The following is a 461373-nucleotide window of genomic DNA, read 5'->3' on the forward strand; positions in this document are numbered from 1 at the left end:
GCCGGGAGGAGGGTGGGCAGGCGGTCTTCTGCCGCGGGAGCTGACCATGGGCAACAACCAGAATGCCAACCGGGGTATCGACGACCCGACGCCACCCAACGGCGTCAAGGCGCCGGGCAAGAATGAGGATCTGCTGCAGGACGGGCCTGCGCAGGACAGCGAAATCGATGACGACGACAGCATCGAGGACGAACTGGACGAAGAGGACGAAGAGGACGAAGGGGACGAAGAGGACACCTGAGCTTGGTTCTGCGGGACGCACGCGATTGCGGCGAGCCCCGACGGCGCACGACAGGCCCCGATGCTTTCGATGGCGCGAGGTGCCATGGCCGCCGCTGCAGTGGCGGCCGGTGCGCCTCTTTCAAGGCAGACGCCAGCGACGTGGCGGACCCGGCCTGCCGAGAATGCGAGGCGTGTGGATGTCCGTCATCGACCGCCGGCGTGCAGCGTCAACACAAGCCGGCTCGCCACACATTGCGTGCGGTCCTAAACTCCAGGGCCTTTCGATCGCGTTGATACCGCCATGGACACCCTGCCGCCGTTACCTTCCATCGCACTGGGCGAGTACCGTCATTTCAAAGGCGGCCGCTATGAGGTGCTCGGTGTGGTGCGCAGCAGCGAAACCCTGGAGCCGCTGGTGCTGTATCGGCCACTGGAGCGCGATATCGGGTTGTGGGTGCGCCCGTATGCGATGTTCGTCGAGCAGGTCGAGGTGGACGGTGTCGCCCGCGCTCGCTTCGAACGAGTGGAGTGAGCGCCGCGCGCACTGCCGCGATGCGGCAACCGTACGCCTGGCCTTGAGCGCGCGATGACTGCCGCGACCACGCCCCTCACGACGCCCGACGGCCGTTACCTCGTCGTGCGAGCGCGCCTGTGGCGCACCAGCAACCCGCACCTGAGCGAAGAGGTGCGTGCCGCGTTGGTCAGTGCACTCATGGATGCGCGACGCGCGGTCAAGGCCGCCAAGCGCGACGACGATGCACAACGCCTGTTGGCCGCGCGCGGTGCGGTCGATGCAGCCAAGGTCGCCTTGGGTGAACGCGGCGCGGTGTGGTGGACCGATGGTGCCAAGGATTTCAACCGGCATCTGGTCAAGAACACCCCGTACGCTGCGTGGTTTGCGGCAAGCGGCCCCGCGCCCCGGCCTGCAAGCGTCGACACGCCTGCAGGTCTCGATTGACAACGACGCCTGTGTCGCTACGACGAATGCCCTGACCGCGGCGTCGCATTCCACCGGCATGGTCTCGTTCAACCGGGCAAAAACCCTTTGGCGCGCAGTGCTGGCTCGAAACGGCGTATGCCGACATCCACCAACTGATGCAGCACGAACGGGTCTTGCGCCACAACCCGATCCAGTGCCGACGCATCGGTGTGGTGGGCTAGCACGATGCCGCCAAGACCATCGGCCGATGGGCCGGCCGCAAGGAACAGCCCAGTGTCGATGTGCTCCCGCAACCACTGCTTGTGGGCGTCCAGATGTGCGGCCAGTGCCGGCGGGGCGACGCGATAGGTGAGGGTGATGAGATGCAACATGGCTCAGGCCTCCACGCGCGCGCGCGCGACCCCGCGCCCGACACTGCGCACGACATCGGCAATGGAGGCCTGCGCACTGATCAATGCGGCCGCGGCCGGCTCCGGACCACGCGACTGATTTTCCGCGCGCACGAAGTGCACGTCGCGCACGCCCAGAAAGCCGAACGTTGCGGTCAGATACGCCTCCTGAAAATCCAGTGAGGCCATCGGCCCTTGCGTGTACATGCCCCCGCGCGAGGACGCCACGATCAGCTGCTTGCCGCCGGCCAGGCCTTCGGGCCCGTTAGCGGTATAACGAAACGTACGGCCGGGCTGGGCGATGCGATCGATCCAGGCCTTGAGTTGGGTCGGCACCGAAAAGTTGTACATCGGCGCGCCGATCACCACGATGTCGCTGGCGAGGAATTCGTCCACCAGTTGCTCGGACAATGCATGTTCGGCCACCAATGCCGCGTCGCTGGCTGGTTGCGGCAGCGGGCGGAAGCCGGCAGCAATCGCGCCGGAAAGGTGCGCGATGGGAACCGCGGCAAGGTCGCGATAGGTGGCGTGTAGATCGTCAATCGCTGCGTGCAGGTCCTGCACCACCTGGGCGGTGAGCTGGCGGGAGACCGACGTGTCGGTCAGGATGCTGGAATCGAGATGGAGCAAGCGCATGGTGGGCTCGTGTGCTGTGGTCGGTGGCGGCACTCTACGAAGCGCCCTCGGGCGCAGGTAGGCCGCTGGCGGATGACAAACTGTCCTGCCTGGCAGGACAATGACGGCCTCCTTGCGTGGGGTTGGATTCAGATGGAAGACCTCAACGACTTCGCGCTGCTGGTGGCAGTGGTCGACCACGGCAGCTTCTCGGCGGCCGGTCGCGCGTTGGGGTTTCCCCGCTCCAAGGTCAGTCGGCGGGTGGCAGATCTGGAGCAACGCCTGGGCGTGCGGCTGTTGCAGCGTTCAACCCGTGCGGTCAGCCTCACCGAGGTCGGTGCCGAGTTCTATACGCACTGCAAATCCATCACCCGCTCGGCGCAATGGGCGCTGGATGTGGCCGAGCGCGCCACGCAGCATCCCTCCGGCCGGATCCGCGTGAGCTGCCCGACCGGTGTGGCGCATCTGTTTCTGGCCGAGCTCTTGCCGCGGTTTTTGTTGGCGCATCCGGATGTGCAGGTCGATCTGGAGCTGACCAGTCGACGGGTGGAACTGATTGCCGAAGGCATCGACGTGGCGATACGGGTGCGTTCGAGCCTGGACGATTCCGGCTTGATCCTGCGCTCGTTCGGCGTCAGCCGGCAGGCGTTGGTGGCAAGCCCCGGGTTCGTGCACGCGCATGGGCCGTTCGCCTCTGCCGCGGCACTGCATGAGGTACTGGGAATGGGCCCGCGTGGCGTCAATGGCGAGCCGCCCCGGTGGCGGCTCACCAGCCCGCAAGGCACCAGCGAACTGGTGGACTACCGTTCGCGCCTGTTCACCGAGGATGTCGAGCTGCTGCACCAAGCGGCGCTGGCCGGCATGGGCGTGGCGCAGTTGCCGCTGGCCCTGTGCAGGGGCAGCATCGCCCGTGGCGAACTGGTGGTGCTATTGGGCGACCACACGTTGCCGGTGCATCAACTACACGCCGTGTATCCCTCGCGTCGCGGACTGGCGCCGGGCGTGCGCGCCTTGATCGAGTTCCTGGTCGACGTCCTGCCTGCGGTGCTGGAGAGCGCCGAACACGAGGTATCAGGCTAAGCGCAGCGAACAAAACGACTGTGCAGCGCCAGGCGGGCGCAGCCGATGCTCGGAATCGGCATATACCACTCGTAAAAGGCGGTTCTGAGCGCGTCGTCCGCACCCGCCGGACGACTGCTCGCTACGTTTTGTTAGCCGACCTGAGCGCATGTAAGGGCCGCCGCGACACGCCAGGTTCGTGTTGGTGCTCACCGCGATGGCGTACCGATGGTACGCGCGGCACGTGCGATGAACTCGGCCACCTTGGCGGGCTGCGCAACCAGCGAAAGATGGCTGGATGCGATGGTGGTACTGGTGGCACCGATCTGCTTGGCGATGGCGCGCTGCACATCCGGACGCAACGCATTGTCGTTGTCGGTGATCAGGTACCACGTCGGTTTGCGATGCCACGCGGCCTGCGAAACCGCGTCGCCGAACGCGGCAGCGGTCATCGGCTGCTGGACGGCGGCAAGCTGCCGGACCTTGGCCAGCGGCACATCGGCGGCCATCACGTGCTGGTAGGTCGCCGCGTCGTCGAGCCAGACCAGGCCCTGCGCATCCGGCTGCAAACCTTCCATCGGCGCTTTCAGGCGTGCCAGCAGCGTGCCGACCGACTCGCCGGTATCGGGTACCAGGGCCGACAGATAGACGATGCCCTTGACGTTGTCGGCGTTGCCCGATTCGGTCACCACCGCGCCGCCCCAGGAGTGCCCGACCAGCAGCACGTCGCCAGCTTGTCGCTCCAGCACGCGGCGGGTCGCAGCGACGTCGTCGGCCAGCGAGGTGAGCGGATTCTGCACTGCAGTGACGTGATAGCCCTGGCGCTGTAACGCCTCGATCACGCCAGACCAGCTGGAGCCATCGGCAAATGCGCCATGCACCAGCACGATGGTAGGCAGGCTCTGCACAGGTGCGGCAGTCGCCGGGCTGGCAGCGAAGATCGACAGGGCGCTCAGCAAGGCGAGGCCGGCGTTGGCAGACAAGGGGGATGGCATGAGCGTGATCGCAAGAGGGGAGCGAGAGTGCGATCAAGCATATGTCGGCCGTTGGCCGTCAAAACAGCGCAGACCTCGCCAATAAATGTGGCAGCGCTGACACACCTGACACATGGCTGGCGCCCGCGGGACCGCAGTCCATTCCACCGGCACGCCGGCTCTGCGATGGAGATGTCGAGCCGCGCGCAGGCTGTCACGCAGGCGGCGCGGCGCCACGCAGCCAGTGCCGCCGTGCCGTGACCCAACCCGGCACAGGCCGGGCTGGGCGACATGCCGTGGATGCAGCGCGACTCAACCCAGATCGCAATTGCTCGGCTGCGGCCAGGTGGTGGACGGCAGCATGGCTTTGACAGCCGCCGGTGCGCTGATGCCGATGGTGCTGGCGCCGTAGAGGTCTTCGAGTTCGTCGATGCTGACGATATAGCTGTCCAACGCACCCAGGTTGGCGCTATTGGGAATCAGCCAGCTGATGGCGCGCGAACCGCCGCTCGGGTTGGCGGTGATGATGGTCTTCCAGAAGAAATCCGGCGTGCGGATGCCGTGGCTGCTGAGGAAGTAATCGTTGCTGGTGTCGCTGTAGATCACGCCGCCGTAAACCTGCACGCTGGCGATGTCGCGATAGCACTCGGCCACGTTCTCTGCCTGTACCCAGATGCCCTGATTGAAGCTGGCCACCTGCGGCACGATGTTGCTCATGAGGTTGGCGCGGCGGATGTAGGTCGCGTTGTAGTCCATGTGGTTGGAGGTCACCAGATGGCCGCGGTCATAGCCGGAACGCACGCTGGCATACGAGGCCGTGGAGGTCTGGCCGGCACAGCCGCTGGGCAATTCGGTATCCAGATTGAAGCTGGACGGGCGTGCAGCCGAGCCCGTGTCGGCCTGCAGCACGTATTCGTAGCGCAGTGCGGTGCGGTTGGTGCAGTCGTACGTCAGCGTATAGCCGCCCTTGTTGAGGGTCACCACCTGCGCCTGTGCGGCGGCACTGAAGGCGGTGAGAAGCACAACGACGAAAAAGGTCTTCAAGCGCATGGAAGTCAATCTCCTTGAAATCATCGGACGCACGAAGCCGCCGCCGCGATGCGTCAGCACATCGACGTTGGACAACGCGCCAGGGGAACAGAGGGCTCGCGGCATGGCGAGCGCTACAGCTATCGCATACGAATGTTGCTTGTTGGTGACTTGGGCCCGAGCAGCGTGCGGTCGCCCAGATCTTGTTTCGGCGTGTAGCCAAGCGCTTGGCATTCGGTCTGGAGGCGATGCCGTTGATGAGGCTGATGCTCTCGGCGATCTTCTTCGCTGATGTTTGGAGATCTGACAGGGGTGCGATGGGCACGTTGCGCGGCGTGGACACAGGCAACGCCACGCGCTGGCGAGCCAGGCGTGGCCGATCGAATGCGAGACGCGCCCGCGTGCGCTGGTTGCGTTGCGCAGGCGCAGATCTGCTGCAGGCGGGATGGCGCGCGATGACTGCCGCGCAGGCAATGGGAGGTGTTATGCAGCCTTCGCCGGCAGCTTGACCACCACCTTGATCTCAAACTGGAAGCCGGCCAGCCAGGTCACGCCGACCGCGGTGACGGTGGGGTAGGGGGCCGGGCCCCAGTAGCTGACCCACTTGTCCCACATTGCCTCGAACACCACCTCGGGGTTGACCATGAACAAGGTGACGTCGACCACATCCTGCGAAGTGCAGCCGGCCGCGGCAAGGACGGCATCCAGGTTGACGAAGGCGCGGGCAATTTCCGCGTCCAGCTCGGGCTCGGGCGAGCCGTCCTCGCGGCTGCCGACCTGGCCGGCGACAAACAGCAGGTCATCGGCGCGTACCGCCGGCGAGTAATGGTGGCGCTCGTACAGGGCGTGGCGCCCCTGCGGGAAAACGACGTCGCGTGTGGCCATGTGGCTCTCCATCGAAGTGCATCAGAACGAAGGCACACGTTAGGCGGGTCTGCAGTTGCGATAAATCGGCAGCATCGACCAACACTGTTTGTAGAATCCAAACAATCTTGGCCGCGGGAGCAGTGGTGGATCGATTCGATGCAATGCAGGCGTTTGCGCGCGTGGTCGAGACCGGCAGTTTCACCAAGGCGGCCGAACACTTGGACATGAGCCGCGCCAGCGTGACCCAGCTGGTGCAGCAACTGGAAGCGCGCCTGCGGGTGAAGCTGCTCAATCGCACCACGCGCCGGGTGCAGGTCACTGCCGATGGCGCGGCCTATTACGAGCGCGTGCTGCGCCTGCTGGCAGACCTGGACGATGCCGAAACCAGTCTGTCGGTTGCAGCCAGCTTGCCACGCGGGCGCCTGCGCGTGGACGTGCCCAGCCCATTGGCGCGGCTGATCCTGATGCCGGCGTTGCCGGCATTCCATGCGCGTTATCCGGAGATCCAGCTGGACATGGGCGTGAGCGACCGCCGGGTGGATCTGATCGGCGAAAACGTCGATTGCGTGATACGCGGCGGCACCATCACCGACCAGTCGCTGATCGCGCGTCACGTGGGCGACCTGCAGGCCGGCGTGTACGCAGCGCCCGATTACCTGCAGCGGCTCGGCACCCCGACGCATCCAACCGAGCTGGAAAATACACGGCATCGTTGCGTCGGCTTCATGCGCTGGGGCAGCAGCACAACCGTGCCGTATGTGATGCAACGCGGCAACGAGGCGGTGCGCGTGCATGGTCGCCACGTGGTGGCCGCCGACGATGGCAATGCCTATCTGGCCGCCGGTCTGGCCGGCATGGGTGTGCTGTGGCTGCCGGTGTATATGGCCAACGCGCATGTCGCCAGCGGCGAACTGGTGCCGATCTTTCAGGACTGGCAGCTGGAAGCGATGCCGCTGTCGATCGCCTTCCCACCCAACCGCCATGTCAGCGCCAAGCTGCGTGTGTTCATCGATTGGGTGATTGCGCTGATGGCCGAGCATGCGCCAGTGATGGCGCCCGCACCGCGGTGAGCGCCACAGGGATGCGCGGCGCTATTGCCTCACTTCGCGCCGCACCGGATACCGCCAGCCGCTGATCGCTGCATAGGGCGAACGTGCATAGACCCACTGCAGGCGCGCATCGCCATCGGCGCGGAACGCTGCATCGTTGGCCAGTTTTTGCTCGAACGCGCTGCGTAACGCGGCATCGCTGCGCAACATGCGTTCGGTGAATTCAACCAGCTCGGTGGCATACAGCCCGCTGTCGGGGCTGCCGGCATGGCGGAAACGTCCGCTGGCCAGCAACGAATCGCTGCTGCGCGGTTCCAGCAAGGCGGCGGCCAACATGCGCATCGGTTGATCGGCCGGCACGCGGACGCTGCCGGCGGGAAAGACTTCTTCGACGTCATGGGTGTGCGGGATCTGATCGCTGCCGGTCTTGCTGATGCGTATCTGCTGCACCGCGCGCCGGGCCGGCTGTTGCAGACGGTCGTAGCCGATGCCATGCGCATCGAGCAAGGCGAGCACATCGTCGTTGCCGGGCGGAATCCACCACGCCACCGGGTACTGCACCGCCTGCGTCTGCCGGTAGCCGATCACCGGCATCGTCCAGGTTTCGTCGCGGCCTTCCCAGCGCAATTCCGGCCGGCCGGACACCGGCGACAGGGCGCGGGTGTAGGTCACGCCCTTGAACGGAATATGGTCGATCGGCTGCGGCAGGCGTTCCCACGCCACCATCAATTCCTGCGGGCGCGCCGCGCGATCGGCACGCTTGGCGGCATCGATGGCGTGTGCATCGCGGCCGACCACGCGCAGGGCTTCTTCCAGCAGCACGTAATCGCCGAGCACGCGTTGCCGGTATGACTTCAGGCGGTGGTTTTCCACCAGCACGGTGGGGATGCCGGCGAAGTCGCCATAGCCGGTGGAATAACGCGGGCCTTCGGGCGAATAGCGCAAGCCCGAGCGCGGCGCGTCTTCGTCGATCAGACTGGGGTAGATCGCAGGTTCATGACCCTGGCGGCGCAGTGCGGCGTCGACGGCTGGCGTGAAGCGCTGCTGCAGCCAACCGGCCGTGGCGCGCGAGCGCGCGTAGGTGCCCCAGCCGGCGAAGGTGAAGGTGATGTCGTACTGATGATCGAGCCCACCGCTGACATGCAGGTCGATATACAAGGCGGGGTCGAGCGTGTGCAGCAGCCTGACGATCGCGCGCGTCTCCGGCGCTTCTAGGTTGAGATAGTCGCGATTGAGGTTGATGCCGCGCGTGGTGGTATTCCAGCCCATCTGCTGCGGGCCGCGCAATGCGGCGCCGATGAGCGGGCCGCGTTGTTCGTGCCCATCGCTGTTGAGGATGGGCACGAATACGAAATCGACCTCGTCCAGCAGATCGTCCTTGCCGCGTTGTGCAATATCGCGCAGCAGCATCAGGCCGGCGTCCTTGCCATCGATCTCGCCGCCATGGATGCCGGCCTGTGCCAGCACGACCGGTTTGCCGGGCTTGCCCTTGCGCGCGCGTACCAGCAGCAGATCGCGTCCTTCGCCGGTCTTGCCGAACACCTCCAGCGACAGCAGCGGCGAAGCAGCAACCAGCCGTTGCAGCCACGCACGCGTTTGCGCGTAGCTGGGCGTGCTGACAAAGTCGCTACGCTCGGCCGGCGTCATCCACGGATCGTCCGGTGCCACGATCAATGCTTCGCTGGCACCGTGCCATGCGCGGACCGGCGGCAACGGGGCGCTGGTATCGATGGTCTGCGCGTTGAGCTGTGCGGCAGCGAACAATGCGATGGCCAGCCCGTTGGCGAGGCGTCGGGTGCTGCGCGCGGTGTTGCAGGCCTTGGCGTCAGCGGGAGCGTGGCGGTCGAAGTCATGGAAAGCATCGGGCGAATGACAGCTGCGCGTTTCGAAGGTCATTGGGGTGTGAGGGTCTCGAGTGGTGGGCGACGGTGTCTGCTTGTGCGGGTCAGCCGTGTCGGCGCAGGCGCCTGGCTGGACGTTCGCGCCGCAAGGCGCTGACCGCAGGCGCGATGCGCGGCGCGGCGGTTATTAGTGCCGGCCGGGCTCCTGCCCGCGACGGCGGGCGGATTTTGGCGGTGCAAGCAATGTGATAACGTATCACTTCCTGATATGTCTGTGTCCACGCCCTTCAATTCTTCAATGACCCACGCGATTTCAATCTCCAACCTGTACGTGGCCTACCGTGGCCGCGCGGTGCTGCAGGGGCTGAACCTCGGCGTCGCGCCCGGCAGCGTCTACGCCTTGCTGGGCGGCAATGGCGCCGGCAAGTCGTCAACGCTGTCCACGTTGCTGGGCTTCGTCAAACCCGTCTCCGGCAGCCTGCGCGTGGACGCCGTGGACCCGGTCGCCGACCCCGGCAAGGCGCGCGCGCGCTTGGCCTATCTGCCGGAAAACGTGGCGCTCTACGAGCATCTGAGCGCATTGGAAAATGCCGACTATCTGCTTGCCCTGGCCGGCCAGCGTCGCAGCCAGGCCGCCATTGGCGAGGCATTTGCGGCCGCTGGCCTGCAGCGCGATGCCTGGGCGCAACGGCTGGCAGGGTTCTCCAAGGGCATGCGGCAGAAGGTGGCCATTGCCGTGGCCACATTGCGCGAGGTGCCGGTGCTGCTGCTGGACGAGCCCACCTCCGGGCTGGATCCGCGCGCCATCGCCGACTTCAATCGCCTGGTCGGCAGCGTGCGAGAACGCGGCGCCGCGGTGCTGATGGTCACCCACGATCTGCTCGGTGCGGTGGATGTGGCCGACCGCATCGGGTTTCTGGAAAACGGCCGGATTGCCGAAGAGATCGGTGCCGGCGACAGCGGCTTCGACGTGCGCACCCTGCATGCGCGTTTCGCGCGCCCGCAGGATCGCGCTGCGTGAGGCTGCACGTATGAGCCCGGCGTTGCTGGTCGCACGCGAAGAACTGCGCCATATGGCGCGCAACCGGTCCGCTGCCATCGGTGTGGTGCTGCTGATGTTGCTCACCCTGGTGGCGGCGTTGACCGCTGCGCACCACCAGCGCGAAGTGGCCGATTTCCGCACGCGGCAGCAACAGGCAGCGCAGCAGGCGTTCCAAGCGCAGCCGGACCGGCATCCGCACCGCGTGGTGCACTACGGCCATTTCATCTATCGCCCGTTGCCGGCACTGGCTGCATTCGATTCCGGCGTGGATGCGTTCACCGGCAACAGCATGTTTCTGGAAGGCCATCGCCAGAACACTGCCAATTTCGGCGATGTGCGTCAGAGCTCGTTGCTGGTGCGTTTCGGTCAGCTCACGCCCGCCTTCGTGCTGCAGGTGCTGGCGCCGCTGATGTTGGTCTTCCTGGGCTATGGCGCAGTGGCGCGCGAGCAGGAAACCGGCACCTTGCGCGCGCTGTTGTTGCAGGGCGCCACGCGCCGGCAGTTGCTTGGCGGCAAGTATCTGGCGCTGGCGACGGTGGCCGGCGCCTGCCTGCTGCCGGCCTTGATCGGCCTGGCACCGATCGCGTTGTTGCCAGGGCAAGCCCCGCTGGTTGCGCTGCTGGTGCTGGCCTATGGCGCGTATCTGTTGGTGTGGTGTGCGCTGGTGCTGGCGGTGTCGATGCGGTGCCGGCGCGGCCGCGATGCGCTGTTGGTGTCGCTGGCGGTATGGGTGTGGCTGGCCTTGCTGGTACCGCGCGTGGCGCCGGACGCGGCCAGTGCCGCGTACCGCCTGCCGACGCGGTTGGAAACCGATGTGGCGATCCAGCGCGACCTGCGCACGCTCGGCGACAGCCACAATCCGGACGACCCGCACTTTGCGCAATTCAAGCAGCAGACGCTGGCCCGTTACGGCGTGCAGCGCGTGGAAGACCTGCCGGTGAACTACAAGGGCTTGCTGGCACTGGAAGGCGAGCGGCTGAGCGCAAGCCTGTTCGAGCGGTATGCGGGCCGCGATGCATCCATCCAGCAGCAACAGAACCTGCTGGTGCGGGCGTTTTCCTTGCTCAGCCCGACGGTGGCGCTGCGCGAGGTGTCGATGACGCTGGCAGAAACCGACCTGCGCGCGCATCTGCGGTTCCTGGCCCAGGCAGAGCACTACCGCTACACGCTGGTGCAGCAGCTCAACCAACTGCAGGCCGACGCGGTCAGCATGGCCGACGACACCGCCCAGGATGCAGGCGCCGATCGGCGCAAGCGGATTTCGTCCGAGCACTGGCATGAGATTCCGGTGTTTGCGTTCCAGCCGGCGCCGGCGACCGAGGTGATCGGCACGGCAGGTGCTGCGTTCGGCCTGATCGGGGCCTGGCTGCTTGCTGCGCTGTGCATGCTGGCGGCAGCCGGGCGAGGTGTGGGAGTGGCGCGCTGATGGTGCTGTGGAAATACGAACTGCTGTTGCTGCTACGCGCACGTGCGGCGCTCGCCGGATTGCTGTTGCTTGCGCTGCTCACCGTGTGCAGCCTGCTGTCCGGGCAACATGTGATGGCGACGCAGCGCGACAACATCGCCAGGATTGCAGCGCTGCAGCGCGAAGACAGCGCGGCGGTAGAAGACTATGTGGCGCGTTCCAACGATGCCGGCAGCGCGGCCTATTACAGCTTCCACCCCACCTGGGACCTGCCATCGCCGCTGGCGTTTGCGGCGGTCGGCATGCGCGATGTCTCGCCGTATATCTTGCGCGTGCGCGCGCTGGGGCTGGAAGCGCAGATCCATGACGGGGACAGCTACAACCCCGAGCTCGCATTGGCTGGCCGCTTCGACTACGCGTTCGTGCTGGTGTTCCTGCTGCCGCTGTTCGTGATCGCGCTGCTGTTCGATCTGCGTTCGGGCGAGCGTGAAGCGGGGCGTGCACGCATGCTTGCCGCACTGCCCGACGCGGGCGCTGCGCTGCTGGTACGGCGCGTGGTGGTGCGCGCAGCGGCGGTGTTTGTGTGCCTGAGCGTGCCGTTCGTCATGTTCGCTACGTTCAATGCGGTGCCGTGGTTGCAGCAACTGGCGGTGCTGGCACTGGGCGGTGCGTACCTGTTGTTCTGGGTGCTGCTGTCGGTGCTGGTCGGGCGCCTCCAGTGGCGGCCTGCCGCGCATGCCACGGCGTTGGCCACCTGCTGGGTTGTGCTGGCGTTGGTGGCGCCGGCGCTGGCGCATGTGGCAATCAATCAGGCGGTGCCGGTCAACCAGGGTACCGAGATTGCGCGGTTGCAGCGCGAGGCGGTCAACCATGCCTGGGACATTCCGCGCCAGGACACCATGCAGGCGTTCTACGCGCGCAATCGGCAATGGGCCGACTCGGCGCCGCTGACCACGGCGTTCCACTACAAGTGGTACTTCGCATTTCATGAGAATGGCGACCAGCAGGTGGCGCCGCAGGTGGCAGCGTATCGCCAGGGGCTGCAGCGTCGCCAAGCGTTGGCGCAACGCGTGGCCAGCGTGCTGCCCCCGGTTGCGCTGCAGGGGGCGCTGACGCGCCTGGCCGACACCGATCTGCAGGCACAGCTGGCCTATCAGGATCGCATTCGCGCTTATCACCGGGCGCTGCGCACGTTCTACTACGGCTATCTGTTCCGCGACCGGCCGTTCACGCGCGACGATTTCGGGCGAGCGCCACGCTTCGAAACAACGGCCGGCCCTGCTTCATAGCGGTATCTGCGTTTCACCTTTCCTTGCGTCTTTTACTTGCGCCCCGGCTGCACTGCGCCGGGGCGCTTCAGGAGTTCTGCCCGATGCCCGTGTTCTCGCGCCACCGCACGCTGCACGCGCTGCCCCTGCTCAGCCTGCTGGCCTGCACCTGCGGCACTGCCTGCGCGCAGGCTGCGCAGTCGCAGGCGCGCGACCTGGATGCGGTGCAGGTGCGCAGCCAATACACGCCGTACCGCGCGCTGAGCATTACCGGTGCCACCAAGACCGATGCGCCGCTGCGTGATCTGCCGATCAGTGCACGGGTACTCGACCGGACCTTGCTCGAAGATGCAGGCGTCACCGATCTGGCTGGCGCACTGGAGCTGGCCAGCGGCATCACCAAGGCCAACAACCTGGGCGGGCTATGGGATAGCTATTCGATGCGCGGCTTCACCGGCGACCCGAATTTCAGTTCGGATTACATGGTTAACGGCTTCAATGCCAGCCGCGGTTACAACGGTCTGCGCGATGCGGCCAATACACAGAGCATCGAGGTGATCAAGGGGCCGGCGTCGGCGTTGTACGGGCGCGGCGAGCCGGGCGGGGCCGTCAACATCGTCACCAAAAAGCCGCTGTTTCAGCCGCAGCACAGCGTGGATGTATCGGCAGGCCGCTTCGACAGCTATCGCGCGGCCATCGATAGCACCGGCCCGCTGAGCGAGAACGTGGCGTACCGTTTGAATGTGATGCACAAGGATCAACACAGCTTTCGCGATACCGTCGACAGCGACAGCACCTTGCTGGCGCCGTCGCTGTTGTGGATGCCGACGCCCGATACGACGGTGTCGTATGAGCTGGAAGCGGTGCGCCTCCACACGCCCTTCGATCGTGGCGTGACGGCCATCGGTGGCGATGCCAACCGGCTGCCGGCCTCGCGATTTCTGGGCGAGCCGCGCGATGGCGATATCGACCTGCATTCCACCGGGCACCAGCTGTTCGTGGTGCACGGCCTGGATCAGACCTGGTCGGTGCAGGGTGGGGCGACTTACCGCGACAGTGGCATGCGCGGATTTTCCACCGAGCCCTGGACGCTGCAGGCCGACCAGCGCAGCTTGCGCCGCGAACGCCGCTACCGCGACTACCAGGGCCGCGATATCGCAGCGCGTGCAGAAGTGCTTGGCAGTCTTCAGGCCGGCAGGGTCACGCACAATGTGTTGTTCGGCATCGATGGCAATCGCTTCGACGACAGCCGCTTTCAGCAGCGCGCCCGTTCCGCGGCCACGCCCTACAGCATCGATGTGCTGGCGCCGCGTTATGGCCTGGCACAGCCAGGACGGCTGTCCACCATCACCGATACCGACGAACGCCAGCAGGTGTGGGGTGTGTACGCGCAGGACCAGATCGACCTGGGCGCGCGCTGGAAGGCCTTGCTTGGCCTGCGCTACGACCACTATCGGCAAGGCCTGGACAACCACTTGCGCGGCACCACGCAGCGGTCATCCGACGGCGTGGCGAGCCCGCGTGCAGGCATGACCTTCCATGTCGACGATGCGCTGTCGCTGTACGCCAGTGCGGCGGCGGGTTTTCGCCCCAACAGCGGTGTGGGCGCCAACGGGCAAAGCTTTGCACCTGAGAAAAGCCGCTCGCTGGAGACCGGCTTGAAATACGTGCAGCCCGGCGATGGCCTGGAAGCCACCGTGGCCGCATTCCGCATCGACAAGAAAAACGTGTTGAGCCTGGACCCGGCCGACACCAGTTTTTCGCTGCCGGTGGGCCAGATGCGCAGCCAGGGCGTGGAGCTGGATCTGCTGGGCAGGTTGAGCCCGCACCTGGCGGCGTCGGTGGGCCTGGCCTATACCGATTCGCAGGTGACGCGCAGCAGTGCTGCTGCCGCCAGTACGGGGCTGGCTGAAGGCCGGCGGTTTCCGAATGTGCCGCGTTTGAGCGGTAACGCGTTCCTGAACTACGAGCAGCCGCTGACCGGCAAACGAAGCGCGGCGCTGGGTGTGGGCGTCTTGCACACCGGCGAGCGGCTGGGCTCGGTGGATAGCAACACCGATTTCGTGTTGCCGGCTTATACCGTGTGGCGAGCGGTTGGCCATTACGATCTGAGCCAGAGGCTACGCCTGTATGCCAAGGTGGAAAACCTCACCGACCGCCGTTACGCGGCGTTTTCGTACAGCGAGCAATGGGTGTATCCCGGTGCGCCGCGGAGTTGGACGGTAGGTGCGCAATTGCGGTTTTGAGCGATGCTCCACGACAGCCGAAGCGGCGATCGGCGCATGCGCCAATGTGGTGGATGCCAGCGTTACCGACGGCCGCCACGTTCCAGTTGAATACGCTTCGCGCTCGGGCGTGACTGCAGTGAGTGACTGCAACGCGCCGGCGAGTGCTTGCTGGACATCGTTGTGCGCTTGCATGCAGCTGCCGCTGCCGCGTGAGCAAGTGCAGCGCGGTTCGCAGCCAGAGGCGTGCAGTGACCTCATGCTCACGGCGGGTGACCTGCCACACGCGGTGATGGGCTGCATCTCCGAGATCGGAGCCTGCGTCAGTCGGCCCGACGTAGATCCGGACCGATCGAGGATCTAACTGCGTCGCTTCGACGGACTCTTGCTGCGTTTCTTGCCCGGCGTCGCCGGCGCAGCCTCCTCGTTGGCCAAGGCGCCGCCGGTGTGCAGCTGCTCCAGCCATGACAACGCATCCACATAGCCGAGAAAGTGCTGCAGATAGCCCGGCGAGCGCTCGCGCATCAGCGTGATGCAGCGATGCACCAGCACGCTGGAGTTGAGCGGGCCGGCGTCCTTGGGCGCATCCTGCAGCGACTGCCGCACCTGGCTGGCGGTGCGCACGGTGGTCCAGGTGCGACGAAAGTCGTCCAGCGCCGGCAGCTCCGGAAACAGCATGGCATCTGCGCTGGCAGTCTTGCGGCTGTCCACTTCCATCAGCGCCGCATGCCCGGCCATCTGCGCAGTGAGCGCACCCAAGGCGCTGGGCTGCGGCGACGCCGGCGTCGGGGAAGGCACTGCCCGGCTCCCGGCACGGCGACGCGCTGTCTGCTGCAGCGCTGTCGCATAGCCATCGACCATCGCGCCGAGCTTGTGTTCCAGCACCTCACGCACCGCATCGGCCTGCGCATCGGCACGCGCTGCCAACGCTTCCATCAGATGGAAGCGCACCGGATCCAACCGATCGGCGCCCTGGCTGCGCCAGCGCTCCAGTTGCGCGCGTGCGGGCAGTGCCGGCTTGCTCATCGCGGTGCGGCGGTTGCTGCGGGCGGCGCCGATGCGCCTGCGTGCGACGACGGACGCGCGATCGGCGCGATCTCCACGCGGCGGTTCTTCGCGCGGCGGGCTTCGTCGGCGTTGGAATCCACCGGTTGCTGCGAGCCGAATGCGGCGGCGAACACCGATGACGCCGGCACGCCTTCGGCGATCAAGGCACGGGTCACCGTGAGTGCGCGTTGTGCGGACAGTTCCCAGTTGTCGGCGTAGCGGCGATTGCCGCCCAGCACCGGGCGGTCGTCGGTAAATCCGCTGACCATCAGGATCTCGTCGCGCGCGCGCAGGTAGTGCGTCAATGGCGTGGCCAGCGACTTCAACACCTCGCGTCCTTCCGGCTGCAGTTCGTCGGAGTTGAACGCAAACAGCACATTGCCGCGAATGCCGATACGGCCATCGACCAGGGTCACGCGGCCGGCAGCCAACGGTGCGGCCAGTGCCTGTTCCAGCGTCTGCCGACGTTGCGCTTCGGCCTGGCGTTGTTTGACCTCCGCGTCCAGGCGGCTGGACAGTTGCAACTGCACGCCGATCACGCCGACCAGGATCAGCACGAACGCGCCCAGCAACACCGACATCAGGTCGCCGAATGCCGCCCAGATGGGCGTGCCCAGCTCGCCGTCGCTTTCGATCTCGTCGCTCATGCCGTTTCTGCTTGGCCGGGTTCGCCACGCCCGCGATCGAGCTGGCGCAGTTCTTCGATGATCTGCTTCTGCGAGAGCATGCTGAGGTCGACCACTTCGCGCGCCTGTGCCACGTAGTAAGCAAGTTGGTCGTCGCTGCGTGCCAGCGAGGCATCGAGTGCCGTGGCAACGTGCTGCAGGCGCTCATTGAGCTCGCTGGTGGCGCCGCTGAACAACTGCACCGCCATGCCGAACGCTTCGCCCAGGCTGGCCACTTCCACTGCGCTGCCGCTGACATGCGCGGCCACTGCGCCCAGCTTGCCGGTTTCGCTGCCGATCTGTTCGGTGAGCTGGCTGCCCACGCGCTGCAGCAGGTCGGCCGAGGTGGTCACCAAGGCATCCACCGCTTCGCGTTGTTCGGTGGAGGCGTGATTGACTGCGTTGAGCAAGGTGTCCAGGGTGGCAAGCAGCTTGCTGCGTTCTTCCAGCATGGCGGTGTCGCGCACCATGCTCTCGGACAGCGACTGGCGCAGCTCGGCCACGACATCGGCCGCGGCCTTGGGCGCTTCGGAGGCGATCTGCATCAGGCGCGACACTTCGCTGATCGTCGCGCTGGCCTGCGCCTGCGCCTGCGTGGACAGCTCGCTGGCGGTGCTGGCCAGGGTGTCGCAAATGGCCTGCTGTTGCCGGGCGACGCGTTCGCCGGTCTGTTCCCATTGTGCGGTCAGGGCCGTGCTCATCGCGCCGAAGCGCTCGCTCCACAGCGCCAGGCGCTGGGTGTCGCGCGCTTCCAGTGCCGCCTGCAGGTCGGTGTGCGATTGCTGCAAGGTGCCGACCAGGGCCGCCGCATGCGCCTCGAAACTGGCGGTGGCGGCGGCAAGTGCGCTGTGGTGCTGGCTGGACAATGTGGCGCTGGCGTTTTGCTGCTGAGCCAGTGCATCGCGCCACGCATTGGCAGCGTCGGTGCTGGATTGCTGCATGCGTTGCGAGACCGCATCCACCAACGCGGCGGAGCGTGTCTCGAAGGTGCTGGCAAATTGCGTGAGCGTGTTCTGCAACTCCTGGGTGAGCGTGTGATTGGCGCGCTGCTGCTCGGCCACCGTAGCCGTCCAGGTGGCCGCTGCCGTGGCGGTGCTGGCTTCGAAGCCGCTGCTCAACCCGTCCAGCTGCTGCTGCACGGCCTGCTGCACGCCTTCGTGCAGGGCACTGGTCTGCTGCGTCAGTTGTTCGAGGGTGGTGTGCAACTGCGCGCTGTGCGTTTCGGTGGCACGTTGCTGTTCGGCAAGCACGGCCGCCCAGCTGGCGGCGCTGGCCGCGGTGCTGCTGGCAAAGCCATCGTTGAGTGCGCTCAATTGCTGCTGCACGGCCTGGGTGACGCTGTCCTGCACGGCAACGCTGCGCTGGTCGATTTGTTCCAGTGTGCCCTGCAACTGTTCGGCCAACGTGGCCTGGGTGCGTTCCTGCGCAGCCAATGCCACCTGCCAGTGCTCGGTCGCCGTGCGCGCGTTCTGCTCGATGGCTGCACTGACGCCGTGCAACTGCTGCTGCACGGCGCTGCTCACGCTGTCCTGCACGGCTACGCTGTGCGCGGCAATCTGTTCCAGCGCGGTCTGCAACTGCGCGTTGTGGGTCTGCTGCGCGCGTTCCTGCGCCGCCAATGCCGTGCTCCAGTGCTGCGCCGTGGTGCTGGCACTGGTCTGGAAGCCATGAGTAATGCCGTCCAGCTGTTGCTGCACGGCTTGCGTGACGTGTTCCTGCAATGCGGCGGTATCGCGTGCGATGCTGGCCATGGTGGCTTCCATCGCCGGCTGCAATGCCGCACCGACCGCCCGTGCGCTTTCGGCGACACCGGCTTGCAGCGCGTGCTCCATGGCCGTGGCCAGCCGCGCATACGCCGCTTCGCTTTTGGCCTGGAAATCGGCTTGCTGGGCGGCCAGGCGCTGCTCGGCAGCCATGCTGTGCTGTTGGATGCTGTGCACCAGCGTCTGCAGCTGGTCGATCAAGGCTGGCATCAAGGCGCTTTGCTGCTGCTGCAGCTTGAATGCTTCGCCACGTCGGTGCGCGTCCGAATGCGTGTGCAGTTCGGCAGCGATCTTCAGGTCCAGCCGTTGCACCACCTGCAGGCGCTCGCGCCGGCACAGCGCCGACAACAACCCCAGCATGGCCGATGTCGCCACACCGGCGATGGAGGTACCGAACGCGAACGCCAGGCCTTCCACCGGTGCTGCGAGCGAGCCGCGAATGGCCTGCAGGTCGGTGGCGCTCTGCAATGCAAAGCCGGTGCCCTTGAGCGTGGCCATCATGCCGAGCAAGGTGCCGAGCATGCCGAGCAACACCAGCAAGCCGACCAGATACGGCGTCAGCACCGGGGCCGGCAACGCCACGCGCTCGCCCTTGATACGCAGGCGCACCGCATTACGCAGGCCAGGATGAACAGTTTGTAGCCAATCGCCCAGGGCAGAAGGCGCCGTGGCCAGCCCATCGACTGCCGCTTCCAGCGTCGCCGTGGCCTGGCGGTAGCGATACAACTCCAGCGCGCCGGTCACATAGCAGGCACCGATCACCGCCGCGACACAGGCGCCGAGCGGGTTGGAGCCGAGATAACCGATGCCGACCCAGCAAACCGCCAGCAGGCCGACGAGAAACACACACACGTGTACGAGAGTTCTGAACATGACGTCCCAGTTAGCGGGTACGAAGCGCTGCAAGCAGGCCTTCGATCGGGTGAAAACGAACATCCAGTTCGGCGAGCAACACGCTCTGCATGTCCTTGCGGAAGACATCCAGCCAGCCATCGGGCACCGCGCGTGGCGCGGCATCGTCATCGGTCGGCCGGTGCTGCGCCTGTGCAGCATCGCGCAGGCGTTCGAAATGTGCGCCGAGCAGGCTCGGCACGGTGTTCAACAGGCTCTGCTCGCGCGGGCTCAGGGTGAGCTCCATCACCGCATCCACTTCGGCCAACCGCGCCATGTCGGTGGAGGCCAATGCGAGCAGGTCGCGCAGGCGCCCGCGCAGATCGCCGGTGGCGGTACGCATGGCGCGTTGCATGGCCAAGTAGTGCTGCCGGAATGGTGCGAAATCCGGCGCGGCGACGGGTGCGTCTGCGAGCGCGGCGTTGCGCGCCTCGGCACGCACGCGCACAACCAGCGCGTCCAACTCGGTCACGCTGCTGGCAGCAAGACCGGTGCGCACGCGTGCGCAAGCCTCCGCATCGAGCGGGCGCGGTTCGGGCAGGTCGTCGGTGTCGGGCAGCTTGCCGTCCAGCGCCTTGGACACGGCAACCGCGCGCGTCCAGTCGATCCACTGGCTCAGCCGGTCGGCCAGCGCGTGGTTGGACTGAGCGATGTGCGCGTCGCTGAGGCGAGCAAGCAGGCGAATGAACGCCGGGCCCGACAAGGGCGCCCGTGGAGCAACTTTCGCCATTCTTCCGGTCAAAAACCGGGCATTTTACACGGGAACGCATGCCGGTCGGCGCGTCAGGCGGCAGCAGCGAGCACGCTGCCGGAAGCTTGCGTGCTGGCATTCAGCCGGTCCGAGGCGGGCGGCAGGCCCGGGTATGGCGGACGGCCTGACCTGCGGCGCTGCCAGCCACCGGCGCACTCAGGAGGCAGCAAGCAGCCCCAACCAGACGCCCGACATGCAGTATCCGCCAGGCTTTCTAACCAATTCAGGTCCAGGCCTCCGGCCATCCGGCTGACTCGATTTTGTAAGGTGAACGGGTATAAGCTGCGGGCCGGGGAATCCCCATCGAGGTAACACAATGGACCGCTCCGACATGCAAGTGTCCGATCTGCTGGTCTTGGAGCTGCAAGGGTTCCACGATGCCTATGGCAATGGGCCCGACTTCTGGGACGCCTACCAGCGCATCATGGGCATCGCGGCGCAGGCCGGCGGCAACATGGTCGCCTTGGCCAACGAAATGGCCTCACTGGCACAAGGGCTTGGCGCGACCAAGCGCGCGCAACTGCTGTAACTGCCCATGTCCGTGCGGGCGGCGACGCCTGCGCGCGGTGCCTGATCTGTTGAGCACTGAGTCCGCGTGCGCTGACTGCCCAAGCAGCTTCTGCAGTGCGGCCCAGAGTTGCAGCTGCCCTGATCGCGTGGTTGAAGCTGATGGCCGACTACGTCGCATCGCGTCGGTAATGGCGGACGGATGCGCGTAGGCGCCCGCGAGGCATCCGTTGCTGTCTTACTCGGCCTCGGCTGCGACGGCCGGTGTGACTGCGGCGGCTGGCGCAGCCTCTGGCGTGCCGCGCTTTTTTTCGCGACGTAGCGGTGTATCGCCCAGGCGCTCGATTGCGCCGCCGGATTGCTGAAATGCCTGCAGATCGGCGGCCAACCGCTGTTCGGACAACCGCGGCTTGCCCGGCTGGTTACTGACGGTCATCGACTGGCGGCGGGAATGATGCATCGCAAATCCTCATGCGTTGTACAGCGTCAAGGGAATGCCCCGGCGGCGTTGATCGTCGTAGGTGGCACGTACGTCGCGGCAATACGGGCCGGACATGACGAAACGCCGGCAGATCGCCGGTCGCGTCTCGTAAATCGAGCAACACATGCGCGCAGCGTCGATGGCCACGCACCAGCCTTCCTCGTCGCGCGCCATCACATGCCAGCCTTGCGGCGTCACGCTGGTGAGATGGTGTGGGATACGGTCGGATGGATCGACCATGACGGTGAGCCGGCAGCAGACGGCGTCGCAGCGTTCGCAGAGATTGTCGATGGAAAGGGCCAGATGAAATGAGGGCGATACCGGATTCCGGCCGCCCATGCACCATACACCCTGGACGCGTGCGGATGTGAACCCAAGGCGCGTCGTCGCATGGCGGCCGTGCAGGTGCAACTGCGTGGGTGCCGGATGCCGCGTTCGGCGACACTGCTGGTCGCCACAGCGCTGCCTGACTTCATCTGCGCAAGCACAGGTCGCGCCCGGGCGCCGCGCGTGATCGAGAGGGACCATGGTTGCGCCGCATGGGAAGGAATGCGAGACCGCACCTAATGCACTGCATGGCCCGGCATACACAGTGCAGCACATCCGTTGCCTTTGTCGTTGATGTGCGAAGACGCTTTTCACCTGTGCCAACGCAGCGCACCGTAGCGTAGTGGCTCGCATCACGTCGTAGGAAAACACATGAGCACATCCAACCAGATTTCCTCTGCAAACGACCACGCCGAACAGCGCGATCAAGCGCCGCACGACCAAACGCAGCACGACAAGAAAAAGCAGGACGCGCTGCAGGACGAAGCGGTGGAAGAGACCTTCCCGGCCAGCGACCCGGTGTCCCCGTTCGTGCCGGCCAAGCCGCTGGACTGAGCCTGTTGCCAACACTCAACAGCTATACAACATGCAGACGGCGCGGTCGAAGATCGCGCCGTCTGCGTAGATCCCACTCACGCTTTTACGGCGTGAGCACCACCTTGCGGCAATCGTCCTGCTTCTTGTCGAAGAGTTCGTAGCCACGCGCCGCGTCAGCCAGCGGCATGCGATGCGAAATGATCGAGCTTGGCTTGAGCTGACCATTGCCGATGCATTCCAGCAGATGCGGCATATGCTTTTGCACATGCGTCTGGCCCATCTTGAAGGTCAGGCCCTTGTCGAATGCATCGCCAAACATGAAAGCGTGGATGAAGCCGGCATACACGCCGGGCACGCTCACCACACCGCAACGACGGGTTGCGGCGATGCACTGGCGGATCGCCACGCCGCTGCTGCCTTCCAGTTTCAGGTTGGTCAGTGCGGTTTCGATGGCGCTGCCTTCGGCCTCGAAGCCGACCGCCTCGATGCTGGCATCGACCCCCCGGCCATCGGTCTGCGAGACGATCACATCGGCCGGGTCGTCGACCTCGTCGAAATTGATCGGAATCACGCCATAGGTCCTGGACGCAAAATCGAGCCGGTATGCGTGCCGGTCGACCATGAAAATGCGCTCTGCGCCCAGCATGCGGCAGCACGCCGCGGCCATGAGGCCGACCGGGCCGGCGCCGAAGATGGCAACGGTCGAGCCTTGTTTGACGCCTGCATCGACGACGGCTTGATACCCGGTCGGCAGGATGTCGGACAGGAACAGCACCTGCTCATCGTGCAAGGCATCGGGCACCACCAGCGGGCCGACATTGGCCTTGGGCACGCGCACGTATTCGGCCTGGCCGCCGGACAATCCGCCATACAAATGGCTGAAGCCGAACAGCGCGGCGGGCGGGCGCATGTCCTTGTGATTGAGCGCCGCGCCCTTGCCGGTATTGGTGGTTTCGCACGCGGAAAATTCCTGCAGCACGCAGTGGAAACACCGCCCGCAGGCGACCACGAACGGAATCACGACCCGGTCGCCCGGCTTGACCGCCGTGACATCCGGGCCCACCTCTTCCACGATGCCCATGAATTCGTGGCCGAGAATGTCGCCGGGGCGTAGGTCGGGAATCTTGCCGCGATACAGATGCAGGTCAGAGCCGCAAATGGCGGTGGCAGTGACGCGCAGGATCAGGTCGTCGCGTTCGACCAAGAGTGGATCGGGCACGGTTTCCACTCGCACATCGCGTGAACCGTGGTAGTTGAGGGCAAGCATGTCTGTCTCCTGTGGGCATTTAGACGCGGCGGCGCACTGCAGTGTTCGTGCAGCGGTGTTAAACCTGTCAGCACACTGCGTGGGCGCGGTGTGGACGCGCCCGATCGCCGACGCGGCGTTGATGCGCAGGTCACGTCTGGATAACCCCCGCGCTCGCAGGCTCATATGACGCGCTGGGACGCAGGCATGCCGCCTTCGCCGTCCCTGCGAACCCAACAATCAACGACCGCCAGACGCGATGAAAGATCGCGATCAACAGGAGACAGCGATGGGACTTTTCAAGATGGTGACCGCCGGCGCGGTGGGCTATGTGGCGTACAAGGCCTGGCAGCGCCGGCAGGGGCACACGAGCGATCCGCAGGATCTACAGAGCAACGTAGCCACGGTGGTCGGTAGCACGCCGCCTCACGGCGACCCGTTGCGCGATAGCGTGGGCGATGCCCGCGACCGCAAGCAGGCGCTTGGCGCGCTGGCAGTGTTCAACGAGAACGAACGCACGCTTGCGCAACTGGCGGTGGTCAAGGGTGTGGAAGGCGAGGTGCTGGCCTTCGCACGCAAGATGGACGAAGCCCACAGCGCTGCGTTGACGGACCTCAGCCGGTTTGCGCCGGATCGCAATGGCACGTTGGCCCAGGCCGCCACCGCGGGCGCCGAGGGCGTGCGCAAGCGCCTGCAGGACCTGCACGGGCAACAGTTCGAGTCGCAGTATCTGCAAGCCAGTGTGGACAGCCACGAACAGGCGTTGGCACTGCTGGACACACAGCTCAGCAGCGAGCCGGGCTCCAGCGACCTCGGTAAGGAGTTGCAGCGCGCACGCGACACCATCGCCGAGCATCTGGAACACGCCAAGGCGCTGCGCGCCAAGCAGGGCCAGCCCCACTGACCACAGCTCGCCAGACAACGCGTCGATGCGGCAGCGCTGGCAAACCGTGCGAAGCGCCGGCGTCGCAGCCGGCTCACCAGATGTCCTACATGGGAGATCGCCATGGGCGAACCACGGGATGCAAATCGTCAACCCACCGACATGCACAATGTAAGCATCAACGAGGAATGGGAGTTGCAGTACTGGGCGCGCGAACTGGGGATGTCCGAAGACGACCTCAAACGCGCAGTGCAGGAGGTCGGCAACGTGACGACCAGGCTGCGCGACTATCGGCCACCGCATTGAGGCGTTGTGCAGGAAGTGGAACAGGCAGCCAGACGCTGCCTGTTTTTTTGCGCGCCAGCGATCGCAAACGTGGTCTGCTGCTAGGGCGAAAAGTGCATCTCATGCCATGCTCGTCGCACTGGGCCAGCCGCTGGCTGCGCCTGCCTCGCCGCGCATGACGCAAGGCAAGCAGCGCTTCTGGGCGCAGCCGCCTCACGGTGCTTCCGGTGCCGTCTCGAATCCGGCTGCCTGGCGCTGCCACAAACTGTCGAACACGCCACCGCGGCCGCGCAGTTCCGCAGGGCTGCCATCTTCGACCACACGGCCGTCCTGCAGCACCACGATGCGATCGAAGCTAATCACCGTGGACAGGCGATGGGCGACCGCCAACACGGTGCGGTCGCGCATCAGGTGATCCAGTGCGGCCTGGATCTCCGCTTCCGATTCGGTGTCCAGTGCCGAGGTGGCCTCGTCCAGAATCAGGATCGGCGCATCCTTGAGAAAGGCGCGGGCAATCCCCAGCCGTTGCCGCTGTCCGCCCGATAACATCACCCCGCGCTCGCCCACCTGTGTGTCGTAGCCCTCGGGCAATTGCCGGATGAAGCCATCGCAGAATGCATGCCGCGCCGCGTCGTGCACCTCGGCATCGCTTGCATCGGGACGTCCGTAGCGGATGTTGTCGGCGATGCTGCGATTGAACAACGCAGTTTCCTGCGGCACCACTGCAATCTTTTCGCGCAGGCTGTCCTGGCTGACCCCGCGGATGTCCTGCCCGTCGATCAGCACGCGTCCGGATTCCACATCGTCCAGGCGCTGGATCAGGGCAATCAAGGTGGATTTGCCGGCACCGGAGGGCCCCACGATGCCCACTTTCTGGCCGGCCGGAATATGCAGGTTCAATCCTTCCAGCACCGCGGCGCGCTCGGGATAGGCAAAACGCACCTGTTCGAAACGCACATCGCCTTCGGCCGAGGCCAGCGGCACGTCCGCATCGACGATGGCGTGCGGTTGCAGAATGATCTGCAAGGTGTCGGCAATGGCGCCCAGTTGCTGGGTGGTGTCCACCAAGGTCAGCGCCAGATCGCGCGAGCCATGCAGGATGCGGAAGGTCAGCGCACTGACCAACACCACATCGCCTGCACTCACCGCTCCGGAGCGCCACATGCCGATGGCCCAGATCAGCATGCCGCCGGCCATCAGCGACAGGCAGATGTCGTGAATCACCCGCGCCTTTTCCACGTACATCCAGCTGCGCCGATGCGCCACGGCCTCGTGACCGATCTGTTCGGCCAGCCGCGCGCTTTCGCGATCGCGCGCGGCAAACGCCTTGATCGTCCACACGTTGGAAACCGCATCCACCAGCTCGCCACCCACCCGGGCGGCCTGCGCGGCAAAGCGCTGATGCTTGGCGCGGCCGCGAATGCCGAAGCTGGTGATGATGGCCGCCACGATCGCAATGAAGCCGACCAGCGTGGCGGCCATGCGCCAATCCACCGTCAACAGCAGCACGATGGCGCCGACGAAATCCACGATGGGCGGCACGATCTTCCACGCCAGTCCACCGAAGATCTGCCCGGCGGCGCTGCCGAGCGCGGTGATGCGGTTGCCCAGCGCACCGGCAAAATGCTCGGTGAAGTAGCGCATCGGGTGGCCGGTGAGATGGCGGAACAAATCCACGCGGATGTCCACCACGCTGGCCACCACGGTGCGGCAGCCCAGCCAGCCGCCCAGGCGCCACAGCAGGTTTTCCACCGCGATCAGGCTGATGAACAGGCCCAGCGGCAGCCACACGTTTGCCTGGCTGCGTTGATCGGTGGCCATCGCGTCCACCAGCATTTTCATGCCGTATTGCACCGACACCGCGCAGCCGGCCGCGCCCACGATCAGGAGCAGCAAGCCACTGAAATGCCACGGCCGTCGGCCCACGTAGTGCCAGAGAAAACGCGCCGGCGTGTCCGGCAGCAAGGTGGAGTGGGCGGACGTACTCACGGGGCGATATCGGCCAGCGCGAACTGCGGTGCGCGCAGACCGAAACGCGCGTGCTCGCGGCGCAGTTGGTCGGCCAGGCCTTGGTGCAGCGGTCGTTCGCCGTGCTCGTCCGCATAGCCGAGCACGCCGGTGGGGCAATGCCGGTCGTTGTCCCAACCGGGGTAGTCCAGCACCGGATACAGACAGACACCTTCCATCGCCACGCCGTGCTGCAGGGCCAGCGCAACCTCGCTGCCGACATGATCGAGCCAGGGGGCGCGTTGATCGGCTTCGGCACCGGTTTCGGAGACGATCATCGGGCGGCGATAGCGCTGCCAGAACTCCAGCATGATGGTCGAGAACGGGCGGTGGTCGGGCGAGTTGCGCAGGATCGGCACGCCGCCCAGATACCACTGATTGTCCGAGTAGTAGTTGAGGCCGATGATGTCCAGATACTCCGGCGCCCCGCCGAGTCCTGGCCACTGCTTGCCGCAGATCATGTCCCAGGCTTCGAACTGCGCCAGCCGCAGGCGTTCGGCTTCGCGGCGCGGGCCGGGCCGGTCGTTGGATGGCACCACATGGATCGCTGGGTCCACCTGCAGGAAGCGTGCGCGCGGATCCACCTGGCGTATTGCGTCGATGGCGGCGATGGTGGCGCGGACCAATTGATGCTTGAGCTCGAAACCACGCCCGCGCGCCATCGGATGCATGCGGGCGTGATCGCCGCCATTCCATGCCCAGAACGAGATCTCGTTGAGCGGCGCGTAGAACGGCACGGCGTCGGAGGCGTCCTTGATGCACTGTGCGGCGGCGGCAGCAAAGCGCGCGAAGCGGTCGACGAACTGCGGCGTCCAGATGTCCACATCGTCCGGCCAGCCGTAATGGCACACGTCCCAGATCACCTGCGTGCCCACGCGGTTGGCCGCGTGCAGCATCGGCAGGAAACTGGACCAGTCGTAATGCCCGGGGCGTGGTTCGATCAGATGCCAGCGCAGGCCATCGCGCGCGGTGCGCAGGCCATGCGCCGCCAACGCCACGTAGTCCTTGGCGGCCCAACGGTCATGCCCGGTGGCGGCAATCAGGTCGAGCCTGCGCCCGTCGCGGCGGCGGTGGGTCGAACACTCGAACCCCGCCATGAAAAAACTTTCGAACAGTGTGGGGGTATGCATCCAACATCCTGCTGCGCGCGCCGCTGGGTTGCAGCGCTGCGTCGATAACTGCCCTGCAGCCACGGTGCTGCAGGGCGGGGCGTGCGTTGTCAGACCGCCAGCTCGGCGCGCCGCGGCTCGGCGTCTTCGATGCGCTTGTACAAGGCCAACGCCTGGCCGACCACCTGATCCATGTTGTAGTACTTGTAGGTGCCCAGACGGCCAAGGAAGGTCACCTTGGGCGTCTCGGCGGCCAGGCGTTCGTAACGCCGATATAGCTCTGCGTTCTCCGCGCGTGGAATCGGATAATACGGGTCGCCCTCGGCAGAAGGATACTCGCGGGTGATGCTGGTGTTGGGATGTTGCTGGCCGGTGAGGTGCTTGTATTCGGTGATGCGCGTGTAGGCCACCGCTTCGTCCGGATAATTGACCGTGGTCACCGCCTGGAAGTGCTCCTGATCGAGCGTGCTGTGCTCGAACCTGAGCGAGCGGTACGGCAGCTTGCCGTAGCAATAGTCGAAGTATTCGTCCACCGGCCCGCTGTACACCAGCTGGTCGTACTCCAGCTCGTCGCAGATCTCGCGGTAGTCGGTATTGAGCATCACCTTGATGTTGGGGTGATCGAGCATGCGCTCGAACATGCGCGTATAGCCGTGCAGCGGCATCTGCTGGAAGGTGTCGGTGAAGTAGCGGTCGTCGTCGTTGGTACGGGTGGGCACGCGCGAGGTCACCGACTTGTCCAGCTGCGACGGATCCAGCCCCCACTGCTTGCGCGTATAGCCGCGAAAGAAGGTTTCATAGAGCTCGCGGCCCACCTGATTGACCACCACATCTTCGCTGGTCCGGATATCGGCCACCGGCTCGGCGCGGCTGGCCAGGAACGCTGCGGCCTGTTCTTCGCTGCTGAGTTGCAGGCCGTACAGACGGTTCAACGTGGTCATGTTGATGGGGATCGGCACCTGCTGGTCGCCCACCTGCGCAAGCACGCGGTGCGCATACGGACGCCATTGGGTGAAATTGGACAGGTAATCCACGATGCGCTGCGCGTTGGTGTGGAAGATATGCGGACCATAACGATGGATCAGCACGCCGGCATCGTCATGGAAATCGTAGGCGTTGCCGCCGATATGCGGGCGACGGTCGACCACCAGCACACGCTTGCCGAGGCCGGCGGCCAGCCGTTCGGCCAACACGCTGCCGGCAAATCCTGCGCCGACGATGAGGTAATCGAAACCACGCCGTGCATTGCCGCGCGTGCGACGGGCGGCGAGCGGCGCGGCGGCCGGCGGGGTCATTGCGTCCAAGAAAGCGTCTCCTTCATCAGGTCGTAGGTGTGGTCCCAGGACATGTCGCCCAGCACGGCATCGGCGCGGTCGAGCAACTGCGCGCGATCTGCACTGTCCTGCAGTGCGGCTTCGCACGCGGCGACGAACGCGTCGGCGGTCGCGGCAATGCGCACCACGCCGGTGTCGCCATAGGTGCGCACCACATCGTGGATTGGCGTGGACACCACTGGGCAGCCGCCAGCGAGGTATTCGGGTGTCTTGGTCGGGCTGATGAAGCGGGTGGAGGCATTCATCGCAAACGGCATCAACGCCACCTCCCAGCCGGAGAGATAACCAGGCAGTTCGTCGTAGGTCTTGCCGCCCAGATAGTGGATGTTGGTGGCCTGCGGCAGCTCGGCGGGATCGATCTTGACCACCGGGCCAATCATCACCAATTGCCAGTGCGGCCGCTGCGTCGCGATCGCGCGTAGCAGCTCGACATCGAACCGCTCGTCGATGACACCATAGAAACCCAGCCGCGGGTGCGCGATGCCGGCCTGGTCGTCAGGCTCCTGCTGCGGCGTGCGCGCGGCGGCGAAGTGCGCCACGTCCACGCTACTGGGGAACGCGTGTGCATTGGCGTGCAACGCGCGCTTGGCCTCCCAAATGCTGTAGCCGCCGGTGAAGACCACATCGGCGCGCTGCAGCAGTGCGCGCTCGCGTTGGACCAGCTCCGGGGGCGCGCCACGAAAGGCCGACAGCTCGTCCATGCAGTCGTAGATGACCATGCGCGCACGCAGATGCGCACTGAAGCTCTGGCTCATCGGCGTGTAGTACCACAGCAGCAGGTCGCGTACGCCAAGCTCGGCCAGGTAGCCGTCCAGCAGGCGACGTTGCACCTGCACGGCCTCCTCGCCCCCGCACCCGACGGGCAGGCGCGGCACCAAGACGTGCACGCCGTGCTCTTGGCCACCCACCTCCAGCCAGGGTTCGGCTGCATCGCAGGCGATGGGCTCCTCCCAGAACAGCACATTGGCATCGCGTGCAAAGCGCGACATCAGGTGCTGCGGGCGCTGATAGACAAAACTCCAGCGCAGATGCGACAGACACAACAGCGTGGGCCGCGCGGGATCGAACTGCGGCGTGCTGTCGGATGGAACCGCGCGGCGGGTCTTGCCGATCGCGTATTGGAACTGGCCAGCCCAACTCATGGAATGCCCTCGTAGGAAAGAAACGGGTCGTTGCGCATTACGCGCCGGAGAAACCATCGGCGACCGCCAGCGTGCGTACCGGCTCGCTGCGACGGCGCGTGTCCGGACCGGGCGGTCGCCGGCGCGGTGATGTCGGCAACTCGCGCGCACTTTCGCGTTCGGGCACGGCCGCCGCGGAGCGCGGGCGCGGAAGACGCGAACCGGCGTAGCCATCCGGGTGCATCGATTGCCAGCGCCAGGTATCGCGGCACATGCGGTCCAGGTCGTATTCCGCGGTCCAGCCCAGCAGCCGGTTGGCCAGCGCAGTGCTGGCGAAGTACACCGCCACATCGCCATCGCGACGTGGCGCAATGCTCAGCGGAATGCGCCTGCCACTGGCGCGCGCGAACGCGGCCGCCACCTCGCGCACGCTGTAGCCGCGCCCGGTGCCCAGATTGACCACCAGGCCCTTGCGTTCGCGCTGCAGGTAATCGATGGCATCCACATGCGCGCGCGCCAGATCCATCACATGCAGATAGTCGCGTACGCCGGTGCCGTCGTCGGTGGGGTAGTCGTCGCCAAAGACCTGCAATGCCGCGCGACGCCCCACTGCCACCTGCGCGATGTAGGGCATCAGGTTGTTCGGTACGCCTCGCGGATCTTCGCCCAGATACCCGCTGGGGTGCGCACCCACCGGGTTGAAGTAGCGCAGCAACGCCGCATTGAAATCCGGCCACGCGGCGCTGAGGTCGCCGATCATTTCTTCCATCATCAGCTTGGTGCGCCCGTAGGGGTTGATCGCCTTCAGCGGCGCGCTCTCGTCGATCGGGCTGCGGTTGGCGTCGCCATACACGGTGGCCGACGAACTGAACACCAGGTTGCACACCTTGGCAGTCCGCATCGCGCGTAGCAGCGCCAGCGTGCCGGTGACGTTGTTGTTGAAGTACAGCAGCGGCTCGCGCACCGATTCGCCAACGGCCTTGAGTGCGGCAAAATGCAGGACGGCGTCGATGCGCTCGCTGGTCAGTAGGTCGGCAAGCTCGGGCGCACGCACATCCATGCGATGAAACTCCGGGCGGAACCCCATCAGATGCTGCAGATGGTCGAGCACGCGCTCGCAGGAGTTGCTCAAATTATCGACAATGCACACGTCATGACCGCGCCGCGCCAGTTCCACGCAGGTGTGTGAGCCGATGTGGCCGGTGCCACCGGTGACCAGAATTCGCATTGTTGTCTGCCTTATGGGGGCGCTACTGCGCTGGCCTGCCAATGGCGCGGATGCATCACGCCGCATGCGTCGATGCATGGGGGCGATGTCGTTGCGCCAGCAGTGGGTTCGCGCCTGCGCCACGCAGGCGTGGCGGGCAGCACTGTTTGGAGAGGTGTGGTGCATCACGTTCCAACGCCACCTACGGTAGGAGGCCGACCGTGAGAGCAATCGCAGGAACGGGTGCGTGCCACGCGAGCGCAACGTTGACCGGAAACTCACCTTGGCTGTGCGTTTTTTGCGCGCTGTCGCAATGCGCCCGAACGACTGCACGGGCAAGCAGACGCGACGTGGCATGCGCTGGTGAGCGCTGAGCGTTCACCTAAAAGATTGAGCCAATAACTAAAAGATTGAGCCAATAAAAAGCCCGCGTCGCTCGATCAGCGACGCGGGCGTGGCAATAATGCGACAGCGTTACAGCGTTACAGCGTTACAGCGTTACAGCGTTACAGCGTGACTGCGCCGCCAGAAATGGTCAGCAAGGTGCCCGATGTGTAACTGGCCGTGTCGGCCGCCAGCATCACGTAAGCCGATGCCAGCTCGACCGGCTGACCTGGACGCCCCATGGGCGTCTGCCCGCCGAAGTTTTCCACCGACTCTTCATCCATGCCGGAGGGAATGAAGGGTGTCCAGATCGGGCCCGGCAGCACCGCATTGACGCGGATGTTCTTCTCCGCCAGCACGCCGGCCAGGCCGATGGTGAGGTTGGCCAGCGCACCCTTGGTCGCGGCGTAGGGCAGGATGTTGGGCGTGGGTTTCTTCGATTGCACCGAGGCGGTATTGATGATGGAGCCGCCATCGGTCATCAACGGTACCGACAGGCGTACCAGATTGAAGGCCGCATGCACGTTGGTGTCGAAGGTCTTGCGCCATTCGTCCAGGGTGATGTCTTCGAAGGTCTCGAAGTACTTCTGGTAACCGGCGTTGTTGACCAGGATATCCAGGCCGCCCAGCGTGCTGTTGACCTTGTCGATCAAGGCCGCTGCCTGGCCGGGGTCGCTGATGTCGCATCCCACCAGCAGCGCCTTGACGCCGGCCTTTTCGATCAGCGCGCCAATGCGCGCTGCATCTTCCTGCTCGTCGGGAAGGAAGGCGATGGCCACGTCTGCGCCTTCGCGTGCATAGGCGATGGCAACCGCAGCGCCGATGCCGCTGTCGCCACCGGTAATCAATGCGCGCTTGCCCTTCAACTGGCCGTGGCCAACGTAGCTGTCTTCGCCATGGTCCGGGCGCGGGTCCATCTTCTCGGTGCGTCCGGGAAAGCTCTGCTGCTGTGGCTTGAAGGGGGGGCGTGGATAGTTGGGTACGGGCATCGTGGTCTCCTGGCAGTGGAAGTCGTTGGTTGCACGCCAGTGTGGTCGCGCAAACGTAAACGTCCGGGCTAAACGATGTGCGCGTGGTGTGTTGCGGGTTGCGCCCTGTGCGTGGCAGTCACCCATCGCGCGGCATGCGGAACAGCGCGGTTGCACGCAAACTTCATGCGGTTTTGCCCAGGACGCTCGATACTGCGCGCATCGTCAGGAGGTCATCCATGTTCTTGCGTCGTAACGGGCTGTCGTTGTGTCTGCTTGCGTTGACCATCTTCTTCATCGGTTGCCAGATCTATGCCGGGTTGCATGCATACAACGACGAATTGCGCGAGCAGGGGCAGCCGACGCTGCTGCTGTCTGCGTATCTGCACAGCCCGCATTTCATGTCGGCACTGTTCGAAAACTGGGAGAGCGAGTTCCTGCAGATGGGCATGTACGTGTTGCTCACCGTGAAGTTGCGGCAGGTGGGCTCTGCCGAATCGCGCCCGCTCGATCCGGCTGAAGAAAGCGTTGAGATCAAGCCTGGCACCACGCCCTGGCCGGTGCGTGCCGGCGGGATATGGCGACGGCTGTACGACCATTCGCTGGCCATCGCGTTCGGAGCGCTGTTCCTGATGAGCTTTGCGCTGCATCTGGTCGGCAGTTGGCGACTGGAGGTGGTGGAACGTGCGCAGAAGGGCTTGCCGCCCATCACGGTCTTGGAGCATTTCACCAGCGCAGCGTTCTGGTTCGAATCGATGCAGAACTGGCAGAGCGAGTTCCTGGCGGTGTTCTCGCTGGTGGTGTTGACCATCTGGTTGCGGCAGAAGGATTCGCCGCAGTCCAAGCCGGTCGAGGCGCCGCATTCGCAGACCGGCGGGTAACGCGGCTTGAGCCCTTTGCGAGGCGGCGAAGGGTACGCAGCCGGAGCCTGTGCTGTCTGGTGCGGGGAGTGCATTGCCACACGCACTTCACGCCACCACCGGGCTTCGTTCACCACCTCGCAATGCCTGCGCGCCTAGCGTTGGGTCATGACGACCACGCAGGAGATGAGCATGGGCAGCGAATCGAAAAAGCCATGGGGCCCGGAAGACGATCAGAAAAAGCCGTTTACGCCACAGGAGCGTCGCAACGAGGATGTCGCATGGAAGGTGCACGACATGCCCGACGAAGATCCCGAGGTCAACAAGGCCGACCCCGAACACGACTACGAGCGGCCGGACGGCTCGGAAAAACGCTGAAGCACACCGCCCGTATCGCCAAAGCGCCCGCAACGCGGGCGCTGTTGGGTTGTCTGAAGACATCTGCCGCAACGCCTCGCATGGTGCACACGCCTGCGTGCCGCACTCTCGCTCAGTGATGATGGTGATAGCCCACATCGGCGGTGATCTTGCCGCGGAACACGCGGTACGACCACACCGTATAACCGAGCACCAGTGGCAGCAGTACCACCAGGCCCACCATCGGAAAGATTTGCGAAGAGGGTGGCGAGGCCGCCTGCCAGATCGTGTAGCTCGGTGGCACCAGATACGGCCACATGCCCAACACCAGGCCGATGAAGCCCAACACGAAGATCGCCAGCGTCAACAGGAAGGGCCATGCGTCGCTGCGCGAGCTGTCGCTGTTGCGCCAGAGCGCAAGCGCTACGGCTGCGGTCATCAGCGGAATCGGCGACAGCCACCAGAAATTGCCATGTTCGAACCAGCGCGCCATCACATGCGAGCTCAGGAACGGCAGCCACACGCTGACCAGCACGACGAAGGTGACCACCACGCCCACCAGCGGCTTGGTCAATTGCCGCGCCAAGGTATGGGTGCGCCCATCGGTCTTGAGGATCAGCCAGGTGCTGCCGAGCAGCGCATAGCCGAACACCAGCGCAGCACCGGTGAGAATGGTGAACGGGCTGAACCAGCCGAACACGCCGCCGGTGTAGCGCCCGTTGTCCAATGGCATGCCTTCCACCAGCGCGCCGAGGATGATGCCTTGCGCGAAGGCGGTCAGGATCGAGCCGGCGATGAACGATAACGTCCACAATCGACGCGAGCGCTGCGCCTTGAAACGGAATTCGAACGCCACCCCACGAAACACCAGCGCCATCACCATCAACAGCACCGGCAGATATAGGCCGGACAGGATCACCGCATACGCCGTGGGAAACGCAGCGAACAGGCCGGCGCCGCCAAGCACCAGCCAGGTTTCGTTGCCGTCCCAGATGGGCGCGGCGGTGTTCATCATCAGGTCCACTTCCTGTTCGTCGCGCGCGAAGGGCGCCAGCATGCCCAGCCCGAGCACGAAGCCGTCCAGCACCACGTACATCAGCACGCCGAAACCGATCACGCCAAACCACACCACCGGCAACCAGTAGTTCAGTTCCATGGCGTGTTCTCCTGTTCCAGTGATGTATCTGCCGCGGACAGCGGGCGTGCCGGCGTGTGTTCGCCGCCGGCCACATCCGGCCCGTCGCGGCTGGGTTGCGGCCCGGCACGGACCAGCTTGGTCAGATAAAAGATTCCGAAGCCGAATACGAACGCATAGCCCAGCAGATACACCAGCAGCGAGACCGCCACTGTCGCAGTCGATTGCGGGCCCACCGCATCGGCAGTACGCAACAGCCCGTACACCACCCACGGCTGGCGCCCGATCTCGGTGACGAACCAGCCAGCCACCAGCGCCATGAATCCAGCCGGCAGCATGAGGTTCCAGGCCAGGATCAGCGGCCTGGCATGCAGGCGTCCACGCCACCAGGCAATGGCCGAGATCCACGCCAGCAACAGCATCGCCATCCCCAGGCCCACCATGATGCGGAAGGCAAAGAACACCGGAGCCACCGGCGGGCGTTGATCGCGCGGCACCGACGTCAGCGGCGTAATGTCGCCGTCTGCACTGTGGGTCAGGATCAGGCTGCCCAGGCGCGGGATGGCCACCTCATAGTCGTTGCGCTCGGCCTGTGCGTTGGGCAGCGCAAACACCACCAACGGCACGCCGGCGCCATCGCTTTCGCTGTGCCAGTGCGCCTCCATCGCGGCGACCTTGAGCGGTTGATGCTCCAATGTGTTGAGCCCGTGCTGGTCGCCTACCAGGACCTGGATGGGCAACACGATGGCGGCAAATGCCACCGACAAGCGCAACATGCGGGCGCCGGCATCCACATGCAGCCCTTTGCGCAGGTAGTAAGCGCCGACGCCGCCAACCACAAAGCAGGTGGTGATGAACGAACCCAGCGCCACATGGACCAGGCGATACGGAAACGACGGGTTGAAGATGATCTGCAGCCAGCTGACCGGCTGCACGATGCCGTTGACCATCGCGTAGCCACGCGGGGTGTGCAGCCAGCTGTTGGACGACAAGATCCAGAACGTGGACACCAGCGTGCCGATCGCCACCATGCAGGTGGCGAAAAAGTGCAGGCGTTCGGAGACCCGGCCCCAGCCGAACAGCATTACCCCCAGGAAGCTGGCTTCCAGGAAGAAGGCAGTGAGCACTTCATAGCTCAGCAGCGGGCCGATCACGCTGCCGGCAATGCGGCTCAGCTCGGGCCAGTTGGCGCCGAACTGGAAGGCCATGACGATGCCGCTGACCACGCCCATGCCGAAAGACACCGCAAAGATCCGCAACCAGAAGAAGTACAGCCGCTTCCAGGCCTCGTCGTGCGTGCGCAGCCAACGCCATTCCAGAAACCCGAGCAGGTTCGCCAGGCCGATGGTGAAGGCCGGAAACAGCACATGGAACGAAATGACGAAGGCGAACTGGATACGGGACAGCAGCAGCGCTTCCACAGGTTTCTCCTATGCCTGGCGGTATGCGGCGGCGCCGACACCACGGCCGCGGCATGCGGCGCAGGCCGGGCAAGCGCAGCTGGCACCTGCAGCGTGCGCGAACAACGGGCACCTGGGCACGCATGCCGCCACCGCGTGCAGACGCGTGGTGCCAATGACAAGCCTGCGCCCATCACGCGCGAAAAAGAGTGAACTGACGCACCGTGCGATACCTTGCAGGCCCGAAGAGCCCCTTCCGAGCACGGCAGGCGTGCACCGCACTAATCAAGCGGGCCCAACCTGTAGCTGCATCACGCCTGGCGGAGGTGGCGCAGGCAACGCGGCGCCAGCCAATCGGCGAGCACGGCATTCATCGAGCCGGGAGTCAGGCACAGCGCATCGCGCACGGCCTTGACCGCTTCTGCATCGGTCAGGTCGGGGCGTGCGTTGTATGCCGCGCAGACCGCCCGGATCGTGCCTTCGGGAATGCCGTCGAAGGCGTGATAGCCAAGCTGGCCCCGGCGGTGCTCGCCACGCCAGTACTCCAATTCGGTTTGCACATCGGCCTGCACGGGCGCCGAGACTGCGTGCATGGGACACCTCGCTCGCTGGATCGAGCGAGTGTTCGCCGCACCGTGGAAGGAACGCGTGAGTGCGTTGTGCACGCCCTCTCCACGAGCGGTGCGTAGGCTGTGGGTAACCCAGTGGACCGATGCAGTTTCCTGACGGGTTCATGCGGCGCCATGGTGGCGTCGGCTTACGTCAGCCCCGGCTGATATCCTGACTCCGATGCAGGCACGCAAGCGAGCTCAGCCAGCGCTCGATCAAGACCGCACCCGTCGGTGGACCGGCGGCTGCCGCGGCAAACCTTGCACTCCTTGGCGTTTCGGCATTCTCGAAGCGGCGACCGACCCAGAGCGTGACGCTTGGCACTGGCGCAATCGAGCGCTTCCATGCGTACTTCGCCCACAGCCGTCAGGGCGGGCTCGACTGGGGGAAGAGCGCCGCACCACAGAACGTGACAGCAGCAGGCAATTTCCGATGTGGTGTGTCAGCGCATTTCGCGCGGCCGTCACAATTCTCAACTGAACATGTATCAGTCATTGCGGACAGAAGCGCTCATGGACCGTCTTTCCTGCGCCATCATCGACGACGACGTGGAGTTTTGCGATCAGGTGGTTGAACTCGCCACCGATAGCGGCTTCCGTGCCAAGGGCATCCACACCCTTGGCGAAGCCAGCCGCTGGCTGGACAGCAACTTTCCCGACCTGTTGGTGGTGGATGTTGGCCTGCCGGACGGCAGCGGTTTCGACCTGATCGAGCGGCTCGACCCGGACCACACCCCGCAGATCGTCGTGGTCTCGGGCGATTACGCGCGCGAAACCCAGGGTCGGGCGCAGCAGTTCGGGGTCAGCGAATTCCTGACCAAGCCGTTCGCGCCCGAACGCCTGGAGCGGGTGCTCGGGGGACTGCGCGAAGCGCAGCAGGGCAACCTGGGCATCGTTGGCAACAGCGACAGCATCGTCATGCTGCGCAAGGACATCGTGCGCGTGGCGCCGACCGATCTGAATGTACTGGTGACCGGCGAAACCGGTACCGGCAAGGATCTGGTGGCGCGCGCCATCCACCGTGTGTCCGGTCGCCGCGGCCGTTTCGTGCCGGTCAACTGCGGTGCCATTCCGGAAGAGTTGCTGGCCAGCCAGTTGTTCGGCCACGAGCGCGGCAGCTTCACCGGCGCCGACCGTCGGCATGCCGGATTCCTGGAGCAGGCCGCAGGCGGCACGCTGTTCCTGGATGAAATCGGCGAGATGCCCAAGCGGCTGCAGGTGTATCTGCTGCGGGTGATCGAATCGCGCAGCTTCATGCGCGTGGGCGGCAACGAGGAAATCGCACTGGATGCGCGCGTGGTGGCAGCCACCCACCAGCACGTGCAGCGCGAGCAGGCGGTGCTGCGTGAAGACCTGTTCTACCGTCTCAATGAATACCCGATCCAGGTGCCGCCGCTGCGCGAGCGCCGCGGCGATGCGCGCCTGCTTGGCTTACGCGTGATCGACGAGCTCAACGTCAAGTATGGCAAGCGCAAGTTGCCGACCAAGTCGTTGCTGCGCTACCTGGCATACCATGCCTGGCCAGGCAACGTGCGCGAACTGCGCTCGTTCATCCACTACCTGTATCTGCGCTCCGATGGCGATCTGTTGAGCGCCCCGGATGTGGAGCAGACCGTGCCGCAGGCCGACCAGGACGGCTTGCTGATTCCTGCCGGCTGGACCATGCGTCAGGCCGAAGACGCGATGATCGAATCGGCACTGGCGCGCACCCGCTTCAACAAGAAGGCCGCCGCACGCGAACTGGGCATCAGCGTGCGCACCTTGCACAACCGTCTCAGCGACAAGGGTGCGGAGTGAGCGAGGCACCGCGTGGGCAGCGGCGTGAGCTGCTGCACCAGTTGCGCAACCGGCTCAACGTGATGGGTTTTGCGTTGTATGCGTTGCGCAACGAAACGTCCAAGCCGCTGGAGACGCTGCGCACGGCGCATCAGTCCGCCGTTGAACTGCTCAACCAGCTTGGCGAGCAGGAGCGCGCCTTGCAGCAGCCCGGCGTGGAACCGGGCGAGAGCGCCCAGCCCGCCTGCACCGATCAGTGATCGGCCAGCTCGGTCTGGTGGCTGAGCAAGCTGGTGATCGTGCGCGGGTTGTAGGGCTTCATGCAGTACGACAGATGCGCAAAGCGCTGCGGCAGCGTATAGCGGTCGTAGCCGGAGCAGAAGGAGAACGGCACGCCGCGCTCCATCAATGCATCGGCGACCGGAAACACCGCCTGGCCGCGCACGTTGACATCCAGCAAGGCACCATCGATGGCCTGACCTGACGCTACCAGCGAAAGCGCGTCAGGCACACTGCCGACCGGCCCCACCACGTTGATGCCAGCTTCCACCAACAAGTCGTTGAGCGATTCGGCCAGCAAGTAATCGTCCTCGACAACAAGAATGCGGCGGCCGGCAAGTGCAGTGTCGTGCATGACAGGCTCCAAAGCAGTGGCGTTTCGGACAACACGCGTGCGCATGGTGCTCGCACTGCAGGTTAACGCCGCGCGCAAGCAGACGCTTCCAGGACCGGTCTCTGCAATGTGCGCACGCGATGACGCATGTGCTGCATGGTAGTCCGCCGCGCTTTACGCGATCATGGCCGATTGCGCTTGGATCCAGCGTTGCAACGATAGTGCCGCCATGACCGACGACGAAACTTCCAACAACGACATCGCTACGGATGCGAACACGCAGACGCCCTTGTTCGTGCTTGGCGTGGGCGCCGCCGGTATGGACGCCGATCGCCTGGCAGAATTGCTCGATGCGATTGCTGGCGCGTCGAATCTGGCCATCATGCTGTTGTTGCGCGACCGCCAATTATTGGATGAGGCACGCCTGCGCGAACTGCTTGGCAGTCAGGCCACCCTGCTGTCGGTACCCAGCGATGGCGACCGGCTGCAACCGGGGCGCTTCTATCTGCCGCCGGCCGATACGGTCGTCACGCTGGAGGAAGGGCGCATCCGTCTGCGCGCCTTGCCCGGTGGCGAGAGCGACCACGGGTTGATCGACAGCTTCTTCGTCTCGATGGCGCACGATCAGGACGGCAATGTGATCGGCCTGATCATGGGGCGCTTCGACGGCGACGGCACGCTGGGGACCGCGGCGATCCGTGAGTGCGGCGGTCTGGCGCTGGCCGTGGACGATGCCGCACTGCATGGGCTGGACCTGCGCAGCGCCAGCAACCCGGCCGCCATCACCGACGACATCCTGCCCCTGCCACAGATCGCCGCGCGTATCGCGGCGCACATGCAACGCCATCACGGCTACGGTCATCCGGTGCCGACCGGCGTGCGCAATGGCAGCGAGAGCGACAAGCTCAGCCAGGTCGCCGCCATCCTGCGCAATACCACCGGCCACGATTTTCATGGCTACAAACGCGCCACCTTCCTGCGCCGCGTGCAGCGGCGCATGCAGGTCGCGCAGGTGGAAACGCTGGAGCAGTATCTGGAGGTGTTGCGCAATCGTTTCGACGAACCGTTGCAGCTGTTCAACGACCTGCTGATCGGCGTGACCAAGTTCTTTCGCGACCGCCGCGAGTTCGAATTCCTCGAGCAGCAGGTGATTCCGCGGTTGTTCCAGGGCAAGCACACCGGCGACAGCCTGCGCATCTGGGTGCTGGGCTGCTCCACGGGCGAAGAGGCCTATTCGCTGGCGATGCTGCTGCGCGAACACGCCGAAACCCTGGACACCGCGCCACGCATCCAGATCTTCGCCAGCGATATCGACGGGCGCGCACTGGCCACTGCACGGGTGGGGCGCTATGCCTCCAGCATCGTCGGTGAAGTTGCACCCGAACGGCTGCGGCGCTGGTTCGTCAAGGAAGGCGACACCTATGTGGTGAGCAAGGAGCTGCGCGAGCTGTGCGTGTTCTCCCAGCACAGCATCGTCAAGGACCCGCCGTTTTCGCGGCTGGATATGGTGTCGTGCCGCAATCTGCTGATCTATCTGGATGCCGAATTGCAGAATCGGGTGATCCCGATCTTTCATTTCGCCATCCGTCCGGGCGGCTACCTGTTCCTGGGCAATGCCGAAAACGTCTCGCGGCACGCGCAGTTGTTTACGCCGGTCGAGCGCAGCTTTCGGGTGTTTCAGCGCATCGATGCGCAGAGCAACGTGCATGCAACATTCCCGACCATGCAGCCGGCTGCGGCCGCCAGGGTGCCTGCACCACCGCAGCGGCAGCGCACGTCCAGCAATGCGTTGGTGCGCGCCGGCGAGCGCATCGCCGACCGTTATGCGCCGGCGTATGCGGTGCTGGACGAGCAGTTCGAGGTGCTGCATTTCTCGTCGCAGGCGGGGCGCTTCATCCGTCCTGGCGGCGGCACCCCCAGCCTCAACCTGCTCAACCTGATTCATCGCGATTTGCGCCTGGACTTGCGCAGCGCGCTCAGCCGCGCCGAACGCGACCGCTCACCGGTGCACGTCAAGGGCATCCAGGTGCACGAAGATGCGGCGACCTGGGCGGTGAACCTGTTCGTCGAGCCGACCGCCGACTCGGAGGTGCCGCGCGGCTACGTGGTGCTGTTCCAGGAAGTGGAAGCGCGCGAACCGGTGGAGCTGCCCGCCCCACACGACAGCGTGCACGACGATGGGCATGTGCAAGTGCTGGAGAACGAGCTGCGCATCACCCGCGAGCGCCTGCAATCGATGATCGAAGAGCTGGAAAGCACCAACGAGGAGCTCAAGTCTTCCAACGAGGAATATCAGTCGCTCAACGAAGAACTGCAGAGCGCCAACGAGGAGCTGGAAACCTCCAAGGAAGAGCTGCAATCGGTGAACGAGGAAGTGACCACCGTCAACGGTGAGCTGGCCCATCGCGTGCAGGAGCTGGCGCATGCCAACAGCGATCTGAAGAACCTGCTGGAAAGCACCCAGATCGCTACCGTGTTTTTGGACAACGAATTGCGCGTCACCAACTTCACGCCGGCCGTCACCGACATCCTGCCGCTGGTGGAAAGCGATATCCATCGCCCGATCAGCCACATCAAGCTGCATGTGGATTACGACGAACTGCAAGACGATGCGCGCCGGGTGATCCGCACCCTGGCGGTGCTCGATCGCGAGGTCGAAAACCCCACCACGCATGCGCGCTACATGGTGCGCGTGCTGCCGTATCGCACCGTGGACAATTTCATCGGTGGTGCGGTGCTGACCTTCATGGACGTCACCCCGCTCACGCGCGCCGAGCGTGCGCTACGCAGCAGCGAGCAACGCCTGCGCACCTTGATGGAAGGCATCCCGCAGCTGGTGTGGCGCTCGCTCGATGGCGGCCGCTGGACCTGGTCCAGCCCGCAATGGTCCAGCTACACCGGCCAGAGCGATGCTGAGAGCCTTGACCTGGGCTGGTTGCAGGCGGTGCACCCGGACGATCGCGAGCTGACCATGAACGCCTGGCTGGGGAGTGCGTCCAGTGGCGGGCTGGATATCGAACACCGCCTTTTCAACGCGGATGAGCAGGGTTATCGCTGGTTTCAAACGCGCAGCGCTCCGGTACGCGACGAACGCGGCCAGGTGCTGGAATGGCTGGGTACCTCCACCGAATCGGACAACCTGCGCCGGCTGCAGGAAGAACAGCGTGTACTGGTGGCCGAGTTGCAGCACCGCACGCGCAATCTGATCACGGTGGTGCAGTCTGTAGCCAAGCAGACTGTACAGACCACCCAAAGCATGCCCGAGTTTGCGGCCAAGTTCGAGGATCGGCTGGCCGCATTGTCGCGCGTGCAGGGGCTGCTGTCGCAATCGGACAATATGCCCACCACCATCGGCGCGTTGTTGCGTATGGAGCTGGATGCGTTGGGGGCAGAGCCGGATCAAAAACGCATCGTGCTGGAAGGTCAGAACGTGGCGCTGCGTAAATCCACCGTGCAGACGCTTGCATTGGCATTGCACGAATTGGCCACCAACGCGGTCAAGCATGGCGCACTGGCGGTGGACACCGGCACCTTGTCGATCCGCTGGGAGGTCGTGTCTGACAGCGAAATACCTGCGCGCCTCAAGCTGTTGTGGATCGAAGAAGGCGCCAACAATCAGCTGCGCGGCGACCGTGATGAAGTCAGCGGCTTCGGTCGCCGCCTGATCGAAAAGGCCTTGCCGTACAGCCATGGCGCGCAGACGCGCTACGAGCTCAGCGATACGCGCCTGGAATGCGAAATCCAGTTGCCGCTCAATCCTGTGAACGGGTGAGTGGACCGTAGACCTCGGGCCTGCATGGACGTGGCCGCTGGGTGAGCAACGTATGCACATGCACCGCCCGCCCACGCCGCGATGCGCAGGTCTGAGTGCCGGGCACGCACGCGCCCTCGCAACGATGAGACTTGCGCGACCATCGAGACGGCTAGTGAAAGAGCGCTGTGCTGCACACAAGACGCCTATGCATTGAGCGTGCCTTTGATAGCAGACTCTGCTGCACGTGCATCTACATCTAGCAATGTAGCGCTGCGTGTACACGCACAGCCCACGGAAAATACTGCGCGATGATGCAGATCCTGCGGCCTATTCGGCTTCCGCTGTGCGTGTAGTGCAACTGAAGTTACTTGAAACTCTTGCAGCACCGAGCTTTGCCGAAGTCAAAAAGTTGGCGCGCATTGTGCGTAACCACTGAGGTCATCGAGATGCACACAGTGGAGTAGTCATGATTACGCGCATTCTTCAGTTGTCCGCCCGCGTGGCGAGCAATGCCTGGGTCGAGGTCGGCGTGGGCGCCGATGCCGACATTCTGGTCGCCGACCGTGGCGGCAAACGCGAGGAGCGCGCGACCTTCGGCCGCCGCGCACCGGGGCAGCAGCGTTCGATCCATTTGCAGGAGCCCGGCGGATTGGGCGGCGTTGATCTGGCCATCTGGGAAACCCAACGCTGCGCCATTGCGCTATGCGGTTTCGTCTGCACTGCATCGGCCGACGGCACCACCGCCGCGACCTGGTTGAGCCAGGATGGCAGCGCGGTGTACGCCGCCGGATTGCGCAACGTGATGGACATCGGCGGACGCCTGCAGATGGGATTCTCGTTGCTCGTCGCCTCGTCGGCGAGCATGCCCACCTACCGGCCGCTGTGTATCGACACGGACCTGAGCAAGTGGCTGCACATGGGCGGCGCCGAAGCCATGCGCCATCTCACGCCCTGGCGGCTGGAACGCTGCGCCGCTGCGGCAGGCGTACGCCCGGAGTGGGCGAGCGAAGGGGCCTCGGCACCGATTGCGCGCGTCTGAGCGCGTGCGCCATGCAGCCAACAAAGAAGGGGCCCAGTGGGCCCCTTCATCGTTTCGGTCGTGTGGGTCGATCCTGATCGCTGCTTGCCAACGATCGCGCCGCGCACAGGTCGACCCACCGACCGCAGGCTCGCAACCGATCAGTTGTCTTCTGCTTCCTCGGCGTTGTCGTCCAGTGCGCGTTGCTGCGCGTCGATGTGTTGCTGCTTGCCGTAAGTGCCGCTCTGGCCGAAGTTGGGTTGCGTGCTGCCGTCGCGTTCCGGGTGGCCGTCGGGTTCGCCTTCGCCCAAGGTGCCGCCGCGGCCATGACCGCGTTGATGCAACGCGTCCGGCGCGCCGCCACGCGGCGGCAGTGCATCGCGGGTCTGGACCGCCGATGGATCGTTGCGGCCCTGGCCATCCAGCGATGCGTCGGTACCGTTTCCGCGATAGGCCGATTGGCGTTCGTCGTGTGTGTCGAGCGTGGATTTTTCGTTCATGGCAACTCCTGTGCAGTGCAATGAAAAAGCCCGGAGCGCGCTGGCTCCGGGCTGGTGATGGGTGCAACTGCACCCATCAGGTCTAACGCTGGATATCGCCGGTGGTGGAACCGGCGCCCGGGCCCGCACCCAGGTCTGCGCCGGTCACGCGGTCCAGCTCGGGGTTGGAGAGCAGCCGCTGGGACATGGCATCCAGGGCCGCGGTTTGCGTGGCATCCAGCGCGACCGTGGCAGAGCCGTCGCCACCATCCACGGCGGCCTGCGCCTCGCGGTCGGCCACCACTTCCCACTGCTCGCCGGCATTCCACGGACCGATCATGTCGCCCTCGCCCTGGGAGGTGTTGTAGTACTTGTCGGTGAAGCGCGGATCGCCCGGCAGCTTACCCGGCGGGAAATTCGGCTCGATCGAGTACAAGGCCTTTTCGAACGACTTCTGATGCGCCACTTCGCGCGTCATCAGGAAACGCAGCGCATCCACGATCCCCGGATCGTCGGTGACGTTGATCAGGCGCTCATACACCAGCTTGGCACGCGCTTCGGCCGCGATATTGGAGCGCATGTCGGCCGTGGGGCAACCGATGCTGTCGACATACGCCGCCGTCCACGGCACGCCGCTGGAATTGACCAGGGCCGGGCCACCGCCATACAGAATCTGTTGGGTATGGCTGGTGCTGTTCTGGGTCATGTTGCGCATGTCCATGGCCTCTTCCATGCCCTCGGAGAGCACCGCCTTGGGCCCCTTGTTGAGCATGGCGATGATCGAGCCGATGATCTCCAGGTGGCTGATCTCTTCGGTGGCGATGTCGAACAGCAGGTCCTTGCGGCCCGGATCGTCTTCGCCCAGTGCCTGGGTGAAATAGCGCATTGCAGCGGCGAGTTCGCCCTGCGGTCCGCCGAACTGTTCCAACATCAGCGTGGCCAGATCGGGATTGGGCTGGGCGACGCGGACGGTGTACATCAAACGCTTGTTGTGCATGAACATGGGTGGTGCTCCATGGCTGACGCCCGGCAACTACGACCACTCAGCGAGCGGGCAGAAACGTGGGGCTTTGGCTTCGGGGGGATGCCCGCAGGGATGCAAGCGACGCAGGACGGCGGCGACCGTCCTGCGCGGTGACTCAGGCGGCCTTGCTGGCCTTGGATGCCTTCTGGTTGCCGCCTTGTTCGGCGAGCAGGGTCAGCTTTTCGTCGGTGGCCTTTTCTTCTTCCAGCGTGGCCAGCAGCAGCGGCAATACATCGGCATAACCGAGTTGCTTGGCCATGGCGGCAATGGTGCCGTACGAGGCGATTTCGTAATGCTCCACCTTCTGCGCGCCGCCGATCAGTGCAGCGTCGCGCACCGGGCCGGCCTCGATTTCGTCGATGACCTCGCGGCTTTCTTCGACCAGGCCTTCCATCGCAGCGCACTTGATGCGCTTGAGCTTGATGCCCAGTGTCTCCACGACCTGATCGATGCGTTCGATCTGGCCCTGGGTCTCTTCCAGGTGGGTTTCAAAGGCCTGCTTGAGTTTCGGCTCGGTGGCCGCGCGCGCAAGACGCGGCAGCGACTTGGTCAGCTGCTTCTCGGCGCTGTAGATGTCCGACAGTTCGTGGATGAAAAGTTCTTCGACAGTCTTGATCGCCATGTGTGGCTCCTTGGGGTTGGTCAGAGGATGGGTTGCTGCGGTTGGCCATGTTGGTGGCGATGCCTTGATGAGCTCGCGTTGCACGCCTGCGAACAAGCGTGCCGATGCAGCACGTGCGACAACTCCGAAATCGTCGTGGTGCGTGTCACTCGCCTGCAGCGCAGGGTCGTGCGCACTGCACCTGACGTTCTTCGAAGTACACCGTGGTCATCGCGTCGATCTCCAGGCAGTACCGCGTGGTCGCTACGCTAGCCCTGCGAGTGTTAGCGGGATTGGTGGAAACGGTGATCCCGATGCGATGGCGAGCTGTGCTGTGATGCAGGCCGCGCTCGCTGCGCCTGCAACGAAGGGGTGCAATGGCGCACCTACTACAGCCATCACCTCGGCGCCGATGCGGCTAGGCTTTGCGCATCGCTGCACTCCAGCATCGATCCACGTCGATGCGGTACAACGACGATCGAACTTTTTGCGAGACCGTGCGATGACGCCGCTGGACAAACCCTTACGTCGCGAACTGCAGATCGGCGATCAGGCATATACCTTGATCATCGATCCGCAAGGTTTGAAATTGGTCGAAAAAGGCAGGCGCAAAGGCGTGACCTTGCGCTGGGAAGAACTGGTCAGCGGCGACGCTGCGCTGGCCAGTGCATTGCAGGCTTCGCTTGAAGACCGTTAGCGTGGCGGTGCCGGGCGGCGTGTGAAGCGCGAATGGAACAACTGCGTGCACCGCCTGGCGGGCGCGGCTGATGACCGTGCGGTCGCACATCCTCCGCGGTTCACCTGCGCCGTCCACGCCGACCTGAGGCGTGCTTGATGGTTGTCGACGCTGCGCTTGGCGTGGCTCGACCTTCCAACGACCAGAACAAGTGCAATGGCTGGTTCGGCACGACCACCTGCAATGCTGGCGTCCGGTAGAGGCCTTTGCATGTCATTGCCAGCACCGATGCGCTCTGCAATGCACGCAGGCCACCACCGCGCTCGCGTCGCTCAGCGTGTGGCAAACAGCCGCGCCAGTTCGCGCACCGCCGCTTCCGTTGCGGCGCGGTCGGGCATGGCGTCTGCATTATTGAAGTCGTGTGCGCCTTGCGCCTGCACCAACAACCCGTCGCGTCGCGGCACGACGTTGAGATTGTGGCCTCGCCAGACCAGGCCATAGGTGACTTCCGGCTGCGGGATCAGGCGCGCGGTCTGCCCGCGCACTGGAATCACGCTGTCGTCGCCCAGCAAGGCGCGCGCCCCGTAACCGGTGGCGTTGATCAGGATCTTCTCGCGCAGATCGCCGAATTGGCGCGGATGCTCGAACTCGCGCGTGTAGAGCTCGCCGCCTGCCTGCAGGAAGTCATCCATCAACAAGCGCGCATACGCGCTGAGGTTGAAGGTGAGCTGGCTGTAGCGGCGCACGAACGCCACCGGAAATGGATGATCACCGGGCGCCACCGGCTGCGAGCGCGGGCCCAGATCATCGAGCAGCTCGCGCTCCAGCGGCGGATAGTCCGGCTCATGCGCTTCGGCAGAGGCGACAGGTTGATCGAAGGGCACGTCCGAGAGCACGTAGCCATCGCGCCATTCAATCGGCTCGCCGGGCAGGCCCAGCAAGGTCTGGTAGCGGCGAAACGACGTGCGCGCCATTTCTTCCCAGCGCCTCTTGAAGTCGGCAGTGGCGTGTTCGCTGGTGCACACGCGCGAATCCGGCGACCACACGCCGGTGGCATAGAACGAGCGCACATCCGGCAGGCGCTCGCGCGCGTAGATGCGCACACGCAGGCCGGCGCGTTGCGCCACCAGGGCAGTGGTCAAGCCGATCGCGCCGCAGCCGATCACCGCCAGCGTGCGCGCGGCCGGGTCGGCGGCACGCACCAACCGTAATGCCTGTTCGGCGGCACCCCACGAGAGCGACCACCCGCTGCCGCCATGCCCATAGTTGTGCACCACCGTCTTGCGGCCGATGCGCTCAGCTTCGATCCGCGGCCCCTGCGCGCGGAACGGACGCGTGCACCCGTTGATGGCGATGATGCGATCAACCGAGGCGCGCATCGGTGCCAATGGCGGGGCAGCTGCGAACGGCGCAGGCAGACCACCCGGCAGCGTGACCGGCTGGGTGGCGGGCGGGACGGCGAGCGCCTTGTTCGTTGCTGCCCAGCTCGCGGTGGAGGCGGCCGCCAGCGCAACACCGGCGCTGCGTAGAAAATGACGACGGTGCATGCAACTCCCTTACAAGGTGTGGTGGGTGATGGGGTCGCCATGATGCGGCTCGCCACGCCTGCGCGGAGGCATGCCGAGGCCATCTTCAGATGCTGTCTGCCGCGTGGCAGCAACCGAGCGCGGCATGCGCAGCGCAAGCGTGCATCCAGCATAGCGCGCGCATCTGCCGCGGCCATGGCCCGGCACCAGGGTTTCGCACCGCAATCCTGGCGTTTGATGCCACGCTGGCGGCCATTCGTCGCCCGGGGCTTTCGCAGTGGCGCGCGCCGGCTATGCTCGCTCCCGTCCCATCCCAACGAGCTGCCCACCCGTGTCTGCCAGTGTCTTCCTGATCGTGCGCATCGTGTTCGCCTGGGCCGCCGCGTTGGTGGTGGCAGGGATCATGTGGACGCAGTTGTTCGGCTCCATCGGCCCGATCTTCGCGCTGGCCTGCATGGTCTTGCTGACGCTGGCGTTGATGAGTTCGGTCACCCATGTGCGGCGCGTGCGCCTGATCGCCGATCGGCTGGACCACACCACCTTGTCCACCCGCCAGCGCCGCCAGATCGAAGTACCGCTGGATGTGCAGGCCAGCTTCGCGGTGATGGAAGAGGCGGTGCGTGCGCTACCGCGTGTGCAGGACATCGAATGCGCGCCGGGCAGCCTGCTGATTCGCGCCAAGGTGCGCCGCATCGACCCGTACGCAGGTCGCCAGCCCTCGCGCTGGAACCTGTTCGCACGCTTTGCCATCACCCACAACCAGATCCTGGCGACGATTGCGCCGGGGCAGGGCACCAGCAGCGTCACCGTGTTGTGCGAGCCCGACGCTGGCGCCTGGGTGGATCTGTTCGCGGTGGACGAAGGCAGCAACTACGAAAACGCCGAGGCGATCAATCGCGCGGTGGTGCGCCGGGTCGGTGAGCAACGTCGTGACGAACAGGCCGCCGCCGAGCAATCGGTCATGGAAAAGGAACTGGCCGTGGCGCGCCTGAATCTGCTGCACGCCCAGGTCGAGCCCCACTTTCTTTACAACACGCTGGCCAGCGCGCAGGTGCTGGCGCGCACCGACCCGCCGCGCGCCGAGATCATGATCGGCCATCTGATCCAGTACCTGCGCAGCTCGCTGCCCAGCGCCGACGGTGCCATCGCCACCCTGGGCGAGGAACTCGAACGCACCCAGGCGTATCTGGAGATCCTGCGCATCCGCATGGGCACGCGGCTGGCACTGCAGGTGGAAGTGCCCTACGAACTGCGTGCGTTGCCGCTACCGTCGATGATGTTGCAGACCTTGGTGGAAAACGCCATCAAGCACGGGCTGGAAGCCAAGCCCGGTGGCGGCACCGTGTGGATCCTGGCGCGTCGCCACGATGACCATGTCACGCTTACCGTGGCCGACGACGGCCAGGGCTTCAACACGCACAGCCACGGCACCGGCATCGGCTTGAAGAACCTGCGCGAGCGGCTGAAGCTGATTTATGCCGACAAGGCGAGCTTTGCCATCGTGTCCAACTTCCCCAGCGGGGTGGCGGCCACCTTGAGCCTGCCGCTGCCGACGCAGTTGGGTGCCGCGCCACCGCCGCCGTTGCCCGTTGCGGGCGCGCAGGCCGCACACGCCGCACAGGTGCGGGCATGAGCGCGCTGCGCGCCGTGGTGGCCGAAGACGAGGCCTTGCTGCGGCAGTCGTTGCTGACGCTGCTGGCCGAGGTGTGCCCGCAGTTGCAGATCGTGGGCGACTGCGAGGACGGTGCCAGCGCGCTGGAGACCATCGCCGCGCAGCAGCCGGAGGTGGTGTTTCTGGATATCCGCATGCCCGGCCTCACCGGCATCGAGGTGGCGCGTGCGATGCGCGAGGTCAGCCCGCGCAGCCAGGTGGTGTTCGTCACCGCCTACGACCAGTACGCCATCGATGCGTTCGAACACGGCGCAGTGGATTACCTGCTCAAGCCCATCGGCCGCGAGCGGCTGCAGGCCACCTGGCAGCGCGTGCAACAACGCGCTACTGCCGGCCAGCCGGATGGCGCGCTGCTGGAGGCTTTGCTGCAGCGTCTGTCCGCGCGCCCGGCCGCTGCCAGCCACACGCCGCCGCTCGCCTGGCTGACCGCCAGCAGCGGGCGCGAGACGCGCTTGATCGCGCTGGACGAGGTGGCGTATTTCCAGGCCGATCAGAAGTACACCACGGTGATGACTGCGGCCGGCGACGCGGTGTTGCGCACGCCATTGCGCGAACTGCTGGATGTGCTGGACCCGCAGGTGTTCAAACAGATCCACCGCTCGACCATCGTCAACATGAAGGCGGTTGCCTCGGTGGTGCGCGAGGACACCGGCAAGGGCCGGCTGGCGCTGCGCGGCCGCAGCGAAACGCTGACCGTCAGCCAGCCGTTCATGAGCCTGTTCCGCGGCATGTAAGTGCGACTGCAAGACATCGCGGGCAGTCCCGGATGGATGCGGACAGCGCGCGTGGAACCTACGTATGCGCGTGAGTGCCACAGCGTTCCGATGACCGACAACCGCTGCCTGACGCGCTGCAGCCTGCCTTGATTCCCCCGTTTGCATCGACTGAAAGGACTGTCTCCATGCGCCTGATCGCCTCCCTGGTGTATTGCCTGCTTGCCCTGGCCGGCTGCCATGAACGCAATGGCACCACCTCGATCACCCGTGCCACCCGCGATGGCCACGATGTGATCTTCAGCAAGACGCTGATCACCGCGAGCAGTACCAGCGTGCATTGCCTGGCCAGCGATACCGGCCATTGCTATTACCTGATCTTTGAGGAGCAGTGCGGCGCTCGCGGCAGCGGCGATGGCGCAAGCGCACCGACGTGTGCCCGCAAGACCCTGGACAGCTTTGTGCTGGTGCCAGGGCAGGTGCGCGAATTGCGCGGCGTTCCCGGCCAGGCGCACACCTGCGTGGAGACCACCGCACCGCAGGCCGATTGCCACGGCTGAGGAAGGCGCACGCACGCACCGAGCTGTGGTTGGGCGTGCGTGCGTGTGCATAGGCCACGCGCAGAAGCCTTAGTGCCCATCGCGGGGTGCCTGCGGGTTCCGGGCACCGGCGGCGCCAGCCTGGCGGCTGTGCAGGCACTGCTGGTCGCTGCTGCAGATAACGAGCACTGGCGTGCGTGGATCGGCTGCGCACTGCCGGATCGGCAGGATGTCGCTAGCGACAATCCGGTCATGCCTGAATACGCACTGACGGCAAGCGGTCGCTTCTGCGATCATTACCGGCTTGTTGCCGGTTCACGGCGTCCTCACTGCCAGGCTCCTCATGTCCGAACACTCGCTACGCCGCGACGTTGGCCCCTTCGCCCTCATGCTCACCGGCCTGGGCTCGATCATTGGCTCTGGTTGGCTGTTCGGCGCCTGGCGCGCGGCCGGCCTGGCCGGCCCCGGCGCGATCTGGGCCTGGGTGCTGGGCGCGGCGATCATCACCACCATCGCGCTGTCGTATGCCGAGCTGGGCGCCATGTTCCCCGAATCCGGCGGCATGGTGCGCTACAGCCATTATTCGCACGGCTCGCTGGTGGGTTTCATTGCCGGCTGGGCCAACTGGATCGCCATCGTCTCGGTGATCCCGGTCGAGGCCGAGGCCTCGGTGCAGTACATGGCGTCCTGGCCATGGGCCTGGGCGCAGGGCTTGTATGTGCAGGCGCCTGGTGGGGCAGGCGAGCTCTCTGTGCCCGGCCTGCTGATTTCCGCGGTGCTGGTGCTGGTGTATTTCTTTCTGAATTTCTGGAGCGTCAAGCTGTTCGCACGCTCCAATACGCTGATCACCGTGTTCAAGCTGGTGGTGCCTGCCGCCACTGGCGTGGCGCTGATCGCCAGCGGCTTCCATAGCGAAAACTTCAGCGTCGGCATCCACGGCGATTCGCATGTGCTCGACCTGGCTGCGGTGCTCACGGCGGTGGCCACCGCCGGCATCGTCTTCAGCTTCAACGGCTTCCAGAGCCCGGTGAATCTGGCTGGCGAGGCGCGTAACCCCGGCCGCAGCATTCCGTTCGCGGTGCTGGGTTCGATCGCGCTGGCCACGGTGGTGTACGTGATCCTGCAGGTGGCCTACATCGGCGCCGTGCCGCCGGATCTGCTGGCCAAGGCCGGCTGGCACGGTATCGATTTCCGCTCGCCGTTCGCCGAGCTGGCCATCATCGTCAACCTGCATTGGCTGGCGATGCTGCTCTACATCGATGCGTTCGTCAGCCCCAGCGGCACCGGCATCACCTATACCGCGACCACTGCACGCATGGTCTACGGCATGGAAAAGAACGGCACCATGCCGGCCGTGCTGGGCAAGCTGCACCCGGTCTGGGGCGTGCCGCGCATGGCGATGTTCTTCAACCTGGCCGTGTCGTTCGTGTTCCTGTTCTTTTTCCGCGGCTGGGGCACGCTGGCGGCCGTGATCTCGGTGGCCACCATCATTTCCTACCTCACCGGCCCGATCAGCGCGATGGCGCTACGCCGGCACGCGCCGGAACTGCACCGCCCGCTGCGTATCGCCGCACTGCCGGTGCTGGCCGGCGTGGCCTTCGTGATGGCCACCGAACTGCTGTATTGGGCACGCTGGCCGCTGACCGGCGAGATCATCCTGCTGATGGTCGTGGCGCTGCCGGTGTACTGCTATTACCAGGCCAAGCAAGGCTGGCCGGATCTGCGCCGCAACCTCAAGGGTGCGGCCTGGATGATCTGCTACCTGCCCACCATCGCACTGGTCTCGTGGGCCGGCAGCACCGATTTCGGTGGACATGGCTACCTCAGCTACGGCACCGATCTGGTCGTGGTCGCAGTCGTGGGCGCGGTGTTCTACGTCTGGGGCGTGCGCAGCGGCTGGCGGACTCCCTCGGTGGAGAAGGCGGTCGCGCAGGCGTGAATGCTCACAGGCGCTAGCCGGCGCCGACTCCCGGCAACCGGCTGGCGGTCACCGCTGGGAATAAACAAGAACGGCCGGCGCAGTGCGCACCGGCCGTTCCTGTTTGCAGCCGAATCATCGCTGCAGGTAGCGTGTTTCTCGGTCAACGCGTCGCTGCATCGCCACGCTGGGCCTGGTCAGGAATTGACCACCAGCCGTGGCGCGCCATCGAAGCGGTCGAGGTCGCGCAGCAGTTCGGTATAGCGGCGTAGCCGGCCCATTTCGCGCATGTTGACGATGTCTTCGTGGCGCAACTCGCGCTTGGACGTGACCTCCTGCTTGTAGCGCAGCACCTCCGGGTAGCGGCGCGTCATGTCCAGCGCGTCGGCAACGCATTCGACCGAGTCGGCGTCCGGCGTCACCCGCGCGCGGCTGTTGAAGGCGCGTAGCCAGCGTTCGAAACCGGCGCTGTGGTCGAACAGGTCGGCGATGTACCACATCACGAACAGGATCGACGCCCACGAGGTGAAGATGATAACCACCCGGCTAAAGGTCAGGTGGTAGTCGTTCTGCCACAGCTGGTGCGTGATCACGCCCAACAATATCAGCGAGATCGCCTGCCAGCCGATGATCGAGGCGATCACCCACTGCTTTTTGGCCACCTTGAGCAGCGAGAGCTCTTCGTCGAGCTGCGCGTCGGTCTTGTCGCGCCAGTGAGCCACCTGCTCGTCGAAGGGGAGCCGATGGAGTGCGTTGTCCTGCAATAGCAGGCCTAAACCCTGGAACAAAGCGATCATGACAAGCTCCTGACGGATGGCTGGTACGAACGACTTGCTGCACTGGCCGCGGCCGGTGCCCTGGAGCGTCCGCAACGTGCTGGCGAAGCAGTGCGTCGACGGACGGGCTTAGTTCTAGCACTTTCGCTGTGCATGGCAATGCCTCAAACGAAGCGCTGGCCGCGCAATTTTGCGCAGACGCGCACAAATTGCTGAATTCAGGCGGATTTGCGGTCATGCCGCCGCCATGTGCCTGCGCGGCGCCTTCGATCTTGCTGCACTGCACACTCGGCGCTGCGGCAATTGCCGGGTTCCAAGGACAGGCAAGCCGGCTTGCCGGACATGCTGGAAGGGCGTTCGGCGACGCCGGGCCCGTTGGTAGAAAGCTCAGCGGGCCTGATCGCCCGGATGGTCAGTACCCCACCCAGATGCCAGGTCGCGTTCTTCCGGCCGCGCGGTCACGATGCCCGTCAGCATCTGGTCGCCACCGCCGCGCTGACGTGCCGAACGGATGCCGGTCAGCGCTACGCTGACCTGGCGTTGCAGATGGGCTGCGTATCATTGCCGCATGTCAGCCGTCCTGCGCACTCTCACTGCCCCCGCCGCCAAACAGATCCACCGCTGGGTGCTCGACGCGTTTCCGCGTGGTCAGAGCACCATCGAATACGATCAGCCGCTGGGCGATCCCGGCATCTTCGGGCCCGACAGCATCACCTGGCGCATCCACTCCGAATTTCCGGGCATGCTGTCCGGCGGCCTGTGCGCATTGATGTTGCAGTTGTTGCATCCGCGCGCGCTGGCCGGGGTCTACGACCATTCCAACTTCCGCACCGATTTGATCGGGCGGCTGCGGCGCACCACCAACTTCGTCGCCGGCACCACTTACGCGCCAGCCGCGGAAGCCGAACAGCTGATTGCGCGCGTGCGCAAGATCCACTCGCAGATTCGCGGCCACACTGCCGACGGCGTGCCTTACGAGGCCAACGACCCGCAGTTGCTCACCTGGGTGCATGTCACCGAGGCCTATGGGTTCTTGCAGGGATGCCGGCGTTATTGCCGCCAGGTGCCTGCTGCCATCACCGACCGCTACTACGACGAAGCGCGACGCGTGGCCGAGGCGTTGGGCGCAGCCGATGTGCCGGCCAGCGAGGCGCAGGTGGATGCGTATTTCGCATCGGTGCTGGGAGAGTTACGCATGGACGCGCGCTCGCGCGAGGTGCTCGACATCCTCACCAGCATCCAGCTGCCGGTGCCCGCCGCGGGTCTGTCGCGCGGGGTATTTCTCGGCGCCGGCACGGCCTTGTTGCCCGGCTGGGCCAGCGACATGCTCGGCCGCACCACCACCCAACGCGCGCAGGCGCGCGCATCGGCACGGTTGCTGCGCAGCCTGTCGCCGCTGTTCCGCACGGCCTTGCGCGACGGACTGTCTGCGCGCGCATGCAGGCGCATGCAATTGCCGCCGGCGATGTTGCTGGAGTGGCCTGTCGGCGTGTAACGGCGGTGGGCCGGGCGGAGCGGGTGTTCTGACGTGCGCTGGTGGCGCGATAGGCAATCGCTGGTCGTGCCGCTTTTTCGACGGCAACCACGACGTGGGTACTCACGCACTTCGCCATCCCCCGGCATGGCACTGCCGCGCGCCACGACAAACAATGCCGCAGACACCAGCTCCATTGGCGCTGCATCGACCTCGACCAGCACCTACCAGATCCTGACCCGCTGCTCCGGCGCCAGATACAGCTGCTGACCCTGTGTCACATCGAAGGCCGGGTACCAGGCATCCAGGTTACGCACGGTTTGCGCGCGGAAGCGGCCAGGTGCATGCACATCGGTGAGTAGCGCATTGCGCAGTGCCGCGTCGCGATACTTGCCGCGCCAGGCCTGTGCAAAGCCAAGGAAAAAGCGCTGATCCGGGCTGAAACCGTCCAGGGTCCGGGGCTGCTTGCCCTGCAGCGACAGCTGGTAGGCGTCGTATGCAGTGGCCAGGCCTGCAACGTCGGCGATGTTTTCGCCCAGCGTCAGCTTGCCGTTGACCGACAAGTCGTCGAACGGTTGGTAGGCGCTGAACTGCGCGGCCAAGGCGTTGCCGGCGCTCTCGAATTTTTTCAGGTCTTGCGGTGTCCACCAGTTGTGCAGCTCGCCGTGTTCGTCGAACAGCGCGCCCATGTTGTCGAAGCTGTGGCTGATCTCGTGGCCGATCACCGCGCCGATCGCGCCATAGTTCACCGCATCGTCGGCGGCGGGGTCGAAGAACGGCGGTTGCAGGATCGCCGCCGGGAAGATCAGGCGGTTTTCCAGTGGTACGTTCAGCGCGTTGACCTCCTGCGGCAGCATGTACCACTCGCGATGATCGACTGCCTTGCCCAGCTTGGCCAGGTTGCGGCGGTATTCGAAGACCTCGGCGCGTTGCACGTTGCCGAGCGCATCATCGCGGCGCACGTCCAGCCCGCTGTAGTCGCGCCAGGTGTCCGGGTAGCCGACCGCCACCGTCAGGCCGGCGATTTTCGCCTTGGCATGCTGTTTGGTTTCGGCGCTCATCCACTCCAGTGCGTCGATGCGTTTGCCGAACGCGATGATGATGTTCTTCACCATCTCTTCGGCACGCGTCTTGGTCTGCGCGCTGACGTACTTCTGCACGTAGCGCTTGCCGACCGCTTCGCCCAATGCGGCGTTGGTCGCGTCGATGCCGCGTTTCCAGCGCTGGCGCTGCTGCGGGGTACCTTCCAGCGTGGTGCCGTAAAACGCGAAGCGCTCGTCGGCGAAGGCCTTGGACAGGTAGGGCGAGGCGCGATCCAGCGCGCGGAAGCTCAGGTAATCCTTCCAGGTCTGCAGCGGCTCGGACTGCACCAACGCCGACAACCCACTCACCGCGCGCGGCTGCCATACGATGAAATCCTGTTGTGCGTTGAGGCCGGCTGCCTCGAAGAACACCGCCCAGTCCAGGCCGGGCGCATTGCGCGCGAAATCGGACTGCTTCCAGGCATTGGCGCCGGCCTGCACGTTGTTGGTCTGCTCGGGAGTCGCGTGCACGCGTGCTATGGCGATTTCCAGCGCCAGGATGCGCTCGGCCCTGGCGGGCGCATCGTCGATGCCGGCCAGCTCCAGCAAGGTGACGATGTGCGCGCGGTAGGCTTCGCGCAGCTGCGCCATACGCCCGCCGTCCAGGTAGAAACTGCGCTCGGGCATGCCCAGGCCGCCTTGCACCAGATAGGGCACGTAGCGGCCCGGATGATGCAGGTCCTGCGACACCCACAGGCCGAACAGCCGGTCGGTATGGAAATTGGTGGCGTTGAGCAGATCGACATCGGCACGCAGCTGGCCGCCCAAGGTGCGCGCCAGGGCCTGCTTGTCGTCGAGCTGGGCGATCGCTTCCAGTTCCGGTTGCACCGGGCGCACGCCCTTGGCCTCGATGCTGGCTTCGTCCATGTAGGCGGCGTAGTAGTCGCCGATCTGTTTGTCTTCACCGGTGACGCGGTCGTTGGCGGCAGCGCCTTCGATGATGTCGCGACTATGCCGCTCGGTCTCGATGGCGATGGAAACGAAACTGTTGAAGCTGGCGCGATCTTCCGGGATCTGCGTGCGCTTGACCCAGTTGCCGCTGGCGTAATCGAAGAAGTCATCGCCCGGCGCCACGCTGCGATCCATACCGGCCGCATCGAAGCCGAAATCGCCGAGCTTGGGCTTGCTAGGGGGCGGCGCGGGGTGCGTGCTCGCGGCCGGTGTCGCGCCATCGCGGTGGCATGCGGCGTTGGTCAGCAGCGCGGCAGACATGGCGGCGATGAGGACGGGGCGATGCAAAGAAGCCATGCGGCGCAGCTCGTATAACCAAAACGGACAGCACAGTGTAGTGGCCTGCAGTGCCGGGTGCCGGTTCCAGCGTAGGCTTCGCCGCGGATCGCGGTGATGCGGACACGCTCGGTTCAGCGCCGGCGTTGATACCAGAAGCCGAGCGCGTCGCGGGTCTGCAGCATGCGCCGCCCGCGCCACAGAAACCGCAACAGCAGGCTCAGGTGCTCGCGCTTGGAAAAGCTGCGCAGCTTGCGGTCGGAGGTGTGCACGGTCTGGCGCAAGATCACAAAGCGTCCGCAGCGCGCCAGGGCGCGGCTCAGTGCCACGTCTTCACCGGCGTAGTAGCGCGTGTTGAAGCCCCCTGCACTGACGAAGGCCACCCGCGTGCAAAACAGAAAGCACCCGGGCGCAATGCCGGAAACACGGAAAAACCAGCCAAACACCGCCTGCGCCATGCGCTCGGACCACACCCGCTTGCCCTGCAGATGCACCTGCGCCCCACCGCCTACCGCGCCGGCATCGAGCGCAGCCAGTGCTGCGCCAACGACGTGCGGGTTGATCAGTGTGTCGGCATCCAGAAACAACAGGCGCTCGCCTCGTGCGGCCTGTGCGCCGGCATTACGCGTGGCGGCGATGTGGCGCAACTGCACCTCCAGCACCTGCGCGCCATGGCTGCGTGCGATGGCTGCCGTGGCGTCTTCGCAGGCATCGGCCACCACGATCACTTCATAGTCCAGCTGCATGGCCTGCGCGCAGGCATGCAGGCACTGCAGCGTGTCGCCGATCAGGGCAGCCTCGTCATGGGCGGGAATCACGAAGGACAGCATGGGGCAATAGGCGTGTGAACTGCAGCCAGTGTGCAAGGGGCTGCGAAGCGGGAGTGTGAGCAGGGGCGGTCAGCATCCAGTACGCGCGATCGAACGAGCGCTGCGAAACACACACGCATCTATCGATTGCGGTGTGACAGTTGGATGGCAGCAGTGGCGCGCAGCAAGCTCCACCGGCGCTAGCGCAGTGCCGCAGCGCTGGCTGTGTCCAGCAAAGACACGCAGCACACCGCAAGGCGATTGCGCTCACCGCCATGCGGGCGCGGCCGTGCCCGGAATCGGCATGTGCCACGTTCGTACACGCCGGTTCCAAGCGCGCCGTCCGCACCCACCTGGCAGCGGCCGCTGCGTGTCAGCCAACCTAGGCCACGCAGCACGGCTCAGCGGTTGACCGCGCCCATCATCGCTTCCGGGTAGCGCGTGCCAGCCGCAGCCTGCGGCGGGAAGATGGCATCGATGCGGGCCAGTTCGTCCGGCATTAGGGCCACATCCAGCGCAGCGATGTTTTCTTCCAGATAGGCCAACCGCTTGGTGCCCGGGATCGGAACCAGGTCCTGGCCTTGCGCCAGCACCCAGGCCAATGCCAGTTGCCCCGGTGTGATGCCCTTGTCGGCAGCAATGGTCTTGACCTGCTCCACCAGTTGCAAGTTGCGGGTGAAGTTTTCGCCCTGAAAACGCGGCGAATGGCGGCGGTAGTCGTCGGCATCGAAATCGTCCGGCGACGAAAACGCGCCGGTCAAAAAACCGCGCCCCAGCGGCGAGTACGGCACGAACCCGATGCCGAGTTCGCGCACCGCGGCGAACACGCCGTTGTCTTCCGGCTCGCGCGACCACAGCGAATATTCGGTCTGCACTGCAGTGATGGGGTGCACCGCGTGCGCACGGCGAATGGTGGCTGCGGCCGCTTCCGATAAACCGAGAAAGCGCACCTTGCCCTGTTCGACCAGGCGCGCCATCGCGCCTACGGTGTCTTCGATCGGCACGTTGGGGTCGACGCGGTGTTGGTAGTACAGGTCGATATGCTCCACGCCCAGCCGACGCAGGCTGGCTTCGCACGCGGACTGCACATACGCCGGGCTGCCATCGATGCCGCGCACCGACGGGTCGTTGGGGTCGAGCTTGATGCCGAATTTGGTGGCCAGAAACACTTCATGCCGGCGCGAGGCAATCGCCTTGCCGACCAGCACTTCATTGGTGTGCGGGCCGTACATGTCGGCGGTGTCGAGCAAGCTGATGCCACGATCGAGCGCGCGGTGGATCACCGCGATCGAGGCGGCCTCGTCGCTGCGGTCGCCATAGAACGCGCTCATCCCCATGCAGCCAAGGCCCAGGGCCGAAACGGTGGGGCCGGAACGGCCAAGCGTGCGGGTTTGCATGGGGGGACTCCGTGCAGCAAAAGGTCGGGAGACAATGGCGTGAAAGGCGTTAGCGCGATGTGGCCCACGCGCTAACGCACGGCCCGCGCAGATCGGCAGGCCATGCTGCGATCTGCGCGGGCCGGCGCGGCGTGCAATCAGCCCTTGAGCTTGGCGGCCACTTCGGCCACGCGCTTGCCGAACAGCTTGGCCGTTTCCAGGTCGCCGCGACGCGGCGCTTCGTCCGGCGACGCGTCCGATGGCGAGATCGCCAGTGCACCGCCCCAGCCGCCAGTCCAGTTCACGTCCTGCGGCCCATGCGCCTTGGTGTTGGCCGGCGGCAGCCCGGTGCCGACCCAGATCTGGCCATGCTGTTGCGACAGCGTCCACAAGTACTGGATGGTGGTGGCCTTGTCGCCGTTGGCCGATGCCGAATTGGTGAAGCCGGCAGCGACCTTGTCCTTCCAGGCCTGCGCAAACCACGGTTTGGAGCTGGCATCGGCAAATTTCTTGAACTGCCACGCCGGGCCGCCCATGTAGGTGGGGCTGCCGTAGATGATGGCGTCGGCGGCACTGATGGCATCCCACGCGTCGTCGGGCAGGTTGCCGTCCTGGTCGATGCGGTACAGCGTGGCCTCACCAACGCTGGCCGCGCCCGCGTGCACGGCTTCGGCCTGCTTGACGGTGTGGCCGTAGCCGCTGAAATACACGATGGCGATCTTGCTCATGGGCACTCCTGTTGAACGGGGAGCCGGATTGTGCGCACACCGGTCGCGACAGCAGAATGACCACGCACGGGACGAACTGTTGCCGCGGTCGTTTGCCGCCGCGGGTGAACCGGGATGCGTTTGTCGAAATGTCGCGTGCTTGCGCGCCCAGTTCCCTGATCCCACATCCCGGCCGCATTGGCTCACGTGCCGGATCAGCGACCTGTTTCTTGGCGTCGCCGCTGGCTCAACCAGGTCCGGGCTCGGCCATGCATTCGATCAGGTAATCGATGAAGCTGCGCACCTTCGGTGCCAGGTGGCTGCGGCTGGTGTACACCGCAAAGATGCCGATTTCGTCCAGTGCGTAGTCCGGAAGGATGCGCACCAGCCGCCCTGCGGCGAGGTGCGGCTCGGCCAGGAAATCCGGCTGCATCACGATGCCTTGCCCGGCCAGCGCGGCAGCGTTCAGCACATGCCCGTTGTTGGCGCGCAGGCCGCCGCGCAGGCGCACGTCGATATCGCCCTCCGGGCCGTGAAAGCGCACCTCGTCGCCGCTGGGGGAGTAGTGGTAGAGCAGGCATTCGTGGCCGGCCAGATCGGATGGGTGCCGGGGTGTTCCGGCACGCGCCAGATAGGCCGGCGATGCACATGCCAGGATGCGGACCTTGCCCAACTGCCGGGCGATCAACATCGGCGCCGGCTGGCGGGTGATGCGGATGGCGACGTCGAAGCCTTCTTCGACCATGTCCACCAGGCGGTCGGACAGCGACAGGTCCAGTTCCACCTGCGGGTAGCGTGCACGAAAGCCCGGCAGCAATGCGCCCAGGCGCTCGATGCCATAGCTCACCGGCGCGTTCACCCGCAGTACGCCGGCTGGCTCCAGCGCTTGCGCGCCGATGGTGGCCTCCAGGTCGTCCAGATCGGCCAGCAGCTGCCGGCAGCGCTGGTAGTAGGCGCTGCCGGCACTGGTCAGGCTGACCCGGCGGGTGGTGCGGTTGAGCAGGCGGGTGTCGAGCCGCTGTTCAAGCGCGGCGATCTGGCGGGTGACGCTGGCAGTGGAGCGGTCCAATGCATCGGCGGCGGCGCTGAAGCCGCTGCGCTCGGCCACCGCGGCGAACACGCGCATCGCATCGAGGGTATCCATGGAGGTCCGATTGTTACCTTGAGTGAAATAATTTATCTGAAGTAACTGTATTTATCAGAATTCTGTAACGAATAGACTGGTGTGGTGCCTACTGGAGTCCGCCATGACGGCTGGCCTTGCATTTTCGCGCCCCCATCGGCACGCCTGTCTGCATCAGCGTGGGCGTTTGCGGTGCCCGGCATGACCTGCGTGATGGCGTGCGCTCCGGCCGGCTTGCGCCCGCTGCCTGGCGCTTGTGGGCTTGCCGCCGCCGACAGACACGCTTGTCACCGTGGCTGGCGCCCGAAACCCGGGCGGCGACCGGGGACCTGGCGTCATGGGCGGAGTCGGTGATCGCCCGGGCCTTGCCCGACCAGGCGCATTCGCCATGAGGCCGTCGCGCTGATGCTGTTTTCATCGATCAAGGAGCTGTCCATGACCCGCTTGCCTTCCCTGTACATCTCGCACGGCTCGCCGATGACTGCGCTGCAGCCGGGGCAGGTCGGCGAGCGCCTGGCCGACCTGCGGCACGCGTTGCCGCGGCCGCGTGCCATCGTGGTGGCGAGCGCGCACTGGCTGGGCCGTCGCCCGCTGGTCAGCGGTGCGCTGCGGCCGCCGACCATTCACGACTTTGGCGGCTTCCCGGCGCCGTTGTATGCGCTGGACTATCCGGCGCCCGGCGAGCCGGCATTGGCGCAGCAGATCGTGCGCCGGCTGGAGCAGGCCGGCCTGCATCCGCAGCTGGACCCGCAGCGCGGCTTCGATCACGGCGTCTGGGTGCCGCTGCGCCTGCTGTATCCGGACGCCGACATCCCGGTGGTGTCGCTATCGATCCAGCCCGAGCTGGGACCGGCGCACCAGTTCGCGGTGGGGCGTGCGCTGGCGCCATTGCGCGATGACGGCGTGCTGGTGGTTGGCTCAGGCAGCATCACCCATAACCTGCACGACTTGCGCCACGGCTACAGCGCCGAGCGGCAAGCGCCGTACGTGCGGCCCTTCATCGAATGGACCGAACGCAAGCTGCTGGACAACGACATCCCCGCGCTGCTGGACTACCGCCGCCAGGCGCCGCATGCCGCACGCGCGCATCCCAGCGACGAGCACTGGCTGCCGCTGTACGTGGCGATGGGGGCGGCCGGCGATGACCGGCTTGGTGCGCAGCGCATCGACGCCGGCATCGATGCGGGTTTGATGGCCATGGATCTGTATCGCTTCGACGGCCCTGCAGCGGCGGCGGAGCCGATCGCGGCATAGCGCCGGGGTGCGGACGTGGGCGCATCGGCATGTTTGCGCCAAGTGCTGCAATGCCGATCGGGATGGCGCAATCGCACGGTCGGCAGGGGCGGGGACGCATGCAGTTGCGAGCGGCCGGATCGCGCCAACCCGCAGCGCTCTGAAGCATTCACGATCGGGTGCATGCGAGTCTCATAGGCTGAGACGCCACCGCTGCATGCTGCCCGCGTGAAAATCCTCGACAAGCTCGCCGTCCTCGCCGACGCCGCCAAATACGATGCCTCCTGTGCTTCCAGTGGCGCCAACAAGCGCAACTCGCTGGGCACCGGCGGCATCGGCAGCACCGAGGGCATGGGCATCTGCCACTCGTACACGCCCGATGGCAGATGCGTGTCGCTGTTGAAGATCCTGCTGACCAATTTTTGCATCTTCGACTGCGCGTACTGCGTCAATCGCGTGTCCAGCAATGTGCGCCGTGCGCGCTTCACGCCGGAGGAAGTGGTCACGCTCACGCTGGATTTCTACAAGCGCAACTACATCGAAGGCTTGTTTCTCTCCAGCGGCATCATCCGCAACTCCGACTACACCATGGAGCAACTGGTGGAAGTGGCGCGTCAGCTGCGCGAGGTGCACCATTTCGCCGGTTACATCCATCTCAAGACCATCCCGGATGCGGCCCCGGAGTTGCTGGCAGCGGCCGGACGCTATGCCGATCGCTTGAGCATCAATGTGGAGTTGCCCACCGAACAGGGCCTGACGCTGCTGGCGCCGGAAAAAAGCGTGGGCGGCATTCGCTCGGCGATGGGCGAGTTGCGCTGGCGCATCGAAGAGAACCAACTCGAACGCAAGGCCGAAACGGTGCGCCGCGCCAAGCCGCCACGCTTTGCACCGGCCGGGCAGAGCACGCAGATGATCGTCGGCGCCGACAATGCCAACGACCGCAGCATTCTGGACACCAGCCACAACCTCTACGGCAATTACCGCATGCGCCGGGTGTATTACTCGGCCTTCAGCCCCATCCCGGACGCCTCGTCCAAGCTGCCGTTGCAGGCGCCGCCCCTGCAGCGCGAGCACCGGCTGTACCAGGCCGACTGGTTGCTGCGTTTCTACGAGTTCAGCGTGGAAGACATTGCGCCGGCGCAGTCCAGCGGCATGCTCGACCTGGACGTGGACCCCAAGCTGGCCTGGGCATTGCGCAATCCCGAGCGGTTTCCGGTGGATCTGAATGCGGCACCGCGCGAAATGCTGCTGCGCGTACCGGGCCTGGGCACGCGCAACGTGGAGCGTCTGTTGTTGTCGCGGCGGCATGCGCGCTTGCGGGTCGGCGACCTGGCACGGCTGCGCGTGCCAATGAAGAAGTTGCTGCCGTTTGTGAGTGTGCTGGATCATCATCCGCGTCAACGCCTGGATGATCCTGTGCGGTTGCGGGCGCAATTGGCACCTGCGCCTAGGCAGGCGGGGTTGTTTGATTAGTGCTCTGCGATAAGGCCGCACCGGTCCCCTGCGCTCCTTGCCACGCGCGGCACGGCGCCCAAACTCGCTACGCTCAAACAAGGGCGCCGCTTCGGCCACGCATGACTGCGGTGCTCGGCTCGCTTTAAGGCGACGGGGTGAAGCAAGATCCACGGCCACGGCCACGGCCACGGCCACGGCCACGGCAATAGCAATAGCAGCGGCGATAGGGTCTTGGTGTTGATGGTGGCGTTAGTCTCTGGGGAGTGCGGTGTGAGCGATGTTCAGCGCTGAGGTGGAGCCGCCGTGGAGCTTTGAGGCGTGGCGCGCGTTGGCGCGGGCGGGCTGGTGCGCGCAGGTGGAGCCGGACGATGTGGCCTGGAATGGCGGGGCGCAGGGCGGCTTGTTGATGGGGCAGGGCCTGTTGGCCTTGCCGGCTGTGGTGCCACCACCACGGGTCTCTGCGGATTTCATGCAGCTGGCCGCCTCGGTGCTGTGTCACCGCGACCCGCAACGGCATGCCGTGTTGTATCGCTTGCTGTGGCGCGTTGCCTCTGGAGAAAAAGCCTTGCTGGAGCGCGCCACCGATGTGGATGTGCACCGGCTACGGCAGTGGCAAAAAGCGGTGCAGCGCGATACGCACAAGATGAAGGCCTTCGTGCGCTTTCGCCGCCTGCCCGGGGAAGAAGAAGACTTCGTGTCCTGGTTCGAGCCCGAGCACTGGATCGTGGATCGCGTGGCGCCGTTTTTTGCGCGTCGGTTTGCCGGCATGCGCTGGGCGATCCTGACCCCGTACCGCAGCGTGCGTTGGGATGGGCAGGCGTTGGCCTTTGGCGAAGGCGCGGTGCGCACCCAGGTCCCGGCCGACGATGCGCAGGAGACGCTCTGGCGCACGTACTACGCGCACATCTTCAACCCGGCGCGGCTCAACCCGACCATGATGCGGCAGGAAATGCCGCAGAAATATTGGAAGAACCTGCCCGAAGCCACGCTGTTGCCGGAGCTGATCCGCGAAGCCGGCGTGCGCGTGCGCGAGATGGCCGAGCGCGCGCCCGAGCCGGTACGGCGACGGGTGCCGGCGGCGCCTGCGCCACTGCCGGACGTGGCCACCCAAAGCCTGGCCCAGTTGCGCACTGCCGCACGCGATTGCCGGCGTTGCGAGCTGTGGCAACCAGCAACGCAAACAGTGTTCGGCGAAGGGCCCGACGATGCGTCGGTGATGGTGATCGGCGAGCAGCCTGGCGATGAAGAGGACTTGAGCGGTCGTCCGTTTGTCGGGCCTGCCGGGCGCCTGTTCAACATGGCATTGGGCGAGCTGGGTGTGGACCGAGAGAAGTTTTACGTCACCAATGCGGTCAAGCATTTCCGTTTCGAGCAGCGCGGCAAACGGCGGCTGCATCGCAATCCCGAGCGCACCCATGTACAGGCCTGTAGCGGGTGGTTGCAGGCCGAACGGGCGCAATTGCGTCCGGCCCAGATCGTCTGCCTGGGCGCGACTGCGGCGCAAGCGGTGTTGGGAAGCAGCTTCCGATTGATGCGCGAGCGCGGGCAATGGCAACGCCTGGACGACGGCACGCCGGTGTTGACCACGGTGCATCCGTCCTGGGTGTTGCGCCAGCCATCGACCGATGCGCGCGAAGAAGGGTATCGCGGATTTGTCGAAGATCTCCGTCGATTGCTGGATCCACCGCCGCCGTCCAGCGATCAGTCGAGATAGGGAAACCGCGCGTCGCACGGGCAAAAAAATACGCGTGCAAGGGCACGCGCACGGTGTCGGAGAATCAGGACACCAAGCGGAGCCACCGGCACACCGGTCACTCCATCACCGCCGCTTGACGGTTTGATTGCGGTCGCTGGAGGCTGGCTCGCGCGACGCACAGCATGTTGAACGAAGACCTGCCTTCGGTAGGACGTTCGCAGATCCACTGCCCTCCACCGTCGATCGGTGGCTTGGAGTTGCTGATCCACTAGCGACAAACAGAACCCACAGGGCAGCCGTCATGCGGTGCCTCTGGTTGCCCGATACCGCACTAGCCGAGACATCTTGTGTGTCGATGTCGCGTAAGGTCTGCGCTTGCTAAACAGTCGCCTCATCGACGGAAACTTCTTCAAGACAGCGCGTCTGAGGCCATGACGCTGCATGAAAGCGCTGCGCCATCGGCGGAAAAACCACGTTCCGCCGATGGCAGCGTGCCTGCGTCAGCCGCGACGCGTCGCAGTGCGACGGCAGGCCATTACGGCATCAGCACTTTGTCCACCACGTGGATCACGCCATTGCTCTGCATGACGTCGGCAATGGTGACGTTGGCGGTATTGCCCTTGACGTCGGTGATGGTGACCTTTTTGCCATTGAGCTTTGCGGTCAGCGGTTCGCCCTGCACGGTGGTCAGCGTGGCGCTGCCGCCGCCGGCCTTGATCTTGGCGATCAGCGAAGCAGCATCCACCTTGCCCGGCACCACGTGATAGGTCAGCACCTTGGTCAGCGTCGCCTTGGATTCGGGCTTCAGCAAGGTGTCGACGGTGCCGGCCGGCAGTGCCGAGAAGGCCGCATTGGTCGGTGCGAACACGGTGAACGGGCCCGGGCCCTTCAGCGTGTCGACCAGGCCGGCGGCTTTGACGGCAGCGACCAGCGTGGTGTGGTCCTTGGAGTTGACCGCGTTGTCGACAATGTCCTTGGTCGCCAGCATCGGCGCGCCGCCAACGGTCGGATTGGACGCAGCATAGGCGGGAGCCATGGCGCTGCTCAGGGCAATGGCGGTGGCAACGGCAAGCGACTGGAATGAAGTCTTCATGAGGCATCGATCCTTTTGGGTTGGCGATCGCCTGGATGGCAACCGTAACGTCAATACGCGCCTGCGAAACGGCCGGATGCATCACGCTGTTTTGACATTCATCACCACGTTTGGCGTGGTGATGGTGGCGTCACAGGTGGCTGGTGCCCGCGTGGGCCACGACCGACAGCGATACGACAGCGATACGACAGCGATACGACAGCGGTCGCTGCACCCGCACGCGCTCGCGCGTCATCCGTGGCTATAGCGCGATGGTCCGTGGCGTTTCAAGAAAGCGGCAAGGCGATGCGCAACGCCCTTCGATGCCGTGGGCGCGACATGTCCTCGGCGCGATCGGATCGAGCGTTCATGTACTGCGGCCGACGCAGACGTGCGTGGGTCCAACATGCCGGCTGCGGTTGCGGAAACGCCTGTGCGTCATTGCATCGTTCGTCACCGATCGAGCCGCAGCCGCTCGCCACCGCGTCGCTGCACGATCGGTTTGCCGCAGGGCGCGCACTTGAAGCGCGTCACCGCGCCTGCCTCCATTCGCCAGCGTATCGGACGCCGGCCGATTGAACCGATCCGCAACAACCCTGCCGCATCGCCCAACCTGCCAAGGTGCGAGGCAATGCGGTGGTTTTCATCACCGGGTGCAACACGGTATGGTCCGGTAGGTGCGTTGTTGTGCGTCGCAATATGCGATGCCGCGCGTGCGGCCGTTTCTTCATTCCGGGTTTTTCATGCATTCGATCGATGTCGTCCTCGCCATGTTGCTGGCGGTCGCGGCCAGCGGTTACCTCATCCGCATCCTGCCGTTTTCGCTGCCGCTGCCGTTGGTCCAGATCGCGCTGGGCGCGGTGGTCTCCGGCGTCTTCGATGCCGGGCACGAGCTGGAACCGGAGCTGTTCTTCCTGTTGTTCCTGCCGCCACTGCTGTTTCTGGATGGCTGGCGCATTCCCAAGCAAGGCCTGTTCCGCGACAAGGCGGCCATTCTGGAACTGGCGTTGGGGCTGGTCATCTTCACCGTGATTGGGGCCGGCTTCTTCATCCATTGGCTGATACCGGCGATGCCGCTGGCCGTGGCGTTTGCGCTGGCAGCGATCATTTCGCCAACCGACCCGGTGGCGGTGTCTTCGATCGCCTCCAAGGTGCCGATCCCCAAGCGCCTGATGCACATCCTGGAAGGCGAGTCGCTGCTCAACGACGCCTCGGGCCTGGTGTGTTTCCAGTTCGCGGTGGCAGCGGTGCTGACCGGCACCTTCTCGGTGGCAGCCGCTTCGCTGACCTTTCTGTGGGTGGCGCTGGCCGGCCTGGCCCTGGGCGTGGCGACGACCTTTGGGTTGAGCCGCATCCAGGCCTGGATCTGGCGGCATTTCGGCGAGGAGCCCGGTTCGGCGATCCTGGTCAACCTACTTACCCCATTTGCGGCGTATCTGCTGGCCGAAGCCTTCCATGCCTCCGGCATCCTGGCCGCAGTGGCCGCCGGCATCACCATGAGCTACGTGGAAATGGCCGGCAACGCCCCGGGCAATATGCGCCTGCAGCGTTCGGCGGTGTGGGACACGGTGCAGTTCACCTTCAACGGCATCATCTTCGTGCTGCTGGGCGAGCAGTTGCCGGGCATCCTGGACGGCGCGGTGCGCAGCGTGCAGGAGGCCGGGCACCTCAATCCCTGGTGGCTGGCGGTGTACGTGGCCACCATCAGTCTCAGCCTGATGGCGTTGCGTTTTGTGTGGGTGTTCCTGTCGTTGCGCTGGAATATCTTCAAGGCGCAGCGACGCGGCGAGGCGCACGTCAGTCCGCCTTGGCGCATCGTGGTGGCGGTGTCGCTGGCCGGCGTGCGCGGTGCCATCACCCTGGCCGGCGTGCTCACGCTGCCGTTGATGCTGGAGGACGGCTCGCCCTTCCCGGCCCGTCAGTTGGCGATCTTCCTGGCGGCCTCGGTCATTCTGGTGTCGTTGCTGGTGGCCAGCGTCGCGTTGCCGCGGCTGTTGCGCGGGCTGGAGTTGCCCGAAGAAGAAGACGAGCAGCTCAAGGAAGACCTGGCCGTCAAAGCCGCTTCGCAGGCGGCGCTGGATGCAGTGGAAAAGCTGCGCCAGCGGCTGGTGGAAGACAGCAAGCATGCCGAGCGCTACAACGCGGCGGCCAACCAGGTGAGCCAGCGCTATCAGCGCAAGCTCGGCGCGGTGGACATGGCCGAGACCGATCCGGAAGAGGCGGTTGCCTACGAAAAGGCGCTGCGCCAGTTTCGCCATGCGGCCTTGGTGGCCGAGCGCAATGAGCTTTTCAAGCTTGCGCGACGACGCGAAATTTCCGACGACCTGTCGCGGCGGCTGGTGCGCAATCTGGATCTGATCGAGTCGCGCAAGCGCGCGTGAGCGCGCTGATGCGCGCGGGAATCGGGAATCGGGAGTGGGAAATCGCAAGAGCCAAGGCGGTTGCGATGTTTGGGTAGGAGCGCACCTGGGCGCGATGGGGCATTGGCGGGAAAGCCCCATCGCGCTCAAGCGCGCTCCTGCATAGAGATACGCCAACACCGGGGTGCAGCGTGCGTGCGCAGCCCAGTTCGCTCACGCTCCTGCATGCGTGTCGGGAGACACCATCCCACTCGCACTGCTGCCATTTTCATGGCGCACGGCCTACCCTGTGGCGCTTATCCTCCCGTGCCAGACCCATGACTTCGATCGTCTCCATCCAGGGCTTGAGCAAGACCTACGCCGGCGGTTTCCAGGCGCTCAAACAGGTGGATCTTGAGATCCGGCGCGGCGAGATCTTCGCGCTGCTCGGCCCCAACGGCGCCGGCAAGACCACCTTGATCAGCATCATCTGCGGCTTGATCAACCCCAGCTCCGGCACTGTGCTGGCCGACGGGCACGACATCGTGCGCGACTACCGCGCCGCGCGTGCCAGCATCGGCCTGGTGCCGCAGGAACTGGCCACCGATGCGTTCGAAACGGTGTGGGCCACGGTGCGTTTCAGCCGCGGCCTGTTCGGCAAGCCGGCCAATCCGCAGTACCTGGAAACCATCCTGCGCGAGCTGTCGCTGTGGGAGAAACGCAACAACAAGATTTCCACGCTCTCCGGCGGCATGAAGCGGCGTGTGCTGATCGCCAAGGCGCTCGCCCACGAGCCGCGCATCCTGTTCCTGGACGAGCCCACGGCCGGTGTGGACGTGGAGCTGCGTCACGACATGTGGCAGATGGTGCGGCGGCTGCGCGAGCAGGGCACCACCATCATCCTGACCACCCACTACATCGAAGAGGCCGAAGACATGGCCGACCGCGTCGGTGTCATCAATCGCGGCGAGCTGGTGCTGGTGGAAGACAAGCACACGCTGATGCGCAAGCTGGGCAAGAAACAGCTCACGTTGAGCCTGCAGGCGCCGTTGCAGGCGCTGCCCGCCGCGCTGGCCGACCTGCCGCTGGAGTTGGCCGCCGAAGGCAACGCCTTGATCTACACTTTCGATACCCAGGCCGAGCAGACCGGCATCGGTGCGCTGCTGCGCCGGCTCAACGAGCAGGGCATCGACTTCAAGGACCTGCATTCCAGCGAGAGTTCGCTGGAAGAGATCTTCGTCAACCTGGTGCATGGCGCACGTCAGCAGGAGGTGCGCGCATGAACCTGCATGCGATTGCGGCGATCTACCGCTTCGAAATGGCGCGCGCCTTCCGCACGCTGACCCAGTCGATCGCCTCGCCGGTGTTGTCGACCTCGCTGTACTTCGTGGTGTTCGGCGCGGCGATCGGTTCGCGCATGGGCGATATCGACGGCATCAGCTACGGCGCCTTCATCATTCCCGGCCTGGTGATGTTGTCGCTGCTCAACGAGAGCATCTCCAATGCTTCGTTCGGCATCTACATGCCGCGCTGGGCCGGCACCATCTACGAGGTGCTGTCCGCGCCGGTGGCGTGGTGGGAAATCGTGATCGGCTACGTGGGCGCGGCGGCGACCAAATCGGTGATGCTGGGGTTGTTGATCCTGCTGACCGCGCGGCTGTTCGTGCCATACGAAATCGCGCACCCGGTGTGGATGCTGGGCTTTCTGGTGCTCACCGCGCTGACCTTCAGCCTGTTCGGTTTCATCATCGGCATCTGGGCCGATGGCTTCGAAAAACTGCAGGTAATTCCGCTGATGGTGGTGACGCCGCTGACCTTCCTGGGCGGCAGTTTCTATTCGATCAACATGCTGCCGCCGTTGTGGCAGAAGGTCACCCTGTTCAACCCGGTGGTGTATCTGATCAGCGGCTTCCGCTGGAGTTTCTACGGCAAGGCCGATGTGCATATCGCGGTGAGCACCGGCATGACGTTCCTGTTCCTGCTGGCGTGCCTGGGCGTGGTGGCGGCGATCTTCCGCAGCGGCTATCGGCTCAAGGCGTGAGTGGTGAAGGCAGTGGTGTTTGTCGCTGCAGTTTGGTGGATGCGGCCAGAGGTCCGGGTCGAACGGTGAGCGAGGCGAGGGCGCGGTGCCCTCGCCGCTCGCGGGACACGCCGCAAGTACGTCCATGTAGGCTCGGTGGCGGCATCCATGCCGCCACACGGTCCCGCAAGCGACAAGGGCACCGCGCTAGAAAGTTGGTCGATTGCTTTGCTTGAACCCTGCGGACCGACACTCTCGACAGGTGCTTGCCCGCCTACCGTCGCCGGACCTTACGCGGCATGGATGCCGCGTAAGAGCTTGTAGGGACGTACTTGCAGCGTGTCCGGCGATGGTGGGCAGGCAAGGAGCCTGCAGCAAACTCGCGCTCAGCAGCTCTGCAATGGAACAGCGTGAAGTCGTTTGGTCAGCCGCTCTTACTCGGCAGCAGGCTTGGCGTCGTGCCTGGTGTCCAGGAAGTAGGCCACCACGTCGCCCTTGATCTTCATCGTCATCGGGTTGCCGCGACGGTCGCGTGCCTTGCCGACCTGCACCTTGATCCAGCCTTCGCTGACCGAGTACTCCTCCACGTTGTCGCGTTCGATACCGTTGAAGCGCACGCCGACGCCGCGGTTGAGGGCATCGGCGTTGTGGAACGGGCTGCGTGCGTCGATGGCCAGGTGATCGGGAGGGGTATCGCTCATGGGAAAGGCGTCATGGCGGCCGGGATAGCCGTCTTCGGCCGCACAGGATACGGGCCTGCGCCGGGAAGACCAGCCCCGGCGACGCAACGACGTGCGCCCATCGGTTTGCTTGCGCGCCGTCAGGCCTCACACTTTATGCCCCTGCACTCCAGCAAACGAGACCGCAATGCCTGACAACAGTGCCGACTACGAAGACGACGAAGGCCTGCAGCCCGAGGGCGACGAAGACGATGTGGATGACCATCCCGCGCGGGTGTGGAACCTGCTGGTGCTGATCAACCCCGGCGACGAGGACACCGCGCTGGCCCAGTTCGACGCCTGGCGCGAAACGCAGGCCGAGACCGATGGCGACGACGGCGACGATGCCTGGTTGTGGGCGCTGAAGGACGTGATCGATTGGCGCTCGGGTTTCTATGTGGACTGGAAGGACGCCGATGCGTTCATCGCCGCCATCGACGAACTCAGTGCGCGCTGGAACCTGCGCATCGATTGGGGCGGTGACCTGGACGACGAAGACTTCGCCGGCAACCTGGAGGTCCCCGACTTGATGGCGGTGGCATTCGATCGCCTGCGCGAGCACGGCTACTCGCTGTGGAACTGGAACACCGGTGGCGACGCCTATGCCGGCTGGATTGCGCTCAGCCGCGACGACGACGCCATGCTGGCGCTAACCTCGTTGCTGGGGGTGGAAGTGCGGCTGGGGAATGAGGCGTTCTGAGGGTTGGGATTGGGGAGTTGGCATTCGGGATTCGCAGGGGCGGTCCCGTGCTTGCTGTTGCGTGAGTCGATCTTTGCGCGCGCTGAATTGCGACAAACGTAAAGCCGCACTCATCAGGCTGTGCGGACGCCGAGCGAGTGCGGCTGTTGCTCGGAATCGGTGGACCACCGCGGCGTTCGCATCCGCCTGACGGCTGTTCACAACGTTTTGTTCGCCACGCTGATGCGCGCACTGGCTGGTCGGAAAGTTTGGGCAAGCGGCAGCAAGACAGATGCGCTGCTTGGTTGGGAGCACGCTTGCCGGCATGACGCGTGATGGAAATGGCCTTGCTCGTGCGTTCAAATCAGGCCTCCCGATGTGCTTATGCGCACGTGATCGACGCAATCGCCCGGCACTTGCGAATCCCGAATCTCCACTCCCCAATCCCGGTTTTCAAGGCGCCTGGCCGCGCGCCTGCGCCCGCGCATTGGCGATCAAGCCCTTGAGCAGCGCGCGGTCGGTGTGGCGGGAGATCGGAATGGCACCCAGGGCAATGGCCTCAAGGCGCAGCGGCGCGGGCACGTCGTAGTGCGCACCGCTGAGTTTGTTCTGGAAGGCGCGGCGGGGAATGCCCAGCCGCGCCGCCATGGCATGCAGCTCGTCCAGCGTATCGCCGAGCAGGTGCGCCCAGCGCTGGTCGCGCCACAGGTGCACCGCATCGTCGACGTAGACGGCCATCGGCCGGGTCAGGGCTTCTTGGACTTCTTCGGCTTCTTGCCGGCGCTGTCGCCGTCGGGCGCGTCCGCTGCAGCGTCGGAAGCCTCGTCGCTGGCATCTGCAGCACTGTCGGTGGCGCCGGCAGTGTCGTCTTCAGCCGCGTCGTCAGCACCGGCCTCGGTGCCTGTGTCCTGTGCTGCGTCTTCCGCCTCGCCGTCTTCATCCGCATCGGCGTTCTGGAACTCGGACACCAGCTTGGTCAGGTATTCCTCGGCGGTCTGGCCTTCGTCGGCGGCCAGGTCGTCGATCATCTGCTGCAGCTGGGTCGAATATTCCAGCGAAATGGTCTTGCCTTCGGCTTCCTGCAGGTTGGCCAGGTGCTTGAGCATGGCCAGCATCGGGACCGGGTTGTCGGCGCTGCCCATGGTCTGGCCGCCGATCGACAGCATCCACTCGCTGCCACCCTGCAGGCCGATCGCGGCGACCACGCGGCCATCGGCGTCCTGCAGCACGGCATGGTTGGTGACCTGGGGCGCCTGGCCCAGACGGACGAAGGGGCGCTTGGGCTGCTGCTTCTTGCGCTTGTCGCGCTTGGCCTTGGAATTACGGGACACGGTGTTCTCGACGCTGGGAATGGCCGGCCATTCTAGAGCGTGCGCCGCACGATGCGATGCGTAGCGGAGTTGGCCCGTGGATGCGAACCGGCCGCCGGGCGGGCACCGTCTCCGCAGGCACCGACCTGAGAGCCGCCACCAGGACGCCCCAAACCCGAACCGCCGCAGGCCATCTCCCGGTGTCGAGTGCCTGGCGAATCCGGAAAATCCCGGCCCGCGCCACCAAGCCTGCCGGCCTGCGTTACCGCTTCTCCACCGCCGCTTCGGCCGCTTTGGCGAGCGCCGTGGCAGAGGCCACCTGCGCGCTGGACGACATGCGTGGTCCTGCCGGACGCGCAGCAGCAGTTCCTGCCGATGCCAGGGCCGGAGCCGGGGTCGCAGCCGCGGCGGCGGCGACTGGCGGGGCCGCGGCCGGTTTTGCGCTTTCGGCAGGCGTCCCCACGGTGGCGGTGCCGGTGGCCGCGGCGCCGCTCAGATCCGGCACCTGGGTGTCGGCATCGTGCAGCGACTTGCCCAGTGCCACGCCCTGGTCTGCGCCGGCCAGCGCTGCGTTTTCGGCGTCCTGGGTCATCACCACGATACTGATGCGGCGGTTGATCGGGTTCTGCGGATCGGTCTTGTCGAACAGCACCGACGAGGACAGCCCCACCACACGCGTCACCTTGGCATCGGACATGCCCCCGGCCACCAGGGCGCGGCGCGCGGCATTGGCGCGGTCGGCGCTGAGTTCCCAGTTGGTGTAGCCGGCATCGCTGCTGTAGGCGGTGGTGTCGGTATGGCCGGTGATGCTGATGTGGTTGGGCACCTGGTTGATGAAGCTGGACAGCTCGCGCAGGATCGCCACCGTATACGGCTTGAGCTGGTCGCGGCCGATGTCGAACATCGGGCGGTTCTGCTTGTCCACGATCTGGATGCGCAGGCCATCTGGCGTGAGGTCCAGCAGCAGCTGGTCCTTGAACGGCTCCAGCGCCTGGCTCTTGTCGATGGCCTCCTTCAGGTCCTGCATCAGCGCTTCCAGGCGCCTCTTGTCCTTGGCGCGGCTGTCCACGTCGGTATCGGCCGCGTTGTCGCGCTTGCGGCCCATTTCGTCCTTCTGTCCCTTGGCCATGTCGGCGGTACCGCCGAGCTTGATCATCGAGGTGCTGGCGCCACCGGGTCCGTTCATGCCGGGCGAAGGCGCCGGCGATTTGCCGGACAGCGGGCTGGGGTTGCGGAAGTATTCGGAGATCGCCGCGCGCTGTTCCTTGGTGGTGGCCGCCATCAGCCACAGCACCAGGAAGAAGGCCATCATCGCGGTCACGAAGTCGGCAAACGCCACCTTCCAGGCGCCGCCATGATGGCCGCCACCCTGTACCTTCTTGACCCGTCGGATGATGACGGTGGATTTGGCCTCGGCCATGACCGCGGCCCTACTTGATCGTTTTCAGGTGCGTTTCGAAATCGCCGAAGCTCGGACGCACGTTGGAGGGCAGGGTCTTGCGCGCGAATTCCAGCGCGATCTTCGGGTTGTAGCCACGCAGGCAGGCCAGCAGCGCGGTCTTGACCGCTTCGTAGATGCGTCCGTCCTGCTCGGCCCGCGCTTCCATCGCCGCCGACAGCGGCGACACGAAACCGTAGGCCAGCAGGATGCCGAGGAAGGTGCCCACCAGCGCGGCGCCGACGTGGTGGCCGATCTCCTCGATCGGCCCGCCGATCGAGCCCATGGTGATCACGATGCCGAGCACCGCCGCCACGATGCCGAAGCCGGGCAGGCCGTCGGAGACCTTGCTCAGCGCATGCGACGGCGCCAGGGCTTCGTGATGGTGTTTTTCCAGTTCCAGTTCGAGCAGCGGTTCCAGCTCGTGCGGCTCGATGTTGCTGCCGATCATCAGGCGTAGGCAGTCGGTGATGAAATCCAGCAGGTGATGGTCGGCCACTACCTTGGGGTAGTTGCCGAAGATGGTGCTGTCCTGCGGCTTTTCGACGTGGTCTTCCAGCGCCATGAAGCCGTCGCGGCGCGCCTTGTTCAGCAGTTCGTAGATCAGGCTCAGGGTGTCCTTGTAGTCCTCGGACTTGTACTGCGGGCCCTTGAACACGCCCATGATGCCGCTGAGGGTTTCCTTGACGATCTTGCCCGGCGTGCTGACCAGGAACGCGCCCAGCGCTGCGCCACCGATGATCATCAGCTCGTACGGCTGCCACAGCGCGCCCAGCTTTCCGTGCGACAGCACGTAGCCGCCGAGGACGCTGACGATGACGACGATGAAGCCAACGATGATGAGCATGGCGCAGCCGGAAGCAAACTGGGGTTGCTAGTGGTTTCGGCTTGCGCGGCCGATTCTTGAAGCGCGTGGCGTGAAGACGTGCGCTGTAGCTGAATGTCTAACCGATTGTGGTGGCGGTCTCATGCACGCATCTGATCGCCTCGCCGCCTGCCAGCGACAGTGTCGCTTCGCCGGCGTGTTCCCAGAATTGGTTGCCCTGTGCATCGGCAAAGCGCGCCCCGGATGCTGCCTGGGCACTGAGCAGGATCAGCCTGCGGTCGTCGAGGGTCAGCTGCAGGGCATCGGTGGCCGCATCGAAACGTGTCGCGACCGTGCGCGGGCCGCAGCGCCAGGCCACCGTCTGCGCGGGAAGCGCGGGGTCGGCCGCCGCCGCCGCTGGAGCGGGCGTCTTGGCCGGACGCGGCAGCGGGCCGGTCACGCTGGCGTCGGTGCCTGTGGCAAGCGGGCGGGCATCGGTTTGGACACCGGCTGGCTGGGCATGTGCGGGCTTGCCCGCCTGCGCTGCCGGGGGCGGGCTACCTGCGCTGCAGCCGGCGAGTGCGGCCGCCAGCAGGCCGGTGAGCATCAGGGATGAGGACGTGTGCATCTGCGTACTCCTGCCTGGTTCGGATTGCCGCCGTGTTTGCGGCGGTTGGGACCTGGGGCGCCGGGCCCGGCGCCCCAAGGGCCTGCATCTTGCGCGCCGGGGCCGGGACGGCCTGCTACGACTAAGCATGCGACCGCTTTACCGCAGGGACCTAGCCTGCGTGTGGGCGGCCGTATGGAAATCAAGCCGTATCTGCGTCTCGCGCGCCGGCAACCGATCTGCACATCGACATTGCCGGCTCGAGCCGCGTGCAGGCGGTGCCTGTCATGGCGCGCAAAAGCGCAGGCAGGCGTTGTTTACTTCCTCCCGGGCATTGCAACGGCGGTGGCCCACAGACGCGGCGCCATCAGGCCGGTTGCGCCTCGGCACCTTGGCGCTGCAGCGGGTTCGGCAGGGCCTGGCCGTTTTCGGTGAAGCCCAGCGAGACCGAGTTCAGGCAGTGGCGCTCGCCGGTGGGCGGCGGGCCGTCCGGGAACACATGGCCCAGGTGGCTGTCGCAGCGCGCGCAGACGATTTCGGTGCGGATCATGCCGTAGCTGGTGTCGCGGATCTCGCGCACATGGGCCGGGTCGTAGGGCGCAAAGAAGCTCGGCCAGCCCGTGCCGGACTCGAATTTGGCGCTGGAACGGAACAGCGGCAGCCCGCACAGCCGGCAGGTGTAGACACCGTCCAGCTTGTTGTCCAGAAACACCCCGCAGAACGGCGCCTCGGTGCCATGGTGCAGCAGCACGCGCTGTTCCTCGTCGCTGAGCCCGGCGATCAGGGCATCGCGTTGGGCGGGGGAGGGAGGGGTCAGATCGAACTGGCTCATGGGGCTCTCGCATGCGCTCGCCAGCGGGGTGCCGGCGCCTGCTTCCGTGATGTGGGCAGTGTCGGGGTGGTTCAACCGGTGAGACGCAGCCAACGGCCTGCCACTGCGGCGGAGGTCAGCCCTTCTTCGCACCGCAACCACCTTGCGAAAGCGTTCATCCCCTGGCCGGTCGCATGCATTGCCGCAGCGTCCTTGCGCCCCAATCACTGCATGACCCTCGAACACGCAAGGTGCCTGTCATGGCGATCCACGCATCAAGCCGCCGCGTTCTGCTATGCGTTCTACTGACGCTGACCGGCGCGGTGGCGGCGCAGTCGGCCACCACCACGCGCTCATCCACGACCTTGCAGCCCATCACCACGCCGACGCCCGTCCCGCCCACGGTAACGCCGCCGCGCGCGCTGCAGCCGGCGCCTTCGGCCGCACCGGTGCCTTCGCAACTGGGGCAACGCTCGGTCGCGCCGAGCATCCCCACGCATGGGCCGGCACAAATGCCGGTCGCGCCTGCCGGCAGCCAGGTGACGCCGACCAAGGCGATGGTCTACGACCGCAACGGCCGTCTGCTGCAGGGCATGCAGCCGGCCGGCGCCAACCGGGTGCTGGATACCAAGACCGGCCGCTACTACGACGCGGTGCCGGCGGGCGATGGCATGCGCGTGGTGCGCTGACAGCAGCAGCGCGATCTGATGGCGCCAACCGCCAACCGCCAACCGCCAATCGCCAATCCCGAATCCCGAATCCCGAATCCCGAATCCCGAATCCCGAATCCCGAATCCCCGCCTCAATCGGCGATCGGCAACGCCAGCGTCTCCTTGACCTCTTCCATCACGATATAGCTCTTGGATTCGCGCACATGCGGCATGGTCAGCAAGGTGCTGCCGAGCAACTTGCGGTAGGACGCCATCTCGCTGATGCGCGCCTTGAGCAGGTAGTCGAAGTCTCCGGAGACCAAGTGGCACTCCAGCACGTTGGGCAGCTTCAGCGCGGCGCGGCGGAATTCTTCGAAGATGTCGCCGGACTTGTAGGCCAGGCTGATCTCCACGAACACCAGCAGGCTGGCCTTGAGATAGTGCGGGTCCAGCCGCGCGTAATAGCCGGTGATGGCGCCGTCGCGCTCCAGCCGGCGCACGCGCTCGGTGCACGGCGTGGTCGACAGGCCGACCCGTTCGCCCAGTTCGGTGAACGAAATCCGCCCCTCCTGCTGCAGGATGCGCAGGATCTTGCGGTCGATCTTGTCCAGCTCGCGGGCGCGGGTGCTCATGGGGTTTGTCTGCGCAGGGTTTGGCAGGAAGTTTCACTGCAAAGCCGTGCCGATTCCAGAAATGGCACTGCCTGGCCCGCAATATACTGCGTCTAACTGTCCCCCTCGGCGTGTGGTTGTGGGGGAATGCCCTTTTCAGGAGAACGACATGCGTGTGCTCATTCTCGGCAGCGGCGTCATCGGCGTGACCAGTGCGTGGTACCTGGCGCAGGCCGGTTGCGAAGTGACCGTGGTCGACCGCCAGCCGGCAGCGGCGCTGGAGACCAGCTACGCCAACGCCGGCCAGCTGTCGTTCGGCTACACCTCGCCGTGGGCGGCGCCCGGCGTTCCCGGCAAGGCGGTGAAATGGCTGTTCGAGCAGCACGCACCACTGTCGATCCGCCCCACCCGCGATCTGCGCCAGCTGGCCTGGCTGAGCCAGATGCTGCGCAACTGCACCGCCGAACGCTATGCGGTGAACAAGGCGCGCATGGTGCGCATGTCCGACTACAGCCGCGATTGCCTCAACGCCCTGCGCGCCGAGACCGGCATCGAATTCGAAGGCCGCCAGCTTGGCACCACGCAGTTGTTCCGCACCCAGCAGCAGCTGGATGCGGCCGCGCAGGACATCGAGGTGCTGGCCCAGTACGGCGTACCGTACGAGCTGCTGAGCCCGGCGCAGATCGCGCAGTTCGAACCCGGCCTGGCCGGCGGCGGCGCGCAGATGGCCGGCGCGCTGCGCCTGCCCGAAGACCAGACCGGCGACTGCCGGCTGTTTACCCAGCGCCTGGCCGAACTGGCTGCGCAGGCGGGGGTCACGTTCCGCTACGGGCAACAGATCGAGCGGCTGGAGCACGGCGGCGGCCAGGTCAGCGGCGTGCAGATCGATGGCCGCATGGAAACGGCCGACCGCTACGTGCTGGCGCTGGGCAGCTATTCGGCCGATTTGCTGCTCTCGCTCGGCCTGCACCTGCCGGTGTACCCGCTCAAAGGCTATTCGCTCACCATCCCGATCGTCGATGCGCAACGCGCGCCGACCTCCACCGTGCTGGACGAGAGCTACAAGATCGCGCTCACCCGTTTCGACGACCGCATCCGCGTCGGCGGCATGGCCGAGGTGGCTGGCTTCGATCTGTCGTTGAATCCGCGTCGTCGCGCCACCCTGGAAATGGTCGTCAACGACCTGTTCCCCGGCGGCGGCGATCTGGCCCAGGCCGAGTTCTGGACCGGCCTGCGCCCGGCCACCCCGGATGGCACCCCGGTGGTGGGCGCCACGCCCTATGCCAACCTGTTCCTCAACACCGGGCATGGCACGCTGGGCTGGACCATGGCCTGCGGTTCGGGGCGCTACCTGGCCGACCTCATGCAGGGCCGCACGCCGGAGATCGATACCGAAGGTCTGGACGTGTTCCGCTACCTGTCGCCGCGCAGCGCGCGCGCGCAGCGGGAGGCCGCGTAGTGCGTCCTGCGCAAGCGTCGATCGATCTGGAGGCGTTGCGCCACAACTACCGCCTGGCCAGGCGCCTGGGCGGCAGCAAGGCGCTGGCGGTGGTCAAGGCCGACGCGTACGGGCATGGTGCAGTGCGCTGCGCGCAGGCGCTGGAGCCGGAAGCCGATGGCTTTGCAGTGGCCTGCATCGAAGAGGCGCTGGAACTGCGCCAGGCCGGCATCCGTGCGCCGATCCTGTTGCTGGAGGGATTTTTCGAACACGACGAGTTGCGCCTGATCGCCGAGCACGATCTGTGGACGGTGGCGGCCACGCAGCAGCAGGTGCGCGCGCTGGCCGAGTTCCAGAGCCCGCGGCCGTTGCGGGTGTGGTTGAAGATGGACAGCGGCATGCATCGGCTGGGCCTGTCGCCGGAGGATTTCCGCGCCGCCTGGTTGCGCCTGCGCGGGCTACCGCAGATCGCCTCGCTGGTGCTGATGACCCACCTGGCACGTGCCGACGAGCTGGACTGCAGCCGCACCGACGAGCAGGCGGTGGCCTTTGCGCTCACCGCCGGCGGCATGCGCGCAGAAACCAGCCTGCGCAATTCGCCCGGCCTTCTTGGCTGGCCGGCGCTGCGCAACGATTGGTCGCGCCCCGGGCTGATGTTGTACGGCGCCAACCCGTTCCCGCAGCACACCGAGAACACCGCGCAGCTGCGTCCGGTGATGACGCTGCGCTCGCGCATCATTTCGGTGCGCGAGTTGCCGGCCGGCGAGCCGGTGGGCTACGGCGCCCGCTTCGTTGCCGAACGACCCACGCGCGTCGGCGTGGTGGCGATGGGCTATGCCGACGGCTATCCGCAGTTCGCGCCCAACGGCACCCCGGTGCTGGTGGACGGGCAGATCTGCCCGTTGATCGGTCGCGTCTCGATGGACATGCTCACCGTGGACCTCACCGACCACCCGCAGGCCGACATCGGCACGCCGGTGCAGCTGTGGGGCGACGCACCGCAGGTCAGCGCGCTGGCAGCGCAATGCAACGTCAGCGCCTACCAGCTGCTTTGCGGGCTCAAGCGGGTACCGCGGAGCTATGTGGGTGAGGCGGCAGTAGGCAAACTTTCAGCGTAGGTGCATCCCTTCTTCCCCACGGAGAAGGTGGCGCGTAGCGCCGGATGAGGGTGCGAGCGAAGCTGCGTGCAGTTTGAATGCTGCGCGCGGTACCTCCTCCCCCAACCCCCGCTCCGCGCGCCGGCCTGCGCCAGCGGCGCAGTCGCACCAAGGCACGCGCGCCAGTGGCGCGCAAGCTGTGCCGTGGCGCCCGACGGGAGAGGGGCTTTCAGCGGCAACTCACAACCCGGCGGTACTGCGATCGCCACGGAACTGCTTGCGCACCCAATCGTCGATCATCGCCTTCTCGAAGCGCAGCGGATCGCTGTCGGTCAGGCGCGGTCCGCTCATCAGAAAGGCCGAATCCACCAGCTTGCGTTCGCCCTGGTCGATCACGCGGCCATCGGCGCCGGTAAGCGTGTAGGTGAAGCTCAGGCGCGGCGGGTAGATATCCTTGACCACGCGCACGTCCTGCATGCGCGGCCCGTGCCAGGGCTCGTACTGGCCGGCGCGGCGGATGTCGGTGATGGTCACGCTCAGATGCTGGCCATCGGGCAACTGGCGCGCTGCGCTCTTCTGAAAGTGGGTGGCCAGCTGGGTCACCCAATCGCCGCGTTGCGCCTCCCAACGGTTGCCGCTGAAGCGCATCTCGGAGAACTGCGCAGGGTCGGTCCAGCGCACGTCCACCTTGCCGTCGCTGCCGAGCGCGCGCGGCGCATCGGGGTCGGTGACGTTGCGCACCCCGGCCTGCACACCGGTCGCGGCAAGCACACCCGCCAGCAGCAGGCTGGCGCCGGAAAGATTGGAACGTTTCATCGAAAGCCTCCAAGCGGAAGGTACGGTGTGTACCGGCTGTTTTCGCAGTGTGGGGGCGCCTCAGAACGCCCGCAACGCGCTGCACGCCTGGGTTCGTCACCACGTTGCCGCGCGGTTAATCAGCTTGCGGAACACCATGACGGCGGGTTCACTGCGCCTGCGCCCGCGCTTCACGGCACAGCCCGGAAGATCGCCAGCATGGACACCCACACTTTCCGCACAAAATCAGCGTCTTCGGCGCCGGCTCACATGCCGTCGGATGTGCGTTTGCAATTCATCGACTGGGCCAAGCAGCACGGGCACAACCCCGCCTCCGGCGCGGCCGCTTTCGTGGCACTGCAGAGCGAGGTCGACCTGGATCTGGCCACGCGCGCGCTGCAGCTGGAGCCCGGTGCCGATCCGCGCGCGGCGCTTCGCGAGCATCTGGCTGCACTGGCGCGCCAGGTGGATGTGGCCGTGCAGTTCCCGCCGGTCTACACCTATACCGCGGCCAATGGCCTGGATTACCGCTACTCGCTGATGCTGGTCATTGCCGAAGATTGCGTGGAGTGGACGGGCCGGGTCTGGCACGACCTGGACTACCAGGGAATGCTCACCGGCCGTGGACAGGGTCCGCGTGCTAACTACACCCAGCTGGCGCGCATGGCGCTGGAACATGAGCTTGATCAGGAGCGTCCCCGTTATGTCCAGGCATGAACTCGAACTGCAATTGCCGGTGGGCGCGCAGATTGCCGGTGGGGAAGACGGCTTCAGCCAGCGCTGCCGCGAGGAATGCGCGCAGATGGGGGTGGCCCGGGTCCGCCTGTTGCTGCTTGACTCCGATTACGCACGGTCCACCGCCTGGCGCGAGGAAGCGCAACGCTGGATGGACGAACAGCTGCGTCGCGAGGGCGAATGGGTGTTTCGCGGCGTGATCGCCGGCATCGTGGTGCTGGCAACCTGCATCGGATTCGCCGCCACCACCTTGTGGTGAACACGGGGCTGGGCGAGGAAAGCGTGAACTTGCCCAGCCCCACGTGCACCCGCTGACGACATCAGGCATGGTTTCATCTGCCCGTCATCCGCTCCGGCAGCATCCGTGGTTTCCGATTTGAGCACTCCTTCTTCCAGCCCCACGCTGGCTGCCGCACTGCCGGCCGCCATCGCCGAGCCGTTTCTGGACCCGGCGATGTATCACGAGATTTTCCACAACATCGATGCCGGGTTTTGCGTCATCGACATGGAGTTCGACGGCGAGCAGGCGGTGGACTATGTGATCCGCACCACCAATGGTGCCTTCGAGCGCTACACCGGCCTGTCGCCCAACGCACTGAACGTCTCCATCCGCACCCTGCTCCCCGAGCACGAGCAGGAATGGTTCGACCGCTACGGCCACGTCGCGCGCACCGGCAACCGCATCCACTTCGAAATGCAGGCCAAGGCGCTCAAGCGCTGGTATTCGGTGGATGCGTTCCGGGTCGGGCAGCCAGAGCAGGCACGGGTGGCGATCCTGTTCATGGACATCACCGAGCGCAAACGCGTCGAGCGCGAGCTGGCCGAGAGCGAGGCGCGCTTCAGTGCGCTGGCCGACGGCTTGCCGATGCCGGTCTGGGTGCTGGACGCGCAGGGCGTGGTGCGCTTCGTCAACAGTGCGTATGGCGAATTTTTTGGCCTGGATATTTCCAGCGGTACGGTGTCGGCGTGGAGCGAACTGCTGCATCCGGACGACTTGCCGACGTTCCAGTTCGAGTTGGCCGCATCGCTGCAGGAACAGCGCGGCCTGCGCGCGCTGGTGCGTGCGCGCCGCCATGATGGGCAGTGGCGCTGGATCGAAATGACCGCAACCCCGCGCTATTCGGCCGACGGCCGCTTCATCGGGCTGGCCGGCAGCAGCCCGGACGTGACCGAGCAGCGCGAGATCGAACTGGCGCGCGAACAATTGCTGGAATCCGAGCGCAGCGCGCGCAACGAGGCCGAAAGCATGGCGCGGTTGAAGGACGAGTTCCTGGCCACGCTGTCGCACGAACTGCGTACCCCGCTGACCACCATCCTGGGCTGGAGCGAGTTGCTGCTGCAGCGGGTCGAAGAAGGCCAGCCGTACTACAAGGGGCTGTCGGTGATCGCCAGCAGCGCACGCGCGCAGAAGCGGCTGATTTCCGACATGCTCGATCTCAGCAGCATGTTGCTGGGCAAGGTGCAGCTGGAAGTCGAATCGCTGGATCTGGTCGAGCAGGTGCGCGAAGCCTTGAACACCCAGGAACTGGCTGCCGAAGGCAAGGACCAGGTCCTGGAGCTGCACGTGCCGCCCACGCCCTGCCTGGTGCTTGGCGATGCCACGCGCCTGCAGCAGGTGTTGTGGAACCTGCTGTCCAACGCAATCAAGTTCACCCCGGCACATGGTCGTATCGACGTCAAAATCGAGCGCGACGATGGGCATCTGGTGGTCTCGGTCTGCGATTCCGGCGACGGCATTGCAGCCGAATTCCTGCCGCACCTGTTCGGTCGTTTCCGCCAGGCCGACGGCACCACCACGCGCCAGCATGGCGGGCTGGGTCTGGGCCTGGCCATCGTGCAGCAGTTGGTGGAAATGCACGGCGGACAGGTCGGCGCCACCAGTGGCGGCCGTGGCAAGGGCGCGACCTTCACCGTGCGGCTGCCGGAACATATTCCCGACCAGGCCAAGCGCCCACGCCGCGAGCTGCGGCGGCGTCTGATGTCCGAACAGATCGTCGAAGCGCGCGCGCTCAATGGCTTGCGCCTGCTGGCGGTCGAAGACCAACCGGACATGCTCGATTATCTACGGCGTCTGCTCGAAGAGCAGGGCGCCGAAGTGGTGGTCGCCGGCAGCGCCACCGATGCGCTGGCATTGATCGATCATCGTGGCCACGCGCGCTTCGATCTGATGCTGACCGATATCGGCATGCCGGGCATGGACGGTTACGGCTTGATCCGTACCGTGCGCGAAAACCTCGGGCTGGATGCCACCGCGTTGCCGGCCGTGGCAGTCACCGCGCTGGCCCGCGAAGACGACCGCAAGCGCGCGCTGGAGTCCGGGTTTCAGGAACATCTGGCCAAGCCCTACAGCGTGGCGCAATTGGTCACAGCCGTGCGTGCCGCGCGCCAGGCGGTGGAGTAACCGGCGCGCAGCGCACAGCTGCGCAGCGAGTCACCGCAAGGTGGTGAGGCGACGCGTTGAATATGCAGTAGCGTGTGTGGCTTGCGTACCTGGCGTCTTTCCATGAGGCGCCGATCTGCCCCAGAACAACCGATCGTCATGCGACGCACAGGTGGTTTCGTGGATGAGCCTTTCACCACCGTCGCAGCATGGCCGCGCGAGAAGACGGGTGCGTGCGCATGCCGCTGGGTGCCAACAAACGCCCTTGCCGATCACCGGTACACGACGTTTTCTGCCTCTTTCACGCATGCTGGCCTAGCGTGGTGCGCTCAGCTTACGGAGATCGCGCAATGCCCAAGTATGCCCCGCACGTGTATTCCGAACAGGTCCAGATCGCCACGCTCGAACATTGGGTGTCCCTGCTCGATGGTCAGGATCGTGTGCGCATCGAACTCGACGACGGCAGCATGATCAGCGGCACGGTTGCCGTGCGCCCAAGCCTGCAGACCTATCTGGACGAACACGACAACGAGGGATTGAACGGTCAGCTGCGGCTGGACCAGCTGGATGCATCGCAAGAGCCGCAATGGATCTGGATGGACCGGATCGTGGCGGTGCACCCGTTGTTGCTGGGCGCCGATCCGCAAGTCATGCCGTGACGGTGGTGTGTTGACGGTGTGTTTACTTCTCGCCGTCGCGTTGGCGGCATGATCGCTGGCTGACGCAACCGTCCAGGATTTGCCCGCAATGAATGCATCCCGATTGAAGTTCGCTCGCTGGCCGCTGTCGTTGATGGCGCTGGCCGTCCTCGCCGCGTGCGGCGACACGGCAACATTGGCGATCGAACAGGGAACCGGGCCGGACCCGCAATTGCCCGAGCCGGTGAAGCGTCTGATTCCCACCGTCAAGGTGGCGCCGGTCAAACGCTGGGCAGCCAATGCCAAGCCCATCGCGGCCGACGATCTGCAGGTTGCTGCGTTTGCGCGCGATCTGGATCACCCGCGCTGGGTCTACGTGCTGCCCAATGGCGATGTGTTGGTGGCCGAAACGGCCGAGCCGCCCAAGCCCGAGGATGCCGAAGCGGGCGGTGGGCTGCGCAAGAAAGTGCAGGGCGCGATGATGAAAAAGGCCGGCGCGGCGGTGGCGAGCGCCAATCGCATCACCTTGCTGCGCGATGCCGACGGCGACGGCGTGGCAGAAGTGCGCACGCAGTTCGTCAGCGGGCTGTTTTCGCCGTTCGGCATGGCGCTGATCGGCGACCGCTTCTATGTCGCCAACGCCGATGCGCTGGTGAGTTTTCCGTACAAGCCCGGCGACACGCATCTCACCGCCAAGCCGACTTTCGTGGCCAATCTGCCCGGTGGCATCAACCATCATTGGACCAAGTCGCTACTGGCCAGCCCGGACGGCAGCAAGCTCTATGTCGGCGTCGGTTCCAACAGCAACGTGGCCGAAAATGGCATGGAAGCCGAGCTCAATCGTGCGGCGATCCTGGAAATCGACCCGGCCACCGGCAGCAGCCGCATCTTCGCCGGCGGCTTGCGCAACCCGGTGGGCACCGCATGGGAGCCGCAGAGCAAATCGCTGTGGGTGGTGGTCAACGAGCGCGACGAAATCGGCAGCGACCTGGTGCCGGACTACCTCACCTCGGTGCGCGACGGCGGTTTCTACGGCTGGCCGTACAGCTACTACGGCCAGCATGTGGACGAGCGGGTCAAACCGCAGAATGCCGAACTGGTGGCAAAGGCAATCAAGCCCGATTACGCGCTCGGCCCGCATACCGCGTCGCTCGGCCTGAGCTTCGCCAGCGGCACCTTGCTGCCCGAGCGTTTCCGCCAGGGCGCCTTCATCGGCCAGCACGGCTCGTGGAATCGCGACCCGCCCAGCGGCTACAAGGTGTTGTTTGTCCCGTTCGCCGATGGCAAACCCAACGGCCCGCCGATCACGGTGCTGGATGGATTCCTGGATGCCGAAGGCAATGCGCAGGGCCGCCCGGTGGGTGTGGCGTCGGACAGTCGCGGCGCACTGCTGGTGGCCGACGATGTGGGCAATGTGATCTGGCGGGTGACGCCGAAGGCGCGTTGAGACGGTCACGTCGATCGCTTGCGCAGACCAGCGGGCACTACCGGTTGCTTATGGGAGACGCAGGTTCCCCGAAGGGCCACTCTCCGTCTCTCATAGCAGGGCGGCCCGAAGGTGGACGAAGGCGATGTGCGCAGCCTGGGTCTACATCGTGTAGAAAACGGTTTGTCGCAGCGCGGCTGACATGCGCCGCAGGCAGCAATTGGAAGCACGCGGCTGGAAACACGCGGCAATTCGAGAGTGCACCCTCGGTTTTTGCCGGAAAATGCGAAGGTCCGCGAGCTGACCGATTTGAGCGGTCGGACGAACTGTGTCCGATCGGCAAAAACAGGGCAAGAGCCCGGTCCAGCCTCGCGCAGCGTGTCGGCGTTGACTGCAGTCGAGGGCGCCTGACGCATGCTTCATCGCATGCGGCAGGGAAGGGTTCCAGGCGCCCGCATCAACTACCTCGTTCCCTTAACGTGGCGCCTCCGGCGAGGCACTGAAGCGGCGGGCATAGCCACGCTCTTCGGTAATGCGGGTGATGTCCTCGTCTGCCATTTCCGGGGCGCCGTACACCGCGTAGGCCACCGTGCCGTCGCCGCGTTCGCCGATCTGGTGCAGACGGTAGCGGGGTCTGCCGGCGCCTGTGTTTTCGGGGTAGTGCATCGGTGGCGGGGTGTCGTCCAGATCCATTTCGCTGTTGTCGACAACTCCTCCTACGAACAAGGCTCGCATCGTGTCTCTCCGTGTGGGCTTGGACCCCAGCCTAGGCGGGCGAATGTTGCGCGCGCATCAATGGTCCGTATACACAATGGAAGGCGCGCGGCGGGCAGCTGGCACACGTCCCTTACAATGACGGCCTGTTCCTGACCCGATGATCCGATGGCTGGCCCGCACGACGCCCCGCTTCAAGCCCTGTTCCTGCCTTTTGCCCAAGGCGCGCTGCCATGGTCGGAAGGACCGGTGTTGTTCCTGCGCGCGCGCGACGGTTTTCCGCTGCGCGAGCAGGCAAGCCCCCAAACGCTGACCTGCGAGCAGAGCTTCCGTCCGTTCGCCGAAGCGCTGGAGCGCAATGGGTGGACCGTGCGCGAAGAAAGCGAGATCGAGGCCGACAGTACGCGCTATGCCCTGGTGCTGGTGCTGCCTCCGCGGCAGCGCGAGGAGGCGCGCGCGCTGTTCGCACGTGCGGTGGCGCTGACTGCGCCCGGTGGCCGTGTGGTGGCCTGCCAGTCCAACAACGAAGGCGCACGCTCGGGGGAAGCCGATCTGCGCCAGCTCACCGGGCTGGCCGGCAGCCTGACCAAGTACCACTGCCGCACCTATTGGAGCGCGCCGCTGCCGGCCGACACCGATGCCGCGCTGCAGGCGCGCTGGGCCGCGCTGGATGCGCCACGCAAGATTCTGGACGGCCGCTTTGTCAGCCGTCCCGGCGTCTTCGCCTGGGATCGCATCGACCCGGCGTCCGCGCTGCTGGTCGAGCATCTGCCGACCACGCTGGCCGGCCATGGCGCCGATCTGGGCGCGGGTTTCGGTTATCTATCGGCCGAAGTGCTGGCGCGTTGTCCCAAGGTCACCGCGCTGGATCTGTACGAAGCCGAGGCGCGCGCATTGACGCTGGCGCGGCGCAACCTGCAGGACATCGCGCATCCGGCGCAGCTGCACTACCACTGGCGCGATGTCACCGCCGGGCTGGTGGCGCAATACGATTTCATCGTCAGCAACCCGCCGTTCCATACGCCGTCGCGTGCCGACCGCCCGGACATCGGACAGCGCTTCATTGCGGTGGCCGCACAGGCATTGCGCCCGGGCGGGCAATTGATACTGGTCGCCAACCGGCACCTGCCTTACGAACAGGTGCTCAACGACAGTTTCGGACAGGTCCGCGTGGCTGCCGAACGCGATGGGTTCAAGCTGATCGCGGCGATCCGCGGCCGCGGAGCGCGCCCATGAAGCTGGTCAAACACATCGCCAATCTCGGCTACGGCAGCCGCAAGCAGGTCACCCAGCTGTTCCGGCAGGGCGCGATCACCGATGCGCAAGGCGAGGTGCTGTATGCCGACGACCAGGTGGAGCACGACGCCATCCGCATCGATGGCGAACCGCTCGACCCGCCAGCGGGCTTGAGCCTGTTGCTGCATAAACCCAGCGGCTACACCTGCTCGACCAAGGACACCGGCCGGCTGATCTACGAATTGCTGCCGCCACGTTTCCGCCTGCGCGCGCCGGTGTTGGCGCCAGTGGGTCGGTTGGACCGCGAGACCAGCGGCATGCTGTTGATGACCGACGACGGCGCGCTGCTGCACCGGATCATTTCGCCCAAATCGGCCCTGGACAAGGTGTATGACATCACCCTGGCCGAGGACCTGCGTGGCGAGGAGGCCGCGCTGTTCGCCAGCGGCAGCTTGCTGTTGGACGGCGAAACCAAGCCGCTGCTGCCGGCCGAGCTGGAGGTGCTTGGCCCACGCCAGGCGCGGCTGACCTTGCACGAAGGCCGCTATCACCAGGTGCGGCGCATGTTCGCTGCCGCCGGTAACCACGTGGTCGCGCTGCACCGCAGCCGCATCGGCGGCCTGTCGCTGGATGGATTGTCGTCGGGGCAATGGCGTGCGCTGGAAGCGAACGATCTTGAGGTGTTGTTCGGCCGCGGCGCTCCGGCATGACCCACAGTGCAGCGCTGCCGTTTCGCCCGCAGGCGGTGATCTTCGACATGGATGGCTTGATGCTCGATAGCGAGCGCGCCATCACGGCCTGTCTGGCGCAGGCCGCCGACGACCAGGATCTGCAGATCGAACCGGCCTTCTGGTTGCGCATGGTGGGCACCGGCGATGCGGCCTGCCGCCGGCTGCTCGGCGAACGGATCGGCGAGGCCGCGGCCGACACCATGCTGGCGCATGCGCAACGGCTGTATGCCGCTGCGGTCGAGCGCGGCATCCCGCATCGGCCCGGCATCATTGCGCTGTTGGACTATCTGGCAGCCCAGCGCATGCCGCGCGCGGTGGCCACTTCCACCCAGCGCCCGCTGGCGCTGCGCAAGCTGGAAGCGGCCGATCTGTTGTGGCGCTTCGATGCCGTGTGCACGGCCAGCGATGTGGTCCATCCGAAACCTGCGCCGGATATCTACCTGCTGGCTGCGCGCACCTTGGCGGTAGACCCTGCGCACTGCCTGGTGCTGGAAGACTCGCCCACCGGCGTGCGTGCAGCATTGGCGGCCGGCATGACACCGATCCAGATTCCGGACCTGCTCGAGCCCGACGCCACCGTGCGTGCGCTCGGCCACCGCATCCTGCCCTCGCTGGGTGATGCGCAACGCTTGCTGGAAGCACGCTTGTCGGGGTGACGGGTTCGGGTGGATACGTCGCGGGGCCAGTTCATGCGCCAACCCGGCTGTGATCACGCAGGCGCTGCCGACCGCCTCGCTGCGCTGTGCCCGCTCCGTGCCGCTGGCGGCCAACCCTCGGGGAAGCGCACTGTGGCGCGCCGATACCGCGTTGCGCGCCTTGCCCACGCGGCCAGCCTGGGCCGCAGCGCACGCCTTGTCTCGACGCGCCACAGGACGCTTCGCACTCACCTCAACGTACATCACACGCTCTACGCGTAGTGCATCTTGCGCGACATGCCACCGTCGACGATGAAATCCTGCCCGGTGACGAAACCGGACAGCTGCGGCGCAAGCAGATACACCGCCAGCTGCGCAATGTCTTCGGGTGTGCCCACGCGCCCGGCCGGGTGCTGTGCATGGTCGCGACGCGACAATTTCGGTGCCCGCCGGCGCTGCGGCGCGCGCCACGCATCGGTGCTGATCCACCCCGGGCTGATGCTGTTGACGCGCACATGCGGTCCTTCGCTCAGCGCCAGCGCGTGGGTAAAGGCCACCAGGCCGCCCTTGGCTGCGGCGTACGCTTCGCTGTGCGGCTCCGATTGCCAGGCGCGGGTGGAGGCGATGTTGACGATCGCCCCACCGGCTGGCGCCTGCCTGAGCGCGGGCAGCGCCTGCTTGCTGCACAGGAAGGCGCCGTGCAGGCTGGACAGCCGGCTGTTCCAGGTGTCCCAGTCCAGTTGCGGCAGTGCTGCGATATGCGGATCGGGCACGCCGGCATTGTTGACCAGACCATCGATGCGCCCGAAGCGCTTGAGCGCTGTGGCGACCAGGCGCGTGGCCTGCGCCTGGCGCGCGGCATCGCAGCGGACGAAAGCGCTACGGCGCGGCAGTGCCCACTCCTGCAGGCAGGCCTTGCCGGCATCGGCATCCAGATCGCCAATCACCACGCTGCCGCCCGCGCCCAGCACCGCCTGGGCAATGCCGCGGCCGATACCTTGCGCCCCACCGGTGACCACCACCACGCGGTCCTGTAGCGGCGACGGGTTCCATGCGGAAACTGCGGGGATCAAGGCCATGGCATGCGGCACGTGGGTGAGGGTGGCGGCACTGTAGCGCGCGGGCTGTCGTCGTCGCAGCAACGTGGAGCGCGGATGAGGATTGGGGCGCACGTGCCATGCGTGCGCTCGATGTCATCCACATTGAACCTGACGGATGCAGGCTGATCCGGGCAGCTGCCCGGGCCGCGTGCGTTCCGCAATGTCCCGGTGCCGCCGGTGCTGCTGCGCCTGCACTCAATCACACGATTGCCCGGTACCACGCGTGTGCAGCGTGCCCGGCGGCATGCGGCGCTCGACCAGTTCGACGCCGAGCACGTGATCCGCATGCGGCTGAAGAACTTCCGCCCTGTTTTATGCCGACGACCTGCGGGCGCAGGTGGCGAAAATCGCACTCGCTGCAGTCCCGGACGGCAGGTGCAGCACTCAGTGCTCTGCACCGTTGAGCACGCGCTCCCAGCCATCGCTGCCCAGGCGTTCGAGCGTCTGGATATTGCGTTCCACAATCACATCCGGATCCGGGAACGCCGCCACCGCACGCTCCACGCTGTCTTCGCGCAACAGGTGCAAGGTCGGGAAGGGCGAGCGGTTGGTGAAATTGGCCACATCGTCCAGCGCCGCGCCTGCGAACTGGTAATCCGGATGGAAGCTGGCCACCTGCAACACGCCTTGCAGGTCCAGCGCTTCCACCGCCGCATCGGCGTTGTCGAGAAAGTCGTTGTAGTCCAGGAAGTCGGTGAGCACGTCCGGATGCACGATCAGCGTGGTGTCGATCTGTTCGGCCGGCGTATCGCGCAGCAGCACCAGTTCCTCGGCCAGTTGTTCCAGCAAGGCTTCGGGCGTGCTGGCATCGCTGAGCACCAGCCGCACCTGTTCCTTGACGTACACCGCCTTGGCGAACGGGCACAGGTTCAATCCGATCACCGCACGTTCGATCCATTTGCGGGTGTCGGCGATCGGATCGGAGGTTGCGGGCGTGGTGGTCATCGTGGCGGCAGCGGGCTGGCGCGCCAGTGTATGCGATCGCCATGCAGCGGACCGCGCGCGTGGTTGGAGGCAGCAGCGGGCGCTAGCGGGGCACCATCGCGACGCTGCCAGCGAGGCGGCAGGTTTCTTCCACCGCGCGCGCAGACCAGCTTGCGCTCACGCATTTAGGCCGTGCGGCGCAGCACGGAGCTGCGCCTGCAAGAACGCGATGGACGCCTGCGCGACGGCGCCGGCCAGCAGGGTCTTGTGCGGGGACCCGATCGCATGCGCGCCGGTGTCGAAGGCCAGCGCCTGCCTGTGTGCCGGCGCAGTGCCCAGCGCTGCGAACATCTGCAGCATCGCCGGCACCGAGGCAACGCCGTCTTCGCGGCCGTCGGCAGCGCGGTAATAGCCTAGAAACACCGGGCAGCGCACGCGTGGCCACGGCGGGTCGGCGGCGATGAGCGCAAACAGGTCACGCAAGGCGCGAAATCCGTCCGGATGAATCGTCTCCGACCAGAACGCACGCGCGGCAGGCGTGCGCGTGCGCGGGTCGATCAACGGCGCCTGCGCGGCGCAGATCTGTTCGAGCAATGCCGGGTCGGCTGGCCGGATGCCGGGTGACCAGGCAACCACGCCGGCCACCGCGTCCGGGTACCGCGCGGCCAGCCACAAACCCAGTGTCGCGCCCATCGACGAGCCGACAATCGCAACCCGCTCGCCCATGCGTTGCGCCTGGGCCAGTGCCTCCAGCGCCGAGGCCTGCAACACCGCCGGTGTAAGCCCCTGCATTGCATCGGCGGCGGTGAGCCCGTGCCCGGGCCAGCGATGCACGTAACCGTTGGCGCCCAGCGCATCGGCCATCTGTTCGGGTAGCGCGCCTGCTTCGCCCGGGCTGGCGCTGAAGCCGTGCAGGTACAGCACCGCCAGCGGCGTGCCGGCGTGCGCGGCATGCTGCCAGTAGGCGCGTGCGGCGTTGCCCGGCTTGAGCTCAGGGGCGTGCATGGCTGGCGTGCCGGGCGAGCAGTGCCAGCAATTCGTGCGCATTGATCGGCTTGGGCAGATAGCCGGCCACGCCCGCCGCGCTGGCGTCGCGCATCGAATCGGTCCGCGTGTCGGCGGTCAGCACGATGATCGGCGGCAGCGCCGACATCGCGTCGCGCGCCTGCCGCAGCGCATCCCAGCCGGACGTGCCCGGCATGTGCAGATCCAGGAACACCAGGTCCGGCGCTGCCTCGCGGATGCGCTGCACCGCGTCGGTGCCATCGACCTGGAAGCTCACCCGATGCCCGGCGCGGGTCAGCAGATTGCCGATCACCAGACGATTGGTATCCATGTCTTCGAAGACCAGGCAATGCAGGGAAGGCACGTTTTCTGCGTGCTGGGCCAGCGCATCGCGCAGCGCGAGCGTATGGCTGCCGGCCGCGGCGCCGGGCAGTTCGAAAATCCAGCGGAAGATGCTGCCACCGGCGGGGTTGTCGCTCACGGTCAGGCTGCCGCCCATCGCATCGGAAACCGACAGCGCGATGTACAGCCCCAGGCCCACCCCGCCTTCGACGCGACTGAAGCCGGTACTGAGCTGAGTGAACGGAGTGAAGATGTAGGCCTTCTGATCGTCCGGTACGCCGATACCGGTGTCGGTGACGGTCACCGCGATGCTCCAGCGCTCCTGCACCTGGGTCGCGTCGATCAGCAGATCCACCGTGCCGCCGGCCGGGGTGAACTTGATCGCATTGATCACCAGGTTGCTGATCACCTGTTCGATGCGGCCTTCGTCGCCCATCACGTGCGGTGCCTGTGGGCTATCGACACGCACATCGAGCGTGACGCCCTTGCTGGACGCTGCGGTGGCGCAGACCGCTTTCACCGTGGTGACCACGTCCAGCAGGTTTAACGGCTTGCGATGCAGCTGCAGGCGTCCGCCGTCGATGCTGGCCACATCCAGCACCTCGTTGACACGATGGCGCAGCGCGGTTGCATTGACGGTCACCGATTGCAGCAGCTCGCGTTGCTGTGCCGGCATTTGCTCGGTTTCGATCAATTGGGCGCAGTTGATCACCGCATTCAGCGGCGTGCGCAATTCGTGACTCATGGTGCTGATGAAACGGCTTTGCGCATCGCGCGAGGCCAGTGCCTGCAGTGCCACTTCCTGCATCGCAAGCACGATCCGCGCCACGAGCAACGGCAGCACGATGATCAGCGCCACGGCATAGACGAAATACGCCGGACGCGACAGCCAATAGCCTGACGGTGCGGTCAACAGCATCAGCACGAAGGTGCTGAGCAACACCGGAAATATCGCGCGTTGCCCGTAACGCGCCACCGCCGCGATGGTGATGAACGGCAAAAATGCATTCAACGACATCAACAGGATGAAGGCCAGGTAGGTCTGGATGCCGATGAACAGCAGGTTCATCGCAAAGCCCATCGCATCGAGCCATTCGCTGGGCGCAATGACACGGCGACGTACCAGCAGCATCCACACCACCGACAGCACCCACAGGCCGACCGCGGTGGGAAAGACATGGTGCGCGTCGGCCACCAGCACCGGTTGCGGCCCGTACAGCCAGCCCAGGCACCACGCGGTGACGATGCTCTGCACGATCACGCGGCCGACGCAGGCGCGATATTCCAGGAACGACTCGAACAGCCGCACCAGTCTGTCGTTGCGCAACTGCCTGGCGGCCAGGATCAGGCCGGGCGCTGCGCGGTTGGGAGTGCTACGCATGAGGGTCCGCATCGTCGGAGGGAAGGGTACGCCGGTACTGCTTGACCAGCAGGCCAGCCGCGTTCGCCACCGCAGTGAAACGCTGCGCAAGCGTTTCGCCCAGCGCGCCATGGCTTGCGGCATCGCGCAACTGGTCGCAGGCCTTCAGCAGTTGCTGCGAGCCGGTCAGCGAGATGGTGTTTTTCAACGAATGGATCTGCTGCAGCGCCTGCGCCTGCGGCGTGCCGGCATCGCCGAGCGTGCAGGTGGCGATGGCATGTTCGATCTCCACCAGGAAGGCATCGGCAAACGCCGCTGCCGCCACCGGATCCAGGTCGGCCATGGTGTGCAGCGTCGAGCCGGTCTCGATGCGTGGTTGCGCATGGGCGGCGGCGTGCCGGGCATGTTCGCCCGCTGCGTTGGCCGGCCCGTGCATGCGCAGGCGTTGCAACAGGCTGGCGAACAGGTCGCGCATGCTCGCAGGCTAGGCCAGTGCGGCGAGGTGACGGGCGCCACCGCGCCGCGTGCCGCGCGCAGGCCGCAGGCGCCACTCCGGCTCACCCGGCCGCACGGCGCGCACGCGCAGCGCCGTCCCGATCGTTGCGGTCACCCCGCCGCACTCAATCGCGGAAGTTGTCGAACTGCAGCGGCAGTTCGAAGTCGGCCTTTTTGAGCAGCGCGATCGCGTCCTGCAGATCGTCGCGCTTCTTGCCGGTGACGCGCAGCTTGTCGCCATTGATCTGCGCTTCGACCTTGAGCTTGGCTTCCTTCAACTTGGCCACCAGCTGCTTGGCCTGCTTCTGCTCGATGCCTTGCTTGACGGTCACTTTCTGCCGCGCGCCGGCCAGGTTGGTTTCCACCTCGCCAAACTCCAGGCAGCGGATGTCGATGCCGCGCGCCAGCAACCGCGCGCGCAGGATGTCGGTCATCTGCTTGATCTGGAAATCGCTGGGCGCGGACTGGTTGATCACCTTGCCGTCTTCCAGCTCGAACTTGGCCTGGACTCCCTTGAAGTCGAAACGTGTGTCCAGCTCGCGGTTGGCCTGATCCACCGCATTGGTCAGTTCGTGCTTGTCCACTTCGGACACAACGTCGAAGGAAGGCATGCAAAGCTCCTGCAATTGAAAAACAGCCGCCATTCTAGGCCATCGTGCCGGCCCGGCCGTCATGCGGGCCTTGGCGGGCGTGCCAGTGCCGCGGCGATAATGCGTGCATGCCCACCACCCGCTCCCCGCTTCCCGCCATCGCCTGGATGGTGGCCGCCGTGGCCTGTTTCTCGCTGATGGACGCGGGAATGAAGCTGCTCTCGGCGCATTACCCGCCGCTGCAGGTCACCTTGTTGCGCGGCGCCGCCTCGTTGCCGTTCGTGCTGGTGTGGGTGTTCGCCACTGCCGGGCCGCGCGCGATCGTGCCGGTGCGCTGGGGCCTGCACCTGCTGCGCGGGGTGCTGGGCATGGTGATGATCGGCTGCTTCGTCTTCGGCATCAAACGCATGCCGTTGTCCACCGCCTACACGCTGTATTTCGTGGCGCCGCTGCTGGTGGCCGCGCTGTCGGTGCCGCTGCTGGGCGAGCACGTCGGCCCGCGCCGCTGGACCGCGATCGGCATTGGCCTGGTCGGGGTGATCGTGGTGCTGCGCCCGGGCGTGGACGGGCTGATCTCGCTGCCCGGGCTGATGGTGCTGCTGGCCGCCACCGCCTATGCCGTCGCGGCCATCACCGTGAGCCTGCTGACCCGCACCGACACCCCGCAGGCCATGGTGGTGTGGTTCTTGCTGTTCATGGCCATTGGCGCCGGGTTGCTGGCCATCCCCGGCTGGGTGCCCCTACAGGCCGGGCACGCCGGGCTGATTGCCGGCATGGGCCTGGCCGGTGCGCTGGGCCAGGTTGCGCTGACCCAGGCCTTCATGCGCGGCGAGGCCTCGATGATCGCCCCGCTGGAATACACCGGTCTGGTCTGGGTGATCGGCTGGGATTGGCTGCTGTGGCAGACCCTGCCCGACAGCTGGACCTGGACCGGCGCCGGCATCATCGTCGCCAGCGGGCTGTATTTGTTGCGCCGGGAGCGGATACGCCAGGCGGACAGGCCGTTGCCGCTTGAGAGGCCGTGAGGACGGGATTTGGGATTCGGGATTCGGGATTCGGGATTCGCAACAGCCGAAGCGCCGTGGCCTTTGCGAATCCCTGGCGGCCGTGATTCGGGATTCGCGATTCGGGATTGGCAACAGCGGGGCCGCCGTGGCCTTTGCCAATCCCCAATCCCCAATCCCGATGGTAGGCTTCACGACCCCCCAACCGGCCACGCGCGGTGATCCAGTTTCAGCGCCTGCACAAGTCCTATTCCGTCGACGGTCGCCAGATCGTGGCGCTGCATCCGCTCGATCTGCGGATCGGCCCGGGTGAGGTGTTCGGCATCATCGGCCATTCCGGTGCGGGCAAATCCACGCTGATCCGGCTGATCAACCGGCTGGAAGAGCCCAGCGGCGGTCGTCTGCTGATCGGCGACGAGGACGTGACCGCGCTGGACGGCCAGGGCCTGCGCGCCTTGCGCCGCCGCATCGGCATGATTTTCCAGCACTTCAACCTGCTGTCCTCGCGCACCGTGGCCGGCAATGTCGCCTTCCCGCTGGAACTGGCCGGCACGCCGCGTGCCGAGATCGATGCGCGCGTGGCCGAGCTGCTTGCCCGGGTCGGGCTGCAGGAGCACGCCAACAAGTATCCGGCGCAACTATCGGGCGGGCAGAAGCAGCGCGTAGGCATTGCGCGCGCGCTGGCCACCCGCCCGCAGATCCTGCTGTGCGACGAGGCCACCAGCGCGCTGGACCCGCAGACCACCGCCTCGGTGCTGCAGCTGCTGGCGCAGATCAATCGCGAGCTCGGCCTGACCATCGTGCTGATCACCCACGAGATGGATGTGATCCGCCGTGTCTGCGACCGCGTCGCGGTGCTGGACGCCGGCAAGCTGGTGGAAACCGGCCCGGTGACCGAGGTGTTCCTGCATCCCAAACACGCCACCACCCGGCGCTTCGTTTCCGAAGCCGAACATGTGGACGAAGCCGAGCTGCACCGCGATTTCGCCGCAGTCGGCGGACGCATCGTGCGGCTGACCTTCCTGGGCAACGGTACCTACGAACCAGTTCTGGGCCGCATCGCTCGCGAAACCGGGGTGGACTACAACATCCTGTCCGGGCGGGTGGATCGCATCAAGGACACGCCCTACGGCCAGCTCATCGTCGCCCTGACCGGCGGCGACCAGAACGCTGCACGCGCCGGTTTCGTCGCCGCCGGCGTGCAGGTGGAGGATCTGCGCGTATGACCCCAATCGTTGCTGCCGCCGGTGGTTTCTTCCGTAATCTCGATGCCGCCAAGTGGGGCGACATCGGCCAGGCCACCCTCGATACCTTGCTGATGCTGGCCGGTGCGTTGCCGCTGACATTGCTGATCGGCCTGCCTCTGGGCGTTGCGCTGTTCCTGTGCGGCGCGCCGCAGTTGCGCCGGCGCCCGGTGCTGTACGGCGCGCTCGCGGCGCTGATCAACCTGCTGCGCTCGGTGCCCTTCATCATTTTGATGATCGCGATGATCCCGCTCACGCTGATGCTGATGGGCACTTCGCTCGGCGTGCGCGGTGCGATCCTGCCGCTGGTGGTCGGCGCCGCGCCGTTTTACGCACGCCTGGTGGAAACCGCGCTGCGCGAAGTCGACCGCGGGATCATCGAAGCCAGCCAGGCAATGGGCGCCACTACCCGGCAACTGGTGCTGCGGGTGCTGTTGCCCGAAGCGCGCCCCGGCCTGATCGCCGGCGCCACCGTGACCACCATCGCGCTGATCGGCTTCACCGCGATGGGCGGTGCGATCGGTTCCGGCGGCCTGGGCGATGTGGCCTATCGCGAGGGCTACCTGCGCTCGCACTCGGACGTGGCACTGATCACCGTCATCGCCTTGCTGGTACTGGTGCAGGTGCTGCAGATGCTGGGCGACCGCCTGGTGGCGCATTACAGCCGGCGCTGAGCCGGTGCGCGGCCGTTGGGGCGCACGTGACCCAACAGCTGCATCGCCGCCCCGTTCGCACCGCGCGGTGCATCGCTGCCACACGCCGCGTCTGGTAGGTTGAGCGCCTGCGGCAGGTCCGCATTCCTCCTCCCACGGATCCCTACATGAGCACATTCGCGTTTCGTTCCCTCCTGGCGGCAGCCACGCTGGCATTGGCGTCCTGTGGTGGCGGTGGCGGCAGCGGCGGCGACACCCTGACCGTGGCCGCCACGGCCGTGCCGCATGCCGAAATCCTGGAAGTGGTCGAACCGCTGCTGGCCAAGCAGGGCGTCAAGCTCGATGTACGGGTGTTCAACGACTACGTGCAGCCCAACGACCAGGTCGTGCAGAAGCAGATCGACGTCAACTACTTCCAGACCGAGCCCTATCTGGATGCGTACAACCGCGACCGCAAGAGCCAGCTGGTCACCGTCGTCGGCGTGCATATCGAGCCCTTCGGTGCCTATTCGCGCCGCTTCAAGGCGCTGGCCGAGCTACCCACCGGCGCCGATGTGGTGATCCCTAACGACCCGAGCAACAACAGCCGCGCGCTGATCCTGCTCGACAAGGCCGGGGTGATCAAACTCAAGGACCCGAGCAACGCCCTGTCCAGCCAGCGCGACATCGTCGAAAACCCCAAGCAACTCAAATTTCGCGAACTCGATTCGGCCATGCTGCCGCGCGTCCTGGACCAGGTCGATCTGGCGCTGATCAACACCAATTACGCGCTCGACGCCGGGCTTAATCCCACCCGCGATGCGCTGGCGATCGAAAGCAAGGACTCGCCGTACGTCAACTTCCTGGTGGCGCGCGCCGACAACAAGGACGATGCGCGCGTGCAGAAACTGGCCAAAGCGCTGACCAGCCCGGAAGTGAAAGCCTTTATCGAGCAGAAGTACAAGGGCGCGGTGCTGCCGGCGTTTTGAGTGCGGTCAGCGGCGCTTTTACACCCAGGCGTCTTCACCACGACTTGTAGTAATAGATGCCATCGGCCGTCATGACCAGGTTGATGGCATTCTCCTCGCCGTTGCGATCGCTCATGCTGGGGTGCAGCTTGGCGCCTACGATATTGAAGTCGTGCCCGAGCGCCAGCAGGTCTCTCTCGATTTCGAAGCTGCCCAGCTCGTCTTGGTTGGAGATCATGCCGCCTACCAGGAATATGTCGGGCTTACGCACGCCTTCTTCGCGCATATCGTCGCGGATTTCGGAAAGTGCATCTTGTGCATCCTGTATCCCCGAATAATGCAGCAGGCCCAGGATGTCGTGGCCGCGAGGATTCTTTCCTTTCGCACAAATGCAGACGCATGAAGACAAACCGTGCGTGCCGATCGAATCAAATCCATCTTGCGCAAGATTGATGACGACACATGCGTCCATATCCACATCCATTGTCCGGCTGGCTTGGATATCGCGTACAGACCGGACGGCGCGGATGTGGGGCGTGCAAAAGAGTGCGGCGTATTGTCGTTCCAGATCGTGAAATGGCTGGATCTGCTCCCGGGTAAAGCCGTCCGGGATGGCGAATGCGTCGCTGCCGCATGGGCGCGCACGGCTGCCGGCCCGTGCGCCATCGCCATCGCCCGCGGTGTCGGCAACACGCTTTCTGGGTCGTTGGCGCGGCAACCCCTGGCAGTCGGGGTGGGGCGCAGGCCATTGCGCAATCCCGTCGGCTGGATCGGCCGACGGCGGCGGCTCCGCGGCGTAAGCGGTGCTGGTAGATGTGTCGGGTCTGATGGAAGCCGGCTTCATGGAGTCAGGGCCGCCCGCGATACACGTCTGGATCCTCGCATCGCCCCTGCATGAGGGCACGCCCGCTGCCGAACCGATGGGGCTGGAAAACGAAGTGTTCTGCTTGGACGAAAACGGATGCGCGAGGCCTGCTTCTTCGAACATCGCGTCTTGATCGCCTGGAAGCGCGCCGGTACCTGGATCAACAGCCCAACGATCCAGTTGCAGCTCGCCAGGCGGGTGTCCCGTTCTTGCCAAACGGCGCCCAGATCGTAGCTCTGCGACAACGTTGCCGAGGATGTCTCCGTGGTCGCTACCGATCTTCGGCAGGACGCGCTCGATCCTTCCCAATACGTATCACGTTGGCGCGTTCGCCCCGAGCCGAGCGCGTTCGCCGTGCTGCAGATGGGCGCAATTGGCACCGAACACGCGCTGCTGCACGTATACGTAGTAGCGTCATCGGCCATCTTTCTACGGCAGTCTCCCGATGCCTTTGCTGCTTGCCATTCCGCTGGCTGTGATCATTGCCCTGGCAGTGTTCGTGGTGGTGTTCCCGTTGTCGCTGCTGCAGCGCTTCCGCATGGGTACTGCACGTCGTCAGGCGCGTGGATGGCTGCTGCTGATCAACCTGGTGTCGGCGGGCATCTCCAGCGTGCTGTTTGTGATCTTCAGCTTGATCGCGGCGGCGTTCTGGCCCGGCGCGATCAGCCATGCCGCATTCGGCTGGGCCTGCGGGTTGGCGCTGGGCGCGTTGGCGTTGCGCCTGACACGCTTCGAACGCACCACGCAAGGCCTGTTTTACCGGCCCAATCTGTGGCTGGTGCTGGGCTTGACCGCGTTGGTCGTGGTCCGGGTGATCGCCGGGATGGTGCAGGGCTGGCGTAGCGCCTGGCAGGGGGTGGCCTGGCCAACCGACGGGTGGCTCAGTCATGCCAGCCTGCTCGGCGCTGCCGGCGTCTTGCTCGGTTATGCGCTCGCCTATGCCACCTTGCTGTGGTGGCGCTGGCGCAGCGCACGTTTGCGCGGCAGCGTTTATTGGCGGTGAGGGCGTTTGAAAGCGCGCGCCAGGCGATTGTGTTCGACGCATGCACGGGGGTGTCGACGCATGCAGGTGCACGGAGTTGCAGACGCATTGGAAGCGATGAAGCAGAGTCGGAGGCAAATAGTCACGCCACTATTCGCATTCGTACCGGAGAGCTGACACGGCACCTTAGGCCTCGGTCGTAACGGCCCGCAACCCACATCTCACACGCCACGCACAAAAAACGGGCCTTTCGGCCCGTTTTTTCTTCAACCAACGCCCTGATGGGCAGCGGTCTGCTTAGAAGCGCGCACCGATGCCGAAGCCAACGGTCCACGGATCCAGTTCCAGCTCGCTGCCGGTACCCTGGCCACCCACGCGCAGTTCCGGACGCGAACGCATGTAGCGGGCGTCGGCACGTGCGAACCAGGTGGAATTGATGTTCATGTCCACACCAACAGTGCCGATGACGCCCTTGGCGGTGCTCAGGCCCACGTGGTCGCCGGTGGTCGACGCCGCGTCGATCTTTTCGTTGCTGAAGTTCGACTCGTAGTAGCCCACGCCCACGAACGGACGGAACACGTTGTCCGCTTCGCCGAAGTGATACTGACCGCTGATGGCGATCGGCTGCTGCTCGACGGTACCGACCTTGCCCACGCCATCGGCGTTGACGCGGTGGTTGAACTTGTCGGCGGCGCCCCACAGTTCAACGGCCCAGTTGTCGTTGATGTAGTAGCTGGCGCTCAGCGTCGGTGCCGGGCCGCCATCGACGTCCAGGCCCGGCGCCGGGTTGTTCTTGGGGTTCAGCAGCGCCACGCCACCGACCACGGCCCAATGCTTGCCAGAAGCGGTATCGCCGCTGGTGGACATCGTGCTGGAAGAAGTCGAGGAGGTGTCGCCGGTATAGGTGGTGTCCTGCGCGAACGCGGACGGTGCAATCGCAAGTGCAGATACAGCAGCCAGGCTCAGGATGGAAATGGAACGCATGAGGGTCTCCTCGTCTTGTTGTTGGGCCCGTGGAGTGGGCCGCGCCAAAACTATTCCTAAAAATCTGAATCCACGCCCACCTGCGGCCCGCTAAAATTTCGTTTGTTCAGGAATTCCCCCAAGAAGGCCGTCGTTACGTCATGCAGTCTGAAAAAGACATTCACGCAGATGCGATTGCCGTGACGAAAAAACACCTCAGCCAAGGCTTGCCAGCGCACGTTCGCAGCGATTGCAGGGTGTTGCTGCTTGGTTCGATGCCCGGTGTCGCGTCACTGGAAGCCGCGCGTTACTACGCGCATCCACGCAATCGTTTCTGGCCGCTGATGCATGCCCTATTGGGCATTGATGCGGCCGCAAGCTATGCATTGCGCTTGCAAGCATTGCTCGACTATCGCGTGGGCCTGTGGGACGTCATCGGCCAATGCGAGCGGCGCGGCAGTCTGGATACGTCCATTGTGGCGGCGAGCATCGTGGTCAATCCGCTGCCCGCGTTGCTGGCCACGCTGCCGCAGCTGCGCATGGTGGCCTGCAATGGCGCTGCGGCAGCACAGGCCTGGCGCCGGCATGTACAGCCGCGGCTATCGGCGCAGCTTTGCGCGCTGCCAGTCGTCGCGTTGCCATCCACCAGCCCGGCCAATGCGGCCTGGTCGCTGCCGCGGCTGGCCGCAGCCTGGCAGCCGCTGTGCGATGCGCTGCGCTAGCCGAGGTAAGACAACGCGAGGTCGATATGGAATGCCAGCGTCGCAGTGACCGCGCCGCCGTCGCGATGCCGCCGCACTGATCGTTGACGTACGCTGCCCGCCTGCGGTCGACACCCGCGCTGCGCGCGTGGCGGCCATTGGCCAGAAGTCATGCCAGCCTCCGGCACAGGTCTGCGTGCCACAGGCGCAGGCATGCTGCAGCCGGTCCGCAACGGAGTGGCGAGATGGCGATCAAACACGCAATCACGATGGCAGCAGCTGCGCTGTTCGGGCTGTTGAGCGGCGCAGGGGTGGCCGCTGCCAAGGACCAGGACCTGCACTGCGAGGTCAGCAGCGATTACGACCTCACGCTCAACGCCCGCAGCCTGATCCTGATCCGCGAATCCGGCACGCCGCAGCGGCTGGTGATGCGCCAGGGCGCCCTGTTCGTCGACGACCGCTGGGTGGCATTGAGCGAAGACGATCGCGCCCGCCTGCTCCAGTTCGAGCGCCAGACCCGCGATGTGGTGCCGCTGGCGCAGGCAGTCGGGCGCGAAGCGGCCGATATCGCAGTCACCGCATTGGGCGAGGTGGCCGCCGGCTTTAGTCGCAGCCCCGACGCCACGCGCGCGCAGTTGGCAAACGTGCGCGAGAAGATCGATGTGCGCTTGAAGCAGAGCTTCAGCAAGAGCCAGCTGACCCCGATCGATATCGACGACGACATCGGCGCGCTGGTGGCCGAGCTGCTGCCGCAGCTGATCGGCGATGTGGTGGCCGGCGCGGTGCAGTCCGCGATCACCGGGAATGACGTGCAGCTGCGTTCGCTCGATGGCATGGAGGCGCGCATCGAGCGCCTGGTCGAGCCGCAGGCGCGTGCACTGCGGCCACGCGCGCACCAGTTGTGCCAGCGCCTGGAAGCGCTCGATGCGCTGGACAATGCGCTAGCGTATCGTTTGCCGTCGGGCGAGCCACTGCAACTGTTGCGGGTCGATCGGCGCGTGGCGAAATGATCGGCATACGCACGCATGCGGACGCTGCATCCCGCCGGGCGCGCGATTTTTTGCACGGCAATGGTTGGCGCTGCGGCCCGCAGCCGGCCACAATAGCGGTTTCCCCATTCTGTTGCCGGAGTTCCCCGTATGGCCGAAATCAAGGAAGCACTTGTCCCCGATATCGGTGACTACAGCGACGTCCCGGTAATCGAGGTGCTGGTGTCCGTCGGCGATACGGTCAGCAAGGACCAGAGCCTGGTCACGCTGGAATCTGACAAGGCCACCATGGAAGTGCCTTCGTCGGTGGCGGGCGTGGTCAAGGAACTCAAGGTCAAGGTCGGCGATTCGCTCTCGCAGGGCGCGCTGGTGGCGTTGATCGAAGTGGCCGATGCCGGCGCCGAGACCGCCAAGCCCGCCGCTGCCGCGGCGCCCGCCGCACCGGCCAAGGCGGCGCCCGCCGCCGCCCCGGCACCGGCCGCCAAGGCCGAATCTGCTGCGCCAGCGGCTTCCTCGGACGGCGGCCTGATCGAAGCGCGCGTGCCCGATATCGGCGACTACACCGACATCCCGGTGATCGAGGTGCTGGTGGCCGTGGGCGATACCGTCGCCAAGGACCAGAGCCTGGTCACGCTGGAATCGGACAAGGCCACGATGGAAGTCCCGTCCTCGGCCGCCGGTGTGGTCAAGGAACTCAAGGTCAAGGTCGGCGACACGCTCTCGCAGGGCAATGTGGTGGCGATCATCGCGGCCAGCGATGGCGGCACCGGTGCGGCGCAGTCGCCGGCCAAGCCCACCACCGACACCGCCGAAACCGCGGGCAAGGTCGAGCCGGTTGCCGTCCCGGCCGAGCCGGACAAGCTGGCCCAGCGCGAGATCGCGCAGGTGCAGGGCGCGCGTTCCGGCGCCGGCACGCAGGCAGCGCAAGGCGGCCAGCCGTCCGCGGGCAACCCGAGCAGCCCGCCGGTGACCTTCGATGCCGACAGCGTGCTGCCGTCCAAGGTGCCGTACGCCAGCCCGGTGGTGCGCGTGTTCGCACGCGAATTGGGCGTGGACCTGAACCAGCTCAAGGGCAGCGAAAAGGGCGGCCGCATCACCCGTGAAGACGTGCAGCGGTATGTGAAGGCTGCACTCAGCGGTGGCGCACCGGCCGCAGCCGGCGCTGCGCCTGCCGGTGGCGGCAACGGCCTGAACCTGCTGGCCTGGCCCAAGGTGGACTTCAGCAAGTTCGGCGAGACCGAAACCCAGCCGCTGTCGCGCATCAAGAAGATTTCCGGTGCCAACCTGGCGCGCAACTGGGCCATGATTCCGCACGTCACCCAGTTCGAGTCGGCCGACATCACCGACCTGGAAGCCCTGCGCGTGGCGCTCAACAAGGAAAACGAGAAGGCCGGCATCAAGCTGACCATGCTCGCCTTCCTGGTCAAGGCCAGCGCCGCGGCGCTGAAGAAGTTCCCCGAGTTCAACGCCTCGCTGGACGCGGCCGGCGAGAACCTCACCCTGAAGAAGTACTTCCACATCGGGTTTGCGGCCGATACGCCCAACGGCCTGGTGGTGCCGGTGATCCGCGATGTCGACAAGAAGGGCGTGCTGCAGATCGCGCAGGAAAGCGGCGAGCTGGCCAAGAAGGCGCGCGACGGCAAGCTGGGCCCGGCCGACATGAGCGGCGGCTGCTTCTCGATCAGCTCGCTCGGCGGTATCGGCGGCACCGCGTTCACCCCGATCATCAATGCGCCGGAAGTGGCGATCCTGGGCGTATCCAAGTCGGCGATGCAGCCGGTGTGGAACGGTAAGGAGTTCGCGCCGAAGCTGATGCTGCCGTTGTCGCTGAGCTATGACCACCGCGTCATCGACGGCGCCCTGGCAGCCCGTTTCACCACCTACCTCAGCCAGGTGCTGGCCGACATGCGTCGCGTCCTGCTGTGAGGGCCGCGCTGCTGACCATCGCCGCGCTCGGCGTGCTGCCGTGGGCAAACGCGGCCGCACGCGAATGCGAGAGCACGCTCGGCCGCGGCTGGCCGCCGGCCGTGGGCAACTACGGCACTGCCGTGACCACGTTGCTGGATGGCGGCACCAAGCCGGCCTTGTCGTTGCTGACGCTGCCCACACGTGGGGTAGAGAGCGCGGTGTCGCTGGTGCCGGGCAAGGAAGGCGCCGACTGGACCCTGCGGCATAGCCGCGCCGACGAGCGCGTCTACAGCTGGGTCAGCCAGACCGACCGCGGCAGCGTGCAGTTCCGCACCGAGCAGACCCCGGAAACGGTCGAGGTCCCGATCCCGGCGCCGTTGGCCAAGCGCCTGGTCAGCAACTGGACCAACACGCTGACCCAGCTCGCACCGAACGGACGCACCGCGCCGGTGAGCGAGGGCGAAGTGCTCTCGTTCCAGGTCGATGGCGTGCGCTACAGCGGCGCGCGCCCCAGCTGCGGTGCCGGCGAGTTGCTGCTGAAACAGGCCGCGCTGCTGATCGAAGCCAGCGAAGGCAAGGAAAAGAAGCGCGACAAGCGCTGGACCCAAATCGAATCGTCGCTGGATGAACTCCAGCAGACGCTTGCCGGCACGGCCGGTTGAGCTACAGGAGAAGCAAATGGCGGTCATTGAAATCAAGGTTCCCGACATCGGCGATTACAGCGATGTCCCCGTCATCGAAGTGCTGGTCGCCGTTGGCGACAGCGTGGCCAAGGACCAGGGCCTGGTAACGCTGGAATCGGACAAGGCCACGCTGGAAGTGCCGTCCTCGGCGGCCGGTGTGGTCAAGGAACTCAAGGTCAAGGTCGGCGACACCCTGTCCGAAGGCGCGCTCGTGCTGCTGCTCGAAACCGAAGGCGAGGCTGCCGCGCCGGCCAAGGCCGAACCCAAGGCTGCCCCGGCCGCTGCAGCGCCTGCCGCCGCACCGGGCAGCAAGCCGCCGGTGACGCCGTCGCACCGTGCCCCGGCCGAGCCGGCCGCGCCCAAGCCGGCGCTGGCCAGCGGCAAGCCGGCCGACATCGAATGCAAGATGGTGGTGCTCGGCGCCGGCCCCGGCGGCTACACCGCTGCGTTCCGCGCGGCCGATCTGGGCCTGGAGACGGTGCTGATCGAGCGCTACGCCAGCCTGGGCGGTGTCTGCCTCAACGTCGGCTGCATCCCGTCCAAGGCGCTGCTGCATGCCGCCGCGGTGATCGACGAAGTGGCCCATGCCGGCGACTTCGGCGTGGACTTCGGTCAGCCCAAGATCACCCTGGACAAACTGCGCGAGTACAAGGAAAAAGTGGTCGGCAAGCTCACCGGCGGCCTGGCCAGCATGGCCAAGCAGCGCAAGGTGCGCACCGTCACCGGCGTGGCCAGCTTCGTCTCGCCCAATGAGCTGGAAATCGTCGGCGACGACGGCAAGACCCAACTGCTGCGCTTTGAGCACTGCATCATCGCCGCCGGCTCGCAGGCGGTGAAGCTGCCCAACTTCCCATGGGACGACAAGCGCGTGATGGACTCCACCGACGCGCTGGAGCTGCACGACATTCCCAAGACCCTGCTGGTGGTCGGCGGCGGCATCATCGGCCTGGAAATGGCCACGGTGTACAGTGCGCTCGGCAGCAAGGTCACCGTGGTCGAGTTCATGGACCAGCTGATGCCGGGCGCCGACAAGGACCTGGTCAAGCCGCTGGCCGATCGCCTGAAAAAGCAGGGCGTCGAGGTCCATCTCAAGACCAAGGCCACCGACGTCAAGGCCGACAAGGCCGGCATCACCGTGTCCTTCGAAGCGGCTGTGGAAGGCGAAAAGCCCGGCCTGCAGGCCACCACGTACGACCGCGTGCTGGTCGCCGTGGGCCGTAGCCCGAACGGCAAGAAGATCGGTGCGGAAAAGGCCGGCGTCACCGTCACCGAGCGCGGCTTCATTCCGGTCGATCGGCAGATGCGCACCAACGTGCCGCACATCTTCGCCATCGGCGACATCGTCGGTAACCCGATGCTGGCGCACAAGGCCACCCACGAGGGCAAGCTTGCCGCCGAAGTGGCTGCCGGCGAGAAGAAGGAATGGGTGGCGCGGGTGATCCCGTCGGTGGCCTACACCAACCCGGAAATCGCCTGGGTCGGCGTCACCGAGACCGAAGCCAAGGCCAAGGGCCTGAAGGTGGGCGTGGCCAAGTTCCCGTGGGCCGCCAGCGGCCGCGCGATCGGCATCGGCCGTACCGAAGGTTTCACCAAGCTGATCTTCGATGAACAGACGCATCGCGTGATCGGCGGCGCCATCGTCGGCGTGCATGCCGGCGACCTGCTGGCTGAAATTGGCCTGGCGATCGAAATGGGTGCCGAGGCCGAAGACATCGGCCACACCATCCACGCGCACCCGACCCTGAGCGAGTCGGTCGGCATGGCCGCCGAGGTCTACGACGGCACCATCACCGATCTGTACATCCCCAAGAAGAAGTGACGCCGCTCCGCACGACCGTGCCGCCACGTGTGGCACGGTCGCCGCGGTGGTGACGCCATGCACGGAGGTCGCCGTGGGGCAGGGCAATCTGTGTCCCGAACTGCAGGCGCTGCTGCAGCGCGAATTGGCCGGCGGCAACCGTATCGCCGAGCCGCCGCGGAGGACCGACTGGCCCCATCCGGGCTCGGTGTTCGTCTCGCTGAAGCGCGACTTGCGCAGCGACGTGGCGTCGCTGCCGGCGACGGTGCAGCATGCGATCTGCACCGATCCGCACTACGGGTGGCACGACGAGTGCTACTGCATCACGCACCAGCATCTGTTGGTAGCGGGTGCGACCAAGCCGCCCTGAGCCTGTGTCCGCTGCTGCCCTGTGGCCGGCGCCGCGTCGGTGACGTGCCACGCATCCGTCAAACGACAAAACCCCGCATCGCTGCGGGGTTCTGCATGAAGCTGCTTTTCGGGTCCCGGGTCCCGGGTCCCGAGAGGATCAGAACGCGAACGTCACGCCTGCCACCGGGCCCTTGAACTCCTGCTTCAGGCCGACCAGGCCGTCGCTGCCCTCGCGGTCCACGTCCAGCTTGAACCAGTCGTAGCCGGCGAAAATGCCGAAGTTCTTGGTGAAGCGGTATTCGGCAATCGCGTTGGCGCGGCTCAGGTCGCCATCGTAGTCGCCGAAGTCGCCCCAACTGGTGTTGAGGTACTGGCCCTGCACATTGAACAGCCAGTGTTCGCTGGGACGCGCGGTGAAGCGGATACCGACGACCGGCGCAACGCCGTCTTCGCTTTCGTCCAAGACGTCGCCACTGAACAGCGTGCCCAGATCGGCGTAGGCATTGGCCTCGACCTTGGCGTACTCGGCACCAATCTGCAGGCCCAGGCTGAATTCCGGAGAATCGATCACCGAGTAGTCGTACACGAAAGTGGCGACCTGGTACTTCAGCTCGCCCTTGATGAAGCTGCCGGACGGCACGGTCACGCCGCCGGCGCTCAGATCCTGGCTCAGGGTCTCGCGGCGATCCTTGTCGTACTTGAAGTAGTCGAAGATCAGGCGCTGGCGGGTGCTGATGCGGAACACGCCATCCACGCGCGGCTCCCATTCCTTGCCGCCCAACTTGAAATCTTCGTTGACCGAGACATTGTTGCCGGCCAGCAGGGTGTTGCCGCGCAGGGTGTTGTCGTTGTCGACATTCATCGCGCCAAGGCGGAGCTGGAAGCGATCATCGGTGTCTTCGGCGTGTGCGGGCGCGACATAGGCGACGGCCAGGACGCACGGGATCGCCAGTGCGAGGAGGTGTTTCATGGGGGCTCCGAATTCTTGGAATGGTCAGGCGGTTCGGCCTGTGCAGCGCATAGTCGATAAGCGCGCGTCTTTCAAAAGTGAAGGGGCCGTCCAGTGGGCGTGAAGGCGGCCGTAGCAATCGGACAAAACGGTCCGCTTTGCTAATTCTTTGGTGGAGTCACGGAACACGTGCAGCGGCGCTGCCAAGGGTCGTTCGGAGGCAACGCAAACCAGGAAATCGATTGGACCGCCGATGGGAAGGTCGCAGGGTGCGACAAAATGCGTACAAAAGCAGGAGCCCCGGTCTCCCAGGGCTCCCAGACGCGGCCTGCGGCGCTACCTTTCGACGAGGATGTGCAGGCCTCGCAAGTTCTGACCGCTGGTTTGTGGCAAAGTTCCCACCCGCGACGGGGGCAGCCATGTGGTGCGTTGCAGCAAGCGATGACCTCTGCCGGTTGTCTCGCAATTTGTCCCATTGCTATACTTTCGCGGCTCGACGAGGCGCAGCTGCGCTTCCCACTCATTCACACGTAAGGTAACCGTAGTGCTGAACTCCGTTGACGCGGGTCGGCGGTTGATGCTGCGCGCTGCGGTATATCCGCTTGCCGCCGTAGCTATAACCAGTCTGGGGTTGCTGTTGGTCGGTCCCCGTTACGCTGCCGGTCTGGCATTGACCGGATTTGCGACGGTGCTGGGCGGTTGGGTTGCGGCACGTACCGCGCTAGGTGGCGGTATCCAGGCAGCGGGCATCGCCATGGTGCGGCTGATCCTGGCGATGGTGCTGAAGTGGGTGTTGGTTTTCGTGGCGCTGGCGCTGGGCTTCGGCCTGTGGCGGCTGCCTCCTCTGGCTTTGTTGGCGGGTATCGCCATCGGGCTGATTTTTCAGGTTCTGGCTCTGGCCAGGCGTTGATTCGAACTTAAAGGGCTCCGGACACATGGCGGGCGAGGCAGCAACACCTACCTCCTATATCCAGCATCACTTGCAGAACCTGATCGTTCCGGTTCGCGATGGTGGCGGCACGTTTTGGACCATCCACCTCGACACCCTGATCATGGCGGTGTTGATGGGCCTGGTCATGGTCCTGGCGTTCTGGACGGCGACCCGCAATGCCACGGCCGGCGTGCCGGGCAAGTGGCAGGCGTTCGTGGAAATCTGCCTGGAGTTCGTCGACCGCCAGGCCAAGGACACCTACCACGGCAGCAGCAAGCTGGTGACGCCGATCGCGATCACCATCTTCTTCTGGATCCTGTTGATGAACCTCATCAAGATGATCCCGGCCGATTTCATCGCCATTCCGCTGGGTTGGGCCGGCGTGCACGCCTGGAAGCCGGTGCCGACCGCCGACGTCAACGCCACCTTGGGCATGTCGATCAGCGTGTTCTTCCTGATGATCGTGTTCTCGCTGCGCTCCAAGGGCGTGGGCGGCATGACCAAGGAATTCCTGACGGCGCCGTTCGGCAAGTGGATGATGCCGTTCAACCTGCTTTTGAACATCGTCGAGTGGCTGAGCAAGCCGATTTCGTTGGCGATGCGACTGTTCGGCAACATGTTCGGCGGCGAGATCGTCTTCCTGCTGATCTGGGTGCTGGGCGGTGCAGGCATCGCCGGCATGGTTGCTGGCGGCGCATTCGGCCTGGGCTGGATGCTGTTCCACCTGCTGGTGATTCCGCTGCAGGCCTTCATTTTCATGATGCTGTCGATCGTGTACCTGAGCCTGGCTGAAGACAGTCACTGAGTTTGCGTCACCCTTCATCTGCTTTATTCCGCTTCATCCATCACCCTTAGAAACTTTCGTTCGGAGATCACCATGTACCTCGCCGTCCTGACCAACCTCGCTCAAGTCCAGAGCTCCACCGTCCTCGCCGTCGGCATCATGATCGGCCTGGCCGCGCTGGGTGCCGGCCTCGGTCTGGCCATCATGGCTGGCAAGTTCCTGGAATCGGCTGCGCGCCAGCCGGAACTGATCCCGGTGCTGCAGGTTCGTATGTTCATCACCGCCGGCCTGATCGACGCCGCGTTCATCATCAGCGTCGCCGTCGGCCTGCTGTTCGCCTTCGCCAACCCGCTGGCCCAGGTGTTCATCGAGCGTCTGTCGCAGGCTGCCGGCTGATCCAGCGGTAGCAGGATGTGGATGCGGCCCTTGGCGGTTGCATCCGCGGATGAAGGTCGGAAAGCGCCGCCCGCGCGGTGGCGCTTTCACCCCTAAACAGCGATTGAGCGACCCATGGATATCACCCTTACCATCTTTGCCCAGGCGCTGGCCTTCGCCGGTCTGATCTGGATCGTCGCGACCAAGATCTGGCCGCCGCTGCTGCAGGCGATCGAAGAGCGTCAGCAAAAGATTGCTGAAGGTCTGGCTGCGGCCGACCGCAGTCAGAAGGACCTGGCGCAGGCGCAGGAAAAGGTCAACGAAGCACTGAAGGACGCACGCACCAAGGCCAACGAGATCATCGATCAGGCCCATGCGCGCGCCAACCAGATCATCGAAGCGGCCAAGCTGGAGGCAATTGCCGAAGCCAACCGTCAGAAGGATCTGGCGCAGACCGAAATCGACGCATCCGCCACGCGTGCCCGCGAGGAGCTGCGCAAGCAGGTCTCGGTGCTGGCCGTCAGCGGTGCAGAAAAGCTGCTCAAGCGCGAAATCGATGCCAACGCCCACAAGGCGCTGCTCGACGAGCTGGCGGCGGAGATTTAAGCGATGAGTCAGGCCCTCACCCTTGCCCGTCCCTACGGCCGTGCCGCGTTTGCGATCGCGCGTGAGGGCGGCAACTTCGCGCCCTGGTCCGATGCGCTGGCGTTTTCGGCGCAGGTGGCCGGCGACCCGCGCGTGGCCGCATTGCTGCTCAACCCGGCCCTTGGCCAGGAACAGGCAGTGACGCTGCTGGCCCCGCCGCAGGCGGGCGAGGACTATCTGCGTTTCCTCGGCGTGCTTGCCGATGCGCAGCGGCTGTCGCTGCTGCCGGAAGTGGCAGGCTTGTACGAACAACTGCGTGCCGAGGCCGAACATGTCGTCAAGGCGACGGTGACCTCGGCCGCTGCAATGAGCCAGACCGAACTCGACACGATCGCTGCTGCGCTGAAGAAGCGCTTCGGCCGCGACGTGGACATCACCACCGCAGTCGATGCGTCGCTGATCGGCGGCGCGGTGATCGACACCGGCGACGTGGTCATCGACGGCTCGCTGAAGGGCAAGCTTGCGCGTCTGCAAAGCTCGCTCGCCCACTGAATTCACATAAACGCACGGCCCTCGCGGCCGGCACCTAGGACTGAACGATGGCAACCACGCTCAACCCCTCCGAAATCAGCGACCTGATCAAGACCCGCATCGAAGCGGTCAAGCTGTCCGCAGAGTCGCGCAACGAAGGCTCCGTGACCAGCGTGTCCGACGGCATCGTGCGCATCTTCGGCCTGGCCGACGTGATGCAGGGCGAAATGATCGAACTGCCGAACAACACCTTCGCGCTGGCACTGAACCTGGAGCGCGATTCTGTCGGCGCCGTGGTGCTGGGCGACTACGAAAGCCTGCGCGAAGGCGACGTGGCCAAGACCACCGGCCGCATCCTGGAAGTGCCGGTGGGTCCGGAACTGCTGGGTCGCGTGGTCAACGCACTGGGCGAGCCGATCGACGGCAAGGGCCCGCTGGGCGCCACCCAGACCGCACCGGTGGAGCGCGTTGCGCCCGGCGTGATCTGGCGCAAGTCGGTCGACCAGCCGGTGCAGACCGGCTACAAGTCGGTCGATGCGATGATTCCGATCGGCCGTGGCCAGCGCGAGCTGGTCATCGGTGACCGTCAGACCGGCAAGACCGCGCTGGCGATCGACGCGGTGATCAACCAGAAGGGCACCGGCATCAAGTGCGTGTACGTGGCGATCGGCCAGAAGGCCTCGACCGTTGCCAACATCGTGCGCAAGCTGGAAGAAAACGGCGCGCTGGCGCACACCGTGGTGGTGGCTGCCACCGCGTCTGAATCGGCCGCGATGCAGTACATCAGCCCCTACGCCGGTTGCACCATGGGCGAGTACTTCATGGATCGCGGCGAAGACGCGCTGATCGTGTATGACGATCTGTCCAAGCAGGCCGTGGCCTACCGCCAGATCTCGCTGCTGCTCAAGCGCCCGCCGGGTCGCGAAGCCTATCCGGGCGACGTGTTCTATCTGCACTCCCGCCTGCTCGAGCGCGCCGCGCGCGTGTCCGAGGAATACGTGGAGAAGTTCACCAACGGTGCGGTGACCGGCAAAACCGGCTCGCTGACTGCGCTGCCGATCATCGAAACCCAGGCCGGCGACGTGTCCGCGTTCGTGCCGACCAACGTGATCTCGATCACCGACGGCCAGATCTTCCTGGAAACCGACCTGTTCAATGCCGGTATCCGTCCGGCCGTCAACGCCGGTATCTCGGTGTCGCGCGTCGGTGGCGCCGCCCAGACCAAGATCATCAAGAAGCTGTCCGGCGGCATCCGTATCTCGCTGGCGCAGTACCGCGAGCTGGCGGCGTTCGCGCAGTTCGCCTCGGACCTGGACGAAGCCACCCGCAAGCAGCTCGAGCGCGGTCAGCGCGTCACCGAGCTGATGAAGCAGAAGCAGTACGCGCCGATGTCCATCGCCAACCAGGCGCTGTCGATCTACGCCGTCAACGAGGGCTACCTGGACGACGTGCCGGTCAACAAGCTGCTGGCGTTCGAGGAAGGCCTGCACGCGCACTTCGCCAACACCCAGGGCGAGCTGGTCTCCAAGATCAACAGCACCGGCGGTTGGGACAACGACATCGAAGCCAGCTTCAAGAAAGGCATCGAAGAGTTCAAGACCACGGGCAGCTGGTAAGCCAGTCGCCGGGATTTGGGATTGGGCATTCGGGATTCGTAGGAGCGATGGTTCGGGGCGTTGGCCGATTTCGAATCGTTGTTCCCATATCCCAGAAGTTAGGCATCCGGGGTTCGCGGAAGCGGTGAGGTAGGGAGGCTGTTGCCAATCCCCAATCCCGATTCCCGAATCTCACTAAGCGAGCGAAGCGAGCGAGTATGGCAGGCGGACGCGAAATCAAAACCAAGATCAAGAGCGTGCAGAACACCCGCAAGGTGACGCGCGCGCTCGAAATGGTCTCGGCCTCCAAGATCCGCAAGGCGCAGGAGCGCATGAAGACCTCGCGTCCGTATGCGCAGGCGATGAAGCAGGTGATCGGGCATCTGGCGCAGGCCAGCACCGATTTCCAGCATCCGTTCCTGGTCGAGCGCGAACAGGTCAAGCGGGTCGGCTATATCGTGATCTCGTCCGACCGCGGCCTGGCCGGCGGTCTGAACAACAACCTGTTCCGCAAGATGCTGGGCGAAGTACGCCCGTGGCAGGACACCGGTGCCGAGATCGACGTGGTGACCATCGGCCAGAAGGCCTCGGCGTTCTTCCGTCGCATCAAGGTCAACATGGTCGGCAGCGTGACCCACCTGGGCGACAGCCCGCAGGTGGAGCAGCTGATCGGCGTGATCAAGGTGATGATCGATGCCTTCATCGAAGGCAAGGTGGACCGCGTCTACCTGGTCTACAACCGCTTCGTGAACACCATGACGCAGAAGGCCAGCTTCGATCAGCTGCTGCCGCTGCCGGCCGCCGAACACAAGGTGGCGCACCACGATTGGGACTACCTGTACGAACCCGATGCCGCCACCGTGCTGGAGCACGTGATGACGCGCTACATCGAGTCGCTGGTGTACCAGGCCGTGCTGGAAAACGTTGCGTCCGAACATGCCGCGCGCATGGTGGCGATGAAGGCCGCCAGCGACAACGCCAACAAGATGATCGGCACCTTGCAACTGGTCTACAACAAGGCACGTCAGGCGGCGATTACCCAGGAAATTTCGGAAATCGTCAGCGGCGCAGCGGCTGTATAAGTACGCCGGGATTGGGGATTCGGGATTGGTTGGAGCGCAGCGAAGTGCGCCCTTGCGAATCCCCAATCACGAATCCCAAATCACAAATTCCACGAGATGGCATCGGCCACTCGGACAGAACAAAGCTAACCGGAGCAGCAAAATGAGTCAGGGCAAGATCGTTCAGATCATCGGCGCGGTCGTCGACGTCGAATTCCCGCGCAATGAAGTGCCGAAGGTGTATCACGCGCTGAAGGTCGACGGCACCGAAATCACCCTGGAAGTGCAGCAGCAGCTCGGCGACGGCGTGGTGCGCACGATTGCGCTCGGCTCCACCGACGGCCTGAAGCGCAACCTGGTCGCCACCAACACCGAACGCGCCATCTCGGTGCCGGTCGGTGCCGGTACGCTGGGTCGCATCATGGACGTGCTGGGTCGCCCGATCGACGAAGCCGGCGACGTGCAGGCCTCGGACCACTGGGAAATCCATCGCGGCGCACCGTCGTATGAAGACCAGTCCTCCAGCACCGAATTGCTGGAAACCGGCATCAAGGTGATCGACCTGATGTGCCCGTTTGCCAAGGGCGGCAAGGTCGGCCTGTTCGGCGGCGCCGGCGTCGGCAAGACCGTCAACATGATGGAACTGATCAACAACATCGCTAAGGCGCACTCGGGCTTGTCCGTGTTCGCCGGCGTGGGCGAGCGTACCCGCGAGGGCAACGACTTCTACCACGAGATGAAGGACTCCAACGTCCTGGACAAGGTGGCGATGGTCTACGGCCAGATGAACGAGCCGCCGGGCAACCGTCTGCGCGTGGCATTGACCGGCCTGACCATGGCCGAGTACTTCCGCGACGAGAAGGACGCCAGCGGCAAGGGCAAGGACGTGCTGCTGTTCGTGGACAACATCTACCGCTACACGCTGGCCGGTACCGAAGTGTCCGCGCTGCTCGGCCGCATGCCGTCGGCGGTGGGCTACCAGCCGACCCTGGCCGAGGAAATGGGCGTGCTGCAGGAGCGCATCACCTCGACCAAGAGCGGTTCGATCACCTCGATCCAGGCCGTGTACGTGCCTGCGGACGACCTGACCGACCCGTCGCCGGCGACCACCTTCGCCCACCTGGACTCGACCGTCACGCTGAGCCGTAACATCGCCTCGCTGGGTATCTACCCGGCGGTGGATCCGCTGGACTCCACCAGCCGCCAGATGGATCCGCTGGTGATCGGCCACGAGCATTACGACACCGCCCAGCGCGTCCAGCAGACCTTGCAGAAGTACAAGGAACTGAAGGACATCATCGCCATCCTGGGCATGGACGAGCTGAGCGAAGAAGACAAGCAGTCGGTGTCGCGCGCACGCAAGATCGAGCGCTTCTTCAGCCAGCCCTTCCACGTGGCCGAAGTGTTCACCGGTTCGCCGGGCAAGTACGTGTCGCTGAAGGACACCATCCGCGGCTTCAAGGCGATCTGCGACGGCGAATACGACCACCTGCCGGAGCAGGCGTTCTACATGGTCGGCAGCATCGAAGAAGCGGTCGAGAAAGCCAACAAGATGAGCGCCAAGGCGTAAGAGCCGGGATTTGGCATTCGGGATTCGGGATTTGGTACGGCGGTAATTGGGGAGCGGAAACGAGGTGAGTGACCACAGTGAAAGCTGCGGTTGCCAATCCCGAATCCCGCATCCCCAATCCCCGCCTCACAGAGTGAGGCAGCATGAGCACTATCCGTTGCGACATCGTCAGCGCCGAGAAGGAAATCTTCCACGGTGAGGCGACGCTGGTCGTGGCTACCGGCGAGTTGGGCGAGCTGGGCATTGCGCCCAAGCACGCGCCGCTGATCACACGCCTGAAGCCGGGCAAGGTGGTGGTGACCACCGCCAATGGCGAACAGCTGGATTTCGCCATTTCCGGCGGCATCCTGGAAGTGCAGCCGCAGGTGGTGACCATCCTGGTCGACACCGCGGTGCGTGCGCAGGACATTGACGAGGCGGCCGTGCGCAAGGTCAAGGAAGAGGCCGAGCGGCTGCTGGCCAACCGTGGCAACACGGTGGACGTGGCCGAGGCACAGCGTCAGCTGGCCGAAGCGACAGTACAGCTGCAGGCGCTGGAGCGCTTGCGTCGCAACCTCAAGCACTAAGCGTGGTCTGTCCACTCCAGGGTGGGCATGCACGTCCGACTGCTGCAAGTTCGTCTGCAGATATGAAGTTCGAAACGCCGACCATCGTGTCGGCGTTTTCGTTTTTGGAGCGCCGCGTGCGGGTGCGTGAATCCGCGGTGGCGCGCGGCAGGCACACTGCGTGCCTTGGCGCACCGCTGCACCGCAGCGCTGCATGGCAAGCTTATCCCGGCACGTTGAGGAAGATGGCATGACCCGTTCGATCGATGGCATTCGCGCTTACATGGTGAGCGGCCTGTTGGCCGCCGGACTGCTGGGGTGCGCATGGCCGGCGCGCAGCCAGCCGCCGTTGGATCTGCTGATGGATCGCATCGTGCAGCGCAATGCCATTGGCGATGCGGTAGCGCTAAGCAAGTGGGACAGCGGCAAGCCGGTGCTGGATCAGGCGCGCGAGGCGGCGGTGCTGCAGAGCGTGCGCGATCAGGCGCCGGCGCATGGGCTGGATGCCGACGACGCGGCGCGTTTCTTCGGCGCGCAAATCGAGGCCAACAAGTCGGTGCAGTACGCGCTGCTCAACCATTGGCACGAGCGCGGACATGCGCCGAACACCGCACGTCCGGATCTCACCGCGCTGCGCGCTCGCCTGGATCAACTGCAGGGCGAACTGCTCGATGCGCTGGCCGATGTGGCCTCGGCGCGCAGCGCGCCCGACTGCCCGGCCAGCACCGCGCGCGCCGCTGCGCATTACGCAGAGCAGTGGCAGCTGGATGCGCTGCATCGTGCGGCACTGGTGCGCGGCCTGGGCGATTTTTGCCACTGATCCATAGCGGCAACGTGTCTGCGAGACCAACGCGCTGTCATGCGGTTGGAGCGGCCGACAACACGTGTGCGCGTTCGCTTGGTGGCGATTGCAGCGGTTTTGTCGGCCGCATCCTGGTGGATGCAGTCAGGCGTTCAGATCGAACGCTGAGCGTGTCCAAGGCGCGGTGCACTGGGCGCTCGCCAGGCGCGCCCTCAACCCGTCCTGGAAAGGCGATGACGGCATCCATGCCGTCAACTGTCATGCAATCGGCGAGGACGCTGTACGAGAAAGGTCGCTGGCAGCCTGGTTGAACGCCACGCACACCTGCCAACGCGACTGTTCCTTGTTCGCCGACCGGGTGTGGACCCGATGCAGCATGGATGCCGCATAAGAGCGACAAGGATATCCGCGCGATCGATCAGCACTGGAACAGATGCCGCGCCTGTGCTGCGCGCTGTCTGCGCGCAAGCGGTGTCCCCTTTTGCGTCGTATCGCCACACGATCGAGCAATCGCTCGGCGCCTGCGCATGCCTCGATCAGCGATACACCACATGCCGGCCCAGGAAGAACGACACGACCGCCAGCCCGCCTTCGACCAGCGGTTTTGCCAGCCATGCCTGACGCAGGCCGAGTAGGTCTACCGTGGTCGAGAGCAGCCAGGTGCTGATCAGCGTGAGCGTCAGCCACATCAACGCAAAGCGGCCGAAGCGTCGCCAACCCAGTCGCGCATCGCCTTGCTGGGCGAAGGTGTAGCGGCCGTTGAGCCAAAAGCCGAGCATGGCGCCGCCGATGCGTCCGAGCAGATTGGCGGGCACCGCAGGCATGCCTGCGGCGGTGGCGGCGATGAAGATGCCGCAATCGACGACCAGCTGCAGGGCGCCAATGATCATGAACTGGCTGCCTTGGCGGAACAGACTCATGCGTGCGGGGCAAAGGAAAGGGGCGCCCATCCTAGCGGCAGCGAGGCGCAAACGTTGTTAGTGCGGGCGAACGCTGCATCCGGGCAACGACGCGAGGGGGCGCAGCGACTAGAATTTGGACATCCCTATGCCTGGAATGTCTTGATGACCCTGCCCCTGCACGTTGTGATCCTGGCCGCAGGCGAAGGCAAGCGCATGCGCTCGTCCCTGCCCAAGGTGCTGCAGCCGCTGGCGGGCCAGCCGATGCTGGCGCATGTGATCGCCACTGCGCGGCAGCTGCAGCCGGCGGCGATCCATATCGTGTACGGGCATGGTGGCGACCAGGTGCAGGCAGCCTTCGCCGATCAAGGCGATCTGCAGTGGGCCGAACAGCGCGAGCAGTTGGGCACCGGGCATGCCGTGCAGCAGGCAATGCCTGCGATTCCCGATGCGGCAACGGTGCTGGTGTTGTATGGCGATGTGCCGCTGATCCGCAGCGAGAGCCTGTTGCAGTTGCTGCATGCACCGGGCCGCATGGCGGTGCTGGTTGCCGAACTGGCCAATCCCACCGGCTATGGGCGCATCCTGCGCGATGCGGAGGGCAAGGTGGCCGCGATCGTCGAGCAGAAGGACGCCAATGACGAGCAGCGCCGCATTCGTACCATCAATACCGGCATCCTCACCGCTGAATCCACTGCGCTGCGCCGTTGGCTGGCTGGTTTGTCCAACGACAATGCGCAGGGCGAGTTCTATCTCACCGACGTGTTCGCCAGCGCCGCAGCCGATTTCACGCCGGCCGACATGGTGCACGTGGCCGACCCGCAGGACGTGGAGGGTGCCAACGACCCGTGGCAACTCGCCCAGCTCGAACGTGCCTGGCAACTGCGCGCCGCGCGCACGCTTTGCCTGCAGGGCGTGCGCATGGCCGACCCGGCGCGTGTGGAGCAGCGCGGCAGCGTGCAGGTGGGGCGCGATGTGCAGCTGGATATCGATGTGATCCTGGAAGGCAATGTGACGCTGGGCGATGATGTGGTGATCGGCCCGTTCGTGCGCTTGCGCGACGTCACGCTCGGTGCCGGCACGCACGTGCGTGCGCACAGCGATCTGGAAGGCGTGGTCACCGAAGGCGCGGTGCAGATCGGCCCGTTCGCGCGTTTGCGCCCCGGCACCGTGTTGGCCGATGGCGTGCATATCGGCAATTTCGTGGAGACCAAAAAGGTCACCATGGGCGTCGGCAGCAAGGCCAACCATCTGACCTATCTGGGCGATGCGGTGATCGGCAGCAAGGTCAACATCGGCGCCGGCACCATCACCTGCAACTACGACGGGGTGAACAAGTCGCAGACCACCATCGGCGATGGTGCGTTTGTCGGCTCCAACAGCGCGTTGGTGGCACCGATCGAGATTGGCGCCAATTCCACCATCGGTGCCGGTTCGGTGATCACGAGCGATGCGCCAGCGGGCCAGCTCAGTGTGACGCGTGCGCGGCAGACCGTGATCGAAGGCTGGAAGCGGCCGACCAAGAAATAGGCTGCGGTGCACGCTGGATCGCGGGGAACAGCGCCGCATCGGCGCTGATTGCGCTTGGTGGCCCGATGCATCGGAAGCGCGCAACAGCTCCGCCGTTCTCGGCGCGACGCGTCAAGGCTGCTTGCGGGCCCAGGCGGCTGGGCCGCTGGCGGAGCGCTGAACGTGCGGGAGCGCCCCTGGGCGCGACCGGCCGTCCATCGCGCCCAGGGGCGCTGCCATGACATGCGCGGGGCGCGTGCGCTGACGGAAGGCGTGATGCAACGCATGGATGGCATCGCAAGTCCTGCAAGCCTTGCTGCGTTCAAGCCGCCAATGGCAACAGCAAGGTCACGCACAGTCCGCCGTGTTCGCGGTTGTGCAGCGAGATGCGGCCGCCGTGCGCTTCGGCGATTTCGCGGGTGAGGGCAAGACCAAGACCTGTGCCATTGCGCTTGGTCGAATAGAACGGCATCAGTGCGTTGTGCAGCACCGCTTCGTTCATGCCGTTGCCGCGGTCGAGCACTTCGATGCGTAGCCACTGCGGCACGCGCGTGACGCGTAGGGCGACATCGCTATTGGGCGGCTGTGCTTCGCTGCAGGCCTCGTGGGCATTTTTCAGCAGATTGAGCAGCGCCTGCTCGATCTGCGCTGCATCGATCCGGCTGGAGACATCGGTCAGCGTGCCCTGTACCTGGAACGGAATCTGCTGCTGCAAGCGCTGCAAAAACGGCGCCCATTCGATGGTCTGCAGCTGCGGTTGCGGCAATTTGGCAAAGCGCGCATAGCCGCGGATAAAGCCTTCCAGGTGACGCGCGCGTTCTTCGATGGTCTCGAACACCGTCCCCAGGCGATCGGTGCGTTCGCGGCGCAGCAGCTCGGCGCCCGAATGCGCCAGCGAGGCGATCGGTGCCAGCGAATTGTTCAATTCGTGGCTGATCACGCGGATGACTTTTTTCCAGGTCTGCACTTCCTGGCGGCGTAACTCGGTGGTCAAGGTGCGGATCAACAACAGCTCGTGCCCGCGCCCGTTGATGTGAAAGCTACGCCGCGACAGGTGATAGATCTGCTCATCTTCTTCGTCGTCGCCATCTTCGCGTACCGCGAACAGGCAATCCCCGCCACGTGCCAGCGCATCGCGCAATTCGGCCGGCATGCGGCCGAGCACATCGTCCAGATGCTGGCCTTCCAGCTTGCGTCCTTCATACAGCAGCTTGCGTGCGGCATTGTTGGAAAACCCGATCCGCCGCAGGCCATCGCCGCCGGCGACCACCAGCAGCATGGCCACCGGTGTGTTCTGCAGCATGGTGTCGAGCATCAGCTCGCGCTGTACCAGATGGCTACGCTGCGCACGCAGCACATCGCCAAGCTCGGCATGTGCCTGCACCAGTTGCGCCAGTTCGTCGTTGCCGCGCCAATACACACCGAAGTTGTATTCGCCATCGCGGTAGCTGCTGGTGGTGCCGGCCAGCGCACGAAACAGCGAGCGCATCGGTGCGGTGGCGCGGTTGAGGCTGAACCACATCGCTGCCAGCAGGACGAGGACCGAAATCGCCGCCACCTGCCAGCCGTGGTCCAGCCAGTACGCCATGAACCATGGCAATGCAGCTGCCAGGGCAAGCACCGGCAGCAAGCGCAAAAACAGCGAAAACGTGAAAGAGCGGTTCCGCATGCGAAGGTTCATTCCGAGCTGATGCCGTAACGGTCCATGCGCCGATACAGCGCCTGACGGCTCAACCCCAGCTCGGCGGCCGCTTGTGCGATCACGCCTTGCGCGCGTGCCAGCGCCTGTTCGATACGCGCGCGATCCGGCTCGCCTGCAGCCGGCGTCGCCGGCCGTGGCGCGGTTGCACGCGGCAGATTCAGATCGCCCGCTTCGATGCGCGCGCCCTGCGCGAGCAAGGCGGCGCGTTGCAGCACATTGCGTAACTCGCGCACGTTGCCGGGCCAGGCATGCCGTTGCAAGGCATCGCGCGCGTGCGCGGATAGCGGCTTTTCACCGGCAAGGAAGTGCTCGGCCAGCGGGCCGATATCGCCGGGGCGTTCGGCCAGTGCGGGCAGTGCGATTTCCACCGTGTTGAGCCGGTAATACAGATCCTCGCGAAAACTGCCGTCGCGGATCATCGCCGGCAGATCTGAATTGGTGGCGCTGATCACGCGCACCTTGGCGTGGCGCTCGCGGTTGGAACCCAGCCGCTCGTAACGGCCGGTTTCCAGCACGCGCAGCAACTTCATTTGACCCGCCAGCGGCAGGTTGCCGATCTCGTCGAGAAACAGCGTGCCGCCATCGGCCGCTTCGAACTTGCCTTCGCGCGCCTTGTTGGCGCCGGTGTAGGCGCCGGCTTCGGCCCCGAATAATTCGGCTTCGATCAATTCACCTGGCAAGGCGCCGCAGTTGAGTGCAATGAACGGGCCATGTTTGGTGGCCGAATTGGCCTGGATAATCTCGGCAATCTTTTCCTTGCCGCTGCCATTGGGGCCGGTGATCAGCACTGGCAAGTCCGAGCGTGCGACCTGGCAGGCCAGGGCGATTGCGCGCTCGCTGGCCGGATCGGCGAACACCGCGCCGCGCAGGTCGTAGCGCTGGGTCAGCTGCTCGCGGCCGCGGCGTTCGCGTTCGCGACGACGTTCCAGTTCGCGGCGTGCTTCGGACAGTTCCAGCAGGTTGTTGACCGTGGTCAGCAGCTTGGTGTCGTCCCAGGGCTTGGCGATGTAATCGGCCGCACCGGCCTTGACCAGGCCCACCGCGCTGCCCAGGTGCGTCCAGGCGGTGAGCAGGATCACCGGCAGGTCCGGATGACGCTGACGCAGTTGGGTAAACAGCGCCTCGCCTTCTTCGCCGGAGGTGGTGTCGGCGGTGAAGTTCATGTCCTGGATCACCAGATCGAACGCCTGCTCGTCCAGCAGCGCCAGCCCGGCCTGCGGCGAATGCGCGTGCCGCGCCTCGATGTCGTGCAACGAAAACAGCACTTCCAATGCAGTGGCCACGGCCGTGTTGTCGTCGATGATCAGGATGTGCGGCATCGCATTGCTCAAGAAGGCGCGGGATGGGATCGGCACAGAATACTGGCAACACGCAGCGACAACGCGCTGCTCGGCGGGGGCGGCAGATCGCCGGGCGGCAAGGTCGGCGGACTCAAGCGGCCGATGCAGGGTGCATCGGCTGTTGCCGGCACGGCGCTGGTTATGGAGCCGCGGGCGGCAACAGCGGTGTGTACGTGGCCGCTGTCCAGATCAGGTGCACCTGCACACCATCGCGCATGACATCCACGGCGATGGGGTTGCCTGCAGCAGCCTGCAGTGCGGCCAGCAATGTTGCGATTGTGGTGATCTGGGTTCGGCCTGCCGTGCGCACGCGGTCGCCACGTTGCAACTGCAGGCTGAGCGACGCGCTGGCCTGGGTCACCAGCAATCCGTCGCTACTGGCGACGAGCTCCAGAATTTGATCGTCATGGCGCCAGTTCAGCCGGGTGTCGTCGATGGCGAGCACCTCTTGCGTCGAAGTGCTGGACGAGGCCGACGCCGCGTGCGCCCGCGTTGCCGCATCGGCCTGGCCGGGGTGAAGGAGGCAGCAGGCGGTCAGGGCGATCAGTGCCGATGATGCAAGAGAGCAAGGCATGAGGGAATCCGGTTCGTAACGATGGTGGAAACGCACGGTGGATGGCGAGCCGGGTTGCTTCCCCACTGCCAAGCGACGGGGAAGCAACGCCGGCCATCATGCACTGCGGGTGGCAACAGCCGGGGGCACTGCGGCTGCGCGGCGGGCCGGCCAGAACACCGCCAGCTGGCCGAGCATCCATAGCAGCAGCGCGCCAATCGGCAGGTAGATTGCCGGCAGTCGCGGCAATTCATAGCGTGCCATCAGCCAGACGTTGATCGAGTAGGCCATCAGCATGCCGAGCACGATGCCGACCGAGGCGAGCAGGAAATTCTCGATCTGGAAGTAGCGCAGGATCTGGCTGCGCGTTGCACCCAGCGCACGGCGGATACCGATCTGCTTGGTGCGTTGCTGCACCCAGAAACTCGCCAGGCCGACGATGCCCAAGGCGGTGACGATCAGTAGTGCGATGCACACTGCGCCGAGTAGCCAGATCATTGCGCGATCATTGCGGAAATACTTTTCGCGGATTTCGGTGTAGGTCTCTTGTTTCAGCACCAACCGGCTGTTGTCCACTTTCATCAAGGCCGCCACTGCCGCCTTCAGCACTTCCGCCCGACGCAAGGGATCGGTAACACGTACGATGTATTGCCCGTTGTTATACGGTGGACGGATGGGCAGCAGCATCGAATAGTCCTTTGCCGACAGTCCATTGACATTGTTCGGCCGCGCCAGGGTGCGCACGATTCCGACGATACGCAGCGGGACGTCGCCAGAGTAGATGGTCTTGCCGAGCGCGCTGTGGTCGGGGAACATCTTGTCCGCCGCCCCCTGCGTCAGAATGACCGCCGCACCCTTCTTGCGGACTTCATCGTCGTTATCAGCCTTTTCTTGGCTGATGTATTCGTCGGGGCTGAAGTCGCGGCCGGCATTCAATTGCAGGCCAAGTGCATCCAGGCTGCCTTCGCTGACCAGATACTGCGCGGCATTGAGTGTGGGGCGTTCCTGCTCCGGGGTCAGGGTCAGCCCCGTGTTGGACGAGTAATTGACGAAGGGGATCTGATTGGTGATGACTGCATTGCGCACGCCGGGTACCGCGCGCAGCGCTGCCAGATCCTCCCGGGTACGTGCATCGGCATTGGCCTGTGGGCCGATGCCGTCCAGCTGGATACTGAGCAACTCCTGTTCGGCGATGCCGCTTGGAGTCCGGAGCGTGTCCAGGCGATTGCCGATCAAAAACAGCGAATTGCAGATGATGGCGCAAGCCAGTGCGATCTCGAGCACGATCAGTGCGGCGGCCGTCTTATGGCGGCGCAAGGTGGAGATGATGGGTCGGATGTCCATGGGCTGACCTTGAAGATAGGAAGCGTGGCTCGCCGCGATGCGGCGGGCAGGAGGTTCAGGACGACTTCAACTGCAGTGCCGGTGCGACCTGGATGGCGCGCCAGGACGGCAGGATGCCGGCGAGCAGGCTCGCGGCGATCGCAATGGCGAATGTCAGCAGCAGCATCGTGATATCCAGGTGCGCCAGCGCGGCGTAATCCACCGGTTGCTGACGCACGGCCCACAGCCCCAGCCACGCCAGCCCAAGTCCGCCGATGCCGCCGGCCAGGCCGATGGTCCCTGCCTCCACCAGGCACTGCGCAAAGATTGCGCCGCGCGACGCGCCAAGCGCACGCCGCACGCCAATCTCTCCGCTGCGGCGCAGGAATTTCGCCAGCAACAGGCCGACCGTGTTGAGCAGGCACACCAGCAGAAAGCCCATGGCCAGCCACAACTGCAGACGGACGTCGCTGGGAACCACCTTGTTGTAGTCCAGCCACTGCATCACGTTGCGCAGGCGCACATTGTTGGGCCGGGTAAAGCGCCCGGCGGCACGTTGTTGATCGGAATAGTTTTCGAGGTAGGCCTTGTAGTCGCCCGCCTGCTTGGCATTTTCCAGCTCCACCCAGTACTGCACCCAGGTGCAGGGCGCATTCAGCGCGGTGGTGTCGCCTGCCTCGACCTTGCCGGAGCAGTTGGTCCCGCCGGCGTGGGTCAATTTCAGATCCATCGCCGTACTGAACGGCACATACAGCTGTTCGTTCGAGCCGTAGGTGTCTGTGATGTCGTAGAAGCGTGGGTCGATCTTCCAGGTATCCAGGACGCCGACGATACGGAAGGTGTTCTTGTCCACGCGCACTTCGCGCCCGACGCTGTTGCCACCGTCGAACAGCTTTTCGTTCAGCGACTTGCTGATCACCGCGACACGTTCGTGCCGCTCGTCGCTTGTGCCGGACCACGCTTGGCCGTAGAGCAAGGGCACGTCGAACATCGCAAAGAAATCGGCCGAAGTGAAACGAGCGTTTAGCTTGAAAGGGCTCAATCCACTGCGCTGTGGCTCGATCGCGACACTTCCGCCTGACATCATCGCCTGACGCATGGCGCGCTTCTCACGCAGCAGCGCCTCGGCGTCGAAGCGGGTGGACTGGTAATCGGGCTCGTCTCCCGGCTGGTAGCCGGACTTCGGTTCCGCATCCACCTGCACATAGAACAACCGATCGCTCTTTTGCGGAATCGGGTCGCCCGACAACACATGGAACACCGTCAGCGTGGTCATGCTGGCGCCGATACCCAGCGCGATGGCCAGCACCATCAGTGCGGTCAGTACCTTGTTGCGGCGGAAGCTGCGTACCGCAAGATTGAAGTAGTAGCCGAACATGGGTGGGCTCCTCAGTCGGCCAGGGTTGCAACGGCGGCAGGCGTGCGCATCAGGCTGGGATTGCGTTCCAGGTCGGTGGCCTGCCCGTCGACGATGTGCACGTTGCGCTGCGCGCGTGCGGCCAGTTCCGGATCGTGGGTGACCATGACGATGGTGGTGCCCTGGCTGTTGATCTCTTCCAGCAGTTCCATCACCCCGCGCGCCATTTGCGAATCGAGGTTGCCGGTGGGTTCGTCGGCCAGCAGCAAGCGTGGACTGCCGGCCAGTGCGCGCGCAATCGCAGCGCGCTGCTGTTGCCCACCGGAGAGTTCGGTGGGGTAGTGACGCAGGCGCGAGCCCAGGCCGACCTTGGTCAGTGCCTCTTCGATGCGCTGCTTGCGCTCGGCTGCCGCCATGCCGCGATACCGCAGCGGCACATCGACGTTGTCGAACAGGTTGAGGTCGGGAATCAGATTGAAGCCCTGGAAGATGAAGCCGATCTTGCGGTTGCGCAGGCGCGAACGTGCATCGTCGGACAGATGGCTGACGTCTTCGCCATCGAGCAGATACTGCCCGCTGGTGAAGGTTTCCAGCAGCCCGGCCAGGTTGAGGAAGGTGGTCTTGCCCGAGCCGGAGGGGCCGGTGACCGCGACGAACTCGCCTTCGCGCACATGCAGGTCCAGCGACCGCAGCGCATGCGTTTCCACCTGTTCGGTGCGGAAGACCTTGGAGACCGCTTGCATCTTGAGCATTGCCGATTCCTTTGCGAAGAGAGTGTGCGACGAGTGGGAATGAGTGAATCAGTGGACGGTGACGCGCGGCGCGTCGCCAAAGTTGTCTGCACCGGAGACCACCACGCGGTCGCCGACCTGTAGCCCGGAGAGCACCTGCACTTCGCCCAGGCTGCTGACACCGAGCGTGACCGGGCGCCGTGCCGCGGTGTTGCCATCCATCACATAGGCATAGCTGCCGCCGGATTGTTCGACAAACGGGCCGCGTTCGACCTTGAGCACGTTGCGGCGCGTGTCCATCAACACGCGTGCGCTCATGCGCTGGCTCTGGCGCAGGCCTGGCGGCTGCTTGTCGGTGAAGCGGATGCGCGCGGTGACTTCGCCATTGACCACTTCCGGCGACACCGCCGAGATGGCGCCGGCGAACGGTTGGCCGCTGCCGCTGGTGAGCTGGGCCGGCATGCCGATCGCCAGATCGCGGGCGAAACTCTCCGGCACCTTGATCTCCACTTCGAACTTGGACAGATCCACCACGCCCAGAATCGGCGCGTTCGCCGCCACCTGGGTGTGCTGCACCGCCTGCACCTGGCCGACCTGGCCATCGAAGGGCGAGCGCAGCGTGAGCGCGTCCACCTGGCGCTGCACTTCGGCCACCACGGCGCGTTGGCGGTCTGCCAGCAGGCGCTTGTTGCGCGAATCCAGGTCCGCACCCTGGCTCTTCAACGCGGCATCGCGCTGGGCGTGCTGCAGGTCGATATCGGTCTTCTTCAAGGTGTCCTGCGCCTTGGCCAGTTCCACCTGCGGCACGGCGCCACCGTCGTAGCCGCGTTGGTAGCGCTCCAGGTCGCGCGCGGCAGCCTGCTTGTCGATCTGGGCCTGGTCGGTGAGCTTGCTGGCGTTGGCACGCGCCAGGGTGGCATCCAGGGCCGCGCGGCTGGATTCGGCCTCCAGGCCGGCCAGGGTGGCCTGCTCCTGCGCCAGCTTGCTACGCAGCTCGGGGCTGTCGATGCGTGCCAGTTCCTGGCCCTGCTTGACGACGTCGCCAGCCACCACGCTCAGCGTCACCGTGCCGGCAGAGATGGCGTACAGCACCGGGCTGTTGGCGGCGATCACGCGGCCGTCGGCGGCGATGTCGCGTACCAGGTCGCCTCGGGTGACGGTGGCAACGCGCACGCGGCTGGCGTCGAACGAGCGGCTGCCGGCGCTCCACGCAGTCACGGCCCAGCCGATCCCAGCCAGCACCGTCACCGCGGCGACGCCAGGCCACAGCCAACGGCGCCACGGCGCGCGCTGGGCGGGTGTACGGAGAACCTGGTCCTGGGCAGAGGTATCGCGAATCATGGTCGGCTGGCTCGGTGGCGTCACTGCGATAAAGCAGGACCCGTGCCAACGTTCAAGTCATTGAAATGGATGGTTTTGTTGGCGTGGCGACCGGTGTCCGCAGTGTCCGCGGACACTGGGGGCGGACACGCTGTCCGGGCACGGTCATGCAGCGGACAAGAGCGGACACGCTAAAATGTCCGACTTCTTTTGCGAGAGCTGTCCTATGTGCGGCATTGTCGGAGCGATCGCCGGGCGCGATGTGGTCCCGGTCCTGATCGAAGGGCTCAAGCGCCTGGAATACCGCGGCTACGATTCCTCCGGCATTGCAGTGCTCGATGGCGTGCAGGTGCGCCGGGTGCGTCGCACCGGGCGGGTGGCCGAGATGGCGCAGGCCGCGCAGGCCGAACAGTTCGGCGCCACGCTGGGTATCGGCCACACCCGCTGGGCCACCCATGGCGGCGTCACCGAAGCCAACGCGCACCCGCACATCAGCGCCGGCGTGGCGCTGGTGCATAACGGCATCATCGAAAACCACGAGGAGCAGCGCGAAAAATTGCGCGCGCTTGGCTACACTTTCGAGTCGCAGACCGACACCGAGGTCATCGCGCATCTGATCCATCATCATCTGGGCAGCGCCGGCGACCTGCTCACCGCGCTGCAGCGCACCGTCAAGGAACTCACCGGTGCCTATGCGCTGGCGGTGATGAGCCAAGCCGAACCGGAACGCTTCGTCTGCGCGCGCATGGGCTGCCCCTTGCTGATCGGGGTGGGCGAGGGGGAAAACTTCGTCGCTTCCGACGTGTCGGCGATCGTGCAGGCCACGCGCCAGGTGATCTTCCTCGAAGAAGGCGACACCGCCGAATTGCACCGCGATGGCGTGCGCATCTTCGACGGCAACGATGCACCGGTGGAGCGCCCGCTGCACCTGTCGGACGTGTCGCTGGCCTCGCTGGAACTGGGCCCGTTCCGGCATTTCATGCAGAAGGAAATCCACGAGCAGCCGCGCGCCTTGGCCGACACCATCGAGGCGGCGATCGATGCCAAGGGTTTCCCGGCATCGCTGTTCGGCGCCAACGCAGAAGCGGTGTTGCGCGACATCGAAGGCGTGCAGATCCTGGCCTGCGGTACCAGCTACTACGCCGGCATGACCGCCCGTTACTGGATCGAAGCCATTGCGGGGCTGCCGTGCAGCGTGGAGATCGCCAGCGAATACCGCTACCGCGCCGCGTATGCCAACCCGAAGCATCTGATCGTGACCATCTCCCAGTCCGGCGAAACGCTGGACACGATGGAAGCGCTGAAATACGCCAAATCGCTGGGGCATTTGCACACGCTGTCGATCTGCAATGTGCCGGAAAGTGCGATCCCGCGCGCCAGCGAGCTGGTCTGCTACACGCGTGCCGGCGCCGAGATCGGCGTGGCCTCGACCAAGGCCTTCACCACCCAGCTGGCGGTGTTGTTCCAGCTCACCATGGTGTTGGGGAAGTTGCAGGGCCGCATCAGTGACGCCGAAGAAGCCGAGTATCTGGAGCAGCTGCGCTTTTTGCCCGGCAGCGTGCAGCATGCATTGAATCTTGAACCGCAGATCATGGCCTGGGCCGAACGATTTTCGCCGAAGGAGAATGCGCTGTTCCTCGGTCGCGGCCTGCATTATCCGATTGCATTAGAAGGCGCGCTCAAGCTCAAGGAAATCTCATATATCCACGCCGAAGCGTATCCGGCCGGCGAGTTGAAGCATGGGCCGCTGGCACTGGTGGATGCGGCGATGCCGGTGGTGGTGATCGCACCGAACGACCGCCTGCTGGAAAAGGTCAAATCCAACATGCAGGAAGTGCGCGCACGCGGCGGCGAGCTGTTCGTGTTCGCCGACCAGGACAGCCACTTCAGCGACTCCGAAGGCGTGCATGTCATCCGCACCCCACGCCATGCCGGCGTGCTGTCGCCGGTGATCCACACCATCCCGGTGCAGCTGCTGGCTTACCACACCGCCCTGGCACGCGGCACCGATGTGGACAAGCCGCGCAATCTGGCCAAGTCGGTGACGGTGGAGTAAGCGCTGCCGCGGTGCCGTCTGCGCGCACTGCCAGCTGCATGCAGTCGGTGCATGCACGCAGTGCATGTTCGGCTCTGTCGCTGTCATGTTCCAGGATGGCGATTGCGTGCGACGTCGTGCTGGTTGCGCTGACGCGCAACGCGCGAGGTTCAGCTCCTCGCAAAGCAGTCGCCGACGTCCTGCCTATGCACGTGGCGATGCCGCTTCCAGGAGTGGCCGTATCCGTCTGGCGAAGGCGCGGTCGCACTGCCAGCGGCCGGTCCTTAGCGCTCCACCACAGCCTCTGCCAACGCAGTGGCCCAAGTTATGCATAAGCTCCTGGCGAGGGTCCACACCACGCAGGAGGACGTATGCACGAGTCTTTCAAACAGGGGGCGCCGGCCGAGTTGTGGCAGGCGTTGGTGCGCGAGGCGGGGCAGCGGATTGCGCGTCCGCTGGACGAATCGCGCGAGCATTATCTGGTGTTCGTGTTGCTGCGCTTCCAGCGCGATGCGCATCTGCTTTCGCGCACGCAGGCGCTGGCATGGCTGCATGCGCAGGACCAGATCGGTAGCGTGCGGGCCGACGCATTGCGTGACGTGGGAGACGGTTGCCTGCTGATTGCAGGCCTGTTTCCGGGCGTGGCGCAACGCCGGCGCCTCAGTGTGGATTACTTCATCGATCTGGGCAGGGGCGCGTATTCCGAAGTGGCCGACACCCGCTGCAGCGATGCAGGTCTGTTCGCGCAACTGGCCCAGAGCTATCGCGAGCTGGTGCGTATATTGGCCGCATTGCGCACGCCACGCGATTGGCAACCAGGCCCAGGCGGAATCTTGCATGCCTAAGCAGTGAGCATCTGAGGGGCGGTCCCCACACATGCGTGGGGACCGCCCCGACTGCGATGGCTGCCGTGTGCGGGCACACTATCCCTGCAGGACGATCGGCCGGGTGCGTTTGTGCCATTACCCGTCGATCAGCGCCCTGCATGTGGGAAGCCGTCGTGTGCGAGCGGTGGCGCATCGGTCGCGCTGCATGGGGGACATGCAGCGCGTCGCACTTATCCATAGGGACAGGGATTCATGAAGACGTGTATCGCGGCGGTGCTATTGGCACTGCCGGGGCTTGCTGTTGCGCAAGACGTGCCGCTGGGCTATGCCGGACAGGGCGGAATGACGCTGCAGGAGATCGACCCTGCCATTTATGCGTATCACTATGACCACGGATTCGTGGGCGAAGATGCGATGGGCTGGGATCCTGCGCTGCAATTCGCCTGGTCGCGCATCGCAGCCGCCAAGGTCTGCGCACAGCAATCGCCGTCCGATGCATTGATCGGCAAGCTGGTGGAGCAGTACGGCAAGGATGCCGGCGTGCACCAGATCAACGGCATTGGCTTCCATGAGGCACAGATGCGGGCGGCTGGTACCTTCTGTACCGCTGCGCGCGTGACCGAAGCCACTGCGGTGGTGCCTGCGTTTGCAGGCGGAGATTTCTCCACGGCAACTGCATATGCGGCTGCTGCAGTTGCAGGCACTGTGGCGGTTGCCGCAACACAGGCGCAACCAAGTCCGCAGTCCGATGCAGGCGTTGCCATGACGCCCTCGGCAGATTGGGCCTTGCAGCTCCCATTGCATTCGAGCATGCGGGTGGGCTCGAACGGCCTGCCCAACGGCGACGAAATGCTGCGTGTCGTCCGCCGCGGACATACCGGGATGGTCGTCGGTTTGCAAATTGCCACCAGCCTGTTCGCGCGCGGTGTTGCGGTCTCTGCCTTCGGAAAAGATCAGCTGAAAGGCGAAAAGATGGAGGCCCTGGGGAATCCCGGCTATCAATTGCAGCGCGATGCGGTCAACGCGCATTTGAAGACCTACTTCACCGGGCATCCGCGGGCCGTACCGGCAGAACCGTTCCCGTTGCAGGTGCTGATGTCGGACTGGCTGCTGGTGTATCAAAGCCTGGCCGATACCAAGTCGCCTTACGAGCTGCGCTACGCAGTGACGATCGGTGGGGAGCGCAGCGGCTTCTTGAAGCGCAAGGCGAGCCCGGTCAGTCTGGACTGCGCGCCGACACCGCGTACTGCCTCGCTGGAAGAATGGGAAGCCAACGATTACGCGTTGGTCAAAGCAGCCGCACAAGCCTACAGCGACGAATGCGCAGCGAAATTCGCCGAGCAGTTGCCGCAGTGGTTCCCTGACAGAGAAGCTGTTGCGACGTCCAACTGACGGACCAGTGCTGGTGGCGCCGGATATCCGGCGCCCGATGTGATGGGAAACAACGCGTAATGCGGGTGTAAACAAGAAGGGGCACCGATCCATCGATCGGTGCCCCTTCTGTGTTTGTGTTGCGCGACGATCAACCGACGCTGCGCGCCTGGCTGCGTTGTTGCTCTTGCTGGTCTTGAGCCTGCGTCTGCGTCTGCGCTTCCTGCCGCACAGCATTGCTGCTCTGCTCCAGCGGCCGTTCCGCAGCGGTTGCCTTGTCGGTGTAGATCCGCTGATGCGCCGGGTCGGTTGGCTGACCCTGCACGGCAAACAGTCCGTTGCCGTCCTTGCTTTGCGCCACCATGTCGATGCGTTGCATGCCGCTGACCTTGGCTTCGAAGGTCATGTGGCCGGCCGCATTTGCCAACTGCTGCCGATTGGCGAAGGCATTCGGACCGAGCTGCTCCAGCTTGTTGACGGCCTGATTGAACAGCGGGTGGTCGGGATTGGTTTTCTCCGAGAGCAAGGGCGTCTTTTCCGCCTGCTTCAACGCAGCCTGCGTATCGCGGCCAACCACGCCATCGTCCTGCAGCCCATGCGCACGCTGGAATGCCTTGACCGCCTCGCTGGTCCGTTGGCCATAGGCGCCGTCAGCCTTGAGTTCGTTACCGCCTGCGTCCTTGTAACCCAGTTGCTGCAGCGTCTGCTGCAATGTGCGCACTTCTGCGCCACGCGCATTTTCGCGCAGGACACCCGGCGCATCAGCGGCGGCGTGTGCCTGGCTGGGTTTGTGCTCGGTCGCTGCGTGAGATTGCTGCTTGTTGTGGCTGCGCTCCTGCAGCAGGTCGCGCGCCTCAGACAGCGGGTCGCTCGCATACAGCTTGACGCCCTTGGCGTGCTTGCGCTCGAGGTAGGAATCCAGCGAACTGAGCTCGACACCCTCGCCGCCACGGGATTGGCTGATCTTGAGCTGGCCATCCTTGGGGTCACGCACCACCATCGTGATGTGGTCGATGCCCTTGTAGCGCCCCTTGTCCCAACTCTGCGGGCCATTGTCCTCGCCGATGATCATGCCTTCCTTGAGGGTCTGGGCAGTCACATCCTTGCCTTGGATCAGCACGCCGGAGCGCAGCTCGGCCTTGCGCAGCAGTTCGGATGCACTGTCGAAACCCGGACTGAACTTTTCGTCCTTGGTGAAGATGGCCTTGCCGGCGCCCTTGTTGATCTCGTCCATGGTCGCGTTCTGCATCTCGACCACCCAGCCAGAACAATCGACCCTGCCTTTGTCGGGATCTTTCGCGCCCAGGCCGTATTTGACGTGATCGTATTTGTTGGTGAGGTCATAGGCTGCGTGAAGCGCAATGCCTTGCGCTGCGGGTTTTTCCGGCTGGGCAGGCGCAGAGTGCGCTGGCGCAGCGTGCGAGGGTGCCTGCTGCGTGGTCGAAATCGGCTCGATGCCTTTTTCAGGAATCCGGATACGGTCCATCTTCGTATCCCAGTACTGCACGAAGGTCTGTGCCATGTCCTTGTCGGACATGCGCCGGAACGTCGCCGAATCGACGCCGGTCAGGGACTTCAGCTCTTTCTCGCCGACATTGTTGAGAATGTTGGCGCGTGTGCTTTCCAGGCCAAAAGATCCCGTGGCGATCGCGGTCTGCAAAGAGCGATAGCCACCGGCGCCTTGCTGATGGGCCAGATACATATCCAGGCCATCGGGCTCGGGCTTGCCCGAAAGGTACGGCCGCCCATCGCGTTCGTGCCGATTGACCAGGCTCGTCCGGTTGTCCAGATACAGCCGCGCTGCTGCGTCGGTATTGGCCACCGCGTCCAGCTCGCGTCCGGCAATGCCGTACTGCTGGGCAGTTGGCGGCGTGAACTGGAATAGTCCTTTCGCACCGCCGGGGCCGCGACTGGCCAACTCGTCGAAGGCGCCGCCAGTCTCTACGTGGGCAAAACGCAGGAAGTCGTCACGCGGAATATTCCGCTCGGCCGCTTCGCGTTCGATGATGTCGAGCACTTGGGCTCGTGAGTAGTTCGTCGGCATCGCTCAAGGTCCTTGATTGAGTGCTGCAGCCACGCGGCTGCAGCGGTACGCCGCCCGAACCAATTCCTTTGGTCCTGTATCAAGGGGTCGGCAAATACGATTTGCTGGCGGCATCGTAGCGGTATTCAACCGTCGCGTCACCCCCGCTCGTCGGGGGAACGGCAGAGACCGTTACCCGCAATGCGGGCAGTCCTGGCTGCTTCACGAACGCAAGCGTGCTGGTGTTCTTGACGCAGGCAATCTTGCCGGGCGCATCTTCGCCACAGTTGGCGCTGTTGTCCTCACCCGCCGGAATGTTGCCGATATAGGTCCAATGCTTGTCGTTGACGTTATCGGTTTCTTTCGGGTTGAACACGAGTGCGTCGTAAGAAAGGATGCGCACGCCCGACTGCAGGTTCCACGTCGGCACGGCCAGCACCAGCCTGCCGTCATCGGTGACAAAGGTCTGTGGTTGACGCGTCGTGTCGATGGTGTTGCCCTGCTCCATGCCGCCGAATTCGCCGATGTAAGGCTCTGCGCCAAGCAGCTTCCATGGAGACTTGCTCCCCGGTTCGCTGGCCACAAACGTGGCGTGAGCAAGCGTCACCTTGGTACCAGGGGCAGCATCGTGATTCTCGCGCTCGGCGCCATAGAGCTCGGGCGTTTCCCAGGCGAAGCCGGTGTAATACCGCGTACCGCCGAGTTCGAACTGAAAGCCGTACCAATAATTGATCCAGCTGCCATTGGCGACCTCGTAGGAGGTTGCGCCATCGCCGTCCACGTTGCTGATGAAATACAACACGCTGTCGGTCCGCGGCGGCTGCAATTGCTGGGTCGATCCCTGGGTTGCGTCCTGCATGGGAGGTGCATCCTTTTCTGACGGTTTTGGAGGAGTGCCGGCCGCGGCTGCGGCGGTCTTCGGAGCGGTGGCGTCCGGTGTCGCCTGTGTGCAGGCGGCGATCGTTGCTAGCGCAAGGACAAGTGAAATCTTCCTGACGAGCATTGGGGTGCATCCATTGCGGAGGGCGGCGAAAGTCTACTCCAGCCCGCCGTTGTGTCCAGTCGTTGCACCGGGCCTGGCGGCTCCCGCACGTCGTTGCGGCGCGGGGCTTCCACGTCGCGGATGCGCTGCGTTCGGCCTGTGCATCCGCTGACGCGCCAGCTTGCCGCTGAGCGGCGGACTTACGCCAAGGGCGTATTGGAAATGATCTCCACCCAGTAACCGTCCGGGTCCTTGATGAAGGCCAGGTGCTTCATGCGGCCGTCTTCCAGGCGTTTCTGATACGGCACGTTGAGGCTGTCGAAGCGTGCGCAGGCAGCATGGATGTCCGGCACCGAGATACAGATATGGCCGAAGCCGCGTGGGTCGCTGTTGCCGTCGTGATAGACCGGGCCATCCTGGGTTTCGGTGCCATGGTTGTGGGTGAGTTCGAGCACGCCGGGGATGCCGGCCATCCACAGGCGACGCTGCGCGTCGTCATCGGGAATGGCCGTGCCTTCGGGCAGCAGCGCGAGAAAATACAGGCTGAATTTTGCGTCGGCAAAATCGCGTGCGTCGAGCAGGCGGAAGCCCAGGACACGGGTATAGAAATCCAGCGACTGTGTTGCGTCCTTGACGCGCAGCATGGTGTGGTTGAACACGAAGCCGTGCGTGTCGGCGGGCGCGGCATTGGCGCCTGGCACGTGTTGCAGATCGTTCAAAGGCATGGCGGTCTCCTGGTGTGGATTGCGGGTGGGGGGTGTTGCGCGAAGGGGGATGGTAGCCAGGGCAGGGTTGTCGGCGTGTCATGGCGAAAGGGCAGCGGTTCGAATGCGCTGGCGTTGGAGGAGAGGGCCAACTGCATCTGCCCGTGCACGATGCTATCGCCTCAAAACCACACGCGCACACCGGCAACAAAGCGGCTGTCGCGTGCAGGGGCATCGTCCATCGCGGCGCGTTGTGCGCTATCGCCGAAGCTGCGGCTGTGCACCCAGCCGATGTACGGCGCGAAGCGGCGGGTAATCTCGTAGCGCAGGCGCAAGCCAAGTTCCACCGCTTCCAGACCGCTGCCAATGCCGCGGCGGTTGTCGTCGGTAAGCGCGATGTCGGCTTCCGCACGCGGCTGCAGGATCAGACGGTTGGTCAGCAGTACCTCGTATTCGCCTTCCAGCCGCAGCGCCGCGCGGCTGCCAGTGCCCACATACAGCGTGGCTTCGGTTTCGAACTTGTAGGGCGCCAGGCCTTGCACGCCGAAAGCGGCCCAGCTGCGATGTTCGCCTGCGCCGATGTCCTGGCGCGCGCCGATGAGTACATCCCACCATGGCGAAATGGCATGGCCATAGAACGCCTCCAGCGAGGCAGGTTCGGTGCGCCCGTCGTGCCGTTCGCCCTCGCTGCGCAGCCAGAGCCGGTCGATGTCGCCGCCGATCCATGCGCGCGATTCCCAGGCCTGGCCGCTACCGCGATGCGTGTTGGACGCTTCAAGCCGATCGAGCAGGACATAGTGGTTGATACCTGCCGAGTGCATCGTATGCGTGTGCAATGGTGCGAATGCGGCGGCGATGTCGTCCGCCGTGGGTGGGGGAATGGGGTCGCGAGGGAGTGGGTGACTGCGTGTCTCGGCGGGTGATGCAGGAGTTTGTGCAGCGTGTGTGGGCTGCGTGTGGTGCATCTTGGAGTGATCCATCGACGCGTGATCCATCGCCTGGTGGTGCATGGATGCATCGCCCATGGATCCATGCTTCATCGATTCATCGTCCATGGGGCCGGTACCCGTGGCAGCGTGCGCCATGTGAGCGTGGTCCATGTGAGCGGCCTGAGATGAGGCAGGGGTCGTCTGCATGCCATCGGTCACTTGCATCGCATGGTCCTGCATGTCCTGCGGTGCGTCCTCCAGCGCATCGTGCTGATGCTCCTGCGCAAGTGCAGATGCGCTCGCCAGGAACGCAGCAGCCAACCAGGCCTGTGTGCGAAAGCGACTCATGCCTCCACCCGCACTTCGCGCATCATTCCTGCTTCCATGTGGTACAGCAGATGACAGTGATAGGCCCAGCGGCCGAGCGCATCGGCACGCACGCGGTAGGTGCGGCGGGTGCCCGGCGGCATGTCGATGGTGTGCTTGCGTACCTGGAAGTTGCCGTGTGCATCTTCCAGGTCGCTCCACATGCCATGCAGGTGAATCGGGTGCTGCATCATGGTGTCGTTGACCAGCACGATACGCAGCCGCTCGCCGTATTGCAGACGCAAGGGTTGCGCGGAAGCGAACGCGATGCCATCGAAGGACCAGGCGAATTTTTCCATGTGCCCGGTCAGATGCAGCTCGATGTCGCGCCCGGGTTCGCGCCCATCCGGATCCTCGAACACGCTATGCAGATCGGCGTAGCACAGCACGCGGCGGCCGTTGTCGCGCAGGCCCACGCCGGGGTCGTCCAGGCGCGGTGCGGTGGCATTGCTGTGCATGTCGATCAGCGGGTTGCCGGTTTCGCTGGCGGGATGATGCGGCGCCTTGTCGTGTGCCTGGGCATCGTCGTGCGAGTGCATGGTGTGCGTCCCATGCGCCGCCAACATCCCGGGCGCGCCGTGCATTGCGGGTAGCGCGTGGTGCATCCCATCGCCATGTCCCATGTCCTGCATGGTCAGGATGGCGCGCCGATCCAGTGCGGGAATCGGCGCCTGCAAGCCGTGTTGCACTGCCAGCGTGCCACAGGCAAAGCCGGTGCGGCCCATGTCCTGCGCGAATAACGTAAACGCATCCTGGCCGAGCGGTTCGACGATCACGTCGAAGGTCTCGGCCGCGGCGATGCGCAGTTCGTCCACGCTGACCGGATGCACGTACTGCCCGTCGGCGGCCACCACGGTCATGCGCAGGCCGGGAATACGGATGTCGAAGTAGGTCATCGACGAGCCGTTGATGAAACGCAGCAACACCTTTTCGCCTGGCTTGAACAACCCGGTCCAGTTGCCGGCCGGCGCCACGCCGTTGAGCAGGTAGGTGTAGGTGTTGGCGTTGACGTCGGACAGGTCGGTCGGGGTCATGCGCATGCGCCCCCACATGCCGCGGTCGGCCAGCGTGGCGCGCAGGCCGTCGTCGCGCGCATCGCGCAGGAAATCGACGACCGTGCGCTGCGCGTAATTGTCGTGGCTGGGCATCTGCTTGAGCCGGCGGAACAGGGCGGCCGGGTCCAGGTCGGTCCAGTCCGAGAGCAGCACCACATGCTCGCGATCGTGCCGGTACGGCGGCGGCGTCAGCGGGTCGATGACGATGGCGCCATACAGCCCGGCCTGTTCCTGAAACATCGAATGGCTGTGATACCAGTAGGTGCCGGACTGGCGCAGCGTGAAGCGGTAGTGGTACTCCTGGCCCGGCGCGATGCCGTCGAAACTCATCCCCGGCACGCCGTCCATGTTGGCCGGCAGCAACAGGCCATGCCAATGCACCGAGGTGGGTTGGTCGGTCAGCGCGTTACGCACGCGCACGCCCACCGTGTCGCCCTCGCGCCAGCGCAGGGTAGGCGCCGGCAGGCTCTGGTTGACCGTGATTGCGGAGCGGGTGTGTCCGGTGAAGTTCACCGGCAGGCGGCCGATCTGCAGCGACTGGCTGCTTCCGCGTAGCACCGGCGTGGTGGCCTGGGCGGCGGCGCGCGCGTCGTAGCGCCACAGGCCGCCGGCTGCGGCGACGCCGCCCAGGGCCAGGCCCTGGACGAAGCGGCGCCGGCTCAGACCGCTGGCGGTTGAGCCGTGGGAAAACGGGGGATCGAAAGACATGACATCTCCTGCGCGCTCCATCGGCAAGATGGAGCGCAGCGCAAAACTGAGGAAACCCGCGCAAGCACGCGCGGGGCCGAGGACGGCCAAGGCAGGGCCGTCGGCGCTCAGGCGATGGGAGGTCGTACCGGTTGGTCGGGCAGCGGGCTGCTGCGCCCCTCGGTCAGGGTGTCCGGCACCGCCGGGTGGCCGAGCAGGCCGGCGGCTACGGCAGGCAAGGTTAACAAGGCGAGGCTGGCGTGCTGCAGGCAATCGCAGCTGCCCAGCTTGCAGCAGTCGGGCGCGTGCGCACGCGTGGCCTTGTCGTGCCACTGCATGGCTGTCGGCGTAGGCATCGCGTCATGGCACGGCACGGCTGCCGGTGACTCGCTCTGGGTCGCGGCGGTGCCTCCCGCCATGGTCACGGCGGGCATCGCGCCCGACGCCATTGCCGGCATGGCCATGCCCACCGACGCCCACGCGCCGGTTGCCGTATTGGCAACCAGGCTCAGGCACAGCAGCAGGCGGAGCAGGCGATGCAGCACAGGTAGTCGCGGCAGTGACAGGTGCAGCGAGCATAGCATCGGCCCCCAGCTGTCCGCCCGATGCGCTGGGTGCGTAAGCGGGCAGGTGGGGGCGGTAGAATTGAGGCTACTTTCGCAGCCAAGTCCTGCCATGTCGCAGCGCCAGTGGGTGGCCGCCGCCATCCGGAAGATCGAGGCCGATTTCAATCGTTCGGCCGACACCCACCTGATTCCGATGGAACTGCCGGGCTATCCGGGCATCGACCTGTACTTCAAGGACGAGTCCAGCCATCCGACCGGCAGCCTCAAGCACCGCCTGGCGCGCTCGCTGTTCCTGTACGCGCTTACCAATGGCTGGCTGCGCGCCGGGCGCCCGGTGATCGAGGCGTCCAGTGGCTCCACGGCCATTTCCGAAGCGTATTTCGCGCGTTTGCTCGGCGTGCCCTTCATCGCGGTGATGCCCGCCTCGACCTCGCCGGAGAAGATCGCCGCGATTCAATTCCAGGGCGGCCGCTGCCACCTGGTCGAACGCGCCTGCGACCTGGACAGCGCCTCGCACCAGCTCGCACGCGAGACCGGCGGGCACTTCATGGACCAGTTCACCTATGCCGAGCGTGCCACTGACTGGCGCGCCAACAACAACATCGCCGAATCGATCTTCAAGCAACTGGCCGAAGAGCCGCACCCGATCCCGGACTGGATCGTCTGCAGCCCCGGCACCGGCGGTACCAGCGCCACCCTGGGCCGCTACGTGCGCTATCGGCGCCATGCCACCCGCATCCTGTGCGCCGACCCGGAAGTGTCGGTGTTCTTCGACGGCTATTGCCGCGCAGTAGACGGCCAATGTCCCAAGGAGCTGGCCATCACCGGCGGTTCGCGCATCGAAGGCATCGGCCGCCCGCGGGTGGAATCGAGCTTCATTGCCAGCTGCGTGGATGTGATGATCAAGGTGCCCGATGCGCTGAGCCTGGCGGCGATGCGCCACGTCAGCGCCACGCTGGGCCGCCGCGTGGGCGGCTCCACCGGCACCAACTTCGTCGGCGTGCTGCAGGCTGCCCGGCGCATGCGCGACGAAGGCCGGCAGGGCTCCATCGTCACCATCCTGTGCGATGCCGGCGAACGATACGCGCACAGTTATTACGACCCGGCCTGGTACCAGGCGCGCGCGATCGATGTCAGCGACAGCGATACAGCCATTGCGCTGGCCGTGAACGGCGGCGATTTGCCTGCCTTGCCTTGTGCGGCGCTGGAATGACCGCCATATCCGGGACGTAGGCATCAAGGCGCTGCGCTCACCGCCACGCCTGTGCGATCGGTGTCCGCAGTCGGCAGGTCCAGGCGCGCACCGTGCCCTCGGTGCCGTGCTCACCTGCTGACGGTTGCGTGCCACGTTTGCCGATCCTTGAATCCACTCACCCAGTCCATTGCCGGAGCGCTCCATGACCAACCCGCTGCTCGATCTGTCCGGACTGCCGTCCTTCGATGCGATCGGCCCCGAACACGTGGGCCCGGCGATCGACCAATTGCTCGCCGAGGCCGAGGCGGCGGTGAAGGCGGCCGAGCAGGTCAGCCCGGTGCGCTGGGACAGCTTCGTCACGCCGCTGGACGATGCCACCGAGCGGCTATGGCGTGCGTGGGGGCAGGTGGGTCACCTGCAGGCGGTGGTCAACACGCCCGAGCTGCGCGAGGCCTATAACAGCAACCTGCCCAAGGTGAGCCGCTTCGGCAGCGCGCTGGCGCAGAATCTGGCGCTATATGCGCAATACAAGGCGCTGGCGCAATCGCCGGAAGCCGCACACTTCGATGAGGCGCGTCGCAAGGTGCTGGAAAATGCGCTACGCGATTTCCGCTTGGGCGGTGCAGAACTCGATGATGCCGCCAAGGCGCGGTTCGCACAGATCCAGGAAGAACTCTCGGCGTTGGCAGCCAGGTTCTCGCAGAACGTACTCGACGCCACCGATGCGTGGTCGTACGTGACCGAGGACCAGACCCAGCTGTCGGGCCTGCCGGCAGAAGTGATTGCCGCCGCACGCGCCGCCGCCGAAAAGGACGGCGTGCCGGGCTGGAAATTCACCTTGCAGATGCCGTGCTATCTACCGGTGCAGAGCGATGCCGACAGCCGCGACCTGCGCGCGCGGCTGTATCGCGCCAATGCCGAGCGCGCGTCCGAATTCGGCGATGCCACGCTGGACAACAGCGCCAACATCGATCGCATCCTGGCCCTGCGCGCCGAGTTGGCGCAGCTGCTCGGCTTTGCCAGTTACGCCGACTATTCGGTTGCCACCAAGATGGCGCAGAGCCCCGACGAGGTGATGGGCTTCCTGCGCGATCTGGCCGCGCGCGCCAAGCCGCATGCACAGCGCGACCGCGCCGAGCTGGAAGCCTTTGCGCGCGACGAGTTGGGTCTGGATGAACTGCAGGCCTGGGACCTGGCCTACGCCTCGGAAAAACTCAAGCAGGCGCGTTACAGCTTTTCCGAGCAGGAGGTGAAGCAGTACTTCACCGAACCGAAGGTACTGGCCGGCCTGTTCGATGTGATCCACAGCCTGTACGGGCTCACCGTCAAACCCGACAGCGCGCCGGTGTGGCACCCGGACGTGCGGTTCTACCGGTTGGAAGATGCGCAAGGCACCCTGGTTGGCCAGTTCTATCTGGACTTGTACGCGCGCGAAGGCAAACGCGGCGGCGCGTGGATGGACGATTGCCGCAATCGCCGCGACACCGCCAACGGCGTGCAGACGCCGCTGGTGTATCTGGTGTGCAACTTCGGGCGCGGCAGCGGCGATGCACCGGCCACCTTCCGCCACGGCGAAGTCACCACGCTGTTCCATGAAATGGGCCACGGCCTGCATCAGTTGCTCACGCAGATTGGCGAGCTGGGCGTGGCCGGAATCAATGGCGTGGAATGGGACGCGGTAGAGCTGCCCAGCCAGTTCATGGAAAACTTCTGTTGGGAGTGGGAGCGCGTGCAGGCGATGACCGCGCACGTGCAGACCGGCGAACCGCTGCCGCGGAACCTGTTCGATCGCCTGCTGGCGGCGCGCAATTTCCAGAGCGGCATGTTCACCGTGCGTCAGCTGGAATTCGCCTTGTTCGACATGCAACTGCACAGCACCTACGACCCCTCGCAGGACAGCGTGCTGCAATTGATCGAGCGCGTGCGCGACGAAGTGGCGGTCAATCGGCCGCCGGCATGGAATCGCTTCCCGCATCAGTTCAGCCATATTTTTGCAGGTGGCTATGCGGCCGGCTATTACAGCTACAAGTGGGCCGAAGTGCTCAGCGCCGATGCCTATGCCGCATTCGAAGAGGCGCCCGACCAACTGGAGCAGACCGGCGCACGGTTCCGCGCCGAGGTGCTTGCGCGTGGCGGCAGTCGTCCGGCAGCGGAGAACTTCCGCGCGTTCCGCGGTCGGGCCCCGACCATCGATGCGCTGCTACGGTATAACGGCATGGCGGGCTGATGGCGCCGATGGCGCAGTCGTCATCGGCTACCGTCGCCACGGCGTTCGCATTGCATTGAGGTGAGCTGTCCTATAACCGCGACCTAGCGCCTCTTCGGGGGCGAAGCATGCGGTGGGATAGGGCACAAGGAGAGCGCAATGCAGCGACGTGTTTCATGGAGTGCGCTATGGCTGATGGCCGTGGCCCTGCCGGTTTGGGCGCAGCACACCGGCCACGCCAACGGTCTGGTTGGCCTGCGCGCCGGACCTTCCGAAGAGTACCGGCGCGTGGGCGAAGTTCAGCCCGGCGGTACGCTGCAGGTCTATGGCTGTCTCAAGAGTGGCGCCTGGTGCGATGTGCGTTCACCGGAGGCACGTGGCTGGCTTCCTGCGGCCTCGATCGTGCTCGCTCACGGCGCCCTGAATCAGGTGGTGCCGAAGCTGACGTTTTCGCTGGATGCCTACTGGGACACGCATTATCGCGGCCGCGCATGGACCGTCGAGAGCGAGCGCGCCTACTGGCGCGATCACACTCCAGGGGACTCGCTGCCACTAGAGCTGCTGGCACCTGGCGAGAGCGTGACGGCGGACGGAGTACAGTCCCTGGCAAGGCGCGCCAAGGCCGAAACACGCGCAGAAACCGAGCGCACCCAGCGCGAGCGGGCCGTGATCGACCGGGCTGCGCTGAATCGGATAGATGCCGACAGGCGGGACGACAAGATACATCGGTGCGAACGCTCGGGAAGTCAGGACGACGCCGTGCAGAGCTGCATCTCCCAGGCACGCAGCGATTACGAGCAATCGGTTCGGCAACGGTGCGAAAATTCACGCAACCAGGATGACGCGCTACCGCGTTGCATCGATTAGACACGCATCGAGTGCGACAAATCGCCTCGGCAATGGAAATTGGTGGCCGTCACGATTGCCAGCCGACCGCTCGTCGAACCGAGCCCGGCGTGCACTAGGGGATACGCGCGGCTGGTCCCCCGGCCGGCACCAGCGGCGCAAGCGTGCGCTTGCTACGGCAGGCCTGACGCTTCGGCTGAGTGCCTGCAAGACCCTGGCAGCATTGCGTGATCTACGCGCGCGTTGCCGCATCGCAGGCGAGCCACCGCAGCGTGATCGCGGCGGTGGCGCCAGTGGTTACACCCGGCCGAAGACCAGTGCCGCGTTGGTGCCACCGAAGCCGAAACTGTTGGACATCACCGTGTTCAAGGTCGCGTCCTGTGTCTGCCGCAGGATAGGAAAGCCTTCGGCACGCGGGTCGAGTTCGTCGATATGCGCCGAGCCGGCCATGAAGCCATCGCGCAGCATCAGCAGGCTGTAGATCGCCTCGTGCACGCTGGCCGCGCCCAGCGAGTGCCCGGAGAGCCCCTTGGTCGAAGACAGCGGCGGCACGTTGTCGCCGAATACCTCGCGCACCGCGCCCAGTTCGGTGACATCGCCCAACGGCGTGGACGTGCCATGCGTGTTGAGGTAATCGATCGGGCGCTGCAAGCCCTGCATGGCCATGTGCATGCAGCGCACGGCGCCTTCGCCGCTGGGCGCGACCATGTCGGCACCGTCGGAGGTCACGCCATATCCGAGCAGTTCGGCATGGATGCGTGCGCCACGCGCGATGGCGTGGTCGTAGTCTTCCAGCACCAGCATGCCGCCGCCGCTGCCGATGACGAAGCCATCGCGCTGCGCATCGTATGGGCGCGAGGCCACGGCAGGGCGATCGTTGAAGCCGGTGGACAGCGCGCCCATCGCATCGAACATGACGCTCATGGTCCAGTGCAGTTCTTCGCCGCCACCGGCGAACATCACGTCCTGCGCGCCATGCCGGATCAGATCTGCCGCCGCACCGATGCAATGCGCAGACGTCGCGCACGCGGCCGACAGCGAGTAGCTCAGCCCGCGTATTTTGAACGCGGTGGCCAGCGATGCGGACACCGACGAACACATCGTGCGCGGCACCATGTATGGGCCTACTTTGCGCACGCCACGGTTGCGCAGCAGGTCGGCGGTTTCCACCTGCCATTGGCTGGAGCCGCCACCGGAGCCGGCAATCACACCGGTGCGCAGGCCGCTGACCTGCTCGGCATCCAGGCCCGCATCGGCGATCGCATCGCGCATTGCCAGGTATGCGTAGGCCGAGGCATCGCCCATGAAGCGTTTGAGCTTGCGGTCGATCAGGCTGTCCAAATCCAGCGCCACCGCACCGCCGACCTGGCTCCGCAGGCCTGCTTCGGCGTGATCGGGCAGCGCGGTGATACCGGAGCGGCTCTCGCGCAGTGCGCTGGAGACGGTGTCCAGATCGTTGCCCAGGCATGAGGTGATGCCCATTCCGGTAATGACGACGCGACGCATCAGAAATTCTCCGTTGAAGTGAACATGCCCACACGCAGATCCTTGGCGGTGTAGATCTCGCGCCCATCCACCAGCATGCGTGCATCGGTCTGCGCCATCACCAGCTTGCGGTTGATGACGCGGCTGACATCGACCTCGTAGCGCACCAGCTTGGCGCTGGGCAGCACCTGGCCGGTGAACTTGACCTCGCCGCAGCCCAACGCGCGGCCACGGCCCGGCGCGCCGATCCAGGTGAGGAAAAAGCCGGTCAGTTGCCACATCGCATCCAGGCCCAGGCAGCCTGGCATCACCGGGTCGCCGATGAAGTGGCAGCCGAAGAACCACAGGTCCGGGCGGATATCCAGTTCGGCACGAATCAGCCCCTTGCCATGTGCACCGCCGGCGTCGCTGATCTCGGTGATGCGGTCGAACATCAGCATCGGATCGTTGGGCAGACGGCCGCTGTCGGGCGCAAACAATTCCCCACGCGCGCTGGCCAGCAATTGGTCGCGCGAGTACGTACTTTGACGAGTCATGACGAACGTGTCCTGCAAGGAGCGAGAGGCGAGGCGGGGAAGGGTGCATGAGGTCGCGCGGTTCAATCAAACGTTTTATCCGTACGCATGCGTGCTGTTTTCCGCTGAGTGCCCAGTGCGCAGATGCACTGTTGCAGGCGAAGTCACGGTGCTCGGGACCGCCGTCGGCACATGCGTGGCAGGCCTGCATGGTTGGCCGTGCAGGCGCTACCGTCGGATGCGTTACCTTTGCTATTGAGGACGCGCTCGTGTTCGCTTTGCCAATCCGTGGCGATGTCTCTCGACGCAAGGGGTGAGACGGCGCTGGCTTATCATGGGCGCAGACCTGCGACAGAGAACCCCGCTTGATGCGCAAGATCGTGCACGTGGACATGGATGCGTTCTACGCGTCCGTGGAGCAGCGTGACGACCCGGGCCTGCGCGGCAAGCCGGTAGTGGTGGCCTGGCGCGGCGCGCGCTCGGTGGTGTGCGCGGCCTCCTACGAAGCGCGGACCTTCGGTATTCGCTCGGCGATGCCGGCCGTGCGTGCCGAGCGCCTGTGCCCGGACGCGATCTTCGTGCCGCCGGATTTTGCGCGCTACAAGGCGGTGTCGCGGCAAGTACGCGAGATTTTCCATCGTCATACCGACTTGGTGGAGCCGTTGTCGCTGGACGAGGCCTATCTGGACGTCACGCACGCCAAAACCGGCATGCAGTTGGCCACCGAGGTTGCGCAGTTGATCCGTACGCAGATCCGCGAGGAAACCCAGCTCACCGCATCGGCCGGCATCGCGCCGAACAAGTTCCTGGCCAAGATTGCGTCGGATTGGCGCAAGCCCGATGGCCAGTTCGTGATTGCGCCCAGCCGCGTGGATGCATTTTTGCTGCCGCTCAAGGTCAATCGCATTCCCGGCGTAGGCAAGGTAATGGATGGCAAGTTGGCGGCGCTGGGCATCGTCACCGTGGCCGATCTGCGCCAGCGGCCATTGGAAGAACTGCAGGCGCATTTCGGCAGTTTCGGTCAGAGCCTGTATCGCCGCGCGCGCGGCATCGACGAGCGCCCGGTCGAGCCGGATCAGGAAGTGCAATCGGTCTCCTCGGAAGACACCTTCAGCGAAGATCTGGCGCTTGATGCACTGGACCCGCACATCCTGCGGCTGGCCGAAAAGACCTGGCTCGCCACGCGCCGCACCGAACGCATCGGGCGCACGGTCGTGCTGAAATTGAAGACCTCGAATTTTCGCATCCTGACGCGCTCCTACACGCCCGAGCAGCCGCCTACCTCGCAGGAGGCATTGGCGCAGATTGCCCTGGCATTGACCCGCCGCGTGGAGCTGCCCACGCAGACGCGCTATCGCCTGGTCGGTGTGGGCTTGAGCGGTTTCAGCGATGTCGAAGATGGCGCCGTGCAGGGGCAGTTGTTCGGCCAGATGCCGCCGTTGGAGTGAGCGGCACGTGCTGCATTGCGTCTCGCATGCGGCGATGACTGCATCTAACGCAGGTGGCGAGCAATCCACGGCGCTTGGCAGTGACACGTGCTGAATCTTGTGCTGCGTACACTGCGGCTCTCCCACGCACGAGGCCGTCCGAATGTTTCCGTATCCGCTGGTGATCTTCGACCTGGATGGCACGCTGGTGGACAGCGCACCCAATATCGCCGAGGCTCTCAACGGCACATTGCAGGAGCTGGGGCTACAGCAGTTCAGCCAAGCCACGATCCGCAGCTGGATCGGCGAAGGCGTCAAGGTATTGCTTGCCACCGCATTGCGCGAAGCCGGCAGCACGCGCGATGCCGATGCCGAAATGCCGGTGATGATGCGCCATTACGAGGCGAGCCTGCTGCACGACCCGCAGTTGTACCCGGGCGTTGCCGAGGCGCTGGCCGGCCTGCGCGATGCGGGCGCCACGCTGGCATTGTGCACCAACAAACCTGCGCGTTTTATCGCGCCGTTGCTGGAGCATCTGGGTATCGCCGCGCATTTCAGCCGTGTGCTCGGGGGCGATTCGTTGCCACAGCGCAAGCCCGACCCGGCACCGCTGCTGCAGCTTGCCAGTCACTTTCAACGCAGCCCGCAACAGTGTCTGATGGTCGGCGATTCGGCCACCGATGCCGCCGCCGCAAACGCCGCGAACATGCCGCTGGCGATGGTGCGTTACGGCTACCTGCGCGGTTTCGATGTGCAGCGCGCCGGTGCCGTGGCCATCGTCGACGACATGCGTGAACTGCTCGCGTTGCGCTGACCTACGCGCGCACCACGGATCGACCGATGCGGCAGCGTGCGTTACGGCCGCAGGCGCAAGCTCGGGCGTCTGCGCTGAAGCGGGAGATTGTGCAACAGCGACCTGTGCCGCTGAGCAGCCAGCACCCAAGACACGGTGGTGAGCCATGCATGCCGACCGGTGCGTGTCGTCGCAGGACCTTGCGCTTCAGGCTCTGAAACGAGCCATGCGTAGTGCGACGCGAGGCTGCATGCATGAGCGCGCGCATGGGCCAGCTGCATCGATCAGCCGATTGCCGGGCAATGTCGGCCGATTCAATCCTCGCCTGCTCGCTCTGCATCCGCAGCGTCGTAAAGGTCGGTTGCCGTATCCGCGTCGCCGTGCGTATCGTCGTTGTCGGCGCGCGCATAGTGCACGGTTTCCACCGGCCCGCCGACGGCACGGCCGCGCACCGGCAGCAGCGCGCTGGCCGCTTCATATTCAGCGAGCAAGGCATGCCGGCGCGCTTCGGGCACGTCCTGCCAATGGCAATCGGCCAACGCGCCTTCCAACGAATACAGCAGGTTGAGGCTGGGCTTGAAGCCCGCGCGGCGCACCTTGACGAATGCGCCCACCGCACCCACCGCTTGCAGGTCCTGCTGCGTGCGCAGCCCGACCTGGCGCAGCCATGCCGCGCTTTTGGGCCCGATGTTGCGCATCCGCTCGGTGGTCACGCCAGCGCGTCTACGAAGAGTTGCGCAATGGCTTCCAGGCCACGTTGATCGTCGGCATCGAAGCGGTCCAGCTCCGGGCTATCCAGGTCCAGCACGCCGATCAGCGCATCGCCTTTGACCAGTGGAATCACCAGCTCCGAGCGCGATGCCGAATCGCAGGCAATATGCCCGGGGAACGCGTCCACATCGGCAATGCGCTGGCTCTGCCGGGTACTGGCGGCCGCACCGCACACGCCCTTGTCCAGCGGGATGCGCACGCACGCCGGCAGGCCCTGGAACGGCCCCACCACCAGCTCGCGGCCGTCGTAGAAGTAGAAGCCGGCCCAGTTGAGCGACGGCAACGAATGGAAGATCAGCGCGGCCAGATTGGCGGCATTGGCGATCCGGTCCGGCTCGCCGTGCACCAGTGCCTGGGCCTGGGCGGTGAGCTGGGCATATTGTTCCGGCTTGCTGCCGGTCAGCGAAGAGGTGGCGAACATCGGCAAAGTTTAGCAGTGGCCGTCTTGCAGCGTGGTTGCGATCGGGCAAGGAACGCGCAGGAGCTTTCCAGCACTGAGTCGCGATCATTGGCCGAGGCAGCCAGCGGCGCGCACAGGGGCAACGTGGCCCCGCAGGCAAACGACAACCAACCGTCCTCAGCCGCACGTGCAGTGCGCACGGTATGCTGCGCGCCCTCACGGCAATGGCGGCGCGGCCGCAGGATCAGGCGTATGCAGCATCCAGCTTTTTATGTCACCGGCACCGATACCGGCATCGGCAAGACCATGGGCAGCACCGCGCTGTTGCACGCCTTGCGCGCACGCGGCCATCGCGCCGTCGGCATGAAGCCGGTGGCCAGCGGCTGCGAGCACACGCCGCAGGGTTGGCGTAACGAAGACGCGCTGGCGCTGCAGGCGGCCAGCGATCCGCAGCCGGACTACGCCACGCTCAATCCCTACGCCTTGCCGGCGCCGCTGGCACCGGAACTGGCGGCGGCCGATGTCGGCGTAACGCTGGCGCTGGAGCCCATCGCACACGCGTTCGCGCAATTGCGCACGCAGGCCGAGGTGGTGGTGGTGGAAGGGGTGGGCGGGTGGGCCGCGCCGCTGAGCGCGACCCTGGACCAAGCCGATCTGGTGCGCGCCTTGCAGCTGCCGGTGGTGCTGGTGGTCGGCGTGCGGCTGGGCTGCATCAACCACGCGCGGCTCACTGCTGCGGCCATCGCCGCCGATGGGCTGCAGTGCATCGGGTGGATCGCCAATGAAATCGATCCGCAGATGGAGCGCATCGAAGAGAACATCGGCATGCTGCGCCAGCGCCTGGCGATGCCGTGCTGGGGCCGGATCCCGTGGCGACCGGGCGCCGACGCTGCCGCCCAGGCACACGGGCTGCAATTGCCGCGCTAGCTGGCACGGCGCGCTCGCGCGGGCAATAAAAAAGCCCGACAGAGGGAGGGATCTGTCGGGCCGGATTGCACGGGGGGAGGGACCCATGCAAAGACGCTGAATTTATTGGCGCTTACTTACGCCGGGTCTTGCCTGATGCGCCGGCCTGGTCGCTGCCGTTTTCGAACTGCTGCTTGGCAAACTGCCCAAGCTCGCTGGACATCTTCAATCCCAGCCCGACCACTTCCTGATTGACCGAGGCCAGGCGTTCCAGGTTGTCGCGCGCAACCTGCAAGCCTTTCGGCCAGAGCGTCTGGTAGGCGCCCAGATCGCGCGCCTGCGCGAACTCGCCGAAGAAGCTGCTGGTCGCGTTGACGTTGCGTTCCAGCGTCTCCAAGGCCAACTGGTTGGCACGTGCTGCGACAGACGCGAACTGACTGGTGAAGCTGTTTTCGAACTGCGCCGACATTGCGAACCCCTTGGGGAAAGCCGTGACCGTTTGTTGCGTTGCAGCATACGCCGATGTTGCTGCGATGCAACACGTTTCCTGAAGATTTTCCAAACGTGCGTAGAAGCGCTTTAAGATCAACAGCTTAGGTGGCCGCTCAAATGAGAAAAGCCGCCAGCTGGCGGCTTCAGGTCACCCCACTGCGCTGCCGCTTAACCGCGATAGCGACAGCCGGAGGTGCAGGTCTCGTGCACCACGATCTCGCTCAGCTGCGGCAGCGCCGGCTTGAGCTGCTGCCAGATCCAGATCGCCAGGCGTTCGCTGGTGGGGTTTTCCAACCCTTCGATGTCGTTGAGGTAATGGTGGTCCAGGCGGTCGTAGATCGGCTGGAAGGCCGCCTTGATGTCACCGAAATCCATGATCCAGCCGGTCTCGGCGCCGGGTTCGCCGCTGACATGCAGCTCGACGCGAAACGAATGGCCGTGCAAGCGCGCGCATTTATGCCCAGGCGGCACGTTGGGAAGCCGGTGCGCGGCTTCCAGGGTGAAGACCTTGAAGATGTCCATGATGGTGGTTCGGCAAGCAGGAAGAGGGAGGGATGCGTGACTGCACAGGGCAGGATCCCGCAAGAGACCGGGCAGGCCGGGACGGACAGAACAAGGGCCGCATCGCGGCCCTTGTTCTTAGCGCATGCCCAGCGCTCAGGCGCCGCGGTTGGCCGGACGGCCATTGCCGCCACGTCCACCATCGCGACGGCCTGCGCCCGCGCCAGCGTTGGCCTGACGCGGCCCGCCGCTGCGCTGGCCACCCGGCTTCTTCGGGCCGGCATGCGCATGCGCCTGACGCGGTGCATCGCCATGTGGACGACGGGCGTGGCTCTTGCGCGGCGCGCGCTCGCCACCCGGCTGCTCGGCGCGACCCGGCGCGCTGTTGCCCCAACGGATCGGGGTCTGCGGCTCGTAGCCCGGCACGTCGCGGATTTCCACGTCGCGGCCCAGCATGCGCACGATCTGGCGCAGCAGCTTGGCTTCGTCCTGCGCCACCAGCGAAATCGCCTCGCCGGTGGAGCCGTTACGGCCGGTGCGGCCGATGCGGTGCACGTAGTCCTCGGCCACCATCGGCAGGTCGTAGTTGATGACCTTCGGCAGCTGGTCGATATCGATCCCGCGCGCGGCGATATCGGTGGCCACCAGCACGGTCACGCGGCCTGCCTTGAAGTCGCTCAGCGCGCGCATGCGCTGACCCTGGCTCTTGTTGCCATGGATCGCCGCGGTCTTGATGCCGGACTTCTCCAGGAACAGCGCCAGCTTGTCGCTGCCGTGCTTGGTGCGCGCGAACACCAGGGTCTGCTCGCGGCTGTCCTGCGCCAGCAGGTGCAGCAGCAGATCGCGCTTGCGCGCGCCGTCGACCGGGTGCACGCGGTGGGTGATGCTCTCGGCCACGGTGTTGCTCGGGGTGACCTGGATCTGCATCGGGTTGCGCATGAACTCCAGCGCCAACTGTTTGATGTTCTCTTCGAAGGTGGCCGAGAACAGCAGCGTCTGACGGTCCTGGCGCGGCAGCTTGGTCAGGATGCGCTTGATCGACGGCAAGAAGCCCATGTCGAGCATGCGATCGGCTTCGTCCAGGATCAGCACTTCGATGCCGGACAGGTCCACGCTGCGACGTTCGATATGGTCGATCAGGCGGCCCGGGCAGGCGATCAGCAGGTCCACGCCACGACGCAGCGCATCGAGCTGGTTGCCCATGCCCACGCCGCCATAGATCACCGCGCTGGGGATGCGCAGGTACTTGCTGTAGCCGCGCAGGCTGTCGTGCACCTGGGTGGCCAGTTCGCGGGTGGGGGTCAGGATCAGCGCGCGAGGCTTGCGCGGGCCGTTGACGGTCTGCGGCGCGGTGCCCAGGTGCTGCAGCAGCGGCAGGCCGAAGGCAGCGGTCTTGCCGGTGCCGGTCTGCGCGCCGGCCAGCAGGTCGTGACCGGCCAGCACCAACGGGATCGCCTGCTGCTGGATCGGGGTGGGGGTTTCGTAGCCCTGCTCGGCCAACGCGCGCAGCAGGAAGGGCGCAAGGCCCAGGGATTCAAAAGACATCAGGAAGCTCCAAGTAAAGCGTCGCCGCCAAGCCAAGCCCGGAGCGCAAACGCATTGCAGATGCAAGAAGGTGAGGCTCGGAGCGTTCCCGTGAACCGCGCTGCGAGATGGTGGATCAACCCGATCAAGGAGCGATGGGTTTGTCGGCACCACGAAAGGCGTCGGGTGGGGCGGGCGAGCGGATCGATCGATCCTGGCCTCGCCGGCTGTCCCTAAGGGAAACGGACGGCCGCATGCAGACCCGGCAAGTGTACTCGCGTTTGGCGCGCTGCACAAAATCGCGGTTTCGCGGTTGTGGTCACGGTCAGTTGTTTCAGGTGCAACCAGTAGTGCGGCAGGCCGTACAATCGTCTGATCAGCCACAGCACAGGATGGTCATGAAGCTAGGTTCCCTGAAGGAAGGCGGCCGCGACGGCAGCCTGATCGTGGTCTCGCGCGACCTGCGCACCGCCGTGCGCGCCACCGGCATCGCGCCCACGCTGCAGCGCGCGCTGGAGGACTGGAGCAATGTGGCGCCGCGCTTGAATGCCTTGTCGGCCTCGCTCAACGATGGCAGCGCCGACGGCGTGTTCGATCTGGATGTGCAGGCCTTGGCCGCTCCCTTGCCGCGCGCCTACGAGTTCGTCGACGGCAGTGCCTACCTGCCGCATGTGGAGCGGGTGCGCCGCGCACGCAATGCCGAAGTGCCGGAAAGCTTCTACACCGACCCGCTGATGTACCAGGCCACCAGCGCCGGCTTCTATGGCCCGCGCGATGCCATCAAGGTGATCAGCGAGGACTACGGCATCGACCTGGAAGCGGAGATTGTGGTCATCACCGACGACGTGCCGATGGGTGCCTCGCCCGAGCAGGCGGCCGCGCATATCCAGTTGATCGGTTTGGTCAACGATGTTTCGCTGCGTAACCTGATCCCGGCCGAGCTCGCCAAGGGCTTTGGTTTCGTGCAATCCAAGCCGCGTTCGGCGCTGTCGCCGGTGTTCGTCACCCCCGACGAGCTGGACGATGCCTGGCGCGACAACAGGGTGCATCTGCCGCTGGTCACGCACGTCAACGGCGCCTGGTTCGGCGCGCCCGAAGCCGGCAACGACATGCAGTTCGACTTCGCCCAACTGATCGCCCACGCCGCCAAGACCCGTCCGCTGTCGGCCGGCACGATCGTGGGCTCGGGCACCATCGCCAACCAGGACACCGCCTTGGGCGCCTCGTGTTTTGCCGAGCAACGCGTGGTCGAGACGCTGCGCGACGGCAAGCCCAGCACGCCGTTCATGGCGTTCGGGGACATGGTGCGGATCGAGATGTTCGATGCCAGTGGCGCCAGCATCTTCGGTGCGATCGAACAGCGCGTCGAGCGGCAGCCGCTGCCATGACCTGCGGCGCAGCGACGGCAGGCGGTCGCGTATGAGCGCGGCCCTGGAGCTGTTTTCGTACTGGCGCTCCAGCGCGGCGTATCGCGTGCGCATCGGTCTTGGGCTGAAGGCGCTGGATTACATCGTCCGCCCGGTGCATCTGGTGCGCGATGGGGGCGAGCAGCACGCGCCGGCCTATGCGCAACTCAATCCGCAGGAACTGGTGCCGACGTTGCGGCATGGCGATGTGGTCATCACGCAGTCGCTGGCGATTCTGGAGTATCTGGAAGAGGCATTCGCGGGCACCACGGCGCTGCTGCCGCGCGCGCCTGCCGAACGCGCCCGGGTGCGCGCATTGGCGCAGCTCATCGCCTGTGACGTGCACCCGCTCAACAACCTGCGCGTCATGCAGGTGCTGGAGCGCGAGTTCGCGCTGGAGGGCGCACAACGCCAGCAGTGGACACGGCACTGGATGGAGCGGGGCTTTGCGGCGCTGGAAACGCAGCTGGCGCGCGATGCGCAGACCGGGCGCTTCTGCCACGGCGATGCACCGGGCCTGGCCGATTGCGTGCTGATCCCGCAGCTCTATAACGCGCACCGGTTCGAGGTCGATCTGGCGCCATATCCGACCCTGCGGCGCATCGAGCAGGCCTGCCTGCAGTTACCGGCCTTCGACGCGGCGCGCCCGGAGATGCAGGCCGACGCGGTGGGCTGAGGGCAGGCTGTCACAGCCCTCATCCGCCCTTCGGGCGCCTTCTCCCATGGCACGGGAGAAGGGCAGGCAGGCACTCACCGGATCGGGCAGTCGGCGTCACGCCAGGCGACAACGAAATGTAAGTTTGAGAGCTTCGGCACCGGCACCTGAAAGCACCGTGCGAGCGCCGATCTCGTCCTTCTCCCGCAAGCGGGAGAAGGTGGCGCGCAGCGCCGGATGAGGGCGCCGGTTGCATCGGCATCGCGAATGCGGAGCACGTCGCAGAGTTCGCTCTTAACCACCAGGATCCAGCGGCCCCCCGGTGCCGCAAGATCACCGATCGTCGCCGCCAAACCGATTAGATGAACCCGTGACTGATCTTCGGTGCCGCGGCCGCTTCGTAATCCGCATACGGGTCGTGCTCGCCGGAGCCGCCCTCGGAGAGACGGAACTTCAGCGCCAGGCCGTCGCGCGAGTCGGCCGCGCGCAGTGCTTCTTCCTGCTCGATTTCGCCCGACTTCACCATCCGGAACAGGCATTGGTCGAAGGTCTGCATGCCTTCTTCCAGCGACTCTTCCATCGCTGCCTTGACCTCGTGCACCTGGCCGCGCCGTAGCAGGTCGCGGATCATCGGGGTATTGAGCAACACCTCGGTGGCGGGGCGGCGGCGCCCGTCCACGCCCTTGACCAGGCGCTGGGAGACCACTGCGCGCAGATTCAGCGCCAGGTTCATCAGCACGTTCTTGTGCGCGCTTTCCGGGAAGAAATTGAGGATGCGCTCGATGGTCTGGTCGGCGTTGTTGGAGTGCAGCGTGGCCAGGCACAGGTGGCCGGTTTCGGCGAACGCGATCGCCGCCTCCATGGTTTCGGCGTCCAGGATCTCGCCGATCAGGATCACGTCCGGCGCCTCGCGCATGGCGTTCTTCAGCGCGCTCTGGAAGGCGTGCGTGTCCAGGCCCACCTCGCGCTGGTTCACGATCGACATCTTGTGCTTGTGCAGGTATTCGATCGGGTCCTCGATGGTGAGGATGTGCCCGGTGGTGGTGCTGTTGCGGTGGTCGATCATCGACGCCAGCGAGGTCGACTTGCCCGAACCGGTCGAACCCACCACCAGCACCAGCCCGCGCGGGGTCATGATGACGTCCTTGAGCACCTGCGGCAGGTTGAGCTCTTCGATGCTGGGAATCCGGCTGCGAATGGCGCGAATCACCATGCCCACCTCGCCGCGCTGCTTGAAAACGTTCACGCGGAAACGGCCGGCATCGGGCAGGGCGATGGCCATGTTGAGCTCGAGCTCGCGTTCGAACTGCGGCACCTGGCCTTCGTCCATCAACGAGTAGGCGATTTTCTTGACCATTCCCGGCGGCAACCCCGTATTGCCGAGCGGGTAAAGCTTGCCCTCGATCTTGATGTACACCGGCGCGCCGGTGGTCAAGAACATGTCCGAGGCATTCTTTTCGGTCATCAGCTTCAGGAAGTAGCCGATATCCATGCGCAATGGTTCCCCAACAAACAGCAGCGTCTCGTTGCAAGTCCGCCGCAGGCTTCCGACAATGGCCGTGCTCGAGACTTCTCGCTACGGCTCCCCTAATGACGGCTAGCTTCGCATACTTGCGGCGATCCCTGTATGGCATCGCCTGTTTCATGGTCCTTTCCTCTCCGGCTGCCGCCCAGGTGGCACCGGAGCTCACCGCCGCCGAACAGGCCGTGCAACGTGCCACCCAGGCCGATGCCGACCAATACGCCCCGGATCTGGTCAACCTGGCCCGCCAGGAATTGATGCAGGCCCAGCAGGCGCAACTGGACAAGCGCCAGCGCAAGCAGGTGCCCCAGATCGCCTTGCGCGCCGCCGCCGACGCCGACCTGGCCAAGGCCCGCAGCGAAGAAGCGGTGGTCGCCGCTCAACTGGAACAGCGCAGGAAGGAAGTGGCGCAGTTGCAGAACACCCTCAATACCGGGGAGGGCGGCCGATGAAACTGCGCCCCCTGCTGTATCTCGGTGTGTTGAGCCTGGTCACGTTGCCGCCGCTGGCGATGGCGGCCAAGGACGACCCGCAGGCCGACGCGCTCAACCGGCGCCTGGCCGCACTACAGAACGACCCGCAGACCAATGATCTGGCGCGCTTTGAGCGGCTGCAGGCGCAGCAAAGCGTGGCTGCGCTGGCCGAGGCCAAACGCCGCGACCGCGACGAGCTGGTGTTTCTGGCCGACCGGCGGGTCGAAATCGCCGAACTCACCGCCCGTACCGCGCTGGCGCGGCGCGAATTGGACCGCCTGGAAGGCACGCGCAACGACTTGCTGATCGAAGCCAGTCGCCGCGATGCCGCACGGGCGCGCCAGGAAGCCGAACGCCTGCGCGTGCAGGCGCAGATCCAGGCCGAGGCCGCCGAGCAGGCACGCCAGGCCGCCGAACAGGAAGCGCTCGCCCGCCAGGACGCCGAGCTGGCGTTGACCAGCGTGGCCGGCAAGCAGACCGCCAAGCTCAACGCGGCCCAGCAGAAGGCGGTGCAACTGGCGCATGAGGAGGCCGAGCTGGTCGCCGGGGCCAAGCTGCCGGCCGCCAAGTTCGACAGCCGCGGCGAAGTGTTTTCCCTGGGCAGTGGCGCCTTCGGTGGCAAGGCGGCGTTGTCCGGGGATGCCGCCGGGCAGGCCAAGGCATTGGCCGAATATCTGAACATCGGCAAGAAGGGCCGGGTCAGCATCGTCGGCTTCGACACCGATGCAGCCATTGCCAAGAAGCGTGCCGAAGCACTGCGCGATGCGTTGGTGGCAGGCGGCGTGTCGGCCTCGCGGCTGCAGGTCACCGGCACCAAAGGCGCGGCCAGCAAGACCCGCGCGGCCGAGGTCGTTGTCGCGCCCTGATGTCGTTCATTGCAAGTGATTGGAAGTTAAGGGCTTTTAACCGGTGCATGACGCCTGGTTGAACCGCGGTCACTGATTGAGGCAGGGAACGGCAAATGCGGCCGTTTCGGTCTTGAACCCCCTCCGCGACCGGCGTAGGGTCGTACCTCCGGGCAGCAACTCCGCGGCCCGGGAAGTACGGAGGGCCGGGCCAGTGATGCAGAGGCACGCAGCGAGACAACATGGTGGAGCAGTTGTTGGTGGTCCCGCCGGTGTGTCGGCCTTTGCAACGCGTTGGTCTTCCATCCCCAAGCTGCGCCCCGTGCCTTCGCTGGCCGGGGCGTTCTTGTTTTAAGTGAAGGAGGTAACGCCATGTTCGAAGGGCAACCGCAGACCGAAATCGACGCATTGATGAAGTCCGATCCCCAGTTCAAGCAGCTCTACCAACGCCACAAGCTATTGAACAAGAAATGCATGGATGCCGAACTCGGGGTGCTCCCGATCGACGACGTGACCTTGGGCCAGATGAAGCGCGAGAAGTTGCAGGCAAAAGAAAAGCTCACCCGGATGTACGACCAGCTCACCCACTGATCCTTCCCCACCGTTAGAACAAGTTCACCGTCGCGGGCGGTGGCGGCCTCCTCGTCGGCTTGCCACCGTCCGCGTCTTTAGTTGGAGCGGCGTTTGCTGGCGGGGGCACATCGGCGAACGGTTGAGCCTGTTCGTTCATCGGCCTGTGCAATCGGTTCAATGCTGAATGAGCATTCCCCGGCGGTTCGTCGGATAATGACCGGTCTAGCCCGCGTGGCGCAGCGACGATATCCCGATGGCGATTCATTCCTCCGTACTCGAACTGATTGGCAACACGCCGATCGTCAAGGCCCAGCGCCTGGACACCGGCGTCTGCGAGCTGTTCCTCAAGCTGGAGGCGAATAATCCTGGCGGATCGATCAAGGACCGTATCGGTCTGTCGATGATCGAAGCGGCCGAGCAGCGCGGCGATCTCAAGCCCGGCGCTACCCTGGTGGAGGGTACCGCCGGCAACACCGGTCTGGGCTTGGCCCTGGTGGCGCAGCAGAAGGGCTACCAGTTGATCCTGGTGGTGCCGGACAAGATGAGCCGCGAGAAGATCTTCAATCTCAAGGCCATGGGCGCCAACGTAGTGCTGACGCGCTCGGATGTGGCCAAGGGCCACCCCGAGTACTACCAGGACCTCGCTGCCAGGATCGCAGCCGAGACTCCCGGCGCCTACTTCATCAACCAGTTCGGCAACCCGGACAACCCGGCCGCGCACGAATTCGGCACCGGCCCGGAAATCCTGGCGCAGATGGGCGGCCAACTGGACGCCATCGTGTTCGGTTGCGGCAGCTCCGGCACCATGACCGGCCTGTCGCGCGCCTTCGCCAGCGCCTCGCCGCACACCGAACTGGTATTGGCCGACCCGGTCGGTTCGATCCTGACCCAGTACATCGAAGAGGGCACGGTCAGCGAAAAGTCCGGCAGCTGGTTGGTCGAAGGCATCGGCGAGGATTTCCTGCCGGATATCTCCGACTTTTCGCGGGTCAAGAAGGCCTATTCCATCAGCGACGCGGAAAGCTTCCATACCGCGCGCGAGCTGCTGGCCAAGGAGGGCATCCTCGGCGGCTCGTCCACCGGCACCCTGCTGGCCGCGGCGCTGAAGTATTGCCGCGAGCAGACCACGCCCAAGCGCGTGCTGGTGTTCGTCTGCGATACCGGCAACAAGTATCTGTCGAAGATGTACAACGACTACTGGATGCTCGACAACGGCTTTTTGGAGCGCCCGCAACATGGCGATCTGCGCGACCTGATCCTGCGCCCTTACAACAAGCGCGACACCGTGGTGGTGGGCCCGAAGGATCTGCTGACCACCGCCTACCAGCGCATGAAGCTGTACGACGTCTCGCAGTTGCCGGTGATCGATGAAGGCGAGCTGGTGGGCATCGTGGACGAAAGCGACGTGCTGCTGCATGTCTATGGCGACGAATCCCGTTTCCGCGACCCGATTTCCACTGCCATGGTCAGCAAGCTGGATCGTCTGGACGTCGCGTCGCCGATCGAAGCGCTGCTGCCGGTGTTCGACCGTGGCCAGGTCGCCATCGTCATGGACGGCACGCAATTTCTTGGCTTGATCACCCGCATCGACCTGCTCAACTACCTGCGCCGTCGCGTGCAGTGATCGTGCAGTAATCCGGCACTGCCGCGCGCTCGGATGAGACGCGCGGCACGGGCCATTCAGACCTGCTTGTTACAATCGCCCACTTTTTCGGGAACCTCCATGTCCAATCGCACCACTCATAGCCATGACGGCGAGCGCGCGCTGTCGCTCGCAACGCTGGCGATCCATGGAGGGCAGTCGCCAGATCCGAGCACCGGCGCGGTGATGCCGCCGATCTATGCGACGTCCACCTATGCGCAGTCCAGCCCCGGCGAGCACCAGGGCTTCGAATATTCGCGCACCCACAACCCCACGCGCTTCGCCTACGAGCGTTGCGTTGCCGCGCTGGAAGGCGGTACGCGCGCATTTGCGTTCGCTTCCGGCATGGCTGCCACCTCGACGGTGATGGAGTTGCTGGATGCCGGCAGCCACGTGGTGGCGATGGACGACCTGTACGGCGGCACCTTTCGCCTGTTCGAGCGCGTGCGCCGTCGCACCGCCGGCCTGGATTTCAGCTTCGTCGACCTGACCGACCCGGCCGCTTTCGAAGCTGCAATCCGCCCCGACACCAAGATGGTGTGGATCGAAACCCCGACCAACCCGATGCTCAAACTGGTCGATATCGCTGCCATTGCCGCGATCGCGCGCAAGCACGGCCTGTTGATCGTGGTCGACAACACGTTCGCTTCCCCGATGCTGCAGCGCCCGCTCAGCCTGGGTGCGGACATCGTCGTGCACTCGGCCACCAAGTATCTCAACGGCCACTCGGACATGGTCGGCGGCATCGCGGTGGTTGGCGACAACGCCGAGCTCGCCGAGCAGATGGCGTTCCTGCAGAACTCCATCGGCGGCGTCCAGGGCCCGTTCGACAGCTTCCTCGCCCTGCGCGGCCTCAAGACCCTGCCGCTGCGCATGCGCGCGCATTGCGAGAATGCCCTGGCGCTCGCGCAATGGCTGGAAACCCACCCTGCGATCGAAAAGGTCATCTACCCCGGCCTTGCTTCGCACCCGCAGCATGCGCTCGCGAAAACCCAGATGTCCGGCTTCGGCGGCATCGTCTCCATCGTCCTCAAGGGCGGCTTCGACGCAGCCAGGCGTTTCTGCGAAAAGACCGAATTGTTCACCCTGGCCGAATCGCTCGGCGGCGTGGAAAGCCTGCTCAACCATCCCGCCGTCATGACCCACGCCTCCATTCCGGTTGCCCGCCGTGACCAGCTTGGTATCAGCGATGCGCTGGTGCGGTTGAGCGTGGGGATTGAAGATGTGGGGGATTTGCGGTCCGACCTTGATGACGCGCTGCGGAGCTGACATGCACGATGTGCTGCAACGGGCGACTCGCATTTCGCCGACTGGTCCATTCCACGCATGGTTGCATTACCCCAGTCTGACCATGGAGATGACCAGGCGTGACGTGCTTGGTCGCTACCGCGGCGCAAGCTTTGGTCTGCTGTGGTCGTTGATTAGTCCTTTCATGATGCTAGTCATCTACACACTGGCATTTGGTTACGTGCTGAAATCACGCTGGCCCGGCACCAGTGGCAACATCGCGGACTTTGCCATGTTGCTGTTCCTCGGGCTGATCGTGCATGGGCTGTTTGCCGAATGCCTGGCGCGTGCGCCTACCTTGATTATCGGCAATTCGAACTTGGTCAAGCGGCTCGTGTTTCCGCTGGACGTGCTGCCGTGGACGATGGTGATGTCAGCACTGTTTCATGCCTTTACCAATTCGCTGGTATTCGTTCTGCTGAACCTGATCGTGCGGCATGAGCTGCATCCGACGCTGGTCTTCCTGCCGTTCGTCTTTCTGCCACTGGCGGTCGGATTGCTCGGGTTGGGATGGCTGCTGTCTTCCCTTAGCGTATTCCTGCGCGATATCGGGCAGATGACTGGTGTGATCGCCACGGCAACGCTGTTTCTGTCTTCTGCCATCGTTCCCGTGAGTACGCTGCCACCGAAGTACCAATTTGTTTTTCACCTCAACCCCCTCACGTTCATCATCGACGAGGCGCGGGACGTCGCGTTTTGGGGGCGTGCGCCGGATTGGACTGGGTTGGGGCTGTATACGCTCGGCGCCTTGGCGTTTGCTTATCTTGGCTATTTTGTTTTTCAGAAGACGCGTCGAGGATTTGCCGATGTCCTCTGAACTCCAGGTTGCGCCACACGTGGTCAATCCGATTTCCGGCGACGCCGACCTGATAGTCGATGCACGTGGGGTCGGCAAGTGCTATCACATCTACGATCGACCTTCGCACCGCTTGTTGCAGGGCTTGGTTGGCGGCTCGCGTCGCTATTACCGGGAATTCTGGGCACTGCGCGGCGCCGACTTGCAGGTGCGTCGGGGCCAAACGGTTGGCCTCATCGGTCGCAACGGTTCGGGGAAATCGACGTTCTTGCAGATGATCGCCGGCACGTTGACTCCAACAGAGGGCAGCATCCAGGTAAAGGGGCGCGTCGCAGCGTTGTTGGAATTGGGAAGCGGCTTCAACCCCGAATTTACTGGGCGCGAAAACGTCTATCTCAACGCCGCCATTCTCGGATTGAGCAAGGAGGAAGTGGATTCGGCGCTTGATCGCATTCTCGCCTTTGCCGACATTGGCGCGTTCATCGACCAGCCGATCCGCAGCTACTCCAGTGGCATGGTGGTGCGATTGGCGTTTGCGGTGCAGGCGCAGGTGCATCCGCAGTTGTTGATCGTCGACGAAGCCTTGTCGGTCGGCGACGCAAAGTTTCAAGCCAAGTGCTTTGCGCGTCTGAAACAGCTCAAGGACGACGGCGCTTCGATCCTGCTGGTCAGTCACTCGGCCGATCAGATCGTCCAGCACTGCGAGTTTGCCCAGCTGCTGGACAGCGGCCGCGTCCTGCGTCAAGGCAAACCCAAGGACGTGGTCAATGCCTATTACAACCTGTTGTTCGGTAGCGGAGATACCGATGCTCTCTCCTCCGATGCAGGCGAACGGGCTGCAGAGGCGCCATTTGAAGAGACTGTCCCATTTTCCGGTGCGGACAGTAGCTACGAGTCGCGTCCTAACTACAATCCGAACGAATTCCGCTGGGGCGATGCAGCCGTCCGTATCACCGACTTCGAGTTGAGATCGGCGCAGACGCTTTACCCGCCGATTCTTGAATCCGGGCAGGAAGTACGCCTCGTGGTCAGGATGGTGTTCGATCGTGAGGTGGTTCGGCCAATCATCGGTTTCACCTTGAAGACGGCAGAGGGGGTCGTGGTTTACGGCACCAATAGCGAGTACAAGCCACTGCCTGCGTTCATAGCCGGCGGCATCGCTGGCAGCACAGTCGATGTGGTGGCCGTCTTCCGCTGCGACTTGGCCGATGGCGACTATTTCTTATCCGTCGGCGTGGCCAGTCGCGGCGAAGAAGATGTGGTACCGCATGACAGGCGCTACGACAGCATCCATTTCAAAGTGATCAACGCTGACTTTTTCGGTATGGGCGGACTTGATATGCGGCTGGAAATGGCTGCTCCTCGCCAGTCCGGCTGACCAGTCGCATTGATGATTCAAGGAAACATTGCATGAACGATCTATTGGTAGCAGCTGGCTATGTCCTGCCTGCCGACGTTGCCGTGTGGCGCCGCGAGGGTTATGACAGTATCGACTACAGCGATGGTGACAACTCAGAAGATGGACTTCTGGCGACGTTACGCGCAGCTGCCGACGTCAGTGTGTTCTCGGCCGAACTGGCAGTTGCTTGCGTTGATTGGCCGAGTCGTTATCACCTGTCCACGGAGCGGGCGAATCTGCTGCGGCCGTTTGCGCAGTATCTTCAGCCAGGTGCGCGAATTCTCGAAATCGGCGCCGGATGCGGTGCGATCACCCGCTACCTCGGCGAGAGCGGGGCGGACGTTCTGGCGCTGGAAGGCTCGTTGCGGCGTGCCAGCATTGCCCGCGAACGTACCCGTGAGTTGCGCAATGTCGCTGTGGTGGCCGAGCGTTTCCAGGACTTCGCTGTTGCCGAACGCTTCGACGTCGTGACCTTGATCGGCGTTCTGGAGTACGCCAGTCTGTTCTCCGATGCAGAGAATCCCGCGTTGCACATGCTACAGGCCGCAAGGGAGTTGTTGGCGCCGGGTGGACGACTGATTTTGGCCATCGAGAATCAGCTGGGCCTGAAATACATGGCCGGCGTGCCGGAAGACCATCTGGGACATCCGATGGTCGGGATTGAAAATCGCTATCAACCACGTGGCGCACGCACCTACGGAAGATCCGAGCTCGATGGATTGCTCCGTGAAGCCGGGTATGGGCGCAGCCGCTTTTCGGCGCCTTTGCCCGACTACAAGATGCCGGCAACGATCGTCACCGAGCGCGGCCTCTCTGCCGATCCGGCGCACTTCGATGCTGGCGCGCTGGCCGCACAGGCGGTTCGTCGCGATCCTCAACTCACACCGACGACCTTCAATCTACAGCGCGTCTGGCCGGTGGTCGCTTCCAACGGTTTGGCACTGGATCTCGCCAACTCCTTCTTGGTCGAAGCTGTGGCCGAAGACGTGGTGATGGCCGAACAAACCGAATTGGCTTACCACTACAGCACGCAGCGGCTGGCTTCTTATGCCCGCGAAACGCTTTTTGTGGTGGAGCCTGACCGGTCGTTGCGGGTGCGCGCACGCAGATTGTCCGATTTGCCTCCAGCAGAGGGCGGCGTTCGCTTGCATGTGCAAAGCGATTCTGACTACTTTCAAGGGGTTTTGCTGGTCGACGGAATCCGCGCGGCACTAGCCAAGCCCGGTTGGACCCGGAACGACATCGTTGCGGAAGCGCGTCGCTATTTGCATGCTTTGGCGCAGGTTCTCCACGACGATGGGCATGTCGTATCGCTGGACAGTGCCGACAGCATTTTGCCCGACGACTATCTTGACGCCACCCCATCGAATTTGTTGTGCACCGCCGATGGTCGGATCGTCTACTTCGATCGCGAGTGGGTCGTCGAGCGTCCAACGCTGGGCTGGCTACTGCTGCGTTCGCTGCTGTTTACTTATGGCGGCAGTGTCGTGGCCACGATGGCAGAGGGCGAGCCGATCAATCTGCGGGCTCTGTTGCTGGACGTTTTTGTTGACGTGTTTGCTTCGGTGCCAGATGGCGATTTTGATCTGTGGGTCGACCGCGAATTGGTATTTCAGCGGCAGGTGACGGGTAAGGACCAGCGTGACGCAATCGAGGGCATGCTGGATGTGTCCGTGCCGCGCACAGCGGGGCACGTCCCGGGCGGCGACGGAAGGCACCTGGAGATCGCCGACGGGTTTGCGTCGCTGCAGCACTCGCTCAATCTGGCGGGCCAGCACGGCGTAAACATGTACGCGTCCATCGCGCAGCTACATACTTCTCTTGGAGACGGTCTTGCATATATGCAGCCGACCTTGCAGCGGATCGAGGCCGTCGTTCAGCAATTGGCCGAAGGGCAAGGCGCGTTGCATGACCGGCTCGTTGCCACCGACGGCCGTCTGGTGGAGTCGATCCAGCACTGGGGAACTCAGCAGAGCGAGCTGACCGCGAGGCTTGGCGGCGCGCTTGAGAAGATTGAGTCATCCGAAGCGCTGCGTGCACTGGAATCCAAGTTGGATGCGATGGCCGAGATTCAGAATCAGCAGATGGCCATGCTCGTGAAGATGCAAGGGCGCAGATGGTGGAAGCTGCGGTGACAGTGCCCACCGCGAGCCAACGTCTGCCGACACGAGTGCGCCTGGATGCGACGCCGATGGCTAATCTTGCCGCAACGGTCTTCGGCGGCATCACATGCTGGGAATCTGTCGGGTCAGACCCACAGTTCGCGCTGGTCCACCCGGAATTGCCTCTTGCTGCCGGCTGGTACAGGCTGCGTGGCAGCTTGCGAGAATTGGACGGTCTTCTGGCCAATCCCTGCCTCTATCCCGACTATGGCAGCGGGATCGACGAGCAAACCCGCATTGATCTCGGTCTGGCTGTGGGCAGTGGCATGTTGGATGCGGTGGTGCATTTTTCCGCAGCCTTGCAGGCGCTGAGGTTCGATCCGACAGACGCATATGCAAGGTTTGAGCTGGGGCCGCTTGAGATCTACCGGTTGAGCGAACGCGAAGCGTTCTGGTTGTTGTTGCGAAACGGGGTTGGCGCGCGCTTGCGAGATTCGCCACAGGAGGCGCTGGAGTTTGCCGATAGCGCGCGGTCGCAATGGCGCGAGCAGGGTGCGGCTGCTTCGTTGCAGGCGCTGCTCTGCACCGAGCGGAAGGATGTCAGGACGCGCGATGCCGGCTACAGGACCTGGGCGCTGCGCGAAGACCGGCGGCTGGCGGAGTTGGTATCTTCGGCAGGCAACGATACATCGGTGCGGGCTGGCGTTCTTTCGTTGATCTTGCACGACCAAGAGGGTGCGGATTTCTCGGCATGCCTTGAAGCGCTTGCACGCTTGGCTGGGCAGTCCGTCGAAATCGTGGCTGATGCCCGGCAAATCGGTGAATGGCCCAAGAACTGTGCGATGCCTTCGCTACGGGAGGTGGATGTCTACGCATCGCTGGGCGCTCGTCTGCGCATGGCTCAAGCGAACTTTGTCGCTGTGCTTGCTGCGGACGATCGCATCCATCCAGTGACCGTCAAGGTCCTGGCCATGGCAGCTTCTTCGTTCCCGGCAGCGTCCGTGCTCTACAGCGACGAAGACAGGGTGCAGGAACAGGAGCAGCGTTTCGCTCCGCTGTTCAAGCCGGTTTGGGATCGTTTGCGCTGGTACGAGCAGGATTATCTTGGGCGCAGTGCGTTCGTGCGCAGGCAAGAGATCAAGGACAGCCTGCTCGATAGCCTGGATCCGGAAGTGCCGTGGTTCTCGTTGCTGTCTGCATTGATTCACGAGCACGGCGCAGTCCCGCTGCACGTGCCGCATGTGCTGCGCCATGTGAGCGGCGATGTCGGCCCCATCTATGCGCCATTTGCGCGTCACGAGGTGAGCGCGGTGGCGCGTGCGCGCGTGCTTGGGCGGTCTTTGCGCGCACAGGGCGCGGAGGTCGAGGTCTTCGGACGGCGCCGCCTGCGCGTGCAGTATGGGTTGGGCGCAGAGCCAGAAGTCGAGATCATCATCCCGACGCGCGACCGCATCGACCTTCTTGAGCGGTGTATTTCCACTCTTCTAGCCACGACACAATATTCGCGCTATCGCATCACCGTGGTGGATAACGGTTCCGTTGAAGCGCAATCGCATGCCTATTTCGACGCGATCAGCCAAGACGCTCGGGTTCGGATACTGCGTTACGATCGCCCGTTCAACTATTCTGCGATCAACAACTATGCGGTGGCGCAGTGCGATGCCCAGATCGTGGTTTTGCTCAACAATGATATCGAGATCACCGATGCTGGTTGGCTGCAGGAACTGGTGCGGCTGGCTTTACGTCCGAGGGCAGGGGCAATTGGCGCGAAGCTGTTCTACCCGGACGGCTCGTTGCAACACGCAGGCGTCGTGCTGGGCGTCGGTGGTGTTGCAGCGCATGCCTTTGCCCATGCGCCGCACGATTTTGCCGGCGAATACGGGCGCGCTCTTGTGGTACAGCACTATTCGGCGGTCACCGCCGCTTGTCTGGCGGTGACGCGTGCAGCCTATGTCGCCATTGGAGGCCTGGATGAATCGATCGCGGTAGCCTTCAATGACGTCGATTTCTGTTTACGGCTACGTGCGCACGGTTACGAAAATGCGTGGACGCCGCACGCCCAGGCCTATCACCACGAGTCGGCTAGCCGGGGCATTGAAGATGATCCAGAGAAGCAGGCGCGGTTTGCCGGCGAGGTCTCCACGATGCTGGCGCGTTGGCAGCAAGTGCTTGTTGCCGACCCGGCCTACAGTCCATGCCTATCGCTCGATAGTCCCGCCTTCACGCTAGACCCGGACCGCCATGCGGAAACGCTGGCAAGGGATTTGCAGCCCGTTTATCCTTTAGAATACCTACCCCCGGTGACCCGAGGGACCTTCCCCGAGGGCTAGATGTCCGAAACAATTGCACTTAGCGTTATTCCCCTGCAGCAGATTGCGCCGCTGTCCTCGACATTCCCGACCGCCGCAGCGCACGACGCCAGGTGGCGAGCCTCTGGCAGCGATCCTCAGGTGCAATTGCTTTGGGAGGGCGAAGACTTGGTCGGGGGCTGGTATGTGCTCAGCGGCGAATTGTCTATCTACCGCGGACGCATGTTCGCGCCGGTGCTATACCCATCCTATCGTGTCAGACACTTCGGCGAGGCCGATCGCATCGATCTTCCGTTGAACTTGCTCAGCGGCGAAACGTGCCGATTTGAGATCGTAATCCGTCTCGTGGAGTCGACCACAGGCATCCGGTTCGATCCATCGGTCGCACCAATGGATTTCAGTCATTCCACCTTGCAATTACAGCGCATCAACCGCGGCGAGGCCCTGCGGCGTTTATTCGGCGCATCGTTTGCCCGCCGCGAAAGTAGCGTAAGCAAGCTTCGGCTATTGGCGCGGACGGCGATCGATGTGTTGACCAAGGGGGTTCGCAGCATGGCCGATCGCCTCTATCACGAGTATTCGGCGCGCATGTACTCGGTGTCTTTCTCCGATTACGAGGTGTGGCAGGAGTTCTACGATTGCCGTGACGCTGCATGGAAGCAGGCTGCTGATGCAGAACTTGCTTCCTTGACGCGTAGACCGCTGGTATCAGTCATCGTGCCGACGTACAACACTCCCGAGCGTTGGTTGCGCCGCTGCATCGAAAGCGTGCGCGAGCAGGTGTACCCAAATTGGGAGTTGTGCATCGCCGACGACGCCTCCACCGATCCTGCGGTGATGCGTGTGCTTTCAGAATATGCTGAGCTCGACGAGCGCGTGCGGTTCCAGCGACGCGAGCAGAACGGACATATTTCTGCGGCGTCGAACACCGCGCTGCAGATGGCCAGCGGTGAGTTCGTGGCATTGCTCGACCACGACGACGAATTGCATCCCCTGGCCCTGCTCAAGAGTGTCAAGGCGTTCGAGAACAATCCGCACTGGCAGATGCTGTTCACCGACGAAGACAAGATCGACGTGGAAGGGAAACGCTCGGATCCCTACTTTAAGTCGGACTGGAATCCAGATCTGTTCCTTTCGCAGAACTGCGTCTGCCACTTGACCGTCTATCGCGCCGAAGCAGTGCGTGCGGTCGGCGGGTTCCTCGAAGGGTTCGAGGGTGCCCAGGATTGGGATCTGACGTTGCGGGTCGCCGAAAATCTTCCGCACGATGCGATCGGCCATCTTCCGTTCGTGCTGTATCACTGGCGCATGATCAGCGGCTCCACCGCGATGGCGCCAGGCGAGAAATCGTACGCGCACCTTGCCGCGCTGCGCGCGGTTCAGACGCATCTGGATCGCACCGGCAACGGTGGCAAGGTGCTGGAGATGACGAGCTACAGCGGGTACTTCCGTATTTCCTATCCGTTACCGGAACCGCGACCGCTGGTCAGTCTGCTGATCCCCACCCGTGATCGCATCGATCTGCTCAAGCAGTGCATCGATTCGATCCTGCAACGTACCGATTATCCGAACTACGAGATCGTAGTCATTGACAACGATTCCCAGGAGGAGGCTTCCAGGGAGTATTTTGCGCAGGTACAGCAGGATCCGCGCGTCCGCGTGCTGCCGTACCCGCATCCGTTCAACTACTCGGCGATCAACAACGCCGGCGCGCGCGTTGCCCGTGGGAAGGTGCTGGGGCTGCTCAACAACGATATCGAGGTCATCAGTCGCGATTGGCTGGACGAGATGGTCGCCCACGCACTACGTCCCGAGATCGGGGTGGTGGGAGCGATGCTGTACTACCCGAACAACACGATTCAGCACGCCGGCGTGATCCTCGGCATCGGTGGCGTGGCCGGGCACTGCTATGTGGGCATGGCGCGTGGCTGGCCGGGCGACAAACATCGCGGTGGCTTGGCGCAGAGTCTTAGTGCGGTGACTGCGGCCTGTGCGATTGTGCGCCGCTCGGTGTTCGAGCAAGTTGGCGGATTGGACGAGCAACTGGAAGTGGCTTTCAACGACGTCGACTTCTGCCTCCGCGTTCGTGAAGCCGGCTACCGCAACCTGTGGACCCCTTTCGCCGAGCTCTATCATCACGAATCGGCTTCGCGTGGCTACGAGACCACTCCAGAAAAGATAGCCCGCTTCAAGCGCGAAGAAAGCTTCATGAAAGGGCGCTGGGGCAAGTTGTTGCAGCAGGACCCTTACTACAACCTCAATTTGACAATTGAATCGACGCCATTCACCCTCGCCTATCCACCCCGCGTTTCGGGTTGAATGGCCTCTTCTACGCAAGTCGATCACCTTGGAGTTCTGAGATGCGACCGATTATTCTGATCGCTTCCCTGATGCTGGCATTGCTGGTGGGGTGCAAGCGGCACGAAGCACCGGTCCCAGAAGATCCCGGCACCACTGCCGTTAAATCCGCGCTCTACCAAGCCCCCGCGCAGCCACTTGTGGCCGGGGGTAGCTGTGCATTGGATTCGGTAGACGGTACCCCGGCAGCGAATGCGTCGGTCAAAGCGGGTGCGGGTTCGTTGTTCGCTGGTTGGATGGGCGATGCACAAAAGCAGGTTCCCGAGAAGGCTATGCTGATTTTTAAGGGGCAAACCCAGTCCTATCAGTATCCGCTTCGTGCGAAAGGCGAGCGTCAAGACGTGGTTGCCGCACTTGGAGCTCCAGGACTGGCAATGTCCGGTTATAACGTTGTGCTTTCGCTGAAAGGGATTGCACCCGGCAAATACTTCCTTTCCATCATCAATAACGAAGAGCCGGCGACCGAATGCAATTTGAACATCGAACTCACCGTCATCAACTGATTACCGTCAGCGCCAGCGCTGTCGCTGGCTCTGTCCATGCTCAAAAGAGTGATCGTCAGGCTTGGCGCCAGCTCCACGGACATCAGGATTGAAGTGGTAATATTCGTGGCGTCTAATCCTTTCGGCGCCGATCGATAATGCTCGCCGCCGCATGATACCTCGCCGTTCGCATCGTTCTATCCAATGTGATCAGCACGTACTGGATGGGCGAAGAATTCGTTCTCTGCCGTTTCGCAGGATTTGAGCAGGTGAAGTTCCAGTATGCCGGCGGCCACGGCAGTAAGCGTTGAACTACAAGAAGATTCAGATGTGCCCTGCAGTAGACGTCGAAGTACTTTCCGCTCGCCGTTAGATTTTTTTGCGATCGACAAGGTATGATCGGTTGCGGCTAATTTTGAATTATTTCAGCGATCTCTGGTGGTTCCAGCGGATACGTCGCGTACCTCACTTCGTCGGGTCAGTTCGGCGAAAATAGGACAAGCGAAGGGCGCTTATGTTTCCAATAGTGCTGCTTCCACTCATTCTTCAGCGTTGATTTCGCTGCGAAGAGCGTCGAAGCATCTGCCTTGGATCCGGAATCGCCAGCGTCAGCTGCCTCCGTTCCCAGCAGTATCTGTGTGTCAGTTATCCATTTGATCAGATTCGTGACACGCTCAGTGACATACGCTGCTATAGCGGAAACGGCTTTCACCCAGCGCGGCAAGTAGTCAATTTGGCTGACGATGTAATCGTTTCTGGGGTGGCCATTGCGTCCCCCCCCTTGGGAACGCTTATCTCTGAATCGGGGCTCTCCGCTCCAAGTAGTCGCATAGCGGCTCTGCGCTCCCGGCTTCCGGACGCAAAGCCGAAGAAGTGTCCCGACCTGAAGCTCCAGCTAATCTTCTGCAATGCCTCGACACAACTAATCAGTAAGGCCCAACTTGGCTCCAATGACGCAATTGCCAATTTTGCAAAAAAGTCCGAACAGGAAAGACTCACAGTAGATATCCGATCTTCTGCGTGATTCTCGCTTGCCTCAGTCTTTCTCGTTGGGCAGGATTCTTCGCAATGTGGGGTCATCGAGCATCTGGCGTAGAAGATCTGCACGTGGGTAGGGGATCTCGAAATGGGGCACGTTCAATGCTTCCGGGTCGCCCGTGCGTAGGTACCGCAGCGTGTTGTGCTGTTGCAGGGCAAGCGCGCCGGATCTGCCCACTAACTGTGCCCAATCGAGGGGAGTACGGACTATCAGGCCGCCGAGTAATACGCCCGCAAATGCGGTAATAGCTATGCGTGCCGTCCAGCGGATTTGACGATTCTCAATATCGGCTTTCCACATGCGTAGCGCGAACCAAGCATTGGCAAACAATCCAGGCAACAAGAGCTCGCTATAGCGTGGTGTCAATTCGATCAGGCCTTGCCCGCGCCCCATAGCGATCGCCAGTGCTTGGATTGTGCTCCAGCCGGCCAAGCCTGCCATAATCAAGTCAGTACGGGTCACTTGCTTCCGCCAAATCAGTCGGACAAACATGATCGGACAGAGTAGCCACAGATAGAAGACAGCCCAGTGGTAACCGATGATCGGCCAGCCCAGGATGTGGTTGAGTGCGTCTGCGAAGTGCAGCAGGTCGTGGGGACGCATCGTTTGATGTGGGAGAATGACCGGCGTCTTCAGAAACGCAAGAATAGCGAGTGGGATCAGCACTGCACAGGTGAGCAATGCGGGCCAGCGGCGGCCTGGGAGCACCAAACATGCCATGAGATAAACAGCGGTTGCTGCTATTGGCGTGAGAAGTCCCGATGCCATGGTGCTGCAGGAGACCGCCGACAGCAGCAAGACTAATCCGCAGCCGATAAGGTTGTCGTGCCTACTCGCGGCGATGGAGACGGTTGCGATGCCGAATACGATGAGAAAATAGAACTGGCTCTGAAAACCAATCAGAAAATTCTCCCAGCCGAAGGGCAGTGCTGCAAAGAGCACTGCCAGCCCGACCAGTGACCACCGGCGACGGCCGAGACTGATGTCCCGCAATGCGATCCAGCTGAGACTTGCCGGAATCAATGCATAGATGAGGGTGCTTGCGCGGGCTTCATAAAGGTTGTTCCATGTGCCGGTAAGTGCGTACACCGCCAGTGTTACCAGCCGAGTCGGCAGGATACGGTGTTCGTTGTGCGGGGCAAACAGATCAACCATCCGCAGCGAGCCTTCGATCCAAGGCTTCAACAGATGCAAGCCTTCGGCATCCCACTGATCCCAGAAAGGCATAGCGACGGCGAAGTGCTGCACGTACATCAGTCGAATGAGCGCAGCAGCCACGGCAACAAGCAGCACCGACAGCGCCGGACGAGTACGAGCAAGTTGTGGGGTCTCGGGTAGTTGAAGCCGTTGATCGTGAGTCGATGCATTCATGAGCGAAGCTCCCGGAATGTCAGCGCCTTATGCCCGGCGTAGCTTGTGAAAACGGGGACCGCAACACCCACCAAGTGAGCGACGGCTTCGGCATGGAAACGCATCCCGATTGCGGGAAACAGCCAGCGCGCCAACAGCAGGCTGACAGCCAATGTCTGCAAGACAGCCAACATATTGATCGCCACGAACCAAGCTGCCTGATGATGCAAGGCGTTGCCTGATTGCTCGAACACAAAGCGCTTGTTGAGCAGAAAAGCAGTGATCATGCCGATGATGTAGGCCACGATGATCGCAGGCGCGTACGGCATGATATTGCTTAGCGCAATGCGCGAACCGAAGTTCACCGCTGCGGCGGTTCCGCCAGCAACGATGAACCGGAGGAACTGTTGGCTGATCATCCCCGCAGGACTTCTTCTGCGAGACGATCTGCAGCCTGCAGACTCTCGGAGATTGAGCGGTCCTCCGGGTAGTAATAGGCAGTATCGGCCATGAAAAATCCGGACACCGGGGTGCGCATGGCTGGCAGCATATCCTGGAATCCAGGCGGACAAATGGTCTGCGCGAACTCATAGCGGTGGCAGTGCGTTGCCAGAACCCAGTCGCGTTGGAATGACGGATTCAGCTTCGGCAGATAGCCAAGTACCTCTTCGATCAGTGCTTCGTTGCTCATGCTCCATTTCGGATGGGTCTTGGGCATGTAGAACGGGGCGTACAGGATCTTCTGCCCCGGCGGCGTGGTGGGATTGAGGTTGCTGTATTCGATTACGCCCGGAATCGCGATGTTCGGGTCGCTGATGTTCATCCAGAAATTTTCGCTGACCGCGTGCTTCAGTTTCAAAATGACGCAGGCGACCGGAATATTCTCGATGGCGCGGATTTGGGCGCTGAAATCGGAAGGCAAGCCGGGCACCATCGCCGGCACGTATTGGATGGGAGCCGTCGAGACTACGCCATCGTAGGCCAGGAACTGGCCGCCTACGCGGACGCCGCTGACGTTGCCGTTTTCACTCACGACTTCATCGATGCCCTGCGACAGCACAATGCGACCGCCGCGGGAGATGATGTCTGCGGCCATCTTGTCAAGTAGGGTCATCGAGCCGCCATCCAGGTAGCCAAGGCTCTCGTGCATAAGGCTGCGCCGCGATAACGCGATCCGCTTGATGCGCGTACCGATCCAGCTGGCGGACAGATTGTCCTTGTATTCGAAGAACTTCAGCCGGAATGCATCCTTCCACATCACGTCGTATGCCTTGTCGCCAATCCACTTGCGGATCCACGCGGTCGCATTGACCTTGTCCAGCGCCGTCCAGTCCTTGATGCCTTTGGTATACATGACGTGCAGCGCGTAGCGGAGCTTGCTGATCGGCCCAAGATGCGGGAAGCCGAGCAATGCGAACGGCGTTCCCCACTTGTAGAGCTTTCCATTGTAGAAATAGCCCATCTTGGTATCCGTCCAATGCAGCTTGTCCGACATGCCGTAACGGCCCAGCAGGGCGAACAGCGGATCGTCGGTCTTGCAGATGAAATGATAGTAGCGTTCGATGGAAAGGCCATCGAAATCGAAGGTCGCGGACATGCCACCGATGCGGTCGTCGCGTTCGTAGATATCCACGCTGTGGCCGGCGTCGAGGAGCCGAACGGCCGCCATCAGGCCCATGGGGCCGGCGCCGACGATCGCGTAGTTCTTCTTTGAGGTCATGTCATTGGCTTCAGTAGAGGGGCGCCAGCGCCAGAATCAATGGGTCGCGCGGCAGGCAAGAGGGAAGTTTAGCCTGTCATCGCCGTCGGTGATGCGGTGCCGGAGTGAGGTGGGCCGGCGCAGGGATGGCGATCATTGCCTGCGCCAATCCTAGTGCGTAGGGCCGCAGCGAAAAAATTAACACTCGCGGTTCTCATCCATCTTCTGCTGAAGCCAGGCTACAGGAGGCGAGCAGGCCCCCCGTCAATGCCAGGGTGGCACCGATATAGATTGCGGACGACGCGCCATCAAAAGGCCTGTCGAAGGCATAGGCAAGTGCCGCGACCGCGACATTGAGCGCGACGACGGCATATAGTGCCGGCGGAAGGCATTGAGCAAGCATGATTAGTACTACCAGCATGCTCATCAGAAAGCTGAAGTAGGCGCCCTGATGAATGATCGTCTGTCCAGGCTCGTAGATCACCAGGATCCAGAGCAGGAACGAGAATGCTGTGGCGAGTGCCAGGTCGGAGGGGAATCGCACTAGGCGCAAGTTGCGGTGCTTTGCCAGCGCGTAGGCAATGCAGGGCAGCAACCACAGAGGCGACGCAAACCACAGCGAGTAAGCGCCGTAGAAAAAACTGTTATCGACGACGGTCGTGATCGCTGCAGGGCTGTAACTTCGGAACAGCGCAAGTGCGTCGCCGAAAAAACCAAAACTGCCGTGCATGAGGCTGTTTAAATTGTAGGCGCGGCCAGCGAGCCATTGGCCAAAGCCAAGATCGGCATAGGCTGCACGCAGGACGTGTAAGAACGAATCCTGGGTGACCGGGACTTGCCCGGCGAAATGCCACTTTAACAGTCTGTCGCCGGGCGGATCGATAAGGCGCTGGTAGCCAACCCAAGGCAGGTAGGCGGACACGGCAAGGATGCCAGTCTTGACAAGTACCCATAATGCTTGCTTGCGGTTCAATAGCAGTAGGGCGGCTGTGGATCCGACCAGGGCGAATAGCGCTCCGCCATGTGACAGCATGGCCATGGCTGCTGCAAGGCCGGCCATCGACCACAGCGCTGGCCTGGCGATGCTGGCTGGCCCGAACAGGGCGATGTGGAAGATGGCGCAAAACGTCGCTGCAAAAAGTTTGGGCCAAACGAACAGGCCGTTGAGTAGTACCAGCGGCGAAAGCGCCAGCGCGAAGACGATCGCGGCCCGTTGCGAACGCAGCGGCAGCGTGCCGACCAAGACGAGCAGCGGCACTAGCACCAGGGCTTGGGCCCACGTCGAAAGGGCCTGATAGATAAGGCCGCCGCCCGGTAGCCAGGAATGAAAGAACAGCAGATACAGGCCAGACTGCAGGGGCGGCCGATCGCTACTCAGCCAGTCGCCGATCATGGGTACGTCCAGGCGCCCGGCCGAAACCATCTCGGCGAAGGTGAGTGGTAGCCACGAGTCCATGGGCAGGTTACGCCAACGATTGGCGGCGACCTGCCAGTCCTGCCCGTCCCATGAGAACGGATAGAGTCCGATCCAGAGAATCAGCAATGTCAGCAGGAACGAGGGAAAGAAGATGTGGTGTAGCGCGGCGGCCTCGGCAATCGGTGCCGGTCCTCGGCGCAGCCGAAGCGGTAGCGCAAGCAGCGGCAGTGCGGCAAGGCCGTAGGCGATGATTCCGCCGAGGGTGGGAGATGCGATGTAGCTCGCAATGACGCACCCGGATGCCGCACCGAGCGCCAGGACCGCGCACAACGCGCGCGCCGGTATCGTCCAGGTTCGTGGCAGCAGCAAGCCGGCGAGGATTATCCACAGGTGCGCGGTCAGGATCGCCAATGCCATCGGCAGCGCGTGGGCAGGCAGGGTCGTGGACAGGCCGGCACGATCAAAGCCCATTCCAGCCCAGCCGAATGGGCCGGTCGCGTCGTCGACGAGCTGAAGGTAGAACGCGTGCGTCTGGGCCGCCTCGGGCAACTGGAAGGTGACCGATTTCCAGCTCTCCCCGATCTTGTCCGCCTTCAATGTCGAAGTGAAACTGCCGTCGGTGGCGACCGCCAGGATGCGGACGCCCTCGGTATCGGGATATCCCGCCATCATCACGGTCACGCGCCGGGTCCCGGCGGGGTATGCCGTTGTCCTGATTTCGCCAGTGGAGGCGTCCCCCTGGTCGCAGTAGGTGATACGCCCGTCGATGCTCGGCGCCTGCTTAAGATAGGGAGACTGCTTCGGGGGGCAGCCACCCTCCTGCAAGAGACCCGGGTGTGGTGATTGCTGGCATGCCAACAGCGACATGCTCAGGACGGCAATGGCATGCCACTTGCGAAATAGGCAGAACATGGACTTTTCTTCGAAAAAGAAGGGAGCAAGCGCGCTCTGGCAATGGGCCCGCGGATCCCATCGCACAGCGTGCGAAGCATTGGTTTTCCCTGCGGCATTTGGAGGCGGAACCGACATGTATCCGCCAAAAATAAACATAAAGACAATGCGCGCGGATTTCAGTTTCCCGGTGGGACGGGCGCTATTCCTTCGTGGTGATGGAGGCTTCCCCAGCCCTTAGGGTTGAGCTTGATGGTATGAGAGCAGATTGGTCAAGTTTGCGAAGTTCTTCGGCGGGCACAATAAAGAAGACCCACTAGAAGACGATTTTCAATGCTGGGAAATAGCGGTCTCTTTAGCGCTGCAGAACGATGCGGCTATACCGAGGATCGGTGTAACTCTCCCGGATTGCGTCTTCGAACGGCGTCTGGCGTACGCCGAACACGGCTTCGGTATCGACGCCCTTGAAGTCGTCGCCAGCGCTCAGCGCCTTCAACTGGTCGGCGGTGAACGGCGGCTTGGAACTGAAGAGCGAATACACGCGCAGCAGGAAGGCGAAGAAGCCGATCGGGATGTGCACGATCAGGGTGTGCAGTTTCTTGACCCGCTTGATCGTCTTGATGATGTCGACGTAGTCCACGCGCGTATCGCCAACGATATCGTAGACATCGCCGTCGGGCTCGCGTTCGATGCACTTGGCGATGCAACGACAGAAGTCGCGCTCGTACAGCGGCTGGCGCATGAAGCGGCCATCGCCCGGAATCGGGAACACCGGCGTTTTGGCCATGAAGCGCGACAGCCAGCCCAGGTGCTTGGGGTCGAACCAGCCGAACATCAGGGTTGGGCGTAGCACGCAGTGGCGCAGGCCACTGGCGACCACCATCTCTTCCTGCGCGCGCTTTGTGTTGGTGTAGTCATCCTTGGCCACCGAGTTCACCACCGAGGAGCTGATGTGCACCAGATACGGCACCTTCGCCGCGCGGCAGGCATCGAGCACGTGCGCGGTCGCGGTCAGGTTGTTTCGGGTGAATAGATCGGTTGTCTTACCGGTGATCTGCGCGTGCAACTGGGCGACGCAGGCTGCACCCTCGAACTCGCGTGCCCAGTCGCCGGGCTCGGCAAGGTCCGCCTGCACCACGCGCACGGCCGGGTGCAGCTCGCGCAGGATCTGCAGGTTGTGCGCATGTTTGTCGATCGCCACTAGCTGGGTGTAGCCCTGCTGTTCGAGTTCGACGATTAGGTTCTGGCCGACCAGGCCCGCGGCGCCGGTGATGACGATCTTGGCGTGTTTGTCCGTCATGTCAGAGCTTGATCCTGCGAAAAATGAATTCCGGGATGTTCTTGATCACCAGCATGATTGCCCACCAGAAACTAGGCAGGTAGGCCACAGCGCGACGCTTGTCCACTGCACTGAGGATCCCCTTGGCAATCTGGTCCGGCTTTGCCCACAGTGCGCCCTTTTTGAAGGCAGCGGTCATGGGGGTGTCGACGAAGCCCGGCTTGATCGTGAGCACGTTGATGCCTTGCGGGCGCAGGTGTTGTCCCAGGCCGCTCAGGTAGGCGGTCACTGCGGCCTTGGCGCTTCCATAGAGGTAATTACTGGCTCGGCCGCGATCTCCGGCCACTGAGGAAATGACTGCTAGCGTAGCGCCCGACGTCAGTCGCGGCACAATCGCTGCGCACAGGGCAATCGTGGAGGTGCCGTTGGTGGCGAATTCGCGCAGCGACAGTTCGACCGATGCGTTACACGCAGCCTGATCCGGCAACGTGCCATGTGCGACCAATACGACATCGACACCGCCCAATGCTGCCCAGGCTGCATCCAGAACCTGGCCATGATGCGCATCGTCGTTGACATCCAGCACGCCGATGCTGGTTCGCGCGCCGCGGGTCGTGAGGTCGGCGGCAATCGTTTCCAGGCGCGGGACTTGGCGGCCGAGCAGGTGGATGGCCGCACCGCGTGCGGCGTAGCGTCGGGCGGTTGCTTCGGCAATGGCCGAGGTGGCCCCGATAATGAGGACGCGTTGCATGTCTACTCCGTGACCCGGCGCCAGAAGCCGGAAGAAAAACGTGGATCGAGATAGCTGCCGAACTCGCGCCAGCGGCCATAGGCACGCTGAAACGACCGCGCTGTCATACGTGCGTCCTTGGCAGGGTACAGAGCACCGCCTGCGTCGTCGACAATGCGGTCCAGTCGCTCAAGCAGGCGGAAGACGCCAGGACCGGTATTGGGAAAGTCCAATGCCAAGGTCGTGCCTGGCCTTGGGAAAGACAGCATGCCAAGGGAAGGCGTGTTGCCGAATTCCTTCAACACGGCCAGGAACGAGCCACTGCCGCTGCGCGCGATCTCTGCAAGCAGCGCGTCCACTCCGTCCCGCGCGGTTGCGGGCGGCAAGACACATTGATACTGCAGAAAGCCAGAAGGACCGTACATACGGTTCCAGTCACGGATTCCATCAAGCGGGTAAAAGAACGGTAAGAGGTGGCTGACGAAGCGTTTGCGCGGCGCGGGCTGGCGCCAGTAGTAGAGCGTGTTGAAAGGCCGCAGGGAGAACGTATTCACCAGCGATATCGGCGGAGTGAAAGGCATGGATAGACCTGCACCTGGCGGTTTCGGTCGCTCTTGCGCAAGCCCGGTACAGTGATCTGCGCGGGTAAAGTGCCCGCGACCACGCGCCTTGCCGCTTGCCAGACAATCGATCCACGCCACACTGTACTCGTGGCTTTCGGCTGCGGCCGCCGACAACGCAAAAAACTCATCAAGCGAGCCGAAGCGAATGTTTTCTGCTTCCAGCATGGGGCCGCCGACCCGACGCAGCTGAATTTCCGCCCAGGTGATCAGGCCGGTCAGCCCAAGTCCTCCCACTGTAGCTGCGAACCAGCGATCGGCCTCATCCGGCGTACACAATCTGCGCTCGCCGTCGCTACGCAGCAGCTCGAATGCGCGCACATGGTGGCCAAAATTGCCGGTGCGATGATGGTTCTTGCCATGCACATCGTTGGCAATGGCGCCGGCAACGGTGACGTAGCGCGTGCCGGGCGTCACCGGCAGAAACCAACCTTGCGGCAATACCAGCTCGATGATCTCGGCAAGGGTGACCCCCGCCTCGCAGCGAAGGACGCCATTGCCGGGATCAAAGGCAATGAATCGATCAAGCCCGCGTGCGCACAGCAGTGCGCCATCCGGATTCAGGCAACTATCGCCATAACTGCGTCCGTTACCACGAGGCAGCGCAAAGCCGTCGAATGCGGGCAGATTCGCCGCTCGATCATTGATCGGTAGCAGCGTCTGCTGCGCTCTGGGATACCGCCCCCAGGATTGCCCCGGCGCCATCAGATGGCACTCAGGGCGAATAACCCGCACAGCACCACAACGATCTGACTGACACGGTCGGTGGCAGCGAATACGATCGGGTCGTCATGCATCTCTCCACGATGAGCAATGATCCAGACCCTGCTCACCCAATACAGCAACACCGGGCACACCAGCCAGAGCAGCTTGGGATTGCGGTACAGCTCCACACTCTCGGGACTGTTGATGTACAGCGCCATCACCATCACCGCGATGTAGCCGGCCGCCGCACCCATGGATTGCAGCAGCGAGAGATCCTCCACCGAATAGGCCCGGCCACTGGCCTTGGTCTTGCCGCTGCTCAACATGGCATGCAGTTCCGTGTAGCGCTTGAGCAGCGCGAGCGACAGGAACATGAACATCGAAAATGCCAACAGCCAGAACGACAATTCGATACCGATCGCCACGGCGCCGCCGATGATGCGCACGGTGTAGAGCGCTGCGAGCAGCACCACGTCGATCATCACAATGCGCTTCAAACGTAGCGAATACGCCAAGGTCATGACGTAGTAAGCAAGCAAGACCAGGGTGAATTCAATATTGCATGCCAGCGACAGCAGGAGGCCTGCCACTGTCAGTGCAGGGGCAACCAGTAGGCCATGCAGAAGCGGGAGTCGGCCTGCCGCAAACGGGCGCTTGCGCTTACGCGGATGCTGACGGTCAGGCGTCAAGTCCAGCAGATCATTGAGCACGTAGACGCCGGAAGCGCATAAGCCGAATGCGACCAGCGCAATCGTGGATTGCAGCACCGATTCCAGATCCAGGAATCGGTGCGCGGTCAGCAGCGGAACGAACACGAGCAGATTCTTCAGCCATTGGTGCAGGCGCAACGCTTTCAGCCACGCACGGGCCCGCGACGGGGCAGGCCAATGCGCATGCACGGTCGTCCTTTGCGCCGCTGCCCTTGCCAGTGCGGTGCCGTTGTTGACGACCCAGGCGCCCCCGGCCTTGTCCCAGACGTGCAAATCCACGCTGCCGTTGCCCGCGTAATCGAAGTTGCCCTGACCAAACGCGTCGATCAGCACCTCTGCCTTGTTGCGACCAGACAGATTGCGCTTTCCATCACTGGCAATGACCTGCTCGAAGAGGCCCAGATGCTCTGCAATGGGCTGCACCAGGAGTGCGTCGGAGGCGGTGCACAACACGCGCGGGCGTTGCGCTGTGGTGCGCAACAGCTCTAGCACCTGGTGGTTGTAGGGCAGGGTCTCTGCAGGCAGGACGACGCGGGACGCAAGTTCGCGCTTCAGCGCGGCCTTGCCACGCAACAGCCACAGCGGCAGCAAGAACACGTAGAGCGGGTTTCGCGCCAGCAACGCCAGCACCGACTCATAGAGAATGTCCGAATTCAAAAGCGTGCCATCCAGATCCACGCACAAGGCGCGTCCCGAAACAACCGGACGGGTGGTGCTGCTGGTAGGGGCGGACATCGACTGCCTGGCGATCCATTGCGGGGCGCCGATTATACCTGTCGTTCACCGCGCGCTCTTGCGGACGGCGAATTCTGCGGCAAGCATAGACACTGCACCGACCAGAATGGCGTACCAAAGCGTCACCAGGCGCGCCGCGACAGCGACCGCAATGGCGTCTGCAGTAGAAATTCCGAGCCGGTTGAGCATCAAGACGATGGCCAGTTCGGTCGAGCCGACGCCACCGGGAACAAACGACAGTGCGCCGATCAGCATCGCAAGTGGGTAAATACCGAGCGCGACAGTAGGCTCCAGTTGCAGGTCCATGCCGACGCAAAGGCTCACGAACACCGCCGATGTCAGTCCCCAGGCGATGAACCCGGCAAGCATGCTTTGCCCGAACGCAGGCAGATCCAGGCAGCTACGCAATTCCAGGGCTGCCGCAAGGAAAAAATGCGCCAGTTGCCGCAGCCAGCGGCCGGGAAGTCGCGCGGTCACGCCTTTCAGGTTGTCCAACAACGCGGGCCAGGCGGCTGCGCCGAACAGCGCGCAGACAAATCCCAGCACGACTGCAGCTAGCGCGCCCAAGGTGGGGAATACGGATGCGGCCAGCAGGGACAGCGACAGGATGACCAAAAGGTCGGATGCGCGCTCGAAGACGAAGACACCCAATGTGCGCTCGGCGGGAATGCCCATCCGCGCGAAGTAGCGAATCCGCATCAATTCGCCTGCCTTGCCTGGCGTAGCGGTCAGGGCGAAGCCCGCCAGATAGCCAGCCAGGCCAAGCCCCATTGGTACGCGATGCCCTTTGCGACGGAGCAGCCATTGCCAGCGCCAGTACCGAAACAGGTACGTCAGCGATACGGGCACGATTGCGAGCAACATCAGGTGCCAGACGTCACTCAGCCGCGAGAACGTCCCGTTCCCGTGGTCTACCCAGACCAATGCGGCGATATAGCCGCCGCATAGCAGCACGACGAAGCCGACCAGATAATCCAGACGGTGCCGCGATGTTGCGGCACCGTTGATGCGGGAAGACGAAGGCGCATCCATTGCAGCAGAAGGGCCTCAGCCCAACGCAGCCTCCAACTCCGGCAGCAGCGTAAACAAATCTCCCACCAGCCCGATATCGGCAATCTCGAAGATCGGCGATTCCGGGTCCTTGTTGATCGCCACAATCGTGCCGGCGTCCTTGATGCCGGTCAGGTGCTGGATGGCGCCGCTGATGCCGATGGCCACATACAGTTCCGGAGCGATGATCTTGCCGGTCTGGCCGACCTGCAGCTCGTTGGGTACGTAGCCGGCATCCACTGCCGCGCGCGAGGCGCCTACGGCGGCGCCGAGTTTGTCGGCCAGGCTGTAGATATGCTGGAAGTTCTCGGCCGAGCCGACGCCGCGGCCACCAGAGACCACGCGCTTTGCGCTCTGCAGGTCGGGACGGTCGGAGCTGCCTGCTGCCAGACCGACAAAACGGGTATGGGTCGGCAACGCGGCCTCCACCGTGGCCGCCTCGACCGTCGCGCTTCCACCGCCGGCCGCTTCCGGCCAGGAGGCACTGCGCACTGTCGCCACCACGATCTGCTCGGCCGGGGCCTTGACGGTGATGATGGCGTTGCCTGCATAGATCGGACGCTTGAAGGTGTAAGCGTCTTCGACCGACATCAGATCGGAGATCTGGTTGACGCCCAGCAGCGCAGCCACGACCGGCATCAGGTCCTTGCCGAAGGTGGTGGAGGGTCCAAAGACATGCGTGTAGCCCTGGCCGGCAAGCTGGGCGATCTGCGGCCCCAGCACCTGCGCGATGGCGTGTTCGTTTGCGGCGTTCGCCACCGTCAGCACTCGGGCAACACCGGCTAACTGCGCGGCTTGCGCTGCAACCGCGGCCGGGTCGGCAGCCAGCACAACCACATCAATTGAGTCGGCCGAGATCGCCAGCGCAGCGCTGAGGGTCTTGGCGGTGGCCGCATTGAGCTGACCGTTGAGATGTTCGGCAACAACGAGAACCTTGGCCATTACAGCAACCCCTTCTGCTTGAGTGCGGCCACCAGCTCGGCGGCGTCCTTGACCATCACGCCGCGGCTGCGCTTGGACGGCGCGGCGTAGTGCGTGGTGGTCAGGCTGTCATGCGCGTCGACGCCCAGGTCGGCAAACGCCAGCGTTTCCAGCGGCTTGCTCTTGGCCTTCATGATGTCCGGCAGCTTGATGAAGCGCGGCTCGTTCAGGCGCAGATCGGTGGTGATCACTGCCGGCAGGTCAATTTCCAGCGTCTCCAGGCCGGCATCGACCTCGCGCGTCACCGTGGCCTTGCCATCGGCAACGACGAGCTTGCCGGCGAAGGTGGCCTGCGGGCGGCCCCAGAGGGTGGCGAGCATCTGGCCGGTCTGATTGGCGTCGTCGTCGATGGCCTGCTTGCCGAGGATGACCAGATCCGGCTGTTCCTTCTCGACCAATTTGAGCAGCGCGCGCGCGGCGGTCAGCGGCTGAACAGCCGCATCGGTCACCACATGGATTGCGCGATTGGCGCCCATGGCCAGGCCGTTGCGCAGGTGCGCAGCCGCATCGGCCGGCGCCAGGGTGGCGACCACGACTTCCGTGGCGATGCCGGCATCGCGCAGGCGCAATGCTTCTTCCAGGGCGATTTCGTCGAACGGGTTGGGCGAGAGCTTGACGCCCTCGGTCACCACGCCGGAGCCATCCGGCTTGACCTGAATGCGGACGTTGTAGTCCACCACGCGCTTGTAGGCGACGAGGATTTTCATCGTGTACGAGATCCTTCAGCTATTGCGGGAAGGCCCGGCCGCGGCGGCAGGCACGGGAGTGGGGGCATTCTAACCGGGTGAAGCGAACCATGCGATGGCGTATGGATGGTGCGGTGCGGCACGTTGTCTCCCAAATTGGTCAGTGCTTAGGCCCGGTATTGCGCTAACCGTATATCCTGTGTCGTTTGAATACGCAGCGCGGTTCGCGCGCGATAAGGAGATAGGCAGTGGCAACTTGGCTAGTAACCGGCGGCGCCGGCTTCATCGGTGGGAACTTTGTTCTTGAAGCAGTGGCTCGCGGGGTGCGCGTGGTCAATCTTGACGCGCTGACCTATGCGGGAAATCTGAACACATTGGCTCCCCTGGAGGGCAACCCGCACCATGTTTTCGTCAAGGGCGACATTGGCGACGGCGCGTTGGTCGCCAGTCTGCTGCACGAACACCAGCCCGATGCGGTGCTGAATTTCGCGGCCGAGAGCCATGTGGATCGCTCGATCGAAGGTCCGGGCGCGTTCATCCAGACCAATGTGGTTGGGACCCTGGCCCTGCTTGAAGCGGTCCGTGACCACTGGAAGGCGCTTCCGAAGGAGCGTCAGGATGCGTTCCGGTTTTTGCATGTGTCCACCGATGAGGTCTACGGCACGTTGGGTGAGACCGGCAAGTTCACCGAAACCACGCCTTACGCGCCCAACTCGCCGTACTCCGCATCGAAGGCTGCTTCCGATCACCTGGTGCGCGCGTTCCACCACACCTACGGTCTGCCGGTGCTGACCACCAATTGTTCGAACAATTACGGTCCGTACCACTTCCCCGAGAAGCTCATTCCGCTGGTAATCGCCAAAGCGCTGGCTGGCGAACCACTGCCGGTCTACGGCGACGGCAAGCAGGTGCGCGACTGGTTGTTCGTCAGCGACCACTGCGAAGCGATTCGTACCGTGCTGGCGAAGGGCAAGGTCGGCGAGACCTACAACGTCGGTGGCAATTCAGAGCGGCAAAACATCGAGGTCGTACAGGCGATCTGCGCACTGTTGGATCAGCACCGTCCGCGTGACGATGGCAAGCCGCGTGCGAGCCAGATCACCTATGTGACGGATCGCCCGGGCCATGATCGCCGCTACGCGATCGACGCTTCCAAGCTGAAGAACGAACTGGGCTGGGAGCCCGCCTACACCTTCGAGCAGGGCATCGCGCAGACGGTGCATTGGTATTTGACCAACCAGGCCTGGGTGCAGGGCGTGCTGGATGGCAGTTACCGGTTGGAACGGATCGGTGCCTCGGCGTAAAGCGCCCCAGCAAGAGCCCGCGCGGTCGTGTGCGGGCCTCACAAGGAACTATCTCATGACACAACGTAGAGGCATTATTTTGGCGGGTGGGTCGGGCACGCGCCTGTATCCGATCACCAAGGGCGTCAGCAAGCAGCTGCTGCCGGTCTATGACAAGCCAATGATTTATTACCCGCTGAGCGTCCTGATGCTGGCAGGTATTCGCGATATTTTGATCATCAACACGCCGCATGAGCAGGCGCTGTTTCAGTCTCTGCTCGGCGATGGCGCGCAATGGGGAATCAATATTCAGTACGCCGTGCAGCCCAGTCCGGACGGGCTGGCGCAGGCGTATCTGATCGGCCGCGATTTTGTCGATGGCAAGCCGAGTTGCCTGGTGTTGGGCGATAATATTTTCCATGGCCACGGTTTGACCGAAACGCTACGCCGCGCAGACGCGCGCGAGCAGGGTGCGACGGTGTTCGGTTATTGGGTCAACGATCCTGAGCGCTATGGCGTGGCCGAATTCGATCAGCAGGGAAAGGTCATCGATATTGCCGAAAAGCCTGAAAAGCCCCGCTCCAACTATGCGGTCACCGGTCTGTACTTCTATGATGGAAAAGCCAGCGATTATGCGGCCGCCTTGAAACCTTCCCCGCGTGGCGAGCTGGAGATTACCGATCTCAATCGCTGCTATCTCGATGCTGGTGACCTGCATCTTGAGCCGCTGGGACGCGGGTATGCATGGCTGGATACCGGAACGCACCAGTCGCTGCATGAAGCGGCCAATTTCATCGAGACCATCCAGATGCGTCAGGGTCTGCAGGTGTGCTGCCCTGAAGAAATTGCATTCGGTCAGGGCTGGATCGATGCGGAACAGCTGGAGCGGCTGGCCGCCCCATTGCTGAAAAACGACTATGGCAAGTATCTGCACGAATTGGCTGTGCGAGGAGTAGTACCGTGAAAATCGTCGAAACCCGTTTACCAGGGTGTGTGGTCATCGAGCCGGCAGTGTTCGGCGATGAACGCGGATATTTTTTTGAAACATGGAATGCGGAGCGCTTCGGCCAGCATGGTCTGCCGACGAAATTCGTGCAAAGCAACGTGTCCACCTCGGCCAAGGGCGTGCTGCGCGGTTTGCACTACCAGTGGCCGCGTCCCCAGGGCAAGCTGGTCAGCGTGCTTGAGGGTGAGGTCTACGATGTGGCTGTCGATGTCCGCCATGGATCGCCCAACTTCGGGCAGTGGGCAGCCGTGGTGTTGAGCGCGGAAAACAAAAAGCAATTCTGGATTCCAGAGGGATTCGCGCACGGCTTTGCAGTGCTGTCGGAGCGAGCAGTGTTCAGCTACCTATGCACCGACGTCTACGTGAAGGAGGCCGATGCCGGCGTGCGCTGGGATGATGCGGCAATTGGCATCGACTGGCCGATCAGCAACCCATTGTTGTCTGCAAAGGACTCCGCCGCGCCGTTTCTGGGCGATGTGCCGGCCGAACGCCTGCCGGTGTATACGCCGTGACCACGCTGGTACTGGGAGCCAATGGACAGGTCGGCACGGAATTGCTGCGGGCATTGGCGGCCAATGGCCCGATCCTAAGTAGCACCCGCAGTGGTCGGTTGCCGGATGGGGCAGCGTGCGAGGTGGCAGACTTCGACGCACCGCAACGCCTGAGCGAATTGCTGGACCGCTTGCAGCCAAGTTGCGTCGTCAACGCAGCCGCCTATACGGCCGTCGATCGTGCCGAGCAGGAGCGTGATGCCGCCTTCCGTGCCAATGCCGAGGCGCCGTCGGTCATCGCGCAATGGTGCGCGCGCGCCAGTGTGCCCCTGGTCCATTACTCGACCGACTATGTCTTCGATGGACAGGGCACGCGCCCCTATCGGCCGGACGATGCCACCGCGCCGCTCGGCGTGTACGGGCAAAGCAAACTGGCCGGCGAGCAGGCAGTGCAGGCGGCCGGCGGCCGTCATCTGATCTTCCGCACTGCCTGGGTCTACGCGGCGCATGGACACAATTTCCTGCGCACGATGCTGCGCGTGGGCGCCGAGCGCGACGTGCTGCGCGTGGTCGCCGACCAGATCGGCACGCCAACGCCAGCGGCGTTAATCGCCGACATCACGGCGCACGCGCTGCGCCAGCCGGGCGAACCCTCCGGCTTGTGGCATCTGACCGCCGCCGGGCAGACCACCTGGCACGGCTTCGCCGAAGCCATCTTCGCGCAGGCGCGCGCGCGCGGCCTGCTCGCCCATGCGCCGCGCGTGGAGGCGATCAGCACCGCCGACTATCCCACGCCGGCCACGCGCCCGGCCTATTCGCGACTGGATATCCACAGCCTGCAGGACACCTTCGGCGTCCGCCTGCCGGACTGGCAGGATGGACTGAGCCAGGTGCTGGACACGCTCGCCCAACGATGAGCGTCGTCGGTGGTGCCACCGATCGGTGCGGCTTCAGCACCGACTCATAGCTTGCACTTCGCTTCGGCTACCATCAGGGTTGATCCGCGCCGGACCGGCGATCTGCTCCACGCAGGTCGCGGCCGACGTGGATGTGCCGCTGAAGCGGATGCCACGCACGATGCATACGTTGGATGCATGCAGGTGTGCGCTGTATCGCATCAGCCGGCACTGTGCAGGTTCTCGCGTATCCCCCAGCGGGCGCGCCAGCCCCATTGCGGGCTCGGCCGTCCCGTCATTACGCCGTGACCTGCATGCAGCGCGCTACATCCTCCCCCATCCAATGTCGCAAGGAATTCCAATGAAGATCGCTGTCGCGGGTACCGGCTATGTCGGTCTGTCCAATGGCGTATTGCTCGCCAAGCACCATGAGGTGGTGGCGCTGGACATCGTCGAGTCCAAGGTGAAGCTGCTCAACGAAGGCCGCTCGCCGATCGTCGACAAGGAACTCGAGGCCGCGCTGGCCCAAGGTGGCTTGAACTTCAAGGCCACCCTGGACGCCAAGGAGGCGTTTGCCGGCGCAGAGTTCGTGATCATCGCTACGCCCACCGACTACGATCCGGACACCAACTATTTCAACACTGGGTCGATCGAGGTCGTGATCGCCAAGGTGCTGGAGATCAATCCGCAGGCGACCATGGTGATCAAGTCGACCATTCCGGTCGGCTACGTCGCCAAGCTGCGCGCGCAGTTCGGCACCGACAGCATCATCTTCTCGCCCGAATTCCTGCGCGAAGGCCGGGCGTTGTACGACAACCTGTACCCGTCCCGGATCATCGTCGGCGAGCGTTCGGCGCGTGCGGAAACCTTCGCGCGGCTGTTGCAGGAAGGCGCGCTCAAGCCCGACGTGCCGGTGTTGTTCACCGAGCCGACCGAGGCCGAGGCGATCAAGCTGTTCGCCAATACCTACTTGGCGATGCGCGTGTCCTACTTCAACGAACTGGACACCTACGCGCTTACCCATGGGTTGGATAGCCGCCAGATCATCGAGGGCATCTGCCTGGATCCGCGTATCGGCAGCCACTACAACAATCCTTCCTTCGGCTATGGCGGTTACTGCCTGCCCAAGGACACCAAGCAGTTGCTGGCCAACTACCAGAGCGTGCCGCAGAACATCATCCGGGCGATCGTCGATTCCAACACGACCCGCAAGGACTTCATTGCCGCCGACGTGCTACGGCGCAATCCCAAGGTGGTCGGCATCTATCGACTGATCATGAAGGCCGGGTCGGACAATTTCCGGTCGTCCAGCATCCAGGGGGTGATGAAGCGCCTCAAGGCCAAGGGCGTGGACGTCATCGTGTACGAGCCGACGCTGAGCGATCCTGAGTTCTTCCGTTCGCGCGTGGTCAACGACCTGGAGGCCTTCAAGCGCGAAGCCGATGTCATCATCAGCAATCGCATGGCCGACGCGCTGCAGGATGTGCAGGACAAGGTGTATACGCGCGACCTGTTCGGCGACAACTGAGCCAGACAGGCGCTTGAGTCCTGGCGGGTGGCGATGCCATCCGTCCAGGACGCCCATGGGACTCACGGCGATGCGGTGCTATGTACCTGCTTCGCAGGCAGGTACCCGCGGTGGCGAACCGTGGGCGATGCAGCTGCGTTGCCCGCATTCACAGGTGTGCGACACAGCCAATGAGGCGTGTGGCCTCTGATCCGCGCGCGCGCCGTATCGCGATAAACGTGGCCACGGATAACGCAGGACGGCGGCCGAAGGCCGCCGTCGATATTGCCGTCTACGGTGAGACGCGCGATCAAGCGCGGCCGTAGGTGTCTTCGAAGCGCACGATATCGTCTTCGCCCAGATAGCTGCCGGACTGCACCTCGATCAATTCCAGCGGCAGCTTGCCCGGATTGCGCAAGCGATGGGTGACGCCCAGCGGGATGTAGGTGCTCTGGTTTTCGGTCAGCAGCAGCACTTCTTCGCCACGCGTCACTTCGGCCGTGCCGCTCACCACGATCCAGTGTTCGGCGCGGTGGTGATGCATCTGCAGGCTCAGCACTGCACCGGGTTTGACGGTGATGCGCTTGACCTGGTGGCGTTGGCCCATGTCGATGGAATCGTAAGCGCCCCATGGACGATAGACCTTGCGATGCCAGGTGGCCTCGGAACGGCCAGCGGTCTTGATCTGGCTGACGATGTCCTTGACCTCCTGGATGCGGTCGCGGTGGCCGACCAGCACGGCGTCCGGCGTTTCAACGACCACCACATCCTCAAGCCCAACCATGGCGATCAGGCGCGAGCCGTACGCATACGTGTTCTGGCAATCGAGCTGGATCACGTCGCCATGGTGCGCGTTGCCTTGCGCATCCTGGCTGGAAACATCCCGCAGCGAAGACCACGAACCGACGTCGTTCCAGCCCGCGTCCAAGGGCACCACAACCGCATCGGCGGTCTTTTCCATCACGGCATAATCGATCGAATCCGACGGGCTGGCGGCGAAGGCGTCCTTGTCCAGACGGGTGAAATCGGCGTCGCGCTTGCCGTTTTCCCACGCCTTCTGGCACGCATCGGCAATGGCGGGATGGAACTTGCGCAGCTCTTCCAGGTAACGCGACGCACGGAACAGGAACATGCCGCTGTTCCAGTAGTACTCGCCGCTTGCCAGGTAGCTTTGTGCGGTGGCGAGGTCGGGCTTCTCGACGAAGCGCTCGACTGCGCTTGCACCGGTACCGGCGCCGGCCTTGATATAGCCATAGCCGGTTTCGGGCGCAGTCGGCTTGATGCCGAAGGTCACCAGCTTGCCTTGCTCAGCAGCAGTCGCTGCCAAGGTCACTGCCGCCTGGAACGCAGCCTCGTTCTGAATGACGTGGTCGGAAGGCAGCACCAGCAATAGCGGGTCGGCACCGTCGCGGGTCGCTTCCAGCGCTGCAACGGCAATTGCCGGCGCCGTGTTGCGTCCCTTGGGCTCCAGCAGGATGGCCGAAGGCTTCACGCCTAACTGCTGCAACTGCTCGGCGGCCATGAAGCGGTGTTCTTCATTGGCGACCACGATGGGGGCGTGACCTGCGACGGGAGCCGCGCGCAGCCAGGTCGACTGCAGCATGCTCTTGTCGCCGACCAGCGGCAGGAACTGCTTGGGATAGGACTCGCGCGACAGCGGCCACAGGCGCGTGCCGGAGCCGCCGGACAAGATAATGGGTAGGACGTCGCTCATGGGCGGGGGAAACTCCAAAGTGCGTCTATGGGTGGGAGAGGGGTCAATCAGCCGCGCAACAGGTCAGAAATTTCCTGCGTACGCGTTTCCAGCAGTGCGGCATCGCCGCGCGTTTCCACGTTCAGGCGCAGCAGCGGCTCGGTATTGGAGCTCCGCAGGTTGAAACGCCATTGGCCAAAGTCGGCGCTGATGCCGTCGGTGTAATCCAGCTCCGGCGACAACGACGCGTAATGCTCCATCACGCGGGCAACGGAGGCCTTGGCATCGGCCACCTTGAAGTTGATCTCGCCGCTGCAGGGGAATTTCTGCATGCGCGCTTCGACCAGATCGGCCAGCGAACGGCCCGACTGCGACACCAGTTCGGCGATCAGCAGCCACGGAATCATGCCGGAGTCTGCGTAGGCGAACTCGCGGAAATAGTGATGCGCGCTCATCTCGCCGCCGTAGACGGCATTTTCGCTGCGCATCTTTTCCTTGATGAAGGCGTGGCCGCTCTTGCACAGCACCGGAATGCCGCCGGCTTCTTCGACCTGCTCGACCGTGTTCCAGGTCAGGCGCGGGTCGTGCACGACCTTGCCGCCCGGCTGCTTGGCCAGGATCGCCTGGGCCAGCAGGCCGACCAGGTAATAGCCTTCGATGAAGCGGCCGGTGTGATCGAAGAAGAAACAACGGTCGAAGTCGCCGTCCCACGCGATACCGAAATCGGCGCCGTTGTCCTTGACCGCCTTGGCGGTGGCGTCACGGTTTTCCGGCAGCAACGGGTTGGGGATGCCGTTGGGGAAGTTGCCATCGGGCTCATGGAACACGCGCACGAATTCGAACGGCAGATGCGGCGCAAGCAAGTCGACGATCAGACCGGCGCCGCCGTTGCCGGCATTGACCACCAGCTTGAGCGGCTTGAGCGTGCTGCGGTCCACGTAGCTGAGCAGGTGCTCCAGGTACGCGGTCTTGTCGGTGCGGCTCTGCTCACTGGCGGTGGGCTCGCCAGGCGCTGCGGTATCGGCCGCGACCGTGTCGCGGATGGCGAACAGACCGGTATCCGAGCTGATCGGTCGCGCTTGCTCGCGGACCAGCTTCATCCCGTTGTAGTCCATCGGGTTGTGACTGGCGGTCACCATCACGCCGCCGGCGGCCTTGAGGTAATCGGTCTGGAAATAGACTTCCTCGGTGCCGCACAGGCCGATGTCGATCACTTCACGGCCACTGGCGCGCAGGCCCGCCGAAAGCGCTTCCTGCAGCGCCGGGCTGGCCAGGCGCACGTCGTGGCCCAGGACCACCGGCCCTTGATCCAGTTGCGCCGCCAGCGCCACGCCGATGCGGCGGGCCAAGTCCTCGTTGAGTTCATCCGGCACACGGCCGCGAATGTCGTAGGCCTTGAAGGCGGGTAGCGTCATGGGCAAATCCTGAAGTGGGGGACGCCCGAGTTTAGCGGCTGCGTCGTGTCTTGGGTGTGGCGGAATTGCGACCGGGGACAGGGAACAGTCAGCGGATAGAATGGGCGCTTCACATCAGCGAGGTGAGGGCGGTGATGCGCAGTGACGGACGTGGTGCGGCAAGCGGCAAACGCTATGCCGATGCCAAGGCAGCACTGGACGGGGTATTGGCCAATGGTCAGACCCTGGCGGTGGGCGGCTTTGGGTTGTGTGGAATCCCGGAGGCATTGATTGCAGCCGTGCGCGACAGTGGGATCGGCGGGTTGACCGTGATCTCGAACAACGCCGGCGTCGACGGATTCGGGCTTGGTCAATTATTGGCCACCCGGCAGATCCGCAAGATGATTTCGTCCTACGTGGGCGAAAACAAGGAATTCGAACGCCAATACCTGGCGGGCGAGCTCGAGCTGGAGTTCAATCCGCAAGGCACCCTGGCCGAGCGTTTGCGCGCCGGTGGCGCGGGCATTCCTGCGTTTTACACTGCCACCGGCTACGGCACGATCGTGGCCCAGGGCAAGGAAACGCGCGAATTCGACGGCAAGCATTACGTGCTTGAAACCGCGTTGCAGGCCGACGTGGCGCTGGTCAAGGCATGGCGCGCCGATACCGCCGGCAACCTGGTATTCCGTAAGACCGCGCGCAATTTCAATCCCGCCTGCGCCATGGCCGGACGCGTGTGCATCGCCGAGGTTGAGGACATCGTGGAGCTGGGCGATATCGATCCGGATCAGGTGCATCTGCCCGGCATTTACGTGGACCGCCTGGTGCTCAACTCCACGCCGGAAAAACGCATCGAACAGCGCACCGTGCGCGAAGGACAGCAGTGATGGCGTGGACCAGAGACCAGATGGCCGCACGCGCGGCACGCGAACTGACCGATGGTGCCTACGTCAACCTGGGCATCGGCCTGCCGACGCTGGTCGCCAACCACATCCCCGACGGTGTGGATGTGTGGCTGCAGTCGGAGAACGGCCTGCTTGGCATCGGCCCGTTTCCAAGCGAAGACCAAGTGGATGCAGACCTGATCAATGCAGGCAAGCAGACCGTGACCGCCCGCGCCGGTGCCAGCTATTTCGGCAGCCACGATTCATTCGCGATGATCCGTGGCGGCCACATCGACCTGGCGATTCTCGGCGCAATGCAGGTCACCGACCGTGGCGATCTGGCCAACTGGATGGTGCCCGGCAAGATGGTCAAGGGCATGGGCGGTGCAATGGATCTGGTGGCCGGCGTCAAACGCGTGGTGGTGTTGATGGAGCACGTCGCCAAGGACGGAAGCCATAAGATCTTGCGCCAATGCGACCTGCCACTGACCGGTGTCGGCGTGGTGGACCGCATCATTACCGATCTGGCAGTGTTCGATGTCACTGCAGATGGATTGGTGCTGGTGGAGGCGGCAGACGGAGTGGAGTTGGACGAGTTGCGCCACAAGACGGGCGTTGAAATCTTGGCGTCTCAGTCGTAAGGCGAAGCCGGATGACCGTTAGGTCATCCGGCCTTAATCAATCCGCGACCGGTAAAGTGATCGTCGAGTTGCAGGTCTGCCAGCCATGGCGCCTGCCAGCAGGCGGAACCGATGCAGTGCAGTGGGATCTGGATCGAAGTGCGTTCAAATTCCAGTAGATAGCTTTCTTCTTGGGTGACTCTGCAGACATCTGCAATAAAAGCTAGCGCGCCTTCATGCACCTGCGCGATTGTCGCCCACTGCGTCGGCGATAGCTCTGGAGTGGCGTAGACCGCAGTTGGAACCTCGGAGGTGCTCGTGAAGTACGAAAACTGCGGTGAGGGAGCAGTGAGAAGTGTCTCCAAAAGCAGATCGTGACGCAGGAGCGTAGATTGATCCGGATCACCTTCGGTACGCCCATCGAAATAGCGGGCAGCAGCCCAGCTCTGGTTAGTGATCTTTGCGGCGCGCGCATTCAATGCAAAATAAGCGCCACCCAGTGGCTTGCCGGTCAACCGTGTGAGGTTGGATTGGATGCTGCCTGAGTACCCTATGTCCGCTACCATGGCAGCACCGTCACCTACGGTAGCTCTCCAATAATGCAGATAAGCCGCCCTTTCAGTTTCCGCAAGCGACAGTAATTCGTTAATGGCTGGGGTAATGAGTTCCACAAGCTCGGCGTGCATCTCCGGCAGATAGACATCGCGTTGCATCGCCGGGCGCCCTAGACGGCGTTCCAAAATATCCGCTGCACGACCACCTAGACGCGCCTGTATAAGGCCGCTCAGCGTTCCGGTATAAGTGCTGTCCAGCAGCAATCCAAGATCATCCGGTGCATGCAGCGAGGGTGTTCCGGTTCCCCGGCGCGATGCGAGCAGATACTTGCCACACAGCTGCTGTAATGAAGGACAAGCTTGCCTTATTAGGTCAAACCCCTGCTGCAGTAAATGACCTTCTCGACTCAAGAATAAGATCGTTTCGGTTTTGCTTTGGGTTGCCAAGCGGATCAGCCAAGCAAGGTAATCGAAGATCAGTGGGCCGAGCACTACATAGCCAAGACATGCTGGGGAAAGAATCGGCACTGGCCTCAAAGTCTCAGGTTGCTGGTCGGCTAGGTCGGCGAAACGATTTGCCAGTAAGCCGAGCCACAATTGATCCTGCCATCGCGTTGCTGCACCTGAGGCTGGCCTAAGCGAGCGCAATCCGGGAATAATCTCCAATAGCGCGGATGGACGGATGACATGCACGGGCGTCAACAAGCCATGCATCTGTGGGCGCTGAATATCCGCCTGTTCATTATCACCGACATGTAGCCACTGTGAAGGATCTATTTTTTCGATCTTCGGCAGCTGCCTCCAGGCACTGTCAGCATCCTTGCGCCAACCTGTCTCGCATGACACATACCAAGCAGCTGGCAGTGCGGCGACCTCGTAGGGGAGTGCCTGCTTCAGCAACGTGCTACCTAGATACATGTCCGAAAGCGCAACCAAGCGGATACCACGTCGTTGCAAGCCGCTGACTGCTGCGATCACACCTTGCCGTGGTCGTAGTAAGGCAGTTTCCAGGGCCACTTCCGATGCCTGAATTGCATCGATTGGAAGTCCTTTCGCATCGGACAGGCCAGACAGCGTCGCGTAGATGGTTGACAGGTCGACATCGGCGCCAGCTTGATGGCGTGCTTTGGACTCGGCAAGTTCACGGAGTTCAAGGAAATTTACGACCCCGAACCGACCCGCTAACAAGTGGGCAAGATAGGCGCGGGCACCTGCAGGAAACAGGAATGGCCGCACTACCAATGTGTCGAAGATATCCAGCGACACTAGTCGAGCCTGAAGAGAGGATAGTGTTAATCGCGTGGCAATCGGCGCGTCAAACGAAGCCTGCCAGTTGCGTTCGCCCTCGCCACTGAGTGACAGTGTTCCGTCTTGCGGCAATATTCCCACTCGAAAGTGCTGATGACGCACAACAGCAACGAACATACGCTCCATCGCGTGGTGCAGGGTGCCGTCGATCTGTCCGTGCTCTTCAGGGAAGTCTTTGAGTTCCAGATTCAGCGCGTACAACGGCCTCAATGCATCCACTTTCGCCCAGAACATCGATCCCGCAGGGAAGTCGATATATTCCGACGCATGGATATCGAATCCGAGTCGCTGGGCCAGCATGCGACACATTTCAAAATTACTAAGCCAGGTATGTGCCCAAAGAGGAACGCGTTCGTAACTCTCAGGGTAGAGCATGCCAAGGCGTGGCTCAGCCTGAAACATGCCAAGTTGCCACACGATACGTTCCGCGTTGCCCATCAGGGACGACATTAGATACCGACGCCAATCACCTTGCTCGCTACCCGTGTACAAAGATTTCTTTGTATGCAGGTGGCAGACGACATCCAGCACTAGTATCTCCTCGCGGAACGTCACCAGAAGCGGTGCGATGTCACGTCCACGATTAGGTACGATGCGGATATCCAGATTCTCGATCCGCTGCAGCTTTGAAAAGCGGTTTCTCGCTAGGGCTTCGGCTGCTTCGTCCATTACAGAGACGAGCAGGTCATAGCCAATTGGCATGTACTGGAGCGACTGTGCGAGTTCGTCGATGAGGTCCGGATAGAAGACGTGCACCATCACGCCCACCTTTAGCTGCAACTGCGGCAAAGGTACTGGCCTGCCAAATGGCGCTTGTTCCGACATCCATTGAGCCGCCGGCTGCTTGCGCCCAGCCAATCGAACTCGTTTTAGAAAGCCGCGTAGTCCCAGGGCACGAATCACTTTGAATGCGCGCGTTGCGACCGCAGTTGCACCGGAAAAACCGCCACCATGCAGCTCTACAGAACGGCGCGTCGCAGCCAGGAGTTTGGTGAGGCTGCCAGTCACGCGGTTTGCCATTCGTTATTCACAGATTCTGGTAGTTCGGACCCGAACCACCCTCCGGCGTGACCCAGGTGATGATTTCGTACGGGTCCTTGATGTCGCAGGTCTTGCAGTGCACGCAGTTGGCCGCGTTGATCTGCAGACGCTTGCCGGAGGGGCTGGCGGTGTCTGCGACCATTTCGTAGACGTTGGCCGGGCAGAAACGGGTGCAGGGGTTGTCGTATTCGGTCACGCAGCGGGTGGCGCATACATCGGTGTCCAACACCTTCAGATGTACCGGCTGGTCTTCATCGTGCTCGGTGGCGGCGAAATACACGGCTTGCAGGCGATCGCGCGGGGCCAGGTCGCGGGTGACGTAGTCGCGCTTGGGCTGTTCGTACTCGCCGAGCTTGTGCAGCGCCGACCAGTCGGGTTTGTTCTTCAGCGTCCACGGCGAAGCGCCCTTGAGCGCGGTTTCCCAGGCCGCGTTGAGTAGGCCGAACCACAGGCCCTTCTTGAAACCGGGCTTGATGTTGCGGACTTGCTTCAGCTCGGCCATGACCTCGGAGGCGCGCAATCTGGCATCGAAGCCCTGCGGCGCCAGCTGCGATTGCACCAGGTGTTCGGCGGCCAGCATGCCGCTGCGGATCGCCTGGTGGGTGCCCTTGATCTTGGGTACGTTGAGCAGGCCGGCGGTGTCGCCGATGAGCAAGGCGCCGGGCATGTCCACTCTCGGCAGCGATTGCCAACCGCCGCTGACCAGTGCGCGGGCGCCGGCAGACACAATGCTGCCACCTTCCAGCAGCGGCTTGATCATGGGGTGGTTCTTCCATTGCTGGAAGGCTTCCCACGGTTGGTAGGCCGGGTCGCTGTAGTCCAGCCCGCTCACATAACCGAGCGCGATCTGGTTGTTGTCCAGGTGATAGACGAAGCTGCCGCCGTAGGTGCGGTTGTCGGCTGGCCAGCCAATGGTGTGCACGATCTTGCCGGGCGTGACGCGGCCTTCGGGCACCTGCCACAGCTCCTTGATGCCGATCGAATAGCCTTGCGGGTCGCTGTCGGCGGTGAGGTCGAAGCGCTTGAGCAGCCGCTTGGTCAGGTGGCCACGCGCGCCTTCGGCCAGCACGGTGACCTTGGCGCGGATGTCGATGCCGGCGGTGTAGCCGGGCTTGTGCGTGCCGTCTTTTGCAATACCCATGTCGCCAATGCGCACGCCCACCACCTGGCCGCTGTCGTCGTGCAGCGTTTCGGCGGCGGCGAACCCTGGATAGATTTCCACGCCCAGCGCTTCGGCCTGCGGCGCCAGCCAGGCGCACATCGCGCCCAGGCTGACGATGAAGTTGCCATGGTTGCGCATGCCCGGCGGCACCACCGGGAACTTGCGTGCGCTGTCCTTGCCGAGGAACCAGAATTCGTCGTCGGTGGCCGCCACGCAGATCGGCGGCGGATTGTCGCGCCAGCCTGGCAGCAATGCATCCAGCGGGCCGGGCTCGATCACCGCACCGGACAGGATATGCGCGCCGATGGTGCTGGATTTTTCGATCACGCAGACGCTGATGTTCGGATCGAGCTGCTTGAGCCGGATCGCGAACGACAGCCCGGCCGGACCGGCACCGACGGTGACGACGTCGTATTCCATGACGTCGCGCTCGACCGCCTCTGACGCGTGTGCGCCCACTCCCGCTTCCGACATTGCTCCGCTCCCGTTGGCTCGATGGCTGTTGCGCATTTTCCGGGATTGCATGTGACGGCGGCAAATCGGGTCGATTCATCCGCGCCATGCGGGGCTGCGTGCTAGCGTTTCCGGAATGAAGATTCGGGTGGCATTGCCGGGGGCGGAGATCAACTGGTGGCGTGGTTGGCTGCCGCCCGCGCAGGCCGATGCGCTGATGCAGGCGCTGCTGGCGCAGACGCACTGGGAGGTGCACCGCATCCGGATGTTCGGACGCATGGTGGATTCGCCGCGCCTGAGCAGCTGGATCGGCGATCCGGAGGCGAGCTATCGCTACTCGGGCACACGGTTCTCGCCACAGCCCTGGCTGGAGGTGCTGTAGCCCGTGCGCATGCGGCTGGAGGACGAAACCGGTCACCGGTTCAACAGCGTGCTGGTCAATCGCTACCGAAGTGGCAGCGATGCGATGGGCTGGCACAGCGACGACGAGCCTGAGCTGGGCGCGCAGCCATTGATTGCCTCGGTGAGCCTGGGTGCGACGCGGCGCTTTGCGTTCAAGCACCGCGACGATGCGGCCCTGAAGCAAATGCTGGAGCTCGGTCACGGCGACCTGTTGCTGATGGGCGGCGACACCCAGCGCCACTACAAACACGCTTTGCCGCGCACCGCCAAGCCGGTCGACGAGCGCATCAATCTGACCTTTCGTCAGATCGCGGTGCGCGTGTCCCAGCCATGAGCGGCTAGCAACTTGCAGCGCGCTCGCCTGGGCAGTGAGCCCGGTGGGCGTGTCGGCCGCAGCTTGCGTGGGCGCAACCAGCAATCCAGGTCAAACGATGAGTGGATCGAGTGCGCGGTTCCCTCACCGCTTGCGGAACACGCCGTGAACCCATCCATGCGGGCTCGATGGCGGTATCCATGCCGCCAACGGTCCCGCAAGCGGCAAGGACACCGCACCAGAAAGTGCATTGATGACGTGATTGAAGAGCGAGGACGCCCCGCCCAGACAGTCGACTGGCTGCTGTGTTGAAGAACGAGCAGACCGCGTCGAGAAGCCGCTACGTGCTTTTTTGAAAGCTGTGCACACCGAGCATCTCAACTGGTCCTTGCCCGCCTAGCCTCGCCGAGCCCTTGGCGGCATGGACGCCGCCAGGAAGCATGCAGGGACGTACTTGCAGCGTGGCTGGCGATGGTGGGCGGGTAAGCGCCCTGCAGCCATGGCACAGATCAGCCGCTCTGCAAGAGACCGGCGTGACGTCGCCTGTCAGCCGCTTCAAGCCTGTCGCTTGCGCTTACAACGAACGCGGCACGTTCTGGCTGTCCTGTTGCCCGGCGGTTAGCGTCCAGCCGACCAGCTCGGTGGTGATCTGGGTCAGCGCCTGCTCGAAAGCCACCGCGACTGCGGCGGTATCGGTGCCGGTGGACGGGCGCGCGACCAGGAAGGTGCGCGAGGCGACCACGCGTTGGTCGGTCGAATGCAGCAATTTGGCGTTGAGCTCGATCGTGGCCGAGGGCAGCGACTGGCCGGCGTAATCGGATTCGAAGCGGCGCAGATCGATCGCCAGCTTGTAGTCCGAGCGGATGCCGGTGCCGATATGGGCCACCGCGGCGATCTTGCCGGAGTCTTCGAACGCGCGCACCACGCTGTCTTCCAGCATGTCGGTGGCTGGCTGTGCCCAGCCAGCGCCGTGGTAGACCTGCAGTTCGCCAGGGGTCGGGCGCACATTGATGCGCGGGCTGTCAATGACGCGTGCGGCGCTGGGCTTGGCCACCACCAGCTGCCAGGTCACCTGCGGCCAGGTGGGATTGGGCGTCACGCGCACCGTCGGGGCGTAGATGGTGGCAGGCTTCTTGTCGCCGCCGGTCAGCACCGAGCAGCCGCCCAGCGCCAGCAACGAGGCGCACAGCAGGGGACGCAACACACGCATGGCAGTCATTTCGGTTCGAACTCCTTGGGTGCGTCGCGGCCGAGCAGGTAGCGCGCAGGGTTGTTGTCCAGTTTGTCGCTGACCCGGCGCAGGTCGCGGATCAGGCCGCGCAATTCGGTCAGTGTGGGGCCGAGCTGGCCCAGCCCATCGTTGGCAAAACTATTGATGGCCGCGCGGTTCTCGCCAAGGATGTTGTCGGCATTGCCGGCGGCCGAATCCAGCTTGACCAGGGTGGCATCGAGTTTTTCCAGGATGCCCGGCAGCTGCTGTACCAGGTTCTGGTCCAGCCGCTTGATGGTGCCGTTGGTGGTGGTCAGGGTGGTGTCCAGATTGCGCGCGGCGTCGCGCGCGCTGACGATCAGTGCCTGCATGCCTTCGTCGCGATCGGCGATGCCACCGCTGATCTTCTCCAGGTTCTGCAGCGTGGCCGAAATGCTGGCCACATTCTTGTCCGAGAGCATCTGGTCCATGCGCTCGACGATGCGATTGGCGGTGTCGGTGATGTTCTGCAGCGCCGACGGGGTGGTCTGGATGATCGGCGCGTCGCTCTTGTCGATGCTGGTCAGCGCCGGCGCTTCGGGCGTGCCGCCGGAGAGCTGGATGATCGACGGGCCGGTCAGACTGGTGATCGCCAGCTTGGCGCGGGTGTCGCTCTTGATCGGCGTGGTGGAGTTGACGCGCACATGCGCGACCACCTGCCGCGGGTCGTTCGGCGCCAGGGTCAGCTCGGTGATCGAGCCGACCGCGATGCCGTTGTACTGCACCGGGCTGCCGACCGACAGGCCGGTCACTGCCTCGCGGAACACCACCCGGTATTGCTGCCAGGTGCGGTCGGAGGAGTACTTGGCGGCCCATAGCCCGAACAGCAGCAGGGCCAGGCCGGCCACGATGGTGAAGGCGCCGATCAGGACGTAATTGGCTTTGGTTTCCATGCTCAGGCGGTCTCGGTGGAGTCGGTCTTGGCCGCGCGCGCGGCGCGGGCGCGCGGACCGTGAAAATAGTCCTGGATCCAGGGGTGATCGATCTGCTCGACCTCGGCCAGCGGCGCGTTGGCGATCACCTTGCGGTCGGCCAGTACCGCGATGCGGTCGCAGATGGCGTACAGCGTATCCAGGTCGTGGGTGATCAGGAACACGGTCAGGCCCAGGGCCTGCTGCAAGGTGCGGATCAGACGGTCGAAGGCGGCCGCACCGATCGGGTCCAGCCCGGCGGTGGGTTCGTCCAGGAACAGCAACGGTGGATCCAGCGCCAGCGCACGTGCCAGTCCGGCACGCTTGCGCATGCCGCCGGACAATTGCGAAGGCAGCTTGTCCAGCGCATCGGCCGGCAGGCCGGCGAGCTTGATCTTCAGCAGCGCCAGTTCGAAATACCAGCGCTCGGGAAACTCGCCATGGTGTTCCTTCAGCGGCACCTGCACGTTTTCGCCCACGGTCATCGACGAAAACAGCGCCCCGTCCTGAAACAGCACGCCGGTGTTGCGGGTGATGTGCTGGCGGTCGGCGAACCGGCCCGAGCGCGCGTCCGCGCCCAGCACCTGGATGCTGCCGGCATCGGGATCGCGCAGGCCCAGGATGCTGCGCATCAGCACCGACTTGCCGGTGCCCGAACCGCCAACCACGCCGAGGATTTCGCCGCGCCGCACATCCAGATCCAGGTCTTCGTGCACGGTCTGGCTACCGAAACGGTTGGTGAGCCCTCGCACGGAAATCGCCAGCTGTTCGTCGTCGGCCTCGGCCTGTGGGCCGGGATTGGGGAGTGGGGATTCGGGAGTGGTCACAGCACCTTCCTCTCCAATACCAGTGCAAGCGCCGCGCTGCGGCTTTGTACGAATCCCGAATCACGCATGTCCAATCCCGGCTTCATCACCACCCCATCTTCATGAACCACAACGCCGCGATCGCGTCGAGGATGATGACCAGGGAAATCGTCTGCACCACCGAGGACGTGGTGCGTTCGCCCACCGATTGCGCGGTGCCGCTGACTTTGAGCCCTTCCAGGCAGCCGATCAGGCCGATCACCAGCGCAAACAACGGCGCCTTCGAGAGCCCGACCAGGAAATGCCGCAACTGGATGGTTTCGTGCATGCGCGCCAGATACATCTGCGGCGGAATATCCAGGTCGAACGCGCCCACGGTGACGCCACCGGCCAGGCCAGCGATCATCGCGATGAAGGTCAGCAGCGGCAGGGTGAAGATCAGCGCGAGCAGGCGCGGGATCACCAGCAGGTCGATCGGGTCCAGGCCCAGGGTGCGGATCGCGTCCACTTCCTCGCGCGATTTCATCGCGCCGATCTGCGCGGTGAAGGCGCTGGCGGTGCGGCCTGCCAACACAATTGCCGTCAGCAGCACCGCGAATTCGCGCAGGAAGGCGATGGACACCAGCTCCACCACGTAAATTTCCGCACCGAAGTCGCGCAGGATGGTCGAGCCCAGGAAGGCGATCACCGCGCCCACCAGATACGACAGCAGCACCACCAGCGGCACCGCGTCCAGGCCCACCTGCTCCATGTGATGCACGGTGGAGGTCAGCCGGAAGCGCCGCGGCTCGTGGATCAGCCGCATGATCTTGACCAGGTTTTCGCCCAGAAAACTGTTCAACTCCAAGATGTCCTGGCCGACGCGATGCGTGGCCCGGCCCAGGCGGTCGAGCGCGGCGACGAAGCCGTAATCGCGTTTGGGCTTGGGGCGCTCGTCGTTGAGTTCCTCGATGGTGCACACCAGTGCCTGGTGCTCATCGCGGAAATCGATCGCGTCTTCCTTCAGGCCCATGCGGCCGGCAAAGCGCAGCAGCTGCAGTACGCCGGCCGAATCCAGCTGCTGGATGCCGCGCGCGTCGATGCGGCGCACCCCGTCGGGTACGGCCTGCAGCAGTTCTGCCTGAGGCAGGGCGGTCGCCAGGACCCAACTGCCAGCGAGGCGGACCTGTGCCTGATCCTGCGAGTCTTGTTCGATGCGTGGAGGTTGCGGTTTGATCATGGGTGGCCTGTCCGTGGCGCCAGCATACAGGGCCAATGTGAGCGACGGATGGGGACGCAACCACAGCGGTGTGCCGATGGCCGTCGATGAGGGCGCCGGCTACGCGCGCTGCGGCATACACTGGCGGCCTCGCCGGACACGGCGTTTCTCCGATCCGACCCGCCACGCATGTCCGCTGCCACCGTCGTCCTCCCGTCCGCCAGCGCCACCTACGCCCAGCGCGTCGCCTTCGTGTCCGAAATTGCCGGGCGCCTGCATTCCTATGGCACCACCGCGCAACGGCTGGAAGCAGCGGTGGTGGGGTTGTCGCAGAAGCTGGGCCTGGACTGCGAGCCCTGGTCCAACCCCACCGGCATCATCCTGAGCTTCAGCGACCCCACCAAGGCGATCGGTTCCAGCGACATCACCCGGGTGATTCGCCTGGCGCCGGGCGAAAACGATCTCTACAAGCTCAGCGTGGCCGACTATGTGGCCGACAGCGTGGCCAACGGCCGCATGAGCATCGCGCAAGGACACACCGCATTGCGCCGGCTGGACCGCGAGGTGGACCGGCGCGGCAAGACCCTGCAGGTGCTGGCGTTCGGGCTGGCCGCCGCCGGCGTGGCCGGGCTGTGGAAGCTGCCATGGCTGGATATCGCTACGGCCGGGGCGATCGGCATGTCAATCGGCCTGCTCACCCAGTACACCGACAAGCGCGCTGCCACCAAGGAAGCCGGCGAGGCGCTGGCCGGTCTGCTGGCGGGCGTGGTGGCCGCGCTGGTGGCCTCGCTGATCGGGCCGTTGAACCTCAACACGGTGATCATCGCCTCGCTGGTGGTGCTGCTGCCCGGCATGTCATTGACCAATGCGTTCAACGAGCTGGCCAGCCAGCACTGGGTCTCCGGCACCGCGCGTCTGGCCGGTGCGGTCACCACGGTGCTCAAGCTGACCGTAGGTGCGGTCATTGCGGTGACCCTGACCCAGCTGGTTGGCCTGCATCCCCAGGTGGCCGCCCTGCGGCCGCAGGCCGGCTGGGTGGAATGGGCCTCGCTGGTGGTGGCCGCTTATGCGTTCGCGGTGCTGTTCAAGGCCAATCGACGCGATTATTTATGGATCATGGCGGCGGCCATGTCAGGTTATGTCATCGCGCGTTATGCAGGACATGCCTGGGGTGGTCCGGCCGGGGTATTCGCTTCGGCAATGGCATTGACTGCTGCGGGCAATTTATTCGGGCGCGTGGTCCACAAGCCCGGTGCGCTGATCCGGTTGCCCGGCATCATCATGCTGGTTCCCGGGAGCGTCAGTTTGCGCGGCTTTTTGACCTTGGTGCAGCAACAGGATGTCAGCGTCGGACAAGCCGCACTCTTGGCGGTGACCAATATCGTGATGGCATTGATGGCCGGATTGCTGTTTGGCAATCTGCTCATTCCGGCCCGCAAGAATTTATAAGGGCAAACACCCCGCAATAAAAACGCCGGCATGGCCGGCGTTTTTATTGGTTTGAATCAGGCAGCCTTGGACTTCTTGGCGGCGCGCTTGGTGACGGCCTTGCGCGGCGAGGCCTTCTTGGCGGTTGCTTTTTTCGCACCGCCGACCTTGCTGATCAGGAAGTCTTCCACCTTCTTGCCGGCGGCGGTCAACTCGGCCAGCCAGCGCGGCTGCTTGCCACGGCCGGTCCAGGTTTCCTGGGCGTTGGCGGGGTTGCGATACTTCGGCGGCACCTTGCCCAGCTTGCGGCCGGCACGCGGACCCGGCTTGCCGGCACCGGCCGGACGGCCCGGACCGGCACTGGCAGAAGCGCCAAACAATTCTTCGATGGAATAACCCTGGGCTTTTGCAGCGCGGACCAGCTGCGTGCGGACCTTGGCGATCGGCGCGCGCTTGGCAACCACGGTCTGCTGCTTCTTTGCATTTTTGATCAGGGCGCTCAACTGCTTGGCCGACAGGCCACTAAGATCGATCGACATCACTGCTCCGGAAGATGAGAGAAAAAGAATGCCGGTCCATGGCAGCGGTGGCCATCATAAAGTGAGAAAACCGGTGTGACAAATGCGCAGAAATAATTCGGCGCTTTGTGTTCATCCATTTGAAGCCGATACCCGGGGTTTGATCAATGCCCCAGGCGGGAGAATAACGCTGCTTTATCCAGGCTTTCCGCTGCATCGGCGGTACGGGCGCGATATTCAAATGTGCCAGCCGCCAATCCACGTTCCGAGACCACCACCCGATGCGGAATGCCCAGCAGTTCCATATCGGCGAACATGGCGCCCGGGCGCAGTCCGCGATCGTCCAGGGCGGCATCCAGGCCGGCGGCAAGCAATTGGTCCAGCAAGGCCTGTGCGGCGGCGAGCACCTGTGGGTCCTGCTTGGGATTGATCACGCAGACCACCACCTGCCACGGCGCCATCGGCGCGGGCCAGATGATGCCGGCATCGTCGTGGTTCTGTTCGATCGCCGCGGCCACGATGCGCGAAATGCCGATGCCGTAGCAGCCCATCTTCATCACCGCCGCCTTGCCGCCTTCGTCGATGACAGTGGCTTGCAGCGCCTGCGCGTACTGGCTGCCAAGCTGGAACACATGGCCCACCTCGATGCCGCGAGCCAGGCGCAGTTCGCCGCCGTCTGCCGCGCGTTCGCCTTCAACCACGTTGCGCACATCGGCCACGGTCTCCGGTTCGGGCAGGTCGCGGCCCCAGTTGACGCCGACCAGGTGGGCGCCGGACACATTCGCGCCGACCACGAAATCGGCCAGTGCGGCGACATCGCGGTCGGCCACCACGCGCACCGGGCGCGCGGTGTTGACCGGGCCCAAGAAGCCCGGCTCGCAGCCGAGGTGTTCGCGGATTTCGCTTTCGTTGGCCAGGCGGTAATCGGCCAGCCCGGGCACCTTGGCCAGCTTGATCTCGTTGACCGCGTGGTCGCCACGCACCAGTACCAGCACGAACCCGGCCTGGGTCATCACCGCTACCGACTTGACCGTGCGCTGCAGCGCGATGCCGAGCAACTGGGCCACGTCTTCGCAGGTCTTCTGGGTGGGCGTTGCCACCTGCTGCATTGCTTCGCTGGCCGCGGCGCGCGGGGCCGGCGGTGCCGCACTGGCGGTTTCCACGTTGGCGGCGTAATCGGAGCCGGTGGAGAACGCCAGCGAGTCCTCGCCGGAGTCGGCGATGACGTGGAATTCCTGCGATGCATCGCCGCCGATGGCGCCGGAATCGGCCTGCACGGCGCGGAAATCCAGTCCCAGGCGGGTGAAGATGCGCGTGTAGGCGGCGCGCATGTTGTCGTATTCGCGCGCCATGTCCTCGTCAGTGAGATGGAACGAATACGCGTCCTTCATCAGGAACTCGCGCGCACGCATCACGCCGAAGCGCGGGCGGATCTCATCGCGGAATTTGGTCTGGATCTGATAGAAATTCAGCGGCAGCTGCTTGTAGCTGTTGATTTCCTGGCGCGCGAATTCGGCCGCGGCCTCTTCGGCGGTGGGGCTGTAGCAGAACTCCTGTTCCTTGCGGTCCTTGATCTTGAGCAGCTGCCCGCCGAACTTCTCCCAACGCCCGGTGGCGTCCCACAGCTCGCGCGGCTGGATGGTGGGAAACAGCACTTCCACTGCGCCGGCGCGGTTCATCTCTTCGCGCACGATGGCTTCGACCTTGCGCAACACGCGCAGGCCCAGCGGCGACCAGGTGTACAGCCCGGAGGCCAGCTTGCGGATCATGCCCGCGCGCAGCATCAGACGGTGGCTGACCAACTCGGCGTCGGCCGGGGTTTCCTTGGTGGTGTGCAGGTGGAACTGGGAAAGACGCATCGGGCTTCGCTTGGGCGGAAAGCCGCTAGTTTGCCAGTCTCGCGCCCTGCCGGTCATCGCCAGGCGCGCGTTGCCGGTTGTCGCTGGCCAGCGTAGGCCCCTGCGGGGCGGCTCGAATGGCCGGCCTGCCGGCGCACGTGCGCCGTAGGCCGCGCAGTCGTCAGCATGCATCCATCACCGATGCCCGGCGCTGGTGCAGCTCCCCGGGCCGCGCTTGCTACCACCTACGCATGTGTTGCCATCAGGTCGGGCACGCTGACGCTGCCGGTGGCCGCGGCACCAGGCGCTGAACCCCAGCCCTGCGGCGGGACGGCAACTCCCGTCCCCCTGGGAGCTTTTCCCGGCTCAGGTGGCCGGGCCGCCTGGGGCTGCCGGCTTGCAATAGGCCTTGACGGCGGCGTCGGCCAGGTTCCTCTGGGTCGCACGGGCTTCCTGGTCCAGGACGGCGCCAGGCTTGCCATCGGCGCCGGCCGCCATGGAGACCTCGCCCTTGCCGCTGAGCAGTTCCAGATTGCGGCGCGCGGTGAGGCAGTCGGCCGATTCGGGCGCGGCCGTCTCTGCTGCAGCGATGGCGGCGGTGCCGCTGCGCGCATCGATTCGGCGCGCTTCATAGCGCTGGCCGGTCGGTGGCGGGGTTTCGGTGTAGTGGGTCACGCCCTTGGCGTCCTTCCACTTATAAAGATCGGTCGCGCCGGCGGCGGCGCTGACCAGCATCAACAGGGCGCAAAGCCCGGACGACAGCTGCATGTGGCTTCCCCTGGATGATTCCCGCCGCGATTGCAGCATCCGCAGCGGGCGCTGGCAAGTGATGGGCGCGCAGGGCGCTGAACCAGCCAGCGCGCTACCGCCGGACAGACCTCAGGCCCTACACTTGGCGGATGGATGAGATGAGACCGCCCCCGCGCTCGCGCACGATTTACCTGCTGCCGAACCTGTTCACCACCGCCGGGCTGTTTTCCGGTTTTTACGCCATCATCGCCGCCGCCAATGGGCAGTTCGTCCAGGCCGCCATGGCGGTGTTCGTGGCTGCGGTGATGGACGGGCTGGATGGCAGGGTGGCGCGTCTGACCAACACCAGCAGCGAATTCGGTGTGCAGTACGACTCGCTGGCCGATCTGGTCAGCTTCGGCATGGCGCCCGCGCTGGTGATGTACCACTGGTCGCTGTCGGCGCTGAAGTACGACAGTAGCGTGATGGGCCGGGTCGGTTGGTCGGCTGCCTTCCTGTATGCGGCCTGCGCGGCGCTGCGGCTGGCGCGCTTCAACACCCAGGTCGGCGTGGTCGACAAACGCTGGTTCATCGGCCTGGCCAGCCCGGCGGCGGCTGGTCTGATGATGTCCTTCGTTTGGGCCTTCGCCGACGACAGCCTGGGCTTCGATGGCGAGCAGCTTCGCTATGTGGCGCTGGCGGTCACGGTGGTGGCGGCGTTGCTGATGGTCAGCCGGATCCGGTTCTGGAGCTTCAAGGGCGGCGCGCGCGGCCCGCGTGCCGACCGCGTGCCGTTCCTGGCGCTGGCGATCGCCACGGTGGTGATTGCGCTGTTGGTGATCGATCTGGCGCGCTCGTTGCTGGTGATCGGGGTTCTGTACGCCTTGTCGGGTCCGTTGATGTGGTTGTGGCGACGCTGGCGGCGCGTGCCCGAGCTGCCATGAGCCGGTTTTTGTGAGCGAGGCGATGAGCGAGCCGATGTGGTCCGATCTGCAGGTGTCGTATCTGCAGGCGTTGGGGCACACCGTGTATCTGGACCGCGCTGCGGTCGACGCATTGCCGGCGCCTGTCGAGGTTGCCGAGCGCGCACCCACGGCCGCACCGACGCGTATGGAGCGTGCGCCGTACCCTGCAACGGCCAATGCGCCCGTTGCGCGGCGGAATGCCCCGGCGGCACCGGCCCAAGCGCCCCGCGCGCCCAGCACTGCGCCAGCGTCGGCGCCGCAACGGCGCAGCCGTGTCGGCATGCCGGATCGCCTGCAGATGGCCTTGCTGCGCGCGTCCGGCTGCAATCCGGGCGATCCTGCGACCCAGGCCTTGATGGCCTCCTGGCCGCTGGCGGAACTGCGCGGCAATCCGGCCGCCAAGCGCGCGCTGTGGCCGCAGCTGCGCGCGCTGCGTCGGCGCCGGGACCCGGCGTGAGCGCATTGAACGCGCCGCAACCCACCTCGCTGCGCGCCATGCGCGAGAGCGACCTGGATGCGGTGATGGAGATCGAGCTGCGCGCCTATCCATTTCCGTGGACGCGCAACATCTTTCGCGACTGCCTGCAGGCCGGCTACCCCGGCTGGGTGATGGAGCAGGGCGGCCGTGTCATCGGCTATGGCGTGATCAGTATCGCCGCCGACGAGGCGCACGTGCTCAACGTCTGCATCGCACCGGAGGCGCAATCGCAAGGACACGGTCGCGTGTTGCTGCGCGCGCTGATCAAGGGCGCCTGCGATCGCGGTGCGCGGCGCGCGTTCCTGGAAGTGCGCCCGTCCAATCCATCGGCGATCGCGCTGTACCACTCCGAAGGCTTCAACGAAATCGGCCGGCGCCCGCGCTATTACCCATCCCACACCGGGCGCGAAGACGCGTTGGTGATGGCGATCGAATTGTTCTTCGAAGGATTTTCCTGAGCGCACGCACTCGTCGTTGAGGATGCGGCTGGTTGGCGTCGCTGCGGTGCGCGGTTGCTGCGCTGGATGCCGGCGCTGATGGTTTTTCGATTCGATGCTTGCGCTGAGCGGTTGCATGACGCACCTGCGCATGGCGCGTGCGGTATCACGCTTGCCCAACGGGCTGGTCTTGCGCACTACCACCCGGCTTGATGAGGTCCGCAGCGACACGGTAGCCCAATTGATTAAGGGCAGCGCTGACCCCATGCGTATCAAAACGCATGGGGTCAACACAATGCTGCGCCTGTGCAATCGATCCCAACGTGGTCATGTGGAATGCCGGCAACACTGCGGCGATGGGTTTGCGCTTCGCGCAGGGTGTTGGCAGATACGGCCGTCTGCGAGGTGGCGAATGTTTCGCCATGGGCCGATAAGCGCTTTTTTCGTTGCGGTTTATGTCCAATGCCGCAGCGCGGCAATGGATTGCAACGACGAGCACGTCGAAAAATACAGGTATTTGCACGGTGGCGTGCCTTCTCGCGTGGCACCCCGCATGGCGTGACACCCAATCTTGCTGCGTTGCAGTGTCCTTGCGCTGTCTCCGCGTGTCCTGATCGCAGCGTTTTGTCTCTTCTTTTGTGTCTCGCAAGCGTTTGCGTGATTACGCATGCATATCCGAAAAACGTCTAGATACAAGCGGTTGCAATGCTCCTAGTATCGGCTCCGCGGAATGGAATATTCCACAGCTGAATAATACGTTCCGAGTCTGCTGGACCAGGGGTGCGCCGCTGCGCGGCGCATCGAACCCATCTGAGGGAGAGATCAAGATGAAGCCGAAATTTTCGACGGCGGCCGCCGCGTCGCTGTTCGTTGGGTCGTTGCTGCTCACCGGCGTTGCCTATGCCGATGCGGCGTTGGAGGTTGCGTAAGCTCCCCCGATCCGCAGACACCGCATAAGTAGATCTTTCTGGCATCGTTCCCAAGTCAGGAGGTTCCATGCGCACATCGAAGTTCACCGAGACACAGATCATCGCCACGCTCAAGCAGGCCGACGCAGGCGTTCCAGTCAAAGACATCTGTCGCCAAGTCGGCATCAGCACGGCGACCTATTACCAGTGGAAGAGCAAGTACGGCGGCTTGGAGGCGTCCGAGCTGCGGCGGGTCAAGGAGCTCGAGTCCGAGAACGCCAAGCTCAAACGGATGTATGCCGAGTTGGCGCTCGACAACGCGGCAATGAAGGACCTGATCGCAAAAAAACTCTAGGGCCGGCGCGTAAACGCGAGGCGGTGCGGTTCCTTATCGAGGTCCACGCGCGGCCGTTGCGCCGGTCCTGTGCATGCGTCGGGCTGTCGCGTGCCGCTTGGTATGCACCGCCTCTGGACTGGACGGTGCGCGATGCCGAGCTGATTGCCGAGATCGCGCGTTACGTTGAAGCGCACCCCAGTCGTGGCTTCTGGAAGTGCAGCGACTACCTTCGCAAGCAGCAACCAGGTTGGAATCCCAAACGCATCTATCGCGTTTACAAGGCCATGAAGCTCAACCTACGCCGCGCTGCAAAGCGTCGCCTTCCCAAGCGTGAGCGGGTGCCGCTCTACGTGCCGAGGCTGCCAGACACGGTCTGGTCGGTCGACTTCATGAGCGATGCGCTGGCATGCGGACGACGCTTTCGCACCTTCAACGTGGTGGATGACTTCAATCGCGAGGCGCTGCACATCGAGGTTGACACCTCGATCAACTCGCAACGGCTTGTGCGTGTGTTCGAGCAGATCAAACGCGATCATGGCTTGCCGCAGGTGGTGCGCTCGGACAACGGCCCCGAGTTCCTGGGCGAAGCGTTCACCAGCTGGCTCAAGACCAATGGCGTCGCACTACAGTACATCCAGCCGGGAAAGCCAAATCAGAATGCCTTCATCGAGCGCTTCAATCGCACGTTCCGCGAGGAAGTGCTCGACCTGAATCTCTTCGCCTGCCTCGACGATGTGCGCGAAGCCGCCCACTGGTGGATGATCGACTACAACGAAGCAAGATCCCATGATTCGCTCGGCGGAATGACCCCGGTCGAGTACCGCAACAAGTACGCCGAAAGCTCTACTTTTGAAGTGCCTGCTTGACGGGGGAGCTAACGGTTGCAACCACGGGCTGGGCAACCCAGAACGGCGGCACCAAGGGCGGCTCCAAAGCGGCTGCCGCCAATATCTACACCGTCAAGAATGCCGCCGAGTTGAAAGCTGCATTGAGCGCAAGCGTCGGTAGCAACGGACGCATCATCAAGGTCAGCGGCATCATCGATATCAGCGAAGGCAAGCCGTACACCAAGACCTCGGACATGAAGTCACGTGCGCGCCTGGATATTCCGACCAAGACCACCTTGATAGGCATCACCAGCAACGCGGAAATCCGCGAAGGCTACATGTACGTCAAGGCCAACGACGTCATCATCCGCAACCTCACCATCGAAAATCCATGGGACCCGGAACCGGTCTGGGACCCGGATGACGGCAGCGCCGGCAACTGGAATGCGGAGTACGACGGCCTGACCGTGGAAGGCGCCAGCAACGTGTGGGTGGACCATGTCACCTTCACCGATGGCCGCAGGACCGACGATCAGAACGGCACCGCAAATGGCCGTCCGAAGCAGCACCACGACGGCGCAATGGACATCAAGAAAGGCGCCAATTTCGTCACCGTCTCGTATTCGGCCTTCAAGTCGCACGAGAAGAACAACCTGATCGGCTCCAGCGACAGCGCGTCCAGTACCGACAGCGGCAAGCTCAAGGTCACCATTCACAATACCCTGTTCGAAAACATTTCCGCGCGCGCTCCGCGTGTGCGCTTCGGTCAGGTGCATCTGTACAACAACTACCACGTCGGCAGCACCAGCAATAAGGTCTATCCGTTCTCTTACGCGCATGGCGTGGGCAAGGAGTCGAAGATCTTCTCCGAGCGGAACGTGTTCGAGATCAGCGGTGTCAGCAGCTGCGACAAGATTGCCGCCGACTATGGTGGCAGCGTGTATCGCGATCAGGGTTCCCTGCTCAATGGCAAGGCGCTGTCGTGCTCGTGGAATACCAACATCGGCTGGACCCCGCCCTATACCTACAACCTGCTCTCGGCCGACAAGGTCGCTGCAGACGTCAAGGCCAAGGCAGGCGCCGGCAAGCTCTAACCGCCACTGGTTGCAGGGCTGCAAAGTCAGCGCCGCACGTCGTTGCACAACGCCCGCAGTGATGCGGGCGTTGTGCGTTCCGCGTGGCGATGTGGGGTCTCACGGAAGTAGCGGCGTTGCAACGGGCAGTCGGGAGCTGCTTGCAACACCCTTACCTATCCAAGCCTATCCATGCCTATCCATGATCGCTGGACACGCTGCAGGTACATCCTTGCCCGTCCCTGCGCGGCGTCCTGCTGCGTCAGCTGCCGTACGCAATGACGCGCTACGCACTCGCCAAGGCCCTGCAACCGTGCAGGGCACCCGGCGTCGCTCAATCCTGCGCGGTGTTATTGGCTGCCTGGCCCGGGGTACAGACCGGCTTCAAGCGCTTGTCCACCAGCTTGCCCATGAGCCGGTCGCTGAGCGGCAGCATGTCGCCGTTGAGGCGCCAGTCGTAGATCACGCTGAAGGCCAACACGCGCGCGACATAGTCGCGGGTTTCCTTGTAGCTGATGGTTTCGATCCAGAAGTCCGGCTCGAAATTCGGCCGCTGCGACTGCCAGCGCCCGGTGGGGCCTGGACCTGCGTTGTAGGCGGCAATGGTGAGGTAGGGCAGTCCGTAGGTGTTGAGCAACTGGCGCAGATACGCCGTGCCGATGGCGATGTTGGTGTCCGGCTCATAGAGGCTGGTGGCACCCGCATAGCCGGGCAGGGCGATCCCCTTGGCGACGGCCGCGCCAGTGCCAGGCAACACCTGCATCAGGCCCATTGCGTTGGCCGGCGAGCGCGCGCGCGGATTGAAGATGCTTTCGGCACGAATTTCCGCAGCCACCCAGGCTGGGTCGATCGCATTCTTGGCGGCCTCGCGACGAATGCTGTCGTCGTGGTGCAGCGGAAAACGCAACGCATACAGCCGTTGTTCGTCCGGCTGCTTGCCGAGCGCGAACACCGCACGGTCGAACCAGCCGTTGTCGCCGGCAACTTCCACTGCCAGACGGCGCTGGGTGTCGTCGAAGCGGGTGGCGGCATCGTTCCATTCGGCCACGGCCCAACCGGGGCGGTCGATCTGAAATAACGCGATTGCGCGGACCAGGGCCGGGTCGCGCGCAACAGCGGCCTTCGCCTGCGCGCTGTCGTTGGGCTCCCAGGGGCACAGCCGGTAAGGCTGCTGCAGGCGGTCGGCGGCCAGGAATCCGTGGAAGGTCGGCGATTGCGCGGCGGCGCGATACAGCGGCTGGGCCGCCGCAGCAGCGCCGGTCTTTTCGGCCAGGCGGGCTTCAAAGTACTGCCAACGTGAGTCGCTGCGCTGGCTCGCCGGCATCTTGCGAATCGCGGCCAATGCCGCCGGCCAGTCGCCGCGCGACATCGCCTCACGTGCACGCCATTCGTGCAGGCGTTCGTCGTAGGACGCGTCCGGTACGGCATTGAGCCGACGCGCCGAATCCGGCAGGTACGAGGCGACGGTCCACAATGCGATCTGGTACAGCACCTGCCCACGCTGCGCCTGGCTGAAGCCGAGCGCACCGGCAAGTTGCGGTAGCTGCTGCTCGGCAGCGTCGGGATCGCTCTTGGCCAACTTGGCCAGCCCGTCCACCGCGATGCGGCGGCTGCGCTCGGTCTTGGGCCAACCTAGTGCACGCGGGTGGACCTTGTCGAGAAATGCAGCGTAATCGGTGGCCAGGGCCAGATCGGCGGCGGGTAGCCCGCGTGCGGCCGTACGCATGATCGCAGGCTGTTGTGCATCGGCAGCAGCTTCCACACGTTCCCAGCGCAGCGCCGGCGTGAGTTCACCGCGCGATTCCAGCCCGGCAACCACTGCATCGCAAGCATCGGGCAGCGCCTTGCCATTGCGCCACAGCGTCAGCGCATCGCGGCTCCATTGGGCATCGGCCTTGCCAGTGGCCAGGCGCGCAGTCAGTTGCGCGCAGCGCAGGCCAACGTTGTCGGTGGACTTCCAGTTGGCCAGCAGCGTGTTCCAGTCCTGCCGCCGCGCCACTGCCGGCAACCATGTGCTGCGGAAGCTTTCAGCCACAGGCTGGCCGGCGTAGCGCTGCAAGAATGCTTGCGCCTGCGCGTTGGAGACAGTGTCGATAGTGCGCTTGAGCGTGGCAAATTCCAGCCATCCATACAGCGGATGGCGGCTCAGCGCAGCGAGCTGACCGGCATCGGTCTGGCCGCGCTCTGCGGCCGCGATGGCATCGCGCATGGCAGTCAGCTGCGGGTCGAGGGTTTGCGCGTGCAATGCGGTGCTGCCAAGGCACAGCAGGCCGATGAAAACAGTGGCAAGGCGGGGGGCATAAGTCATGAAGTGATGATACCCAAGCACGCCTGAGCGCCTGAGTGAATGCGCGTCGCTTGCGCGTGATAGTGAGGAAAGTCTTCGCTTGCAAGCGCTATGGGTCGAGCACGCGCGTGCGTGCAGATGACACCTTGTTGCGACCGCTGTCGCGCGGTGCGCTGCTGCACCGCCAGTTGCGATGCGTTAATGTTTCGTTTAAGAATTGGGAAGGACCGCAGGGCACGGGGGCGTGCGGACACTCAAGAATCCTTCTGGAGAGAGAAAGGATGAAGCGTCTGATTGGCCCCCGTCGGTCATGCCTGGCCGTGCAGTTGTCGTTGTGTCTGATTCCCACACTGGCCTGGGCGCAACAGCCCGAGGCCGCACCGAACACGCGCACGCTCGACAGCGTGCAGGTCACCGGCACGCGCATCAAGACCGCGGAATTGCAGGGCCAGGTACCGATCCAGACGCTCAATCGTGCCGATATCGAACGCACCGGCCTGACCTCCATCGGCGAAGTGCTGCAGGAGCTCACCGCGTCCGGTTCGGCGCTCAATGCCAAGTTCAATTCGTCCGGCAACTTCGGCTTTCCGCCCGATGGCAGTGGCGTGGGTGCAGGCTCGGCGCAGGTGGATCTGCGCCATCTCGGTTCCAAGCGTGTGCTGGTGCTGGTGGATGGCATTCGTTGGGTCAATGAATCCTCCGCCTCCGGCGTGGGTTCGTCGACCGATCTCAACACCATTCCGCTGGCGATCGTCGAGCGCATCGAAGTGCTCGAAGACGGCGCCTCGTCGCTGTACGGCTCGGATGCGATTGCCGGTGTGGTCAACATCATCACCCGTCGCACCTTCGACGGTGCGCAGGTCACGCTCAACTACGGGCAGTACGGCAAGGGCGATGGCGCCAACCAGGGCATGGATCTGGCCTGGGGTAAAAGCGGAGAGGATTTCAGCCTGTTTTTGGGCGCCAGCTACGTCAAACAGGATCCGATCTATGCGCGCGATCGTGCGCAGGCCCGCTTCCCGATTCCTGGCACCGGGCTGACCTTCGCCAGCTCGGCAACGCCGGATGGCCGCTTCCAGTTCGTCGATCCCAACACCGGCGTGCGCCAGAACCTCACGCCCAATGCCGGCGTGGGCACACCGCAATACGATGGCGGCGGCGGTTGCACGCGCAGCGATGACTATCACTGCTTCGGCACCGCAGACCGCTACAACTTTGCCGAGCAGAACCTGTTGCTGACGCCGTCCGAGCGCAAGGGCGTGTTTGCACAGTTCCGCTATTACTTCAACGACGACGTGCAGTGGTACGTCAAGGCATTGGGCAACCGGCGCGAATCGACCAACCAGGCCGCACCGGAGCCCATCTTCCTCGGGCCCGATGCCGGTACCGGCAACCCGCTGGCCGACAACATCGTGATCTCCGCGCGCAACCCGTTCAACCCGTTCGGATTCGATCTGGATTCGGCCACCAATCTGATCCAGATCGGTCGCAGGCCGGTGGAAGGCGGGCCGCGGCGTTACGAGCAACAGGTCGATACCCAATATTTCGGCACCGGCCTGGTCGGCACGTTCGAAGGCGCAGGGCGGACCTGGTTCTGGGACGTCAACGGCATGTACAGCAAGAACAAGGCCGAGCAGACCAACTCCGGCAGCTACAACCTCTACAACATCAACCTGGCGCTGGGCGACCCGGCTGCCTGCGCGGCCGTGGCCGGCTGCGTGCCGCTGGATATCTTCAGCGGTGCCGGCAGCATCACGCCGGAGATGTTGCGCTGGATCCAACCGGTGGTGCGCGACCGCAGCCAGAACGAATTGAGCCTGTTCACCGCCAACCTCAGCAGCGAGTTGTTCCAGTTGCCAGGCGGTGCGGTGTCGTTCGCCAGCGGTTACGAATACCGCAAGTACGAAGGCTCTTATCAGCCCGATCCGCTCACCGTGGCCGGGCGTTACAACGGCGTGCCCTCGTTGCCCACGGCAGGCAGCTACGACGTCAATGAAGCCTATCTCGAACTCAATATTCCGATCTTCGCCAACTCGGCATTGGGCGACAAACTGGATCTGAATATCGCCGGGCGCTATTCGGACTATTCGACGTTCGGTGGCGAGTTCACGCCCAAGTACGGCCTGCGTTGGCAGGTCACCGATGAGTTCGTGTTGCGCACCAGTTATGCCGAAGGCTTCCGGGCGCCCACCATCGGCGAGCTGTTCGGTTCGGCGGCGCGTGCGGACCTGCAGTTGTCGGACCCGTGCTCGATCGGTCTGGGCGGCACCGCGCCGCGCGGCAGTGCGGCCAACTGCGCAGCGCTCGGTGTGCCTGCCGGTTATCAGCAGGCCAATCAGCAGATCTCGGTCACCACCGGCGGTAACGCGCAACTTGATCCGGAGCGTTCGCGCAGTTTCAGTGCGGGCTTCGTCTTCAGCCCGGGATTTGCGAGCGATGCCAGCTGGTCCGACCGCCTCGACCTGGAGGTGACCTTCTATCGCCATCATGTGGATGGCGCGATCCAGGCGATCAATGCGCAGACGCAGCTGGATCTGTGCGTGGATACGCTGGATGCGTTGTACTGCGATGGCATAGGGCGGGCATCCACCGGCGGCATCAACGCCTTCAATAACCGCTTGACCAACCTGGGCTCGATCAAGACCGACGGCTGGGACGTGGATCTATTCTGGACCTTGCCGCAAACCGCATTCGGGCGCTTCAAACTATCGTGGCAGAACACCTTGGTAGGCCGCTACGAGGCGCTGGGTGCGGCGGGTCAGCGACAGCCGCAAGGCCCGGGCATCGAGGTGGTGGACAGCGCAATTCCGGAGTGGACCAGCAACGCGGTATTGGATTGGTCGCTGGGCAACTGGACGGCTTCGTGGACTGCGCGGCACATTTCCAAGCTCACCGAGCAGTGCGGTGACGCGGTGGAGTTTGCGGTGTGTTCGGATCCGTCGGTGGGAACAAACCGCTTGGATGCGATCACCTATCACGACGCGCAAGTGGGCTATCGCATAGATTGGCTCAAGGGCCTGCAACTCACGGCCGGCCTGAACAACGTATTCGACAAGGATCCGCCGATCTGCCTGTCGTGCTCCCTCAATGGTTACGACGCATCCACCTACGATATTCCCGGCGGACGCTTCTGGTATGCGCGTGTGGATTTGAAGTTTTAGTCCAACGGTGCCTGGCTGGTGCGATGTGTTGGCAAAACGGCACTGGCGCTGCGGCTTTCCTGCAGGGACCTTGCCCGCCCACCATCGCAGGACACGCCGCAAGTACGTCCTTGTAGGCTCCTTGGCGGCATCCATGCCGCCAAGGGTTCCGCGACGGTGGGCGGGCAAGGACCAGTCGAGCTGGTCGGTGCGCATGTCTGCAATCGAGACATGACGGACATGCTGATGTAACGGCTGGTCCCGCAAGCGGCGAGGGCACTACGCCCTCGATACGCTAGCAGCTGATCAACCGCTTCAGATCTTCGCGCGCTGCTCGCGCAGGCCGGTGAGCTGCGTGGTCCAGTCGTTCAAGCGCGCACGCTCTTGTTCGACCACGGCGGCCGGTGCGTTCTGCACGAAGGTGGCGCTGCCGAGTTTGCCGTTGCACTTGGCGATCTCGCCTTCCACGCGCTTGATTTCCTTGTCCAGGCGAGTGCGTTCGGCATCCATGTCGACCAGGCCTTCCAATGGCACCAGCAGCGTGAGTTCGCCGACGATGGCGGCGGCCGACGGCGGTGTGTCCTGGCCAGCGTCCAGCCAGTCGATGCGTTCGAGTTTGAGCAGGAACGACAGCTGCGAGGCGAAGCGGGCAACGCGCGGGCGGTCGTCGGCAGTGCCGGCCTGCAGCAGCAGGCGCACCTGCTTGGACGGTGGCACGTTCAATTCGCTGCGCACGCGACGCAGCGCCGACACCATCGACTTGAGCCATTCGACATCGGCTTCAGCGGTGGCATAGCTGCTGGTGTCGACATCGCCGGGCTGCGGGAAGCTCTGCAACGAGATCGTCGCAGTGGTGATGCCCAGACGCGGCGCGACCTGCTGCCACAACTCTTCGGTGACGAACGGGGTGAGCGGGTGCAACAGACGCAGCAACGACTCCAGCACATACAGCAGCGTGTGGCGCGTGCTGGCGGCCGCGTCGGCGTCCTGGTTGTTGAGCGCCGGCTTGGCCAGCTCCACGAACCAGTCGCAGAACGCGTTCCAGGCGAATTCGTACAACGACTGCGCGAGCAGGTCGAAGCGATAGTTGGCGTAATGCGCGTGGGTTTCTGCGGTGGCCTTGTCCAGGCGCGCCAAAATCCACTTTTCCGCTTCGGTGCGCGGCTGCGGCACGCCGGTAAAGCGTGCGCCTTCGGTGTTCATCAACACGAAGCGCGTGGCGTTCCACAGCTTGTTGCAGAAGTTCTTGTAGCCCTCGGCGCGGCCCAGATCGAACTTGATGTCGCGGCCATGCGTGGCCAGCGCGGCGATGGTGAAGCGCAGCGCATCGGCACCGTGGGCGATGATGCCGTCCGGAAATTCCTTGCGCGTGGCTTTTTCGATCTTCTCGGCCATGCGCGGCTGCATCAGGCCATGGGTACGCTTGGCGACCAGATCCTCGATGCTGATGCCGTCGATGATGTCCAGCGGATCGAGCACGTTGCCCTTGGACTTGGACATCTTCTGGCCCTGCGCATCGCGAATCAGGCCGGTGATGTAGACATCGCGGAACGGCACCTGGCCGGTGAAGCTGTCGGTGGCCATGATCATGCGCGCCACCCAGAAGAAGATGATGTCGAAGCCGGTGACCAGCACCGACGACGGCAGATAACGCGCGAAGCCGCGCTCGGCCATCGCCTGCGCATCCGGCCAGCCCAGCGTGGAGAACGGCCACAGTTGCGAGGAGAACCAGGTTTCCAGCACGTCGCTGTCCTGGTGCAGCGCAATCTCCGCACCCAGGCCATGTTTGGCGCGCACCTGCGCTTCGTCATGGCCCACGTAGCACTTGCCGGCCTCGTCGAACCACGCCGGAATGCGATGGCCCCACCACAGCTGGCGGCTGATGCACCAATCCTGGATGTTCTCCATCCAGTGGCGATAGGTGTTGATCCAGTTCGGCGGCACGAACTTGATCTGGCCGCTTTCGACCAGCTCCAGTCCGCGCTTTGCCAGCGCATCCATCTTCACGAACCACTGGTCGGTGAGGTAGGGCTCGATCACCTGGCCGGTGCGATCGCCGCGCGGCACCTGCAGCTTGTGTGGCTTGGTTTCGACCAATACGCCCAGGTCTTCCAGTTCCGACAGCACCAGCTTGCGTGCGTCATAACGATCCAGGCCGCGATAGCGCTCCGGCGCATTCTCGTTGATGGTGGCGGTGACGGTGAACAGATTGATCAGCGGCAGGCCATGTCGCACGCCCACCTGGTAATCGTTGAAGTCATGCGCCGGCGTGACCTTGACCACGCCGGTGCCGAACGCGCGGTCGACATAATCGTCGGTGATCACCCGCACCTGGCGGCCGGTCAGCGGCAGCACGATGCGGGCGTCATGCAGCGTGAGATAACGCGCATCTTCCGGGTGCACCATCACCGCGGTATCGCCCAGCAGGGTTTCCGGGCGCGTGGTGGCCACCACCAGATAATCGCGGGTTTCGCGCAGCGTCTCGTTGCCGTCGGCATCGTGCTCGACGTGTTCGTAGCTGACGCCATCGGCCAGCGGGTAACGGATCGACCACAGGAAGCCGTCTTCTTCGACGTTTTCCACTTCCAGATCGGAGATTGCGGTCTTCAGTACCGGGTCCCAGTTGACCAGGCGTTGGCCGCGATAGATCAGGCCTTGCTCGTACCAGCGCACGAACGCTTCGTTGACTGCGGCCGATGGCTGCGGGTCCATGGTGAAGGTGCTGCGCGACCAATCGCTGGAGGTGCCCAGCCGGCGCATCTGGCGCTCGATGGTGTCGCCGGATTCGGCCTTCCACTCCCACACCTTGGCGATGAAGCCCTCGCGGCCGAGCGAATCGCGCGTTTGTCCCTTGCCTTCCAATGCCAGATTGCGCGACACCACCATTTCAGTGGCGATCCCGGCATGGTCGGTGCCCACCTGCCACAAGGTGTCGTAACCGCGCATGCGGTGATAGCGCACCAACGCATCCATCAGCGTCTGCTGAAACGCATGGCCCATGTGCAGCGTGCCGGTGACATTGGGCGGCGGCAGCAACACGGTGTACGGCTCACCCTTGCCGGACGGCACGAAATAACCGGCTGCCTCCCACTGCGCGTACAGGCGCGATTCGAAGGAAGAGGGGTCGTAGCTGGAGGCGAGGGTGGTCATAGGGGCGCCGGGATTCGTTGTTCGGGATTCGGGATTGGTTGCGTCATGGGGCCGGCGAGAGTCACCGGCAATCCACTCGTCAATGTCGGTGTTGGTGCTGCGGAGCGAAGATCGGCTGTCTGAGGTTGGATGCAGTCGTTGGAGACGCAAGATCTGCTTTACGAATCCCCAATCCCAACTCCCCAATCCCCGCCGCACTCACATGTCGTACTTGGTCAGTTCCAGGCCCAGGGCCTTGTACTGTTTCCAGCGTTCGCGCAGCGGTTCGCGGGCGGCGGGGTCGGCCGGCACCACTTCGAGCACGCGGTCGCAGGCGCCCAGGTAGGGGTCGTCGCGCAGGTTGATCACCAGCGGGCGCGAGGGGGCGGCGAACTCCGGGGCGGCAATCAGCACCGGGGCCAGTTCGTCTTCCTCATCGGTGCCGGCGATCTGGTGCGGCACGTAGGCCTCGTCGTCGAACGCCCACAGCAGGTCGTCCAGCGCCTCGGCCTGCTGCGTATCGCGGGCCAGGATCAAGGTGGGCAGGTTGGCGTCGTTGGCCTTGCGCGCCAGCTCGCAGACCAGCCGCAGCGGTTCGTTGAGGAAGCGCGGCTTGGCGATCAGGTAGAAGTCGGCACGGGGCATCAGGCGGTCACAAAGCGGGAGGAGAGCAACAATTCGGTGGTCATGCCGGCGGCCACGAACAGGGCCGCACAGCCGAGCACGGCCAACAGCAGGCCGCCGAATGCGCGCAGGCGGCCCCCGGGCGGGCGCGAACGGTACAGGTACACCGGCAGGAACAGCACGGCCAAGGCCACGATGCCGATATTCATCCAGGCCGGCCGGCGGTAGCCAAGCCGGCGGCTGTCGGCCGCCAGCCACACAAACAACAGCAACAGCTGCACGACGATCCAGAGCAGATCGATGCCGGGGCTGGTCCAGCCCGGCACCGCGCTGGCGGCTCCGTTCACGACGGAGAAGCCAGCGATGAGCGCCAGTGCAGCGCGCGGCGACATCAGGCGGCGCGATCCAGCAACCACTGGGTCAGCAGACCGACCGGGCGACCGGTGGCCATGCCGCGCTTGCCTTCGTCGCTGGCCACGCCGGCGATGTCCAGGTGCGCCCAGCGCTGGTTCTCGGTGAATCGCGACAGGAAGCAGCCGGCGGTGATGGCGCCGCCCCAGCGGCCGCCGATGTTGTAGACGTCGGCGAAGGTGGAATCCAGCAGGCCCTGGTATTCGTCCCACAGCGGCAGGCGCCAGGCGCGGTCGAACACGTGCTCGCCGGCGGCCAGCAGTTCGTTGGCCAGGTCGTCGTGCTTGCTCATCAGTCCGGCGGTCTGGTGACCCAGCGCCACCATGCAGGCGCCGGTCAGCGTGGCCACGTCCACCAGCGCCTCGGGATTGAAGCGCTCGGCGTAGGTCAGTGCATCGCACAGGATCAGGCGGCCTTCGGCATCGGTATTGCCGACTTCGATGGTCTTGCCGGACATACTGGTGATCACGTCCGACGGGCGGTACGCGTTGCCGTCGATGGCGTTCTCCACCGCCGGCACCACCACCACCAGGTTGATCGGCAGCTCGGCCTTGACCGTGGCCACGAAGGTGCCGATGACGTTGGCGCCGCCGCACATGTCGTACTTCATTTCCTCGATGCCGCCCTGCGTCTTGAGGTTGACGCCGCCGGTGTCGAAGGTGATGCCCTTGCCGACCAACACGTAGGGACGCGCGTCGCCGCCGCCGTTCCACTTCAGCACGATCAGGCGCGGGCGGTTGGCCGAGCCGCGTGCCACCGACAGCAGCGAGCCCATGCCCAGCGCTTCCATCTGCGCCTCGTCCAGGATCTCGGCTTCGGCACCCGGGAACTTGCCGGCAAATGCGGCGGCGGTCTCGGCCAGGTAGGCCGGGGTGCAGTAGTTCGGCGGCAGGTTGCCCAGCTCGCGGGCGAATTCCACGCCTTCGGCGGTAGCCACGCCCACGGCGAGCGCGCGGGCGTCGTTGCCGGCAATCGCCAGGGTGGTCAGGCCCGTCTCGTCCACCTTCTTCTTGCCCAGTGTGGCGGTGTAGCGGTAGGCGGCATGGTCGCTGACGGTCACCGCCTGGCGGATGTTCCAGGCCGCATCGCGGGCCTTGACGCTGAGTTCGGTCAGGGTGAGCAGGGCGGTGCTGACCGCGCCGGTCTTCAGCGCGCGGGTCGCATCGCCGACGGCCTTGAGGTAGGGCGCCACGCCGAACTTGCCGGCTTCGCCCAGGCCGACCACCAGCACGCGCGGCGCGGTGACGCCGGGCAGGTCGTGCAGCAGCGTGGTGCTGCCGGTCTTGCTGGCCACGTCGCCGCGCGCGACCAAGGCCGTCAAGCGACCCTGACTGGCGCTGTCCAGCGCCTGGGCAGCGGGCGAAAGGGTCTTGTCGGCGAACACGCCAACCACGATGCAGTCGACGGCAGCGCTTGCCGGCGCGTCTTGGTTCAGGGTGAATTGCAGGGCCATTGATCAGATTCCGTAGGCAAATCCGTACAATCGCGGGCTGTTTACGCCAACCGGACTAGGCTGGCGGCGCCGCGAACGAATCCGAGAGTTTAAAACAAGCCCACCCCATGCCGAAGCTCGATCGATACCTGCTTAGCGATTTCACCCAGAGCTTCCTGGCCACCTTGATCGTGCTGCTGGTCGTCAGCGTCGGCGGCGTGCTGGTGGATATCCTCGGCAATATCGCCGACGGCCGCATCCCGGCGCGCTTGCTGCTGTCGCAGGTAGGGCTGCAATTCGTGGCGTATCTGCCCATCATCCTGCCGCTGGCCTTGATGCTGGGCCTGCTGCTGGCACTGGCGCGGCTGTACCGCGATTCAGAAATGGCCGTCATTACCGCCATTGGCGTGGGCCCCAGGCGCATGCTGCGGCCGATGCTGATGCTGGTGGTGCCGGTGGTGGTGGTCATCGGGTTGTGCTCGCTGTGGCTGGGCCCCTGGGCGAGCCGTACCGCCGAGGCGATGCTGGAAGATGCCAACCGCAGCGTGCTGATGGCCGGCCTGGAGTCGGGCCAGTTCACGCCGTTGTCCGGCGGCGGGGTGGTCTACCTGCAAACGATCTCTGCCGACGGCAAGGGCCTGGGCAAGGTCTTCATGCAGCGCCAGCAGAACGACCGCATCGATGTGGTCACCGCCGACCGCGGCGCGATGTTCTTCGAAGGCAAGACCGACCGTTACCTGCGCCTGGACGATGGCTACCGCACCGAGGGCCCGGCGAGCGGCGCGACCCTGGACTACCGCTTGATGAAGTTCGCCAGCAGCGATATCGCCCTGCCAGACCGCACCCGCGTGCACGATGCCAACGACCCTGAAGTGATGTGGACCACCCAGCTGCTGTCCGACGAGCGCCCTGCCGCGCGCGCCCAGCTGCATGAGCGCCTGGCGCCGCCGTTGCTGGCGCTGGCGTTTGCCTTGCTCACCTTGCCGTTGTCGCGCAGTGCGCCGCGGCAACAGCGTTATGGCCGGATCATGCTGGCGTTTCTGGCCTACATGGTGGGCACCAATCTGATGATCGTCGGCACCCAGTGGATCGCCAATGGCAAGACTCCGGCGGCGCTGGGCCTGTGGTGGTTGACGCTGCCGCTGCTGGCCGTGGCGGTGTGGGCGTATGCGCGCGATGGCCGCGTGCGTCGGCCGGGGGCGCGCGCATGAAGCTGACGCCGCGGGTCCACGATTGGTATGTCGGTCGCGTGGTGCTGTTCACCGTGCTGCTGACCTGGGCGGTGCTGCTGGGGCTGGATCTGGTCAACGCCTTCGCCAGCGAAGCCAAGAACATCGGGCAGGGCAGCTACACCTTCGGGCACGCGGTGGCTTACGTGGCCTACACCGTGCCGCGCCGGGCCTATACCTTGTTCCCGACTGCCGCGGTGATTGGCGCGCTGATGGGCCTGGGCCAGTTGGCCGCCACCTCCGAGCTGACGGCGCTGCGCGCGCTGGGCGTGTCGCGCAAGCGCATGTCCGCATCGGTCGTCGCAGCGATGGCGCTGCTGACCGCCAGCATGGTGATCAGTGGCGAAACCATCGGGCCGTGGGCACAGAACCAGGCCGACACGCTCAAGGCCAGTGCCCGCTTCAACAGCGATATGGCGTCTTCGCGCTACGCCGGGCTGTGGGCACGCGAGGGCGACACCTTCCTCAATGCATTGAGCGGTGAAGAGAAGCTGCTCGATGGCGGTGGCACCGCACTCGATCTACACGATGTGCGGCTCTACCACCTTGATTCCAGTGGCAGGATGCAGCAGTTGACCTACGCCTCGGTGGCCGAACACCGCGACGGCCGCTGGACCCTGCGTCAGGTCCGTCGCGACACCTTCCAGGAACGCTCGGTGCAGCGCGAAACCTTTCCCGAATTGCCGTGGCAGTCGCAACTGAATCCTGCCGCGCTGGCCGCTGGCCTGGCCAAGCCGCGCAATCTTTCTGCGCACGATCTGGAGCAGAGCATCGAATACCGTCGCCGCAATGGATTGGACGCGCGCGATTACGAAGATCAGTACTGGAGCCGGTGGTTCTATCCGCTCAACGTGCTGGCGCTGTGCATGGCGGCAATCCCGTTCTCGTTCGGCTCGCTGCGCAGCGGTGGCCTGGGCAAGCGCCTGTTCCTGGGCATCCTGTTCGCGCTGGGTTTCTGGCTGCTGCAGCTGTTCTTCGGCCGCATGGCCGGCGCCCTCAAGCTGGATTACCGCATTGCCTATGCGCTGCCGCCCATGGTGATGCTGGGTGTGTCGGCGTGGTTGTTCCGCAGGCGTAGTAGCTGAGCGCATGCGGCGGGTAAGCGTGTTGGGTGTGGCGCTCTGCCTGCTGTATCTGGCGGCGGCTGCTTTTTGCGTGTGGGGAGCGCTCAGCGCTCAGGGCGATCCCAAGGGCCACTTCGTTCTGCTGCAACTGCCGTTGACGCCTCAGCTGATCGCACTGGATGCTCTCCACGCGGATGCCTGGTTGACCAACATGCCTTGGGCGACAAGTTATGCGTTGTTGGTTCCGCCATTTCTGGCAGTGCTGTATGCAGTTGGGCATGCGTTTCAGTGGCTGATTGCGCGCGTCTTCTTGGGCGCCAAATAAGCCGCAGCCTGGCTTTGTCACTGCCGCCGGCCCCGTCCCACTCCAGGTAGAAGTCGCATGCATGGAACATGCCGGAGCCTGGATATGCGGGTGATGGACTGCCGACCTGATTACTTCAATGGCCTGGCAATCCGTTCCAGCCGTGTGTGACTCGCACGGTCGTGCCAGGTCAGCCGGTCGCGATCCAGCCACGCCCACCAGAACCCCAGCCCGCCCAGCGCCAGCGACAAGGTGCCGACGGCATAGCGGATCCACAGCGCACGCCATGACACCTGTGGGTCGATCAAGCGCAGCCGCCAGGGGCGCATGCCCAGCGTCTGCCCGCCGCGCCGCCAACTCACGGTGGCGTAGATACCTGCGGCGATCCAGCAGCACAGCCACAACAGCCATTGCCAGCCGCTGAAAGGCGCGATGTTTTCGCGCGCGGGGTGCCCGGCGAGCGTAAAGCCCAGCGTGAACACGGTGGAGATCAGCATCGACAGCGCCAGCACCGGCCAGGCGTCGTAGCACAACGCCAGCAGCCGCCAGCCCACCAGGGCAGGGGGGCGCGCAACGCGAGGCGAAGGGATCGAGGTCATGGCGCGAGCATAACGGTCGCCAAGCACGGCGCAACGCCGCGCTGCAGTAGCCGCGCTCTGGTGCCTGCACGCGCTGACGCACGCCACGCATCGAACGGCGATCAATCGCATCCTGGCGCGACGGCTGGTGCGCAGACGCGGCGTGTTCAATCGGGCGTATGCCCATGCCGGGACCTACCGGCCATGGCGGCGCTGGCGTCGCGATCCGGGTCGCCTTTGCGCCTGCGGCCGACGCGTGCTGATCAGGCAGAACAATGACGCGCACATCTACCGCCCCGCGCGCGCAGGCAACACACCTACCGGCAACCCACGCGCATTGGCGCTCAAAACGCGCGCCGCGTTTTATGCTGTGGCGATGTCTGCCAGCAGCCCCGCCGAACGCCGCCAACTTGCCCGCCAGCTGCCACCGGTGCAGGCGGCCGATGCCAGCGTGATCGAACGGTTTCTCGACCGGTTCTGGGCCGAGCAAGGCGTGGCGCGGCAGACCCTGGAGAGTTATCGGCGCGACCTGGAAGGGCTGGCGCGTTGGCGCGACGGCGCACATGGCGGCTTGCTCGGCATCGACCGTGCCGCCCTGTTCGACTATCTGCGCTGGCGTACCCAGGCCAATTATTCCCCGCGCAGCACGGCGCGGCTGTTGTCGACCTTGCGTGCGTTCTACGGGCTGTGCCTGCGCGATGGCGTGCGCAGCGACGACCCCACCGCCCTGATCGATCCGCCGCAACTGCCACGCTCGCTGCCCAAGGCCTTGACCGAAAGTCAGATCGAGGCATTGCTGGCCGCGCCGGACGTTGACACCCCGGCAGGCCTGCGCGATCGCGCCATGCTGGAGTTGATGTACGCCGCGGGCCTGCGTGTGAGCGAGCTGGTCAACCTGCCGGCAGTGGGGGTGAACCTGCGCCAGGGCGTGCTGCGGGTGACCGGCAAGGGCAGCAAGGACCGGCTGGTGCCGCTGGGCGAGGAGTCCCAGCATTGGCTGGAGCGTTACCTGCGCGAGGCGCGCCCGCTGCTGGCCGCGAACAAGCCGGTGGCGGCGGTGGACGGGCAGGTGCCATTGTTCATCGACGCCGCGCGCCGGCCGCTCAGCCGACAGCAGTTCTGGGCGTTGGTCAAACGCTATGCGGCGGTCGCGGGTATCGACCCGGACACGGTCAGCCCGCACGGGCTGCGCCACAGCTTTGCCACCCATCTGCTCAACCATGGCGCCGACCTGCGCGCGTTGCAGATGCTGCTGGGCCACAGCTCGTTGTCGACCACCCAGATCTACACGCTGGTGGCGCGCCAGCATCTGCAGAAACTGCACGCCAGCCATCATCCGCGCGGTTAGTCGGCCCAGCGCCCTGCCATGCGCATGCGTGCCGGCGACGCACCTGTCGCGGTTGCGGCAGAACTGCCAACAGGTCATCGCCGCGCTGGCGGCCGCACCAACATCGCCAGCCGACGTTGCTGGGTGGCTCGCCAGACACGCTCGGCGGCTCCGGCGGCGTTGCCGGTCAGGCTGGCATCGGCTGGCGTGACCTCCTGGTTGTCATACCTCGAGCTGACGCTCAGCGCCGGACGTCACGCGGCGGTGCACTCCAGGAAACAATCAGAGCGGGGGACGACGCTTACGGGCACCTTCAAGGCGCCTTGCGACGGCGAAAGTGCCCAGCCCGCCGCCAGACCCGGCAGGCCACGCTCCGTATTGCGTCTGTCCAGCAGGTGCAGCAACGGGGTGCCTGTAGCGTTCACAATCTGTCGCGGCCGCGGCCAGGCTTCATCTGCGCTGTGCGAGAATCTGGGCACCTCATTCCATCTGGATGCGTGAATGTATCGTCTTGCCATCGCCGCGCTGCTGGGCGCGATCAGCCTTACCGCCTGCGCACAATCCTCGCAGCCTGCGGCAAGCACTGCCGGCGCCAAGCCCGCCGCCGCGCCCGCCGCCACCGGCACGGTGGACCAGCGCGTGAGCACGGCGCTCAAGGCACTGGACCCGGATTTCAAGCCCGATTACATCGGTGCTGCGCCGTTCCCCGGCTTCCGCGAAGTGGTCGTCGGTGGGCAGGTGCTATACGTCAGCGACGACGGCCGTTACCTGATCCAGGCGCAGCCATTCGACATCCAGAACAAGCAGTTCGCCGCCAGCCCGGGCTTGCTGGCCTACCGCCGCAAGCAGCTTGACACCGTGCCCAAGGCCGACCGCATCGTGTTCGCCCCGGCCAACCCGAAGTACACCGTCACCGTCTTCACCGATGTGGAATGCGGTTACTGCCGCAAGTTGCATAGCGAGATCGGCGAGTTCAACAAGCAGGGCATCGCGGTGGAATACCTCGCGTTCCCGCGCATGGGCCTGGGCAGCCAGGACCATAAGGAAATGATTGCGGTGTGGTGCGCTGCCGATCGCAAGCAGGCGCTCACTGCTGCCAAGTCGGGTCAGCCGGTCGCCTCCAAGGACTGCAAGAACCCGGTGTCGATGGAATACAACCTTGGCCAGCGCCTGGGCGTCAATGGAACGCCGGCGATCTTCGCGCCCGACGGCACCCAGCTCGGTGGCTACCTGCCGCCGGCGCAGTTGCGTGAGGCGCTGGAAAAGCGTGCCGTGAGCACGGCAGGCGGCAGCCGCTGAGGCCGTCTCGGCTCTGATCATCGTGGCGTCGCCGATGGCGACGTTGCGGTGGTCGCTTGCGCAATGACAAGGGCCCAGGTGCGACCGCATCCGGGCCTTTGCCGTTTCTGGGAGTCGCCGCCATCTGGCCGCCCCCTTCATGCTGGCCGGCGCAACTCGCTGGCACGGAAGCGGCGACAACGCTCCCGCCGGACGATTCCCGATTCCCGATTCCCGATTCCCGGCCATCGCACGCCCGGTCCGGCGGCAACCCATCAGCTCCGTTACAATCTGCAGCCCCGTTTCTGACACGGTTCCCCGGACATGATGGTCCTCGAGGGCGCTTCCGCCCTTTCGCCGTTCCGCCGCGCTCGGCTCGAAACCCGCCTGCAAACCCTCGTTCCCGCGCTGCGTCTCACTGGCGCCTGGCACGTGTACTTCATCCGTGCCGAGGCCGGGCAGTCGCCCGACCAGGCCACCTTGCAGCGGATCCTGCAGGCCAACGCCGCACCCGCCGCGCGCGATGCCGATGCCTCCTCGCGCTACGTGGTGCCGCGCCTGGGCACCTTGTCGCCGTGGTCGAGCAAGGCCACCGAGCTGGTGCGCGGGGCCGGGCAGCCGATCCAGCGCGTGGAGCGCGGCACCCGCATCGACCTGGCCGGCTGGCCGGACGACGCGGCCGCCCAGGCCGCCGTGGCCAAACTGCTGCACGACCCGATGACGCAATCGCTGCTCGGTTCGGCCGCTGCCGCCGAAGCGCTGTTCAACGTGCCCGACCCGGGCCAGTTGCAGCGCGTGCCGCTGGATGGGCTGGAGCAGGCCAACCGCGACCTGGGCCTGGCGCTGGCGCAGGACGAGATCGACTACCTGCGCGAACGTTTCGGCGCGCTGGGCCGCGACCCGGCCGACGTCGAACTGATGATGTTCGCCCAGGCCAACTCCGAGCATTGCCGGCACAAGATCTTCAATGCCAGCTGGACCATCGACGGCAAGCCGCAGGAGCGCTCGCTGTTCCGCATGATCAAGCACACCCATCAGCAGACCCCGCAGCACACCTTGTCGGCCTATAGCGACAACGCGGCGGTGGTGGAAGGCGTGCCGGCCGCGCGCTATCGCCCGGATCCGGCCACCGGCCAATACCGCAGCGAAGCGGTGCTGCCGTCGGCGTTTGCGATCAAGGTGGAAACGCATAACCACCCGACCGCGATCGCACCGTTCCCCGGCGCGGCCACCGGTGCCGGCGGCGAAATTCGCGACGAAGGCGCCACCGGGCGTGGCGGCAAGCCCAAGGCCGGGCTGACCGGGTTTTCGGTCTCGCACCTGCGCATTCCGACCCTGCCGCAGCCGTGGGAAGCGCCGCGCGCGCTGAACCCGCGCATGGCGCCGGCGCTGGACATCATGCTCGACGGCCCGCTGGGCGGCGCCGCGTTCAACAACGAATTCGGTCGCCCGAACCTGCTCGGCTATTTCCGCAGCTTCGAGCTGGCCGAAGGCCAGGGCCTGACCCGCGCCTACGACAAGCCGATCATGCTGGCCGGTGGCCTGGGCGCGATCGATCGCAACCAGGTGGAAAAGCTGCGCCTGCAGCCGGGCGATGCGGTGATCGTGCTCGGCGGCCCGGCGATGCTGATCGGCCTGGGCGGCGGTGCGGCCAGTTCGGTGGCGGCCGGCGACAGCGCCGAGGCGCTGGATTTTGCCAGTGTGCAACGCGAAAACCCGGAGATGGAACGCCGCTGCCAGGAGGTCATCGACCGCTGCGTGGCGCTGGGCGTGGATAACCCGATCCGCTGGTTCCACGACGTGGGCGCAGGTGGTTTGTCCAACGCCATTCCCGAGCTGCTGCACGATTCGGGGGTGGGCGGCATCATCGACCTGGGCCGCGTGCTCACCGACGACCCGTCGCTGTCGCCGCTGGAACTGTGGTGCAACGAATCGCAGGAACGCTACGTGCTCGGCGTGCCGCAGGCGCGCCTGGAAGAGTTCGCCGCTATCTGCGCCCGCGAACGCTGCCCGTTTGCCGCCGTCGGTGTGGCCACGGAAGAGGAGCGGCTGGTGGTGGGGTATGGCGTCCTGGACGCCGGGAATGGGGAATCGGGAATCGGGAATCGTCACGGCGCATTGCCGGCAACCGATGCCGCTTCTAACCAATCCCGAATCCCGAATCCCCAATCCCAGCTTCCAATCGATCTGCCCATGGACGTGCTCTTCGGCAAGGCGCCGAAGATGCATCGCGATGCCGCGCATCCGGCCGCTCCCAGGTGGCCGGTGCTGCAGACCGCGTCGTTGGACCTGCAGCAGGCCGGTCTGCGTGTGCTGGCGCATCCCACCGTGGCGTCCAAGAGCTTTCTGGTCACCATCGGCGACCGCAGCGTGGGCGGGCTGACCGCACGCGAGCAGATGATCGGCCCGTGGCAGCTGCCGCTGGCCGATTGCGCGATCACGCTGGCCGGCTTCGAGACCTTCGAAGGCGAAGCGATGTCGATCGGCGAACGCACCCCGCTGGCGCTGTTGAATGCCGCCGCATCCGCGCGCATGGCCGTGGGCGAAGCCATCACCAACCTGTGCGCGGCACCGGTGCAGCGGCTGGACAGCATCAAGCTTTCGGCGAACTGGATGGCCGCCGCCGGCCACAGCGGCGAAGACGCGTTGCTGTACGACGCGGTGCGCGCCATCGGCATGGAGTTGTGCCCGGCGCTGGAGCTGAGCATTCCGGTGGGCAAGGATTCGCTGTCGATGCAGGCGCAGTGGGCTGAAGCCGGGATTGGTGATTCGGCATTCGGGATTGGCAACACACCGGAATCCGCCGCTGTTGCGAATCCCCAATCTCCAATCTCCAATCCCGTCTCTCACAAAAGCGTTTCCCCCGTCTCGTTGATCATCAGTGCGTTCGCGCCGGTGACCGATGTGCGCACGCAGCTGACCCCGTTGCTGCGCAGCGGTGAAGACAGCGAGCTGTGGTTGATCGGGCTGGGGGGCGGCAAGCAGCGGCTGGGCGGGTCGGTGCTGGCGCAGGTGTATGCCGACGACACTGCGCTGCCGGCGTTCGGCGGCGAGGCGCCGGATCTGGACGATGCGCAGCGGCTGCGCAGTTTCTTCGAGTTGATCCGCGACGCGCGCGAGGCCGGGCTGTTGCTGGCGTATCACGATCGCAGCGATGGCGGTGCGTTTGCTGCGTTGTGCGAGATGGCGTTTGCGTCGCGGCAGGGCCTGGATATCACGCTGGATGCGTGGGGCGACGATGCGTTCCGCAGCCTGTTCAACGAAGAATTGGGCGCCGTGGTGCAGATCGACAGCGAAGACCGCGCCGCGTTCGCCGACCTGGTCGAGCGCCACGCATTGACCGAATGCGCGCAGCGCATCGCGCGCCCCACCGGCACGCCGCGCATCCGCGTGAGCGGGCAGGGCCGCGTGCTGGCCGAGTGGCGCTGGGAAGAGTTGTTCGACGCGTGGTGGTCGGTGACCCATGCGATGCAGAAGCTGCGCGACAACCCGGACAGCGCCGATGAGGAGCGCGCGCTGGCACGCGATTTCAAGGCGCCAGGCCTGCGTCCGAAGCTGGTGTTCGACCCTTCCGACGATGTGGCGGCGCCGTTCGTGGCCACCGGTACGCGGCCCAAGGTGGCGATCCTGCGCGAGCAGGGCGTCAACGGGCAGATCGAGATGGCCTACAACTTCGAGCGCGCCGGTTTTCGTCCCTACGACGTGCACATGAGCGACCTGATCGAGGGCCGCGTGAACCTGAGCGAGTTCGTGGGCTTTGCGGCGTGCGGCGGTTTCAGCTACGGCGACGTGCTGGGCGCCGGCCGCGGCTGGGCGACATCCATCCTGGAACGCTCGGCGTTGCGCGATGCGTTCGCCGCGTTCTTTGCACGCAGCGATACGTTCGCGCTGGGTGTGTGCAACGGGTGCCAGATGCTCAGCCAGCTCAAGGACATCATTCCCGGTGCCGAGCATTGGCCGCGCTTTTTGCGCAATCGCAGCGAGCAGTTCGAGGCGCGCACCGCGCTGCTGGAAGTGGTGGAGTCGCCGTCGATCTTCCTGCGCGGCATGGCGGGCTCGCGGATTCCGGTGGCGGTGGCGCACGGCGAAGGCCGCGCAGCGTTCGATAGCGCCGTGGACCAGGCCGCTGCACGCGTGGCGCTGCGTTACATCGATGGCGATGGTGGGGTGGCCTCGCAGTATCCGCTCAATCCGAACGGTTCCCCGGACGGCATCACCGGGCTGACCAGCAGCGACGGCCGCGTCACCATCCTGATGCCGCACCCGGAGCGTACGCCACGCAGCGCAAACCTCAGCTGGCACCCGGCCGACTGGGGCGACGACTCGCCGTGGCTGCGGATGTTCCGCAACGCGCGGGTGTGGTGCGGTTGATGGCGTGCGGCTGATCGGCAGCCGCTGACGCATGATCCGACGGCCGTGTGCAGCGATGCACACGGCCGTTGTCGTTTTGGCAGGCGCGCTGAATCTGCAATTGGAATCGGTTGCAGGCTCGTCGCGCGCTGCCGCTACCACTCCATTGCGCGGTGCCCATTGCAAACCCATGCGTGGTTGCCGGCCTCGCCAGCATCGGGCACACGCGACCGGTGGCGCGTGTGGCGCGCTCGAATCAGGCGATGGAGCGGCTCGATGACGATGGTCGCGCGATTAGCCAAGTGCGCCTCGAAATTTTTTCGAGACTATTTTTGTAGTGGCAGCGAAGATGGGACTAAATAATTAATCGGCACCTGGTCATTTTGAAATAACTAACAAAAGTATTAGTTATTTATTTCGCATGACTGATTGCGTGCTATGTGTGACGGCAATCGCATTTGAAAGTTGGTTTTTTCAATAAATTCATCCGGCGTTATCGATCTTTCGATCTCCGCATCTTCTTATTTACTGTGTTGAATCTTTCGCGGTGGAAAACTCCATCGCTGAAGCAAGTGCGCGCGAATATAAAACCTCAGGGGGACCGTGCGATCTGTTCGTGCGGTGGTCGGTTTTTTACACACCAGACCAAAATGGGGAGTTAGGCGTTAATGAAGCGAATTTATCTGGAGGCTGGTCGCGCGTCTTGTGCTCACGACCAAACGGTGACGCGTGCTCGCACGGTGGGAAATACGCAGGGGAGACTGCCGCGCGACCATGCCGGCGGAGTGCTGGCCACGGCAGTGGTGATCGTGTTGTTCGGCATGGCCGGGGCGGCCTGCGCCACGACCACGCCGGCGGCAGCGACCACGCAGTGCCAGGTGATCGATGGCAGGCGACAGTGCCCGGGCGAGGCGGGCACGGTGGCTCAGGTCGCTACTGCAGGAGCCAACGACAGCGCCACGCAAGTGGCAGCAATATCCGCCGCCGATGCGCAGATCCCGGCATTCGCGGACGGCGAGGATGCGCTGGCATTGGGCAATGCGAGCAATGCGCTGGGCGATGGAACCATGGCATTGGGCGGTGGAAGCCTGGCCTTGGACCGCGACGCGACCGCGATCGGTCATAACGCTGCGGCCGCGGGAGAATCGGCGATTGCGGTTGGCGGCGTAACGACCGTGTTTGATTACGATGCCAACGGCTTCGTCATCGGCCAACGCGAACAGGCCACGCAGGCCTCAGGTGTGGGCGCCACGGCTGTGGGCGGTGGTGCGGTAGCGGGCACGCCGTATGCCAGCGCCATCGGCAGCGGCGCCAGCGCCAGTGGCGTGCAGAGCACGGCGCTGGGGTATCGCGCACAGACTTCCAGCGACGGTGCCACCGCCGTGGGCGGGCTTTCCAGCGCCAGTGGCTTTCTTTCCACTGCCGGCGGTTATTCCTCGCGCGCCAGCGCAGACACCTCGACCGCATTCGGTTACAGGGCGCGAAGCGACGGTGCCAGTAGCGTCGCAGTTGGCGACACCGCATTGGCCAGCGGAGCACAGAGCGTTGTCGTGGGCGGCGTCAGCAACTTCGGCTCGATTACCGCAGCGACCGGTCTTGGCGGCATTGCGCTGGGCTCGGGTGCGCAAAGCCAATCCGATTATGCGATTGCCATTGGCTACGATTCCAACGTGTTTCCGAATGCGCCCGGCAATACCGATGCGGTAGCGATCGGGCACAGCGCCGGGTCGTTCGCACCACGCACCGTGTCATTGGGCGGCTTTGCCCTGGCGTCCGGCGATGGCGGCATCTCGATCGGACATGGCAGCACCGCTTACAACGAAAATAGCGTGGCGTTAGGCGCGCGTGCGATGACCTCGCAGTTCAATGGCGACAGCACCGTCATTGGTGCGGACGCGCAGGCCAACGGCGTGGATGCCGTGGCGATCGGTTACGGCGCGAAGGTGGGATCCTGGGTCGACGATGCCTGGAATCGTTCGGCATCCAGCGCGGTTGCGCTGGGTGCGCACTCCTATGCGTTTCGCAGCAATACGGTGTCGGTCGGCGATGTGCAAGCCGGCTTGACGCGCCAGATCACCAGCGTTGCAGCCGGTACCGAAGCCACCGATGCGGTGAATGTGGCCCAGCTCGATACGGTGCGCGCCGCCACGTCACGCATCGATGGCTATCTGGCAGTGACGCCGGCCACCACGGACGCAGCGGCGGCATCTGCGCAGGGACAGGGCGCCATGGCACTGGGTGGCGCAAGCAGCGCGCTTGGCGCATCTGCCACCGCGGTGGGCTTCAATGCCTCCAGCGTTGGCCAGGGCAGTGCTGCGTTGGGTAGCCGTGCGGTTGCTGCCGGCGAGCGCAGCGTAGCGATTGCCTCCGGCAGCCGTGCCGCGGCCACCGGCGCCAGCGCGATAGGGGCGGACAGCAGCGCCAGCGGCGTGAACAGCACCGCGATGGGCCGGCAGACCAATTCCGTCGGCGAAAACGGCGTTGCGCTGGGCTACAACGCCTTCGTCCGCGAAAGCGGCAGCAATGCCGTGGCACTGGGCGCGAATGCTGGCGCCAGCGGTGCCGATTCGGTGGCATTGGGCTCGGGCTCGCGCACCTACGATGCCAATACGGTGTCGGTGGGCAGCGGCAATGGCCGCGGCGGCCCGGCCACGCGCCGTATCGTCAATGTGGGTGCGGGCACGATTGCCAGTGCCAGCACCGATGCGATCAATGGCGGCCAGTTGTTCCAGTCGTTGAGCAATGCGGCCAGCTTCCTCGGCGGCGGTGCGGCGATCGGTGCGCAAGGCGTATTTGTTGCGCCGACCTACGTGATTCAGGGGGCCAGCTACAACAATGTCGGTGCGGCACTGACGGCGTTGGACAGCAAGGTCAGCGAGCTGGATGCACGCAGTGGCAGCACGCCGACCAGCACCGCCGCACGCACCGCATCGCTGCGCACCGCAACGGTGCCGGCAGTGGCGGCGACTGCGGTCAGCGATATGTCCAGCAATGTCGCCAGCACTACGGGCAATGCAACGGCCGCGGTGCAGGGCACGCCCACCGCCGCAATGGACGGCAGCATCACGCCGGCGGCCACGTCCACGGCAGTCGGTACGGCAGCAGTGGCCAACCACGTCACCGGTACTGCAATTGGCGGCAGCGCGTATGCGCATGGTCCCAACGACACCGCCATCGGCAGCAATGCCCGCGTCAATGCCGACGGCAGTACGGCGGTGGGTGCCAATACGCAGATCGCGGCGGTGGCGACCAATGCCGTGGCGATGGGCGAAGGCGCGCAGGTGACGGCCGCGTCGGGCACGGCGATCGGCCAGGGCGCCCGCGCCACGGCACAAGGCGCCGTGGCACTGGGCCAGGGTTCGGTTGCCGATCGTGCCAACACGGTGTCGGTGGGCAGCGTGGGCGGCGAGCGTCAGGTGGCCAATGTGGCGGCCGGTACGCGTGCCACCGATGCGGTCAACAAGGGCCAGCTGGACAGCGGCGTTGCCGCCGCCAACAGCTACACCGACAGCCGCTACAACGCGATGGCCGACAGCTTCGAAAGCTACCAGGGCGATATCGAAGACCGCCTGCGCCGGCAGAACCGTCGCCTGGATCGCCAGGGCGCGATGAGCTCGGCGATGTTGAACATGTCCGCCAGCGTGGCCGGTATCGCCTCGCAGAACCGCATCGGTGCCGGCGTCGGTTTCCAGAACGGCGAGTCGGCGTTGTCGGTGGGCTACCAGCGGGCGATCAGCCCGCGCGCCACCCTCACCGTGGGCGGCGCACTCAGCGGCGATGACCGATCGGTTGGGCTGGGCGCCGGTTTCGGCTGGTAGCCGCAGCACGGCCACGCGGTCGCATGCATTCCCGCCGCCCGTTGCCGGGCGGCGCGCTTTCTTCGTCATGCCCTTTCGCACTCACCTCGAAGGAATCCCATCGTGATCCAGAGTTCTTCTACGCAGGTCCTTGTGCTTGCCTGCTGTGTCCTGGCGGCCTCGTGCAGTACAGCGTTGGCCGCCAACGCCAACGCCAACGCCAACGCCGATGCGGCAGCAGCCAGTGCCCAACGCCAACAGGCCATGGCCAATGCGCCGGTTGACAGAATCATCGTCCGCTACCGCAGCGGGCAGGTCGGTACCGCGCGCGATATCGGCCGCAGTGCCTCGGCGGCAGTCAGTGCGGCCGCCTCGCGCGCATCCGTCCGTCTTGCGCCTGCCGCACGCACCAGTGCCACCGCAGCGCCAACCTATCTGCGCACGCTTGCCGCGGGCGGCGAACTGATCAAATTGCCCGCCCAGCTCAGTCGTGCCGATGCCGACCGGCTTGTGCAGGAATTGAGCGCAGACCCGGCGGTCGAATCGGCGCAGGTAGATCTGCGCATGTATCCGCTGCAAACCAGCGGCGCATTGCCGAACGATCCGCTGCTGCAAACCAATCAATGGCATCTCATCGACCCGGTGGGTGGCATCGACGTCGCCCAAGCCTGGAAAACAACGCAGGGCGAAGGCGTGGTGGTGGCGGTACTGGATACCGGCGTCCTGCCCGATCATCCGGACCTGGCCGGCAATCTGCTCACCGGCTACGACTTCATCACCGACCCGTTCTTCTCGCGTCGCGCCACGGCCGAGCGTGTGCCCGGCGCACTGGACCTCGGCGATTGGATCGCCGAAGACGGCGACTGCGGGCTGTTCTCGGTGGCCAGCGACAGCAGCTGGCACGGCACGCACGTGGCCGGCACGGTTGCCGAAGCCACCAACAACGGCATTGGCGGGGCAGGCGTCGCCTACAGGGCGAAAGTGCTGCCGGTGCGCGTGCTCGGGCACTGCGGCGGGCGACTCTCCGACATCTCCGATGCCATCGTCTGGGCGTCCGGCGGTCACGTCGATGGCGTACCGGACAACCGCGATCCGGCCGAAGTGATCAACCTGAGCCTGGGCGGTGGCGGCGCATGCGGTTCGGCGATGCAGGCCGCGATCGATGGCGCAGTGGCGCGCGGCACCACCGTGGTGGTGGCAGCGGGTAATTCAACGGCCGATGTATCGACGACGACTCCCGCCAACTGCGCCAATGTGATTGCCGTTGCCGCCACGCGCGCAACCGGCGCGCTTGCCGATTACAGCAATTTCGGCCGTCAGATCGACCTGGCCGGCCCGGGCGGCAGCTCGATGTCCTTCATCACCAACGATGGCCCGATCCGCAGCTTTGTTTGGCAAACCCTCTACACCGGCAAAACCACACCAACCTCCGGGCAGTTCACCTATGGCGGCACGCGTTACGCCGGCACCTCGATGGCGTCGCCGCATGTGGCCGGCACCGCCGCATTGGTGCAGAGCGCATTGATCGCCGACGGCAAACCGCCGTTGTCGCCGGCCGCAATGGAGAGCCTGCTCAAGCGCACTGCGCGCGCATTCCCGGTGTCGATTCCGGTGGCAACGCCGGCAGGGGCCGGCATCGTGGATGCCGGAGCCGCAGTTGCGCGCGCGTTACGTCGCTGCGACAGGGGCGATGTGGGGTGTCAGGTGGATGCGCAGCCTCTGCGTAATGGCGTGGTCCAGAGCGGCATCTCCAATCTGTCGGGCGATGCGGGGGTGTTCACGTTCCAAGCGCAGGCGGGTGCGGTGCTGAGTTTCATCAGCTTCGGCGGCAGCGGCCAGGCGGGGTTGTACGTGGCATTCGGGCGCGAGCCCACCGCCACCGACAACGACGGGGCGTCTACGCGTCGCGGCACCAGCCAGACGGTGCGCTTCACTGCGCCGCGTGCCGGCACCTACATCCTCAAGCTGGAAGGCAGCGGTTTCGACGCGGTGAGCCTGCTGGCGCGCCAATGATCCGACACGTCGCCATCGGTTCGGCGAAATCGTCATTTCCTTGGCGGTGAACGCCTGAAACACGGCCACCTCGCGCGCCGATCGACCGCGCATGCTGGCTGTGGGGCATGTTGGCCGCAGATCTGACCGGCCACCCCTGCATTTTGCGCAACCAAGCCCGCTGGCGTCCTGCCAGCGGTTTTTTTTGTCTGTTTCAGTTCCGCCTATTCAGCCCTGAAATGTCTCGAAGGACATGATCTAGGTCGCTGTTTTCCAAAGATTTATCAAAAATCTAATAAAAGCAAGCCGAAGTGTGATCAATCGCGCACTTCTATTCGCTTTCTGTCAAAAACTTGACGCCCGAAATGACGGCTGTTAACACTCCGCTCAGTTCTATGGTTGGGTAGCGTTCACTTTTTGACTATCCAGGAAGCAGGCGCAAGCCGCTCCGCCGCAAGGCCCATGGCGCGAATCACTGCGGTCACTGCAGGCTGGAACGCCTTCTGCCGCCGGGTGTTCGCCACAAAAACCAGTCCAACAACTCAGGAGTCGTGCGTCGATGAATCGGATTTATCGCAAGGTCTGGAACAAATCGCTTGGCGTGTGGGCCGTAGCCTCGGAATTGGCCAGCGGCGACAGCCCCGGAGCGGTGGCCTCAGCCGCATTCATCGATCGCCGCCAGAGCCTGGCACTGGCCGCCGCCATCGCCCTTGCGCTGGGTGGTGCCGGATTGGCCACGCCGCTTCCTGCCAATGCGCAGTCGGTGGAAGTGGGCCGCGGCGCCGCGGCGCCGGCCAGCAAGGCCACCGCCATCGGTGCCAATAGCCATGCCAGCGCCACCGGTGCCGTGGCCACCGGCGCCGACAGCAGCGCCAGTGGCGTCAACAGCAGCGCGATCGGTCGCCAGACCAATGCGATCGGCGAAAACGCCGTGGCCATCGGTTACAACAGTTTCGTGCGCCAGAGCGGCGAAAACGGCGTGGCGCTCGGCGCCAATGCCGGCGTGACCGGCGCAAATTCGGTGGCGCTGGGCGCAGGCTCGCGCACCCACGAAGACGACGTGGTGTCGGTGGGCAGCGGCAATGGCCGCGGTGGCCCGGCCACGCGCCGCATCACCAACGTCACTGCCGGCGTCAATGCCACCGATGCGGTCAACGTGGCGCAGTTGCGCGACGTGGCCGATGTGGCCGAAGACACCGCGCTGTTCTTCAAGGCATCCCCGGGCGAAGACAGCGTGGGCGCGTATGTCGAAGGCGACAGCGCCCTGGCTGCCGGCGACGGCGCCAATGCCGTCGGCACGGCGACCACGGCGCTGGGAACCGGTGCCAATGCGGTAGCCAACAACGCCACCGCGGTGGGCGCAAACGCGCTCGCGTCCGGGCAGAACAGCGCAGCATTCGGTCACAACGCACAGGCCAATGGTCCGGCGAGCGTGGCGGTGGGCGGCGCTGCCGTGGACGAAGACGGCGAGCCGTTGGTCACCAACGGCGGCGTGCCGGTCACCACCGGCGCCACCAGTGCCGGCGTCGGCGGCACCGCAGTCGGCGCCAGCGCCAATGCCGATGGTTTCGCCGCCTCGTCGTTCGGCGTCGGTGCCTATGCGGCCGGTACGCAGTCTTCCGCGTTCGGTGCGGTGGCCAATGCGGCGGGCGATTACGCCACCGCCGTGGGCACGCAGACCAGCGCCAGCGGCACCAGCAGCACCGCGGTCGGTGGTCCGGTCGATTACATCCCGGGTCTGGGCTTCTTCGTGCAGACCCAGGCCAGCGGCGAAGCCTCCACCGCGCTCGGCGCCGGTGCGATCGCATCAGGCACCTACACCACGGCAGTGGGCACGCTCAGCGAAGCCTCCGGCACCGAAGCCACCGCCGTGGGCTACTTCGCGTATGCACCGGGCGAAGGCGCAACTGCCGTGGGTCCGGAATCGTGGGCCAGCGGCGAACTGAGCACGGCGCTGGGCTATTACAGCACTGCCCGCGGCGCAAATTCGGTGGCGTTGGGCGCCAACTCGGTCGCCACGCGCGCCAATACCGTGTCGGTGGGTGCTGATGGCGCAGAGCGCCAGATCACCCATGTGGCGGCAGGTACCGAGGGCACTGATGCGGTGAATCTCGATCAGCTCACTGCGGTGTCCGATGTGGCGTCCACCACTGCGCGCTCCTTCGTCGCAACCGGCGATGGCGTTGCGATCGCACAAGGCACCGACAGCGTCGCTGCCGGTTCCAACGCATTGGCCGACAGCGACTACAGCACCGCGCTGGGTTCCAGCAGTGCGGCATCTGCGCAGGGTGCAACTGCCGTTGGCAGTGGCGCCAATGCCACCACCGACAACGCCACGGCAGTCGGCTTCAACAGCACTGCGGTGGCGCAGAACACCACGGCGCTTGGCGGCAACAGCAGCGCCTCGGGCGATGCCAGCACCGCAGTGGGCGGCGCGAGCCAGGCCACCGCCAGCGGCGCGACGGCGCTGGGTTACGAGAGCATCGCCAATGGCGCGGACGCCACGGCACTGGGTGTGGGTAGCGTGGCATTCGGCGACACCAGTACCGCCGTGGGTGGTGCAAGCGTGGCCTTCGGTGCCGACAGCGCTGCTTTCGGCGCCAATGCCGCGGCCGGCGGCACTGCATCCACGGCGATCGGCGCAAACAGCAGCGCCTTCGGCGAGCGCACCGTTGCGCTGGGCGGCGCCAGCAACGCGTCGGGCGATGACAGCATTGCGCTCGGTGCGAGCAGTCAGGCCGCTGCGCTGGGCACCACGGCCGTCGGCAGCAATGCCAACGCCAGCATCGCCAATGCCACTGCAGTCGGTTTCAACAGCAGTGCCGGCGATGACTACGCCACCGCACTCGGCGGTGACAGCAACGCATCGGGATATTTCAGCACCGCCGTGGGCGGCACCAGCATCGCCAATGGGCGCGGTGCAACGGCGATCGGCTACGAAACCATCGGCAATGGGACTGCATCGACCGCGCTGGGTTTTGCCAGTGTGGCGTGGGGTGACGGTGGCACCGCCATCGGTACCGAAAGTCTCGCCTACGGCGACAACAGCACGGCAGTGGGCGCGAATGCGGCTGCGGCCGATACCGGCTCGATTGCGGTGGGCACCTACGCAAATGCATATGGTCCGCGTGCCATTTCGCTCGGCGGCCAATCCAGGGCGACCGGCGATGAGAGCATTGCGCTGGGTTGGGAAGCGCAGGCTGAAGGCGACCAGGGCATTGCGCTCGGCGCGCGCAGCCAAGCCGGTGAGATGAGCACGGCCATTGGTAACTACGCCAGCGCCAGTGCCTCTTCTGCCACGGCAGTGGGGAACAACAGCAGTGCTGTTGCTAACAACGCTACCGCGCTGGGTATCGTCAGCATGGCGTCGGGGGATTCCAGTACGGCCATCGGCGGTTTCAGTGTCGCCAATGAGCGTGATGCAACGGCGATCGGCCAGGCAAGTATCAGCAGCGGTGTCGCATCGTCAGCGCTGGGCTCCGCCAGTGTTGCGCGGGGTTTTAACAGCACCGCAATCGGTACCGAAAGTTTGGCCGATGGTTACTACAGTACAGCGCTGGGCGCGAGTGCGCGGGCGAACAACTATTCGTCAACCGCCTTGGGCACTTACGCAAACGCGGTGGGGACAAGCACCACTTCGCTTGGCAGCCAGTCCTTTGCGCTTGGTACCGAGAGTGTCGCGCTGGGCTGGCAATCCAATGCTTCGGGCGAGCAGAGCATTAGTCTCGGCAGCGGTGCGTATACACCTGCCGACAACAGCGTTGCGCTGGGTGCAGGTTCGCTCGCCGATCGCGCCAACACGGTGTCGGTTGGCACAGTCGGCAGCGAGCGGCAGATTGCCAATGTTGCGGCCGGCACCGAGGGCACCGATGCGGTGAACCTGGATCAGCTCAACGCCGTGGCTGGCGCCGCTGAAAACACCGCGCGCCTGTACGCCGGCACCGGCACCGGCACCGCCGATGCGCAGGGCGAAGACGCGACCGCCGCCGGCTCCAATGCCACGGCCGACGGCGATTACAGCAGTGCGTTCGGGTCCAGCAGCCAGGCCACCGCCATCGGTGCGGTGGCCATCGGCAGCGGCGCCAGCGCCACTGCGCAATACGCCAATGCGGCCGGTTACAACGCAGCGGCCAGCGGCTTTGGCAGCGTGTCCAATGGCGCCTTCAGCCAGGCCAGCGGCGACTATGCCGTGGCCGTGGGTGGCGAAAGCGAAGCGGCCGGTGCGCAGAGCACCGCACTCGGCGCCGCCGCCGGTGCGTATGGCGATGGCGCGCTGGCGGTCGGTGCATTGAGCGAAGCGCAGGGCAGCGAATCCACCGCGATGGGCTATTTCGCCAGCGCCAGCGGCGAATCGGCCACCGCCGTCGGCGCGGAGAGCGTTGCCAACGGCACCAGCGCGGCGGCATTCGGTTTCGGTGCCGAGGCGACGTCCAACTACTCCACCGCCTTGGGCGGGTATTCCAGCGCCAGCGGTTTCAACAGCACCGCGCTGGGTAATTTCAGCACTGCCAGCGGCTCCAATACCGTCGCCGTGGGCGGCGATGCGGCCGCCACGGGTGCCTACAGTGTTGCCGCCGGCCAGGGCAGTGTGGCCAGCGGCTACCACAGCGTGTCGGTCGGCGGCGCCTTGCTCGGTCTGTTGCCGACCGAAGCCTCCGGCGATTACTCCACTGCCGTCGGTGGCGCGGCGTGGGCGCCGGGTCTCAACAGCACGGCGCTGGGTAATTTTGCCGAGTCAACCGGCGAAAGCAGCGTGGCGCTCGGCGCCGATTCGGTGGCCGATCGCGACTTCGCGGTGTCGGTGGGCAGTGCCGGCAACGAGCGCCAGATCACCAACGTGGCGGCCGGCACGCAGGGCACCGACGCCGTGAATCTGGACCAGCTCAACGCCGTTGCCGAAGCCGGCGCAGCCACGAGCAAATACTTCCAGGCCAGCGGCAGCGCCGATAGCGATGCAGGTGCCTACGTCGAGGGCGATAACGCGCTGGCGGCAGGCGAGGGTGCCAATGCCACCGGTACCGGCACCACCGCATTGGGTGCGGGCGCGCAGGCCGTGGTGGAGAACGCCACGGCCGTGGGCGTAGGCGCATTGGCTGGCGGCACCGGCGCGGCAGCGCTGGGCAGCAATGCCCAGGCGCTGGGCGAAAACAGCAGCGCGGTCGGCAGCAACGCGTTGGCCAGCGATATCGGCGCCACGGCAAATGGTGCAGGCGCGCAGGCGATTTCGACCTACACCACAGCGCTGGGCAGCGAAGCGGTGGCGTCCGACAATCAGGCCATCGCTGCGGGTTTCCGCAGTACCGCATCCAATGTCGGTAGCGCCGCCTTCGGTGGTTACAGCGAATCGACCGGCCGCCTGTCGTCGGCACTGGGCTATGGCGCGGTCGCGTCGAGCGATTACAGCACCGCCGTCGGCGCCGTTGCGTTGGCCTCCGGTGCCAGCGCCGTCGCCGTCGGCGAATTCAGCGAAGCCACTGGCGATGAGAGCGTGGCCGTGGGCGGCAGCACGTTCTTCGGGTTCATCCCGGCACGTGCCTCCGGCACGGGCGCAGCGGCATTCGGTGCCGGTGCCTGGGCCACCGCGGACTACACCACCGCCATCGGCTGGAATTCCTATGCCGACGGCGTCAATGCCAGCGCCTTGGGCCAGAGCGCAGCGGCGCTTGCAGACAACACCCTGGCATTGGGCGGCGGCAGCCGCGCCGATGCGGTCGGCGCCAGTGCGGTTGGCGTGGATGCGTCGGCGACCGGCATCAACAGCACCGGCGTCGGTCGTCAGGTGAATGCCATCGGCGAAAATGCAGTCTCGGTGGGCTACAACTCGTTCGTGCGCCAGAGCGCGGTCAACGGCGTGGCACTGGGTGCCAATGCGGGTGCGACCGGTGCCGATTCGGTGGCACTGGGGTCTGGCTCGCGCACCTACGAAGCCGACACGGTGTCGATCGGTAGCGGCAATGGCCGCGGTGGTCCGGCCACGCGCCGCATCGTCAACGTCAGCGCCGGCCAGGCGGCCACCGACGCGGTCAACAAGGGGCAACTGGATGCACTGGCGGCCGATGTGCAGACCACCAGCGGCATGCTCAAGACCACCGGCGACGGCGTGGCCTCGGCCACTGGCGATCGCGCCACGGCGGCAGGTGCCGGCGCCACCGCCAGTGGCGCACGCAGCGTGGCGGTTGCCTCCGGCAGCCGTGCCTCGGCCACCGGTGCCAGCGCAATGGGTGTGGATAGCAGCGCCAGCGGCGTGAACAGCACCGCGATGGGCCGGCAGACCAATTCCATCGGCGAAAACGGCGTTGCGCTGGGCTACAACTCCTTCGTCCGCGAAAGCGGCAGCAATGCCGTGGCACTGGGTGCCAACGCTGGCGCCAGCGGTGCCGATTCGGTGGCATTGGGCTCGGGCTCGCGCACCTACGATGCCAATACGGTGTCGGTGGGCAGCGGCAATGGCCGCGGCGGCCCGGCCACGCGCCGTATCGTCAATGTGGGTGCGGGCACGATTGCCAGTGCCAGCACCGATGCGATCAATGGCGGCCAGTTGTTCCAGTCGTTGAGCAATGCGGCCAGCTTCCTCGGCGGCGGTGCGGCGATCGGTGCGCAAGGCGTATTTGTTGCGCCGACCTACGTGATTCAGGGGGCCAGCTACAACAATGTCGGTGCGGCACTGACGGCGTTGGACAGCAAGGTCAGCGAGCTGGATGCACGCAGTGGCAGCACGCCGACCAGCACCGCCGCACGCACCGCATCGCTGCGCACCGCAACGGTGCCGGCAGTGGCGGCGACTGCGGTCAGCGATATGTCCAGCAATGTCGCCAGCACTACGGGCAATGCAACGGCCGCGGTGCAGGGCACGCCCACCGCCGCAATGGACGGCAGCATCACGCCGGCGGCCACGTCCACGGCAGTCGGTACGGCAGCAGTGGCCAACCACGTCACCGGTACTGCAATTGGCGGCAGCGCGTATGCGCATGGTCCCAACGACACCGCCATCGGCAGCAATGCCCGCGTCAATGCCGACGGCAGTACGGCGGTGGGTGCCAATACGCAGATCGCGGCGGTGGCGACCAATGCCGTGGCGATGGGCGAAGGCGCGCAGGTGACGGCCGCGTCGGGCACGGCGATCGGCCAGGGCGCCCGCGCCACGGCACAAGGCGCCGTGGCACTGGGCCAGGGTTCGGTTGCCGACCGTGCCAACACGGTGTCGGTGGGCAGCGTGGGCGGCGAGCGTCAGGTGGCCAATGTGGCGGCCGGTACGCGTGCCACCGATGCGGTCAACAAGGGCCAGCTGGACAGCGGCGTTGCCGCCGCCAACAGCTACACCGACAGCCGCTACAACGCGATGGCCGACAGCTTCGAAAGCTACCAGGGCGATATCGAAGACCGCCTGCGCCGGCAGAACCGTCGCCTGGATCGCCAGGGCGCGATGAGCTCGGCGATGTTGAACATGTCCGCCAGCGTGGCCGGTATCGCCTCGCAGAACCGCATCGGTGCCGGTGTCGGTTTCCAGAACGGCGAGTCGGCGTTGTCGGTGGGCTACCAGCGTGCGATCAGCCCGCGCGCCACCCTCACCGTGGGCGGCGCACTCAGCGGCGACGACAGCTCGATCGGCGTGGGTGCCGGTTTCGGCTGGTAAGGCGTTCTCGCATCAAGCGCGGCGGCGCCAGGTGCGCCGTCGCGATCTGCAAGGCCTGAGGGGGCGGGCAAGGACCGTGGCTGGGCCGGCCAACGGATTCGCATGGAGTGATGGCCGTACCAGGGGTGGCCGACAAGGACGCAGCGCACCGCACCGCGGCTACGCAGCGATTGCGCCGGCTGCGCCAAGCCTGATTCACGAAAAATACGAAGAGGACTTCACCGTGATCGACAAGAATTTCCGTCTCAACCCGCTGACCGGCGCCATCCTGATGATGGCCCTCGGTGCCTCTGGCACGCTCGCTGCCGCCCCCAAACTGCTGGTCAAGGAACCGACCCAGGCAGCCCCGGCCGGCGCAGCGTTCGGTAGCCGGTTGATCGTGCGCTACAAGGACAATACCGCCGCTGCAACCGATCGCAGCAGCAAGCTGAGCGCCGTGCAGGCCGCGGTGGGCCGCGTTGGCGCCAGTACCGGCGCGCGCAGCAGCGCTGCCGCCGCCAAGGCGACGTATGTGCGCAAGCTGGGCATCGGCTCGGACCTGATCAAGCTGTCCAGCACGCTGACCGCCGCGCAGGTGGATAAAGTGGTGGTCGAGCTCAAGAACGACCCATCCGTGGCCGACGTGCAGATCGACCGCATGCTGCGCCCGATCGATATCAGCAAAAGCCTGCCTGCCACCGACGTGAGCCCGCAGCTGGTTCCCAACGACCCGTTCTACGCCCAGTACCAGTGGCACCTGAGCAACCCCAACGGCGGCATCAACGCACCGGGCGCCTGGGATCTGTCGCAGGGCGCAGGCGTGGTGGTGGCGGTGCTGGATACCGGCATCCTGCCGGATCACCCCGATTTTGCCGGCAATCTCCTGCAGGGCTACGACTTCATCACCGACGCCGAAGTCTCGCGTCGTCCCACCGATGCGCGCGTGCCGGGCGCACTCGATTACGGCGACTGGGAAGAGGCCGACAACGTCTGCTACGCGGGCTCGCAGGCGCAGGAAAGTTCCTGGCACGGCACCCACGTTTCGGGCACCGTGGCCGAGGCGACCAATAACGGGGTGGGCATGGCGGGCGTCGCGCCGAAGGCGACCATCCTGCCGGTGCGCGTGCTCGGCCGTTGCGGCGGCTACACCTCCGACATCGCCGATGCGATCGTGTGGGCCTCCGGCGGCAGCGTCGACGGCGTGCCGGCCAACACCAATCCGGCCGAAGTGATCAACATGAGCCTCGGGGGCGGCGAGCCCTGCGATTCGGCCACCCAGCTGGCGATCAATGGCGCGGTGTCGCGCGGCACCACCGTGGTGGTCGCAGCCGGCAACAGCAGCGAAGATGCGGCCAACCATTCGCCGGCCAGCTGCAACAACACCATCACCGTTGGCGCCACGCGCATCACCGGTGGCATCGCCTACTACTCCAACTACGGCAGCAAGGTCGACCTCTCTGGCCCGGGCGGCGGCGGTAGCGTGGACGGCAATCCGGGCGGTTACGTCTGGCAGGCCGGGTACACCGGTGCGACCACGCCGACCTCCGGTAGCTATACCTATATGGGTCTAGGCGGCACCTCGATGGCCTCGCCGCACGTGGCCGGCGTCGTGGCGCTGGTGCAGAGCGCGGCCATCGGTCTGGGCGATGGCCCGCTGACCCCGGCTGCGGTCGAAGCGCTGCTCAAGCAGACCAGCCGCCCCTTCCCGGTGACTCCGCCGGCCAGCACCCCGATCGGCAGCGGTATCGTCGACGCCAAGGCCGCGCTGGAAGCGGTGCTGGAGGAGCCGTGCGACCCGGCCACCGAGAGCTGCGCGCCGAGCGCCATTGCGCTCACCAACAAGGCGCCTGTTGCTGGATTGAGCGGTACCGCCGGCAGCTCCACGCTGTACAGCTTCGAGGCCAAGGCCGGCGCCGTGCTCAGCTTCATGACCTACGGCGGCACCGGCGATGTGTCGATGTACGTCAGCTTCGAGGCCGAGCCCAGCGCCACAAGCTACGACGCCAAGTCGACCCGTCCGGGCAACAGCGAAACCGTGCGTTTCACTGCCCCCAAGGCCGGCACCTACTACATCAAGTTGGTCGGTGCGGCGAGCTACGCGAAGCTGACGCTCGTTGCACGACAGTAAGTAGCGAAATAGTGTGACCGATGCCCCCGGCCAATCGCCGGGGGCATTGTTTTTCAGGGCGTTTCAAATGCGTGCGGTTGATCGTCGCGGCAAACTGCTACAGTCGGCGCCGGACCAGTGGAGACGAGTGTGAACGCGGTTGCCGTCGATCCAATCGAGCATCGAAGTGCGGAGACGCGCATCGTCGATGCGCTGCTTGAACGCCGTCGTCTGAAAGACACCGATCTGCTGCGCGCGCGCCAATTGCAGGCCGAATCCGGCATGGGCCTGCTCGCCTTGCTCGGCCGTTTGGGTCTGGTGTCCGAACGCGATCATGCAGAAACCTGCGCCGATGTGCTTGGCTTGCCGTTGGTGGACGCACGCCAGCTCGGCGACACGCCGCCGGAAATGCTGCCGGAAGTGCAGGGGTTGTCGCTGCGCTTTCTCAAGCAATTTCATCTGTGCCCGGTCGGCGAACGCGATGGCCGGCTGGAACTGTGGATCGCCGATCCTTACGACGATTACGCCATTGATGCGGTGCGTCTTGCCACCGGCTGCACGTTGCTGTTGCAGGTGGGCCTGCGTTCGGAAATCGATGACCTGATCGAGCGCTGGTACGGCCAGGGCCGCAGTGCGATGGGCACCATCGTGGAAACCGCCGATGGCGATGCCAACAGCAGCGACGACATCGAAGCGCTGCGCGATCTGGCCTCCGAAGCGCCGGTGATCCGGCTGGTGAACCTGGTGATCCAGCACGCGGTGGAACTGCGCGCCTCCGACATCCATATCGAACCGTTCGAAAGCCGGCTCAAGGTGCGTTACCGCGTGGACGGCGTGTTGGTGGAAGGCGAAAGCCCGCCGGCCAAGCTCACTGCTGCAGTCATCAGCCGCATCAAGATCATGGCCAAGCTCAACATCGCCGAGCGCCGCCTGCCGCAGGACGGCCGCATCATGCTGCGCGTGCAGGGCAAGGAGCTGGACCTGCGCGTCAGCACCGTGCCCACCGCGCATGGCGAAAGCGTGGTGATGCGCCTGCTGGATCGCGAAACGGTGGTGTTCGACTTCTACAAGCTGGGCTTTACCGAAGACTTCTTGCCGCAGTTCCGCAAGGTGCTGGAGCAACCGCACGGCATCATGCTGGTCACCGGCCCCACCGGCTCGGGCAAGACCACCACGCTGTACACCGCGCTGAGCCAGCTCAACACCTCGGATGTGAAAATCATCACTGTCGAAGACCCGGTGGAATACCAGATCGAAGGCATCAACCAGATCCAGGCCAAGCCGCAGATCGGGCTGGATTTCGCCAACGCATTGCGCAGCATCGTGCGTCAGGATCCGGACATCATCATGATCGGCGAAATGCGCGACCTGGAAACCGCACGCATCGCGATCCAGTCCGCGCTCACCGGCCACCTGGTGCTGTCCACGCTGCATACCAACAACGCGGCCGGCGGCATCACCCGTCTGCTCGACATGGGCGTGGAGGATTATCTGCTCACCTCCACCATCAACGGCATCCTGGCGCAGCGCCTGGTGCGCAAACTCGACCTGGCCAACGCCGAGCGCTACGCCGCCTCGCCGGAAGAAATCGCCAGGTTCGACCTGCGTCGCCTGCAACCGGAGGGCGAGATCTTCCTGTATCGTCCGCGACCCTCGGCCACCGCGCCCACCGGTTATCTGGGCCGCACCACCATCGTCGAATTCCTGGTGATGAACGACGAATTGCGCCGTGCGGTGATGCGCCGTGCCGGCATGGGCGAAATCGAACAACTCGCCCGCCAGGCCGGCATGCGCACCATGTACGAAGATGGGCTGTCCAAGGCCCTGCGCGGCGAAACCACCATCGAAGAAGTCCTGCGCGTCACGGAGGATGCGTGATCGGTAAGGCGGCAGAAACACGCCTGGCAGGCACCGGACCAACGAACCGCCAGCACAGCCACCCGCTGGCTCCACTGTGCGTGGACAGCGATGCGTGCGCGATGTCGCCAATACGCAGCGATGTGCTTTTCCCGAATCCCGATTCCCGATTCCCCAATCCCGGCCTCCCAGCCTGATGCCCCTCTACCGCTACAAGGCCCTGGACGCCCACGGCGAAATGCTCGACGGCCAGATGGAAGCGGCCAGCGATGCCGAGGTGGCGTTGCGTCTGCAGGAACAGGGCCATCTGCCGGTGGAAACGCGCCTGGCCACCGGCGAAAACGATTCGCCGTCGCTGCGCATGCTGCTGCGCAAGAAGCCGTTCGACAATGCGGCGCTGGTGCAATTCACCCAGCAACTGGCCACGTTGATCGGCGCGGGGCAACCGCTGGACCGTGCGCTGTCGATTCTGATGGATCTGCCCGAAGACGAAAAAAGCCGGCGGGTGATCGGCGATGTGCGCGATACCGTGCGCGGCGGTGCGCCGTTGTCGTCCGCACTCGAGCGCCAGCACGGGCTGTTTTCCAAGCTGTACATCAATATGGTGCGCGCCGGCGAAGCTGGCGGCAGCATGCAGGACACGCTGCAGCGGCTGGCCGATTATCTGGAGCGCAGCCGTGCGCTCAGGGGCAAGGTGATCAACGCGCTGATCTACCCGGCCATCCTGCTGGCGGTGGTGGGCTGTGCGTTGCTGTTCCTGCTCGGTTACGTGGTGCCGCAATTTGCGCAGATGTACGAAAGCCTGGATGTGGCATTGCCATGGTTTACCCAGGCGGTGTTGAGCGTGGGCCTGCTGGTGCGCGACTGGTGGATCGTGCTGATCGTCGTGCCGGGCGTGCTGGGGCTGTGGCTGGATCGCAAGCGTCGCAATGCCGCGTTCCGTGCATCGCTGGACCAATGGCTGCTGCGCCAGAAGGTGGTCGGCAGCCTGATCGCCCGGCTGGAAACCGCACGCCTGACGCGCACCCTGGGCACCTTGCTGCGCAATGGCGTGCCGTTGCTGGCGGCGATCGGCATCGCGCGCAACGTCATGTCCAATCTGGCGTTGGTGGAGGATGTTGCCAATGCGGCCGACGACGTCAAGAACGGCCATGGCCTGTCGATGTCGCTGGCACGCGGCAAGCGCTTTCCGCGGCTGGCGCTGCAGATGATCCAGGTGGGCGAAGAATCCGGCGCATTGGACACGATGCTGCTCAAGACCGCCGACACCTTCGAGCTGGAAACCGCGCAGGCCATCGACCGCGCACTGGCCGCGCTGGTGCCGTTCATCACGCTGGTGCTGGCCTCGGTGGTGGGGCTTGTCATCATTTCGGTCCTGGTCCCGCTGTATGACCTCACCAATGCAATCGGCTGAGAGCGGAGCTCTGCGCAACGGTGCAGTCTTCACTTGGGCACAGCCGCTGCTCGGAATCGGCATGGCGCGCTCGTACACTGCACATCCCGCGCGTGTGCCGCGTCCAAGGGCCAAGCGCGCGCAATGCCCTGTCAGCCACGCGCTTGACCGGGCAGCGTATTCACCACAACGTTCCGGTGACCGCACGACACCCATGCGGGAACCTTTGCAATGCCCGCCGTGTCATGTGTTGGCGGCAGCATCCTTCATCGACGTGCAAGGAAATCGTTCATGATCAAGCGTTCTATCACCCGCAGTCCGTCGCGCGCAGGCCAGGCCGGTATGAGCTTGCTGGAAATCATCATCGTCATCGTGCTGATCGGTGCGGTGCTCACGCTGGTCGGCAGCCGCGTGCTGGGCGGTGCCGATCGCGGCAAGGCCAATCTTGCCAAGTCGCAGATCCAGACGCTGGCCGGCAAGATCGAGAATTTCCAGCTCGACACCGGCAAGTTGCCGAGCAAACTCGATGACCTGGTCACCCAGCCCGGCGACAGCAGCGGTTGGCTGGGCCCGTATGCCAAGCCGGCCGAACTCAACGACCCATGGGGCCACGCCATCGAATACCGCGCGCCCGGCGACGGTCAGCCGTTCGATCTGATCAGCCTGGGCAAGGACGGCAAGCCCGGTGGCAGCAGTTACGACGCGGACATCAAGTACCAATAAGCGCTCGCCATGCGCGTTGCGTGTCAGCCGTTGCGTCATCGGCATGGAGTGGTCGGCCCTGGTCGGGCACGCGCGCGTGGCACCTCGTTGCTGGAGATGCTGCTGGTGATCGCGTTGATCGCAATAGCCGGCGTGCTTGCTGCCGCAGCATTGAACGGCGGCATCGACGGCATGCGCCTGCGCACTGCCGGCAAGGCCATCGCCTCGCAGCTGCGCTACACGCGCACCCAGGCGATTGCCACCGGCACACCGCAGCGGTTTCTGATCGACCCGCAGCAGCGGCGCTGGGAAGCACCCGGCGGCCATCACGGCGATCTGCCGCCGTCGCTGGAAGTGCGCTTCACCGGCGCGCGCCAGGTGCAATCGCGGCAGGATCAGGGCGCGATCCAGTTTTTTCCGGATGGTGCGTCCACCGGGGGGCGCATCGATCTGCAGGTCAAGGACGCCCGATGGCGCGTGGACGTGGGCTGGATCACCGGCGAGGTGCGTTCGGGCCCCTTGCGGACGCCGGCGCCATGAAGCGTCAGCGCGGTTACACCCTGATCGAAGTGATCGTTGCCTTCGCGTTGCTGGCGTTGGCGTTGAGCCTGTTGCTGGGGTCGTTGTCCGGCGCCGCACGCCAGGTGCGCGCGGCCGATGAAAGCACGCGCGCCACCTTGCACGCGCAGTCGCTGCTGGCCGTGCAGGGCATCGACAAGCCGCTGCAGCCCGAGCAGCAGCAAGGCACGTTCGAAAACGGCCACTTTCGCTGGTCGATGGACGTGCGCCCGTACGACGAGCCACGGCGCAACCCGCAGGCGCCGATGTCGCCCGGCGCGCACCGGCTGCTGCAATTGACCTTGGTGGTGCGCTGGGGCGAGCAGCCCAATCAGATGCTGCAATGGCGCACGTTGCGGCTGGTGGCGGCCAACACGCAGGGCAGCCCGCCATGAGCCGTTCGCGCAGCGCAGGCTTCACCTTGATCGAAGTGCTGCTGGCCACGATGTTGCTGGTCGGTGGGTTGGCGTTGGCGTTTGCCACCTTGCGCTCGGCCAGTGCGGTGAGTCAGCGCGGCGAAGCGATCGCACAGCGCAGCGAGCGCGTACGTGCGGTGGAAGAATTCCTGCGGCGGCGGCTGGCCGCCGCATTGCCGATCGCCATGGGCATCGATACGCAAAGCCAGCAGCCGATCCTGTTCATCGGCGAGCCGCAACGCCTGCGCTTTGCCGCAGACGTGCCCGATTACCTGGGCCGCGGCGGGCCGTATCTGCACGACCTGTCGGTCGCCGGCGATGGCGATCGGCGCAACCTGCTGATTGCCTTGACCATGCTGCAGTCCGGCAAGTCGATCGAAGAAAGCAGCCCGCTGCCGCCGGAGACCCTTGCCCAAGGCGTGCAACAGGTGAGTTTTCGGTATCGCGGGATGGATCCGCAAACCGGGCGCCTGAGCGCATGGCTGCCGCAGTGGGAATGGCACGACCGCTTGCCGCTGATGGTGCGCATCGACATCCGCAGCGACGATGCCGCATGGCCGCCGCTGGTGGTGGCGTTGCCGCAATCCAGCAACCCGGGGGCAGGGCAATGAGTCGTTCGCGCGGTGCCGCGCTGGTGCTGGTGTTGTGGTTGATCGCATTGCTTACCGCGATGATCGGTGCGTTCGCGCTCACCGCGCGCGTGGAAGCGCTGCAGGGCAGCATGCTGCGCAACGGCGCGCAGGCGCAGGAGTACGCACGTTCTGGCCTGGAATACGCATTGTTTCGCTTGCAAGATGCCGACACCCAGGCACGCTGGCGCCCGGACGGCCGACGTTATCGCTGGCAGATGGACGATGCCAGCGTGGAGATTCGTATCACCGATGAAAGCGGCAAGGTGGATCTGAACATGGCCGAGCCCACCTTGCTCGCCGGTCTGGTGCGCGCGGTGGGCGGCGAGCAGGCCAGTGCCGGGCGCATCGCCGGTGCCATCGTCGATTGGCGCGATGGCGATTCGTTGAGCCAGCCCGGCGGTGGCGCGGAAGATCGCGATTACGCCGATGCCGGGCTGCCGTATGGCGCAAAAGACAGTCCATTCGAAACCCTGGGCGAACTGCGCCTGGTGTTGGGCATCGACGGCGAGCTGTATCGCAAGCTGTTGCCCAACGTCACGCTGTACAGCGGTCGTTCGCGGCCTGAAGCGCGTTTTGCGCCCGCCCCGGTGCTCACCGCGATGGGTCTGGACGCGCAGCAACTGCTGGCCCAGCGTGACGCGCCGCTGGGTTTGCCGGGCAGCGAGGCGACGGTCGGTGGGTCTGACACTTATAGTATCGAGAGCCGGGCGCGACTGAGTCAGGGACGCGAGGCCGTGTTGCGGGCGGTGGTGTCGACCAGCGCGTCCGCATTACCAGGGTCGGCGTATACCGTGTTGCGTTGGGAAGAGGGAGCAGCAGTGCAATGACCGCATGGCGGGACACCTTGGGTCGTATCGGCGTACGCGCCATGCCGGGAGCCGGAGGCTTCTGGCGTTGGTGGCAACAATCGCTGCTGGCCTGGCTGCCGCAGCGGTGGCAATGGCAGTTGGGCCTGTCGCAGGCACGCCTGCTGTTGCAACAGGATGGCGACACGCTGCAGTTGCTGCGCCAGCGCGATCACAGCTGCGACACCGTCGCCAGCCTGCCGTGGCCGGTGCATCCGCAGGAAGTCAATGGCTTGCTGCCGACAGCGCTTGAAGGCCTGCCGCGGCATTGGCTGTTGCCGGCCGCGCACGCCTTGCGCCGGCCATTGCGCCTGCCCGCAGCGGCAGCGGCGCGCCTGCAGGACGTGGCGCGTTTCGAGATCGATCGACAAACCCCGTTCACTGCCGACCAGGTGTATTTCGATGCGCGCGTGCTCGATGTGCGCGAAGACGGCCAGCTCGATGCCGAACTGGTGGTGGTGCCGCGACGCATGATCGATGGCCCGGCCGGTGTGCCGGACGCATGGAACAGCGCGCTGTCGGGCATCGATGTGACCGACGCCAATGGCCTGCCGTTGGGCGTGAACCTGCTGCCGCCGACGCGACGCCTGCGCCGCAGCGACCCGATGCAGCGCTGGAACCTGTTGCTGGCCGCCTCTGCGCTGGTGCTGCTGGCCGTTGCCGGCTGGCTGCTGCTCGACAACCGCCGTCAGGCCGCCGACGATCTGCGCGCCAAGGTGCAGGCCAACGCCGCGCGCGCGCGCAAGGTCGCTGCCGAACGGCAGCAATTGATGGACCTGGTCGAAGGCGCGCGGTTCTTCCAGCAGCAACGCGCCACCCGCCCGACCTCGGTCGAAATCTGGGACGAACTGAGCCGGCGCCTGCCCGGTGGCACGTATCTAGAAAAATTTTCGGTCGAAGGCGGGCAACTGCAGTTGATCGGATTGAGCAACGAAGCCTCTTCGCTGGTGCGTCGTCTGGAAGGCTCGCCGTTGTGGCGTACGCCGTCGTTGACCGGCGTGCTGCAGAGCGATGCCGGCCGGAATGTCGACCGTTTCACCATCACCGCCGAGCTTGCCGGCCCCGATGCGAAGGAGGCGGCCGATGCCACGCAGCGTTAAGCGCGATCGCTGGATCGCTTTGGGCCTGCTGTTGCTGGTGATCGGCGTGGCCTACCTGGTGCTGGTGCACCCATGGTTCACCCAACCGATGATCGCGGTGCAGGACGACCTGCAGGCGCTGCGCGAACGCGAGCTGCGCGTGCGCGTGCAATTGCAGCAGGCGCCGGAAGTCAGCAAGCGGCTGCAGCAGGCGCGGCAGACGCTGGAAAGCCGCCCGGGCTTCCTGCCGGAAACCTCGGCCGAACTCGCCTCCGCCGGGCTGGTGCAGCGGCTGGAACGCGCGGTGGTGGAGGCCAGTCCTGGCAACCGCAGCTGCGCCATCAGCAATCGCTCGCCGTTGCAGCCGGAGAGCAAGAACCGCTTCACCCGCGTGGCGGTGCAGGTGCGTCTGCGCTGCGGCACGCCGGAACTGGCCTCGGTGCTGTACAGCCTGGAAAACGGCACGCCGCGCTTGTTCGTGGACAACCTCAACGTGATGGCGCAGCGCTACCAGCTCTCGCCCAACGAAAGCGGCAACGGCCTGGATATCGCCTTCGAGCTGGCCGGCTATCTGCGCCCGGGCGCCAGCGCCGCACCGCTGAACAACGAGGCCGCACCTGCTGCCCCCAACGCCGCGGAGGCCAGCAATGCGCCTTGACATGATCGGCCTGCGCACCTGGCTGCTGGCCACCGTGGTCGGTTGGGCGCTGCTGGTGTGCGTGCTGGCCGTCGCCGGCCTGGGCAAGCGCGTCGAACTGCTGCCCGACGATCCGGCGCTGGTGCAGCGTCTGCCCACGTTGCCGGCACCGGCGCCGGAGCGCCTGGGCCCATTCGAGAAATATTCGGAAATCGCCGCGCATCCGGCGTTTGCCGAAGACCGCCTGCCGCATCCGTTCTTCCTGTCCGGCAACGATGGCAGCAGCGCCGCTTCGACAGTACGCCTGACCGGCGTGCTGCTGACGGACAACTTCAAGATGGCGACGTTGACCCTGGACCCGCAAGATTCGGTGCGCGTGCAGCTGGGCGGTGAAGCGGTGAAAGGCTGGCGCTTGCTCGCCCTGCAGCCGCGTAGCGCAACCATCGAAGGCCCCAGCGGCACGCAAACCCTGGAATTGCATGTGTTCAACGGCCAGGGCGGGCAGCCGCCCACCGCCAATGCCGCCGCACGGGGTGCCGCCACTGCCACCCCGCCGGTACCGTCCCCCGACGCTGCCGCACTTGCCCCGCCGCAGCCGCCGCAACCGCAACCGGTCGCGCCGGTGCAACAGCAACAGCCAGGCGGGCAGGCACCGCCAACCGTGCCGCCGCAGCGCAGCGATGGCGCGCAGGAAGCCCCACGCCCCTCCGACGATCAGATGCGTGCCATCCGCGAACGCATCGAAGCCCGACGCCGCCAGCTGCAACAGCAGCGCCAGAGCGGCTCTACCCCCGGTCAGACCCAATGAGTGAACGCATGACGCCGCGCCTGTTCCCCGTGTCCCTGCTGATTGGCCTGCTGGCCGGTTGCGCCACCACTCCGCCGCCGGACGTGCGCCGCAACGCGCGCCTGGATCCGCAAGTCGGTGCTGCCGGCGCCACCCAGACCGCCGCCGAGCAGGCTGCCGATGGCAACGCCAACGCCAGTGCCAAGCCCAGTCCGGTGATCCGGCGCGGCAGCGGCACCATGATCAACCAGGGCGCCGCGTCCGCGCCGGCGCCCACGCTGGGCATGGCCAGCAGCGGCAGTGCCACCTTCAATTTCGAAGGCGAATCGGTGCAGGCGGTGGTCAAGGCGATCCTGGGCGACATGCTCGGCCAGAACTACGTCATCGCGCCCGGCGTGCAGGGCACCGTGACCTTGGCCACGCCCAATCCGGTGTCGCCCGCGCAGGCGCTGAACCTGCTGGAGATGGTGCTGGGCTGGAACAACGCCCGCATGGTATTCAGCGGTGGCCGCTACAACATCGTGCCGGCCGACCAGGCGTTGGCCGGCACCGTGGCGCCCAGCACCGCATCGCCCTCTGCCGCACGCGGTTTCGAGGTGCGCGTGGTGCCGCTGAAGTTCATTTCCGCCAGCGAAATGAAAAAGGTGCTGGAGCCGTACGCGCGCCCGAATGCCATCGTCGGCACCGACCCGGCGCGCAATGTGATCACCCTGGGCGGCACTCGCGCGGAGCTGGAAAACTATCTGCGCACCGTGCAGATCTTCGACGTGGACTGGTTGTCGGGCATGTCGGTGGGCGTGTTTCCGATCCAGTCCGGCAAGGCCGAAAAGGTCAGTGCGGATCTGGAAAAGGTGTTCGGCGAGCAGAGCAAGACCCCCAGCGCCGGCATGTTCCGTTTCATGCCGCTGGAAAACGCCAACGCGGTGCTGGTGATCACCCCGCAGCCGCGTTATCTGGATCAGATCCAGCAATGGCTGGACCGTATCGACAGCGCCGGTGGCGGCGTGCGGCTGTTCTCCTACGAGCTGAAGTACATCAAGGCCAAGGACCTGGCCGATCGGCTTTCGGAAGTGTTCGGTGGCCGCAGCAACGGTGGCGATTCCAATGCGTCGCTGGCGCCGGGGTCGGAAACCAGCGTGCTCGGTGGCACGCTCGGCAACCGCGACAGCAGCCTGGGCAGCAGCTCCGGCATGACCGGCGGCAGCATCGGCGACAGCAGCGATGGCAGTTCGTCGGGCAGCGGTTTCGGCACCAGCGGTAGCAGCAGTGGTGGTCTGGGTAACGGCAGCCTGCAGCTGTCGCCGCGCAGCAATGGCAACGGCGCGGTGACGCTGGAAGTGGCCGGCGACAAGGTGGGTGTCTCGGCGGTGGCCGAGACCAATACCTTGCTGGTGCGCTCCACGCCGCAGGCATGGAGCTCGATCCGCGACGTCATCGAGAAGCTCGACGTGATGCCGATGCAGGTGCATATCGAAGCGCAGGTAGCCGAGGTCAACCTGACGGGCCAGTTGAGCTATGGCGTCAATTGGTATTTCGAGAATGCGGTCAATGCGGCCACTGACTCGAATAGCAACGGCCCGGGCTTCGGTGGAGGTGCAGGACTTCCCAGTGCTGCAGGGCGCAATATCTGGGGCGATATTGCCGGCAAGGTCACTGGTGACGGGGTGGCGTGGAGCTTCCTCGGCAAGAATGCCGCCGCAATCATCACTGCGCTGGACAAGGTCACCGACGTGCGTCTGCTGCAGACCCCGTCGGTATTCGTGCGCAACAATGCCGAGGCCACGCTCAACGTCGGCTCGCGCATCGCCATCAACTCCACCTCGATCAATACCGGCATCGGTGTGGATAGCAGCTATTCGTCGGTGCAGTACATCGATACCGGTGTGATCCTCAAGGTGCGCCCGCGTGTCACCAAGGACGGCATGGTGTTCCTGGATATCGTGCAGGAGGTCAGCAGCCCGGGCGATCGACCGACCGCGTGCTTGTCTGCAACCGCCACCATCAACGCGGCCGCCTGTAATGTCGACATCAATACGCGCCGGGTCAAGACCGAGGCCGCCGTGCAGAGCGGCGACACCATCATGTTGGCCGGCTTGATCGACGACAGCACCACCAATGGAAGCAATGGCGTGCCGTTCCTGAGCAAGTTGCCGGTGGTCGGTGCGCTGTTCGGCACCAAGAGCCGCACCAGCAACCGCCGCGAAGTCATCGTGCTGATCACCCCGTCGATCGTGCGCAACCCGCAGGAAGCGCGCAATCTCACCGACGAATATGGCCAGAAATTCAAGGCCATGGAACCTCTGAAACCCAGCCAGAAGCCGCAATGAGTGCAGCGCTGCCGGTCGTGCTGGTGCCGGTGGGCACCGACGACGAGGCGCTGGATGCGTGTCTGGGCGCATTGGATGCGGCCACGCCTGCAGGAACACGCGTGTGGCTGGCCGATGATGCGCAGGCCGGCCCGCGCGGGCGCGCAGTGATCGAACATTGGCTGGCACGCACGCCATTGCAGGCGCATTACACCCGTCGCCAGCGCATGCTGGGCGAGGTGGCGCATCTGGACGAAATGCTCAGCGCCTGCGGCGATGCCGACGTGGTGGTGCTGGGGTTGGATGCTTGCCCGTTGCCGGGGTGGTTGCGGCAGCTGACCGCGTGTTTTGCACGCGACGCCGCGATCGCCACCGCCACGCCATGGAGCAATGTGGGCGAGGCCTGCAGCTGGCCGCGGCTGGGCGAACTCAACCCGATGCCGGATTCATCCGAGCGGCTTGCGGCTGCCTGTGCCGCGATGCCGCCGCTGCACCCGGAACTGCCGTCGGCGATCGGGCATGCGGTGCTGTTGCGCGGAACGGCGCGGCGCAAGGCCGGTGGCCTGGACGCCAGCAGTTACGGCTCCTGGTACGCGGCGCTGGTGGATCTGAGCCTGCGCATGGGTGGGCTGGGCTGGCGTAACGTGCTGTGCGACACCGCCTTCGTTGCCTCCCCGCACGAGGGCCGCCCGGCCGAAGGCGACGTGGACGCGCTGGCTACCCGCTGGCCGGCCTGGCATGCGCGCCTGGCCAATTTCCTCATGCACGACCCGTTGCGCGCGCAGCGCGACCAGCTGACGCAACTCCTGGCGCACCTCCCGCCACCGGACCTGCAACGCGCGTTGTTCGACGCCTAGCGTCGCCGCCGGAACGACCTGCCCACCGCCAGGCACGGTGATCGTCCGCAATCTACATGGATCACGCAGGCACGACGACGTTCGTTATCCGATCATGCGCACATGGCAACTGCAGGTTCCACTCCGCTGCAGCCTCGCTGCTCTCGCGATCGCACGTGTCGCATGACCGGATCGATGTCGTGATGCCTGCATCAGGCGAAAGGCGGAACCACCGCCCAATCAGCAGCCGTGCCCCGTCGATGCCGCCGGCACGTCACCGATGCGTTCTGGCCGAAAACGTCATCCGGCCTATCAAGCAGCTTCGAATCTGCTGTTGATGACACCGAGGTGGCAGCAAAGCCGCACACACCACGAACGCAGCAATGCGGCACGCTCTTCAACGATTCCCAATTCCCAATTCCCAATTCCCAGTTCCCAATTCCCAGTTCCCAATTCCCAGTTCCCAATTCCCAGTTCCCAATTCCCAGTTCCCAATTCCCAGTTCCCGATTCCCGCCCCTAAAAAGCAGACCGCGTCGGCGCCTCGGTCCGCACCACCACATCCAATGCGTCGTGGCGCCAGGATTCGATATCCAGTTCCACCGCGCGGCCGTCTTCGGCAAAGCTGATCCGCTGCAGCCGAAAACACGGCGTGCCGGGCGTGGACTGCAGCAGCATCGCCTGTGTCGCGTCCAATCCGGCAGGATGCATCGACAGCTGCGCGCGGCTCAGGAACAGTCCCAGCCGCTGGTTGAACACGCTGGACAGCGACCCTGCCAGATCGTGTTCGAGCAGGCCCGGCGCCCAGTCCGCAAGCACCACATTCGTTTCCAGCAGCACTGCGCGGCGGTCGATCCAGCGCCGACGTTGCAGGACGAACACCTCGTCGTACGGGCTGTCCAGTCGCAACGCCGCGGCGTAAGCCGCGCCCGCGACCTGCCGGGTGGCGCTCAATAATTCAGTGCGCGGCTTGCGTCCTTGCGCCGCCACGTACTGCATGAAGCCGGCGATGCTGGTGGGGTCGTAGCGCACGCGCGGCGCGCTGACGAACCAGCCGCGGCGGTTTTCGCGATAGATGCGGCCTTCGGCTTCAAGCTGCTGCAGCGCTTCGCGCAGCGTGATGCGGGTGCAGGAAAATCGCTCGGCCAACGCGCGTTCCACCGGCAGGCGTTGATCCGGTCCCCATTCGCCGGCAGAGATTTGTGCGGAGATCGCTTCGGTGATGGTGTGTTGGCGCGACACGCTCATGCGGCGAACCGCAGGCGGAAGACGCAGGGCGTGAGCAAGGCAATGAGGTGGCAGGCGTGCATGTTGCGATGGTAAAGAAGAACGCGCGCACAAACCGCGACCGGCTTAGCGTGCGACGGCCAGGTTCTGTTTCTGTTGGGTTTTCCAGCTATGCCAGCCGTACACCGCAAGCGCCACGAAGCCTGCGTAGAGCAGGGCAGTAGGGTACAGCCCCTTGCTGATGAAGACGCCGACGTAGACGCAGTCGAGCACGATCCACAATACCCAGTTGGCGATGCGCTTGCGTGCTGCCCACACGCTGGCCACCAGGCTGAAACTGGCCAGCGCCGCGTCCAGCCACGGCAGCACCGCATCGGTGCGGTAATGCATATAGGCGCCGAGCGCCGCAGCGAACGCCGCGCCGATGCCCAGCGAAAGCCAGCGTTCGGCGGACGGCATCGGCAGCGGGCGTATCCGCGTGTCTGCAGCGTTGCCGGGTTGCCAGTGCCACCATCCGTAGAGCTGGGTCAGCACGTAGACCCCTTGCAGCAGCATGTCCGAGTACAGCTTCCACTGGTAGAACAGCCACGCATACAACGCCACCGCCACGATGCCCACCGGCCAGCACCAGCGAATGCGCCGCGCGGTGAGCCACACGCCCAGCAGGTTGATCACGACAGCGATGGATTCGAGCAGCGACATGCGGTACCTGGTGCGTGATAGGTCAACGTGTTGCGGCGTAGGAGGCGTTGGGACGACGGTGCATACAGTTCAGCCTTGGAACACGGCACCTCGTCGTCCACGAGCACAATCCGCAGGCGAGCTGGCAGCGCCGGTGACCGGCTGTCGACGCTGCCCGACAGCGCATTCCCCGTCATTCCTGTGCATGCACGGCAGGGCGCGCAATGTGTGCCTACAGTGCAGGTTAGAAATCCACCTGCACCGTCAGCCGTACGGTGCGCGGCGCACCGGGGAACAGATACGCATCGCCCTGATATTCGCCGGAATCGCGCCAATAGCGCTTGTCGAACACGTTGTCCACGTTCACGCGCCAGGTGGTCGCCAGCCCGCCCAGCGCCGTGGCGTAGCGGGCACCCAGGTTGGCGACGGTGTAGGCCGGCACGCTGGCGTTGCCGAGGCGGTCGGCAAACTTGCGCCCGCTGTATTGCACACCGCCCAGCAGGGCCAGACCATCGATACCGGGCACGCTGTAATCGGCCTGCACGCTGGCGCGCAGCTTGGGCACGTTGATCGCCTGATGGCCTTCGTACTCGGCAATGTCGGTGTCCTCTGCACGCGCGCGGATTGCCGCGACGCTGGCGAACAGACGCAGCTGCCGGGTCGCCGCACCGTCGGCAGATAGCTCCAGGCCGCGGTTGTGCAGGCGGCCCTGCTGCACATAGAGCAGACCGCCATCGGCCTGCGGTTGGGTGAACTGATAGGCCTGGCGGATGTCGAACAGTGCCGCGCCCAGACGCAGGCCCTGCAGGTCGATCTTTGCGCCGGTTTCCAGTTGGTACGCATTGGTGGGCGGCAGGATCTGGTCGGCGTTGTCGGCAAACCACGGCGCCGTGCCGCCGGCCGCCAGGCTCTTGGCGTAGCTGGCATACAGCGACATGTTCTGCTGCGGTTTGAACAGCAGCGCCGCCTGCGGCAGTACCGTGTCTTTGCGCGTGCGTCGCTCCAGCAGGCCGTCGCGATCGAAGCTGCGTTCGTCCAGTTGCACGTAGCGCGCGCCAAGCGACAGTTCCCACTGCGCGCCCAGGCCGATCCGGTCGGCCATGACCAGCGCGCGTTGGCGGCTGTCCAGACGGCGCTGCTTGGGGTCCAGCGCAACATCCGTCTGCGCAAAGACCTCCGGGTCGCGATCGATGCTGCCGCTGCCGACGAATTCGTTGACCGAACCAAAACGGTCGACGGTGCGGCGCAGCCACTCGCCGCCCATGCTCAGGTGTTGCTCCAGCGCGCCGGTCGCGACGTGGCCTTCGAGCGTGGCACGCAGCTGATCGTGTATGCGGGTGTCGTCGGGGCTGCGGTAATCGTAGATGTCGTATTCGCCCTGCGCGCTGAAGAAGTTCGGCGTGGCGATGTCGGCGCAACTTGCCGCGCCATAACAGCCCCAGGCGAATGCAGAGAAATCGTTGATCTTCGAGCGACTGCGCGATGCTTCGGCGGTGGCGCGCCAGTCGTCGTTGAACTGGTAGGCGTAACGCAGCTGCGCGTTGAGCGCATCCATTTCCACCGGCCGCGCCCACGGCTGGTAGCCGAGCAGGCGGTGCACATCGATATCGCGCGGTACCTGCGTGCCGCCCAGCAGTTGATAGCCGGGCACCGAGCGCTGTTGCCGGTGCTGATACTCCACGTCCAGCTGCAGCAGCGCCTGCGGGGTGATCTTCCAGTCGCCGGCCAGCGACAGGAAATTGCGGTAGCCGTCGGCGTGATCGACATAGCTGTCGATGTCTTCGCGTGCGGCGTTGACGCGTAAGCCCAGCGTGCGTTCGGCACCGAACCAGTCGCCCAGATCGGCGGCGACATAGCGCGAGCCCTGTTCGTCTGTGCCCAGGGTGACACTGCGCACGTGCTCGGGTCGCTTGGTGCGGTAGTCGATCAGTCCGGCCGGTTCGTTGACGCCCGATTGCAGCCCGGCCAGGCCCTTGAGCAGTTGCACCTGCTGTTTGTTTTCCAGTGCGATCGATTGTTCGCCCACCGCGCTCATGCCGTTGATGCGGTAACTGTTGGCGGCATTGAGCGAATAGCCGCGCACCACGAAGTTTTCGTAATAGCCGATCGGCGCATACGCATCGCCGGAAGAGGCATCGGCGCGCAAGACCTCGCTGAGTACGCGTGCCTGGCGATCAAGCAATTGCGCACGATCGATGATCGCGATCGAGGCGGGGGCGTCCAGCAGCCGGGTGGCGCCAAATCCGCTCAATGCCGTGCTGGTCTGCGCGCGCTCGCCACGCACGTTGACCGTGTCCAGTTCGACCGCATCGGCGCCGGGTTGTTGCTGCGCCAGTGCGGGGGCGCAGCACAATGCCAGTGCAAGCGCGAGCGGGCAGCGGGACAGCAGGGGGAAGGCAACGGACATTGGGCAGGACTCGACAGAGAAAGGAAAGTGCTCACGGCAGCCGGCGCGCACGTGCGTGCAGATGCGCGAGCAGGTGCTGGCCATCGGTGCTGGCGAACCAGTCCGCGTGGCCGAGCAGATAGCGGTGATAGGCGATATCGACATTGGCGGGCGAACGCGTGATGCCGGCGAAATATTCCATTTCGCTCAAGGCGAAGTCGGCATGAACGATCGGCAGCAGCGCAGCCAGGCGGTGCAAGTGGTTTGCGTCCAGTGGGCGATGCTGCGCGTAGCCCTCCAGCAGCGCGTCGAGCTGGTCGAGCTCGGCCTGCGCGCGTGCGCCGGTGTCCAGCCGCAACCAGGGGATGAGGTTGCGTTCGATCGCGGTGGCCAGATCGAATAGCGCGCTGCTGCAATCGCTCAATCCGAAATCGAAGATGGCGCTGACGCGGGTGGCTCCGTCGGTGGTGTCCCACAGCAGGTTGGACGCATGCCAATCGCCGTGGGTCCACAGCGGCGGTAGCGCGCCTGGCGCAGACAGCAGCGGCCACGCCTGCGCATGCCAGGGCAGCAGGTGGGTGGCCAGATCGTCTGGCCAGGGGCGGTCCTGAAGGGCTGCTGCAAGGTGCGGCCGCGTTGGCAAGGCATCGTGCAACGCCTGCAGGGGGTCTGCCTGGGCAAACAATCGCAGATTGGCGACCAGCACGCTGGTGGAGCGTGCCGGCGCATCGAAACCCTGGGCCGCGCAATGCAGCTGCGCCAACGCGGCGCCGGCCGCCCGCGCATGCGCAACATCGGAGAACGGTGTCCATGACAATGCATCGCGGTAGAGGTCGTGCCCCGCACCCACCCGCTGCACTTCGTACACCCAATCGGCGTGCGCCAGCGCAGTGCGGCCCCGGGCGTCGTGCAGCACCTCCACCACCGGCGCGCCGGCCCAGCGCAGGTGGGCCATGAAGCTGTGTTCCTCGCGCAGCGCGGCTACGCTGCGCACGCTGCAGTGGTGGCGTTTGACGATGACCGGGCCGCTTGCAGTGTCCACGCAGGCCGCTGCCGAGAACGGGCGCGCGCTATGCCAGCGCACCGCAGTGAGGTGGCCCACCGCCGCAAACCGCTGCAGCACGCGATGGATTTCATCGGTGGTCAGTACTGGCCAGTCCGGCAATGCCAGTTCCAGGCTCATGCCATGCACCTGATGCGGCACGTTCATGGCCTGACTCCCGACGGGCGCGGCAACCGTGCTGCGCCGGTGAGTGGTATAGACCAGGTTATCGGGAGTAAGGCGGCGGACGCGGCGCGCGCGCCGGCAAGAACAAGAACGGCGCTGCCGGGCCGTTGTCGCATCGCATCCGCCATCAGGTCGCGGCGATGCAAGCAATGAAAAGGCAGCGCGAAACCGCAAGGTCGCTAACCGTCATCTCAACAATCAGGTGTGGGAGTGCACCAAAAGCAACCTGCAACCCGGCTGGCGATCAGGTGCAGCGGGCGACGCGCTCTGACGCAGATGTACTCCTGGTACATGCATCGCGTGCTGCCCGCGCTTGCCTGGCTGCGCAGTCGGTTTGCCGGTTGCACAAAAGTGTGGCAACGGAAACCGCGTGCGGCTCCGGGCGCGCAGTATGCGCCTTGCGGCGGTGGGTCGCCATGCTGCAAGGCGCGTTCGCGCCCGGGCACTGCGTGCAAGCGGAAGCGTGGCGCAGTTCCAATCGCGTCCGGACGTCGGCGCGATGCGGCCGCGGCAGCGCCTGTCGCGCAGCGAGCGTCGGCCAATCCAAGATGGCGCTGCGCCGCTCCGGCACCGGATAATGGCCGGATGACTCCCGTCCAGATCGCCGCCGTCGTCGTCACTTATGAAAGCAGCAGCACCATCGATGCGTGCCTGTCGCGATTGCGCGCGGCCGAGGGCATCAGCGAGATCCGCGTGGTCGACAACGCTTCCAGCGACGACACCCTGGAAGTGGTGCAGCGTCATGCCCTGGCCGATGCGCGGCTGCATTTCATCGCCAATCCCGACAACCCTGGTTTTGCGACTGCCTGCAACCAGGGCGCGCGCGATTCGCAGGCACCCTGGCTGGTCTTCATCAACCCGGACCTGATGGTCGCGCGCGATACCTTGCTACAGCTGTACGACCGGGCAGCGGGACATCCGGCGGTGTTGCTGGGGGTGGAGCAGGTGGATGAGCAGGGGCGCCCGGATGCGGCCGTGCGCCGCCGCGACCCTGACTTCGCCGCGATGCTGCGCGCGCCGCGCGCCGCCGCCAATCTGGCGGTGGCGGCCGATCCGTCGCGCGCCTTGCAGCCGGTGGATGCCATTTCCGGGGCGTTGATGCTGATGCAGCGCAGCCTGTTCGACCGGCTGGGCGGCTGGGACGGCAATTACCGGCTGCATGCTGAAGACCTGGATCTGTGCCGGCGCGCCCGCCAGGCCGGTGCCCTGGTGGCGGTGGCCAACGATCTTCAAGTGCTCCACGTACGCGGAGTCTCCAGCCGCGCGCGGCCGTTCTTTGTGGAGTGGCACAAACATCGTGGATTGTGGCGCTATTTTCGTAAATTCGAGGCCGATCGACGCGGGCTGCCGACGCGGCTTGGCGTGTGGCTTGCGATCTGGATCCACGCAGTGGCCCAGGTGCCGCGTTTGTTGCAAAACAAATGAGTTGGATCGCGTTAAATTTGTGATAAGTCGGTGATGGGGCGCCGGCCGCAACTGTGATACGTTTCGCCCCGAAGTGTGATCAACCCTAGCTTCCTGTCCCTTCCGGGTCCCCCATCAGGAATCGTGCAATGTCTTTACAGAACGACCCGCAAAGGCGGGTACGTCGGTCGTGCGCTACCCCGCTGCAGTCCAGTTCGATTGCCTCGCCGTGTCATCCCAATCCAACCCAACCGCGTGCGCTGTCGGTCCTGGCATCGGCGCTTGCACTGAGCTGTGTGCTGGCCGCATTGCCGGGCACCGCATTGGCCGGTGCGTGGACCCAGCCGCAGGGCGATACCCTGGTGATCGTCAAGGCGCTGCATAGCGATGGCCGCGGGTGGTTCGACGACAGCCACCACCGCACGACCTTCGGCGACGGCCAGCAGTTCGATGGCAATGGCCGCAGCCGTCAGGACCAGCTCAACGTCTACGTCGAGCATGGTCTGACCGAAAAGCTCAGCTTCATCGGCAACTTCTATTTCAACGACGTGGGTTTCAGCAACCACGATGCCGTCAACGGCCGTCAGCAAACCACGACGACCGGTTTTGCCGATCAGGAAATCGGCTTGCGCTATGCGTTGCCGAGCGCGCAGAACGATGTCTGGCGCAGTGCCGTGCAGGCCCTGGTGAGCATCCCCGCGTATGGGCGCAGCAAGACCTACCACCCGAACAATCCTTCTGCCAATTCCGACCCTGCGCTTGGCCTGGGCGACTATGGCCTTGAGCTGCGCTACAGCCGCGGCCGTGGCTACACGCTGGGCGGCCGCAACGGCTATGTCGATCTGGGGGGTGCGGTCCGCCTGCGCGGAAGCGCGGCGTCCGACGAACTGCGGGTAGACGCGTCCACAGGTCTGAGTCTGACCCCGAGTTGGCTGCTGTTGGGCGAACTCAATGTGATCCAGGGGTTGGGCAACGGGCGTGGCAACTTCGATGTTGCCGGTAGCGGTGGCGGCGTGGGCTTCGTCGCCACCGGCACCAACTACGATCTCACCAAGTTGCAGTTGTCCACGCTGTACACGGCGCCGGGTGGCAGCCAATGGCAGGTGGGGTATCAGCAGCCGGTGATGGGGCGCAACACCGGTGCCGCGGGCGGGCCATTCGTGGCCGCCTGGTGGCGTTTCTGAGGGGCCGCACATGACGGTCACCTGCGAAACGGACGCGCTGGGACGAGCACCGGACATCGGCCGCGAACGCGGTCTGCTGGGTCGTGCGCTGGTGTCGGCAGGCGTCATCACCGATGAACAGCTGCGCTCGGCGCTGGCCTTGCAGCAACGCTGGAATTCGCGCCTTGGCGATGTGATCCTGGCCCAGCGCGGCGTGCCGGCGCAGCGGTTCTACGCCATCGTTGCCGCGCACTTCGGGCTGCAATTCATCGATCTGGTGCAGCAGCCGCCGGATCCTGCGCTGCTCACCCCCGGCGATCTGGATAGCTACGCGCAGCGCCTGGTGTTGCCGTGGCGGCGCGAGGACGGTGTGCTGGTGCTGGCGGTAGCCGATCCGGATCCGGCCTTGTTCGCCTGGGCACGTGCCCATTACGGCGAAGACGTGCGCTTTGTCGGTACCGCCAAGTTCGACATCATCTGGAGCCTGCAGCGCTATGCCGACGAGCAGCTCACCGACAACGCGCTGAACCTGCTTGCGGCGCATGCGCCGACGTATTCGGCACGCCAGGTCATCACGCGCGGGCAGAAGTTCGCGTTGTGGGCGTTGGCGGCGGTGATGCTGGCGACGTTGGTGCTGTTCCCGGTGCCGGCCCTGATTGCCGTCAACGTGCTGGTGGCGCTGGGCTTTCTGGCCACCTTCGGGTTGAAGTTGCTGCTGGTGTGGTTCGGCTCGCGCCATCGCATCGACATCAAGGTCACCGAAGACGAGGTGGCCGCGCTGCGCGACGACGACCTGCCGGTCTATACCGTGCTGGTGCCGATGTACAAGGAGCCGGAAGTCCTGCCGATCCTGGCCAACGCGCTGCGCAAGCTGGATTACCCGATCAGCAAGCTGGACGTGAAGCTGGTCCTGGAAGCGGACGACATCGACACCATCGAAGCGGCCAAGAAACTCGGCCTGGAAGCGTTCTTCGAAATCATCCGGGTGCCGCCGTCGCAGCCCAAGACCAAGCCCAAGGCCTGCAACTACGCACTGCATTTTGCGCGTGGGCAGCTGCTTACCATTTACGACGCCGAAGACAAGCCCGAGCCGGACCAGCTCAAGCGCGTGGTGGCGGCATTCCGCAAGGCCGAAAAGGATGTGGTGTGCATCCAGGCGCGGCTGAACTACTACAACGCCGACGAAAACTGGCTGACGCGGATGTTCACGCTGGAGTACACGCTCTGGTTCGACTTCTACCTGCCGGCGCTGGAATACCTGCGCATTCCGATTCCGTTGGGTGGCACCTCCAATCACTTCCGTCTGGACGTATTGCGCCAGGTGCGCGCGTGGGATCCGTACAACGTCACCGAAGACGCCGATCTGGGCGTGCGGCTGATCCAGAACGGATACCGCGTCAACGTGGTCAATTCCACCACCTTCGAAGAAGCCAACGTCAGCATTCCCAACTGGATCCGGCAGCGGTCGCGCTGGCTCAAGGGCTATATGCAGACCTGGCTGGTGCACATGCGCGACCCGGTGCATCTGTATCGCAGCACCGGCTTCAAGGGATTTTGGGGGTTCCAGTTCTTCATCGGCGGCGGTTTTTTCACCGCATTGGGCGTGCCGGTGCTCTGGGCGTTGTACGCGGCGTGGGCGCTGACCGGCACCACGATGTTCGAGCGCTTCTTCCCGCCGTGGCTGGCGGGGGTCTCGCTGGTCAATCTGCTGCTGGCCAATGCGTTCTTCATCTACATCACGCTGGTTGCAGCGTTCAAGCGCGACTACTTCAAGCTGGCGCCGTACGCACTGACGGTGCCGTTCTACTGGGCGTTGCAGTCGATCGCCGCCTACAAGGGTCTCTGGCAGCTGATCCACAATCCGTTCTATTGGGAGAAGACCACGCATGGCATCAGCAAGCATTCGGAAAACGAGCGCCGCGCCGCACTCGAAGAGTGAGCCGGTTGCGCAGCGTCGCGAGAGCGGGCTGCCGGCGTTTCTCATCGCCGTGGTGGCGCTGTCGCTGCTGAGCCAGCCGCTGCTGGTGCAGTCGGTGGCCACGACGCCCGCGCTTGCGCCGGACATCGGCGTGCCGGCGACCGGGTTGCTGGCGTGGGCGGTCGATCTCACCTTGCATCGCTGGAATCTGCCGTTCCAGGTCTGGCCATGTGTCGCGGTTGCTGCGAACGCGCTGTTCCTGTCGCTGCTGTGGCGCGATCTGGCTGGCGTGTTCGGGCGCGGCTGGGCCAGTGCGCTGACGCTGCTGGTGGGCTGCAACCCGCTGTTCCTGCTGCCGATCGCTGCCGGCGGCAGCCAGGCAGTGGGGTTGCTGGCCTTCTACGGTTTGTGCCGCACCTTGCGCCGCTTGCAGGCGCCAGTGGAAGCCTTCACCTATCTGCGCATTGCGGGCTGGTTGTGCATTTTGCTGTGCCTGGGTCTGCAGACGCTGGCGCTGTCGACAATGGTCGCGCCGTGGCTGCTGCTGGTCATGCCGCCGCAGATGCTGCGCAAGGCACCAGGCTCGTTCTATCTGGTGTGCTATCTGCCGTTCGCATTCCTGGTCGGCATGTGGGCCTACGTGAATCTGGTCGTGTTCAATGCGCCGTGGCCGACGCTGTCCAGCATTGCCCAGGCGTCGCATCCGTTGCCGTTGCCACTGGCCGGCCATGCCGACGGCTGGTTGCCGGCGGTCCGCTGGGGTGTGGCGGCCGTGGCGTGCTTCCCGGTGCTTGCGCTGGTGGCGCGTGCGCGCAGCGGTGCGTTGGCGCGTGGCGTGGTGGCCAGTGCCGGCACCGTGGTCTGCGCGGCTGCGTTGTCGTTCGCGTTCGGCTGGGCTGGCTTCGATGCCCTGCTGCTGTTGTGGGTGCCGGCGGCGTTGTTGCTGCGTGCGCTGCACCCCGACCAGCGCGGCCAGGCGGCCGGATTGCTGGTGTTGGGCCTGGTGGGTGCGATCTGGGCACAACCGCAGGGTTGGGGTAGCTGGATGCGTGCCGCAGCGCCCGACGAACAGGCCCTGATGCAGGGCGAGGCCGTTGTCATGACGACGCCGGTATCGTTGCCGGTGCGTGCGGCGGCCGCTCCCGCTACGCAGGAGGCTGGGGTGATGCAGCCGGCGATGGCCCAGAGCGCTGCGGTGGCCCCGGCTGCAACGGCATCTGCCGACACTGCCGAGCCGGCCAACCCGGCAGCGGTCACGGCGGTGCCGCAGGACAAGAACAGTGCATCCTTGCGTGCGACGGCGTGCTCCCGGCACGCGGCGCCGCCGAATGCCGAGGTGTCTGCTGCATGTTCAAGCGCGTTCTAAGCGTCGCAACGTTGATCGGCGTGTGTCTGCTGGCAAACGGCTGCAATGCCGCCGCGCCGACCTGGATGGGCGCCAACGTCAAGGTGTCCGCCAACGCCCCGTGGGAAAGTCAGGCTGCAGCGCAGTCGCTGGACGCACTGGCCAAGACGGGGGCCAGCAAGGCGTTGCTGGTCGCGTTCGTGTGGCAGGCCAACCCGCAGTCCAACGACCCGGTGCTGGGCAGCGACAGCAGTGTGGACGCCATGCGCGCTGCGTTGCGGCAAAGCCTGCAGGCTGGATTGCAGCCGACGCTCAAGGTGCATGTCTGGATTCCGGGACACTGGGCCGGCGATGCCGCGCCCACCAACCCGGCGGCGTGGTTTGCGGCCTACCAGCAGGCATTGCTGCCATTGGCCAGGTTGGCCCAGGACGAACACGCCGAAGCGTTGGTGATCGGCACCGAGTTGCGCAAGTTGCAGGACGCGCCGCAATGGCCAGCGTTGGTCGCGGCAGTGCGCAAGGTCTACCACGGAAAACTGTTGTACGTGGCCGACGGCATGGAGCATGCCGAGAGCTTCCGTTACTGGTCGTTGTTCGATGCGGTGGGCACCAGCCTGTATCCGCGCCTGTCCGAAGCTGCCGACGCACGCAGCGCTGAAATGACCGCCGCGGCGCAACGCCTGCAGCAGTTGGGTCAGCGCGTGGGCAAGCCGGTGTGGGTGGCCGAGCTGGGGTTGCGTTCGGCGCGCGGTAGTCTGGCGGCGCCGTGGGAAAGCCCGGAGCAGCGCACGGCCGCCGTCGATACGCGTCTGCAGCTGCAGGTGTTGCAGCAGTGGCGCAAGGTACTGCAGGCGCATGGCGTGGAAGGCATTGCGCTGTGGTGCTGGTATACCGACCCCAAGGCCGGCGGCCCGGGCGACAGCGATTTCACCGTGCAGGGCAAGCCGGCGCAGCAGGTGCTGGCGCGCTGAGGGCGACTGGCGAACAGCTGCGTTCGTCGCGGCGGCGGGGTGCGGCCAGTGCCCGGAATCGCCAGAACCCGCTTGCACGCTTGGGCTTCTGGCGCCGGCCACGTCACGCGATGCAGGCTCGCTCTGGTCGCCGGTCGCGCTAGATCGCGCTGCACGTGCATGGCGTGCGCCTGTGCTGTGCGTCAGACGGGCGCAGCTGCACGTACTGGCGTCACGTTGCATGCCTTCCGACGTGCTCCTTCCGCCAGCGGCTGCGCTGCGCAGAATGGGTTGAAACGCGCTGGCCCAGCTTGGCAATCGCGGCTGTCTGCCTGACGACACAGGTGCGCTGCGTTCTCACGCGGCTTGCGCACTGCACGCGCTGTCATCGCCGCCAAGGGCATAATCCGGCGGCATGATCATCCATTCGCTGCTCGACACCGACCTGTACAAATTCACCATGATGCAGGCAGTGCTGCACCAGCACCCGGCAGCGCAGGTGGATTACCGCTTCAAGTGCCGCACCCCCGGCGTGGATCTGGCGCAGTTCGTCGATGAGATCTCGCGCGAGATCGACGCGCTGTGCCGGTTGCGGCTGCGCGAGGACGAAGTGGATTACCTGCGCAGCCTGCGCTTCATCAAGCCGGACTTCGCCGACTTCCTGGCGCTGTTCCATCTGGATCGCAAGTATCTGAGCCTGACCGCATCGGCCACCCATCCGGGCGAGATCGAGCTGACCATCCGTGGCCCCTGGCTGCACACCATCCTGTTCGAGGTGCCGCTGCTGGCGATCATCAACGAGGTGTGGTTTCGCAATACCTCCGAGCCGGATTTCGAAGAGGGCCGCAGCCGCCTGCGTGAGAAGGTGGCGAGCCTGCGCAGCATGCCGGCCGGCTGCAAGATCGCCGACTACGGCACCCGGCGGCGCTACTCGCGGCAATGGCATGGCGAGTTGCTGCCGCTGCTGCGCGATGGCCTGGGCGAACAGTTCGTCGGCACCAGCAACGTGTATTTCGCCAAGCAGTACGGGCTGACCCCGCTGGGCACGATGGCGCACGAGTATCTGCAGGCGTTCCAGGCGTTGGGGCCGCGGCTGCGCGATTCGCAGGTGGCGGCGCTGGAATCGTGGGCGCGCGAATACCGTGGCGATCTGGGCATTGCGTTGTCGGACGTGGTCGGGCTGGATGCGTTCCTGCGCGATTTCGATCTGTATTTCTGCAAGTTGTTCGATGGCATGCGCCACGATTCGGGTGACCCGTTCGAATGGGGCGAGCGCGTCATCGCGCATCTGGAAGCGCACCGCGTCGATCCCCGGACCAAGGTGCTGGTGTTCAGCGACGGGCTCAATATCGACAAGGTGATGCGGCTGTACCAGCACTTCCACACGCGCTGCCGGCTGGCCTTCGGGGTGGGCACCAGCCTGACCAACGATCTGGGGCCGACGCCGCTGCAGATCGTGATCAAGATGGTCCGCTGCAATGGCCAGCCGGTGGCCAAGCTCAGCGACTCGCCCGGCAAGAGCATGTGCGAGGACATCGGGTATCTGCGCTATCTGCGCGACGTGTTCGGACTGCCGCCGATGGCAGAGGGATGATCGTTCGGGGCGATGCCGGCGGGGACTGACTGGCGGGCGTAGCCACCCGCTACAGAAATTCCCTACACGCTGTCGGGGAATGCCCGAAAAAAGTGAGACGCAGCTCTCGATTCGAGGATGGCGGCCGCTAACATGTCATCACACATGCATCACATCGGGTGCATGCGTCGCATGTGACGGCCCTTTTTCCTTGCGAAGTCTGTTGAATGAGCGCACTCGACCCGCTGCCGCTATACCGCACGCGCAGTTGCTCCCGGCAATGGCTGGGGTTTGTGCGCGCGATGGCCGAGGAGTTCGGCGCCGAGTTGCCCGAGGACGATCTGGCCCTGTTGATGGCGCGAATCGGCCACCGCTTCGCACGCGAACAGCGGCTTGCGCCGTGCGCCACGCTGGACGACGCGCAGCTCGCGGCAAATGCGGTCTGGGACCGCTGCGATTGGGGCCAGTGCGTGTTGGAGGAGTACACCGACCATGTGCAGATCCGGCACGCGGGGGCGCCGTTGAGCGTCGCGCTGAATGGCGCCGCGTGGAGCGATGGGTTTTTGCAGGGTGTCTACGAGGGGTGGTTTCAGCAACTGGGGATGCTGGCGGGTCTGGCGGTGCAGAGCGTGCCGAGCGACACCGTCGATCTGCGCCGCCTGGTGTTGGCGCGCACGGCATGAGCATGTCTGATCGGGCAAGGAGAGTGTGATGACAGCAAGGAAGGGCAAGGACGCACCCCAACATGACGATGTGTCGGGCCTGTTCGCGCGTTTGGGGACGCCGGCCAGCCAGGGGTACCACGATTTCGCCTACACCCAGCTGTCGCCGCGCACCTGCAGCCTGCCGCAGGCCGGTGCGCCTGTAGCGGTCGAACCGATCACCGTTGCGCCCGATGCCGTGCAGCCGCCGGTGGCGGTTGCCGCGCCGACGCCGAACTTGGGCATGCCGGCCGCCGTACCGGCGCCAGAGCGTTCGCTGCAACCCGTCGTGACGGCAGCAGACCCGGTGCCGGATGCGCTCGCCCCGCTGCGCAAATTGCGTCAGCTCGACGAACCTGCGCCGCGCGGCGTGCAGCCGGCCGATCGGCCGGCGCAGACGCCGTTGGAGCGCTTGTTCCAGCGCCTGTTGCAGGCCGATGCGCGCAGCTGCGCGCAAAGCCCGCTCAAGCGCCTGCGCTCGCGTTGACCTGTTGCCCGTTGTTTCCCGCTGCAGGCGCCGGTGCGCTTGTCGCTTGTTGTGCCGCACGCCGCCATGCCTGAAGGACGATTGATGACCGCTGCCAACCGCCATTGCGCATCACCGCTGCCGACGCTGGCGACCTGGGCGCTGTGGTTGCTGGGTGCGTTGCTGCTGGTGTTCGTGGTGGCCGTGCCGATGGATGTGACGCAGCAGCTGGTGTTTTCCGGCGTGTTGTTCGCGGTGGCGCTGGCGGTGCGCAACCGCGGCGGGCGGGTGGTCATCCTGATGATGATGGGGATGTCGCTGGCGGTGTCGTGCCGCTACATCTGGTGGCGCATGACCCAGACCATGGGCGTGGGCAGCGCGGTGGATTTCATCCTCGGCCTGGGCCTGCTTGGCGCCGAGCTGTATGCCTTCGTGATCCTGGTGCTGGGCTATTTCCAGGTGCTGTGGCCGCTCAACCGCAAGCCGGTGCCGTTGCCGGCCGACCAGCGCCTGTGGCCCAGCGTGGACGTGTTCATCCCGACCTACAACGAGCCGCTGTCGGTGGTGCGCACCACCGTGCTGGCGGCCAGCGTGATCGATTGGCCGGCCGGCAAGATCACCATCCATTTGCTGGACGACGGCCGTCGCGACGAGTTTCGCGCGTTCTGCGCCGAGGTCGGCATCAACTACGTCACCCGCACCAACAACGCGCATGCCAAGGCCGGCAACATCAATGCCGCGTTGAAGAAGTGCAGTGGCGATTATGTGGCCATCTTCGATTGCGACCACATTCCCACCCGCAGTTTTCTGCAGGTGGCGATGGGCTGGTTCCTGCACGACACCAAGCTGGCACTGGTGCAGATGCCGCACTATTTCTTTTCGCCGGACCCGTTCGAACGCAACCTGGACACGCATGGCAAGGTGCCCAACGAAGGCGAGTTGTTCTACGGCCTGCTGCAGGATGGCAACGACCAGTGGAATGCCACGTTCTTCTGTGGCTCGTGTGCGGTGATCAAGCGTACCGCGCTGGAAGAAGTGGGCGGCGTGGCGGTGGAAACGGTCACCGAAGATGCGCACACCGCGCTCAAACTGCAGCGCCGCGGTTACCGCACCGCCTACCTGGCCGTGCCGCAGGCTGCGGGTCTGGCCACCGAAAGCCTGTCCGGCCACGTGGCGCAGCGCATCCGCTGGGCGCGCGGCATGGCGCAGATCGCACGCATCGACAACCCCTTGCTGGGGCGCGGGCTCAAACTGTCGCAGCGGCTGTGCTACCTCAACGCGATGCTGCACTTCTTCTATGGTTTGCCGCGCATCATCTATCTGACTGCGCCGCTGGCCTATCTGTTCTTCGGCGCGCATGTGATCCAGGCCTCGGCGTTGATGATCCTGGCCTACGCCTTGCCGCACATCCTGCAGGCCAACCTGACCAACCTGCGCGTGCAGAGCCGCTTCCGCCATTTGCTGTGGAACGAGGTCTACGAAACCACGCTGGCCTGGTACATCTTCCGTCCCACGCTGGTGGCCCTGCTCAATCCCAAACTCGGCAAGTTCAACGTCACTCCCAAGGGTGGGCTGGTGTCGCGCAGCTATTTCGACGCGCAGATCGCCAAGCCGTATCTGTTCCTGTTGTTGCTCAACGTGGTGGGCGTGGTGGCTGGGGTGCTGCGGTTGATCTATGTGGGTGGCAGCGGCGAGCAGCAGACCATCTGGTTCAACCTGGCCTGGACGCTCTACAACATGGTGCTGCTGGGCGCCACGATTGCCACCGCCAGCGAAACGCGCCAGGTGCGCAGCGCACACCGTGTGCCGCTGGATGTGCCGGTCACCCTGTATCTGCCCGACGGCGGTGTGCTGCCGAGTCGCTCGGTGAATTTTTCCACGGGCGGCATGGCGATCACGCTCGCGCAGCCACAGCCGATCGAGCCGGGTCTGCCGGTGCAGATCGGCCTGAGCCACCGTGGCGTGGAGCAGACCTTGCCGGCGGTGGTGCGCCAGGATCGCGATGGACAGGTCAGCATCCAGTTCACGCAGATGTCGATGGAACAGGAGCGCTGGCTGGTGGCGTCGACCTTCGCGCGCGCCGACATCTGGCTGTCGCAGTGGGGCCAGCACGACCGCGATGCGTTCTGGCGCTCGATGGGCCAGGTGTTGGAAGCCAGTGCACGCGGATTCGGGCGACTGGGCGGGCATATCGTGGACAGCGCGCGGCAGGGCTTTCGTCCGAGGCGCCCGGTGGATCTGGAGTCGTGAGTGTGATGCGTGGTGTTTCCCTTTCCTTTACCAAGATGCCGCTGATGCGGATATTCCCGGCTGTGTTGAGCTGTGCGTTGACCTTGCTGGCAGGCCTGGCCCAGGCGCAGCCCATGCCTGCAACGCCATCTGCGCAGGCAGGCAGCCAGATGCAGGCAGTCACCCCAGCGCAGGTGCCCGTCGCCTTCGCAGCGGCACCGTTGCCAGGCGGCAGCACGCGTGCGGCAACACTGCGCGAGCTGGGCATCGATTACGAAATCACCTTGCGCGGGGTGCAGGGCAGCGCCGGCGTGCCCTTCAGCGTGCGCAGCGATGAGATCGTCACCGCGGCCACGTTGAATCTCAAATACAGCTACTCGCCCTCGCTGTTGCCCGACCTGTCGCACCTCAAGGTCACCATCAACGGCGTCACCGTGGCCACGCTGCCCACCGACAAGGCCAACGCCGGCAAGTTGCTCTCGGCCGATCTGCCGATCGACCCGCGCCTGGTCACCGATTACAACCAGCTCAACCTGCAGTTGATCGGCCACTACACGCGCGATTGCGAAGATCCCGACCACAGCAGCCTGTGGGCGAATGTGGATGCGGCCACCAGCCTGTCGCTGACCACCACGCCGCTGGCCTTGGCCAACAATCTGGCGTTGCTGCCGGTGCCGTTCTTCGATGTACGCGACACGCGCCGGCTGGAATTGCCGTTTTATTTCCCGCAGCGCCCGGACACGGCCACGTTGCAGGCGGCCGGCACGGTGGCCTCGTGGTTCGGTAGCCTGGCCGGCTACCGTGGCGCGGTGTTCCCGGCCTCCACCGAGGCCTTGCCGGCGTCCGGGAATGCGGTCGTCTTCGCTACGCCCGGCACCTTGCCCGCGCAATTTGCGACCGCCGACAGCGGCGTGGCCGACATCCGCGGCCCCACCGTGGCCGTGCTGGCCAACCCGAACGATCGCAACGGCAAGCTGCTGCTGGTGCTCGGCCGCAACAGCGAAGACCTGCAGCGTGCCGCCACCGCGCTGGCCTTGCGCGCACCGTTGACCGGTGCGGTGGCCCGCATCGGCGACATCAGCGCGCCTGCGCCGCGGCGGCCCTACGACGCGCCCAACTGGGTGTCGAGCGAGAGTCCGGTACGCTTCGGCGATCTGGTCACCCAGCCCAGCCAGCTCAACGTCACCGGCTATCACCCCGACCTGATCCGAGTCGGCCTGCAACTGCCGCCGGACCTGTTCGTGTGGGAACGCGACGGCATCCCGGTTGCGTTGAACTACCGCTACACGCTGCCGGAGCAGGACAACAAATCCGCGCTCAATGTCAGCATCAACGAATCGTTCGTGACCACGCTGCCGCTGACCGGTCGCCCATTCGCTCAATCCACGCCGATGCGCTGGTGGAACAGCCTGGGGACGCGCGGCAGCATGCCGGTGCATCAGGACCTGACACTGCCGGTGGGTGCGTTTTCGGCCAACAGTCAACTGCGCTTCCATTTCTTCTTCGATCGCCCGCGGGGCGAAGCGTGCAAGAACACCTTCCCGGATGTGTCCGGTGCCATCGATGCCGACTCCACCATCGACCTGAGCGGCTTCCACCACTACATGGCGATGCCGAACCTGGCGGCGTTCGCCAATGCCGGCTACCCGTTCACGCGCCTGGCGGACTTGTCCGAATCCACCATCGTGCTGCCCAACAATCCCGGCGATCAGGACCTGAGCAATGTGCTGACCCTGCTCGGGCATTTCGGAGCTTCCACCGGTTACCCGGCGCTGCATGCGCAGATCATCGGCGCCGGCGCAGTGCAGCAGCATGCAGGCCGCGATCTGTTGCTGCTCGGTAGCGCCGAATCGCAACCGTTGTTCAAGCAGTGGCGCGCGCATCTGCCGATCGGCCAGGACGGGCGGGCGACCCGCTTTGCGCTGACCGACTGGCTGTTCGAACGATTGCCGCGCTTTCTCTCCTTCGATGCGCGCCGCACCGACCTGCCCACCACCGCCGAGATCGCCCTGCAGCCGCAGCCGGACGACGTCCTGCTGATGGGCTTCGAGTCGCCACTGGCAGCCGGCCGCAGCGTGGTCGCCTTCCAGACCGAAGACCCGGCCAACATGAGCCGCCTGTTCGATGCCTGGTTCGACCCGACCCTGCTCAAGGATTTCCAGGGCAGCGTGGTGGTGCTGCAGCAGAACAAAGTCACCAGTCTGGTCGGCAACCAGACCTATTACGTGGGGCATCTGCCGCTGCCGACCTGGCTGCGCTGGTATTTCTCGCACCACCCGGTGTGGCTGGCCCTTACCGTGGTGCTGCTGGCGTTGTTGCTGGCCCTGGCCGCACGCGTGCTGCTGCGCAGGCACACCGCCGAGCGCCTCAACGACGGTGGCGGTGCATGAGCGCGCACGCACATACCGGTGGCATGACGCGCCGTCGCCTGCTGCATGCAGGCGCATTGGCCGGCGTGGCCGCGCTGCTGCCGGCAGCCGCGCTGGCGGCGCCCAGCCAGTGCGGGCCGTGGCCGCTGTGGAGCGCCTTTGTCGACAAGCACATCCAGCCCGATGGGCGGGTGGTGGATTTTCTCAATCCCGATCAACGCTCCACCTCCGAAGGGCAGTCGTATGCGCTGTTCTTCGCATTGGTCAACAACGACCAGGTGCTGTTCGACAAGGTGCTGAGCTGGACCCGCCACAACCTGTGCGGCGGCCGCCCGGATCTCCACCTGCCGGCATGGCTGTGGGGCCGCGATGGCAGCGGCGCCTGGCGCGTGCTGGACGCCAACACTGCCAGCGATGGCGAGTTGTGGATTGCCTATGCGCTGCTGGAAGCCGGACGGTTGTGGAGCCGCCCGGGCTACCTCAAGGCCGGCCAGCAGATGCTGCAGCTGATCCGCACCCAGGAAGTGGCCACGCTGCCCGGGCTGGGCCCGATGATGCTGCCGGGCCGCACCGGTTTCGTCGACAACGGGCGCTGGACGCTCAATCCCAGCTATCTGCCGATCCAGGTGCTGCGTCGTTGCGCCAATGCCGACCCCAAGGGCCCATGGGCTGCCATTGCCGCCAACAGCGCGCGCCTGCTGCGTGACAGCGCGCCGGTGGGGTTTGCCCCGGATTGGACGGTGTGGGACGGCAAGACCTTCAATGCCGATCCCAAGCGCGGCAATGTCGGCAGTTACGACGCCATCCGCGTGTACCTGTGGGCCGGCATGCTGGACGCTGGCGAGCCGCTGCGCGCGCGATTGCTGAAGGACCTGTCCGGACCGGCCGACCTGCTCGCCGCGCAGCAGACGCCGGCCGAAAAGATCGACACCGCGCGCGGTGTGGGCACCGGCGCCCTGCCGGTGGGATTTTCTGCGGCGTTGCTGCCGTACCTGAGCGCACTGGGCAAGCCCGCGCTGCTCAAGGCGCAGGCGCAGCGGGTGCCCGCCGCCACGCAACCGGCCGCCGCTGCATTGCCGTATTTCGAACGCACGCTGGCCCTGTTCGGACAGGGATGGCTTGAGAACCGCTACCGCTTCGCCGCAGACGGGCGCCTGTTGCCCGCCTGGAGAACCCCTGCATGTGCCGCAACGACCTGAAGCCGTTCTACCTCGCCGGCATGCTCGCGCTGTGCCTGCTCGCCGCACCGGCAGCGCACGCGCAGACCAGCGCCGCCCAGCAGCTGGTGGAGCAGGGCAATTACTGGCACGACCAGGGTCGCGACGATCTGGCCGCCGACACCTGGAAGAAGCTGCTCGGCATCGACCCGGACCAACCCGACGCATTGCTCGGCCTGGCCCAGATCGATCTGGCGCAGGGGCGCCAGTCCGAAGCGCGCAAGCGGCTGCAGCAACTCGAAGGCGCGCATCCGCAATCGCCGCAGGCGCAGCGCCTGCGCGTGGCGATCGGCGCGCGCGGTAGCAGCAACGCGGGCGAAGATTCCAATCTGCGCAATGCACGTCGTGCCGCCTCTGCCGGGCGCTATGTGGAAGCGGCGCGCAGTTACGAAGCAGCCTTCGCCGGCAAGTCGCCGCCGCCGAACCTGGCGCTGGAGTACTACCAATCGCTGGCCGGCACCCCCACCGGTTGGGAGCGCGCCCGCGACGGCCTGCGACGCCTGCAATCCAGCGACCCGGGCAATCCGTCCGTGCAGCTGGCGCTGGCGCAGGTCCTCAGTTACCGCGAACCCACCCGCCGCGACGGCATTGCGCAATTGCGCACGCTTGCCCAGCGCGCGGACGTGGGTGGGCCGGCACGCAGCAGCTGGCGCCAGGCGCTGCTGTGGCTCAACACCGGCATGGCCGATGCGCCGCTATACCAAGCGTTTCTTGCCGGTACCCCGAACGATGCCGAAGTGGCCGCCAAACTCGGCCAGCTGCGCGCGCAACGCACTGCCGCGGCCGCGCCGGCCGATCCCAACGGCGTGCTGCTGGGCGAAGGCTTTCGCGCGTTGAGCGCCAACAATCTGAGCGCCGCCGAACAACGCTTTACCCAGGTCTTGCGTGCACGTGCGCGCGACCCCGAAGCGCTCGGCGGCCTGGGCTCGGTACGTCTGCGTCAGCAGCGTTTTGCCGAGGCGCAGGAACTGCTGCGACCGGCCGCGGCCAGCAACGGCAAATGGAAAAGCGCGCTGGAGAGTGCCCGTTACTGGCAGCAGCTGCAGCAGGCCGAAGCGGCGCGCGCGCGCGGCGATCTGGCGCAGGCGCGCCAGCTGGTAGAGCAGGCGGTGCAGCTGCTGCCCAACGAGCCGGCCGGACACGTGGCGCTGGGTGACGTGCAGGCCGCCGGCGACCCGGTGGCTGCCGAAGCCAGCTATCGCAAAGCCTTGTCGCGCGAGGCCGACAATGCCGGCGCGTTGCAGGGCCTGGTCGGGCTGTACAGCCGCCAGGGCCGTCTGCAGGAAGCCAGCGCCTTGTTCGACCGGCTGCCAGCGGCCGAGCGCGCCAAGTCCGGTGGCCAAGCCTTGCTGCGCTCCAACGTGCAGCGCGCCCGTGCGCGTCAGTTTCTGGATGGCGGCGATGCGGTCAGCGCGCAAACCGAACTGGAAGCGGCCATGGTCGAACGCCCCGGCGATGCCTGGATCCGTCTCGACCTGGCGCGCCTGTACCAACAGGCTGGCCGCCCGGATCAGGCGCGCAGCGTGATGGACGGCCTGCTCGCGGTCCATGGCGACCAACCCGAGGCGCTGCACGCCAATGCGCTGCTGGCGCAGGAAAGCGGCGACTGGCAGGGCGCCTACGACAGTCTGGACCGCATTCCAGCTGCGGCACGCACGCCGGCGATGGCTCAGCTGCGCGCCACCGCCTGGATCGAATTGCAGGCGCGTCAGGCGCGGCAGCTGGTTGCGCAGGGCCGGGTGGGCGAGGCGCAGCAGTTGCTGGCGCGTACCGAAACGGCGCTGGGCAATCAGCTCGACGATCCGCAACTGCTGGCCGCCCTGGCCGGCGCGCATGCCGACGCCGGCAACACCCAGCGCGCGCTGGTGCTGGCCCAGCGGCTGGTCACCGGCGCCAACCCGCGCACCGAAGACCGCCTGCAATACGCCAGCGTGCTGCTGCGCGCGCATCAGGACGCCGAGCTCTCGGCGGTGTTGCGTCAGCTGCAGGCCACCACCCTGACCCCGGAGCAGCTGCGCCGCTACCAAGGCCTGCGCAGCGCCTACACGCTGCGGCAGGTGGATGCATTGCGTGAGCTCGGCAATCTGGAAGGCGCCTACGACGCGTTGTCGCCAATACTGGCCCAGCAGCCGGACAACCGCGATGCACAGGCCGCGCTCGCGCGGTTGTACGCGGCCGCCGGCGAGCACCGCCAGGCGCTGGCGATCTACCAGCAGCTCCTGCAACGTCAGCCCAGCGATCTGGACACGCTCACCGCAGCGGCCAACAGCGCCGCCGCGCAATCGGACCTGCGCAATGCAGAGAGCTATCTGCAACGCGCGTTGGCGCAGGCACCGGAGTCGCCGGAGGTGCTCGCGGCCGCCGGCCGCGTGTATCGCAGTGCCGGCAAGAACCGCAAGGCCGAGCAGTATTTCCGTGCAGCGCTGGCCGCGCAGCAACGTCAGGCCGGGCAGCTCGACAATGGCCTGGCGTCTGCACGTGGCCTGGCCGTCGCCGCCGCATCCGCTCGCCCGCTCAACCCATTCTCCGGCATGACCGGCGCCATGCCGCGTGCGCCGGCGGTGCTGTCCGAACGCATGGACGCCGGCAGCGCCTACACCGATGTCGCAACCGCGCCTGTCGCATCCATCGCGCCGCTCGCCATGCAGCCCAGCGTCGTACCTGTCGCGCCTGCCGCACCCGTCAATGCTGCCGCCGACATCAGGAGCGACGCGTTGCCGCAACCGGTGCGCGCCAGCACCGTGCCTTCCACGTTGCCTGCGCCCGGCAGCCGCTTGCGCGCTTCCTCGCATGGCACGCTGCCGCCTGTGTCGGGCAGCGATCTGCAGCCGCGCAGCAACCTCGCGCAAGCACTGCCTGCGCGCAGCAGCGGCAACAGCGTGCTCGACGAACTGCGCGCCGTGCAGGCGGAAAACAGCGGCGGCCTTGCCGGCGGCGCGCTGTATCGCGCACGCGACGGCGAAGACGGCCTGGGCCGTCTGGACGACATCGAAATGCCGGTGCAGGCCGAATTCGCAGTCGGCGAGGGCAAGCTCGGTGTCACGCTGACACCAACCGTGGTGGATGCCGGCACGCTCGGCACCGACTACGCCACCGCAAGCCGCTTCGGCACCGGACCGCAAAGCGCCATCGGCGATGCGCTGGCCGCAAACCGTGGCCCGATCGACACGCTGGTCGATTCGCCGGTGTATCAGCTGCTCGCCACCGAAGGCGATACCGCCGCCACGCGCGAACGCCTGCGCCGCTACAGCTTGAATACCGGCCTGTTCAATGCACTGCTGGTGGAGCACAACAACAGCAATGCCGCTGCGCTGACGGCGCTGGCCAACGAGCCGCTGCCGGCCTACCTGCTCAGCATCAACGCCTCCACCACGCCGATTGCGCAGCTGGCTCGCGACATCCTGGGCAATGCCGCGCTCAGCGAACAGCTGGGTGCAGGCGATGCGGCCGCATTGCGCGCGTTGGCCGGCAGCACGGCCGCCGCGCAGCAGACGCCGACCGGCCTGGTCGACACGCTCAATGCCATGGCCGCCAGCGGCAACGGCAGCCGCCGGCTCAGCCAGGACGACACCGGCGTGGGCGTCGGCGTGCGGTATCGCAATGGCGGTTTCAGTGCCGACGTGGGCAGCACGCCGATCGGGTTCCAGGAGCACAACCTCATCGGTGGCGTGGGCTATCGCGGCGAGCTCGGTGACACCGTCAGCTGGTCGGCCGAGGCCTCGCGGCGTGCAGTCACCGATAGCGTGCTGTCGTTTGCCGGTGCGCAGGACGCGCGCAGCGGGCGCGAATGGGGCGGTGTGACCAGCACCGGTCTTTCGCTGTCGGCCACTGCCGACAACGGCCTGCTCGGCGGCTACGCCAACCTTGCCGCGCACCGCCTGCAGGGCAACCACGTGGCCGACAACGACCATCGCCAGGTCGACCTGGGCTTCTACGTGCATGCCTTGGAGACCGAGCATCAATCGCTCACCGCCGGCGTCAATCTGACCACCATGCAGTACGACAAGAATCTCAGCGGCTTCACTTACGGGCACGGTGGCTACTTCAGCCCGCAGGACTATGTGGACCTGGGGTTCCCGGTGCACTGGAGCGGGCGCACGGCCGGGCAGACGGTGAACTGGAAGGTCGACGCCAGCGTCGGTGTGCAGCATTTCAGCACCGAGGCCTCGCCGTATTTCCCTACCGACCCGACCCTGCAACAGGCCGCCTACGACGCCGCATCGCTGGCCGCGCTGCTCGGTCTGGTCAATCGCTACACCGACCCGGTGTATGCGGGCGAAAGCCGCACCGGCGTGTCCTACAACCTCAGTGGCGCGGCCGAATGGCAGGTGGCCCCGCAGCTGTTTCTGGGCGGGCGGCTGACCTTCAACAATGCACGCGACTACAACCAGTTCAGCAGCAACCTTTACCTGCGTTTCGTGATGGATCGCCTGGGCGCTGCGCTGGGGCGTGCACCGCAGGTGCTGACCTCGACGTATGCGGCGGAGCATTGAGGTGACGGCAAACCTGGTGCCTCGCTCCGAAGGCGCGCAGCAGGGGCTGCAGCGGATGCGCGCAGGCGACGGGATGCCGCGCGTGCATGGGTCCGCATGCTCGCGTGCGACGTGGTGTGCATCGCCGCCACGCTGCAGGGACCGCCTGGCCTGCGCGCCACCACGCGGCAGCAGATAAACGAACGGCGCCTTCCGGCGCCGTTCGCATTGCATCCCATCACGCGTTCGGCGCTTACGGACGCACCTTGGTGGCGCACACGAAGACCGCTGCCTGTTGCACGCGGCTGATCACGCCCTGGCTCTGCAGCTCGCGCGCGTGTTCGTCCATGCAGGTCAGGTAACCCAGGCGGTTGCCGGCGTTCTGCGTCTTGCACAGGCTGCTTTCGGCAGACACGTTCGCGCCTGGAATCAGGCCGCCGGTTTCCACCGTCGGGACCAGGGTGTTGCAGGTGCCCAACTTGGCCGGCCCGGTGTTCAAGGTCCAACCGATGTCGGCAAACAGCGCCGGGGTCAGGTCGATGTTCACGTGCGCCTGCACTTCCGGCGTGTCGAAAGGTTCCATCAAGGCATTGGGCTGCAGATCGGTATCGAAGTGCGAGAACGTCGAACCACCGGCCACCACGCTGGGCGAGTACAGCCGCGTGCGGCCTGCGCTGTCGGTGCCCTGCAGCAGTTGCGGATCTTCGTACAGCGACGCAACCACCGCAGTGCTGCCCTTCAGGCGCGCGCCGTCGGCCTGCGAGACCATGATGGCGGGGATGGTGATGTCGGTGATCGGCGGTGCTGCGTTGCCCATCGTCTGTACACCGGCCGCGTTGTTGGCGACGATCACGCCCACCGCGCCGTTGAGCTGCGCATTCTTCACCTTGATCGCGAAGGCGCAGGTGCCGCGGTCGATCAGCGCCACCTTGCCGGCCACATCGGCCGCATTGACGAACGGGGTTTCGCAGCCATCGCTGGCCGATGCGGCCGCCACGCCGTCATTGACCGTTACCACCGAACGCGCCGGGAAATTGGCCGCGGTGGCCAGCGGACCGAAGCTGGCAAAGCCCACTTCGAACTTGCCCGCAGCGCTGGCCGGTGCGGTGACGCGCAGCAGCGTGCGTGGATCCAGGATCAGCGCCGCCTCGCGGTTCACGCGCGTCCCGGCCCAAACCGTACGGCCGGGCGTGCGCATCGCTTCGGCACGCAGGGCGTTGGTCATGGTCGGGTCGTCGAAGCGCTTGTTCTGGACGTTGTCGTAGGCCTGCGAGGTGTAGACGTCGGTCAGGCCGCTCCCCGAACCCAGCACGCCGGTGGTCTTGTTGAGAAAGCCCGCCGCGCCCAGACCGTGGCCGATCTCATGCATCACCACGTTGAGGAAGTTGATCTGGCCTTCGGGCGTCTTGCCGTCCAGGCCCAGATACCAGCCCGAACCGGCCAGGCAATCGTCCTTGCCCAGGTCGCCGTTGAACTGCGAAAACACGTCGGCCGGATCGGCCGGATCCGGCACCAGGTCCTGCCCGGCGATCGCATCGCCCAGCGCGGACGGATACAGCGTATCGGCCTTGGCGCCGGGGAAGTTGTTGACGATCCAGTTCGGGCCGGCCTGGCCCAGCGTGCCGCCGGTGGCGGTACAGGTCAGCCGTGCGAACGAGGCATACACCTTGATCTCGACATTGCTCTGCAGCACCGCGCCCCACAGGTCCATGGCGTACTGGTATGCGATGCGGCGTTGCTCGCCGATCGTGCGGCCCGGGTTGCCGCCCAGCGGTGCGGCAGCGGTCGGGTCGTTCAAACCGACCACGGTGCCGGCATCGCCATTGATCAGCGTGACATTGGCTGCCCGGGCGTGCAGCGGTGCCAATGCGGCCGCCACGGCCAGGGACAACAGCAACAAGGGCTTATTCATGCGGCAGCGCTCCGTGCTCGGCGTGGGTGGGTTGGGTGGTGTCGGCGTCGTCGCTGTGTTCGATGACGATGCGTCCATCGGCCTGGCGGGTTGCCGTCAGCGAACTCATTTGGGTGGCCGGCAACTTGCGCGCCACGGTGCCATTGGGCAGGCGCCGCTCGGTCGCGCGCGCGGCCGCTTCGGTCTGCGGAACCGAGCTGCGTGCGGCGCTGCTGCGTGCTGCGGAGGCCGCTGCAGCCGCCTGCTGATCCAGTGCCGCGCTCTCGGCGTCGGTCAGCGGGCGCAATTTGCCGGTGGCAGGGTCGATACCGACCTTGGAACTGCTGGTAGCTGCTTCCTGCGCTGCAGCGATCGCCGGCAGGCATGCGACACACAACACACCGGACAGCATCCATCCGGGCTTGCGAAAGCTCATCATCGTTGGGGTTTCCTTGGGTCCAACAGGGGAAAAAACGCCGTGCTGACACCGGCGCTCGGGAGAATCCTTCCATTTCAGTCTGTTCATGACTGAATCATGAATCCGTGATTCGTGTCAATCTTTTGACACATTCGCCGTCGAATGCGAAGCGGCAACCTGAAAAAGTTATCGGCAGGGTTGCAGTCTGGGAGTTCACCCCAGGCATCGTCGCCAAGGCGCCTGCGCACGTCGTGGCCAGCGCTCGGCACGCCCGGGCGCCACTCGTACACTGGCCGGTCTGGGCGTCGTTCGGTCATCCGTTGCCGGCGCCGCCAGCCACCAGCCACCAGCCAACCCAGCGCCAGGCCACCATGCACGCCGTCATCTACCACAATCCCGGTTGCGGAACCTCCCGCAATACCCTTGCCCTGATCCGCCACACCGGCATCGAACCGCAGATTGTCGATTACCTGCAGCATCCGCCAAGCCGCCAGACACTGCAGGCGCTCATCGCCGCTGCCGGCATCACGGTCCGCCAGGCCATGCGCCAGAAAGGCACGCCCTATCTGGAACTGGGACTGGACGATCCCACCCTGGACGATGCGGCGTTGTTGAGCGCAATGCTCGCCCATCCGATCCTGATCAACCGCCCATTCGTCCAGACCACGCGCGGAACACGCCTGTGCCGCCCCTCCGAATTGGTGCTCGATCTGTTGCCGCCAGCCACGCACGGCTTCATCAAGGAAGACGGCGAACGCGTGCTGGACGAGGCCGGTCAACGCATTGGCCGCTGACATGTTTGAGCCGGTTCAACCGGCGCCAAGCCGGTGTTGCGCCATCACGCTGGCCGCAGCGCTGGCGATAGATGCAGTGCGCCTATTCACAGCGCGATGAACAAGCCTGCTGCACGTCCACTTGCGCATGCACGACACCTGCTGAGCGCGGCACAGCAGGCCGGCTGCACGCACCGTGCGCTGGCGCGAGCGTTGCCCGGTGCCGGCATGCACAACCCGCGGCAGCGACCGCTCGTACACTGCAGCGCCTGCGGACTATTGCACCGCCCGGCGCTTGTTCGCTACCGGCCGGCAGCCGCCCTAGAATCCACGCCACGATCGTCAGGAGCACCCGCATGATTCGCGAAATTATCCGCATGGGCGACAAGCGCCTGCTACGTGTGGCGCCACCGGTCAGCAACCTGGGCAGCGCCGAGTTGCACACGCTGGTGGCCGATATGTTCGAAACCATGGACGCTGCGCGTGGCGTCGGTCTGGCAGCACCGCAGATCGCGGTGGATCTGCAATTGATGGTGTTAGGTTTCGACGCCAGCGAGCGCTATCCGGAAGCGCCCGCAGTGCCGCGCACGGCCCTGGCCAACGCGCAGATCGAACCGCTGTCGGAAGAAATGGAAAACGGCTGGGAAGGCTGCCTGTCGATTCCCGGCCTGCGCGCAGTCATTCCACGCTATCGCTTCATTCGCTACCGCGGCTTCGCACCCGACGGCACTCCGATCGAGCGCGATGCCGAAGGTTTCCACGCACGCGTGGTGCAACACGAATACGACCATCTGGTCGGTCGCCTGTATCCCTCGCGCATCGAAAATTTCGACACATTCGGTTTCGAAGACGTGCTGTCTTACGACCTGTAGCAGGTCCTTCGTTGTGTCCAATGCGGCGTGGCTGCCGCCATGGACGGCAGCCACGTCCTGGACTGCGCCGCATTCAAGGCAATCATCAGCACGCTGCCTGGCGCGGTGCCTCGTCATTGCGGCACCGTTGGCGGCATGAATGTAGCAATCGACTCGCGTGATGGATGACGGCGTGTCTGGCGAGCGCATCGCACCCCCGCCCATGCCTCAGGCCGAAAACGCGTGTGGCTCGGCAGCAAATCCGACCGCCAAGGCGCCCTTGCCGACGTTGACCATGCCGGTCAGGCTCATCACGCTTTCCAGCAGTTCCACGCCGTGGGTTTGGCAGGCGCCCTGCAGTGCGGCATAGCCGGGCAGGGCATGCAGCTCGGCCAGCTCGCCGCCGTAGCCCACGCACACCGTTGGCGTCATCAGGCCGTCGCGAATCTTGCGCACGGTGAAGCCGAACAGCTTTTCGGCCGAAGGTTCGAAACCCTTGAGCTTGGCCACTGGCTCGGTAACGCCGCGGTAGGCGCGCAGCACCGGTTTGATGTCCAGCGCGCTGCCGAGCGCGGCGCCGATCAGGCCGACGCTGCGATCGCCCTTGGTGCGTGCACGTGCGCGCAGGTAATACAGATCGCGTGGAATCATGTAGCCATAGGTGTGCTCGGCCAGCTGTTCCAGGCGGGTACGGATGGCCGCCACGCTCTGGCCCTGGTCGCGCAGGCGGACTGCTTCCACGGCGGTGATGCCCTGGCCGGCGAACAGGTTGAGCGTGTCGATCACCCGTAGCGCGAACGGCGAGGTGTGGCCTGCGGCCTGCCGGATCGGCTTGTAGTCGTTGAGGATCGCGAAGCTGGCCTGCATCGCATTGTCGAAGATCTGGCTGCGGAGTTTGGAAATGGTCAGGCAGAACACATGGTCGTAGTCAATGACCAGTTGTTGCAGGAACAGATCGCGGATCTGGTTGACCGAAAACGGCGTGGTTTCCGCTTCGTGCCCGCGCTCGGCCACATGCGCCTGCAAAAAGCTCAGCGTGGCTTCCTCGTCGCGATGATCGGCCAGCACGGCCTCGCCGATACGCACGCTGATTGGCAGTACGATGATGTTGTGATGTTGGATGAAGTCCTGCGGCAGATCGCACGCGCTGTCCACCACGATTCCGATACGCATCGTCGCCCCCTCCGGCTGTTGCGTTGTCTGTAGTGCGAACGCTATCGCAAAACGGCCCCGCCGCGTAGGCCTGAGGTGGAGCGTGTTGCGGGCGCCGATCGCGCGGATGGCGACCGGACTGATGCAGGCCGGTGGCAGCGACGCCGCACTGCGTTGAAAGGCATTGCACGCGCAAGCGACGCCGCCGGCACGTGCGGACACGGGCGATGCGTATGTGGCTGTGCACCATTTACCGCCCCCACGCGCGGGCGTCTTTGGCGCGAAACCCGCCGCTACGCCCGTGTCCGGTGACCTAAGTGCTAGCCAGCGCACGCTCCAAGTGCAAGGTGGCGCCCGCTATCGCGCTTGGCCGGGTGACGCCGCCGGAATCGTTATAGCTCCCCGCGTGGCGCCGCTGCTACGGTCCGACCCGACTGCCGCACGGCAGGTCCCGACGACGCTGCACCAGCGCCGCCGCGCTGAATCATACGGAGAGTCACCATGCACAACTGCCCATCCAGCTCCCTTGTCCAGACGTGCGCCCAGGCGCCGACCACGCGGCGGCGCGCCTCGCGCTGGTGGACCGCGGCGCTTGCTTTCGGTCTGGTCGCACTCGCCCCGGCGGCGCTCGCCGGCCCGTACAAGATCTTTGGCAACCACTATGCGTGGGTGAACAATTTCAACGATCCCAACAACATCATCCAGGGCACGTTCGGCACCGGCAGTACGCCGGAGCTGACGGTCACCTTCAACTTCGCCGACTACAACCTCTACGGCTATCCGGCGATCGTGCGCGGCTGGCATTACAATTGGAATCCGACCACCGACACGCTGTTCCCCAAGCAGATCTCCTCGATCAGCTCGCTGCCATTCAAATTCAATTACAGCGCAGGCGGCACCAATCTGGCCGGTGATTTCGCTTACGACATCTTCTTTCGCTGGGACACCGCCAAGGGCAATCCGCAGCTGGAAGTGATGATCTGGGGCGACCACAATTCCTGGCCGGTCGGCACCGTGACCGCGACCAAGGTCATCACCGCGGGCGGGCGCACTTTCGATCTGTGGGAAGGCTTCAATTCCGGCGCCGGCTATTACGTCTACACCTTCATCCCGACCGGGACCGCCGGCCAGCCGACGCTGAAGACCAGCGGCAGCCTCAACGTGGATGCCAAGCCGTTCCTGACCTGGCTGCAGAACAACCGCGCCAAGGATGGCCGCTACAGCAACAGCATGTACCTGCATGCGGCCGAAGCGGGCTTTGAAGTGGTACGCGGCAATGGATGGGCCAAGGTCAGCGCGACCTTGGATGCGAAGTAAGCGCAGCCCCGCTGTATCGTGCGTGTCGGCGGTATCGGTCGGCACGCACACGGGTTTTTTCAACGTTGGACAAGTCGCCGCCTGTGCATTGTTCGAGCGACTGTCGGCGCAGCGCTGCGCACATGACAGCCACGTGCCGTGTGTGGCGCCTGTCGCCTCGATATCGGATTTCGGATGAGCTCACGTGAGCGATGTGCATGGATCACTGCGCCTGCGCCGCGCGTGGCCGCGGATGCGCTGGCGCGCACATCTGGAGCGGCGAACAACGCGCCGCTACGCGGGCAGTGCCGGCCCGAAGAACATCGGAACGGTTGAGCGCTGCATGCCGACGCCACCTACCAGCCGCGCGTGCCTGGCCACTGCGCGAATCGTGTGTTCGGACGTTGCTATAACGCCACCAGCTGGATGCTGTCGAACACGATTGCCGGGCTGAGGTAGCCGTTATCCGGGGAGCCGGAGGCAATGCCGATCTCGATGCGGTTGTTGCCGGCCTGCAAGGCCGAGGCAGGGATGTCCACTTCGTAAAGGGTATTGTTGCCGCGCACAGTGCCGCGCGTGATGCCGCGTGTCTTGGGTTGCGTGGGCGCGGCAGGCAGCGGGCCGTTCCAGCGTGCGTTCACGCTGATCTGCGGACGTGCGCCGCCCTGTGCCAACGGCACGAAGAGACGCAGGCGATAGCCGCGCACCTCGTTGGCGGGCAGGGTGAAGTCGATCCGGCTCGGGGTGTTGATGCCGCGCCACTGCACTGCCGGAAAGCTGCTCACGCTGCTCGATCCCACGGTGTAGGTCACCGCAGACCAGTGCATGCGCGCATCGGAAGGGTGCGCCCGCGGCAGCAGGTCCGCGTCGCTGAACCCCACCGGCGTGCCATCGGGAATGCCGATCTGCCACTTCACCGTGCCCGGCAAAACGACCGCCTGCAGTGCGGCGTGCGCAGTGGCACCGGCAGAAACCTCGATGTTGCGTTGTGCGACCTCCAGTTCGTTTTGGTAGAGCGTCATGCGATAGCTGCCCGGGCGAACACCCGTCACCTGGTAGTTCCCGCTGCCGTCGGCGGTGGCCCAGTACTGCGCCTGCGCGTTGCGCAGGCCGATGACGGCCGGCTGGCCCGGCAGCACGCCGCCGACGTGCCCACTCACGGTGCCGCGCCCGCTTGCCGGCAAATAACCGCTCAGGCCCAGCGTGGCATCGACGAACGCGGTGTCCAGCTGCGCACTCGACGGCAAGCTTCCATCGGTGAACAGCAGCCCGTACACCCCGTGCAGGCCGCCGCGAAAGGCTTCGGTCTGGGTGTGATCGGAATACATGTAGTTATAGAGCTCATGCGTCAGGCTGGTTTTTTGCGTCGCAATGTCCTTGAAGAACGGGCCGCCCGCGCTGCGCTCGCGGTTGCCCATCAGCATGAACACGGCAACGCCAGGGCCACTGACGCCATGCACCTGGTCGTCCATCATTCGACGTGCAGAATAGAACTTGGAGCTGGTGCGCCCATCCGGCAATAGAAAGACATCCTCACTTTCGATCGCTCTGCCGACATTGGAATCGGGCTCCTGCTGCGCATTGGGCAACTTGGACACGTTCAAGCGGGCGACGAAGCGCAATTCGCCCACTGGCAGCAAGGTGGGCGCATCGGTGGCCATGTAGATCGCGTTGCGGCCCTTGCGTGCGATGTAGTACTGGACCAAGTCGCCGGCCTTGGCCGACACCACGATCGTCCCGCCAACGATGCGTGCATCCACACTGGCACTGCCCAACCCCGAAGCGATGTGCGAGCCCTTCGATTCGGTGGTCTGCAGTTCGTTGTCGCGATAGCGCATCGACACGATGTCGCCATTTCGGGCATCGACCGCAAACACCAGCTCGGCGCCGCTGTCGACGATCACGCGGTTGCCGCTGCGGCTGATCCCGAAGTCGGCCAGTGCAGGTGCGCTGATGCCGGCATAGAGCAGCAGTGCACAGGCGAAGTAATGTCGAAGATTGCGAGGCATGCGGGTGAGCTGTCGGAAGCAAGGCATGGTGGCGATGCGTGCGCGCGATGCTAGGCCAGTACCGAAGACAGAGAATGTACGCACTGTTCGAAATTCCAGCGATCAAGGGGGAGTCGTTGGTTACCTGCGGGCATCGCTGACTGTCGCCGCAGTGGGCAACTGCAATACGCAGTTCCGGCATCGGCCATGGAGAGGCTACCAAAACCTCGAGAGCCTTTGTCGGTTGTCGGTTGTCGGTTGTCGGTTGTCGTGGACGGCGCACGGCCACCGCGCTGCACGAGCGGGACATGCCGCACGGCTCGGCGGCCGCCTCCGGCTTGGCGGTGACGCAGTCGCCTTGCCAGCTGCCTCTGCGACGCACCGGCGTCCTTGCACGGCTCAGCGCAGGGCATCCCGCGCCGAGGCGATGTCCGCCATCCATTGCGTGCGCTTGCCGATCACGAAGCGGTATCGCTTTCCGTCCTCCAGCCGCACTGCCAGCGATGTCGGCGCGATCGGCAGCAGGCCGAACAGGCGTGTCCAGCAGGACTGAATCGCCACGATCTGCGGCAAGGGCAGGCTCAGCGTCTGGCGCTGTACATTGAACGCGTGCGGCTGAAACAGCAGCGCATCGGCGGTGAGAATCAGACGCCCGCCCACCGCTTCCATCCCGCGCTGCAGATTGGCAGGTGCCTGGCGCAATACCGCCCGATCGATCGAACGCAAGCCGCTACCGTGGAAGAGCGAGCTCACGGTCGTGCAACGGCGAGGTGGGCACGCGGCATATGCCGTAGCAAGACGCCAAGGCGGCCAAGCGCTATCAAGAGCGAAACCGAAAACATGCGATAGGCCTAGTGGGAAACATCACGACAGCGAAGGCCGCCAGCAAGATGCGGCAGGACGCCATGACAGCACATCACCTGTGCACAGCAGCAAAGCGGTGAAGCGGTGCGCCGGTACCCGCTGTGCCGGCACACCAACGATGAAAGACCATGCTCAGGTGGCGCTTGAGCAACCCACCGCACGCTTACTTCAGATAGGCGCGCGGCAGCGGGCCGGCCTGCTGCATGTAGCGGTCGCGCAGCTCGCTCTGGCGCGATCGCATCGGCATGTCGCGGCCGCCCAGCCAGACCTGCTCGGCATAATGCGCCACATCCAGCGGGTCGCCTTCCCACAGCACCAGGTCGGCCTGCTTGCCGATCGCAATGCTGCCGATGCGATCGCCCACGCCGAAGATGTCTGCCGGCACACGGGTCAGGCCGGCCAGGCCGGCTTCCCATGGCAAGCCATTGGCGACCGCATTGCCGGCCAGCTGGCGCAGTTTGCGTGCGTTGTGCGAGGCATCGCCGTTTTGGGTAAAGCTGACCTCCACGCCGGCAGCGCGCAGACGTGCGGCGTTTTCCAGCGTCGCGCCAATCTGGTCGAAGGTCGATGGCAGGTCCGCCAGCGCGTCGACCAACACCGGGACCTTGGCCTGCGCCAGTTGCGGCGCAAGCTTCCAGGCTTCGGCGCCGCCGGCAATGGCAATGCGCACCTTTTCGCGCTGCGCCCAGCGCAACAGCTGGCGGATGTCGGCTGCGCGTTCCACCTGCACCACGATGCGACCCTGGCCGGCCAGGTAGTTTGCCAGTACACCGCGTCCAACCGGGGTCAGTAGCGCATGCGGCGAATCGGCCGGGATACGCCCGCGTGCTTCGGCAACCAGTTGATCCAGCAACATCCATTGCGCGGCGCGCGAGCTGCCGGTGAGGTCGGACGCCGCCGCTCCGATGCGAAGAAACAAGGCATGCGGGCCGACCGGATCCGGGCTGCCATCCAGCCGCACGATGCCGCCCTGGCCGGCAATGAAGGCGCCACTGGCGGTCGCCCCCAACGCGGTGAAGCCGATGCCCTCCACGCGCGCCACCGGCACCAGCACCGAATCGGGGTTGTAGGCCAGGGTGACGTCGAATTCCGGGCGCATCGGTTGATCGGCCAGCTTGACGCCGCTGTCCACGGTGCTTTCTTCGCCGGAGACTTCTTCGATACCGATTTCGGTAATGCCGCCGAACAATGCCGGCGTCAGTGGGCGGCCGTTTGCTTCGACCACGCGGCCGTCGTTGGGTACTGCCAGGTTGCGGCCGATGGCGCGAATCACGCCGCCCTGCACCAGCACGTCGGTGTTCTGCAGGGTGCCTTGCGCGGTGGCAGTGTGCACGGTGGCGCCGCGAATCAGCACCTGCTGCGCGAAGGCCGGCAATGCCAGCGTGGCCATCACCAATGCCGCGATCGCGCGCAACCGCGGGGGCATGTGCGTGACGCGGCTCATCGTGCCACCTCCTGGCCGAGCATGAAGTCCGACACCGGCTGCAGTGCGCGGTTGTGCCGGTCGTAGACCTGCGCGCCGTCGATATACACCTGCTCGGCCAGCGCATACGAACTGAGAGGGTTGCCGTTCCAGACCACCACATCGCCCATCTTGCCCGGCTCCAGTGCGCCGGTCTGCTGCTCGATCCCGAGCGCCTTGGCGGCATTGCTGGTGAGCCAGCGGATGGCGCGCTCCGGCGGGATCTCCATGCCACTGCGACGCGCGTTGGCGATCACCTTGGCGGCCTCCTGGTTGAGTCGTTGGATGCCTTCTTCCGAATCCGAATGCACGATGGCGCAGCTGTTGGCCGGGCGATCGACCAGTGCGATGTTTTCCTGGATGCCGTCGAAGGCTTCCATCTTGAAGCCCCACCAGTCGGCCCACAGCGCGCCGCAGACGTTGTCCTGCGCCAGGCGGTCGGCCAGCTTGTAGGCCTCCACGCCGTGATGGAAGGCGGCGATGTGGAAGCCGAATTCCTTGGACAGATCCAGCATCGTCGCCATCTCATCGGCGCGGTAGCAGTGGATGTGCACGCGGATGTCGCCGTTGATGGCACCGGCCAGTGTGTCGAGCTTGAGATCGCGCTTGCCGCCGGCATCGCCACTGCTGTCGTTGTCGCCGCCGCGGCTCCACCAATGGCGCTTTTTGGCGGTTTTCTTTTTCGGCGCGTTCTTCTGCAGATACTCGGCCGCGTCGATGAACGCAGCGCGGTAACCGGCCACGTTGCCCATGCGCGTGCCGGGGCCACCTTTCTGGCCGTACACGCGTTTGGGGTTTTCGCCGCAGGCCATCTTCAGGCCCCATGGTGCACCGGGGAATTTCATGCCCTGATAGGTGGTGGAAGCAACGTTCTTGAGCGTGACGCCGCGCCCGCCGATCAGATTGGCCGAGCCCGGCAACACCTGCAGCGAGGTGATGCCGCCGGCCAGCGCAGTGCCGAAGCCGGGATCCTGCGGCCAGATCGAATGCTCGGCCCACACGTTGGGCGTCACCGGTGCGGTCATCTCGTTGCCGTCGCTATGCGCGCTGACGCCCGGGCTGGGATACACGCCCAGATGCGAGTGCACATCGATGATGCCGGGCGTCACCCACTTGCCGGTGCCGTCGATACGGCGCACGTCAGCGGGCGCCTGGAGCGCCTTGCCCACCGCAGCCACCTTGCCGTCGCGCAGCAACACGTCGGCATCGTCCAGCCGCTCGCCGGTGCCGGTGAGCACGGTGGCGTGCTGGATCAGCACCGGAGCGGACGCGAGCGCGCGATAGGTGCTGGGGTAGGGATCTTGCACGAAGCGCGATGCCGCCGATGCCGCAGACGCAGGCCCGCACAGCACCGCCGCGCCCAGCGCGGCGAACAGGATGGAACGCATGGATTTCCCCGGTAACACGAAAACGTCAGCCGCCAACCTAGTCGTCGGCGGCGTGCTTGCCAAGTGCTGGAGGTCGAGAGCGGCGGGCTCATCACATGCACCCGTGCATGCTATGCCGAATTCGTCAGGGGATGTGCCGATGATTGCCAAAACAGAGCGCAACAAGCAGGCCGATGTGGTGTTGGCTTTCTGGGAGCTTGCCGGCGCGGCGCGCTGGTTCACGCACAACGACGCCTTCGATGCCAATTTTCGCCAACACTTCAGCGAGCAGCATTTTGCCGCCGCACGGGGTGAGTACGCGCAGTGGATGGCACGCGCCGAAGATGCACTGGCCTTGCTGATCCTGCTGGATCAATTTCCACGCAATGCGTTTCGCGGCAGTGCGCATGCCTATGCCACCGATGGCCTGGCACTGCGGTACGCCAAACAGGCGCTCGCCAGCGGCTTCGATCAACAGGTGTCGGCGCAACTGCGTCTGTTTTTCTATCTGCCCTTCGAGCATGCCGAACACGCCGATGAGCAGGCGCGCGCGGTGCAGCTGATCACTGCACTGGGCGATGCACAGACCACCCACTGGGCGCTGGAGCATCAGCGCATCATTGAGCGCTTTGGCCGGTTCCCGCACCGCAATGCGGTGCTGGGACGTGAGACCACGGCAGAAGAGCAGCAGTTTCTGGATGAGGGTGGATTTGCCGGTTGAAGACCTGCATCGGCCATCTGCATGCCGATGATCGAGGTCTGCCGTGCAGCGTGGGTAACGACGCTGCTGCAGCCGGGCACAGGTGGGCATCGCAACGCAGAAGATGCCGCCCTGCGCATGCCGCACCGGGCAGCGTGCAAGCAGTCAACACCGATCAGCAGCCGCCCGGCAATGCTTCCGACCGCCAGCTGGCGCCTTCGCCGAGCAGCAGAGAAAACCCGTAACTTTCGTAGCCGCTTTCGGCCAGCACGAAATCGAGCGTGCCGTTGCCGGCGATATCCCCGAACTGCAGCAGATGCGTGCGCAGCGGCAGGTCTTCGCAATCGTCGCAGCCGCTGGCAGCGTGACCCTTGCGGAACTGCCAACGGCTGCCGTCATGCTCGAAGATCGCAAGGACGACGAGCACGCCGGTGGGGTTTTCCGGGTTGCCGGTCTCGATGGGATGGTTGGAGGTCAGGATCGCCACGCGTCGCTGCGGTTGCTGCGTATCGGTGACGATCTGCAGCGCCGCCAGATCCTGCGCGCGATCGGCATCGAACGCGGCCAGCGCCTGCGCCAGGGCTGCCGGCTTGACGCGCTTGCGCAGCGGCGCGGTGTTGTTGACCTGTGCAAACAGCTCGGCCCGTTCGCTGACGGTGGCTGCGCGGCCGGCAAAGCGCTTGCCGGGATTCACATCCACGGTCGACAGCAGCGGCGAGTCGGACAGCGTGGGGTTGCCTTTGATGCGCAGCTTCGCGGTGCCGCCGCACATGCTGTTGTCGTCTACCGTCAGTGCCGCAAGCCGCACGTTGCCGGTGGAAACGCCTGCATTGAAGACCCGCAACGGCTGGCCCAGCAGCGCCTTGGGCAGGGTCGATTCCCTGGCGATACCCTCGCCGAGCCAGACCGGGATGTATTCCAGCGGATCGTCGGTCGGCTGGTTGTCGTAGGTCTGGACCAATAGCACCGCGCGCGACGGTTCGGCGGCGTGGGTGGCCAACGGCAGCAGCGCGGCCAGGGCGACAGAGAGCAGGCGGGTATGCATTGCAGCGATGTCCTTGTGCAGGGTGATCCATGAAAAAACGGGCGCTCCAGGGAGCGCCCGTTTCGGTCTGAGGTGCGCCGGCCTAGGTTGCCTCTTGGCGAACCGCGGTCGCGTGGTTGTCGCAGGCGCGGCAGTCTACCCAGGACGCATGACCGGCGAGCGGCGGCCGCAACCGTGCGACGACCGCCGATGTGTTGCTCAGTATTTCGCCACGCCGTTGTCCACCTCGTCCGACCACGCATCGATGCCGCCGGTGACGTTGTAGACATTGGTGAAGCCCAGCCCACGGAAATGTTCGGCGGCCTGCAGGCTGCGGCCGCCGCGGTGGCACAGGAACGCCAGCGGGGTGTCCTTGGGCAACTGTTCGATGGCGGCGCGCTCGTGCGCATCCAGCGTGCGGAACGGTGCGGCCACCGTGGCCAGTGCGCGCTCGTCGGCCGGGCGCACGTCCACCAGGGTCAGGCTGCCTGCCTTGAGACGGTCGTCGGCATCGCGCACCGACAGCTCCTGCACCGGCTTGGGCGCATTGGGGTTATCGATGGCCAGGCCACGGCCGCGGATGTCGTCGACCCAGTCGATGGTGATGCCGTCGGCACGACGCGCGCTGGCCAGGTCGAACTGCACGCGCAGCCCGTTGGATTCAGCCGCAATGGCGTTCGGGTTGGTCGGCGCCAGCTGGAAATTGGGCTGGAAATTGGCATCGATGGCCAGCGTCAGCGAGGCATCCGGCGCATCGGCCAGCGCACTTTTGAGCATCTCGACCGCGGCGGGGGTGATGGTGATCTTGGGCGGGCTGCGGTCGGGCGCCTGCAGGCCGAGCATGCTGCTCAGCTCGCCGCTGTCGGCCATCTGCACGATGATGTCGCTGCCGCCGATCAGCTCGCCGTCCACGTACAGCTGCGGGATGGTCGGCCAGTCGCCATAGGCCTTGATGCCCTCGCGGATTTCCTGGTCGGCCAGCACGTTGACGTGGGCATAGTCGATGCCCAGGCCGTCCAGCACGCCGACCGCCTTGGCCGAAAAACCGCACTGCGGCATGCCGGGCTGGCCTTTCATGAAGAGCACCACGCGGCTGGATTGCAGCAGCGTATCGATACGGGAACGCAGGGCGGGATCGAGAGACATGGCAGCACTTGGGTGGCAGCGTGGAGACCGGGCATTCTACGCCGCATGGCATCATTGGGCATGACCACGCCGGAAACGCTGTATCGCACCCCTTCGCGCCCCTACCGCTGGGTGGGCCTGTTGGCCCTCTCGCAGGCAGCGGTGGCACTGCTGTGGTGGCATCTGGGCTGGGCCTGGGGGCTGCCTGCGCTGCTGCTGTCGCACGCGCTGTTCGTGGTGCCGGTGTTCCTGCCGCGCGCGCGGCTGTATGCGCCGGTGCTGGCGCGGCTACCCGGTCGCGCGCCGCATGTCTGGCTGACCATCGACGATGGCCCGTCCGACGACACCCCAGCCATCCTCGACCTGCTGGATGCTTACGACGCCAAGGCAACGTTCTTCCTGGTCGGCGCGCGTGCCGAGCAGCGGCCCGAGCTGGTGCGCGACATGGTGCGGCGCGGGCATGGCATCGGCAACCACAGCCACACCCATCCCCAAGCCTGGTTCTGGGCGCTGGGGCCGCGCCGGATGGCGCAGGAAATCGGCCAAGCGCAGCGCGTGCTGGCGTGCATTACCGGCCAGGCGCCGCGGCTGTACCGCTCGGTGGTCGGCATGACCAACCCTTTCGTCGCCTCGCCGCTGCGCGCGCACGGGCTGACCCGGGTGGCCTGGAGCGCGCGCGGCTTCGACGGCGTGCAATGCGAGCCGGACACCACCGTCGCCCGCATCGTGCGCGACCTGCGGCCCGGCGCCATCGTGCTGCTGCATGAAGGCGCTGCGCACGGCCACAACCTCACCATCCTGCGCGGCGTGCTGGAGGCGATGCAGGCGCGCGGGTTGGTGGGGCGGCGGCCGGATTAAGCGCGACGGACAAAACAATTGCAGTCGCCGCCTGGCGGGCGCTGCCGGTGTTGGCGCGGCATGCGCCGCCCAGACATGACAGTTCCTTCCCCGCTTCGACGTCTGGTCGACGATTGCTCGCAACGTGTGCCCCGTCGCCTGCCACGCTCAGCGTGGCTCTGCAACGATCAGCCAGTTGTTGAAGGGCGTGTTGCCATACAACGGCGCAAACGTGGCGCGCAGACCGGCCGCGTCCAGGTGCGCCTGCAGGCTCTCGCGCGTGGGATAGCTGCGCGGCATCCGCTGCATCCAGCCGCTCAGGTGCGCCAGGACGTCGGTGACACGGCTGGTGCGGCCACGGCTGCTGGCATCGCCCAGCGCGCTCCGAATCACCAGCTTCGCGCCGGGCGTGAGCATCTGCGCCACGCTGCGCAGCAGACTGGCCTGCATGTCCGCTTGCAGATACTGCAGCACATCCAGGATGGTGACGCTGCCCCGATGCTGCGGCCACGCCACGCTCAGATCGACCACTTCGAACTTGGTAGCGCCCAGGTTCGAGCGCTGCGCGATGTGCTGTGCGCGGCGAATCTTGGACGCATCCACATCCACGCCGTGATAGGCCAAGGCCTGGCCATCGGCGCGCAGTGCATGGGCCAGCAGGCCGAGCCCGCAGCCCAGATCCAGCACCGGCGCCGTGGTCGTGCGCAGCTCGGCCAGCACGCCCGGATACAGCGGGTCGGTGCGCAGCTTGGCTTGCGTGTAGTAGTAGTCGTAGCGGTTGCCCAGCGGATGCGCCGGCAGAAATGCGCGTGCAATCGTCAACGCCTGCGCGCGGCTCATCGGTTGGGTGGCAGTGGTGTGCAATGTCGTTCCTTGGCAATCAGGCGTGCTGCGCGGCTAGCTTAGGGCCTGCCGGGCTGGTTGGGGTAGGGCGGGTTGGCAGTTTGCGATGCGTGCCCACGGATGCATCGGTGGCTGGTATCCGACCTGCGCGGATCGAAAGGCCTGGCTGCAACGCCTGCTGCTACCGCATCGACGTAAAGAGGGCTGGCATTGATTGCGTGCGACATCTCGCGCTGTGGAGGCAGGTGCAAACCCACGCGCGCACAACCGCGGCAGAGAAGCGCAGCAAAACGCTGTGACTTGGTGCCTTGCCAAGATGTTGCGCGCAGCCAGCAGATGGGCTTGGGCCGCATGCAAGAACTGCAGCGTACGGTTGGTGAATCCTGATTCCGGGCGCCGGCCGCAGCTACCTGGCAGCAGCCCGGTCTGTGTTGCCCAGCTACGCTTAGACGATCGTGTCCAACGACCCAGTTGCGCCCAACGCATCGCGCGCTGCCGGTAGCGCCAGTGCCGTCCAACGCGCATACATTGCGCCGGAAGGATGCAAACCGTCGTCCACCAGCATGTCCACCGCATCGCCGCCATCGCGGCTGGTGGCCGTGATGTCGACAAAGCGCACCGCATGTGCACTGCAGCGGTCGGCAGCGATTGCATTGAACGCGTCGATCTGCGCACCGATCAACGCGGCATCGCCACTGCGCGCGCGCGCAAACGGGGTCAGGCCCCAATCGGGAATCGACAGCACGAACACGCGTGCCGGGTGGCCGTTCGCGCATGCAATTGCACGCAGCAGCAGGGCGTCGAACTGCTGGCGGTACTCGTCCAATGGGCGCCCGCGATACTGATTGTTGACGCCAATCAACAAGCTCACCAGGTCGAACGGACCCTGCGGGGCTGCCGCGTCGATCCCGGCCTGCAATTCGTCGGTGGTCCAGCCGGTGGTGGCGATGATCTGCGGCGGCGCCACGTTCCAACCGTATGCACGTAAGCCATCGACCAGTTGCGAAGGCCAACGCTGGTCAGGCGCAACGCCTTCGCCGATGGTGTACGAATCGCCGAGCGCCAGATAGCGCAGCGGCGCGCCAGGCGCAGTCATCAGGCCACGCTGCGTGGCTTGAGTGGAACCACCTTGGTGACCGCTTCGGCGCGGCGTGCCAATGCACGGTCGATGCGGGCGAACACATCGCGCATCACACCGGCTTCCGGCATCAGGGTCACGCGGAAATGGTGGCGGTAGGGCACGTTGAAGCTGGAGCCGGGAACCACCAGCACGCCTTCCTCGTTCATCAGATCGAGTGCGAACGCATGATCGTCGAAGTTGCGCGCCGCCGCACCTACCACCGCCGGGAACGCATACAGCGCCCCGGCCGGTGCCACCAGCGACAGATGCTCGCTGGCCGCACAGGCCTCGATCACCGCGCGGCGGGTTTCATACAGGCGGCCACCCGGCGCGCACAGCGCCGAGATGGTGTCCGGCCCGTTCACGGCCGCATCGATGGCGTACTGGCCTGGCACATTGGCGCACAGGCGCAGCGCGCCGAGCAGGTCCATCGCATTGCGCAGGTCGTTGATGCGCGCTTGGTCGCCCGACAGCAGTGCCCAGCCCACGCGCCAACCGCAGGCGCGATGCACCTTGCTCAGGCCGCTGAAGGTGATGCACGGGTGCGCACCGGCCAGCGGTGCGACCGGCACGAAGGCCGCGTCGTCGTACAGCACCTGGTCGTAGATCTCATCGACCATCAGCAGCAGATTGTGCTTGGTGGCGATTGCCACGATGCGCTCCAGCAGCTCGCGCGAATAACTGGCGCCGCTGGGGTTGTTCGGGTTGATCAGCACGATGGCGCGGGTACGCGAGGACACCAGCGTCTCGATTTCCACCGGGTCCGGCTGGAAGCCGTTTTCCGGTGCGCAGCGGTAATACACCGGCCGGCCATCGTTGAGAATGGTGGCGGCCGACCACAGCGGATAGTCGGGCGAGGGCACCAGCACTTCGTCACCGGGATTGAGCAGCGCCCGCAGCGACAGGTCGATCAGCTCGCTGACGCCGTTGCCGACGAAGATGCGGTCCGGATGCGCATCTGGGTGCTGGCGCCGCGCATACGCGGTGGCGATCGCCTCGCGCGCTTCCGGCAGGCCTTGCTGATGGGTGTAGGGATCAGTGCGGCCCATGTCGTCGGCGATCGCGCGCTGCAGATGCTCCGGCGCACGGAATCCGAACGCACCGGGGTTGCCGATATTGAGCTTGATCAGCTTGCGGCCCTGCGCCTCCAGCTCCCGCGCTCGTCGCGCCAGCTCGCCCCGGATTTCGTAGCGGACTTCGGACAGACGCTCGCGGATGGCGAGCGGCTTTTGCGGGGCAGTGGACATGCGACGGGCCGGTTGTAGGCGTGAGGCTTGGCATGGTATCGGAAATATGACAAGCGGACATGCTTGCATCGGCAACGATGTCAAGCGGCTGCGCCCTTCGACTCACTAATGGTAGGTATGACCTTTGGGAATTGGACGGCCGGACATCAGTGGGCGCATCTCAACCTAGGAGACGGCTGATTGAGAAAATAGATCGTCAGCGAGGGGTTGGCTGATTGACAGCTTCTTAACATCTCCAGATTCTATTCCATCACTTGAGCCCGGCTCGGGCTCTACAGCAAGGAACGCGTATGTCAGGGGGAAGTGCGTCGCTCTCGTTAGTCGAGGGCGGCTCGTCGGTGCAAGACCGGCCGGATCTGGGGCTGCAGGGGTTGGTCCTGCTGGCGCAATTTCATGGCGTTGCCGCGGACGCGGTGCAGCTGGCGCATGGGTTCGGACGAGGCGGCGAGCCGTTCGACGAAACCACGCTGCTGCTGGCAGCCAAGCAGTTGGGACTGAAAGCCAAAGTCGTGGCCCAGCCGGCCGCGCGGATCGGCATGGCGGCGTTACCGGCGCTGGCCCTGGTGCCGGATGGCGATGCCTTTATCGTCGCCAAGGTCGGTGCGGACCAGATCCTGATCCACGATCTGGTTGAGAAACGTCCGCGCTCCATCTCGCCCACCGAGTTCGAGGCGCGTTACCAGGGTAGGTTGTTGCAGGTGGCCTCGCGGGCTTCGGTGCTCGGCGACCTGGCCAAGTTCGACTTCAGCTGGTTCATTCCTGCGGTGGTGAAGTACCGCAAGTTGATGATCGAGGTCTTTATCGTCTCGTTCTTCATCCAGCTGTTCGCGCTGATCACGCCACTGTTCTATCAGGTGGTGATGGACAAGGTGCTGGTGCACAACGGCCTGACCACGCTGGACGTGATCGCGATCGGGCTGGTCTCGATGGCGGTGTTCGACGTGCTGCTGTCCGGATTGCGCACCTACGTCTTCGCCCACACCACCAGCAAGATCGATGTGGAGCTGGGTGCGCGGCTGTTCCGGCATGTGTTGTCGCTGCCGCTGGCGTATTTTGAATCGCGGCGGGTCGGCGACACCATCGCGCGCGTCCGCGAGCTGGAGAACATCCGCAACTTCCTGACCGGACAGGCGCTGACCTCGGTGCTGGACCTATTCTTTACGGTGGTCTTTCTGTCGGTGATGTTCTGGTACAGCGGTTGGCTGACCTTGATCGTGGTGCTGTCGCTGCCGTTGTACGCGACCATCTCGGGCCTGGTCACCCCGGTGCTGCGCAAACGCCTGAACGACAAGTTCGCGCGCGGCGCCGACAACCAATCCTTCCTGGTGGAGACGGTCAGCGGCATCGGCACGGTCAAGGCGATGGCGGTGGATCCGCGCGTGACCCGCACCTGGGACAACCAGCTGGCCGGCTATGTCAGCGCCGGGTTCAACGTCACCCGCATCGCCACGCTGGGCCAGCAAGGCGTGCAACTGGTGCAGAAGCTCACCGCCGTGGCGGTGCTGTTCTGGGGCGCCAAGCTGGTGATGGAAGGCAAGCTGTCGATTGGTCAATTGATCGCCTTCAACATGCTCTCGGGCCAGGTCACCGCGCCGATCATTCGGTTGGCTCAGTTGTGGCAGGACTTCCAGCAGGTCGGCATTTCGGTCGAGCGGCTGGGCGACATCCTCAATACCCGCACCGAGGTGCCGGGCAGCCGCCTGGCATTGCCGCCGATTCGCGGGCAGGTGACGTTCGAGCGGGTCACGTTCCGCTACCGGCCGGATGCGCCCGAGGTGCTCAACGGGATCGAGCTGGATGTCCGCCCAGGCGAAATCATCGGCATCGTCGGCCGTTCCGGCTCCGGCAAGAGCACGCTGACCAAGCTGGTGCAGCGGCTCTACACGCCCGAGCGCGGGCGAGTGCTGATCGATGGCCAGGACCTGGCGCTGGCCGATCCGGCCTGGTTGCGTCGTCAGCTGGGCGTGGTGCTGCAGGAAAACTTCCTGTTCAACCGCAGCGTGCGCGAGAACATCGCGTTGACCGATCCCGGCATGCCGCTGGAGCGGGTGATCCATGCGGCCAAGCTGGCAGGTGCCCACGACTTCATTCTGGAACTGCCGGAAGGCTACGACACCAAGGTTGGCGAGCACGGCACCGGCCTGTCCGGTGGGCAGCGGCAGCGCATTGCGATCGCGCGCGCACTGATCGGCGATCCGCGCATTCTGATTCTCGACGAAGCCACCAGCGCCCTGGATTACGAATCGGAACACGCGGTGATGAGCAATATGCGCGCGATCTGCAAGGGACGCACCGTGCTGATCATCGCGCACCGCCTTTCTACCGTGCGGCAGGCCAATCGCATTGTCGTGGTGGAGAAGGGACGCATCGTCGAGAGCGGCTCGCATGCCGAGCTGGTCGACCGCCCGGAAGGCCAATACGCACATCTGTACAGACTGCAACAGGGGACACCATGAAGCACCTGCTCCAGGGATGGCGCGATTTCTTTCTCCGCTATTTCAACATCTTCAAATCGGCCTGGGCGGTGCGCCGCCAGCTCGACCCGCCCGCGCGCAGCGCCGACGAGCGCGCGTTCCTGCCCGCCCATCTTGAGCTGACCGAAACGCCTGTCTCGCCCACCGCGCGCTGGACGATGCGCATCATCATCGGTTTCTTCTGTGTCGCGCTGCTGTGGGCGTGCCTGGGCAAGCTCGATATCGTCGCCGTGGCACCAGGTAAGACCGTGGTCGACTCGCGGACCAAGGTGGTGCAGACCGCAGAAACCGCGGTGGTGCGCAGGATCCTGGTGCGCGACGGACAGGCGGTGAAGAAAGGCCAATTGCTGGTCGAACTCGATGCCACCGCCACCGGCGCCGAGTTCGCCCAGGCCGGCGACGCGCTGGTCAATGCTCGTCTGGCCGCGCTACGGCAGGCAGCGTTGGCAACAGCCATTGCCACCGGACTGCTGCCGCAGCTGGATCCCGCCCCGGATCTGCCCGCCGAGCGCGTGGCCAACGAGCAGCAATTAGTCAGCAGCCAATTCGACGCATTCCAGGCGCGCCGACACAACCTGCAAGCCAGCATCGCCCAACGCCAGGCCGAACTGCAGACCACCCAGGACGCGATCGAACCGCTGGCCGAATCCGCACGCATCTCCAAAGTGCGCGCAGAAGATTACGGCCGCCTGGTCGAAGGCAAGTACGTCGGCCGCCACGACTATCTGTTGCGCGAACAGGAACGCATTGCCGCAGAAAGCCAGCTCGCTACCCAGCGCAATCGCCTGCAGGAAATCCGCTCGGCGATCAGCGCGGCGCAGGAAGAGTTGCGCGTGCTTGTCACCGACACACGCCAGCAGGCACTGGATGCCTTGCGCCAGGCAAGCGAGCAAGCCGGCCAGCTGACCCAGGACGTCGCCAAGACCGGCCAGCGCGACAAGCTGATGGCGCTGCACGCCCCTGTAGACGGCACCATCCAGCAGCTGGCCGTCCACACCGTAGGCGGTGTGGTCACGCCCGCACAGCCGTTACTGGTCGTGGTGCCGGCCGAAGAAGCACTGGAGGTAGAAGTCACCGTCCTCAACAAGGACATCGGCTTCATGCGCCCGGGCCAGCCGGTCACCGTCAAGGTCGATAGCTTCCCCTATACCCGCTACGGCTATCTGACCGGCACGGTCGCCAGTGTGTCCCACGATGCCGCACAGGACGAAAAACTAGGTTTGGTATTCCCAGCGCGCATTAAATTGAACGGCAGCACGCTGGAGATCGATGGGGTCAAGGTGCGGATGAGTGCTGGGATGAGCTTGAGTGCTGAAGTGAAGACGGGCCGTAAGCTCCCCCGATCCGCAGACACCGCATAAGTAGATCTTTCTGGCATCGTTCCCAAGTCAGGAGGTTCCATGCGCACATCGAAGTTCACCGAGACACAGATCGTCGCCACGCTGAAGCAGGTCGAGGGTGGCCGCCAAGTCAAGGATGTGTGTCGTGAGCTAGGGATTTCCGATGCGACGTACTACGTCTGGAAATCCAAGTACGGCGGCATGGAGGCCGCTGATGTGCAGCGCCTTCGCGACCTGGAGACCGAGCACAACAAGCTCAAACGCATGTACGCCGAGCTGGCGATGGAAAACCATGCATTGAAGGATGTCATCGCAAAAAAACTGTAGACCCGGCGCACAAGCGCCCGCTTCTGGCCTGGCTCATCGAGCAGCATGGCTGGAGCGAGCGCCGGGCCTGTTCGGTGGTTGGCGTGGCGCGCTCGACGATGCGCTATCAGCGTCGTCCCGATCGGGATGATGAGGTTATCGCGCTGTTGTCCGAGTTGGCCGAGCGTTTTCCTGAGCGTGGATTTGGAAAACTTTTTCAAATCATCCGCCGTCGCGGACATGTGTGGAACCACAAGAGGGTCTGGCGCGTGTATTGCCTGATGAAGCTCAATCAACGTCGTCGCAGCAGGCGCCGGGTACCGACGCGTCATCCACAGCCGCTGGCCTGCGGTGATCGCCCCAATGCTGGATGGTCGATCGACTTCATGTCCGATGCGTTATGGGACGGTCGGCGTTTTCGCACGTTCAATGTCATCGACGATTTCAGTCGGGAAGCCTTGGCGATCGAAGTGGACCTGAATCTTCCGGCCGCCCGCGTCATCCGCACGTTGGAACGCATCGCAGCTTGGCGCGGCTATCCGAACAAGCTACGTTTGGACAACGGGCCGGAATTTGTCGCGCTGGCCTTGTCCGAGTGGGCCGAGCGTAAGGGCATCGCCTTGGACTTCATTGAACCGGGGCGTCCGATGCAGAACGGTTTTATCGAACGCTTCAACGGCAGCTACAGGCGCGGCGTGCTGGACATGCATCTCTTCCGCACGCTGAGCGAGGTCCGCGAACAGACCGAACACTGGCTTGCCGACTACAACCAACAGATCCCGCACGACAGCCTGGGCGGACTAACGCCCGCTGAGTTCCGTGATCAACATCAACCGCAGACCTCTAGTTTTAGCTGGCATTGAATTGCGGGGAGTCGACAAACGCACGACGCTCGCTGGCACCACGCCCGATCCACTCGCGCACCAGCATGCGACGCGCCGGTGCGCTCACCACTTTTTTCGCAGTGCATCCTTGATCAGGTCGTTCTCGAACAGCTGCTCGGCCAGCAACTTCTTCAGCCGCGCGTTCTCGGACTCAAGGTCCTTGAGCCGCTTGGCATCGGGCACGCTCATCCCGCCGAACTTGCTGCGCCACAGATAATAGGAAGCCTCGCTGAAGCCATGCCGCCGGCACAGGTCCTTGATCGCCACACCGGCATCAGCTTCGCGCAGGAAGCCGATGATCTGTTCTTCAGAAAAACGCTTCTTCACGTCCAATCTCCTCGAGTTAGGGAATTGGACTCCAAACTGAGGTGCTACTCAAAATCGGGGGGGCGTCGCTACGATTCCGGCTATCAGGTGGATCAGTTGCAGGTAGCCGACGGAAAGGTGCTTGACGCAAGCGAAGTAGCTAACTTGGTAGCGGCAATGTCTAATTACAACATGCCCGTTGGTGGGCAGACGACACTAAGTTCGCCAGAGTATGAAAAGCTGATCCCCGTGATTGCAGCTAGCTGGTAATTAAAAAGCCCCGCTTACGCGGGGCTTTTTTTTACCACCAAGGCCACTAAGAATGTAGTGGCATTCCACCGTGCTGGAGCATGAGAGGCTTTGTTGTTTGTCTCTATAGGCTTGCCCCGCGGACTGACATTGGTATCGGGTGCGGGTTGGGTAGCACCGCCGAGATTCAGACTAGAATTCCCCCCATGAGCATTGTGTCCCCCGATTACCCCACCCTCCAGTCCATTGGCTGGCCCTGGCCTGGCCCTGCCGAGGATCCGGCCTGGCAGGCGCTCTTTGCCGCGCACCCGCAGGCGTTGCCGGCGCGGGTCGTGGAGCAGCATCGCACCGGCTATGTGGTGGCCGATACGCCTCAGGCCAGCGTCAAGGCCGAGTCGTTGCCGGAGTGGCAGCGGCCGCGCTTTCCCAGCCATGAGCGGGCGGCGGTGGGCGATTGGGTGTTGATGGAGGGCAAGCGCATCGTGGCGCTGCTGCCGCGGCGTACCTCGATCAAGCGGGGGGCGGCCGGCGAGCATTACCACCAGCAGGTGATCGCGGCCAATATCGATACGGTGTTCATCGTGTGCGGGCTGGATGCGGACTTCAACCCACGTCGCATCGAGCGTTATCTGTTGCTGGTGGGCGGCGGCGGTGCGCAGCCGGTGGTGGTGCTGACCAAGGCCGATCAGACCGAATACGCCGAGGATGCGTTGGCGGTGCTGGAAGAGCTGGAGGCGCAGAACATTCCGTTACGCGCGGTCAACGCCAAGGATCCGGACAGCGTGGCCGCGTTGCGGCCGTGGCTGGGCGATGGCCGCACGGCGGTGCTGGTGGGCTCGTCCGGTGCGGGCAAATCGACCCTGACCAATACGCTGCTCGGCACGCAGAAGATGAAGACCAATGCGGTGCGCGAGAACGATTCGCGCGGCCGCCACACCACCACGCATCGCGCGTTGATTCCATTGCCGTCCGGGGCGTGCCTGATCGACACGCCTGGTATGCGCGAGCTCAAGCCGACCGGCGAAGAGGATCTGGCCGAAGGCGGTTTTTCGGACGTGGAGGCCCTGGCGGCGCAGTGCCGCTTCAACGATTGCGCGCATATCGCCGAGCCGGGCTGTGCGGTGCGGGCGGCGATCGACGCAGGCGAGCTGGACCCGGAGCGTGTTGCCAACTACATGAAGCTGCGGGTGGAAGTGGCCAGCGCCGCCGAGAAGCTCGCCACTCGCGTTGCGCAGAACAATCGCGGCAAGGGGTCGGGCAAGCGGCCGGCCAGCGTCGATCGTCCCGGGCGGCGCTGATGCCCTCGCGCAAGGGGCCGCCGGACATCGTCCATCACGCGGCGCTGGATGCGCGCCTGGTCAAGGCCGTGCGCGGTGTGCGTCTGCTGGCCCTGGCCAGCTGGCCGCGCTCGCTGCAGGAGCCGTTTCTCAACAGCGTGGCGCGCGGGCAGCCGGAATTGCCGCAGGTCGAGTATCCGTCGCTGGATTTCGGCGACACCCGGCGCGAATTGGCCGCCATCGCCAAGGACGCCGACCCGCATCATCCGCTGGGTGAATACCTCATCGATTCGGCGCAGAGCTGGAGTCTTGCAGCAGGTTTGCTGGAGTCGTTGGGCACCCCGGCGGTGAGCGAGTACTCGGCGCAATTGTTCGGCGTGCCGGAGGACCCGATGCCGGGCAACGGGCCGAGCACACGCGAAGCGGCGCAGCATTTCATCCAGATCGCCCAAGAGCTGGATCGCGAACTGATGGCGCCGGAAGAGCAGGTGCCGGTCTCGGCCACCGCCTTGCGCATGCAGTTGCAGAACGATCTGGACGGGTTTTTCGAGGGGCGCGTCATCACTGTCACGCTCGATCCGGATCTGCTCGCCAAGGCGGCGGCCGGCGCGCATCGCATTCGCCTGCGCACCGGTGCCACGTTCAGCGATTACGACCGCGCGCAGCTGTTCCATCACGAAGCGCTGGTGCATTCGCTGACCGCGCTCAACGGGCGCGCGCAGGTGCATCTGCCCAGCCTGGGCATTTCGTCCCCGCGCACGACCGCAACGCAGGAGGGCCTGGCCACGTTTGCCGAGCAGATCACCGGCAGCATCGATATCGAGCGCATGAAGCGCATCAGCCTGCGCATCGAAGCGATTGCGATGGCACGCTCGGGTGCGGATTTCATCGAGGTATTTCGCTATTTCACCGCAGGCGGGCAGAGCGCTGCAGAAAGTTTTTCGTCGGCGCAGCGCGTGTTCCGCGGCGTGCCGACCAGTGGCGGCGGTGCGTTCACCAAGGACACCGTGTATCTGCGTGGTTTGCTCGCGGTGCACACCTTCTTCCGCCATTCCTTGCAGCGCGACCAGCTGCAGCTGTGCCGTTACCTGTTCGCCGGCAAGATGGCATTGGGCGATGTGGCGCGCTTTGCGCCGTTGTTCGACAGCGGCGTGCTGGTCGCGCCACGCTGGCTGCCGCCGTGGGTGAGCCGTGTCAGCGGGCTGGCCGGCATGCTGGCGTTTTCGTTGTTCGCCAACCGCATCCGCATGGATCAGCTGCAGCCGCCGGCAATGAATGTGTGAGGCGAGGCGTTTGCTGCCGTTGCGGCGCATCGCAGCGCCCTACAGTTGCTGACACAGCTGGCGAGACATTGTTGGGTGGGCGCGAATGGCGCGCAAAAGCCGGCATGTAAAAAGACACGTGCGGCGCCCGGAGCACCGGCGGCGCGCCTGTCAACTGCATTGGCTTGTTGGACGCGATCGCAACATTCATGAACACATGCAGCGGGCACCACGCGCTCTACACGAGGCTGCAACGGGCTGAACTGCACACTGGCCGCCTTGCCCAGTTGGGCCATGACACGAGGCAATGCGATGAAAGTTTTGATGGTACTGACGTCCCACGACCAGCTTGGTGACACCGGCAAGAAGACCGGGTTTTGGCTGGAAGAATTTGCCGCGCCGTATTACGTGTTCAAGGATGCAGGCGCGGACATCACCCTTGTCTCGCCCAAGGGTGGCCAGCCGCCGCTGGATCCCAAGAGCGACGAGCCCGACGCACAAACCGACGCCACCAAACGCTTCAAGCAGGACCAGGATGCGCAGAAGGCCCTCGCTAGCACGCACCGTCTGGCCGACATCAAGGCCGAGGACTTCGATGTGCTGTTCTACCCGGGCGGCCACGGCCCGCTCTGGGATCTGGCTGAAGACGCCGATTCCATCGCGCTGATCGAGACCTTTGCCAAGGCCAACAAGCCGCATGGTCTGGTGTGCCACGCACCAGGCGCGCTGCGTCGGGTCAAGGGTAGCGACGGCAAGCCACTGGTCAATGGCCGCCGCGTCACAGGTTTCACCAACAGCGAAGAAGAGGGCGTGGGCCTGACCAAGATCGTGCCGTTCCTGGTCGAAGACGTGCTGACCGAACTCGGCGGCAAGTACGAAAAGGGCGCCGACTGGGGCGTGTACGTGGTCACCGACGGCACCCTGGTCACCGGTCAGAACCCGGCGTCTTCGGAGAAAACCGCAGAAACGCTGCTGGCGCTGGCAAAGCGCTGATTCCTGGCAATTGACGGGTCTTGAAAAAGCCCCGTTCCCGTCGGGGCTCAAGGCATGGCCCGCGCGCTCCTGGTGCGCGGGCCATGCTGCGCTTGCATCAGTAGGTGATTGCGCGGAGCGCGCTTAGGCGAAGATGCGGCTCACCAAACGCGCGGCCAATCACCGCTTACGCCTATCGGGTATGTTCAGCCCTTACGCTGCAACCAACGCACGCCGTAAGGCGGAAGCACGATCGATACATCGTCGCTCACGGCCGCAGCATCGACCGCGTCGTCGATGGCCAGCAGCGTCCATCCATCGACGCCGACCGCCGCAAGCTCCACGTCGAGCGGCTGGTCACTGAAGTTATGCAAGGCGATAAAGCTCTCGCCACGCGTCAACGCGAACACGCGAGCATCGTTCAACGCGATGCTGCCCAATGCCTGATCCGCCGCCAACGCGGTGAGTGCGGTACGTTTCCGGATCAATTCACGCAAACGTCGGTACACCTTGCCACTCAGGCTGTTGGCATCGTGACGTTGCGCGGCAAGCTGCCAATCCATCGCCGGCCGATGCAGCCAACGGCCTTCATGCTGGCGGAGAGGATCGTCGCGATAGCCGGGGTCATTGACCATCGCCAATTCGTCGCCCATGTAGATCAGCGGGACACCCGGCATGGCAAGCGCAATGGCATACAGCAACACCAGCCGGTCCACTGCAACCGCCAACGCCGCCGCATCGCCTGCATCCTGCGCGGCCTGGATGCCCGTAAGTGCAGCAGCCATGCCATTGGTTCCATGCACGCCGTCGCCGCTGCTCTGGAAACTCTCGCCGCGCGCGTAACTGCCAGGCACCGCGTTGGCATAGAAGCGCGCCACATCGCGTAGCGAAAACGGCGGCTGCGCTGCATTGCCGCTGGCTTCGTGCTGCAGCACATTCCAGCCGATATCGTCATGGCAACGCACATAACTCAACCATGCACAGTGGCGCGGCAGCGGTGGGCTGTGCGCGATCACGTTGTGCAGGATGTCGCCGCGTTGCAACGCCAGCGCCGACCAGCCGGCCGCCATCAAGCTGCTGTGATAGGCCAGATGGCATTCGTGGCCCTGGTCCGTGCCGCTCCCGAAGTATGGCGGCAGTTGCGTCATCGGCACGATGGCTTCGGCCTTCATCACCACCGCCGGCGCGACGATATCGGTCACCGCGCGCAGAGCCACCAGCAAGGTGTGCGCTTCGGGCTGGTTCATGCAATCGGTGCCGATACGCTTCCACAGATAGGCCGTGGAATCCAGGCGGAATGCTTCCACGCCCAGGTTGGCCAGCCGCAGCATCGCCAGGGCCATATCGCCGAATACGGCCGGGTTGCTCCAGTTCAAATCCCATTGATACGGATAGAACGTGGTCCACATCCATTGCGCGGTGTCGTCCACCCAGGTGAAGTTGCCAGGCGCTGTGTGCGGAAACACCTGCCCCAGCGTGGCTTCGTACCGGTCGGGCAGGCTGCGGTCGGCAAAGTGGTGGTAGTAATCCAGATAACGTGCATCGCCGGCGCGGGCCGCCTGTGCCCAGGCGTGATCGTCGGCGGTGTGATTGAGCACGAAGTCCGCGCACAGGCTGATGCCCGCTTCGCGCAGGCGGGTGGTGAGTGCGATCAAGTCGTCGTTGGTGCCCAGGCTGGGTGCCACCTGGCCGTAGTCGCTGACCGCAAAGCCGCCGTCGTTGTCGCCGGCGCGTGCGCGCAGGAATGGCAGCAGATGCAGGTAGCGCACGCCCAGTTCCTGCAGATACGGCACGCGTTCGGCCACGCCCTGCAGCGTGCCGGCAAAGCGGTCTGCGTAGGCGCTGTAGCCGAGCATGTGCTGTTCGCCGAACCAACCGACGTGCCGGGTGCTGTCGAGCGCTTGCAAGGCTTGCGGGCGTTGCCGGGCGATCGTGCCTATCTCGCCCAGCCACTGCGCCAGCCACGATGCATAGTCGGCACGCTGGCCGTAGAGCGCGTGCAAGGCATCCAGCAAACGCGACGCGTGCTGGTCGTAGCGCGACAACAGCACGTCGGCGCGTTGCGGGTCCAGCGGCGCGGCGAAGGCCGCGCGCAATGCGGTGGAATCGATCGGGGAGGTGCTCATCAGAGGCCGCCGGGCAGGGCCCGGCGCGGGGTCCTTAAAAGTCGTAACGCAGGCTGATGCTGGTGGTACGGCCGGCAATCGAGCGCGCGCGGATGATGCCATTGGCCGGAATGGTCGCCTCTTCGGCTTCGGTCAGGCCAAAGGTGTTGAACAGGTTGTTGACGTTGAGCGCCACGGTGAGCGCGTCGGTGACGCGGTAGTCGCCGAACAGGTTCACCTGCGTATAGCCGGGCATCTTCAACTGATTGGCGTCTTGCGTGTAGGCGTCGGTGGTGCCGATCAGGTTCACGCCGAACTGGTAGCTGTCGCCGCGGTAGCTGGGCGTGAGCTGCCACACCACATCGGCCTGGCGACGCGGCACGTTGCCGGTGTTTTCCGGGGTGATCTGATCGCGCGAGATTTCTGCATCGGTCCAGGTCAGGCCGCCATTGAGGGTGAAACCTTGGTAGCGATAGCTGGCTTCCAGTTCCACGCCGTGCGCTTCATAGCTGCGATTGAAGAACCGCTGGCTGGTGATTTCGAAATTCTGCTCCTGGGTCCGTGCAGAGAACGCGGTGGCGAACAGGCTCAGCCCGTCGCGGCGCCACTTCAGGCCGGCTTCGGCCTGGCGCACCACGTTGACGCCTTCCTCGGAAGACACCGAACCGTCGTCGCGCACCACGCCGAACAACAACCGGTCTGCGTTGGCGCGTGCGCCGCGGCTGATGCGCGCAAACGCGCCCAGGTCGTCGGTGATCAGATAGTTGCCGCCCAGCGAGTACGACAGGTAATTCCAGTCGTAGTCCACCGGGCGCGAATTGGCGGTGTCCACCGTGGCCACGCGCTGTTCCACCGGTTGGATCACGCCATCGCCGTTGACGTCCAGGTTCTGTGCGATGGCAGTGCCGTTGTAGCTGCCGCGCGCATCGCCCATGTCGTAGCGCAGGCTGCCGTCGACGCTGAACTTGCCGCTGTCGAAGGTGAGCGCAACGTAGGGCGCGTTGACGTCGTAGCGCACGTCGTAGCTGCGGGTGACGCAGCAGTCGCCCCAGAACGGCGTGCCGTAGGCGTACAGGCCGTTCTGCGAGCGTGAGACGCCGGCCGCGTCCACCACGTTGAGCAAGCGCGAATTACGGCCCAGGCTCTGCACGTACGAGTTCCAGGTCCAGTCCATGTCGATGGTCTGGCGTGAGCTGTAGTAGCCCATGCGCAGGTTCAGCGTGCGCCCGTCGCCGCCGAACTCGCGCGAGACGCTGAGGTCGTTGGTGACGTTGCCCAGGTCGTTGATGGCCACGTTGAACAGGTGGGTGCGAATCGCGTTGCCGGTGTAGGCCTGGCCAGCATTGGGTCCGCCGGCTTCCACCAGTTGCGCACCGGCACCGCCGATGGAAGCGGCCAGCGACGCGGCGTCGGTGACTTCGGCCGGGAACGGGCTGACGAAGCGGCCGCTGTTGTCGGCGACGCGGAACTTCTCGCTCAGGTTCCAGCCATTGCCCAGGTCGAACCAGGCCTCGGCACCGATGGTGCGCGAGATGGGATGCATGCCGTCGCCCAGATCGGTGCGGCGCGGCTGGTTGTTGCCGTCCAGGCCCACGTCGGTGCGAAAGTTGCGGCTGTACAAGGTGTCGTTGCCGGGATCGAAACCGGGAAAGCCACCCAGGTCTGGCGAGCCATCGCGGCCGCGCACCGAGGTGGGCACCGGCAGGTAGCCGGCGGCGCGGTCGTTGAGGTATTTGCCGTACAGGCGCACGTAGCCGTTGTCGAACAGGCGGGTGAGGTTGGCCTTGAGCTGGCCGCCCTTGTCGGTGGTGTAGCCGGCATCGCGCACGCCATCGCCCTGGCGGAAGAAGCCGCCGATGTTGAACTGCCATTGCTCGGCGAACGGTGCGCCGTAATTGAAGTCGATGCGGGTGTTGTCGTAGTCCAGGCCGCGGCTGACGCCGACGCTGCCGCCTGCGGTGTCACCGGTCTTGCTGATGAAGTTGATGATGCCGCCCGGCGCGTTGCTGGTGAAGGTGGACGCCGAACCGCCGCGGATGGCTTCGATGCGGTCCAGGGTGAAATCCGAACGCAGGAAGATGTCCGAGTTGCCGAAGGCGATATCGCCGAACTCCATCACCGGCAGGCCATCTTCCTGCAGTTGCAGGAATTTCGCACCGCCGGAGGCCACTGGCAAACCGCGCACGGCGATATTGGCATTGCCTTCGCCACCGCTGGATTCTGAGCGGATGCCGGGGATATTGCGGAAGATTTCTGCCGTACTGCGCGGCGCCGATTGTTCGACCGCCTCGGCGCCGACGGTACTGACCGAGACGCTGGATTTCAGTTTGGTGGTGGCGGTGGAGGTGCCGGTGACGAACACCGAATCCAGATTGACCGCGGCGCTGTCGGCAGCCGGCGGCGTGGCCGGCGCAGCGGCGGCTGTGTCCTGGGCCAGCGCGGCGGGCGCGCACAGGCAGGAGACGACCGCGCAGGCCAGGGCATGCAGGCGCATGGTGTGCAAGGTGGACATTGCGATTCTCTCTCTCACAGATGGTAGTGTGCCGACGCCTGCATCGTCCCCTCCCAGGGAGTGGCCATGTGGCCTGCAGTGCGAGCGCAGTAATACGCTGCAATACAATCGATTGCAATCCTGCGTCGCAACATAAATGGCAAGTTGCATCTGATTTATTTCAGATGGGGAAACGTGCTGCGATGCAGCGTTACAATCGATTGCATCAACGGCAGGGTACAGTGCGCTGCGGCCACCGGGAGCCGCACCGATGCAAAGGGCCTTGCATGTCGTCGACCGTTCCTAAGCTCTCCTTCGCGCGCATCCTGGCGCTCAACGCCGGGTTTTTTGGCGTGCAATACAGCTTCGGGCTGCAGCAGAGCAACATGAGCCCGATCTACAACTATCTGGGCGCCGACCACGCCAACCTGCCGTACCTGTGGCTGGCCGGGCCGATCACCGGCCTGGTGCTGCAGCCGTTCGTAGGGGCGTGGAGCGACCGCTCGGTGACGCGGTGGGGCCGGCGCATGCCGTACATGGTGCTGGGCGCGCTGGTGTGCAGCCTGTGCCTGCTGGCGATGCCGTTCAGTACCGCGCTGTGGATGGCGGTATGCCTGCTGTGGGTGCTGGATGCGGCCAACAACGTGGCGATGGAGCCCTACCGTGCGCTGGTGAGTGACGTCCTGGCGCCGCCGCAGCGACCGCTGGGGTATCTCACCCAGAGCGCATTCACCGGCCTTGCGCAGACGCTGGCCTACCTCACGCCGCCGTTGCTGGTGTGGATGGGCATGAACCAGGACGCTGCCAACGCACACCACATCCCATACGTCACCATTGCCGCGTTCGTGATCGGCGCGGGCTTTTCAGCAGGCTCGATCCTGCTCACCGCACGCAGCGTGCGCGAGCCGGCGATCGCGCCGGCAGAGATCGCACGCATCCGCCAGCGCGGCGCCGGGCTGGGTGCGACGGTGCGCGAAATCGGCAGCGCGCTGCGCGAGATGCCGCCCACCATGCGCCAGTTGGCCCCGGTGATGCTGTTTCAGTGGTACGCGATCTTTTGCTACTGGCAATACATCGTGCTGTCGCTGTCGACCACGTTGTTCGGCACCACCGACCCCACCTCGCATGGTTTCCGCGAGGCCGGCCTGGTCAATGGGCAGATCGGCGGGTTCTATAACTTCGTTGCGTTTCTGGCGGCGTTTGCGATGGTGCCGGTGGTGCGTCGCTTCGGTCCCAAGTACACGCATGCGGCCTGCCTGGTCGCCGCCGGTATCGGCATGTGGCTGCTGCCTGGCATCGAAAATCGCTGGCTGATGCTGCTGCCGATGATCGGCATTGGCCTGGCCTGGGCCAGCATGATGGGCAACCCGTATCTGATGCTGGCCGACAGCATCCCGCCCGAGCGCACTGGCGTGTACATGGGCTTGTTCAACCTGTTCATCGTACTGCCGATGCTGATCCAGATCGTCACCTTGCCGCTGTATTACGAGCATGTGCTGCACGGCGACCCGCGCAACGTGGTCCGTCTGGCCGGCGCGCTGATGCTGGCAGCGGCAGCGGCGATGCTGTGCGTACGGGGCCGCAAGCAGGGGACGAGCCCGGCAGGGGCGTAGCAATGCGGGGCTGACATCGCTGGCTGCCGCAGATGCCAGACGCGGGTGCCTGCCGGGTTGCCTGGGGTGGCGAGTACGGTGGATCGGCTGGCCGCCGGCCCTCATTCGCCCTTCGGGTACCTTCTCCCGCAGGCGGGAGAAGGAAGCGGGTTGCCGGGCTGGTATCTCCCAATCCCGAATCCCGAATCTCCGCCTCACGCCGACTCGCGCACCACCAGCTTCACCGGCATTTCAACCGATTGCACCTGCTCGCCTGCAATCAACGCCAGCAGCCGGTCTACCAACAACCGCGCGGCCAGGCCCAGATCCTGCTGCACGGTGGTCAACGGCGGTTGGCTGTAGGCGGCCAGCGGGATGTCGTCAAAGCCCACCAGCGAAATGTCCTGCGGCACGCGATGGCCGGCCTCGACCAGGGCGCGGATTGCACCCACGGCGATGACATCGGAGGCGGCGAACAGGCCATCGGGCGGGTCGGCTTTCTTGAGCATCGCGCGGGTAAGGCGGTAGGCATCTTCGCTGACGAAATGGCTGCGCGCGTGCAGCCGCGTATCGAATTCCAGCCCGTGTCGCTCCAGCGCGTGGCGATAGCCGGCAAACCGCGGTGCCACCTCGGGCAATTGGTCGTCGCCCAGAAAGGCGATGCGCTGGCGGCCGCTGGCGATGAGATGGTCGGTGGCGAGCACGCCGCCCTGGAAATTGTCGCTACCCACGCTGATGTACGACTGCCCATCGATGCGGCTGCCCCATACCGCCATCGGCAGGCCGTCGCGTGCGGCTGCATCCAGCGCGGCGTGTTCGGAACTTTGCCCCAGCACGATCACGCCGTCGGAGCGGCTGCCGCGCGCGAGTTGTTCCACCCAGCCATCCTGATGCCGGTCCAGTTTGGAGAGCAGCATGCTGTAGCCGCGTCCGGTGAGTTCTTCGGCCAGCAGCGCCAGCATGGTCATCAGGAACGGGTCCGAAAGCGGCTGATCCAGCGCATGCATCATCGGCACTGCCACGCTCACGGTGTTGGAGCGTTTGGCGCGCAGGCTGCGCGCCACCGGGTCGACCTGGTAGCCGGCATCGGCCGCAATCTGCTTGATATAGGCGCGCGTGCGTTCGGCCACGACCGGGCTGCCGGCCAGGGCCCGCGACACGGTGGATTCGGACACGCCCGCCATGCGCGCGATGTCGGCCATCTGCGGACGGGCAGTGAGCGTGGTGCGGTCTGAAGGTTTGGCCATGGCAGCGCGCTGCGGAAAAGCCAGAGTGTAATCAGTTCGCACTAGAGGCGGGTTGTTCGCACGGTGGCGGCTGCTTGCGCGCGCGGGCGCGGCGCACACGCGCACGCGCACGGATCTGCTGGCCTTGTGGGCGCTGCCGCAGATCGGGCGCCGGACGTGCGGGGCAGGTGGGCAGCGAGACATCTAGCGGTGCGCGGCGAGAGCGTGTTGTGCGTACAGCGCAACGGGCCTCGTTTGCGCGCTCGCTCAGCCCATGTAGAGCCCGCCATTCACCGCGTAATCAGCGCCGGTGACATAGGCGGCCTCATCGGAGGCGAGCCAGGCGCACAGTCCGGCAACTTCGGCCGGTTTGCCGAGCCGGCGCACCGGCACCGAGGTGGCCAGGCGATCGAGCACATCCGGCGGAAAGCTGCTGATCGAGGCGCTGGCGATATAGCCGGGCGAGATGGTGTTGACGGTGACCCCGCGCGAGGCGACCTCTTGCGCCAACGCACGGCTGAAACCATGCATCGCCGCCTTGGCGGTGGCGAAATTGATCTGGCCGATCTGCCCCTTGTGCGCGCTGACCGAGCCGATATTGACGATGCGCCCCCAGCCGCGCGAGGTCATGCCATCGACCACCTGCTTGGTGATGTTGAACAACGAATGCAGGTTGCTGGCGATCACCGCATTCCAGTCGTCGCGGCTCATCTGCCGGAACAAGGTGTCGCGGCTGCCGCCGGCATTGTTGACCAGCACATCGATCTCGCCGACTTCGGCCTTGACCTTGGCGAACGCAGCCACGGTGGATTCCCAATCGGCGGCATTGCCTTCGGATGCCACGAAATCGAAGCCCAACTCGCGCTGCTCGCGCAGCCACGACGCCTTGCGCGGCGAATTGGGCCCGCAACCGGCAACCACGGTGTGCCCGCTGCGCGCCAGTTTCTGGCAGATCGCGGTACCGACACTGCCCATGCCACTGGTGACGTATGCGATGCGGAGAGTCATTGGGTGTCACTCCTTCGGAGTTGGGATTCGGGATTGGGGATGACGGGATTCGCAATAGCGGGCAGCGGTATTCGCTTTTGCGAATCCCCAATCCCGAATGCCGAATCCCGGCGCGCGGCTAGCGCGCCAAAGGGAACAGACCAAACAACAACCCGCCGCCCAGCATCAACAGCGAAATCAGCACCGCCCACTTGAGCGTGAAGCGTTGATGGTCGGCGAAGTCGACCTTGGCCAGGCCGACCAGCAGATAGGTCGATGGCACCAGGGGGCTGAGCAGGTGCACCGGCTGGCCGGCGAGCGAGGCGCGGGCCATTTCCACCGGGGTGATGCCGTAATGGCCTGCGGCTTCGGACAGGATCGGCAGCACGCCGAAATAGAAGGCGTCGTTGGACATGAAGAACGTGAACGGCATGCTGACGATCGCCGTGATCACCGCCAGATACGGGCCCCAGCTGTCGGGAATGACGGCCAGAAAACTGCGCGACATCGCTTCGACCATGCCGGTGTTGGACAGGATGCCGGTGAAGATGCCCGCAGCGAAAATCAGCGACACCACCGACAGCACGTTGCCGGCGTGATTGACCAGGCGGCGGCGCTGCTCGGCGAGGTTCGGGTAGTTGATCATCAGCGCCAGCGCAAAGCCGATCATGAACAACACCGGCATCGGCAGCACGCCCACCACCAGCGCGCCCATCAGCGCCAGGGTCAGGATCAGGTTCACCCACAGCAGCTTGGGCCGCTTCATGTCTTCGGTGTCTTCCACGCGCGGCAATGCGTCGTTGTCTTCCGGGATGCTGGTGTCCAGCCAGTTGCCGTCCGCCGGCAGGCGCACCACGCCCAGGCGGCGACGTTCGCGCATGCCCAGATACCAGGCCAGCGTGAGAATGCCGGCGATCGCCAACACCATGGCCGGCACCAATGGCACGAACACATCGGCCGGATCCACATGCAGCGCGGTAGCGGCACGCGCGGTGGGGCCGCCCCACGGGGTCAGGTTCATCACGCCGCTGGACAGGATGGTGACGCAGGTGAGGTTGAGCGCGTTCATGCCCAGGCGCTGGTACAGCGGCAACATCGCAGAGACGGTGATCATGTAGGTGGTGGAGCCGTCGCCGTCGAGCGAGATCAGCAGCGCCAGGATCGCTGTGCCCATCACGATCTTCAGCGGATCGCCCTTGACCAGGCGCAGGATGCGGCCGACCAGCGGATCGAACAGCCCGGCATCGATCATCACCCCGAAATACAGGATGGCGAACATCAACATGACGCCGGTGGGCGCGATCTTCTTGATGCCTTCGAGCATCATCTCGTTGATGCCGGTGCCGAAGCCGCCCAACAACGCGAACACGATCGGCACCGTGATCAGAGCTACCAGCGGCGACAACCGCTTGCTCATGATCAGGTACATGAAGGTGATCACCATTCCGAAACCGAGCGCGGTCAGCATGCGGGAGAATCCTTTGAGGCGTACGGCAGGGGGAGAGTGGAGCTCAGCGTTGCGCAAGGTGCGCAGCGCCGACGATGCAGGTATGCGGTTGCTGCTGGACGTACGCGAGCTAGCGCAAGCGCGGCGTTGCGCGCGTACCTGCCGCGGTAGCGGCGCGTTGCGCCGCTATGCGCGAACAGCGTGCGCACGTCGGTGTTTTTGATTGCCGACACGATGCAGTTGCGCATCAGAAGTCGTACTGAAAGCGGCCGGTTACCGCCAGCGTGTGGTCGACCACTGCGTTGGCGATGCGATCGCGGTTGTGGCTATCGATCACGTTGAGCATCACGCGCAGGTTCGGCTTGAAATACCAGTTGCCGCCCAGCGTCCACGACTGCGTGCTGGCGTTGATGAAGTCCGGTTGCCCGTCCAGATGCTGGCCGCCACGCATGTAGTCGTAGCGCAATGCCAGCTCGAACGCACCGGACGGGCTGTTGGGCGTGGCAATGCGGCTGAAGCGGCCGGTCTTTCGGTCGTACCCGCGCGATTCGCCGGTGACGAACCAGCTGACCAGCCCATAGCTGGCCAACACCTTGGCGTGCTGCGCGCCATCGTCGAGCAGGCCACCGCTGAATTCGCTCTGCCACGACCACGGGCCGAGCACTTCGGCATATTCCAGCGACCATTTGTCGAAATCGGTATCGCGGCCATCGGCAAAGCGCGCCAGAGTGATGCGGCTATTGTTGGCCAGATCGTTTTCCGGACGTGGGCGGATCAGCAGCGATGAAGCGCCCCCACTGCCCGGATGCGAATAGCGCTCGTGCGCCAGCGAGACACCCAGGTGGCGCAAGCGCGCCTGGCCCATCTCCGGCGCATAGGTCAGGCGCGTGCCGAGCGCACCGCCCTTGGTCGAAGAATTGTCGATGCTTTCCAGGCTGTAGGCGGACGTTGACCAGGTTGCATCCGGGCGACTGGTCTGCCAGGAAATGGCCTTGCGGTAGATCGGCGCCAGCGTGGTCGAGGCGTAGCCGCGTTCCAGGAACGGGCCGTAGTTGGAGCCGGTGCGATCGTCGAGCGAGAAGTACTGCTTGAATTGGCCAACGGTCAACGTACCGGCCGAGAACTTCTTGGCGATATAGACATCGCGCGCCAGGATGCCGCGGCTGCCCGCCTCGTATTGCAGGCCGGCGAAATCCGCCTCGGCCTTGTAGTTGAAACCGTAGAACTTGCCGGACACGTCCAGCCACACGCGGCGGAACTGGGTGTCGTTGCGCTCGCGTGCACCACGGTCGTCGTTGTCGAACATGGTGAAGTCCCAATGCACGCGCCCGCCCACTTCGGCAGTGACCGGGCTGGCCTCGTCGGCTGCATGTGCCGCCGGTGCCAGGCAGATCGCCGCGCAGGCGCCCAAGGCACGCAAACGCAAGGTGTCGTTGCTCACAGACCCTCCCAGGTACAGGTGTGAATCACGTTTGGCAATGCACCGCACAACCGCCGCGGCGCGTTGGCAGCAGCCTAGTCCGGCGAAGCTGTCATGGACCTGTCGTTTGGGGGCGGGGATTGGGGAGTCGGGATTTGGGATTCGTAAAAGCAGAGTTGCAACAGCGGCGAGCTTTTGTACGCGTGGCCTGTTACCTTCCGGCCGCGACCAACCGCTGTTCCGAATCCCCAATCCCTATTCACGATTCCCCGCCCCATGCGCCTTCTGCTAGTGGAAGACAATGCCGATCTCGCCGATGCCATCGTGCGGCGCATGCGCCGTAGCGGACATGCGGTGGATTGGCAGGCCGATGGGTTGGCGGCGGCCAGCGTGCTGCGGTATCAGAGCTTCGATCTGGTGGTGCTGGACATCGGTCTGCCCAAACTCGATGGGCTGCGGGTGCTGGCCGGCATGCGCGAGCGGGGCGATACCACGCCGGTGCTGATGCTGACCGCGCGCGATGGCATCGAAGACCGCGTGCAGGCACTGGATGTCGGTGCGGACGATTACCTGGGCAAGCCCTTCGACTTTCGTGAGTTCGAAGCGCGTTGCCGCGTGTTGCTGCGGCGTAACCGGGGGCAGGCCAGCGAGGTGGTACAGATCGGCGGATTCGTCTTCGACAATGCCGCGCACACGCTGCTGCTGGATGGCGTGCCGATCGAGTTGCCCAATCGCGAATATCGCCTGTTCGAGATCCTGATCGGACGGCTCGGGCAGGTGGTTGGCAAGGACGAGATCGGCAACGGCTTGTTCGGCTTCGACGACGACGCCGGCCCCAATGCGATCGAGCTGTATGTCGGCCGACTGCGGCGCAAACTGGCCGCCGCGCCGTTGCGTATCGTCACCGTGCGCGGTGCCGGTTACAAACTCGAAGAAGCCGACCCGCATGCGCCGGTGGAGCCGGGCGCCGATGGCTGAGCCGCTGATGGTGGCACCGTCGATCCGGCGCACCTTGCTGCTGTACCTGGGCAGCCTGTCGCTGCTGGGTGCGGTGGTGCTGTTCTTTGCCGCACGCGATTATGGCGAGCGGGCGGCCAATCGGTCCTACGATCACCTGCTGGTGTCCTCGGCGCTGTCGATCATCGACAGTGTGGCCTTGGTCGGCGGCGACTGGCAGGTGGATCTGCCGTATGCCTCGCTGGATCTGCTCGGCATGGCGCCGGAAGACCGCGTGTTCTATCGCGTGTTCGATGCGCAGGGCCGCACCATTACCGGCGAAGACACGCTGCCGCCGCCGCCGCGTGCGCCCCGCGACGAGCGGCCGCTGCTGTTCGATGCGCAGTACAGCGGCGAGCCGGTGCGCTTTGCGGTGGTGATGCATCGGGTGGCGTCGGCCTCGGGGCAGGGCGAGGTGCGCGTGCAGGTGGGCCAGACCCGGCGCGCACGTGATGCGGTGGCGCGCGATGTGGTGCTCAACGCCTTGGTGGCGATCGGCGTGCTGTCGCTGCTGGCGCTGGGCCTGGTGTGGCTGGGTGTCTACCGCGCGTTGCGGCCGCTGCAGCGCATCGAGCGCGATCTGTCGCGGCGCGAACCCTCCGACCTCAAGCCGCTGAACGTGCCGGCGCCGCAGGAAATGCAGTTGATGGTGACCGCGCTCAACCGGTTCATGGCGCGGCTATCGTCCAGCAACGAAACCCTGCGCGCCTTCATGGCCGAAGCCGCGCACCAGATGCGCACACCACTGGCGGCCTTGCGCGCGCAGGCGCAGCTGGCGATGGACGACGACGACCCGCACGAGATGCAACGCAGCCTGGTGGCGATCGAGCGCAACGCCAGCCATATGAGCCGGCTGCTCAATCAGTTGCTCAGCGATGCCAGCGTGATCCACCGCGCCAACCTGCAGCGCTTTGCCACCGTGGATCTGGCCGATGTACTGCATCAGGCCCTGCACGAAGCGCTGCCGCGCAGCCCAGGCGCACCGCGCGTGCAGCTGGCGATCGACCCGAAACCGGCGCTGCTGCGCGGCGATGCCTTGCTGCTCCGCGAGGCGCTGAAAAACCTGATCGACAACGCCTGCAAATACGGTGCCGGTGCCGGTGCCCCGCTGCAGGTGGCGCTCACCAGCGACGGCAACCACCACGTGCTGACCATTGCCGATCATGGCCCGGGCATTCCGGCGGCCGAAGCCGAGCGTGTGTTCGAGCGTTTCGTGCGGGGGGCGGATGCCCCGGCCGGCGGCGCCGGGCTGGGGTTGGCCATCGTCAAGCGCGTGGTGGAAGCGCATGGCGGGCGCATCGATCTGTCCAACCGCATCGGTGGCGGCTTGATCGCCTCGCTGCATTTTCCCGGAGGAGACGCGTGATGCGGGCGATGTGGATGCTGCTGTTGCTGCTGGTCCATGGCCTGGCCTGCGCGGCGCCCGGCGATGTGCGGCGCTTTCCTGCACAGGGCCCGGTGCGTGTGCAGCTGCGCGTGCAGGGCTCCACCGACCTGGAAGTGTTCGGCGCAGTCATCCGGGATTACCAGCGGCTGCATCCGGGCACCGAGGTGATCTACGAAGACGTGATTGCCTGGGACATCTATGACCGTTATCTGCACCCAGGCCATGGCGCACCTGCTGCAGACATGCTGATCAGCGCCAGCATGGATCTGCAGACCAAACTGGTGAACGACGGCCACGCGTTGGCGCATCGCTCCGCACAGACCGAAGCCTTGCCGGCGTGGGCGCAATGGCGCCATGAAGTGTTCGGCATCAGCTACGAGCCGGTGGCCATCGTCTACAACACGCGCAAGCTGGATGCCGCCCGCGTGCCGCGCACGCGCCGGCAGTTGCTGGCGTTGTTGCGCGCGCCCGATGCACCGCTGCGCGGCAAGGTCGGCACCTACGATGTCGAACGCAGCGGCGTGGGGTATCTGTTCGCGACCCAGGACGGCCAAGTGGGCAGTATCGCCGGCGCGCTGCTCGCGGCGCTGGGGGCCAACCGGGTGGTGTTGGAGGAGCGCACCGGCAGCCTGCTCGATCGGGTCAGCCGTGGCGAGCTCCTGCTGGCCTACAACGTGCTTGGCTCCTACGCGCAGGCCCGCATCGATGCGGGCGCGCCGCTGGGCATCGTGCAGCCGCAGGACTACACGCTGGTGGCGCTGCGCACGGCGGTGATCCCCAAGACGGCGCCGCATGCGCCGGAGGCGCGCCGGTTTCTCGACTACCTGCTTTCGCCGCGCGGCCAGCAGGTGCTGTCGCGCGAGGCGCGGCTGATGCCGATCCTGCCGGCCGCCGGTGGCCGCGGCGGTTCGGCGCAGCCACCGTTCCGCCCGATCCCGCTCGGCCCCGGTCTGCTGGTGTATCTGGACAAGCTCAAACGCCGCCAGTTCCTGGACGCCTGGCGGGCGAGCACGCAGCCGCCGCGTTAGAGCGTGTGATGCACGTTGAGATGAGATGCATTGGCCGTCAGCGGTGTGGAGCGGCCACCGCTTGGCTTGTCTTGGCGCGCCAGCCAAGCCGGCGCCACGCAGCACCCGCTCCGTGCCGCTGACGGCCAACCCTCCGCTTCGCACTCACCTCAACGTACATGACACGCTCTAATGCAAGGCATCGGCGGCGGCCCTGTGCCAGACTTGGCGTATGGCTGATCTCACCATTCTCGTCGCCGACGACCACCCGCTGTTCCGCGCCGCCGTCATCCACGTGCTGCAGCAGACCCTGCCGCAGGCCAACGTGGTGGAAGCCTCCAGCGCTGCCACCCTGAGTGCCATGCTGCGTTCGCATCCGCAGGCCGAGCTGGTGCTGCTGGATCTGGCCATGCCCGGTGCACGCGGTTTTTCGGCGTTGTTGCACGTGCGTGGCGAACACCCGGACATTCCGGTGGTGGTGATCTCCTCCAACGATCATCCGCGTGTGATCCGGCGTGCGCAGCAGTTCGGCGCGGCCGGGTTCATTCCCAAATCCACGCCGGCCGAATCGATCGGCACCGCGGTGGCCAGCGTGCTGGAAGGCGGCACCTGGTTCCCGCCGATGACCGCCGAGCGTTCGGAGGCCGACGCACAACTGGCTTCCAAACTCGCCCAGCTCACGCCACAACAGTTCCGTGTGCTGCTGAGCCTGGCCGATGGCCTGCTCAACAAGCAGATCGCGCACGAACTGGGCCTGGCCGAGAACACCGTCAAGGTGCATGTCACCGCGATCCTGAAAAAGCTCGACTGCTACAGCCGCACCCAGGCCGCGGTGTTGGTCAAGGCGCTGGAGCCGGAAGGCGAGGGCTGAGCTAGCCTGCGCAACGGGTGGCCGCGCATTGCCGTCTGCAGCCCACATGACACATCCCGCAGAACGCATGCAGGCATTGCGCCTGCGCATCAAGAGCGGCTGGCAAAACGCAGCGAGCAGTCGTCAGGTGAGCATGGACTGCGTACTCAGACCCTCAGTGCACGCACAGCTACATGTGGCAGCGAGCACCAGCCGCATGGCGACTGCCGCAGTGTCTATTGGCTCTAGGCCGGCGGCTGCCGATAGAACACCATGCCGCCATGATGCAGCTCGTCGTCGGTGACGAAGCGGCCATCGGCGGTGAAGCCGGTGTCGTCCCAGTATTCGATGTGAGTGCCGGTGATTTCGTAACGGCCCTGGTAGGCGCTTTGGCGCGTGCCGCGGGCCTCGTCGTAGCGGCCGTTCGGCAGGAGTTCCTGCCGGATCCGTCCGTCGCCGGTGACCCACATGCCGAGATAGGGGTGTGCTTGCATCGGATGTCCTGGTTGCTGGGTCGCGATAGTGGTCGGCGCCTTAGGCGGTTGCGCAGCTGCCGCGAACGGGCAGGCGAGCGCCGAGCCGGCGCCCAGCGCCACCGCGATGGCGGCTTTCATCGGCCTGTCGCTCATGGGCTGGCCCTGCGTTGCATTTGGCTGCGACCGCGCTGCAGCACGGCGTCGTAGGCGGGCAGGTCCAGGAACGCGTTGACCTCGACCGCCTTGCCACCGGCCATCCGCATGATCCATGCGTAGCGATTGCGATAGCTGCCGCCATCGCGCAGCGTGGCCACGCCTTCCCACTGCACGATGACGTGCTCGCCATCGGCCCAGATGCGTTGCTGCACGGGCCGCAGTGGCGAGGCCAGGCGCTCGCTCAGCGGACGCACCGCGGCGTCGACCAACACCTCGCGACCACGCAAGGTGCCGGCGCTCGGACCGGAGCCTTCGATGGTCCACACCACCTCGGGCGACAGCAGCGTCTCGAAGATACCGCTGCCCCCGTTTCGCCACTGCGCAAAGGCCGCTTCGACGATGCGCTTGTTGCAGATGGGCACGAGTTGCTCTGCGCAGGTGTCTGTGGATGCAGCATCCTTGGATGTGGCGCCGGCATTGCCTGCGAACGCTGCGGCGACAAGCAGCGCTGCTGACGTGATGGTTGGGAGTCTGGTCATGGCTGCTCCGTGGTGGTTAGGTGCGCAGCTGCACGTGATGGGTGCCGTAGATCAACTGCTGCGCCATCGGCCTGCCGATGAAGCGTTCGGGAAAGATCGGCGGCACTGCGCTGACCGCGTCCAGGCGCGCGACATGCGCGTCGCTGAGCACGATCTCCAGCGCGCCGAAGTTGTCTTCGGCCTGCTGCAAGGTGCGTGCGCCCATCACCGGCGACACGACGGCCGGGTTGCGCAAGGTCCAGGCCAGCGCCACCTGCGAGCGCGATGCGCCCAGTTCATCGGCGACCGCACCGACCACATCGGCGATCTCCAGCGCGCGTGCATTGAGATGCCCGGTCGAGGCGATCACGCCCTTGCGGCTGCTCGACACCTCTGCCGCATTGTCGTCGGTCAGATCGGCGCGGCTGTATTTGCCGGTGAGGATGCCACCGCCCAGCGGCGACCACGGCAACACGCCCAGGCCGAGTTCGCGCGCCATCGGCAGCAGCTCGTGTTCGACGCTGCGTTCGACCAGGCTGTACTCGATCTGCAGCGCCACCAACGGCGACCAGCCGCGCAGGTCGGCCAGGGTCTGCAATTGCGCCACGCGCCAGGCCGGGGTATTGCAGATGCCCAGATAAAGCACCTTGCCCGATTGCACCAGATGCTCCAGCCCGCGCATCACTTCGTCCGGTGCGGTGGTGAAGTCCCAAGCATGCAGGTACAGCAGATCGATCCGGTCGGTGGCAAGTTGGCGCAGGCTGGTTTCAACCGAGCGAATCAGGTTCAGGCGATGATTGCCGCCGGAATTGATGTTGTCCGCATCGCGCGCCATGGTGAATTTGGTGGCCAGCACGAAGCGTTCGCGTCGGTCCTTGATCAACTCGCCGAGGATGCGTTCGGAGCCGCCGTTGGTGTAGTTCACTGCGGTGTCGATGAAGTTGCCGCCGCGGTCGGCATAGGCGTCGAAGATGCGTTTGGCTTCGCCTGCATCTGCGCCCCAGCCCCAGGCTTCGCCGAAGGTCATGGTGCCCAGCGACAGGGGCGAGACGCGCAGGCCGGAGCGGCCGAGCAGGCGGTAGTGGTCCAGTGAGCGTGGCTGATGCATGCGTGATGTCTCCCGGTAGCGACGTGGTGCGTGTTGCCAGCCACTGTGCCGCGGCGCGGGGGGCGAGCGTGAGCCTGGTTATCCGGCATCCTTGCCTGATCGTCCGAATGGCCGCGGCTAGTCATGGCTGTTCCCCTGCCGATGCATGCACTGCGCCCGAATGCAGCGGCTCTCTTGGCGTCAGACGCAGCACCGCAGGCAAGCGTCTATGCTATGGCGACCGCCATCGAACACTGAAGCCGCGGCACCGTGACCATCAAATTCGACCTCAACGATCTGCAGGCATTCCGTGCGGTTGCCGAAAACGGCAGCTTTCGCCGCGCTGCCGAACGCATCCGCATCACGCAACCGGCACTCAGCCGCAGGATCGACAAGCTCGAGTCGGCGTTGAACGTCAAACTGTTCGAGCGCACCACACGCAAGGTCACGCTCACCACCGTCGGCCAGGCGTTCATGCCGCAGGTCGAGCGCATGCTCGACGATCTGGACATGGCGCTGATGAGCATCGGCGATGCAGGGTCCAGCAGGATGGGCACGGTGACCGTGGCCTGCGTGCCGTCTGCGGCGTACTACTTCATGCCGCAGGCGATCCACGGGCTGCATCAGTTGTTTCCCAAGATCCGCATCCGGCTGTTCGACGGCAGCGCCAGTCATGTCAGTGCGGCAGTGGCCTCCGGCGAAGCGGATTTCGGGGTCAGCTTCAGCGGCAACCTGGCGCCGGAGGTGGAGTTCGAACCGTTGTTGCAGGAGCGCTATGTGATTGCCTGCCGCCAGGACCATCCGCTGTCCGGGCGCGCACAGGTCAGCTGGCAGGAGGCCTACGGTTACGACTACATCACGCTGGACAAGACATCGGGCAACCGGCTGGTGCTGGATCGGGCGCTGGCTGCATTCACGCCGGACAAGCCGAGCATCTGCGAGACCCGGCATGTCACCACGTTGCTGGGGTTGGTGGAGGCCGGCGTCGGTATTGCCGCCGTGCCGTCGATTGCCATGCCGTCCGGCCCGCATCCGGTGCTGGCGGCGGTGCCGCTGGTCGAACCGGAGGTGTCGCGCAACGTGGGGCTGCTGAAACGTCGCGGACGCACGCTGACACCGACCGCGCTGGAACTGGCGGAACTGGTGCGACGGATGCCCGCACGTTCAGGGTGACACCGGGTCCAGGCCGGTCGCGCGCGCCACCGCCTGCGCATTACCCGACTGCAGGTACGCAAGCAGGCGCTTGGCCGCCTCGGGATGCTCCGCGTTGACCGGAACGCCCGCCGCATAGCGCGTGATCGACTGCAGCGGTTCGGGGATCTTGCCGACAAACTCCACGCCTGCCACCGGAAGCAGCTCGGCCACCTGTTGAAAGCCGAGCTGATAGCTGCCATCGGCCACCACCGTGCCCACCGGGATGCGCGGAATCTTCTTGCTCTTGGCCATCATCGGGCCTTCGATCTGCAACTTTTTGAATAGCGTGGTTTCGATGTAGACGCCGCTGGCGCTGTCGGAATAGGCCACCGAATCGGCGTGCAGCAGCGTCTGTTTGAAGTGCTCGACGCTGTCGATCTTGGGTTTGGGTGCACCGCTGCGCACCACCATGCCGATCCTGGAATCGGCCAGTTCCACCCGCGATGCCGGGTCGACCACGCCGGCATCGATCAGCTTCTGCAGCGCGCTGCCGACCATGATCACCACATCGGCATGCTCACCGCGTGCAAGCCGGTTGGGAATGGCTTGTGGCGTTTCGCCCATCGAAGGACCGAGCAGGGTGGTGACCTTCACCCCGGTCTGCTTGGTGTATTGCGGCGCCAGGCGATCGAAGGCGGCCGTGAAACCGCCGGAGGTCATCACGGTCAACTCCTGTGCGCCCGCCGCTGTGGACAGCAAAACCGTTGCAATGATCGCAGCCAACCATTTTTTCCACCTGCTCCGCATCATTTCGTCGCTCCTGCCGCAGCATCCAGGCCGGTCGCCGTCGCTGGATTGCCTTGGCGGCGATACAGAAACAGCGTGGCCCCCAGCGCGCACGCCGACGCGAAGACCAGCCAATAGCCGGGCGCCGCCTTGTCGCCGGTGACATGGATCAGCCAGGTGGAGATCACCGGCGTAAAACCGCCAAACACCGCGGTTGCCAGGCTGTAGGCGAGCGAGAATCCCGCAACCCGCACATGCGCCGGCATCCGTTCGGTGAGCGCCGGGATCATGGCGCCGTTGTAGAGGCCATAGATGAAGGACAGCCACAGCAGCGCCTGCAACATATGCGTAAAGCTCGGTGCGGCCGCAAGCAACGCGAGCACCGGATAGGCCGTCGCGATGCACACCACCGCCATGGTCACCAGCAGCGGCTTGCGGCCGAAGCGGTCGCTGAGCGCGCCGCCGATCGGCAGCCAGATGAAATTGGACACGCCCACCAGCAGCGTCACGATCAATGCATCGCCGGTGCTGAGTTTGAGCACGGTCTTGCCGAAGGTGGGTGCGTACACGGTGATCAGATAGAACGCGGTCGTCGTCAGCGCGACCATCAAGCCGCCGGCAATCACGATGCCGGCATTGTTCGCCAGCCCACGCATCACCTGCTTCATCGTGACCGGCTGCCGGCGCTGCGCAAATTCGGCAGTCTCTTCCAGGCTTCGCCGCAGCAAGAAGATGAAAGGGATGATGACGCAACCGATGCCGAACGGAATCCGCCAGCCCCATTGCGCCAGATCCTGCGGCGCCATCAGCTGGTTGAGCGCAAACCCGATCGCGGCCGCCGCGACGATGGCAAGCTGCTGGCTGGCCGATTGCCAACTGGCATAGAAGCCGCGCCGGCCCGGTGTCGCCATCTCGGCCAGATACACCGACACGCCGCCCATTTCCGCGCCGGCCGAAAAGCCCTGCAGCAAGCGCCCGAGCAGCACCAGGGCCGGGGCCCACAAGCCGATGCTGGCGTAGCCTGGCACCAGCACGATCAGCACGGTACCGCTGGCCATGATCGCCAAGGTGACGATCAGGCCTTTGCGGCGCCCGACATCGTCGATGTAGGCACCCAGGATCACCGCACCCAGCGGCCGCATCAGAAAGCCCGCACCAAACACGGCGAAGGTCATCATCAGGGACGCGAATTCGTTGCTCGCCGGGAAGAAGGCCGCGGCGATCTGCGTTGCGTAAAAGCCGAACAGGAAGAAGTCGAACTGCTCGAGGAAGTTGCCCGAGGTCACCCTCAGCACCATCCCGAGTTTGGACTGTTGCGTTGCCTCACCGCTGGAACTGTGCATAAATCGCCCTCCACGATAGGTATGCATGGACGTCTGACACCTGAGGCACTCGATTCTGGTCCAGATGGTCGATGTTGATAATTGCTGCTTTCTCATCGATTGATGCGCGTTGAACATCGGCCCGCGCGGCTGCAGTGCGCGACGCGCAGTACCCTCGCCACGATGCGCATGCCGCATTCGCCAGCGGCCGCTGGCGTTGCCGCCTGACCTGAAGGTCGATCCGTCCATGCCGTCGCCGCAGGTGCGCTGGCGGCCTGCCGATGTGCCGATTAGATTGGTGCGTGCGCTGCCGGTCTTGGGCGCGTGAGAGCAAGCAGGCAGCGCTGGCAGCGCGCTACCCGCGCCGCATCAACATCTGCGTCACCAGCGCACGCAAGGCAGGCGGACGGACCGGTTTGGACAAAAATCCCCAACCCAGATCCAGCGCATGCTCGCGCAGGACAGGGTCGGGTTCTGCGGTGACCAGGATCACCCGTGGCTCGCGTTGCCAGCGTTCCACCAACTGCGACAGCAGCATGGGGCCGTGGTGTGCGCCCATGCGCGCATCCAGCAGCAGCAGTTCCGGCACCTCCTCGGCATTGGCAGCGCTCAATGCCTCATCCGGGCCGCCGGCGAAATCCACGCGGCATTCCCAGCGTTCCAGCAGCGTGCGGGTGGCTTCGCACACCAATGGCTCATCGTCCACGCACCATACCCGGCAGCCGTGCAGGATGGGGTCGTTGCCGTGTTCGGCAGTGCTGGCCGCCGCTGGCAGTTGCCGAGCGATGGCGGTGCGATCGCCCAGCGGGACAGTCACCGAAAACACGCTGCCGGCGCCCAGGGTGGAACGCAGCCCGATGCGATGTCCGAGCAGACGGCCGATGCGCTCGACGATGGCCAGGCCCAGGCCTGCGCCGCGATCGTTGGCCACGCCGTCGTCCAGGCGGCGGAATTCTTCGAAGATTTCGTGTTGCAAGGCGTCGGGGATGCCGGGGCCCTGGTCGTGCACTTCGATACGCAGCCAGCCGCCACGGCGACGGCAGCCGATCAGCACGCGCCCGCGCGGCGTGTAGCGGATGGCGTTGGACAGAAAGTTCTGCAGGATGCGGCGCAGCAGGTTTTCATCGCTCAATACCACCGCCGAGGTCGGCACCGATTCCAGCACCAACCCGCGGTCTTCGGCCAGGATGCCGAAGTCGCGCGCCAGGGTGTCCAGCAAGGGCGCAAGCGCAAAGTCGCGCACCTGGGTCTTCAGGCTGCCCGCTTCCAGGCGCGAGATGTCGAGCAGGCTGTTGAGGATGGCGTCCTGCGCAGCCAGCGCACCGTCGATGTTGTCGACCACGCGTGCGCTGCCAGCCTCGCGCACTTGCCCGCGCAGCACCGAGACGAACATGCGCGCGGCGTTGAGGGGCTGCAGCAGGTCGTGCACCGCCGAGGCGACGAAGCGGGTCTTGTAGCGGTTGGCGCTTTCGGCTTCGCGCTTGGCCGCCGCCAGGTCGCGGGTGCGCTCGGCCACGCGGTGTTCCAGCGCGTCGGCCAGCGAACGCAGTTCGCGTGCGGCGTTCTTGTAGCTGGTGATGTCGGCGTAACTGGTGACAAAGCCGCCATCGGGCAGCGGATTGCCGCGGATTTCCAGCACGGTGCCGTCTTCTTTTTCGCTCTCGCGCATATGCGGCTTGCCGCTGCGCAAATGATTCAGGCGCCGCTCGATCGCCGCCTCGATCGGCCCCGGCCCCAGCAGGCCGCGGCGTGCATTGAAGCGGAACAGGTCTTCGATCGGTCGGCCGATCTTGAGCAGTTCCGGCGGGAACCGGAATAGCTCCACATAGCGCGAATTCCACGCCACCAGGTTGAGCGCCTCGTCGATCACCACCACGCCTTGCGGCAGATGTTCCAGGCTGCGGCTCAGGCCGGCATTGGCCTGCTGCGCGGCGGTCACCACGCCGTCCTGGGCCGTGCGCAGTTCTTCGGCGTGTTGCTGCAGCAAGGTTTCCAGTTCGTGCCGGCTGCGCTGGCGTAGCGCCGACAGCCGCCGCCGTTGCTGCACGAACAACCACAGCAGTGCCAAGGCCAGCCACGCGCCGGCGGCGGCAATCGCCGCGGCGCGGCCGGCAGCGGCGCTGGCGCGGGTGTCGTGCAGCAGATGCAGGCGCCAGCCGCTTTCGGGCACTTCCAGGGTCTGCCACAGCACCTGCGCACCGAGCGGCGGGTCGCGCACGTCGGCCAGCACGCCGCCGTACCCGGTCTGCTCGATCAACCGGCGCCGCAGCGGCAGCAATTCCTGGTCGGCGTACTGGCGGGTGCTCTGCAGTTCGCGGCGATCGCGGTCGCTGAGCGGGGCCAGCACGCGGTAGCGCCACTCCGGCTGGCTGGCCAGAAACACCACATCGTGCGCGTCCGACGCCAGCACGATATCCGGGGTCTGCAGCCACTCGCGCTCCAGCGCAGCCAGCGCGATCTTGATCACCGCCACGCCCTGCACCCGGCCGGCGCCATCGACAATGGCCTGCGACAGGAAATAGCCTGGCTCGCTGGTGGTCATGCCGATGCCGTAGAAGCTGCCGCTGCCGGTGGCCAGCGCCTGCTGGTAATACGGACGGAAGGCGTAATCCACGCCCACGTTGCTCCGTGGCGCCCGCCAGTTGCTGGCGGCCAGTGCCACGCCGTCATGGTTGATCAAGGTCAGCGTGGACGACTGCGTGACATTGTTGGCGCGTTCGAGCTTGCGGTTGAGCGCATCCACCTGTGCCGGCGACAGCGTGCCGGACACGGCCGCGCGCAACTCCGGGTCCAGCGCCAGAATCTGCGGCAACGTGCGATAGCGGTCCACGCGCTGCTGCAGCGCCTGCGCGTAGAGCCGCAGCTGGCGGCGCACGGTGGCGCTTTCATCGTGCAGCGCGCTCTGTTCGACGAAGTGCCCGGCCGCCACCATGGCCACCACCATCCCGCCCAGCACGATGGACAAGGTGAGCAGCAGGCGACGGCGTTGCGATGCGTACATGGGCGCAAGTATGCGGTCTGCTGCCGGATCGCGTAGCCATCAGCGCGTAACGGCCAACAAGAAACGGTTGCGCTCACCTCCAGACAGACGCAGCCGGCGCTCGGTGCCGCATGTGCCACGCGTCGACGACGGTTCCGGGCGCTCGGCCCGCAGTTGCCTGGCCGCTGCTCGCGATCTGTGTCAGCCGCTCATCGCACGCTGAGCAAGCGCCGAATACGACAACGGCCGCACCCGGGATGGATGCGGCCGTGTCGAATGCCTGTGGCGGTGCGATGCCGGCGGCGCGTCAGCGAACCGGCGCGCGGCCATGACTGCTTTTGCTCAGTGCAGCTTAGAACTGCACCTGCGCACGCAGTTCCATCACGTGCGGGGTTTCATGCACGCCATTGCGCGAGGAATCCACCCAGCTGTAGTTGGCCTGGAACTTGAAGTGGCTGGTGAGGTACCAGTTGGCGCCGATGGTGGTGTCGTGCTGACGGCCGCCATGCACATTGTTGTCTTCCAGGTTCAGGCGGCTGTAGCGGGCGGTCAGCTCGACCGCGCCGTAGTCGTGCGACGGCTTGATGTTGCCCGGCACGCCGCCGGCATAGCTGCGCGATTCGCCGGTCAGCGTCCAGGTGCCGTAGACGTACTGGCCCTGGGCGATGAAGTGCGGCTGGTTCGCGTTGCGCGCCACTTCGGCACGCAGGGCTTCGCTCTGCAGCGAGAACGGGCCATGGATCCAGACCGCTTCCAGGCCGGTGCGGATCACATGGTCCACATCGAGGATGGTGCCGGTATCGATCAGGCGCACATCGGTCAGGCCGGCTTCCGGGCGCGCACGCAGGCGCACACGCGGGCTGAACGACACGCCGCGGCCGTCGCTGTAACCGCGCGGGTTTTCGATCGAGCCGGCGATGCCCAGGTGCAGCACGTCGCCTTCGGCCTTCATCGGGGTCCATGCCGCGTGCACGGCCTGGGTGGTGCCCGGGTTGTCGCCCTGCAGATCCTTGCCGCCGTACGCGCCGGCCTGCAGCAGGTACTGCTGACGTTCCAGCGTCCATTCCGCGCCGGTACGGCGCCCCTGGAACACCGCCTGGATCGGCAGGCCCAGTTCCATGAAGCTGCCCGCACGCGAGCTCTGCACCGCTTCCAGGCCCACCGGCACCTTCATGTAGCCCAGGCGCACGCGGCCGTAATCCTGGCCGAACAGGGCCTTGGTCTCGAACCGGTAGAACACGTCCAGCCACAGCTTGGACTCGAAGTCGTAGTACACCATGGCGTCGTAGACGCCCTTCTTCTTGATGGTGGCGCCGAATTCCTTGCGGCGGAAGTCGTTGCGGTCTTCCAGGCGGTCGTCGCCGGAGAAGTTGTTGTCGTCGTAGGCGTAGTTGCCGGTCAGGCCAAGCTCGGTGCCGTCACCGAAGGTGTACTTGGTCGGCCAGTTTTCGATCGAGGTGGCTGCATTGGCAGCGGCGGGGACGATGGCAGCAGCCAACGCCAGGACAAGCAGATTGAGGCGCATAGGTATGGTCTTCGGCAATGAAAAGGGGCCGGGCGTCCTGCCATGGCGGTCGCAATGAATGTCTTCAGCAAGCGCGCAGGGTCCGGACGACGGCAGCACAGAAACGGTGTCTGCGTTAAACGGAATTAACGGCCGGCGGCGGCGCGGCTGAAGTGTAAGCCCACGTTCAGCCGCTGGACACGGGGTAGTACCAATGGGCTATCGGCCGGGGCTGTGACGTGCGGCCAGAATGCGTGCAACGGGTGCCTGCTCGGCACCCTCTCTCGTCTCTCGGAGTGGTGTCATGCACATCAGCAAGCCTGCCGGCCCCCTGCCGGCGTCCGTCCCCTTCTATCGCCAACTGTATTTTCAGGTGGTGGTGGCGATCGTTCTCGGTGCCCTGCTGGGCCATTTCGAGCCCGCCTTCGCCGAAAGCCTCAAGCCGCTGGGCGACGCGTTCATCAAGCTGGTGAAGATGATCATCGCCCCGGTGATCTTTCTGACCATCGTCACCGGCATCGCCGGCATGACCCATCTCAAGACGGTGGGCCGGGTGTTCGGCAAGGCGATGGCCTACTTCCTGTTCTTTTCCACCTTGGCCCTGGTGGTCGGTTTGGTGGTCGCTCATGTGGTGCAGCCCGGCGCCGGCATGAACATCAATCCGGCCGATCTGGACCAGAGTGCGGTCAAGAGCTACGTCGAGAAGTCGCATGACCTGACCCTGGTCGGCTTCCTGATGGACATCATCCCCAACTCGCTGATCGGCGCGTTCACCGGCGATCAGGTCGTCAACGGCAAGCTGACCGGGCCGAACATCCTGCAGGTGCTGTTCGTGGCGGTGCTGTTCGGCGTGTCGCTGGCGCTGGTGGGCGAGCGCGGCAAGCCGGTGCTGAACCTGCTGGAAGCGCTGATCGCCCCGGTGTTCAAGCTGGTACACATCCTGATGCGTGCCGCCCCGATCGGTGCCTTCGGCGCCATCGCCTTCACCATCGGCAAGTACGGCGTGGAGTCGCTGGTCAACCTGGCCTGGCTGGTGGGTTCGTTTTATCTGACATCCCTGCTGTTCGTGCTGGTGATCCTGGGGCTGGTGAGCCGGCTGTGCGGGTTTTCGGTCCTCAAGCTGATCCGCTACCTGAAGGCCGAGCTGCTGCTGGTGCTGGGCACGTCCTCGTCGGAGTCGGCGTTGCCGTCGCTGATGGAGAAGATGGAAAAGGCCGGCTGCGAGAAGTCGGTGGTGGGCCTGGTGGTGCCAACCGGGTACTCGTTCAATCTGGACGGCACCAACATCTACATGACGCTGGCGGCGCTGTTCATCGCCCAGGCCACCAATACCGAACTGACCCTGGGCCACCAGATCGCACTGCTGGCCGTGGCGATGCTCAGCTCCAAGGGAGCGGCCGGCGTCACCGGTGCCGGCTTCATCACCCTGGCCGCCACGCTGGCCGTGGTGCCTGAAGTGCCGGTGGCCGGCATGGCGCTGATTCTGGGCGTGGACCGTTTCATGAGCGAATGCCGCTCGCTGACCAACTTCATCGGCAACGCGGTGGCCACCGTGGTGGTCTCGCGCTGGGAAAACGCCCTGGACCGCGACCGGCTCAAGCTGGTGCTGGACGGCGGCGAACCGCCGCTGCTGGCCCCGGTCGGCCAACCCGGCGTGGCACCTGCCAGCCTGCGTTGATGCTTCCTACGGCCCTGTCTTCCGTCGGTGTTAGCGACGGGATGCAGGGCCGTTCTTGTTTGGCTTCCACGCCGGCTGCGCCGCCCACCACGCCGCATCCGTGATTTCCCTGCCGCGCTGACAGCTGCGCGACAGGCCCTTGTTCAGGCAGGAGGGTAGAATTCAGCTTCCTGCGCCTTCGAGAACCACACCACCGATGTCCACCGACGACTTCAAACAGGCCGCCCTCGACTACCACCGCCAGCAGCCGGCCGGCAAGATCAAGGTCACCGCGACCAAGCCGATGCTGACCCAGCGCGATCTGTCGCTAGCGTATTCGCCGGGCGTGGCGTTCGCCTGCGAGGCCATCGTCGAAGATGCCACCCAGGCCAGCGAGCTTACTGCGCGCGGCAATTTGGTGGCGGTCATCACCAACGGCACGGCGGTGCTGGGCCTGGGCAACATCGGCCCGCTGGCCTCCAAGCCGGTGATGGAAGGCAAGGGCGTGCTGTTTCAGAAGTTCGCCGGCATCGACGTGTTCGATATCGAAATCAACGAGAACGACCCGGACAAGCTGGTGGACATCATCGCCAGCCTGGAGCCGACCTTCGGCGGCATCAACCTGGAAGACATCAAGGCGCCGGAATGCTTCATCGTCGAGCGCAAGCTGCGCGAGCGCATGAACATCCCGGTGTTCCATGACGACCAGCATGGCACTGCGATCATCGTTGGCGCCGCCGTGCTCAACGCGCTGGTGGTCACCGGCAAGAAGATCGAAGAGGTCAAGCTGGCCACCACCGGCATGGGCGCGGCCGGCATTTCCTGCGTGAACATGCTGGTGTCGCTGGGCCTGAAGCCGGAGAACATCCTGGCGCTGGACCGCGATGGCGTGATCCACACCGGCCGCACCGATCTGGACCCGGACAAGCAGCGCTACGCCCGCGATACCGACAAGCGCACCCTGGCCGAAATCGTCGAAGGCGCCGATATCTTCCTGGGCCTGTCGGCCGCCGGCATCCTCAAGCCGGAGATGGTCGCCAGCATGGCGCGCCAGCCGGTGATCTTCGCGCTGGCCAACCCCAATCCGGAAATCACCCCGGAAGTGGCCAAGGCGGTGCGCCCGGATTGCATCATCGGCACCGGTCGGTCGGACTATCCGAACCAGATCAACAACGTGCTGTGCTTCCCGTACCTGTTCCGCGGCGCGCTGGATGTGGGCGCCACCGGCATCAACGAGGAAATGAAGATCGCCTGCGTCAAGGCGATCGCGGCGATGGCGCGGCGCGAGGCCTCCGACCTGGGTGCGGCCTATGGCGGCGAGACCCCGAGCTTCGGCCCCGACTACCTGATTCCGCGTCCGCTGGACCCGCGCCTGCTGGTGGAACTGTCGTCTGCGGTTGCGCAGGCGGCCATGGATTCGGGCGTGGCCACGCGCCCGATCACCGACATGGAGGCCTACCGCGACAAGCTCGGCCAGTTCGTCTACCGCACCAGCCTGATGATGAAGCCGGTCTACGACCGCGCGCGCGCCGACAAGCAGCGCGTGGTGTATGCCGAAGGCGAAGAAGAAGTGGTGCTGCGTGCGGTGCAGAACGTGGTCGACGAGGGCCTGGCCTTCCCGATCCTGATCGGCCGCCCGGACGTGATCGAAGCACGCATCGAACGCATGGGCCTGCGCCTGACCGCCGGCGTGGATTTCGAGATCACCAACATCCTCGACGACCCCCGCTTCAACGATTACTGGCAGTACTACCACGCGCTGACCGAGCGTCGTGGCGTGACCGTCACCGCGGCCAAGGAGTTGATGCGCTCGCGCCCGACCCTGATCGCGGCAGTGATGGTGGCGCGCGGCGAAGCCGACGCGATGCTGTCCGGCGTGGTTGGCCGCTTCCACAAGAAGCTGGGCTACGCGCGCAGCGTGATCCCGCTGGAACCGCGGGTGAGCTCCACCTCGGCGATGACCGGCGTGATCAACCAGCTCGGCGTGTTCTTCTTCCTGGACACCCACGTGCAGGAAGACCCCACGGTGGAGCAGGTGGTGGAAGCCACATTGCAGGCCGCGTACCGCCTCAAGCTGTTCGGCATCGAGCCGAATATCGCGCTGCTGTCGCACTCCAACTTCGGCAGCCACGACTCGCGCGATGCGCTGAAGATGCGCCAGGTGCGCGAGGCACTGCTCAAGCGCAAGCCCGAGCTCAACATCGACGGCGAAATGCAGGGCGACACCGCCTGGGACGAGGCGCTACGCAAGCAGATCATGCCCAACAGCACCTTGAAGGGCCGCGCCAACCTGTTCGTGTTGCCGAACCTGGAAGCGGCCAACATCGCCTACAACCTGGTGCGCGTGTTCACCGATGGCGTGGCGATCGGCCCGATCCTGATGGGCATCTCCAAGCCGGTGCATATCCTCACCACCAGCGCCACCTCGCGCCGGGTGATGAACATGACCGCCATTGCAGCGGTGGATGCGCAGATCCGCAGGCAGCGCGATGCCGAAAAGGCGGCAGCCGACAAGGGCAGCGACTGACTCGAGATGTTCAGACTTGCCAGGTGTCCAAGACTTGGCCGAGTGCTGCTTGATTTGAAGCAGCAAGCGCTCGGCCGGCAAGACAACGGCCGATAAGTGTCTTCCTCGATAGGGTGCAAGGCGCCCAGGCACTTAGAGCGGCTAACAAAACGTAGCGCAGTAGTTTTGTTAGCTGCTCTTAGTCCCCAGTCTGCAGCAATAACCCACAAGCCCCTCTCCCCGCGGGAGAGGGGTTGGGGTCAGCGTACGGCCTACCCTTGGCAGCGACTCAGCGTCGACCATCCAAAACGTTGACGAGCGACGCAAACAGCAGGCGTCGCGGGTCGTCATCATCCCAGCGATCACGCCCAAAACCTCAGTCCTCAGCGCCCATCCGGCACCGCACCCAGTAACTCGATCTCCGCCACCTGTGCACGCGCAGGCGCGGTCCAATGCAGCCGATACTCCGCATACGAACCGGGCGTCGCGATCCGGAACGGGCGCGTTTGAAGTGGCCATTGAAAACGCTCCTCGCGGCGCGTATCGACGACGCGCCACGTGCCTCCTGCAGTGCGTGCTTCCAGTGTCCACGCGGCCGACGCAATCGCAGCGTCGCCGCTGGTCACGGTGTAAAGCATGGCCTCACCGCGATCAAGACCGCTCAACGTCAGCACCGTGGCGGGCGACACCGCGCTCGCGCTGCCCGCATCGTCGTCATGCAAAGCCGTCAGCGCGCGACCATCGGCCTGCGTCACGCGTGCGCTGGCACCCAGCAGGTCACGCAACGGGGCAGGGCGCTTGCCTGGCGCGGTCAACGACGGCGGCACATCCTCTGGTGCGCTGCCCCAGCGCGAGGGCGTGGGCCCCATCTCGAAGTCCAGCGTCGCACCCTTGGCGATCGCCGCATGCGGCAACCAGGTCTTGCGCCATGGCTTGCCGTTGAGCCTGAGCGATTGCACATACACATTTTCCGGCGAATTCTGCGGCGCATTGACCGTCAGCGTACCGCCGCCCGGCAAGCGCACGCGCGCCTGCTTGAACAGCGGCGAGCCGATCACATACTCCGGCGCTCCCATCCGCAACGGATACAACCCCAGCGCAGCGAACAGATACCACGCCGACATCTCGCCATTGTCTTCGTCGCCAGGGTAACCCTGGCCGATCTCGCTACCCAGGTACAGGCGCGCCAGGACTTCGCGCGTAATGCGCTGTGTCTTCCACGGTTGCCCTGCATACAAATACATCCATGGAATGTGGTGCGCAGTCTGGTTGCTGTGCGCGTACATGCCCATGCGCACATCGCGTGCTTCGGTCATCTCGTGAATGGTGTTGCCATACGAGCCTGCAAACTGCGCTTGGGCAGTCTCGGGCGTGGCGAAAAACATGTCCAGCTTGGCGGCCAGTGCCGCGCGGCCACCGTAGAGCGTAGCCAGGCCTTCGCCATCGTGTGGCGCGGTGAATGCAAACGTCCACCCGCTGGATTCGGTGTAATCGTTGCCCCACACGCGTGGATCGTACTGCGCCGCATCCACGCGCCACGTGCCGTCGGGTTTGCGCCCCTGGAAGAAGCCGACCGCCGGGTCGAACAGCGCCGCATACCCGGCTGCGCGGTGGCGAAAATACAGCGCTTCGGTCGCATAGCGCTCGCGCGCTGCGGCAGTGTTGGCCTGGATGGACAACGCCTCGGCCATGTTGGCAATGCCGAAGTCGTTGAGGGCGCCCTCCATCGACCACGACATGCCTTCATGCGTGTCGGTATCGGTATAGCCGCGGAAGGTCGAGCGCGCCATGCCCTTGCGCCCGACATGCCGGTCCGGCGCAACGACCGTGGCGTTCTTCAGTGCAGCGGCGTAGGCCTCGGCCGGGTCGAAGCCTTGCACGCCTTTTCGCCATGCATCAGCAAACGCCACATCCGAGCTGGTGCCCACCATCAGGTCTGCATAACCGGGCGACGACCAGCGCGCAATCCAGCCGCCCGCCCGCGATTGTTCGACAAACCCCTGCACCAGGGCGCCGGCATCATCGGGCGCAAATAGCGCATACGCAGGCCAGGCCGTGCGAAACGTATCCCACAGCCCGTTGTTGACGTACACCCGGCCATCGCGGATCGGTGCGAAGCTGCGCACCGCGCTGCCGTCGATAGTGTCGTCCGACCAGCTGTTCTGGCTGGCGTAGCGCCAATCCGGGGCAGTCGCAGTGCCCACGTTTTCATGCGCCGAGTTCGGATACAGGTACAACCGGTACAGGTTGGAATACAGCGTGGTTGCCTGGTCGGCAGTGGCATCGGGCACTTCGAAGCGCCCCAGCAATGCATCCCAGGCCTCCTGCGCGCGCGCGGCGACCTGCTCGAAGCTCGCGTCTGCGGCAATTTCCAGTTCTGCATTGTGTTTTGCCTGATCCACCGACATCAGCGAAGTGGCAATGCGCATCTGTACCTGTCGCGCGCTGCCGGCATCGAACTTGATCCATCCGGTCGGGCGGCCAGTGTCGAGCAGGCCGCTGCTGTGCCAGGGCCTGTCGAAGCTGGCATAGACGTACATGCGCGTTGCGCCCGTCGACAAACCGCTGCGCACATCGGTGTAACCGGACAGTGTCTGGGTCGCCGCATCCAGCTTTAGCCCGCCGCGCGCGTCCACGTTGTCGAACAGCAGGTTGGCATCGCCCCGCGCGGGGAAGCGAAAACGAAACAGCGCCGCGTGATCGGTCGGTGCGATCTCGGCGTGGATGCCGTTGTCCAGTTGCACGGCGTAGCGATAGGGGCGGGCCTGTTCGTCGTCATGTGAAAACCCCAGTGCACGCCTGCTGCGATCGGCATCCGGCACGCCGGCAGTGAGCGAGGGCATCACCTGAAACGTCTGCCGGTCGCCCATCCACGGGCTTGGTTGATGGCTCAGCGACAGCGCCTGCAGACGCGGGCGATTGTCTGCACCGTTGTGCTCGTTCCAGCGGTATAGCCAGGTCAGCGTTCCCGCATCGGTGACCGGCGTCCAGAAGTTGAAACCGTGCGGCACGGCCGTCGCAGGAAAATTATTGCCGCGCGAAAACGTGCCATTGGATTGCGTGCCGCGCGTGGTCAGCACCCGATCCGAGGGCCGCGCCGGCGTTGCCAGCGGCACCTCGGCAATGGCGATATCGTCGATCCACCCGGCAGCGCGCGCGCCCGCAGGCGGCGCCACGTCCAGTTCGATCGCACGCACACGCCGCCCACGCAGCCCGGGCACATCTCCCAACCGCACCTGCTTGCGCGCCCACTGTTGCGGGTACAGCGTCTTCGAATCGCCCTGCGCCTGCGCACCCAATGCCACGCCATGTTGATCGCGCGCTGCGCTGGCAGAGACATGTGTGCCGTCGTCCAGCAGCAGGTCCAGCGAGACATACGTGGATGCCACATGGTCGTTGCCGACACTTTCCGGCAAGACCATCCACGACAGCGTGGTCTGCGTCTGGATCAGCAGATCGGTGGTGAACAACGCGCGTCGCCCACCTGCGCCGTTGCTCGCGTAACGCAGCGCATGCGCCCCGCTGTAGCCGGCATTTGGCTTGGCGGCGTACGGCGCTGCCGGGCCGGCGCCGACGGCAACCTGCACGGCAGTGTCGGTCACCGGCATCGGTGAGGGGTCACCGTCCTCGAACGCGCTTGCGAAGTGCGTGGCGGCCATCGCCGGCAGCGCAGCGAGACAGAACAGGGCAATGGCGATGGTGCGCGGCAGACCACGCTTATGCAGCAGGACAACAGGCAAGGTCACGGGGCAGTGTCTCCTTGGGGCACGTAACGGCACGTGCGCTGGGCCGATGTTGCGCCCGGTATGGTTCACGTCGCCGGTTGGATAGACGCCGGCTCCGGATGATAGGCGGCATGCGCGGTGCGGTGTCGTTGCGCTGTCGCGCCGCCGATTGGGGGCTGCTGCAGAATCGCCGATTCCATAGCGGCCTCGGCGATTGGATTGGCAACTCTTGCAACTCACCCCCGCGCGGGCCTGTACCGCCCGGTCGATGGGCCGATCACCACGCGGGCTGCTAGAATCCGCGCTCTGCCTTTGCCTTCCGATCGCACCGCCATGAGCCAGACCGCCACCGCGCCCGCCAATGCCGAAAAGCGTTACACCGTGCACCGCGGCGACCTGCCGCTGAGCTGCCCGACGCCGCAGATGGCGCTGTGGAACTCGCATCCGCGCGTGTACCTGCCGATCGAAGACGAGCCCAACGGCGAAGCCAAGTGCCCGTATTGCGGCGCGCTGTTCGTGCTCGCCGACTGATACTGGCCGGATGCACCGCCTGACCGTGGTGCAACTGCTGCCGGCACTGCAGTCCGGCGGCGTCGAGCGCTCCACCCTGGAAATCGCTGCCGCGCTGGTGCGCGCCGGTCATCGCGCCGTCGTCGTGTCGGCCGGTGGACGCCTGGTGCAGCCGCTGTTGGATGTGGGTGGCGAGCATCTCACCCTGGAGATCGGCCGCAAATCGTTGCTGACGCTGCGGCATGTGATCGGCTTGCGTCGCTTGTTCGCCGAACTCGGGGCCGACATCGTGCATGCACGTTCGCGGCTGCCGGCCTGGCTGGGTTGGTACGCGCTGCGCGGCATGCCCGAGGCAACGCGGCCGCGCCTGGTGACCACCGTGCACGGACTCAATTCGCCCAGCCGCTACAGCGCAGTGATGACCTACGGCGAGCGCGTGATCTGCGTGTCCAAGACGGTGCGCGAATACGTGTGCACGCATTACCCGCAGACCGATCCGGCGCGGCTGCGCACCATTCCGCGTGGGGTGGATATCGCGCAGTTCCCGCGCCGGCTGCAGCCGGACCGCAGTGCCCGTGCATGGGCACAGACGCTGCTGCCCGCTCTGCCGGCCGATGCACCGCTGCTATTGCTGCCGGGCCGCGGCACGCGCCTGAAGGGGCATGCCGATGGCCTGCAGCTGCTCGCCGACATCCGAGCAGCCGGCGTGCCGGCCTTTTTGTGGTTGCCCGGCGCACGCGAGCCCGGGCGCGAGGCATATGTGCGGGAGCTGGAGACAGAAGCGTCGAGGCTGGGCATTGCCGAGGCAATCGCCTTGACCGAGCCCACTGCCCGCATCGCCGAGGCCTATGCGGCCAGCGATCTGGTGCTGCAGCTTTCGCGCAAGCCGGAAGCCTTCGGCCGCACCGTGGTGGAGGCGCTGTCGGTCGGCCGTCCGGTGCTGGGCTGGGCACACGGCGGCGTTGGCGAATTGCTGGCCGAGTTGCAGCCCGGTGGTGCGGTAGCCGCTTTCGATGCCCGCGCCTTATGCACGCAGGCGCTGCAGTTGCTGCAGCACGCGCCGGCAGCGCCGGCCGTGATCCCCTACACGTTGCAGGCCATGCAAACGGCCACCCTGAAGGTCTATGACGAACTCCGCCGCTGAGGCCCTCCCGCGGGCGCCCGTGTTGACGCCCGATGCCGGCCGCTGGGCGCCGCTGTGGGTGATCGTGTTCGTGGCGCTATGGCCTACGCCCGGCCTGGCCGAAACGGTGTTGTCGCTGGGCGCGTTGTTCGCGGCGTACCGCCTGTTGCACGCGCGCTTTCGCGGCGGCACGCGCCTGCTCAGCGGCGCAGCCTGGGCGCTGACCAGCGTGTTGTTCCTGGCGTACTGGTTGCCGCAGATGCTGTCGGCGTTCGACGCGATGGATGCCGGCCGCGCACTACGCAAGTCGGCCACCGATCTGCGCTACCTGCCGTTCATGTGGTTATGCGCCATCGCCGTGGCCAATGCACAGCGTCGGGGTCGCACCTTTACCGGGCTGGCGGTCATCGGTGGGGTGTGGACGCTGGACGCGTTGCTGCAGGCCGCCGTCGGCACCAGCCCGTTGTTTTTTGGCATCGATCAGATCAAGCAGCTGATCAGCGGCCATGGCCTGTGCACGGCCCAGGAACTGGCGCTGGTGGACCGGTTGAGCGGCGTGCTGGGCCCCTGCAATCTGAAATTCGGGCAGACCCTGGCCAGCCTGTCGCCGTTCCTGTTGCTGGCGTTGGGGCGGCGTCATGTCTTGGCCTGGCTTGTCGGCGCGGCGGCGGTCGGCATTGTGTTGGTCCTGGCCGGCTCGCGCGCGTCGTGGATCACCTATGGCGTGATCATGCTGCTGTCCGGTTGGCAGCTGCTGGGCGGGCGTCGTTCGCTGGCCGCGGCGGTGGTCGGCGCACTGTTGGCCGTGGCGGTGGTCGCGGTGGCGCCACAGGCGCGCGAGCGCATCCAGCGCACTACGCTGGCGTTCGGCAATGGCGAACAGGGCGTGGACCAGGCCTTGTCCGGGCGTGCCCAGATCTGGGGGGCGTCGCTGTGCATGATCCGCGCGCATCCGCTCAACGGCGTGGGCGTGCGCGGGTTCCGGCAGGCCTATCCGGCCTGCAATCCGGCACCTGGCCAAGCGCCCGCCTGGGGCGGTGGGCCGGCCTTTCATGCGCATCAGATCGTGCTCGAGATCCTGGCCGAAACCGGCGTGATCGGCTTGCTGCTGTGGCTGGCTGGCGCGGCGCAGGCATGGCGTGCGTGGCGCTACTCAAGCGTGGTGGCACGCGAGCAGGCGCGGCCGGCGATGATTGCGTTGGTGGCCACGGTGTTTCCGTTCAACACCCATCTGGCGTTCTATTCCAGCTTCTGGGGCGGGCTGAGCCTGATGCTGGCCGGGCTGTATGCCGGCGCCTTGCTCAACGACGATGCGGACCGCGCGCCGCAGTAGCGTGGCGCATGCGGTTGATCGGCACTTCCTCCCTTCGCGAGCTGCGGCGGCGACGCCCACACATGCGTTGCAGGCGTTCGCCGAGCCGGCGTCAGCGATAGAAATCGCTACGTCCACCCGGTTGGCGCTTGAAGCGCCGATGGATCCACAGGTATTGGTCCGGCGCTTCGCGCACCATGTCTTCGATGGCGGCATTGACCTGCGTGGTATCGGCGATGACGTCATCGGACGGAATGTCGGCCAACGGCGGTGCGATCTTGAGGATGTAACGGCCACCTTCGCGACGATGGAAGTACGGCACGACCGCGCAGCCGGTCAACCGTGCCAGCTGATGCGTGGCGGTAATGGTGGAGGCGGGATGTCCGAAGAACGGCACGAACACGGTGTCCTTGCCGCGCATGTCCTGATCCGGCGCATACCACAGAAAACCGCCGCGCTTGAGATGCTTGATGGTGGCGCGCAGGTCTTCGTTGGCGAACATGTGCGTGGCATAGCGCAAGCGCCCACGCTTGACCGCCCACTCGAACACCGGGTTGCGATGCCTGCGGTACATGCCGGCCAGCGGCACGTGGTCGCATAGCAGGCGCCCGCACATTTCCAGCGTCATGAAGTGGCCGGATACCAGCAACACGCCGCGTTTTTGCTGCTGCAGTTGCTGCAGATGCTCCAGGCCCTCGATCTGCACGCCTGGTCGAATGACATCGATGCTGCCCCACCAGGCGCGCGCGAACTCGAACAGGCCCACGCCGAGCGCGTCGAAACTGTCGCGCAACAGCCGCGCCCGCCAGGCATCGTCCTGCTCGGGGAAACACAGTTTCAGGTTGACCTCGGCCGCGCGCCGACGCGTGCCCGCCAGGCGCATGGCAATCCAGCCCACGCCGCGGCCCACGGCACGTTGCAGCGTCCAGGGCAGGCGCCCTGCCACCACCATCACCGCCAGGCCCAGATACATCGGCCAGTGCTTGGGGTTGCGCAGGGAAGGGCGGACGGCGACGTTGGCGGGCTCGGACATGCGTCAATTCTAGAGCGTGTGATGCACTTTGAGATGAGATGCGTTGGCCGTCAGCGGCGCGGTGCCCGCTCCGCGCCGCTGACGGCCAACCCTCCGGGAGCGCCCTGTGGCACACCGATACTGCGTTGCGCGCCTTGCCCAGGCTGGTCGCCTGGGCAAGGCGCACGCGGTGTCTCGACGCGCCACAAGACGCTTCGCACTCACCTCAACGTGCATAACACGCTCTAAGGGGATTGCGCCCAGCAGGCAGCGTGCACATGCGCACGCACGGACGCTCCCGTATCCTGCACGGATGCGGAAAGATCCGATCGAATGGCTGTTGCGCGGGCTGTACTCGGCGCTGCTCTACCTGTTGTTGCCGGTCACGGTGTACCACCTGGTGTGGCGCGGTTTCCGCGTGCGCGAATACTTCAATCGCTGGAACGAGCGCTATGCGTCCTACACGCACGCCTGCGGGCGCCCACGGGTGTGGGTGCATGCGGTGTCGGTGGGCGAGGTCAACGCGTCCGCGCCGCTGGTCAATGCGCTACGAGCGCAGCGCCCGGATATCCGTTGGGTCATCACCACCATCACCCCCACCGGCTCCGAGCGCGTGCGCGCGCTGTGGGGCGATGCGGTGGACCATGTGTATCTGCCCTACGATGTGCCGGGCAGCGTGGGGCGGTTTCTCGAACACTTCCGCCCGCGCCTGGCCTTGATCCTGGAAACCGAGCTGTGGCCGAACATGTTGTTCGGCTGCCGCGATCGCCAGATTCCGGTGTACATCCTCAACGCACGGTTGTCTGCGCGCTCGTTGCGCGGCTATCGGTTGCTGGCGCCGTTGATCAGTCGCGCGCTGCGCACCGTCACCTGCGTGGCGGCGCAGTCGCAGGACGATGCCGAGCGGTTCGTCACCCTGGGCGCGCGCCCGGATCAGGTGATCGCGCTGGGCAATCTCAAGTTCGATATCGCAGCGCCAACGCAATTGCAGGCGTTGGTCGCGCAGTTTCGCATGCACGTGCCGGCCACGCGCCCGGTGTGGATCGCCGCCAGCACGCACGAAGGCGAAGAGGCCGCCGTTGCCGATATCCACGCACGGTTGCTGCTGCAATTTCCGGATTTGCTGCTGTTGTGGGCACCGCGCCATCCCGAGCGCTTTCCCAAGGTCGAGACGTTGGCACGCGAGCGCGGCTGGCGCGTTGCCACGCGCAAGGCGCAGCAATGGCCGCAGGCGGGCGACAAGGTATTCGTCATCGACACCCTGGGCGAGCTGATGAGCTTCTATGCGTGCGCGCAGGTGGCTTTCGTCGGTGGCAGCCTGCAGCCGATCGGCGGGCATAACCTGCTTGAGCCGGCCGCCGTCGGAACGCCGGCAATCACTGGCCCGCATCTGCATAACTTCTCGGAGATTTCGCGGCGCATGCGCCAAGCCGATGCGGTTGCCATTTGCGAGGATGCCGAGTGCGTCTACCAGGCATTGGCGCGCCTGCTCGCCGACCCCGCACAACGCGAGGCGATGACCACTGCAGGCCTGGCGCTGGTCGCCAACGGCAAGGGCGCGGTGGCCCGCACCTTGGTGCAGATCGCTGCCGATCTGCCGCCGCTGGCGAGCGCGGGCGTTGTGGCATGAGGTTTGCCGCTCGCTGCGTGGCTGCGTGCATGGGCGTGCCGCACTCCGCCGAGCCTGGCGCCGGAGTGCAGCCCTCGTTGCGCTCAACGGTGAGAACTTGCGCCAGGCAGCGAGACGCGTGGTGGGTTCACTTGCATCGGATGCTGCACGCCGGCGTGGCCGGGTTAGCGCAGTTGCAGCCGCCGTCACGACAGGTGCGCATGCGGTTGCATCGCGCACAAAAAAGCGGGCCTTAGCCCGCTTTTTTTTTGTGCATCCAGCTCGCCTTACTGCAACGAACCACTGCCCTGCAGCTTGGATTCGGCGTCCTGCGATAGCAGGCGGTTGACGTCCTGCAGATCGGTGATGTCGAGCTTGCCGATGGCCTGGCCCAGCAGCAGGCGGTTCTGCAGGAAGTTGTAACGCGACTGTGCGTAGTTCAGCTGTGCCTGGAACAGCGTGCGCTGGTTTTGCACCACGTCCAGCACGGTGCGCGTGCCCACTTCCAGACCCACTTGCGAGGCGTCGTAGGCGGCTTGCGCCGACACCACGGCCAGGCGGCGGGCTTCCACTTCGCTGATACCGGCAACAACAGTCTGGTAGGCATTGCGGGTGTTGCGATCCAGCGCGCGCTTCTGCTGCTCGTAGGTGTCCTGCTGGATATCGCGTTGCGACAGTGCCTGACGCACGGCCGACTGGGTCGCGCCGCCGGCAAAGATCGGAATCGTCAGCGTGATGCCGACGGAATCGGTGTCGATGTCGCGGCCTGCGGTGGTGAAGTTGCCCGCCGCCTCATCCACCGTTCCCTGACCACCCCAGCTATTGCTGCGGCCGACATTGGCACCTAGGCTCAGCGTGGGCAGATGGCCGGCACGGGCGGCACTGACCTGCGCCTCGGCAGCGCTGACCTGCAACTGCTGCGCCCTCAGCGCCGGATTGTCGGCGATCGCGGTGGCAACCAATTGATCCACGTTGCTGTAGGCGGCCGGTACTTCGGGGCGGAACTCATCTGGCAATGCGCGCAGGCCGACCACAGGCTGGCCGGTGAGCTCGGTCAGTGCCTGGTAGTAGTCCTTGAGCGTATTGCGCGCGTTGATGGTGTCTGCCCGTGCCTGGTCGTACTGGGCGCGGGCCTCGTGCACGTCGGTGATCGGTGCAAGACCCACTTCCAGACGCTTGTCGGCGTAGTCGAACTGCTTCTTTGCGGCCGCCTCGTTGGTCTCGGCTGCCGCTAGCGACTCGATCCCCACCAGCACCTGGAAATACGCTGCCGAGGTGCGGGTGATCAGGTCGTTATTGGCCGATGCCAGGGTGAAATCCGCAGCCTTGGCTACTTCGCGCTGCGCGCGCAGGTTGGAAAACTGCGCCCAATTGAAGATGGTCTGGCTGCCTTGAATCGCGTACTGGCGCTGCTTGGTCGTGGAGCGGCCATCGACGCCCTCCAGCTCACGATGCGACTGGGTGTAGCTGGCGCTACCGTCCAGCTGCGGCAACAACGCCGCACGCGCCTGCACCTGACCCTCCCGATTGACCAGGCGCGTGGACTCGGCCACGGCCAGCTGCGGATCGCCGTTGCGGGCCATTTCGTAGACCTGCAGCAGGTCGGTGGCGTGCGCAGCCATCGGAGACAGGGCGGCGGCCAGGGCCAGGACAAGGGATCGGCGGATCATCGGGGGAGCTTCCTTGGGAATCAGAATTGGAATCGGGGCGTCGGTGCGGCGCCCTGGAGATAGGCGAGGTCGGTTTCGAACAACGATTCGATGCGCGGGGCGTTGACCTCGCCACGGACCAGGACCGCTTCCATCACCGGGTCGTGACCGCGCACGACGAACAACCGGCCGTTCGGGCGCAACCACTGCAGCCACTGGACGGGCAGCGTGTCGACCGCGCCGGTCACGCAGATGGCGTCGAAGCGACGCTCGCTCTGCCAGCCGAAGACATCGGCGGTTTCGATACGGACGTTGCTGCCCAGGCCGGTGCGGTCCAGATTGGCGCGCGCAGCCGCGGCCAGCGCCGGGTCGATCTCCAGGCTGAGGACTTCGCGCGCCAGTGCGGCCAGGCAGGCGGTGGCAAAGCCGCTGCCGGTGCCGATTTCCAGTACGTCCTCGCCCGGTTGCAGGTCCAGTGCCTGCAACATGCGGCCTTCGACCACCGGCTTCATCATCTTGTGACCGGCCGACAGCGGAATTTCCACGTCGACATAGGCCAGCGTCTTGTAGGCCTCCGGCACGAAGGCTTCGCGCGGCATGCGCGCCAGCACGTCGAGTACGCGCAGGTCCAGCACGTCCCACGGCCGGATCTGCTGCTCGACCATCTTTTCGCGGGCCTGGGTGAAATCGATCGTCATGGTGCGGGTATCCAACGCGGTGGGGCGAACATTTTACCGGTGCGCGAGGCACCTGGCGCATCTAGCATCGCCGCGCGCTGCCATCCGGCGCAGTGCCGGAAGTCATCGCCACCAAAGGCCGGGGGCGCTCAGCGCGGCGCATAGGCCCTCAAAAAGAAGTCCACGCTGGTGTCGATGTGCTCATTGACCTGGGCGCGGGTGGGTTGGCCGTGCAGGCCGCACATCATCAAGGCGTAGAGCTCGCCCTTGAGCAGGCAGAAGAATTGCGAGGCAGCGCGCGCCACGTCCGGGATCTCCAGCTGGCCGTCGGCCACCCGCGCAGACAGGAAATCCGCCAGCGCCCGCTGCGTGCGCTTGGGGCCTGCATCCCAGAACATCTCGCGGATATGCACGTCGCCGGTCCCGGGCGCCATCATCATGCGGTGGGTGGAGATGGCCGATTCGGTGCTGACCATGGCGAAGAACGCATGGGCAATCTCGGTGAGCTGGTCGCGCAATGCGCCCTTGGGGGCGTGATCGAACAGGTCGTCCGGCATCATGTGCTGGCACTGGGCGCGGATCGCCTCGGAAAACAGGCTCTCCTTGTCGCCGAAGTGGCTGTACACGGTCAGTTTGGAGACGCCGGCCTGCGCGGCGATCCCATCCATGCTGACCCCTGCATAGCCCTGCTCCATGAACATGGTGCGGGCGGCACCCAGGATGGCGGCACGCTTTCCAAGATCCTTGGGACGACCAGGGCCGTTGCTCTTGGTCTTGGAATTGAGGGGGGACGAGCTGGACATGCCGTCAATACTAGACCATCGGGTTCTATATTTATACTCGGCGCCCGACCGCTACGTTAACGGTTCCGCCTGCCCGGTTCCCGGTGTCGTGCCGCTCCCGGCAGCTGTCAGGGATCCACCGAAGGCAGCACAAAAACCCCGGTGATAAATTTGCCGTAGGCCTGCCGGTGCATACGGGCAGGTATCTCCAGCGAGCACGGACGAGGGGACGGGGAGCGTGGGAAGGGGCGGTACGCAGGCGCACACAAGCTGCGTTCGCAGCACGTGCGTGCGGCGGATCGGGCCGGCGTGGCTGTGGCTGCTGTTGTGTTGCGCACTGCTCAACGCCTGGCCCGCGGCCGCGCAGGTGCTCAAGCACGCCGCGTACCACACCGTCACGCGCTGGAACATGGACGACGGCCTGCCGCACAACCTGGTGCACGCGGTGGCCCAGGGCGAAGACGGGCTGATCTGGCTGGGTACCTGGGAAGGCGTGGCGCGCTTCAATGGGCGCGATTTCACCGTGTACGACCGCCAGAACACTCCCGGCGTCGAGCTGGGCGGGGTATTTGTGGTGGTTCGCGACAGCACCGGCGGCATGCTGTTCGGCACTGCGTTCGACGGCGTCTACCACTATCAGGACGGTCATTGGCAGCAACTGGGCGATGCGTCGGCGCGGCATCTTGCGGTCAGCGCCCTGCTGCGGCGTGCCGATGGCGCGCTGTGGGTGGGCACGCCGCAGACGCTGTACCGCATCGAGGGCGACGGGCGGGTGGTCGACGTCGGCCGCCAGACCGGCTTGCCGCGTGCGCGCGTCACGGCATTGTCTGCGGACGAACGCGGCGACCTGTGGGTTGGTACCGAGGTCGGGCTGTATCGGCTGCCGCACGATGGCGTCCAGGCGGTGGCCTGGGGAAGGGGGCACGGGATGCGCGATGCGCCGGTACGGCGGCTGGCCAGCGACCGTCAGGGCGGCCTGTTGGTCGCCGGCGACGATGGCGTGTGGTGGTGGAGCCGTGGCGGTGGCCTGCAGCGTTTCCGCCAGGGCCAACGCGTGGACTCGGTGTTGCTGGACCGCCGCGGGCACCTGTGGATGAGCCTGTCTTCGGGCACGCTGGTGGTGCACAGCGGGCCGAACGACCCGGACGAGCAGATCGCCATTTCCGGCGTCGCCAGCCCGGCGCTGCTGGAAGACGCCGAAGGCCTGATCTGGGTCGGCAGCACCCACGGGCTGTTCCGCATTGCCGAGGGCGCCGCGCACGGCGTCACCCACGACGAGGGTCTGAGTTCGGACTACGTGCGCTGCGTGCTGCAGACCGGCGAGGGCACGGTGTGGGTGGGCAATGCCGTCGGCCTGGATCGTTGGCGCGAGGGCACCATCAGCCGCGTGTCGCTGTCGCCCAGCGAAGGAGGGCGCGTGCTCGAGCAATCGGTGCTGGCGCTGGCCGATGCTGGCGATGGCGGCGTGTGGGCCGGTACCTATAGCCAGGGCGTGGTGCGTCTGGACGCGCAAGGCCACGTGCTGGTGCGCATCGGCGCGGCCGATGGCCTGCCCTCCATGTCGGTGCGTGCGGTGTTGCCGGACGGCGACGATCTGTGGATCGGCACCACCGCCGGGCTGGTGCGCTGGCGCAACGGCAAGGCACGCCGCTACACCGCAGCCGACGGCGTACCGGATGGCTCGGTGCAGGTGTTGTACCGCGATGCGCAGGGCATCGTCTGGATCGGCACCGATCGCGGCGTGACTGCGCTGTCGCCGGACGGCAGTACCCGCGCCTGGCTGGGCGAGCAGGATTTCCCCGGGCAGAACGCCTTCGATTTCCTGCGCGATGCCGCTGGCGATGTGTGGATTGCCAGCGATCGCGGCCTGCTGCGGTTGCGCGGCGACAGCTTCCGCGTCTACGACCACCGGGTCGGGCTACCGCGCGACAAGGTGTTTCGCGTGATCGACGACGGCCGTGGCTATTTCTGGCTGTCGAGCAACCACGGGGTGTTCCGCATCGCACGCGATAACTTCGACCAGCTCGATGCGGGCACGCGCGAGCAATTGAGCGTGGAAGTGGTCGACCGCAGCGACGGCATGCCCAGCAACCAGGGCAACGGCAGCAGCGCGCCGGCTGGCTGGCTGACCCAGTCCGGGCAGTTGCTGTTCCCCACCGCCGCAGGCCTGGGCGTGATCGACCCGGCCCGCGTGGGTACCTTGCAAGGCCATCGGGTGCCGATCGTCTTCGAGCGCCTGCTGGTCGATGGCATGGTGCAGCCGCTCAGTGGCCCGCACCGGTTCGGCGCCGAGACCCGGCGTATCGCGATCGTGTATGCCGGACTGAATTTCCGCGGCCCGGACAAGGTGCGGTATCGCTACCGGTTGGAGGGCTTCGACCCGGAGTGGGTGGATGCCGACAATGCCAGCGAAGCGGTCTACACCAATTTGCCGCCGGGCCGTTTCCGCTTCCGCGTGCAAGCGATGTCGCTACCGGTGGATTGGCGGCAGAACGACCTGCTGGGCGAAGCCAGCCTGGTCATCGAACTGGCGCCGCCGTGGTGGCGCCGCGGCGAAGTGATCGGCCTGGGCATCCTCGGCCTGGCCAGCGTGATCTACGGGTTGTATCTGTGGCGTACCGCCAGCTATCGCCTGCGTCAGCGCCAGCTCAATACCGTCATCGACCGGCGCACGCGCGAACTGAGCGACAAGAACCTGGCGCTGCAGCAGGCCAGCCAGGAGCGCGAAGCGTTGATGCGCCAGCTGGAATACCGCGCCAGCCACGACGTGCTGACGGCGCTGCCGAACCGGCGCGAAGCCGAGCGTGTACTGCAGCAATGGTTCGATGAGGCGCACGCCGGTGGCGCGGCGTTGGCGCTGGCGTTGATGGATATCGATCACTTCAAGCGTATCAACGACGACTACGGCCATGAGGTGGGCGATGCGGTGCTGTCGGCCATCGGCGAGGTGTTGAGCGAGCAGGATCAGGCGCGCTGCTTTGCCGCGCGTCATGGTGGCGAAGAATTCCTGCTGGCGGCCACCGGGCTGGATGCGGTACAGGCGCGCGCGCTGTTCGAGCGCATGCGACAGCGACTGGCCGTCATCGAAGTCGATGCGCAGGGCATGACCGTGCGTTGTACCGCCAGCATGGGCATGGCGATGAGCGAGGAGGCGCCCAGCCGGCGCGAATTGCTGGCGTTGGCCGACCATCGCCTGTACGAAGCCAAGCGGCAGGGGCGGGATCGTTTGATCGGGCCGTAAGACGTTGCTGAGGCCCGTGGACTGCTGCATGCGGGCCCGATGCAAGACAGGTGTTGTTACATTGCACGGGCGGTGCGTGGCGAAGAAGTAGCGCAGCGTTGCCGGCCGGGCCGCGGCATCGCCGAGTCAGCAACCCGCGTGTGCAGGACGCATCGCACCTCTCGTGCGCTCGTGCCGAGATCAAACTGCTGACGTCATCTTTCGCCAACACGTGCAGCACGCTGCAGACATTCGCCCACAGCCTACGTCTGCGCCAGATCCGCCTGCGCATGCAACAACGCAACAAACGCCTGCGCCGCACGCGACAAGGTGCGCCCGCCATGGGTGACGCATCCCAGCTCGCGGGATAACGCGACATCGGCCAGCGGCAGCACTACGATCTGGTGGTCGATCATGCGCTCGGGCAGCACGCTCCAGGCCAGCCCCACCGACACCAGCATCTTGATCGTTTCCAGGTAATTGGTGGTCATGCGCAAACTCGGCACCAGGCCGCGCTCGGCGAACAGGTTGGCAACGATGCGATGGGTGAATGTGCCCGGATCGGGCAACACCGCCGGGTGCGCCACCACATCGTCCAGCGACACTGCAGGCAGTGCCGCCAACGGGTGATCGGGCGCAACGACGAACTGCAGGCGGTCGTGCCAGATCGGCTGCGCGCGCAGCGGAGCGCGCGTGTCCGGTGCCAGGGTGGTCACTGCCAGCTCCACCTCGCCGCGCAGCACCGCGGCGTACGCCAGCTCCGAATCCAGGAACTGGATGTCCAGCGCCGCCTGCGGATGTTGCGTGGCAAAACCGCGCAACAAGGCCGGCAGGCGGTGCAGACCCACATGGTGGCTGGTGGCCAGGCTCAAGCGGCCGCCAACGGCTGCACCCAAATGCTCCAGCACGCGGCGGGTGTCCTGCAGCTCGGCCAGGATGCGTTGCGCGCGCGGCAGCAACGCCTGTCCGGCTTCGGTCAGCACCACCTGCCGGCCCAGGCGATCGAACAGCCGCGCCGACAATTGCGCCTCCAGGAGTGCAATGCGTTTGCTTACCGCAGGCTGGGTCAGGTGCAAGGCCTCGCCGGCTGCCGAAAAGCTGCCGCTCTCGGCGATCGCCACGAATGCATTGAGGCTCGCCAGGTCCATTGCTATTCCTAAAATTCATTTCTTGAATAAACAATATGAATTTGCGTAATCCAAGGCAAGCTCCTAGCATCGATCTCAGCCAGGTGGGCGCACCCACCATCCGCCACTCGGATTGCCGCGATGACTGCCAAGACCCTGTACGACAAGCTGTGGGACCTGCATGAGGTCACACGCCGTGACGATGGTTCGTCGCTGATCTACATCGACCGCCACATCCTGCACGAGGTGACCTCGCCGCAAGCCTTCGAAGGCCTGCGCCTGGCCGGGCGCAAGCCATGGCGCATCGACGCCAATATCGCCACGCCCGATCACAACGTGCCGACCACGCGCGCCGAGCGCCAGGGCGGTCTGGAGTCGATTTCCGACGAGGTCTCGCGCCTGCAGGTGCAGACCCTGGACGAGAACTGCGACGACTTCGGCATCCTCGAGTTCAAGATGAACGATACCCGCCAGGGCATCGTGCACGTGGTCGGCCCGGAGCAGGGCGCCACCTTGCCGGGCATGACCGTGGTCTGCGGCGATTCGCACACGTCCACGCACGGAGCATTCGGCGCGCTGGCCCACGGCATCGGCACCTCGGAAGTCGAGCACGTGCTGGCCACCCAGTGCCTGATCGCCAAGAAGATGAAGAACATGCAGGTGCGCGTGGAAGGCACGCTGCCGTTCGGGGTGACCGCCAAGGACATCGTGCTGGCGGTGATCGGCAAGATCGGCACCGCCGGCGGCAACGGGCATGCGCTGGAATTTGCCGGCAGCGCCATCCGCGCGCTGTCGATGGAAGGCCGCATGACCATCTGCAACATGGCCATCGAAGCCGGTGCCCGCGTGGGCATGGTGGCGGTGGACGAGAAGACCATTGCCTACGTCAAAGGGCGGCCGTTCGCCCCCAAGGGCGCCCACTGGGATGCGGCGGTGGCGCTCTGGAGCACGCTGGTCTCCGATCCGGACGCCCACTTCGACACCGTGGTGGAGTTGCGTGCCGAAGACATCAAGCCGCAGGTCAGCTGGGGCACTTCGCCGGAAATGGTACTGGCCATCGATCAGCACGTGCCCGATCCGGCCGCCGAGCAGGACCCGACCAAGCGCGATTCGATCGAGCGCGCGCTCAAATACATGGGATTGACCGCCAACCAGCCGATCACCGCCATCCGCCTGGATCGCGTATTCATCGGCTCGTGCACCAATTCGCGGATCGAAGATCTGCGCGCGGCCGCCGCAGTGGCCAAGGGCCGCAAGGTCGCTTCCACCATCAAGCAGGCGTTGGTGGTGCCGGGCTCGGGCCTGGTGAAGGCCCAGGCCGAAGCCGAAGGCCTGGACAAGGTGTTTCTGGACGCCGGCTTCGAATGGCGCGAGCCAGGCTGCTCGATGTGTCTGGCCATGAACCCGGACAAGCTGGGCAGCGGCGAGCATTGCGCGTCCACCTCCAACCGCAACTTCGAAGGTCGCCAGGGCGCCGGCGGCCGCACGCATCTGGTCAGCCCGGCGATGGCGGCGGCTGCGGCGGTGAGCGGGCATTTTGTCGATGTGCGTGAACTTGGAGATTCGGGAGTGGGGATTCGGGATTCGTAGAAGCGCTCCGCCCATCCGCAGCCTTTTCGAATCCCCAATCCCCAATCCCAAATCCCGGCCTCTCTCAATGACCCCTTTCACCCAACACACCGGACTGGTGGCGCCGCTGGATCGCGCCAATGTCGATACCGACCAGATCATTCCCAAGCAATTCCTGAAGTCGATCAAGCGCACCGGTTTCGGTCCGAACCTGTTCGACGAGTGGCGCTATCTGGATATCGGCGAGCCTGGTCGCGACAACAGCACGCGCCCGCTCAATCCCGACTTCGTGCTCAATTTCCCGCGCTATCAGGGCGCCAGCGTCTTGCTGGCCCGGGAAAACTTCGGCTGCGGTTCCTCGCGCGAGCATGCGCCGTGGGCGCTGGACGAGTACGGCTTTCGCACCGTAATCGCGCCGAGCTTTGCCGACATCTTCTACAACAACAGTTTCAAGAACGGCCTGCTGCCGATCGTGCTGGCCGAAGCGCAGGTCGATGCGTTGTTCGAACAATGCCTGGCGACCGAGGGCTACCAGCTCACCGTGGATCTGGCCGCACAACGCGTGCGCCGCCCCGATGGCGTGGAGTACGGCTTCGACATCGATGCCTTCCGCAAGCACTGCCTGCTCAACGGGCTGGACGATATCGGCCTCACCTTGCAGGACGCCGATGCCATCGGGCGCTTCGAGCAAGACCATCGCGCGCGCCAGCCGTGGTTGTTTGGCGCGCTGCAGTGAGGTTGAGCCGCACGCGCGTGCGTCGATCGTGCCGCGTGCGTGTATTGCATTGAATTCAATGACGCTGCGGCGTCACTTCACGAGGGTGGCATGAGCAAGCAGATTCTGATTCTTCCCGGCGACGGGATCGGCCCGGAGATCATGGCCGAAGCGGTCAAGGTATTGAAGCGCATCGACGCGCAACACGGTCTGGGTTTCGAGATGGTGTATGACGAGCTGGGCGGCGCTGCGTACGACAAATACGGCAGCCCGTTGGCCGATGAAACACTGGAGCGCGCGCGCGCCGCCGATGCGGTGTTGCTGGGCGCGGTGGGTGGCCCGCAGTGGGACACCATCGACCCGTCGCTGCGCCCGGAGCGCGGTTTGCTCAAGATCCGCTCGCAGCTGGGCTTGTTCGCCAACCTGCGGCCGGCATTGCTGTATCCGCAGCTGGCCGATGCGTCCACGCTCAAGCCCGAGGTCGTGGCCGGACTGGATCTGCTGATCCTGCGCGAGCTTACCGGCGGCATCTACTTCGGCCAGCCGCGCGGTACGCGCACCTTGGACAACGGCGAACGCCAGGCGTACGACACCTTGCCGTATAGCGAGAGCGAGATTCGTCGCATCGCCAAGGCAGGTTTTGAGATGGCACGCCTGCGCGGGAAGAAGTTGTGTTCGGTCGACAAGGCCAACGTGCTGGCATCGAGCCAGCTATGGCGTGCAGTGGTCGAGGAAGTGGCCAAGGACTACCCGGATATCGCGCTGTCGCATATGTACGTGGACAACGCGGCGATGCAGTTGGTGCGCGCGCCCAAGCAGTTCGATGTGATCGTGACCGACAACATGTTCGGCGACATTCTCTCCGACCAGGCATCCATGCTCACCGGTTCCATCGGCATGCTGCCGTCGGCCTCGCTGGATGCCAACAGCAAAGGCATGTACGAGCCGTGCCATGGTTCGGCGCCGGACATCGCCGGCAAGGGCATTGCCAATCCGCTGGCCACGATCCTGTCGGTGGCGATGATGTTGCGCTACACCTTCGCGCAGGCCGATGCCGCAGACGCCATCGAGCGCGCCGTGGGCAAGGTCCTCGATCAAGGCCTGCGCACTGCCGACATCTGGTCGGAAGGCACCACGAAGGTGGGCACCGTGGCAATGGGCGATGCGGTGGTGGCTGCGCTGTAAAAGCGCTCGCAGTCCCGAAGCGTTGTAGTGCGCGGGAATGGTCGCCAGCGCAATAACGCATCCGTGTCCTCAGCTTCCGACAGCAGCCGGTGGTACCTGCGCGTGTGCCGGTGTGGCAACTTGAGCGGCATGGATGCTGCGCCAGAGCCTACATGGATGTGCTTGCGGCGTGTCCCAGGCCGGTACGCGTGTAAGCGCCTGCAGCAGACCGGAGCTTTGCCACGTTGGCAAGCGCGCAAGCAGCCAACCGACACACTTGTAAAAAAGTTCGCACGCAAAAACCGAAACGGCCAGCAGATCACTCTGCTGGCCGTGAGGCTTGCATCATCGATCCAACGCGCAGCGTTACGCGACCGCAGCCGTCTTGCCGGCGACCACGCCACGTTCGCGCTGACGCAACAAGCGGTTGGCCACATCCAGCCACGCCAGCGCACTTGCTTCGATGATGTCCTTGCTGGTGCCGGTGCCTTCGTATTCCACGCCGTCGTGGCGCACGCTCAGGCTGGCTTCGCCGCGCGCGTCCGCGCCGATGCCCACGCTGTGCACCTGGTAGCTGTCCAGCTCCAGCTTCACGCCAGTGGCCGAGGCCAATGCACCGAAGAGCGCATCCACCGGGCCATTGCCCTGTGCGGTTTCGGCCACGCGATTGCCTTCCGGGTCGGACAACTCCACCAATGCATTCGCGCGGCTGCCCACATCGCTGATGGTCATCGACGCCAGGCGGTAGCCTTCCTGCACGGTAGCGTCCTGCATCAATGCCTGCAGATCGGCATCGGTGACCACGCGCTGCTTCTCGCACAGCGCCTTGAACTGTTCGAACACCAGCTTGACCTCTTCCTCCTCCAGCAGATAACCCAGCGCACGCAGGCGCTGCTCGACCGCGGCGCGGCCGCTGTGGCGGCCCAGCACCATTTGCGAGGATTCCCAGCCCACATCTTCCGGGCGCATGATTTCGTAGGTGCCACGATGGCGCAGCATGCCGTGCTGATGAATGCCCGATTCGTGCGCGAATGCGTTGCCGCCCACAACCGCCTTGTTGCGCTGCACCGGCATGCCGACCAGGCGTTGCAACAATTGCGAGGTGGAGACGATACGCGGCGTATTGATCGCCGAATCGATGTTGTAGAACGCACCGCGCACCTTCAGCGCCATGGTGATTTCTTCCAGCGCGCAATTGCCCGCGCGCTCGCCGATGCCATTGATGGTGCATTCCACCTGGCGCGCACCGCCTTCGATGGCCGCCAGCGAGTTGGCCACCGCCAGGCCCAGATCGTTGTGGCAATGCGCGCTGAAGATGACCTTGTCGGCACCTTCCACGCTGGCGATCAGACGCGAGAACATGCCGCGGATTTCTTCCGGCGTGGTGAAGCCGACCGTGTCGGGCAAATTGATCGTGGTGGCGCCGGCGGCGATCGCCACGCGGGTGACCTCGGCCAGGAAATCTTCTTCGGTGCGGGTTGCATCCTCGGCAGAAAATTCCACATCGTCGATATAGCCGCGCGCCAGCGTTACGTGCCTATGCACCGATTCCAGCACCTGCTCGCGGCTCATGCGCAGCTTGTGCTCGCGATGCAGCGGGCTGGTGGACAGGAACACATGCAGGCGCGGGTTTGCGGCTGTTTCCAGCGCTTTGGCCGAGGTTTCGATGTCGGCCTGCAGGCAGCGCGACAACACCGCCAGGGTGGGGCGGCGCAGTTCGCGGCCCATCATCGCCACCGCTTCGCGGTCAGAATGCGAACTGGCGGGAAAACCGGTTTCGATGATGTCCACGCCGAGTTCGTCCAGCGCGCGCGCCATGACCAGCTTCTGCTGGGGCGTCATGCTGCAGCCGGGGGATTGCTCGCCGTCGCGCAGGGTGGTGTCGAAAATTCGGATACGCGGGGTCTGGTTGGATACGGTCGTGTTCACCAGGAAGACTCCTCTACGGCGATGGCGGTGACAGGCGTTGAAGCGACTGCGGATGGGCGGGAATGAACGTGTGTGGCGGGTGGCGGATTGGCGCTGCGTTCGTTGCGCAGCCGCTCGGTATTGCGACGGCGCGGCTTGCGTGGCGGACGCGGCCGCACCTCGGACAAGAGTGTGGCCAGCACGGTTGCGTCGATATTACCGCCAGAGACCACCGCACATTTGCGTTTGCCGGAAACGCGGCGACCGGCGGCCAGGGCGAGGGCGCCGGCGCCCTCGGCAATGACGTGTTCTTCCAGTGCCAGGCGTACCAATGTTTCGCGCAATTCGGCCTCGCGCACGATCACCACGTCATCGAGCAGGCTCGAGCACAGGCGGCGCGTGAGCAGGCCTGGAATCTTGACCTTCACGCCATCGGCGAGCGTCGGCACCGGGGTGATCTCGCGCAGATCGCCACGGACGGCGCGCGCCATCGAATCCACACCTTCCACCTGCGCCCCGACCACGCGCACGCCTTGCGACTTCAATGCCAGCGCCACGCCGGAGGCCAGGCCACCGCCGCCGATCGGCACGATCACCACGTCCGGCGCATGCGCCGCCAGCTCGATGCCCACCGTGCCCTGGCCGGCGATCACGTCCGGGTCGTCGAAGGCGGACAGGAAGCGATAGCCGTTCTGGTCGGCCAGCTCGCGCGCAAACGCGAACGCTTCGTCGTAGCTGTTGCCATGCTGGCGCACGGTGGCGCCCCAATGCGCGACACCGGCAATCTTGGTCTGCGGCGCGCCGTAGGGCATCACCGTGATGGCCTGCACGCCCAGCCGGTACGCCGACCACGCCACACCTTGCGCGTGGTTGCCGGCCGAGGCGCAGATCACCGGGCGCTCGTCGCCGCGTTCCAGCCCGGCCAGCAACGCATTCAATGCGCCGCGCACCTTGTAGGAGCCGGTACGCTGCAAATTCTCCAGCTTCAACCACACACCGAAGCGTTCGGCGTAGTGCAGCGGCGTGGGCGACAGGTACTTGCGCAGGCGCGCCTGTGCGGCCAGCACGTCGGCCACGCTGACGGCCACGTCGCCTACCTCTGGCTCCTGCGCGGAAGGGCGGCCGGAATCAGGCATTGCGGCACGCGCGCGGCCGATCCGGAAGAAGACACCTCCGGACGGCAGTCTGATGGTCGCGCGAGGTCTGCATGCTCATGCCGCAGCCTCGACCGATTCCAGTGCGGTGATTACCACCGATTCGCAGTCGTAGACCTTCTCCAGCTGCAGGCGCAGCGTTTCCGGCGGACGGTTGCTGTCCACATCCAGCAGCAGATGCCAGCGCCCGGCATCGTCCGGCGCTGCTGCGCCCTGGATCGCACATGGGCGGAAGCCACGGCGTTCGGTCATGCCGATCACCCGCACCAACGCGCCTTCTGCCGGCTTCAGCACCAGATCAAGCCGGTAACGCATGCGATGTCTCCTTGGCCGCATGTGCGGGATTGCTGTCCAGCATGGTGCTGTTGGCGTTGTTGGGCGGCACCAGCGGCCACACATTGGCACGCGCGTCGATCGCGACATGCAGCAGGCCTGGACCGGGCTGGGCCAGCAGCTCGGCCAGTGCCGCATCCACGTCGCCGCGGGCGATGATGCGCTTGGCCGGAATGCCGAACACTTGCGCCAGCGCCGCAAAATCCGGGTTGTCGGACAGGTCGATTTCGCTGTAACGCTCGGCAAAGAACAGTTCCTGCCACTGCCGCACCATGCCCAGCGAGCTGTTGTCCAGCAGCACGATCTTCACCGGCAGCTTGCAGCGTGCGATCGTCACCAGCTCCTGCACGTTCATCATGAAACTGCCGTCGCCGGAGACCAGCACCACGGTGCGGTCAGGGCAGGCGAACTGTGCGCCCATCGCGGCCGGCAGGCCGAAGCCCATGGTGCCGAGGGCGCCGCTGGTGAGGTGATTGCGCGGATCGTTGAAGCGGCAATGCTGCGCCACCCACATCTGATGCTGACCCACATCGCAGGCGATGATGGTGTCGGCCGGAGCCACTTCGCTCAGGCGCTTCAGCAGCGCCGGTGCGTAGATATCGGTGCCGGGCGCGTCGTAACGCGCGCCGAACTTTTCGCGGTTGGCAAAACAACGCGTGCGCCAGGCCTGGCAGTTGCCGCGCGCCGCACTCAAGGCCTTCAAGCTGACTGCCACGTCGCCGGGCACCGCGATATCGGCAGTGCGCAGCTTGGAGATTTCATACGCGTCGGCATCCAGATGGATGACGCGCGCAAACGGAGCGAACTCGCTCAGCTTGCCGGTGGCACGGTCGTCGAAACGCGCACCGACCACCACCAGCAGATCGCATTCCTGGATGGCCATATTGGCCGCACGGGTCCCGTGCATGCCCAGCATGCCAAGGTAGTCCGGATGCGCATGCGGCAATGCACCCAGGCCGCGCAAGGTCAGCGCGGTCGGGATGCCGGTGGCTTCGACGAAACGGCGGAACGCCTCCACCGCGCCGGCCAGCGCGATTCCGCCCCCGCCGTACACCACCGGGCGCTCGGCACTGGCGATCGCCGCCAGTGCTTCGGCCAGCTTTGCGTCCGCCGGCGCCGGCGGCGGCTGCACCGCTGCCGGAACATGCAGGGGCAGATGCGAGGCGTCGGCCACCTGCACGTCCTTGGGCAGGTCGATCAGCACCGGCCCGGGACGTCCTTCGCGCGCAATGCGGAATGCCTCGCGCACCATCTCCGGAAGCTCCTCCACACGCCGCACCAGAAAGCTGTGCTTGACGATCGGCATGGTCATGCCGAACACGTCCAGCTCCTGGAAGGCGTCGGTGCCCAGCAGCGGCGTGGCGACCTGGCCGGTCAGGCAGATCATCGGCACCGAGTCCAGCATCGCGTCGGCGATGCCGGTGACCAGGTTGGACGCGCCCGGGCCTGAGGTGGCCACGCACACGCCGACCCGGCCGCTGGCACGGGCATAGCCGTTGGCAGCCAGTGCGGCGCCCTGTTCGTGACGGACCAGGATGTGCTTGAGCCTGGAATCCACCAGGGCGTCGTAGAACGGCATGATGGTGCCGCCCGGATAGCCGAACAGCGTTTCCACGCCTTCGGCTTCCAGGGCCTGCGTCAGCCAGCGCGCGCCACTGCGGGGCGTGCTGTGTGCGGAGGTGTTCATGCGTTGCGGACCTTCGGTTTAAGCGGTGGGGGAGGCGGCGGCGTTATGCCGCCTGTTGATTCGCAGGTGCGGCAGCGGCTTGCTGTTGCCCGTTGAGCCACACCATCTTGGCGCGCAGCTTCTTGCCCACTTCCTCGATCGGGTGTTCCAGATCGGCCTGTTTGAACTTGTTGTAGTTCGGCAGGCCGGCGTCGTATTCGGCTACCCAGTTCTTGGTGAAGGTGCCGTTCTGGATGTCGGTCAGCACGTCCTTCATGCGCGCCTTGGTGCCGGCATCGATCACGCGCGGGCCGCTGACATAATCGCCGTATTGTGCGGTTTCGGACACGAATTCCAGCATGCGGGTGATGCCGCCTTCGTAGAACAGGTCCACGATCAACTTCAATTCGTGCAGCACTTCGTAGTATGCGATTTCCGGCTGATACCCAGCCTCGACCAGCACTTCGAAACCGGCCTGCACCAGCGAGGAGGCGCCGCCGCACAGCACGGCCTGCTCGCCGAACAGATCGGTTTCGGTTTCTTCCTTGAACGTGGTCTTGATGATGTTGGCGCGCGCGCCACCCAGGCCACCGGCATAGGTCAGCGCGAACTGCTCGGCCTTGCCGCTGGTGTCCTGGTACACCGCATAGATGCACGGCACGCCGCGGCCGATTTCATATTCGCGACGCACCAATGCGCCCGGGCCCTTGGGCGCGACCAGCACCACGTCCAGATCGGCGCGCGGTTTGATCATGTCGAAGTGCACGTTCAGGCCATGCGCGAACAGCAGGCAGGCGCCCTGCTTCATGTTCGGGGCGATGACCTCTTCGTAGAGCTTCTTCTGCACCATGTCCGGGGTCAGGATGGCGACCAGGTCCGCGCTCTTGACCGCTTCGGACGGCGCCACGACGGTGAAGCCATCGGCCTGCGCCTTGGCTTCGGTCGGGCCGCCGGCACGCAGGCCGACGGTGACGTCGAAGCCGGAATCGCGCAGGTTCAGCGCATGTGCGCGGCCCTGGCTGCCGTAGCCGATGATCGCGATTTTCGGTTGGGTGTCGTTGCTCATGGAATGTCCTTGCGGGGTTGGCAGTGGAGATGGGCAGTGGATAAATGGATCAGCCGGCAGTGCGTGCACTGGCCGGCTGAGCAAAGCGGGGACGCGCGATGACAGTGCGCAGGCAACCACAGGCACTCATGCGCAGCTGGGCGCATGGCGATGTTGCGGATGTGGCAGTGATGTCGTTCATGTCATTCGAAACTTTTGGTGATCCCTGAATCGCGAAACCCCGCGCCGTTGCCGGTGCGGGGTCTGATCGAAGCCTTGTGTGTCTGTTGCCTACACGAAGTCTCGTCCCGCACCGGTTGGCGAGGTAATAAGTACGAGCACGAGAAGCGACGCAGCCAACGCGCCGGAGGGCGCGGACAGTGGGGCGTTCGAGGTGGTGAAGTGGTGCGGCATGGGCCTGAGATAACCACCGCGGCAACCAGGGTGTCAACCCTTGCGCTTGAAACATCCGCATCGATGGGCCGAGTCGCGTGCAAAGCCCCGTCGCAGCTGCATGGTTACTGCTGAAACCTGATCGGGACGGCACGACAAGCGCCGACGGGGATCACCATCTGCGCGGCATTGAGCGCGCTGCCAAGTGTCGATCGGACGGCAGGACGCGGCCCGCTGGTATGGTTGGCACCTCATTCTCAGTGTCAGGGGCCCTCGGTGATGCGTCGCGTACCTGTGTTGTTGGTGTCTGCTCTGGCGTTGCTCGCGCCGCCCCTCGGCGCTGCCGACCGCGTCACCGGGCAGCCGTTTGCCACCCGCTCGGAAGTCATTGCGCCGCATGCCATGGCCGCGACCTCGCAACCGCTGGCCACCCAGATCGCGCTGGACGTGATGAAGGATGGCGGCTCGGCGGTGGATGCAGCGATCGCGGCTAATGCGGCGCTGGGCCTGATGGAGCCCACCGGCAATGGCGTGGGAGGGGATCTATTTGCGATCGTTTGGGACCCCAAGACCCACAAGCTCTACGGCTACAACGGCTCCGGCCGCTCGCCCAAATCGCTGACCCTGGCCGAATTCCAGCGCCGTGGCTTGAAGGACATTCCGCCGACCGGCCCGTTGCCGGTGTCGGTGCCGGGTGCGGTGGACGGCTGGTTCGCGCTGCACGCGCGCTTCGGGCGCAAGCCGATGGCACAGAACCTGGCGCCGGCGATCCGCTACGCGCGCGAAGGCCATCCGGTCGCCGAGACCATCGCCTATTACTGGGACCGTTCGGTGCCGCGCCTGTCGCAATACCCCGGGTTCAAGGAGCAATTCACCATCGACGGCCACGCCCCGCGCAAGGGCGAGCTGTGGAAGAACCCGAACCTGGCCAACACGCTGCAGCAGATCGCCGACGGCGGCCGCGACGCGTTCTACAAGGGCGACATCGCGCGCACCATCGGTGCCTACTTCAAGGCCAACGGCGGCTACCTCAGCTATGAGGACCTGGCCAGCCATACGGGCGAGTGGGTCGAACCGGTGTCCACCAATTATCGCGGCGTTGATGTGTGGGAACTGCCGCCCAACAGCCAGGGCATCGCCGCGTTGCAGATGCTCAATATCCTGGAGGGTTACGATTTCTCCAAGATTCCGTTCGGCTCGGCCGAGCACGTGCACTTGTTCACCGAGGCCAAGAAGCTGGCCTTCGCCGACCGCGCGCGCTTCTACGCCGACCCTGCGTTTCAGCCGGCACCGCTGGCCAGGCTGATCTCCAAGGACTACGCCAACCAGCGGCGCGCGCTGATTTCGATGGACAAGGCGCTCAAGGAAGTACAGCCAGGGACACCCAGGCAACTGGAAGAAGGCGACACCATCTATATGACCGTGGCCGATGCCGACGGCATGATGGTCTCGCTGATCCAGTCCAACTACCGCGGCATGGGCAGCGGCATGGCGCCGCCGGGGCTGGGTTTCATCCTGCAGGACCGCGGCGAGATGTTCGTGCTGAAGAAGGATCATCCCAACGGCTACGCGCCGGGCAAGCGGCCGTTCCAGACCATCATCCCGGCCTTCGTCACCAAGGACGGCAAGCCCTGGCTGAGCTTCGGCGTGATGGGCGGGGCGATGCAGCCGCAGGGGCACGTGCAGATCGTGATGAACCTGGTGGACTTCCACATGAACCTGCAGGAAGCCGGCGACGCGCCGCGTATCCAGCACGAGGGCTCCACCGAACCGACCGGGCAGGCCACCGCGATGCGCGATGGCGGCGAGGTGAATCTGGAAACCGGCTTCTCCTACGACACCATCCGCGCGCTGATGCGCAAAGGCCACCGGGTGATCTTTGCCGACGGTCCGTACGGCGGGTATCAGGCCATCGCCCGCGATGCGGCCAGCGGCGTGTACTACGGTGCGTCGGAGAGCCGCAAGGACGGCCAGGCGGCCGGATACTGAGCGCGCGACACGGTTGAGGTTGCCGCTCAACTCCGGCCGCCGCACGCCGCTAATCACGGGATGGAGCAGGAGCCCCTCATGAATTCGATGCAACAGCCCGACCCGCCGTCGCAGACCCAGACGGCCGTGCTCCCGGATGCGCCCGTGGCCTTGCTGCGGTTATCCGCCGAGGCGTGTGTGGTGGCCTGCAACCGCGTCGGCCTGGATGTGCTGGGCAAAACGGCGCTCGAGCTGCAGGGCGCGCCGGCCTCGGTGGTGTGGGGCTTGAGCGCGGCCGATCTGGTTGGCGAAGACGGCGTCTGGGCTGCCCCGGGCGACGACCCGGCGCGGCGCGTGCGTTATGTGCGCGACCGCGCGCATGGCGGCTGGATGCTGTCGCTGCCGCATGTGGAAACGGCAATCCTGCTGCGCGAGGCCACGCGTCTGGCCGACGGCAGCCGGCCGGTGCCGATCTCGCCCCTGCTGCAGCCGCTGGTTGCACGCCTGCAGGCCGAGCACGAAGACCGCACGGTGCTCGAGCGCACTGCCCAGGCGCTGGCCGGCTGCGAACTCGAACTCCTGTTGCCGCCGGGACTGGCGGAAACCGAGATGGGCCGGCGCCTGCAAGCCGGGTTCGGCAATCTGGCCGAGGCCATCCGCCAGGCAGTGGCCTTGTCGGTGCAGATCGCTGCCGAAGTGCCGCCGCTGGTGGCCGAGAACGATGAAATGGTGCGCCAGTCGCAGGCGCAGAACGAGGCGTTGGACGGTGCGCGCACCGCGGTGGAGCGGCTGTCGTCCAGCCTGCAGGACGTCAATGCCGAGCTGGCGCAGGTGATTGCGCTGGCCGCCAGCGCCGACGACAGTGCGCGGCAAGGTGTGGCTGCCGCGCATGCGCTGGGCCAAGCAATGCACGAAGTGGAGCGCCGAGCGTCACGTGCGGGCGAAGTCATCGAAGTCATCGATTCGGTGGCGTTCCAGACCAATATCCTGTCGATCAATGCCAGCATCGAAGCCGCGCATGCCGGCGATGCCGGGCGCGGGTTTGCGGTGGTGGCCACCGAGATCCGGCGGCTGGCCGAACGCGCCGCAGCGGCGGCACGCGACGTACGCGCGATCCTGGCCGAAACCAGCGCCGCCGTAGGGGAGGGCGCAGCCTCTGCACGTGGCACAGAAGCGGTGCTCGATGGCATCACCCGTGTGCTCGGGCAGGCCAGCAGCGCGATGACCACCGTGGCCGGGCGCATCCAGGCGCAGGACGGGGAAATTCGCGGGATCGAGCGTGCGGTAGATGGCGTGGTGGCGTTGGGCCGCAGCAATCTGCAGCATGCCGCGCACGTGGCCGAACGCAGCGAAGCGCTGGAGCGCGGCACCGAAACCCTGCGCGATTGCGTGGGCTTGTTCCGGTTGCCGCCGGACCCGCTGCAGGTGCCCAGGCACGCGCGGGTCAAGGAGCTGGCCGTTGCCACGGCCGGCAAGATCGGCAGTGCGCTGGCGCAAGCCATTGCGCGCGGGCAGATCGAGCAAGCCGCATTGTTCGCGCGCACCTATACGCCGATCGCCGGCGTGGAGCCGCCCAAGTTCAGTACCGACTTCGATGCGCTCTGCGACCAGCTACTGCCCGCTTTGCAGGAGCCGCTGCTGGACGCGCACCCGTGGATCGTCTTCGCCATCTGCGCCAACCCCGATGGGTATGTGCCCACGCACAACCTGCGCTTCACCCAACCGTTGACCGGCGATGCCAAGCGCGATCTGGTCGGCAACCGCACCAAGCGCAAGTTCACCGACCGCGTTGGGCGCAGCGTGGGCGCGCATACCGATCCTTACCGTCTGCAGGTCTATCGCCGCGATACCGGCCAGATCATGTTCGACCTGTCCACGCCGATCTTCGTCGGCGGCAAGCACTGGGGCGGCTTGCGGGTGGGCTATACGCTGGAGTGATGGCGTCGCCCGGCCGGGGTTTGGCTGCTGCGCCTCCACCCGGACAACAAAAAAAAGCCGCCGAAGATCGGCGGCAGGGAGAGAGAGCAGGTTTCTTGTTGTAGTGGCTGCAGGCTAGCGGTGCGATGTGCCCTGGAAATGTCTGTGCATGTCGCCATCGCCGTGCCGTGTGCCAAGCGCTTGATTGCGTGTTAGCCGTGCCACACAGACAACGACCTCCCGAAGGAGGTCGTTGTGACAACACGTGGATCAGGACAGCGTGCTCAGAAGCGCTGCGTGTACTGCAGGTAGCTGTAGCGTCCCGGGATGGCGTAGGCCGGATCGAACGAGTTGGCCGAGGCGCTGAGCGCGACCGGCGGATCGCGGTCGAAGACGTTGTTCAGACCCAACCGCACGGTCGCATTCCATGGAAGCTGGTAAGACACCTGCATGTCGTTGAACGCAGTCGCCGCAACGTGGCGATAGTTTCCGTTGTCGTCCAGTTCCGAATCGTAGTCCTTCATGCCCGAGTAGTACCGCACGGCCCAGTTGGCGGCCAGATTGCCGTAGCTCCAGTCCAGGGTGAGCGTGCCGCGGGTGCGCCAGTTCGGGTTGTTGGTGTGGTAGATGCCGTTGTAGCTTTCCCACGCAGAATTGTCGTCCTGCTTCTGCTCGTTGACGGCCACGTAGGTCGAATCCAGCGTGAGCATGAACTGGCCGATTGCGGTCTGCGGCAGTTTGTAACGCGCGGTGAAATCGTAGCCTTGCATGCGTTGCTCGCCGACATTCACCGGCTGGATCACCAGGCCGGTGATGGTCCCTGTCGCATCGCGGGTCACCAGATCGCAGAACGCCGAGACGTTGAATTGGTAACACTGCGACAGGATCTGATTGGCGCTGAATTCGGTGATGGCGTCGGTGATTTCGATCTTCCACCAGTCCAGCGACACGTCCAGGCCCTGCACCGAAGCCGGGCTGTAGACAAAGCCAAGCGTGGTGTTCTTGGATTTTTCCGGTTGCAGATTGGCGTTGCTGGTGTAGGTGAACGGATAGATGGTCTGGCCGGAGTTTCCGCTGGCGCTGTTGTATTCGGCAACGTAATTGGCAGGCACGCCGCGGGCTGCGCATGCGGCCGCAATCGCGCTGGTGTAGGAGGTGCTATTGGTCGAGCAGGGATCGGAATAGGTGTCGAAACTGTCCGAGGCGCCCAGATACAGATCTTCGATCGATGGCGCGCGGAAACCGGTGGCGTAATTGCCGCGAATCAGCAGGTCGGCGACCGGCTTCCACTTGAAGCCGAACTTGCTATTGGTGGTGCTGCCGAAGGTGTTGTAGTCCGAATAACGCACTGCTGCGCTCAATTCCAGCAACTGCGCACCGGGCACATCCTTCAGCAGCGGAATCGCCACTTCGGTGTAGTAGTCGTTGAGCGTGTACGAGCCAGAGGTGGGCGTAAACGAATTGCCCGAGGTATAGCCGGCCGAAATCAAGGCATCCGGTGAGGAGAATCCGCTTTCCTCGCGATGTTCGACACCGGCGGCAAAACTCATCCAGCCGGCGGGCAGCTCGAACAGCTCGCCGGTGAGGTTGGCGGTGAAGCTGCTGTTTTTATATTGATATGTGTTGTGCGCAGTGAACAGGATGTAGTCCAGCATTTCCTGGGTCACGCCACCGGCCGGCGACAAGGGGTTGAACGGTACGCAGCCGGCAATGACGGCGCCGCCGCTGTCCAGGCACGCCAGGGTGCCATTGACGATGCCCGATGCACCGAGCGCATTGCCCAGGTTGAGCAGATTGACATCGCCATACTGGGTTTCGGTCTGGTCGGTCTGGTTGTGCGCAAAGCCCACATCCCAACTGAACTGCCTGTCGGCAAACTGGAAGTCGCCTTCCAGCCCGGTGTACACGTGCGAGGTCTTGACGTCCTGCTGATAGGTGCGCGCGAATTCGGTCAAGCGGTGCGACCAGCCCACATCGCGCCCGTCGCCGCCGTAGGCAGTGTTGTACGGGTTGTAGTAGCTCTCGCCGCTCAACAGGATGCCGGTGTTGACGGAGGCCAGCGGAAAGCCTGCCAATTGCTGCGACGACTGGCGGCGGTTATACAGTCCATCGAACTTGAAGCGCACGTTGTCGGTGAGTGCGTAGTTGCCCTGCACGTACAACGCGTCGCGCTTCTGTGGCGTGACCAGGTAATTGTCCTTGGCGTAGTTGTAGCCATATTCGGACGTGTTGAAGGCGGTGTACTGGTCCAGGCCATAGCGCGGATACCTGCTGTCGCCGCTCGCGGTGGCGCTGTCGGGCAATACCGTCCAGGCGCCGCTGGTGCCATTTGCACGGAGGCGGCCGCTTGCCGAGTAGCTGCTATAGGCCGACGAGCCCGCGCCGTACACCGGCTCGGCGGAGATCTCCCGGTCGCCTGCCATCACCGCATCTTCCTTGACGCTGGACAAGCCGATGACCAGATTGCCGCGCTCGCTGGTGGCGCCCACGGTCGCGTCGAAAGAGGTGCGCTGACCGTCGCCCTGGCCGTATTGGCCAACATAGGCGTTGACTTCGGCGCCATCGAAATTGGTACGGGTAATGATGTTGACCACGCCCGCGATGGCATCGGAGCCATAGATCGACGAGGCGCCATCCTTGAGGACTTCCACGCGCTCCAGGATGGCCGAGGGGATGGTGTTCAGATCCACCGAACCGGACAGGCCCGAGACCCAGCGCCGGCCATTGACCAACACCAGTGTGCGTGAGGCGCCCAGGTTGCGCAGGCTCACCGTGGCCGAGCCGTCGCCGCCGTTGTTGACGGTGCTGTTCATCGTCGCGCCATTGGAGGGAATGCGCTTGAGAACGTCGGCAACCGAGGTCAAGCCCTGCTTTTCGATGTCCTGGCGCGTCAGTACCAGTACCGGTTGCGAATTTTCCACATCGACCGAACGGATGCGCGAGCCGGTGACTTCGATCTTGTCCAGGTTGGTCGGACTCTTGTCGGTTTGTTCCTGGGCGATGGCGCTCGTGCTGACGCACAGGCTGATGGCGATCGCGAGCGAGCCCCGACGCATCGTCGGGTGGAGCGTTGTCTTAGTCATATGTACGGCGGTTCCCGGTAGAGGAGGAGCGACAGCGCGATCCCCGTGAATGACACCTGCATGCGTGCGGCGTCTTCGGCACGCCACGCAGGCTTAGCGGGAATTTAACGAGCGGGTTTCGCCGCCGTTTTTCGTCAATCGGCGCCTTGTTGCGTGGCGACGCGCGCAATGCATCGGCGCGCCATGTAATGCCCGGGCGACGCTGGGCGTGTGCTGCAGCGACGTGAGATGACCTGTGCGGACATATGTCGCCGCCGAACGCGACAACCTTGCGACGCGCAACAGCAGGCCGGTGCGGCCGCTGCGTCAGTGCGGTATGCCCTACGGGTTTAGCGCGGGCCGTGCGCGCTGCGGGTATGTGGCGGATTTTGTTTAGCTGCGCAGGTGCGATGTGGTTTAATCGCCGCCGAAGTGGGGGTACCGCAGCGTGCTGCGGTTGAGATAGTCCCTTCGAACCTGATCCGGCTGATACCGGCGTAGGGAAGCTTCGTCAGATGCGATGGTTCGTGCGTGCACGGGCAGTCGGTATCGAGCGCCGCCGCTTCGTCCGCACTGCGACTCCTTCGCAGGGCCAGCACACAGGACGAATGCCATGAATGCCGCGCCCACCGTTTTGCAACAACAAGCCCAGTCGTTGTCGGAGGCTGTCACCCAGCCGATTCCCGGTTCACGCAAGATCTTCGTGCAAGGCTCGCGCGCCGATCTGCAGGTGCCGATGCGCGAGATCGCCTTGACGCGCACGCCCACCTTGTTCGGCGGCGAAGAGAATCCGCCGCTCAGCGTCTACGACACGTCCGGGCCTTACACCGATCCGCGGGTGGCGATCGATCTGGCAGCCGGTCTGGCACCGCTGCGTGCGCAGTGGATTGCCGAGCGTGGCGACACCGTCGCCCTGGACGGGCTGAGCTCCAGCTTCGGGCGTGGCCGCGAGCACGATGTGCGTCTGGATGCAGTGCGCTTTCCGGCGCGGCGTCTGCCGCGGGTAGCGCGACAGGGCGCCAACGTCACCCAGATGCATTACGCGCGCCGCGGCATCATCACGCCGGAAATGGAGTACGTGGCGATCCGCGAAAACCAGCGCCTGGAAGCGGTGACCGATGCAAGCTTGCGCAGGCAGCACCCGGGCCAGGCGTTCGGAGCTTCGATCCAGCAACGCATTACACCGGAGTTCGTGCGCGAAGAGATCGCACGGGGCCGCGCGATCTTGCCCAACAACATCAATCACCCCGAGAGCGAGCCGATGATCATCGGCCGCAATTTCCTGACCAAGATCAATGCCAACATCGGCAACAGCGCGGTGTCTTCAGGCATTGCCGAAGAGGTCGAGAAGCTGGTGTGGTCGATCCGCTGGGGCGGGGACACGGTCATGGATCTGTCCACCGGCAAGCACATCCATGAGACGCGCGAATGGATCATCCGCAACTCGCCGGTCCCGATCGGCACGGTGCCGATCTATCAGGCGCTGGAGAAGGTCGATGGACGCGCCGAGGCGCTGACCTGGGAAATTTTTCGCGACACCTTGATCGAGCAGGCCGAACAGGGCGTGGATTACTTCACCATCCACGCCGGCGTGTTGCTGCGTTACGTACCGCTGACCGCACAGCGCGTGACCGGCATCGTCTCGCGTGGCGGTTCGATCATGGCCAAGTGGTGCCTGGCGCATCACAAGGAGAATTTTCTCTACACGCACTTCGAAGACATCTGCCAGATCATGAAGGCCTACGACGTGGCGTTTTCGTTGGGCGATGGCCTACGCCCCGGCTGCATCGCCGACGCCAACGACGCGGCGCAATTCGGCGAGCTGGAAACGCTGGGCGAGCTGACCAAGCTCGCCTGGAAACACGATGTGCAGACCATGATCGAAGGCCCCGGCCATGTGCCGATGCAATTGATCAAGGAAAACATGGACAAGCAGCTGCGCGAATGCGGCGAGGCGCCGTTCTACACCCTGGGGCCGCTGACTACCGACATCGCGCCGGGCTACGACCACATCACCAGCGCGATCGGTGCGGCGATGATCGGCTGGTTCGGCACCGCCATGCTCTGCTACGTCACTCCGAAAGAGCACCTGGGCCTGCCCAACCGGCAGGACGTGCGCGACGGCATCATGGCCTACAAGATCGCCGCGCATGCCGCCGACCTGGCCAAGGGGCATCCGGGCGCGCAAGTGCGCGACAACGCCTTGAGCAAGGCGCGTTTCGAATTCCGTTGGGACGACCAGTTCCATCTTGGCCTGGATCCGGAAAAGGCCAAGGAGTTCCATGACCAAACCCTGCCCAAGGACGCGCACAAGCTGGCGCACTTCTGCTCGATGTGCGGGCCACACTTCTGCTCGATGAAGATTACCCAGGACGTGCGTGATTACGCGGCCGAGCACGGCATGAGCGAGGCGCAAGCGCTGTCGACGGGCATGCAGGAAAAGTCCGCGCAATTTGTCGCGCAGGGCGCGCAGGTCTATCGCGCCACGTGACGCGTTACATGGCAGCGTTTCATAAAACGTGATGTAGCGCCTGCTTAGGAAAAGTTCAGTTTTGTACTGAACAGATTACGGCGCGGTCCGCAAGTGCCGCGCTATGGCAGGGTTGCAAGCGATTCCAGTAAATAAGGGTTTCAGCTGATTTAGCTGAATCGCAGATAAAAAAATCGCGCCAGAAGGCGCGAAGGGTACGTCGTAATTATTCGAATTCGTCGGCGAGAGAGAGAGAGCCTGACGCTGCCGCCTGTCTTAGGAAGCAACGGGGCATAGCGTAAAATTTGCACCAAATGGATGCATGACACAGTTGGTCGTCGTCCTTTGCTGAATTTGGCGTTTCGCGGAAGGCGCGGGGCGCTCTTTGTTGTTCTTGCATGCCGACGCGTGTTTTTGCCGATGAGTGTTCCTCCCGCTATTGCAATGCCATCGGGCCGGCTGCGTGTCGGTCAGTGCGTGGTCGACGTTGCCTCGCGCGAGGTGCACGCACCTGGCGCAAAGCGTCCGCTGCGGCTGGCGCCCAAATCCCTGGCGGTGTTGCTGACCCTGGCGCGGCAGCCGGGCCAGGTGGTCACGCGCGAGCAACTGCTTGCCGAGGTTTGGCCCGATACCTTGCCGACCAACGATGTGGTGACCCAGGCGGTCACGCAGCTGCGCAAGGCGTTTGCCAGCCACGGCGGGCAGCGCTCGGAGCACATCGAGACCATCGCCAAGACCGGGTATCGCTTGATGGCGGCGGTTGTGTGGGAAGCGCAGGCACCTGCATCGGCGACGCTGCCTGGTGAAGCACTGGGTCCGGATACGCTCGAGCCGGCGCAGCCAGACCAAGGCGTGGCGTCCGTCCCCGACCAGTCCGACGCTGCCGCATCGCCCGTCCGCACCGCGCCTGTCCAGCCCGTAGCGCCCGTCTTTGCGGCGCCGGCCGCGCCACGACACCGGCGCTCGATGGCGCTGGCAGTCGCCAGCGTGGCGTTGCTGGTCGTGCTGAGCCTTGCGGTATGGACCTCATGGCGACCTGCCCCGGCACCTGAGACCGCGCAAGCGCATGCGGTGCTGGGCAGCCCCAAACGGCCGTATCAGCTCATTACCGCAGGCGGTGGATTCGATCTCACGCCAAGCCTGTCGCCCGATGGCGCGAGGGTGGCGTACGCCTCATTGACCCGCGATCGCACCGGCACCTCAATCCTGGTCAAGACCACCGACAACGCCTATCCACGGGTACTGGAGACGCCTGCGCCCGGCGTCTCCGATCGTTTGCCGGCGTGGTCGCCGGATGGCCGGCAGATCGCGTTTTCCAGGCAGGCGCCCGATGGCAGCTGCCGGGTCATGATTGCCGCAGCCACCGGGCCTGCGGCGTCGCGCGAGGTAATGCGGTGCGATGGTGCCGACATGCTGAGTTTCAGCTGGTCGCCGGATGGGCGCGCGCTGGTGTTCGGCAGCATGACCGGCACGCACGGTGCGGCCCGCATGCGTCGCCTGGATCTGGCAACCGGGCAGTGGCAGACGCTTGACTATCCGGCGCAGGCGGGTGATTTCGATTACGCGCCGCGGTATTCGCCCGATGGGAATTGGATCGTGTTCCTGCGTAATCCGCAGCTCGGGGACCTGTGGCGGATCCCTGCCGAAGGCGGCGTCGCCGAACGGCTCACCCATGACAACGCCGATATCCGTGGATGGAGTTGGCTGCCCGATGGCAGCGGTTTGATCTTCGGGCGTCGCGTGGACAGCGAGGCGCGGCTGTATCGCCTCCATCTGCGGGACCACAGCTTGCACGATGTGGGCGTGGACGATGCGCAAGCACCGGACGTGGCGCATGGGCATCTGGTGTTCGTGCAACGCAAACCGCAGTTTGGCGTCTATCAGGTCATTGGCGACACGATGAACGGTGGCTACATTCGACGCCGACTGTTTCCATCCAGCGGGCGCGACGATCAGCCGATGATTGCGCCGGATGGGCGCCAGCTGATCTTTGCATCCAATCGATCCGGTGCGTACGCACTGTGGTGGGGCGATGTCAGCAAGCCCGGTTCGGTGCGCTTGATCGAAGGGCTGCGCCCGGATTCGCGCCAGGCCGCCGACTGGTCAGCCGATTCGCAACGCGTGCTGGTCAGCGGCAGCGATGCGGCCGGGCATGCGGCGCTATTCGAAGTGACCCCCAGTAGCGGCCAGGTAGTGCGACTACCCGTGCCGCAGCCGCGCCCGCTGCAGGCGATCCATCTTCCCGATCCGGACCGGCTGCTTGTCCTTGCTGCTGCCGACGACGGGCATACCTTCGCAACGCTGTACGACCGGCGCAGCAGCCCATGGCGTGCGCTGGCAACGCTGCAGGACGTCTCGCAATTGCGACTGGACCGCGTCAGCGGACAGGTCTTGCTGACCCGCCTCAGCGGGGGCGGTGTGTGGCAGGTCGCTCCATCGCTGGCCGCCGACACCTTGCATGCTGTCGATCCGCAACAGCCATCGCGCTGGCGGTATCGCAGTTGGGCGCCGGGCGTGAATGGCCAGCTGCATTACCTGTCGTCCACCGACAGTTGCGCTGCCTACGATCGCGAGTTGCGCAGCGGCCGCGGCCAGTGCCTGGATGCGGTCAAGTTCACCACCATCAACGGTTTCAGCCTGAACCAGCGCGATGGGACGCTGTATGTGTCGCTGGCCGAAGAAGATGGCAGCGCCATCGCGTATATGCCGTTGCCACAGCATTCCGTTGCGCCTATTGGTGCCATCGCTAACTTATTGTCGGTATTGAGAAAAATGGCCTCGTAAGTTCTTCGGAAAGGCTTCGTGGCAATTTCGGCGCAGTTTCGTCAAAACTTCCTGACTGACGCCACAGTCGGCAAAACACTACGCCCTCTTTTGTACGGGGGGCTGCCAACATGCAACAGGTCATCACCGCGGATCGTGGGCTTGCGCTCGCGCTCGATAGCGCCAACGAGTCGACATCGACCACCTGTCTGGCGGTCTCGCGGCTCGGCAGCATCCGTACCAACGCAGCGACATTCACCTTGTGGATACAGCTACGCGGACGCGCATGGGTGGAATCCAAGGAGGGCCGCTTTCGTCTGCGTGCCGGCGACTGGATCGCCTTCGACAAGGATTCCCATCCCACCGTGCAGGCAGATCGCAGCGCGCTATGCGTGGGCGTCGGTCTGGATGGCGAGAGCCTGCAGTCGCTTGCCGAACTGACCGATGCCACGCTGTATCCCGGCCGCGCCCAGTTGTCGCGCAGCGATCTGCGCATCGCCTTGCGCCTGTGGCGCAATGCCGCCGCACAAAGCGGCAGTGCGTCCGCACGGCCGTTGCTGTTGCACCTGGCCGCGATGCAACGCGATTTCATTGCGCAGGAACAGCGTTGCCCAGGCCGCTCGCGCAGCCGTCGGCGTCAGGTGTTCGGGCGTATGCAGCGTGCACGGCTGTACCTGGAAGGCAACAGCGACCGCGTGGTGCGCATCAGCGAACTGGCGCAGCTGACCAACTTTTCCAGTTGGTACGTCTCCAAGACGTTTCAGAGTTTGTACGAAGAAAGCCCGCAGGCGTTGTCCGCACGCTTGCGTCTGGAACGTGCATCCGATTTGTTGCGCGATACCTCGATGATGATCGGCGAGGTTGCAGCCGCAAGCGGCTTCGACAATTGCTGCAGCTTCGCGCGTGCGTTTCGTGCGCGCTTCGGTGTCTCCGCATCGCACTACCGCGACCAAACGGCAAATCCGCCAGATTCGGCAAAGCCACGTAACGTGACGCGCAAAGCGACGGCGTTCACGCAATCGTAATTTGCACAGGGGCGCTTAACGCGCCACTAACGAACCCTGGAGAGATTGATGAACCTTCGCACCTCCGCAGTGCGGCTGGGCCTGTTGCCCGCCGGTATTGCGATCGCGTTGACGCCGGCTTTTGCCGCCGCACAAGAGTCGACCACCACGCTTGACCGTATCGAGATCACCGGCTCGCGCATCCGCAGCGCCGACGTCGAAACGCAGCAGCCGATTTTGACCCTTGATCGTCAAGCGCTGGAAAAGCAGGGCCTGACGTCTGTTGCCGATGTGCTGCAGAACCTGACCTCCGCCGGCTCCCCGGCCATCTCGCGCGCCGACGCGCTGTCGTCCGGCGAAGACGTTGGCGGTTACTACGTCGACCTGCGCAACCTCGGCGCGCAGCGTACGTTGGTGCTGGTGAACGGTAAGCGTCTGGGTGCGTCGACCTCCGGTCTGCAGGATCTCAGCCAGATTCCGATGTCGGCAATCGAGCGTATTGAAGTGCTGAAGGACGGCGCCTCGTCCATCTACGGCTCCGACGCGATCGCCGGTGTGGTCAACGTCATCACGCGTAAGCGTTTCGACGGCGCTGAAGCCAGCGTGCAGTTCGGCCAGTTCGGCCAGGGCGACGGCGACACCACGCAGTACTCCTTCACTGTTGGCTCGCAGGGCGAGCGCGGTGGCGTGACGCTGTCTGCCGAATATTCCAAGCAGGACCCGGTGTTCGCCAAGAACCGCTGGTTCAGCCGCGATGGTTCGCGCGGTCCCAACTCGACCCCCAACAGCTGGAGCCCCATCAGCCAGAACGGTTCGTGGTGCAATCCGCTGCAGGTGGACTGCGATGATCCGGACACCGCGGTGTGGCAGACGCTCAATGCCGGCGGCAACCCGAACAACCCGGCCGACTATCACCCGATCACGCCGGCCGAGTACGCCAACTCGAACCAGCAGATGATGGTGCAGACCGGTATCGAGCGGAAGTCGGTATTTGCAAACGTCAACTACGACGTTGCCGATGCCATCACCTTCAACGCCGATATTGCCTACAACGAGCGCACGACCGACGGGCAGATCGCGGGCTACCCGTATCAGTCCGGTTCCTTCGGCACTCCGCTGGAAGGCAGCAGCGCGTTCAATCCGATCGGCCAGGATGTCGACTTCCGTCGTCGTCTTTGGGAAGTGCCGCGCGCCAGCGAAAACCAGCTCAAGACCCTGCGCTTCGCGCCGACCTTGAGTGGCTACTTCGACATCGGCGGCAAGACCTGGGATTGGGATGTGGGTGCGTTGTGGAACCGCAACGAGAACACCAAGCGTAGCCGTGGCGACATGAGCCTCATCGCGTCGCGTCAGGCACTGGGCCCGTCCTTCATCAACGGCCAGGGCGTTGCGCAGTGCGGTACCGCTGCAGATCCGATCTCGCTGTCGGCCTGCCGTCCGTGGAATCCGCTGCTGCCGTACAACGTTGCAGGTCAGGGCTCGCTTGCCGACCCGGCGCTGCAGGAATTCCTGTTCCCGACCTTCACCGATACCGGTCTGACCAAGACCACCAGCTTCACCGCAAACCTGTCCGGTTCGGTGGTTGAGCTGCCGGCTGGCGATCTGGGCGTTGCGGTGGGCTACGAACACCGTAAGGAAGAAGGTCGCTTCTCTCCGGATGCGTTTGCGCAGTCGGGCGAAAGCACCGGTCTGGGTGCCAAGACCACGCAGGGCCAGTACTCGCTGGACGAGGTCTACCTCGAATTGAATGTTCCGCTCCTGAGCGATGTCGCCTTCGCCAAGGAACTGACCTTCAACGCTGCAACGCGTTACTCGGACTACAGCAACTTCGGTAACACGCTGAACTCGAAGTTCGGCCTGACCTGGCGTCCGCTGGAAGACCTGCTGGTGCGTGCGACGTATGCGGAAGGTTTCCGTGCGCCCACCATCAGCGACCTGTACGGCGGCCTGAGCAGCAGCTTCGAGGATTACATCGATCCTTGCGGCGTCGGCGCCCCCAACAGCGTCAACGGCAACGCGGCCTGCACCAACGCTGGTGTGCCGCTGGGCTACACCCAGCTCGGCCAGGGCTTCGTGCCTTGCACGACCTATCCGTGCCAGACGCCTGATGAATTCATCAGCGGCGCCAACCCGAACCTGAAGCCGGAAACCTCCACGAGCAAGACCGCCGGTCTGGTCTGGAGCCCGCGTTGGGTGCAGGGTCTGGACATCTCGCTGGATTGGTACCGCTACGAGATCAACGACATGATCATCGCCGATAGCGTCGACCGCATCCTGCGCGACTGCTATGTGCTCGGCGACGCTGAACGTTGCGCCAATGTCACACGTGCAGCCGATGGTCACATCTCGGCGATGAGCTACGGCGTGGCCAACCTCGGTCAGATGGAAACCGAAGGCTACGACCTGGGTGTGAAGTACCGCCTGCCGGAAACGGCCATCGGTTCCTTCACCTTCGACTGGCAGACCAGCTACGTCAGCAAGTACGACGAAGCCGGCCAGGACAGCGCAGGCAACGCCATCATGATTGGCCGTGTCGGCGAGCCGGGCATCTTCCGCGTGCGTTCGAACGTTGGCGTGAACTGGTCGCTGGGTGATTTCGGCGTCAACTACACCCTGCGTTACTACTCGGGCATGAAGGAAAGCTGCATCACGCTGGCCGAAGGCTATTGCGATGCGCCGGACCATATCGCCAACGGCGAGTCCGACCCGCTGCGTCACACCGGCGCCAACACCTTCCACGACCTGCAGGTCAACTGGAAGGCGCCGTGGGACGCCACGATCGCACTCGGCGCGAACAATGTGTTCGATCACCGCGGTCCGCTGCAGTACTCGGCACCGAACAGCAGCTTTGCCTACTACGGCGGCTTCGAAATCGGTCGTTTCATGTACATGAAGTACACCCAGCGCTTCTGATCCATCGACGCGCGTAGTAAATGAAAGACGGGCCGCAAGGCCCGTCTTTTTTTATGCAGTGCCCTGTTGCGATGAGGCAATGCGCATGCGGCGCGTGATTTAGATGCGAAGTCATCGCTGCGCGACTCAAGCGGTGCGGCAGTTCCGCGAAAAACGCGCGCAGGATGTGGAAGTTGCTCAGCGACTCCGCTCGCAAAGAACTGCAGTCTTTCTTCTCGGGCAGCTTCCACAGCGCTTGAGCGCATCGTCTGCCTGTAGTGCGGTGCGCTTGGGGTGAGTGCCGTGACACATCGCCCAGACCAAGGCTTGCAACGCGCGGCCCTGGCGCAACGGCCCCAGGCAGGGCGGTCGAAGAAACGGCATAAAAAAACGCGGCCTTGGCCGCGCTTCTTTCGGGATGCCGCAAGCGAGTGACTTACGCCTCGGCAAGCCCCAGCAACGTATCGGCCTGTTCGCGCCAGCTCGGCAGGCGGGCGATGACGCCGACCTTGGTCAGGTACTCTTCGTCCACGCTTTCGCCGCTGGCCAATGCCGTGGCGACATGCACTGCGCCGGTGACCCAGAAGCTGCGCATGCTGGAACGCAGCGGATGGCGATGGAAGGCCACCGCTTCGATGATGGGCATCGGCAAGCCCCACAGGCCGAGCAGGTAGGCGCCGGCTTCGGTGTGACCCAGGCGTTCGTCGCCACCTTCGGCCGGCGCCTCGCGCTCGTCGCGTACGCCCGGCAGCAGCAAGCCGATGTCGGCCAGCAGTGCGGCGGTGGAACCGAGTTCTGCGCTGGTCGGCGGAAGCACCTTGGCCGCCAGGCGCGAAGAGAGCAGGGCGCGGCGCTGCATCGCGTTGCGCTCGGCCGGCGTGAGCGTCTGGACCGAAAACACTTCGCTGGCCAGCACCAGGTCGCGCAGCGTCGCCACGCCCAGGCGGGTCACCGCCGTGCGCAGGTCGGTGATGCTGCGGCCACCGGAAAAGAACGCCGAATTGCACAATTGCAGCACTTTCGCCGCGATCGCCGGGTCGCCGGCGATCAGCTTGGCGATATCGGCCGCGTCGGCGCCGTCGTCCTCTTCCAGCGCATGCATCAGGCTCAGGTACAAATGCGGGGGCGAGGGCAGCTTTTCGATCCGCCCGATCGCCGCGCGCAGGCGAGGATTGCTGAGCAGCTCGCGCAGTTCCTCCAGGCTGGTGACCGCCTCGAGCAGCACTTCGGGCGCCAGCGGCATCGGCAAGAAGCGATGCGCCACGCCGATGATGCGGGCCGGCGGCGTGCGCTGGCCGCCTTGCGCATCGATCAACGCAATACGAATGGTGTCCGGGCGCAGCGTGCGGATTTGCCCCAGCAAGGTGGCGGCAGTCAGGTCCGGCAGGACCGGGGCAACGATGACGGCGTCGAATGGCGACAGCGCGGCAGCTTCGATCGCCGAATTGCCATCGGCCACCTGCTGCGCCTGCCACTGGTCGCCCAGGTCGGCGACGTAGTCGACAAGGTCGGACGGAAGACTGGCTTCGTCCCCAACAAACAGAATACGCAAGACACTTCCCCAGAAGTCACCGGTGACAGACACCGGCCAAACGCTTTCGGCAATGTACCCAATCTGCCGACTGCGGTCACCGGGATCACGCCAGAAGCGTGATCCCGATCGCCCCTACACGCAGGGCAGCATCACGATCGATGGATCAGGGTGCGTCGGAATTGTAGCGTTCCACCGACTCGGTCAGGATGCGCTTGGCCTCGGCCGCGCCGCCCCAGCCGTCCAACTTGACCCACTTGCCCTTCTCCAAGTCCTTGTAATGCTCGAAGAAGTGGCCGATACGTTCCATCCAGTGGCTGGACACCTGGTTGATGTCTTCGATGTGCGCGTAACCGGAGAAGATCTTCTCGATCGGCACAGCCAGGATCTTTTCGTCGCTGCCGGCCTCGTCGCTCATGCGCAGCACGCCCACCGGACGGCAGCGCACCACCGAACCCGGCACCAATGGCAACGGCAGCACCACCAGCACGTCGGCCGGGTCGCCATCGCCGCACAGGGTGTTGGGCACGTAGCCATAGTTGCAGGGATACCGCATCGGGGTCGACAGGATGCGGTCGACGAAGATCGCCCCGCTGGCCTTGTCGACTTCGTACTTGACCGGCTCCGAATCCTTGGGGATCTCGATGACGACGTTGATTTCTTCCGGCAGATTCTTGCCAGAGGTGACCAGTTCAAGGCCCATGCGGGTAGCTCCGAGGCGTCAGCAGTGTGTGGAGCGCGATTCTACGCGTTCGGCTGTTGCGCTGCAGCGACACTGAATGGGCAATGTCCTGACCGCTGCGTGCGGCATAGCCCGCGTTCATCGCGGGTGGCTGCCTGATCGTTGCGGCCCGGCCGGAGGCGCACGCTGCAGGCTCATCCACCGCATAGGAATTGCCCATGTCCAGGCTTGCGCGTTTGCTGGTTCTCCTGCTGCTGTCCCTTACCGCCCAGTTCGCTGCCGCCGCGACGCCTCCGCCCACCTTCGTGGATGCGGTGGACTGGCCCGCCAATGGCGAGGGCTGGGAGGCGTTCATCGATCTGGAGCAGCGGCTGGACCGCGATTTCGACAATATCTGCGGCGACACCTTTTGTGGCGGCGACTTCAGCGACTACCAGCCGCTGCGCTTCCGCTGCTCGGTGCATCGCGTCACCGGGGTGGTGCGGAGCTGCATCTGGACCTTCGGCGCCAGTGAGGTCAGCGTCGACCCGCGTAGCGGTTACTTGCGGTCGGACAGCCGGGTGTGGCGCTGCACGGCACCGTTGAAGGCCGGTACCCGCCTGGATGAGATGTATCGCACGCTTGCGGTGGCCAATCCGCTGTTCAAGCCACTGCCGGGCGGCGCACCGCCGATCTATGACGGCCTGATCGGCTGCCTGTGATCGTAGGCCGGGCGGGACGGGGCTTGCCGGCACAGGCCAGCCCCTTCTGCCTGATGGCGCCATCTTCGTAGCGACGATGGGGGCCGCCAGCGGGCCCCGGCGCGATGCCGGTCCTGAGCTGGTCAGCGCAGATGGCCGGGTCCGACCGCACCTTTATTGGCCCGGTCCCTATGCCCCAGCGTCGCCGCTTTCCGCAGTGACCGGTTCGGACTTGCCGCGACGCGTTCGGTCGGTCGGCTGCTTCCCGACCTCATGACCGCAGGTCACGTGCCCTGCGGTCATCGCAGCGTTACAGCAGGGGCACGAGCAACAAGGCCACGATGTTGATGATCTTGATCAGCGGGTTGATCGCCGGCCCCGCGGTGTCCTTGTACGGATCACCGACCGTGTCGCCGGTGATCGCAGCCTTGTGCGCCTCGCTGCCTTTCCCGCCGAAGTGGCCGTCCTCGATGTATTTCTTGGCGTTGTCCCACGCGCCGCCGCCAGTGGTCATCGAAATCGCCAGGAACAAACCAGTGACAATCGTGCCGATCAACAAGCCCCCCAGTGCACGCGGACCCAGTAGCAACCCGACAATGATCGGAACCACCACCGGCAGCAGCGAAGGCACGATCATTTCGCCAATCGCCGAGCGGGTCAGCATGTCGACGGCGCGGTCGTACTGCGGCTTGGCGGTACCGGCCATGATGCCGGGAAGTTCGCGGAACTGGCGGCGCACCTCTTCCACCACGGCGCCCGCGGCGCGGCCGACCGCTTCCATCGCCATCGCGCCGAAGAGATAGGGAATCAGCCCGCCAATCAGCAGCCCGATGATCACCGTGTGGTCGGATAGATCGAAGGCGTACACCTGGTCGGGATTGGCCGCCTGCAGGTTGTGCGTGTAGTCGGCAAACAGCACCAGCGCCGCCAGCGCCGCCGATCCGATCGCGTAGCCCTTGGTCACTGCCTTGGTGGTGTTGCCCACCGCGTCCAGCGGGTCGGTAATGTTGCGGACCTCGGGAGGGAGCTCGGCCATCTCGGCGATGCCGCCGGCGTTATCGGTAATCGGTCCATACGCATCCAGCGCAACGATCATGCCGGCCATCGACAGCATGGCCGTTGCTGCAATCGCAATGCCGTACAAGCCGCCGAAGTGAAACGCACCCCAGATTGCTGCGCAGACCGCGATCACCGGCAGCGCGGTAGATTTCATCGAAATACCGAGCCCTGCGATGATGTTGGTGCCGTGCCCCGTGGTACTGGCCGATGCAACATGCTGCACCGGGGTGTACTGCGTGCCGGTGTAATACTCGGTAATCCACACGATCAGGCCGGTGAGCACCAGGCCGATCAGTGCGCAGGCGTACAACGCCGCGGCGCCGTGGGTGTTGTCGCGCATCAGCGATTGGGTGATGGGCCAGTAAGCCAACGCCGCCAGCACGCCCGACACGATCACGCCTTTGTAAAGCGCACCCATGATCGAACCGCCACCTTTGACCTTGACGAAGGCCGCGCCCACGATCGAAGCGATGATCGATACTCCGCCGAGCACCAACGGATAGAGCACGGCATACGGACCAGTTTCGGCCAGCGTCAGACTGCCGAGCAGCATCGTGGCGATCACGGTGACTGCGTAGGTTTCGAACAGATCGGCGGCCATGCCGGCACAGTCGCCCACATTGTCGCCGACATTGTCCGCAATCACTGCCGGATTGCGTGGATCGTCCTCGGGAATGCCGGCCTCGACCTTGCCGACGAGATCGGCGCCCACATCTGCGCCCTTGGTGAAAATTCCGCCACCCAGGCGCGCAAAGATCGAGATCAACGACGACCCGAATGCCAAGCCCACCAAGGCATGCAGGTTCTGCTCCAGTGGCAGCCCCATACCCTGCAGCACAGCAAAGTAGCCGGCCACGCCGAGCAGCCCGAGGCCGACCACCAGCATGCCGGTGATCGCGCCGCCGCGGAACGCCACATCCATCGCCCTGCCGATGCCATGCCGCGCCGCCTCGGCGGTGCGGACATTGGCGCGCACCGAGACGTTCATGCCGATATAGCCGGCTAACCCGGACAACACCGCACCCAGTGCAAACCCGATCGCGGTGTACCAACTCAGGAACAGCCCGACCAACACGAACAGCACTGCCCCAGCAACCGAAATGGTGAGGTATTGCCGGTTGAGATAGGCACGCGCGCCTTCCTGGATCGCGGCGGCGATCTCCTGCATGCGTGCATTGCCGCTCGGCTGCGCGACCACCCAGCGCGCCGACACGATTCCATAGACGATTGCCAAGACCGCACAACCCAGCGCAAGCCACAACCCATAGTGTTCCAGCATGACCCCTCCCAAGAGAATGGATGTCGTCCGGTCGGGACGAACCAAGGGCGATGCACACAACGAGTGGACTGACGAATACGGACTCGACGGCCGCCTGGGCCGTAATGCGCGTCGCGAATGTTCAGGTGGCCGGATCGCGACCGAGTATGCGCCGCGCCTTGCGTGGCGACCAGCGTTATGGCTTTGGCGCGTCGTTCAGTCGCGGCGTGACAGCCTGCGGCCAACGTGATTCGGTCGACCCAGGAGTGTCCATGTCCCACCATGCTGCGCAAAAATACGCCGCGATGCTCGCAACGCTGTTGCTGACCAGCCAAGCGTTTGCGGCCGATCCCACGCCCGAACTCAAGCCGCGCGCACCCGGCACCGCGCAAGCGGTCGGCGCCGTGCACACCTTGCGTCAGATCCCGGAAGCCTGCGCACGACTGGAAGGCGTGTTTACCGGAAATGCTGCACAGCCGTATACATTGTCGGTGGTCCGCAGCAGCCCCACCTGTCAACCACGCGCACGCTTCGTGGATTTCGCCAAGGCCGCACCCAGTGTCGCCTCGGGCTGGATCTTCAACGATGTGATCCGCGTGCCAAGCGCAGCCTGCCCGTCACAGCAAGCGGTCGTGCGCGTATGGCGCAAGCCGGTGGATGCCAAACCGCAGCTCGATGGACAGGGCCAGTCGCGCATCTATCTGGAAGACGCCAAGCAACAAGCCGCTGCCGGCAAGATCCCGCAGGTGCCCATGTTCGCTGCGCAGATGACGGTGGAAGGCAAGGCGTGTCAGTAAGTCGAGATTTGCTCTTCATCCGTAACGACGAACCCCGGCCAGGCCGGGGTTCGCTTTCAGTGCATGCACAGGTGGATCAGTTACTTCGACAATTGCCTAGACAACGCGCTTTCATGATCCTCTCGAAATGACACACGCCCCCAGCGCCACCTTTCGTTAGGGCGCAAGCCACGCGCGTAAGTGCCCGATTTGCTGCACCTCAGTGGAGAGTTGATCATCGCTGTGCATCCCACGCGGCTTCGATCTCACCCTTCCCAAGCCGGCAACTTCTTCGCCACCGCGACATTCTTCAAACTCACATACTTCGGCAAGCCATCGCTGCCGTAGGCCAGCGGCGCTTCGCCCTTGATCAACGGGGCGAAATAGCGGCGGGCGCGTTCGGTGATGCCGAAGCCGTCCTTGCGCAGGAAGCTGGGCGGCATCTTCTTTTCGTGATTGGCCACCTTGTGCAGGGGCGCAGGCACGATCTTCCAGCGGTATGGTTCGTCGCTGACGCGTTCGATCACCGGGATCACCGCGTTCATGCCCTTGATCGCGTACTGCACGGCGGCCTTGCCGACTGCTTGCGCCTGTTCCCAGTCCGTCTTCGATGCCAGATGGCGCGCGGAGCGCTGCAGGTAATCGGGTAGCGTCCAGTGCACCTTGTAGCCAAGCTCCTGCTTGACCTGTGCGGCCAGGAACGAGGCCACGCCGCCGAGCTGTGCATGGCCGAACGAGTCGGTCGCGCCGCCGGCATCGGCGACGAACTTGCCGTGTGCGTCCTGGATGCCCTCGCTGGCCACCACCACGCACCAGCCCACCTTGTCCACCACCTGTTTCACCTTGGCCAGGAATGCAGCCTGGTCGTAGGCGCGTTCGGGCAGCAGGATGATCTGCGGGGCGTCGTCCGGGTCTTGCCCGGCCAGGCCTGCCGCTGCGGCCAGCCAGCCGGCATGGCGGCCCATCGCCTCATAGATGAAGACCTTGGTGGAGGTGTCGGCCATGGCAGCGACATCCAGTGCGGCCTCGCGTACCGAGACGGCGGTGTACTTGGCCGCCGAGCCGAAGCCGGGGCAGGTGTCGGTCACTGCCAGATCGTTGTCGATGGTCTTTGGCACGCCGATGCAGTGCAGCGGGTACCCATAGGCCTTTGCGAGCTGCGAGACCTTCCACGCGGTGTCGGCCGAGTCGTTGCCGCCGTTGTAGAGGAACCAGCGGACGTCGTGCGCGCGCAGCACGTCGAGCAGGCGCTCGTACTTGGCGCTGTCTTCTTCCAGCGATTTGAGCTTGTAGCGGCACGAGCCGAATGCACCGCCGGGCGTCTGCGCCAGGGCGGCAATGGCGGCGGCGGACTCTTTGGAGGTGTCGATCAACTCCTCGCGCAAGGCGCCCAGGATGCCGTTGCGTGCGGCCAGCACCTTGATCTTGCGTGCGCGCGCTTCGGCGATGACGCCGGCTGCAGTGGCGTTGATGACGGCGGTGACGCCGCCGGATTGGGCATAGAGCAGGTTGCCAGTGGTCATAGGGGGACAGACTCCTCACATGGGGACATGGCGCAGGGGACAGTGCCGGGACATTCCCCGGATGCGGTAAGCTGCACGACCATACGGTCCAGCGCCGGCGAAGACGTGAGTCTAACGCCGCCCACCGCAACGCGTTTTTATTCGAAAGTGGAGTCCACTGATGCGATTGGTTCTATTGGGACCGCCCGGTTCGGGCAAGGGCACCCAGGCGACACGTCTCAAAGACACGTTTGATATTCCGCACATTTCCACCGGCGACCTGTTGCGCGCCGAAGTGGCCGCTGGCTCGCCGCTGGGGTTGAAGGCCAAGGAAGTGATGGCACGCGGGGACCTGGTGTCCGACGACATCCTGCTCGGCATGCTGGAGGCGCGCCTCGGCCAGGCCGATGTGGCCAAGGGTTTCATCCTGGACGGCTACCCGCGCAACGTGGCCCAGGCCAATGCGCTGGACGAGCTGCTCGGCAAGATCGGCCAGCCGCTGGATGCCGTGGTGCAGCTGGATGTGGCCAGCGAATTGCTGGTCGAGCGCATCGCCGGTCGTGCCAAGGCCGAAGGCCGCGAAGACGACAACCCCGAATCGGTGCGCAAGCGGCTGCAGGTCTATACCGATTCCACCGCACCGGTCATCGGCTTCTACGAGCAGCGCGGCAAGTTGGCGCGCGTGGACGGCGTGGGTTCGCTGGACGAAGTGCTGGAACGCATCAGCAAGGCGCTCGGCCGCTGAGTCGGCAATGGGCCGGGCGCAAGGCCCGGCCGCAGGCGCGGCGTCTGGTCGCGCCGTGTTCTCGCCGTGATCGCCCGGGCAGTGGTGCCAAAAGAAAAACCCCGGACGTACAAGACGCCCGGGGCAGAATAACGCCAGTAGTAGGCTTGCTCAGAGCCCCAACAGCATGAGCTCCCTGGGGATTTGGCCTCTTGGGGAGTAGGACCAAAGGGATGCTGCGACTGGCGTTCAGCATAGTGAGGGATGTGACCGGGTTCGCACATCGGGAAATTCCCGACAGTACGGTAGGAAATCCCCGACACTTGGGCCTGCGTTGGAATGGAATGTCCGGCAACTGCGGCGATCGGCGACAATGGGCGGCATGAGCAAACTCCACATTCTCGGCATCGCCGGAACTTTCATGGGCGGTGTGGCCGCCCTGGCGCGTGAGCTGGGCTGGCAGGTGGAAGGCAGCGACCAGGCCATTTATCCGCCGATGTCCACACAGCTGGAAACGCTGGGCATTGCGTTGGCGCAGGGCTATGCGCCGTCCAATATTTCGCCGGATGCGACCGACGTGGTTGTCGGTAATGCGCTTTCGCGCGGCAATCCGGCGGTGGAGGCGGTGCTGGATGCCGGCCGCCGGTATACCTCCGGCGCGCAATGGCTGGCCGAGCACGTATTGCCCGGCCGCGACACGCTGGCCGTGGCCGGCACCCACGGCAAGACCACCACCACCACCATCCTGAGCTACCTGCTGGAGGCGGCCGGGCGGGCGCCCGGGTTTCTGATCGGTGGTGTGGCCGAAGATTTCGGCGTGTCGGCACGACTGGGCCAGGGGCGCGAATTCGTGGTGGAAGCCGATGAATACGACACCGCGTTTTTCGACAAGCGCAGCAAGTTCGTGCACTACCGGCCGTTGGTGGCGATCCTCAATAACCTGGAATACGACCACGCCGACATCTTCCCGGACGTGGCGGCCATCCAGCGCCAGTTCCACCACCTGGTGCGCACGGTGCCCGCGCGCGGTCGCCTGATCGTCAACGGCGAAGACGCGCACCTGGCCGAGGTGCTGGCGATGGGATGCTGGACGCCGGTGGAGCGGTTCGGGTTCGATGCGTCGCTGGACTGGAGCGCGCGGTTGATCGCGGCCGATGGCAGCGCGTTTACGGTGCTGCACCGTGGCGTGGAAATTGGCCAGGTGCAGTGGCCCCTGGTTGGGCGGCATAACGTCCTGAACGGGTTGGCGGCGCTGGCAGCAGTACAGGCGGTAGGCGTGGATCCGGCGACGGTGATGCCGGCATTGGCACAGTTCCAGAGCGTCAAGCGGCGGCTGGAAGTCATCGGTAGCGCGCGCGCGATCACCGTGTACGACGACTTTGCGCACCATCCCACCGCCATCGCGACGACGTTGCAGGGTCTGCGTGCGAAGGTCGGTGCGGCGCGTGTTGTGGTGGCAATGGAGCCGCGCAGCAATTCGATGCGGCTGGGCGCGCATGCCCAGGCGCTGGCGCCGTCGTTGCACGATGCCGATGCAGTGGTGTTTCTGCATCGGCCGGAACTGGCCTGGGACGCGGCACCGATCATTGCGAAGGTGCGCGGCGAGGCGCGCGTGGTGCAGGACGTGGATGCCTTGCTGCGCGCGCTGGGCGAAATTGCCCGGCCCGGAGACCATGTGGTGTTCATGTCCAACGGTGGCTTCGACGGTGCGCCGCGTCGTTTCCTGGCGCAGTTGTCCTGATGGTGCCGATCCCCGCCACTGCAGACACCAGCGCGTTGCCGCTGTTCCCCTTGCACAGCGTGCTGTTGCCTGGCGCGGCGATGGGCTTGCGCGTGTTTGAACGCCGCTATCTGGATCTGGTACGCGAATGCGGCCGTAACGGCACCAGCTTCGGCGTGTGCCTGATCCTGGAAGGCAACGAAGTCGGCGTGCCGGCTACGCCGGCCGCGTTCGGTACCGAAGTACGCATCGAGGATTTCGATGTGGGCGCCGACGGCGTGCTGGTGCTGCGCTTGCGTGGCACGCGGCGTTTCCACGTACAGCGTTCGCGCATTCGCGACAACGGTCTGGTGGTGGGAGATGTCGCCTGGCGCGAACCGGATCCGGACGACGAATTGCGGCCCGAGCACGGCCTGCTGTCCACGGTGCTGGAGCGCATGCTGGAGCAGGTGGGTGGCGAATTTGCATCGGTGGGACCGGGGTTGATGGATCAGGCCGCCTGGGTTGGTTGGCGGTTGGCCGAGCTGCTGCCATTGACCGAGCAGCAGCGGCTCTCGCTGTTGCAGCAGGACGATCCGCATCGGCGGCTGGACCAATTGCTGGCCTGGATGCCCTAAGAGCGGCTGCTAACACGGCTGCGCCCGCCATATGGGTACGGGCTGCGCTCCGAACTTTCATGCGCCACGTGTGCACTGTGTTCCCGCACGCCGTGCACACCCAACGGATGGCCGCTCGCGACGCCTTCCATCACGCCGGGCGCGTGGGGCAATGGTTTCGATCGGCCCCATCACCATGCTTGCACCGTGGCAACGGCACACTGCGCACGCTTGAGTGCGCTACCGACCGCATCCATGCACTGGATGCGCGCAATGGCGTCACTCGTTTCTTTTGATGGAGTGTGCCTTTGATTGTCGATGTAAAGCCGCGTGTGGCAGATGTGATCAGCCAGGTCTGGCGGACCCTGGCGGTGTTGTTCGTATGGGATGTGTTGATCACCATCATTTACTACGTGCTGCCGTTCCGTGCGCCGGCGTTGCCGCTGACCATCTTTGGTTCTGCGCTGGCGTTGTTCCTGGGCTTTCGCGCCAATTCCACCTATCAACGCTGGTGGGAGGGGCGGGTGCTGTGGGGCCAGATGATCAATGCCTCGCGTAATCTGGTGCGCTTGAGCGTCAGTATCCTGTCCGCACCGGAAGCCGGCGATCTTGGGCGCACCATTGCGCTGCGCCAGATTGCCTACGTCAACGCGCTGCGCTGCCAACTGCGCCGGTTGCCGGTGGCGATGGCATTGTCCCCGCATGTGGACGCCGACGAAGCGGCGGCGGTGGTGGTGCGCACCAACGTGGCAAACGGGTTGCTCGATACCACCGCGCGCAGCGTCGAGCAGGCGCGTCGTGAGGGCTGGATCGACAGCATCCAGCAGGCCAGCGTCGAACGCATTCTGGTGGACATCGCCAACGCGCAAGGCGGCATGGAGCGCCTGAAAAATACGCCGCTGCCGTATCAATATCGCTTCTATCCGAACCTGTTTACGCGGCTGTTCTGCGTGCTGCTGCCAATCGGCTTGGTGGAAACGCTGCAGTACGCCACGCCGGTGGGATCGACAGTGGCCGGCCTGATGTTTCTGGCGGTGCTGAAGATCGGCGATGAACTGGTCGACCCGTTCGCCAACACCATCCACGACCTGCCGCTGGATACCATGTGCCGCACGGTGGAGATCGATGCGCTTCAGGCAATTGGTGAGCAAGCGCCGGAGCCGATGCAGCCAGTGGATGGCGTGTTGTGGTGAGGTGTCGCGCGCCAGGCCAATGCGGCCTTTGCATCGCCGAACTGCACTGATTCGCATCTTGTCGTTCGCCTTGAGAGGCGATTGAACGGTGCAAGCAGTTGTGGAGCAGCCAACGGCGAGTTTTCCGCAGGGCCCTTGCCCGCCCACCATCGCGGGACACGCTGCCAAGCACGTCCTTGTAAGCTCTTACGCGGCATCCATGCCGCCATCGAGCCCCACGGATGGGTTCACGGCGTGTCCCGCAAGCGGCGAGGGCGCCGCGCTCGACGAACTAAGCGTTCACCCTGAAAATTCAGCAGCCTCCAGACGGCGCCAGCACGTCACCATCGAGACAGGGCTCAACAGCTGTTGCTGACACCCCATCTCGACCCAATCGCGCGAGCGCCGGCCAATCGCCTGTTGCCCAATCGATCAACGGCGTTGTTGTGGCGGACCCGATGCAGCAGGATCGGACGCAGCGGTATCCGTCCCCGGCGCGGCGTTGTCTTTGTTCTCGCCACGCACTGCACTGCCCGAGGTGCTGTCGATCAGGATCACCGGCACCTGCGAGCGACGACGCTGTTCCATGCGATGGGGCAGCGGGCCGAGTGCCTCGCGCAATGCGCTCAGTGCAGGATCGACGCCGCGCAGCGGGTACCACAGCCCGATCAGGCTGAAATGGCGGCTGTAGCGCAAGGTCTGGGTGCTGCCCACCCACAGCGGTTGTGCATCCGGCTGCAGGCGCGCTGCCGCCGGCCACAGGCGCAGTACATGCACGTGGCCGGGCGCGGCGTGGCGCACCATCAACAGGGCCTCGACCTGGGTATCCAGCGTGGCCGGCAGAATCGGTACTTCGTCCGGGCGGCCGCTGACGTCGAGCAGGTGCAGCGCCTGTTCCCAGCCCGCCTGCGGCTGGACCCGCCAGCCGCGCGCCTGAAGCTGGCGCTGCAACGGGGCGAGCGGGCCGGCCAACTGGACGTCCAGCGGCCAACGCTGATCGTCGTCGAATTCGTTGCGGCGTGCCGGCAGCAGGCGCCATTGGTCTTCCCACCACGCGTTTGCGGGTAACTCCATCACTGCCGGCGGCGGCGGTTCGAACTTGGCCAGCTTGAGGTCGAGGTTGCGCGGCGCAAAATAAATTGCGCAGCTTACGAACACCCCGTAGAAGATCCACGACACCGGCTTGACCCAGAACGCGCGCGTGGCACGGCGACGGTAGGCAATGCCCAGCACCAGCAGCCAGAAGATGCCGAACAACATGCCGCCGACGACGTCGCTGAGCCAGTGCGCACCGAGGTACAAACGCGCAAAACCGATCAGCGAGACGATGGCGCCGCTGACCAGATACGGCCACACGCGGCGGCGGCCAGGCAACTCGCGCGCGATCAACAGCGCGAAAAAGCCGAAGGCGATCGTGGCCATGGTGACCGCAACCGACGGAAAGCCGAAACCGCTGCTGGCCGCAGGCGGGCGCACCACCTGCACGGTGGCGCCAAGCAGCTGCGTGAGCGCCAGGCCGAACGCCAGCGCGATGACCCAATGGGCCACGGCCATCCAGCGACGGCGCCAGGCCAGATAGCCCATCGCGGCGGCAATGGCCGGCAACAGCACCTGCCAGTCGCCCAACGAGGCCAGCGCCACCATCGGGTAGTCGGCCAACGGGTTACGCAGCGCCAGCATCAGGTCGTGCACGGCCAGGTCCACGCGCAGCGGCTCGCCATGCGCCAGCACCACCATCAGCAGCACAAACCAGCCCCAGCCGAGCAGCAAGAGCATCAAGGCCATCATGGCCAGCGGCACCGATTCGCGACGGCGTGGGTCGAAGACGCCGACCGACCAATTCCCCAGGACCGGATGCCGGTGCGACCACTCCAGCAGGCGCGCCAGCAAGGCATCCAGGTGACCGGCCGACCAGCGATACGAATACAGCACCACCGCCCAGGCAAGCCCGATCACGGCCGCCAGCAAGGCAACCACCACAAATAGGCGCCCGGCCACTGCGGCCACTGCGTCGTAGGCCGTGCCCAGCACCCAGCCGGGCACCAGGAACAACAACGCCCACGACACGCAGGCCAGGCCGCTGGCGACCAGATACCGTTTGAAGGGCATGCGCGACATGCCGGCAATCGCCGGCACGAACGGGCGCACTGCACCCACGTAGCGCGCAATCAGGATGCTTTTGAAGGCATTGCGGCGGAACAGCAGCTCGCCGCGTTCCAGCAGTTGCGGGTAACGCCGGAATGGCCAGTAGGTGTGCAGCTGATGGCCCCAGCGATGGCCGACCCAGAAGCTCAGCGCATCGCCAACGAAGGCGCCCAGGGTGGCGCACACCACCGCGTAGGGGCCGTTGATCTGCCCGAGCCCGATGAGCACGCCAATGGCGAACAGCAACGGCAACGCAGGCACGATGGCGCCCAGCACGATCACCGCATCACAAAATGCGATGCCAAAGATCACCACGCCAGCCAAGGTGGGGTGGTGTCCGATCCACTCCAGCGTGGCGTCGATCCATGAGTTCATACCTGAATTATAGGTGGGCGCGGCGGCGCCTGACCTGCATCGTCCTCACATCGGGGGATCGGCTTCACCTGAGGTTGCGGCCATGCAGCTGCCGCACGCGCGCGCGCCGCAGAGGTGCGCAGCGAGACAGACCTGCCGCCTACAATGGGGGATGACTCACGACCCTGCAGCCAATCTGCCGCTGAAGTCCGATACGTTCGGACGCATTCTGCTGATCCGCGATGGCCAACGCATGTTCGTGCGTCGCGACCTGAGCGTGGCGCCGTGGCTGTTGCGCGGCGTGGCCTGGTGGCTGGCACGCCGTGAAGCGCTGGCCTTGCGCCAGCTGGATGGCGTGCCGCGCACACCGCGGCTGCTGCATTGGGACGGGCGGCACCTGGACCGCAGCTATCTGGACGGCGCTGCGATGTACCAGCGACCGCCGCGCGGCGATCTGGCCTACTTCCGCAGCGCGCGCAGGCTGTTGCAACAGCTGCATCGCCGCGGCGTGGCCCACAACGATCTGGCCAAGGAAGCCAACTGGCTGGTGCAGGAGGACGGCAGCCCGGCGGTGATCGACTTCCAGCTGGCGGTGCGCGGCAACCCGCGCGCGCGCTGGATGCGTCTGCTTGCCCGCGAGGATCTGCGCCACCTGCTTAAACACAAGCGCATGTACTGCCCGGCCGCACTGACCCCGGTGGAACGCCGCGTGCTCAAGCGCACCTCCTGGGTCCGCGAGCTGTGGTTTGCCACCGGCAAACCGGTCTACCGCTTCGTGACCCGCCGCGTACTGCACTGGGAAGACAACGAAGGGCAGGGGCCCGCGCCCTGAGGGGCTGGGATTGGTTGTTCGGGATTGGGGATTCGCAAGAGCGTATTGCTTGAGCGGTGGGTGGTTGGTGGTAGCAATGAAGGAATAAGCTCTTACGAATCTCCAATCCCGACTCTCTAATCCCATGACGTTATCGGGCAAAACCCTGTTCATCACCGGTGCCTCGCGCGGGATTGGCTTGGCGATTGCGTTGCGGGCGGCGCGCGATGGGGCGAATGTGGCGATTGCGGCCAAGTCGGCGGTGGCCAATCCCAAATTGCCTGGCACCATCCATAGCGCGGCCACGGCGGTGACGGCGGCCGGTGGGCAGGCACTGGCGCTCAAGTGCGACATCCGCGACGAAGTTCAGGTGCGTGCGGCAGTGGCGGCAACGGTCGATGCGTTCGGCGGGATCGACATCCTGGTCAACAACGCCAGTGCGATCTGGTTGCGCGGTACGTTGGACACGCCGATGAAGCGCTTCGATCTGATGCAGCAGGTCAACGCGCGCGGCAGTTTCCTGTGCGCGCAGGCATGCCTGCCACATCTGCTGCAGGCGGCCAATCCGCACATCCTCACCTTGGCCCCGCCGCCGTCGTTGAACCCGGCGTGGTGGGGCGCGCACACCGGCTACACGCTGGCCAAGATGGGCATGAGTCTGGTCACCCTGGGGCTGGCCGCGGAATTCGGCCCGCAAGGCGTGGCGATCAATGCGTTGTGGCCGCGTACCGTGATCGCCACTGATGCCATCAACATGCTTGCCGGCGTGGACGGGGCGGCCTGCCGTCGGCCGGAGATCATGGCCGACGCCGCGCATGCGGTGCTGACGCGCGCCGCAGCCGGGTTTTACGGCCGGTTCCTGATCGATGACGAGGTGCTCGCCCAGGCTGGCATCACCGACTTGAGCGGCTATGCAATGGATCCATCGCGCGCGCTGTTGCCAGATCTGTTTCTGGACTGAGAGCGGCTAACCACAGGGCACGCAGTTGTCGTCAGCGTGGACGGCACGGCGCAACCGCAGTGTACGCGTGGCACACGCACTGCCGAGCAACGGCCGCGTCCGCCTGACGGCGGCGCCGTGGCGTTGGCTGCTCCAGCGCCTCAGCCGTTGCCCAGCGCCGGCAGTGGCTCGGCGCATTGCCGGCAATAACGTGCGTCGGCCGCGTGGCCTTCCAGCCCGCAGCGGGCGCAGTTGCGCGCATCGCGTTTGCCGGTGTGGCCACCGTCGCGCAATGAGCTGGCCAGTTCGGCGGTATAGATGCCGGTGGGCACGGCGATGATGCTGTAGCCGATCAGGATCAGGGCCGAGGTGACGAAGCGACCCAGCGTGGTCTGCGGCACCAGATCGCCGAAGCCCACCGTGGCCATGGTGACGATGGCCCAGTACATGCTGGTGGGGATGCTGGTAAAGCCGTGCTGCGGGCCTTCGATGATGTACATCGTGGCGCCGGCGATCACGGTGATGGTGAGCACGGTGAACAGGAACACCAACACCTTGCGACGGCTACGCCACAGCGCATCCAGCAACTGTCCGCTTTCTTCGATGTAGCGGGTGAGCTTGAGAATGCGGAACAGCCGCAGGATGCGCAGCACGCGCACCACCAACAGCGTCTGTGCGCCGGGCACGAAGAACGAGAGATAACTGGGCAGGATCGACAGCAGGTCGATCACGCCCCACACGCTGAGCGCGTAATGCAGCGGTCGCCGCACCACGGCCAGGCGCAGCGCGTATTCGATGGTGAAGATCACCGTGAACGCCCATTCCAGCGGCACCAGCCAGTCCGCGGCATGCGAATGGATGCGCGGCACGCTGTCGATCATGATCACCACCACGCTCGCCAGGATCGCGACCACCAGCATCAGGTCGAAATTGCGCGAGGGGCGGGTGTCGTGGCGGTAGATGATGTCGAACCACTGCCGGCGCCAGCCATCGTCGGTGGCGGCAGTGAGTTGCGGATCGGAGAAGGGGCGCATGCGCGCATTGTGCCGCAGGCCGGCGAATGCGCGAGAATGCCGCTTCTCCCTCCGCTTCTGCGACCCATCCTCATGAGTACCGCTGCCGATTCGCCCCTGTCCCTCGCGCACTACTACCTGCCGGTGTATCGCCCGCGCCAGGTGGTGCTGGAGCGCGGCCAGGGCAGTCGCGTGTGGGACGATGCCGGGCGCGAATATCTGGATCTGTCGTCGGGCATCGCGGTGAGCGGACTCGGCCATAACGACCCCGATCTGGTGGCTGCGCTCACCGAGCAGGCCGGCAAGCTGTGGCACACCAGTAACGTGTTTTTCAGCGCGCCGCCGCTGAAACTGGCCGAAGAACTGGTGAGCGTCTCGCGTTTCGCGCACAAGGTGTTCCTGTGCAATTCCGGCACCGAGGCCAACGAGGCGGCGATCAAGCTGGTGCGCAAGTGGGCCAGCAGCCAGGGCCGTCCGGCCGACAAGCGTGTCATCGTCACCTTCCGCGGCAGTTTTCATGGCCGTACGCTGGCATCGGTCACCGCCACTGCGCAGCCCAAGTACCAGGAAGGCTACGAGCCGCTGCCGGGTGGATTTCGCTATGTGGATTTCAACGATGTCGCGGCGCTGGAAGCGGCGATGGCCGGCGGCGATGTGGCGGCGGTGATGGTCGAGCCGATCCAGGGCGAGGGCGGCGTGATGCCGGCCGCGCCGGGCTTTCTGAGCCGCGTGCGCGCGCTGTGCGACCAGCATGATGCGCTGCTGGTGCTGGACGAAATTCAATGCGGCATGGGCCGCACCGGCACGCTGTTCGCGCATTGGCAGGAGCAGGTGACGCCGGACATCGTGACCCTGGCCAAGGCCTTGGGTGGCGGTTTCCCGATCGGCGCGATGCTGGCCGGGCCCAAGGTCGCCGAAACCATGCAGTTCGGCGCGCACGGCACCACCTTCGGCGGCAACCCGCTGGCCGCGGCAGTGGCGCGCGTGGCGCTGCGCAAGCTGGCCTCGCCGCAGATTGCCGATAACGTGGTGCGGCAATCTGCGGCATTGCGCGCCGGGCTGGAAGCGCTCAATGCCGACTTTGGCCTGTTTGCGCAGATTCGTGGGCGTGGCCTGATGCTGGGCGCGGTACTGGCTCCTGCGCACGCGGGGCAGGCCGGGGCGATCCTCGACCTGGCGGCCACGCATGGCTTGCTGCTGCTGCAGGCCGGCCCGGATGTATTGCGCTTCGTGCCGGCACTCAATCTCACCGATGCCGAACTGGCCGATGGCCTGGCGCGCTTGCGTCTGGCCATTGCCGAGTATGTCGCCCAGGCGTGATGTCGGGCGGTGCTTGCGCGCCCCCTGGCCGGCACCGCAGCCGGCTGCAAGGGCCTTGGAGATGCGTGGTGTGTGGCATGTAGCGCGCTGACGCAGTGCCCGGTCCTTTCATTGCCCGGATGGGATGGCTGTCTTCCGCCGTACCCTCACCCCCAACTCCTCTCCCGACGGGAGAGGGGCTTGGTTTCATGCAAGTCCGTATTGCTTCAGCACTCGCCGCAGTGCACGCGCATCGCGCACGGTGTCGGCGTGCAGGCCGGCCGCGCGTGCGCCACGCACGTTGACGAACAGGTCGTCGACAAACAACGTGCGTTCGGCGCGTTGCTCAAGTTGCGCAAGCGCGCGCTGATAGACCGGCACATCCGGTTTGCGGCCGCCCAGTGCACCGCTGCACAGCACGCGGCCCCGCAACAACGGAAATAGCGAGGGCACGATCCGCTCGATCGCTTCTGCCATCAACGGGCCATTATTGGTGAGCACCGCCACCGCCGTGGTCGTCGACACCGCCAGCACCTGTGTCACCACCGACGGGTCGGCGCGGCAGGCGGCCACGCGCGCATCGATCCAGGTAGTGCGATCGATTGGCTGCCCCAGCCCTTCGCTCAACTGCGCCAGATACGCCTGCGTGTCGATCTCACCCGCATCGTAAGCGCGCTCCAGACCCTGCACGAACAGCACCTCCTGCACGCGCTGCGGTGAGCAACGCGCCGCTGCTGCAAGCGCGGCCAGGCGCCGTGGCCGCGCGTAGTGCGCGAGCACGCCGTCGAAATCCAGCAACAGCAGCGATGGTGGTGCGGGCGACATATGCGTGCTCGTACGGCGGCTGCGCAGCGTTGTCGATTCGGCGCGGCATGGCAAGCGCGCAAGAGCTGCAATGCAGGGCATTCGCGCAGGTAGGTGGCTGCGCTACCTATTCAGAGTTTTGAATTCGGTAGCGACCTACCCGCCTGCGCCGAGCCCACCCGCCGCACCCAGGTTAGGCAGCAATCGCGCTGGTTATGGTCACTGCACGCCGCATCCGCGGTATCAGCCGGTCTCGGGGGAGCGCCCGGTCACTCAGCACGCCACACGTCTCCAGGGGTTGATTGCATGCCAAAGTGCTCGAACACCGATCGATTGGCGGCCTCGGTCGCCGACATCCTCGCCACCACCCGCCCGCGCCGCGCGCTGGCATCAATGACCTTGCTGCTGGCCGGCGCGCAGAGCTTGCCTGCGCTGGCGCAAGACGCACGCACGCTGGATGCGGTCAGCGTGGTGGGCACCGGCTCCACGCGCACCACCGCGTCCATCTCGGCGGACGAGATCCAGGCGCAGGTGCCAGGGGTGGCGCCGCAGCAGCTGTTGGCCAGCCTGCCCGGCGTGAACGTGCAGACCACCGACCCGTTCGGGCTGTATGAATTCGGTGATTCGATGACCATCCGCGGGTTTTCCGCCAACCAGATCGGCGTGACCTTGGACGGCATTCCGATCGAAACCTTCGACACCCGCGAAGGCGGGCCGATTACGCGCTACGTCTCCAGCGAAAACCTGCTCGATGTGACGGTGTCCGCCGGTTCGGGCGATGTCACCCAGCCTTCCTACCATGCACTGGGCGGTGCGATCCGCTACACCAGCCTGCCACCAAAGGGCGGCGACAGCTGGAGCGGCAATCTCACCCAGACGATTGGTTCGGACGATCTGGTGCGCAGCTTCGTGCGCCTGGATACGCCGGACTGGTGGAAAGGCGGCCCCAGCGCGTATCTGTCCGCCTCGCGCACGCAAGGCGGGGTGTGGGACATGGAGCCGGCCACGCAGAAGAGCGATCACTTCGAAGCCAAGATTCGCCAGGCCTGGGACGCTGGCAGCCTGACGCTGGGATGGATCTACAACAACCGCAAGGACTACGACGTGCAGTCGTACAACTCCGACGGTTCGGTGGCGTGGGACCTGCATGAGCGCATCACCGGCAACCCGGAAGTGGATGCCGAGCATTACAGCGAATGGCAGAACGGGCGACGCGACTCGCTGCTCAGCCTGCACGGCAATTTCCTGTTCAACGATGCAATCGGCTTCACCTTTACCGGCTATTACGAGAACAAGCATGGGTATGGCGTCGGCGGCACTCCGCCGAGCACGGCGACAGGCCTGTACAACGATGCCATCGCCGGCACGCCGGGGCGCACCGACATCGCCATCAACGACCCGCAGATCGTCGATGCCAACGGCACTGTCACCCACGTCGGTGCGATGACGCGGCGCGAAGAAATCATGGGGGGCGATCGCTATGGCCTCACCACAGAGGTGTCATGGGAGACCGAGCACAACAAGCTCGAAGTCGGCGCGTGGAACGAAAACTACGACTTCGATCAGGTGCGCCCGCTGTACAACCTGGACCCGGCCACCGGCGAGCTGCTCAAGGGCGCGCTGCCGATCGTCATCTACTACGACAACCACTTCTCCACCGAAGTGAAGCAGCTCTACATCAAGGACACGCTGCGCCTGCTCGACGACCGCTTGACGATGGAGTTCGGTGCCAAGGGGCTGGATGTCAAACGCGACTACGACGGCATCGCCAATCTGGATGATTTCAATGTCGGCGTGCGCCGCGATGTCACCATCAAGAACAGCGACTGGTTCCAGCCCCAGGTCGGCGCCAGCTTCCAGCTTGCCGAGGGCGTGCAGGTGTTCGCCAACTATGCGGAAAACTTCAGCTCGGCGCCGCGGCTGGCGCTGACCTCCGGTGCGTTCAACCCGGATATCGCACCGGAAGAGTCCACCAACATCGATATCGGCATCCGCGCCGAATCCACGCAGTGGAGCGGCTACATCGCCGCCTACAGGATCGATTACGAGAACCGCATCATCGCGCTGACCGACCCGGACCCGCTGGTGGTGGCGCCCACCGTCTACGCCAACGTCGGCGACGTGCAGACGTACGGGGCCGAAATGTCCGGCATGTGGAAGCCGGCGCCAGGCTGGCGGCTGGGCGCATCGCTGACCTGGAACAACTCCGAGTTCCAGGACAACTATTTCGGCCCGGTCAGCGGCAACCTGGTGCAGGTGAAAGGCAACGAGGTGCCGGATGCGCCGAAGGTGATGTTCAGCGTCAACGGCGGTTGGGAAGGCACGCATTTGTTTGCCAACCTCGATGCCAAATACACCGGCAAGCGCTACGGCGATACGCTCAATACCGATCGGGTAGATGCCACCCTCATCGTCAACGGCAGCGTCGGGTACCAGGGCGAAGACGGCGGGTTTCTTGCCGGTGGCCGGCTGCAGTTGTCGGTCTACAACCTGTTCGACAAGGACGATGCGATCGGGGCGGTATTTCCCAACGAAAGCTCGGGCTCGTATCAGTTGATCGCACCACGGCAGCTGTTCGCCAGCCTGGCCTACACATTCTGAAGTGCAGCCGCGGCCGGCAGGGTTGCCGGTCGCGTGCGTTGGTCCACGACATGCAGGGGACGTGCGTTGATGCAAGGCAATCACACGGGAGCGATGACGCGGCGGCAATTGCTGGCGCGCATCGGTATGACCGCCGGCGGCGCGATGATGTATCAGGCGATGAGCAGCCTGGGCATGGCGGCCGAATCCAGTTTCAAAGGCCCACTGCAACTGGATGGCGACCCCAAGGGGGCGTCGGTCTTGATCCTCGGTGCCGGGCTGGCCGGCATGAGCGCGGCGTTCGAGTTGCGCAAGGCCGGTTACCGCGTGCAACTGCTCGAATACAACGAACGCCCCGGCGGGCGTAACTGGACCCTGCGCGGCGGCGACCGCTATGCCGAGCTGGGCGGGGCCAGGCAGCATTGCCAGTTCGACGAGGGTTTGTATCTCAATCCCGGGCCGTGGCGCATTCCGCATCACCACAAGGCGGTGCTGAGTTACTGCAAGCAGTTCGGCGTGGCGCTTGAAGCGTTCAATCAGGTCAATTACAACGCGCTGCTGCACAGCCAGAAAGGCTTCGGCGGCAAACCGCAGCGCTTTCGTGCCATCGACGCAGACTACAAGGGCCATGTGTCCGAGTTGCTGGCCAAGTGCACGCAGCAACGCGCCCTGGACACGGCCGTCAGCCGCGAGGATCAGGAGCTGCTGCTGGAATCGCTGCGCACCTGGGGCGCGCTCGACCAGAAGTTCGGGTATGTCAAAGGCAAGGACAGCAGCGAGCGGCGCGGGTTTGCGCGCTATCCCGGCGGTGGCTTGTCGGGCAGGCCGGAATTCTCCGATCCTTTCAGCGTGCAGGACGTGCTGCGCTCGCGCCTGTGGACCACACTGGCAGCCGGCAACAACTATGAAATGCAGACCACCATGTTCCAGCCGGTGGGAGGCATGGACCAGATCGGCAAGGCGTTCGCGCGTCAACTGGGCAATGCCATCACCTATAACGCCAAGGTCACCAAGATCGACCAGGACGGCAGCGGCGTGCGCGTGTCCTGGCAGGATGCGGCGCGTGGTGGCGAAGAACGTCTCGCCACTGCGGATTGGTGCATCTGCACCATTCCGTTGTCGGTGCTCAGCCGCATACCGGTCACCGCCAGCGATGCGATGACCACGGCGATCGGCAAGGTGCCGTATGCGGCCTCGGTGAAAGTGGGGCTGCAATTCAAGCGCCGTTTCTGGGAAGAAGACGAAGCGATCTACGGCGGCATCAGTTACACCGATCTGCCGATCACCTTGATCAGCTACCCCAGCACCAACTACCACAGCCCTGGCAAAGGCGTGCTGCTCGGCGCCTATGTGTGGGGGCTGGATGCCTACCAGTTCACCGCGATGTCCCCGGAGCAGCGCGTGCGTAAAGCAGTGGAATACGGCACCCAGCTGCATCCGCAGTATCCGCGCGAATTCGAAAACGGCATTGCGGTCGGCTGGCACCGCGTGCCGTTCACGCATGGCTGCTTCGGCATGTGGAGCGAGCAGGCGCGCGCCGAGCATTACCAACCGCTGTGCCAGATCGACGGACGGCTGGCACTGGCCGGCGAGCACGTGTCGTACATTCCGGCCTGGCAGGAGGGTGCCATTCTGTCGGCGCACGATGTCGTTGGCCGCCTGCATCGCAAGGTCATTGCCCAGGGAGGGCGCGCATGAGTCTGCTGCCAAGAGCGTGCGGCGCCACTGTTGCGCTCGCCATTCTCGCCTTGTTGGTGCCGCCCAACGTGCGCGATGCGCAGGCGCAGAGTTCCGATGCCACCCAGCTGTTTCCGCAGCAAGGCTTCGCCAAGGCCTCCGGCCAGGACGTTTACCAGGCGATCTGCCAGGGTTGCCATATGCCGGCCGGGCGTGGCGCGCAAGGTGCCGGCGACTATCCTGCGCTTGCCAGCAACCCGAAACTGGCCGCCGGCCCGTACGTGACGATGATGGTGCTCGACGGCCACGCGGGGATGCCGGGTTTCGCCGACATGCTCGACGACCGCCAGGTGGCCGAAGTGGTGAGCTATGTGCGCACGCACTTCGGTAACGACTATGCCGAGCGCGTGACCATCGACGATGTCAGATCACTCCGCCGCTGATCTTCTCTCCTACAAGGAATTGCCATGCTCCGTTCCATCACGACCGTTCTCACCGCCGCAGTGCTTTGGTCTTCCAGTCTCGGTGCCGCACACGCGGCCGAGGTGATCCGCCACAAGATTCCCAACAGCGATTTTCCCATCGCTGCCGCGGTGGAAATTCCGGCCGGCAAGGCCACGGTGTATGTCAGTGGCAAGGTGCCGGCGGTGATCGATACCAGTGCGCCGAAGGATTCGGCGGCCGCCTATGGCGACACCAAGGCGCAGACGGTGAGCGTGTTGAACCAGATCAAGCAGCAGCTGGCCACGTTGGGGTTGGGCATGGGCGATGTGGTGAAGATGCAGGTGTTTCTGGTCGGCGATCCGGCAATGGGCGGCAAGATGGATTTCAACGGCTTCATGGAAGGCTATCGCCAGTTTTTCGGCACCAAGGAGCAACCCAACCTGCCGGCGCGCTCGGCATTCCAGATCGCAGCGCTGGGTAACCCGCTGTACCGGGTCGAGATCGAAGTGGTTGCCGTGCGTCCCTGAATCCGCGTTGTCATCCTGCTGGAGGTTGTCATGAACACTGCTCTTTCGCGCCGCGCTTTTCTACGCGACTCCGCGTTGTTTGCCGGCGCCGCCGGTGCCGGCAGCTTGCCGCTGCTGGCCAGCGCCGTCGAACGCTCCACTGCCATCGCGCCCGCACCGGCAACGGCGCTGGCACCGGTGATGATCGACTCCAATGAATTTCCGGATGGACCGTCGGCTGCCGCAGTAAAGGCCATCGCGCAGATCGCCCCGCAAGGCGGGCGGTATTTGCGGCAGGTACAGATGGAATTGATGACCACCCTGGCTGCCGAGCTCGCGCTGCCGGTCGATCACCTGATGGCGTATGCCGGGTCCACCGAACCGCTCGACTACACGATGCTGGCATTTACTTCGCCCAGCGCCGCGTTGGTCACGGCCGACCCCACCTACGAATCCGGTTGGCGTGCGGCAACCCGCAATGGTGCGCGCCTGATCAAGGTGCCGCTGCGCAAGGACTTTTCGCACGATGTACAGGCCATGTGCGCGGCGGACGCCAACGCGGGCGTGATCTACATCTGCAACCCCAACAATCCCACCGGTTCGGTCACCGCACGCAAGGATCTGGACTACGCTTTGGCGCACAAGCCCAAAGGCAGCGTGTTGGTGGTGGATGAGGCGTATATCCACTTCGCGCAAAACACGCGCAGCATGGTCGACATGGTGGCTGCAGGCGAAGACGTGGTGGTGTTGCGCACCTTCTCCAAACTCTATGGCATGGCCGGCATCCGCCTGGGCTATGCGGCCGCGCGTCCGGACCTGCTGGCCAAGCTGAAGTTCTACAGCGTCAACAGCTTGCCGGTCACCGCCGCCGCTGCCGGGCTGGCCAGCCTGCGTGATCCTGCACTGGTGCCGCAACGGCGCGCACGTACGGCCGCGACGCGCACGGATGTGATGGAGTTTCTCGCCAGGCAGGGCTATGCATGCACTGCCTCGGAGAGCAACTGCTTCATGGTGGATGTAAAGCGGCCTGCCGCCGGTTTCAAGGACGACATGGCCACCCATGGCGTGTTCATCGGCCGCAGCTGGCCGGTGTGGCCAACCTGGTCGCGGATCACTGTGGGCACCGATGCGGAGATGGCGCGTTTCAAGCAGGCGTTCGTACAAGTGATCGCCGGTAAGCGCGGCCCGTTGCCGGTGCCGGCCATCGCGTCCGCAGCAGCAGATCCGATGGATGCGTTTTTCCGTTACGCGTGAAGCACGCATGCGGCCGAAGGTCTGCTTGCAATCAGCAGGGCGCCTGGCATCGTTGGTCGATGCGCGAGCGTATGCAGTGGGCTCGCGCGTGATGCCTTGTTGATTGCGACTCCGCGTTACTCTGGCACTATCAGCACCTCTGACCACGTCGTTGTTGCAATGGTGCGCCGCGTGCGATGTGCTGCACCTTCCCAACGCAGGAGTGTTCTCTTGAAGCTGTTTTCCACGATTGCTGTGTGTGCGCTGGCGCTGATGGCGCCGACGGCATGGGCACGGACGTGCGCGGTGACCATCACCGGCAACGATCAGATGAAGTTCGACCAGAGCGCGATCAAGCTAGCGCCCGAGTGCACGCAGGTGGAGCTTACGCTCAAGCATTCCGGCAAGATGGCTGCCACCGTGATGGGGCACAACTGGGTGTTGACCAAGTCTGCCGATTTCCAGGCGGTGGCCAATGCCGGCGTACGTTCGACCATCGCCGACAGCTATCTGCCCAAGGCCGACGCACGCGTGATTGCGCACACCAAGGTCATTGGCGGCGGCGACAGCACCACGGTGAGTTTTCCCACCAGCAAACTGAGCAAGGGCGCCGACTACACGTTCTTCTGCTCGTTCCCCGGCCATTGGGCGATGATGAAGGGCACGCTGACGTTCGGGTGATGCATGCGGGCGGCCAGTGCTGTCAGGCCTGGCCGCCACACGTGCAAACCTGCGTTGAACGCAAGATGCATGCGACCTGGCTCAGCCAGGTCGCAGCGGCTGATCTGCATGCGGGCCGCTTCCACGCAACAACCCGCGCTGCAATGCTTGCGCAAGCGCGCTTTCGCGGCTGCGCGCGTCGAGCTTGCGGTACAGGTTTTTCAGATGGAATTTGACCGTGTTTTCCGACAGGTGCAGGCAGCGTGCGATCTGCTTGTTGGAATAGCCACGCGCCAGTTGCGCCAGCACTTCCAGTTCGCGCTCGCTGAAGATGTCACCGGCCGGGTCGTCGTCGCCGCTAAGGCGTTCGAGCAAGGCCTGGATGGTCAAGGCACGCGTGGTGCCGCCCACGGTCTGCGGGTCGTGCTGGCGTAGCGAGCGCAGCATCGCCTTGGCCGGCAAGCCCAGTTCCACGATCGCCTGCCAGCTTTGCGTGAGCGCGACATGGTCCAATGCGCTGTACAGATACGGCAGGGCGGCAACCAGTTCGCCACGTTGCTGCAGTACCAGCGCGATGCGTACACGGGCACGCGCCAGATGGCAGACATTGTCGTTGGCCAGGCAGGCTTGCTCGATCTGTCCGAGGATGCTCAGCGCGGCGCTGCTGCGCCCGGCCAGGCGATGCCAGCGGGCCAGTGCGAAGCCCATCGCCGCGCGATCGTGCCAGCGGTGTGGCGAGCGCAAGGTATGCGCCAGGCCGGATTCGCCGCCGGTACGTGCGATCAGCACATCGATGGCGGCGTTGCCTGGATGTTCCAGTAACAGCATCAGCCGCCATGCTGCAGCCAGTTCCGACAAGCGCGCCAATTTGCGTCCGTGTGCGATCTGTTCGATATGCTCCAGCAACAGCAACGCGCTGCGTCCGCTATGGTCGCGCACGCGTTCCAGCCCCAGCGCAGTGCCGTATCCGGCGGCCAGCACGTCCACGCCGCCATCGTGCTGCTCCAGCAATTCCAGCGCCGGATGCAGCAGGTCGGCTGCGTCGTCGTGATGGCCGCGTTCGTAGTGCAACTGCGCAAGCAGGCACTGAGCGGCGGCTTCCAGCACCCGATCCGGCTGCGGGGTACGTGCGCACCAGCTCAGTGCCTGCTGATAGCAGGCTTCCGCATCGCTGAGCCGGCCGCGATAGAACAGGCTCTGCCCCAGCGACAACATGGCCCGGCTGGCACCGACCTCGCTGCCGCCACGTTGCATGGTGTCGCGCGCGTTGCGCGCGTAGCGCTCGGCAACCGCGAACGCGCCCTGCGCAATCGCGGTGGTGGCGCAGATGCAGAGCAACATGCCGCGGCCCAGATGGTCGTCTTCGTCCAGTGCGCCAGCCTGGGCGGCAATCTGGGTCAGGCCATGCGGATTGCCGCAGATTTCATCCAGACGGTCGCGCAGCAGCGCCACGACCAAGGTGTAGTCGCGCTGCAGCGGCTCGCGTAACGCAGCCGGAAAATCGCGGAAGCGCTCCAGCAACAGGCGTGCGTGGGCGAATTCGCCCAGCTTGATGTGCAGGTGCGCCTGGGTGAGATTGAGCGCGGGTGTGTCGCGGATGGTGCGGTGGTCGAAATGGCGCAGCAGTGCGCGTACTTCATGCGTGCCGTGAGTCAACAGCAGCTGCCAGGTGCCGGCGCGTGCGATGTAGCTGGCGGCAAGATCGCCGCAGCCGCCGCGCCAAGCATGCCGCACCGCTTCGGCAAGCTGCTGATGATCGCCGAACCAGCACGCTGCGCGTTGATGCAGCTGCACGCTCAGGCCTGGATGTTCGCGGTCGAGCAGTTGCTGCAAAAAGTCGGCAAACAGCGGGTGGTAGCGGAACCATTCGCGCTCGCCATCCAGCGGCACCAGCAGACCATGGAAATGCTCCAGCCGCGCCAGCAAGCGGCCGCTGTCCTGGCGTTGGCGCACCGCGTCGGCGAGCGCGGCGTTGAAGCGTTCCAGCGGGCTGGTGCGCAACAGGAGTTCGCGGGTGTCTGGGTCCAGATCGTTGACCACTTGTTCGGCCAGGTACGCGGCAATCTGCGCGCTGCGCCCGGAGAAACGTACGGTGACTTCCTGCCGACGCTGGGTATCGCCTTCCAACCACAGCCGTGCCAGTTGCAGCGCCACCGGCCAGCCTTCTGTGTAGCGCCGCAGTTCGTCCGCCACCGGTGCGGTCACGTGCGGGCCCAGCAACGCCTGCGCTTCGGTGTCGTCGAGCGCCAGCTGCGTGCTGCCGATGCGGCTGAGCTGCGCGTGCAGATCCAGCCGCGCCAGGGGTAGATTGGGTACGCGGCGGGTCGCGAGTGCCAGATGCAAACGCCCGCCACTGTGTTCGATCAGGCGTAGCACCAGTTCATCGACAGGGCTGCTGCCGAGTCGGTCGTAGTCGTCGAGAATCACGCTGATGCGGCGGGGCGCTGCGCGCAGCGCGCGAATCAGCAATGCCGCCGCGTCGCGTGGGTCGTGATCGCGGTTGTGCAGCACGGCCGCGCACAGCGCGTGGTCCGCGCCTGCGTTCTGCAGCGCATACGCAAGATGGCCGAGAAAACGCCCGGCGTCGGCATCTTCTTCGTCCAGCGACAGCCATGCCACCGCGCTCTGCTCGCGCGTACTCAGGTGCGCATGCCACTGCGCCAGCAGCGTGGTCTTGCCGAATCCGGGCGGGGCGAGCAATAGCGTCAGCGGACGTGCCTGCGCCTGATTCAGCGCAGCCAGCAGTGCGCCACGCACCACCGCGCCGGGGGGCAGCAACGCAGGCTCCAGCTTGCCGGCAAGCAGCCAATCGGGATTCACGGGGTCGCGCGACGGTGTCGGGCGCGGGGTGAGCAGCGCAACAGGCTTGAGCATGAGGCGAGGGCGGCCGTATCGAGCGTCGACAGCGCGCCGACTCGACACGCTGCAGATCGGGGTGAAACAGCGGCAATGCAGCGTCATCACCGGATTCGGCGACGCACGTGCAGCGGCTGCTTCGAGGGTCCCCACCCATGCCCGTCCCTGAGCACCTTTTTCAGAAAGGTATGACAGCCACACGACAAAAGCAAAGCGTATTGCGCCGAGTCGAGGAGGCATTGCGGCCGAAGCGCCGGCCCGTGCGCACGGTCAAGGAACGCTAGAGGTCGCCTGCTCGTGGCCGCGGTGGTGAGAGAGCAGCGACTAAGAGCGGCTAACAAGACGTAGCGAGCAGCTGTCAGGTGGGCGCGGACGGCGCGCAGGAACCGGAGTGTACGAGTGGTACATGCCGATTCCGAGCACCGGCCGCGCCCACCTGGCGGCTGCGCAGTAGTTTTGTTAGCCGCTCTAAGAGCAATTGCCAAAGCGACTACGCTCGCTACCACACAACCGCGGCCGATGCGCGATGCGGCGTGGACCACGCACCGCGGTCCTGCGCCCCGCCCAGGCCCGGCTGACGGCTACCCGCTGCGTTGTGGCAGCCGCTCCTGTGCAAAGACAGCGCCATCCACAGTTCGCTGCGAGCATGGCGCACAGTCTGGCAACGCGCACCGCCGTGCAGTCGCCGTTGCTACGAACGAAACCGGTTGCACGTACGCGCAGGCTCACCAGGAACCCCGGTGATGCCTACCTCGCCAGTGTCCTGCGCCACTGCCAGTGCGGCACGATCACGCCGCACCGCAAAGCAGCAAACCAGCGACGCCTCCGCGCTCACCGATTCCCAATTCCCAATTCCCAATTCCCAACCAATCAGCGCGCCACGTCCGCAAACGCCTCGCGCGCCGCCGCCAGGGTGGCTTCGATCACCGCTTGGTCGTGCGCACTGGACATGAAGCCGGCTTCGTACGCCGAGGGTGCCAGGTACACGCCCCGCTGCAGCATCGCGTGGAAGAAGCGGTTGAAGCTGGTGATATCACATGCCGTGGCCTGTGCGTAGCTTTCCACGATGTCGTCGGTGAAGAACAATCCGAACATGCCGCCGACCTGATTGGTGGTGACGGCAATGCCTGCCGCGCGTGCGGCATCTTCCAGGCCTTCGCACAGCATGCTGGTGGCCTCGCTCAGGCGCGTGTGGAAGCCCGGCTCCTGCACCAGCTCCAGCATCGCCAGGCCGGCGGCCATCGCTACCGGGTTGCCCGACAAGGTGCCGGCCTGGTAGATCGGCCCGGCCGGAGCAACCTGCTCCATCAAGTCGCGGCGGCCGCCGTAAGCGCCCACCGGCATGCCGCCGCCGATGATCTTGCCGAAGGTGGTCAGGTCCGGGGTCACGCCGTAATGTGCCTGCGCACCACCGAGCGCGACGCGGAAGCCGGTCATCACTTCGTCGAAGATCAGCAGCGCGCCGTGCCGCGTGCACAGCGTGCGCAGATGCTGCAGATAGCCGGCCTGCGGCGGAATGCAGTTGGCGTTGCCGACCACCGGCTCGATGATCACCGCCGCCACCTCCGCGCCGATCTCGTCGAACAGCGCGGTGGCGCCCTCGAAGTCGTTGAAGCTCAGCGTGGCGGTCAGCTCGCTCAGCCCTGCGGGTACGCCGGGCGAGGTCGGTACACCCAGGGTCAGCATGCCGCTGCCGGCCTTGACCAGAAACGAATCGCCGTGGCCGTGATAGCAGCCTTCGAACTTGATGATGCGATTGCGCCCGGTGGCGCCACGCGCCAGGCGTACCGCCGACAGCGTGGCTTCGGTGCCGGAGTTGACCATACGCACCATCTCGCAGGAGGGCACCAGCCGGGTAATGGTCTGCGCCATCGTCACTTCGGCTGCGCACGGCGCACCGAACGACAGCCCGTTGCCGATCGCCCGCTCGACCGCTTCGCGCACGGCCGGGTGGTTGTGTCCGGCAATCATCGGCCCCCACGAGCCCACGTAGTCGATGTAGCGGTTGTCGTCGACATCGAACAGATACGGGCCATCGGCGCGCGCCACGAAGAACGGCTCGCCGCCGACCGATTTGAACGCCCGCACCGGCGAGTTGACGCCGCCGGGTAGCAAGGTCTGCGCCTGGGCGAACAGGGCGTGGGAGCGGGAATGGTTCATGCGCAAATCCTTGAGGAATACCGATTGGGGGCATCGACGCCCGGCAGCGGGCATCGCGTGCGCCATTGTCAGGCCTGCGGCCTTGCGCGCCTACCCGTCGGACACCCGCCTACCCGTCGAAGTGGGCGGATGGGGGAACTTGGCTGCCTATCATCGAACGCGACGTGATCGACAGTTTGGAATGAGCTGATGGCGCGCAGTCATTGGCATCGCGCTGCAGATGTTCAGAAAGTGTGATTTCGGTAGCCATTGGCACCGTTCGTTTGTCGCCTTGCCGACAGTTCAAGACCTGGGGAGAGAGCATGAACCGTAGTATCCAGAAGCGTGCCTTGGCATTGGCATTGGTCGTGGCCATGGGCAGCGTCCACGCGCAGTCCACCACCGGCAGCATCGTCGGCAGCGTGGGGCAGGGCAGTGGCACGAGCGTGCTGGTGGAAAACAATAGCGGCTTCAGCCGCGAGGTGCCGGTGGACGCACGCGGCCGCTACACCGCCGGCAATCTGCCGCTGGGCACCTACAAGGTGACGGTCAAGCGCGATGGCGCAGTGGTGGAGACGCGCGAGAACGTCGCCATCACCGTCGGGGCCAACACAGACGTGTCCTTCGCTGCCAGCGCAGCCGCGGGGAGCGGCGTGCAGACCCTGGACAGCGTCACCGTCAGCGCCGCCAGCCTCACCACCATCGACGTCAGCAGCGTGGATACGCGCACCGTGGTCACCGCCGAACAGTTGCAGCAACTGCCGCTGGGCCGCACCGCCGAAGCGATCGCGCTGCTGGCACCGGGGGTGGTGGTCAACAGCGGCGGCTTCGACAACGGCCCGCTCGGCGGCTCGCTCCCCAGCTTCGGCGGCTCGGCCGCCAGCGAAAATGCGTACTACCTCAACGGCTTCAACACCACCACCATCAGCAACAACCTGGGCGGCCTGACCCTGCCGTACGGCGCCATCGACCAGCAGGAAATCTTTACCGGAGGCTACGGCGCGCAGTACGGCCGCGCCAACGGCGGCGTGATCAACCAGATCGGCAAGCGTGGCACCAATGAGTGGAAGTTCGGCGCTGCAGTGATCTGGGAGCCGAACGGCCTCAAGGCCAATCAGCGCGACATCTATTGGCGCCCGGACAGCCAGGGCAGCACCATCAACAACGCCGCCTACCGCTATGCGCGTGCGGCCAATGGCCTGTACCAGCCCGCCAGCGAGGCCGAGGCCAACCAGACCACCTACAGCGCCTATGTCGGCGGGCCGATCATCCAGGACAAGCTGTTCTTCTTCCTGGCCGCCGAGCAGGTGAACTCCGACGGCGTGCGCGTGGGCACCAATCGCGACACCGACAACGGCCGCACCGGCGGCCTCACCGACTACGACTACACCCAGAAACGCTGGTACGCCAAGGTGGACTGGAACATCACCGACAACCACCTGATCGAGGTGACCGGTGCCAGCGACGTCGCCGAAACCAATGGCTCGATCTATCGCTACGACTATGTTGCGCGTCAGCGTGGCGCCTACTTCACCAACGAATCCACCTGGAAAACCGGGCCGACGCTGTTCACCGGCAAGTACACCGGCTATCTGAGCGACAACCTCACCGTGACCGCCCTGTACGGCAAGATGAGAACGCCGGACGAACTGACGCCGTTCAACTACGACGCGGCTGGCGGTCCGGTGATCAACAGCGCCGCATTGCAGAACCCTGCCTACACCGGCGGCACACCGCGCATCGGCAACCAGCTGGTCACCTCGGTCAGCTCGCCGGACCGCGAGTACAAAAAAGACAACCAGCGCCTGAATCTGGAATGGCGCATCGGCCACCACACGCTCAACTTCGGTCTCGATAACCAGAAGTCAGAAGGCATCGATGTCGGCTCGATCCTCTCTGGCCCCGGGTTTGCCTGGACCTACGGACAGACCAATGACCCGTACGGGCTGGCCACCGGCGGCCTGGTCAGCCAGTCGGCCAACGAAGCCGGCGGCATCGGTGCGCCGAGCCCGGGTTTGGTGGATCCGGTCAATGGATCCAGTGGCTACTACGTGGTGCGCAACATCAACACCAGCCTGTATTCGTACGAGGCCAAGCAACGCGCCTACTACATCGAAGACAAGTGGCAGGTCACCGACAATCTGCTGCTGAGCCTGGGCCTGCGCAAGGACGAGTTCACCAACTACACCCCGTTCGGTGATCCCTACATCGAAATCGACAACGCGTGGGCGCCGCGCTTGGGCTTTAGCTGGGACGTCAATGGCGATTCCAGCTTGAAGGTGTTCGGTAACCTTGGCCGTTACTACCTCGGTCTGCCGCTATCGGCGGTGAGTCTGTTCACCCCAGCCACGACCACCGATACCTACTTCACCTACAGCGGCATCAATGCCGACGGCACGCCGATCCTGGCGCAGCAGCTGGGTTCGGCGGTGTCGGCCAATTCGCGCTTCGGTCGCATCGCCGATGTACGCACCGCGGTGGCCAAGGACATCGAAGGCGAAAACCAGGACGAACTCATCCTCGGATTTACCAAGCAACTCGATAGCGGCTGGGTGCTGGGCGTGCGCGGCACGCATCGCCGTCTCAATGCCGGCATCGACGACCAGAACTATGACGTCTCCAACACCGCGTTGATCGATGCGGCAGCGGCGCAAGGCGTGACCATCGATTTCTCCAAGGTGGCGGGCGCATCGTTGATCAATCCGGGCCAGACCAATACCTGGGGGGTGATCGGCACCGATGGCCAGTTCCACGAAATATCGGTGAGCCGCGAGGCGGCAGGTTTCCCGAAGTTCAAGCGCAATTATTCGGCGGTGGAATTCAATCTGGAGCGTCCGTTCGACGGCAAGTGGTATGCCAAAGTCAATTACGTCTGGTCGCATAGCTACGGCACCACCGAGGGCCAGGTGCGTTCGGATCTGTGGCGCACCGGCGGCGCGCTGGGCAGCTATCAGGGCCAGGCCTCGGTCTCGACCACGCAAAGCTGGGACCACCCTGCGTTGATGGAACACTTCAATGGCGATCAATCCAACGATCATCGCCATCAGCTCAAGTTGTTCGGCTTCTACCAATTCACCCCGCAATGGGGCGCATCGGCCAATTTCAGCCTGATTTCCGGTGCTCCGCACAACTGCCTGGGCAACTACTACGGGACCGAATATAGCGGCCGCGATCCGGCCGGCTACGGCGGCAGTGCAATTACCGGCGGCCCGTACCACTACTGCTACAACCCGGAGACCGGCACCGGCGTGGCATCGCCTCCCGGCTCGCAGGGGCGTTTGGGCTGGATCGCGCAGCTGGACATGGGCGTGACCTACAAGCCGGCATTTGCAGATGGCAAGCTGGCGTTGCGCTTGGACGTATTCAACATCACCAACGAGCAGACCGCGACCAACATCTACCCGTTCTCGCAATTGCCCGACAACACCACCAACCCGCTATGGGACCAGGTCGTCGCCTATCAGGCGCCGCGCTCGGGTCGGGTGACGTTGAGCTACGACTTTTAATCGCGCCACGCGATAGCGGCAGTCCCGGCAGCGACGCGTGATGGCACGCGTCGCTGTTTTTTTTTGGGGGATGGCGCTCAAGTCGACATCATTCTGATGAGCGGGAACACGCCGCCTGAGCGACGACTTGGCTGAGCGCAGTGCACTTGATCTCGGCGTTCGGCTAGCAGGGGTACGTCATGATCGCGTGTCTGCATCGCTTTCAATAAAACTGCCAGCAAACCGTCTGGCGAAGGCACCGCGCACGCGATGTTCGAGGCAACGCGATGCAGTGAAATACATGTCGCGGTCTTGAAGTGGATTGGACGGTTTGTATGGCCAAGCCTGGGAGCCTTAGATCTGCTTCTTGGCTGCAGGGCCCTTGCCCGCCTACCATCGCCGGACACGCTGCAAGTACGTCCCTGTAAGCTCTTACGCGGCATCCATGCCGCGTAAGGTCCGGCGACGGTAGGCGGGCAAGGGCCTGTCGCGTTGGTTGCTGTGCATGTGGGAGCAGCGCTCGAGGCGCTTTCCACATCGGTCAATCACCCGCTTCTCTGGTCATTCTCTCGTCGTGCCCGGCAAGTGCCATCACGAAGCAATCGGCAGCAGCGTGGCCGCGCACGCAACGACCCGCTCGGTTGGCCGCCAGCCAACCTTCTGGTGCGGTGTCCTCGCCGCTTGCGGGACCGTTGGCGGCATGGATGCCGCCATCGAGCCTCCAAGGACGGATTTGCGGCGTCTCCCGCAAGCGGCGAGGGCACCGCGCGCGCGACGCACCTGGTTTTTCACCCAAGCGATGCAGCGAAATGAAAAACGCGCTGTCTTCAAATCGATTGAAGCGCTTGGATGAACAACTTTCAAAGCTTGCCGCGCTGAGCCGCAAACCCTGCGCGATACTCCTGCACCGCTGCGACCGGATCCGGCGCCGCGTACACGCCACTGACCACCGCAATGAGATCGGCGCCGGCAGTCACCAGCGCAGTCACCTGCGCAGGCGCAATGCCACCGATCGCGACGCGCGGCAGGTTCAGTTCGGCTGCCTGCTGCAGCAACGCAGGCGTTGCGCGCCGGGTGGTCTGCTTGGTGGTGGTCGGGAAAAATGCACCGAAGGCCACGTAATTGGCGCCCGCTTCCGCTGCGGCGCGCGCGCGCTCGATATCGTCGTAGCACGACACCCCGATGATGGCCTGCTCGCCCAGCAGTGCGCGCGCTGCCGCCACGTCGCCATCGTCTTCGCCCAGATGGACGCCTTGCGCACCGACCTGCGCCGCCAGCTGCGCATCGTCGTTGATGATCAACGGCACGCCATGGGCCGCGCATGCCTCGCGCAAGGCGCCGGCCTGGCGCAGCCGCAACGCCGCATCCGCCTGCTTGTTGCGGTATTGCAGCCAGGTGATCGACCCCAGCAACGGCGCCGTGCGCAGCAGCAGGCGCTGCGTGTTGGGCTCGTCGGGGGTGATCAGATAGACGCCGCGAACGTCGAGACGGTTGGGCATGGCAACGCTTCCGAAAGCGGTGGATGGGATGGGACAATGCAGGCCCACTGTTGCATGACCGCGATTATCCGATGAGCGAGACATCCACGACCACCTACCGCACCTGGATGTGCGTCGTCTGCGGGTTTCTCTACCACGAGGCCGACGGCATCCCCGAAGAAGGCATCGCCCCGGGTACCCGCTGGCAGGACGTCCCCGACACCTGGACCTGCCCCGATTGCGGCGTGACCAAGGAGGACTTCGAGATGGTGGAGATCGACTGAGCGCCGCCAATGCTGTGCAATCAGGCAGCGTCGGCGACCACGATGCTGCTGCAATGCGGGCCGGCCAGTGCCTGCGTTGCAGAGAACCACGCGGCGGTGGCCTATCCGGGCAGACTGGCCTAGCCAGCCGGTGCGTCTACGCGCTCAATGCGCCCGCGCGCGCTGGCTATTCAATTCCACCAGGTGTTCGTGCAGATGGGCCGCGTCCTGCGCGCCCGGGTTGAGCACCAGGTAGCGCGACAGATCGTGGCGTGCGCCGTTGCGGTGGCCCAGATGCAGATAGGCCATGCCGCGGTCGCGCAGGGCCTCGGGTTGGTCGGGCACCAGCTTCAGGATGCGGTCGGCGCTGCGGGCAGCGCGGTCCCAGTGCTCGGCATCGGCATAGACGCCGTGCAGGTTGCGCAGGATGCGGATCAAGATCGCGCGGTGCGGGGCGGGGTCGAGAATCTGCGCGAGCGCGCGGTCGTCGGGAATTTCGCCGCCCAGGTGCGGGCGGGCACGTTCGCGCAGCTCATCCACGCCCAGCGGACGGCCGCCGTTGAACGGGTCCATCACCAGTACGCCGTCATCCACCGGCAGACGCACCAGGAAATGGCCGGGAAACGACACCCCCGCCAACGGGATGCCCAGCCGGCGCGCCACTTCGATCTGCACCATCGCCAGTGAAATCGGATTGCCCAGCCGGCGCTCGAACACCTGGTTGAGGTAGCTGTTACGCGGGTCGTAATACTCGTCGTGATTGCCCGAATAGCCCAGCTCGTCGAACAGGTAGCGATTGACCGCGGCCATCTTCAGCGGCCATAGATCGATTGCGTCCACTTCGCGGCGCAGATGCTCGACGTGGCTTTGCACCAGCGTGTCGTACAGCTCGGCATCCAGCTGCGGATACTCGTCGCTCGCGATCAGCAGCGCGGTGGACATCAACGGCACCGCATCGTCGTCCAGGCTGGCGAGCGCGGTCCAATGGGGAAGTGGGAGCATGTCGACCATGCTGCCAAGAGTGTCGGCAAGCGGCGCAGGGTTCAAGTCCGGTACTTCCTGACAGGGACGCGGGGCGCATGAACGCGTAACGCTGACAGGCGGCCCTGCGTCCGACGGTCGCAAACGCCGTTCGGAAAGGTGACGCGCAGGTCTCACCCGTCGGCAGGCCCCATGCGCCTGGCTGGCATGGTCCCAGCACCTGCTCGCAGCCGCTTATTCGGGCGTCGGGATGTCCGGGCTGAAGCGCAGCGTGGCCCCATCCTTCAGGTCGAGCTTGGCGGCCTGGCCGGCATTCAGCTCCAGCACATAGCGCGCGGGCTGCCTGCTGGGATAGGGCGGACAGGCGTCGCCGGCCGAACACGGCGGCACATCGCGCTGCTGGGAGACCAGCCGGCGCTGTTCATCGAAATACAGGATATCCAGCGCGATCTTGGTGTTCTTCATCCAGTACGCCATCGGCTCCTGGCGGTCGTGGATGAACAGCATGCCGCGGTCTTGGTCCATGGCATCGCGAAACATCAGGCCCTTGGCGCGATCGGCATCGTTCTGCGCCAGTTCCACCTTGTAGCGCGTGCCTGCCAGTTCCACCCAGCTGTCGCCGCTGCTGGCGCAGCCGCCGAGCAGCATCAGAAGCGCAAGGATTAGAAGACCAGAACAACGCATGCGGCATACCGACTGGCGAGGATGCCGCACCATCTGCCAAGCGGCCGCGTGCGTCAAGCGGCTGCGGCGCGTCGTGCGGTTGCTGCAAGCGGGATATGTGCGACCCGCCATCGCTTCGCAATGCGGGCCGTCACTGCGCATGCGAAGGCCCGCGCGCGATCTTCAGATCACCTGTGGTGGCTCGCCGCCCACGATCACCACATCGGCCGGGCGCCGCGCGAACAAACCCACGCAGACCACGCCGGGAATCTGATTCAAGCTGCGCTCCAGGCCCACCGGGTCGGTAATCTGCAGGTGATGCACGTCCAGCACCACGTTGCCGTTGTCGGTGACCACGCCATCGCGCCACACCGGCTGGCCGCCGGTGAGCGCCAGGATCTGGCGGGCCACCAGGCTGCGCGCCATCGGAATCACTTCCACCGGCAGCGGGAACTTGCCCAGCACCGGCACCTGCTTGCTGGGGTCGACGATGCAGATGAAGCGCTCGCTGGCCTCGGCAATGATCTTCTCGCGCGTCAGCGCTGCCCCGCCGCCCTTGATCAGACAACGGTTCGGGTCGCACTCGTCGGCGCCGTCCACGTACAGCGACAGATTGCCGGTGTGATTGAGGTCCAGCACCTCGACGCCATGCTGGCGCAGGCGCGCGGTGCTCTGTTCGGAGCTGGACACTGCGCCCTTGATGCGATGGCCGATGCGGCCCAGCGCGTCGATGAAGTAAGCCACCGTCGAGCCGGTGCCCACTCCGACGATCATGCCGTCTTCCACGTAATCGATCGCTTTTTCGGCGGCCAGGCGTTTTGCTTCGGACATGGGTAAGAGCTCGGGATTAGTGATTGGGGATTTGGGATTCGTAAAAGCCGGTCACGCGGGGTGGCAATGGGCGAATCCCAACTGCCGAATCCCCAATCACGGCGTTTCCATCGCCAGCAGCAACTTCCACTGCGCGGCGGTCACTGGCAGGATCGACAGGCGGTTACCGCGTGCGATCAGCGCAAAGCCTTCGCCCAGCGCATCGGCCTGTTGCTTGATTTCATCCAGCGAAATCGTGCGGGCGAGTTTGCGCTCGAACGCCACGTCCACCAGCATCCAGCGCGGGTCCTCGCGGGTGGATTTTGGGTCGTGGTAGTCGGAAGACGGGTCGAACTGGGTGTCGTCCGGATACGCCGCGCTCGCCACCTTGGCGATGCCGACGATGCCGGGCACCTTGCAGTTGGAATGGTAGAAAAACACGCCATCGCCCACCTGCATGCCATCGCGCATGAAGTTGCGCGCTTGGTAGTTACGCACGCCGTTCCAGGGCTCGGTGCCGACACGTTCCAGATCATCGATGGAGAACGTGTCAGGCTCGGACTTCATCAACCAGTAGCGCTTGCGGGCAGTCATTCGGAAACGGTGTCGTCTTTCAGGAAGGTGGCGCGTTCGGTGCAGATGGCGTCGACCGCCACATCCCATGCTTCGGAAGGCAGGGCGGGCACCTGCTGCGCAGCGAAGCCAGCACCGACCAGCCAGGGAGGCGGCGCCTGGCGATGCCGGAACGCGAAGCTGCGATCATACCAGCCGCCTCCCATTCCCAGCCGACGGCACGCCGCATCGAAGCCGGTCAGCGGCGTCACCACCAGTGCCATCTCCTCCGGTGCCAACGTGTCGGCGCGTGCCACATCCGGCTCCGGAATGCCGTAGCGATTGCTCACCAGCGGCTGGCCCGGCCGCCACGGCGCAAAGCGCAGCACGCGCCCGTCCAGCACCGGCAGGCAGTAGCGCACTCCCGCCGGCAAGGTCAGCTTCCAGCGGTGCAGCGCAATTTCGCCGTCCATTGCCCAATAGCCCGCCACGGCACCCTGTTGCGGCGCGAACGGCAGCGCCAGCAAACGCTGTGCCAACGCATCGGCTGCGGCCAGGCGCTGCGCTGCCGGCAGGCTGCGGCGGTGTGCGCGCAACTGCTGGCGCAACGCATCTCGGTCCTCGGTCATCGGTGTCTCGCAGCGCAATGGTGTTGCATTGTCGAATGCGCACACGCGCCTGCCTAGCATGGCGTGCCATGCGGCCCGCAGTTGCGCCTGCGCTGTGGGCGTGCCGATAGAGCCTTACGGTGTGCGCACTACCCGGACATATGCCCTGCATCTGCATCTGCATCTGCATGGGCGATGCAGCGTGCGCATTGCCGCGCGCGGCAACGCCACCGACACGGCACCAGCATCGCGAGCGCAACAGATCTGCAGGGCCGCTTCAACTGCCGCATGTCAGACCGTCAGACGCACAAAAAGAAACGACGCCCGAAGGCGCCGTTTCAGATTTGCATTCTCCGCCGTGACGATGCGGGCGAAACGACCTTGAACCCGGGGTTCAAGTGGGGACGTTGTGAGGCCATCGGGCTTCCCGCTACAAGGCGGACTTGCACACCCAGCTTCGTCGCGCCCCCGTGGTCGTAATTAAGGGACAAGGCGAATGTTTTGCACGCTGTCGTTTACAGCAGAGAACGCAGGTGAATTATAGACCTCTGTGCCGCGATGGCTAGCCCACTCGTCGGTCGGCGGGCTTGAGGATTCATATTTGCGATGGCAGTGCGAATTCCACTCAGCGCGGTGTGTCGGCAACGCTGTCGAGCCGGCGATTCAAGGTGTCCAGCGTCGTTGCCAATTCACGATCGTAGAGCGCCTGTTGTTCGCGCAGTTGCTGCAACTCATGCGCCAAGTTGAGCGCAGCCAGCACTGCCACACGGTCCACGGCTGCCATGCGATTGCTGCCGCGGATCTCGCGCATGCGTAGATCCAGCAGCCGTGCGGCGGTGGTGAGACTTTCGCGCTCGTCCGCCGTCACGCCCACCGTGTATTCACGATCCAGAATACGCACGCTGACCGGTTCGTTGTTGCTCACGTGTGCTGCTCCAATGACTTCAGGCGGGCGATCATCGCTTCCACCCGCGAGCGCGCCTGCTCGTTCTTGGTCAACAGTTGGGAGCGCTCGCCGATGAGCTGCTCCTGTTGGTGACGCAGGCTGCGGTTCTCGTCGGTGAGCCGTTGGGTACGCTCCACCAACGCCTCCACGCGGGCAGCGAGTGCGCGGATCTGGGCGAGGGCGGCAGCGTTGTCCATGCGCTCACGATAGGGGCGCGTGCGCGGGGTGGTCAAGCGCCCACGCTTGCCCCAATCCCTGGCGTCGGTCCAAGCCCTGCAAGGCCTGGCACCGATCCAGGCAGGCCGGCATTGCAGGATGGAAACGCGCGCTGAAACGCGCAGGTCGCGGCCCACGCAGGCCGCCTTGGTACACTGGGAAGTCATATCGCCGGCCGTGCGCCGGCACCTTTCGCTCTTCAGCCTGGATGACCCGATGGATCTGCCCGACGTAACCGCTGTGCAACACGAAAGCCGTCAGCTCGCGCTGGCGTCCTCTGCGGCGGAGTTGCATGGTGGACTGTGCGGGTGGCTCTCCGGCGGCGGTGCCGACAGCGCCGACTGGCTGGCGCGCATTCTGGCCGACAGCGGTCAGGTGGCGCCCCAGCAGGGTGGGGCGCTGGATCAGCTGCGGCAGGCCACCGTGGCGCAACTGGAAGACCGCGATTTCGCCTTCGAGCTGCTGCTGGTCGAAGACGGCGCCCCGTTGCCGGCGCGCACCGATGCATTGTTCGACTGGTGCCGCGCCTTTCTGGGCGGCTTCGGCCTGGCTGCGCAGCAGCGTCCGGCACTGAGCGAAGAAGGCGAGGAAGCGCTGCAGGATCTGGCGCGTCTGGCGCAGGCCTCCAGCGAGGACTTCGACGCGGCCGACGAGGACGACACCGCATTGGCCGAGATCGAAGAATTCGTACGCGTGGCGGTGCTGTTGCTGCATGGCGACTGCGTGATGGGGCCGCGCTTTCGCCAGCGTCTGAACTGATTGCCGGCATGAAGAAGCTCACCGGGATTGGCGCGGCCGAGTACGCGCGCCGGCGCAAGCAGCTGATGCAGATGGCGGGCGAGCAGGCGATTTTGATCTTGCCGGCCGCGCCTGAGCGCGTGCGCAGCCACGACACGCATTACCCGTATCGACAGGATTCGGATTTCTGGTATCTGAGCGGGTTTCCGGAGCCCGAGGCGGTGCTGGTGCTGGTGCCCGGCCGCAAGCATGGCGAAGCGATTCTGTTCTGCCGCGAACGCGATGCCGAACGCGAAGCCTGGGATGGCCCGCGCGAGGGCCAGGAAGGTGCGGTGGAACGCTACGGCATGGACGATGCGTACCCCATCGACGATGTCGACGAGATCCTGCCCGGCCTGCTGGAAGGGCGTAGCCGCGTGTACTACCACTTCGGGCGCGATGTCGATTTCGATCTCAAATTGATCGGCTGGCTCAAGCGCGTGCGCGAGCAGGTGCGCCACGGGGCGCAGCCGCCACACGAATTCCTCGAGCTCGGGCATCTGTTGCACGAGCAGCGCCTGTTCAAATCACGCGACGAAATCGCGCTGATGCAGCAGGCTGCCGACATCAGCGTGCGCGCGCACCGTGCAGCGATGCGGATGGCGTGGCCGGGTGTGCACGAATACGAACTGCAGGCCGAGGTCGAGCGCGAATTCCGCGCTGCCGACGCATGGCCGGCATACGGCAGCATCGTCGGCACCGGCAGCAACGCCTGCGTGCTGCACTACCGTGCCAACAATGCGCGCAGCCGCGATGGCGAGCTGGTGCTGATCGATGCCGGTGCCGAATATCGTGGGTATGCGGCCGATATCACCCGCACCTTTCCGGTCAACGGCCGCTTCACGCCAGCGCAGCGTGCATTGCACGATCTGGTCGGTGCTGCGCAGGCGGCTGCGCTTGCACAGGCGCGCCCCGGCGTGGCGTACGAAGCCGGGCATCTGGCGGCGGTGGAAACCTTGACCGAAGGCCTGCTGCGCCTGGGCCTGCTCAAGGGAAAACTTGAGCGCAACATCGCCGATGGACACTACAAACGCTTTTATCGGCACAAGACCGGCCACTGGCTGGGCCTGGATGTGCACGATGTGGGCGACTACCGGCTGGCCGGCGATTCGCGGCTGCTCGAGCCCGGCATGGTGTTCACCATCGAACCGGGGCTCTACGTGTCGGCCGACGACACTTCGGTAGAGGCCAAGTGGCGCGGCATCGGCATTCGCACCGAAGACAATGTGCTGATCACTGCCGATGGCCACCGTGTGCTGACCGATGCGCTGGCGCGCAGTGCCGACGAGATCGAAGCGGAGATGGCCGGCGGCGCATGAGCGCCGGCGTGCACGACATTCATAAGGACCGACACGCTGCAGCCGGCGTCATGGTGCAGGCGTTGCCGCAGCGCAATTGCCGCAGCAGTGCCATGGCGGACAACGGCTCCTGGCATCGGCCGCGCGCGCCCGGCGGCTGCGCAGGCGTGGGTTGGCTGGCGGTTATTGGCCCAGCTGCGGCGCCTGCGTGCGTTCGGGCTGTTGCACTGGCGCGCTCTGCCCGCCGAGCTGACGCGCGCGCTCGAACGATTGCTCTTCCGGCGTGCCCAGCGCCTGTTCGGTTTTCATGTGCGCGCGCAGATGCGCCGGGTTGGCCGGGTCGCCTTGCACCACGAATACGTTTTCGCCGCCGTGCACGCCGCGATCGTTCGCTTCGCTCATCAGCACATGATCCACGCGCACGAGCCCACCTTCCTTGGCCAGTGGCAGCAAGGCGGCGGTGAGGCGTGCGCTGGTCTGGTCGGGGACGCGGCCGTGCGCGGCGTCGATCGCATGCACGCCGCGTTCGATCTGTTGATACATCGGGTGGTCCGGGTGCGAACTCTGGCGTGGGTCGTTCATGGCGGTGTTCCGTAGGGTGGTGCCCAAACGTTGCCGGGCGTGATCGGGCGGTGGATGGCGCGGCTGAGAGCCCACTTCAGCGCAACCGTAGTGTCGTCAGTTGCGCCTGGTGCTCATGCGGAGGCAAAGACCGGGCGGGTCAGATTTTCCGCGCTGCCGTCGGTGCACACCACCTCATCTTCGATGCGAATGCCGCCGTAGGGCTTGAAGGCTTCCACGCGCTGCCAGTTGACGCTGGCGGCGTGGCCGTTCTTCTTCACTTCGTCCAGCAGCATGTCGATGAAGTACACGCCAGGTTCGATCGTCACCACCATGCCGGGTTCCAGCACGCGGGTCAGGCGCAGATACGGGTGGCCGGCCGGGCGTTCGATGCGGCCGCCGCGGTCGCTTGCGGCAAAACCGGCCACATCGTGCACTTGCAGGCCGATCAGATGGCCCAGGCCGTGCGGGAAGAACGCGGCGCTGACGCCGGTGGCCAACGCTGCTTCCGGCGAGACGGTCAGCACGCCGAACTCCTTGAGGATGCCCATCAACGCCAGATGCGCCTCGATGTGCAACTGCTTGTAGTCCACGCCGGCGCGCACGTTCTGGCCCATGCGCAGCTGGGCGGCGTCCACCGCGTCGATCAGCGCCTGAAAGTCGCTGCCGGGGTCGGCGGCGTAGGTGCGGGTGATGTCGCTGGCGTAGCCGTATGCGGAGGCGCCGGCGTCGATCAGGAAGCTACGCAGCGGTTGCGGCGGCTGCTGGCCCAGTTCGGTGTAGTGCAGCACCGCGCCGTGTTCGTTGAGCGCGATGATGTTGCCGTACGGCAAGTCATTGGCGTCCTGGCCCACTGCCGCGCAATACGCCATGTGGATGCCGAATTCGCTTTGGCCGGCGCGGAACGCGGCTTCCGCAGCGCGATGGCCGCGCACCGCCAGTTGCTGTGCGATGCGCAGCAATGCCAGCTCGTAGGGTGTCTTGAACGCGCGCTGGTATTCCAGGTAATCGAGCACCGGCTGCGGGTTGTTCGGCACGTATGCACCGAGCGTGCTTTGCGGCTCGCCGAGGATCGCGCAGCGCTCAGCGTGCTTGGGCAGCAGCGCCAGCGCCTGCTCCGGGGTGCGGATGATGTGGATGTCGCAGTGGTCGACCCACCAGCCGCTGGGCGCGTCGGGCACCACATGCCAGTAGTCGAACGGCTGATAGAAGATCACCGTCGGGCGCTTGCCCGGCGTGTAGACCAGCCAGCTGTTGGGGACCCGTGTCAGCGGTACCCAGGCCTTGAACTGCGGGTTCACCGCGTAGGGGTAATCGCGGTCGTCGAACAGCTGGTAATGCGTGCTGCCGCTGGGAACCACCAGATGCTCGAAGCCGCCGCGTTGCAGCGCTTCGTCGGCGCGCGCGGTGAGGGTGCGCAGGTGGTCGGAGTACAGGCTGCTCAAGGAGGGTTGGGGCATGCGGGGCTCGATCGGCAATGCAAAGGCGATGCGCAGTTTGCCGCAATCCCTGCAACGGCGCTGTGTCTGATACGGCCGACAACCACGGCGCAATCGTCCGTGGACGACCGCCGACGTGAAGGAGCAACAGGCAACGCATGGGCCTGCGGCGGCAGGCCCATGCGGCAGCGCCCGCTTGGCCATTGCGTGGCCGTGTGTCGGCCGCGCTTACCCGGCCAGATGTTCTTCGGCGATCCAGGCGCGCAGGCGTTGCCGGTGCGGCTCGGACATGGTCAGGAAGCGGAAGCCCGCCCAGGCCTGCCCGGGTGCGTGTGCGGCTTCGGACCACAGCAGATGCACGCCGACATCGATCTCGGTCGCGCGGCCAACCCGTTCGGGCAGCGAAAAGCGCAATTGGTACAGGGCGTCGTCGTGCAGCGGCACCGAGGCCAACAACAGCATGCCGGTTTCGGACACATTGCCGACCCGGCCGATCTGCGCCTCGCTGAGCATATCGATGACCGGCAGCAGGTCGGTCGGCTGGCGGCGCGGTGCGCGGCGGGTGTCCTGGATCATGGCTGGCCCTCGGAAACAGGCGACTGGCCGGCCAGGCTGCGCAGTGTGCGCACGGTGGCATGCCAGGCGCGATCGATCAGACGCGATTTCTCTTCCACCACCAAACGTACCTGCCCACCGGCCATCAGCCGTGCCAGGCTGTCCAGCGAGTGCTCGCCAACCTTCTGCCCGCGCTGATTCACGAACAGCGCGTTGCCGGTCATCGGGCTGTACCAGGACAGGCGTTGCCGGCGCAGGTCGCCTTGCTGGTTGACCACGAATTCGAACCAGGTGCCGAACGGCAAGCTGCGCACCTGCAGGTAGCACTCCTCTTCGGCGGGCGTGCGCGGCGTAGCCGCCTGCTTGCGCGCAGCGTTGTCGCCCTGGTCGCCAAGCCGCGCGCGTGCCTTGAGCTTGGCGGCAAGCTCGGTGCGCGAGGTCACCTCGTCCTCGCCACCGGGCGTGGACAAGCGCCGTGCGATCGCCGCTGCTTCGTCGTGGTGATACCCCACCTGCAGCAACGCGGTTTCCACGTCGGTGCCCAGCGCGATGTCGGTGGGTTGGCCCTTGCTGCGGCAGGTGACCTCGCCAATGCGTGCGGTCAGCGCTTGGCGCTCGTCCCATTCGGGCGACTGCTCGCCCTGCCGCAGCAATGTCAGCGTGAGCACGTCCGACCAGGCCTGGCGCAGCAGCGATTGCACAAAGCGCGGCGGCGCGCTTTGTTCGCACAGCTGCTCGATGCGCGCTTGGGCCTGCTGCTTGGCAGATTCCAGCCGCTCCTTTCCGCGCGCAGCATCCACATGCCGCCGCTCGGCCACCTCGGCCTTGCGCGCGAGGGTGCGCAGATGCGTCTGGATGTCGTCGTTGGCCGCGGCGAAAACAGCCTCGTCGCCTTGATAGTCGTTGACGATCTTGTCGACCGCGCTGCCCAGCTTGTGCAGCAGTTGCGGGTCGGCATCGTCCTCGCCCAGCCACACGGCCCCGGACTCGGCGACGGTGTTGAGCAGTTCGCGCACCGGGTGCTGGTCGCGCACGAAAAAATGCGCGTCGGCCAACGCTGCGCGCGCCACCGGCACCTGCAACTTGGCAAGCAGCGCCTGGGCGGGAGCTTGCTCGCGCACTTCGCGCTGCATTTGCGCATAGAGCAGGCCGAGCAGGTCGAAGGTGTCGTTGTCCTGCGGCGATAGCGCGGCATCGGGGCCGTACTGACGGCGCAGCACTTCCAGCACCTGCCGCTGCACCGCATCGATGCCGGGTGCATGTGGCGTTGCTGCCGCCTGCGTGGCCAACACGCCTTGCAGGCTGGCCAAGGCATCGCCAAGCGCTGCCTTGGGCACCGCAGCGGCGGCACTGTGCTGCGATGCCTGGGCCACAGCGGCGAGCGAGGTGGGAGAGGGCGCCATGACCTCGTGATGGGCGGGCGCCCCCGCGCCTGCGTGGCTTGCGTGCACCGCTGCCTGCGACTGCCGTGCCGACGCCATCAAGCCGCCCAGCGCCTGGACTGCGTCGTTGAGCGCCGGCGACAGCGCCTGCGCAGGTGCGTCGATTGCCATGGCTGGTGGCGCGGCAGCGGGATCCAGCAAGGCGCTCTGCCACGCCGTCGGTGCGGCTTGGCCCGCCCAGCCGTTGGCCGGTCGCGGTGTGCGCGGGCCCGCACCGGGCGTGCTCATTGCGGCAGCGTCCTTCGACCCATGCGCCGCTGCCGGTGGCGCACGCCGCGACTGCACCTGCGTGGGTTTGACCAGATACGGGTGATAGATCAGCCCCGGCAGGATGCCTTCCTGGGCCAGCGCGCCGTTGGCACTTTCGAACAGGTCGCCCAGGCGGTCCATCACCTGGCGCTCGAACACCTTGTACAGCGTCAGCTGCCCATCCAGGTTCAGCCCCAGCGTCTGCCCGCACTGGCGCACGATGCGGCACAGCGCGTAGGGACCCATCGGCAGTTCTTCCAGCTCGAATTCGGCCACCGCGCCGATCACTGCCAAGCGCTGCGCCAGCAGGTGCAGGGCATCGGCACGCCGCGACGTTTCGCGCCGTGCGATGTCGCTCAATACGATGTCGCGGTCGATATCGGTGTCTTCGACCAGGGTCAGCATCTGTGTTTGCGCAGGCACATCGGTCAATGGTGTCAGCACCGGGCGCTCACGCAGGCTTGCCAGCGCGTGCGCCAGTTCCTGCAGGAATGCCTGCGGAAACCGGTCGATGTGGTCGCGCAGGCCGCGCATCTGTGCGTAGGTTTCGGCCTGGATCTGGCTATTGCGTGCATGCTCGGCCTGATGCAACAGCTCGCGTTCCAGCTCGACGACGGTCAGCCGCAGCGGCCCGCTCAACGCCTGCACGCACTGCGCGTGCAGCATGCCGAGCAGTCGCCGGCCGCGCGCGGACACCGGCGCATCGGCAATCGGGCCGCTAACTGCAGGTTGCATGGGAGACACGTGCATGGACATCCGGGGGAGGTGGGCTCGGTTCGAAGCGTGAGCTATGTAGCATGTTTTTTCGCTGACCGCGCGGCATCGGCGCGCGCCGGCGCATGCGGCCTGCGGTGTGCCAGCCGGTGGTCATGCGGGTATGCGGCAGCTCGGACGGCCGATCCATCGGTACTGCCAACGCGCCCAGGCCCGCTCACACCTCGCGCACGGGTCAGCCAGGCGTGATGGCGTACTGGACGCAGGCGATACATGCCGATGCCAGGCGCCCGGCCGCGCCGACCTGGCAGTGAACGCAGCTCTTCGCTGCGCTCAGACCAGGAACAGCTCGACCACGTCATTGGTAAAGCGCCTTCCCAACTCGGTCGGCACCATGCGCCCGTCTTGCCGCCTCATCCAGCCCTGCGCCACTGCGCGCGCCAGCGGCGCGTCGATGACGCAGGCCGCAAGGCCCGTCGAAGCCTCGAAGTCGCTGAGCCGGAAGCCCTCATGCAGGCGCAGCAGGTTGAGCATGTATTCGAACGGCAGCCGTTCGCCCGGCACGATTTCATCGCCGCCGATGGATGCGGCGGTGCCGGCACTGGCCAGATAACTTTGCGGATGCTTGTGTTTCCAGCGCCGCAACACGTGCTCTTGGGCACCGGAGCTGATCTTGCCGTGTGCGCCCGCGCCAATGCCCAGGTAGTCGCCGAAGCGCCAGTAATTGAGGTTGTGCGCGCACTGTCGCCCCGGCTTGGCGTACGCGCTGACTTCGTATTGGGCGTAGCCGGCGTCGGCCAGCAGGCGTTGGCAGTGCTCCTGGATATCCCAGGCGGCATCGTCGTCGGGAATGCCCTTGGGCGGCCGCGCGAAGAACACCGTGTTCGGCTCCAGCGTGAGCTGGTAATGCGACAGGTGCGTCGGCTGCAGCGCGAAGGCGCGCTCCAGATCGTGCTCGGCCTGCATCAGCGTCTGCTCGGGCAGCGCGTACATCAGGTCGATATTGAAATTATCGTAGCCGGCGTCTTGCGCCAGTTTGATCGCGCGCTCGGCTTCGGCGCTGTCGTGAATGCGGCCAAGTCGCTGCAGTGCCAGGTCGTCGAAGGTCTGCACGCCGAAGCTCAGGCGGTTGACGCCCGCAGCGCGGTAGTGTTCGAAACGGCCGTGTTCTGCGGTACCGGGATTGGTTTCCAGGGTGATTTCGAGATTCGGGGCAAAACGCAGCCGCGCCGCCGCGGCCTGCAGGAAGCGGTCGATCGCCTGCGGCGGAAACAGGCTGGGCGTGCCGCCGCCGAAGAACACCGAATGCACCACGCGGCCCCACACCAGCGGTAGATCCGCATCCAGGTCGCGGATCAGCGCATCCACGTATTCTTCGAACGGCAGCACGCCCTTGGCCGCGTGCGAGTTGAAATCGCAGTACGGGCATTTGCGCACGCACCAGGGCAGGTGCACGTAGAGCGACAGCGGCGGCGGAATCAGCTGGGGCATTGCGCGAGGCGTGCCTTACAGCGCCATCGCATGCAGCTTGTGCTGCAGCGTGGCCAGGGCGACCGCACGATGGCTGAGACGGTTCTTCAACGCGGTGTCCATCTCCGCGGCGGTCAGGCCATACACCGGGTCCAGGAACACCGGGTTGTAGCCGAAGCCGCCAGCGCCGCGCGGTTCGGTGGTGATCACCCCTTCCCAACTGCCTTCGGCAATCAGCGGCTGCGGATCTTCCGGATGCCGCAGCAACACGATCACCGCATAAAACCGCGCGCTGCGGCGATCGGTCGGAACCTCGCGCATCGCATCGAGCAACTTGGCGTTGTTGGCCTGCGCATCGGTTGGGCTGCCGGCATAGCGCGCGCTGTACAGACCGGGCGCGCCATCCAATGCATCCACGATCAGCCCCGAGTCATCGGCCAGGGCCGGCAAACCGGTCACCGCGCTGGCATGGCGCGCCTTGATCAGCGCGTTCTCGACGAAGGTCAGGCCGGTTTCCGGGACATCTTCCACGCCCAGGTCGCCTTGCGCGACGATGCGCAGCGGCAGGCCGGCGAGCATGGCACGCAGTTCTTCCAGCTTGCCGGCGTTGCCGCTGGCCAGGACCAGTTGTTTCATTGCTTGGGCTCCAGCAGATCCCACTTGGTACCGTACAGATCGCGAAACACCACGACCGTGCCGTACGGCTCTTCGCGCGGGGTTTCCAGAAATTCCACGCCGAACGCCTGCATGGCCGCGTGGTCGCGCCAGAAGTTATCGGTGTAGAGGAAATGATCCACCCGCCCACCGGTCTGGTCGCCGATGCGCGCGCGTTGCGTGGCGTTGGCCGGCTGCGCGAGCAGCAGGGCGGCATCGTCTGCACCGCCCGGGCCGATCACGACCCAGCGCTTGCCGTCATCGAGCGGGCGATCCTGCAGCACGTGGAAGCCCAGCGCGCCGGTATACCAGGCAATGGCCGCATCGTAATCGGCAACCAGCAAGGTGGTCAGGGCGATGCGACGGCTCATCCGGCCAGCGCAGCGCGTTGCAGTGCGAACAACTCGCCCATGCCTTTCTCAGCCAGGGCAAGCAGCGCGTTGAGTTCGTCGCGACGGAACGCGTGGCCTTCGGCGGTGCCCTGCAGCTCGATGAAACCGCCGCCGTCGTTCATCACCACATTCATGTCGGTATCGCAGTCGCTGTCTTCCGGGTAATCCAGGTCCAGCACCGGTTCACCACGATATATGCCCACCGACACCGCAGCCACCGCGCCGATCAGCGGGTGTTTCTTGATGTCGCCGCGCTTGATCAGCAGGTTCACCGCATCGGCCAACGCCACGTATGCGCCGGTGATGGCCGCGGTGCGGGTGCCGCCATCGGCCTGCAGCACGTCGCAGTCCAGGGTGATGGTGCGTTCGCCGAGTGCATTGCGATCCACGCAGGCGCGCAGTGCACGGCCGATCAGGCGCTGGATTTCCAGCGTGCGTCCGCCCTGCTTGCCGCGTGCAGCCTCGCGGTCGGAACGGGTGTGGGTAGAGCGCGGCAACATGCCGTATTCGGCGGTGACCCAGCCTTCGCCCTTGCCGCGCAGGAAGCCCGGCACGCGGTTTTCCACGCTGGCGGTGCACAGCACGCGGGTGTCGCCGAAGCTGACCAGCACCGAGCCTTCGGCATGGCGGGTGAAGGCGCGTTCGATGAGCACCGGGCGCAGCTGGTCGGCCGTGCGGCCGCTGGGACGGGAAAAGGTCATGCGATGAGTCCGGAAGTCGGGAGGTGGGTCTGGCGCCACTGCGCAGCGTGCAGGCAGCCGGCGAGGGCGGCTAGGGTACCATTCGCGCTTTGACGGCACGGGATTGACGATGATCCGAAGCATGACGGCGTTCGCTGGCAGCGAACGCATCACACCCTGGGGCACGCTCGGTTGCGAGCTGCGCTCGGTCAACCACCGCTTTCTGGAAGTGGGTGTGCGTCTGCCCGAGGAATTGCGTGCGCTGGAACCGTTGCTACGCGAGCGGGTGGCGGCGAAAAACAGCCGTGGCAAGCTGGATCTGACGCTGCGCCTGCGCGCGCCCGACAACGCGCAGACGCTGGCGGTCAACGAATCGCTGCTACAGCAATTGGGTGCGCTGGCCACGCGGCTGGATGGTCTGTTCCCCAAATTGCAGGTCGGCTTCACCGACCTGCTGCAGCTGCCCGGCGTCCTGCAGGTGCAGGACGTGGACGCCCCCGCGTTGCAGGCACAGGCGCTGGCGTTGCTGGAGGAGGTGGTGGGTAGCTTCGTGATCGCGCGCGAGCGCGAGGGCGCCAAGCTGGCCGAGGCGATCAGCGAGCGGGTAGATGCCATCGAACGCATCGCCGCCGAGGTGCGCGTCCTGATTCCGGTGATTCGCGAAGGTCAGCGCGCCAAGCTGGCCGCGCGCCTGGCCGACCTGCCGCATCCGGTCGACCCGGGCCGTGCCGAGCAGGAGCTGGTGCTGTGGCTGCAGAAGCTGGATGTGGACGAGGAGCTGGACCGCCTGTCCAGCCACATCGCCGAGATCCGTCGCGTGCTCAGGCAGCGCGAACCGGTCGGTCGCCGCCTGGACTTCCTGCTGCAGGAATTCAACCGCGAAGCCAATACGCTGGGCTCCAAGTCGGTGGACAGCCGCACCTCCAATGCCGCCGTGGATCTGAAGGTGTTGATCGACCAAATCCGCGAGCAGGTGCAGAACATCGAGTAGCCGGGATTGGTGATTGGGGATTCGGGATTGGTCGACGGCAACCTCGCGTTTCAGCGGGCTGCGGCCAATCCCGGTAGCATGTCGACCCCGGTGGCACCGGTCCGCAGTCCGTTCGCGAATCCCGACTCCCCAATCCCGAATCCCTGATCCTATGCGCGGCACTCTCTATATCGTTGCGGCCCCCTCCGGCGCCGGCAAGAGCAGCATCGTCAACGCCACCCTGGCACGCGACCCGAAGATCGCCCTGTCGATCTCGTTCACCTCGCGCGCGCCGCGGCCGGGCGAACGGCATGCCGAGCACTACCATTTCGTCTCCGCCGACGAGTTCCAGGGCATGATCGAGGCGGGCGACTTCTTCGAATATGCGCTGGTGCATGGTGACTGGAAGGGCACCGCGCGGCAGTCGGTGGAGCCGCAGCTGGCCGCCGGCCACGACGTCCTGCTGGAGATCGACTGGCAGGGCGCGCGTCAGGTGCGCCAGAAGGTGCCCGATGCGGTCAGCGTGTTCATCCTGCCGCCGTCGCGCCAGGCGCTGGACGAGCGCATGCGCAAGCGCGGGCAGGACAGCGAGGACGTGATGGCGCAACGCCTGGCCGCCGCCCGTGAAGAGATGCTGCATTTCGAAGAGTTCGATTACGTGATCATCAACGAGACCTTCGACATCGCCGTGGCGGAGATGTGCGCCATCTTCACCGCCAGCCGGCTGCGTCGGCAGGCACAACAGCAGCGGCACGCCGGATTGATCCAGGCGCTGCTGGAGTAAGCGCCGCTGCAGCGCGGGGCTGGTCACCGGACGGGCGCCGCCGCGCGACGGCATCCACCGCGCGTAGACCGCGGTCCTGACACGCGCCGGCTGCACCAGCGACTGCTCAGGAAGGTTTCCTGGTCGCTCCAAGCGGCTCAAACCGCTGATTCCAAAGGAAACTGAATGGGTAGCGGTTGCTGCAGCGCCGGCCGGAGCGTACACTCCGCCCCCTTTCCCTCATTCGATGCGCGGCCGTTGCTGGTCGCCGGGAGCCCGCATGGCCCGCATTACCGTAGAAGATTGCCTGGAAGTCGTGAACAACCGTTTTGAGCTGGTCATGATGGCCTCCAAGCGCGCCCGTCAGCTCGCCAACGGCGTGCAGCCGCTGATCGAGAATGCCGATGCCAGCGACAAGCCCACCGTGATGGCACTGCGCGAGATTGCCGCACGCCGGATCGACAACGCGCTGATCGATGAAGTCGAGAAGGCCGAACGCGAACGCGCCGAGCGCGAAGCGCTGGAATGGGCCGCCGCCGAAGTGGTCGCCGACGAAGACATGTCCAAGAACGACGATTGATCCCAGCATCGCTGCGATCGATCAGAACAGCCCGCCTCGATGCGGGCTGTTTTCGTTTTCGGTCCCGGCAATACGCCTGCGTGTGCAAATGTTTGCCCAGACTGCACGGCTGGCATAGTCTTCCGGCATGAACCCAGGCCCCACTGCCCAGGCGACCGTCGTGACGTCTCCGTCTTCCGACCAGGCCATCCCCGACTACGTCCTGCATCTCGAGCGCGCGGCCAGCTACCTGCCCAAGGAGCAGCTGCCGATCCTGCGCCGTGCCTGGGAAGTGGGCGCCAGCGCGCATGCCGGGCAGACCCGCAAGTCGGGCGAGCCCTACATCACCCACCCGGTGGCGGTGGCTGGCGTGCTGGCCGAGCTTGGCCTGGACATGGAATCGCTGATCGCCGCAATCCTGCACGACACCATTGAAGATACGCCGCTGACGCGCGAAGAACTGGCGTCGGAGTTCGGCGAGGCGGTGGCCGAGCTGGTCGATGGCGTCACCAAGCTGGACAAGCTCAAGTTCCGCGACCGCCAGGAAGCGGCGGCAGAAAGTTTCCGCAAGATGCTGCTGGCGATGTCGCGCGACCTGCGCGTGATCATGATCAAGCTGGCCGACCGCCTGCACAACATGCGCACGCTCGGCGCACAGAGCACCGAGGCGCGCGGCCGCATCGCGCGCGAGACGCTGGAGATCTACGCACCCATCGCGCAGCGGCTGGGCATGAGCCTGATCAAGTCCGAATTGCAGAATCTGGGCTTCCGCGCGTTGTATCCGTGGCGCCACGCCATCATCGAAAAGCACATCCGCAGCCAGCCGGTGGTGCGGCGCGAATCGATGGCGCAGGTGGAAGTGCAGCTGTCCCAGCGGCTGGCCAAGGAAGGGCTGGAGCATCGGCTGGTCAGCCGCATCAAGACGCCCTGGAGCATCTATTCCAAGATGCACGAAGAGAACAAGTCCTTCGACCAGGTGATGGACGTGTTCGGCTTTCGCCTGGTGGTGCGCACGGTGGCTGATTGCTATCACGCGCTGGGCGCGGTGCATGCCAGCTTCAAGCCGCTGGACGGGCGCTTCCGCGATTTCATCGCAATCCCCAAGGCCAATGGCTACCAGTCGCTGCACACCGTGTTGTTCGGACCATACGGCTCGCCGATCGAAGTGCAGATCCGCACCGAAGAGATGGACCTGATCGCCGAACGCGGCGTAGCGGCGCACTGGACCTACAAGGTCGGCTCGGCCTCGCCCAACAGCGCGCAGAGTCGTGCGCACGACTGGATCGTGGAACTGATCGATTCGCAGCGCGCCGCCGGCTCGTCGCTGGAATTCCTGGACAACGTCAAGGTCGACCTGTTCCCGGACGAGGTCTATCTGTTCACGCCCAAGGGCAAGATCCTGGCATTGCCGCGCAATTCCACCGCGCTGGATTTTGCCTACGCGGTGCATACCGACGTGGGTAATCGCGCCGTGGCCTCGCGCGTGGACAAGAAGCTGGTGCCGTTGCGCACCAAGCTGGTCAGCGGGCAGGCGGTGGAGATCATCACCGCCCGCTCGGCCACGCCCAAACCGCAGTGGCTGGAATTTGTGGTCAGCAGCAAGGCGCGCACCGCCATCCGGCATCAGCTCAAGCAACTCGAGCACGAAGATGCCGTGCAGTTGGGCCACCGTATGCTGGACCGCGCGCTGGAAGCAATGGACTCTTCGCTGGAACGGCTGCCCAAGGGCCGCCTGGACGCCTTCCTTGCCGAGCACCGCTACCCGCGTCTGGAAGCGCTGCTGGCCGATGTGGCGCTTGGCAACTGGATGCCCAATCAGGCCGCGCAGGCGTTGATGGCTTACGCAGAACTGCGTGGCGGTGGTCTGTCCAAGCATTCGCACGAGAAGATCCTGATCGACGGCAGCGAGCGCGGCGTGATCAGTTTCGCCAATTGCTGCCAGCCGATTCCCGGCGACGAAATCATGGGCTATCACACCGCAGGCAAGGGCATCGTGGTGCACCGCCTGGACTGCCCGAACCTGGCGGAACTGCGCAAATCGCCCGAACGGTGGGTGCCGATCGACTGGGACTCCAACGTGACCGGCGACTACGACACCGCGCTGGTGGTCGAAGTGGAAAACCGCACCGGCGTGCTGGCGCAGCTGGCCGCAGCCATCGCGCAGAGTCAGTCCAATATCGAGCGCGTGGACTATCTGGACCGCGACTTCAACGCAGCCGTGCTGCGCTTCAACATCCAGGTGCGCGACCGCCGCCACCTGGCCGAGGTGATGCGCCGGCTACGGCGTCTGCACGTGGTGCAGAGCGTCGGACGCCAGTAGCGCCTGGCGCGCTCGCGCAACAGTCGAGCAAATCCGCACAAAGGCCTAAACTGCGGCAACCCTTTGCAGTGGAGTGTCCATGTCCCAGATCATCCATACCGACCAGGCGCCCGCCGCCATCGGCCCGTATTCGCAGGCCGTGCGTGCCGGCAACACCGTGTATTTCTCCGGGCAGATCCCGCTGGACCCGGCCACCGGCGAGATCGTGCCGGGCGACATCGGTGCGCAAGCACGCCGTGCATTCGACAACCTCAAGGCAGTGGCCGAAGCGGCCGGCGGCTCGCTCGACAAGATCGTGCGTCTGGGTCTGTATCTGACCGACCTGGGGCAGTTCGCTGCAGTCAACGCGGTGATGCAGGAGTATTTCCAGGCACCGTTCCCGGCGCGTTCGACCATCGAAGTCTCCGGTCTGCCCAAGGGCGCCGGCTTCGAAGTCGATGCAGTAATGGTGATCGAGTGATCCTGCGCCGCTGATCGGCCGTGTCGCGCACGCGCGTCGTCACACCGAGCCTGGCCGTCGCCGGCCAGGCTCGGCTGTCCAGCCTGCCCGGTGTTGGCCCGAAAGTGGCCGACAAGTTCGCTGCGCGCGGCATCCTGAGCGTGCAGGACCTGTGGCTGCATCTGCCGCTGCGTTACGAAGACCGCACGCGCTTGACCACCATCGCGCAGCTGCAAGGTGGCGTGCCGGCGCAGGTCGAAGGACGCGTGGAGGCTGTGGAGCGCGGCTTCCGCTTCCGGCCGGTGCTGCGCGTGGCAGTGTCCGACGCTTCGCACGGGACGCTGGTGCTGCGCTTCTTTCATTTTCGTGCGGCGCAGGTCGCGCAGTTCGCCGTCGGTACGCGGCTGCGGGTGTTCGGCACACCCAAGCCCGGCCAGCACGGCTGGGAGATCGTGCACCCCAGTTACCGCGTGCTCGCACCGGACGAAGATGCCGGGTTGGGCGACAGTCTGGATCCGGTGTATCCGGTGCTCGAAGGCGTTGGCCCGGCGACGTTGCGCAAGCTCATCGGCCAGGCGCTGGAGCGCCTGCCGCCCGAAAGTGCGCTGGAATTGTTGCCACCGCACTGGCTGCAGGACGAGCGATTGCCCTCATTGCGCGCGGCTTTGCTCACCATGCATCGCCCGCCGGTTGGCACTGATCCACAGCAACTGCTCGCCGGAGGCCACCCGGCCCAGCAGCGCCTGGCAATCGAGGAATTGCTGGCGCACCAGCTCAGCCTGCGCCGGCAACGCATCGCGTTGCAGCGTCTGCACGCGCCCAGCCTGCCCGGCAACGGCACGTTGGTGCAGCAATTGTGCAAGGCGCTGCCGTTCCAGCTGACCGACGCGCAACAACGCGTGTTCGAACAGATTGCGCATGACCTTGCGCAACCCTCACCGATGCTGCGGCTGGTACAGGGCGATGTCGGCAGCGGCAAGACCGTGGTCGCGGCGCTGGCGGCCATGTTGGCGGTGGAGCAGGGCAAGCAGGTCGCACTTGCCGCGCCCACCGAATTGCTGGCCGAGCAGCACCTCACCAATCTGCGCGGCTGGTTGGAACCGTTGGGCATCCGCATCGTCTGGCTGGCAGGCAAGGTCACCGGCAAGGCGCGCGCTGCAGTGATGGCCGAGGTCGCCTCCGGTCAGGCGCAGGTCGTGGTCGGCACGCATGCGTTGATGCAGGAGGCGGTGGTCTTCCACGACCTGGCGTTGGCCATTATCGACGAGCAACACCGCTTCGGCGTGCATCAGCGCCTTGCGTTGCGCGACAAGGGAGCGGCGGCGGGCAGCGTGCCGCATCAACTGGTGATGACCGCCACGCCCATTCCGCGCACGTTGGCGATGTCGGCTTACGCAGATCTGGATGTTTCGGCCATCGACGAATTGCCGCCCGGCCGCACGCCGGTGCAGACGATCGTGCTGAGCGCGGAGCGCCGGCCCGAATTGGTCGAACGCATTCGCGCCGCCTGCGCCGAAGGACGGCAGGCATATTGGGTGTGCACCCTGATCGAAGAAAGCGAAGAACCCGAGAAAGGCGCGCAAGGCCAGCAAGGCGGTCCGCCGCGCATCGAAGCGCAGGCCGCCGAAGTCACCTTCGAGGCCTTGTCGGCGCAGTTGCCGGGCGTGCGGGTGGCGCTGGTGCACGGCCGCATGAAGCCGGCCGAAAAGCAGAAGGCCATGCTGGATTTCAAGCAGGGCCGCAGCGACCTGCTGGTGGCCACCACCGTGATCGAAGTCGGCGTGGACGTGCCTAACGCCTCGTTGATGATCATCGAAAATGCCGAGCGGCTGGGCCTGGCCCAATTGCATCAGTTGCGCGGTCGGGTCGGGCGTGGCGCAGCCGCCTCAAGTTGCGTGCTGCTGTACCAGGCGCCGTTGTCGATGATGGCGCGGCAGCGTCTGGAAACCATGCGCCAGACCAACGACGGTTTCGTGATCGCGGAGAAGGATCTGGAGTTGCGTGGCCCGGGCGAATTGCTTGGCACCCGGCAAACCGGCCTGGCCAGTTTCCGCATCGCCGATCTGGCACGCGACGCCGGGCTGTTGCCGCGCGTGCAGGTACTGGCCGAGCGGCTGCTGGACGAGGCGCCGGAAGTCGCCGACCGCGTGGTCGAACGCTGGATCGGCGGCGCGGTGCGGTATGCGGCCGCTTGAGCGGCCGGGAGTCGGGAATCGGGATTAGGGAATCGTCAAAGCGGGATTGCTGCGACACGGGCGTCGTTGATTCGCGTGGCCGGCCGATCCTTGCGAAGATGCGGCAACGAATCCCGAATGCCCAATCCCGAATCCCATGACTGACAAGATACCGCTGCTGATCGACACCGACCCTGGCGTGGACGACGCCTTGGCGCTGCTGATGGCCTTCAACGACACCCGCCATGAGGTGGTCGGCCTGACCATCGCCGCCGGCAACGTGGGCTTGGAGCACACCGTGCGCAACGCCTTGAAGGTCTGCGAGATTGCTGGCCGTACCGATGTGCCGGTCTACGCCGGCTGCCCGCAGCCGTTGCTGCACCCGTCGGTGGATGCGGCGCACGTGCACGGTCTCGACGGATTCGGCGATGTGGGCCTGGCACCGGCCAAGCGCACTGCCGAGGCCGAACACGCCGCGCTCGCCATCCTGCGTCTGTCGCACGAACACGCCGGCAAGCTGCTGCTGGTGGCGCTCGGTCCATTGACCAATCTTGCCCTGGCGCTCACCCTGGACCCGACCCTGCCGCAGCGCGTGGCGCGGCTGGTGGTGATGGGCGGGGCGTTGACCGGGCACGGCAATATCACCGCTGCGGCCGAGTTCAATATCGGGTTCGACCCGGAAGCGGCGCATATCGTGTTCGGCGGTTTTCCGCAGTTCGACGTGGCCGACTGGGAAGCCACCATCGCGCACGGCCTGCTGCACCGGGATGTGGAGCAATGGCTGGCGGCCGATTCTGGCCGCGCCCGGTTCTACGAGGAAATCTCGCGCAAGACCCGGCTGTGGTCCGAAGACAGCCGCGGCGAGTACTGGTATGCCGCCGACGCGCTGGCGATGGCGTTCGCACTGCACCCGGAAGGCGCCCAGCGGCTGGAGCAGCGCCCGGTCCATATCGAACTGTCCGGTGCGCATACCCGTGGCATGACCCTAGTGGACTGGAACCGGCAGGGCGGGGCGCCCGACAATGCCAATCTGCTGCTGGCCTATGACATCCAGCAGTTCTACGCGCTGGTCGGGGCCGCCCTGGCGGCGAACTGAGGCGACCTTGCGCCGGCTGCCTGGGCGCAGCTATAATGCCCGGCTTATCCAGGCAGCCCGGCGCCAAGTCCATGAAAGATAACGTTCATCCCAACTACAAAGACGTCGTCTTTCACGACGTGACGTCCGATTTCAAGATTCTGACCCGTTCCACCATGACCTCGAAAGAGACCGTGAAGTGGGAAGACGGCCAGGAGTATCCGCTGATCAAGGTGGAAATTTCCTCGTCCTCGCACCCGTTCTATACCGGCAAGCACAAGGTGATCGACACCGGCGGCCGGATCGACAAGTTCCAGAAGCGCTACGCGCGCTGAACTTGCAGGACGGGCTGTACCGGCAGCGGCCGCGCATTGCGCGGCCGTTGTTTTTTGGGGCGCTGAACGCTTCGCCTGTATGCCTGGCGCGATGCGTCTACGACTTCTGTCCAAGCGACGGCCAAAATGCTGCTGTGCGATAATGGTCTGATCCGAGGCGATGCCTTGGACTTCCATCACGTGCCTGCCCATGTGGGATCAGGCGCCTTCCACTGAAGGAGCGTACACAGTGTCCGATCTTGATCAGGTCACGCTCAACGCCGGCGACAAGTCGGTCGTTCTGCCGGTTCTCAAGCCCACGCTTGGCAATGATTGCGTCGATATCTCAAAGCTGACCAAAGAAACCGGTCTGTTCACCTACGACTCGGGCTTCACCGCCACCGCCAGCTGCAAGTCGGCCATCACCTACATCGATGGCGACAATGGCGTGTTGCTGTATCGCGGTTACCCGATCGAGCAGCTGGCCGAAAAGTCCAGCTTCCTTGAGGTCTCGTACCTGCTGATGAACGGCGAACTGCCGACGGCGGACGAATTCAAGAAGTTCGACCACGAAGTGACGCATCACACGATGATGCACGAGTCGCTGAAGAACTTCCTCGGCGGTTTCCGTCACGACGCGCACCCGATGGCCATGCTGGCCGGCTCGGTCGCCTCGCTGTCGGCGTTCTACCACGACACCCTGGACCTCAACGATCCGGAGCAGCGCCGTCAGGCCGCCATCCGTTTGATCGCCAAGGTGCCAACCCTGGCGGCTGCGGCGTACCGTTATTCGATCGGCTGGCCGATCCGCTACCCACGCAATAACCTGAACTACGTCGACCGCTTCCTGCACATGATGTTCGAAGTGCCGAGCGAGCCGCTGGAGATCAATCCGGTCGTTGCCAAGGCCCTGGATCTGCTGTTCATCCTGCACGCCGACCACGAGCAGAACGCCTCGACCTCGACCGTGCGTCTGGTCGGCTCGACCGGTGCCAATCCGTATGCCTCGGTCGCCGCGGGTATCACCGCGCTGTGGGGTCCGGCACACGGTGGCGCAAACGAAGCCGTGCTGAAGATGCTCGAAGAGATCGGCACCGCCGACAACGTCGAATCGGCCGTGGCCAAGGCCAAGGACAAGAATTCCTCGTTCCGTCTGATGGGCTTCGGTCACCGCGTCTACAAGAACTTCGACCCGCGCGCCAAGATCATCCGCGAGATGACCCACAAGGTGCTGGGCGAGCTGGGCGTCAACGACCCGCTGCTGGAAGTGGCGCTGAAGCTGGAAGAAGCCGCGCTGAAGGACGACTATTTCGTGCAGCGCAAGCTGTACCCGAACGTCGACTTCTACTCGGGCATCATCTACAAGGCGCTCAACATCCCGGTGGAAATGTTCACCGTGATGTTCGCCATCGCACGCACCGCAGGTTGGGTGTCGCATTGGCTGGAGCAGCAGGTCGACCCGGAAATGAAGATCGGCCGTCCGCGCCAGATCTATACCGGTTACGACAAGCGCGATTACACCGACAGCGCCAAGCGCTGATCGGTCCACGCGTACCTGCGTAAACAAACGCCCCGCAGTGCGGGGCGTTTGCATTTGGATGGTTGCGCGGCAGTCGCCTTCCAGCACAGCGTGCTGCTGTCGTGGCGATTGGTAACCGGCGACCAGCGGCGCATGGCACGACGGTTCGTCCGGCTGTGGCTGGGCCGAATAAACGACCGCTGCGCAGCGGCGTCGTGACGCCGGTTTAAAGAAGTACAGAGCTCGCCCGCGTAGGGAGGCTCCGCGTCATATGGCCGACTCAGCGCAGCAGCGGTGAGCCGCTGGAACCGTCGCCGTCTGTCAACAACTGTCGCACCTGCGCGGCCGATGCACGCGGCATCGGCTTTTCGTCCAGCTGCGATAGCGGCGCCTGCCGCAGCGCGTTGTAGGGCAGCACGGTGAGATCGAAGGTGAGGTCTTCGGCGCTGAACAGCCACACCGGAAACTCGCCGTTGCGCTCGCGATCCAGGCGCAGCCGGCGCGTGCGCGACTCGGCCGGAATGCGGTGTTCTTCCAGAAACCGCTGCACGGCATCGGCATCGTCGCTGTGCAACTGCAGGTGCACCGGTGCATTGGCGTCGGCGGTGCCGTCCAGCACCGGGCCGGTCAGCCGTGGCTGGAAGGGGCTGAGAAACTCAAGCGCCCGCAACGCGGCTTCGCGACGTTGGCGCAGACGCGCACCGTGCGCAGGTCCGGCGAACAGGCGTTGGTACTCGCGCAACGCATCTTCGATCTCGCGATTGCGTGGCAGCGACGCATCGTCATGAATGCCGAGCCGGCTGGCAGCCTTGAGCTTGGCTTGATGGAAATCACGGATGCCGCCTTCGGCCATCAGGCGTGCGGCTTCGTGCGCCAGACGATGGCGACGTTCCCGGGTTCGTGTATCGGCGTGCGCGCGTGCGTGATGCATGACCGGGCTCCCCTAATGAACCTGATCTGGACTCTACAACAGCTGCATGAAGACATGGCGAATGCGTCATGTCATTGCAAAGGAACGATCACGCAGCGGTGACCGGGCGATGGTCCAGGTGCGGGTATGCACGGGCAAGGCGCAATGCGCGTGCGATATCCGTGGCGGGCAGGTGAGCGCTGCGCCGACCCGGCAACGATGCCGCCAGCGATCCATCAGGCCGGCAATGGCTGGCGCTTATCCAACGGGGGCCAACAAATTGGGGAACCGAACAGCCTCGCCGCTTTCGATTCCCCAATCCCGATTCCTCAGAAAATGTCGAACGCCTTTTCGTCCTGCTGTTCCTGCAGGCCGTAGTCGTAATCCTGCAGGCGGTCCAGATCTTCGTTCTTGACCCATTCGATGGCGCCATTGATGGTGGCCTGGGTCATGCCATCGGGCGGATCGTTGGCGGCGATCGGCTTGTCCTTGAGCGCTACGCGCATGTAGTCGATCCAGATCGGCAGCGCCGCCTTGCCGCCGTATTCGCGATAGCCGAGCGAGCGGAAGTCGTCGCGGCCCACCCATACGGTGGTGACGTAGGGGCCGCCAAAGCCGGAGAACCACGCGTCGCGGTGCTCGTTGGTGGAGCCGGTCTTTCCACCCACGTCCTCGCGGCCGAGGACCTTGGCCGCGGTGCCGGTGCCGCGCTGGACCACGTCGCGCATCATCGACACCAGCTGGTAGGCGGTGCGCTCGTCGATTGCGCGCGGCGCGATCTTGGTCTGCGCGGTTGCCGCAGGGGCGGTCTGCGCCGGCGTCGGCGTGGCCGTGGCCGGCGCGGCAGGCGGTGTTTCCGGTGCCTGCGCGCCGAAGTTGAAGCCATCGACGACCTGGCTCACGGGCGCCACATTGCCGCCTTGCAGGGCGCAGGTGCGGCAGGCTACGGCCGGCACTTCCTTGAAGATGACATTGCCCTCGCGGTCTTTGACCTCATCCACGATCCAGGTGTCCACCCGCGAGCCGCCATTGGCGAACACCGCATAGCCGCGTGCCACAGACAGCGGCGTGAGCGAAGCGGTGCCCAGCGACATCGACAGGTTCGGCGGCAATTCGGCCTCCTGGAAACCGAATTGACTGATGTATTTGCGTGCGAAATCGACGCTGATCGCGTCCAGCAGGCGCACCGACACCAGGTTGCGCGACTGCACCAGCGCTTCGCGCAGGCGCATCGGCCCGCGGAAGCCGCCTCCATCGTTCTGCGGCGACCAGGTCTTGCCACGCCGGTCGCGGAACACCACCGGCGCGTCCAGCACGATCGAGGCCGGGTTGAAGCCCTTTTCGAATGCGGCTGCATAGACGAACGGCTTGAAGCTCGACCCTGGCTGGCGGCGTGCCTGGGTGGCGCGGTTGAACTTGTTCCCCGCAAAGCTGAAGCCGCCCACCAGCGCACGCAGGGCGCCGCTATTGGCGTCCAGCGAAACCAATGCCGCCTGGCCGCGCGGCAACTGGTCGATGATCCACTCGCCGTCCTTTTCGCCGGCGCGAATGCGGGTCAGGTCGCCGCGGGTCAGCAGCTTGGCCGGGGTCTTGCCGGTCCAGCGGCTGGCACTGGCGGGCAGGGTCAGTTCGGTCTTGTCGCTCAGCACGACCGTGACCCCGCCATCGGGATTGGTGCGCGCCACGATCACCGCACGCAGTCCGCCCTGGGTGAACGCGCCTGCCAGGTGCTTGGCCAGTGCAGGCGCGTCCGCATCGGCGGGCACGTCGAAGTGCTGCTCGACGCCATGCCAGCCATGGCGATGATCGTAGACCCGCAAGCCGTCGGCGACTGCCACATCCGCACCAGTCTGCAGGGTCGCATCGATGGTCGTGGTGACGTGATAGCCCTTGTTGAGCACATCGCCGCCGTACTTGGCGATCATTTCCTGACGTACCAGCTCGGCCACGTAAGGTGCATACACCTCCACCGGCGGCTCATGCGGCTTGGCGTGCATCGGCACGGCCTTGGCGGCGTCGGCCTCGGCCTGGCTGACAAAGCCCAGGTCGGCCATGCGCTGCAGCACGTAATAGTCGCGACGCTCCTGCGCACGCTCAGGGTTGCTGATCGGGTTGCCGCTGGACGGGAACTTGGGGATGCCGGCCAGCGAGGCCATCTCGTCCAGGCTCAATTCGCTCATCTTCTTGCCGTAGTAGTACTCGGCAGCGGCCCCGACGCCGTAGGCGCGGTTGCCGAAGAAACTCTTGTTGAGATACAGCTCGAAGATCTCGTCCTTGCTCAGCTCACTTTCGATCTTGCGCGCCAGCAGGATCTCCGCCAGCTTGCGGGTGTAGCTGTACTCCGAACTCAGGAAGAACTGCCGCGCCACCTGCTGGGTAATGGTCGAACCACCCGGCACGCGCTTGGCATCGGTGGTTGTCAGCAGCCACACCGCGCGGGCAATGCCCTTGTAGTCCACGCCGCCGTGCTCGTAGAAGCGCGCGTCCTCGGTGGCCAGGAAGGCCTGCTTCAGGCGCAGCGGCACGTCCTTCATCTGGATGGGATAACGCCGGGTCTCGCCATAAACCGCCATGAGGCGGCCATCGCTGGAATAGACGTACATCGGCTCCTGCAGCTCGACCTGCTTGAGCGATTGAACGTCCGGCAACTTCGAGGAAATGGCGTAATACAGGCCGCCGGCAGCAATTGCGCCAAGCAGTGCGAGCACGACGATCGTGGCCAGGATCCAGCCCAGCCAACGGCGAATACGGGGCATGTAAGAGAGATTCCGATTGCAGATTTCTTGGTCACAGAGTATAGATGACGCCGAGTTTGGCTGGGGCCGAACTCTGGGGATCGCAGAAGACAGCACTGGGGTCGCGTCGCCGGGTCATTGCCTAGCGCGTGAAGGGCTTGTCAACTGTTAAAATTTGATTATTAATACGAGGGCGCACATGCGTCCAAGTGCCCGTCGGCAGGGGAGTTACCGTGGGGCTTTTACCCAAGAGTCAGTCGCCACTGATTGGTGTCGACATTAGTTCTACTGCCGTGAAGCTCTTGCAGCTATCGCGCAGCGGGAACCGTTTTCGCGTGGAACATTACGCGGTGGAACCATTGCCGCCGAATGCGGTCGTGGAAAAGAACATCGTCGAAGTGGAGGCGGTGGGCGAAGCCATTCGCCGCGCCATCAACCGTTCCGGCAGCAAGGCCAAGAACGCGGCCGCTGCTGTCGCCGGGTCGGCGGTGATCACCAAGTTGATCCCGATGCCGGCCGATCTGGACGATAGCGACCTGGAAGCCCAGGTCGAACTGGAAGCCACCAATTACATTCCGTACCCGATCGAGGAAGTCAATCTCGATTTCGAGGTGCTGGGCCCGATGCCCAACAGCCCGGATATGGTGCAGGTGCTGCTGGCCGCCTCGCGTTCGGAGAATGTGGAACTGCGCCAGTCGGCGCTGGAACTCGGCGGTTTGACCGCCAAGGTCATGGACGTGGAGGCCTTCGCGGTCGAAAACGCCTTCGCCCTGGTCGCCAGCGAATTGCCGGTGGCCGCTGACGCAGTCGTTGCGCTGGTGGATATCGGCGCCACCATGACCACGCTGAGCGTGCTGCGCTCCGGTCGCAGTCTGTATAGCCGCGAGCAGGTGTTCGGCGGCAAGCAGCTCACCGACGAAGTGATGCGCCGTTACGGGCTGACCTATGAGGAGGCTGGCCTTGCCAAGCGTCAGGGTGGCCTGCCGGAAAGTTACGAGGTCGAGGTGCTGGAGCCGTTCAAGGAAGCCACGGTGCAGCAGATCAGCCGTCTGCTGCAGTTCTTCTATGCGGGAAGTGAGTTCAACCGCGTCGACTGCATCGTGCTGGCCGGCGGTTGCGCCGCGCTGGCGCGCCTGCCGGAGATGGTGGAAGAGCAGCTCGGCGTGACCACGGTCGTTGCAAATCCGCTTGCCCAGATGACGCTTGGCCCGAAGGTTCAGGCCCATGCGCTGGCGCTGGATGCGCCTGCATTGATGATCGCCACCGGCCTGGCCCTGAGGAGCTTCGACTGATGGCAAGAATCAATCTATTGCCCTGGCGCGCGGAGCGCCGAAAGGCACGCGAGCGCGAGTTCTATTCGATGCTGGGCTTCGCCGCATTGGGCGGCGTGCTGTTGTCGGCGTTGATCTGGTTCTATTACGACGCGCAAATCAGCGGCCAGACCGAGCGCAATGCGTTTCTGACCACCGAGATCGACAAGGTCAAGGCGCAGAACGAAGAGATCAAGGAACTCGACAAGAAGAAGGACCGCCTGCTTGCCCGCAAGAAGGTGATCGAGGAACTGCAAGCCAACCGCTCGCAGATGGTGCACCTGTTCGATTCGCTGGTGCGCACCATTCCCGATGGCGTGGCGCTGACCAACATCAAGCAGGATGGCGACATCCTCACGCTGGAAGGTCGCTCGCAATCGAATGCGCGGGTCAGTGCATACATGCGCAACCTGGAAAGCTCGGGCTGGATGACCAATCCGGACCTGTCGATCATCGAGGCCAAGAGTCAGGACAAGGCCGGTCAACCTGCCGCGTCGTCGATGGACACCAAGACGCTGCCGTACGTGTTCACGCTCAAGGTCAAGCTGGCCAACCCGAACGAGGCTGACAAGAACGGCACCGCGCCGGGCGCAGCGGATCCGGCTGCGCCGGGCACCGCAGCACCGGGTGCTGCGCCTGCTGGTGCGACGCCTGCTGCTCCGGCAGCGGCGCCTGCACCCGCAACGCCGCCGGCCGCTGCTCCTGCACCGACGCAGGCAGCACCGGCGCCAGCCAATCGGCCGCAGGAGGGGGCGGCGTCATGAGTAAGAAATCATTCAAGCTCAGCGATCTGGATTTCAACAACATCGGTGGTTGGCCGCAGCAGGCGCGCATCGTGTTCTGCGTGGTGGTCGGCTTGTTCATCATGGTGCTGGCCTGGTTCCTGTTGATCAGCAGCAAGCGCGATGAACTGGAAGGCCTGGAAAGCACCGAATCCCAGCTGCGCACCGAGTTCGAGACCCAACAGGGCCGCGCGGTGAACCTGGAGCCGCTCAAGCAGCAGCTCGCGCAGATGGAACAAGTGCTGCAGCAGATGCTGCGTCAGCTGCCCAGCAAGACCGAAATGCCGGATTTGATCATCGACATTTCGCAGACCGCGTTGTCCAGCGGCCTGTCCAACGAGCTGTTCCAGCCTGGTCCGGAATCGCCGAAGGAGTTTTACGCCGAAAAGCCGATCGCTCTGCGCATGGTGGGCAGCTACCACCAGTTTGGTGCCTTCGTCAGCGGTGTGGCCTCGCTGCCGCGCGTGGTGATCCTGACCATGCACGACATCAACCTCAAGCCCAAGGACCCCAAGGCCGGCATCGGCCCGCGCGGTGCGCTGGAGCTGTCCGGAACGGTCAAGACCTATCGTTATCTGGACGACGAGGAAATGGCCGAGCAGGAAAAGGCTGCGGCCAACGCTGCGAAGAAGGGCGGCCAATGACCATGAAATTGCTCAAGATTCTGTCCTGTGTGGCGTTAATTGCAGTATTGCCGGCGTGCACGCGCGGTGTGACCAGCACACCGGGCGATGCGCCGAATCTGGAAGCCTGGGTTGCCGAGGTGCGCGCGCGTCCTGCGCCGCCGCTGGAGCCATTGCCGGTGATGCAGCAGTTCGAGACCTTCGAATATGCAGCGCAGGCGATGCGCGACCCGTTCAGCGATGCCTGGGTCAGCGCGGAAGGTGGCAACGGCACGCGTCCGGATCCGAACCGGCGCAAGGAACCGTTGGAAGCCTTTCCGCTCGACGCCCTCGACATGGTGGGGACCATTGGCGGCGGTTCGGGCCTGATCGCATTGGTGATGGCGCCTGACAAGGTGACCTACCGGGTGCGGCCGGGTGTGTATCTGGGACAGAGCGATGGCCGGGTGACCGGGGTCTACGAAGACCGCATCGAGCTGATTGAACTTGTGCCGGACGGTGCGGGTGGATGGCTTGAACGGCCGGCCGCACTCGCATTGGATGATCAATAAAGTGATAGGGGATAGCACGATGACGTTTTCCAATGCCCAGCGGCTGCGTCCGGTACGACGCCACGCGATCTTCCAGGCCTGCGCGTTGGGGTTCGCGCTGGCACTGGCGAGCGGCAGCGCGTTCGCCGCCGCGGCGCTGACTCAGCCCGCGCAGGATCCGGCCAAGGTCGCTCCGGCGAGCCTGGCGGTATCCAAAATCGATTTCAAGCGCGGCGAAGACGGCGCTGGCCGTCTGATCCTGCAGTTCGACGGCCAGGGCGCCAGCCCGGACCTGCGGACGCAAGGCGACAACGTGCTGGTGGACATCAGCAATGCCAAGCTACCCGCCGAGCTGCAACGCCCGCTCAATGTCACCGACTTCGCCACGCCGGTGCAGCGCGTTGAAGTGAAGCCGTCCGGCTCCGGTTTGCAGCTGGTGCTGTCGACCAAGGGTGCCTTCGACTCGCTGGCCTACCAGACCGGCAACGAATACGTGGTGGAAATCACCCCGCGCAAGGGCCAGCCGGCGGTTGGCGGTGTGAGCCCGGCGGCGGTCACGCAGGCTGCCGCGCAGATCGCTGCGCGCGGCTACAGCGGCCGCCCGGTGACGTTCAACTTCCAGGACGTGCCGGTGCGCACCGTGCTGCAGCTGATCGCCGAGGAGTCCAACCTCAATATCGTCGCTTCCGACACCGTGCAGGGCAACGTCACGCTGCGCCTGATGAACGTGCCGTGGGACCAGGCGCTGGACATCGTGCTGCGTGCCAAGGGCCTGGACAAGCGCCGCGATGGTGGCGTGGTTTGGGTCGCCCCGCAACCGGAGCTGGCCAAGTTCGAGCAGGACAAGGAAGACGCCCGCATCGCGATCGAGAACCGCGAGGACTTGATCACCGATTATGTGCAGATCAATTACCACAATGCGGCGCTTATCTTTAAGGCGCTGACGGAGGCCAAGGGAATCGGTGGTCAGGGCGGCCAAGGTGGCGGCGGAGCAGGCCAGCAGGACAACGGCTTCCTGTCACCACGCGGACGCCTGGTTGCCGATGAGCGCACCAACACCTTGATGATTAGCGATATTCCCAAGAAAGTCGCGCAGATGCGCGAGCTGATTTCGCATATCGACCGTCCCGTCGATCAGGTGCTGATCGAAGGCCGTATCGTGATCGCTACAGATACGTTCGCACGCGATCTGGGGGCACGGTTCGGGCTTGGTGGTACGCACACCTACGGCGATAACGTTGCCACCATCGGCAATACCGTCAGTGGCGGTGGAACTGCTGCTGGTCGAGGTCTGAACGTGAATTTGCCGACCGGCGCTTTCACCAGTGGCGCATCAGCACCGAGCCTCGCTTATACGCTCCTGGGTTCCAATTTCAATCTGGATCTTGAATTGTCTGCACTTCAGCAAGAAGGGCGCGGTGAGGTGATCTCCAACCCTCGTATTGTGACCTCCAATCAGCGCGAAGGTGTTATCAAGCAAGGCCGCGAGATCGGTTATGTGACCATCACCGGTGGCACGGCTGGTCAAGCTGCAACGCCCAACGTCCAGTTTAAGGAAGTGCTGCTGGAGCTCAAGGTGACCCCGACAATCACCAACGATAATCGCGTCTTTCTTAATATGAATGTCAAGAAAGACGAAGTTGACCAGCTGATCGAGCTGCCCAACTACGGCACGGTGCCGTCGATCAATCGTCGCGAGATCAATACGGCCGTGCTTGTGGATGATGGTCAGACGGTCGTCATTGGCGGCGTGTACGAGTTCACCGATCGCGCAAGTGTCAACAAAGTCCCGTTCCTGGGCGACGTGCCGTTCCTTGGCAATCTGTTCAAGAGCCGTGGCCGCCAAAAGAACAAGGCGGAGTTGCTGGTCTTCATTACACCCAAGGTACTGCGAGTGGCTTCTGCCGTGCATTGATCCGTACGCACCTGGGTACTGCAGAGGGCCAGACATGTCCATGGACATGCCTGGCCTTTCTCATTTTGCCAGCCAGCCAGCATGAACTCGATCACTCACTGAACATCCCAACGCCGCCAATTGAACCAATCGCGTTCGAATCGGTCACACTGGACCTATGAACGCACCGCCACTGCTCCCTCCCGAAGCCGTTGCCGCGCCCGCCGAGGACCGGCTGCACCGTCAATTCACCTCGCTGCGCGAATCGCTTGCGCAGCGCATCATTGGCCAGGCAGCGCTCGTGGAGCGGCTGTTGATTGCCTTGCTGGCCGATGGCCATCTGCTCGTCGAGGGCGCGCCCGGGTTGGCCAAGACCACCGCGATCCGTGCGCTGGCTTCGAGGCTGGAAGCGGATTTTGCACGGGTGCAGTTCACCCCGGACCTGCTGCCTGCCGATCTGACCGGTACCGAAATCTGGCGGCCGCAGGACAGCCGGTTCGAGTTCATGCCCGGGCCGATCTTCCACCCGATCCTGCTGGCCGACGAAATCAACCGCGCACCAGCCAAGGTGCAATCTGCGCTGCTGGAAGCGATGGGCGAGCGGCAGGTGACGGTCGGCCGGCATACCTATGCGCTGCCGCAGTTGTTCCTGGTGATGGCGACGCAGAATCCGATCGAGCAGGAGGGTACGTTCCCGCTGCCCGAAGCGCAGTTGGATCGCTTTCTGATGCATGTGCGTATCGGCTATCCCCTGGCTGACGCCGAGGCAGAAATCCTGCGCCTGGCACGCGAGTCCGCCCGCGACACGCTGGAAAAGCACGAGACCGTACCCGACAAGATTCCATTGGAAGATGTCTTCGCCGCGCGCCGTGTGGTGCTTGACGTGCATCTGGCACCGCAGCTGGAACGCTATCTGATCGAAATCGTGCTGGCCTCGCGCGATGCCAAGCGTTACGACCCGGCATTGGCACGGAGGATCGCCTGGGGCGCCAGCCCGCGTGGCTCGATCGCACTGGAACGGTGCGCGCGCGCACGGGCGTGGCTGGCCGGGCGCGACTACGTGACGCCGGACGATATCCGCGCCATTGCCCCGGACGTACTGCGGCATCGCGTCCTACCCAGCTACGAGGCCACCGCCGAGGGTTGGGACGGCGAACGCCTGATCGCTGCACTGCTCGAAAAGATTCCGCTGCCCTGATCGGGCAGCGTCGCTGAGGTATG

374 protein-coding genes, 4 other RNA genes, 5 pseudogenes and 1 riboswitch (1 of these 384 only partly in view) are annotated in these 461373 nt (G+C 65.0%); of the genes and pseudogenes, 209 read left to right on the forward strand and 174 right to left on the reverse strand.

Features of this window, described 5'->3' with window-relative positions; genetic code table 11:
- The first annotated feature begins 46 nt into the window (after positions 1–46).
- The 3 genes from AC1POX_RS03645 (at position 47) to AC1POX_RS03655 (ending at position 1180) form a co-directional block, all read left to right on the forward strand.
- The gene (locus tag AC1POX_RS03645; RefSeq protein WP_218555478.1) at positions 47–241 is read left to right on the forward strand and encodes a hypothetical protein; all 195 of its coding nucleotides are present in this window, start codon (positions 47–49) and stop codon (positions 239–241) included.
- 282 nt (positions 242–523) lie between these two features.
- The gene (locus tag AC1POX_RS03650; protein ID WP_008577645.1) at positions 524–754 is read left to right on the forward strand and encodes a DUF1653 domain-containing protein; all 231 of its coding nucleotides are present in this window, start codon (positions 524–526) and stop codon (positions 752–754) included.
- Positions 755–808: 54 nt separating this feature from the next.
- Positions 809–1180: a hypothetical protein gene (locus AC1POX_RS03655; RefSeq protein ID WP_031425037.1), complete on the forward strand. Its 372-nt coding sequence runs from the start codon at positions 809–811 to the stop codon at positions 1178–1180.
- A 68-nt stretch (positions 1181–1248) separates the two neighbouring features.
- Here AC1POX_RS03655 and AC1POX_RS03660 read toward each other — a convergent pair whose 3' ends face one another.
- On the reverse strand, positions 1249–1533 hold the full coding sequence (locus AC1POX_RS03660) for a YciI family protein (RefSeq protein ID WP_008577649.1): 285 nt from the start codon (positions 1531–1533) through the stop codon (positions 1249–1251).
- Between the two features lie 3 nt (positions 1534–1536).
- Positions 1537–2187, reverse strand: coding sequence for an FMN-dependent NADH-azoreductase (locus AC1POX_RS03665; protein WP_014091184.1), 651 nt, complete (start codon positions 2185–2187; stop codon positions 1537–1539).
- Between the two features lie 132 nt (positions 2188–2319).
- Between AC1POX_RS03665 and AC1POX_RS03670 the strand changes: the two genes are divergently transcribed.
- On the forward strand, positions 2320–3246 hold the full coding sequence (locus tag AC1POX_RS03670) for a LysR family transcriptional regulator (RefSeq protein ID WP_372356771.1): 927 nt from the start codon (positions 2320–2322) through the stop codon (positions 3244–3246).
- Between the two features lie 60 nt (positions 3247–3306).
- Positions 3307–3383, forward strand: a non-coding RNA gene (locus AC1POX_RS03675) — sX9 sRNA.
- Positions 3384–3434: 51 nt separating this feature from the next.
- Here the strand turns inward: AC1POX_RS03675 and AC1POX_RS03680 are convergent.
- From AC1POX_RS03680 to AC1POX_RS03690, 3 genes are all read right to left on the reverse strand, one after another.
- Positions 3435–4220, reverse strand: coding sequence for an alpha/beta fold hydrolase (locus AC1POX_RS03680; RefSeq protein ID WP_277569753.1), 786 nt, complete (start codon positions 4218–4220; stop codon positions 3435–3437).
- A gap of 291 nt (positions 4221–4511) precedes the next feature.
- Positions 4512–5249 carry a DNA/RNA non-specific endonuclease gene (locus AC1POX_RS03685; protein WP_218196948.1) on the reverse strand — a complete coding sequence of 246 codons (738 nt, stop codon included), beginning with the start codon at positions 5247–5249 and terminating at the stop codon, positions 4512–4514.
- Positions 5250–5711: 462 nt separating this feature from the next.
- A complete protein-coding gene (locus tag AC1POX_RS03690) occupies positions 5712–6113 on the reverse strand; it encodes a Rid family hydrolase (RefSeq protein ID WP_011348740.1) in 402 nt (133 codons plus the stop codon).
- 107 nt (positions 6114–6220) lie between these two features.
- Here AC1POX_RS03690 and AC1POX_RS03695 point away from each other — a divergent pair, with 107 nt between their 5' ends.
- Complete coding sequence (locus AC1POX_RS03695) at positions 6221–7165, forward strand: LysR family transcriptional regulator (protein WP_046931884.1); 945 nt, start codon at positions 6221–6223, stop codon at positions 7163–7165.
- A 21-nt stretch (positions 7166–7186) separates the two neighbouring features.
- Here the strand turns inward: AC1POX_RS03695 and AC1POX_RS03700 are convergent, their stop codons facing one another.
- Positions 7187–9040, reverse strand: coding sequence for a M14 family metallopeptidase (locus AC1POX_RS03700; RefSeq protein ID WP_372356772.1), 1854 nt, complete (start codon positions 9038–9040; stop codon positions 7187–7189).
- 243 nt (positions 9041–9283) lie between these two features.
- Between AC1POX_RS03700 and AC1POX_RS03705 the strand changes: the two genes are divergently transcribed.
- The 4 genes from AC1POX_RS03705 to AC1POX_RS03720 all read left to right on the forward strand — a co-directional run bounded on the left by AC1POX_RS03705 (position 9284) and on the right by AC1POX_RS03720 (position 14946).
- The gene (locus AC1POX_RS03705) at positions 9284–10006 is read left to right on the forward strand and encodes an ABC transporter ATP-binding protein (RefSeq protein WP_014091179.1); all 723 of its coding nucleotides are present in this window, start codon (positions 9284–9286) and stop codon (positions 10004–10006) included.
- A gap of 10 nt (positions 10007–10016) precedes the next feature.
- On the forward strand, positions 10017–11453 hold the full coding sequence (locus AC1POX_RS03710; RefSeq protein ID WP_372356773.1) for an ABC transporter permease: 1437 nt from the start codon (positions 10017–10019) through the stop codon (positions 11451–11453).
- Positions 11453–12721 (forward strand): DUF3526 domain-containing protein, encoded by a 1269-nt coding sequence (locus AC1POX_RS03715; protein ID WP_372356774.1) that lies wholly within the window; start codon positions 11453–11455, stop codon positions 12719–12721. The genes AC1POX_RS03710 and AC1POX_RS03715 overlap by 1 nt, the downstream gene beginning before the upstream one ends.
- An 83-nt stretch (positions 12722–12804) precedes the next feature.
- Positions 12805–14946 carry a TonB-dependent siderophore receptor gene (locus AC1POX_RS03720; RefSeq protein WP_065627860.1) on the forward strand — a complete coding sequence of 714 codons (2142 nt, stop codon included), beginning with the start codon at positions 12805–12807 and terminating at the stop codon, positions 14944–14946.
- A 339-nt stretch (positions 14947–15285) separates the two neighbouring features.
- On the opposite strand, the gene AC1POX_RS03725 is transcribed toward AC1POX_RS03720, so the two are convergent.
- From AC1POX_RS03725 to AC1POX_RS03740, 4 genes are read right to left on the reverse strand one after another with little or no spacing between them, the layout of a single operon-like run.
- On the reverse strand, positions 15286–15951 hold the full coding sequence (locus AC1POX_RS03725) for a DUF2894 domain-containing protein (protein ID WP_014091175.1): 666 nt from the start codon (positions 15949–15951) through the stop codon (positions 15286–15288).
- Positions 15948–16619 (reverse strand): OmpA family protein, encoded by a 672-nt coding sequence (locus tag AC1POX_RS03730; protein WP_029820397.1) that lies wholly within the window; start codon positions 16617–16619, stop codon positions 15948–15950. The genes AC1POX_RS03725 and AC1POX_RS03730 overlap by 4 nt, the downstream gene beginning before the upstream one ends.
- Positions 16616–19273 carry a DUF802 domain-containing protein gene (locus AC1POX_RS03735; protein WP_372356775.1) on the reverse strand — a complete coding sequence of 886 codons (2658 nt, stop codon included), beginning with the start codon at positions 19271–19273 and terminating at the stop codon, positions 16616–16618. Before AC1POX_RS03735 ends, AC1POX_RS03730 begins: the two co-directional genes overlap by 4 nt.
- Positions 19274–19283: 10 nt before the next feature.
- Positions 19284–20033, reverse strand: a complete 750-nt coding sequence (locus AC1POX_RS03740) for a DUF3348 domain-containing protein (RefSeq protein WP_014091172.1) — start codon at positions 20031–20033, stop codon at positions 19284–19286.
- Between the two features lie 325 nt (positions 20034–20358).
- Between AC1POX_RS03740 and AC1POX_RS03745 the strand changes: the two genes are divergently transcribed.
- Positions 20359–20571 carry a hypothetical protein gene (locus AC1POX_RS03745; RefSeq protein WP_008577678.1) on the forward strand — a complete coding sequence of 71 codons (213 nt, stop codon included), beginning with the start codon at positions 20359–20361 and terminating at the stop codon, positions 20569–20571.
- A gap of 216 nt (positions 20572–20787) precedes the next feature.
- On the opposite strand, the gene AC1POX_RS03750 is transcribed toward AC1POX_RS03745, so the two are convergent.
- Together AC1POX_RS03750 and AC1POX_RS03755 are read right to left on the reverse strand one after the other, a co-directional pair.
- The gene (locus tag AC1POX_RS03750; RefSeq protein ID WP_029820395.1) at positions 20788–20985 is read right to left on the reverse strand and encodes a hypothetical protein; all 198 of its coding nucleotides are present in this window, start codon (positions 20983–20985) and stop codon (positions 20788–20790) included.
- A gap of 33 nt (positions 20986–21018) precedes the next feature.
- Complete coding sequence (locus tag AC1POX_RS03755; protein WP_031425011.1) at positions 21019–21441, reverse strand: YkgJ family cysteine cluster protein; 423 nt, start codon at positions 21439–21441, stop codon at positions 21019–21021.
- Positions 21442–21729: 288 nt separating this feature from the next.
- Between AC1POX_RS03755 and AC1POX_RS03760 the strand changes: the two genes are divergently transcribed.
- Entirely contained in the window at positions 21730–21912 is a 183-nt protein-coding gene (locus tag AC1POX_RS03760; RefSeq protein ID WP_008577683.1) for a hypothetical protein, read from the forward strand.
- Positions 21913–21997: 85 nt separating this feature from the next.
- Here AC1POX_RS03760 and AC1POX_RS03765 read toward each other — a convergent pair whose 3' ends face one another.
- The gene (locus AC1POX_RS03765; protein ID WP_008577685.1) at positions 21998–23161 is read right to left on the reverse strand and encodes a zinc-dependent alcohol dehydrogenase; all 1164 of its coding nucleotides are present in this window, start codon (positions 23159–23161) and stop codon (positions 21998–22000) included.
- Between the two features lie 268 nt (positions 23162–23429).
- Between AC1POX_RS03765 and AC1POX_RS03770 the strand changes: the two genes are divergently transcribed.
- Both AC1POX_RS03770 and AC1POX_RS03775 read left to right on the forward strand, forming a co-directional pair.
- The gene (locus AC1POX_RS03770; protein ID WP_014091169.1) at positions 23430–24044 is read left to right on the forward strand and encodes a DUF4142 domain-containing protein; all 615 of its coding nucleotides are present in this window, start codon (positions 23430–23432) and stop codon (positions 24042–24044) included.
- Positions 24045–24146: 102 nt separating this feature from the next.
- Positions 24147–24329: a DUF3606 domain-containing protein gene (locus tag AC1POX_RS03775; protein WP_011348727.1), complete on the forward strand. Its 183-nt coding sequence runs from the start codon at positions 24147–24149 to the stop codon at positions 24327–24329.
- Between the two features lie 192 nt (positions 24330–24521).
- Here AC1POX_RS03775 and AC1POX_RS03780 read toward each other — a convergent pair whose 3' ends face one another.
- The 6 genes from AC1POX_RS03780 to AC1POX_RS03805 form a co-directional block, all read right to left on the reverse strand.
- Positions 24522–26297: an ABC transporter ATP-binding protein gene (locus AC1POX_RS03780; RefSeq protein WP_014091167.1), complete on the reverse strand. Its 1776-nt coding sequence runs from the start codon at positions 26295–26297 to the stop codon at positions 24522–24524.
- Positions 26294–27445, reverse strand: a complete 1152-nt coding sequence (locus AC1POX_RS03785) for a glycoside hydrolase family 1 protein (protein ID WP_372356776.1) — start codon at positions 27443–27445, stop codon at positions 26294–26296. The genes AC1POX_RS03780 and AC1POX_RS03785 overlap by 4 nt, the downstream gene beginning before the upstream one ends.
- Before the next feature lie 89 nt (positions 27446–27534).
- Positions 27535–28719, reverse strand: coding sequence for a UDP-galactopyranose mutase (gene glf / locus AC1POX_RS03790; RefSeq protein WP_057680883.1), 1185 nt, complete (start codon positions 28717–28719; stop codon positions 27535–27537).
- Positions 28716–29900 (reverse strand): glycosyltransferase family 1 protein, encoded by a 1185-nt coding sequence (locus AC1POX_RS03795; protein ID WP_031425010.1) that lies wholly within the window; start codon positions 29898–29900, stop codon positions 28716–28718. The genes glf and AC1POX_RS03795 overlap by 4 nt, the downstream gene beginning before the upstream one ends.
- Before the next feature lie 37 nt (positions 29901–29937).
- A complete protein-coding gene (gene galE / locus AC1POX_RS03800; RefSeq protein ID WP_372356777.1) occupies positions 29938–31107 on the reverse strand; it encodes a UDP-glucose 4-epimerase GalE in 1170 nt (389 codons plus the stop codon).
- A 485-nt stretch (positions 31108–31592) separates the two neighbouring features.
- Positions 31593–32459: an SDR family oxidoreductase gene (locus tag AC1POX_RS03805; RefSeq protein WP_008577702.1), complete on the reverse strand. Its 867-nt coding sequence runs from the start codon at positions 32457–32459 to the stop codon at positions 31593–31595.
- Between the two features lie 218 nt (positions 32460–32677).
- Between AC1POX_RS03805 and AC1POX_RS03810 the strand changes: the two genes are divergently transcribed.
- Complete coding sequence (locus AC1POX_RS03810) at positions 32678–33319, forward strand: DUF6766 family protein (protein WP_008577704.1); 642 nt, start codon at positions 32678–32680, stop codon at positions 33317–33319.
- Between the two features lie 147 nt (positions 33320–33466).
- Positions 33467–33676 (forward strand): hypothetical protein, encoded by a 210-nt coding sequence (locus AC1POX_RS03815; protein ID WP_031425008.1) that lies wholly within the window; start codon positions 33467–33469, stop codon positions 33674–33676.
- Positions 33677–33788: 112 nt separating this feature from the next.
- On the opposite strand, the gene cydB is transcribed toward AC1POX_RS03815, so the two are convergent.
- The 3 genes from cydB to AC1POX_RS03830 form a co-directional block, all read right to left on the reverse strand.
- Positions 33789–34811, reverse strand: coding sequence for a cytochrome d ubiquinol oxidase subunit II (cydB, locus tag AC1POX_RS03820; RefSeq protein ID WP_008577708.1), 1023 nt, complete (start codon positions 34809–34811; stop codon positions 33789–33791).
- Positions 34802–36211 carry a cytochrome ubiquinol oxidase subunit I gene (locus tag AC1POX_RS03825; RefSeq protein WP_372356778.1) on the reverse strand — a complete coding sequence of 470 codons (1410 nt, stop codon included), beginning with the start codon at positions 36209–36211 and terminating at the stop codon, positions 34802–34804. Before AC1POX_RS03825 ends, cydB begins: the two co-directional genes overlap by 10 nt.
- Before the next feature lie 290 nt (positions 36212–36501).
- Entirely contained in the window at positions 36502–36783 is a 282-nt protein-coding gene (locus AC1POX_RS03830; RefSeq protein ID WP_008577712.1) for a hypothetical protein, read from the reverse strand.
- Between the two features lie 528 nt (positions 36784–37311).
- Here AC1POX_RS03830 and AC1POX_RS03835 point away from each other — a divergent pair.
- Together AC1POX_RS03835 and AC1POX_RS03840 are read left to right on the forward strand one after the other, a co-directional pair.
- Complete coding sequence (locus AC1POX_RS03835; RefSeq protein ID WP_014091160.1) at positions 37312–38595, forward strand: sigma-54-dependent transcriptional regulator; 1284 nt, start codon at positions 37312–37314, stop codon at positions 38593–38595.
- Positions 38592–38834 carry a hypothetical protein gene (locus tag AC1POX_RS03840; protein ID WP_008577714.1) on the forward strand — a complete coding sequence of 81 codons (243 nt, stop codon included), beginning with the start codon at positions 38592–38594 and terminating at the stop codon, positions 38832–38834. The genes AC1POX_RS03835 and AC1POX_RS03840 overlap by 4 nt, the downstream gene beginning before the upstream one ends.
- Here AC1POX_RS03840 and AC1POX_RS03845 read toward each other — a convergent pair.
- On the reverse strand, positions 38828–39208 hold the full coding sequence (locus tag AC1POX_RS03845; RefSeq protein WP_008577717.1) for a response regulator: 381 nt from the start codon (positions 39206–39208) through the stop codon (positions 38828–38830). The genes AC1POX_RS03840 and AC1POX_RS03845 overlap by 7 nt on opposite strands.
- Positions 39209–39416: 208 nt before the next feature.
- Between AC1POX_RS03845 and AC1POX_RS03850 the strand changes: the two genes are divergently transcribed.
- Both AC1POX_RS03850 and AC1POX_RS03855 read left to right on the forward strand, forming a co-directional pair.
- Positions 39417–42959 carry a CheR family methyltransferase gene (locus tag AC1POX_RS03850; protein ID WP_372356779.1) on the forward strand — a complete coding sequence of 1181 codons (3543 nt, stop codon included), beginning with the start codon at positions 39417–39419 and terminating at the stop codon, positions 42957–42959.
- A 448-nt stretch (positions 42960–43407) separates the two neighbouring features.
- Positions 43408–43980 carry a hypothetical protein gene (locus AC1POX_RS03855; RefSeq protein WP_372356780.1) on the forward strand — a complete coding sequence of 191 codons (573 nt, stop codon included), beginning with the start codon at positions 43408–43410 and terminating at the stop codon, positions 43978–43980.
- Positions 43981–44120: 140 nt separating this feature from the next.
- Here AC1POX_RS03855 and AC1POX_RS03860 read toward each other — a convergent pair whose 3' ends face one another.
- The 3 genes from AC1POX_RS03860 to AC1POX_RS03870 all read right to left on the reverse strand — a co-directional run bounded on the left by AC1POX_RS03860 (position 44121) and on the right by AC1POX_RS03870 (position 46084).
- A complete protein-coding gene (locus tag AC1POX_RS03860) occupies positions 44121–44459 on the reverse strand; it encodes a hypothetical protein (protein WP_011348712.1) in 339 nt (112 codons plus the stop codon).
- An 82-nt stretch (positions 44460–44541) separates the two neighbouring features.
- Positions 44542–45441, reverse strand: coding sequence for a manganese catalase family protein (locus AC1POX_RS03865; RefSeq protein WP_011348711.1), 900 nt, complete (start codon positions 45439–45441; stop codon positions 44542–44544).
- A gap of 136 nt (positions 45442–45577) precedes the next feature.
- Positions 45578–46084 (reverse strand): YciE/YciF ferroxidase family protein, encoded by a 507-nt coding sequence (locus AC1POX_RS03870; protein ID WP_372356781.1) that lies wholly within the window; start codon positions 46082–46084, stop codon positions 45578–45580.
- 481 nt (positions 46085–46565) lie between these two features.
- On the opposite strand from AC1POX_RS03870, the gene AC1POX_RS03875 reads away from it, so the two are divergent.
- On the forward strand, positions 46566–46760 hold the full coding sequence (locus AC1POX_RS03875; protein ID WP_008577726.1) for a hypothetical protein: 195 nt from the start codon (positions 46566–46568) through the stop codon (positions 46758–46760).
- Positions 46761–47071: 311 nt separating this feature from the next.
- Here the strand turns inward: AC1POX_RS03875 and AC1POX_RS03880 are convergent, their stop codons facing one another.
- The gene (locus AC1POX_RS03880) at positions 47072–48286 is read right to left on the reverse strand and encodes an FAD-dependent oxidoreductase (RefSeq protein WP_184421148.1); all 1215 of its coding nucleotides are present in this window, start codon (positions 48284–48286) and stop codon (positions 47072–47074) included.
- 310 nt (positions 48287–48596) lie between these two features.
- On the opposite strand from AC1POX_RS03880, the gene AC1POX_RS03885 reads away from it, so the two are divergent.
- From AC1POX_RS03885 to AC1POX_RS03900, 4 genes are all read left to right on the forward strand, one after another.
- Positions 48597–49898 (forward strand): sensor histidine kinase, encoded by a 1302-nt coding sequence (locus AC1POX_RS03885; protein ID WP_008577729.1) that lies wholly within the window; start codon positions 48597–48599, stop codon positions 49896–49898.
- Positions 49895–50671, forward strand: a complete 777-nt coding sequence (locus AC1POX_RS03890; protein ID WP_011348706.1) for a LytR/AlgR family response regulator transcription factor — start codon at positions 49895–49897, stop codon at positions 50669–50671. The genes AC1POX_RS03885 and AC1POX_RS03890 overlap by 4 nt, the downstream gene beginning before the upstream one ends.
- Before the next feature lie 167 nt (positions 50672–50838).
- Complete coding sequence (locus tag AC1POX_RS03895) at positions 50839–51210, forward strand: hypothetical protein (RefSeq protein WP_031425001.1); 372 nt, start codon at positions 50839–50841, stop codon at positions 51208–51210.
- Positions 51211–51532: 322 nt separating this feature from the next.
- Positions 51533–53128, forward strand: coding sequence for an APC family permease (locus AC1POX_RS03900; RefSeq protein ID WP_011348704.1), 1596 nt, complete (start codon positions 51533–51535; stop codon positions 53126–53128).
- Between the two features lie 176 nt (positions 53129–53304).
- Here the strand turns inward: AC1POX_RS03900 and AC1POX_RS03905 are convergent, their stop codons facing one another.
- Positions 53305–53979, reverse strand: a complete 675-nt coding sequence (locus tag AC1POX_RS03905; protein ID WP_008573315.1) for a hypothetical protein — start codon at positions 53977–53979, stop codon at positions 53305–53307.
- Positions 53980–54394: 415 nt separating this feature from the next.
- Here AC1POX_RS03905 and AC1POX_RS03910 point away from each other — a divergent pair, with 415 nt between their 5' ends.
- Entirely contained in the window at positions 54395–55378 is a 984-nt protein-coding gene (locus tag AC1POX_RS03910) for an oxygenase MpaB family protein (RefSeq protein ID WP_372356782.1), read from the forward strand.
- A gap of 203 nt (positions 55379–55581) precedes the next feature.
- Here the strand turns inward: AC1POX_RS03910 and AC1POX_RS03915 are convergent, their stop codons facing one another.
- Positions 55582–57651, reverse strand: coding sequence for a M13 family metallopeptidase (locus AC1POX_RS03915; protein WP_372357135.1), 2070 nt, complete (start codon positions 57649–57651; stop codon positions 55582–55584).
- Between the two features lie 149 nt (positions 57652–57800).
- Entirely contained in the window at positions 57801–58496 is a 696-nt protein-coding gene (locus AC1POX_RS03920; protein ID WP_008573318.1) for a glycosyltransferase, read from the reverse strand.
- A gap of 283 nt (positions 58497–58779) precedes the next feature.
- Between AC1POX_RS03920 and AC1POX_RS03925 the strand changes: the two genes are divergently transcribed.
- Positions 58780–58854: non-coding RNA, sX9 sRNA (locus AC1POX_RS03925), on the forward strand.
- Positions 58855–58876: 22 nt separating this feature from the next.
- On the opposite strand, the gene AC1POX_RS03930 is transcribed toward AC1POX_RS03925, so the two are convergent.
- The 3 genes from AC1POX_RS03930 to AC1POX_RS03940 all read right to left on the reverse strand — a co-directional run bounded on the left by AC1POX_RS03930 (position 58877) and on the right by AC1POX_RS03940 (position 61702).
- Positions 58877–59872: an aldo/keto reductase gene (locus AC1POX_RS03930; RefSeq protein WP_014091147.1), complete on the reverse strand. Its 996-nt coding sequence runs from the start codon at positions 59870–59872 to the stop codon at positions 58877–58879.
- Positions 59873–60009: 137 nt separating this feature from the next.
- Positions 60010–60579 carry a flavodoxin family protein gene (locus AC1POX_RS03935; protein ID WP_008573320.1) on the reverse strand — a complete coding sequence of 190 codons (570 nt, stop codon included), beginning with the start codon at positions 60577–60579 and terminating at the stop codon, positions 60010–60012.
- Positions 60580–60805: 226 nt separating this feature from the next.
- Positions 60806–61702 (reverse strand): LysR family transcriptional regulator, encoded by an 897-nt coding sequence (locus tag AC1POX_RS03940; protein WP_338338937.1) that lies wholly within the window; start codon positions 61700–61702, stop codon positions 60806–60808.
- Positions 61703–62116: 414 nt separating this feature from the next.
- On the opposite strand from AC1POX_RS03940, the gene AC1POX_RS03945 reads away from it, so the two are divergent.
- From AC1POX_RS03945 to AC1POX_RS03955, 3 genes are all read left to right on the forward strand, one after another.
- A complete protein-coding gene (locus AC1POX_RS03945) occupies positions 62117–62935 on the forward strand; it encodes a DODA-type extradiol aromatic ring-opening family dioxygenase (RefSeq protein ID WP_033837461.1) in 819 nt (272 codons plus the stop codon).
- Positions 62936–63142: 207 nt separating this feature from the next.
- The gene (locus AC1POX_RS03950) at positions 63143–64387 is read left to right on the forward strand and encodes a putative DNA modification/repair radical SAM protein (RefSeq protein ID WP_008573323.1); all 1245 of its coding nucleotides are present in this window, start codon (positions 63143–63145) and stop codon (positions 64385–64387) included.
- Between the two features lie 259 nt (positions 64388–64646).
- Positions 64647–66083 carry a UdgX family uracil-DNA binding protein gene (locus tag AC1POX_RS03955; protein WP_031424994.1) on the forward strand — a complete coding sequence of 479 codons (1437 nt, stop codon included), beginning with the start codon at positions 64647–64649 and terminating at the stop codon, positions 66081–66083.
- 517 nt (positions 66084–66600) lie between these two features.
- Here AC1POX_RS03955 and AC1POX_RS03960 read toward each other — a convergent pair.
- A complete protein-coding gene (locus AC1POX_RS03960) occupies positions 66601–67158 on the reverse strand; it encodes a fasciclin domain-containing protein (RefSeq protein WP_008573326.1) in 558 nt (185 codons plus the stop codon).
- Between the two features lie 683 nt (positions 67159–67841).
- On the opposite strand from AC1POX_RS03960, the gene AC1POX_RS03965 reads away from it, so the two are divergent.
- The 3 genes from AC1POX_RS03965 (at position 67842) to AC1POX_RS03975 (ending at position 71517) form a co-directional block, all read left to right on the forward strand.
- Positions 67842–69518: a Na+/H+ antiporter gene (locus tag AC1POX_RS03965; protein ID WP_008573327.1), complete on the forward strand. Its 1677-nt coding sequence runs from the start codon at positions 67842–67844 to the stop codon at positions 69516–69518.
- A gap of 296 nt (positions 69519–69814) precedes the next feature.
- The gene (locus AC1POX_RS03970) at positions 69815–70759 is read left to right on the forward strand and encodes an ABC transporter ATP-binding protein (protein ID WP_029820363.1); all 945 of its coding nucleotides are present in this window, start codon (positions 69815–69817) and stop codon (positions 70757–70759) included.
- Positions 70756–71517 (forward strand): ABC transporter permease, encoded by a 762-nt coding sequence (locus tag AC1POX_RS03975; RefSeq protein ID WP_008573329.1) that lies wholly within the window; start codon positions 70756–70758, stop codon positions 71515–71517. Before AC1POX_RS03970 ends, AC1POX_RS03975 begins: the two co-directional genes overlap by 4 nt.
- 413 nt (positions 71518–71930) lie before the next feature.
- Here the strand turns inward: AC1POX_RS03975 and AC1POX_RS03980 are convergent, their stop codons facing one another.
- The gene (locus AC1POX_RS03980) at positions 71931–72197 is read right to left on the reverse strand and encodes a DUF3297 family protein (RefSeq protein WP_029820361.1); all 267 of its coding nucleotides are present in this window, start codon (positions 72195–72197) and stop codon (positions 71931–71933) included.
- Positions 72198–72363: 166 nt separating this feature from the next.
- On the opposite strand from AC1POX_RS03980, the gene AC1POX_RS03985 reads away from it, so the two are divergent.
- On the forward strand, positions 72364–72915 hold the full coding sequence (locus tag AC1POX_RS03985; protein WP_005911265.1) for a DUF6630 family protein: 552 nt from the start codon (positions 72364–72366) through the stop codon (positions 72913–72915).
- A gap of 432 nt (positions 72916–73347) precedes the next feature.
- Here AC1POX_RS03985 and AC1POX_RS03990 read toward each other — a convergent pair whose 3' ends face one another.
- From AC1POX_RS03990 to msrB, 6 genes are all read right to left on the reverse strand, one after another.
- Positions 73348–73632 (reverse strand): DUF4031 domain-containing protein, encoded by a 285-nt coding sequence (locus AC1POX_RS03990; protein ID WP_008573332.1) that lies wholly within the window; start codon positions 73630–73632, stop codon positions 73348–73350.
- Positions 73633–73640: 8 nt separating this feature from the next.
- Positions 73641–74225 carry a hypothetical protein gene (locus AC1POX_RS03995; protein WP_372356783.1) on the reverse strand — a complete coding sequence of 195 codons (585 nt, stop codon included), beginning with the start codon at positions 74223–74225 and terminating at the stop codon, positions 73641–73643.
- Between the two features lie 241 nt (positions 74226–74466).
- Positions 74467–75624: a flagellar motor protein MotB gene (gene motB, locus AC1POX_RS04000; protein WP_005911263.1), complete on the reverse strand. Its 1158-nt coding sequence runs from the start codon at positions 75622–75624 to the stop codon at positions 74467–74469.
- Between the two features lie 10 nt (positions 75625–75634).
- Complete coding sequence (motA, locus tag AC1POX_RS04005) at positions 75635–76489, reverse strand: flagellar motor stator protein MotA (protein WP_008573335.1); 855 nt, start codon at positions 76487–76489, stop codon at positions 75635–75637.
- A 97-nt stretch (positions 76490–76586) separates the two neighbouring features.
- On the reverse strand, positions 76587–77075 hold the full coding sequence (locus tag AC1POX_RS04010; protein WP_029820359.1) for an MliC family protein: 489 nt from the start codon (positions 77073–77075) through the stop codon (positions 76587–76589).
- A gap of 346 nt (positions 77076–77421) precedes the next feature.
- Entirely contained in the window at positions 77422–77886 is a 465-nt protein-coding gene (gene msrB / locus AC1POX_RS04015; protein WP_011348688.1) for a peptide-methionine (R)-S-oxide reductase MsrB, read from the reverse strand.
- A 239-nt stretch (positions 77887–78125) separates the two neighbouring features.
- On the opposite strand from msrB, the gene AC1POX_RS04020 reads away from it, so the two are divergent.
- The gene (locus tag AC1POX_RS04020) at positions 78126–78554 is read left to right on the forward strand and encodes a hypothetical protein (protein ID WP_372173060.1); all 429 of its coding nucleotides are present in this window, start codon (positions 78126–78128) and stop codon (positions 78552–78554) included.
- A 113-nt stretch (positions 78555–78667) separates the two neighbouring features.
- Here the strand turns inward: AC1POX_RS04020 and AC1POX_RS04025 are convergent, their stop codons facing one another.
- Positions 78668–79147: an Lrp/AsnC ligand binding domain-containing protein gene (locus AC1POX_RS04025; RefSeq protein ID WP_007963043.1), complete on the reverse strand. Its 480-nt coding sequence runs from the start codon at positions 79145–79147 to the stop codon at positions 78668–78670.
- 148 nt (positions 79148–79295) lie between these two features.
- Here AC1POX_RS04025 and AC1POX_RS04030 point away from each other — a divergent pair, with 148 nt between their 5' ends.
- Both AC1POX_RS04030 and alr read left to right on the forward strand, forming a co-directional pair.
- The gene (locus AC1POX_RS04030; protein WP_029820356.1) at positions 79296–80585 is read left to right on the forward strand and encodes a D-amino acid dehydrogenase; all 1290 of its coding nucleotides are present in this window, start codon (positions 79296–79298) and stop codon (positions 80583–80585) included.
- Positions 80585–81682 carry an alanine racemase gene (alr, locus tag AC1POX_RS04035; RefSeq protein ID WP_218489805.1) on the forward strand — a complete coding sequence of 366 codons (1098 nt, stop codon included), beginning with the start codon at positions 80585–80587 and terminating at the stop codon, positions 81680–81682. The genes AC1POX_RS04030 and alr overlap by 1 nt, the downstream gene beginning before the upstream one ends.
- Before the next feature lie 219 nt (positions 81683–81901).
- On the opposite strand, the gene AC1POX_RS04040 is transcribed toward alr, so the two are convergent.
- A complete protein-coding gene (locus AC1POX_RS04040; RefSeq protein ID WP_372356784.1) occupies positions 81902–82477 on the reverse strand; it encodes a DUF3016 domain-containing protein in 576 nt (191 codons plus the stop codon).
- 249 nt (positions 82478–82726) lie between these two features.
- Between AC1POX_RS04040 and AC1POX_RS04045 the strand changes: the two genes are divergently transcribed.
- From AC1POX_RS04045 to AC1POX_RS04065, 5 genes are all read left to right on the forward strand, one after another.
- Positions 82727–83173, forward strand: coding sequence for a hypothetical protein (locus tag AC1POX_RS04045; RefSeq protein ID WP_029820354.1), 447 nt, complete (start codon positions 82727–82729; stop codon positions 83171–83173).
- The gene (locus tag AC1POX_RS04050; RefSeq protein ID WP_008578030.1) at positions 83160–83450 is read left to right on the forward strand and encodes a hypothetical protein; all 291 of its coding nucleotides are present in this window, start codon (positions 83160–83162) and stop codon (positions 83448–83450) included. Before AC1POX_RS04045 ends, AC1POX_RS04050 begins: the two co-directional genes overlap by 14 nt.
- Before the next feature lie 105 nt (positions 83451–83555).
- Entirely contained in the window at positions 83556–85592 is a 2037-nt protein-coding gene (locus AC1POX_RS04055) for a PAS domain-containing hybrid sensor histidine kinase/response regulator (RefSeq protein WP_372356785.1), read from the forward strand.
- 329 nt (positions 85593–85921) lie between these two features.
- Positions 85922–86230 (forward strand): DUF3247 family protein, encoded by a 309-nt coding sequence (locus tag AC1POX_RS04060; RefSeq protein ID WP_372356786.1) that lies wholly within the window; start codon positions 85922–85924, stop codon positions 86228–86230.
- 88 nt (positions 86231–86318) lie between these two features.
- A complete protein-coding gene (locus AC1POX_RS04065; RefSeq protein ID WP_218533119.1) occupies positions 86319–87656 on the forward strand; it encodes a PQQ-dependent sugar dehydrogenase in 1338 nt (445 codons plus the stop codon).
- 453 nt (positions 87657–88109) lie between these two features.
- Here AC1POX_RS04065 and AC1POX_RS04070 read toward each other — a convergent pair whose 3' ends face one another.
- On the reverse strand, positions 88110–88370 hold the full coding sequence (locus tag AC1POX_RS04070) for a hypothetical protein (protein ID WP_074053337.1): 261 nt from the start codon (positions 88368–88370) through the stop codon (positions 88110–88112).
- Positions 88371–88517: 147 nt separating this feature from the next.
- Here AC1POX_RS04070 and AC1POX_RS04075 point away from each other — a divergent pair, with 147 nt between their 5' ends.
- The 3 genes from AC1POX_RS04075 to AC1POX_RS04085 are packed head-to-tail and all read left to right on the forward strand — an operon-like array spanning position 88518 to position 90972.
- The gene (locus AC1POX_RS04075; protein WP_136733222.1) at positions 88518–89585 is read left to right on the forward strand and encodes a class I SAM-dependent methyltransferase; all 1068 of its coding nucleotides are present in this window, start codon (positions 88518–88520) and stop codon (positions 89583–89585) included.
- A complete protein-coding gene (locus AC1POX_RS04080) occupies positions 89582–90295 on the forward strand; it encodes a pseudouridine synthase (protein ID WP_065628585.1) in 714 nt (237 codons plus the stop codon). The genes AC1POX_RS04075 and AC1POX_RS04080 overlap by 4 nt, the downstream gene beginning before the upstream one ends.
- Positions 90292–90972, forward strand: a complete 681-nt coding sequence (locus tag AC1POX_RS04085; protein ID WP_218196927.1) for an HAD family hydrolase — start codon at positions 90292–90294, stop codon at positions 90970–90972. The genes AC1POX_RS04080 and AC1POX_RS04085 overlap by 4 nt, the downstream gene beginning before the upstream one ends.
- A gap of 251 nt (positions 90973–91223) precedes the next feature.
- Here the strand turns inward: AC1POX_RS04085 and AC1POX_RS04090 are convergent, their stop codons facing one another.
- From AC1POX_RS04090 to AC1POX_RS04115, 6 genes are all read right to left on the reverse strand, one after another.
- Complete coding sequence (locus AC1POX_RS04090) at positions 91224–92030, reverse strand: SDR family oxidoreductase (RefSeq protein ID WP_011348677.1); 807 nt, start codon at positions 92028–92030, stop codon at positions 91224–91226.
- Positions 92031–92435: 405 nt separating this feature from the next.
- Positions 92436–92996: a DUF1415 domain-containing protein gene (locus AC1POX_RS04095; protein WP_007962251.1), complete on the reverse strand. Its 561-nt coding sequence runs from the start codon at positions 92994–92996 to the stop codon at positions 92436–92438.
- Between the two features lie 156 nt (positions 92997–93152).
- Positions 93153–93980 (reverse strand): alpha/beta hydrolase, encoded by an 828-nt coding sequence (locus AC1POX_RS04100; RefSeq protein ID WP_372356787.1) that lies wholly within the window; start codon positions 93978–93980, stop codon positions 93153–93155.
- Positions 93967–95703 carry an ATP-binding response regulator gene (locus AC1POX_RS04105; RefSeq protein ID WP_057681140.1) on the reverse strand — a complete coding sequence of 579 codons (1737 nt, stop codon included), beginning with the start codon at positions 95701–95703 and terminating at the stop codon, positions 93967–93969. The genes AC1POX_RS04100 and AC1POX_RS04105 overlap by 14 nt, the downstream gene beginning before the upstream one ends.
- On the reverse strand, positions 95696–96157 hold the full coding sequence (locus AC1POX_RS04110) for a hypothetical protein (RefSeq protein WP_031424982.1): 462 nt from the start codon (positions 96155–96157) through the stop codon (positions 95696–95698). The genes AC1POX_RS04105 and AC1POX_RS04110 overlap by 8 nt, the downstream gene beginning before the upstream one ends.
- Positions 96158–96302: 145 nt before the next feature.
- Entirely contained in the window at positions 96303–96788 is a 486-nt protein-coding gene (locus AC1POX_RS04115; protein ID WP_008578012.1) for a YajQ family cyclic di-GMP-binding protein, read from the reverse strand.
- Positions 96789–96895: 107 nt separating this feature from the next.
- On the opposite strand from AC1POX_RS04115, the gene AC1POX_RS04120 reads away from it, so the two are divergent.
- The 4 genes from AC1POX_RS04120 (at position 96896) to AC1POX_RS04135 (ending at position 100636) form a co-directional block, all read left to right on the forward strand.
- Positions 96896–97792 (forward strand): DMT family transporter, encoded by an 897-nt coding sequence (locus AC1POX_RS04120; RefSeq protein ID WP_071118094.1) that lies wholly within the window; start codon positions 96896–96898, stop codon positions 97790–97792.
- A gap of 197 nt (positions 97793–97989) precedes the next feature.
- Positions 97990–98997 carry a methionine ABC transporter ATP-binding protein gene (locus tag AC1POX_RS04125; RefSeq protein WP_008578010.1) on the forward strand — a complete coding sequence of 336 codons (1008 nt, stop codon included), beginning with the start codon at positions 97990–97992 and terminating at the stop codon, positions 98995–98997.
- Positions 98994–99689: a methionine ABC transporter permease gene (locus AC1POX_RS04130; protein ID WP_003489185.1), complete on the forward strand. Its 696-nt coding sequence runs from the start codon at positions 98994–98996 to the stop codon at positions 99687–99689. Before AC1POX_RS04125 ends, AC1POX_RS04130 begins: the two co-directional genes overlap by 4 nt.
- Before the next feature lie 146 nt (positions 99690–99835).
- The gene (locus AC1POX_RS04135; RefSeq protein ID WP_011348670.1) at positions 99836–100636 is read left to right on the forward strand and encodes a MetQ/NlpA family ABC transporter substrate-binding protein; all 801 of its coding nucleotides are present in this window, start codon (positions 99836–99838) and stop codon (positions 100634–100636) included.
- Positions 100637–100670: 34 nt separating this feature from the next.
- On the opposite strand, the gene xopAK is transcribed toward AC1POX_RS04135, so the two are convergent.
- Positions 100671–101603 carry a XopAK family type III secretion system effector gene (gene xopAK, locus AC1POX_RS04140; RefSeq protein ID WP_327464168.1) on the reverse strand — a complete coding sequence of 311 codons (933 nt, stop codon included), beginning with the start codon at positions 101601–101603 and terminating at the stop codon, positions 100671–100673.
- 322 nt (positions 101604–101925) lie between these two features.
- Between xopAK and AC1POX_RS04145 the strand changes: the two genes are divergently transcribed.
- Entirely contained in the window at positions 101926–102483 is a 558-nt protein-coding gene (locus AC1POX_RS04145) for a CcdC protein domain-containing protein (RefSeq protein WP_057681137.1), read from the forward strand.
- A gap of 276 nt (positions 102484–102759) precedes the next feature.
- On the opposite strand, the gene AC1POX_RS04150 is transcribed toward AC1POX_RS04145, so the two are convergent.
- Positions 102760–103446 (reverse strand): OmpW/AlkL family protein, encoded by a 687-nt coding sequence (locus AC1POX_RS04150; RefSeq protein WP_014091128.1) that lies wholly within the window; start codon positions 103444–103446, stop codon positions 102760–102762.
- Between the two features lie 140 nt (positions 103447–103586).
- On the opposite strand from AC1POX_RS04150, the gene AC1POX_RS04155 reads away from it, so the two are divergent.
- From AC1POX_RS04155 to AC1POX_RS04180, 6 genes are all read left to right on the forward strand, one after another.
- Complete coding sequence (locus AC1POX_RS04155) at positions 103587–104147, forward strand: DNA-deoxyinosine glycosylase (RefSeq protein WP_136733225.1); 561 nt, start codon at positions 103587–103589, stop codon at positions 104145–104147.
- A 224-nt stretch (positions 104148–104371) separates the two neighbouring features.
- Positions 104372–105136, forward strand: a complete 765-nt coding sequence (locus AC1POX_RS04160; protein WP_127166816.1) for a DUF2884 family protein — start codon at positions 104372–104374, stop codon at positions 105134–105136.
- 129 nt (positions 105137–105265) lie between these two features.
- The gene (locus tag AC1POX_RS04165) at positions 105266–107041 is read left to right on the forward strand and encodes a dihydrolipoyllysine-residue acetyltransferase (RefSeq protein WP_372183713.1); all 1776 of its coding nucleotides are present in this window, start codon (positions 105266–105268) and stop codon (positions 107039–107041) included.
- A complete protein-coding gene (locus AC1POX_RS04170) occupies positions 107038–107685 on the forward strand; it encodes a hypothetical protein (protein ID WP_008572889.1) in 648 nt (215 codons plus the stop codon). Before AC1POX_RS04165 ends, AC1POX_RS04170 begins: the two co-directional genes overlap by 4 nt.
- A gap of 16 nt (positions 107686–107701) precedes the next feature.
- A complete protein-coding gene (gene lpdA / locus AC1POX_RS04175) occupies positions 107702–109525 on the forward strand; it encodes a dihydrolipoyl dehydrogenase (protein WP_031424975.1) in 1824 nt (607 codons plus the stop codon).
- Between the two features lie 49 nt (positions 109526–109574).
- Entirely contained in the window at positions 109575–109874 is a 300-nt protein-coding gene (locus tag AC1POX_RS04180) for a hypothetical protein (RefSeq protein WP_031424974.1), read from the forward strand.
- Between the two features lie 138 nt (positions 109875–110012).
- Here the strand turns inward: AC1POX_RS04180 and AC1POX_RS04185 are convergent, their stop codons facing one another.
- Positions 110013–110825: a hypothetical protein gene (locus tag AC1POX_RS04185; RefSeq protein ID WP_008571043.1), complete on the reverse strand. Its 813-nt coding sequence runs from the start codon at positions 110823–110825 to the stop codon at positions 110013–110015.
- A gap of 523 nt (positions 110826–111348) precedes the next feature.
- Between AC1POX_RS04185 and AC1POX_RS04190 the strand changes: the two genes are divergently transcribed.
- From AC1POX_RS04190 to AC1POX_RS04240, 11 genes are all read left to right on the forward strand, one after another.
- A complete protein-coding gene (locus AC1POX_RS04190; RefSeq protein WP_005920882.1) occupies positions 111349–111714 on the forward strand; it encodes a hypothetical protein in 366 nt (121 codons plus the stop codon).
- Between the two features lie 25 nt (positions 111715–111739).
- Positions 111740–112540: a F0F1 ATP synthase subunit A gene (gene atpB, locus AC1POX_RS04195; protein WP_005914709.1), complete on the forward strand. Its 801-nt coding sequence runs from the start codon at positions 111740–111742 to the stop codon at positions 112538–112540.
- Between the two features lie 72 nt (positions 112541–112612).
- Positions 112613–112915 (forward strand): F0F1 ATP synthase subunit C, encoded by a 303-nt coding sequence (gene atpE / locus AC1POX_RS04200; RefSeq protein ID WP_002814105.1) that lies wholly within the window; start codon positions 112613–112615, stop codon positions 112913–112915.
- Positions 112916–113029: 114 nt separating this feature from the next.
- On the forward strand, positions 113030–113500 hold the full coding sequence (locus AC1POX_RS04205) for a F0F1 ATP synthase subunit B (protein WP_003483999.1): 471 nt from the start codon (positions 113030–113032) through the stop codon (positions 113498–113500).
- Positions 113501–113503: 3 nt separating this feature from the next.
- Positions 113504–114031 carry a F0F1 ATP synthase subunit delta gene (locus tag AC1POX_RS04210; protein WP_008571041.1) on the forward strand — a complete coding sequence of 176 codons (528 nt, stop codon included), beginning with the start codon at positions 113504–113506 and terminating at the stop codon, positions 114029–114031.
- Positions 114032–114078: 47 nt separating this feature from the next.
- A complete protein-coding gene (gene atpA, locus AC1POX_RS04215) occupies positions 114079–115626 on the forward strand; it encodes a F0F1 ATP synthase subunit alpha (protein ID WP_003484004.1) in 1548 nt (515 codons plus the stop codon).
- Between the two features lie 197 nt (positions 115627–115823).
- Positions 115824–116687 carry a F0F1 ATP synthase subunit gamma gene (gene atpG, locus AC1POX_RS04220; RefSeq protein WP_008571039.1) on the forward strand — a complete coding sequence of 288 codons (864 nt, stop codon included), beginning with the start codon at positions 115824–115826 and terminating at the stop codon, positions 116685–116687.
- Positions 116688–116829: 142 nt separating this feature from the next.
- A complete protein-coding gene (gene atpD, locus AC1POX_RS04225) occupies positions 116830–118236 on the forward strand; it encodes a F0F1 ATP synthase subunit beta (RefSeq protein WP_003484008.1) in 1407 nt (468 codons plus the stop codon).
- A gap of 143 nt (positions 118237–118379) precedes the next feature.
- A complete protein-coding gene (locus AC1POX_RS04230; RefSeq protein WP_003484011.1) occupies positions 118380–118802 on the forward strand; it encodes a F0F1 ATP synthase subunit epsilon in 423 nt (140 codons plus the stop codon).
- Between the two features lie 62 nt (positions 118803–118864).
- Positions 118865–119035, forward strand: coding sequence for a hypothetical protein (locus AC1POX_RS04235; RefSeq protein ID WP_154671624.1), 171 nt, complete (start codon positions 118865–118867; stop codon positions 119033–119035).
- Positions 119032–119601: a chorismate mutase gene (locus tag AC1POX_RS04240; protein ID WP_122272305.1), complete on the forward strand. Its 570-nt coding sequence runs from the start codon at positions 119032–119034 to the stop codon at positions 119599–119601. Before AC1POX_RS04235 ends, AC1POX_RS04240 begins: the two co-directional genes overlap by 4 nt.
- Before the next feature lie 518 nt (positions 119602–120119).
- Here AC1POX_RS04240 and AC1POX_RS04245 read toward each other — a convergent pair.
- Positions 120120–120503 (reverse strand): GtrA family protein, encoded by a 384-nt coding sequence (locus AC1POX_RS04245; protein WP_218497226.1) that lies wholly within the window; start codon positions 120501–120503, stop codon positions 120120–120122.
- A 144-nt stretch (positions 120504–120647) separates the two neighbouring features.
- Here AC1POX_RS04245 and glmU point away from each other — a divergent pair, with 144 nt between their 5' ends.
- The gene (gene glmU, locus AC1POX_RS04250) at positions 120648–122012 is read left to right on the forward strand and encodes a bifunctional UDP-N-acetylglucosamine diphosphorylase/glucosamine-1-phosphate N-acetyltransferase GlmU (RefSeq protein ID WP_031424970.1); all 1365 of its coding nucleotides are present in this window, start codon (positions 120648–120650) and stop codon (positions 122010–122012) included.
- 301 nt (positions 122013–122313) lie between these two features.
- Here the strand turns inward: glmU and AC1POX_RS04255 are convergent, their stop codons facing one another.
- The 7 genes from AC1POX_RS04255 to AC1POX_RS04285 all read right to left on the reverse strand — a co-directional run bounded on the left by AC1POX_RS04255 (position 122314) and on the right by AC1POX_RS04285 (position 130338).
- Positions 122314–123660 (reverse strand): sensor histidine kinase, encoded by a 1347-nt coding sequence (locus AC1POX_RS04255; protein ID WP_029820332.1) that lies wholly within the window; start codon positions 123658–123660, stop codon positions 122314–122316.
- Positions 123661–123668: 8 nt separating this feature from the next.
- On the reverse strand, positions 123669–125012 hold the full coding sequence (locus tag AC1POX_RS04260; RefSeq protein ID WP_218552571.1) for a sigma-54-dependent transcriptional regulator: 1344 nt from the start codon (positions 125010–125012) through the stop codon (positions 123669–123671).
- 160 nt (positions 125013–125172) lie between these two features.
- Positions 125173–125478, reverse strand: a complete 306-nt coding sequence (locus AC1POX_RS04265) for a hypothetical protein (RefSeq protein WP_031424968.1) — start codon at positions 125476–125478, stop codon at positions 125173–125175.
- A gap of 225 nt (positions 125479–125703) precedes the next feature.
- Entirely contained in the window at positions 125704–126930 is a 1227-nt protein-coding gene (locus tag AC1POX_RS04270) for an ABC transporter permease (RefSeq protein WP_218555505.1), read from the reverse strand.
- A 55-nt stretch (positions 126931–126985) separates the two neighbouring features.
- Positions 126986–128287 carry an ABC transporter permease gene (locus AC1POX_RS04275; RefSeq protein WP_011348649.1) on the reverse strand — a complete coding sequence of 434 codons (1302 nt, stop codon included), beginning with the start codon at positions 128285–128287 and terminating at the stop codon, positions 126986–126988.
- Positions 128288–128298: 11 nt separating this feature from the next.
- Positions 128299–129018 carry an ABC transporter ATP-binding protein gene (locus tag AC1POX_RS04280; protein ID WP_011348648.1) on the reverse strand — a complete coding sequence of 240 codons (720 nt, stop codon included), beginning with the start codon at positions 129016–129018 and terminating at the stop codon, positions 128299–128301.
- Between the two features lie 48 nt (positions 129019–129066).
- On the reverse strand, positions 129067–130338 hold the full coding sequence (locus tag AC1POX_RS04285) for an efflux RND transporter periplasmic adaptor subunit (protein ID WP_008571028.1): 1272 nt from the start codon (positions 130336–130338) through the stop codon (positions 129067–129069).
- A 205-nt stretch (positions 130339–130543) separates the two neighbouring features.
- Between AC1POX_RS04285 and glmS the strand changes: the two genes are divergently transcribed.
- The 3 genes from glmS to AC1POX_RS04300 all read left to right on the forward strand — a co-directional run bounded on the left by glmS (position 130544) and on the right by AC1POX_RS04300 (position 134571).
- Positions 130544–132373, forward strand: coding sequence for a glutamine--fructose-6-phosphate transaminase (isomerizing) (gene glmS / locus AC1POX_RS04290; protein ID WP_011348646.1), 1830 nt, complete (start codon positions 130544–130546; stop codon positions 132371–132373).
- Positions 132374–132723: 350 nt separating this feature from the next.
- Entirely contained in the window at positions 132724–133197 is a 474-nt protein-coding gene (locus AC1POX_RS04295; RefSeq protein WP_005914723.1) for a hypothetical protein, read from the forward strand.
- Between the two features lie 234 nt (positions 133198–133431).
- Positions 133432–134571, forward strand: a complete 1140-nt coding sequence (locus AC1POX_RS04300; RefSeq protein WP_029820326.1) for a hypothetical protein — start codon at positions 133432–133434, stop codon at positions 134569–134571.
- Positions 134572–134701: 130 nt separating this feature from the next.
- Here the strand turns inward: AC1POX_RS04300 and AC1POX_RS04305 are convergent, their stop codons facing one another.
- The 6 genes from AC1POX_RS04305 to AC1POX_RS04330 form a co-directional block, all read right to left on the reverse strand.
- On the reverse strand, positions 134702–136567 hold the full coding sequence (locus AC1POX_RS04305; RefSeq protein WP_041469824.1) for a peptidoglycan-binding protein: 1866 nt from the start codon (positions 136565–136567) through the stop codon (positions 134702–134704).
- Between the two features lie 106 nt (positions 136568–136673).
- The gene (locus AC1POX_RS04310; protein ID WP_372357136.1) at positions 136674–137432 is read right to left on the reverse strand and encodes a hypothetical protein; all 759 of its coding nucleotides are present in this window, start codon (positions 137430–137432) and stop codon (positions 136674–136676) included.
- Positions 137433–137755: 323 nt separating this feature from the next.
- The gene (gene gloA, locus AC1POX_RS04315; protein ID WP_005914729.1) at positions 137756–138280 is read right to left on the reverse strand and encodes a lactoylglutathione lyase; all 525 of its coding nucleotides are present in this window, start codon (positions 138278–138280) and stop codon (positions 137756–137758) included.
- A 161-nt stretch (positions 138281–138441) separates the two neighbouring features.
- A complete protein-coding gene (locus tag AC1POX_RS04320; RefSeq protein WP_005914730.1) occupies positions 138442–139536 on the reverse strand; it encodes a copper resistance protein B in 1095 nt (364 codons plus the stop codon).
- Positions 139533–141338, reverse strand: coding sequence for a copper resistance system multicopper oxidase (locus AC1POX_RS04325; protein ID WP_372356788.1), 1806 nt, complete (start codon positions 141336–141338; stop codon positions 139533–139535). The genes AC1POX_RS04320 and AC1POX_RS04325 overlap by 4 nt, the downstream gene beginning before the upstream one ends.
- A gap of 86 nt (positions 141339–141424) precedes the next feature.
- Positions 141425–141880, reverse strand: a complete 456-nt coding sequence (locus tag AC1POX_RS04330; protein WP_029820320.1) for a CopL family metal-binding regulatory protein — start codon at positions 141878–141880, stop codon at positions 141425–141427.
- Positions 141881–141971: 91 nt separating this feature from the next.
- On the opposite strand from AC1POX_RS04330, the gene AC1POX_RS04335 reads away from it, so the two are divergent.
- The 3 genes from AC1POX_RS04335 (at position 141972) to AC1POX_RS04345 (ending at position 146130) form a co-directional block, all read left to right on the forward strand.
- Positions 141972–143075, forward strand: a complete 1104-nt coding sequence (locus AC1POX_RS04335) for a PLP-dependent cysteine synthase family protein (protein ID WP_005914733.1) — start codon at positions 141972–141974, stop codon at positions 143073–143075.
- A gap of 184 nt (positions 143076–143259) precedes the next feature.
- On the forward strand, positions 143260–145284 hold the full coding sequence (locus AC1POX_RS04340; RefSeq protein ID WP_372171321.1) for a M3 family metallopeptidase: 2025 nt from the start codon (positions 143260–143262) through the stop codon (positions 145282–145284).
- 138 nt (positions 145285–145422) lie between these two features.
- Positions 145423–146130 (forward strand): SH3 domain-containing protein, encoded by a 708-nt coding sequence (locus AC1POX_RS04345; protein ID WP_372356789.1) that lies wholly within the window; start codon positions 145423–145425, stop codon positions 146128–146130.
- A 276-nt stretch (positions 146131–146406) separates the two neighbouring features.
- Here AC1POX_RS04345 and fabB read toward each other — a convergent pair whose 3' ends face one another.
- Both fabB and fabA read right to left on the reverse strand, forming a co-directional pair.
- Positions 146407–147615 (reverse strand): beta-ketoacyl-ACP synthase I, encoded by a 1209-nt coding sequence (gene fabB / locus AC1POX_RS04350; RefSeq protein ID WP_031424959.1) that lies wholly within the window; start codon positions 147613–147615, stop codon positions 146407–146409.
- Positions 147615–148130, reverse strand: a complete 516-nt coding sequence (gene fabA / locus AC1POX_RS04355) for a 3-hydroxyacyl-[acyl-carrier-protein] dehydratase FabA (RefSeq protein WP_033478375.1) — start codon at positions 148128–148130, stop codon at positions 147615–147617. The genes fabB and fabA overlap by 1 nt, the downstream gene beginning before the upstream one ends.
- Positions 148131–148477: 347 nt before the next feature.
- On the opposite strand from fabA, the gene dinB reads away from it, so the two are divergent.
- Complete coding sequence (dinB, locus tag AC1POX_RS04360) at positions 148478–149557, forward strand: DNA polymerase IV (RefSeq protein WP_008571016.1); 1080 nt, start codon at positions 148478–148480, stop codon at positions 149555–149557.
- A gap of 142 nt (positions 149558–149699) precedes the next feature.
- Positions 149700–150350: a phosphoglycolate phosphatase gene (gene gph, locus AC1POX_RS04365; RefSeq protein ID WP_011348635.1), complete on the forward strand. Its 651-nt coding sequence runs from the start codon at positions 149700–149702 to the stop codon at positions 150348–150350.
- A gap of 293 nt (positions 150351–150643) precedes the next feature.
- Here the strand turns inward: gph and AC1POX_RS04370 are convergent, their stop codons facing one another.
- Together AC1POX_RS04370 and AC1POX_RS04375 are read right to left on the reverse strand one after the other, a co-directional pair.
- Positions 150644–151042, reverse strand: coding sequence for a TfoX/Sxy family protein (locus tag AC1POX_RS04370; RefSeq protein ID WP_071117699.1), 399 nt, complete (start codon positions 151040–151042; stop codon positions 150644–150646).
- On the reverse strand, positions 151039–151521 hold the full coding sequence (locus AC1POX_RS04375) for a GAF domain-containing protein (protein ID WP_005920832.1): 483 nt from the start codon (positions 151519–151521) through the stop codon (positions 151039–151041). The genes AC1POX_RS04370 and AC1POX_RS04375 overlap by 4 nt, the downstream gene beginning before the upstream one ends.
- Before the next feature lie 231 nt (positions 151522–151752).
- Between AC1POX_RS04375 and bioD the strand changes: the two genes are divergently transcribed.
- The gene (bioD, locus tag AC1POX_RS04380; protein ID WP_127166848.1) at positions 151753–152427 is read left to right on the forward strand and encodes a dethiobiotin synthase; all 675 of its coding nucleotides are present in this window, start codon (positions 151753–151755) and stop codon (positions 152425–152427) included.
- Positions 152428–152539: 112 nt separating this feature from the next.
- Here bioD and AC1POX_RS04385 read toward each other — a convergent pair whose 3' ends face one another.
- From AC1POX_RS04385 to AC1POX_RS04395, 3 genes are all read right to left on the reverse strand, one after another.
- A complete protein-coding gene (locus tag AC1POX_RS04385) occupies positions 152540–152875 on the reverse strand; it encodes a phasin family protein (protein WP_008576902.1) in 336 nt (111 codons plus the stop codon).
- Between the two features lie 191 nt (positions 152876–153066).
- Entirely contained in the window at positions 153067–153420 is a 354-nt protein-coding gene (queD, locus tag AC1POX_RS04390) for a 6-carboxytetrahydropterin synthase QueD (protein WP_008576903.1), read from the reverse strand.
- Positions 153421–153555: 135 nt separating this feature from the next.
- Positions 153556–154944: a DEAD/DEAH box helicase gene (locus AC1POX_RS04395; protein ID WP_008576904.1), complete on the reverse strand. Its 1389-nt coding sequence runs from the start codon at positions 154942–154944 to the stop codon at positions 153556–153558.
- A gap of 308 nt (positions 154945–155252) precedes the next feature.
- On the opposite strand from AC1POX_RS04395, the gene AC1POX_RS04400 reads away from it, so the two are divergent.
- Both AC1POX_RS04400 and maiA read left to right on the forward strand, forming a co-directional pair.
- Complete coding sequence (locus tag AC1POX_RS04400) at positions 155253–156311, forward strand: fumarylacetoacetate hydrolase family protein (protein ID WP_173363328.1); 1059 nt, start codon at positions 155253–155255, stop codon at positions 156309–156311.
- A gap of 31 nt (positions 156312–156342) precedes the next feature.
- Complete coding sequence (gene maiA, locus AC1POX_RS04405) at positions 156343–157005, forward strand: maleylacetoacetate isomerase (RefSeq protein WP_372356790.1); 663 nt, start codon at positions 156343–156345, stop codon at positions 157003–157005.
- Between the two features lie 337 nt (positions 157006–157342).
- Here the strand turns inward: maiA and AC1POX_RS04410 are convergent, their stop codons facing one another.
- The gene (locus AC1POX_RS04410) at positions 157343–158476 is read right to left on the reverse strand and encodes a PilT/PilU family type 4a pilus ATPase (RefSeq protein WP_008576907.1); all 1134 of its coding nucleotides are present in this window, start codon (positions 158474–158476) and stop codon (positions 157343–157345) included.
- Between the two features lie 98 nt (positions 158477–158574).
- Between AC1POX_RS04410 and AC1POX_RS04415 the strand changes: the two genes are divergently transcribed.
- The 11 genes from AC1POX_RS04415 (at position 158575) to AC1POX_RS04465 (ending at position 172793) form a co-directional block, all read left to right on the forward strand.
- The gene (locus AC1POX_RS04415; RefSeq protein ID WP_042774027.1) at positions 158575–158958 is read left to right on the forward strand and encodes a DUF4398 domain-containing protein; all 384 of its coding nucleotides are present in this window, start codon (positions 158575–158577) and stop codon (positions 158956–158958) included.
- Positions 158955–159845 (forward strand): OmpA family protein, encoded by an 891-nt coding sequence (locus AC1POX_RS04420; protein ID WP_031424951.1) that lies wholly within the window; start codon positions 158955–158957, stop codon positions 159843–159845. Before AC1POX_RS04415 ends, AC1POX_RS04420 begins: the two co-directional genes overlap by 4 nt.
- A 351-nt stretch (positions 159846–160196) precedes the next feature.
- Positions 160197–160415, forward strand: a complete 219-nt coding sequence (locus tag AC1POX_RS04425) for an HP1242/YdcH family protein (protein ID WP_003484103.1) — start codon at positions 160197–160199, stop codon at positions 160413–160415.
- 235 nt (positions 160416–160650) lie between these two features.
- Positions 160651–162021 (forward strand): pyridoxal-phosphate dependent enzyme, encoded by a 1371-nt coding sequence (locus AC1POX_RS04430; RefSeq protein ID WP_029820309.1) that lies wholly within the window; start codon positions 160651–160653, stop codon positions 162019–162021.
- 99 nt (positions 162022–162120) lie between these two features.
- Positions 162121–163308 (forward strand): cystathionine gamma-synthase, encoded by a 1188-nt coding sequence (locus tag AC1POX_RS04435; RefSeq protein WP_338339465.1) that lies wholly within the window; start codon positions 162121–162123, stop codon positions 163306–163308.
- A gap of 1 nt (position 163309) precedes the next feature.
- Entirely contained in the window at positions 163310–164143 is an 834-nt protein-coding gene (locus AC1POX_RS04440) for an ABC transporter permease (RefSeq protein ID WP_338339464.1), read from the forward strand.
- Positions 164133–165500 (forward strand): ABC transporter ATP-binding protein, encoded by a 1368-nt coding sequence (locus AC1POX_RS04445; protein WP_184421058.1) that lies wholly within the window; start codon positions 164133–164135, stop codon positions 165498–165500. Before AC1POX_RS04440 ends, AC1POX_RS04445 begins: the two co-directional genes overlap by 11 nt.
- A 32-nt stretch (positions 165501–165532) precedes the next feature.
- Positions 165533–167656 carry a class I SAM-dependent methyltransferase gene (locus AC1POX_RS04450; protein ID WP_372356791.1) on the forward strand — a complete coding sequence of 708 codons (2124 nt, stop codon included), beginning with the start codon at positions 165533–165535 and terminating at the stop codon, positions 167654–167656.
- Between the two features lie 56 nt (positions 167657–167712).
- Positions 167713–169953, forward strand: a complete 2241-nt coding sequence (locus AC1POX_RS04455) for a glycosyltransferase family 2 protein (protein ID WP_372356792.1) — start codon at positions 167713–167715, stop codon at positions 169951–169953.
- The gene (locus tag AC1POX_RS04460) at positions 169954–172251 is read left to right on the forward strand and encodes a glycosyltransferase family 2 protein (protein WP_031424945.1); all 2298 of its coding nucleotides are present in this window, start codon (positions 169954–169956) and stop codon (positions 172249–172251) included.
- A 41-nt stretch (positions 172252–172292) separates the two neighbouring features.
- Positions 172293–172793: a hypothetical protein gene (locus AC1POX_RS04465; protein ID WP_338339459.1), complete on the forward strand. Its 501-nt coding sequence runs from the start codon at positions 172293–172295 to the stop codon at positions 172791–172793.
- Positions 172794–173808: 1015 nt separating this feature from the next.
- Here the strand turns inward: AC1POX_RS04465 and AC1POX_RS04470 are convergent.
- The 11 genes from AC1POX_RS04470 to AC1POX_RS04520 form a co-directional block, all read right to left on the reverse strand.
- Positions 173809–175182, reverse strand: a complete 1374-nt coding sequence (locus tag AC1POX_RS04470; RefSeq protein WP_184421052.1) for a hypothetical protein — start codon at positions 175180–175182, stop codon at positions 173809–173811.
- Complete coding sequence (locus AC1POX_RS04475; protein WP_184421050.1) at positions 175179–175580, reverse strand: GtrA family protein; 402 nt, start codon at positions 175578–175580, stop codon at positions 175179–175181. Before AC1POX_RS04475 ends, AC1POX_RS04470 begins: the two co-directional genes overlap by 4 nt.
- Entirely contained in the window at positions 175577–176881 is a 1305-nt protein-coding gene (locus tag AC1POX_RS04480) for an NAD(P)/FAD-dependent oxidoreductase (protein ID WP_184421048.1), read from the reverse strand. The genes AC1POX_RS04475 and AC1POX_RS04480 overlap by 4 nt, the downstream gene beginning before the upstream one ends.
- 193 nt (positions 176882–177074) lie before the next feature.
- Positions 177075–179327 carry a hypothetical protein gene (locus AC1POX_RS04485; RefSeq protein ID WP_372356793.1) on the reverse strand — a complete coding sequence of 751 codons (2253 nt, stop codon included), beginning with the start codon at positions 179325–179327 and terminating at the stop codon, positions 177075–177077.
- A gap of 196 nt (positions 179328–179523) precedes the next feature.
- Positions 179524–180468 carry an NAD-dependent epimerase/dehydratase family protein gene (locus AC1POX_RS04490; protein WP_218531432.1) on the reverse strand — a complete coding sequence of 315 codons (945 nt, stop codon included), beginning with the start codon at positions 180466–180468 and terminating at the stop codon, positions 179524–179526.
- A 1-nt stretch (position 180469) separates the two neighbouring features.
- The gene (locus AC1POX_RS04495) at positions 180470–181198 is read right to left on the reverse strand and encodes an SDR family oxidoreductase (protein ID WP_008576929.1); all 729 of its coding nucleotides are present in this window, start codon (positions 181196–181198) and stop codon (positions 180470–180472) included.
- 2 nt (positions 181199–181200) lie between these two features.
- On the reverse strand, positions 181201–182502 hold the full coding sequence (locus AC1POX_RS04500) for an FAD-binding oxidoreductase (RefSeq protein ID WP_338334292.1): 1302 nt from the start codon (positions 182500–182502) through the stop codon (positions 181201–181203).
- Positions 182502–183890, reverse strand: a complete 1389-nt coding sequence (locus tag AC1POX_RS04505) for a UbiA family prenyltransferase (protein WP_055026748.1) — start codon at positions 183888–183890, stop codon at positions 182502–182504. The genes AC1POX_RS04500 and AC1POX_RS04505 overlap by 1 nt, the downstream gene beginning before the upstream one ends.
- Positions 183891–183992: 102 nt before the next feature.
- A complete protein-coding gene (locus AC1POX_RS04510; RefSeq protein ID WP_209261800.1) occupies positions 183993–184979 on the reverse strand; it encodes a lysylphosphatidylglycerol synthase transmembrane domain-containing protein in 987 nt (328 codons plus the stop codon).
- Positions 184980–184994: 15 nt separating this feature from the next.
- Positions 184995–185939, reverse strand: coding sequence for an electron transfer flavoprotein subunit alpha/FixB family protein (locus AC1POX_RS04515; RefSeq protein ID WP_008576938.1), 945 nt, complete (start codon positions 185937–185939; stop codon positions 184995–184997).
- Positions 185939–186685: an electron transfer flavoprotein subunit beta/FixA family protein gene (locus tag AC1POX_RS04520; protein ID WP_010377782.1), complete on the reverse strand. Its 747-nt coding sequence runs from the start codon at positions 186683–186685 to the stop codon at positions 185939–185941. Before AC1POX_RS04520 ends, AC1POX_RS04515 begins: the two co-directional genes overlap by 1 nt.
- 227 nt (positions 186686–186912) lie before the next feature.
- Here AC1POX_RS04520 and rfbB point away from each other — a divergent pair, with 227 nt between their 5' ends.
- From rfbB to AC1POX_RS04545, 5 genes are all read left to right on the forward strand, one after another.
- Positions 186913–187968 (forward strand): dTDP-glucose 4,6-dehydratase, encoded by a 1056-nt coding sequence (rfbB, locus tag AC1POX_RS04525; RefSeq protein WP_031424434.1) that lies wholly within the window; start codon positions 186913–186915, stop codon positions 187966–187968.
- 55 nt (positions 187969–188023) lie between these two features.
- Positions 188024–188911: a glucose-1-phosphate thymidylyltransferase RfbA gene (rfbA, locus tag AC1POX_RS04530; RefSeq protein ID WP_031424432.1), complete on the forward strand. Its 888-nt coding sequence runs from the start codon at positions 188024–188026 to the stop codon at positions 188909–188911.
- Positions 188908–189465 carry a dTDP-4-dehydrorhamnose 3,5-epimerase gene (gene rfbC / locus AC1POX_RS04535; RefSeq protein WP_011052372.1) on the forward strand — a complete coding sequence of 186 codons (558 nt, stop codon included), beginning with the start codon at positions 188908–188910 and terminating at the stop codon, positions 189463–189465. Before rfbA ends, rfbC begins: the two co-directional genes overlap by 4 nt.
- Positions 189462–190361: a dTDP-4-dehydrorhamnose reductase gene (gene rfbD / locus AC1POX_RS04540; RefSeq protein ID WP_008576951.1), complete on the forward strand. Its 900-nt coding sequence runs from the start codon at positions 189462–189464 to the stop codon at positions 190359–190361. The genes rfbC and rfbD overlap by 4 nt, the downstream gene beginning before the upstream one ends.
- A gap of 340 nt (positions 190362–190701) precedes the next feature.
- Entirely contained in the window at positions 190702–191868 is a 1167-nt protein-coding gene (locus tag AC1POX_RS04545) for a nucleotide sugar dehydrogenase (RefSeq protein ID WP_109291089.1), read from the forward strand.
- 289 nt (positions 191869–192157) lie between these two features.
- Here the strand turns inward: AC1POX_RS04545 and AC1POX_RS04550 are convergent, their stop codons facing one another.
- Together AC1POX_RS04550 and AC1POX_RS04555 are read right to left on the reverse strand one after the other, a co-directional pair.
- The gene (locus tag AC1POX_RS04550) at positions 192158–193561 is read right to left on the reverse strand and encodes a mannose-1-phosphate guanylyltransferase/mannose-6-phosphate isomerase (RefSeq protein WP_031424428.1); all 1404 of its coding nucleotides are present in this window, start codon (positions 193559–193561) and stop codon (positions 192158–192160) included.
- Between the two features lie 47 nt (positions 193562–193608).
- Entirely contained in the window at positions 193609–194955 is a 1347-nt protein-coding gene (locus tag AC1POX_RS04555) for a phosphohexomutase domain-containing protein (RefSeq protein WP_029820288.1), read from the reverse strand.
- A 134-nt stretch (positions 194956–195089) separates the two neighbouring features.
- Here AC1POX_RS04555 and AC1POX_RS04560 point away from each other — a divergent pair, with 134 nt between their 5' ends.
- Positions 195090–195821, forward strand: coding sequence for a CoA transferase subunit A (locus tag AC1POX_RS04560; RefSeq protein WP_372356794.1), 732 nt, complete (start codon positions 195090–195092; stop codon positions 195819–195821).
- Positions 195821–196459 carry a CoA transferase subunit B gene (locus AC1POX_RS04565; protein ID WP_338339451.1) on the forward strand — a complete coding sequence of 213 codons (639 nt, stop codon included), beginning with the start codon at positions 195821–195823 and terminating at the stop codon, positions 196457–196459. The genes AC1POX_RS04560 and AC1POX_RS04565 overlap by 1 nt, the downstream gene beginning before the upstream one ends.
- A 23-nt stretch (positions 196460–196482) precedes the next feature.
- Here AC1POX_RS04565 and AC1POX_RS04570 read toward each other — a convergent pair whose 3' ends face one another.
- Positions 196483–199320, reverse strand: a complete 2838-nt coding sequence (locus AC1POX_RS04570) for a rhamnan synthesis F family protein (protein ID WP_260222327.1) — start codon at positions 199318–199320, stop codon at positions 196483–196485.
- A 7-nt stretch (positions 199321–199327) separates the two neighbouring features.
- Complete coding sequence (locus AC1POX_RS04575; protein WP_031424421.1) at positions 199328–200977, reverse strand: electron transfer flavoprotein-ubiquinone oxidoreductase; 1650 nt, start codon at positions 200975–200977, stop codon at positions 199328–199330.
- Between the two features lie 115 nt (positions 200978–201092).
- Between AC1POX_RS04575 and AC1POX_RS04580 the strand changes: the two are divergent.
- A pseudogene (locus AC1POX_RS04580) lies at positions 201093–201692 on the forward strand (alpha-ketoglutarate-dependent dioxygenase AlkB family protein).
- Between the two features lie 553 nt (positions 201693–202245).
- Here the strand turns inward: AC1POX_RS04580 and AC1POX_RS04585 are convergent.
- The 4 genes from AC1POX_RS04585 to AC1POX_RS04600 all read right to left on the reverse strand — a co-directional run bounded on the left by AC1POX_RS04585 (position 202246) and on the right by AC1POX_RS04600 (position 205856).
- Positions 202246–202890 (reverse strand): ABC-type transport auxiliary lipoprotein family protein, encoded by a 645-nt coding sequence (locus AC1POX_RS04585; RefSeq protein WP_277573721.1) that lies wholly within the window; start codon positions 202888–202890, stop codon positions 202246–202248.
- Entirely contained in the window at positions 202887–203813 is a 927-nt protein-coding gene (locus tag AC1POX_RS04590; RefSeq protein ID WP_008576973.1) for an MlaD family protein, read from the reverse strand. Before AC1POX_RS04590 ends, AC1POX_RS04585 begins: the two co-directional genes overlap by 4 nt.
- A 2-nt stretch (positions 203814–203815) precedes the next feature.
- Entirely contained in the window at positions 203816–204658 is an 843-nt protein-coding gene (locus tag AC1POX_RS04595) for an ABC transporter ATP-binding protein (protein WP_008576976.1), read from the reverse strand.
- Positions 204659–204743: 85 nt separating this feature from the next.
- On the reverse strand, positions 204744–205856 hold the full coding sequence (locus AC1POX_RS04600; protein ID WP_008576978.1) for an MlaE family ABC transporter permease: 1113 nt from the start codon (positions 205854–205856) through the stop codon (positions 204744–204746).
- Positions 205857–206024: 168 nt separating this feature from the next.
- Between AC1POX_RS04600 and AC1POX_RS04605 the strand changes: the two genes are divergently transcribed.
- Entirely contained in the window at positions 206025–207284 is a 1260-nt protein-coding gene (locus tag AC1POX_RS04605) for a threonine/serine exporter family protein (RefSeq protein ID WP_008576981.1), read from the forward strand.
- 56 nt (positions 207285–207340) lie between these two features.
- On the opposite strand, the gene AC1POX_RS04610 is transcribed toward AC1POX_RS04605, so the two are convergent.
- The 3 genes from AC1POX_RS04610 to AC1POX_RS04620 all read right to left on the reverse strand — a co-directional run bounded on the left by AC1POX_RS04610 (position 207341) and on the right by AC1POX_RS04620 (position 210387).
- Entirely contained in the window at positions 207341–207802 is a 462-nt protein-coding gene (locus AC1POX_RS04610) for an H-NS histone family protein (RefSeq protein WP_014091070.1), read from the reverse strand.
- Between the two features lie 143 nt (positions 207803–207945).
- On the reverse strand, positions 207946–209640 hold the full coding sequence (locus tag AC1POX_RS04615; protein WP_011348599.1) for a proline--tRNA ligase: 1695 nt from the start codon (positions 209638–209640) through the stop codon (positions 207946–207948).
- A gap of 345 nt (positions 209641–209985) precedes the next feature.
- On the reverse strand, positions 209986–210387 hold the full coding sequence (locus tag AC1POX_RS04620; protein WP_008576986.1) for a DUF4124 domain-containing protein: 402 nt from the start codon (positions 210385–210387) through the stop codon (positions 209986–209988).
- A 131-nt stretch (positions 210388–210518) separates the two neighbouring features.
- Between AC1POX_RS04620 and pssA the strand changes: the two genes are divergently transcribed.
- The 5 genes and pseudogenes from pssA to AC1POX_RS04645 all read left to right on the forward strand — a co-directional run.
- Positions 210519–211292, forward strand: a complete 774-nt coding sequence (gene pssA / locus AC1POX_RS04625) for a CDP-diacylglycerol--serine O-phosphatidyltransferase (protein WP_008576987.1) — start codon at positions 210519–210521, stop codon at positions 211290–211292.
- Positions 211293–211314: 22 nt separating this feature from the next.
- Positions 211315–211770 carry an alanine acetyltransferase gene (locus tag AC1POX_RS04630; RefSeq protein WP_008576989.1) on the forward strand — a complete coding sequence of 152 codons (456 nt, stop codon included), beginning with the start codon at positions 211315–211317 and terminating at the stop codon, positions 211768–211770.
- Positions 211767–212249, forward strand: a complete 483-nt coding sequence (gene rimI, locus AC1POX_RS04635) for a ribosomal protein S18-alanine N-acetyltransferase (protein ID WP_007964194.1) — start codon at positions 211767–211769, stop codon at positions 212247–212249. The genes AC1POX_RS04630 and rimI overlap by 4 nt, the downstream gene beginning before the upstream one ends.
- 975 nt (positions 212250–213224) lie before the next feature.
- Positions 213225–214339, forward strand: a protein-coding gene (locus tag AC1POX_RS04640; protein ID WP_409350108.1) for an IS3 family transposase whose coding sequence is annotated in 2 segments (ribosomal slippage) — positions 213225–213479 and positions 213482–214339 — 1113 coding nt in all. Because the reading frame shifts where the segments join, the coding sequence is not laid out codon by codon here.
- Between the two features lie 8 nt (positions 214340–214347).
- Positions 214348–215394, forward strand: a pseudogene (locus AC1POX_RS04645) (pectate lyase family protein); the annotation flags it as partial.
- Between the two features lie 313 nt (positions 215395–215707).
- On the opposite strand, the gene AC1POX_RS04650 reads toward AC1POX_RS04645, so the two are convergent.
- Positions 215708–217681, reverse strand: coding sequence for a transglycosylase SLT domain-containing protein (locus AC1POX_RS04650; RefSeq protein WP_031424383.1), 1974 nt, complete (start codon positions 217679–217681; stop codon positions 215708–215710).
- A 260-nt stretch (positions 217682–217941) separates the two neighbouring features.
- On the opposite strand from AC1POX_RS04650, the gene AC1POX_RS04655 reads away from it, so the two are divergent.
- Positions 217942–220821, forward strand: a complete 2880-nt coding sequence (locus AC1POX_RS04655; protein ID WP_338334288.1) for a TonB-dependent receptor — start codon at positions 217942–217944, stop codon at positions 220819–220821.
- 294 nt (positions 220822–221115) lie between these two features.
- Here the strand turns inward: AC1POX_RS04655 and AC1POX_RS04660 are convergent, their stop codons facing one another.
- From AC1POX_RS04660 to AC1POX_RS04675, 4 genes are all read right to left on the reverse strand, one after another.
- Positions 221116–223950: a valine--tRNA ligase gene (locus AC1POX_RS04660; protein ID WP_372356795.1), complete on the reverse strand. Its 2835-nt coding sequence runs from the start codon at positions 223948–223950 to the stop codon at positions 221116–221118.
- Between the two features lie 198 nt (positions 223951–224148).
- Positions 224149–224574 (reverse strand): DNA polymerase III subunit chi, encoded by a 426-nt coding sequence (locus tag AC1POX_RS04665; RefSeq protein ID WP_008571796.1) that lies wholly within the window; start codon positions 224572–224574, stop codon positions 224149–224151.
- Positions 224574–224945, reverse strand: coding sequence for a hypothetical protein (locus AC1POX_RS04670; RefSeq protein ID WP_372356796.1), 372 nt, complete (start codon positions 224943–224945; stop codon positions 224574–224576). Before AC1POX_RS04670 ends, AC1POX_RS04665 begins: the two co-directional genes overlap by 1 nt.
- The gene (locus tag AC1POX_RS04675; protein WP_011348593.1) at positions 224945–226417 is read right to left on the reverse strand and encodes a leucyl aminopeptidase; all 1473 of its coding nucleotides are present in this window, start codon (positions 226415–226417) and stop codon (positions 224945–224947) included. The genes AC1POX_RS04670 and AC1POX_RS04675 overlap by 1 nt, the downstream gene beginning before the upstream one ends.
- A 107-nt stretch (positions 226418–226524) precedes the next feature.
- Here AC1POX_RS04675 and lptF point away from each other — a divergent pair, with 107 nt between their 5' ends.
- From lptF to AC1POX_RS04690, 3 genes are read left to right on the forward strand one after another with little or no spacing between them, the layout of a single operon-like run.
- Positions 226525–227607, forward strand: coding sequence for an LPS export ABC transporter permease LptF (gene lptF, locus AC1POX_RS04680; protein ID WP_008571793.1), 1083 nt, complete (start codon positions 226525–226527; stop codon positions 227605–227607).
- Complete coding sequence (lptG, locus tag AC1POX_RS04685; RefSeq protein WP_014091063.1) at positions 227604–228710, forward strand: LPS export ABC transporter permease LptG; 1107 nt, start codon at positions 227604–227606, stop codon at positions 228708–228710. The genes lptF and lptG overlap by 4 nt, the downstream gene beginning before the upstream one ends.
- A 4-nt stretch (positions 228711–228714) precedes the next feature.
- On the forward strand, positions 228715–229014 hold the full coding sequence (locus tag AC1POX_RS04690) for a hypothetical protein (protein ID WP_014091062.1): 300 nt from the start codon (positions 228715–228717) through the stop codon (positions 229012–229014).
- A gap of 110 nt (positions 229015–229124) precedes the next feature.
- Here the strand turns inward: AC1POX_RS04690 and AC1POX_RS04695 are convergent, their stop codons facing one another.
- A complete protein-coding gene (locus AC1POX_RS04695; protein WP_057680831.1) occupies positions 229125–229592 on the reverse strand; it encodes an RDD family protein in 468 nt (155 codons plus the stop codon).
- Positions 229593–229947: 355 nt separating this feature from the next.
- Between AC1POX_RS04695 and xerD the strand changes: the two genes are divergently transcribed.
- The 20 genes and pseudogenes from xerD to AC1POX_RS04795 all read left to right on the forward strand — a co-directional run bounded on the left by xerD (position 229948) and on the right by AC1POX_RS04795 (position 264103).
- Entirely contained in the window at positions 229948–230919 is a 972-nt protein-coding gene (gene xerD, locus AC1POX_RS04700; protein ID WP_041470163.1) for a site-specific tyrosine recombinase XerD, read from the forward strand.
- A gap of 18 nt (positions 230920–230937) precedes the next feature.
- A pseudogene (locus tag AC1POX_RS04705) lies at positions 230938–231173 on the forward strand (hypothetical protein); the annotation flags it as partial.
- Between the two features lie 226 nt (positions 231174–231399).
- Complete coding sequence (locus AC1POX_RS04710) at positions 231400–232197, forward strand: DsbC family protein (RefSeq protein ID WP_372356797.1); 798 nt, start codon at positions 231400–231402, stop codon at positions 232195–232197.
- Between the two features lie 303 nt (positions 232198–232500).
- The gene (purL, locus tag AC1POX_RS04715; protein ID WP_372356798.1) at positions 232501–236547 is read left to right on the forward strand and encodes a phosphoribosylformylglycinamidine synthase; all 4047 of its coding nucleotides are present in this window, start codon (positions 232501–232503) and stop codon (positions 236545–236547) included.
- A gap of 647 nt (positions 236548–237194) precedes the next feature.
- Entirely contained in the window at positions 237195–240344 is a 3150-nt protein-coding gene (locus tag AC1POX_RS04720; RefSeq protein WP_372356799.1) for a YadA-like family protein, read from the forward strand.
- A gap of 102 nt (positions 240345–240446) precedes the next feature.
- A complete protein-coding gene (locus tag AC1POX_RS04725; protein ID WP_372356800.1) occupies positions 240447–242336 on the forward strand; it encodes a S8 family peptidase in 1890 nt (629 codons plus the stop codon).
- A 538-nt stretch (positions 242337–242874) separates the two neighbouring features.
- Positions 242875–249948, forward strand: a complete 7074-nt coding sequence (locus tag AC1POX_RS04730; protein WP_372356801.1) for an ESPR-type extended signal peptide-containing protein — start codon at positions 242875–242877, stop codon at positions 249946–249948.
- Between the two features lie 223 nt (positions 249949–250171).
- Positions 250172–252055 (forward strand): diffusible signal factor-reguated S8 family serine peptidase, encoded by a 1884-nt coding sequence (locus AC1POX_RS04735; RefSeq protein WP_008576211.1) that lies wholly within the window; start codon positions 250172–250174, stop codon positions 252053–252055.
- Between the two features lie 129 nt (positions 252056–252184).
- On the forward strand, positions 252185–253912 hold the full coding sequence (gene gspE, locus AC1POX_RS04740; protein WP_014091052.1) for a type II secretion system ATPase GspE: 1728 nt from the start codon (positions 252185–252187) through the stop codon (positions 253910–253912).
- A gap of 175 nt (positions 253913–254087) precedes the next feature.
- Entirely contained in the window at positions 254088–255305 is a 1218-nt protein-coding gene (gene xpsF / locus AC1POX_RS04745; RefSeq protein WP_003490504.1) for a type II secretion system protein XpsF, read from the forward strand.
- 270 nt (positions 255306–255575) lie between these two features.
- Positions 255576–256007, forward strand: a complete 432-nt coding sequence (gspG, locus tag AC1POX_RS04750) for a type II secretion system major pseudopilin GspG (RefSeq protein WP_003490502.1) — start codon at positions 255576–255578, stop codon at positions 256005–256007.
- A gap of 9 nt (positions 256008–256016) precedes the next feature.
- Positions 256017–256526, forward strand: coding sequence for a type II secretion system protein XpsH (gene xpsH / locus AC1POX_RS04755; protein ID WP_031424347.1), 510 nt, complete (start codon positions 256017–256019; stop codon positions 256524–256526).
- On the forward strand, positions 256523–256939 hold the full coding sequence (xpsI, locus tag AC1POX_RS04760) for a type II secretion system protein XpsI (protein WP_127167892.1): 417 nt from the start codon (positions 256523–256525) through the stop codon (positions 256937–256939). The genes xpsH and xpsI overlap by 4 nt, the downstream gene beginning before the upstream one ends.
- Entirely contained in the window at positions 256936–257571 is a 636-nt protein-coding gene (locus AC1POX_RS04765; protein WP_218507103.1) for a type II secretion system protein J, read from the forward strand. Before xpsI ends, AC1POX_RS04765 begins: the two co-directional genes overlap by 4 nt.
- The gene (locus AC1POX_RS04770; RefSeq protein ID WP_005913507.1) at positions 257568–258419 is read left to right on the forward strand and encodes a type II secretion system minor pseudopilin; all 852 of its coding nucleotides are present in this window, start codon (positions 257568–257570) and stop codon (positions 258417–258419) included. Before AC1POX_RS04765 ends, AC1POX_RS04770 begins: the two co-directional genes overlap by 4 nt.
- Positions 258416–259537 carry a PilN domain-containing protein gene (locus AC1POX_RS04775; RefSeq protein WP_005913509.1) on the forward strand — a complete coding sequence of 374 codons (1122 nt, stop codon included), beginning with the start codon at positions 258416–258418 and terminating at the stop codon, positions 259535–259537. Before AC1POX_RS04770 ends, AC1POX_RS04775 begins: the two co-directional genes overlap by 4 nt.
- Complete coding sequence (gene gspM / locus AC1POX_RS04780) at positions 259521–260174, forward strand: type II secretion system protein GspM (RefSeq protein ID WP_005913511.1); 654 nt, start codon at positions 259521–259523, stop codon at positions 260172–260174. The genes AC1POX_RS04775 and gspM overlap by 17 nt, the downstream gene beginning before the upstream one ends.
- Positions 260164–260961 carry a type II secretion system protein XpsN gene (gene xpsN / locus AC1POX_RS04785; RefSeq protein ID WP_014091051.1) on the forward strand — a complete coding sequence of 266 codons (798 nt, stop codon included), beginning with the start codon at positions 260164–260166 and terminating at the stop codon, positions 260959–260961. The genes gspM and xpsN overlap by 11 nt, the downstream gene beginning before the upstream one ends.
- The gene (gene gspD, locus AC1POX_RS04790; protein WP_014091050.1) at positions 260958–263267 is read left to right on the forward strand and encodes a type II secretion system secretin GspD; all 2310 of its coding nucleotides are present in this window, start codon (positions 260958–260960) and stop codon (positions 263265–263267) included. The genes xpsN and gspD overlap by 4 nt, the downstream gene beginning before the upstream one ends.
- The gene (locus AC1POX_RS04795; RefSeq protein WP_372356802.1) at positions 263264–264103 is read left to right on the forward strand and encodes a glycosyltransferase family 2 protein; all 840 of its coding nucleotides are present in this window, start codon (positions 263264–263266) and stop codon (positions 264101–264103) included. Before gspD ends, AC1POX_RS04795 begins: the two co-directional genes overlap by 4 nt.
- A gap of 497 nt (positions 264104–264600) precedes the next feature.
- On the opposite strand, the gene AC1POX_RS04800 is transcribed toward AC1POX_RS04795, so the two are convergent.
- From AC1POX_RS04800 to AC1POX_RS04815, 4 genes are all read right to left on the reverse strand, one after another.
- Positions 264601–265329 carry a UTRA domain-containing protein gene (locus AC1POX_RS04800; protein ID WP_008573738.1) on the reverse strand — a complete coding sequence of 243 codons (729 nt, stop codon included), beginning with the start codon at positions 265327–265329 and terminating at the stop codon, positions 264601–264603.
- A 105-nt stretch (positions 265330–265434) separates the two neighbouring features.
- The gene (pnuC, locus tag AC1POX_RS04805) at positions 265435–266010 is read right to left on the reverse strand and encodes a nicotinamide riboside transporter PnuC (protein ID WP_008573740.1); all 576 of its coding nucleotides are present in this window, start codon (positions 266008–266010) and stop codon (positions 265435–265437) included.
- A 223-nt stretch (positions 266011–266233) separates the two neighbouring features.
- Positions 266234–268396, reverse strand: a complete 2163-nt coding sequence (locus AC1POX_RS04810) for a TonB-dependent receptor (protein ID WP_372356803.1) — start codon at positions 268394–268396, stop codon at positions 266234–266236.
- Positions 268397–268427: 31 nt separating this feature from the next.
- A complete protein-coding gene (locus AC1POX_RS04815) occupies positions 268428–269585 on the reverse strand; it encodes a phosphotransferase enzyme family protein (protein ID WP_218497177.1) in 1158 nt (385 codons plus the stop codon).
- Positions 269586–270188: 603 nt separating this feature from the next.
- On the opposite strand from AC1POX_RS04815, the gene AC1POX_RS04820 reads away from it, so the two are divergent.
- The 12 genes from AC1POX_RS04820 to AC1POX_RS04875 all read left to right on the forward strand — a co-directional run bounded on the left by AC1POX_RS04820 (position 270189) and on the right by AC1POX_RS04875 (position 289431).
- Positions 270189–271028: a glycosyltransferase family 2 protein gene (locus AC1POX_RS04820; protein WP_218555168.1), complete on the forward strand. Its 840-nt coding sequence runs from the start codon at positions 270189–270191 to the stop codon at positions 271026–271028.
- Between the two features lie 128 nt (positions 271029–271156).
- Complete coding sequence (locus tag AC1POX_RS04825) at positions 271157–272191, forward strand: hypothetical protein (protein WP_033478778.1); 1035 nt, start codon at positions 271157–271159, stop codon at positions 272189–272191.
- Between the two features lie 10 nt (positions 272192–272201).
- A complete protein-coding gene (locus AC1POX_RS04830; protein ID WP_372356804.1) occupies positions 272202–274109 on the forward strand; it encodes a glycosyltransferase family 2 protein in 1908 nt (635 codons plus the stop codon).
- A gap of 49 nt (positions 274110–274158) precedes the next feature.
- Positions 274159–275454 (forward strand): hypothetical protein, encoded by a 1296-nt coding sequence (locus AC1POX_RS04835; protein WP_372357138.1) that lies wholly within the window; start codon positions 274159–274161, stop codon positions 275452–275454.
- Positions 275436–276404 (forward strand): glycoside hydrolase family 113, encoded by a 969-nt coding sequence (locus AC1POX_RS04840; protein WP_011348569.1) that lies wholly within the window; start codon positions 275436–275438, stop codon positions 276402–276404. The genes AC1POX_RS04835 and AC1POX_RS04840 overlap by 19 nt, the downstream gene beginning before the upstream one ends.
- 394 nt (positions 276405–276798) lie before the next feature.
- Complete coding sequence (gene pncB / locus AC1POX_RS04845; RefSeq protein ID WP_008573756.1) at positions 276799–277977, forward strand: nicotinate phosphoribosyltransferase; 1179 nt, start codon at positions 276799–276801, stop codon at positions 277975–277977.
- A gap of 206 nt (positions 277978–278183) precedes the next feature.
- The gene (gene bcsD, locus AC1POX_RS04850; RefSeq protein ID WP_029820255.1) at positions 278184–278639 is read left to right on the forward strand and encodes a cellulose biosynthesis protein BcsD; all 456 of its coding nucleotides are present in this window, start codon (positions 278184–278186) and stop codon (positions 278637–278639) included.
- Between the two features lie 28 nt (positions 278640–278667).
- Positions 278668–279144, forward strand: a complete 477-nt coding sequence (locus AC1POX_RS04855) for a hypothetical protein (protein ID WP_218488671.1) — start codon at positions 278668–278670, stop codon at positions 279142–279144.
- Positions 279145–279228: 84 nt separating this feature from the next.
- Positions 279229–281373: a UDP-forming cellulose synthase catalytic subunit gene (gene bcsA, locus AC1POX_RS04860; RefSeq protein ID WP_055026843.1), complete on the forward strand. Its 2145-nt coding sequence runs from the start codon at positions 279229–279231 to the stop codon at positions 281371–281373.
- A 44-nt stretch (positions 281374–281417) separates the two neighbouring features.
- Positions 281418–283742 (forward strand): cellulose biosynthesis cyclic di-GMP-binding regulatory protein BcsB, encoded by a 2325-nt coding sequence (gene bcsB, locus AC1POX_RS04865; RefSeq protein ID WP_031424319.1) that lies wholly within the window; start codon positions 281418–281420, stop codon positions 283740–283742.
- Complete coding sequence (gene bcsZ, locus AC1POX_RS04870) at positions 283739–284920, forward strand: cellulose synthase complex periplasmic endoglucanase BcsZ (protein ID WP_372356805.1); 1182 nt, start codon at positions 283739–283741, stop codon at positions 284918–284920. The genes bcsB and bcsZ overlap by 4 nt, the downstream gene beginning before the upstream one ends.
- On the forward strand, positions 284902–289431 hold the full coding sequence (locus tag AC1POX_RS04875) for a cellulose biosynthesis protein BcsC (RefSeq protein ID WP_372356806.1): 4530 nt from the start codon (positions 284902–284904) through the stop codon (positions 289429–289431). The genes bcsZ and AC1POX_RS04875 overlap by 19 nt, the downstream gene beginning before the upstream one ends.
- 232 nt (positions 289432–289663) lie before the next feature.
- Here the strand turns inward: AC1POX_RS04875 and AC1POX_RS04880 are convergent, their stop codons facing one another.
- Entirely contained in the window at positions 289664–291322 is a 1659-nt protein-coding gene (locus AC1POX_RS04880) for a PA domain-containing protein (protein ID WP_109290714.1), read from the reverse strand.
- Positions 291315–291740: a post-PEP-CTERM-1 domain-containing protein gene (locus tag AC1POX_RS04885; RefSeq protein WP_014091040.1), complete on the reverse strand. Its 426-nt coding sequence runs from the start codon at positions 291738–291740 to the stop codon at positions 291315–291317. Before AC1POX_RS04885 ends, AC1POX_RS04880 begins: the two co-directional genes overlap by 8 nt.
- Before the next feature lie 350 nt (positions 291741–292090).
- Between AC1POX_RS04885 and arsC the strand changes: the two genes are divergently transcribed.
- Both arsC and def read left to right on the forward strand, forming a co-directional pair.
- A complete protein-coding gene (arsC, locus tag AC1POX_RS04890) occupies positions 292091–292513 on the forward strand; it encodes an arsenate reductase (glutaredoxin) (protein ID WP_011348560.1) in 423 nt (140 codons plus the stop codon).
- Positions 292514–292848: 335 nt separating this feature from the next.
- Positions 292849–293364, forward strand: a complete 516-nt coding sequence (def, locus tag AC1POX_RS04895) for a peptide deformylase (protein ID WP_057682111.1) — start codon at positions 292849–292851, stop codon at positions 293362–293364.
- Between the two features lie 207 nt (positions 293365–293571).
- On the opposite strand, the gene AC1POX_RS04900 is transcribed toward def, so the two are convergent.
- The gene (locus AC1POX_RS04900) at positions 293572–294516 is read right to left on the reverse strand and encodes a DegV family protein (RefSeq protein ID WP_218493002.1); all 945 of its coding nucleotides are present in this window, start codon (positions 294514–294516) and stop codon (positions 293572–293574) included.
- 480 nt (positions 294517–294996) lie between these two features.
- On the opposite strand from AC1POX_RS04900, the gene AC1POX_RS04905 reads away from it, so the two are divergent.
- Positions 294997–295812: a GH12 family glycosyl hydrolase domain-containing protein gene (locus AC1POX_RS04905; protein ID WP_005920703.1), complete on the forward strand. Its 816-nt coding sequence runs from the start codon at positions 294997–294999 to the stop codon at positions 295810–295812.
- 386 nt (positions 295813–296198) lie between these two features.
- Here the strand turns inward: AC1POX_RS04905 and AC1POX_RS04910 are convergent, their stop codons facing one another.
- The 4 genes from AC1POX_RS04910 to AC1POX_RS04925 all read right to left on the reverse strand — a co-directional run bounded on the left by AC1POX_RS04910 (position 296199) and on the right by AC1POX_RS04925 (position 301493).
- A complete protein-coding gene (locus tag AC1POX_RS04910; RefSeq protein WP_372356807.1) occupies positions 296199–297800 on the reverse strand; it encodes a rhamnogalacturonan lyase B N-terminal domain-containing protein in 1602 nt (533 codons plus the stop codon).
- A gap of 378 nt (positions 297801–298178) precedes the next feature.
- Positions 298179–298505, reverse strand: coding sequence for a hypothetical protein (locus AC1POX_RS04915; RefSeq protein ID WP_014091038.1), 327 nt, complete (start codon positions 298503–298505; stop codon positions 298179–298181).
- 301 nt (positions 298506–298806) lie between these two features.
- A complete protein-coding gene (locus AC1POX_RS04920; protein WP_218502744.1) occupies positions 298807–300087 on the reverse strand; it encodes an amidohydrolase family protein in 1281 nt (426 codons plus the stop codon).
- A complete protein-coding gene (locus tag AC1POX_RS04925; protein WP_372356808.1) occupies positions 300084–301493 on the reverse strand; it encodes an amidohydrolase in 1410 nt (469 codons plus the stop codon). Before AC1POX_RS04925 ends, AC1POX_RS04920 begins: the two co-directional genes overlap by 4 nt.
- 133 nt (positions 301494–301626) lie before the next feature.
- Here AC1POX_RS04925 and AC1POX_RS04930 point away from each other — a divergent pair, with 133 nt between their 5' ends.
- On the forward strand, positions 301627–302193 hold the full coding sequence (locus AC1POX_RS04930; protein ID WP_029820243.1) for a DUF924 family protein: 567 nt from the start codon (positions 301627–301629) through the stop codon (positions 302191–302193).
- Positions 302194–302347: 154 nt separating this feature from the next.
- Here AC1POX_RS04930 and AC1POX_RS04935 read toward each other — a convergent pair whose 3' ends face one another.
- Together AC1POX_RS04935 and grxD are read right to left on the reverse strand one after the other, a co-directional pair.
- Positions 302348–303217 carry a hypothetical protein gene (locus AC1POX_RS04935; RefSeq protein ID WP_481108596.1) on the reverse strand — a complete coding sequence of 290 codons (870 nt, stop codon included), beginning with the start codon at positions 303215–303217 and terminating at the stop codon, positions 302348–302350.
- Between the two features lie 198 nt (positions 303218–303415).
- The gene (gene grxD / locus AC1POX_RS04940) at positions 303416–304342 is read right to left on the reverse strand and encodes a Grx4 family monothiol glutaredoxin (protein ID WP_008573624.1); all 927 of its coding nucleotides are present in this window, start codon (positions 304340–304342) and stop codon (positions 303416–303418) included.
- A gap of 45 nt (positions 304343–304387) precedes the next feature.
- Between grxD and AC1POX_RS04945 the strand changes: the two genes are divergently transcribed.
- Positions 304388–305179 carry a polysaccharide deacetylase family protein gene (locus tag AC1POX_RS04945; protein WP_014091033.1) on the forward strand — a complete coding sequence of 264 codons (792 nt, stop codon included), beginning with the start codon at positions 304388–304390 and terminating at the stop codon, positions 305177–305179.
- Between the two features lie 147 nt (positions 305180–305326).
- On the opposite strand, the gene AC1POX_RS04950 is transcribed toward AC1POX_RS04945, so the two are convergent.
- From AC1POX_RS04950 to AC1POX_RS04960, 3 genes are all read right to left on the reverse strand, one after another.
- Positions 305327–305998: a methyltransferase gene (locus tag AC1POX_RS04950; RefSeq protein WP_008573627.1), complete on the reverse strand. Its 672-nt coding sequence runs from the start codon at positions 305996–305998 to the stop codon at positions 305327–305329.
- Between the two features lie 448 nt (positions 305999–306446).
- Positions 306447–307097 carry an SGNH/GDSL hydrolase family protein gene (locus tag AC1POX_RS04955; RefSeq protein WP_372356810.1) on the reverse strand — a complete coding sequence of 217 codons (651 nt, stop codon included), beginning with the start codon at positions 307095–307097 and terminating at the stop codon, positions 306447–306449.
- The gene (locus AC1POX_RS04960) at positions 307097–308368 is read right to left on the reverse strand and encodes a pyridoxal phosphate-dependent aminotransferase (protein WP_011052313.1); all 1272 of its coding nucleotides are present in this window, start codon (positions 308366–308368) and stop codon (positions 307097–307099) included. The genes AC1POX_RS04955 and AC1POX_RS04960 overlap by 1 nt, the downstream gene beginning before the upstream one ends.
- A gap of 290 nt (positions 308369–308658) precedes the next feature.
- Between AC1POX_RS04960 and AC1POX_RS04965 the strand changes: the two genes are divergently transcribed.
- From AC1POX_RS04965 to AC1POX_RS04975, 3 genes are all read left to right on the forward strand, one after another.
- Positions 308659–310824 (forward strand): type I secretion system permease/ATPase, encoded by a 2166-nt coding sequence (locus AC1POX_RS04965; RefSeq protein ID WP_372356811.1) that lies wholly within the window; start codon positions 308659–308661, stop codon positions 310822–310824.
- Positions 310821–312203: an HlyD family type I secretion periplasmic adaptor subunit gene (locus AC1POX_RS04970; protein ID WP_372356812.1), complete on the forward strand. Its 1383-nt coding sequence runs from the start codon at positions 310821–310823 to the stop codon at positions 312201–312203. Before AC1POX_RS04965 ends, AC1POX_RS04970 begins: the two co-directional genes overlap by 4 nt.
- Before the next feature lie 39 nt (positions 312204–312242).
- Positions 312243–313351, forward strand: a protein-coding gene (locus tag AC1POX_RS04975) for an IS3-like element ISXca2 family transposase (protein WP_481108597.1) whose coding sequence is annotated in 2 segments (ribosomal slippage) — positions 312243–312495 and positions 312495–313351 — 1110 coding nt in all. Because the reading frame shifts where the segments join, the coding sequence is not laid out codon by codon here.
- Between the two features lie 19 nt (positions 313352–313370).
- Here the strand turns inward: AC1POX_RS04975 and AC1POX_RS04980 are convergent.
- A pseudogene (locus AC1POX_RS04980) lies at positions 313371–313699 on the reverse strand (transposase); the annotation flags it as partial.
- Between the two features lie 434 nt (positions 313700–314133).
- Here AC1POX_RS04980 and rsgA point away from each other — a divergent pair.
- From rsgA to AC1POX_RS04995, 3 genes are all read left to right on the forward strand, one after another.
- Positions 314134–315225, forward strand: a complete 1092-nt coding sequence (gene rsgA, locus AC1POX_RS04985; protein WP_372356814.1) for a ribosome small subunit-dependent GTPase A — start codon at positions 314134–314136, stop codon at positions 315223–315225.
- Entirely contained in the window at positions 315225–316487 is a 1263-nt protein-coding gene (locus AC1POX_RS04990; RefSeq protein WP_372356815.1) for a flavohemoglobin expression-modulating QEGLA motif protein, read from the forward strand. Before rsgA ends, AC1POX_RS04990 begins: the two co-directional genes overlap by 1 nt.
- 291 nt (positions 316488–316778) lie before the next feature.
- Positions 316779–317459 (forward strand): type 1 glutamine amidotransferase domain-containing protein, encoded by a 681-nt coding sequence (locus AC1POX_RS04995; protein WP_011348546.1) that lies wholly within the window; start codon positions 316779–316781, stop codon positions 317457–317459.
- Between the two features lie 185 nt (positions 317460–317644).
- Here AC1POX_RS04995 and AC1POX_RS05000 read toward each other — a convergent pair whose 3' ends face one another.
- Positions 317645–319564 carry an alpha-amylase family protein gene (locus AC1POX_RS05000; protein ID WP_372356816.1) on the reverse strand — a complete coding sequence of 640 codons (1920 nt, stop codon included), beginning with the start codon at positions 319562–319564 and terminating at the stop codon, positions 317645–317647.
- A 34-nt stretch (positions 319565–319598) separates the two neighbouring features.
- Positions 319599–322055 carry a TonB-dependent receptor gene (locus AC1POX_RS05005; RefSeq protein ID WP_372356817.1) on the reverse strand — a complete coding sequence of 819 codons (2457 nt, stop codon included), beginning with the start codon at positions 322053–322055 and terminating at the stop codon, positions 319599–319601.
- A gap of 266 nt (positions 322056–322321) precedes the next feature.
- Between AC1POX_RS05005 and AC1POX_RS05010 the strand changes: the two genes are divergently transcribed.
- On the forward strand, positions 322322–323647 hold the full coding sequence (locus AC1POX_RS05010) for an MFS transporter (protein WP_122272353.1): 1326 nt from the start codon (positions 322322–322324) through the stop codon (positions 323645–323647).
- A 194-nt stretch (positions 323648–323841) separates the two neighbouring features.
- On the opposite strand, the gene AC1POX_RS05015 is transcribed toward AC1POX_RS05010, so the two are convergent.
- The 4 genes from AC1POX_RS05015 to AC1POX_RS05030 form a co-directional block, all read right to left on the reverse strand.
- Positions 323842–324873: a LacI family DNA-binding transcriptional regulator gene (locus AC1POX_RS05015; protein WP_008573641.1), complete on the reverse strand. Its 1032-nt coding sequence runs from the start codon at positions 324871–324873 to the stop codon at positions 323842–323844.
- Between the two features lie 246 nt (positions 324874–325119).
- Positions 325120–325860 (reverse strand): acetoacetyl-CoA reductase, encoded by a 741-nt coding sequence (gene phbB / locus AC1POX_RS05020; protein ID WP_005912059.1) that lies wholly within the window; start codon positions 325858–325860, stop codon positions 325120–325122.
- A gap of 118 nt (positions 325861–325978) precedes the next feature.
- Positions 325979–327307, reverse strand: a complete 1329-nt coding sequence (locus AC1POX_RS05025; protein ID WP_005912056.1) for a CitMHS family transporter — start codon at positions 327305–327307, stop codon at positions 325979–325981.
- Between the two features lie 226 nt (positions 327308–327533).
- Complete coding sequence (locus tag AC1POX_RS05030; RefSeq protein ID WP_372356818.1) at positions 327534–328727, reverse strand: OprO/OprP family phosphate-selective porin; 1194 nt, start codon at positions 328725–328727, stop codon at positions 327534–327536.
- A 255-nt stretch (positions 328728–328982) separates the two neighbouring features.
- Between AC1POX_RS05030 and AC1POX_RS05035 the strand changes: the two genes are divergently transcribed.
- The 4 genes from AC1POX_RS05035 to AC1POX_RS05050 all read left to right on the forward strand — a co-directional run bounded on the left by AC1POX_RS05035 (position 328983) and on the right by AC1POX_RS05050 (position 332967).
- Positions 328983–329684, forward strand: a complete 702-nt coding sequence (locus AC1POX_RS05035) for a response regulator transcription factor (protein ID WP_005912054.1) — start codon at positions 328983–328985, stop codon at positions 329682–329684.
- On the forward strand, positions 329677–331068 hold the full coding sequence (locus AC1POX_RS05040) for a sensor histidine kinase (RefSeq protein ID WP_184420959.1): 1392 nt from the start codon (positions 329677–329679) through the stop codon (positions 331066–331068). The genes AC1POX_RS05035 and AC1POX_RS05040 overlap by 8 nt, the downstream gene beginning before the upstream one ends.
- Positions 331068–332117: an ABC transporter substrate-binding protein gene (locus AC1POX_RS05045; protein WP_041855086.1), complete on the forward strand. Its 1050-nt coding sequence runs from the start codon at positions 331068–331070 to the stop codon at positions 332115–332117. Before AC1POX_RS05040 ends, AC1POX_RS05045 begins: the two co-directional genes overlap by 1 nt.
- 211 nt (positions 332118–332328) lie before the next feature.
- Positions 332329–332967 (forward strand): response regulator, encoded by a 639-nt coding sequence (locus tag AC1POX_RS05050; RefSeq protein WP_003483405.1) that lies wholly within the window; start codon positions 332329–332331, stop codon positions 332965–332967.
- A gap of 224 nt (positions 332968–333191) precedes the next feature.
- On the opposite strand, the gene AC1POX_RS05055 is transcribed toward AC1POX_RS05050, so the two are convergent.
- Genes AC1POX_RS05055 through AC1POX_RS05065 form a run of 3 tightly spaced genes read right to left on the reverse strand, consistent with a single transcriptional unit; the run spans position 333192 to position 335204 of the window.
- On the reverse strand, positions 333192–333560 hold the full coding sequence (locus tag AC1POX_RS05055; protein ID WP_039419067.1) for an Atu4866 domain-containing protein: 369 nt from the start codon (positions 333558–333560) through the stop codon (positions 333192–333194).
- Positions 333561–333571: 11 nt separating this feature from the next.
- Entirely contained in the window at positions 333572–334117 is a 546-nt protein-coding gene (locus AC1POX_RS05060; RefSeq protein WP_014091015.1) for a nuclear transport factor 2 family protein, read from the reverse strand.
- 16 nt (positions 334118–334133) lie between these two features.
- Positions 334134–335204, reverse strand: a complete 1071-nt coding sequence (locus AC1POX_RS05065; RefSeq protein ID WP_011348537.1) for an aldo/keto reductase — start codon at positions 335202–335204, stop codon at positions 334134–334136.
- Positions 335205–335453: 249 nt separating this feature from the next.
- Between AC1POX_RS05065 and AC1POX_RS05070 the strand changes: the two genes are divergently transcribed.
- The gene (locus AC1POX_RS05070; protein WP_005912048.1) at positions 335454–336356 is read left to right on the forward strand and encodes a LysR family transcriptional regulator; all 903 of its coding nucleotides are present in this window, start codon (positions 335454–335456) and stop codon (positions 336354–336356) included.
- Here AC1POX_RS05070 and AC1POX_RS05075 read toward each other — a convergent pair.
- The 4 genes from AC1POX_RS05075 to AC1POX_RS05090 all read right to left on the reverse strand — a co-directional run bounded on the left by AC1POX_RS05075 (position 336348) and on the right by AC1POX_RS05090 (position 342930).
- On the reverse strand, positions 336348–337127 hold the full coding sequence (locus AC1POX_RS05075; protein WP_277574747.1) for a substrate-binding domain-containing protein: 780 nt from the start codon (positions 337125–337127) through the stop codon (positions 336348–336350). The genes AC1POX_RS05070 and AC1POX_RS05075 overlap by 9 nt on opposite strands.
- On the reverse strand, positions 337124–338473 hold the full coding sequence (gene tcuC / locus AC1POX_RS05080) for an MFS transporter (protein ID WP_014091012.1): 1350 nt from the start codon (positions 338471–338473) through the stop codon (positions 337124–337126). The genes AC1POX_RS05075 and tcuC overlap by 4 nt, the downstream gene beginning before the upstream one ends.
- 307 nt (positions 338474–338780) lie before the next feature.
- Complete coding sequence (locus tag AC1POX_RS05085; RefSeq protein ID WP_372356819.1) at positions 338781–341426, reverse strand: hybrid sensor histidine kinase/response regulator; 2646 nt, start codon at positions 341424–341426, stop codon at positions 338781–338783.
- 331 nt (positions 341427–341757) lie between these two features.
- Positions 341758–342930 carry an OprO/OprP family phosphate-selective porin gene (locus AC1POX_RS05090; RefSeq protein ID WP_008573669.1) on the reverse strand — a complete coding sequence of 391 codons (1173 nt, stop codon included), beginning with the start codon at positions 342928–342930 and terminating at the stop codon, positions 341758–341760.
- A gap of 283 nt (positions 342931–343213) precedes the next feature.
- Between AC1POX_RS05090 and AC1POX_RS05095 the strand changes: the two genes are divergently transcribed.
- Positions 343214–344587, forward strand: coding sequence for a dicarboxylate/amino acid:cation symporter (locus AC1POX_RS05095; RefSeq protein ID WP_003483384.1), 1374 nt, complete (start codon positions 343214–343216; stop codon positions 344585–344587).
- 196 nt (positions 344588–344783) lie between these two features.
- Positions 344784–347093 (forward strand): NADP-dependent malic enzyme, encoded by a 2310-nt coding sequence (locus tag AC1POX_RS05100; protein WP_011348533.1) that lies wholly within the window; start codon positions 344784–344786, stop codon positions 347091–347093.
- 362 nt (positions 347094–347455) lie between these two features.
- On the opposite strand, the gene AC1POX_RS05105 is transcribed toward AC1POX_RS05100, so the two are convergent.
- The gene (locus AC1POX_RS05105; protein ID WP_277574745.1) at positions 347456–350818 is read right to left on the reverse strand and encodes a GH92 family glycosyl hydrolase; all 3363 of its coding nucleotides are present in this window, start codon (positions 350816–350818) and stop codon (positions 347456–347458) included.
- A gap of 312 nt (positions 350819–351130) precedes the next feature.
- Here AC1POX_RS05105 and AC1POX_RS05110 point away from each other — a divergent pair, with 312 nt between their 5' ends.
- Genes AC1POX_RS05110 through AC1POX_RS05120 form a run of 3 tightly spaced genes read left to right on the forward strand, consistent with a single transcriptional unit; the run spans position 351131 to position 353763 of the window.
- Positions 351131–351328 (forward strand): zinc-finger domain-containing protein, encoded by a 198-nt coding sequence (locus AC1POX_RS05110; RefSeq protein WP_008573675.1) that lies wholly within the window; start codon positions 351131–351133, stop codon positions 351326–351328.
- A gap of 10 nt (positions 351329–351338) precedes the next feature.
- Positions 351339–352451: a glycosyltransferase gene (locus AC1POX_RS05115; protein ID WP_218502966.1), complete on the forward strand. Its 1113-nt coding sequence runs from the start codon at positions 351339–351341 to the stop codon at positions 352449–352451.
- On the forward strand, positions 352432–353763 hold the full coding sequence (locus AC1POX_RS05120) for an O-antigen ligase family protein (RefSeq protein ID WP_372356820.1): 1332 nt from the start codon (positions 352432–352434) through the stop codon (positions 353761–353763). The genes AC1POX_RS05115 and AC1POX_RS05120 overlap by 20 nt, the downstream gene beginning before the upstream one ends.
- 91 nt (positions 353764–353854) lie before the next feature.
- Here the strand turns inward: AC1POX_RS05120 and AC1POX_RS05125 are convergent, their stop codons facing one another.
- Entirely contained in the window at positions 353855–354775 is a 921-nt protein-coding gene (locus AC1POX_RS05125) for an LpxL/LpxP family Kdo(2)-lipid IV(A) lauroyl/palmitoleoyl acyltransferase (RefSeq protein ID WP_008573681.1), read from the reverse strand.
- Between the two features lie 292 nt (positions 354776–355067).
- On the opposite strand from AC1POX_RS05125, the gene waaA reads away from it, so the two are divergent.
- Positions 355068–356384: a lipid IV(A) 3-deoxy-D-manno-octulosonic acid transferase gene (gene waaA, locus AC1POX_RS05130; RefSeq protein ID WP_008573684.1), complete on the forward strand. Its 1317-nt coding sequence runs from the start codon at positions 355068–355070 to the stop codon at positions 356382–356384.
- Between the two features lie 266 nt (positions 356385–356650).
- On the opposite strand, the gene AC1POX_RS05135 is transcribed toward waaA, so the two are convergent.
- The 3 genes from AC1POX_RS05135 to AC1POX_RS05145 form a co-directional block, all read right to left on the reverse strand.
- Positions 356651–358033, reverse strand: coding sequence for a TolC family outer membrane protein (locus AC1POX_RS05135; protein WP_008573685.1), 1383 nt, complete (start codon positions 358031–358033; stop codon positions 356651–356653).
- A 20-nt stretch (positions 358034–358053) separates the two neighbouring features.
- A complete protein-coding gene (locus AC1POX_RS05140; RefSeq protein WP_008573687.1) occupies positions 358054–358710 on the reverse strand; it encodes a protein-L-isoaspartate O-methyltransferase family protein in 657 nt (218 codons plus the stop codon).
- Positions 358711–358838: 128 nt separating this feature from the next.
- Positions 358839–359492, reverse strand: coding sequence for a TetR/AcrR family transcriptional regulator (locus AC1POX_RS05145; RefSeq protein ID WP_003483364.1), 654 nt, complete (start codon positions 359490–359492; stop codon positions 358839–358841).
- 217 nt (positions 359493–359709) lie between these two features.
- Here AC1POX_RS05145 and AC1POX_RS05150 point away from each other — a divergent pair, with 217 nt between their 5' ends.
- Positions 359710–362712, forward strand: a complete 3003-nt coding sequence (locus AC1POX_RS05150) for a two-component regulator propeller domain-containing protein (RefSeq protein WP_218196546.1) — start codon at positions 359710–359712, stop codon at positions 362710–362712.
- Positions 362713–362954: 242 nt separating this feature from the next.
- Here the strand turns inward: AC1POX_RS05150 and AC1POX_RS05155 are convergent, their stop codons facing one another.
- Entirely contained in the window at positions 362955–363839 is an 885-nt protein-coding gene (locus AC1POX_RS05155; protein ID WP_031424255.1) for a LysR family transcriptional regulator, read from the reverse strand.
- A 120-nt stretch (positions 363840–363959) separates the two neighbouring features.
- Here AC1POX_RS05155 and leuC point away from each other — a divergent pair, with 120 nt between their 5' ends.
- From leuC to leuB, 3 genes are all read left to right on the forward strand, one after another.
- Positions 363960–365408: a 3-isopropylmalate dehydratase large subunit gene (leuC, locus tag AC1POX_RS05160; RefSeq protein ID WP_014091005.1), complete on the forward strand. Its 1449-nt coding sequence runs from the start codon at positions 363960–363962 to the stop codon at positions 365406–365408.
- A gap of 67 nt (positions 365409–365475) precedes the next feature.
- Positions 365476–366123: a 3-isopropylmalate dehydratase small subunit gene (gene leuD, locus AC1POX_RS05165; RefSeq protein ID WP_057681634.1), complete on the forward strand. Its 648-nt coding sequence runs from the start codon at positions 365476–365478 to the stop codon at positions 366121–366123.
- Between the two features lie 90 nt (positions 366124–366213).
- Positions 366214–367287, forward strand: coding sequence for a 3-isopropylmalate dehydrogenase (gene leuB, locus AC1POX_RS05170; protein WP_218504537.1), 1074 nt, complete (start codon positions 366214–366216; stop codon positions 367285–367287).
- 345 nt (positions 367288–367632) lie between these two features.
- Here the strand turns inward: leuB and AC1POX_RS05175 are convergent, their stop codons facing one another.
- The 5 genes from AC1POX_RS05175 to ilvC all read right to left on the reverse strand — a co-directional run bounded on the left by AC1POX_RS05175 (position 367633) and on the right by ilvC (position 373393).
- A complete protein-coding gene (locus AC1POX_RS05175) occupies positions 367633–369195 on the reverse strand; it encodes a 2-isopropylmalate synthase (protein ID WP_011348521.1) in 1563 nt (520 codons plus the stop codon).
- Positions 369192–370262 carry a threonine dehydratase gene (locus AC1POX_RS05180; protein ID WP_008573702.1) on the reverse strand — a complete coding sequence of 357 codons (1071 nt, stop codon included), beginning with the start codon at positions 370260–370262 and terminating at the stop codon, positions 369192–369194. The genes AC1POX_RS05175 and AC1POX_RS05180 overlap by 4 nt, the downstream gene beginning before the upstream one ends.
- Before the next feature lie 123 nt (positions 370263–370385).
- Positions 370386–370643, reverse strand: a complete 258-nt coding sequence (locus AC1POX_RS05185; RefSeq protein ID WP_003483347.1) for an ACT domain-containing protein — start codon at positions 370641–370643, stop codon at positions 370386–370388.
- Positions 370627–372348: an acetolactate synthase 2 catalytic subunit gene (gene ilvG / locus AC1POX_RS05190; protein ID WP_372356821.1), complete on the reverse strand. Its 1722-nt coding sequence runs from the start codon at positions 372346–372348 to the stop codon at positions 370627–370629. The genes AC1POX_RS05185 and ilvG overlap by 17 nt, the downstream gene beginning before the upstream one ends.
- Before the next feature lie 43 nt (positions 372349–372391).
- Positions 372392–373393: a ketol-acid reductoisomerase gene (gene ilvC, locus AC1POX_RS05195; protein WP_008573705.1), complete on the reverse strand. Its 1002-nt coding sequence runs from the start codon at positions 373391–373393 to the stop codon at positions 372392–372394.
- Between the two features lie 651 nt (positions 373394–374044).
- Here ilvC and ggt point away from each other — a divergent pair.
- Together ggt and AC1POX_RS05205 are read left to right on the forward strand one after the other, a co-directional pair.
- Positions 374045–375754, forward strand: a complete 1710-nt coding sequence (gene ggt / locus AC1POX_RS05200; protein WP_218541372.1) for a gamma-glutamyltransferase — start codon at positions 374045–374047, stop codon at positions 375752–375754.
- Positions 375755–375814: 60 nt separating this feature from the next.
- Positions 375815–377671, forward strand: a complete 1857-nt coding sequence (locus tag AC1POX_RS05205) for a methyl-accepting chemotaxis protein (RefSeq protein WP_170922851.1) — start codon at positions 375815–375817, stop codon at positions 377669–377671.
- Between the two features lie 263 nt (positions 377672–377934).
- Here AC1POX_RS05205 and AC1POX_RS05210 read toward each other — a convergent pair whose 3' ends face one another.
- Positions 377935–380706 carry a TonB-dependent receptor gene (locus AC1POX_RS05210; RefSeq protein WP_372357139.1) on the reverse strand — a complete coding sequence of 924 codons (2772 nt, stop codon included), beginning with the start codon at positions 380704–380706 and terminating at the stop codon, positions 377935–377937.
- 430 nt (positions 380707–381136) lie between these two features.
- Positions 381137–381234: riboswitch (TPP riboswitch) on the forward strand.
- Between the two features lie 91 nt (positions 381235–381325).
- On the opposite strand from AC1POX_RS05210, the gene thiC reads away from it, so the two are divergent.
- The 4 genes from thiC (at position 381326) to AC1POX_RS05230 (ending at position 389862) form a co-directional block, all read left to right on the forward strand.
- Positions 381326–383203 carry a phosphomethylpyrimidine synthase ThiC gene (thiC, locus tag AC1POX_RS05215; protein WP_011348514.1) on the forward strand — a complete coding sequence of 626 codons (1878 nt, stop codon included), beginning with the start codon at positions 381326–381328 and terminating at the stop codon, positions 383201–383203.
- Between the two features lie 423 nt (positions 383204–383626).
- On the forward strand, positions 383627–385966 hold the full coding sequence (locus AC1POX_RS05220; RefSeq protein WP_372357140.1) for a winged helix-turn-helix transcriptional regulator: 2340 nt from the start codon (positions 383627–383629) through the stop codon (positions 385964–385966).
- Positions 385967–386076: 110 nt separating this feature from the next.
- Positions 386077–386970, forward strand: coding sequence for a helix-turn-helix domain-containing protein (locus tag AC1POX_RS05225; protein WP_218492904.1), 894 nt, complete (start codon positions 386077–386079; stop codon positions 386968–386970).
- Between the two features lie 48 nt (positions 386971–387018).
- A complete protein-coding gene (locus AC1POX_RS05230) occupies positions 387019–389862 on the forward strand; it encodes a TonB-dependent receptor plug domain-containing protein (protein ID WP_008573719.1) in 2844 nt (947 codons plus the stop codon).
- A gap of 415 nt (positions 389863–390277) precedes the next feature.
- Here the strand turns inward: AC1POX_RS05230 and AC1POX_RS05235 are convergent, their stop codons facing one another.
- Both AC1POX_RS05235 and ppa read right to left on the reverse strand, forming a co-directional pair.
- The gene (locus AC1POX_RS05235; protein ID WP_029820216.1) at positions 390278–391426 is read right to left on the reverse strand and encodes an HDOD domain-containing protein; all 1149 of its coding nucleotides are present in this window, start codon (positions 391424–391426) and stop codon (positions 390278–390280) included.
- Between the two features lie 112 nt (positions 391427–391538).
- Positions 391539–392075, reverse strand: coding sequence for an inorganic diphosphatase (gene ppa / locus AC1POX_RS05240; protein WP_005911986.1), 537 nt, complete (start codon positions 392073–392075; stop codon positions 391539–391541).
- Positions 392076–392272: 197 nt separating this feature from the next.
- On the opposite strand from ppa, the gene AC1POX_RS05245 reads away from it, so the two are divergent.
- Entirely contained in the window at positions 392273–392755 is a 483-nt protein-coding gene (locus AC1POX_RS05245; RefSeq protein WP_008573723.1) for a hypothetical protein, read from the forward strand.
- 289 nt (positions 392756–393044) lie between these two features.
- Here the strand turns inward: AC1POX_RS05245 and AC1POX_RS05250 are convergent, their stop codons facing one another.
- Positions 393045–395072 carry a sodium-translocating pyrophosphatase gene (locus tag AC1POX_RS05250; protein WP_011348510.1) on the reverse strand — a complete coding sequence of 676 codons (2028 nt, stop codon included), beginning with the start codon at positions 395070–395072 and terminating at the stop codon, positions 393045–393047.
- Positions 395073–395323: 251 nt separating this feature from the next.
- On the opposite strand from AC1POX_RS05250, the gene AC1POX_RS05255 reads away from it, so the two are divergent.
- Entirely contained in the window at positions 395324–395848 is a 525-nt protein-coding gene (locus AC1POX_RS05255; RefSeq protein WP_011348509.1) for a hypothetical protein, read from the forward strand.
- Positions 395849–396093: 245 nt separating this feature from the next.
- On the opposite strand, the gene AC1POX_RS05260 is transcribed toward AC1POX_RS05255, so the two are convergent.
- On the reverse strand, positions 396094–397350 hold the full coding sequence (locus AC1POX_RS05260) for a 6-phosphofructokinase (protein ID WP_372356822.1): 1257 nt from the start codon (positions 397348–397350) through the stop codon (positions 396094–396096).
- A gap of 160 nt (positions 397351–397510) precedes the next feature.
- Between AC1POX_RS05260 and AC1POX_RS05265 the strand changes: the two genes are divergently transcribed.
- The 4 genes from AC1POX_RS05265 to AC1POX_RS05280 all read left to right on the forward strand — a co-directional run bounded on the left by AC1POX_RS05265 (position 397511) and on the right by AC1POX_RS05280 (position 401562).
- Positions 397511–398074 (forward strand): adenylate kinase, encoded by a 564-nt coding sequence (locus AC1POX_RS05265; protein ID WP_003483308.1) that lies wholly within the window; start codon positions 397511–397513, stop codon positions 398072–398074.
- A gap of 352 nt (positions 398075–398426) precedes the next feature.
- The gene (mpl, locus tag AC1POX_RS05270) at positions 398427–399794 is read left to right on the forward strand and encodes a UDP-N-acetylmuramate:L-alanyl-gamma-D-glutamyl-meso-diaminopimelate ligase (protein ID WP_372356823.1); all 1368 of its coding nucleotides are present in this window, start codon (positions 398427–398429) and stop codon (positions 399792–399794) included.
- A complete protein-coding gene (locus AC1POX_RS05275) occupies positions 399794–400390 on the forward strand; it encodes an LON peptidase substrate-binding domain-containing protein (RefSeq protein WP_008577875.1) in 597 nt (198 codons plus the stop codon). The genes mpl and AC1POX_RS05275 overlap by 1 nt, the downstream gene beginning before the upstream one ends.
- Positions 400391–400677: 287 nt before the next feature.
- Entirely contained in the window at positions 400678–401562 is an 885-nt protein-coding gene (locus tag AC1POX_RS05280) for a bestrophin family protein (protein ID WP_008577877.1), read from the forward strand.
- 411 nt (positions 401563–401973) lie between these two features.
- On the opposite strand, the gene AC1POX_RS05285 is transcribed toward AC1POX_RS05280, so the two are convergent.
- A complete protein-coding gene (locus tag AC1POX_RS05285) occupies positions 401974–404061 on the reverse strand; it encodes a bifunctional DedA family/phosphatase PAP2 family protein (RefSeq protein ID WP_029820208.1) in 2088 nt (695 codons plus the stop codon).
- Between the two features lie 151 nt (positions 404062–404212).
- On the opposite strand from AC1POX_RS05285, the gene AC1POX_RS05290 reads away from it, so the two are divergent.
- A complete protein-coding gene (locus AC1POX_RS05290; protein ID WP_372356824.1) occupies positions 404213–404872 on the forward strand; it encodes a serine/threonine-protein kinase in 660 nt (219 codons plus the stop codon).
- 124 nt (positions 404873–404996) lie between these two features.
- Positions 404997–405812, forward strand: coding sequence for an SDR family oxidoreductase (locus AC1POX_RS05295; protein ID WP_372356825.1), 816 nt, complete (start codon positions 404997–404999; stop codon positions 405810–405812).
- Positions 405813–405952: 140 nt separating this feature from the next.
- Here the strand turns inward: AC1POX_RS05295 and AC1POX_RS05300 are convergent, their stop codons facing one another.
- Positions 405953–406825: an ion transporter gene (locus tag AC1POX_RS05300; protein ID WP_218559569.1), complete on the reverse strand. Its 873-nt coding sequence runs from the start codon at positions 406823–406825 to the stop codon at positions 405953–405955.
- A 72-nt stretch (positions 406826–406897) separates the two neighbouring features.
- On the opposite strand from AC1POX_RS05300, the gene AC1POX_RS05305 reads away from it, so the two are divergent.
- On the forward strand, positions 406898–408124 hold the full coding sequence (locus AC1POX_RS05305) for an acetylornithine transaminase (RefSeq protein WP_372356826.1): 1227 nt from the start codon (positions 406898–406900) through the stop codon (positions 408122–408124).
- A 186-nt stretch (positions 408125–408310) separates the two neighbouring features.
- Here AC1POX_RS05305 and AC1POX_RS05310 read toward each other — a convergent pair whose 3' ends face one another.
- Entirely contained in the window at positions 408311–408928 is a 618-nt protein-coding gene (locus AC1POX_RS05310; protein WP_372356827.1) for an HAD-IA family hydrolase, read from the reverse strand.
- Between the two features lie 285 nt (positions 408929–409213).
- Between AC1POX_RS05310 and AC1POX_RS05315 the strand changes: the two genes are divergently transcribed.
- The 6 genes from AC1POX_RS05315 to azu all read left to right on the forward strand — a co-directional run bounded on the left by AC1POX_RS05315 (position 409214) and on the right by azu (position 416028).
- Entirely contained in the window at positions 409214–411508 is a 2295-nt protein-coding gene (locus AC1POX_RS05315; RefSeq protein WP_372356828.1) for a TonB-dependent receptor, read from the forward strand.
- A 69-nt stretch (positions 411509–411577) separates the two neighbouring features.
- Positions 411578–413185 carry a flavin monoamine oxidase family protein gene (locus AC1POX_RS05320; RefSeq protein WP_372356829.1) on the forward strand — a complete coding sequence of 536 codons (1608 nt, stop codon included), beginning with the start codon at positions 411578–411580 and terminating at the stop codon, positions 413183–413185.
- Complete coding sequence (locus AC1POX_RS05325; protein WP_011348484.1) at positions 413182–413607, forward strand: c-type cytochrome; 426 nt, start codon at positions 413182–413184, stop codon at positions 413605–413607. Before AC1POX_RS05320 ends, AC1POX_RS05325 begins: the two co-directional genes overlap by 4 nt.
- Before the next feature lie 24 nt (positions 413608–413631).
- Complete coding sequence (locus AC1POX_RS05330) at positions 413632–414135, forward strand: RidA family protein (RefSeq protein WP_031424214.1); 504 nt, start codon at positions 413632–413634, stop codon at positions 414133–414135.
- Between the two features lie 30 nt (positions 414136–414165).
- Positions 414166–415368, forward strand: a complete 1203-nt coding sequence (locus AC1POX_RS05335; protein ID WP_218560532.1) for a pyridoxal phosphate-dependent aminotransferase — start codon at positions 414166–414168, stop codon at positions 415366–415368.
- A 210-nt stretch (positions 415369–415578) separates the two neighbouring features.
- Positions 415579–416028 carry an azurin gene (gene azu / locus AC1POX_RS05340; RefSeq protein ID WP_005911961.1) on the forward strand — a complete coding sequence of 150 codons (450 nt, stop codon included), beginning with the start codon at positions 415579–415581 and terminating at the stop codon, positions 416026–416028.
- An 81-nt stretch (positions 416029–416109) separates the two neighbouring features.
- Here azu and AC1POX_RS05345 read toward each other — a convergent pair whose 3' ends face one another.
- The 3 genes from AC1POX_RS05345 to hemL all read right to left on the reverse strand — a co-directional run bounded on the left by AC1POX_RS05345 (position 416110) and on the right by hemL (position 421023).
- Positions 416110–418881, reverse strand: coding sequence for a winged helix-turn-helix domain-containing protein (locus AC1POX_RS05345; protein WP_372356830.1), 2772 nt, complete (start codon positions 418879–418881; stop codon positions 416110–416112).
- 314 nt (positions 418882–419195) lie between these two features.
- Positions 419196–419271, reverse strand: a non-coding RNA gene (locus AC1POX_RS05350) — sX9 sRNA.
- 462 nt (positions 419272–419733) lie between these two features.
- A complete protein-coding gene (gene hemL / locus AC1POX_RS05355; protein WP_011348479.1) occupies positions 419734–421023 on the reverse strand; it encodes a glutamate-1-semialdehyde 2,1-aminomutase in 1290 nt (429 codons plus the stop codon).
- 302 nt (positions 421024–421325) lie between these two features.
- On the opposite strand from hemL, the gene AC1POX_RS05360 reads away from it, so the two are divergent.
- Together AC1POX_RS05360 and AC1POX_RS05365 are read left to right on the forward strand one after the other, a co-directional pair.
- Entirely contained in the window at positions 421326–424508 is a 3183-nt protein-coding gene (locus AC1POX_RS05360) for a TonB-dependent receptor domain-containing protein (protein ID WP_372356831.1), read from the forward strand.
- 553 nt (positions 424509–425061) lie between these two features.
- Positions 425062–425263 (forward strand): annotated as a pseudogene (locus tag AC1POX_RS05365) (hypothetical protein); the annotation flags it as partial.
- Positions 425264–425347: 84 nt separating this feature from the next.
- On the opposite strand, the gene thiE reads toward AC1POX_RS05365, so the two are convergent.
- Positions 425348–425986, reverse strand: a complete 639-nt coding sequence (thiE, locus tag AC1POX_RS05370) for a thiamine phosphate synthase (RefSeq protein WP_031424204.1) — start codon at positions 425984–425986, stop codon at positions 425348–425350.
- A 23-nt stretch (positions 425987–426009) separates the two neighbouring features.
- Between thiE and AC1POX_RS05375 the strand changes: the two genes are divergently transcribed.
- Positions 426010–426249, forward strand: a complete 240-nt coding sequence (locus tag AC1POX_RS05375; RefSeq protein WP_008575804.1) for a rubredoxin — start codon at positions 426010–426012, stop codon at positions 426247–426249.
- A 144-nt stretch (positions 426250–426393) separates the two neighbouring features.
- Here the strand turns inward: AC1POX_RS05375 and AC1POX_RS05380 are convergent, their stop codons facing one another.
- The 8 genes from AC1POX_RS05380 to AC1POX_RS05415 form a co-directional block, all read right to left on the reverse strand.
- Positions 426394–427275: a SirB1 family protein gene (locus tag AC1POX_RS05380; RefSeq protein ID WP_372356832.1), complete on the reverse strand. Its 882-nt coding sequence runs from the start codon at positions 427273–427275 to the stop codon at positions 426394–426396.
- Positions 427276–427443: 168 nt separating this feature from the next.
- Positions 427444–427893, reverse strand: coding sequence for a DUF192 domain-containing protein (locus tag AC1POX_RS05385; protein ID WP_218502897.1), 450 nt, complete (start codon positions 427891–427893; stop codon positions 427444–427446).
- A 162-nt stretch (positions 427894–428055) separates the two neighbouring features.
- Positions 428056–428703, reverse strand: a complete 648-nt coding sequence (gene rpiA, locus AC1POX_RS05390) for a ribose-5-phosphate isomerase RpiA (protein ID WP_011348472.1) — start codon at positions 428701–428703, stop codon at positions 428056–428058.
- A 96-nt stretch (positions 428704–428799) separates the two neighbouring features.
- Positions 428800–429276: an EVE domain-containing protein gene (locus AC1POX_RS05395; protein WP_029820195.1), complete on the reverse strand. Its 477-nt coding sequence runs from the start codon at positions 429274–429276 to the stop codon at positions 428800–428802.
- On the reverse strand, positions 429273–429863 hold the full coding sequence (locus AC1POX_RS05400; protein ID WP_372356833.1) for a 5-formyltetrahydrofolate cyclo-ligase: 591 nt from the start codon (positions 429861–429863) through the stop codon (positions 429273–429275). Before AC1POX_RS05400 ends, AC1POX_RS05395 begins: the two co-directional genes overlap by 4 nt.
- A gap of 325 nt (positions 429864–430188) precedes the next feature.
- A non-coding RNA gene (gene ssrS, locus AC1POX_RS05405) (6S RNA) lies at positions 430189–430372 on the reverse strand.
- A 95-nt stretch (positions 430373–430467) separates the two neighbouring features.
- Positions 430468–430767, reverse strand: a complete 300-nt coding sequence (locus AC1POX_RS05410; RefSeq protein ID WP_372356834.1) for a cell division protein ZapA — start codon at positions 430765–430767, stop codon at positions 430468–430470.
- Positions 430764–430985 carry a TIGR02449 family protein gene (locus AC1POX_RS05415; RefSeq protein ID WP_003486122.1) on the reverse strand — a complete coding sequence of 74 codons (222 nt, stop codon included), beginning with the start codon at positions 430983–430985 and terminating at the stop codon, positions 430764–430766. Before AC1POX_RS05415 ends, AC1POX_RS05410 begins: the two co-directional genes overlap by 4 nt.
- 235 nt (positions 430986–431220) lie before the next feature.
- On the opposite strand from AC1POX_RS05415, the gene AC1POX_RS05420 reads away from it, so the two are divergent.
- The gene (locus tag AC1POX_RS05420; protein ID WP_011348467.1) at positions 431221–431763 is read left to right on the forward strand and encodes a YecA/YgfB family protein; all 543 of its coding nucleotides are present in this window, start codon (positions 431221–431223) and stop codon (positions 431761–431763) included.
- Positions 431764–431771: 8 nt separating this feature from the next.
- Entirely contained in the window at positions 431772–433100 is a 1329-nt protein-coding gene (locus AC1POX_RS05425) for an aminopeptidase P N-terminal domain-containing protein (protein ID WP_014090969.1), read from the forward strand.
- 162 nt (positions 433101–433262) lie between these two features.
- On the opposite strand, the gene AC1POX_RS05430 is transcribed toward AC1POX_RS05425, so the two are convergent.
- The 8 genes from AC1POX_RS05430 to rph form a co-directional block, all read right to left on the reverse strand.
- Complete coding sequence (locus AC1POX_RS05430) at positions 433263–433661, reverse strand: XVIPCD domain-containing protein (RefSeq protein WP_008575817.1); 399 nt, start codon at positions 433659–433661, stop codon at positions 433263–433265.
- Between the two features lie 113 nt (positions 433662–433774).
- Positions 433775–435100, reverse strand: a complete 1326-nt coding sequence (pepQ, locus tag AC1POX_RS05435; protein ID WP_011348466.1) for a Xaa-Pro dipeptidase — start codon at positions 435098–435100, stop codon at positions 433775–433777.
- 207 nt (positions 435101–435307) lie between these two features.
- Entirely contained in the window at positions 435308–435655 is a 348-nt protein-coding gene (locus AC1POX_RS05440; protein ID WP_008575819.1) for a PilZ domain-containing protein, read from the reverse strand.
- Positions 435652–438081: a DUF1631 domain-containing protein gene (locus AC1POX_RS05445; RefSeq protein WP_372356835.1), complete on the reverse strand. Its 2430-nt coding sequence runs from the start codon at positions 438079–438081 to the stop codon at positions 435652–435654. The genes AC1POX_RS05440 and AC1POX_RS05445 overlap by 4 nt, the downstream gene beginning before the upstream one ends.
- A 291-nt stretch (positions 438082–438372) precedes the next feature.
- The gene (hemW, locus tag AC1POX_RS05450; RefSeq protein ID WP_136732497.1) at positions 438373–439530 is read right to left on the reverse strand and encodes a radical SAM family heme chaperone HemW; all 1158 of its coding nucleotides are present in this window, start codon (positions 439528–439530) and stop codon (positions 438373–438375) included.
- A 15-nt stretch (positions 439531–439545) separates the two neighbouring features.
- Complete coding sequence (gene rdgB, locus AC1POX_RS05455) at positions 439546–440145, reverse strand: RdgB/HAM1 family non-canonical purine NTP pyrophosphatase (RefSeq protein WP_008575822.1); 600 nt, start codon at positions 440143–440145, stop codon at positions 439546–439548.
- A complete protein-coding gene (locus AC1POX_RS05460) occupies positions 440142–440534 on the reverse strand; it encodes a VOC family protein (protein WP_008575823.1) in 393 nt (130 codons plus the stop codon). The genes rdgB and AC1POX_RS05460 overlap by 4 nt, the downstream gene beginning before the upstream one ends.
- Positions 440531–441256 (reverse strand): ribonuclease PH, encoded by a 726-nt coding sequence (gene rph, locus AC1POX_RS05465; protein WP_372356836.1) that lies wholly within the window; start codon positions 441254–441256, stop codon positions 440531–440533. The genes AC1POX_RS05460 and rph overlap by 4 nt, the downstream gene beginning before the upstream one ends.
- Positions 441257–441365: 109 nt before the next feature.
- Between rph and AC1POX_RS05470 the strand changes: the two genes are divergently transcribed.
- From AC1POX_RS05470 to AC1POX_RS05510, 9 genes are all read left to right on the forward strand, one after another.
- Positions 441366–442226 carry a YicC/YloC family endoribonuclease gene (locus AC1POX_RS05470; protein WP_011348463.1) on the forward strand — a complete coding sequence of 287 codons (861 nt, stop codon included), beginning with the start codon at positions 441366–441368 and terminating at the stop codon, positions 442224–442226.
- A 151-nt stretch (positions 442227–442377) separates the two neighbouring features.
- Positions 442378–442989, forward strand: a complete 612-nt coding sequence (gene gmk / locus AC1POX_RS05475) for a guanylate kinase (RefSeq protein WP_008575828.1) — start codon at positions 442378–442380, stop codon at positions 442987–442989.
- Positions 442990–443248: 259 nt separating this feature from the next.
- Positions 443249–443548 (forward strand): DNA-directed RNA polymerase subunit omega, encoded by a 300-nt coding sequence (rpoZ, locus tag AC1POX_RS05480; protein WP_002812428.1) that lies wholly within the window; start codon positions 443249–443251, stop codon positions 443546–443548.
- Positions 443549–443675: 127 nt separating this feature from the next.
- Entirely contained in the window at positions 443676–445847 is a 2172-nt protein-coding gene (locus AC1POX_RS05485; protein WP_008575831.1) for a RelA/SpoT family protein, read from the forward strand.
- Between the two features lie 79 nt (positions 445848–445926).
- The gene (locus AC1POX_RS05490; protein ID WP_005911914.1) at positions 445927–446307 is read left to right on the forward strand and encodes a RidA family protein; all 381 of its coding nucleotides are present in this window, start codon (positions 445927–445929) and stop codon (positions 446305–446307) included.
- 20 nt (positions 446308–446327) lie between these two features.
- Positions 446328–448481 (forward strand): ATP-dependent DNA helicase RecG, encoded by a 2154-nt coding sequence (recG, locus tag AC1POX_RS05495; RefSeq protein WP_372356837.1) that lies wholly within the window; start codon positions 446328–446330, stop codon positions 448479–448481.
- A gap of 136 nt (positions 448482–448617) precedes the next feature.
- Complete coding sequence (locus tag AC1POX_RS05500) at positions 448618–449556, forward strand: nucleoside hydrolase (RefSeq protein ID WP_008575834.1); 939 nt, start codon at positions 448618–448620, stop codon at positions 449554–449556.
- 71 nt (positions 449557–449627) lie between these two features.
- Entirely contained in the window at positions 449628–449870 is a 243-nt protein-coding gene (locus AC1POX_RS05505) for a type B 50S ribosomal protein L31 (protein ID WP_005911911.1), read from the forward strand.
- A 229-nt stretch (positions 449871–450099) separates the two neighbouring features.
- Positions 450100–451389, forward strand: a complete 1290-nt coding sequence (locus AC1POX_RS05510; RefSeq protein ID WP_003486167.1) for a citrate synthase — start codon at positions 450100–450102, stop codon at positions 451387–451389.
- Positions 451390–451648: 259 nt separating this feature from the next.
- On the opposite strand, the gene AC1POX_RS05515 is transcribed toward AC1POX_RS05510, so the two are convergent.
- Both AC1POX_RS05515 and AC1POX_RS05520 read right to left on the reverse strand, forming a co-directional pair.
- Positions 451649–452299 (reverse strand): hypothetical protein, encoded by a 651-nt coding sequence (locus tag AC1POX_RS05515; RefSeq protein ID WP_338339678.1) that lies wholly within the window; start codon positions 452297–452299, stop codon positions 451649–451651.
- Positions 452300–452607: 308 nt separating this feature from the next.
- A complete protein-coding gene (locus AC1POX_RS05520) occupies positions 452608–455034 on the reverse strand; it encodes a penicillin-binding protein 1A (RefSeq protein WP_042773968.1) in 2427 nt (808 codons plus the stop codon).
- 212 nt (positions 455035–455246) lie between these two features.
- On the opposite strand from AC1POX_RS05520, the gene AC1POX_RS05525 reads away from it, so the two are divergent.
- The 7 genes from AC1POX_RS05525 to AC1POX_RS05555 all read left to right on the forward strand — a co-directional run.
- The gene (locus AC1POX_RS05525) at positions 455247–456305 is read left to right on the forward strand and encodes a pilus assembly protein PilM (protein ID WP_011348458.1); all 1059 of its coding nucleotides are present in this window, start codon (positions 455247–455249) and stop codon (positions 456303–456305) included.
- Positions 456305–457087 (forward strand): PilN domain-containing protein, encoded by a 783-nt coding sequence (locus AC1POX_RS05530; protein WP_011348457.1) that lies wholly within the window; start codon positions 456305–456307, stop codon positions 457085–457087. Before AC1POX_RS05525 ends, AC1POX_RS05530 begins: the two co-directional genes overlap by 1 nt.
- The gene (locus AC1POX_RS05535) at positions 457084–457749 is read left to right on the forward strand and encodes a type IV pilus inner membrane component PilO (protein WP_008575845.1); all 666 of its coding nucleotides are present in this window, start codon (positions 457084–457086) and stop codon (positions 457747–457749) included. Before AC1POX_RS05530 ends, AC1POX_RS05535 begins: the two co-directional genes overlap by 4 nt.
- Positions 457746–458279 (forward strand): pilus assembly protein PilP, encoded by a 534-nt coding sequence (locus AC1POX_RS05540; protein WP_007974439.1) that lies wholly within the window; start codon positions 457746–457748, stop codon positions 458277–458279. Before AC1POX_RS05535 ends, AC1POX_RS05540 begins: the two co-directional genes overlap by 4 nt.
- A 19-nt stretch (positions 458280–458298) precedes the next feature.
- Positions 458299–460173, forward strand: a complete 1875-nt coding sequence (locus AC1POX_RS05545; RefSeq protein ID WP_372356838.1) for a type IV pilus secretin PilQ — start codon at positions 458299–458301, stop codon at positions 460171–460173.
- Between the two features lie 157 nt (positions 460174–460330).
- Positions 460331–461350: an AAA family ATPase gene (locus AC1POX_RS05550; RefSeq protein ID WP_029820183.1), complete on the forward strand. Its 1020-nt coding sequence runs from the start codon at positions 460331–460333 to the stop codon at positions 461348–461350.
- Between the two features lie 20 nt (positions 461351–461370).
- Positions 461371–461373, forward strand: partial view of a DUF58 domain-containing protein gene (locus AC1POX_RS05555; protein ID WP_011348454.1) — the beginning only. Its footprint extends 960 nt past the window's final position; the window shows 3 of its 963 coding nt (coding positions 1–3); the start codon lies at positions 461371–461373; its stop codon lies beyond the right edge, outside the window.

The sequence above is a fragment of the Xanthomonas sp. NCPPB 3442 genome (genome assembly GCF_056725145.1).

Excerpts from the sequence above, each read along its gene's own strand:
- AC1POX_RS04025 (WP_007963043.1), bottom strand. The coding sequence starts at position 79,147 with ATGAGCACCCGCGCCCGCGAGCTGGACAAGATCGACCGCAAGATCCTG.
- AC1POX_RS05260 (WP_372356822.1), bottom strand. The coding sequence starts at position 397,350 with ATGACCACTGGCAACCTGCTCTATGCCCAATCCGGCGGCGTCACCGCC.
- AC1POX_RS04910 (WP_372356807.1), bottom strand. The coding sequence starts at position 297,800 with ATGCCTCGCAATCTTCGACATTACTTCGCCTGTGCACTGCTGCTCTAT.
- AC1POX_RS03720 (WP_065627860.1), top strand. The coding sequence starts at position 12,805 with ATGCCCGTGTTCTCGCGCCACCGCACGCTGCACGCGCTGCCCCTGCTC.
- AC1POX_RS03920 (WP_008573318.1), bottom strand. The coding sequence starts at position 58,496 with ATGCTGTCCTTCGTGATTCCCGCCCATGACGAGGCTGCCCTGATCGGC.
- AC1POX_RS04320 (WP_005914730.1), bottom strand. The coding sequence starts at position 139,536 with ATGAGTCGCTTTCGCACACAGGCCTGGTTGGCTGCTGCGTTCCTGGCG.
- AC1POX_RS04660 (WP_372356795.1), bottom strand. The coding sequence starts at position 223,950 with ATGACCACCCTCGCCTCCAGCTACGACCCCTCTTCCTTCGAATCGCGC.
- AC1POX_RS04075 (WP_136733222.1), top strand. The coding sequence starts at position 88,518 with ATGGCTGGCCCGCACGACGCCCCGCTTCAAGCCCTGTTCCTGCCTTTT.
- AC1POX_RS05545 (WP_372356838.1), top strand. The coding sequence starts at position 458,299 with ATGACGTTTTCCAATGCCCAGCGGCTGCGTCCGGTACGACGCCACGCG.
- AC1POX_RS03910 (WP_372356782.1), top strand. The coding sequence starts at position 54,395 with ATGCCGGTCAGCGCTACGCTGACCTGGCGTTGCAGATGGGCTGCGTAT.
- AC1POX_RS04950 (WP_008573627.1), bottom strand. The coding sequence starts at position 305,998 with ATGAGCCGCGCGCAGGCGTTGACGATTGCACGCGCATTTCTGCCGGCG.
- AC1POX_RS03730 (WP_029820397.1), bottom strand. The coding sequence starts at position 16,619 with ATGAGCGACGAGATCGAAAGCGACGGCGAGCTGGGCACGCCCATCTGG.
- ppa (WP_005911986.1), bottom strand. The coding sequence starts at position 392,075 with ATGGGCCTTGAACTGGTCACCTCTGGCAAGAATCTGCCGGAAGAAATC.
- AC1POX_RS04605 (WP_008576981.1), top strand. The coding sequence starts at position 206,025 with ATGTCCGCTGCCACCGTCGTCCTCCCGTCCGCCAGCGCCACCTACGCC.
- AC1POX_RS04415 (WP_042774027.1), top strand. The coding sequence starts at position 158,575 with ATGACGGCTAGCTTCGCATACTTGCGGCGATCCCTGTATGGCATCGCC.
- AC1POX_RS04060 (WP_372356786.1), top strand. The coding sequence starts at position 85,922 with ATGCCCAAGTATGCCCCGCACGTGTATTCCGAACAGGTCCAGATCGCC.
- AC1POX_RS04815 (WP_218497177.1), bottom strand. The coding sequence starts at position 269,585 with ATGAACGTGCCGCATCAGGTGCATGGCATGAGCCTGGAACTGGCATTG.
- AC1POX_RS04655 (WP_338334288.1), top strand. The coding sequence starts at position 217,942 with ATGAAGCGTCTGATTGGCCCCCGTCGGTCATGCCTGGCCGTGCAGTTG.
- AC1POX_RS05210 (WP_372357139.1), bottom strand. The coding sequence starts at position 380,706 with ATGCGTCGGGGCTCGCTCGCGATCGCCATCAGCCTGTGCGTCAGCACG.
- AC1POX_RS04445 (WP_184421058.1), top strand. The coding sequence starts at position 164,133 with ATGTCCTCTGAACTCCAGGTTGCGCCACACGTGGTCAATCCGATTTCC.
- lptG (WP_014091063.1), top strand. The coding sequence starts at position 227,604 with ATGAAGCTGACGCCGCGGGTCCACGATTGGTATGTCGGTCGCGTGGTG.
- AC1POX_RS03725 (WP_014091175.1), bottom strand. The coding sequence starts at position 15,951 with ATGAGCAAGCCGGCACTGCCCGCACGCGCGCAACTGGAGCGCTGGCGC.
- maiA (WP_372356790.1), top strand. The coding sequence starts at position 156,343 with ATGAGCGCGGCCCTGGAGCTGTTTTCGTACTGGCGCTCCAGCGCGGCG.
- AC1POX_RS05295 (WP_372356825.1), top strand. The coding sequence starts at position 404,997 with ATGACGTTATCGGGCAAAACCCTGTTCATCACCGGTGCCTCGCGCGGG.
- AC1POX_RS04410 (WP_008576907.1), bottom strand. The coding sequence starts at position 158,476 with ATGGATATCGGCTACTTCCTGAAGCTGATGACCGAAAAGAATGCCTCG.
- AC1POX_RS03845 (WP_008577717.1), bottom strand. The coding sequence starts at position 39,208 with ATGCACGACACTGCACTTGCCGGCCGCCGCATTCTTGTTGTCGAGGAC.
- AC1POX_RS03750 (WP_029820395.1), bottom strand. The coding sequence starts at position 20,985 with ATGACCGTCAGTAACCAGCCGGGCAAGCCGCGGTTGTCCGAACAGCGG.
- AC1POX_RS05025 (WP_005912056.1), bottom strand. The coding sequence starts at position 327,307 with ATGCTGACCGCGCTCGGTTTCGGAATGGTGATCACCTTCATGTACCTG.
- AC1POX_RS05145 (WP_003483364.1), bottom strand. The coding sequence starts at position 359,492 with ATGTCCAGCTCGTCCCCCCTCAATTCCAAGACCAAGAGCAACGGCCCT.
- AC1POX_RS03945 (WP_033837461.1), top strand. The coding sequence starts at position 62,117 with ATGACCCGCTTGCCTTCCCTGTACATCTCGCACGGCTCGCCGATGACT.
- AC1POX_RS04490 (WP_218531432.1), bottom strand. The coding sequence starts at position 180,468 with ATGACGGACAAACACGCCAAGATCGTCATCACCGGCGCCGCGGGCCTG.
- AC1POX_RS03900 (WP_011348704.1), top strand. The coding sequence starts at position 51,533 with ATGTCCGAACACTCGCTACGCCGCGACGTTGGCCCCTTCGCCCTCATG.
- AC1POX_RS04840 (WP_011348569.1), top strand. The coding sequence starts at position 275,436 with ATGTTCAAGCGCGTTCTAAGCGTCGCAACGTTGATCGGCGTGTGTCTG.
- AC1POX_RS04310 (WP_372357136.1), bottom strand. The coding sequence starts at position 137,432 with ATGCAGGACGCAACCCAGGGATCGACCCAGCAATTGCAGCCGCCGCGG.
- AC1POX_RS04630 (WP_008576989.1), top strand. The coding sequence starts at position 211,315 with ATGAGCGAGCCGATGTGGTCCGATCTGCAGGTGTCGTATCTGCAGGCG.
- AC1POX_RS03785 (WP_372356776.1), bottom strand. The coding sequence starts at position 27,445 with ATGCATACCCCCACACTGTTCGAAAGTTTTTTCATGGCGGGGTTCGAG.
- AC1POX_RS05315 (WP_372356828.1), top strand. The coding sequence starts at position 409,214 with ATGCCAAAGTGCTCGAACACCGATCGATTGGCGGCCTCGGTCGCCGAC.
- AC1POX_RS03890 (WP_011348706.1), top strand. The coding sequence starts at position 49,895 with ATGAGCGCGCTGCGCGCCGTGGTGGCCGAAGACGAGGCCTTGCTGCGG.
- AC1POX_RS05010 (WP_122272353.1), top strand. The coding sequence starts at position 322,322 with ATGTCGTCGACCGTTCCTAAGCTCTCCTTCGCGCGCATCCTGGCGCTC.
- AC1POX_RS05375 (WP_008575804.1), top strand. The coding sequence starts at position 426,010 with ATGGGATGGGACAATGCAGGCCCACTGTTGCATGACCGCGATTATCCG.
- AC1POX_RS03660 (WP_008577649.1), bottom strand. The coding sequence starts at position 1,533 with ATGTTGCATCTCATCACCCTCACCTATCGCGTCGCCCCGCCGGCACTG.
- AC1POX_RS05035 (WP_005912054.1), top strand. The coding sequence starts at position 328,983 with ATGCGCCTTCTGCTAGTGGAAGACAATGCCGATCTCGCCGATGCCATC.
- AC1POX_RS05300 (WP_218559569.1), bottom strand. The coding sequence starts at position 406,825 with ATGCGCCCCTTCTCCGATCCGCAACTCACTGCCGCCACCGACGATGGC.
- AC1POX_RS04275 (WP_011348649.1), bottom strand. The coding sequence starts at position 128,287 with ATGTTCGGCTACTACTTCAATCTTGCGGTACGCAGCTTCCGCCGCAAC.
- AC1POX_RS05520 (WP_042773968.1), bottom strand. The coding sequence starts at position 455,034 with ATGCCCCGTATTCGCCGTTGGCTGGGCTGGATCCTGGCCACGATCGTC.
- AC1POX_RS05305 (WP_372356826.1), top strand. The coding sequence starts at position 406,898 with ATGAGTACCGCTGCCGATTCGCCCCTGTCCCTCGCGCACTACTACCTG.
- AC1POX_RS03930 (WP_014091147.1), bottom strand. The coding sequence starts at position 59,872 with ATGCAAACCCGCACGCTTGGCCGTTCCGGCCCCACCGTTTCGGCCCTG.
- AC1POX_RS04100 (WP_372356787.1), bottom strand. The coding sequence starts at position 93,980 with ATGCACGCCCCTGAGCTCAAGCCGGGCAACGCCGCACGCGCCTACTGG.
- AC1POX_RS04425 (WP_003484103.1), top strand. The coding sequence starts at position 160,197 with ATGTTCGAAGGGCAACCGCAGACCGAAATCGACGCATTGATGAAGTCC.
- AC1POX_RS05060 (WP_014091015.1), bottom strand. The coding sequence starts at position 334,117 with ATGACCAGACTCCCAACCATCACGTCAGCAGCGCTGCTTGTCGCCGCA.
- AC1POX_RS05265 (WP_003483308.1), top strand. The coding sequence starts at position 397,511 with ATGCGATTGGTTCTATTGGGACCGCCCGGTTCGGGCAAGGGCACCCAG.
- AC1POX_RS03815 (WP_031425008.1), top strand. The coding sequence starts at position 33,467 with ATGACGACCACGCAGGAGATGAGCATGGGCAGCGAATCGAAAAAGCCA.
- AC1POX_RS04345 (WP_372356789.1), top strand. The coding sequence starts at position 145,423 with ATGCAGCGACGTGTTTCATGGAGTGCGCTATGGCTGATGGCCGTGGCC.
- bcsA (WP_055026843.1), top strand. The coding sequence starts at position 279,229 with ATGACCGCTGCCAACCGCCATTGCGCATCACCGCTGCCGACGCTGGCG.
- glmU (WP_031424970.1), top strand. The coding sequence starts at position 120,648 with ATGACCCTGCCCCTGCACGTTGTGATCCTGGCCGCAGGCGAAGGCAAG.
- AC1POX_RS05255 (WP_011348509.1), top strand. The coding sequence starts at position 395,324 with ATGTCCCACCATGCTGCGCAAAAATACGCCGCGATGCTCGCAACGCTG.
- AC1POX_RS03830 (WP_008577712.1), bottom strand. The coding sequence starts at position 36,783 with ATGCACGCAGTCTCGGCGCCCGTGCAGGCCGATGTGCAAACCGAATTG.
- AC1POX_RS04260 (WP_218552571.1), bottom strand. The coding sequence starts at position 125,012 with ATGCCGCACATCCTGATCATCGACGACAACACGGCCGTGGCCACTGCA.
- AC1POX_RS04995 (WP_011348546.1), top strand. The coding sequence starts at position 316,779 with ATGAAAGTTTTGATGGTACTGACGTCCCACGACCAGCTTGGTGACACC.
- AC1POX_RS03665 (WP_014091184.1), bottom strand. The coding sequence starts at position 2,187 with ATGCGCTTGCTCCATCTCGATTCCAGCATCCTGACCGACACGTCGGTC.
- hemW (WP_136732497.1), bottom strand. The coding sequence starts at position 439,530 with ATGCCCCAGCTGATTCCGCCGCCGCTGTCGCTCTACGTGCACCTGCCC.
- AC1POX_RS04210 (WP_008571041.1), top strand. The coding sequence starts at position 113,504 with ATGAGTCAGGCCCTCACCCTTGCCCGTCCCTACGGCCGTGCCGCGTTT.
- AC1POX_RS04990 (WP_372356815.1), top strand. The coding sequence starts at position 315,225 with ATGCCCTCGCGCAAGGGGCCGCCGGACATCGTCCATCACGCGGCGCTG.
- AC1POX_RS04935 (WP_481108596.1), bottom strand. The coding sequence starts at position 303,217 with ATGCATACCCGCCTGCTCTCTGTCGCCCTGGCCGCGCTGCTGCCGTTG.
- ggt (WP_218541372.1), top strand. The coding sequence starts at position 374,045 with ATGCGTCGCGTACCTGTGTTGTTGGTGTCTGCTCTGGCGTTGCTCGCG.
- AC1POX_RS03685 (WP_218196948.1), bottom strand. The coding sequence starts at position 5,249 with ATGCGCTTGAAGACCTTTTTCGTCGTTGTGCTTCTCACCGCCTTCAGT.
- AC1POX_RS04560 (WP_372356794.1), top strand. The coding sequence starts at position 195,090 with ATGCGCAGTGACGGACGTGGTGCGGCAAGCGGCAAACGCTATGCCGAT.
- AC1POX_RS03735 (WP_372356775.1), bottom strand. The coding sequence starts at position 19,273 with ATGTTCAGAACTCTCGTACACGTGTGTGTGTTTCTCGTCGGCCTGCTG.
- lpdA (WP_031424975.1), top strand. The coding sequence starts at position 107,702 with ATGGCGGTCATTGAAATCAAGGTTCCCGACATCGGCGATTACAGCGAT.
- AC1POX_RS05015 (WP_008573641.1), bottom strand. The coding sequence starts at position 324,873 with ATGGCCAAACCTTCAGACCGCACCACGCTCACTGCCCGTCCGCAGATG.
- AC1POX_RS04695 (WP_057680831.1), bottom strand. The coding sequence starts at position 229,592 with ATGACCTCGATCCCTTCGCCTCGCGTTGCGCGCCCCCCTGCCCTGGTG.
- AC1POX_RS04875 (WP_372356806.1), top strand. The coding sequence starts at position 284,902 with ATGTGCCGCAACGACCTGAAGCCGTTCTACCTCGCCGGCATGCTCGCG.
- AC1POX_RS05385 (WP_218502897.1), bottom strand. The coding sequence starts at position 427,893 with ATGCGTTGTTCTGGTCTTCTAATCCTTGCGCTTCTGATGCTGCTCGGC.
- atpE (WP_002814105.1), top strand. The coding sequence starts at position 112,613 with ATGTACCTCGCCGTCCTGACCAACCTCGCTCAAGTCCAGAGCTCCACC.
- rfbA (WP_031424432.1), top strand. The coding sequence starts at position 188,024 with ATGACACAACGTAGAGGCATTATTTTGGCGGGTGGGTCGGGCACGCGC.
- AC1POX_RS05125 (WP_008573681.1), bottom strand. The coding sequence starts at position 354,775 with ATGTCCGAGCCCGCCAACGTCGCCGTCCGCCCTTCCCTGCGCAACCCC.
- pnuC (WP_008573740.1), bottom strand. The coding sequence starts at position 266,010 with ATGTCGCTGCTCGAATCCATCGCTGTCGTGATCAACCTGCTGGGCGTG.
- AC1POX_RS05460 (WP_008575823.1), bottom strand. The coding sequence starts at position 440,534 with ATGAGCCGTCGCATCGCCCTGACCACCTTGCTGGTTGCCGATTACGAT.
- AC1POX_RS05535 (WP_008575845.1), top strand. The coding sequence starts at position 457,084 with ATGAGTAAGAAATCATTCAAGCTCAGCGATCTGGATTTCAACAACATC.
- motB (WP_005911263.1), bottom strand. The coding sequence starts at position 75,624 with ATGGCCGAGGCCAAATCCACCGTCATCATCCGACGGGTCAAGAAGGTA.
- AC1POX_RS03710 (WP_372356773.1), top strand. The coding sequence starts at position 10,017 with ATGAGCCCGGCGTTGCTGGTCGCACGCGAAGAACTGCGCCATATGGCG.
- AC1POX_RS04905 (WP_005920703.1), top strand. The coding sequence starts at position 294,997 with ATGCACAACTGCCCATCCAGCTCCCTTGTCCAGACGTGCGCCCAGGCG.
- AC1POX_RS03680 (WP_277569753.1), bottom strand. The coding sequence starts at position 4,220 with ATGCCATCCCCCTTGTCTGCCAACGCCGGCCTCGCCTTGCTGAGCGCC.
- AC1POX_RS04230 (WP_003484011.1), top strand. The coding sequence starts at position 118,380 with ATGAGCACTATCCGTTGCGACATCGTCAGCGCCGAGAAGGAAATCTTC.
- AC1POX_RS05250 (WP_011348510.1), bottom strand. The coding sequence starts at position 395,072 with ATGCTGGAACACTATGGGTTGTGGCTTGCGCTGGGTTGTGCGGTCTTG.
- lptF (WP_008571793.1), top strand. The coding sequence starts at position 226,525 with ATGCCGAAGCTCGATCGATACCTGCTTAGCGATTTCACCCAGAGCTTC.
- AC1POX_RS03850 (WP_372356779.1), top strand. The coding sequence starts at position 39,417 with ATGACCGACGACGAAACTTCCAACAACGACATCGCTACGGATGCGAAC.
- AC1POX_RS05140 (WP_008573687.1), bottom strand. The coding sequence starts at position 358,710 with ATGACGATCGATTTCACCCAGGCCCGCGAAAAGATGGTCGAGCAGCAG.
- phbB (WP_005912059.1), bottom strand. The coding sequence starts at position 325,860 with ATGACTCTCCGCATCGCATACGTCACCAGTGGCATGGGCAGTGTCGGT.
- AC1POX_RS03795 (WP_031425010.1), bottom strand. The coding sequence starts at position 29,900 with ATGAGTTGGGCTGGCCAGTTCCAATACGCGATCGGCAAGACCCGCCGC.
- bcsB (WP_031424319.1), top strand. The coding sequence starts at position 281,418 with ATGCGGATATTCCCGGCTGTGTTGAGCTGTGCGTTGACCTTGCTGGCA.
- AC1POX_RS03970 (WP_029820363.1), top strand. The coding sequence starts at position 69,815 with ATGACTTCGATCGTCTCCATCCAGGGCTTGAGCAAGACCTACGCCGGC.
- AC1POX_RS03875 (WP_008577726.1), top strand. The coding sequence starts at position 46,566 with ATGACGCCGCTGGACAAACCCTTACGTCGCGAACTGCAGATCGGCGAT.
- AC1POX_RS04235 (WP_154671624.1), top strand. The coding sequence starts at position 118,865 with ATGAAGTTCGAAACGCCGACCATCGTGTCGGCGTTTTCGTTTTTGGAG.
- arsC (WP_011348560.1), top strand. The coding sequence starts at position 292,091 with ATGCACGCCGTCATCTACCACAATCCCGGTTGCGGAACCTCCCGCAAT.
- AC1POX_RS04070 (WP_074053337.1), bottom strand. The coding sequence starts at position 88,370 with ATGCGAGCCTTGTTCGTAGGAGGAGTTGTCGACAACAGCGAAATGGAT.
- AC1POX_RS03715 (WP_372356774.1), top strand. The coding sequence starts at position 11,453 with ATGGTGCTGTGGAAATACGAACTGCTGTTGCTGCTACGCGCACGTGCG.
- AC1POX_RS04160 (WP_127166816.1), top strand. The coding sequence starts at position 104,372 with ATGGCGATCAAACACGCAATCACGATGGCAGCAGCTGCGCTGTTCGGG.
- thiC (WP_011348514.1), top strand. The coding sequence starts at position 381,326 with ATGAATGCCGCGCCCACCGTTTTGCAACAACAAGCCCAGTCGTTGTCG.
- mpl (WP_372356823.1), top strand. The coding sequence starts at position 398,427 with ATGGGCGGCATGAGCAAACTCCACATTCTCGGCATCGCCGGAACTTTC.
- AC1POX_RS04775 (WP_005913509.1), top strand. The coding sequence starts at position 258,416 with ATGACCGCATGGCGGGACACCTTGGGTCGTATCGGCGTACGCGCCATG.
- AC1POX_RS05085 (WP_372356819.1), bottom strand. The coding sequence starts at position 341,426 with ATGTACGCATCGCAACGCCGTCGCCTGCTGCTCACCTTGTCCATCGTG.
- AC1POX_RS04450 (WP_372356791.1), top strand. The coding sequence starts at position 165,533 with ATGAACGATCTATTGGTAGCAGCTGGCTATGTCCTGCCTGCCGACGTT.
- AC1POX_RS05220 (WP_372357140.1), top strand. The coding sequence starts at position 383,627 with ATGCCATCGGGCCGGCTGCGTGTCGGTCAGTGCGTGGTCGACGTTGCC.
- AC1POX_RS05505 (WP_005911911.1), top strand. The coding sequence starts at position 449,628 with ATGAAAGATAACGTTCATCCCAACTACAAAGACGTCGTCTTTCACGAC.
- bioD (WP_127166848.1), top strand. The coding sequence starts at position 151,753 with ATGCAGCATCCAGCTTTTTATGTCACCGGCACCGATACCGGCATCGGC.
- AC1POX_RS05040 (WP_184420959.1), top strand. The coding sequence starts at position 329,677 with ATGGCTGAGCCGCTGATGGTGGCACCGTCGATCCGGCGCACCTTGCTG.
- AC1POX_RS04440 (WP_338339464.1), top strand. The coding sequence starts at position 163,310 with ATGCACGATGTGCTGCAACGGGCGACTCGCATTTCGCCGACTGGTCCA.
- AC1POX_RS05290 (WP_372356824.1), top strand. The coding sequence starts at position 404,213 with ATGACTCACGACCCTGCAGCCAATCTGCCGCTGAAGTCCGATACGTTC.
- AC1POX_RS04270 (WP_218555505.1), bottom strand. The coding sequence starts at position 126,930 with ATGGACATCCGACCCATCATCTCCACCTTGCGCCGCCATAAGACGGCC.
- AC1POX_RS03960 (WP_008573326.1), bottom strand. The coding sequence starts at position 67,158 with ATGAAGACTTCATTCCAGTCGCTTGCCGTTGCCACCGCCATTGCCCTG.
- AC1POX_RS05225 (WP_218492904.1), top strand. The coding sequence starts at position 386,077 with ATGCAACAGGTCATCACCGCGGATCGTGGGCTTGCGCTCGCGCTCGAT.
- AC1POX_RS05395 (WP_029820195.1), bottom strand. The coding sequence starts at position 429,276 with ATGACTGCCCGCAAGCGCTACTGGTTGATGAAGTCCGAGCCTGACACG.
- AC1POX_RS04150 (WP_014091128.1), bottom strand. The coding sequence starts at position 103,446 with ATGCGTTCCATTTCCATCCTGAGCCTGGCTGCTGTATCTGCACTTGCG.
- AC1POX_RS04855 (WP_218488671.1), top strand. The coding sequence starts at position 278,668 with ATGACAGCAAGGAAGGGCAAGGACGCACCCCAACATGACGATGTGTCG.
- AC1POX_RS05330 (WP_031424214.1), top strand. The coding sequence starts at position 413,632 with ATGCTCCGTTCCATCACGACCGTTCTCACCGCCGCAGTGCTTTGGTCT.
- AC1POX_RS04295 (WP_005914723.1), top strand. The coding sequence starts at position 132,724 with ATGCACGAGTCTTTCAAACAGGGGGCGCCGGCCGAGTTGTGGCAGGCG.
- AC1POX_RS03895 (WP_031425001.1), top strand. The coding sequence starts at position 50,839 with ATGCGCCTGATCGCCTCCCTGGTGTATTGCCTGCTTGCCCTGGCCGGC.
- AC1POX_RS05285 (WP_029820208.1), bottom strand. The coding sequence starts at position 404,061 with ATGAACTCATGGATCGACGCCACGCTGGAGTGGATCGGACACCACCCC.
- AC1POX_RS04300 (WP_029820326.1), top strand. The coding sequence starts at position 133,432 with ATGAAGACGTGTATCGCGGCGGTGCTATTGGCACTGCCGGGGCTTGCT.
- AC1POX_RS03775 (WP_011348727.1), top strand. The coding sequence starts at position 24,147 with ATGGGCGAACCACGGGATGCAAATCGTCAACCCACCGACATGCACAAT.
- AC1POX_RS04620 (WP_008576986.1), bottom strand. The coding sequence starts at position 210,387 with ATGCAGCTGTCGTCCGGGCTTTGCGCCCTGTTGATGCTGGTCAGCGCC.
- atpD (WP_003484008.1), top strand. The coding sequence starts at position 116,830 with ATGAGTCAGGGCAAGATCGTTCAGATCATCGGCGCGGTCGTCGACGTC.
- xpsN (WP_014091051.1), top strand. The coding sequence starts at position 260,164 with ATGCGCCTTGACATGATCGGCCTGCGCACCTGGCTGCTGGCCACCGTG.
- AC1POX_RS04515 (WP_008576938.1), bottom strand. The coding sequence starts at position 185,939 with ATGGCCAAGGTTCTCGTTGTTGCCGAACATCTCAACGGTCAGCTCAAT.
- purL (WP_372356798.1), top strand. The coding sequence starts at position 232,501 with ATGATGGTCCTCGAGGGCGCTTCCGCCCTTTCGCCGTTCCGCCGCGCT.
- AC1POX_RS04065 (WP_218533119.1), top strand. The coding sequence starts at position 86,319 with ATGAATGCATCCCGATTGAAGTTCGCTCGCTGGCCGCTGTCGTTGATG.
- AC1POX_RS04455 (WP_372356792.1), top strand. The coding sequence starts at position 167,713 with ATGGCTAATCTTGCCGCAACGGTCTTCGGCGGCATCACATGCTGGGAA.
- motA (WP_008573335.1), bottom strand. The coding sequence starts at position 76,489 with ATGCTCATCATCGTTGGCTTCATCGTCGTCATCGTCAGCGTCCTCGGC.
- AC1POX_RS04600 (WP_008576978.1), bottom strand. The coding sequence starts at position 205,856 with ATGATCAAACCGCAACCTCCACGCATCGAACAAGACTCGCAGGATCAG.
- rdgB (WP_008575822.1), bottom strand. The coding sequence starts at position 440,145 with ATGAAACAACTGGTCCTGGCCAGCGGCAACGCCGGCAAGCTGGAAGAA.
- AC1POX_RS05325 (WP_011348484.1), top strand. The coding sequence starts at position 413,182 with ATGAGTCTGCTGCCAAGAGCGTGCGGCGCCACTGTTGCGCTCGCCATT.
- AC1POX_RS05095 (WP_003483384.1), top strand. The coding sequence starts at position 343,214 with ATGCACATCAGCAAGCCTGCCGGCCCCCTGCCGGCGTCCGTCCCCTTC.
- AC1POX_RS04280 (WP_011348648.1), bottom strand. The coding sequence starts at position 129,018 with ATGCTCAAGATGCAAGCGGTCTCCAAGGTCTTCCGCACCGAACAGGTG.
- AC1POX_RS03760 (WP_008577683.1), top strand. The coding sequence starts at position 21,730 with ATGAGCACATCCAACCAGATTTCCTCTGCAAACGACCACGCCGAACAG.
- xerD (WP_041470163.1), top strand. The coding sequence starts at position 229,948 with ATGTCTGCCAGCAGCCCCGCCGAACGCCGCCAACTTGCCCGCCAGCTG.
- AC1POX_RS04500 (WP_338334292.1), bottom strand. The coding sequence starts at position 182,502 with ATGGCGCCGGGGCAATCCTGGGGGCGGTATCCCAGAGCGCAGCAGACG.
- AC1POX_RS04115 (WP_008578012.1), bottom strand. The coding sequence starts at position 96,788 with ATGCCTTCCTTCGACGTTGTGTCCGAAGTGGACAAGCACGAACTGACC.
- AC1POX_RS04040 (WP_372356784.1), bottom strand. The coding sequence starts at position 82,477 with ATGAAACGTTCCAATCTTTCCGGCGCCAGCCTGCTGCTGGCGGGTGTG.
- AC1POX_RS05100 (WP_011348533.1), top strand. The coding sequence starts at position 344,784 with ATGTCCACCGACGACTTCAAACAGGCCGCCCTCGACTACCACCGCCAG.
- AC1POX_RS05320 (WP_372356829.1), top strand. The coding sequence starts at position 411,578 with ATGCAAGGCAATCACACGGGAGCGATGACGCGGCGGCAATTGCTGGCG.
- AC1POX_RS04135 (WP_011348670.1), top strand. The coding sequence starts at position 99,836 with ATGAGCACATTCGCGTTTCGTTCCCTCCTGGCGGCAGCCACGCTGGCA.
- AC1POX_RS04095 (WP_007962251.1), bottom strand. The coding sequence starts at position 92,996 with ATGACCACCACGCCCGCAACCTCCGATCCGATCGCCGACACCCGCAAA.
- AC1POX_RS05445 (WP_372356835.1), bottom strand. The coding sequence starts at position 438,081 with ATGTCCATGCACGTGTCTCCCATGCAACCTGCAGTTAGCGGCCCGATT.
- AC1POX_RS04335 (WP_005914733.1), top strand. The coding sequence starts at position 141,972 with ATGTCGCAGCGCCAGTGGGTGGCCGCCGCCATCCGGAAGATCGAGGCC.
- AC1POX_RS04585 (WP_277573721.1), bottom strand. The coding sequence starts at position 202,890 with ATGACTGCCATGCGTGTGTTGCGTCCCCTGCTGTGCGCCTCGTTGCTG.
- AC1POX_RS05205 (WP_170922851.1), top strand. The coding sequence starts at position 375,815 with ATGGAGCAGGAGCCCCTCATGAATTCGATGCAACAGCCCGACCCGCCG.
- AC1POX_RS04285 (WP_008571028.1), bottom strand. The coding sequence starts at position 130,338 with ATGATTCGCGATACCTCTGCCCAGGACCAGGTTCTCCGTACACCCGCC.
- rpiA (WP_011348472.1), bottom strand. The coding sequence starts at position 428,703 with ATGTCCGAAGCAAAACGCCTGGCCGCCGAAAAAGCGATCGATTACGTG.
- xpsI (WP_127167892.1), top strand. The coding sequence starts at position 256,523 with ATGAAGCGTCAGCGCGGTTACACCCTGATCGAAGTGATCGTTGCCTTC.
- AC1POX_RS04495 (WP_008576929.1), bottom strand. The coding sequence starts at position 181,198 with ATGCAACGCGTCCTCATTATCGGGGCCACCTCGGCCATTGCCGAAGCA.
- AC1POX_RS03955 (WP_031424994.1), top strand. The coding sequence starts at position 64,647 with ATGTTCAGCGCTGAGGTGGAGCCGCCGTGGAGCTTTGAGGCGTGGCGC.
- bcsD (WP_029820255.1), top strand. The coding sequence starts at position 278,184 with ATGAGCGCACTCGACCCGCTGCCGCTATACCGCACGCGCAGTTGCTCC.
- leuB (WP_218504537.1), top strand. The coding sequence starts at position 366,214 with ATGAGCAAGCAGATTCTGATTCTTCCCGGCGACGGGATCGGCCCGGAG.
- AC1POX_RS04590 (WP_008576973.1), bottom strand. The coding sequence starts at position 203,813 with ATGGAAACCAAAGCCAATTACGTCCTGATCGGCGCCTTCACCATCGTG.
- AC1POX_RS04255 (WP_029820332.1), bottom strand. The coding sequence starts at position 123,660 with ATGCGGAACCGCTCTTTCACGTTTTCGCTGTTTTTGCGCTTGCTGCCG.
- glmS (WP_011348646.1), top strand. The coding sequence starts at position 130,544 with ATGTGCGGCATTGTCGGAGCGATCGCCGGGCGCGATGTGGTCCCGGTC.
- AC1POX_RS04665 (WP_008571796.1), bottom strand. The coding sequence starts at position 224,574 with ATGCCCCGTGCCGACTTCTACCTGATCGCCAAGCCGCGCTTCCTCAAC.
- AC1POX_RS04245 (WP_218497226.1), bottom strand. The coding sequence starts at position 120,503 with ATGAGTCTGTTCCGCCAAGGCAGCCAGTTCATGATCATTGGCGCCCTG.
- AC1POX_RS04120 (WP_071118094.1), top strand. The coding sequence starts at position 96,896 with ATGCCCACCACCCGCTCCCCGCTTCCCGCCATCGCCTGGATGGTGGCC.
- AC1POX_RS05470 (WP_011348463.1), top strand. The coding sequence starts at position 441,366 with ATGATCCGAAGCATGACGGCGTTCGCTGGCAGCGAACGCATCACACCC.
- grxD (WP_008573624.1), bottom strand. The coding sequence starts at position 304,342 with ATGTCTCTCGATCCCGCCCTGCGTTCCCGTATCGATACGCTGCTGCAA.
- AC1POX_RS03770 (WP_014091169.1), top strand. The coding sequence starts at position 23,430 with ATGGGACTTTTCAAGATGGTGACCGCCGGCGCGGTGGGCTATGTGGCG.
- AC1POX_RS05230 (WP_008573719.1), top strand. The coding sequence starts at position 387,019 with ATGAACCTTCGCACCTCCGCAGTGCGGCTGGGCCTGTTGCCCGCCGGT.
- AC1POX_RS04330 (WP_029820320.1), bottom strand. The coding sequence starts at position 141,880 with ATGCTATGCTCGCTGCACCTGTCACTGCCGCGACTACCTGTGCTGCAT.
- AC1POX_RS04555 (WP_029820288.1), bottom strand. The coding sequence starts at position 194,955 with ATGACGCTACCCGCCTTCAAGGCCTACGACATTCGCGGCCGTGTGCCG.
- AC1POX_RS05065 (WP_011348537.1), bottom strand. The coding sequence starts at position 335,204 with ATGCATCAGCCACGCTCACTGGACCACTACCGCCTGCTCGGCCGCTCC.
- waaA (WP_008573684.1), top strand. The coding sequence starts at position 355,068 with ATGCGGAAAGATCCGATCGAATGGCTGTTGCGCGGGCTGTACTCGGCG.
- leuD (WP_057681634.1), top strand. The coding sequence starts at position 365,476 with ATGACCCCTTTCACCCAACACACCGGACTGGTGGCGCCGCTGGATCGC.
- AC1POX_RS04185 (WP_008571043.1), bottom strand. The coding sequence starts at position 110,825 with ATGAAACACCTCCTCGCACTGGCGATCCCGTGCGTCCTGGCCGTCGCC.
- atpB (WP_005914709.1), top strand. The coding sequence starts at position 111,740 with ATGGCGGGCGAGGCAGCAACACCTACCTCCTATATCCAGCATCACTTG.
- galE (WP_372356777.1), bottom strand. The coding sequence starts at position 31,107 with ATGCGAATTCTGGTCACCGGTGGCACCGGCCACATCGGCTCACACACC.
- AC1POX_RS04800 (WP_008573738.1), bottom strand. The coding sequence starts at position 265,329 with ATGAGCGTGTCGCGCCAACACACCATCACCGAAGCGATCTCCGCACAA.
- AC1POX_RS05485 (WP_008575831.1), top strand. The coding sequence starts at position 443,676 with ATGAACCCAGGCCCCACTGCCCAGGCGACCGTCGTGACGTCTCCGTCT.
- AC1POX_RS04885 (WP_014091040.1), bottom strand. The coding sequence starts at position 291,740 with ATGATGAGCTTTCGCAAGCCCGGATGGATGCTGTCCGGTGTGTTGTGT.
- AC1POX_RS05335 (WP_218560532.1), top strand. The coding sequence starts at position 414,166 with ATGAACACTGCTCTTTCGCGCCGCGCTTTTCTACGCGACTCCGCGTTG.
- rph (WP_372356836.1), bottom strand. The coding sequence starts at position 441,256 with ATGACCTTTTCCCGTCCCAGCGGCCGCACGGCCGACCAGCTGCGCCCG.
- AC1POX_RS03965 (WP_008573327.1), top strand. The coding sequence starts at position 67,842 with ATGCCGCGCGTGCGGCCGTTTCTTCATTCCGGGTTTTTCATGCATTCG.
- AC1POX_RS05550 (WP_029820183.1), top strand. The coding sequence starts at position 460,331 with ATGAACGCACCGCCACTGCTCCCTCCCGAAGCCGTTGCCGCGCCCGCC.
- hemL (WP_011348479.1), bottom strand. The coding sequence starts at position 421,023 with ATGAACCATTCCCGCTCCCACGCCCTGTTCGCCCAGGCGCAGACCTTG.
- AC1POX_RS04165 (WP_372183713.1), top strand. The coding sequence starts at position 105,266 with ATGGCCGAAATCAAGGAAGCACTTGTCCCCGATATCGGTGACTACAGC.
- AC1POX_RS03690 (WP_011348740.1), bottom strand. The coding sequence starts at position 6,113 with ATGGCCACACGCGACGTCGTTTTCCCGCAGGGGCGCCACGCCCTGTAC.
- gspM (WP_005913511.1), top strand. The coding sequence starts at position 259,521 with ATGCCACGCAGCGTTAAGCGCGATCGCTGGATCGCTTTGGGCCTGCTG.
- AC1POX_RS04670 (WP_372356796.1), bottom strand. The coding sequence starts at position 224,945 with ATGTCGCCGCGCGCTGCACTGGCGCTCATCGCTGGCTTCTCCGTCGTG.
- AC1POX_RS04130 (WP_003489185.1), top strand. The coding sequence starts at position 98,994 with ATGACCCCAATCGTTGCTGCCGCCGGTGGTTTCTTCCGTAATCTCGAT.
- AC1POX_RS03935 (WP_008573320.1), bottom strand. The coding sequence starts at position 60,579 with ATGAGCAAGATCGCCATCGTGTATTTCAGCGGCTACGGCCACACCGTC.
- cydB (WP_008577708.1), bottom strand. The coding sequence starts at position 34,811 with ATGGAACTGAACTACTGGTTGCCGGTGGTGTGGTTTGGCGTGATCGGT.
- AC1POX_RS05540 (WP_007974439.1), top strand. The coding sequence starts at position 457,746 with ATGACCATGAAATTGCTCAAGATTCTGTCCTGTGTGGCGTTAATTGCA.
- AC1POX_RS05090 (WP_008573669.1), bottom strand. The coding sequence starts at position 342,930 with ATGCGCCTCAATCTGCTTGTCCTGGCGTTGGCTGCTGCCATCGTCCCC.
- leuC (WP_014091005.1), top strand. The coding sequence starts at position 363,960 with ATGACTGCCAAGACCCTGTACGACAAGCTGTGGGACCTGCATGAGGTC.
- AC1POX_RS04375 (WP_005920832.1), bottom strand. The coding sequence starts at position 151,521 with ATGTTCGCCACCTCTTCGCTGACCGGCAGCAAGCCGGAACAATATGCC.
- AC1POX_RS04205 (WP_003483999.1), top strand. The coding sequence starts at position 113,030 with ATGGATATCACCCTTACCATCTTTGCCCAGGCGCTGGCCTTCGCCGGT.
- AC1POX_RS04325 (WP_372356788.1), bottom strand. The coding sequence starts at position 141,338 with ATGGAGCGCGCAGGAGATGTCATGTCTTTCGATCCCCCGTTTTCCCAC.
- AC1POX_RS04770 (WP_005913507.1), top strand. The coding sequence starts at position 257,568 with ATGAGTCGTTCGCGCGGTGCCGCGCTGGTGCTGGTGTTGTGGTTGATC.
- AC1POX_RS04520 (WP_010377782.1), bottom strand. The coding sequence starts at position 186,685 with ATGAAAATCCTCGTCGCCTACAAGCGCGTGGTGGACTACAACGTCCGC.
- AC1POX_RS05155 (WP_031424255.1), bottom strand. The coding sequence starts at position 363,839 with ATGGACCTGGCGAGCCTCAATGCATTCGTGGCGATCGCCGAGAGCGGC.
- AC1POX_RS04050 (WP_008578030.1), top strand. The coding sequence starts at position 83,160 with ATGTCCAGGCATGAACTCGAACTGCAATTGCCGGTGGGCGCGCAGATT.
- bcsZ (WP_372356805.1), top strand. The coding sequence starts at position 283,739 with ATGAGCGCGCACGCACATACCGGTGGCATGACGCGCCGTCGCCTGCTG.
- AC1POX_RS04105 (WP_057681140.1), bottom strand. The coding sequence starts at position 95,703 with ATGCGTAGCACTCCCAACCGCGCAGCGCCCGGCCTGATCCTGGCCGCC.
- AC1POX_RS05440 (WP_008575819.1), bottom strand. The coding sequence starts at position 435,655 with ATGATCCAGGACACCCGCCGCGCACCGCGCCGCCAGCCGACCGACCTG.
- AC1POX_RS03860 (WP_011348712.1), bottom strand. The coding sequence starts at position 44,459 with ATGAACGAAAAATCCACGCTCGACACACACGACGAACGCCAATCGGCC.
- AC1POX_RS04615 (WP_011348599.1), bottom strand. The coding sequence starts at position 209,640 with ATGCGTCTTTCCCAGTTCCACCTGCACACCACCAAGGAAACCCCGGCC.
- AC1POX_RS04610 (WP_014091070.1), bottom strand. The coding sequence starts at position 207,802 with ATGTCGATCGATCTTAGTGGCCTGTCGGCCAAGCAGTTGAGCGCCCTG.
- AC1POX_RS05310 (WP_372356827.1), bottom strand. The coding sequence starts at position 408,928 with ATGTCGCCCGCACCACCATCGCTGCTGTTGCTGGATTTCGACGGCGTG.
- def (WP_057682111.1), top strand. The coding sequence starts at position 292,849 with ATGATTCGCGAAATTATCCGCATGGGCGACAAGCGCCTGCTACGTGTG.
- rsgA (WP_372356814.1), top strand. The coding sequence starts at position 314,134 with ATGAGCATTGTGTCCCCCGATTACCCCACCCTCCAGTCCATTGGCTGG.
- AC1POX_RS05415 (WP_003486122.1), bottom strand. The coding sequence starts at position 430,985 with ATGGACAACGCTGCCGCCCTCGCCCAGATCCGCGCACTCGCTGCCCGC.
- AC1POX_RS03655 (WP_031425037.1), top strand. The coding sequence starts at position 809 with ATGACTGCCGCGACCACGCCCCTCACGACGCCCGACGGCCGTTACCTC.
- AC1POX_RS05075 (WP_277574747.1), bottom strand. The coding sequence starts at position 337,127 with ATGATGCGGAGCAGGTGGAAAAAATGGTTGGCTGCGATCATTGCAACG.
- AC1POX_RS03810 (WP_008577704.1), top strand. The coding sequence starts at position 32,678 with ATGTTCTTGCGTCGTAACGGGCTGTCGTTGTGTCTGCTTGCGTTGACC.
- glf (WP_057680883.1), bottom strand. The coding sequence starts at position 28,719 with ATGACCCCGCCGGCCGCCGCGCCGCTCGCCGCCCGTCGCACGCGCGGC.
- AC1POX_RS04470 (WP_184421052.1), bottom strand. The coding sequence starts at position 175,182 with ATGAATGCATCGACTCACGATCAACGGCTTCAACTACCCGAGACCCCA.
- AC1POX_RS05050 (WP_003483405.1), top strand. The coding sequence starts at position 332,329 with ATGGCTGATCTCACCATTCTCGTCGCCGACGACCACCCGCTGTTCCGC.
- AC1POX_RS05345 (WP_372356830.1), bottom strand. The coding sequence starts at position 418,881 with ATGCTCAAGCCTGTTGCGCTGCTCACCCCGCGCCCGACACCGTCGCGC.
- AC1POX_RS04155 (WP_136733225.1), top strand. The coding sequence starts at position 103,587 with ATGCAGTCTGAAAAAGACATTCACGCAGATGCGATTGCCGTGACGAAA.
- atpG (WP_008571039.1), top strand. The coding sequence starts at position 115,824 with ATGGCAGGCGGACGCGAAATCAAAACCAAGATCAAGAGCGTGCAGAAC.
- AC1POX_RS05420 (WP_011348467.1), top strand. The coding sequence starts at position 431,221 with ATGGATCTGCCCGACGTAACCGCTGTGCAACACGAAAGCCGTCAGCTC.
- AC1POX_RS05115 (WP_218502966.1), top strand. The coding sequence starts at position 351,339 with ATGCACCGCCTGACCGTGGTGCAACTGCTGCCGGCACTGCAGTCCGGC.
- AC1POX_RS05245 (WP_008573723.1), top strand. The coding sequence starts at position 392,273 with ATGTCCAGGCTTGCGCGTTTGCTGGTTCTCCTGCTGCTGTCCCTTACC.
- AC1POX_RS03805 (WP_008577702.1), bottom strand. The coding sequence starts at position 32,459 with ATGCCCGTACCCAACTATCCACGCCCCCCCTTCAAGCCACAGCAGCAG.
- AC1POX_RS04020 (WP_372173060.1), top strand. The coding sequence starts at position 78,126 with ATGGCGATCCACGCATCAAGCCGCCGCGTTCTGCTATGCGTTCTACTG.
- AC1POX_RS04710 (WP_372356797.1), top strand. The coding sequence starts at position 231,400 with ATGTATCGTCTTGCCATCGCCGCGCTGCTGGGCGCGATCAGCCTTACC.
- AC1POX_RS03705 (WP_014091179.1), top strand. The coding sequence starts at position 9,284 with ATGACCCACGCGATTTCAATCTCCAACCTGTACGTGGCCTACCGTGGC.
- gspD (WP_014091050.1), top strand. The coding sequence starts at position 260,958 with ATGAGTGAACGCATGACGCCGCGCCTGTTCCCCGTGTCCCTGCTGATT.
- AC1POX_RS04920 (WP_218502744.1), bottom strand. The coding sequence starts at position 300,087 with ATGAGCCGCGTCACGCACATGCCCCCGCGGTTGCGCGCGATCGCGGCA.
- AC1POX_RS03765 (WP_008577685.1), bottom strand. The coding sequence starts at position 23,161 with ATGCTTGCCCTCAACTACCACGGTTCACGCGATGTGCGAGTGGAAACC.
- AC1POX_RS04690 (WP_014091062.1), top strand. The coding sequence starts at position 228,715 with ATGCGGCGGGTAAGCGTGTTGGGTGTGGCGCTCTGCCTGCTGTATCTG.
- AC1POX_RS05055 (WP_039419067.1), bottom strand. The coding sequence starts at position 333,560 with ATGAAAGCCGCCATCGCGGTGGCGCTGGGCGCCGGCTCGGCGCTCGCC.
- AC1POX_RS05425 (WP_014090969.1), top strand. The coding sequence starts at position 431,772 with ATGAAGAAGCTCACCGGGATTGGCGCGGCCGAGTACGCGCGCCGGCGC.
- pepQ (WP_011348466.1), bottom strand. The coding sequence starts at position 435,100 with ATGCCCCAACCCTCCTTGAGCAGCCTGTACTCCGACCACCTGCGCACC.
- AC1POX_RS03990 (WP_008573332.1), bottom strand. The coding sequence starts at position 73,632 with ATGGCCGTCTACGTCGACGATGCGGTGCACCTGTGGCGCGACCAGCGC.
- pncB (WP_008573756.1), top strand. The coding sequence starts at position 276,799 with ATGATCATCCATTCGCTGCTCGACACCGACCTGTACAAATTCACCATG.
- AC1POX_RS04880 (WP_109290714.1), bottom strand. The coding sequence starts at position 291,322 with ATGAATAAGCCCTTGTTGCTGTTGTCCCTGGCCGTGGCGGCCGCATTG.
- AC1POX_RS04955 (WP_372356810.1), bottom strand. The coding sequence starts at position 307,097 with ATGACTGCGCCTGGCGCGCCGCTGCGCTATCTGGCGCTCGGCGATTCG.
- gmk (WP_008575828.1), top strand. The coding sequence starts at position 442,378 with ATGCGCGGCACTCTCTATATCGTTGCGGCCCCCTCCGGCGCCGGCAAG.
- AC1POX_RS03915 (WP_372357135.1), bottom strand. The coding sequence starts at position 57,651 with ATGTCTGCCGCGCTGCTGACCAACGCCGCATGCCACCGCGATGGCGCG.
- AC1POX_RS04465 (WP_338339459.1), top strand. The coding sequence starts at position 172,293 with ATGCGACCGATTATTCTGATCGCTTCCCTGATGCTGGCATTGCTGGTG.
- AC1POX_RS04545 (WP_109291089.1), top strand. The coding sequence starts at position 190,702 with ATGAAGATCGCTGTCGCGGGTACCGGCTATGTCGGTCTGTCCAATGGC.
- AC1POX_RS05045 (WP_041855086.1), top strand. The coding sequence starts at position 331,068 with ATGCGGGCGATGTGGATGCTGCTGTTGCTGCTGGTCCATGGCCTGGCC.
- AC1POX_RS05500 (WP_008575834.1), top strand. The coding sequence starts at position 448,618 with ATGACTGACAAGATACCGCTGCTGATCGACACCGACCCTGGCGTGGAC.
- fabB (WP_031424959.1), bottom strand. The coding sequence starts at position 147,615 with ATGCGTCGCGTCGTCATTACCGGAATGGGCATCACCTCATGCCTGGGC.
- AC1POX_RS03835 (WP_014091160.1), top strand. The coding sequence starts at position 37,312 with ATGGACCGTCTTTCCTGCGCCATCATCGACGACGACGTGGAGTTTTGC.
- AC1POX_RS03880 (WP_184421148.1), bottom strand. The coding sequence starts at position 48,286 with ATGCACCGTCGTCATTTTCTACGCAGCGCCGGTGTTGCGCTGGCGGCC.
- gspG (WP_003490502.1), top strand. The coding sequence starts at position 255,576 with ATGATCAAGCGTTCTATCACCCGCAGTCCGTCGCGCGCAGGCCAGGCC.
- AC1POX_RS04675 (WP_011348593.1), bottom strand. The coding sequence starts at position 226,417 with ATGGCCCTGCAATTCACCCTGAACCAAGACGCGCCGGCAAGCGCTGCC.
- AC1POX_RS03700 (WP_372356772.1), bottom strand. The coding sequence starts at position 9,040 with ATGACCTTCGAAACGCGCAGCTGTCATTCGCCCGATGCTTTCCATGAC.
- AC1POX_RS04960 (WP_011052313.1), bottom strand. The coding sequence starts at position 308,368 with ATGTCCACTGCCCCGCAAAAGCCGCTCGCCATCCGCGAGCGTCTGTCC.
- AC1POX_RS04485 (WP_372356793.1), bottom strand. The coding sequence starts at position 179,327 with ATGTTTATTTTTGGCGGATACATGTCGGTTCCGCCTCCAAATGCCGCA.
- AC1POX_RS04480 (WP_184421048.1), bottom strand. The coding sequence starts at position 176,881 with ATGACCTCAAAGAAGAACTACGCGATCGTCGGCGCCGGCCCCATGGGC.
- AC1POX_RS04830 (WP_372356804.1), top strand. The coding sequence starts at position 272,202 with ATGACGGTCACCTGCGAAACGGACGCGCTGGGACGAGCACCGGACATC.
- tcuC (WP_014091012.1), bottom strand. The coding sequence starts at position 338,473 with ATGCATACCTATCGTGGAGGGCGATTTATGCACAGTTCCAGCGGTGAG.
- AC1POX_RS04475 (WP_184421050.1), bottom strand. The coding sequence starts at position 175,580 with ATGATCAGCCAACAGTTCCTCCGGTTCATCGTTGCTGGCGGAACCGCC.
- AC1POX_RS04435 (WP_338339465.1), top strand. The coding sequence starts at position 162,121 with ATGTCCAATCGCACCACTCATAGCCATGACGGCGAGCGCGCGCTGTCG.
- AC1POX_RS04550 (WP_031424428.1), bottom strand. The coding sequence starts at position 193,561 with ATGAGCGACGTCCTACCCATTATCTTGTCCGGCGGCTCCGGCACGCGC.
- AC1POX_RS03870 (WP_372356781.1), bottom strand. The coding sequence starts at position 46,084 with ATGGCGATCAAGACTGTCGAAGAACTTTTCATCCACGAACTGTCGGAC.
- AC1POX_RS05515 (WP_338339678.1), bottom strand. The coding sequence starts at position 452,299 with ATGCATCACGCACGCGCGCACGCCGATACACGAACCCGGGAACGTCGC.
- AC1POX_RS04730 (WP_372356801.1), top strand. The coding sequence starts at position 242,875 with ATGAATCGGATTTATCGCAAGGTCTGGAACAAATCGCTTGGCGTGTGG.
- AC1POX_RS04565 (WP_338339451.1), top strand. The coding sequence starts at position 195,821 with ATGGCGTGGACCAGAGACCAGATGGCCGCACGCGCGGCACGCGAACTG.
- pssA (WP_008576987.1), top strand. The coding sequence starts at position 210,519 with ATGGATGAGATGAGACCGCCCCCGCGCTCGCGCACGATTTACCTGCTG.
- dinB (WP_008571016.1), top strand. The coding sequence starts at position 148,478 with ATGCGCAAGATCGTGCACGTGGACATGGATGCGTTCTACGCGTCCGTG.
- fabA (WP_033478375.1), bottom strand. The coding sequence starts at position 148,130 with ATGACTCGTCAAAGTACGTACTCGCGCGACCAATTGCTGGCCAGCGCG.
- AC1POX_RS04430 (WP_029820309.1), top strand. The coding sequence starts at position 160,651 with ATGGCGATTCATTCCTCCGTACTCGAACTGATTGGCAACACGCCGATC.
- AC1POX_RS04820 (WP_218555168.1), top strand. The coding sequence starts at position 270,189 with ATGACTCCCGTCCAGATCGCCGCCGTCGTCGTCACTTATGAAAGCAGC.
- gph (WP_011348635.1), top strand. The coding sequence starts at position 149,700 with ATGTTTCCGTATCCGCTGGTGATCTTCGACCTGGATGGCACGCTGGTG.
- msrB (WP_011348688.1), bottom strand. The coding sequence starts at position 77,886 with ATGAGCCAGTTCGATCTGACCCCTCCCTCCCCCGCCCAACGCGATGCC.
- xpsF (WP_003490504.1), top strand. The coding sequence starts at position 254,088 with ATGCCCCTCTACCGCTACAAGGCCCTGGACGCCCACGGCGAAATGCTC.
- AC1POX_RS04720 (WP_372356799.1), top strand. The coding sequence starts at position 237,195 with ATGAAGCGAATTTATCTGGAGGCTGGTCGCGCGTCTTGTGCTCACGAC.
- AC1POX_RS04795 (WP_372356802.1), top strand. The coding sequence starts at position 263,264 with ATGAGTGCAGCGCTGCCGGTCGTGCTGGTGCCGGTGGGCACCGACGAC.
- AC1POX_RS03940 (WP_338338937.1), bottom strand. The coding sequence starts at position 61,702 with ATGGATACCCTCGATGCGATGCGCGTGTTCGCCGCGGTGGCCGAGCGC.
- AC1POX_RS04510 (WP_209261800.1), bottom strand. The coding sequence starts at position 184,979 with ATGGATGCGCCTTCGTCTTCCCGCATCAACGGTGCCGCAACATCGCGG.
- AC1POX_RS04090 (WP_011348677.1), bottom strand. The coding sequence starts at position 92,030 with ATGGCCTTGATCCCCGCAGTTTCCGCATGGAACCCGTCGCCGCTACAG.
- AC1POX_RS04385 (WP_008576902.1), bottom strand. The coding sequence starts at position 152,875 with ATGTCGGCGCAGTTCGAAAACAGCTTCACCAGTCAGTTCGCGTCTGTC.
- AC1POX_RS04970 (WP_372356812.1), top strand. The coding sequence starts at position 310,821 with ATGAAGCACCTGCTCCAGGGATGGCGCGATTTCTTTCTCCGCTATTTC.
- AC1POX_RS04045 (WP_029820354.1), top strand. The coding sequence starts at position 82,727 with ATGCCGTCGGATGTGCGTTTGCAATTCATCGACTGGGCCAAGCAGCAC.
- AC1POX_RS05530 (WP_011348457.1), top strand. The coding sequence starts at position 456,305 with ATGGCAAGAATCAATCTATTGCCCTGGCGCGCGGAGCGCCGAAAGGCA.
- atpA (WP_003484004.1), top strand. The coding sequence starts at position 114,079 with ATGGCAACCACGCTCAACCCCTCCGAAATCAGCGACCTGATCAAGACC.
- AC1POX_RS04030 (WP_029820356.1), top strand. The coding sequence starts at position 79,296 with ATGCGTGTGCTCATTCTCGGCAGCGGCGTCATCGGCGTGACCAGTGCG.
- AC1POX_RS04765 (WP_218507103.1), top strand. The coding sequence starts at position 256,936 with ATGAGCCGTTCGCGCAGCGCAGGCTTCACCTTGATCGAAGTGCTGCTG.
- queD (WP_008576903.1), bottom strand. The coding sequence starts at position 153,420 with ATGGACATCTTCAAGGTCTTCACCCTGGAAGCCGCGCACCGGCTTCCC.
- AC1POX_RS04810 (WP_372356803.1), bottom strand. The coding sequence starts at position 268,396 with ATGTCCGTTGCCTTCCCCCTGCTGTCCCGCTGCCCGCTCGCGCTTGCA.
- AC1POX_RS05360 (WP_372356831.1), top strand. The coding sequence starts at position 421,326 with ATGAACCGTAGTATCCAGAAGCGTGCCTTGGCATTGGCATTGGTCGTG.
- AC1POX_RS03645 (WP_218555478.1), top strand. The coding sequence starts at position 47 with ATGGGCAACAACCAGAATGCCAACCGGGGTATCGACGACCCGACGCCA.
- AC1POX_RS03650 (WP_008577645.1), top strand. The coding sequence starts at position 524 with ATGGACACCCTGCCGCCGTTACCTTCCATCGCACTGGGCGAGTACCGT.
- AC1POX_RS05000 (WP_372356816.1), bottom strand. The coding sequence starts at position 319,564 with ATGAGCACCTCCCCGATCGATTCCACCGCATTGCGCGCGGCCTTCGCC.
- AC1POX_RS04240 (WP_122272305.1), top strand. The coding sequence starts at position 119,032 with ATGACCCGTTCGATCGATGGCATTCGCGCTTACATGGTGAGCGGCCTG.
- AC1POX_RS05490 (WP_005911914.1), top strand. The coding sequence starts at position 445,927 with ATGTCCCAGATCATCCATACCGACCAGGCGCCCGCCGCCATCGGCCCG.
- AC1POX_RS04965 (WP_372356811.1), top strand. The coding sequence starts at position 308,659 with ATGTCAGGGGGAAGTGCGTCGCTCTCGTTAGTCGAGGGCGGCTCGTCG.
- AC1POX_RS05275 (WP_008577875.1), top strand. The coding sequence starts at position 399,794 with ATGGTGCCGATCCCCGCCACTGCAGACACCAGCGCGTTGCCGCTGTTC.
- ilvG (WP_372356821.1), bottom strand. The coding sequence starts at position 372,348 with ATGAACACCTCCGCACACAGCACGCCCCGCAGTGGCGCGCGCTGGCTG.
- AC1POX_RS04570 (WP_260222327.1), bottom strand. The coding sequence starts at position 199,320 with ATGGCAAACCGCGTGACTGGCAGCCTCACCAAACTCCTGGCTGCGACG.
- AC1POX_RS04080 (WP_065628585.1), top strand. The coding sequence starts at position 89,582 with ATGAAGCTGGTCAAACACATCGCCAATCTCGGCTACGGCAGCCGCAAG.
- AC1POX_RS05185 (WP_003483347.1), bottom strand. The coding sequence starts at position 370,643 with ATGCGTTACCGGCTTGATCTGGTGCTGAAGCCGGCAGAAGGCGCGTTG.
- AC1POX_RS04460 (WP_031424945.1), top strand. The coding sequence starts at position 169,954 with ATGTCCGAAACAATTGCACTTAGCGTTATTCCCCTGCAGCAGATTGCG.
- AC1POX_RS04395 (WP_008576904.1), bottom strand. The coding sequence starts at position 154,944 with ATGTCTTTTGAATCCCTGGGCCTTGCGCCCTTCCTGCTGCGCGCGTTG.
- AC1POX_RS04575 (WP_031424421.1), bottom strand. The coding sequence starts at position 200,977 with ATGTCGGAAGCGGGAGTGGGCGCACACGCGTCAGAGGCGGTCGAGCGC.
- AC1POX_RS03985 (WP_005911265.1), top strand. The coding sequence starts at position 72,364 with ATGCCTGACAACAGTGCCGACTACGAAGACGACGAAGGCCTGCAGCCC.
- AC1POX_RS05120 (WP_372356820.1), top strand. The coding sequence starts at position 352,432 with ATGACGAACTCCGCCGCTGAGGCCCTCCCGCGGGCGCCCGTGTTGACG.
- AC1POX_RS03855 (WP_372356780.1), top strand. The coding sequence starts at position 43,408 with ATGATTACGCGCATTCTTCAGTTGTCCGCCCGCGTGGCGAGCAATGCC.
- AC1POX_RS04945 (WP_014091033.1), top strand. The coding sequence starts at position 304,388 with ATGGCATCATTGGGCATGACCACGCCGGAAACGCTGTATCGCACCCCT.
- AC1POX_RS04145 (WP_057681137.1), top strand. The coding sequence starts at position 101,926 with ATGCCTTTGCTGCTTGCCATTCCGCTGGCTGTGATCATTGCCCTGGCA.
- AC1POX_RS05430 (WP_008575817.1), bottom strand. The coding sequence starts at position 433,661 with ATGAACGACCCACGCCAGAGTTCGCACCCGGACCACCCGATGTATCAA.
- AC1POX_RS04420 (WP_031424951.1), top strand. The coding sequence starts at position 158,955 with ATGAAACTGCGCCCCCTGCTGTATCTCGGTGTGTTGAGCCTGGTCACG.
- thiE (WP_031424204.1), bottom strand. The coding sequence starts at position 425,986 with ATGCCCAACCGTCTCGACGTTCGCGGCGTCTATCTGATCACCCCCGAC.
- AC1POX_RS05400 (WP_372356833.1), bottom strand. The coding sequence starts at position 429,863 with ATGACCGAGGACCGAGATGCGTTGCGCCAGCAGTTGCGCGCACACCGC.
- xpsH (WP_031424347.1), top strand. The coding sequence starts at position 256,017 with ATGCGCGTTGCGTGTCAGCCGTTGCGTCATCGGCATGGAGTGGTCGGC.
- AC1POX_RS03980 (WP_029820361.1), bottom strand. The coding sequence starts at position 72,197 with ATGAGCGATACCCCTCCCGATCACCTGGCCATCGACGCACGCAGCCCG.
- AC1POX_RS04085 (WP_218196927.1), top strand. The coding sequence starts at position 90,292 with ATGACCCACAGTGCAGCGCTGCCGTTTCGCCCGCAGGCGGTGATCTTC.
- AC1POX_RS05110 (WP_008573675.1), top strand. The coding sequence starts at position 351,131 with ATGAGCCAGACCGCCACCGCGCCCGCCAATGCCGAAAAGCGTTACACC.
- AC1POX_RS03975 (WP_008573329.1), top strand. The coding sequence starts at position 70,756 with ATGAACCTGCATGCGATTGCGGCGATCTACCGCTTCGAAATGGCGCGC.
- rpoZ (WP_002812428.1), top strand. The coding sequence starts at position 443,249 with ATGGCCCGCATTACCGTAGAAGATTGCCTGGAAGTCGTGAACAACCGT.
- ilvC (WP_008573705.1), bottom strand. The coding sequence starts at position 373,393 with ATGAGCAACGACACCCAACCGAAAATCGCGATCATCGGCTACGGCAGC.
- AC1POX_RS03745 (WP_008577678.1), top strand. The coding sequence starts at position 20,359 with ATGGACCGCTCCGACATGCAAGTGTCCGATCTGCTGGTCTTGGAGCTG.
- gloA (WP_005914729.1), bottom strand. The coding sequence starts at position 138,280 with ATGCCTTTGAACGATCTGCAACACGTGCCAGGCGCCAATGCCGCGCCC.
- AC1POX_RS05005 (WP_372356817.1), bottom strand. The coding sequence starts at position 322,055 with ATGTCCACCTTGCACACCATGCGCCTGCATGCCCTGGCCTGCGCGGTC.
- xopAK (WP_327464168.1), bottom strand. The coding sequence starts at position 101,603 with ATGTTCGAAGAAGCAGGCCTCGCGCATCCGTTTTCGTCCAAGCAGAAC.
- AC1POX_RS03670 (WP_372356771.1), top strand. The coding sequence starts at position 2,320 with ATGGAAGACCTCAACGACTTCGCGCTGCTGGTGGCAGTGGTCGACCAC.
- AC1POX_RS04110 (WP_031424982.1), bottom strand. The coding sequence starts at position 96,157 with ATGCGCGACCTGTTCGCCAGCCTGTTGCAACGCCTGCGCATGCACGGG.
- AC1POX_RS04010 (WP_029820359.1), bottom strand. The coding sequence starts at position 77,075 with ATGCACACGTCCTCATCCCTGATGCTCACCGGCCTGCTGGCGGCCGCA.
- AC1POX_RS04650 (WP_031424383.1), bottom strand. The coding sequence starts at position 217,681 with ATGACTTATGCCCCCCGCCTTGCCACTGTTTTCATCGGCCTGCTGTGC.
- AC1POX_RS04825 (WP_033478778.1), top strand. The coding sequence starts at position 271,157 with ATGTCTTTACAGAACGACCCGCAAAGGCGGGTACGTCGGTCGTGCGCT.
- AC1POX_RS04340 (WP_372171321.1), top strand. The coding sequence starts at position 143,260 with ATGACCAACCCGCTGCTCGATCTGTCCGGACTGCCGTCCTTCGATGCG.
- AC1POX_RS03865 (WP_011348711.1), bottom strand. The coding sequence starts at position 45,441 with ATGTTCATGCACAACAAGCGTTTGATGTACACCGTCCGCGTCGCCCAG.
- AC1POX_RS05135 (WP_008573685.1), bottom strand. The coding sequence starts at position 358,033 with ATGATCCGCCGATCCCTTGTCCTGGCCCTGGCCGCCGCCCTGTCTCCG.
- AC1POX_RS04925 (WP_372356808.1), bottom strand. The coding sequence starts at position 301,493 with ATGCGTTCCATCCTGTTCGCCGCGCTGGGCGCGGCGGTGCTGTGCGGG.
- AC1POX_RS04900 (WP_218493002.1), bottom strand. The coding sequence starts at position 294,516 with ATGCGTATCGGAATCGTGGTGGACAGCGCGTGCGATCTGCCGCAGGAC.